At 48.3% G+C, this 442,821-nt stretch carries 416 protein-coding genes, 23 tRNA genes, 1 other RNA gene and 5 pseudogenes (1 of these 445 only partly in view); 290 read left to right on the top strand and 155 right to left on the bottom strand.

The window, feature by feature from the left end:
- Positions 1–243 (bottom strand): transposase (locus ASC40_RS04140; protein ID WP_055438479.1); only part of this gene is annotated, 243 nt, incomplete at its 3' end.
- A 300-nt stretch (positions 244–543) separates the two neighbouring features.
- Positions 544–906, bottom strand: coding sequence for a hypothetical protein (locus ASC40_RS04135; RefSeq protein WP_141656098.1), 363 nt, complete (start codon positions 904–906; stop codon positions 544–546).
- A gap of 370 nt (positions 907–1,276) precedes the next feature.
- On the opposite strand from ASC40_RS04135, the gene ASC40_RS04130 reads away from it, so the two are divergent.
- From ASC40_RS04130 to ASC40_RS04115, 4 genes and pseudogenes are all read left to right on the top strand, one after another.
- Positions 1,277–2,335 carry an EpsG family protein gene (locus tag ASC40_RS04130; protein ID WP_055438477.1) on the top strand — a complete coding sequence of 353 codons (1,059 nt, stop codon included), beginning with the start codon at positions 1,277–1,279 and terminating at the stop codon, positions 2,333–2,335.
- Positions 2,336–2,337: 2 nt separating this feature from the next.
- Positions 2,338–3,135: a glycosyltransferase family A protein gene (locus tag ASC40_RS04125; RefSeq protein ID WP_055438476.1), complete on the top strand. Its 798-nt coding sequence runs from the start codon at positions 2,338–2,340 to the stop codon at positions 3,133–3,135.
- Positions 3,136–3,176: 41 nt separating this feature from the next.
- On the top strand, positions 3,177–3,956 hold the full coding sequence (locus ASC40_RS04120) for a glycosyltransferase family 2 protein (protein ID WP_055438475.1): 780 nt from the start codon (positions 3,177–3,179) through the stop codon (positions 3,954–3,956).
- Between the two features lie 263 nt (positions 3,957–4,219).
- A pseudogene (locus tag ASC40_RS04115) lies at positions 4,220–4,432 on the top strand (integrase core domain-containing protein); the annotation flags it as partial.
- Positions 4,433–4,546: 114 nt separating this feature from the next.
- Here ASC40_RS04115 and ASC40_RS04110 read toward each other — a convergent pair.
- The gene (locus ASC40_RS04110; RefSeq protein ID WP_072243359.1) at positions 4,547–5,458 is read right to left on the bottom strand and encodes a sugar transferase; all 912 of its coding nucleotides are present in this window, start codon (positions 5,456–5,458) and stop codon (positions 4,547–4,549) included.
- A 141-nt stretch (positions 5,459–5,599) separates the two neighbouring features.
- On the opposite strand from ASC40_RS04110, the gene galE reads away from it, so the two are divergent.
- From galE to ASC40_RS04070, 8 genes and pseudogenes are all read left to right on the top strand, one after another.
- A complete protein-coding gene (gene galE, locus ASC40_RS04105; protein WP_055438473.1) occupies positions 5,600–6,613 on the top strand; it encodes a UDP-glucose 4-epimerase GalE in 1,014 nt (337 codons plus the stop codon).
- Positions 6,614–7,681: 1,068 nt separating this feature from the next.
- A pseudogene (locus tag ASC40_RS04100) lies at positions 7,682–8,530 on the top strand (polysaccharide biosynthesis protein); the annotation flags it as partial.
- Between the two features lie 192 nt (positions 8,531–8,722).
- A complete protein-coding gene (locus ASC40_RS04095) occupies positions 8,723–9,943 on the top strand; it encodes a pyridoxal phosphate-dependent aminotransferase (protein WP_055438472.1) in 1,221 nt (406 codons plus the stop codon).
- A 103-nt stretch (positions 9,944–10,046) separates the two neighbouring features.
- Positions 10,047–11,405 carry a hypothetical protein gene (locus ASC40_RS04090; protein WP_055438471.1) on the top strand — a complete coding sequence of 453 codons (1,359 nt, stop codon included), beginning with the start codon at positions 10,047–10,049 and terminating at the stop codon, positions 11,403–11,405.
- 76 nt (positions 11,406–11,481) lie between these two features.
- Positions 11,482–11,949 carry an SDR family NAD(P)-dependent oxidoreductase gene (locus ASC40_RS04085; RefSeq protein WP_055438470.1) on the top strand — a complete coding sequence of 156 codons (468 nt, stop codon included), beginning with the start codon at positions 11,482–11,484 and terminating at the stop codon, positions 11,947–11,949.
- Positions 11,950–12,181: 232 nt separating this feature from the next.
- Positions 12,182–12,604: a hypothetical protein gene (locus tag ASC40_RS04080; RefSeq protein WP_055438469.1), complete on the top strand. Its 423-nt coding sequence runs from the start codon at positions 12,182–12,184 to the stop codon at positions 12,602–12,604.
- Positions 12,597–12,977, top strand: a complete 381-nt coding sequence (locus ASC40_RS04075) for a helix-turn-helix domain-containing protein (RefSeq protein WP_055438468.1) — start codon at positions 12,597–12,599, stop codon at positions 12,975–12,977. Before ASC40_RS04080 ends, ASC40_RS04075 begins: the two co-directional genes overlap by 8 nt.
- Positions 12,977–13,435: a hypothetical protein gene (locus ASC40_RS04070; protein ID WP_055438467.1), complete on the top strand. Its 459-nt coding sequence runs from the start codon at positions 12,977–12,979 to the stop codon at positions 13,433–13,435. The genes ASC40_RS04075 and ASC40_RS04070 overlap by 1 nt, the downstream gene beginning before the upstream one ends.
- Positions 13,436–13,462: 27 nt before the next feature.
- Here the strand turns inward: ASC40_RS04070 and ASC40_RS04065 are convergent, their stop codons facing one another.
- Positions 13,463–14,920, bottom strand: a complete 1,458-nt coding sequence (locus ASC40_RS04065; protein ID WP_055438466.1) for a COG3904 family protein — start codon at positions 14,918–14,920, stop codon at positions 13,463–13,465.
- Between the two features lie 154 nt (positions 14,921–15,074).
- On the opposite strand from ASC40_RS04065, the gene ASC40_RS04060 reads away from it, so the two are divergent.
- Positions 15,075–15,686 carry a hypothetical protein gene (locus ASC40_RS04060; protein WP_055438465.1) on the top strand — a complete coding sequence of 204 codons (612 nt, stop codon included), beginning with the start codon at positions 15,075–15,077 and terminating at the stop codon, positions 15,684–15,686.
- Positions 15,687–15,748: 62 nt separating this feature from the next.
- Here the strand turns inward: ASC40_RS04060 and ASC40_RS04055 are convergent, their stop codons facing one another.
- Positions 15,749–17,119, bottom strand: coding sequence for an MBL fold metallo-hydrolase RNA specificity domain-containing protein (locus ASC40_RS04055; protein ID WP_425415053.1), 1,371 nt, complete (start codon positions 17,117–17,119; stop codon positions 15,749–15,751).
- 234 nt (positions 17,120–17,353) lie between these two features.
- On the opposite strand from ASC40_RS04055, the gene ASC40_RS04050 reads away from it, so the two are divergent.
- The 3 genes from ASC40_RS04050 to ASC40_RS04040 all read left to right on the top strand — a co-directional run bounded on the left by ASC40_RS04050 (position 17,354) and on the right by ASC40_RS04040 (position 21,175).
- Positions 17,354–17,620, top strand: a complete 267-nt coding sequence (locus tag ASC40_RS04050; protein WP_055438463.1) for a hypothetical protein — start codon at positions 17,354–17,356, stop codon at positions 17,618–17,620.
- A gap of 122 nt (positions 17,621–17,742) precedes the next feature.
- Positions 17,743–20,442 (top strand): putative bifunctional diguanylate cyclase/phosphodiesterase, encoded by a 2,700-nt coding sequence (locus ASC40_RS04045; RefSeq protein WP_055438462.1) that lies wholly within the window; start codon positions 17,743–17,745, stop codon positions 20,440–20,442.
- Positions 20,443–20,608: 166 nt separating this feature from the next.
- On the top strand, positions 20,609–21,175 hold the full coding sequence (locus ASC40_RS04040) for a hypothetical protein (RefSeq protein ID WP_055438461.1): 567 nt from the start codon (positions 20,609–20,611) through the stop codon (positions 21,173–21,175).
- Between the two features lie 27 nt (positions 21,176–21,202).
- Here ASC40_RS04040 and ASC40_RS04035 read toward each other — a convergent pair whose 3' ends face one another.
- Genes ASC40_RS04035 through ASC40_RS04025 form a run of 3 tightly spaced genes read right to left on the bottom strand, consistent with a single transcriptional unit; the run spans position 21,203 to position 24,080 of the window.
- The gene (locus tag ASC40_RS04035) at positions 21,203–22,387 is read right to left on the bottom strand and encodes a hypothetical protein (protein ID WP_055438460.1); all 1,185 of its coding nucleotides are present in this window, start codon (positions 22,385–22,387) and stop codon (positions 21,203–21,205) included.
- 8 nt (positions 22,388–22,395) lie between these two features.
- Positions 22,396–23,316, bottom strand: a complete 921-nt coding sequence (locus ASC40_RS04030) for a hypothetical protein (RefSeq protein ID WP_141656097.1) — start codon at positions 23,314–23,316, stop codon at positions 22,396–22,398.
- Positions 23,317–23,330: 14 nt separating this feature from the next.
- Positions 23,331–24,080, bottom strand: a complete 750-nt coding sequence (locus ASC40_RS04025) for a hypothetical protein (RefSeq protein ID WP_055438458.1) — start codon at positions 24,078–24,080, stop codon at positions 23,331–23,333.
- A 184-nt stretch (positions 24,081–24,264) separates the two neighbouring features.
- Between ASC40_RS04025 and ASC40_RS04020 the strand changes: the two genes are divergently transcribed.
- From ASC40_RS04020 to pgsW, 11 genes are all read left to right on the top strand, one after another.
- Positions 24,265–24,957, top strand: a complete 693-nt coding sequence (locus ASC40_RS04020) for a hypothetical protein (protein WP_055438457.1) — start codon at positions 24,265–24,267, stop codon at positions 24,955–24,957.
- Positions 24,957–25,964: an LPP20 family lipoprotein gene (locus ASC40_RS04015; protein ID WP_055438456.1), complete on the top strand. Its 1,008-nt coding sequence runs from the start codon at positions 24,957–24,959 to the stop codon at positions 25,962–25,964. Before ASC40_RS04020 ends, ASC40_RS04015 begins: the two co-directional genes overlap by 1 nt.
- Before the next feature lie 37 nt (positions 25,965–26,001).
- Complete coding sequence (locus tag ASC40_RS04010) at positions 26,002–27,135, top strand: hypothetical protein (RefSeq protein ID WP_055438455.1); 1,134 nt, start codon at positions 26,002–26,004, stop codon at positions 27,133–27,135.
- Positions 27,132–28,535, top strand: a complete 1,404-nt coding sequence (locus ASC40_RS04005; protein ID WP_055438454.1) for a hypothetical protein — start codon at positions 27,132–27,134, stop codon at positions 28,533–28,535. Before ASC40_RS04010 ends, ASC40_RS04005 begins: the two co-directional genes overlap by 4 nt.
- Before the next feature lie 37 nt (positions 28,536–28,572).
- A complete protein-coding gene (locus ASC40_RS04000; protein WP_245622174.1) occupies positions 28,573–29,862 on the top strand; it encodes a hypothetical protein in 1,290 nt (429 codons plus the stop codon).
- Positions 29,862–30,617 (top strand): hypothetical protein, encoded by a 756-nt coding sequence (locus tag ASC40_RS03995; RefSeq protein WP_055438453.1) that lies wholly within the window; start codon positions 29,862–29,864, stop codon positions 30,615–30,617. Before ASC40_RS04000 ends, ASC40_RS03995 begins: the two co-directional genes overlap by 1 nt.
- Complete coding sequence (locus ASC40_RS03990; protein WP_055438452.1) at positions 30,577–31,908, top strand: transglycosylase SLT domain-containing protein; 1,332 nt, start codon at positions 30,577–30,579, stop codon at positions 31,906–31,908. Before ASC40_RS03995 ends, ASC40_RS03990 begins: the two co-directional genes overlap by 41 nt.
- Positions 31,905–32,486, top strand: coding sequence for a hypothetical protein (locus tag ASC40_RS03985; RefSeq protein WP_055438451.1), 582 nt, complete (start codon positions 31,905–31,907; stop codon positions 32,484–32,486). Before ASC40_RS03990 ends, ASC40_RS03985 begins: the two co-directional genes overlap by 4 nt.
- A 260-nt stretch (positions 32,487–32,746) precedes the next feature.
- Positions 32,747–34,042 (top strand): poly-gamma-glutamate synthase PgsB, encoded by a 1,296-nt coding sequence (gene pgsB / locus ASC40_RS03980; protein ID WP_055438450.1) that lies wholly within the window; start codon positions 32,747–32,749, stop codon positions 34,040–34,042.
- On the top strand, positions 34,039–34,614 hold the full coding sequence (gene pgsC / locus ASC40_RS03975) for a poly-gamma-glutamate biosynthesis protein PgsC (protein WP_055438449.1): 576 nt from the start codon (positions 34,039–34,041) through the stop codon (positions 34,612–34,614). Before pgsB ends, pgsC begins: the two co-directional genes overlap by 4 nt.
- Positions 34,615–34,644: 30 nt before the next feature.
- A complete protein-coding gene (pgsW, locus tag ASC40_RS03970; RefSeq protein WP_055438448.1) occupies positions 34,645–35,796 on the top strand; it encodes a poly-gamma-glutamate system protein in 1,152 nt (383 codons plus the stop codon).
- A gap of 160 nt (positions 35,797–35,956) precedes the next feature.
- Here pgsW and ASC40_RS03965 read toward each other — a convergent pair whose 3' ends face one another.
- A complete protein-coding gene (locus ASC40_RS03965; protein WP_055438447.1) occupies positions 35,957–37,150 on the bottom strand; it encodes a DcaP family trimeric outer membrane transporter in 1,194 nt (397 codons plus the stop codon).
- 469 nt (positions 37,151–37,619) lie between these two features.
- Here ASC40_RS03965 and acs point away from each other — a divergent pair, with 469 nt between their 5' ends.
- The 5 genes from acs (at position 37,620) to ASC40_RS03940 (ending at position 49,407) form a co-directional block, all read left to right on the top strand.
- Complete coding sequence (gene acs / locus ASC40_RS03960) at positions 37,620–39,563, top strand: acetate--CoA ligase (RefSeq protein ID WP_055438446.1); 1,944 nt, start codon at positions 37,620–37,622, stop codon at positions 39,561–39,563.
- A gap of 255 nt (positions 39,564–39,818) precedes the next feature.
- Entirely contained in the window at positions 39,819–40,466 is a 648-nt protein-coding gene (locus ASC40_RS03955; RefSeq protein WP_055438445.1) for a response regulator transcription factor, read from the top strand.
- Positions 40,467–40,727: 261 nt separating this feature from the next.
- Entirely contained in the window at positions 40,728–44,690 is a 3,963-nt protein-coding gene (locus tag ASC40_RS03950; protein ID WP_055438444.1) for a S8 family serine peptidase, read from the top strand.
- 199 nt (positions 44,691–44,889) lie between these two features.
- Positions 44,890–48,837, top strand: coding sequence for a S8 family serine peptidase (locus ASC40_RS12045; RefSeq protein ID WP_055438443.1), 3,948 nt, complete (start codon positions 44,890–44,892; stop codon positions 48,835–48,837).
- Between the two features lie 96 nt (positions 48,838–48,933).
- Positions 48,934–49,407, top strand: a complete 474-nt coding sequence (locus tag ASC40_RS03940) for a hypothetical protein (protein WP_141656096.1) — start codon at positions 48,934–48,936, stop codon at positions 49,405–49,407.
- 116 nt (positions 49,408–49,523) lie between these two features.
- Here the strand turns inward: ASC40_RS03940 and ASC40_RS03935 are convergent, their stop codons facing one another.
- Positions 49,524–52,976 carry a PAS domain-containing hybrid sensor histidine kinase/response regulator gene (locus ASC40_RS03935; RefSeq protein ID WP_055438441.1) on the bottom strand — a complete coding sequence of 1,151 codons (3,453 nt, stop codon included), beginning with the start codon at positions 52,974–52,976 and terminating at the stop codon, positions 49,524–49,526.
- A gap of 237 nt (positions 52,977–53,213) precedes the next feature.
- On the opposite strand from ASC40_RS03935, the gene ASC40_RS03930 reads away from it, so the two are divergent.
- From ASC40_RS03930 to ASC40_RS03910, 5 genes are all read left to right on the top strand, one after another.
- Positions 53,214–53,480, top strand: a complete 267-nt coding sequence (locus tag ASC40_RS03930) for a DUF4212 domain-containing protein (RefSeq protein ID WP_055438440.1) — start codon at positions 53,214–53,216, stop codon at positions 53,478–53,480.
- A gap of 12 nt (positions 53,481–53,492) precedes the next feature.
- On the top strand, positions 53,493–55,208 hold the full coding sequence (locus tag ASC40_RS03925; protein ID WP_055438439.1) for a sodium:solute symporter family protein: 1,716 nt from the start codon (positions 53,493–53,495) through the stop codon (positions 55,206–55,208).
- A gap of 131 nt (positions 55,209–55,339) precedes the next feature.
- Positions 55,340–57,397 (top strand): DUF294 nucleotidyltransferase-like domain-containing protein, encoded by a 2,058-nt coding sequence (locus tag ASC40_RS03920; RefSeq protein WP_055438438.1) that lies wholly within the window; start codon positions 55,340–55,342, stop codon positions 57,395–57,397.
- Complete coding sequence (locus tag ASC40_RS03915; protein ID WP_055438437.1) at positions 57,398–57,979, top strand: 3'-5' exonuclease; 582 nt, start codon at positions 57,398–57,400, stop codon at positions 57,977–57,979.
- 265 nt (positions 57,980–58,244) lie between these two features.
- Entirely contained in the window at positions 58,245–60,941 is a 2,697-nt protein-coding gene (locus tag ASC40_RS03910; RefSeq protein WP_055438436.1) for a TonB-dependent receptor plug domain-containing protein, read from the top strand.
- 182 nt (positions 60,942–61,123) lie between these two features.
- Here ASC40_RS03910 and ASC40_RS03905 read toward each other — a convergent pair whose 3' ends face one another.
- The 4 genes from ASC40_RS03905 to rpsT all read right to left on the bottom strand — a co-directional run bounded on the left by ASC40_RS03905 (position 61,124) and on the right by rpsT (position 64,605).
- Positions 61,124–62,104 (bottom strand): class I SAM-dependent methyltransferase, encoded by a 981-nt coding sequence (locus ASC40_RS03905; RefSeq protein ID WP_055438435.1) that lies wholly within the window; start codon positions 62,102–62,104, stop codon positions 61,124–61,126.
- A gap of 31 nt (positions 62,105–62,135) precedes the next feature.
- Positions 62,136–62,212 (bottom strand) — tRNA-Arg (locus ASC40_RS03900).
- 19 nt (positions 62,213–62,231) lie between these two features.
- Positions 62,232–64,184: a S9 family peptidase gene (locus tag ASC40_RS03895; protein WP_055438434.1), complete on the bottom strand. Its 1,953-nt coding sequence runs from the start codon at positions 64,182–64,184 to the stop codon at positions 62,232–62,234.
- A 160-nt stretch (positions 64,185–64,344) separates the two neighbouring features.
- Entirely contained in the window at positions 64,345–64,605 is a 261-nt protein-coding gene (gene rpsT, locus ASC40_RS03890; RefSeq protein ID WP_055438433.1) for a 30S ribosomal protein S20, read from the bottom strand.
- Between the two features lie 166 nt (positions 64,606–64,771).
- On the opposite strand from rpsT, the gene ASC40_RS03885 reads away from it, so the two are divergent.
- The 9 genes from ASC40_RS03885 (at position 64,772) to ispH (ending at position 73,553) form a co-directional block, all read left to right on the top strand.
- Complete coding sequence (locus ASC40_RS03885; protein WP_055438432.1) at positions 64,772–65,143, top strand: four helix bundle protein; 372 nt, start codon at positions 64,772–64,774, stop codon at positions 65,141–65,143.
- A 17-nt stretch (positions 65,144–65,160) separates the two neighbouring features.
- Positions 65,161–66,720 (top strand): murein biosynthesis integral membrane protein MurJ, encoded by a 1,560-nt coding sequence (gene murJ / locus ASC40_RS03880; protein WP_055438431.1) that lies wholly within the window; start codon positions 65,161–65,163, stop codon positions 66,718–66,720.
- A gap of 171 nt (positions 66,721–66,891) precedes the next feature.
- Positions 66,892–67,170, top strand: coding sequence for a type II toxin-antitoxin system prevent-host-death family antitoxin (locus ASC40_RS03875; RefSeq protein WP_055438430.1), 279 nt, complete (start codon positions 66,892–66,894; stop codon positions 67,168–67,170).
- Positions 67,154–67,501 (top strand): hypothetical protein, encoded by a 348-nt coding sequence (locus ASC40_RS03870; RefSeq protein ID WP_055438429.1) that lies wholly within the window; start codon positions 67,154–67,156, stop codon positions 67,499–67,501. The genes ASC40_RS03875 and ASC40_RS03870 overlap by 17 nt, the downstream gene beginning before the upstream one ends.
- Before the next feature lie 89 nt (positions 67,502–67,590).
- Positions 67,591–68,532, top strand: a complete 942-nt coding sequence (gene ribF, locus ASC40_RS03865; protein ID WP_055438428.1) for a bifunctional riboflavin kinase/FAD synthetase — start codon at positions 67,591–67,593, stop codon at positions 68,530–68,532.
- 123 nt (positions 68,533–68,655) lie between these two features.
- Positions 68,656–71,508 carry an isoleucine--tRNA ligase gene (gene ileS / locus ASC40_RS03860; RefSeq protein ID WP_055438427.1) on the top strand — a complete coding sequence of 951 codons (2,853 nt, stop codon included), beginning with the start codon at positions 68,656–68,658 and terminating at the stop codon, positions 71,506–71,508.
- On the top strand, positions 71,501–72,028 hold the full coding sequence (lspA, locus tag ASC40_RS03855; protein ID WP_245622172.1) for a signal peptidase II: 528 nt from the start codon (positions 71,501–71,503) through the stop codon (positions 72,026–72,028). Before ileS ends, lspA begins: the two co-directional genes overlap by 8 nt.
- Positions 72,025–72,465, top strand: a complete 441-nt coding sequence (gene fkpB / locus ASC40_RS03850) for an FKBP-type peptidyl-prolyl cis-trans isomerase (RefSeq protein WP_141656095.1) — start codon at positions 72,025–72,027, stop codon at positions 72,463–72,465. The genes lspA and fkpB overlap by 4 nt, the downstream gene beginning before the upstream one ends.
- Positions 72,466–72,611: 146 nt before the next feature.
- A complete protein-coding gene (ispH, locus tag ASC40_RS03845) occupies positions 72,612–73,553 on the top strand; it encodes a 4-hydroxy-3-methylbut-2-enyl diphosphate reductase (RefSeq protein ID WP_055438426.1) in 942 nt (313 codons plus the stop codon).
- A gap of 36 nt (positions 73,554–73,589) precedes the next feature.
- Here the strand turns inward: ispH and ASC40_RS11840 are convergent, their stop codons facing one another.
- Together ASC40_RS11840 and ASC40_RS12040 are read right to left on the bottom strand one after the other, a co-directional pair.
- Complete coding sequence (locus tag ASC40_RS11840; RefSeq protein WP_141656094.1) at positions 73,590–73,775, bottom strand: hypothetical protein; 186 nt, start codon at positions 73,773–73,775, stop codon at positions 73,590–73,592.
- A gap of 90 nt (positions 73,776–73,865) precedes the next feature.
- Positions 73,866–74,249: a type IV pilin protein gene (locus ASC40_RS12040; RefSeq protein WP_055438425.1), complete on the bottom strand. Its 384-nt coding sequence runs from the start codon at positions 74,247–74,249 to the stop codon at positions 73,866–73,868.
- 67 nt (positions 74,250–74,316) lie between these two features.
- Between ASC40_RS12040 and ASC40_RS03835 the strand changes: the two genes are divergently transcribed.
- The 16 genes from ASC40_RS03835 to galU all read left to right on the top strand — a co-directional run bounded on the left by ASC40_RS03835 (position 74,317) and on the right by galU (position 88,939).
- Positions 74,317–74,844 carry a GspH/FimT family pseudopilin gene (locus ASC40_RS03835; RefSeq protein WP_055438424.1) on the top strand — a complete coding sequence of 176 codons (528 nt, stop codon included), beginning with the start codon at positions 74,317–74,319 and terminating at the stop codon, positions 74,842–74,844.
- On the top strand, positions 74,838–75,449 hold the full coding sequence (locus ASC40_RS03830; protein WP_055438423.1) for a prepilin-type N-terminal cleavage/methylation domain-containing protein: 612 nt from the start codon (positions 74,838–74,840) through the stop codon (positions 75,447–75,449). The genes ASC40_RS03835 and ASC40_RS03830 overlap by 7 nt, the downstream gene beginning before the upstream one ends.
- Positions 75,439–76,536 (top strand): hypothetical protein, encoded by a 1,098-nt coding sequence (locus ASC40_RS03825; protein ID WP_055438422.1) that lies wholly within the window; start codon positions 75,439–75,441, stop codon positions 76,534–76,536. The genes ASC40_RS03830 and ASC40_RS03825 overlap by 11 nt, the downstream gene beginning before the upstream one ends.
- On the top strand, positions 76,526–78,448 hold the full coding sequence (locus ASC40_RS03820) for a prepilin-type N-terminal cleavage/methylation domain-containing protein (protein WP_055438421.1): 1,923 nt from the start codon (positions 76,526–76,528) through the stop codon (positions 78,446–78,448). Before ASC40_RS03825 ends, ASC40_RS03820 begins: the two co-directional genes overlap by 11 nt.
- Positions 78,449–78,528: 80 nt before the next feature.
- A complete protein-coding gene (gene ccmA, locus ASC40_RS03815) occupies positions 78,529–79,158 on the top strand; it encodes a cytochrome c biogenesis heme-transporting ATPase CcmA (protein WP_055438420.1) in 630 nt (209 codons plus the stop codon).
- A complete protein-coding gene (ccmB, locus tag ASC40_RS03810; RefSeq protein ID WP_055438419.1) occupies positions 79,151–79,834 on the top strand; it encodes a heme exporter protein CcmB in 684 nt (227 codons plus the stop codon). Before ccmA ends, ccmB begins: the two co-directional genes overlap by 8 nt.
- A 1-nt stretch (position 79,835) precedes the next feature.
- Positions 79,836–80,588, top strand: coding sequence for a heme ABC transporter permease (locus ASC40_RS03805; protein ID WP_055438418.1), 753 nt, complete (start codon positions 79,836–79,838; stop codon positions 80,586–80,588).
- The gene (gene ccmD, locus ASC40_RS03800; RefSeq protein WP_055438417.1) at positions 80,578–80,817 is read left to right on the top strand and encodes a heme exporter protein CcmD; all 240 of its coding nucleotides are present in this window, start codon (positions 80,578–80,580) and stop codon (positions 80,815–80,817) included. The genes ASC40_RS03805 and ccmD overlap by 11 nt, the downstream gene beginning before the upstream one ends.
- 2 nt (positions 80,818–80,819) lie before the next feature.
- Positions 80,820–81,344, top strand: coding sequence for a cytochrome c maturation protein CcmE (gene ccmE / locus ASC40_RS03795; protein WP_055438416.1), 525 nt, complete (start codon positions 80,820–80,822; stop codon positions 81,342–81,344).
- Complete coding sequence (locus ASC40_RS03790) at positions 81,344–83,377, top strand: heme lyase CcmF/NrfE family subunit (protein ID WP_055438415.1); 2,034 nt, start codon at positions 81,344–81,346, stop codon at positions 83,375–83,377. The genes ccmE and ASC40_RS03790 overlap by 1 nt, the downstream gene beginning before the upstream one ends.
- Entirely contained in the window at positions 83,364–83,966 is a 603-nt protein-coding gene (locus ASC40_RS03785) for a DsbE family thiol:disulfide interchange protein (RefSeq protein WP_055438414.1), read from the top strand. The genes ASC40_RS03790 and ASC40_RS03785 overlap by 14 nt, the downstream gene beginning before the upstream one ends.
- Positions 83,966–84,481, top strand: a complete 516-nt coding sequence (locus ASC40_RS03780) for a cytochrome c-type biogenesis protein (RefSeq protein WP_072243358.1) — start codon at positions 83,966–83,968, stop codon at positions 84,479–84,481. The genes ASC40_RS03785 and ASC40_RS03780 overlap by 1 nt, the downstream gene beginning before the upstream one ends.
- Positions 84,478–85,677: a c-type cytochrome biogenesis protein CcmI gene (ccmI, locus tag ASC40_RS03775; RefSeq protein WP_055438413.1), complete on the top strand. Its 1,200-nt coding sequence runs from the start codon at positions 84,478–84,480 to the stop codon at positions 85,675–85,677. Before ASC40_RS03780 ends, ccmI begins: the two co-directional genes overlap by 4 nt.
- A 5-nt stretch (positions 85,678–85,682) precedes the next feature.
- A complete protein-coding gene (locus ASC40_RS03770) occupies positions 85,683–86,414 on the top strand; it encodes an MlaA family lipoprotein (RefSeq protein ID WP_055438412.1) in 732 nt (243 codons plus the stop codon).
- Positions 86,415–86,532: 118 nt separating this feature from the next.
- Positions 86,533–88,029, top strand: coding sequence for a peptide MFS transporter (locus ASC40_RS03765; RefSeq protein WP_055438411.1), 1,497 nt, complete (start codon positions 86,533–86,535; stop codon positions 88,027–88,029).
- Positions 88,030–88,057: 28 nt separating this feature from the next.
- Positions 88,058–88,939 (top strand): UTP--glucose-1-phosphate uridylyltransferase GalU, encoded by an 882-nt coding sequence (gene galU, locus ASC40_RS03760; protein WP_055438410.1) that lies wholly within the window; start codon positions 88,058–88,060, stop codon positions 88,937–88,939.
- 116 nt (positions 88,940–89,055) lie between these two features.
- On the opposite strand, the gene cmoB is transcribed toward galU, so the two are convergent.
- Positions 89,056–90,075, bottom strand: a complete 1,020-nt coding sequence (gene cmoB, locus ASC40_RS03755; RefSeq protein WP_055438409.1) for a tRNA 5-methoxyuridine(34)/uridine 5-oxyacetic acid(34) synthase CmoB — start codon at positions 90,073–90,075, stop codon at positions 89,056–89,058.
- Entirely contained in the window at positions 90,072–90,836 is a 765-nt protein-coding gene (gene cmoA, locus ASC40_RS03750) for a carboxy-S-adenosyl-L-methionine synthase CmoA (protein WP_055438408.1), read from the bottom strand. Before cmoA ends, cmoB begins: the two co-directional genes overlap by 4 nt.
- Positions 90,837–90,958: 122 nt before the next feature.
- Between cmoA and aspS the strand changes: the two genes are divergently transcribed.
- The 16 genes from aspS to ASC40_RS03670 all read left to right on the top strand — a co-directional run bounded on the left by aspS (position 90,959) and on the right by ASC40_RS03670 (position 108,356).
- Positions 90,959–92,725, top strand: a complete 1,767-nt coding sequence (gene aspS / locus ASC40_RS03745; protein WP_055438407.1) for an aspartate--tRNA ligase — start codon at positions 90,959–90,961, stop codon at positions 92,723–92,725.
- 71 nt (positions 92,726–92,796) lie between these two features.
- Positions 92,797–93,315, top strand: coding sequence for a crossover junction endodeoxyribonuclease RuvC (gene ruvC / locus ASC40_RS03740; RefSeq protein WP_055438406.1), 519 nt, complete (start codon positions 92,797–92,799; stop codon positions 93,313–93,315).
- Complete coding sequence (gene ruvA / locus ASC40_RS03735; RefSeq protein ID WP_055438405.1) at positions 93,312–93,932, top strand: Holliday junction branch migration protein RuvA; 621 nt, start codon at positions 93,312–93,314, stop codon at positions 93,930–93,932. The genes ruvC and ruvA overlap by 4 nt, the downstream gene beginning before the upstream one ends.
- 107 nt (positions 93,933–94,039) lie before the next feature.
- The gene (gene ruvB / locus ASC40_RS03730; protein ID WP_055438404.1) at positions 94,040–95,056 is read left to right on the top strand and encodes a Holliday junction branch migration DNA helicase RuvB; all 1,017 of its coding nucleotides are present in this window, start codon (positions 94,040–94,042) and stop codon (positions 95,054–95,056) included.
- A gap of 368 nt (positions 95,057–95,424) precedes the next feature.
- Positions 95,425–95,871, top strand: coding sequence for a tol-pal system-associated acyl-CoA thioesterase (ybgC, locus tag ASC40_RS03725; RefSeq protein ID WP_141656093.1), 447 nt, complete (start codon positions 95,425–95,427; stop codon positions 95,869–95,871).
- Entirely contained in the window at positions 95,861–96,556 is a 696-nt protein-coding gene (gene tolQ, locus ASC40_RS03720; RefSeq protein WP_055438403.1) for a protein TolQ, read from the top strand. Before ybgC ends, tolQ begins: the two co-directional genes overlap by 11 nt.
- Entirely contained in the window at positions 96,553–96,999 is a 447-nt protein-coding gene (gene tolR / locus ASC40_RS03715) for a protein TolR (RefSeq protein WP_055438402.1), read from the top strand. The genes tolQ and tolR overlap by 4 nt, the downstream gene beginning before the upstream one ends.
- Entirely contained in the window at positions 96,999–97,973 is a 975-nt protein-coding gene (gene tolA, locus ASC40_RS03710; RefSeq protein ID WP_245622170.1) for a cell envelope integrity protein TolA, read from the top strand. The genes tolR and tolA overlap by 1 nt, the downstream gene beginning before the upstream one ends.
- Before the next feature lie 24 nt (positions 97,974–97,997).
- Positions 97,998–99,353 carry a Tol-Pal system beta propeller repeat protein TolB gene (tolB, locus tag ASC40_RS03705; RefSeq protein ID WP_425415052.1) on the top strand — a complete coding sequence of 452 codons (1,356 nt, stop codon included), beginning with the start codon at positions 97,998–98,000 and terminating at the stop codon, positions 99,351–99,353.
- 66 nt (positions 99,354–99,419) lie between these two features.
- Complete coding sequence (pal, locus tag ASC40_RS03700) at positions 99,420–99,965, top strand: peptidoglycan-associated lipoprotein Pal (protein ID WP_055438400.1); 546 nt, start codon at positions 99,420–99,422, stop codon at positions 99,963–99,965.
- 45 nt (positions 99,966–100,010) lie between these two features.
- Complete coding sequence (gene ybgF / locus ASC40_RS03695) at positions 100,011–100,754, top strand: tol-pal system protein YbgF (protein ID WP_055438399.1); 744 nt, start codon at positions 100,011–100,013, stop codon at positions 100,752–100,754.
- A 151-nt stretch (positions 100,755–100,905) separates the two neighbouring features.
- A tRNA-Lys gene (locus tag ASC40_RS03690) sits at positions 100,906–100,981 on the top strand.
- 28 nt (positions 100,982–101,009) lie between these two features.
- A tRNA-Lys gene (locus tag ASC40_RS03685) sits at positions 101,010–101,085 on the top strand.
- A gap of 92 nt (positions 101,086–101,177) precedes the next feature.
- Complete coding sequence (gene nadA, locus ASC40_RS03680) at positions 101,178–102,224, top strand: quinolinate synthase NadA (RefSeq protein ID WP_055438398.1); 1,047 nt, start codon at positions 101,178–101,180, stop codon at positions 102,222–102,224.
- Positions 102,225–102,465: 241 nt separating this feature from the next.
- Complete coding sequence (gene gltB / locus ASC40_RS03675; protein WP_055438397.1) at positions 102,466–106,929, top strand: glutamate synthase large subunit; 4,464 nt, start codon at positions 102,466–102,468, stop codon at positions 106,927–106,929.
- On the top strand, positions 106,929–108,356 hold the full coding sequence (locus ASC40_RS03670; RefSeq protein WP_055438396.1) for an FAD-dependent oxidoreductase: 1,428 nt from the start codon (positions 106,929–106,931) through the stop codon (positions 108,354–108,356). Before gltB ends, ASC40_RS03670 begins: the two co-directional genes overlap by 1 nt.
- A gap of 224 nt (positions 108,357–108,580) precedes the next feature.
- Here the strand turns inward: ASC40_RS03670 and ASC40_RS03665 are convergent, their stop codons facing one another.
- From ASC40_RS03665 to ASC40_RS03645, 5 genes are all read right to left on the bottom strand, one after another.
- A complete protein-coding gene (locus ASC40_RS03665; RefSeq protein ID WP_055438395.1) occupies positions 108,581–109,390 on the bottom strand; it encodes an NAD(P)H-binding protein in 810 nt (269 codons plus the stop codon).
- Between the two features lies 1 nt (position 109,391).
- Positions 109,392–110,177, bottom strand: a complete 786-nt coding sequence (locus ASC40_RS03660; RefSeq protein ID WP_055438394.1) for a ZIP family metal transporter — start codon at positions 110,175–110,177, stop codon at positions 109,392–109,394.
- Positions 110,178–110,316: 139 nt separating this feature from the next.
- Positions 110,317–111,966 (bottom strand): gamma-glutamyltransferase, encoded by a 1,650-nt coding sequence (gene ggt, locus ASC40_RS03655; RefSeq protein ID WP_245622184.1) that lies wholly within the window; start codon positions 111,964–111,966, stop codon positions 110,317–110,319.
- Between the two features lie 175 nt (positions 111,967–112,141).
- Positions 112,142–112,456, bottom strand: coding sequence for a HigA family addiction module antitoxin (locus ASC40_RS03650; protein WP_055438392.1), 315 nt, complete (start codon positions 112,454–112,456; stop codon positions 112,142–112,144).
- Between the two features lie 723 nt (positions 112,457–113,179).
- A tRNA-Ser gene (locus ASC40_RS03645) sits at positions 113,180–113,270 on the bottom strand.
- A 232-nt stretch (positions 113,271–113,502) separates the two neighbouring features.
- Between ASC40_RS03645 and ASC40_RS03640 the strand changes: the two genes are divergently transcribed.
- Positions 113,503–115,374, top strand: a complete 1,872-nt coding sequence (locus tag ASC40_RS03640; protein WP_055438391.1) for an acetate--CoA ligase — start codon at positions 113,503–113,505, stop codon at positions 115,372–115,374.
- 9 nt (positions 115,375–115,383) lie between these two features.
- Here ASC40_RS03640 and ASC40_RS03635 read toward each other — a convergent pair whose 3' ends face one another.
- From ASC40_RS03635 to ASC40_RS03605, 7 genes are all read right to left on the bottom strand, one after another.
- A complete protein-coding gene (locus ASC40_RS03635) occupies positions 115,384–116,355 on the bottom strand; it encodes a mechanosensitive ion channel family protein (RefSeq protein WP_055438390.1) in 972 nt (323 codons plus the stop codon).
- A 6-nt stretch (positions 116,356–116,361) separates the two neighbouring features.
- Positions 116,362–116,835, bottom strand: coding sequence for a bacterioferritin (gene bfr / locus ASC40_RS03630; protein WP_055438389.1), 474 nt, complete (start codon positions 116,833–116,835; stop codon positions 116,362–116,364).
- A 21-nt stretch (positions 116,836–116,856) separates the two neighbouring features.
- On the bottom strand, positions 116,857–117,327 hold the full coding sequence (gene bfr, locus ASC40_RS03625; protein ID WP_055438388.1) for a bacterioferritin: 471 nt from the start codon (positions 117,325–117,327) through the stop codon (positions 116,857–116,859).
- 52 nt (positions 117,328–117,379) lie between these two features.
- Positions 117,380–117,598, bottom strand: coding sequence for a bacterioferritin-associated ferredoxin (locus tag ASC40_RS03620; protein WP_055438387.1), 219 nt, complete (start codon positions 117,596–117,598; stop codon positions 117,380–117,382).
- A gap of 118 nt (positions 117,599–117,716) precedes the next feature.
- Positions 117,717–117,932, bottom strand: a complete 216-nt coding sequence (locus ASC40_RS03615; RefSeq protein WP_141656092.1) for a hypothetical protein — start codon at positions 117,930–117,932, stop codon at positions 117,717–117,719.
- 33 nt (positions 117,933–117,965) lie between these two features.
- Positions 117,966–118,412, bottom strand: a complete 447-nt coding sequence (locus ASC40_RS03610) for a DUF3429 domain-containing protein (protein ID WP_055438385.1) — start codon at positions 118,410–118,412, stop codon at positions 117,966–117,968.
- Positions 118,409–119,383 (bottom strand): calcium/sodium antiporter, encoded by a 975-nt coding sequence (locus ASC40_RS03605; RefSeq protein WP_055438384.1) that lies wholly within the window; start codon positions 119,381–119,383, stop codon positions 118,409–118,411. Before ASC40_RS03605 ends, ASC40_RS03610 begins: the two co-directional genes overlap by 4 nt.
- A gap of 115 nt (positions 119,384–119,498) precedes the next feature.
- Between ASC40_RS03605 and ASC40_RS03600 the strand changes: the two genes are divergently transcribed.
- On the top strand, positions 119,499–120,464 hold the full coding sequence (locus ASC40_RS03600; RefSeq protein WP_055438383.1) for a CorA family divalent cation transporter: 966 nt from the start codon (positions 119,499–119,501) through the stop codon (positions 120,462–120,464).
- On the opposite strand, the gene ASC40_RS03595 is transcribed toward ASC40_RS03600, so the two are convergent.
- Genes ASC40_RS03595 through ASC40_RS03585 form a run of 3 tightly spaced genes read right to left on the bottom strand, consistent with a single transcriptional unit; the run spans position 120,441 to position 124,244 of the window.
- Positions 120,441–121,568 (bottom strand): ABC transporter ATP-binding protein, encoded by a 1,128-nt coding sequence (locus ASC40_RS03595; RefSeq protein WP_425415054.1) that lies wholly within the window; start codon positions 121,566–121,568, stop codon positions 120,441–120,443. The genes ASC40_RS03600 and ASC40_RS03595 overlap by 24 nt on opposite strands.
- Positions 121,546–123,228: an ABC transporter permease gene (locus tag ASC40_RS03590; protein WP_055438382.1), complete on the bottom strand. Its 1,683-nt coding sequence runs from the start codon at positions 123,226–123,228 to the stop codon at positions 121,546–121,548. Before ASC40_RS03590 ends, ASC40_RS03595 begins: the two co-directional genes overlap by 23 nt.
- Positions 123,228–124,244 carry a Fe(3+) ABC transporter substrate-binding protein gene (locus ASC40_RS03585; protein WP_055438381.1) on the bottom strand — a complete coding sequence of 339 codons (1,017 nt, stop codon included), beginning with the start codon at positions 124,242–124,244 and terminating at the stop codon, positions 123,228–123,230. The genes ASC40_RS03590 and ASC40_RS03585 overlap by 1 nt, the downstream gene beginning before the upstream one ends.
- 159 nt (positions 124,245–124,403) lie before the next feature.
- On the opposite strand from ASC40_RS03585, the gene ASC40_RS03580 reads away from it, so the two are divergent.
- The 13 genes from ASC40_RS03580 (at position 124,404) to ASC40_RS03520 (ending at position 138,115) form a co-directional block, all read left to right on the top strand.
- Positions 124,404–126,206: a cation:proton antiporter gene (locus tag ASC40_RS03580; protein WP_055438380.1), complete on the top strand. Its 1,803-nt coding sequence runs from the start codon at positions 124,404–124,406 to the stop codon at positions 126,204–126,206.
- A gap of 237 nt (positions 126,207–126,443) precedes the next feature.
- The gene (locus ASC40_RS03575; protein WP_211256852.1) at positions 126,444–126,926 is read left to right on the top strand and encodes a hypothetical protein; all 483 of its coding nucleotides are present in this window, start codon (positions 126,444–126,446) and stop codon (positions 126,924–126,926) included.
- A 22-nt stretch (positions 126,927–126,948) separates the two neighbouring features.
- Positions 126,949–127,269 carry a BolA family protein gene (locus ASC40_RS03570; RefSeq protein ID WP_055438378.1) on the top strand — a complete coding sequence of 107 codons (321 nt, stop codon included), beginning with the start codon at positions 126,949–126,951 and terminating at the stop codon, positions 127,267–127,269.
- Positions 127,270–127,381: 112 nt separating this feature from the next.
- Positions 127,382–128,560, top strand: a complete 1,179-nt coding sequence (gene fabV, locus ASC40_RS03565; protein ID WP_055438377.1) for an enoyl-ACP reductase FabV — start codon at positions 127,382–127,384, stop codon at positions 128,558–128,560.
- Positions 128,561–128,808: 248 nt separating this feature from the next.
- Positions 128,809–130,149 carry a Na(+)-translocating NADH-quinone reductase subunit A gene (locus ASC40_RS03560; protein ID WP_055438376.1) on the top strand — a complete coding sequence of 447 codons (1,341 nt, stop codon included), beginning with the start codon at positions 128,809–128,811 and terminating at the stop codon, positions 130,147–130,149.
- 2 nt (positions 130,150–130,151) lie between these two features.
- On the top strand, positions 130,152–131,351 hold the full coding sequence (locus ASC40_RS03555; RefSeq protein WP_055438375.1) for an NADH:ubiquinone reductase (Na(+)-transporting) subunit B: 1,200 nt from the start codon (positions 130,152–130,154) through the stop codon (positions 131,349–131,351).
- Positions 131,344–132,120, top strand: coding sequence for a Na(+)-translocating NADH-quinone reductase subunit C (locus ASC40_RS03550; protein WP_055438374.1), 777 nt, complete (start codon positions 131,344–131,346; stop codon positions 132,118–132,120). Before ASC40_RS03555 ends, ASC40_RS03550 begins: the two co-directional genes overlap by 8 nt.
- Positions 132,120–132,752, top strand: coding sequence for an NADH:ubiquinone reductase (Na(+)-transporting) subunit D (locus tag ASC40_RS03545; RefSeq protein ID WP_055438373.1), 633 nt, complete (start codon positions 132,120–132,122; stop codon positions 132,750–132,752). Before ASC40_RS03550 ends, ASC40_RS03545 begins: the two co-directional genes overlap by 1 nt.
- A gap of 10 nt (positions 132,753–132,762) precedes the next feature.
- Entirely contained in the window at positions 132,763–133,371 is a 609-nt protein-coding gene (gene nqrE, locus ASC40_RS03540; RefSeq protein ID WP_055438372.1) for an NADH:ubiquinone reductase (Na(+)-transporting) subunit E, read from the top strand.
- A 47-nt stretch (positions 133,372–133,418) separates the two neighbouring features.
- On the top strand, positions 133,419–134,660 hold the full coding sequence (nqrF, locus tag ASC40_RS03535) for an NADH:ubiquinone reductase (Na(+)-transporting) subunit F (RefSeq protein WP_055438371.1): 1,242 nt from the start codon (positions 133,419–133,421) through the stop codon (positions 134,658–134,660).
- Positions 134,661–134,663: 3 nt separating this feature from the next.
- Positions 134,664–135,680 (top strand): FAD:protein FMN transferase, encoded by a 1,017-nt coding sequence (locus ASC40_RS03530; protein ID WP_055438370.1) that lies wholly within the window; start codon positions 134,664–134,666, stop codon positions 135,678–135,680.
- A gap of 14 nt (positions 135,681–135,694) precedes the next feature.
- A complete protein-coding gene (gene nqrM, locus ASC40_RS03525) occupies positions 135,695–135,940 on the top strand; it encodes a (Na+)-NQR maturation NqrM (RefSeq protein WP_055438369.1) in 246 nt (81 codons plus the stop codon).
- A 42-nt stretch (positions 135,941–135,982) separates the two neighbouring features.
- Entirely contained in the window at positions 135,983–138,115 is a 2,133-nt protein-coding gene (locus ASC40_RS03520; protein ID WP_055438368.1) for an aminotransferase class V-fold PLP-dependent enzyme, read from the top strand.
- Here the strand turns inward: ASC40_RS03520 and ASC40_RS03515 are convergent.
- From ASC40_RS03515 to ASC40_RS03500, 4 genes are all read right to left on the bottom strand, one after another.
- Complete coding sequence (locus tag ASC40_RS03515; protein WP_055438367.1) at positions 138,098–139,102, bottom strand: WD40/YVTN/BNR-like repeat-containing protein; 1,005 nt, start codon at positions 139,100–139,102, stop codon at positions 138,098–138,100. The two genes, ASC40_RS03520 and ASC40_RS03515, sit on opposite strands and share 18 nt — an antisense overlap.
- A gap of 62 nt (positions 139,103–139,164) precedes the next feature.
- Positions 139,165–141,393: a heavy metal translocating P-type ATPase gene (locus ASC40_RS03510; RefSeq protein WP_055438366.1), complete on the bottom strand. Its 2,229-nt coding sequence runs from the start codon at positions 141,391–141,393 to the stop codon at positions 139,165–139,167.
- Between the two features lie 10 nt (positions 141,394–141,403).
- Positions 141,404–141,691, bottom strand: a complete 288-nt coding sequence (locus tag ASC40_RS03505) for a metal-sensitive transcriptional regulator (protein ID WP_211256851.1) — start codon at positions 141,689–141,691, stop codon at positions 141,404–141,406.
- A gap of 184 nt (positions 141,692–141,875) precedes the next feature.
- Positions 141,876–142,634: a YciK family oxidoreductase gene (locus tag ASC40_RS03500; protein ID WP_245622167.1), complete on the bottom strand. Its 759-nt coding sequence runs from the start codon at positions 142,632–142,634 to the stop codon at positions 141,876–141,878.
- 249 nt (positions 142,635–142,883) lie between these two features.
- Between ASC40_RS03500 and ASC40_RS03495 the strand changes: the two genes are divergently transcribed.
- From ASC40_RS03495 to ASC40_RS03480, 4 genes are all read left to right on the top strand, one after another.
- A complete protein-coding gene (locus ASC40_RS03495; protein WP_055438364.1) occupies positions 142,884–145,349 on the top strand; it encodes a VolA/Pla-1 family phospholipase in 2,466 nt (821 codons plus the stop codon).
- 94 nt (positions 145,350–145,443) lie between these two features.
- Positions 145,444–146,448 carry a protease SohB gene (gene sohB / locus ASC40_RS03490; protein WP_055438363.1) on the top strand — a complete coding sequence of 335 codons (1,005 nt, stop codon included), beginning with the start codon at positions 145,444–145,446 and terminating at the stop codon, positions 146,446–146,448.
- 37 nt (positions 146,449–146,485) lie between these two features.
- On the top strand, positions 146,486–147,061 hold the full coding sequence (gene smrA, locus ASC40_RS03485; protein ID WP_055438362.1) for a DNA endonuclease SmrA: 576 nt from the start codon (positions 146,486–146,488) through the stop codon (positions 147,059–147,061).
- A gap of 157 nt (positions 147,062–147,218) precedes the next feature.
- Positions 147,219–147,923, top strand: a complete 705-nt coding sequence (locus ASC40_RS03480) for a hypothetical protein (protein WP_055438361.1) — start codon at positions 147,219–147,221, stop codon at positions 147,921–147,923.
- Between the two features lie 220 nt (positions 147,924–148,143).
- On the opposite strand, the gene ASC40_RS03475 is transcribed toward ASC40_RS03480, so the two are convergent.
- On the bottom strand, positions 148,144–149,424 hold the full coding sequence (locus ASC40_RS03475; protein ID WP_055438360.1) for a dicarboxylate/amino acid:cation symporter: 1,281 nt from the start codon (positions 149,422–149,424) through the stop codon (positions 148,144–148,146).
- Positions 149,425–149,543: 119 nt separating this feature from the next.
- The gene (locus ASC40_RS03470) at positions 149,544–150,140 is read right to left on the bottom strand and encodes a Yip1 family protein (protein WP_055438359.1); all 597 of its coding nucleotides are present in this window, start codon (positions 150,138–150,140) and stop codon (positions 149,544–149,546) included.
- 171 nt (positions 150,141–150,311) lie between these two features.
- Here ASC40_RS03470 and miaE point away from each other — a divergent pair, with 171 nt between their 5' ends.
- Positions 150,312–151,097 (top strand): tRNA isopentenyl-2-thiomethyl-A-37 hydroxylase MiaE, encoded by a 786-nt coding sequence (gene miaE / locus ASC40_RS03465; RefSeq protein ID WP_055438358.1) that lies wholly within the window; start codon positions 150,312–150,314, stop codon positions 151,095–151,097.
- Here miaE and lpxH read toward each other — a convergent pair.
- Together lpxH and ASC40_RS03455 are read right to left on the bottom strand one after the other, a co-directional pair.
- On the bottom strand, positions 151,041–151,808 hold the full coding sequence (lpxH, locus tag ASC40_RS03460; RefSeq protein WP_055438357.1) for a UDP-2,3-diacylglucosamine diphosphatase: 768 nt from the start codon (positions 151,806–151,808) through the stop codon (positions 151,041–151,043). The two genes, miaE and lpxH, sit on opposite strands and share 57 nt — an antisense overlap.
- An 18-nt stretch (positions 151,809–151,826) precedes the next feature.
- Positions 151,827–152,324, bottom strand: coding sequence for a peptidylprolyl isomerase (locus ASC40_RS03455; RefSeq protein ID WP_055438356.1), 498 nt, complete (start codon positions 152,322–152,324; stop codon positions 151,827–151,829).
- Positions 152,325–152,484: 160 nt separating this feature from the next.
- On the opposite strand from ASC40_RS03455, the gene cysS reads away from it, so the two are divergent.
- From cysS to ASC40_RS03440, 3 genes are all read left to right on the top strand, one after another.
- Positions 152,485–153,870, top strand: a complete 1,386-nt coding sequence (gene cysS / locus ASC40_RS03450; protein WP_055438355.1) for a cysteine--tRNA ligase — start codon at positions 152,485–152,487, stop codon at positions 153,868–153,870.
- A gap of 143 nt (positions 153,871–154,013) precedes the next feature.
- Entirely contained in the window at positions 154,014–155,546 is a 1,533-nt protein-coding gene (locus ASC40_RS03445) for a M17 family metallopeptidase (protein WP_055438354.1), read from the top strand.
- 36 nt (positions 155,547–155,582) lie between these two features.
- Positions 155,583–156,437 carry an MBL fold metallo-hydrolase gene (locus ASC40_RS03440; protein WP_055438353.1) on the top strand — a complete coding sequence of 285 codons (855 nt, stop codon included), beginning with the start codon at positions 155,583–155,585 and terminating at the stop codon, positions 156,435–156,437.
- Positions 156,438–156,475: 38 nt separating this feature from the next.
- On the opposite strand, the gene ASC40_RS03435 is transcribed toward ASC40_RS03440, so the two are convergent.
- From ASC40_RS03435 to ASC40_RS03425, 3 genes are all read right to left on the bottom strand, one after another.
- A complete protein-coding gene (locus ASC40_RS03435) occupies positions 156,476–156,874 on the bottom strand; it encodes an acyl-CoA thioesterase (RefSeq protein ID WP_055438531.1) in 399 nt (132 codons plus the stop codon).
- A 55-nt stretch (positions 156,875–156,929) separates the two neighbouring features.
- Positions 156,930–159,221, bottom strand: coding sequence for a S9 family peptidase (locus ASC40_RS03430; RefSeq protein WP_055438352.1), 2,292 nt, complete (start codon positions 159,219–159,221; stop codon positions 156,930–156,932).
- 91 nt (positions 159,222–159,312) lie between these two features.
- A complete protein-coding gene (locus ASC40_RS03425; RefSeq protein WP_055438351.1) occupies positions 159,313–161,475 on the bottom strand; it encodes a TonB-dependent receptor in 2,163 nt (720 codons plus the stop codon).
- Between the two features lie 142 nt (positions 161,476–161,617).
- Here ASC40_RS03425 and ASC40_RS03420 point away from each other — a divergent pair, with 142 nt between their 5' ends.
- The gene (locus ASC40_RS03420) at positions 161,618–163,252 is read left to right on the top strand and encodes a M28 family metallopeptidase (protein ID WP_055438530.1); all 1,635 of its coding nucleotides are present in this window, start codon (positions 161,618–161,620) and stop codon (positions 163,250–163,252) included.
- A 27-nt stretch (positions 163,253–163,279) separates the two neighbouring features.
- Here the strand turns inward: ASC40_RS03420 and ASC40_RS03415 are convergent, their stop codons facing one another.
- Positions 163,280–165,682, bottom strand: coding sequence for a zinc-dependent metalloprotease (locus ASC40_RS03415; RefSeq protein ID WP_055438350.1), 2,403 nt, complete (start codon positions 165,680–165,682; stop codon positions 163,280–163,282).
- 59 nt (positions 165,683–165,741) lie between these two features.
- On the opposite strand from ASC40_RS03415, the gene ASC40_RS03410 reads away from it, so the two are divergent.
- Complete coding sequence (locus ASC40_RS03410; protein WP_055438349.1) at positions 165,742–166,215, top strand: HIT domain-containing protein; 474 nt, start codon at positions 165,742–165,744, stop codon at positions 166,213–166,215.
- On the opposite strand, the gene fldB is transcribed toward ASC40_RS03410, so the two are convergent.
- Complete coding sequence (fldB, locus tag ASC40_RS03405; RefSeq protein ID WP_055438348.1) at positions 166,190–166,723, bottom strand: flavodoxin FldB; 534 nt, start codon at positions 166,721–166,723, stop codon at positions 166,190–166,192. The two genes, ASC40_RS03410 and fldB, sit on opposite strands and share 26 nt — an antisense overlap.
- Positions 166,724–166,860: 137 nt before the next feature.
- Here fldB and ASC40_RS03400 point away from each other — a divergent pair, with 137 nt between their 5' ends.
- Positions 166,861–167,157 (top strand): YfcL family protein, encoded by a 297-nt coding sequence (locus ASC40_RS03400; RefSeq protein ID WP_055438347.1) that lies wholly within the window; start codon positions 166,861–166,863, stop codon positions 167,155–167,157.
- Here the strand turns inward: ASC40_RS03400 and mnmC are convergent.
- Positions 167,105–168,997: a bifunctional tRNA (5-methylaminomethyl-2-thiouridine)(34)-methyltransferase MnmC2/FAD-dependent 5-carboxymethylaminomethyl-2-thiouridine(34) oxidoreductase MnmC1 gene (gene mnmC, locus ASC40_RS03395; protein WP_055438346.1), complete on the bottom strand. Its 1,893-nt coding sequence runs from the start codon at positions 168,995–168,997 to the stop codon at positions 167,105–167,107. The two genes, ASC40_RS03400 and mnmC, sit on opposite strands and share 53 nt — an antisense overlap.
- 142 nt (positions 168,998–169,139) lie before the next feature.
- Here mnmC and fabB point away from each other — a divergent pair, with 142 nt between their 5' ends.
- From fabB to purF, 10 genes are all read left to right on the top strand, one after another.
- Positions 169,140–170,351, top strand: coding sequence for a beta-ketoacyl-ACP synthase I (gene fabB / locus ASC40_RS03390; RefSeq protein ID WP_055438345.1), 1,212 nt, complete (start codon positions 169,140–169,142; stop codon positions 170,349–170,351).
- A 105-nt stretch (positions 170,352–170,456) separates the two neighbouring features.
- The gene (locus ASC40_RS03385; RefSeq protein ID WP_055438344.1) at positions 170,457–171,635 is read left to right on the top strand and encodes a 4-phosphoerythronate dehydrogenase; all 1,179 of its coding nucleotides are present in this window, start codon (positions 170,457–170,459) and stop codon (positions 171,633–171,635) included.
- A gap of 23 nt (positions 171,636–171,658) precedes the next feature.
- The gene (locus tag ASC40_RS03380) at positions 171,659–172,675 is read left to right on the top strand and encodes an aspartate-semialdehyde dehydrogenase (protein WP_055438343.1); all 1,017 of its coding nucleotides are present in this window, start codon (positions 171,659–171,661) and stop codon (positions 172,673–172,675) included.
- 61 nt (positions 172,676–172,736) lie between these two features.
- Entirely contained in the window at positions 172,737–174,701 is a 1,965-nt protein-coding gene (locus ASC40_RS03375) for a FimV/HubP family polar landmark protein (protein ID WP_055438342.1), read from the top strand.
- Complete coding sequence (gene truA, locus ASC40_RS03370; RefSeq protein ID WP_055438341.1) at positions 174,701–175,498, top strand: tRNA pseudouridine(38-40) synthase TruA; 798 nt, start codon at positions 174,701–174,703, stop codon at positions 175,496–175,498. Before ASC40_RS03375 ends, truA begins: the two co-directional genes overlap by 1 nt.
- Positions 175,499–175,599: 101 nt before the next feature.
- Positions 175,600–176,463, top strand: coding sequence for an acetyl-CoA carboxylase, carboxyltransferase subunit beta (accD, locus tag ASC40_RS03365; RefSeq protein WP_055438340.1), 864 nt, complete (start codon positions 175,600–175,602; stop codon positions 176,461–176,463).
- Positions 176,464–176,466: 3 nt separating this feature from the next.
- Positions 176,467–177,765, top strand: a complete 1,299-nt coding sequence (folC, locus tag ASC40_RS03360; protein ID WP_055438339.1) for a bifunctional tetrahydrofolate synthase/dihydrofolate synthase — start codon at positions 176,467–176,469, stop codon at positions 177,763–177,765.
- A 3-nt stretch (positions 177,766–177,768) separates the two neighbouring features.
- Entirely contained in the window at positions 177,769–178,323 is a 555-nt protein-coding gene (locus ASC40_RS03355; protein ID WP_055438338.1) for an SPOR domain-containing protein, read from the top strand.
- 95 nt (positions 178,324–178,418) lie between these two features.
- Positions 178,419–178,910 carry a CvpA family protein gene (locus ASC40_RS03350; protein ID WP_055438337.1) on the top strand — a complete coding sequence of 164 codons (492 nt, stop codon included), beginning with the start codon at positions 178,419–178,421 and terminating at the stop codon, positions 178,908–178,910.
- Between the two features lie 14 nt (positions 178,911–178,924).
- Complete coding sequence (purF, locus tag ASC40_RS03345; protein ID WP_055438336.1) at positions 178,925–180,439, top strand: amidophosphoribosyltransferase; 1,515 nt, start codon at positions 178,925–178,927, stop codon at positions 180,437–180,439.
- 67 nt (positions 180,440–180,506) lie between these two features.
- On the opposite strand, the gene astB is transcribed toward purF, so the two are convergent.
- On the bottom strand, positions 180,507–181,844 hold the full coding sequence (astB, locus tag ASC40_RS03340) for an N-succinylarginine dihydrolase (protein WP_055438335.1): 1,338 nt from the start codon (positions 181,842–181,844) through the stop codon (positions 180,507–180,509).
- 244 nt (positions 181,845–182,088) lie between these two features.
- Here astB and topA point away from each other — a divergent pair, with 244 nt between their 5' ends.
- From topA to ASC40_RS03285, 11 genes are all read left to right on the top strand, one after another.
- Positions 182,089–184,722 (top strand): type I DNA topoisomerase, encoded by a 2,634-nt coding sequence (gene topA / locus ASC40_RS03335; RefSeq protein WP_055438334.1) that lies wholly within the window; start codon positions 182,089–182,091, stop codon positions 184,720–184,722.
- 107 nt (positions 184,723–184,829) lie between these two features.
- Positions 184,830–185,264: a hypothetical protein gene (locus ASC40_RS03330; RefSeq protein ID WP_055438333.1), complete on the top strand. Its 435-nt coding sequence runs from the start codon at positions 184,830–184,832 to the stop codon at positions 185,262–185,264.
- Positions 185,264–186,757 carry a hypothetical protein gene (locus tag ASC40_RS03325; RefSeq protein ID WP_055438332.1) on the top strand — a complete coding sequence of 498 codons (1,494 nt, stop codon included), beginning with the start codon at positions 185,264–185,266 and terminating at the stop codon, positions 186,755–186,757. The genes ASC40_RS03330 and ASC40_RS03325 overlap by 1 nt, the downstream gene beginning before the upstream one ends.
- Positions 186,754–187,899, top strand: coding sequence for a hypothetical protein (locus ASC40_RS03320; protein ID WP_055438331.1), 1,146 nt, complete (start codon positions 186,754–186,756; stop codon positions 187,897–187,899). Before ASC40_RS03325 ends, ASC40_RS03320 begins: the two co-directional genes overlap by 4 nt.
- Positions 187,900–187,912: 13 nt before the next feature.
- The gene (locus ASC40_RS03315) at positions 187,913–188,374 is read left to right on the top strand and encodes a hypothetical protein (RefSeq protein WP_055438330.1); all 462 of its coding nucleotides are present in this window, start codon (positions 187,913–187,915) and stop codon (positions 188,372–188,374) included.
- Positions 188,375–188,376: 2 nt separating this feature from the next.
- Positions 188,377–189,765, top strand: coding sequence for a GspE/PulE family protein (locus tag ASC40_RS03310; protein ID WP_055438329.1), 1,389 nt, complete (start codon positions 188,377–188,379; stop codon positions 189,763–189,765).
- On the top strand, positions 189,756–190,778 hold the full coding sequence (locus tag ASC40_RS03305) for a type II secretion system F family protein (protein ID WP_055438328.1): 1,023 nt from the start codon (positions 189,756–189,758) through the stop codon (positions 190,776–190,778). Before ASC40_RS03310 ends, ASC40_RS03305 begins: the two co-directional genes overlap by 10 nt.
- A gap of 42 nt (positions 190,779–190,820) precedes the next feature.
- Positions 190,821–191,261, top strand: coding sequence for a type II secretion system protein (locus ASC40_RS03300; RefSeq protein ID WP_055438327.1), 441 nt, complete (start codon positions 190,821–190,823; stop codon positions 191,259–191,261).
- Between the two features lie 3 nt (positions 191,262–191,264).
- Positions 191,265–191,459: a hypothetical protein gene (locus tag ASC40_RS03295; protein ID WP_055438326.1), complete on the top strand. Its 195-nt coding sequence runs from the start codon at positions 191,265–191,267 to the stop codon at positions 191,457–191,459.
- Between the two features lie 21 nt (positions 191,460–191,480).
- Positions 191,481–192,197 carry a type II secretion system protein gene (locus tag ASC40_RS03290; RefSeq protein WP_055438325.1) on the top strand — a complete coding sequence of 239 codons (717 nt, stop codon included), beginning with the start codon at positions 191,481–191,483 and terminating at the stop codon, positions 192,195–192,197.
- Entirely contained in the window at positions 192,197–192,880 is a 684-nt protein-coding gene (locus ASC40_RS03285) for a TadE/TadG family type IV pilus assembly protein (protein ID WP_055438324.1), read from the top strand. Before ASC40_RS03290 ends, ASC40_RS03285 begins: the two co-directional genes overlap by 1 nt.
- Positions 192,881–192,887: 7 nt before the next feature.
- On the opposite strand, the gene folD is transcribed toward ASC40_RS03285, so the two are convergent.
- On the bottom strand, positions 192,888–193,760 hold the full coding sequence (gene folD, locus ASC40_RS03280; protein ID WP_055438323.1) for a bifunctional methylenetetrahydrofolate dehydrogenase/methenyltetrahydrofolate cyclohydrolase FolD: 873 nt from the start codon (positions 193,758–193,760) through the stop codon (positions 192,888–192,890).
- A 287-nt stretch (positions 193,761–194,047) separates the two neighbouring features.
- On the opposite strand from folD, the gene ASC40_RS03275 reads away from it, so the two are divergent.
- From ASC40_RS03275 to ppiD, 13 genes are all read left to right on the top strand, one after another.
- Positions 194,048–194,124: transfer RNA gene (locus ASC40_RS03275), tRNA-Pro, on the top strand.
- A gap of 19 nt (positions 194,125–194,143) precedes the next feature.
- Positions 194,144–194,220 (top strand) — tRNA-Arg (locus ASC40_RS03270).
- Positions 194,221–194,248: 28 nt separating this feature from the next.
- Positions 194,249–194,324 (top strand) — tRNA-His (locus tag ASC40_RS03265).
- A gap of 41 nt (positions 194,325–194,365) precedes the next feature.
- Positions 194,366–194,442, top strand: a tRNA-Pro gene (locus ASC40_RS03260).
- Positions 194,443–194,517: 75 nt separating this feature from the next.
- The gene (locus ASC40_RS03255) at positions 194,518–195,453 is read left to right on the top strand and encodes a tetratricopeptide repeat protein (RefSeq protein WP_055438322.1); all 936 of its coding nucleotides are present in this window, start codon (positions 194,518–194,520) and stop codon (positions 195,451–195,453) included.
- Between the two features lie 114 nt (positions 195,454–195,567).
- Positions 195,568–196,710 carry a GGDEF domain-containing protein gene (locus tag ASC40_RS03250; protein ID WP_055438321.1) on the top strand — a complete coding sequence of 381 codons (1,143 nt, stop codon included), beginning with the start codon at positions 195,568–195,570 and terminating at the stop codon, positions 196,708–196,710.
- A gap of 106 nt (positions 196,711–196,816) precedes the next feature.
- Positions 196,817–198,115, top strand: a complete 1,299-nt coding sequence (tig, locus tag ASC40_RS03245) for a trigger factor (RefSeq protein WP_055438320.1) — start codon at positions 196,817–196,819, stop codon at positions 198,113–198,115.
- A 107-nt stretch (positions 198,116–198,222) separates the two neighbouring features.
- The gene (clpP, locus tag ASC40_RS03240) at positions 198,223–198,840 is read left to right on the top strand and encodes an ATP-dependent Clp endopeptidase proteolytic subunit ClpP (protein ID WP_055438319.1); all 618 of its coding nucleotides are present in this window, start codon (positions 198,223–198,225) and stop codon (positions 198,838–198,840) included.
- 1 nt (position 198,841) lies between these two features.
- On the top strand, positions 198,842–200,131 hold the full coding sequence (clpX, locus tag ASC40_RS03235; protein WP_055438318.1) for an ATP-dependent protease ATP-binding subunit ClpX: 1,290 nt from the start codon (positions 198,842–198,844) through the stop codon (positions 200,129–200,131).
- A gap of 142 nt (positions 200,132–200,273) precedes the next feature.
- Positions 200,274–202,610, top strand: a complete 2,337-nt coding sequence (lon, locus tag ASC40_RS03230) for an endopeptidase La (protein ID WP_055438317.1) — start codon at positions 200,274–200,276, stop codon at positions 202,608–202,610.
- A 327-nt stretch (positions 202,611–202,937) separates the two neighbouring features.
- Positions 202,938–203,210: a nucleoid-associated protein HU-beta gene (gene hupB, locus ASC40_RS03225; protein WP_055438316.1), complete on the top strand. Its 273-nt coding sequence runs from the start codon at positions 202,938–202,940 to the stop codon at positions 203,208–203,210.
- A 7-nt stretch (positions 203,211–203,217) separates the two neighbouring features.
- Positions 203,218–203,294: transfer RNA gene (locus tag ASC40_RS03220), tRNA-Asp, on the top strand.
- 105 nt (positions 203,295–203,399) lie between these two features.
- Positions 203,400–205,292, top strand: coding sequence for a peptidylprolyl isomerase (gene ppiD / locus ASC40_RS03215; RefSeq protein ID WP_072243355.1), 1,893 nt, complete (start codon positions 203,400–203,402; stop codon positions 205,290–205,292).
- Between the two features lie 93 nt (positions 205,293–205,385).
- On the opposite strand, the gene ASC40_RS03210 is transcribed toward ppiD, so the two are convergent.
- Genes ASC40_RS03210 through ASC40_RS03185 form a run of 6 tightly spaced genes read right to left on the bottom strand, consistent with a single transcriptional unit; the run spans position 205,386 to position 212,321 of the window.
- Positions 205,386–207,131 (bottom strand): BatD family protein, encoded by a 1,746-nt coding sequence (locus ASC40_RS03210; RefSeq protein ID WP_055438314.1) that lies wholly within the window; start codon positions 207,129–207,131, stop codon positions 205,386–205,388.
- The gene (locus ASC40_RS03205; protein WP_055438313.1) at positions 207,131–208,942 is read right to left on the bottom strand and encodes a VWA domain-containing protein; all 1,812 of its coding nucleotides are present in this window, start codon (positions 208,940–208,942) and stop codon (positions 207,131–207,133) included. Before ASC40_RS03205 ends, ASC40_RS03210 begins: the two co-directional genes overlap by 1 nt.
- Positions 208,935–209,921, bottom strand: coding sequence for a vWA domain-containing protein (locus ASC40_RS03200; protein WP_055438312.1), 987 nt, complete (start codon positions 209,919–209,921; stop codon positions 208,935–208,937). Before ASC40_RS03200 ends, ASC40_RS03205 begins: the two co-directional genes overlap by 8 nt.
- A complete protein-coding gene (locus ASC40_RS03195; protein WP_055438311.1) occupies positions 209,918–210,403 on the bottom strand; it encodes a DUF4381 domain-containing protein in 486 nt (161 codons plus the stop codon). The genes ASC40_RS03200 and ASC40_RS03195 overlap by 4 nt, the downstream gene beginning before the upstream one ends.
- Positions 210,403–211,368, bottom strand: a complete 966-nt coding sequence (locus ASC40_RS03190) for a DUF58 domain-containing protein (protein WP_055438310.1) — start codon at positions 211,366–211,368, stop codon at positions 210,403–210,405. The genes ASC40_RS03195 and ASC40_RS03190 overlap by 1 nt, the downstream gene beginning before the upstream one ends.
- Complete coding sequence (locus ASC40_RS03185) at positions 211,365–212,321, bottom strand: AAA family ATPase (RefSeq protein ID WP_055438309.1); 957 nt, start codon at positions 212,319–212,321, stop codon at positions 211,365–211,367. The genes ASC40_RS03190 and ASC40_RS03185 overlap by 4 nt, the downstream gene beginning before the upstream one ends.
- 205 nt (positions 212,322–212,526) lie before the next feature.
- On the opposite strand from ASC40_RS03185, the gene fadI reads away from it, so the two are divergent.
- From fadI to ASC40_RS03170, 3 genes are read left to right on the top strand one after another with little or no spacing between them, the layout of a single operon-like run.
- A complete protein-coding gene (gene fadI / locus ASC40_RS03180; RefSeq protein ID WP_055438308.1) occupies positions 212,527–213,837 on the top strand; it encodes an acetyl-CoA C-acyltransferase FadI in 1,311 nt (436 codons plus the stop codon).
- Positions 213,837–215,960, top strand: a complete 2,124-nt coding sequence (fadJ, locus tag ASC40_RS03175; protein WP_055438307.1) for a fatty acid oxidation complex subunit alpha FadJ — start codon at positions 213,837–213,839, stop codon at positions 215,958–215,960. Before fadI ends, fadJ begins: the two co-directional genes overlap by 1 nt.
- A gap of 23 nt (positions 215,961–215,983) precedes the next feature.
- Positions 215,984–216,181 (top strand): hypothetical protein, encoded by a 198-nt coding sequence (locus tag ASC40_RS03170; protein WP_055438306.1) that lies wholly within the window; start codon positions 215,984–215,986, stop codon positions 216,179–216,181.
- On the opposite strand, the gene ASC40_RS03165 is transcribed toward ASC40_RS03170, so the two are convergent.
- The 5 genes from ASC40_RS03165 to nadK all read right to left on the bottom strand — a co-directional run bounded on the left by ASC40_RS03165 (position 216,156) and on the right by nadK (position 224,709).
- Entirely contained in the window at positions 216,156–218,759 is a 2,604-nt protein-coding gene (locus ASC40_RS03165; RefSeq protein WP_055438305.1) for an EAL domain-containing protein, read from the bottom strand. The genes ASC40_RS03170 and ASC40_RS03165 overlap by 26 nt on opposite strands.
- A gap of 71 nt (positions 218,760–218,830) precedes the next feature.
- Complete coding sequence (locus ASC40_RS03160; RefSeq protein WP_055438304.1) at positions 218,831–221,590, bottom strand: insulinase family protein; 2,760 nt, start codon at positions 221,588–221,590, stop codon at positions 218,831–218,833.
- A 59-nt stretch (positions 221,591–221,649) separates the two neighbouring features.
- Entirely contained in the window at positions 221,650–222,003 is a 354-nt protein-coding gene (locus ASC40_RS03155; protein ID WP_055438303.1) for an outer membrane protein assembly factor BamE, read from the bottom strand.
- A gap of 49 nt (positions 222,004–222,052) precedes the next feature.
- On the bottom strand, positions 222,053–223,729 hold the full coding sequence (gene recN / locus ASC40_RS03150) for a DNA repair protein RecN (protein ID WP_055438302.1): 1,677 nt from the start codon (positions 223,727–223,729) through the stop codon (positions 222,053–222,055).
- A gap of 89 nt (positions 223,730–223,818) precedes the next feature.
- Positions 223,819–224,709, bottom strand: coding sequence for an NAD(+) kinase (gene nadK, locus ASC40_RS03145; protein WP_055438301.1), 891 nt, complete (start codon positions 224,707–224,709; stop codon positions 223,819–223,821).
- A gap of 124 nt (positions 224,710–224,833) precedes the next feature.
- Here nadK and grpE point away from each other — a divergent pair, with 124 nt between their 5' ends.
- From grpE to greA, 16 genes are all read left to right on the top strand, one after another.
- Positions 224,834–225,415 carry a nucleotide exchange factor GrpE gene (grpE, locus tag ASC40_RS03140; RefSeq protein ID WP_055438300.1) on the top strand — a complete coding sequence of 194 codons (582 nt, stop codon included), beginning with the start codon at positions 224,834–224,836 and terminating at the stop codon, positions 225,413–225,415.
- Between the two features lie 89 nt (positions 225,416–225,504).
- Positions 225,505–227,418 (top strand): molecular chaperone DnaK, encoded by a 1,914-nt coding sequence (dnaK, locus tag ASC40_RS03135; protein ID WP_055438299.1) that lies wholly within the window; start codon positions 225,505–225,507, stop codon positions 227,416–227,418.
- Between the two features lie 108 nt (positions 227,419–227,526).
- Positions 227,527–228,669, top strand: a complete 1,143-nt coding sequence (gene dnaJ / locus ASC40_RS03130) for a molecular chaperone DnaJ (protein WP_055438298.1) — start codon at positions 227,527–227,529, stop codon at positions 228,667–228,669.
- A 55-nt stretch (positions 228,670–228,724) separates the two neighbouring features.
- Positions 228,725–229,918, top strand: coding sequence for a UDP-N-acetylglucosamine 4,6-dehydratase (locus ASC40_RS03125; protein WP_055438297.1), 1,194 nt, complete (start codon positions 228,725–228,727; stop codon positions 229,916–229,918).
- 20 nt (positions 229,919–229,938) lie between these two features.
- Complete coding sequence (locus ASC40_RS03120; RefSeq protein WP_055438296.1) at positions 229,939–231,090, top strand: LegC family aminotransferase; 1,152 nt, start codon at positions 229,939–229,941, stop codon at positions 231,088–231,090.
- Between the two features lie 16 nt (positions 231,091–231,106).
- Positions 231,107–232,273: a UDP-N-acetylglucosamine 2-epimerase gene (gene neuC, locus ASC40_RS03115; protein ID WP_055438295.1), complete on the top strand. Its 1,167-nt coding sequence runs from the start codon at positions 231,107–231,109 to the stop codon at positions 232,271–232,273.
- On the top strand, positions 232,270–233,343 hold the full coding sequence (gene neuB, locus ASC40_RS03110; protein ID WP_055438294.1) for an N-acetylneuraminate synthase: 1,074 nt from the start codon (positions 232,270–232,272) through the stop codon (positions 233,341–233,343). The genes neuC and neuB overlap by 4 nt, the downstream gene beginning before the upstream one ends.
- Positions 233,309–234,007 (top strand): acetyltransferase, encoded by a 699-nt coding sequence (locus tag ASC40_RS03105; RefSeq protein ID WP_082432431.1) that lies wholly within the window; start codon positions 233,309–233,311, stop codon positions 234,005–234,007. Before neuB ends, ASC40_RS03105 begins: the two co-directional genes overlap by 35 nt.
- The gene (locus ASC40_RS03100; protein ID WP_055438293.1) at positions 234,004–235,056 is read left to right on the top strand and encodes a nucleotidyltransferase family protein; all 1,053 of its coding nucleotides are present in this window, start codon (positions 234,004–234,006) and stop codon (positions 235,054–235,056) included. Before ASC40_RS03105 ends, ASC40_RS03100 begins: the two co-directional genes overlap by 4 nt.
- Positions 235,056–235,760: an acylneuraminate cytidylyltransferase family protein gene (locus ASC40_RS03095; RefSeq protein WP_055438292.1), complete on the top strand. Its 705-nt coding sequence runs from the start codon at positions 235,056–235,058 to the stop codon at positions 235,758–235,760. The genes ASC40_RS03100 and ASC40_RS03095 overlap by 1 nt, the downstream gene beginning before the upstream one ends.
- Before the next feature lie 40 nt (positions 235,761–235,800).
- A complete protein-coding gene (locus ASC40_RS03090; protein WP_055438291.1) occupies positions 235,801–236,601 on the top strand; it encodes a M48 family metallopeptidase in 801 nt (266 codons plus the stop codon).
- Positions 236,602–236,984: 383 nt separating this feature from the next.
- Positions 236,985–238,229 (top strand): dicarboxylate/amino acid:cation symporter, encoded by a 1,245-nt coding sequence (locus ASC40_RS03085; protein ID WP_055438290.1) that lies wholly within the window; start codon positions 236,985–236,987, stop codon positions 238,227–238,229.
- A gap of 35 nt (positions 238,230–238,264) precedes the next feature.
- Complete coding sequence (gene dapB, locus ASC40_RS03080) at positions 238,265–239,068, top strand: 4-hydroxy-tetrahydrodipicolinate reductase (protein WP_055438289.1); 804 nt, start codon at positions 238,265–238,267, stop codon at positions 239,066–239,068.
- Positions 239,069–239,308: 240 nt separating this feature from the next.
- A complete protein-coding gene (gene carA / locus ASC40_RS03075; protein WP_245622165.1) occupies positions 239,309–240,448 on the top strand; it encodes a glutamine-hydrolyzing carbamoyl-phosphate synthase small subunit in 1,140 nt (379 codons plus the stop codon).
- 2 nt (positions 240,449–240,450) lie between these two features.
- Positions 240,451–243,675 carry a carbamoyl-phosphate synthase large subunit gene (gene carB, locus ASC40_RS03070; protein WP_055438287.1) on the top strand — a complete coding sequence of 1,075 codons (3,225 nt, stop codon included), beginning with the start codon at positions 240,451–240,453 and terminating at the stop codon, positions 243,673–243,675.
- Positions 243,672–244,148 (top strand): transcription elongation factor GreA, encoded by a 477-nt coding sequence (gene greA / locus ASC40_RS03065; protein WP_055438286.1) that lies wholly within the window; start codon positions 243,672–243,674, stop codon positions 244,146–244,148. Before carB ends, greA begins: the two co-directional genes overlap by 4 nt.
- 21 nt (positions 244,149–244,169) lie before the next feature.
- On the opposite strand, the gene ASC40_RS03060 is transcribed toward greA, so the two are convergent.
- Positions 244,170–244,439: a helix-turn-helix domain-containing protein gene (locus ASC40_RS03060; protein WP_141656090.1), complete on the bottom strand. Its 270-nt coding sequence runs from the start codon at positions 244,437–244,439 to the stop codon at positions 244,170–244,172.
- A gap of 111 nt (positions 244,440–244,550) precedes the next feature.
- On the opposite strand from ASC40_RS03060, the gene ASC40_RS03055 reads away from it, so the two are divergent.
- Positions 244,551–245,066 carry a helix-turn-helix domain-containing protein gene (locus ASC40_RS03055; RefSeq protein WP_141656089.1) on the top strand — a complete coding sequence of 172 codons (516 nt, stop codon included), beginning with the start codon at positions 244,551–244,553 and terminating at the stop codon, positions 245,064–245,066.
- 14 nt (positions 245,067–245,080) lie between these two features.
- On the opposite strand, the gene yhbY is transcribed toward ASC40_RS03055, so the two are convergent.
- Entirely contained in the window at positions 245,081–245,386 is a 306-nt protein-coding gene (gene yhbY, locus ASC40_RS03050; protein WP_055438283.1) for a ribosome assembly RNA-binding protein YhbY, read from the bottom strand.
- An 80-nt stretch (positions 245,387–245,466) separates the two neighbouring features.
- Here yhbY and rlmE point away from each other — a divergent pair, with 80 nt between their 5' ends.
- From rlmE to ASC40_RS02965, 17 genes are all read left to right on the top strand, one after another.
- A complete protein-coding gene (gene rlmE, locus ASC40_RS03045) occupies positions 245,467–246,093 on the top strand; it encodes a 23S rRNA (uridine(2552)-2'-O)-methyltransferase RlmE (protein WP_055438282.1) in 627 nt (208 codons plus the stop codon).
- Positions 246,094–246,138: 45 nt separating this feature from the next.
- Positions 246,139–248,061 (top strand): ATP-dependent zinc metalloprotease FtsH, encoded by a 1,923-nt coding sequence (ftsH, locus tag ASC40_RS03040; protein WP_281175466.1) that lies wholly within the window; start codon positions 246,139–246,141, stop codon positions 248,059–248,061.
- Positions 248,062–248,148: 87 nt separating this feature from the next.
- Entirely contained in the window at positions 248,149–248,967 is an 819-nt protein-coding gene (gene folP / locus ASC40_RS03035) for a dihydropteroate synthase (protein WP_055438280.1), read from the top strand.
- On the top strand, positions 248,964–250,304 hold the full coding sequence (glmM, locus tag ASC40_RS03030) for a phosphoglucosamine mutase (protein WP_055438279.1): 1,341 nt from the start codon (positions 248,964–248,966) through the stop codon (positions 250,302–250,304). Before folP ends, glmM begins: the two co-directional genes overlap by 4 nt.
- A gap of 101 nt (positions 250,305–250,405) precedes the next feature.
- Positions 250,406–251,167, top strand: coding sequence for a triose-phosphate isomerase (gene tpiA / locus ASC40_RS03025; RefSeq protein ID WP_055438278.1), 762 nt, complete (start codon positions 250,406–250,408; stop codon positions 251,165–251,167).
- A gap of 3 nt (positions 251,168–251,170) precedes the next feature.
- Positions 251,171–251,497: a preprotein translocase subunit SecG gene (gene secG, locus ASC40_RS03020; RefSeq protein WP_055438277.1), complete on the top strand. Its 327-nt coding sequence runs from the start codon at positions 251,171–251,173 to the stop codon at positions 251,495–251,497.
- A gap of 8 nt (positions 251,498–251,505) precedes the next feature.
- Positions 251,506–251,590, top strand: a tRNA-Leu gene (locus tag ASC40_RS03015).
- A gap of 66 nt (positions 251,591–251,656) precedes the next feature.
- Positions 251,657–251,733, top strand: a tRNA-Met gene (locus ASC40_RS03010).
- A 160-nt stretch (positions 251,734–251,893) separates the two neighbouring features.
- Positions 251,894–252,352: a ribosome maturation factor RimP gene (rimP, locus tag ASC40_RS03005; RefSeq protein WP_055438276.1), complete on the top strand. Its 459-nt coding sequence runs from the start codon at positions 251,894–251,896 to the stop codon at positions 252,350–252,352.
- A 24-nt stretch (positions 252,353–252,376) separates the two neighbouring features.
- Positions 252,377–253,876, top strand: a complete 1,500-nt coding sequence (nusA, locus tag ASC40_RS03000; protein ID WP_055438275.1) for a transcription termination factor NusA — start codon at positions 252,377–252,379, stop codon at positions 253,874–253,876.
- A gap of 23 nt (positions 253,877–253,899) precedes the next feature.
- Entirely contained in the window at positions 253,900–256,572 is a 2,673-nt protein-coding gene (gene infB, locus ASC40_RS02995; RefSeq protein WP_055438274.1) for a translation initiation factor IF-2, read from the top strand.
- A gap of 6 nt (positions 256,573–256,578) precedes the next feature.
- A complete protein-coding gene (gene rbfA, locus ASC40_RS02990; RefSeq protein WP_055438273.1) occupies positions 256,579–256,998 on the top strand; it encodes a 30S ribosome-binding factor RbfA in 420 nt (139 codons plus the stop codon).
- On the top strand, positions 256,998–257,951 hold the full coding sequence (truB, locus tag ASC40_RS02985; protein ID WP_055438272.1) for a tRNA pseudouridine(55) synthase TruB: 954 nt from the start codon (positions 256,998–257,000) through the stop codon (positions 257,949–257,951). Before rbfA ends, truB begins: the two co-directional genes overlap by 1 nt.
- Positions 257,952–258,073: 122 nt before the next feature.
- Positions 258,074–258,343, top strand: a complete 270-nt coding sequence (gene rpsO, locus ASC40_RS02980; protein WP_055438271.1) for a 30S ribosomal protein S15 — start codon at positions 258,074–258,076, stop codon at positions 258,341–258,343.
- Between the two features lie 177 nt (positions 258,344–258,520).
- On the top strand, positions 258,521–260,674 hold the full coding sequence (pnp, locus tag ASC40_RS02975) for a polyribonucleotide nucleotidyltransferase (protein WP_055438270.1): 2,154 nt from the start codon (positions 258,521–258,523) through the stop codon (positions 260,672–260,674).
- Between the two features lie 112 nt (positions 260,675–260,786).
- Positions 260,787–261,686 (top strand): lipoprotein NlpI, encoded by a 900-nt coding sequence (nlpI, locus tag ASC40_RS02970; protein WP_055438269.1) that lies wholly within the window; start codon positions 260,787–260,789, stop codon positions 261,684–261,686.
- A gap of 16 nt (positions 261,687–261,702) precedes the next feature.
- The gene (locus ASC40_RS02965) at positions 261,703–262,575 is read left to right on the top strand and encodes a hypothetical protein (protein WP_055438268.1); all 873 of its coding nucleotides are present in this window, start codon (positions 261,703–261,705) and stop codon (positions 262,573–262,575) included.
- On the opposite strand, the gene ASC40_RS02960 is transcribed toward ASC40_RS02965, so the two are convergent.
- From ASC40_RS02960 to ASC40_RS02855, 22 genes are all read right to left on the bottom strand, one after another.
- A complete protein-coding gene (locus ASC40_RS02960; RefSeq protein WP_055438267.1) occupies positions 262,572–262,985 on the bottom strand; it encodes an MAPEG family protein in 414 nt (137 codons plus the stop codon). The genes ASC40_RS02965 and ASC40_RS02960 overlap by 4 nt on opposite strands.
- Positions 262,986–263,007: 22 nt before the next feature.
- Positions 263,008–263,973, bottom strand: a complete 966-nt coding sequence (lipA, locus tag ASC40_RS02955; RefSeq protein ID WP_055438266.1) for a lipoyl synthase — start codon at positions 263,971–263,973, stop codon at positions 263,008–263,010.
- Entirely contained in the window at positions 263,957–264,622 is a 666-nt protein-coding gene (gene lipB / locus ASC40_RS02950; RefSeq protein WP_055438265.1) for a lipoyl(octanoyl) transferase LipB, read from the bottom strand. Before lipB ends, lipA begins: the two co-directional genes overlap by 17 nt.
- Positions 264,612–264,878: a DUF493 family protein YbeD gene (ybeD, locus tag ASC40_RS02945; protein ID WP_055438264.1), complete on the bottom strand. Its 267-nt coding sequence runs from the start codon at positions 264,876–264,878 to the stop codon at positions 264,612–264,614. Before ybeD ends, lipB begins: the two co-directional genes overlap by 11 nt.
- Before the next feature lie 108 nt (positions 264,879–264,986).
- Complete coding sequence (locus tag ASC40_RS02940; RefSeq protein WP_055438263.1) at positions 264,987–266,153, bottom strand: D-alanyl-D-alanine carboxypeptidase family protein; 1,167 nt, start codon at positions 266,151–266,153, stop codon at positions 264,987–264,989.
- A 92-nt stretch (positions 266,154–266,245) separates the two neighbouring features.
- Entirely contained in the window at positions 266,246–267,046 is an 801-nt protein-coding gene (locus tag ASC40_RS02935; RefSeq protein WP_245622163.1) for a septal ring lytic transglycosylase RlpA family protein, read from the bottom strand.
- On the bottom strand, positions 267,043–268,056 hold the full coding sequence (gene mltB, locus ASC40_RS02930) for a lytic murein transglycosylase B (protein ID WP_055438262.1): 1,014 nt from the start codon (positions 268,054–268,056) through the stop codon (positions 267,043–267,045). Before mltB ends, ASC40_RS02935 begins: the two co-directional genes overlap by 4 nt.
- 27 nt (positions 268,057–268,083) lie before the next feature.
- Positions 268,084–269,193, bottom strand: a complete 1,110-nt coding sequence (gene rodA, locus ASC40_RS02925; protein WP_055438261.1) for a rod shape-determining protein RodA — start codon at positions 269,191–269,193, stop codon at positions 268,084–268,086.
- Positions 269,180–271,054 carry a penicillin-binding protein 2 gene (mrdA, locus tag ASC40_RS02920; protein WP_055438260.1) on the bottom strand — a complete coding sequence of 625 codons (1,875 nt, stop codon included), beginning with the start codon at positions 271,052–271,054 and terminating at the stop codon, positions 269,180–269,182. The genes rodA and mrdA overlap by 14 nt, the downstream gene beginning before the upstream one ends.
- A gap of 12 nt (positions 271,055–271,066) precedes the next feature.
- Positions 271,067–271,537, bottom strand: a complete 471-nt coding sequence (rlmH, locus tag ASC40_RS02915; RefSeq protein WP_055438259.1) for a 23S rRNA (pseudouridine(1915)-N(3))-methyltransferase RlmH — start codon at positions 271,535–271,537, stop codon at positions 271,067–271,069.
- Positions 271,537–271,860: a ribosome silencing factor gene (rsfS, locus tag ASC40_RS02910; protein WP_055438258.1), complete on the bottom strand. Its 324-nt coding sequence runs from the start codon at positions 271,858–271,860 to the stop codon at positions 271,537–271,539. The genes rlmH and rsfS overlap by 1 nt, the downstream gene beginning before the upstream one ends.
- Before the next feature lie 75 nt (positions 271,861–271,935).
- Positions 271,936–272,565, bottom strand: a complete 630-nt coding sequence (nadD, locus tag ASC40_RS02905) for a nicotinate-nucleotide adenylyltransferase (RefSeq protein ID WP_055438257.1) — start codon at positions 272,563–272,565, stop codon at positions 271,936–271,938.
- Positions 272,562–273,596, bottom strand: coding sequence for a DNA polymerase III subunit delta (gene holA / locus ASC40_RS02900; protein ID WP_055438256.1), 1,035 nt, complete (start codon positions 273,594–273,596; stop codon positions 272,562–272,564). The genes nadD and holA overlap by 4 nt, the downstream gene beginning before the upstream one ends.
- Positions 273,597–273,604: 8 nt before the next feature.
- On the bottom strand, positions 273,605–274,096 hold the full coding sequence (locus ASC40_RS02895) for an LPS-assembly lipoprotein LptE (protein WP_072243354.1): 492 nt from the start codon (positions 274,094–274,096) through the stop codon (positions 273,605–273,607).
- Positions 274,097–274,130: 34 nt separating this feature from the next.
- Positions 274,131–276,716, bottom strand: coding sequence for a leucine--tRNA ligase (leuS, locus tag ASC40_RS02890; protein ID WP_211256857.1), 2,586 nt, complete (start codon positions 276,714–276,716; stop codon positions 274,131–274,133).
- Between the two features lie 43 nt (positions 276,717–276,759).
- Complete coding sequence (locus ASC40_RS02885) at positions 276,760–276,951, bottom strand: hypothetical protein (RefSeq protein ID WP_055438254.1); 192 nt, start codon at positions 276,949–276,951, stop codon at positions 276,760–276,762.
- Between the two features lie 48 nt (positions 276,952–276,999).
- Positions 277,000–278,544 (bottom strand): apolipoprotein N-acyltransferase, encoded by a 1,545-nt coding sequence (gene lnt / locus ASC40_RS02880; protein ID WP_055438253.1) that lies wholly within the window; start codon positions 278,542–278,544, stop codon positions 277,000–277,002.
- Entirely contained in the window at positions 278,545–279,423 is an 879-nt protein-coding gene (gene corC, locus ASC40_RS02875; RefSeq protein ID WP_055438526.1) for a CNNM family magnesium/cobalt transport protein CorC, read from the bottom strand.
- 18 nt (positions 279,424–279,441) lie between these two features.
- Positions 279,442–279,924, bottom strand: a complete 483-nt coding sequence (ybeY, locus tag ASC40_RS02870; RefSeq protein WP_055438252.1) for an rRNA maturation RNase YbeY — start codon at positions 279,922–279,924, stop codon at positions 279,442–279,444.
- Complete coding sequence (locus ASC40_RS02865) at positions 279,921–280,910, bottom strand: PhoH family protein (protein ID WP_055438251.1); 990 nt, start codon at positions 280,908–280,910, stop codon at positions 279,921–279,923. The genes ybeY and ASC40_RS02865 overlap by 4 nt, the downstream gene beginning before the upstream one ends.
- 15 nt (positions 280,911–280,925) lie before the next feature.
- On the bottom strand, positions 280,926–282,368 hold the full coding sequence (gene miaB / locus ASC40_RS02860; RefSeq protein WP_055438250.1) for a tRNA (N6-isopentenyl adenosine(37)-C2)-methylthiotransferase MiaB: 1,443 nt from the start codon (positions 282,366–282,368) through the stop codon (positions 280,926–280,928).
- A gap of 77 nt (positions 282,369–282,445) precedes the next feature.
- A complete protein-coding gene (locus ASC40_RS02855; RefSeq protein WP_055438249.1) occupies positions 282,446–283,330 on the bottom strand; it encodes a DMT family transporter in 885 nt (294 codons plus the stop codon).
- 26 nt (positions 283,331–283,356) lie between these two features.
- Between ASC40_RS02855 and ASC40_RS02850 the strand changes: the two genes are divergently transcribed.
- Together ASC40_RS02850 and ASC40_RS02845 are read left to right on the top strand one after the other, a co-directional pair.
- The gene (locus ASC40_RS02850; protein WP_055438248.1) at positions 283,357–283,710 is read left to right on the top strand and encodes a DMT family protein; all 354 of its coding nucleotides are present in this window, start codon (positions 283,357–283,359) and stop codon (positions 283,708–283,710) included.
- A gap of 13 nt (positions 283,711–283,723) precedes the next feature.
- A complete protein-coding gene (locus ASC40_RS02845) occupies positions 283,724–284,848 on the top strand; it encodes an FAD-dependent oxidoreductase (RefSeq protein WP_055438247.1) in 1,125 nt (374 codons plus the stop codon).
- 147 nt (positions 284,849–284,995) lie between these two features.
- Here ASC40_RS02845 and ASC40_RS02840 read toward each other — a convergent pair.
- The 8 genes from ASC40_RS02840 to ASC40_RS02805 all read right to left on the bottom strand — a co-directional run bounded on the left by ASC40_RS02840 (position 284,996) and on the right by ASC40_RS02805 (position 288,439).
- A tRNA-Leu gene (locus tag ASC40_RS02840) sits at positions 284,996–285,082 on the bottom strand.
- 25 nt (positions 285,083–285,107) lie between these two features.
- A tRNA-Gln gene (locus ASC40_RS02835) sits at positions 285,108–285,182 on the bottom strand.
- 32 nt (positions 285,183–285,214) lie between these two features.
- Positions 285,215–285,289, bottom strand: a tRNA-Gln gene (locus ASC40_RS02830).
- Positions 285,290–285,317: 28 nt separating this feature from the next.
- Positions 285,318–285,402 (bottom strand) — tRNA-Leu (locus ASC40_RS02825).
- Positions 285,403–285,418: 16 nt separating this feature from the next.
- Positions 285,419–285,495 (bottom strand) — tRNA-Met (locus ASC40_RS02820).
- Between the two features lie 138 nt (positions 285,496–285,633).
- On the bottom strand, positions 285,634–286,353 hold the full coding sequence (locus ASC40_RS02815; protein ID WP_055438246.1) for an SIMPL domain-containing protein: 720 nt from the start codon (positions 286,351–286,353) through the stop codon (positions 285,634–285,636).
- 32 nt (positions 286,354–286,385) lie between these two features.
- Positions 286,386–287,051 carry an SDR family oxidoreductase gene (locus ASC40_RS02810; RefSeq protein WP_055438245.1) on the bottom strand — a complete coding sequence of 222 codons (666 nt, stop codon included), beginning with the start codon at positions 287,049–287,051 and terminating at the stop codon, positions 286,386–286,388.
- 26 nt (positions 287,052–287,077) lie between these two features.
- Positions 287,078–288,439, bottom strand: a complete 1,362-nt coding sequence (locus ASC40_RS02805) for a class II fumarate hydratase (protein ID WP_055438244.1) — start codon at positions 288,437–288,439, stop codon at positions 287,078–287,080.
- A gap of 75 nt (positions 288,440–288,514) precedes the next feature.
- On the opposite strand from ASC40_RS02805, the gene ASC40_RS02800 reads away from it, so the two are divergent.
- The 6 genes from ASC40_RS02800 to ASC40_RS02775 are packed head-to-tail and all read left to right on the top strand — an operon-like array spanning position 288,515 to position 295,177.
- A complete protein-coding gene (locus ASC40_RS02800) occupies positions 288,515–289,177 on the top strand; it encodes a methylamine utilization protein (RefSeq protein ID WP_055438243.1) in 663 nt (220 codons plus the stop codon).
- Positions 289,178–289,193: 16 nt separating this feature from the next.
- Complete coding sequence (locus tag ASC40_RS02795; protein ID WP_055438242.1) at positions 289,194–291,506, top strand: putative bifunctional diguanylate cyclase/phosphodiesterase; 2,313 nt, start codon at positions 289,194–289,196, stop codon at positions 291,504–291,506.
- Positions 291,503–292,339, top strand: a complete 837-nt coding sequence (locus ASC40_RS02790; protein WP_055438241.1) for a DUF3034 family protein — start codon at positions 291,503–291,505, stop codon at positions 292,337–292,339. The genes ASC40_RS02795 and ASC40_RS02790 overlap by 4 nt, the downstream gene beginning before the upstream one ends.
- 32 nt (positions 292,340–292,371) lie before the next feature.
- A complete protein-coding gene (locus tag ASC40_RS02785) occupies positions 292,372–292,824 on the top strand; it encodes a group I truncated hemoglobin (protein ID WP_055438240.1) in 453 nt (150 codons plus the stop codon).
- A gap of 38 nt (positions 292,825–292,862) precedes the next feature.
- Positions 292,863–294,239: a YfcC family protein gene (locus tag ASC40_RS02780; protein WP_055438239.1), complete on the top strand. Its 1,377-nt coding sequence runs from the start codon at positions 292,863–292,865 to the stop codon at positions 294,237–294,239.
- A 38-nt stretch (positions 294,240–294,277) separates the two neighbouring features.
- Positions 294,278–295,177: a sulfurtransferase gene (locus ASC40_RS02775; protein ID WP_055438238.1), complete on the top strand. Its 900-nt coding sequence runs from the start codon at positions 294,278–294,280 to the stop codon at positions 295,175–295,177.
- 21 nt (positions 295,178–295,198) lie between these two features.
- On the opposite strand, the gene ychF is transcribed toward ASC40_RS02775, so the two are convergent.
- From ychF to lolB, 6 genes are all read right to left on the bottom strand, one after another.
- Positions 295,199–296,290 carry a redox-regulated ATPase YchF gene (gene ychF / locus ASC40_RS02770; protein ID WP_055438237.1) on the bottom strand — a complete coding sequence of 364 codons (1,092 nt, stop codon included), beginning with the start codon at positions 296,288–296,290 and terminating at the stop codon, positions 295,199–295,201.
- Between the two features lie 2 nt (positions 296,291–296,292).
- Complete coding sequence (pth, locus tag ASC40_RS02765; protein WP_055438236.1) at positions 296,293–296,886, bottom strand: aminoacyl-tRNA hydrolase; 594 nt, start codon at positions 296,884–296,886, stop codon at positions 296,293–296,295.
- A gap of 6 nt (positions 296,887–296,892) precedes the next feature.
- The gene (locus ASC40_RS02760) at positions 296,893–297,561 is read right to left on the bottom strand and encodes a 50S ribosomal protein L25/general stress protein Ctc (RefSeq protein WP_055438235.1); all 669 of its coding nucleotides are present in this window, start codon (positions 297,559–297,561) and stop codon (positions 296,893–296,895) included.
- A 125-nt stretch (positions 297,562–297,686) separates the two neighbouring features.
- Entirely contained in the window at positions 297,687–298,634 is a 948-nt protein-coding gene (locus ASC40_RS02755; protein WP_055438234.1) for a ribose-phosphate pyrophosphokinase, read from the bottom strand.
- A gap of 8 nt (positions 298,635–298,642) precedes the next feature.
- Entirely contained in the window at positions 298,643–299,530 is an 888-nt protein-coding gene (gene ispE, locus ASC40_RS02750; RefSeq protein WP_055438233.1) for a 4-(cytidine 5'-diphospho)-2-C-methyl-D-erythritol kinase, read from the bottom strand.
- Positions 299,518–300,150 carry a lipoprotein insertase outer membrane protein LolB gene (gene lolB / locus ASC40_RS02745; protein ID WP_055438232.1) on the bottom strand — a complete coding sequence of 211 codons (633 nt, stop codon included), beginning with the start codon at positions 300,148–300,150 and terminating at the stop codon, positions 299,518–299,520. The genes ispE and lolB overlap by 13 nt, the downstream gene beginning before the upstream one ends.
- Before the next feature lie 100 nt (positions 300,151–300,250).
- Here lolB and hemA point away from each other — a divergent pair, with 100 nt between their 5' ends.
- From hemA to kdsA, 8 genes and pseudogenes are all read left to right on the top strand, one after another.
- Positions 300,251–301,501: a glutamyl-tRNA reductase gene (gene hemA / locus ASC40_RS02740; RefSeq protein WP_055438525.1), complete on the top strand. Its 1,251-nt coding sequence runs from the start codon at positions 300,251–300,253 to the stop codon at positions 301,499–301,501.
- Positions 301,502–301,516: 15 nt separating this feature from the next.
- Positions 301,517–302,605 carry a peptide chain release factor 1 gene (gene prfA / locus ASC40_RS02735; protein ID WP_055438524.1) on the top strand — a complete coding sequence of 363 codons (1,089 nt, stop codon included), beginning with the start codon at positions 301,517–301,519 and terminating at the stop codon, positions 302,603–302,605.
- Complete coding sequence (prmC, locus tag ASC40_RS02730; protein ID WP_055438231.1) at positions 302,602–303,471, top strand: peptide chain release factor N(5)-glutamine methyltransferase; 870 nt, start codon at positions 302,602–302,604, stop codon at positions 303,469–303,471. Before prfA ends, prmC begins: the two co-directional genes overlap by 4 nt.
- A pseudogene (locus ASC40_RS02725) lies at positions 303,461–303,964 on the top strand (response regulator); the annotation flags it as partial. The gene prmC and the pseudogene ASC40_RS02725, both read left to right, overlap by 11 nt.
- Positions 303,965–304,080: 116 nt before the next feature.
- Positions 304,081–304,452, top strand: a complete 372-nt coding sequence (locus tag ASC40_RS02720; RefSeq protein WP_055438229.1) for a SirB2 family protein — start codon at positions 304,081–304,083, stop codon at positions 304,450–304,452.
- A gap of 110 nt (positions 304,453–304,562) precedes the next feature.
- Positions 304,563–305,366 carry a SirB1 family protein gene (locus ASC40_RS02715; RefSeq protein WP_055438228.1) on the top strand — a complete coding sequence of 268 codons (804 nt, stop codon included), beginning with the start codon at positions 304,563–304,565 and terminating at the stop codon, positions 305,364–305,366.
- Positions 305,367–305,389: 23 nt separating this feature from the next.
- Positions 305,390–306,640 carry a DUF819 family protein gene (locus tag ASC40_RS02710; protein WP_055438227.1) on the top strand — a complete coding sequence of 417 codons (1,251 nt, stop codon included), beginning with the start codon at positions 305,390–305,392 and terminating at the stop codon, positions 306,638–306,640.
- A 36-nt stretch (positions 306,641–306,676) separates the two neighbouring features.
- A complete protein-coding gene (gene kdsA / locus ASC40_RS02705; RefSeq protein WP_055438523.1) occupies positions 306,677–307,525 on the top strand; it encodes a 3-deoxy-8-phosphooctulonate synthase in 849 nt (282 codons plus the stop codon).
- A gap of 30 nt (positions 307,526–307,555) precedes the next feature.
- Here kdsA and ASC40_RS02700 read toward each other — a convergent pair whose 3' ends face one another.
- On the bottom strand, positions 307,556–308,197 hold the full coding sequence (locus tag ASC40_RS02700; RefSeq protein ID WP_055438226.1) for a hypothetical protein: 642 nt from the start codon (positions 308,195–308,197) through the stop codon (positions 307,556–307,558).
- Between the two features lie 135 nt (positions 308,198–308,332).
- On the opposite strand from ASC40_RS02700, the gene psrA reads away from it, so the two are divergent.
- Together psrA and ASC40_RS02690 are read left to right on the top strand one after the other, a co-directional pair.
- Positions 308,333–308,965: a TetR family transcriptional repressor PsrA gene (gene psrA, locus ASC40_RS02695; RefSeq protein WP_055438522.1), complete on the top strand. Its 633-nt coding sequence runs from the start codon at positions 308,333–308,335 to the stop codon at positions 308,963–308,965.
- Positions 308,966–309,007: 42 nt separating this feature from the next.
- Positions 309,008–311,305 carry an acyl-CoA dehydrogenase gene (locus tag ASC40_RS02690; protein WP_055438225.1) on the top strand — a complete coding sequence of 766 codons (2,298 nt, stop codon included), beginning with the start codon at positions 309,008–309,010 and terminating at the stop codon, positions 311,303–311,305.
- Between the two features lie 83 nt (positions 311,306–311,388).
- On the opposite strand, the gene ettA is transcribed toward ASC40_RS02690, so the two are convergent.
- The gene (gene ettA / locus ASC40_RS02685) at positions 311,389–313,056 is read right to left on the bottom strand and encodes an energy-dependent translational throttle protein EttA (RefSeq protein WP_055438224.1); all 1,668 of its coding nucleotides are present in this window, start codon (positions 313,054–313,056) and stop codon (positions 311,389–311,391) included.
- 171 nt (positions 313,057–313,227) lie between these two features.
- On the opposite strand from ettA, the gene glyA reads away from it, so the two are divergent.
- Genes glyA through ribBA form a run of 4 tightly spaced genes read left to right on the top strand, consistent with a single transcriptional unit; the run spans position 313,228 to position 317,226 of the window.
- Positions 313,228–314,484 (top strand): serine hydroxymethyltransferase, encoded by a 1,257-nt coding sequence (gene glyA, locus ASC40_RS02680; protein WP_055438223.1) that lies wholly within the window; start codon positions 313,228–313,230, stop codon positions 314,482–314,484.
- Between the two features lie 21 nt (positions 314,485–314,505).
- Entirely contained in the window at positions 314,506–314,955 is a 450-nt protein-coding gene (nrdR, locus tag ASC40_RS02675; RefSeq protein ID WP_055438222.1) for a transcriptional regulator NrdR, read from the top strand.
- The gene (ribD, locus tag ASC40_RS02670) at positions 314,948–316,075 is read left to right on the top strand and encodes a bifunctional diaminohydroxyphosphoribosylaminopyrimidine deaminase/5-amino-6-(5-phosphoribosylamino)uracil reductase RibD (protein ID WP_055438221.1); all 1,128 of its coding nucleotides are present in this window, start codon (positions 314,948–314,950) and stop codon (positions 316,073–316,075) included. Before nrdR ends, ribD begins: the two co-directional genes overlap by 8 nt.
- Positions 316,072–317,226 (top strand): bifunctional 3,4-dihydroxy-2-butanone-4-phosphate synthase/GTP cyclohydrolase II, encoded by a 1,155-nt coding sequence (gene ribBA / locus ASC40_RS02665; protein ID WP_281175464.1) that lies wholly within the window; start codon positions 316,072–316,074, stop codon positions 317,224–317,226. Before ribD ends, ribBA begins: the two co-directional genes overlap by 4 nt.
- Positions 317,227–317,232: 6 nt before the next feature.
- Here ribBA and ASC40_RS02660 read toward each other — a convergent pair whose 3' ends face one another.
- The 4 genes from ASC40_RS02660 to ASC40_RS02645 are packed head-to-tail and all read right to left on the bottom strand — an operon-like array spanning position 317,233 to position 321,172.
- On the bottom strand, positions 317,233–318,105 hold the full coding sequence (locus ASC40_RS02660; protein WP_055438220.1) for a ketopantoate reductase family protein: 873 nt from the start codon (positions 318,103–318,105) through the stop codon (positions 317,233–317,235).
- Entirely contained in the window at positions 318,106–319,434 is a 1,329-nt protein-coding gene (locus tag ASC40_RS02655) for an AmpG family muropeptide MFS transporter (protein WP_055438219.1), read from the bottom strand. It abuts the gene before it with no gap.
- A 5-nt stretch (positions 319,435–319,439) separates the two neighbouring features.
- Positions 319,440–320,045, bottom strand: a complete 606-nt coding sequence (locus tag ASC40_RS02650; protein ID WP_055438218.1) for a peptidylprolyl isomerase — start codon at positions 320,043–320,045, stop codon at positions 319,440–319,442.
- A 2-nt stretch (positions 320,046–320,047) separates the two neighbouring features.
- Positions 320,048–321,172, bottom strand: a complete 1,125-nt coding sequence (locus ASC40_RS02645) for a methyltransferase (protein WP_055438217.1) — start codon at positions 321,170–321,172, stop codon at positions 320,048–320,050.
- A 114-nt stretch (positions 321,173–321,286) separates the two neighbouring features.
- On the opposite strand from ASC40_RS02645, the gene ASC40_RS02640 reads away from it, so the two are divergent.
- From ASC40_RS02640 to ASC40_RS02630, 4 genes are all read left to right on the top strand, one after another.
- Complete coding sequence (locus ASC40_RS02640; protein WP_072243353.1) at positions 321,287–322,378, top strand: ketoacyl-ACP synthase III; 1,092 nt, start codon at positions 321,287–321,289, stop codon at positions 322,376–322,378.
- Positions 322,371–323,117 (top strand): enoyl-CoA hydratase/isomerase family protein, encoded by a 747-nt coding sequence (locus ASC40_RS02635; protein WP_055438216.1) that lies wholly within the window; start codon positions 322,371–322,373, stop codon positions 323,115–323,117. Before ASC40_RS02640 ends, ASC40_RS02635 begins: the two co-directional genes overlap by 8 nt.
- 89 nt (positions 323,118–323,206) lie before the next feature.
- Positions 323,207–323,304, top strand: an RNA gene (gene ffs, locus ASC40_RS11725) — signal recognition particle sRNA small type.
- Between the two features lie 134 nt (positions 323,305–323,438).
- Positions 323,439–324,530 (top strand): tryptophan 2,3-dioxygenase family protein, encoded by a 1,092-nt coding sequence (locus ASC40_RS02630; protein ID WP_055438215.1) that lies wholly within the window; start codon positions 323,439–323,441, stop codon positions 324,528–324,530.
- Here the strand turns inward: ASC40_RS02630 and priC are convergent.
- Positions 324,527–324,823 carry a primosomal replication protein PriC gene (gene priC / locus ASC40_RS02625; protein ID WP_055438214.1) on the bottom strand — a complete coding sequence of 99 codons (297 nt, stop codon included), beginning with the start codon at positions 324,821–324,823 and terminating at the stop codon, positions 324,527–324,529. The genes ASC40_RS02630 and priC overlap by 4 nt on opposite strands.
- Before the next feature lie 336 nt (positions 324,824–325,159).
- On the opposite strand from priC, the gene ASC40_RS02620 reads away from it, so the two are divergent.
- From ASC40_RS02620 to ASC40_RS02525, 21 genes are all read left to right on the top strand, one after another.
- Entirely contained in the window at positions 325,160–325,942 is a 783-nt protein-coding gene (locus tag ASC40_RS02620) for a DUF3450 domain-containing protein (RefSeq protein ID WP_055438213.1), read from the top strand.
- Positions 325,939–327,300, top strand: coding sequence for a MotA/TolQ/ExbB proton channel family protein (locus ASC40_RS02615; RefSeq protein ID WP_055438212.1), 1,362 nt, complete (start codon positions 325,939–325,941; stop codon positions 327,298–327,300). Before ASC40_RS02620 ends, ASC40_RS02615 begins: the two co-directional genes overlap by 4 nt.
- A 4-nt stretch (positions 327,301–327,304) precedes the next feature.
- A complete protein-coding gene (locus ASC40_RS02610) occupies positions 327,305–327,829 on the top strand; it encodes a MotA/TolQ/ExbB proton channel family protein (protein ID WP_055438211.1) in 525 nt (174 codons plus the stop codon).
- A 12-nt stretch (positions 327,830–327,841) separates the two neighbouring features.
- Positions 327,842–328,243: an ExbD/TolR family protein gene (locus tag ASC40_RS02605; RefSeq protein WP_055438210.1), complete on the top strand. Its 402-nt coding sequence runs from the start codon at positions 327,842–327,844 to the stop codon at positions 328,241–328,243.
- A 2-nt stretch (positions 328,244–328,245) separates the two neighbouring features.
- Positions 328,246–328,857, top strand: a complete 612-nt coding sequence (locus ASC40_RS02600; RefSeq protein ID WP_055438209.1) for an energy transducer TonB — start codon at positions 328,246–328,248, stop codon at positions 328,855–328,857.
- A complete protein-coding gene (locus ASC40_RS02595; protein WP_245622161.1) occupies positions 328,857–330,167 on the top strand; it encodes a tetratricopeptide repeat protein in 1,311 nt (436 codons plus the stop codon). Before ASC40_RS02600 ends, ASC40_RS02595 begins: the two co-directional genes overlap by 1 nt.
- Before the next feature lie 136 nt (positions 330,168–330,303).
- A complete protein-coding gene (locus ASC40_RS02590) occupies positions 330,304–330,645 on the top strand; it encodes an HvfA family oxazolone/thioamide-modified RiPP metallophore (protein ID WP_055438208.1) in 342 nt (113 codons plus the stop codon).
- Positions 330,630–331,436, top strand: coding sequence for an HvfB family MNIO-type RiPP peptide maturase (locus tag ASC40_RS02585; protein ID WP_055438207.1), 807 nt, complete (start codon positions 330,630–330,632; stop codon positions 331,434–331,436). The genes ASC40_RS02590 and ASC40_RS02585 overlap by 16 nt, the downstream gene beginning before the upstream one ends.
- 21 nt (positions 331,437–331,457) lie before the next feature.
- The gene (locus ASC40_RS02580; RefSeq protein WP_055438206.1) at positions 331,458–332,237 is read left to right on the top strand and encodes an HvfC family RiPP maturation protein; all 780 of its coding nucleotides are present in this window, start codon (positions 331,458–331,460) and stop codon (positions 332,235–332,237) included.
- 44 nt (positions 332,238–332,281) lie between these two features.
- Entirely contained in the window at positions 332,282–332,407 is a 126-nt protein-coding gene (locus ASC40_RS12035) for a hypothetical protein (RefSeq protein WP_281175463.1), read from the top strand.
- A gap of 23 nt (positions 332,408–332,430) precedes the next feature.
- Positions 332,431–332,826, top strand: coding sequence for a response regulator (locus ASC40_RS02575; protein WP_055438205.1), 396 nt, complete (start codon positions 332,431–332,433; stop codon positions 332,824–332,826).
- A gap of 8 nt (positions 332,827–332,834) precedes the next feature.
- Entirely contained in the window at positions 332,835–333,353 is a 519-nt protein-coding gene (locus ASC40_RS02570) for an adenine phosphoribosyltransferase (RefSeq protein WP_055438204.1), read from the top strand.
- A 48-nt stretch (positions 333,354–333,401) separates the two neighbouring features.
- A complete protein-coding gene (dnaX, locus tag ASC40_RS02565; RefSeq protein ID WP_055438203.1) occupies positions 333,402–335,405 on the top strand; it encodes a DNA polymerase III subunit gamma/tau in 2,004 nt (667 codons plus the stop codon).
- Between the two features lie 29 nt (positions 335,406–335,434).
- Positions 335,435–335,767 carry a YbaB/EbfC family nucleoid-associated protein gene (locus ASC40_RS02560; protein WP_055438202.1) on the top strand — a complete coding sequence of 111 codons (333 nt, stop codon included), beginning with the start codon at positions 335,435–335,437 and terminating at the stop codon, positions 335,765–335,767.
- A gap of 13 nt (positions 335,768–335,780) precedes the next feature.
- Positions 335,781–336,389, top strand: coding sequence for a recombination mediator RecR (recR, locus tag ASC40_RS02555; RefSeq protein WP_055438201.1), 609 nt, complete (start codon positions 335,781–335,783; stop codon positions 336,387–336,389).
- Positions 336,390–336,500: 111 nt separating this feature from the next.
- The gene (htpG, locus tag ASC40_RS02550; protein WP_055438200.1) at positions 336,501–338,381 is read left to right on the top strand and encodes a molecular chaperone HtpG; all 1,881 of its coding nucleotides are present in this window, start codon (positions 336,501–336,503) and stop codon (positions 338,379–338,381) included.
- A gap of 126 nt (positions 338,382–338,507) precedes the next feature.
- On the top strand, positions 338,508–339,152 hold the full coding sequence (gene adk / locus ASC40_RS02545; RefSeq protein WP_055438199.1) for an adenylate kinase: 645 nt from the start codon (positions 338,508–338,510) through the stop codon (positions 339,150–339,152).
- Between the two features lie 103 nt (positions 339,153–339,255).
- The gene (locus ASC40_RS02540; RefSeq protein ID WP_055438198.1) at positions 339,256–339,660 is read left to right on the top strand and encodes an MAPEG family protein; all 405 of its coding nucleotides are present in this window, start codon (positions 339,256–339,258) and stop codon (positions 339,658–339,660) included.
- Complete coding sequence (locus ASC40_RS02535; RefSeq protein WP_055438197.1) at positions 339,657–340,454, top strand: alpha/beta fold hydrolase; 798 nt, start codon at positions 339,657–339,659, stop codon at positions 340,452–340,454. The genes ASC40_RS02540 and ASC40_RS02535 overlap by 4 nt, the downstream gene beginning before the upstream one ends.
- 2 nt (positions 340,455–340,456) lie before the next feature.
- Positions 340,457–341,650 (top strand): aminotransferase class V-fold PLP-dependent enzyme, encoded by a 1,194-nt coding sequence (locus ASC40_RS02530; protein ID WP_055438196.1) that lies wholly within the window; start codon positions 340,457–340,459, stop codon positions 341,648–341,650.
- Positions 341,651–341,655: 5 nt separating this feature from the next.
- A complete protein-coding gene (locus ASC40_RS02525) occupies positions 341,656–343,035 on the top strand; it encodes an MATE family efflux transporter (protein ID WP_055438195.1) in 1,380 nt (459 codons plus the stop codon).
- On the opposite strand, the gene hisIE is transcribed toward ASC40_RS02525, so the two are convergent.
- The 8 genes from hisIE to hisG are packed head-to-tail and all read right to left on the bottom strand — an operon-like array spanning position 342,989 to position 350,092.
- Positions 342,989–343,606: a bifunctional phosphoribosyl-AMP cyclohydrolase/phosphoribosyl-ATP diphosphatase HisIE gene (hisIE, locus tag ASC40_RS02520; protein ID WP_055438194.1), complete on the bottom strand. Its 618-nt coding sequence runs from the start codon at positions 343,604–343,606 to the stop codon at positions 342,989–342,991. The two genes, ASC40_RS02525 and hisIE, sit on opposite strands and share 47 nt — an antisense overlap.
- A gap of 27 nt (positions 343,607–343,633) precedes the next feature.
- Complete coding sequence (gene hisF / locus ASC40_RS02515; protein ID WP_055438193.1) at positions 343,634–344,410, bottom strand: imidazole glycerol phosphate synthase subunit HisF; 777 nt, start codon at positions 344,408–344,410, stop codon at positions 343,634–343,636.
- A complete protein-coding gene (hisA, locus tag ASC40_RS02510; RefSeq protein ID WP_055438192.1) occupies positions 344,392–345,129 on the bottom strand; it encodes a 1-(5-phosphoribosyl)-5-[(5-phosphoribosylamino)methylideneamino]imidazole-4-carboxamide isomerase in 738 nt (245 codons plus the stop codon). The genes hisF and hisA overlap by 19 nt, the downstream gene beginning before the upstream one ends.
- On the bottom strand, positions 345,110–345,733 hold the full coding sequence (hisH, locus tag ASC40_RS02505; RefSeq protein ID WP_055438191.1) for an imidazole glycerol phosphate synthase subunit HisH: 624 nt from the start codon (positions 345,731–345,733) through the stop codon (positions 345,110–345,112). Before hisH ends, hisA begins: the two co-directional genes overlap by 20 nt.
- Entirely contained in the window at positions 345,730–346,815 is a 1,086-nt protein-coding gene (gene hisB, locus ASC40_RS02500) for a bifunctional histidinol-phosphatase/imidazoleglycerol-phosphate dehydratase HisB (protein WP_055438190.1), read from the bottom strand. Before hisB ends, hisH begins: the two co-directional genes overlap by 4 nt.
- Complete coding sequence (gene hisC, locus ASC40_RS02495) at positions 346,812–347,885, bottom strand: histidinol-phosphate transaminase (protein ID WP_055438189.1); 1,074 nt, start codon at positions 347,883–347,885, stop codon at positions 346,812–346,814. Before hisC ends, hisB begins: the two co-directional genes overlap by 4 nt.
- On the bottom strand, positions 347,882–349,174 hold the full coding sequence (gene hisD, locus ASC40_RS02490; protein WP_055438518.1) for a histidinol dehydrogenase: 1,293 nt from the start codon (positions 349,172–349,174) through the stop codon (positions 347,882–347,884). The genes hisC and hisD overlap by 4 nt, the downstream gene beginning before the upstream one ends.
- A gap of 9 nt (positions 349,175–349,183) precedes the next feature.
- Positions 349,184–350,092, bottom strand: a complete 909-nt coding sequence (gene hisG, locus ASC40_RS02485) for an ATP phosphoribosyltransferase (RefSeq protein ID WP_055438188.1) — start codon at positions 350,090–350,092, stop codon at positions 349,184–349,186.
- Positions 350,093–350,559: 467 nt separating this feature from the next.
- On the opposite strand from hisG, the gene yoaA reads away from it, so the two are divergent.
- The 10 genes from yoaA to ASC40_RS02435 all read left to right on the top strand — a co-directional run bounded on the left by yoaA (position 350,560) and on the right by ASC40_RS02435 (position 360,128).
- Positions 350,560–352,497 (top strand): DNA repair helicase YoaA, encoded by a 1,938-nt coding sequence (gene yoaA / locus ASC40_RS02480; RefSeq protein ID WP_055438187.1) that lies wholly within the window; start codon positions 350,560–350,562, stop codon positions 352,495–352,497.
- Complete coding sequence (tsaB, locus tag ASC40_RS02475; RefSeq protein WP_055438186.1) at positions 352,494–353,189, top strand: tRNA (adenosine(37)-N6)-threonylcarbamoyltransferase complex dimerization subunit type 1 TsaB; 696 nt, start codon at positions 352,494–352,496, stop codon at positions 353,187–353,189. The genes yoaA and tsaB overlap by 4 nt, the downstream gene beginning before the upstream one ends.
- 131 nt (positions 353,190–353,320) lie before the next feature.
- Positions 353,321–353,902, top strand: coding sequence for a Slp family lipoprotein (locus ASC40_RS02470; RefSeq protein ID WP_055438185.1), 582 nt, complete (start codon positions 353,321–353,323; stop codon positions 353,900–353,902).
- A 32-nt stretch (positions 353,903–353,934) separates the two neighbouring features.
- Positions 353,935–354,846 (top strand): alpha/beta fold hydrolase, encoded by a 912-nt coding sequence (locus tag ASC40_RS02465; protein WP_055438184.1) that lies wholly within the window; start codon positions 353,935–353,937, stop codon positions 354,844–354,846.
- Between the two features lie 81 nt (positions 354,847–354,927).
- Positions 354,928–356,607: a long-chain-fatty-acid--CoA ligase FadD gene (gene fadD / locus ASC40_RS02460; protein ID WP_055438517.1), complete on the top strand. Its 1,680-nt coding sequence runs from the start codon at positions 354,928–354,930 to the stop codon at positions 356,605–356,607.
- A 3-nt stretch (positions 356,608–356,610) separates the two neighbouring features.
- Entirely contained in the window at positions 356,611–357,744 is a 1,134-nt protein-coding gene (gene rnd, locus ASC40_RS02455) for a ribonuclease D (RefSeq protein ID WP_055438183.1), read from the top strand.
- A 2-nt stretch (positions 357,745–357,746) separates the two neighbouring features.
- A complete protein-coding gene (locus ASC40_RS02450) occupies positions 357,747–358,028 on the top strand; it encodes a YcgL domain-containing protein (protein WP_055438182.1) in 282 nt (93 codons plus the stop codon).
- Positions 358,028–359,038, top strand: a complete 1,011-nt coding sequence (locus ASC40_RS02445; protein WP_055438181.1) for a lytic murein transglycosylase — start codon at positions 358,028–358,030, stop codon at positions 359,036–359,038. Before ASC40_RS02450 ends, ASC40_RS02445 begins: the two co-directional genes overlap by 1 nt.
- The gene (locus ASC40_RS02440) at positions 359,035–359,679 is read left to right on the top strand and encodes a fumarylacetoacetate hydrolase family protein (RefSeq protein ID WP_055438180.1); all 645 of its coding nucleotides are present in this window, start codon (positions 359,035–359,037) and stop codon (positions 359,677–359,679) included. Before ASC40_RS02445 ends, ASC40_RS02440 begins: the two co-directional genes overlap by 4 nt.
- On the top strand, positions 359,679–360,128 hold the full coding sequence (locus ASC40_RS02435; RefSeq protein ID WP_055438179.1) for a YcgN family cysteine cluster protein: 450 nt from the start codon (positions 359,679–359,681) through the stop codon (positions 360,126–360,128). Before ASC40_RS02440 ends, ASC40_RS02435 begins: the two co-directional genes overlap by 1 nt.
- Before the next feature lie 9 nt (positions 360,129–360,137).
- On the opposite strand, the gene dsbB is transcribed toward ASC40_RS02435, so the two are convergent.
- Positions 360,138–360,659, bottom strand: a complete 522-nt coding sequence (dsbB, locus tag ASC40_RS02430; RefSeq protein WP_055438178.1) for a disulfide bond formation protein DsbB — start codon at positions 360,657–360,659, stop codon at positions 360,138–360,140.
- A 188-nt stretch (positions 360,660–360,847) separates the two neighbouring features.
- Between dsbB and fadR the strand changes: the two genes are divergently transcribed.
- Together fadR and ASC40_RS02420 are read left to right on the top strand one after the other, a co-directional pair.
- Positions 360,848–361,558, top strand: a complete 711-nt coding sequence (gene fadR / locus ASC40_RS02425; RefSeq protein ID WP_055438177.1) for a fatty acid metabolism transcriptional regulator FadR — start codon at positions 360,848–360,850, stop codon at positions 361,556–361,558.
- Positions 361,559–361,719: 161 nt separating this feature from the next.
- On the top strand, positions 361,720–362,904 hold the full coding sequence (locus tag ASC40_RS02420; RefSeq protein WP_055438176.1) for an ankyrin repeat domain-containing protein: 1,185 nt from the start codon (positions 361,720–361,722) through the stop codon (positions 362,902–362,904).
- Between the two features lie 52 nt (positions 362,905–362,956).
- Here the strand turns inward: ASC40_RS02420 and sodB are convergent, their stop codons facing one another.
- Entirely contained in the window at positions 362,957–363,538 is a 582-nt protein-coding gene (gene sodB / locus ASC40_RS02415; RefSeq protein WP_055438175.1) for a superoxide dismutase [Fe], read from the bottom strand.
- Positions 363,539–363,776: 238 nt separating this feature from the next.
- On the opposite strand from sodB, the gene ASC40_RS02410 reads away from it, so the two are divergent.
- From ASC40_RS02410 to nadS, 4 genes are all read left to right on the top strand, one after another.
- On the top strand, positions 363,777–364,115 hold the full coding sequence (locus tag ASC40_RS02410; RefSeq protein ID WP_055438174.1) for a Grx4 family monothiol glutaredoxin: 339 nt from the start codon (positions 363,777–363,779) through the stop codon (positions 364,113–364,115).
- Between the two features lie 36 nt (positions 364,116–364,151).
- Complete coding sequence (locus ASC40_RS02405; protein WP_055438173.1) at positions 364,152–364,757, top strand: peroxiredoxin; 606 nt, start codon at positions 364,152–364,154, stop codon at positions 364,755–364,757.
- A 143-nt stretch (positions 364,758–364,900) separates the two neighbouring features.
- Complete coding sequence (locus ASC40_RS02400; RefSeq protein WP_055438516.1) at positions 364,901–365,236, top strand: type II toxin-antitoxin system RelE/ParE family toxin; 336 nt, start codon at positions 364,901–364,903, stop codon at positions 365,234–365,236.
- Positions 365,233–365,517, top strand: a complete 285-nt coding sequence (nadS, locus tag ASC40_RS02395; RefSeq protein ID WP_055438172.1) for a NadS family protein — start codon at positions 365,233–365,235, stop codon at positions 365,515–365,517. Before ASC40_RS02400 ends, nadS begins: the two co-directional genes overlap by 4 nt.
- On the opposite strand, the gene ASC40_RS02390 is transcribed toward nadS, so the two are convergent.
- Complete coding sequence (locus ASC40_RS02390; RefSeq protein WP_055438171.1) at positions 365,514–366,206, bottom strand: aspartate/glutamate racemase family protein; 693 nt, start codon at positions 366,204–366,206, stop codon at positions 365,514–365,516. The two genes, nadS and ASC40_RS02390, sit on opposite strands and share 4 nt — an antisense overlap.
- Before the next feature lie 73 nt (positions 366,207–366,279).
- Here ASC40_RS02390 and ASC40_RS02385 point away from each other — a divergent pair, with 73 nt between their 5' ends.
- On the top strand, positions 366,280–366,828 hold the full coding sequence (locus ASC40_RS02385) for a DUF924 family protein (protein WP_055438170.1): 549 nt from the start codon (positions 366,280–366,282) through the stop codon (positions 366,826–366,828).
- Complete coding sequence (locus tag ASC40_RS02380) at positions 366,828–367,619, top strand: DUF429 domain-containing protein (RefSeq protein WP_055438169.1); 792 nt, start codon at positions 366,828–366,830, stop codon at positions 367,617–367,619. Before ASC40_RS02385 ends, ASC40_RS02380 begins: the two co-directional genes overlap by 1 nt.
- Here ASC40_RS02380 and dbpA read toward each other — a convergent pair.
- Entirely contained in the window at positions 367,606–368,997 is a 1,392-nt protein-coding gene (dbpA, locus tag ASC40_RS02375) for an ATP-dependent RNA helicase DbpA (RefSeq protein ID WP_055438168.1), read from the bottom strand. The two genes, ASC40_RS02380 and dbpA, sit on opposite strands and share 14 nt — an antisense overlap.
- Positions 368,998–369,164: 167 nt before the next feature.
- Here dbpA and ASC40_RS02370 point away from each other — a divergent pair, with 167 nt between their 5' ends.
- The 9 genes from ASC40_RS02370 (at position 369,165) to ASC40_RS02335 (ending at position 377,517) form a co-directional block, all read left to right on the top strand.
- Positions 369,165–369,755 carry a DUF1294 domain-containing protein gene (locus tag ASC40_RS02370; protein ID WP_055438167.1) on the top strand — a complete coding sequence of 197 codons (591 nt, stop codon included), beginning with the start codon at positions 369,165–369,167 and terminating at the stop codon, positions 369,753–369,755.
- A 145-nt stretch (positions 369,756–369,900) separates the two neighbouring features.
- Positions 369,901–372,375, top strand: coding sequence for an endonuclease (locus ASC40_RS02365; RefSeq protein ID WP_055438166.1), 2,475 nt, complete (start codon positions 369,901–369,903; stop codon positions 372,373–372,375).
- A 120-nt stretch (positions 372,376–372,495) separates the two neighbouring features.
- The gene (locus ASC40_RS11830; RefSeq protein WP_157558840.1) at positions 372,496–372,639 is read left to right on the top strand and encodes a hypothetical protein; all 144 of its coding nucleotides are present in this window, start codon (positions 372,496–372,498) and stop codon (positions 372,637–372,639) included.
- 129 nt (positions 372,640–372,768) lie between these two features.
- Positions 372,769–373,302, top strand: coding sequence for a hypothetical protein (locus ASC40_RS02360; protein ID WP_055438165.1), 534 nt, complete (start codon positions 372,769–372,771; stop codon positions 373,300–373,302).
- Between the two features lie 195 nt (positions 373,303–373,497).
- Positions 373,498–373,899: a GFA family protein gene (locus ASC40_RS02355; protein WP_055438164.1), complete on the top strand. Its 402-nt coding sequence runs from the start codon at positions 373,498–373,500 to the stop codon at positions 373,897–373,899.
- Positions 373,900–373,926: 27 nt separating this feature from the next.
- Complete coding sequence (locus ASC40_RS02350; protein WP_055438163.1) at positions 373,927–374,457, top strand: GNAT family N-acetyltransferase; 531 nt, start codon at positions 373,927–373,929, stop codon at positions 374,455–374,457.
- A gap of 113 nt (positions 374,458–374,570) precedes the next feature.
- Positions 374,571–375,869: a DEAD/DEAH box helicase gene (locus tag ASC40_RS02345; protein ID WP_072243352.1), complete on the top strand. Its 1,299-nt coding sequence runs from the start codon at positions 374,571–374,573 to the stop codon at positions 375,867–375,869.
- 58 nt (positions 375,870–375,927) lie between these two features.
- Positions 375,928–377,040 carry a serine hydrolase domain-containing protein gene (locus ASC40_RS02340; protein ID WP_055438162.1) on the top strand — a complete coding sequence of 371 codons (1,113 nt, stop codon included), beginning with the start codon at positions 375,928–375,930 and terminating at the stop codon, positions 377,038–377,040.
- Between the two features lie 159 nt (positions 377,041–377,199).
- Complete coding sequence (locus ASC40_RS02335; RefSeq protein WP_055438161.1) at positions 377,200–377,517, top strand: DUF2845 domain-containing protein; 318 nt, start codon at positions 377,200–377,202, stop codon at positions 377,515–377,517.
- 71 nt (positions 377,518–377,588) lie between these two features.
- Here the strand turns inward: ASC40_RS02335 and ASC40_RS11825 are convergent, their stop codons facing one another.
- Positions 377,589–377,744, bottom strand: coding sequence for a hypothetical protein (locus tag ASC40_RS11825; protein ID WP_153827366.1), 156 nt, complete (start codon positions 377,742–377,744; stop codon positions 377,589–377,591).
- Positions 377,745–377,885: 141 nt separating this feature from the next.
- Here ASC40_RS11825 and ASC40_RS02330 point away from each other — a divergent pair, with 141 nt between their 5' ends.
- The 12 genes from ASC40_RS02330 (at position 377,886) to ASC40_RS02270 (ending at position 386,543) form a co-directional block, all read left to right on the top strand.
- Entirely contained in the window at positions 377,886–378,173 is a 288-nt protein-coding gene (locus ASC40_RS02330) for a hypothetical protein (RefSeq protein ID WP_141656088.1), read from the top strand.
- Between the two features lie 99 nt (positions 378,174–378,272).
- Positions 378,273–378,809 (top strand): hypothetical protein, encoded by a 537-nt coding sequence (locus tag ASC40_RS02325; RefSeq protein ID WP_055438159.1) that lies wholly within the window; start codon positions 378,273–378,275, stop codon positions 378,807–378,809.
- 103 nt (positions 378,810–378,912) lie between these two features.
- A complete protein-coding gene (locus ASC40_RS02320; protein WP_055438158.1) occupies positions 378,913–379,272 on the top strand; it encodes a VOC family protein in 360 nt (119 codons plus the stop codon).
- Positions 379,273–379,361: 89 nt separating this feature from the next.
- Positions 379,362–379,928, top strand: coding sequence for a hypothetical protein (locus tag ASC40_RS02315; RefSeq protein WP_055438157.1), 567 nt, complete (start codon positions 379,362–379,364; stop codon positions 379,926–379,928).
- 108 nt (positions 379,929–380,036) lie between these two features.
- Positions 380,037–381,887, top strand: a complete 1,851-nt coding sequence (locus tag ASC40_RS02310) for an ATP-binding protein (RefSeq protein WP_055438156.1) — start codon at positions 380,037–380,039, stop codon at positions 381,885–381,887.
- A gap of 78 nt (positions 381,888–381,965) precedes the next feature.
- Positions 381,966–382,460 carry a DUF695 domain-containing protein gene (locus ASC40_RS02305; protein ID WP_055438155.1) on the top strand — a complete coding sequence of 165 codons (495 nt, stop codon included), beginning with the start codon at positions 381,966–381,968 and terminating at the stop codon, positions 382,458–382,460.
- Positions 382,433–382,945: a hypothetical protein gene (locus ASC40_RS02300; protein WP_245622155.1), complete on the top strand. Its 513-nt coding sequence runs from the start codon at positions 382,433–382,435 to the stop codon at positions 382,943–382,945. The genes ASC40_RS02305 and ASC40_RS02300 overlap by 28 nt, the downstream gene beginning before the upstream one ends.
- Before the next feature lie 110 nt (positions 382,946–383,055).
- On the top strand, positions 383,056–383,532 hold the full coding sequence (locus ASC40_RS02295; RefSeq protein ID WP_141656087.1) for a hypothetical protein: 477 nt from the start codon (positions 383,056–383,058) through the stop codon (positions 383,530–383,532).
- Between the two features lie 63 nt (positions 383,533–383,595).
- Positions 383,596–384,147 (top strand): hypothetical protein, encoded by a 552-nt coding sequence (locus tag ASC40_RS02290; protein WP_055438153.1) that lies wholly within the window; start codon positions 383,596–383,598, stop codon positions 384,145–384,147.
- A gap of 784 nt (positions 384,148–384,931) precedes the next feature.
- Positions 384,932–385,273, top strand: a complete 342-nt coding sequence (locus ASC40_RS02280; RefSeq protein WP_055438151.1) for a DUF4258 domain-containing protein — start codon at positions 384,932–384,934, stop codon at positions 385,271–385,273.
- A 9-nt stretch (positions 385,274–385,282) separates the two neighbouring features.
- Positions 385,283–385,723 (top strand): helix-turn-helix domain-containing protein, encoded by a 441-nt coding sequence (locus tag ASC40_RS02275; protein ID WP_055438150.1) that lies wholly within the window; start codon positions 385,283–385,285, stop codon positions 385,721–385,723.
- 364 nt (positions 385,724–386,087) lie between these two features.
- Positions 386,088–386,543, top strand: coding sequence for a hypothetical protein (locus tag ASC40_RS02270; RefSeq protein WP_055438149.1), 456 nt, complete (start codon positions 386,088–386,090; stop codon positions 386,541–386,543).
- A 51-nt stretch (positions 386,544–386,594) separates the two neighbouring features.
- Here ASC40_RS02270 and ASC40_RS02265 read toward each other — a convergent pair whose 3' ends face one another.
- Complete coding sequence (locus ASC40_RS02265; RefSeq protein WP_055438148.1) at positions 386,595–387,278, bottom strand: GOLPH3/VPS74 family protein; 684 nt, start codon at positions 387,276–387,278, stop codon at positions 386,595–386,597.
- A gap of 4 nt (positions 387,279–387,282) precedes the next feature.
- Positions 387,283–389,226, bottom strand: coding sequence for a serine hydrolase (locus ASC40_RS02260; RefSeq protein ID WP_055438147.1), 1,944 nt, complete (start codon positions 389,224–389,226; stop codon positions 387,283–387,285).
- A gap of 119 nt (positions 389,227–389,345) precedes the next feature.
- On the opposite strand from ASC40_RS02260, the gene ASC40_RS02255 reads away from it, so the two are divergent.
- The 3 genes and pseudogenes from ASC40_RS02255 to ASC40_RS02245 all read left to right on the top strand — a co-directional run bounded on the left by ASC40_RS02255 (position 389,346) and on the right by ASC40_RS02245 (position 390,472).
- On the top strand, positions 389,346–389,783 hold the full coding sequence (locus ASC40_RS02255; protein ID WP_055438146.1) for a nucleoside deaminase: 438 nt from the start codon (positions 389,346–389,348) through the stop codon (positions 389,781–389,783).
- 123 nt (positions 389,784–389,906) lie between these two features.
- Positions 389,907–390,185, top strand: a pseudogene (locus ASC40_RS02250) (type II toxin-antitoxin system RelE/ParE family toxin).
- Positions 390,185–390,472 (top strand): HigA family addiction module antitoxin, encoded by a 288-nt coding sequence (locus ASC40_RS02245; RefSeq protein WP_055438145.1) that lies wholly within the window; start codon positions 390,185–390,187, stop codon positions 390,470–390,472. Before ASC40_RS02250 ends, ASC40_RS02245 begins: the two are co-directional and overlap by 1 nt.
- Here ASC40_RS02245 and ASC40_RS02240 read toward each other — a convergent pair.
- The 12 genes from ASC40_RS02240 to rsxA form a co-directional block, all read right to left on the bottom strand.
- The gene (locus ASC40_RS02240; protein ID WP_055438144.1) at positions 390,469–391,065 is read right to left on the bottom strand and encodes a DUF2238 domain-containing protein; all 597 of its coding nucleotides are present in this window, start codon (positions 391,063–391,065) and stop codon (positions 390,469–390,471) included. The two genes, ASC40_RS02245 and ASC40_RS02240, sit on opposite strands and share 4 nt — an antisense overlap.
- Positions 391,066–391,091: 26 nt before the next feature.
- Entirely contained in the window at positions 391,092–392,978 is a 1,887-nt protein-coding gene (locus ASC40_RS02235) for a tetratricopeptide repeat-containing diguanylate cyclase (RefSeq protein WP_055438143.1), read from the bottom strand.
- 26 nt (positions 392,979–393,004) lie between these two features.
- Positions 393,005–393,700: a DUF5020 family protein gene (locus ASC40_RS02230; protein ID WP_055438142.1), complete on the bottom strand. Its 696-nt coding sequence runs from the start codon at positions 393,698–393,700 to the stop codon at positions 393,005–393,007.
- A 174-nt stretch (positions 393,701–393,874) separates the two neighbouring features.
- Positions 393,875–394,531 (bottom strand): ribonuclease T, encoded by a 657-nt coding sequence (gene rnt / locus ASC40_RS02225; RefSeq protein WP_055438141.1) that lies wholly within the window; start codon positions 394,529–394,531, stop codon positions 393,875–393,877.
- Positions 394,528–394,932 carry a lactoylglutathione lyase gene (gene gloA / locus ASC40_RS02220; RefSeq protein WP_055438140.1) on the bottom strand — a complete coding sequence of 135 codons (405 nt, stop codon included), beginning with the start codon at positions 394,930–394,932 and terminating at the stop codon, positions 394,528–394,530. The genes rnt and gloA overlap by 4 nt, the downstream gene beginning before the upstream one ends.
- Positions 394,933–394,946: 14 nt before the next feature.
- Entirely contained in the window at positions 394,947–395,582 is a 636-nt protein-coding gene (nth, locus tag ASC40_RS02215; RefSeq protein ID WP_055438139.1) for an endonuclease III, read from the bottom strand.
- Between the two features lie 19 nt (positions 395,583–395,601).
- The gene (locus tag ASC40_RS02210) at positions 395,602–396,291 is read right to left on the bottom strand and encodes an electron transport complex subunit E (RefSeq protein ID WP_055438138.1); all 690 of its coding nucleotides are present in this window, start codon (positions 396,289–396,291) and stop codon (positions 395,602–395,604) included.
- A complete protein-coding gene (rsxG, locus tag ASC40_RS02205; protein WP_055438514.1) occupies positions 396,288–396,959 on the bottom strand; it encodes an electron transport complex subunit RsxG in 672 nt (223 codons plus the stop codon). Before rsxG ends, ASC40_RS02210 begins: the two co-directional genes overlap by 4 nt.
- Positions 396,959–398,017, bottom strand: a complete 1,059-nt coding sequence (rsxD, locus tag ASC40_RS02200) for an electron transport complex subunit RsxD (protein ID WP_055438137.1) — start codon at positions 398,015–398,017, stop codon at positions 396,959–396,961. The genes rsxG and rsxD overlap by 1 nt, the downstream gene beginning before the upstream one ends.
- Positions 398,014–399,624: an electron transport complex subunit RsxC gene (gene rsxC, locus ASC40_RS02195; RefSeq protein WP_055438136.1), complete on the bottom strand. Its 1,611-nt coding sequence runs from the start codon at positions 399,622–399,624 to the stop codon at positions 398,014–398,016. Before rsxC ends, rsxD begins: the two co-directional genes overlap by 4 nt.
- The gene (rsxB, locus tag ASC40_RS02190; RefSeq protein ID WP_055438135.1) at positions 399,624–400,187 is read right to left on the bottom strand and encodes an electron transport complex subunit RsxB; all 564 of its coding nucleotides are present in this window, start codon (positions 400,185–400,187) and stop codon (positions 399,624–399,626) included. The genes rsxC and rsxB overlap by 1 nt, the downstream gene beginning before the upstream one ends.
- The gene (gene rsxA / locus ASC40_RS02185; RefSeq protein WP_055438134.1) at positions 400,184–400,768 is read right to left on the bottom strand and encodes an electron transport complex subunit RsxA; all 585 of its coding nucleotides are present in this window, start codon (positions 400,766–400,768) and stop codon (positions 400,184–400,186) included. Before rsxA ends, rsxB begins: the two co-directional genes overlap by 4 nt.
- A 209-nt stretch (positions 400,769–400,977) precedes the next feature.
- On the opposite strand from rsxA, the gene ASC40_RS02180 reads away from it, so the two are divergent.
- Together ASC40_RS02180 and ASC40_RS02175 are read left to right on the top strand one after the other, a co-directional pair.
- A complete protein-coding gene (locus ASC40_RS02180; protein WP_245622154.1) occupies positions 400,978–401,514 on the top strand; it encodes a phosphatase PAP2 family protein in 537 nt (178 codons plus the stop codon).
- Positions 401,397–402,368: pseudogene (locus ASC40_RS02175) on the top strand (glycosyltransferase family protein); the annotation flags it as partial. The gene ASC40_RS02180 and the pseudogene ASC40_RS02175, both read left to right, overlap by 118 nt.
- A 224-nt stretch (positions 402,369–402,592) precedes the next feature.
- Here the strand turns inward: ASC40_RS02175 and ASC40_RS02170 are convergent.
- From ASC40_RS02170 to ASC40_RS02160, 3 genes are all read right to left on the bottom strand, one after another.
- Positions 402,593–402,669 (bottom strand) — tRNA-Asn (locus ASC40_RS02170).
- Positions 402,670–402,707: 38 nt separating this feature from the next.
- A tRNA-Asn gene (locus ASC40_RS02165) sits at positions 402,708–402,784 on the bottom strand.
- 520 nt (positions 402,785–403,304) lie between these two features.
- On the bottom strand, positions 403,305–404,495 hold the full coding sequence (locus ASC40_RS02160) for a pyridoxal phosphate-dependent aminotransferase (RefSeq protein ID WP_055438133.1): 1,191 nt from the start codon (positions 404,493–404,495) through the stop codon (positions 403,305–403,307).
- 176 nt (positions 404,496–404,671) lie between these two features.
- On the opposite strand from ASC40_RS02160, the gene ASC40_RS02155 reads away from it, so the two are divergent.
- From ASC40_RS02155 to ASC40_RS02140, 4 genes are all read left to right on the top strand, one after another.
- Positions 404,672–406,027 carry an MATE family efflux transporter gene (locus tag ASC40_RS02155; protein WP_055438132.1) on the top strand — a complete coding sequence of 452 codons (1,356 nt, stop codon included), beginning with the start codon at positions 404,672–404,674 and terminating at the stop codon, positions 406,025–406,027.
- Positions 406,011–408,032: an excinuclease ABC subunit UvrB gene (gene uvrB / locus ASC40_RS02150; protein ID WP_055438131.1), complete on the top strand. Its 2,022-nt coding sequence runs from the start codon at positions 406,011–406,013 to the stop codon at positions 408,030–408,032. Before ASC40_RS02155 ends, uvrB begins: the two co-directional genes overlap by 17 nt.
- A gap of 210 nt (positions 408,033–408,242) precedes the next feature.
- Positions 408,243–408,452 carry a DUF2061 domain-containing protein gene (locus tag ASC40_RS02145; protein ID WP_055438130.1) on the top strand — a complete coding sequence of 70 codons (210 nt, stop codon included), beginning with the start codon at positions 408,243–408,245 and terminating at the stop codon, positions 408,450–408,452.
- Positions 408,453–408,487: 35 nt separating this feature from the next.
- Positions 408,488–408,958, top strand: a complete 471-nt coding sequence (locus ASC40_RS02140; protein WP_055438129.1) for a DUF2919 family protein — start codon at positions 408,488–408,490, stop codon at positions 408,956–408,958.
- A 118-nt stretch (positions 408,959–409,076) separates the two neighbouring features.
- On the opposite strand, the gene ASC40_RS02135 is transcribed toward ASC40_RS02140, so the two are convergent.
- Positions 409,077–409,152: transfer RNA gene (locus ASC40_RS02135), tRNA-Val, on the bottom strand.
- A 27-nt stretch (positions 409,153–409,179) separates the two neighbouring features.
- Positions 409,180–409,255: transfer RNA gene (locus tag ASC40_RS02130), tRNA-Val, on the bottom strand.
- A gap of 225 nt (positions 409,256–409,480) precedes the next feature.
- Here ASC40_RS02130 and gltX point away from each other — a divergent pair.
- The 6 genes from gltX (at position 409,481) to ASC40_RS02100 (ending at position 412,715) form a co-directional block, all read left to right on the top strand.
- The gene (gene gltX / locus ASC40_RS02125) at positions 409,481–410,890 is read left to right on the top strand and encodes a glutamate--tRNA ligase (RefSeq protein ID WP_055438128.1); all 1,410 of its coding nucleotides are present in this window, start codon (positions 409,481–409,483) and stop codon (positions 410,888–410,890) included.
- Between the two features lie 49 nt (positions 410,891–410,939).
- Positions 410,940–411,572 carry a carbonate dehydratase gene (gene can, locus ASC40_RS02120; protein WP_055438127.1) on the top strand — a complete coding sequence of 211 codons (633 nt, stop codon included), beginning with the start codon at positions 410,940–410,942 and terminating at the stop codon, positions 411,570–411,572.
- 7 nt (positions 411,573–411,579) lie between these two features.
- On the top strand, positions 411,580–412,194 hold the full coding sequence (locus ASC40_RS02115; protein ID WP_055438126.1) for a class I SAM-dependent methyltransferase: 615 nt from the start codon (positions 411,580–411,582) through the stop codon (positions 412,192–412,194).
- A gap of 157 nt (positions 412,195–412,351) precedes the next feature.
- Positions 412,352–412,427: transfer RNA gene (locus tag ASC40_RS02110), tRNA-Ala, on the top strand.
- Positions 412,428–412,477: 50 nt separating this feature from the next.
- A tRNA-Glu gene (locus tag ASC40_RS02105) sits at positions 412,478–412,553 on the top strand.
- 86 nt (positions 412,554–412,639) lie between these two features.
- Positions 412,640–412,715 (top strand) — tRNA-Glu (locus ASC40_RS02100).
- A gap of 153 nt (positions 412,716–412,868) precedes the next feature.
- Here ASC40_RS02100 and ASC40_RS02095 read toward each other — a convergent pair.
- Positions 412,869–413,495, bottom strand: coding sequence for an arylesterase (locus tag ASC40_RS02095; protein ID WP_055438125.1), 627 nt, complete (start codon positions 413,493–413,495; stop codon positions 412,869–412,871).
- A 2-nt stretch (positions 413,496–413,497) separates the two neighbouring features.
- Between ASC40_RS02095 and ASC40_RS02090 the strand changes: the two genes are divergently transcribed.
- Together ASC40_RS02090 and ASC40_RS02085 are read left to right on the top strand one after the other, a co-directional pair.
- Positions 413,498–414,178: an ABC transporter ATP-binding protein gene (locus tag ASC40_RS02090; RefSeq protein WP_055438124.1), complete on the top strand. Its 681-nt coding sequence runs from the start codon at positions 413,498–413,500 to the stop codon at positions 414,176–414,178.
- Positions 414,168–416,690 (top strand): ABC transporter permease, encoded by a 2,523-nt coding sequence (locus ASC40_RS02085; RefSeq protein ID WP_055438123.1) that lies wholly within the window; start codon positions 414,168–414,170, stop codon positions 416,688–416,690. Before ASC40_RS02090 ends, ASC40_RS02085 begins: the two co-directional genes overlap by 11 nt.
- A gap of 14 nt (positions 416,691–416,704) precedes the next feature.
- On the opposite strand, the gene ASC40_RS02080 is transcribed toward ASC40_RS02085, so the two are convergent.
- The 3 genes from ASC40_RS02080 to ASC40_RS02070 are packed head-to-tail and all read right to left on the bottom strand — an operon-like array spanning position 416,705 to position 418,446.
- Positions 416,705–417,577 (bottom strand): alpha/beta hydrolase family protein, encoded by an 873-nt coding sequence (locus ASC40_RS02080; RefSeq protein ID WP_055438122.1) that lies wholly within the window; start codon positions 417,575–417,577, stop codon positions 416,705–416,707.
- Between the two features lie 15 nt (positions 417,578–417,592).
- Positions 417,593–417,892 carry a YciI family protein gene (locus tag ASC40_RS02075; RefSeq protein ID WP_055438121.1) on the bottom strand — a complete coding sequence of 100 codons (300 nt, stop codon included), beginning with the start codon at positions 417,890–417,892 and terminating at the stop codon, positions 417,593–417,595.
- Positions 417,892–418,446: an inner membrane-spanning protein YciB gene (locus tag ASC40_RS02070; protein WP_055438120.1), complete on the bottom strand. Its 555-nt coding sequence runs from the start codon at positions 418,444–418,446 to the stop codon at positions 417,892–417,894. The genes ASC40_RS02075 and ASC40_RS02070 overlap by 1 nt, the downstream gene beginning before the upstream one ends.
- Positions 418,447–418,578: 132 nt before the next feature.
- On the opposite strand from ASC40_RS02070, the gene ASC40_RS02065 reads away from it, so the two are divergent.
- Positions 418,579–419,484 (top strand): TIGR01777 family oxidoreductase, encoded by a 906-nt coding sequence (locus ASC40_RS02065; protein WP_055438119.1) that lies wholly within the window; start codon positions 418,579–418,581, stop codon positions 419,482–419,484.
- On the opposite strand, the gene trpA is transcribed toward ASC40_RS02065, so the two are convergent.
- The 7 genes from trpA to smpB form a co-directional block, all read right to left on the bottom strand.
- Entirely contained in the window at positions 419,456–420,265 is an 810-nt protein-coding gene (gene trpA / locus ASC40_RS02060) for a tryptophan synthase subunit alpha (protein ID WP_055438118.1), read from the bottom strand. The genes ASC40_RS02065 and trpA overlap by 29 nt on opposite strands.
- Positions 420,262–421,494: a tryptophan synthase subunit beta gene (gene trpB / locus ASC40_RS02055; protein WP_055438117.1), complete on the bottom strand. Its 1,233-nt coding sequence runs from the start codon at positions 421,492–421,494 to the stop codon at positions 420,262–420,264. Before trpB ends, trpA begins: the two co-directional genes overlap by 4 nt.
- Before the next feature lie 15 nt (positions 421,495–421,509).
- A complete protein-coding gene (gene trpCF / locus ASC40_RS02050) occupies positions 421,510–422,931 on the bottom strand; it encodes a bifunctional indole-3-glycerol-phosphate synthase TrpC/phosphoribosylanthranilate isomerase TrpF (RefSeq protein WP_055438116.1) in 1,422 nt (473 codons plus the stop codon).
- Positions 422,924–423,928 carry an anthranilate phosphoribosyltransferase gene (gene trpD / locus ASC40_RS02045; protein ID WP_055438115.1) on the bottom strand — a complete coding sequence of 335 codons (1,005 nt, stop codon included), beginning with the start codon at positions 423,926–423,928 and terminating at the stop codon, positions 422,924–422,926. The genes trpCF and trpD overlap by 8 nt, the downstream gene beginning before the upstream one ends.
- 1 nt (position 423,929) lies before the next feature.
- Positions 423,930–424,544, bottom strand: a complete 615-nt coding sequence (locus ASC40_RS02040; RefSeq protein WP_055438114.1) for an aminodeoxychorismate/anthranilate synthase component II — start codon at positions 424,542–424,544, stop codon at positions 423,930–423,932.
- A gap of 3 nt (positions 424,545–424,547) precedes the next feature.
- Positions 424,548–426,110, bottom strand: a complete 1,563-nt coding sequence (locus ASC40_RS02035) for an anthranilate synthase component 1 (RefSeq protein WP_055438512.1) — start codon at positions 426,108–426,110, stop codon at positions 424,548–424,550.
- Between the two features lie 314 nt (positions 426,111–426,424).
- A complete protein-coding gene (smpB, locus tag ASC40_RS02030; RefSeq protein WP_055438511.1) occupies positions 426,425–426,904 on the bottom strand; it encodes an SsrA-binding protein SmpB in 480 nt (159 codons plus the stop codon).
- Between the two features lie 107 nt (positions 426,905–427,011).
- Between smpB and ASC40_RS02025 the strand changes: the two genes are divergently transcribed.
- Genes ASC40_RS02025 through sixA form a run of 3 tightly spaced genes read left to right on the top strand, consistent with a single transcriptional unit; the run spans position 427,012 to position 428,324 of the window.
- Entirely contained in the window at positions 427,012–427,449 is a 438-nt protein-coding gene (locus tag ASC40_RS02025; RefSeq protein WP_055438113.1) for a type II toxin-antitoxin system RatA family toxin, read from the top strand.
- A gap of 2 nt (positions 427,450–427,451) precedes the next feature.
- A complete protein-coding gene (locus ASC40_RS02020) occupies positions 427,452–427,811 on the top strand; it encodes an RnfH family protein (RefSeq protein WP_055438112.1) in 360 nt (119 codons plus the stop codon).
- A 6-nt stretch (positions 427,812–427,817) separates the two neighbouring features.
- A complete protein-coding gene (gene sixA / locus ASC40_RS02015) occupies positions 427,818–428,324 on the top strand; it encodes a phosphohistidine phosphatase SixA (RefSeq protein ID WP_055438111.1) in 507 nt (168 codons plus the stop codon).
- A 46-nt stretch (positions 428,325–428,370) separates the two neighbouring features.
- On the opposite strand, the gene smrB is transcribed toward sixA, so the two are convergent.
- Entirely contained in the window at positions 428,371–428,910 is a 540-nt protein-coding gene (gene smrB / locus ASC40_RS02010) for an endonuclease SmrB (protein ID WP_055438110.1), read from the bottom strand.
- Between the two features lie 100 nt (positions 428,911–429,010).
- On the opposite strand from smrB, the gene prmB reads away from it, so the two are divergent.
- Genes prmB through ASC40_RS01990 form a run of 5 tightly spaced genes read left to right on the top strand, consistent with a single transcriptional unit; the run spans position 429,011 to position 432,881 of the window.
- Entirely contained in the window at positions 429,011–429,907 is an 897-nt protein-coding gene (prmB, locus tag ASC40_RS02005) for a 50S ribosomal protein L3 N(5)-glutamine methyltransferase (protein WP_281175462.1), read from the top strand.
- 26 nt (positions 429,908–429,933) lie between these two features.
- Entirely contained in the window at positions 429,934–431,031 is a 1,098-nt protein-coding gene (gene aroC / locus ASC40_RS02000) for a chorismate synthase (RefSeq protein ID WP_055438109.1), read from the top strand.
- An 18-nt stretch (positions 431,032–431,049) separates the two neighbouring features.
- Complete coding sequence (locus ASC40_RS01995; RefSeq protein ID WP_055438108.1) at positions 431,050–431,619, top strand: elongation factor P hydroxylase; 570 nt, start codon at positions 431,050–431,052, stop codon at positions 431,617–431,619.
- On the top strand, positions 431,609–431,743 hold the full coding sequence (locus ASC40_RS11720; protein WP_072243350.1) for an entericidin A/B family lipoprotein: 135 nt from the start codon (positions 431,609–431,611) through the stop codon (positions 431,741–431,743). The genes ASC40_RS01995 and ASC40_RS11720 overlap by 11 nt, the downstream gene beginning before the upstream one ends.
- Positions 431,736–432,881, top strand: coding sequence for an ATP-NAD kinase family protein (locus tag ASC40_RS01990; RefSeq protein WP_055438107.1), 1,146 nt, complete (start codon positions 431,736–431,738; stop codon positions 432,879–432,881). The genes ASC40_RS11720 and ASC40_RS01990 overlap by 8 nt, the downstream gene beginning before the upstream one ends.
- On the opposite strand, the gene ASC40_RS01985 is transcribed toward ASC40_RS01990, so the two are convergent.
- Complete coding sequence (locus ASC40_RS01985; protein ID WP_055438106.1) at positions 432,878–433,198, bottom strand: 2Fe-2S iron-sulfur cluster-binding protein; 321 nt, start codon at positions 433,196–433,198, stop codon at positions 432,878–432,880. The genes ASC40_RS01990 and ASC40_RS01985 overlap by 4 nt on opposite strands.
- 140 nt (positions 433,199–433,338) lie before the next feature.
- Between ASC40_RS01985 and ASC40_RS01980 the strand changes: the two genes are divergently transcribed.
- Together ASC40_RS01980 and gpt are read left to right on the top strand one after the other, a co-directional pair.
- Positions 433,339–434,640, top strand: coding sequence for an NCS2 family permease (locus ASC40_RS01980; RefSeq protein WP_055438105.1), 1,302 nt, complete (start codon positions 433,339–433,341; stop codon positions 434,638–434,640).
- A 6-nt stretch (positions 434,641–434,646) separates the two neighbouring features.
- On the top strand, positions 434,647–435,132 hold the full coding sequence (gene gpt / locus ASC40_RS01975) for a xanthine phosphoribosyltransferase (RefSeq protein WP_055438104.1): 486 nt from the start codon (positions 434,647–434,649) through the stop codon (positions 435,130–435,132).
- An 87-nt stretch (positions 435,133–435,219) separates the two neighbouring features.
- Here the strand turns inward: gpt and ASC40_RS01970 are convergent, their stop codons facing one another.
- Entirely contained in the window at positions 435,220–436,926 is a 1,707-nt protein-coding gene (locus ASC40_RS01970; protein WP_055438103.1) for a proline--tRNA ligase, read from the bottom strand.
- Positions 436,927–436,990: 64 nt separating this feature from the next.
- Positions 436,991–437,827: a tRNA (N6-threonylcarbamoyladenosine(37)-N6)-methyltransferase TrmO gene (tsaA, locus tag ASC40_RS01965; RefSeq protein ID WP_342666834.1), complete on the bottom strand. Its 837-nt coding sequence runs from the start codon at positions 437,825–437,827 to the stop codon at positions 436,991–436,993.
- Positions 437,828–437,948: 121 nt separating this feature from the next.
- Between tsaA and ASC40_RS01960 the strand changes: the two genes are divergently transcribed.
- On the top strand, positions 437,949–438,596 hold the full coding sequence (locus ASC40_RS01960) for a hypothetical protein (protein WP_055438101.1): 648 nt from the start codon (positions 437,949–437,951) through the stop codon (positions 438,594–438,596).
- A gap of 59 nt (positions 438,597–438,655) precedes the next feature.
- On the opposite strand, the gene ASC40_RS01955 is transcribed toward ASC40_RS01960, so the two are convergent.
- From ASC40_RS01955 to ASC40_RS01945, 3 genes are all read right to left on the bottom strand, one after another.
- Positions 438,656–439,060: an H-NS histone family protein gene (locus ASC40_RS01955; protein ID WP_055438100.1), complete on the bottom strand. Its 405-nt coding sequence runs from the start codon at positions 439,058–439,060 to the stop codon at positions 438,656–438,658.
- A gap of 117 nt (positions 439,061–439,177) precedes the next feature.
- Positions 439,178–440,821 (bottom strand): electron transfer flavoprotein-ubiquinone oxidoreductase, encoded by a 1,644-nt coding sequence (locus tag ASC40_RS01950; protein ID WP_055438099.1) that lies wholly within the window; start codon positions 440,819–440,821, stop codon positions 439,178–439,180.
- Between the two features lie 23 nt (positions 440,822–440,844).
- Positions 440,845–442,821 carry the 3' portion of a putative bifunctional diguanylate cyclase/phosphodiesterase gene (locus tag ASC40_RS01945; RefSeq protein WP_055438098.1) on the bottom strand. The gene runs 228 nt beyond the window's last position, so the window shows 1,977 of its 2,205 coding nt (coding positions 229–2,205); its start codon lies off the right edge, out of view — the gene reads right to left on this strand; its stop codon occupies positions 440,845–440,847.

Here is a 442,821-nt window from a genome sequence, read left to right as displayed (position 1 = left end):
CTTGCGGATCTCAGCTTTGAGTCGCTCTTCGGCATACATTTTTTTGAGGCGTTTATTCTCGTCCTCAAGCTCTTTGAGACGCTTCATCATCGATGCGTCCATGCCGCCAAACTTGGCGCGCCATTTATAAAATTGAGCTGAGCTCATACCGTGTTCACGGCAAAGCTCTGGAACCGGTATACCGTTCTCGTTTTGTTTCAGAATCGCTAAGATCTGACTGTCTGTGTATCGTGATTTGCGCATAGAAAACTCCTTCGTTTTAGTTTAACGGAATTTTCTACTTATAACTGCTCCGATTTTTCGGGGGGATTACATTCGCAACTGCGAACCCGTCGGCCCGACAACATTGAACCCGGAAAAGCCGTCAGTTAAGCAGGATGAAAAACAGGCCGCTTAAATGACAAAAAAGTGTCAACTAACTTGAAAAACACCGAGGTGTTGCGGCATAGATTAAGCACATCGCAGACTTTACGCTCGCTTAAACCTGTCGGTAATTCACTCGCTGATATCATTGTGACGAGCTCTCGTGTTCGAGCGCTTCTATCAGAGCCAAAGCTTTTTTTGGAGCGAGATACAGCTTTCTTTAACTTCTAACTGCTTGCGCAGACGAAGATTTTCTTTTTCGAGTTGCTCAATACGTTTTTGATCAGTAGTATGACTCGACTTAGGTCCAGACTGCGATTTACTCAAACCAGCCACGCCGTATTCAGCAAATTCCCGACGCCATTGCGCTAATTGGTTAGAATAGAGCTTCTCACGACGCAACAAGACACCTAGCTCACCATGTTTACAGGCATCAGCTTGCTGTATGATAGACAGCCTGTACTCCGTGCTAAAAACGTGGCGATCGCGCTTTTCAACAGCCGGGTTAGGTATTATTTTGGTTTCGGGCTTGGGCATCATCATCTCCTAAGTCACCCTGATTTATATGTTAACTCAAAATCAGGTTGGTGCATGCTTAGGTTGACACACAGGGGTCCCATGTCGAGGCGAAATTTTCTAGTGCCTGCTCGGCTTCAGCGCGAGTAGCCGCGCCATAAATGAGTTTTAAATCAGCGGCAATAGTCTTGCGCTGTTTCCAGTTTACGTACCGCAGAATGTCATCTCGTTTTTGCTTGGTTTATCGAAATGACACAGAATTCTGAGCACTACTAGCATTAGTCCGGCGGCTAATACCTAATTTTTACTGAACAACATCAATAGATAAGCTAGAATGATACGCTTAGAAAGGTTGGCACAGTACAAATAATTTCAAATTATTAAACTTGGAAACTAAATGTTTTTATTTGTTCTTTCTTACATCTCTGGTTATTTTGCATTAATTGAAAAGTACAAGGCTTCATTGATTGCAATGTTTCCAGCTTTTGTACTTTACTTTCTTGTTGCTGGGCTACAGTACGATGTTGGGACTGATTATTTTAGCTATATCAATATCTTTGAAGATAGTTCAAGCCATCAGTTTTTCATAAACAAAGGAGAATATTTATTTGCGTATTTAAATATATTTTTAAATTGGTTAGAGCTGCCAGCTCAAAGTGTATTTTTAGCTATCTCATTTATTCAAGCTGTTTTAGTTTTTATTTATTTTAAATCTATAAAGGAAAAGGGATTTATACTTACCCTGTTTTTTATCGCTTTCATTTGCGTTACTAATATTTACAATAATCAGTTAAATGGCCTTAGGCAGTATGTGGTTATTGCTGCTTTACCTTTATTAACTATCCTACTTTACGAAAAAAGATTTGTTCGTTTTTTTATTTTACTTGGGTTGGCATCTTTTTTTCACAATACTGCTTGGTTTCTTCTTGTTCTATTGCCAATTTATTTTTTATATGAAAAATTTAATAAAAGCTTGTTGTTTTTGTTTTTATTTTCCGTGGTGGGTTTTTTACTGCTGGGTAAGATTATTGATGAGTTGGTAATTATTTTTCTGCCAAGCTATGCGCACTACCTTCAAGGCCTTTATGCAGAGCAGCACACTCTAGGTCTGTTTATAACTAAACTATATTACCTCCCATTAATTTTCTATTTTTATTTAGTCTATAAGAAATCATCAAGTGAGTTTGGGAGTTATTTTCACTTTATGATTTTTACATTTACTTTAACCTTTTGGTTCTTTTTGCTATCTCTTAATTTAGGTATGGCAACTAGATTTTATTATTATGTTGTATTTTTTATGGTTTTCCCTATGTATTATTTGCTTCACTATAATTATGTGAAAGGTAGAGCTATCTCATTTGTTCTAGTGCTTGGTTATATAGTTTTGCCTTATATCGCTAAGGTTACTTTTTTAGCTAAACATGAATTTTTATATAACAGTATTTTATGGAATTAAAAATGAACTTCGAACTTCTTATCTCAACGATGCATAAAAATACTACTGAAGTGTTGCAAATGTTGGCAAAGTCTAATGTTAAATGTAATGCTTTGGTCGTAGTCCAAGGTGATAAGAATGGTTATGAGAAGATTAACCAAGATAATCAAAAAATCAGAATCATCTTCTCTAAGGAAAGAGGATTAAGTAAAAGCAGGAACTTAGCATTAAAAGAAAGTAAAGCTGATGTGGTTTTACTAGCAGATGATGATTTAATTTATTTTGATGATTTTCAAAATACTATTTTAGAGTCTTTTAACAAGCATCAAAACTATGTTTTTTTAATATTTAATGTTGATAATTATAATCGTAGATATCCAGATAAAATTAAAAATATTTTATGGCACCAAGTTTTGGGGTTTTCATCTTGGCAAATCGCATTTAAAAGACAGGACGTTTTAGGGAAAGGGTTGAGGCTAAATGAAAAATTCGGCACAGGTAGTGGTATCTATAGCTCTGGAGAAGAAAACATATTTTTGTCTCAGTGTTTTAAGCATTTCAAAATGTGTTATTTACCTGTAAAAATTCTTAAAAGACCAAAATCAGATTCTTCTTGGTTTACCGGGTATGATGATAAATATCTATTTGATCGTGGTGCTATTTTCTACGCTATATCACAGAAATTTAGCTATTTATTAATTCTTCAATTCGCAATACGTCGAAAAAAACTTTTTCCTGATTATTCTTATATGAAAATGATTGGGCTAATGCTGCAGGGATTGAAAAGTTGTAAATTAAACCAGCACTTTAAACTGCAATAATATATCTCGTGCTTTTGCCTATGTGTCCTAGGTTAATTTTGATGTTAAAAGTAAGTATTATTACCCCTCTTTATAACTGCTCAGAGTATCTTGAGCAAGCCATCCAGTCTGTTGTTTCTCAAACCTATCAAGACTGGGAAATGATTATGGTGGATGATTTTTCTACAGATAAATCTATAGAAATAGCCCAAAGATATGCAGCCGAAGATAGCCGTATTAAGGTACTTCAGCTAGAGAAAAACTCCGGTGCCGCGGTTGCACGCAATACTGCAATAGAAGCCGCGGCAGGGCGTTTCATTGCTTTTTTAGACAGTGATGATAAATGGTTGCCGCATAAGCTAGAAACTCAAATCCAGTTTATGCAAGATAATGATGTTGCTTTTAGCTATGCCGCTTATGAAAAGATAAATGAGCAGGGAAATGCTGTTGGTAAGGTCGGTGTGCCTGAACGAATAACGTACTATGATTTATTAAAGGTGTGCAGCATCGGTTGTTTGACTGCCGTTTATGATACTCAAAAGCTTGGTAAAATTTATATGCCTCTTATTCGTAAACGTCAGGACTTAGGCTTGTGGTTGCGTATTTTAAAGCAAATTCCCTATGCTTATGGGGTTCAAGAGGTGTTGGGGCAGTATCAATTACGTTCTGACTCTATTTCTGCTAATAAACTCTCTGCCGCGCAATTTACTTGGAAGCTTTATAGGGAAGTAGAAAAATTAAATATTTTCAAGGCGAGCTATTTTTTTGCCCAGTACGCAGTAAATGGGGTGCTCCGTACCAAGTTTCCCCGTTTGGCCCGCTCCTTGGGTGTTTTACATTAGGCTTGCTCAAACAGGATTGTAAGCGTCACTAAAAGCACACATTAACGGTAATTTGTTTTCTCGGGTGGATCAATTTTGTTGGCCATTTAACCGGCCAAGTAATTGTCGCTGAGGTGGATCAGTTTTACTCCGTTGCCGCCGTATTAACGCTTAATGAGATATTCCACGGCAGCAAATGGTCCAGATCATCATAACCGTAACAGCAACCACACCTAGGCCATCTGCATCCCCGTGTACCTAGGTGTGGAATCTGTGACGCTTACATTGATTACATTAAACCCGGTTGCCCATATCAAAATGCATACATTGAACGATTTAACCGAACCTATCGTGATGATGTACTCGATTGCTACATCTTCAACAACCTGAACGAAGTGAAGCAAATGACCGAAGACTGGATTGAGCTATACAACAACGAACGGCCGCACGATTCACTCAATGACATGACACCATTTGAGTACCGAAATGCGGCATAAATACTCTACGAGATGACTGTGTTATAAATGGGGTATTTACATTAACTGACTTGAAAAATGTCGATAGCGAAATGTACTGGCAACCGCTGTCAACAAAGGGGGACAACTGATCCATTATTGTCCCTTCGCAAAAAGCACAGTGTAAACGGTTAATACAACAATCTTTAAGTCCATCCAAGCTGTTTGGTGCTTTATATAATGCAAGTCATAACGGTGCTTCCACTTCGCATCATCAACTGATGCGCCATATGGGTATTTAACCTGTGCTAAACCTGTAATCCCTGGCTTTACCGCATGGCGGAAGCGATAATATGGTATCGACTTTTCTAGTTCCTGAATAAACACTTGTCGCTCTGGTCGTGGACCAATCAACGACATCTCACCATTTAATACATTGATTAGCTGCGGTAGCTCATCAATTCGTGTTTTTCTTAAAAGCTTTCCAACGCGTGTAACCCTAGCATCATTCTTTGACGCCCACTGGGCGCCATTGGCTTCAGCGTCTGTTGTCATTGAGCGAAATTTGATGACATCAAATTCTTTATTGAATAGGCCAACACGAGCCTGTTTGTAGAGTACTGGGCCTTTGCTATCAAGTTTAATTAGTAGTGCAGTAATTATTAGTATTGGGCTAACAGCAAGCAAGCCAATTGTTGAGAGTAGAATGTCGAACAAACGTTTTGTAAATTTGGGGCGCCACCCAGATAATATTGAAAACGCTTTTTGATGCAGGAAATAACTAGAATCAACCAGCTCAATTTCGGTAAAGCCGAGGTGTTTATCAAGGTAGCTAACTAAAGGTTCAACCCACGCGCCGCGTTCCGTAGCATCAATTAAAAATGCTTTTTTATCATCGCATAATGCATAACTACGGTAATGACATACTACCGCGGGCATACCTGCCTTTAAGTCAAACTCATTGATAACAAAGTTAACTTTTCTTTCAACAAGAATTGATTTCACTTTTTCTTCGTATTGCTCTGGGCAGTAGACATGAATTAACGCATTTTTGGCTGAACGAAGCATTCTTGTACATCCTTTTAAAACGTGGCTTCTAGTTAAAATGTGTATTGAAAACGCATTATAGCGAAAGCATTTCGAATTGTAATAAATTTATTGCATAATAGGCTTAATTTTTTGCTGTTTAAGTAGTAGGGAAACACATTTATGATTTTAGTCACAGGCGGAGCCGGCTACATTGGTTCACACACCGTAGTAGAGCTTTTGGAAGCCGGCCATGATGTATTGGTTTACGACAACCTATGCAATAGCTCGGTTGAGAGCTTAAAGCGCATTTCTCGCATAACAGGGCGAGATGTTAACTTTGTTGAAGGTGATGTACGTGATGGCGAGTTGTTACAACGCGTATTTAGCGAAAATGATATCTCTGCCGTTGTGCATTTTGCTGGGTTGAAGGCCGTCGGTGAGAGTGTAAGTAAGCCGTTAGAATATTATGAAAATAACTTCGCCGGCACCATGATCTTAATGCAGGTAATGGAAGAGTTTGGTGTGAAACGCATGGTGTTTTCATCTTCGGCTACTGTTTATGGTGACCCAACCAGCGTGCCTATTCGCGAAGACTTTCCGACAGGTAGCACCACGAACCCCTATGGCACGTCAAAATATATGGTTGAGCGCATGCTTGCCGATAAGTGCGTGGCCGACCCCGCTTGGTCTGCCATTGTGTTGCGGTATTTTAACCCTGTTGGTGCGCATGCTTCAGGCTTAATTGGTGAAGACCCAAATGATATCCCTAACAACTTGCTACCTTATATTTCGCAAGTGGCCGTTGGGCGCTTAGAGCGTTTAAGCGTTTATGGCTCAGATTACCCAACGGAAGATGGTACAGGTGTACGTGACTACATTCACGTGGTGGACTTAGCATTGGGGCATTTGGCTGCGCTTGATAAGCTGACTGATGCTTGCGGTTATGAGGCTGTGAACCTAGGTACCGGTAATGGCTATTCTGTTTTACAGATGGTTGAGGCATTTGAGGCCGCCTCTGGCCGCCCTGTGCCTTACACCATTGTTGACCGCCGCCCAGGTGACATTGCCGTTTGCTACGCCGACCCAACATATGCTTACGAGTCATTAGGTTGGCGCGCTAAGCGCGGGCTAGCTGAAATGATGGAAGATGCGTGGCGCTGGCAGTCGCAGAACCCGAATGGTTATAAAGATTAGAGGAGGGGGCGGCCCCTAGTCCGGACCATGGTCTGGACCCTGACCTTAGCAAGGAAATTGGCTTTATTTGCAAAAGCGGCATCGAACTTCGGTGCCGCTTTTGTCGCTTCTGGCCTGTTCGTTTTGCCGTCAACATGCGACGGATGATGACGCATGCTGTTTCTGGTGCTGCATGTTTATTCATCAACATGCGACAAATGGTGACGCATGTTGTGTCTTTTGACATGTTGCGACACGCTATGTCGCATGTTTGCGTCAAATGACAGGTTTTTGTGTCTTTTGACACGGTGAGCTTTGTAGCCGGAGTTATTCAAGTGAGTAGATAAGTTTTGTGCCGCTTTTGTTGTTTATGGACTGTTCGTTTTGTCGCCAACATGCGACAGATTATGACGCATGTTGTTTCTGGCGCTGCGTGTTTATTCGTCAATATGCGACAATTGGTGACGCATCTTGTGTCATTTGACATGTTGCGACACGTTATGTCGCATGCTTGCGTCAAATGACAGGTTTTTGTGTCTTTTGACACTATGTTCCGTGTAGCCAGTTTTATTCACGTGAGTGGATAAGATTTACGCCGGTGGTAACAACCAGGCGTCGATATGAATTAATCTTGCAGCGAGATCTCGACTCAGCTCACCGCAAAAGCGGCATCGACGTTTGGTGCCGCTTTTGTTGTTTCTGACCTGTTCGTTTTGTCGTCAACATGCGACAGGTTGTGACGCATGTTGTTTCTGGCGCTGCGTGTTTATTGGTCAACATGCGACAAATAGTGACGTATCTTGTGTCATTTGACATGTTGCGACACGTTATGTCGCATGCTTGCGTCAAATGACAGGTTTTTGTGTCTTTTGACACAATGTGCCTTGTAGAGTGTTATTCACGTGAGTGGATAAGATTTACGCCGGTGGAAACAACCATGCGTCGATATGAACTAAACATGCAACGAGATCTCGACTCAGCTCACCGCAAAAGAGGCATCGACGTTTGGTGCCGCTTTTGTTGTTTCTGACCTGTTCGTTTTGTCGTCAACATGCGACAGGTTATGACGCATGTTGTGTCGTTTGCCGCAACCGCGTTGAGGCGGTGATGAAGGCGTTTAAGGTACAGACCGTTTACCACGCCGCCTACAAGCACGTGCCTTTAGTTGAATTTAATATGGTAGAAGGCGTGCGCAACAACGTGTTTGGCACCTGGCATACTGCCGAGGCGGCCATTGCGGCGGGCGTGGAGCAGTTTGTGCTTATTTCTACCGACAAAGCCGTGCGGCCAACCAACGTGATGGGCACCACCAAGCGTTTGTCGGAGCTGGTGCTGCAGGGCTTGGCTTCGCGCGCTGATGTGTCGACGCGGTTTTGCATGGTGCGCTTTGGTAACGTATTGGGCTCGTCGGGCTCGGTGGTGCCGCTGTTTAAGCGCCAAATTGCCGAGGGCGGCCCGATTACGGTGACTCACCCCGAAATTACCCGCTACTTTATGACTATTCCTGAGGTCGCGCAGCTGGTGATTCAGGCCGGCACTGTGGGCACCTCGGGCTCGGTGTTTGTGCTAGATATGGGCGAGCCGGTGCGTATTGTTGACCTAGCGCGCAAGATGATTCATTTGTCGGGGCTGGAAGTGCGCGATGCTGAGAACCCTCATGGCGACATTGAGATTGCGTTTTCGGGCCTGCGCCCAGGCGAGAAGCTGTACGAGGAGTTGTTGATAGGCGACAACGTGGTGGAGTGCGCGCATCCGCGCATTTGCCAAGCGCAAGAGGCGTTTCTGCCATGGGCTGAAATGTCTGCGTTGTTGGATGCGCTAGATGACGCTTGCCAGAATTTCCGCATCGACGAGCTGCGTGTACTGCTGCTGAGCGCACCGTGTGGGTATGCGCCTACTGAGGATGGGGTGAATGATTTGCTTTGGTTGCATCGGTAGGGGAGAGGGGGGTACATTGTATTACTTTGATCGCCACCATTTAACGATTTCTGGATGTCATTTATTTGTGCGAGCTATATAAGATTATTTTGCGAAGCTAGAAAATGATTAGGACTTGCGGCCCCAGCTACATAGCTGGGGCCGGAGGTGGGTCTGCAAGTTCCTCACTTTACTCTGAACAAGGATAGATACATGGTTACTCCAGCAACGAGAATGCAGAATATTCGTTACGATATTCGAGGAGCTGTGCAGCAAGAAGCTGAACGTTTGGAAAAAGCAGGACATCCGATTATTCGTCTCAACATTGGTAATCTGGCGCCATACGAGCTATACGCCCCCCAAGAAATTGTTAGCGACATTGCAGAAAATCTATTTCATGCGCAGGGATACAGCCATTCCAAAGGCTTATTTCAGGCTCGTAAAGCGGTCATGCAAGAAGCCCAACGTAAGGGCATTGAAGGGGTGACCCATGAGCATATCTTTATGGGGAATGGCGTTTCTGAACTTATAAGCTTGGTGACTCAAGCTATTGTGAATCCAGATGATGAAGTGCTCATTCCATCGCCAGACTATCCGCTCTGGTCTGCGGCAGTAACCTTAGCTGGTGGCAAGCCGGTCTACTATCAATGCGACCCTGCAAATCAATGGGCCCCAAACGTTAAAGACATTGCTAGCAAGGTTACGGCAAAGACACGTGCTATTTTATTGATTAACCCGAATAACCCAACGGGTGCTGTTTACAGTAAAGCTCTACTAACAGCCATCGCAGATATTGCTGAAACTCATCAGTTACTTCTGTTCTCTGATGAGATTTACGATAAAGTATTATTTGACGAAACTGAGCACGTTTCGATAGCTGCACTTAACCCGCGAGTGCTTTGTTTTACCTTTAATGGCTTATCAAAAGCTTATCGAGCAGCCGGGTTTCGGTCTGGATGGTTAATCATCAGTGGTGCGATAGATCAAGCCGGTGACATTTTTAATGCGCTAGAGACGCTTTCAAGTATGCGGCTGTGTGCCAATGTTCCAGCGCAGCTTGCCGTTCAAACAGCTTTGGGTGGTAGCCAGTCGATAGAGGCTTTATGTGCGCCAGAAGGGCGATTATATGAACAACGCAATTTTGCGGTCGAGCATCTTAATGCGATTCCTGGAGTCTCGGTAAATAGCCCTCAGGGAGCCATGTACTTATTCGTACATTTAGATCCTGAACTTTATCCCATAGAAAACGATCAAGACTTTGCCATGCAATTACTGCAACAAGAAAAAGTCTTGGTAGTGCCAGGTAGCGGCTTTAACCTTGCCAGCAACCAATACTTCCGCATGGTATTCTTACCCAAAATTGATGACCTGCATGAAGCAATCAGCAGGATTGCCCGGTTTTTGAAAGAAAGACTTGCGGCCCCAGCTACGTAGCCGCGGCCGGAGGTGGGTCTGCAAGTCCCTCAAGCGCTAGCGCTTCATTAGCAAAAGCGGTATCTTAACCAGATACCGCTTTTGTCGTTTCTGGAGCTGAATTTTGACCCAAGCCATTACTTTGCAACAATACACCGGCGCAGCTTTGCTGAATGCGCGGCAGTTAAATTTATCGCTGCAACTGATCACCGGCGAGCAAAAGCCAACAACGCTATCGCACCATAATATTATGGAGCTGCTAAACGTTATTGAGTCGCTGGCGATGTCATCGCACGTGTTATTTGATGGCTCAATTCAGCAGCAAGACAAAGAGCGTCTAATTCGCAATAACCGGTTGTACCATAATCTTTTGCAGCCTACTTTGTTGGCCACGCCCGAAGAGCGTTTGGCGTGTTGCGAGCACGCCGCCACACAGTCTTGGTTGCTCATTGAACAGTGGTTAGCTGCTCCGCAAGTGTGGTCATCTGAACGCGCTATTCCAGCGGCTGATGCCGCCCATTTTGTGCAAGCGTTGCAAGACGGGTTAGCTATTGAGAGTAGCAAGTTGCGACAATACGCGTCCGATGTTGCTGAAAATTTAAACTTTCTTGGAGCCAAATCTGTTGCTGGAGTGCTATTGGCCGCGCCTGATGAAGCCGCTCGCGCATCTCTGCGACACACTGTGACGCAAGTTGCACAAAATGCCACCATGTCAGGTTGTTTTGCTGCCGGTATTGTTAACCGCTTTCGGGTGAATTTTGTGAATGAGCTAGCTGCGTCGCACGATGCTGCTTATGTTGCCGCCCCAGTTATTGAGGGGCTGAAAACCCAACAAAACATGCTGTTGTGGCGCTATTTGGGCACTAAGTTGCAGGGCGAGGCGCAGCAACAACATGCTGAAAGGCTGCGCGCGCTAAGTGAGCAAGAGTCAGCGGCGCTGAATAGTTTTCCGTATGCCTACGCGTTGTTGATGAATAAGCGTGTTAAAAAACCGTCGCAGCTATTAGATTTGGTGTTTAAGGTGCGCGATGAGTCGGTTATTCGTGTGCAAGCTACAGAGGCCGGAAACCGCAAGCGGTATATTCATAACTTTTCTGAACAGGAGTTTTTGGATACGCAGCGGACGTTATTTGAAGACACCTATATTGGATTGTCGACAGTGCAAGACAGTTGGCGCGATACTTTGCTAAGCGTTGGGCGTTCGTGCTTGCCGGCGGTGCTTTCGGTTGGTTCTGCGGGGTTAGGTATGGTCATTCCAGACAGCGTGGTTGAGAGTGCGGCAGCTGTGAGTATGGCCAGCGCGGGCTTGCTGGCGGAGCGTTCGCGCGCCGCGTCACCGGGCTCTGCGGTACAGCGAGTGAAGCTATACCGCGACAACTACATGCGTTGGCAGAAATTGCTAGACCATGCTGCTGCACGCGCTTCTGGAGGTGTTAGTCTGCAGGGGCGTGTTGCGGATTTGTTTGGGGTTTCGGTTGTTTGAGAGGGGTGCAGACCCAGGTCCGGACCAGGGTCTGCACCCCTCTCTCGTCCCTCTCCCAAAAGTGGATGTTTAGTTTATGATTTTGGTTACAGGCGGCGCTGGTACTGCGGGTGCGCGCATGGTGGGGGAGCTGTTGCAGGCGGGGCACGAGGTGTTGGTGCTCGACAACTTCAGCACGGGCTCGGTGAAGGCGTTGCAGGCTGTGGCTGCGGCTACCGGGCGCGACTTTGATTGCGTGAAGGGCGACGTGCGCGATGGCGCGTTTTTGCAGCGTGTGTTTCGCGAGAATTCTGTTACGTCCGTGGTGCATTGCGCGTTTGTTGGTGGTTCTGGCTTGTCGCCGTTGGAGCGCTACGAGAATAACTTGGCCGGCACTTTAATTTTGTTGCAGGTGATGGACGAGTTTGGAGTGAAGCGCCTGACGTTGACGCTTGGCGATGCCGATGGTGCTGGCGCTGCTGATGGCTCGGTTGCGGCGGTTCAGCGGATGGTTGTCGATGTTTGTGCGGCTGATTCTGGCTGGGTGGTAACTTTCTCGCATTAGAGGAGGGGGCGGCCCCTGGTCCAGACCGTGGTCCGGACCAGGGTCTGCACCCCTCTCTCGGTTGTAAGAGAATTCGTATTCTCTAGCTAGCGTATTGATTTGTCGAAACGATTTGGTATTTTGAACTCATGTTGTAAAAGGATTAAGCCACAGGTGGAGTGATATCGATTGCAATTTCGCATGGAGGCATTGATAATATGCTGCTAACATATATATTAACAAGTGTTGTCTGATGGCATCGCAGACGGTGATTAAAAAGCGAATAACAGGCTCTGTATTTGAAATTGTTCACTGTGCAGGAGCATTAGATTCGCTGGATGAAGCGCTTGAAAGCATACCAAAAAACAAAAGACAAAGTTGGTTACGCGGCGTAAATAGGCAATTTGAACGTCTGGCAAATGGACAACGTCTGTCGAAAGAGAACTTCCCGACTGAGGGCGAGTTGCCACGCCGACCAGGACAGCAGGTGGTTAAGCATTTCAAAGCGCTCAAACGCATACCGTTGCGTGCCTATTTGTGGAAATCGGAGCGCTTCGAGAACCGATACTACGTAAGTCACTATGTTTATAAGAATTATGATCGTTTGAAACCAAAGGACACCGATCTTGTTGCACGAAATTGGCGTGCAGTTGAGGAGCATCAAGAAGATGAGTAAAGCGCAAGAGCGACTATTTGCACGAGAGAATCTGATTTACAACGTAACTGAAGATTTGCTAGTTATTATGGAAGATAAGCAGATTACGAAGTCAGATTTAGCTAGGAAACTTGGTAAGTCACGAGCCTATGTTAGCCAAGTGCTAAGTGGCTCTCGTAATATGACTTTGGGCTCTTTGGCTGACTTTTGTTTTGCGTTAGAAATTGAGCCGCGTGTTGTTTTACCGGTTGGGCCAGAGCCTCTAAATGGGGAACCGTGGCATTACAAAACGGTACACATGAATGAGCAAAAGCATTTTAATTGCGTAAAAATTGGTGACAAGAAGATTTATGAAAATGACTTTCAAGACTCTTGGCAGCAGGCGGTTTCGTAATGTCTACTTTTGAATTGGCGCGTGATAATTTACGGATTATGAGCGTTTGCACAGCAGAATTGCATGCGAAAATAGATGATGAAATTGTTCCTGAGTCAATAAAGTCAGAAGACATGAACACCCAAATTATGCATCGGTTAAAAGCCATTCGGTCAGTTCAAATGACCGATAATGGCACTCCTATTTGGGGTTATCATTTTACATATGTTTGTGGATTGAGATATCTACTGGTAAGCGATGGTAAGGATGACGATGACGCGAAAATTTTATTTAATTTTACTGCTGAGTTCGTTGCAAAATACCACTCGTCTATAGAGCTTAATGATGAAGCTCTTGAAGCCTTTGGTCGAAAGAATGTTGGATATCATGTTTGGCCTTATTGGCGAGAATTGGCTCATTCAACAGTTGCACGTTTCGAGCTTCCGCGATTTTCGGTTCCGCACTATTTTGCGCTGTAAAACAGGGGCTGCGCCCCCTCTCTCGCGCTATTCGGTCAGGTAGCGCACCAAATTCACTTGGCGGTCATACGGCAGCGTGCTGAACGCAGTTTCGTAAAGCTCGATCAAGGCGGTGCAGTGGGCGCGGTAGCCTTCGGTGTTGTCGGGAATGTCGGTGCGCAGTGGGTCGGCGCGCTCGCCCATAATCGTCAATATTTCTACTAGGTCGTCCTCGGCTGGGGTGTAGTCAATGATGGCTGTCGGCTGGCCTAAGCCGCTTTCTAAAACGTCTACCAATAGTTGGTTGGCTTTTTGCTGATTCAAAAATGGTGCCAATTCTTTCGAGCTAACGAAGCCATAGTTCTGTGGATAAAGTGCTTGCACGCAGAGTAAAGGCTGAGCTGCATTGAGCGCTTTGTACATGGCCAGTTCTTGGCGAATGTTTTCTAGAACCAGCTCGTCGGTGGCCGACGCCAAAGCTTCTAAACGCATGCTTAAGGTGAAGTTCTGCACCATGGTTGCGACAATATCTGGCGCATCTTCATCGCGTGGCAGGGCGTCAATTTCTGCCACAAACTGGCGAAACGCTTCTGGTTTGCGCGCAGCGATGATTTGAAACGCCGGCAAACTCAGTAACTCTTCTTCGACGATATTATGAATGCGGTGCACCACGCCGGCCTGCAGCAATTCTTCGTGGGTTGGCTCCCACATATCGTCGTTGGCGGCTTGGAACATTTTATTGGTGAATGCTTGAGTAACGCCGCGGTTGCGGAAGTAAACGGCGTCTTTGTTTTGCATACGCTGTGCCATGGCGTCCGATTCTCGGGTTTTCAGCGACATTTCATACTGATGAAAGCCAAGCACGGCGTCGCTGCTAATCACGCGATTGCGCCCAGCAATAAACACCAGCGTACAGGCTGAGTAGCAATGATCTTCTACGTAGGTGTCGAGGCGATGCAGTTGAATGATGTCTTGCACGCGATACGACTCGTCGAGGTCGCCGCCAATGCTGCTAAGCTGTACCCGCGTGACGCCCCGATGTTGTTCAAGTAGTTGTTCAATGTCGTCGGAAATGCCTAAGTTGATTTCGCCGTTGATAAGTAGTGTGTTGCGATCATCGGAAACGTCGACTTGATAGGTGGGCGACATTATGCCGCTAAGCAAAATTTGTAGTTGCGCGAGTATGGCAAATGGCGTGACGATCAGGGCGAGGGCGTTCATGCCCATGATAAATTTGACTAAAAACGGTAAGAATTTGCTGCGGGTGTAGTTTTCGGCGCTGCGCCAAATGCCGACAATTTGCCATACGCCAACGGTGATTAATATGGCGGGTAGCAAAATGACCATGGCCACGCGCACTTGCCACTGCATGCCGTCGGTAAGCCCGGTGTAATTGAACACGCCGACCAGAAAGTTCATGGCCATGCCAAGTAGCGCGCCGTTTACCCAGAATGCTTTGGCGAGTGACAGTTCGCCGCGCCAATGGCGCTTGATGTAGTTTTTCATTGTTGCTTTTATTTTGATGTTGTGACTGGGATAGTACAACTTAGATTCTTCGTAGTATAGTCTCGCGAGAGAGGGGTGCAGACCCTGGTCTGGACCAGGGTCTGCACCCCTCTCTGCCCTTTATTGGTGGTTAGTTCTTTATGGAGTGAGCGCTATGTTCATGAAGCGTTTTGTTGTGGTGATTGGAGCGGTTTGGTTGTTGGTCGGTTGTACGGCTGCGGAATTAGAGGCGTTTAATGATTCGATGAACTGCGTGAATGCGTATCCGAATAATACGGCGGCGCAAAATCAGTGTATGCGGCAAGTACAATCCTACCGCGATCAGCAGCGCACAAACCAGTTGGTTGTCTGGTGTAATAATGAGCTGGTGCGGCCGATGGCTAAAAGTGAAAATTGGTTAAGTGCCAATTTGTCGTCGTTTGAAACTGATTACGGCTATACGGTCAAATGGCTAAATAGAGTGGGCTCGCAGTACAATTATTATTGCGCTAGTGCTGAGCAACGTCGCGCAGATTCTGCAAATTGCGAGCGCCGCATGTTGGAAGATCCGCTTAACGAGGTGAATAGCTTATTAGTGCGCGTTGAGCCAATAATCACTGAAGAGAATCGCTTTCAGGGCTTGGCGGATGCATACAATAACCATTGCATGTCGTTGAACGGGGCCACGTGGCAAGATGTTGGTTCTAACACCGAATTCTTAATGCGCATTCGTGCCGATTTGATTGGCTGGCGCGATGGGCTAGTACAAGCGCTCGCGACCTGGTGACGAGAGAGGGGTGCAGACCCTGGTCCGGACCAGGGGCCGCCCCGGGTCTGCACCCCTTTCTGCTACATGACGGTGCCGGTGATAAGGTTGGCGTTGCGGATAGCGGTGGCGAGGGCTGCTTTTGCGTTAGCTTCGCCGTGCACGAGGCGCACGTTGCCAACAGGTGCTACGGTGGTGTGTAGAAACTCGAGTAGTTCGCGTTGGTCGGCGTGGGCGCTATAGCCGCCAAGGGTGTGAATTTGGGCGCGAATGGGGTAGCGCTGGTGGTCAAGCACCACGTAGCCGCCGCGCGGGCCGTATTCTTGTATTTGGCGGCCGGGGGTGCTGACGGCTTGGTAGCCCACAAACACCACGTCGGTGCGTTCGTCGCCGATTAATGCTTTCAGGTAGTTCACAATGCGGCCGCCGCTGCACATGCCGCTGGCGGCGATGACAATGGCGGGTTCGCCGCGTGCTTCTAATAATTCGACGATTTGCTGGTGCTCGTGGTGGCTTTCTACCACGTGCAGGCGTTCGAAATTCAAAGGGTGGCGGTCATCGGCAAGGCGCTGGCGTGCTTCTTCGTCCCACAGCGCTTTTAGGCGGCGGTACTGTTTGGTGTAAGCGCTTGCTAACGGCGAATCGAGTATCACCGTCATTTTTCGCCATTTTGGGTCTTCGTGAATTAGGTCTTCAATTTCGTACAGCAGTTCTTGCGTTCGGCCAATACTAAAAGCGGGAATAAGTACCGCGCCGCGATCAACGAATGCTTTTTCGATGACGGCTTTTAAGCGGAAGCGGCGTGAGGCGCGGCTTTCGTGCAGGCGGTCGCCGTAGGTGCTCTCGAGTATTAAGTAGTCGGCGTATTCCAAGGGGGTTGGGTCGGGCAAGAGCGGTGTGCCTTTGCAGCCGAGGTCGCCGGAGAACACGACGCGGCGCGGCCGACCGTTTGAGTCGCGCTCGTTCAGCGACTCGAATTCTACGTAGGCTGAGCCCATGATGTGGCCGGCGTTGCGCAGCCGCATTCGAAAGGGGTGCAGACCCGGGTCCGCACCCTGGTCCGGACCGGGGTCTGCACCCCCCTCTACCCAAACATCGAGGGGGGTGGCGTGCAGTTGCGCTTGTACGCGCTTCAAAACGGTGGTGGCGAACGCGGCAGAGTAGTTAGCAACTTTCATAGCGTCTTCTAGCACTAGGGCTAGCAGGGCGGCGGTGCCAGGGGTGCAGTATATGGGGCCGCGGAAGCCGGCGGCCAGCAGTGCCGGTAGGCGCCCAACGTGGTCAATATGGCAGTGGGTGAGCACTAAGGCTTGCACGGCGTCTAATGAAAAGTTGATGTCTTGCCCAGCCCCGCCACCAGCTCCAGCTCCAGCTCCAGCCCCGCCACCAGCACCAAAAGCGTCCGGCCCTTGAAACATACCGCAGTCAATAAGCACAGACCTTTCAGGTGACATAAAAAATTCATGGCAAGAACCGGTAACGCCTTCGCCGGCGCCGTGATGAATCACTTCCTTGTTTTGTTGCATATCAATGCCTTACGCGAGTTTGTTCAAAAGTTAATCAGAACTTAACACAAGACTATTCGTTTTGCATGTATATGTTGAAAACAAATTATAGATTATTCTTTACAATGTCTTTACAATGCGCACCTGCTCAAAACAGATGGAAAATAACAAAAAGGAGCTTATATGAGTGCAGATAATCACCAAGAAGGTAGCGAACAGCGTCGAAAAGGTCGTAAAATCAGTTTGTATAATGGCCATGAAAAGCTTTCAGATTTAGGCGTGCCGAAAACTGAGTCAAATCACGCAGCTTTAAGTCGCGCTATTCATGAATTACGACGCTCACCCATTTTAACGCACGCGGAGTTTCGCGATCGCAAGGGCAAAGTTTGGAATATTCCACGCTCGGCTTCTTTTATTAAACGCTTACAAATTGCGCTGTTTGCTGACTAAGCTTTAGCCCCTTTCTAATTGCCCGAATTTACAAATTCGGTACTAGTCAACAGCGCTCGTTATGGTTATATTGGCAACATAATAATCATAAAAAATTGAGGCGCTGACATGCGATTGACGTTATGCAGATAATCCAAGTAGACCAACAGGCTCGTTCGGTCGTAAACCTAGTACTTGGTGCAGCGCTGTTTATTTCAGGGTTGGTTATTCTGCTTTATCGCGTGTTCGAGCCAACCCAACTTCAGCTTTACCACACTTTAAGTTCCTCGCTATTAGTTGCCGCGGTTGCTGTGGGCATTTCGGTGCTGACCTTTGACTTGCGCGGCCAGCACGAGTGGAAGGCGTTGGTGTCGCGCACCTTCGCTGTGGTGGGTGTTATTGCCTCGGTAGACGGCCTGCTTGGTAGCGTTTTTGACAGCTTCAGTGCCCAAATTCATAACAGCCTTTATATTACTAGCGGTATTTGCTCGCTGTGGTTGGCGCTTCGTTTAGAGGCCTTGTGGGCCATTCGGGTGCAAAAATTCCTGAGTTTAGTGGCTATTTTTGTGCTGCTAACTGTTATTTCTATGCATTTTATTTATGAGGCGCCGCTACTAGCGCGTCACCCAGTGGGGAGTTTGGTTTCTGGCTCGCTGGTGTTGATGATGCTTATGGCGCTGTGGAATTTAAGTACCGCCAGCGCGCAACCTATGCCATGCGTGAGTTTGTTTACTACTGCGATTGCGGTGGTGGGGTTGTTAGCTTCGAGTGTGGTGGGCGTGGTACTGTTTCATGGCGAAATGAACGAGCTGCGGTTGCGCGGTGAAGACGCTGCCAACACGTTAAACTTGTCGCGCCGGGCGGCCGGCAACCAGCATGTTAAAACCTTGCAACGCTTGGCTAGCCGTTGGGAAAACTACCCGCCCGATCAGCACGATAGGCTGATGGAGCTGGATATCGCTTCGTATTTGCGAGACGTGCAATTTCTTGAAGCGGTTATTCTGCGCCGTGGTAATGAGCTGATGTGGGAACGCAAGCGCGCGGATGACCCGCGCTCTTACACTGAGTTGTACCGCGATGATCAATACTTGCAGCAGCAGTTTAACCCCATTCGACAAGCCCAAGTGCAAATGCTAGTGGCTTCGATGAAGCATACCCGTGATGGTGCTTTGTTGTACGTGCACGTGCCAGTGGATTTTGACGACGATGAGTTTGAACCGGGTTATTTTGGCATGTTGGCGGTGATTAACGTGCAGGAAATGCTGGCCAGCCAAACCTTAACCTACCGTTCGCCAATTTACACTTATACCGCTATTTCGAATGGCTTATTGCTGGATCAATATGGCCAGTGGGTGAGTGACGCGACGCTAGATTATTTGTCGCGTAATGCGCTGTTTTTATACGAAAGTGCGCTAGATACTGACTATACCCAGAATACGCCGATATTCTCGTATTTGTATGACTTAAGTGAGCTGCAGTCGCGCTCGAACTTACAAGTTTTGGTGACTTTAGCCGGCATGGCCATTGTGTTGTTTTTGGCATTAACGGTAGAGCGTAACCGTGAGCTGGTGGTGCAGGGCCGGCAATTGCGGTTTCAGGCTGAGCACGATGCACTCACTGGGCTTTATAACCGTACCACTATTGAAAATATGATTGCCGACCGGTTTCATAAACAGCGCGATTTAACCGCCATGTTTATTGACCTTGATGGCTTTACGCTAATTAACGATAGTTTGGGGTTACAAGTTGGTGACCGCTTACTTCAAGTGCTTGCGCAGCGGCTGAAAAATATTATTGGTAAGCGTGGTATGTTGGCGCGTTTTGGCGGCGACGAGTTCTTAATTGTAATGCAAAACATGCATGAGGACGCTGACGCTGTGGCAGAAATTACCTCGAGTATTTTAAGTGCGGTGGCGCAGCCTTACCGCATTATGCACCACAAAATTTACTTAACTGCCAGTATTGGTGTGGCGCACCAAACCGAAGACCAATACGCGCCGCTGGAGCTTATTCAGCGTGCAGATATGGCCATGCACCAGGCCAAGCGCCAAGGCCACAACCATGTGCAAATTTATCAAGACAGCATGAGTTTGCAGTTTAAAACCTCGGCGGCTATGCGTTCTAGCCTGCAAGAGGCCATTGAGCGTAATGACTTGGCGTTGCACTTTCAGCCTATTGTGCGTTGCAGCGATGGCGACACCGTAGGTTACGAGGCGCTGCTGCGTTGGGAGCGTGAGCCGGGACGTTTTATTCCGCCTTCTGAGTTTATTCCATTGGCCGAAATGACGGGGCAGATTATTCCGTTAAGTGAGTGGGTGTTCCGCCGTGCTTGCGAAGCGGCGGTGAAGCTGCAAGAGCAGGGGCCGATGAAAGTGGCGGTGAACCTGTCGACGTTGCACTTTAATCGCACTGAATTTACCCCATTTTTGGAGCAAACCTTAGAAGAAACCGGCTGTAAGCCAGAATGGCTTGAGTTGGAACTTACCGAAAGTATTCTGATGGAAAACACCGACTATGCGGTGGAAGTACTGCAGAATTTACGCCAGAAAAATATTACGATTAGTTTAGATGACTTTGGTACTGGGTTCTCGTCGCTAAGTTATTTGAAGCGTTTGCCGGTAGACAAAGTGAAAATTGACCGCAGTTTTGTGGCAGGCATTCGCACGCATCGTGCTGACCGTGTATTGATTGGCTCGGTGATAAAAATTGCGCAGAGTTTGAATTTTGCGGTGGTGGCTGAGGGCGTGGAAACGCCGCAGCAGGCTGAGTTTGTTACTGAACTGGGCTGCAACTACATGCAAGGCTTCTATTTCGGTCGCCCAATGCCGTTGGATGAGCTGTAGGCGCAGCCCCGTGAATTTATGAAGATTTGCGGTGGTGGATAAAATAACCGGGCTACGCCCGTCCCGGCGTGAAACGCCGGGCTACATCCGTCCCGGCGTGAATAACCGGGCTACGCCCGTCCCGGCGTGAAACGCCGGGCTACATCCGTTGCAACAAGGAGATGTGATGCGAAGAATAGTATTGGCGAGTGTTTTAGCGCTGGCAGCGACAGCCGCCCAAGCTCAAAGTCTTGAGCAGCAGGTGCACCAGCAAGCCAATGAATTGGCGAAGGCGAAGCAGTTGCTAAACCATGCCGATGTGAATGTGCGTAGTGCGGCGCTGAGCAACATGCTGCAGTCAAAAGATACCGCCATGCGTGAGTTGGCTTATGCGGTTGGCTTTTCCAGCGCCGACGATGTGGCCCGTGCCGTTACCTTAAGCCACCGCTTTAATGAAACGCAACTGCTAAGAATTGAGCTTGGTGAGGGCGATGACCGCAATGCGTCGCGTTTGCGCGAGTCTTTAGGTGGTGTGCTGAATGTACAGGTGCGCGGTTATGATGAGCACAACGGGCGCTTTGAAGTGCGCCAATTTAGCGGCAGCCACAACGGTGTGGGTGAAGTGGCTGGTTTGCAGGTGACGCTGAGCCAAAATGCCTGTAGCGCCAAGTTTGAGTTAGATGACTCAAGCAAGCTTCGCGGTAACGTTGTGTGTGGCGGTATTAGCTTACCTGCCACAATTGACTTGTTTTAACGCTTATTCGTTATTCGTTATTCGTTATTAGTTATTGGTCATCGTCACTTCTGAAATAACAATGTCGGTGGCGTCTGGGTTCCAGTGCGAACGCGCCACCAGCATTAACCGCCGTGCCGCCACGTTGTTTAGCTGCACGGTTTTGTCCTTTTCGCCAATCATCCAAGTTCCCGCATACACTGGCACCCAGCCAGCACCTTCAGCTTGCCGGCTAGCCAAAATTTCAAAGTCGCGAATAAAACTGTCGCGCTCATCGCTATAGTTACTGAAGGTTATGCTGCTGATATTTTGCACCGGAACTTCTGCGCCTGCGCCTAAGCTAAACTGCAAGCGCACTTGGTTGCCAATGTTGTAGGCATGCAGCGGGTTGCGCTCGCCGCTGGTGTTGGGGCCTTGTTGCAGTCGATAACGCCAATGGCTGGTGGTGTCGCCATCGCTAATGAAGCTTGCGCTAATTTGAGCGGGCGAAGCGTGTGACCAATGGGTTAAGCTCAGGGTTTGCTGCAACTGCGTTAACGGCGTTTCGCTGGTAATACTTAAGCCGTCGTTGAAAAATGGATTAATGGTTTCAAGCAACCGATCAATACGCAACACCACGCCTTGGCTGGTGTTGGCGTCCACTGACTGCAACATGCCGACCGGGGTGTTGCCGGCGAATACCAAGCTACCGCTCATGCCTTGCATGAATGGGGTGTTGGCGTCGGTGGGTTGAATATATAGCCGTAACAAGTCAACCGAGGCAATATTGGCGGGGGTGAGCACGCGTGCGCCGTCGGCACTAATGGTGCTAACGCTTAGCTGGGTGGCGCTTTTTAATGACTTTAAAACCTCAGCGGTGGCGCTGACAAAACTAGCGTAGTCAATGCCACACGCACGTTGTGCGTTGCCGGTAACCCCCAATATAGCTAAGTCATAGCCTAAGGTTTGAATGGCGGTTGCATCGCCGCGGCTGCGCTCGGCATTGCCGGCGGTAACGCTGGCAAAAAAGGCGTCGTTGACAACGTGCTCTGGCGTAATTAAATAACAGGCGTCTAAACGTTTGAGCAAGAAGCCTTGGCCAATTTCACCCGCCTCAACAAAGGTTTGAGTTATGTCGGTAGCTTGCGCATAGGCCGAGCTTATGCCGGCAAAACTGCTCACAGTTACCACACCTGTAACACCGGTAAAAACAGCCAGCGCTGCTGCTTGGCGGCGTAAATGACTCAAACTCATGGTTATAGCTACTCTTCGGTTCGTGGTACGGCGAAAATGCTTCGCAACAGTACCATCATTTCTAGAATTAAGAACATGACCGCATACAAACTGGTCATGGCAATAACCACTGGGTCATTGGCGAACCGCTTCCACATAGAGGTTTTGGCGTCGTAACCGGTACTGCCCATACGTTCAACCCGGGCCACAGTGGTTTCGCCGTGAGCGGTAACGGCCATAGGCTCGCCCGGCTCATAGCGGACAAAGCCGCGCAGTACCACGTCTTGTTGGTATTTAAAGTCGCTATGCAGTGTTACTCGGTCGCCTTCGTCTAATTGAAACTCGCCCGAGATATAACGCACGTCGCCCAGTAATTCTTGCTCAATAATGCGAATGCTACCTTCACGCAATACGGCATCTACCCCTGCGGCCACGTCGTCGCCCAAAATCATAGAGCCACGAAACGGGAATATAAGCTGTTGTGGTTGGGTGAAAATAATATCCACGTACTCACCTAATGGTGTGTAGTTGAAGTTGCTTTCTACTTCGCCCACAGAGCCGCTCTCGGTGTTGTTTTCAAGGGTGATCACTAAGCGTTCTTTGTTGTGATCAATAGTCATGGTTGCCACGGTGCCCGCTGCCACGTGAATATAACTTTCGTTGCCTTCAAGCGGAATTTGTTCGGCGGCGAAAAAATCAATAATTTCGGCGTGCTGCGGAATTTCCCATTGGTTGATACCGTTTTCGGCAATCGTCACCTTCAAAATATCGGTTTTGGCGCTTACGGTATAAATATTTACCCGCTCAGCAAACATGACATAGGCCAACAGGCTAATCATGACGGTAACAATGCTAAGAATGATCAACCGTCGTGGCCAACCGCACTGCATAAGATGGCGCAAGCGACGCGCCACAATCACGAAAAAGCCTAAACGGGTGCTGTCGTTCATAAATGATAGGCGCATTAGAATAGCAAATTAAATTCAACTGGCGGCAACATGCGGCCAGACTGACGACGCAATAAGGTAATTTTGTTTTCACCTGGTTGCAGGGCTGCCATGTCTAGCTCGCACATAGTGTCGAAGCCGGTGCGGACGCCGTCAGTAATAGCGCTGCAACGATGATTGCTATTGCTGTTGGCTACTTGTAGGCGCATAAACACGTCGCTACGGCCCGAGTTTGCTAATACATACAACTTGCTGTCGTTGGCCGGTTGCCCCCGGTAACTGACATATACGCTATCGATTTGTTGACTGTTGGTGCATTTACCAGGTGTGCTAACGACGGCGATTTCGTTGGCTTTCATGTTTTTTAACATGTCGATATGCTTGGACGGGTATTCTAGCGGGAAAACGCCGCCCGCTTCGGCCTGCTCCAGCTGGTAACTATTTTCTGAGCTGTAACTACCGTCACGAGACTGCACTTTGACGCACACGTCTTTCACTGTGGTGCTTGGCAGGCGCACAGCAAACTCGCCAGAACCCTCGCTAGAACCTTTATTCGCACCTAGGCTACCGACAAGCACGGTACCGACCAAAATGCGGCCGCTTACCGGAACGTTAGATGCGTACTGCTCCGAAAATTGCTCACCAACCAATTTTAGTTCTTGCGCTTGGGTTGGCGTTGTTAAGGTTGCCCCTGCCAACCCTATAGCACTGGCTATAACCAATAACATAGTTGAGTTTGCTGTTTTTTTCTGCAGTTTGCTGTTCATAGCCGCCTCATCCGAAAAGCGTAAAGATTATGTAAATAAGGGTCAAATATGCCATTGAATAGGGCGCGTATTCAAGAACAAATTGGCAAATGTTAAAAAAAATTCTTGCAAGATGTTTACAAATTATTTACTTTGCAATTCCAGATATCTGGATGACAAATATCTTTCATGGAGAGACATAATAATGAAAAAGCTACTTGCCCCCGCATTGCTTGCCGCATCTTTAGTTATCACTGGTTGTTCATCAACGAGTGACGAAGAAAAAGCCTCAATGGACCGTTTTCAATACATGTCCAAAGTAACCGCTGAAATGGACGAGTTGGGTTATGACAAAGTAACTGTGTTACCTGGTGCTGATGAATTTTTTAACATTGCTGCTTCTATTGCTGAGCGCCAAGTGAAGGTGATGCAAGAGTACCGTACGCAAGCCGAAAACCACGCTGACGTACAAGCGTTTTTGTATGCTCACCGTGAATCAACGCCTGAGCAGTTGAAGCTTGCGATTGTTGAGTTTGACGCCACGGCACCTTCTGAAGAGCAAAAAATTGCCGCTAAAATTGCTGCGTATAACGCGGCGTTAGAGTCGGTACGTGAAGCGAACGCAAAGCTGTTGGCGGAAATCGTTCTTGAAGGTGGTAAAGCGGCTTACATTTTGGCCCAATATAACAGCGATATCGCCAAAGCGATGGCGTTGTCATCGTTAGGTGGCTTGATGGGCGGCGGTGAGCAAACTCCGCAAAACAACGTGTTCTTAGCATTAGAACGCGCGAAAGATCACTTGTCTTTAGCGACTGAAGCAAGCGAGTTGATTTCAATTGACGAAGAAACCATTGAAGCAATTAATGCTTTACAGACTGAGTTAGAAGCGAAGTCGTAATGGCATTGTTGAAGTGGTTTGGTGCGCTGTTGCTGCTAACTTTAGCAGCAACAGGCACAGCTCAAGCTTCCATGTTGAAGCCCATGCAAAAGCCTATACAGGAACCCATGCAAGCCGGTGCCAATGAGTTGGCACAGTGGCCGCAGTGGGTTTTTGCGCCTACCTCTGACTACCCAGACACCCACCTATATGGCTTGGGCTTTGGAGCTTCGAAACGCGCTGCACGCCAACATGCTTTGGCTGAAGTGGTGCTGCAAATTTCTACCGATGTACAAGTGTTGCAACGTAGCGTTTTGGCACGCTCCAAGTCGAACGACGCAGTAGCTGTGCGTGACGACTTTGAGCAACGTTCTGCCATTGAGGCGCTTGGGGTTAAGTTAGAAAGCATTGAAGAGCAGCGCGCGGCCGCATTGCAAAGCCCCGAAGGGGTAGAGTTTGCGGTGCTGTTAGCGGTGCCCAAAGAAGCAATTATTACCAGCTTGCATGACCAAGTGCGGCCCTTTGAAAGCTTGGCGTTTCCGTATGACGACGAAACGGCGCAGCTGTTGTGGGCCTTGCAGTATCGGCAACAAATATTAGACGCATTGCGCTTAGAGCGTGCTATGGCGGCCTTAGGTGGCGGCCAACCTATGCTGCGCATGCAGCTGGAGCAACTGCAGCGCGATGTACAAAGTGTGTGGCAAGTTGCCGGTGTGCGCGTGATTGCCGACCGCACCTTAACGCCGTTAGTTGCTGGCTTAAGCGCCCAGCTGCCAAGTGCCGCGAACGATCGCTTGTGGTTGCGTTTGACGCAGAAAAAGCAAACCGCCAACAAAGGTAGTCAATTTTTTGAACGCCGCGAAGTGGTGGTGCATGTGTCACCGGCTAGCATGCCAACTAAAGTGTTACAGCAACATACCTTGCGCGCCATTGGCAAAGGCAATTCGGCCAGCCAGGCTGAGCGCGACGCTGAACAACAAATTTTAAATTTATTAGACCGCCCATTGAGTGCGTGGTTGTTTCAATAATTGGTTTTTAAACCTGTGAATGACTAGGGAAATTTTCATGCAGCTAAAGCAAATTAAGCAAATTAGTTTATCGGCACTGGCGGTGTTGGTGTTGTCAGCGTGTCAGTCGACGCCGGCTGAGCAAACCAGCAACACTCAGGTTACCAATCGTTCTTCGCAGGCCCAGGTTGCCCGTAGTGCTTATGACTTTAAAGACAGCGACATTAAGGTTCCTGCTTACTTTGATACACAAGGCCTTGATCGCTGTACCTTTGACCCGAACAACGAAAACGAAGGTTGCCCGTTGAAAAAGCCGGTGGTGCGTATGTACTTTGGCGGCACCGACGTGGGCGGTGAAGGCCAAGGCGTGCAAGCCTTGCGTGAATACGACGACAACCAGCTATTAATGATGCTAGAAAACCAATTTAGCGGCATTAACCGGTTTCGTATTATTACCCAAGACGATGACTTAATTGCCGCTGAAAAAGAAACTTATTTAGAGCAGCAGGGCGCGCGCGATTTAGCCAAGCGTTCTAGTGCTGAGCGCGTGTTAAAACCAGACTATGTGGTAAAAATTGACACCCTGCGTACGGTGAAAAACGAAGGCAGTATTACCGGTTGGATGGACTACACCTTAGAGCTTACTTCAGCGGTGTTAAACCCGTTTACCCGCGAGCTGATGTCGTACCCGAACTTAGGTAAAGTGCGGGTGACCTCTGGCGATGTGCGCGAGCGTAACGAACTGAAATTTATTATGGCCAACAACCGCTATGTAAGCGGCTTCCGTTATTTTGACTCGGCCCACGTAAACGCCGTGATTAACGACATGGCTTCGCGCGGCATTGATATTTTGCTAACCCGTATGTTGTCTGAAATGCCAGCTACCGCGCAGGTTATGGGCATTAAGGGCAACCAAGTGAGCCTAGACCGTGGCCAGAACGCCGGTGTGTTGCCGGGCGAAACCATGATTATTTTTCAATACGAAGCCGGCTTTGTGGAGCCGATTGGTGTGGCGCACGTAAACCCTTCGCGTAACAGCGCTATTGGCGAAATTACCCAGTGGAAAAACAGCGCCGTGGCCGATCAAGTTGAGAACGTCGCGAAAAACGGCATTTATCGCCCAGCTAACGGTGTGAAAATTTTTGCGGTATCGGTAGGTACCCCAGCAAACTTCTTGGAGAACCGTACATGATGAAACGCACACAATCGTATCGTTTATTGGCGATGGGTTGTGGCTTGGTAGCCAGCGTTGTTGTGGCCGATAGCGTGGGCTTTAAAAGCCATGGCGATATTTATGCAGAAGCCTGTGCCTATGGGCGCGGGCCAACTGCGGTAGCGCAAGCCCAAGCGCAGGCGACCAGCGAACTGGCAACCTTTTTACAAGGGGCAGCACTGCGCGAGTTTCAGCGTAGTGCTGACTCTTTTACTGGCGTGAACAACGAAGCGCAAATTAGCTGGCTAGAAAGCTTGCAGCAAGGCAGCCAAAGCGGCTTGTCGGCGCAGGCACTGCCGGTGGTATTAGGCAAACCCTATATTCAGGGTAACGACACCTGTGTGGCGGTGACCTTACCGCAAGGCGTGAACGCAGATTCAGTTAGCGACGACGGCCTACAATGGGACGACGCTGCAGCCGAAGTTGCGGTGGTGGTTGATGGCGAAGGTTGGCCTTCTAAAACGGGCCAAACGGCACGCCAAATTGCCGAGCTGGACGGCTTGAAGCGAGCGGTTTCGCAAGTGGTTGGCGTGTGGTTGCAGAATAACTTTACCCAGTATTCCAACTCAGAATTTGCACAAAATAATGACGCCGTGCAGGAGTCAATGCGCGACGTATTGGCGCAGCAGCTGCACTCACGCAGTGATGGCTTTGTGAAGCGCTGGCAGTTGTTAGACACCCAGCAGCTGCCGAATGGTGGCGTGAAAGTGACTTTGGAAGCGGTGGTGGCGCAGCAAGACGTAGCCCAAGCCAGCAATGATTTATTGCAAGCCATTGGCTCACCGCGGGTAAACGTAGACGCGCCAGAGCCGCTGCGTAGCTTTATTGCGGTGTGGTTGTCAGAAAACGGCATTGAAGTAAGCAAAACGGCGCCGTTAACGGTGACCGCCTATGGCGACTTACGCCGTCGCGGCAACAACGCCAGCCTAGACTTTAATGTTCAAGTGGCTGACTTGTCGGGTAATATTTACGGCAAATGGCGCAATGACCCGAGTTTGTTGGCATTGCCAGATTCTGAACTGGTAATGAACGATTTAATGGAAGTGCACTTGGCTGACCCTGCGCAAACCGAAGCCTTGCAGCAAACGTTGCGCCAAGCCTTTATGAAAGTGGTGGCGCAAGGTGGCATGGTGCACGAAGTGAAAATTGCCCGCAAATACATGGCCTCTAGCCACGAATTGCCCGGTATATTGCGCACCATTGGCGGCGTGCGTGACGTGGTTGTGGGCGGCGATAGCTCAACCGTATTGGCGCAATTGCGTTATAACGGCAGCGCCGCCGATTTAGCTTCGGCGTTGCAGCAAGCATTAGGCCCAGTATTAAACGGGCCATTGCCGCAGGCGCGTTTTGAAAACGAATTCCAGATTTTATTTTTGTAAGCTTTTTAGTCATTATTTTTAAAATTAAGGACGACCTATGAAGTCGATGACACAAAATCGTATCGCGGTAGCCGTAATGGCAGCTTGGATGGGCTGTGCGGCAATGCCCGTGCAGGCGCAGGACTTTGACTTAACCGACATGGTACCGGCGCGTCCTGGGCAAGCGGTCGAGCCACAACAAGACGTGGTTGTTGAAGACGGCATTGTTATTGCCGCCGACGAAGCAACGGCCGTTAGCGTTGCGCACCAACAGCTTATTGATAACACCCAAGACGGCGTAATGACCATTGCCGTGGGTAGCGGCGTTGGCTTGCTGTCAACCGGTTCGGCTTCGTACCAAACCTATGACAACATAAATGCGACCTTATTGTCGAAGCGCGCGGCTTATAACCAAGCGTTTTTGGCCGCCAAAAAAGGCTTGGTGGAATACCAAAAAGGCGCAGAAGTTGTGTGTAGCAACTTAGTTAGCATGCAAATGGACTACATTGACAGTGGCACTGACAGCATAGGTAACACCGCGACCAGCAGCAAAGAAGGCTGTGCGGACTCGGTTGCAGGCTCGTTGGCTGGCTATGTGACTTACGATGTGTTTGATGACACCGACAAAAAGTCGGTACGTATTAGCGTGATTTCAACGCCAAAAACCCGTGCGCAAATTCAGGCCAACACGGGCGCGGTGAACGTGGTTTCAGACCCGAATGAAGTTTTCAAGCAAGTGGTTTCAGACATTCAGAAAGGGGTGATGCCGCCGCTTGGCGCGAAAGTGCTTACCAACGCCAACACCGGTGAAGTAGTACTGATGGGCTTTGGCTCTGCCATTATTCGCCAGAACAATAACGCCCGTATTGCTTCGCGTTTGGCCGATGCCGCTATGCGTCAGTCGCAAACGCGCGCTCGTGCAGCGTTGCTGGGCACCATGCAAGGTGAAGAAATTTACTGGCGCGGTAGCTTTGACGAAAGCCAAGTAGAGTCTACAGAGCAGTTTGAATACGAAGACCCTGCGCTGCAAGACCCAAGTGAAGTTGAAAAACTTGAGCAAGAGCGCACCGTGTTCTTGAACCAGTTTAAAGAAACCCAAGACTATGGCTCATTAACCAAAGGCCAATTACCGCCGGGCGTTGGCTTGCGTAGCTTTGTTAGCGAAGACGGTTACTGGCAGTACACGGTAGCGGTTTATGCCCCGTCGTTAAGTGCCGCCGCGAAAGAAGCAGCGCGTGATCAAAATGCACGTGGCAAAGATGCGCGTGATGCACGCGGTGGCGTGAATAACAAAGGTGCAAACCCGCGTGGCGCGTCTGGTCAAGTTGCTAAGGACGACGACTTATAATGCTTAGCGCGGCACGTTTCAAAGCGGGACTAATAGGCACCGGGGTGGCGGTTTGCACGCTAGCTGTTTCGGCACCTATTTGGGCTACTAACGTTGCGAATTCTAGCGTGGCGGAGGCCAGAGCTAATGGCGCCACGCAAGCCGTGGTGACCATTGACCGTAAGCTACCGGAGCAAGCTTGGGTAAGCTTGTGCCGCAATAAGCTCGTGCAACCCCAGTTGCAAGCCACGCGTGAAGCGCTGGCCGAGCAGGTGGGGTTTAGTATTGCTGAACCAGCCGGCTATTTTGCCGGCGACATTCAGGGCTTTAAGGTACAAAGCCACACCGACGATGAAATTCGTTGCAGTGGCACTGTGGTGCCGGGCGATAGCGCGGCAAATATAGCCGGCACCGCCGTGCGCGCAGCTTGGCAAATGCACCCAGAGCTAACCTCTGAGCAATTGAAAGGCTTGCTGGGGTTAGCCCTGCGCAACCCAGTAAGTGCCGCCGACGGCGTGGTGCTGATAGCCAAATTGGCAGCCCCCGAGCAGCAACTGAGCTACTTGCAAAGCAATCTTGATGCCCAAGCGCTGCAACTTGATGACGCACGCGCAGCGGCCATGCAAATTTATATTGCCGGCCACCAATACGACACCGCGCTCGCGCTTGCGACACAATGTGACGCAGTAGACTGCCGGCGCTTGATCCCAGCAGCACAGCAAGGGAAACGCAACTATGACGCCGAACAAGCCAAAGATTTATCCAACTATTTTTAAGCCGATGATGAAAGCCATGTGTAAGCCAACATGTGAGTCAACATGTGAGCCAGCTCGTAAACCAGCATGGAAGCGTGCGGGCGTTGCGACGGCGATGGCGGCGTATGGCTTCTTGGCGAGCGCTGTACTGGCGAGCAGTGCTGTAGTGGCTAATGCAATGATGGCTAGTGCCGTGGTGCTTAGCCAGTTGGCCACTAGCCCTGTTGCAGCGGCGCAGGCGCAAGACTTTGCTGAGTTTAAAAAACGCAATCAGCAGCAGTTTTCGCAGTTTAAACAAGACCAAGAAAAGGCTTTTGCTGAATTTGTGGCGCGCTGGCAGCAAGCAGAAGCTAACTACATTCAGCAGCTACGCGAACACTGGAGCGATGCCAAAGTTTCAAACAAAACCCAGTGGGTAAAATACAGCGACGACCAACGTCAACGCACCACCGTGGACTATGAAACAGATACCGTCACGGTTGAGATTTTGGACGACGCCGGTGGCTCGGCGCAGGATACAGAAAGCGCGGTGAACGAGGCGCTGCGCCAAGTACGTGAGCTAGGCTCAACCAAGCTTGCCACCGCGGTCAGCCAAGACCCCATACATATTTCGGCCGGCATGAATTTCTCGAGTGTACGCAGCTCAGCGCACATGCAGGGGCAGTCGGTGTTGCCGGCGCAATTTACCGAAGTGAACAAGCAGCAAGCACAGGTTGAACGCCGCGCCGACCGAACCGTGGTGAAAGTGAAATTGCCGCCCGCCGCCGGTAATGACCGCGCAAGCCGCATGCTGCCATTGGCAAAAGCCTATGCGGCGCAAGCAGGCCTGTCGCCAGCATTGGTTATGGCCATTATTCATACCGAATCAAGCTTTAACCCGCTGGCGCGCTCGCCTATTCCGGCGTTCGGCTTAATGCAAATTGTGCCCACCTCGGCGGGCCGCGATATTACCGAGTACTTGCATGGTGAACAGCAGTTACTGTCGGCGGATTATTTGTACGACCCTGATCAGAATGTACAGGCGGGCACGATTTATTTACACTTGCTAAATAATCGCTATTTCAAAGGTGTACGCGACCCAGAAAGCCGCTTGTATTTGGCCATTGCGGCCTACAATACCGGCCCTGGCAATGTGTCAAAAGCCATTGCGAATAGTAATAAGCTAGCAGATGCAACACGGGTAGCGAACCGCATGACGGCACAGCAGATTTATGATCGTTTAATGGCAAACTTACCGGCTACAGAAACCAAGAACTATTTGCGCAAAGTAACCTCGCGCCAAAAACATTATCAAGAGGAATTTAATCTATGATGAACAACAAATTCAAAGGGTTATTGGCGCTTGGCGCTGTCATGACGTTAGCCGCTTGTAGCTCTAACGACGGCGCGAATACCATGCGTGAAGTAACTAAAAACGAGCAAGACAACGCACCAAGCTGGGTGTTTAACCCAGTGGTTGACGGCGCTTTAGCCAGCTCGCAATGTGTGCAGTGGAGCGGGCAGATGCAAATTGACCGCGCGCAAGTAATTGCCGCCGCACGCAACGACCTTGCCCAACAAATTCGCACCCGCGCTGCAGTATTGGATAAAACCTACAGCAGCAAAACCACCGAAGGCGTGCAAGCCGAAGTAAGCAGCAGCTTTGAGCAGGCTAGCCAGCAGTTGAGCTCAGAAGTGCTTGAAGGTTCGGTGCCAAAAGAGGTGACTTTGGCGCAAATTGATGGCCAAAAGCAGCTGTGTGCGTTGGTGGTTATGGATGAGCCGAAGCAACTGTTCGACAACATGATGAACATGAGCGGCGTTGACGCTGACCCTATGTCTGAGCAAGCCATGTACGAAACCTTCATGCTTGAAAAAACCAAAGCCGAACTTGAGGCCATGCTGAAGTAGCCCGGCGGCTTTCCGCAAGGTAACGCCGGGACGTGCGCAGCACGGTTATTCTGAAGTAGCCCGGCGTTATACGCCGGGACGTGCGCAGCACGGTTATTCTATTAACCACTGCAAATGTTCGTATATTTGCGGGGCTTCGCCCCACCCGGCGTGAAACGCCGGGCTACAAACGTAAAACCTTGGTTAATCCCGATCTTTTCGTCTATTACTTACATACACTTATGTAGGTAATTTACATTCTAAAGAAAAAGGATTAACCAATGTCATTTCCCGTATTACTCGGTATTGTCATTTTAATCTGGTTGTTGTTGGTGTTTGCTGGCGCTTTTGAGGCGTTGCGGCATCGGCTGTTGCTGCGCGGTATTCCGGTGCGCGTGCACGTGAACGGTACACGCGGAAAAACCAGTGTGACACGGCTGATTGCCGCAGGTTTGCGCGGTGGTGGTAAGCGCGTATGTGCCAAGACAACCGGCTCCGCCGCCGCCATGACCGACCCCGACGGCCGCGAATTTCCCATTTACCGCATAAGCGGTGCCAACATTATTGAGCAAATGCGCATGCTTAAGCGCATGGCCACCCTTAAGCCTGAAATTGTGGTGGTGGAATGCATGGCGCTGCAGCCGCATTACCAAAGCCTAAGCGAGCTACGTATGGTGCGCTCAACCGTTGGCGTAATAACCAATGCGCGGGCTGATCATCTTGACGTAATGGGTCCTGGTGAGCGTGACGTAGCGCTAGCACTAGCCGGCAGCACCCCGGTGCGTGGCAATTTGTTCACCGCCGAGCGCGACTTGCTCGACGTATTCAAAGACTCGTGCCAAGACCGCCGCAGCGAACTGCATGGCGTAAGCGAAGACGAAGTAGCCGCGATTTCTGACGACACCCTCGCACAATTCAAATATGCCGAACACGCCGAAAACGTCGCCTTGGCCCTGAAAGTCTGTGCTCACTTGGGTGTTGAACGAGAAGCCGCTCTGCAAGGCATGATCGCCCTTGAACCCGAAGCTGGCGCCATGCAAGTACTGCACGTACGTTACTTTGAACGCGAGCTCGTGTTTGTCAACGCCTTCGCCGCCAACGACCCCGAGTCGACCGGACGCATCTGGGAAAACATGCTCGTGAAGCACGGCTTCGCCGCCGCCGACACCGCCGGAGCCGCCGACACCGCCGCTGATACCGCCCCAGCCGCCGCCGACATCGCCGCCGCCGACACCGCGGGCAAATCGCGGCGCTCAATCATGCTAATTAACTGCCGTGCCGACCGCCCACACCGCTCCCAACAAATGGCCGAGGCCGTAGCCAACTGGACCCCCGCCGACAAAGTGGTACTGATGGGCTCTGGCACCTTTATTTTTGTGCGCGAAGCCATGAAGTTTGGGCTCGACCCCGACAAGCTACTCGTGATGGAAGGCGCACACATGACCGAAATCACCGAAGTTCTGCTTGAACAATCACTTGGCAACGCCCTGATTGTTGGCATGTGCAATATTCATGGAGGCGGCGAAGAAGTCGCGCGATTTTTCCAAAACCGAGCCGTAAACGAGGAAGACTTATGATAGCGCTGAATATATTGGCCGTGGCCATAGGTATTGGCCTGTTTTTCACATTGTTACTCACACAAACCCTAGGCTTAGCCGCTGGAGGCCTAGTTGTGCCAGGTTACGTTGCCCTGCAGTTAACCGACCCCCTAAGCCTTGCTCTGACGCTAGTTGCAGCTTTTGTGACCTACTTGATCGTCAAAATCGTCTCCAGCTTCGTCATTGTCTATGGCCGCCGCCAAACCATCATCATGATATTAACCGGCTACATAATTGCCGGCTTGTTTGACTTGTTTATCGGCAACCTCGTGAACTGGACCGACTTACAAATGATAGCCGGCGTAGATGAAGCCCAAGCCCAAGTACAAGCGCTTGAGTCGAACTTTATGATGATGGTGATGGAAAGCAGCATTATTGGCTACATTATTCCCGGCCTAATCGCCATTTGGTTTGAACGCCAGGGCGTACTGCAAACCCTATGCGGCCTAGCCGTCACCGCAGTACTCGTGCGCCTAGCACTCATCGCCATTATGCCCGAGTCGCTACACATGTACGAAGCAAGTCGCGCATTTCAAATGCCTGGTTGGTAAGCACCAGTTCGGTAAAGGAGAATTATAAACATGAGTAAATTCACCAAAATCTATTGGCGCTCTTCAGGTGTTCCGCTGTGGGGCCAAGTATTTTTGATTGCACTAGCCTTATTAGCATTAGTGTTAGCCGAGAACCTGCGCCAACGCGATCCAGTGGTCGATAAAAACTACGCCACCATGGTGAACGCCGCCAAGATCATGCGCGAAGGCATGGACGTACTGAAGCCACTACGCGCCGCACGCGCACCAATCAACCCCGAGTTCGACCCACAGCGCTCAGGCTTGATCGGCCTAGAAAACTCAGTGGTTACCACCAACCAAGGTGGACGCGAGTCAAAACAAACCACCGTGAACCCAAACTGGGCCGCAGTGGCGGTAAAACTCCTAGCCGAAGCCGGGGTTGAAGAAGGCGACTTAGTTGCCGTCACCGTGTCAGGCTCTTTCCCAGCAATGAACCTTGCTGTTTATGCCGCACTTGAAGCGATGGGCGCCGATGCAATCATCATCGCCTCCGCCTCCTCGTCTCAATGGGGCGCTAACGTACCAGGCTTCACTTGGTTAGACATGGAGCGCGAGCTGCGCGCCGCAGGCGTGATTTCAATGAAGCCAATTTACGCATCGCTAGGCGGCATTGAAGACCGTGGCATTGGCATTTCCGACGAAGGCATTGATTCACTGCGCGCCTCAATCGATCGCGCAGGTATTACCATGATCGAGCCGGCCAACTATCAAGAAGCAGTGGCAGACCGTATTGCAATTTTTCGCGAATATTCAGCGGACCGCAGCTACAAAGCCTTTGTGAACGTAGGCGGCGGGGCAACAATTGTGGGCCCGCCCGGCATTGACGACATGTTCAAGTCTGGCTTGCAAAAAGACGCCCCAGCACGCGCGTTTGCGGTGGATACCGTGATGGGCTATTTCCTACAAGAAGACATTCCGGGCGTGCACTTTATCGGCATTAAAAACTTGGCGACCCGCTATGGCTTGCCTATAGCGCCGATAGAGCCAGTGCCCGTTGGCAACGGCGGCATTTATTCAGCCACGGTGTACAACCGCTGGCTAGCGCTAGCGTTGGGCTTAGGCTTGTTTGGCATGACCTGGCTGATTGTACGCTCAGCGCGTATCACCAGTATTTTCAACCGCGCCGGCGCCCACGGTAAAGTCACCAAACCCATGGTGTAGCCCGGCGTTTTCCGTAAGGTAACGCCGGGACGTGTGTAGCCCGGCGTTTTCCGTAAGGTAACGCCGGGTAACGCGAAGCGTTGTAAATGTATAAACCGTTGCGGTGTTGAAGAGAATAACGGGGCGTTGCCCCACCCGGCGTAGAACGCCGGGCTACGGTTTAGAAGCTGTACATGGCCATGAATTGCAGGCGAGTTAGGTCGCCTTCTTGGCCTGCTTCGTTTTCGCGCTGTGCTAATGACACTTCGCCACCGAAGGTGAGTTTTTTGTCGACTGAGTGCATCAGGTTCACGCCGATGCGTTGGGTGAATTCTGTTGCTAATGAGCCTGCGAGGTTGTCTTTGTTGTCGGCCCAGCCGCGGCTGTAAACGAAGTTAGAGCGGGTGGTGTCGTTCCAGTGGTGGCGGTAGGCGAAGGTGACGCCGCTAACTGTTAGGGCTTCGAGGCTGTTGTTCGGGTCGACGTAGGCGCCGTTGAAGGTGTTTAGGCCCATGTAGCGGCCGATGCCTTTGCCGGTGGTGAATGAGGCGCGAATGTCGTTGCCGCCGTCAAATGCATATTTGGCGCCGACGGTGATGCCGTAGCCGGCGGTGGTTTCGTCTGAGCCGTTGCCGTCGATGTCATAGGCTAGCTGGCGGAATAGGCCGGCGACGCTGTATGACAAGTTGCCGGTTTTGTTTTTCCATTTGGCAGTGAAGTCTGGCATTAAGCCTTCGCCTGTTGCTTGGCGTGATACTGCGCCGGTGCCTGGGTTGATTAGGCTGACGGTGGTTTCTGGGTTTTCGATTGAGACTGACCAGTTGCCGTCGGTATAGCGTACTTGTGGTTGACGCATAAACACCATGCCGTCGGTGGCCCCAACAAAGTCTACCGACTCCGGCAAAATGCTTAAGTCTTGGAAGTTAGACCAGGCTTGGCCGATCATCCAGTTTTTGTAGGTTAAGTAGGCTTGGCGTAGGCGTGGCGCGTACGAGTTAGAAATACGCTCGTCGCCGCTTGGTACGGTCAAAAAGTCCATTTCAATGCGGCCGCTAATGGCTTCGCCGTTTTCCAGCGTTTGTTTCACGTCGAAGAAGAAGCGCGATTGGCGGGCGTGGAAGTCGGTGACTTGGTCATCGCCTTGGCCACCCACTGGCGTTAAGCTTGGAATATAGAACTGACGACCAATGTTGCGGTCAGTACCATTACCGGCTGAGCCATCGCCATAGTCTGATATCATGGCGTCGAGTTTGACGTAGCCGCTGAATGACCATTCTGGGCCGTCGGCGGCTTGTGCGCTGGTGGCTAGGCCGCCTGCTAAGCCGGTAAGTACGGCACTGGCAATTAGCGATTTGGTTAGGTTTTTATGCAACATTGCTGTGCTCCTGTTTTGTAAGATCAAATACGATATTAGCTATTGGATATTAGATATTAGCCGGGTGTGTTCGCGCGGCTTTTCGTTATTCGTTAATCGTTATTCGTGTGCTTCGCTGTTGGTCCGCGCTATGCGCTGTTTGGAAAGGCCAGTCACAAATTGTGTGGCTGAGCCGAACGCTCGAACAACGAAGTGCACGAATAACGAAGCACGTGTGGTTTAAGCTTTTAACATGATGCGGTAATTATCAATCTAGACTATGGTCTAATGGCTTGATCGGGCTCAATAACTGAAGGTATAGGGCAAGACAAAAAGCGTTATTCGTTGTTCGTACGCTTCGCTGTTGGTCCGCGCTGCGCGCTGTTCGCAAATTACCAATGACGAACAGTGAGGCGTAGCCGAATGGACGAACAGCGAAGCGTACGAACAACGAAAAGCGCAGCGAACGAACAACGAAGTAGGAGGTTTTATGCAGCACGAGACGTATAAAGTGCCGGCGGATGCCAAGGCGCGCGCACTGGTGAACAATGATAATTATTTGGCCATGTATGAGCAGAGTGTGAAGGACCCTGATGGGTTTTGGCGTGAGCATGGGCAGCGTATTAGCTGGTTTAGTCCGTTTAGCAAAGTGAAAGAGACGAGTTTTGCGCCGGGCGATGTACGCATTAAGTGGTTTGAGGATGGTACGTTGAATGCGTGCTACAACTGTGTGGACCGTCATTTGGCGGAGCGCGGTGATAAAACGGCGATTATTTGGGAAGGTGACGACCCAAGTGTTAGTGATGAGATTAGTTATAAGCAACTGCACCATGAGGTGTCGCGTTTTGCTAATGGTTTGAAGAAGCTGGGCGTGAAGAAGGGTGACCGCGTGGCGATTTATATGCCGATGGTGCCGGAGGCGGCTTACGCGATGTTGGCTTGTGCGCGTATTGGTGCGGTGCATACGGTTATTTTTGGTGGTTTTTCGCCGAACGCTATTGCGGACCGTGTGAATGACTGTGGCGTGAAGGTTGTGGTGACTGCCGACGAGGGTCGTCGTGGTGGTAAGAGCACGCCGTTGAAGGCGAACGTTGATGAGGCGTTGCGCAATGGTCGTTGTCCGAGTGTTGAGCATGTGGTGGTGGCTAAAGTAACGCATGGTGAAACGGAGTGGGACGACAGTCGCGACGTAGCGTGGGACCAATTGGTGAAAGATGTGCCAGCTGAGTGTCAGCCAGAGGTGATGAAGGCGGAAGATCCGCTGTTTATTTTGTATACGTCGGGCTCGACTGGTAAGCCGAAGGGCGTGTTGCACACCACGGGTGGTTACATGGTGTGGGCGTCGATGACTCATGAGTTGGTGTTTGATTACCATGAAGACGACGTGTACTGGTGTGCGGCTGATGTGGGCTGGATTACTGGCCATAGTTATATTGTGTATGGGCCGTTAGCGAACGGTGCGACCACGTTAATTTTTGAAGGCTTGCCAACGTATCCGGGTGTGGGCCGTATTGGTGAGGTGGTTGATAAGCATAGTGTGAATATTTTGTACACGGCGCCAACGGCTATTCGGGCGTTGATGGCGAAGGGCACTGCTGCTGCGGAAACCTCGACGCGTAAGTCGTTGCGTACGTTGGGGTCGGTGGGTGAGCCGATTAACCCGGAAGCTTGGGAGTGGTACTACAAGGTGATTGGCGAGAGCCGTTGCCCGATTGTGGACACTTGGTGGCAGACTGAAACGGGCGGTATTATGATTACGCCGTTGCCGGGTGCGACGGACTTGAAGCCGGGTTCGGCGACGCGGCCGTTCTTTGGGGTGCAGCCGGCGTTGGTAGACGCTGACGGCAATGAGCTTGAAGGCGCGGTAGACGGCAACTTGGTGATTAAAGATTCGTGGCCGGGCCAAGCGCGTACGCTCTGGGGCGACCATGAGCGTTTTGAGCAAACCTATTTCTCGGCGTATAAGAACTTGTACTTTTCGGGCGACGGTGCGCGCCGTGATGAGGACGGTTATTTCTGGATTACGGGCCGAGTGGATGACGTGTTGAACGTGTCGGGTCACCGTTTGGGTACGGCGGAAATTGAGTCGGTGTTGGTTGAGCATCCGAAAATTTCTGAAGCGGCCGTGGTGGGGTATCCGCACGATGTGAAAGGCCAGGGTATTTATGTGTATGTGTCGGCTATGGCGGGTACGGAAGTGTCTGATGAGCTGACCAAAGAGGTGCGTGACTGGGTGCGTAAAGAGTTAAGCCCAATTGCCACACCTGACTTTATTCATTGGACGCCTGATTTACCGAAAACTCGTTCGGGCAAGATTATGCGCCGTATTTTGCGCAAAATTGCGGCCAATGAGTTTGAAAACTTAGGCGATACCTCTACGCTTGCTGATCCGTCTGTGGTAGATTCTCTAATAGAAAATCGACTAAACAAGTAGCCCGGCGTTCTACGCCGGGTGACGCGCAGCGTCGTGATTGTACTTGTAGCCCGGCGTTCTACGCCGGGTGACGCGCAGCGTCGTGATTGTACGGGCATAAGCGGTGCCGAACGGAATAACCGTGCTACGCACGTCCCGGCGTGAAACGCCGGGGTACGGGCATAAGCGGTGCCGAACGGAATAACCGTGCTGCGCACGTCCCGGCGTGAAACGCCGGGGTACGGGCGACGCGTACCGACGTGGAACGGATCGAATATGGCAAAATTTTTAATAGCGGATGATCATCCTTTGTTTCGCGAGGCGCTGCAGGGCGCGCTCGCGAATCATTATCCTGAATTAACGTTGCGAGAGGCGGGCGATTTAGATGCCACGCTGGCGGCGTTGAACGAGGATGATGATCTTGATTTACTGCTATTAGACTTGCACATGCCTGGCAGTGGTGACTTATACGGGTTAATTCGCATTCGCGAAGACTACCCGTTGTTGCCGGTGGCTATTATTTCGGGCTCAGATGACCCCGCCGTAGTGGCCAAGTGCATTGGTTTTGGTGCGCTTGGCTTTATTCCGAAAAGCTTACCTTCAGCGCAAATTGCTGAGGCCATTGATGTCATTTTACAAGGTGACACTTGGGTACCGGAAGCCATGCGCGGCAGGTTAGACAACTTAACCGACGAAGACCAAGAACTTGCCAAAAAAGTCGCCGATTTAACCCCGCAACAATATCGTGTTTTGTATTTGCTACATGAAGGTTTGTTGAATAAACAAATTGCCTACCAATTAAGTATTACCGAAGCTACGGTGAAAGCCCACATTACTGCGATTTTCCGCAAGCTTGGCGTGTATAGCCGTACGCAAGCGGTGTTATTGGCTGAGCGTTTACAGTTGGAATCACCGACACCCTAGTCGGCTTGTGCCAGAAAACACCGTAAACAATTCTATACACGTCTGGTTGATTACTGGTCAGATGTCAAATTTAAGCTTTCTCTAAAGTTAACAAGGCCTGCGTGGTTCGTGGCCTTCAGCGACATCGTGCGCGTTACGCCGTGCGCGAACTTTAGATTTTGTTAGTGTTCATAATTAGTTACATGAAATTATTGTTAACAGTTTATGTATCTGTTGTTAGTATAGATGGCTCCTAAAACCAACAAGGAACAGGGAAATCTAATGAAAATAACAAGAAATCGGATATCGGCTATCGCCGTAGCCGTTGCCGCAGGCCTGACAGGTGTTGCCGCTGTTGCTGCGCAACAGTTAACGCCAGTTGAAGGCAAGCTGAAGGTGGTTGAACAAACCGCCGTTACGGTAAAAAACAAAGCAGCGATTAAAGCTGCGAATCAGCGTCAGCAGTTTACGCGCTATATTATTGAATTTGAAAACGCACCGGTGGCGACTTATCGTGGCGGCTTACCTGGCTTTGCGGCTACGTCGGCACAAGCAACGGGTGCGAAGCAACTGGATGTGAAAGCGCAGCCAGTGCAGACCTATCAACAGTTCTTATTAAGCCAACAGCAGCAAGTGTTAGCTGACATAGCTCGGGTTGTGCCTGGTTTACAAACAGAACGCCAACTAACGCTTACTTTCAATGGTGCTATTGTTAACGATCAAAGTGGTCAGTTGTCGGCCGCTGAGTTTAAGCGTCGGCTGATGAAGGTGAAGGGCGTGAAAGCCGTTTACGAAGATGAGCTGTACTACGTTGATATGGACGCCTCAAATGATCTGATTAATGCCCCTGAAGCGTGGGCGTTATTAGGCGGTCAAGATGCGGCTGGTCAGGGTGTGAACGTGGCGGTTATTGATACCGGTATTGATTTTGCCCACCCGATGTTTAGCGACAATGGCCACGACGCACCTGATTTAGGTGTTAATGATGACTACTGTGCAAGTAACGCTGAAGTTTGTAACGATAAATTAGCTGTTGCTCGTTATTTCCCAGCACCAAGTTCAGTTCATCCTGAAGAGTTTATGGACTCGCCGATGGACATGAATGGTCATGGTACGCATGTTGCTGGTACGTCAGTGGGTAACCCTGTGAGTGCAACTTTTAACGGTGTTGCGATGAACTTTTCGGGCGTGGCACCAGGTGCCAACTTGCTCGTGTACAAAGCCTTGTGGATGACCGCTGATGGTCGTGGCTCAGGTTTAACTTCTAGTTTAGCGTCTGCACTAGAAGCGGCTGCTGGCGACGGTGCTGACGTTATTAACAACTCGTGGGGCGGTGGTGCCGGTGGCGCGCCAGAGAATAGCCCGTATAGCAGCATTATGAAGTCGCTTGACGAAATGGGTGTGATTACGGTTACTTCGGCTGGTAACTCTGGCCCAGGAGCTCAAACGGTTGGTTGCCCAGGCTGTGTTGAGGAAACGATTACTGTGGCGAGTACGCAAACTGGCCGTATGTTTATTAACGAACTTGAAGTGTCGGGCTTTGGTTCAGTTTCGGCGAACTTAGGTAACGGTGACTTTACAGTTGTTGAGCCGATTACGGCTGAATTGTTGCCGGCTGTACAGGTTGATGAAGCGAATACGGAAGCCTGTAATGCGTTTGACGCTGATGCTTTTGCTGGAAAAATTGCGTTAGTTACGCGCGGAACCTGTTCGTTCGAGCAAAAAGCCAACACCGTTCAAGCCGCCGGTGCGGTAGGTATGGTGCTTTATAATAATGCCGACGGCATTGTGATTATGAGCATGGGCGCTGCCACTTTACCGAGCGTTTCAATTTTACAAGCGGATGGCTTGGCTATTGAAGAAGCTTACGAAAGTGGTATGGAAGCGACGATTAACCCGAACACTCGAGTTATGGTTGATGCCAATGTTGATATTCTGTCGGACTTCAGTTCGCGGGGGCCGAACGGTAACCCGAATATGCTGAAGCCAGAAATTGCAGCGCCAGGTTCTGATATTTTATCAGCGGCACCAGGCCAAGGTTTCGCGATGATGAGCGGTACCTCAATGGCTGGCCCACATGTGGCAGGTGCAGCGGCACTTGTGCGTGCACATAACCCTGAGTTGTTGCCGCAGCAGGTGAAGTCAATTCTGATGACGTCAGCAAAATTAGGCGTGAAGAAAGAAGATGGCGAAACAATGGCTGACGCCTTTGATGTGGGTGCTGGTCGATTAGAATTGCCAAGCGCTTTGAACACGGCGGTAACCGTTGACGTGGCTTCGTTCGCGAATCCAATGTGTTTGAGCAACTGTACCTTTGAGCGGACGCTAACTAGCGTGGTTGATGAAGCGACTGAATGGCAAGCTTCGGTAAGCTTTGTGGATAGCAACATGGCGGCTGACTTTACTCAGACCATTGCACTTGAAGCGAACGGTAGCGCTGCGTTTGATGTCACTATTAATGGCGCTTATGCTGCTGAAGGCTGGAACTTCGGTACCTTAACCCTTACCGATAGCAGCGGAACTTACGCTGACGTCAACATGCCAATTGCGGTATACACGATGTTATCAACCGACTCTGGCTCGTTAACTGGCGGTATTTCTGAAGGTAGTGCGACAACTGGTGAAGACATGGTAACAAGTATTGTTAACGCCATGGGTTACACCGGTGAAGAAGTCACACTAACGGCACAATACCCAACTGACGAAGCCTTTGTTTTAGATACGGACTCGGTCACTGTTGTAGAAACCGGTGCAGTAGCGACAAGCAGTGAGTTTGATGCTGAAACTCGTAGCTTTACCTGGGTAGGTTCACAAACTGATGTACCAGGTGAAGTGACGTTCACGGATGCGTCGACCAGCTTCGCGTATGCTAACTTGAGTTTGGATGATTTAGCGGCTGAAACTCCTGACTTCAGTTTCGAAAGCGTTTGTACTGAAGGCTGCGATGAAACGGTATTAAGCCTTGACTTAAGCGCAGTTGAACAGAACTGGGAATTCGGTGGCGAAACCTTCACGCAACTGCATATGTGGGAAAACGGTGTGGTTGAATTTGGTGAAGGCGGTGCGTTGTACACCTTTATTACGCAAGACTTGCCAAACCCATCTGATCCAAACGGCATTGTTGCTGCATTCTGGAACGACTTCGAAGTATTCGCTGAAGACGGTGAAATGCGTTATGCGTTAGTTTCAGATGAAACCGATACCTACTTAATTTTAGAGTGGTATCAAGTGCGTGAATGGAATGATCCGACTGGTCCTGCATTTACCTTCAACGTGTGGTTTAAACTGAGCAGCGATGAAGTGTATGTCAACTTGTTGGATATTGCGCAAGGCGATGCGCCATTTGGCACCATTATGGGCTTGGAAAACACCGATGGTAGCGAAGGTGGCTCTGTGAGTTACAGCGCAAGTAACCCGGCGGTTAATGAGTCAACGACTGCATTAAGCTATGCCGCGGGCACGAAAGCTTCGGTAGTGGTCAATGCGACCGCACAAGTTGCTGACTTTGGTGAGGTTGGTAGTGCTAGTGGTGAAGGCAATCATCGTTTAGGTATCACAGTTGATCTTTCTGAAGCTGTGGGTAACCCAGAACGTAGCTTTGTTACGCTGATGAGCGCGGAAAGTGGTAGCGTCTCAGCCGAAGCCGTTATGCCAATTCGCATTGCACCAAATGGTGCGTTGCAAGGTGAGGTGGTAAGCGCACCGGAGAACGGTACGGTGAACTTTGATGGCCTTGTGGCAACCTATACAGCAAATATGGGTTTTGTTGGCGAAGACAGCTTTAGTTATCGCGCGGTAGACGCGGATGGCCAAGTTTCCGGCAGCAACACTGTAACGGTGACAGTGACCAATACTGCGCCTACAGTGACCGCCTCAGCGCCAGAGTCAGCTGACGGTGGCGATACGGTTGAGTTAGAAGCGGTAGGTACAGATGCGGATGAAAACGCGTTAACTTACACGTGGGAGCAAACCGGTGGTGCTGAAGTTGAGTTAACTGGCGCCAATACCGCCTTGGCTAGCTTTACCGTGCCGGAGCTTGATGCAGAAAGCACAGCTACCTTTACGGTGACGGTATCTGACGGTGCTGCAGAAGCGGAAGCGACAGTGTCTGTATTACTGACGGCGACCGAAACTGAAGAGCCAGAAACGCCACCGGCTTCTGGTGGTAGTTCAAGCAGTGCTTTCGGTTGGTTGTTTACGCTGTTGGCATTACCGCTAGTGTGGCTGCGTCGCCGTATGGTGTAACGCCCGTTAGCTAGCTATTTACAGCTATTCTCATGTTAAGGCGGCAGTTTTACTGCCGCCTTTTTTGTGCGTGAAATATTTTGTTACAGCTGGCTAACAAAATAGCTTCATTCGTAAATTTTATGTGGTAAATTCGTACGGTGCATTTGTACAACTGTGCAAGCTGCCATTTGTTATTAACAGACACAAGGGAAGAGCAATGAAAACAACTCTAAAAGCTCGTTGGTCCACACTTGCCGTCGCGGTTGCTGCTGCAACTACGATGTCGGCTGCCGTGGCACAAGAGCTACAAGCGGTTGATGCTAAACTTCAAGCGGTTGAGCAAACTGCGGAACGTAATCTGAATAAGGTTCCTCAGAAAGTTCAAGGCGGCTTGCAACGTGCGGCTTTCCAACCTACTCGTTTCTTAATTGAATTTGTTGAGCCTGCAGTGGCCACCTATAAGGGCGGTATTGCGGGCTTTGAAGCTACTTCTGCGAAAGCAACAGGGCAACAACGCCTTGATATTAACTCGCACAAGGTTGAGTCGTACGCGGATTATTTGGCGAAGCGTCAAAGCTTGGTTATGTCGGAAGTGAAAAAACGTATTCCGAACCTTGAAGAAAAAGCGAGTTTAACGCTGACCTTTAACGGTGTGATTGTTGAGTATCATGGCGGTGATTTAAAGCAGCGTTTACGTGGTGTACCAGGTGTTAAAGCAGTTCACGAAGACAGCATTGTTTATGTGAACATGGATGCCTCAAATGACCTTATTGGTACGGCTGAAGCTTGGCAACAGCTAGGTGGTCAAGCGGCCGCGGGTAAAGGCGTGAATGTTGCGGTTATTGATACCGGTATTACTTTTGATCACCCAATGTTTGCTGACAATGGCCATGACCCTGTCACTGTTGCAGGCGAGGTTGGTGCTGACTGGTGTGAACTAAACCCAGACGTATGTAACGACAAAATTGCCGTGGCCCGTTTTTATGAGCCGGTAAGTACGGTGCACCCAGATGAATTTATGGACTCGCCATGGGACATGAACGGTCACGGTACTCACGTAGCGGGTACTGCGGTTGGTAACCCTGTTAGCGCAACCTACAATGGCGTGGCGTTGAACTTCTCAGGTGTAGCACCTGGTGCGAACTTGATGGTGTATAAAGCGTTATGGCAAACCGTTGATGGCCGCGGTTCAGGCTTAACCTTAAGCTTGGCTGAAGCGCTTGAAAATGCTGCGGAAGACGGCGCAGACGTTATTAACAACTCATGGGGCGGCGGTGCTGGTGGTTCTCCAGCAAACAGCTACTACACCAGTATTATGCAGTCGTTAGACGAAATGGGTGTGGTTACCGTTACTTCAGCAGGTAACTCTGGCCCAGGCCCAGTAACTGTTGGTTGCCCAGGTTGTATTGAAGAAACTATTACTGTTGCAAGTACGCAAACTGGCCGGGTTTTTGGTAACGAACTTGAAGTGACAGGTTTCGACCCAATTGCCGCCAACATGGGTAACGGTAACTTCCAAGTCAATGAAGCAATTACTGCTGAGTTGTTGCCTGCTTCACAAGTTGATGAAACTAACGTTGAAGCTTGTAACGCGTTCGAAGCTGGTGCATTTGCTGGCAAAATCGCGCTTGTTAGTCGTGGTACATGTTCGTTTGAACAGAAAGCCAACACGGTTCAAGCGGCTGGCGCTGTAGGCATGGTGTTATACAACAATGCTGATGGCATTATCATTATGAGCATGGGCGCGGCAACCTTGCCGGGTGTGTCTATTCTGCAAGCCGATGGCCTGGCCATTGAAGAAGCTTGGGATGCTGGCATGCAAGCCACTATTAACCCTAATTTCAAAGCGGTTAACGAAGCAGCTGTCGACATTATGTCTGGCTTCAGCTCGCGTGGTCCGAACGGTGATTCTTCGTTCTTGAAACCAGAAATTGCAGCGCCAGGTAGCGATATCTTGTCTGCAGCGCCTGGTCCAGGTTTAGCGATGATGAGCGGTACTTCGATGGCTGGCCCACATGTTGCTGGTGCTGCGGCATTGGTTTTAGCTGGCTATGACAATGACTTAACGCCACAGCAAGTGAAGTCAATTTTGATGACTTCTTCTAAAGGCGGCATTTTGAAAGAAGACGGTGAAACACCAGCTGATCCATTTGATGTGGGTGCGGGTCGTCTTGAGATGCCAACGGCAATGAACACCGGTGTAACTTTCGACCGCGCTTCATTTGCTAACAACATGTGTGTGAACACCTGTACCTTTACGCGCACGGCCACTAACCTTGGTGGTGCAGATGCGAATTGGCAGGTTTCTGTTGCGTTTGACAGCCCTAATGTGAGTGCAACATTCACTGAGTCGTTAGCGTTAGAAGCGGGTGGTACTGGTACGTTCGAAATGGAAATTAACGGTGCACTTGCTGGTGAAGGCTGGCAGTTCGGTCACGTTACTTTCACTGACGCAAGCGGTACTTATGCAGATGCAGTATTGCCGGTTGCGGTTTATACCGCGCTTTCAGAAGACTCAACAATTATTGGTGCAGGCGTAACAGCCGGCGAATTGTTGGCAGGTACTGATTTCACCATGTCGGCTGTAGCTGGTCTTGGTGGTACCGGTGAAGAAGTGACGCTTTCAGTACAATACCCAACTGATGAATTGTTTGTTATTGACGACTCGTCATTGATGGTCACTGAAGAGCTAAGCACTCCAACTTCGTCTGAATACAATGCTGAAACCCGCTCATTTACTTGGGTAGGTACGCAGGAAAAAACACCTGACGAAGCGCTTGTGTTTAATGCCGCAGGTTCATTCCCATTTGCTGGCTTAGGCTTAGATACCTTGCAAGCGGTTTACGGTATTGGCCATAGCAAAGTATGTGTGGAAGGCTGTGATGAGACCTATCTAACCTTGAATATTGGTTCTATTGGTTATGACTGGCACATGGGTGGCGCCGCGCACACTATGTTATACATGTGGAGCAATGGTTTCGTTGAAATTGGCGAACAGCGTACTGGTACGGCATTTATGCCTGGCTTTATGCCAGAAGTAGACGGTACTGACGGCGTTGTTGCACCATTGTGGTCAGACTTCCAGTTTGACGCAGGCGAAGGTGAAATGCGTTATGCAATTGTCAACGCAGGTAGCGATAGCTACTTAATTCTAGAGTGGTATAACGCTCTGGCATGGCATAGCCCAGATTACCCAGAAGCCAATAACGGTGAACGTTATACCTTCAACGCTTGGTTCCGCTTGGGTACTAACGAAGTGTATTACAACTACATTGAAACTGGTGCTGAAACGCCATACTGGGGTGCAGCAATTGGTATCGAAGATACTTCAGGTACTGTAGGTTCAACTGTGTTCTACGCTTATAGCGGTGCTTACCCGGCAAATGGCGGCAGCTACGGCGCGCTAATTGAAGAAGGCACGAACGGTACTGTGCAAGTTGACTTAGCAGCGAACGTTGCAACCTTTGGTGATGTTGCAGCTGCAACAGCTGAAGGCAGCCACTCGCGTGCGTTGAATGTAGACTTAACTAGTGCGGTAGGTGAGCAAGGTCGCGAGTTCTTAACCATGCTTAATGTAAGCTCTGGTGAACTGTCATACGACGCTGTATTGCCAATGCACATTAATCCGACTGGTGCGTTGTCACTTGAAGCCACGGTAGCTCCTGAGCACGGCACAGTGACTTTCTCTGGCATGGTTGCAACTTATGCTGCGCCAGCTGGCTGGACCGGTACTGATAGCTTTACCTACCGTGTGGTTGACGAGAATGGCGGTGCTTCTACTGAAAACACTGTTTCTGTCTCGATCACCAATGCTGCACCTTCGGTAAGCGTGACTGCACCGTCTTCGGTGAACGTTGATGCTTCAGTACGCTTAGACGCAAGTGCTTCTAGCGATGCCGACGGTGATACGTTGACCTATCAATGGCAATTGATTGATGGCCCAACTATTTCATTAGCGAACGCCAACACTGCGGTAGCAAGCTTTACTGCGCCACGTGTTGACGCAACTTCTGAAGCGACGTTCTTGTTAACGGTTTCTGATGGTCTTGAAACTGTGCAGTCGCAGCACACTGTGACTATCGTTAAGAAAGATAGCAGTGCGTTCGGTTGGTTGTTTGTATTGTTAGGCCTGCCATTAGTATGGTTACGCCGCCGCGCCGTATAATCGCGCGATGACAATGTAAACGTTAAAATACTGTTGTTTTAACGCAAACGGCGATAGGATACACCTATCGCCGTTTTTTTACGTGAGGGTATAAGCATGAATGTTAAGGGATTATCAGTTGTAAGCATGGCTGTTGCGGTTGCTTTGACGGTTGCGGGCTGTGTAGACAAAGAAAATATGAATTCGGATGCGCTGACTGAAGCTAATGCTGACAATAGCGCTAAGGAGCAGACCATGAACCCTGTTGAAGACGGATCACGCGATGCGCGGTTGCGTTCGCTAGATAACCAAATTCGCTCAATGGTTGGTATTGCTCGTGCTGATAATATTGACCAGTGCCGCATGATTGCGGTGGGCAAGCGCGCTTGCGGTGGCCCCGAGTATTATATTGCTTATTCATTGCAGGTAACTGACGAGTCGGCGTTAAAGCAGCTAGTGAGTGAATACACTGAGCTGCGTATTGAGCATATTCAAGAAACTGGCGAAATGGGAACCTGCGAGATGATTCCCGAGCCTGTGCTTGACCTAAATGGCGGCATTTGCCGTGCACTACCAACGAATACGATGTAGCCCGGCGTTTTACGCCGGGACGGGCGCAGCCCTGTTAATGTTTGAACTTTGGTGATGTGGCGAGTATGACCTCGCTGCGCTCGTCCCGGCGTACTTTTTGACAAAACACGGCCGGGCTACCGGTCAAGGTATTTCAGCAGTGACTTCAGGGCGGCCGGTTTAACCGGCTTAGCCAAGAAATGCAGTTGTTCGGCGCGTGCGCGGCTGCGCACGCCGTCGTCATTCATGGCGGTAACTAAGGCGCCAGACAAATTATCCCCCCATAACTTCCGTAATTCTTGAGCGAGGCTTAAGCCATCGTGTTCGTCGTCACCTAGTTGGTAGTCTAATAACATACCGGTTGGACGCGGATGGGTTGCCGCGTACTCAAGCACAGTGGCGCTGCTGGTAAAGGTTTCGACCGTACAGCCCCATTTTTCTAATAGCGCGCGCATGGCGTTGAGGTTTTCTTGATCGTCGTCTACGCACACCATAGTTAGACCTTGGTGCAAGTCACTACTGCTTTGCTGTGCTGGCTTTTCATGTACTTGAGCTTCGTTACCCAACGGCACTTTTACCGAGAAGCAACTACCCGAGCCTTCAACGGTGTTGAGGCGTAGCTCGCAATGTAATTGCTCGCTCATGCGCTTGGCGACACTTAAACCAAGGCCAACGCCTTCTACGCGGGTGTTAGAGCCGCGGTAAAAGGCATCAAAAATACGGTGCCGCTGCTGGGCTGTAATACCAAGCCCAGTGTCATACACCGCAATAAGCAGGTAGTCGCCACGACGGCGTACGCCAAGTAAAACCTTGCCGTTATCGCGGTTGTATTTTACCGCGTTGGACAAAAAGTTTTGCACAATACGGCGCAAATAAGTCGGGTCGGTGTACACCACGCCGTCATGAATGCGCGCCTTGAGGCTAATGCCACGCTGCTCGGCCAGTACGCTATATTCATGCAACAACGGTTGCAGCACGGTACTTAGTCGCACATGCCGAAAGCGTGGTTGCAGAGCACCTTGGTCCATTTTGGCAATTTGCAGCAAGGTGCTTAGCAGGTGCTCGGTAGAAGCTAATGCAGTATCGAGCTTTTGCGTTAATTGTAAATTACCCGGCGTTAGTGTGCGCTCGTCCATAGCGGATAAATACAGGCGTGCGGCATTAAGCGGCTGCAAAATATCATGACTTGCCAGCGCCAAGAAGCGGGTTTTAGATGCGTTGGCTTCTTCGGCTTCTTGTTTGGCTTTTTTCAATTCAACTTCAACGGTGCGCCGGCGGTCAATTTCTTCGGTGAGCTCGTTGTTAATTTCGCGAATTTTCTTTTGCCGTATATTAATGCGCTGTTCAAGGTCAATATTGGCCTCTTCAAGCGCTTGTTGCGTTTCTACGTGCTCAGTAATGTCGGTAAATGAGGTTACAAAGCCGCCGTTGGGCAGTGGGTTGCCGACCATTTCTATCACGCGGCCGTCGCCACGGCGTCGAATAAAGCGGTGCGGCGAGCCCACCTGCATGTGCTTCAGGCGCTTGGCAACGAGCTCTTCAATTTCGCCGGGGCCACATTCGCCGCGCTCGGCGTTGTAACGAATTAAGGTGGCAATAGGCTGACCGGGTTTAACCATGCCATCGGGGTAGTTAAAGAGGTCTAAGTAGCGTTTATTCCATGCCACCAAGCGCAGCTCTGCGTCAACCACGCTAATGCCTTGGGCAAGGTTTTCAAGCGAGCTAAACAAGATTGACTGCTGGGTTTGTAGTGCTTGGGTGGTGTCGTCAAAAAAGTGGACCACTTCTTCTAAGTGTAGGCGTCTGTCGCGTAGCGCAGCTTCGACCAGCGAGCGTGCGGTTGCGGCGCCTAGCACCCCTGTCAGTACTCGCTCTACGTAGTCAATAAATTCGCGCGAGGCCACGTCTTCTTTGTTGGTGTGGCTGGTGTTGTTGCCTTGCGACTCGGCGAAGTAGTCGAGCAATTGGGCCGTACGTTGCTCGCCGACAAAGGTCTGCAGTAGTAACATCATGTCGCCGTTGGTGGCTTGATGATGCCGACCGACTGTGTGTTCTTGCACCCGTGAGCGCGGTTTTACGAATGCGGTTGCTTGAATGCGATCAATCAGGCGCGGCTGGGCTAGCAGCGAGAATATGATGTAAAACGCGGTGTTCACTGCCAGGCTAATAACCGTACCTTGGGTAATAATGCTGGTGTCGGTGCTTTGGTGTGGTAGGTACATAGGCACCGCCACTGCAAATAGCCAAGCAATTAAGCCGCTACCTAAGCCGACGTAAACGCCGCGCGCGTGGCCACGGCGCCAATACAAACCGCCAAGTACCGCCGGTAACAACTGTAGAACTACTGAAAAGGCCAGTAAACCTATGCTGACTAAACCGGTGCCGGCTGCCCAGAAGTAATAACAGAGATAGCTGAGCAACAAGATAATTGCGATGGCAACTCGGCGAATGAGCAATAATCGCCGCTGGAAGCCGGTTGGAAAACTGGTAGGTAAGCGGCTGCGGCGCTGTAAAATAATCGGCATGATCACGTCGTTGGTAACCATGGTGCTTAAGGTTACCGAGGCGATAATAACCATGGCGGTGGCGGCAGAAAAACCGCCGATATAAATAAACACGGCTAACCAGGTTTGATCATGCAATAAGGGTAAGCGCAGGGCGAAAGTGTCGCCGTCGACACCGCCTAAAAATAAGCTACCACTTAAGGCAATGGGCACAATAGCGGTAGCTATCAGCACTAAATATAAAGGAAAGCCCCAGCGCGCGGTTTTCAAGTGGTTAACGTTTACGTTATCAACTACCGCTACGTGAAACTGCCGTGGTAAACACAAAATAACGCCGGCCGCCATGAAGGTTTGCACAACAAAGTCGAACTCGGTGAGAGCTTCCCAGCTCCAGGCTTTGCTGGTTGGGTTGCTTAGCTGCTGCCACATACTGGTGGGCGATGCCTCACTAAATAACAGGTAGGCAAATACGGCCGCGGCCAGCAGCGCGACTAGCTTAACCGCTGACTCAAAGGCAATGGCCAAAATCATGCCGTTGCGATATTCCGTAACTTCAATATGGCGAGTACCAAACAACATAGCGAACACCGCCATAATGGCGGCGGCCACCAGTTCGTTAATAGAGAACTGCGTGAGCGCCGAGGTGTTTTCCGTGAGCACCACAAAGGTTAAACCAACTGCTTTAAGTTGGAGGGCTATGTAGGGAATGGTTGCTAACGCGGCGATAAGTGTCACGAACAGCGCCAAACGTTGCCGCTTGCCGTAGCGGCTAGCAATGAAGTCGGCAATAGATGTTATGTTTTGTTGTTTTGAGACGCTAACTAGCTTTTCAACCAACGGCAGTGCAAACACAAACAACAAGAAAGGGCCGAGCAAAATGGGTATATAAGCCCAGCCGCCACTAGCGGCATTGCCCACTGCGCCATAGTAGGTCCAGCTGGTGCAATAAATAGCCAAGCTCATACTGTAAATAATTGGCTTATAGCTAATGCGGTTGGCCCATGAATTGGGTTTATCGCCCCAGTGCGCGACAGCAAATAGGGTGGCTATGTAGGCCAAAGAGGCAAGTATGAGCAGTAAGGTCATTTGAACACCAAGAGCGATATTAGATATTAGATATTAGATATTAGATATTAGTTGAAAGCAAAAGCGAAATTCAGAGCTTCGATGGTTTGTTTTCTAATATCCAATATCTAATATCTTCTATCGTTTTTGTCTTTAATACGACCAATGTCTTATTTCCTGAATTGTCATTCGCCGACTAGATTGCATAAGTGATTCTTTCACTAATAACAAACAACAACAGAACAACTTGGAGGGCGTATGGCTTTCAAAAGCGAAGAACTCGCAAAAGCCTACTGGCGCGATAACATTAGCTTGGTGCTGAAGCTACTAGCGGTGTGGTTTATTGTGTCATATGGCTTTGGCATTCTTTTGGTGGACGTGTTGAACCAGTTCACTTTCTTCGGCTTTAAGCTGGGCTTTTGGTTTGCTCAGCAGGGCTCAATTATCACCTTTGTTATCTTGATTTTCGTGTATGTGAAACGCATGGCGGCGCTAGATAACAAATATGAAGTGCACGAAGAATAAGGGGCCGGGAACATGGATATTCAAACGTTAACGTTTATTATCGTCGGCTTAACCTTCGCACTTTATATTGCTATTGCAATTTGGTCGCGGGCGGGTTCGACGTCTGATTTTTATGTCGCAAGTGGTGGCGTACACCCAGTAATGAACGGTATGGCAACGGCCGCCGACTGGATGTCTGCTGCATCGTTTATTTCAATGGCGGGTATTATTGCGTTTGCTGGTTATGATGGCAGCGTGTACCTGATGGGTTGGACCGGTGGTTACGTGCTGCTGGCGCTGTGTTTGGCGCCGTACTTACGTAAATTTGGTAAGTTCACCGTGCCCGACTTTATTGGTGACCGCTATTACTCACAAACTGCCCGTACCATTGCGGTTATTTGTGCGATTTTAATCTCATTCACCTACATTGCAGGCCAAATGCGTGGTGTGGGTGTGGTGTTCTCGCGCTTCTTAGAAGTTGATATTGCGACCGGTGTATTCATTGGTGCCGTGATTGTTTTCTTCTATACCGTGTTGGGCGGCATGAAGGGTATTACCTACACCCAAGTGGCGCAGTACTGCGTGCTAGCGTTTGCCTACTTAGTGCCGGCTATCTTTATTTCGTTCCAAATGACCGGCCATATTCTGCCGCAAACTGGCTTTGGTGCTACCATAGCCGATGGGGTTGCAGGTGAAGGACAGTATTTGCTTGCAAGGCTTGACGGACTGTCCGAAGAGCTTGGGCTAGCGGCCTATACCTCCGGCATCAAGTCGAAAATTGACGTATTTGCTATTACTTGTGCGTTGATGGTGGGTACCGCTGGTTTGCCACACGTTATTGTCCGCTTTTTCACCGTACCTAAAGTAAGCGATGCGCGCTTGTCTGCAGGTTGGGCATTAGTGTTTATTTCTGTGGTTTACTTAACTGCGCCTTCTATTGCTGGTTTTGCCAAAGTCAACTTAATCAACACTGTGAACGGTCCAGACTTGCAAGGTGTGGAATATGAAGCTGCACCAGATTGGGTCAAGAACTGGGAAAAAACCGGTTTGATCAAGTGGGAAGACGAAAACGGTGACGGCAAAATGTTCTACTCGGGTGACGAGCGCAATGAAATGACGGTTGACCGCGATATCATGGTTCTAGCGAACCCTGAAATTGCTGACTTACCGGCGTGGGTTGTGGCGTTAGTTGCAGCGGGTGGTGTAGCCGCAGCGTTATCAACTTCGGCAGGCTTGCTATTGGTTATTTCAACGTCGGTGTCGCATGACTTGTTGAAACGCACCTTAACCCCGAATATTACTGACAAACAGGAGCTGATGTGGGCCCGTGTGGCGGCGGCAATTGCGATTGCCTTGTCAACGTGGTTTGGTATTAATCCGCCCGGCTTCGTGGCGCAGGTGGTCGCCTTCGCGTTCGGCTTAGCCGCAGCGAGCTTCTTCCCTGCAATTATTCTGGGTATTTTCTACAAGCGTATGAATAGCACTGGTGCAATTGCCGGTATGTTAGTGGGTATCATCTTTACCTTGGCGTATATTATTTACTTCAAGTTTGTGAACCCTGCTGCCAACGTGGCTGACAACTGGCTATTTGGTATTTCGCCTGAAGGTATTGGTACTGTAGGTATGGTGCTGAACTTCATTGTGGCTTATGTTGTGCATAAGCTAACGGGCGATGCGCCGCAAGATACGCAAGATTTGGTGGAGTCGATTCGTTATCCGCGTGGTGCGGGTGGGGCGACAGGCCACTAAGATGACAAGCCCGGCTTTCGCCGGGCTTTTTAATTCAAAAGCGATATTAGCTATTAGATATTGGATATTAGAGGAGCGGGTTTTGCTAATATCGAATATCTAATAGCTGATATCGTACTTGGGGTTTCAAGATGCAGCCGGAATTTACTGAGGTACAGCGCTTTTTACTCGATTGCCCGCCGTTTGACGAACTAACCGGTGAGCAACGCCAATGGGTGGCACAGAATATAAAAGCGGCCTATGTGAACGAGCACAACGTGAGTGACTTGTTCAAGCAACATAGCCCGGCTTTATATATTGTGCGTTCGGGCGGGTTTGATTTACTCGCGCCAGATGGCCATTTAATTGAGCGGCTTGAGTCGCATGACCTGTTCGGGTTTCCGTCGCTGTTAAGCGGTCGGCCGGTGGTGAATAAGCTGCACGTGATTGAAGACGGTATTATTTATATTGTGTCGGCGCAGATGTTTGATACGTTGCGCCAAGCAGTGCGGGCGTTTGAACAATACTTTATTCGTGCCCACGGGCAGCGGCTACTGGGAGAAGTAGCCCGGCAACCGATGGACGTAGCCCGGCGTTCTACGCCGGGTAGCAGCGCAGCTGCTGTTAATGGTAGCAGCGCAGCTGCTGTTAATGGTGGTAGCGCAGCTGCTGTTAATGCTGACACCGCAGCAACGGGGGGGATAACCGCTGGCGCGTCCCGGCGTGAAACGCCGGGCTACGAGCCGTTGGAGTTAACCGTTGGTGAAGTCGTGGCGCGCAAACCGGTCACCATGCCAATTACCGCGACAATTCGCGAAGCTGCTGAGCGCATGCGCGACGAAAAGGTCTCCTCAATTATTTTGGTAGAGGAGGGGGCGGCCCCCGCTCCAGACCAGGGTGCGGACCAGGGTCTGCACCCCTCTCTTGCGCAGGTGCGCATTAGCGGTATTTTAACCGACCGTGATTTGCGCAATCGGGTGGTGGCGCAGGGGTTGTCGTACGGGTTGCAGGTGAATGCGGTGATGACGCAGGCGCCGGCCACGGTGCAGGCGCGGCAGACGCTGATGGATGCGTTGGCGATGATGACGCAACACGATATTCACCATTTGCCGGTGGTTGATGATAATCAGCAACCTCTAGGTATGATTACTAACACCGACTTAATGCGGCAACAGCGCAGTGAGCCGGTGATGTTGATTAGTGCGCTGAATAAAGCGCAGTCGCGTGAGCAGCTGATTACCGAAGCGCGACAGATTCCGGTCTACATGCAAACCTTTGCGGCGCGGGTGCGCGATACCACCATGGTGGGTCGTTTGTTGGCGTCACTAACCGACAGCATGACTCGCAAATTGATCAAATTGTACGAACAGGAGCATGGCGTAGCGCCCGGCGCTTATTGCTGGATTGCGTTTGGCTCGCAGGGGCGTGAAGATCAAGTGCTAAGCTCGGACCAAGACAACGGTTTGTTACTTGGTAACGGTTTAAATGAGCAGCAGTTGGAGTGGTTTAAGGGCTTAGGTGAGTACGTTTGCAGCGGTTTAAACGAGTGCGGTATTCCGTTGTGCCCAGGTAATATTATGGCGTCTAACGCAGATTGCCGCCGTACCCTTGATGGCTGGCTTGAGCGCTTTCAGAATTGGACCCAAAACCCCACACCGAAAGCGCTGATGTATTGCCAAATATTTTTTGATTCGCGCATGGTGCACGGCAATAAGCGTTTGTACCAGCGTTATCGTGACGAAGTGGCGCAACTGGGGCAGAAAGACTTTTTCTTGGGTAACTTAGCGCGACTGCAGGTGAGTGTGCAGGTGCCATTGGGGCTATTTAATCGTTTTCGTGGCACTGAGTCGGGAAAAGACAGCGATTTAATCAATATTAAGCGCTACGGAATAGCACTAATTAACGATATTGTACGAATTTATTCGCTACAAGCTGGGTTAACTGTCCCGCAAACTTTACAGCGACTGGAGCAACTACGCGGCAGCAATTTGTTAAACCGCAAAGATAACCAGAGCTTAGCGGAAGCGTGGCAGTTTCTAACGCAGTTGCGTTTGCAGCATCAATTAGCGACTTGGGGCACGGATAAGCCGCAAAATGCCCTCGACCCCGATGAACTTAGTACTTTAACGCGGCGACAACTTAAAACGGCGTTTCGTATTATCAAAGAATGCCAACAAGGCGTTGGCTTGAAATTCGGCCGGGTAGGGTAAATGGGAAACCTGAAACGCTGGATTAAACGCTGGTTGCAGCGGAACAAGCCTTGGACCGAGCACACTTATGTGGCGCTTGATGTAGAAAGTAGTGGCCTTGATCCGCGTTCTGATCAATTACTGGCGGTGGCTTGGGTGGTTATTAAGCCGCCGGTGATTGACTACGCCAGCGGCCGTTATTATTTGATTAAACACGACCAAACCGAGCTGAAACAGTCACCGGTGGTACATGGTTTAGTGAGCAAAGATTTTATTGACCCTACTGAGCCAGCAGAAGTACTGCGTGAATTAGCAAAAGTATTAAAAGACAATATCTTGGTTTGTCATTATATTCAGTTGGACTGGGGGTTTTTGCAGCACGCAGCGAAGCAACACGGGATAAAATTAGAGCCATTAGCACGCTTTGACACCCTAGCTTACGAGGCCCAACGCCTTAAACGCCATCAACATCATATTGCTCGCGGTGAGCTGACATTAAATGCCTGCCGAACGCGGTATGGGCTGCCGGAGTATAATGCCCACCATGCCTTTAGTGACGCTATAGCCTGCGGCGAATTAATGCTGGCGCAACGCTATAAATAACCACTAGTTTTGACCGATCATAACGTTGGTTATACCAATTCACCAAAAAAGTTCCCTGTTTTCACGAAAAAAATACAAAAAAACTTGGTTTTTGTGTGTTTCGTAGGTTGCCGAGCCGACTGTTTTTGATTAGTATCGAGTACTGATCGATTGGTGTTTATGTAATGTTAACGTTTCATAAGCCTCGGTCGGAACGAGCACGAAAGCGTTCACGTGCCGATTTTAAACCTAGTAAATCACTTAAAAAGTGGTCCAGGGAGAAGATATGTATACTAATAACAAATTAGCTAAGTCTGTACGCTTAGCGCTTATGTTCGGTGGCGCTTCACTTGCGTTTACTGGTACTGCAGCAGCGCAAGACCAGTCAGATGAAGCACAAGCTGAAGAAGCGCAAGAGCGTATTCAAGTAACCGGTTCACGTATTAAACGTACTGACCTTGAAGGTGCGGTACCTTTGACAGTTATCGACCGTGAAGCTATCGAGCTTTCTGGTGACCTGTCTGTAACTGACGTATTACGTGGTACTACTTTTAACTCATTCGGTTCATTCCGTCCGCAATCTGGTAGCTCAGCGCAGGGTACTGCGTCTATCGATATGCGTGGTTTGGGTGCTGACCGTACGTTGGTACTTGTAGACGGTCGTCGTCTTCCTAAGTCACCTTCTACTGGTTCAACTCAAGATTTGAACACCATTCCAATCGGTGCTGTTGAGCGTATCGAAATCTTGTCTGACGGTGCATCTGCGGTGTACGGTTCTGACGCGATCGGTGGTGTAATCAACATCGTAACTCGTAAAGACTACAGCGGCGCTGAAATCAGCGTTGGCGCTGGTCAAGTAAGCTACCCAGAAGAAGGCGGTGACCGTGAGAACGGTACTATCACTTTTGGTGCTGCTGATGCAAACACCTCATTGTTAGGTGGTGTATCTTGGAACAGCCGCGACATCATTTTCTATCGTGATTTCCCATATGCTGGTCAAGGCTCATCAGTATACGGTAACAACTGGACACCTTGGTCAAACTACGGCGTGTTCACTGAAATCCCTAACGGCTGTCGTGAGCCAAACTACAATGCTGTAGAAATTGGTGGCCGTGACCGTTGTCAGTACAACTTTAACGCGACTAACGCGAACGAAGCGTCTTCAGCGAACGAGTCTTTGTACTTGAAAGGTGAACACCGCATCAACAACAACTGGAAAGTTTACGCGACTGCAACTATCGCTAAAACTGAATCTTTCGGTCGTTATGCGCCAGTTCCAGATTGGGCTGAAATCGCTCCAGATAGCTACAACAACCCAACGAACCCAGATGCTTGGTTCTATGACACCGTAAACAACCCGAACGCAGTTGCATTTGACCCTGCTAACGGTGGTTCTTTCGGTAATGGTCCTGAGTGGGTTGACTCATATCACCGTTATGCTGCATTAGGTAACCGTGATGGTTTCGTAAACAACGAAAACACTGACTTGTTGGTTGGTGGTTCAGGCTTCATTGGTGACATCGAGCTTGACTTCGGTTTACGTCGTAACCGCAACAAAACTTACGATATTGGCTATAACTACATCGTTCGTTCAACTGCTAACGACTACATCTCAAACTTTAACCCAGGTTACTGTGGCGACGGTACGTTCGACGCTGTGAACTGTCGTTATGGTTATGATATTCAGAATCCTTCTAACAACTCAGAAGCGACTCTGAATGCAATGAAAGCTACGATTTCTCGTATCTCTAAGTTTGACCAAGACGAAGCATACGTGAACGCGTCATTCGACGTGGCAGAAACTGACGCTGGTGTTATCCAAGCGTTCGTTGGTGCTGAGTACCGTAAAGAAACTTACGTTGACCAATACGACTCATTGTCAGAAGCTGGTCAAATTGGTGGTTCTGCAGGTAACTCTGCGGGCGGCGACCGTACTGTTAAGTCTGCGTTCTTCGAAGTATTAGTTCCAGTAACTATGGACTTTGAATTGAACTTCGCAGGCCGTTATGACAAATACTCAGACTACGGTAACGACTTCTCACCTAAAGTATCATTCCGTTGGGAACCAACTGATGGCTTAGTATTCCGTGGTTCATACGGCGAAGGTTTCCGTGCTCCGTCACTGGATATCTTAACTGCTAAGACTTCATTCTCTGCATCATCTGTAAACGATGCAGATACTTGTGCGGTATTAGGTTCTTGCCCAGTTCAGGTTGACACTTACATTCAGTCTAACCCGAACCTTGAGTCAGAGCAGTCTACTCAGTACGCGTTAGGTGTTGCTTACCAGCCTACTGATTGGTTGAACATGACTGTTGACTACTGGTCAATCGAAATCGACAACCGTATTCAGTACTACGGCCCAAGCACTATCATTGCACGTGAAGCTGCTGGAGAATTCATTCCACCTGGTTTGGGTGTAACTCGTAACCCAACTAACAACGTGATCACTCGCGTTGACGCAGGTTACGGTAACGAAGGTTACGTAGAAACTGACGGTATCGACTTGAACGCACGTACCAACTTTGACTTCGGTTCAATTGGTGCATTGCAAACTAACTTTACTGTAAGTTACACCAACGACTACAGCCTAGACGGCGGCCGTAACTTCATGGGTGACCCAGGCTTGCCTGACTACCGTGCAAACATCGAGAACTTGTGGACTGTGTCTGACTTCTCATTTGTTTGGAACATGAACATCATCGGCGACCAAGCACAGTGTAGTATAGGCTTTGAAGCAGTTGGTAACAACTGTGTACGTAACCCTGCCTTCGCTGAGCGTAACGGTTCTATCGGTACTTACGTAACTCACGATTTCCAAGCTAACTACGCTACTTCTTGGAACGGTCGCATTACCTTAGGTATGCAGAACGCGTTCGAGAAACTGCCACAGTTAACTCCATACGGCGGTCGTGACTACAACTTCGACTTGTACGATGACTACGGTCGTATCACTTACTTCCGTTACACTCAAGTATTCTAAGAACGCTTGAGTTAGCGATAAGCTAAGTTATTTAAAGGCCCGCGGTTCGCCGCGGGCTTTTTCGTTTGTGAAAGCCAAAATATGAACTAGTTTTCAAAGCAAAAAAAAAGGCTCCACAAGGGGCCTTTTCTAATATCTAATATCTAATATCTAATATCCAATATCGTATTTGCTTTTAGCAATTAACCTTTAGCTACAGTCACAGCCCAACCGAACTTGTCATCGTCAAGCTTGAACTCTTCAGCGCTGAACTTAGCACCGAGCTTCTCAACTTGCTTCTGCAATGCCGTAATGTCTTTCTTAGCAAAGGCAGCGTTGTTTTGGTCAATTAAACGTTGTTTGTGATCGTTTACCGAGTGATACTCATAGGCTAACTGCTTCACGCAGTCTTCGATGGTGTTACCTGCAACGCGCTCTAACGTGCGTGCAATGCGACGTACGATGTCTGTAACCCAAACTTGTTGTTCTGGTTTACTGAACTTCTCTTGCAGTTCACGCATCATCCATTGAATGCTTTGTGCCAGAATTTTTTGATGGCTAAATTCCTGCCAGCCCTTGTCCCCTAATTGCGGAATAGCCTGGCTTGCAAGGTCAATATAAAGGTCGGCAAGTTGGAACAATGGTGAGTCAGTTAAAACACTTTCAATAACTTCAATGCCAGCCTGTGAGCTTTTTACTAAGCTGCTCGCACTATTGTGGACAATAAAGTGTGCTTGGCCGTTATCTTTAAGGGTATCAAGAATGACTTTGATGGCGTCTTTACGATCGGCGTATTCAAAACCGAACTGACTAATATAGGCATCGACAGTTGCTTTTTTGAATGGTGCTTTTTCAATGGGGGTTTCGCTGTGAAACTGAATTGCTTTGAGTTTTTTTGCCAGTGCGGGTGACTGCTTCTGTAAGCTTGCGGCTGGATCAATTTTCGCCGCATCGATACCGTGAATATTAAAGTCTTTGGTTTCAGTTTTGCTGTAATCGTGAGCTAACAGTGCCAATGCTCCGTTACCTGTGCCAATGTCGACAATGGCAGCTTCAGCAGGAAGGGATGCAAAAAACGCATCCCAATGTTGCTTTAGTGCACCGGTATAACCCGTGCTAGCTTGGCCTTCAGCGAAGCTATTGAGAACGCCGCTGTACTGCCAGTATTTACTCCAATGTTCCATGTTTACCTCGAATGGTTATTGTTCTATTTTTTGGCGTCTCCGGCAGGAGTCGAACCTGCGACCTGCCCCTTAGGAGGGGGCTGCTCTATCCAGCTGAGCTACGGAGACGCGTTAGCAAATATGCGCACTATTTTGATAAATGCTCAGCAAAGAACGACTCAAGCTCTTTGTATAATTCAAGCTTATATTCTTCCTTGTAAAACCCGTGGCCGTCTTCACGCACGAATACTTTGTAGTCGTCTTTACCGGCACTATCGAGAGCTTTGGTCAAGGCATGCATGTGGTCAATAGGAACCCGCACGTCTCTGCTACCATGCACAAGGTACAGTGGCACCTTAATTTTATCAACATTGTAAACCGGAGAATTCGCCTTTAGCACTTGTTCATCTGTGCCGATGAAGCGTTCCCATACTTTTTTACCACGCGAGGTTTCTTGCACATCGCCAACTTCATACATTAGCGGCAATGAATAAACGCCCACATAGCCCACCGAACACTGGTACAAGTCTGGCTCGCGGATGACGCCCATTAGTGCGGCGTAGCCACCATAACTACCGCCGTATATACAAATACGGTCTTCGTCGGCTATGCCTTGCTCAATGGCCCATAAGGTACCGTCAGTGACGTCGTCTTGCATTTCGCGGCCCCATTTCTGGTAGCCAGACTGCTGGAAGTCGTATCCGTAGCCGCCCGAACCGCGGAAATTCACCTGTAGTATGGCGTAACCACGATTTGCGAAAAACTGCACTTCTGGGTTGAATCCCCAAGTGTCGCGTGGACCGTGAGGGCCGCCATGAACGTTAACGATCATGGGCAGTTTTGTTTTTCCGTCCCAATCACGAGGTGTGGTTAAATAACCATGAATGGTGATGTCGTCACGCGTGGTGTAAGAAATTGGCTGCATTGGCGCCATATCTTCAGCGTACAAGTTCTCTCTTGGTGCGGCGATAAAACTAACCTGCAAGGTTTCGGTGTTTAGCAGGTAAAACTCACCGGCATTGCGATCTGAACTCACTGAAATAATCGCCTGCTTTTTATCTTTTGTGGTACTGGTAAAACGAACCCGTTGACCAGGGAAGGCTTGTTCGAGTTGCTTTAGCAATTTTGCCGATTGCGTATCATTTTCAAAATAGACACGCTCAATTTTGCCAGGCATGAACTCTACGCCTAGTAGCTCACCGGACATACCGGTTACTGTTGTGTAGACATCGACCAGATCATTACCGGCAATTTTCTCAAGGGTAGCAAGCTTGGTATCAAAGCGATAAACCTGTGTTGTGGCATCCCAGTTGTTGGTAGATAAATACGCGAAGCGGCCGTCGTCTGAGTAGCCATTAAGTAAAACGGTTGCGCCCTCGCGGAAATTTTCAATTTCGTATTCTACCCAGTTGTCTTTGCCAAAAGGCTTATAGAACAAAGTGATGTGCGATTTGAATACGTCATCTTCGTCGGGCTCAATGATATATCCAATACGTAAGTTGCCTTTGTTATCGGGGCTAACGCCATTAGCTTTAGGCGGTTGATCGGCTTCATAGAAGGTACGCGCATTGTTGACATTAAGCCGGTGAACCTTTACTTCGCCACCGTCACGCCAATGATAACGACCAATAAGTATATGTTCAGGGTCATCAGGTAATAGGCTTAACAGCGAGTAGCCGGCGGTATCAGAGAAGAATAATTGCAAACGATTGCTACCGTCAGCATTGGCCGCATACAAGTTGCGTGGGCCACCTTGGTTGTCCCATAAGCCGACGTATTTTTGGCTAGCAAAAATAAACCGTTCGTCGGTAACCCAGTGAATATCGCTAAAACGCTGGTTTTCCGCCAAGTTAAAGCTACTTGCAACCTTACTGGTTTCACGGTTATAAACGAGAATTTGATCACGATCGCCAGCGTTTGATTTAATGGCGAAATATTTACCCGTGGGAGAAATGACGACGTGCTCATAAGCAGCGTTTTTGAAGAAATATTCAACCGGCAATTTTTCGACCGAATTTTCTTTGTCTGTAGTTTGCGCGACTGCGCTAGGTGACAACATCAGCGCACATGCCAGTGTTGCTGTTATCAATGCACGAAACATATAGAGTTCCCTAGTTGTAGTTATAAAATGTTCAACAACATTATCCTAACTTTTAACCCAGGTATCGACCCCTAAATTGGCCATTTCATGAATTATTAATGAATTGAAACAAAAAAACCGACCACTTGGGTCGGTTTTTCGAGATGGTGTAATCGGTAGATTACAGCGCGTTGATTTTCGCGCTTAAACGGCTCTTATGACGAGCTGCTTTGTTCTTACCAATAAGACCTTTGGTTGCGTAACGGTCAAGAATTGGTTGAAGGCCAGTAAATGCCTGCTGTGCAGCCGCTTTATCGCCTGCTTCAATAGCAGTAATTACTTTCTTCAATTGGGTACGCATCATAGAGCGACGGCTCGCGTTGTGGCGACGGTTCTTTTCCGCTTGTACCGCACGCTTTTTAGCAGACTTAATGTTAGCCAAGGTGAACTCCTAAAATTCGTTATCTGTTTGCAATGGTTTTGTAGGGCGGGGAATATGCCTGTTTTTCGTCTTAAAGTCAAGTGCGAAGTTCGTTATTCGTTATTCGTACGCTTCGCTGTTCGTACGTTACACTGTTCGTTAAAGAATTAAACAAGGAGCGTTAATAATGACAAGAGAGTTAATAGTAACCGCGGTGGCTATAGAGCTGTGTTGCGAGATTTATAGCATAACTAGGTACTTTCCTGATTACGAAAAGTTTGGGTTAAAAAGTCAAATGCAAAGATGTGCGGTGAGTATTCCGAGTAATATTGAGGAAGGAGCGCACAGAGGTAGCAGCAAAGACTTCTTGCGATTTCTGTTTATTGCCCGAGGCTCACTTGCCGAACTTAAGACCCAGTTACGAATTGCTGTGCGACTTGGTTATATTAGATCAGACGAAAATGAATTATTATCACGCACATACCAATTATTAAATGCGCTAATTAATACGTTGAAGGTTCGAACAGCGAAGCGGACGAACAGCGAAGCGCACGAATAACGAATAACGAGGTTCCATTGTCTAAGTCCTTAGCTAAATCCGGCATTATCGTCAGCTTCATGACCCTGATCTCTCGTGTGCTGGGGCTTGCGCGCGATGTTGTGATTGCGAACTTAATGGGTGCCGGTGCCGCGGCGGACGTATTCTTTTTTGCCAACAAAATTCCTAACTTTTTGCGCCGATTGTTTGCTGAGGGTGCGTTTGCACAGGCGTTTGTGCCGGTGTTGACAGAATATAAGCAGGGCAAGACGCTGGATGAGCAGCGACTGTTGATTGCTCGGGTGGCGGGCACGTTGGGTACCTTGGTGACCATTGTTACGCTGGTGGGTGTGGTGTTGTCGCCGGTGGTGGCGGCGTTGTTTGGTACGGGGTGGTTTTTGGACTGGTACTATGACGGGCCGCAGGGGCATAAATTTGTGCTTGCCGCTGACTTGTTGCGTATTACCTTTCCGTACTTGTGGTTTATTACGTTTACCGCGCTAGCCGGGGCCATTTTAAACACCATTGGTAAGTTTGCTGTGGCGGCGTTTACGCCGGTGTTTTTGAATATTGCCATTATTGTGTTCGCTATTTGGTTAGGGCCTCAGCTGGAACAGCCGGAATATGCGCTGGCGTGGGGTGTGTTTGTTGGTGGCGCGGTACAGTTTGTGTTTCAAATTCCATTTTTGAAGCGTGCTGGGCTATTGGTGCGGCCGCGCTGGGGCTGGCGTGACCCCGGTGTGACGAAAATTCGTACCTTGATGATTCCAGCTTTGTTTGGGGTTTCGGTTAGCCAGATCAATTTGTTGCTAGATACCTTTATTGCGTCGTTTTTGATGAGCGGTTCGATTAGTTGGTTGTATTACTCCGACCGACTGCTTGAATTTCCACTGGGATTATTTGGTATTGCTATTGCGACGGTGATTTTGCCGGCATTAAGCTCACGGCACGTGAATAAGTCGGCGGATGAATTCAGCAGAACGCTTGATTGGGGTATTCGCACGGTGGTGTTGCTGGGCTTGCCGGCCATGGCCGGGTTAATTGTGCTGGCGGAACCCATGCTGATGGTGTTGTTTATGCGCGGTGAATTTACCCCAGAAGATGCTCGTTTGGCTTCTTACAGCCTTTTTGCTTATGGCTCAGGGTTGCTCAGCTTTATGTTAGTGAAAGTGCTGGCTACTGGTTTCTATTCGCGCCAAGACACCAAGCGGCCGGTAAAGTACGGCATTATCGCGATGGTGTCGAACATGGTGTTCAATATTATTTTCGCGATTCCTTTCGGTTATGTGGGCTTATCCATTGCGACCTCGCTTTCAGCTGCTTTAAATGCTGGCTTACTAGGCTACAACCTTTGGCGCGACGGTGTGCTGAAACGCTACCCCGGCACTTTGACCTATTTAACGAAGGTGACTGGGGCGGTTGTGGCCATGATTGCGGTGGTGTTGTATTTAGCGCCGTCGCGGCAGTGGTGGTTGGCGGCAGATTTTGTTGACCGGGTGTGGCAGTTGGCATTGTTGATCGGCGCCGGTGCGGGCACGTATTTGGTCGCACTCGTTTTGCTACGTGTGCTGAAGAGCAAAGGCGATATTAGATATTAGATATTAGATATTAGAGTTGATGTAACGGGTATTGGTGTTTTCTCTAATATCTAATATCCAATAGCTAATATCGCTCTAGCCTTTCATCGGTCTAAATTTGGTCTTTATTTGGACTTCCTGGCTATTCTCGACTAAACTCACTCCTGTAACCACCAATCAGGAGCAAGTACCATGTACACCGTTAAACGCCCCCGCGTGACCACCGTTTCAGGGTTTAAAAAAGAAATTGCCACTATGGATGTTAATGAACCGGTTTTGGTGACCCAGAACGGTGAGCCCTTGTACGTGGTGCAAGACCCTGCGCAATACGAAGCGATGCAAGAGCAGATGGCGATGTTGAAAATGATTGCACTGGCGGAAAAGGATGTTCGGGCTGGTCGTGTTGTTAGCCGCGACGAGCTGTTCAAAGGATTGGCAGAGGAGCTCGGCGCAGATGACGATCTCAATTGATTACACGACTCATTTTAAATCACAAGCGCGCGAGCACGTCAGGTTTCTTACAAAAAAAGTAGGGTATCGGTTAGCACAACAATATGTTGATACCGTACTTGATCGATTTGAGCAGAAAATTTATACGTTTCCGCAAGGGTGCGCTCGGTGTCAAGAAAGTGCGGAATTAGGTTTTGGTCAATATTATGAGTCTATTGATACCAAAGCGCAGGTTCGAATTATTTATCGGCTTGTCGAGGGCGATGACGCGCTTGTATCGACCTTGCTATTTATTCGAACAAGACAAAATTTGCGTGATCAGCTATTTCAGTTGGTATTAATGAGTCCTTAGTGTCTGGTGAGCGTTTGGCGAGCCTGTTATAATCGCCGCTTTGTTAATCGATTCTCTTCATTCCTGAATAATAGGCTTGTAACGCGCTGATGCAATTAATTCGCGGAATTCATAATATTCGACCTGAACACCGTGGGTGTGTACTTACTATTGGCAACTTCGATGGGGTTCATTTGGGTCACCAGGCGGTGTTGGCGCAGGTGAAGGCGCAGGCGCTTGCGCGCGGTGTACCGGCCACGGTGATGACCTTTGAGCCGCAGCCGCAAGAGCTGTTTCAGCCGGAAAAGGCGCCAGCGCGGCTGACGAATTTTCGTGAAAAACACATGGCGTTGCGTGCGCAGGGCATCGATCGGCACATTGTGATTGAGTTTAGCCGCAGGTTTGCGAATTTGCCGGCGCGTGAGTTTATTGAGCGTGTGCTTGTTGACATGCTTGGCGTGCAGTTTTTGGTGGTGGGCGATGATTTTCGCTTTGGCCACGGTCGTGAAGGTGACTTCGCGATGCTGCAACGAGCGGGCGCTGAGCTTGGGTTTGACGTAGTCGATACGCATAGTTACCGACAGCAACAGCAACGGGTTAGCAGTACCGCTATTCGTCAGGCGCTTAGCGCTGGTGAGTTTGGTCAAGCGGCGGCAATGCTGGGGCGGCCTTATGCTTTTGAGGGGCGGGTGGTGCATGGCGAGAAAAAAGGCCGCACTATTGGCTTTCCTACCGCAAATATTCAGTTAAAGCGCTTGCATTCACCCCTGCAGGGAGTTTTTGCTGTGCAGGTGCAAACCAATGATGGCAAAATGCATGCAGGGGTTGCTAATATTGGTCGTAGGCCGACATTGAATGGTGAGCGGGTGCAACTTGAGGTGCATGTGTTCGATTTTACCGGTGATTTATATGGGCAGCAGCTGACTGTGGTGCCGACGCACTTTGTTCGCGCTGAAGAAAAGTTCGCTGATTTTGCGCAACTGCAACAGCAGATAGCACGTGACGCTGAGGTAGCCCGGCGTTTGACGCCGGGTAGTGCGCAGCACTGTTAATCTGCGGGCTACAAAGTAGTTAATGTACGAGTTACAGATTAAAATTTGAGAATAACGACGCTTCGCGTCACCCGGCGTGAAACGCCGGGCTACAGGCCATGGCGTACGAAAAAGGAATCAAAAATGACCGACTACAAACACACACTGAATCTGCCGGAAACAGAATTTCCGATGCGCGGTAATTTGGCGCAGCGTGAGCCGCAGATGCTGAAGCAGTGGTACACCGACGACGTGTACGGCCTCATTCGCCAAGCCAAGGCGGGTAAGCCGGTGTTTATTTTGCATGATGGCCCTCCGTATGCGAATGGCGATATTCATATTGGTCATGCGGTGAATAAAATTTTGAAAGACATGATCGTGAAGGCGAAAACCTTGAGCGATTTTGACGCGCCTTATGTGCCGGGTTGGGACTGCCATGGCTTGCCGATTGAGCTGCAAGTTGAGAAAAAGCATGGTAAGCCGGGCAAGAAGTTAACGGTTGCTGAGTTTCGTCAAAAATGCCGTGACTATGCGTTAACGCAGGTTGAAGGGCAACGCGAAGACTTCAAACGTTTAGGTGTGTTTGGCGACTGGGATAACCCGTATTTGACCATGAACCCGCAGCAAGAAGCGGACAGTATTCGGGCGTTGGGTAAAATTATTGCCAATGGCCATATGCAACAGGGCTTTAAGCCGGTGCATTGGTGTACCGACTGTGGCTCGGCGTTAGCTGAAGCGGAAGTGGAGTACCAAGACAAGCGCTCGCCGGCAATTGATGTTGGTTTTACGCCGGTAAATACTGACCAACTGGTGGCCAAATTTGATCACCCTGAAGGGCATGCCGGTGAAGGCGAGGTGATGGTGGTTATTTGGACGACCACGCCATGGACTATTCCTGCCAACCGTGCCATTTCATTGCACCCGGCGCTTGATTACGCGTTGGTGCAGGTTGAAGCAACAGACGAGCGCCCAGCAATGCGCTTGGTATTAGCGGATGACTTAGTGAAGTCAGCTATGGAACGTTGGGGCTTTAACGACTACCACAAGCTTGGTTTTGCGAAAGGCGAAGCGCTTGAGAACTTGCAAGTAAATCACCCCTTGTTTGCGGACATTCAAGTGCCGTTAATTTTGGGCGAGCATGTTACAACCGAGTCGGGTACGGGTTGCGTGCATACAGCGCCGGGCCACGGTGTGGACGACTTTATTGTTGGTCAGCGTTATGGCATTGAGGTTTACAACCCAGTGGGTGACAACGGTGTGTACAAAGACGACACGCCAATGTTTGCTGGTCAGCACGTGATGAAGGCGAACGACAACATTGTTGAGGCGCTAAAAGCCGCAGGCCGTTTGGTTCATCATGAAGCCTACAACCATAGTTACCCGCACTGCTGGCGCCATAAAACGCCAATTATTTTCCGTGCTACGCCACAGTGGTTTATTAGCATGGACAAGCAAGGCTTGCGCGCGAAAGCTTTGGCTGAAATTAAGCAGGTTCGTTGGGTGCCTGAGTGGGGCCAAAGCCGCATTGAAAGCATGGTGGATGGCCGCCCTGACTGGTGTATTTCGCGCCAACGTACTTGGGGTAACCCTATTGCGGTGTTTGTGCGTCGTGACAATGACGAATTGCACCCGCGCACGCTTGAACTTATGGAAGAAGTGGCAAAGCGCGTTGAAAAAGACGGTATTCAAGCATGGTTTGACTTAGAGCCGGCTGAATTGCTAGGCGACGAAGCTGACCAGTACCGCAAAGTGACCGATACCTTAGACGTGTGGTTCGACTCAGGCGTGACGCATGAAGCCGTATTGAATAAAACACCGGGCTTGCAGTGGCCAGCCGACCTGTACCTTGAAGGTTCAGACCAACACCGTGGTTGGTTCCAGTCGTCGTTGCTAACCGGCGTTGCCATGTATCAAAAGGCGCCGTATAAGCAAGTGCTTACCCACGGTTTCACCGTTGACGGGCAAGGCCGCAAAATGTCGAAGTCTATCGGTAACGTTATTGCGCCATTAGAAGTGATGAACAAGTTAGGTGGTGATATTCTGCGTTTATGGGTAGCAGCGACCGACTACTCTGGCGAAATGACTGTTTCTGATGAAATTTTGAAGCGTGCGGCAGATAGCTATCGCCGTATTCGTAATACCTCGCGCTTCTTGTTGGCTAACATTAATGAATTTGAGCCAAGCCAGCACGCTGTTGCTACTGCTGATATGGTGGCGATTGATAAATGGATTGTGGCGCGAGCTGTGGCTTTGCAAGAGGAATTACTGGCGGCGCTTGACGACTATCAGTTCCACGTGGTGGTGCAAAAACTCATGCACTTCTGCTCAATTGAGCTGGGTAGCTTCTATTTGGACGTGATTAAAGACCGTCAGTACACGGCAAAAACCGACAGTACGGCACGCCGCTCATGTCAGACGGCGTTGTACCATATTGCTGAAATGCTAGTGCGTTGGTTAGCGCCAATTTGTAGCTTTACCGCACAAGAAATTTGGGATGCCTTGCCGAAGCAGTTAGCCAATGGTCAGGCGCGTAGCCAGTACGTATTTACTGAAAGCTGGTACCGTGACGCGGCACAAATTAGCGTGAGTGCTGCCGACAACGAGTTATGGCAAACCGTACTTGAAGTGCGTGACGAAGTGAACCGTACCTTAGAGCAAGCGCGTCGTGACGAACTTATTGGTGGTTCGTTGCAAGCTGAAGTGACCGTGTATGCTGTGCCAGATATTGCTAGCCAATTAACGAGTTTGGGCGATGAGCTGCGCTTTGCATTTATTACCTCAAGTGTGCAGGTGCAAGCTGTGAACGAAGCGCCAGCGGGTGCGGTGGCAACAGAACTTGATGGTGTCTGGGTGCAGGTGGCGAAATCTGCGCATGCGAAGTGCGACCGTTGTTGGCACCACCGTGAAGAAGTAGGCACCATTGCCGAACATCCAACTTTGTGTTCACGCTGTGTGACTAACGTGGATGGCGAAGGAGAGGAGCGTCGCTTTGCTTAATAAAATTATCGGAGAGAAACCAGCTGGTTTACAAAAACGAGCCAGTGGGTTGCGCTTTTTGTGGCTGACGCTTGCACTTATTGTGGTGGATCAATTTACCAAGCAATGGGTGATTCGTGTTTTCGATTTATACGAAAGCATTGAGGTAATGCCGTATTTAAATTTGACCTATGTGCGTAATATGGGCGCCGCGTTCAGTTTCTTGAGCGATCAAGGTGGCTGGCAACGCTGGTTATTCACATTTTTAGCCATAGCCGTAAGTGTTGTGTTACTGATTTGGCTGCGCCGCAACCCCGTGGGTATGTGGCGTCAAAACTTAGCGTTCTCGCTAATTTTGGCAGGTGCCATTGGCAACGTTATTGATCGTATTATTTATGGTTATGTCATTGATTTTCTTGATGTATATGTGAATGATTGGCACTGGCCAGCATTTAATGTGGCCGATATGGCAATTACTATCGGTGCAGTATTAATGTTACTAGAGGCGTTTTTCGAACAACGCCAGGAGCCTAAAGCATGATCAGTCGTCTCCCGATCGAACACGGTCGTGAAGTGATTTTGCATTTCACTATTAAATTAACCGATGACTCTGTTGCTGACAGTACCAAAATGTCGGGCAAACCAGCGAAGTTTCGTATGGGCGATGGTTCGCTTACTGAAAATTTTGAAGCGTGCTTGGTTGGTTTAAAAGCAGGTGATAACCGTGAATTTGAGCTTGCGCCAGAAGATGCTTTTGGCATGCCAAACAAAGATAACTATTATCAGGTAGATACCACCAAATTCGGTGCAGATCGGCCTGAAATTGGTCAAATTTTTACGTTTCCACAACCCGATGGCACTGAGCTTCCGGGCATTGTGCGCGCGATTAATGATCAGTTTGTGACGATTGATTTCAATCATCCACTGGCGGGCCAGCGAGTGCGTTTCGCCGTTGAAATCATTGAGGTAAATCCTTAGAAGCCGTTATTCGTCCGCTGCGCTATTGGTGCGCTTCGCTGTTCGTACGCGCTGCGCGCTGTTCGGAGATAAGAACTAACAGTGAGCGTAGCGAACGGACGAACAGCGCAGCGTACGAACAACGAATAACGCATTTGGAGTTAGATATGAATATTGTGTTGGCGAATCCGCGGGGGTTTTGTGCCGGTGTTGACCGAGCTATAACCATTGTCGAGCGCGCATTAGAAATTTTTGAGCCGCCTATTTATGTGCGCCATGAAGTAGTGCATAACAAATATGTGGTGGACTCGCTGCGCGATCGTGGGGCCGTGTTCGTAGATGAACTTCATGAAGTGCCAGATGACAGTATTGTTATTTTTTCCGCGCACGGGGTATCACAGGCAGTGCGGCAAGAGGCGAAAGACCGTGGGCTGCGGGTGTTTGATGCGACTTGCCCGTTGGTAACTAAGGTGCATATGGAAGTAACCCGCGCGAGCCGTAAGGGGCATGAGTGTGTGTTGATTGGCCATGCGGGGCACCCGGAAGTTGAAGGCACCATGGGCCAATACAACAATACCAAGGGTGGCATTTATTTGGTTGAGTCGGTTGACGATGTGGCAAAGCTGACGGTGAAAGACGCCAAGCAATTGCACTACATGAGCCAAACTACCTTGTCTGTTGACGACACGGCCGATGTTATTGATGCCTTGCGGGCGAAGTTTCCAGAAATTCAGGGCCCGCGCAAAGACGATATTTGCTATGCCACACAAAACCGTCAAGACGCGGTGCGTGAGCTAGCAGCTGAAGTGGATGTGTTGCTAGTGGTGGGTGCGCGTAACAGTTCGAACTCAAACCGGCTGCGTGAGTTAGCCGAGAAAATGGGTACGCCAGCTTACTTGATTGATGATGCTAGTTGTATTGATCAAGCGTGGTTAGCGGGCAAAACCAATGTTGGTGTTACGGCTGGCGCTTCGGCACCGGAAGTATTGGTGCAAAACGTTATTAAGCAGCTACAGGCGTGGGGCGGGCAAACTGTTCAAGAGCGCAGCGGCCGCGAAGAAAATATCACTTTCTCCATCCCCCCCGAACTCCGCGTGGTAGAGCTGTAGCTCGGCGTTTCACGCCGGGACGTGGCATGGCCACGGTCATTGCCGAAATGGCGGCGCTATTGCCCGTGGCATGGCCACGGCCTTTGCCGAAATGACGAGGATAACAGCGCTGTGCGCTACCCGGCGTGGAACGCCGAGACGTGGCATGGCCACGGCCTTTGCCGAAATGACGAGAATAACAGCGCTGCGCGCTACCCGGCGTGGAACGCCGGGACGTGGCATGGCCACGGCCTTTGCCGAAATGGCGAGAATAACAGCGCTGCGCGCTACCCGGCGTGGAACGCCGGGCTACGGTAATTTGGCGGAGCCAAATTACTGCCAACACTCGGCTGGGGTTTTTTGGTCGTTTTGATTAATGGACATCGTTGCACAATCTGTATCTGCGACTTGCGCGCCTTTTGCTGTAGCCGTTAACGTATATGTCTCGGCGGCAATGTTCGATACACTAAAATTGTAAAATTCGCTTGACGATGTAAAGCCCAGTTCAGCAATTGTTGCATAATTTGCATTGCGCAAGCGATACTCTTCTTGTGCCATTTGTAGTTTCATTAACTCGGCCATAGCGTCTGCTCTGCGGCCTTGCTGCACATAACTCACAAAGTTCGGGTAGGCAATTGCGGCAATAATACCAATGATTGCTATAACGATCATTAGTTCTATTAAGGTCATACCGCCTAACTTTTTTTCAACTTGCATTTATTCCACCTGTTTATACTATGCTTAGTGTATGCTCAATTAGTACTTCAAATTTGGAATAAACGCAATGCGTCAAGGGTTTACTTTACTAGAGCTTATAGTCACGTTGTTAATTCTCAGTATTGTGCTGGGCTGGGGTGTGCCTGCCACCATAGACATGGCACGCACCATGCGCTTGCAAGGGGCTGCGCAGGACACCTATGCGTTATTGCAGTATGCGCGCTCAGATGCGCTAAGCAGTGGCGAGAACCGCTTTGTAGTATGGGACGATGAAGACGGCGCTTGGTGTGCGGCTGTTGCTGACAATGACGACTGTGACTGTCTTACCGAAGATTGTTCGATTGACGGCGTATTGCGGCAAATTAATGGCAACGACTATGCGGGAGTGGTTTTTGCGTCCGCTAATTTTTCTGGCGGCGAGCATACGCGTTTTGATGCGATGCGTGGTTTAGCTGAAGGCAACGCCGGCACCGTAACTTACCAGTTGCGTAATAGCAGTAATGTGGTTGAGCAAGAAGTACGGGTGGTGGTAAGCACGCTTGGGCGTTTGCGCTATTGCCAAGAAGGCGGTGTAGGGAGCTATCCAGCATGTTAAAGCAGCGCGGCCTGTCACTAGTTGAACTTATGATCACCATAACGCTTGGCCTGATTCTTATGGCGGCGTTAACGTCGGTGTTTTCGAGCACCATAGGTACTAATTCTCGCAGTTTGAAGTTAAGTCAGTTGCAAGAAGAAGCAACTGCGGTGATGGATTTGCTTATTGGCGATTTAAAGCGCACGGGCTACCGCGCTAATGCCCATTTGTTAATTGTTGACCCGGACAATGCCGTAGCTGGGTTTAATAATACAATTACGGTTTCGCAACACCCTGACGAAACGGCCAATAGCTGTATTATTTTTGATTACGATGCCAATAATAATGCAGTTCATGATGGCGATACTGAACGCTTTGGGTACCGTTTGCGGAACGGCCAAATTCAGCGGCGCAGTGCAGGGCTTGGCTGTGCCGATGCGGGCTGGGAAGGCTTAACTAGCCCCGATTTAATACAAGTTGATGTGCTGGAGTTTGTGCTCACTGAACGGATGATAGACGTGGTGAACGAGCAAGTTGTGGATGTGCTTGCGGTAGTGTCGTTGCCAAGTGATGAGCAAGTTACCCGTGAGATAGCAACTGAGGTGGTGATACGTAATGCGTACTAAAGAGTCTGGCTTTGCCACGATCACGCTCACAGTATTGTTACTGTCTGTTATTATTTTGGTTACGCTTTATACGGCGCGCTTTAAAGTGCAAGAGCAACGTATTATGCGTAATCACGCCGGTATGCAAGAGGCAACCATGGTTGCTGATGCAGCCCTTGAACAAATGGTTATGCTAATTAACGCCGAGCGTTCTAACTTAGATCGCACCGTGGTGAGCAACATAGCTGGCGCAACGTACTCGGCAACGTTAAGCAGTGAGCGCTTTAATGGCACCCAATGGGGTAACGTGGATGTGGTGAATATCGCGCTGTCAGCTAATTCGGCCGACGGCCGTGCCACGCGTAATGTCAACCAGCAAGTAGCCGTGTTACCCATGATTCGTTCGGCACCTGACACGCCGGTTGCTATTAAGGGCAGTATGAATGTATCGGGTAACTTCCAGGTGGTGGCTAACCCTAATGGCGGTGGTGACGGCGTACCATTGTCTATTTGGACCGAAGGCGATGTAGACATTAACGGTAGCGGCTCTACCTGCGGGCAGCAAGAGTTTACCCAAGGCAACTGTTCGTCGCAGCCGTTTAGTGAACGGGGTGACCACGGTGTCGATATTTTGGATAACGACCCTAACTTTCCTGATGACCTATTGGAATATTTGTTTGGTGTTTCAGAGCCCAACTGGACCGATTTACGTGACTCAGCAACTCAAATTGTCAATAACTGCGACACGATTGGGCCCCATTCAACCGGGCTTATTTGGGTGGTGGGTAACTGCGCGCCTAGCGTGGATATTGGCTCGCCCGAAAACCCTGTCGCTTTGGTGATTCAAAACGGTAACTTAGCCATAAATGGCAATACGGTTGTTAATGGCTTGGTGTTTGCATTTAAAACGCCCAGCGATACCGGTGATTATGAGGTAAAACTCAATGGTGGCGCGACCATAAACGGCGCGGTTATGGCTAATTTTGATCCGGACTTGTCAAACGGTACCTTGATTGTGCGTTATCACGAAGAAATTTTAACCAATTTAGTTACCAATGATGCATTTAAACGGGTTACCCGTGTGGGAGGTAGCTGGCGTGATTTCTAAACTGGCTTACACTGCGCGAACGCGCGGTTTTACCTTTATAGAAGTGTTGGTGGCGCTCGTCATTATTGCTGTAGGCGTAGCCGGCTTGGTGAGCTTGCAGCGCACGTTTATACAAAGCTCAGTACGTGCAGCCGAACGTACTGCGGCACTTGAGCTAGCCCAGCATAGGTTAGAGGAATTGCGCTTTACCGTGTATCAAGACATTGCCGCAGGCAGCGATACCGTAGTGCGCGATGATAAAACCTACAGCTTAACTTGGAGCGTGGCGCCGCAATATTTTAATGGCCAATGGCGTACTACGGGTGACGCAAACTTGCCTGATCCACTGCCGCCTGAGCCTGATGCGAAGTCGGTTAACATTGAGGTGGCTTGGCAACAACGCGGTGGCGAAGACCAAACGCTTACTTTAGAGGGCTGGCTAGGGCGCTTAACCATGCGTGATGGCGGTTTAGCTGTAACGGCACCGCCACCGCGTAATGAACCCCGAGTGGTTTACAACCCAGGTGCTGCGCCTGAAGTTATTGCGGTGAAACTAACCGAAGACGATGCAGCGGTTGCTTACCAAGTGAAAGAAACCACGCGCCCTACGCCAACCGTGCAGCGTACGGGTGATAAGCTAACCGTGCGCTTTGATACGGTCACCTATGACGAAGCCACACAAACCCAGCGGGTAGAAGATTTTATTACGGTGAATTGCTCATGCGAGTTAACCGGCTTTGATGAAGGCGGTTTAACCCCGCAGCGGCTTACGCTAATCGATGGGCGGTTGGCGCTCGACCCCGATGGTGGGCGGCCCACGCGTAAAATAACCGGTGTGCCAAACCCCGATGCCGGCGATCAATCAGAGTTGTGTTTGCAATGTTGTCGTGACCACCACGATAACTCGACCATGGTGGCCAACGGTACCGTTTATAAGCACGACACCCAGCGCAATCAAGACGGTAACCACCGGCACTTTCGAATGGAAAATGGCGTACTGACGCAGGCCACAGGTAGTGGCGCGATTTACGATGAGTCGTGCCGTATGCGCCGTATTGACGGTTGGTATGCTATGTACCCCGACTGGCAGTTTTATGCGCTAACGGCAACCTCAGCTGATTACCTCATTAACCCTGCGGGTGCCGAAATCTATACCGATTATGTGCGCGACGTTGTTAAAGCACTAGTTATGGGCGACCCGTTACCGGCCGCGCCAGATGGCCGTGATATGTATGTGTATCCTGGTGGTTACCAACTTATTGGCCGTGGTATTTATTTAGATGACATGTCGCCTGAACATGAGTCAGTGGTGCGTCAAGCGATTGTAAATGGCGAGCTTGACTGGATAAGCAAAGTGCCATTTTATGAAGTAAACCTAACCTTGCTTGCCGACTGGCAAGCAAGTAACGAACCTGTAGCCGAAGTCACGAACGAGGCCATTCAAACCATAGTCAATGTTGACCAAGATTATTATGGTACTTATAGCCGAGGGCGCGTAACAGCCACTAGCACAGGTGCTTCTGAGATGACAGTAACGGCTAAAATGGGCAACGCTAGTGTACTTGGTAGTCAACCGGTTCATGTGAACGAACAAGGTAGTTTAAGTAGTAGCTTAACGGTTAATGTTGACGGTGAAATTGGCGACTTACCGCTTTACTCAATTACCGGCAATATTTACTGTTTACAGTTTAACGGGCAGGCTTGTAAAAACTCGCACTATAAAGACGTTTCGGTAACTGGTGTTGGGGTTGAGTGTACGTTCTCGAAACAAGGTAATGCCGATACCGGCTCGTTTGCTTGTAACGGCATTCCTGCGGGTACGACCACTACGATAAACTTCTACAAAGATGGCTTTAGTTTTAATCCGTCGTCTAAATCGTTTGTGCTGCTCGATAGAAACGAAACGGTTGAAGTGATTATGCAGGAAAATTGATAACTCGCACTTATACCCACCGATTATCCTGTGGTACTATCGGGTCACTTTTGCTGACCCGATAGGTTGCCTAAATTCCAATGTCTGTTGTTCTTGAAGCCCAACAACTCACGTCGGTTCGTGCGGGACGCACGCTATTCTCTGATCTGTCCTGGCAACTTGCTGCCGGCGAAATTCTGCATATTGAAGGCCCTAACGGTGCGGGTAAATCTACCTTATTACGTATTGTTGCCGGTTTGCTGCAGCCACTTGAAGGCCAAGTTTTGCTGTTTGGTCAACCACAACGCGATGACCCTGAGTACTGGCAACGACAAACCTTATTTATTGGGCATAAACCCGCCGTAAAGGCCGAACTTACGGCACTTGAAAACCTTTCTTTGCAAAGCCGTTTAGATGGCGTGCAGCTTGACGACCCGTGGCTGTTACTTGAAACCGTTGGCTTGCTAGGTTTGGAAGACATACCTGCGCAACAGCTATCGGCTGGACAGCAACGCCGCATTGCCTTGGCGCGGCTGTTTTATAGCGAAGCCAAGTTGTGGATTCTGGATGAGCCCTTTACCGCGCTTGATACCCGCGGTATTGAGTTGCTGCACCAACGGTTCGCGCAGCATTTAGAGGCGGGTGGCGCCTTATTGTTAACCTCGCACCAGCCGCTTACTTGGTCGGGCGAACGGTTGCAGCGTTTACGTATTGAGGTTGCTGATGAATAAGGCAAGCACGTGGCAATTTCTGCGTACTATTATGCAACGCGATTTGGCGGTTGCCTTGCGCCGCCGCAGTGACATTATTAATCCGCTTCTATTTGTTGTTATTGTGGTTACGCTGTTTCCATTAGCGGTGGGCCCGGGGCCTGACATTTTGGGGCGTATTGCAACGGGCGTTATTTGGGTGGCCGCCTTATTGTCGGCGCTACTGGGTTCAGAGCGGCTATTTCGCGATGACTTTTTAGACGGCAGCCTTGAGCAGCTGGTGTTGTTACCGGCGCCTTTACCTGTTCTGGCGCTGGGCAAGATTAGTGTGCACTGGTTGTTAAATGGCTTGCCGTTGGTGATCCTTGCGCCACTGTGTGCGTTATTACTAAAGCTACCGATTGATGCCTGGGGCATATTAATGCTTACCCTCTTAATAGGTACCCCAATGTTAAGTGCGATGACCGCGGTTGGCGCAGCGTTGACGGTGAGTTTAGGGCGTGGTGGGGCGTTATTAAGCTTATTATTGCTACCGTTGTTTATCCCTTTGTTGATATTTGCAGCGGCAGCCGTTGAAAGTACCCTAGTTGGTACATCTGCGTACGGGCAAGTGTTATTATTGGCCGGGTTAATGTTATTGACGCTAACGTTAGCGCCTTTGGCGGTGGCGGCAGCAATACGAGTGAGCGTGAATTAATATGTGGAAGTGGTTACATCCTTACGCAAAAGGCGAAGCAACCTACAGGTTGCTTGGCGCTTGGTTGCCGTGGCTGAGTGCTTTGGCGGCCCTGTTTGTGGCTGTCGGCTTGGGGTGGGGGCTATTTTACGCACCACCAGACTACCAGCAAGGTGACAGTTATCGCATTATCTTCATTCACGTACCGGCTGCGATGTTTTCAATGGGTGCGTACACCGGAATGGCCATTGCCGCGCTGATTGCGCTAGTGTGGCAAATTCGCACTGCAGAGTGGGCTATAGCGGCCATTGCGCCAGTTGGTGCAGTGCTTACTTTTGTGGCTTTGTTTACTGGTGCTGTATGGGGTAAACCCATGTGGGGCACGTGGTGGGAGTGGGACGCGCGGCTTACCTCTGAGCTTATTCTGTTGTTTTTATATATTGGCGTATTAGCGTTGTATTATGCCTTTAATGATGCGCGTACCGGCGCCAAGGCGGCAGCTATATTGGCACTTGTCGGCGTTGTTAATGTTCCTATTATTCACTTTTCTGTTTATTGGTGGAACTCGTTGCACCAAGGCGCCACTATTACAAAGTTTGAAAAGCCATCAATGCCGGTAGAAATGTTAACCCCGTTGCTGATTAGTATTGCTGGGTTTTTATTCTTAACCGCGGCGTTAGTTACGCAGCGCTTGCGCAATGAAATATTAAAGCAAGAGTTACATCGTCCTTGGGCGCAGCAACAGTTGGGTGTGGAGGCTGAGCATGGCGTTTGATAGCTGGCAAGAAGCCATCTGGATGGGTGGTTATGGATTTTATGTTTGGTTAAGCTTTGGTGTGTCGCTATTAGCAATTGGTATGTTAGTGGTACATGGTTTGCTGGTGCGCAAGAAGCTTGCCATCATGGCGGTGCAACAGCAGCAGCGCAAACAGCGTTTGGCACGGCGTCAACAGCAAGAGCGTCAAGCCCACAATGAACAGTCGCAAGTAAAAGGAGCGCAGTAGTTATGATTCCTCGCCGTAAAAAACGCCTTGCTTGGGTTTTGTCGTTGGTGGTTGGCGTGGCCGCCGCTATAAGTTTAATTTTGTATGCGCTAACGCAAAACATTGATCTGTTTTATACGCCATCAGAAATGATTGAAGGCAAAGGTAAAGACCTGACGCGGCCACATGTGGGCCAACGTTTGCGCGTGGGTGGCATGGTGGTTGAAGGTTCCGTGAAACGCAATCCACAAACGCTGGAAGTTAGCTTTAAAGTGACGGATACCGGCCCAGAAGTAACCGTGTTGTATACCGGTATTTTGCCCGACTTATTCCGTGAGGGGCAGGGCATTGTGGCGCAGGGTGTGTTGGTTGAACCAACAGTGCTAAAAGCCACCGAAGTGCTCGCGAAACATGATGAAGAATATATGCCGCCGGAACTGGCAGAAGCCATGAAGGGCATTAAACATGTGAACCCCAATCAGCCAAATTATACTGGGTCAAAGCAAGACGACGCGCAGGTTGACGAAAAACAGGGTGGCTATAACTAATGATTGCTGAATTTGGTCAACTAACGCTTGCCATGGCGCTGGCATTTTCAGCGTTGCTGGCGGTATATCCACTGTGGGGCGCGTGGCGGGGCCATAGCGGAGCAATGCTGTTGGCACGCCCATTGGCTTATGGTCAATTTATTTTCACAGCGCTCGCCTATGCCGCGTTAACCTGGGGTTTTGTCGTTAACGACTTTAGTATTTCGTATGTGGCGCACAACTCAAACAGCGCATTGCCCTTGGTATACCGCATTACTGCTGTTTGGGGCTCGCACGAAGGCTCGTTTTTGCTGTGGATGCTTATGCAAGCGGGCTGGATTGCGGCGGTGGCATTGTTGTCGCGGCGCATGCCTTTGACCATGATGGCACGGGTGTTGGCTATTCTGGGGTTGATCAGTATTGGTTTTTACCTGTTTATGCTAACGGTGTCGAACCCATTTGACCGTGCCTTACCGATGATTCCAGTTGATGGCCGCGACCTAAACCCGCTGTTGCAAGACCCCGGCATGATTTTCCATCCACCTTTGTTGTACATGGGCTATGTTGGCTTTTCAGTGGCTTTTGCGTTTGCTATTGCGGCGTTGTTAAGCGGCAAGCTTGATGCTTCTTGGGCGCGTTGGTCACGGCCTTGGGCAACCGCGGCTTGGTGCTTTTTAACATTAGGTATTGCACTGGGAAGTTGGTGGGCTTATTACGAACTAGGTTGGGGCGGCTGGTGGTTCTGGGACCCAGTTGAAAACGCAAGCTTTATGCCGTGGTTGGTTGGTACTGCGCTAATTCACTCGTTAGCGGTCACCGAAAAACGCGGTGCATTTAAGTCGTGGACCGTATTGCTCGCTATTTCGGCCTTCAGTTTGAGCTTGTTGGGTACCTTTTTGGTGCGCTCTGGCGTCATTGTTTCGGTGCATGCGTTTGCAACTGACCCTGCGCGCGGCCTGTTTATTCTGGGCTTGCTGGCGGTGGTTATTGGTGGCTCGCTGTTGTTGTTTGCATTGCGAGCTGGCGCGGTGAATAGTCACACCAAATATGAATTCTTTTCACGCGAGGTGTTATTGCTTGGCAATAACATTTTGTTGATGGCTGCTACTTTAGTGGTGCTGCTCGGTACGTTATTGCCGTTAGTGCACAAAGAGCTGGGCTTGGGCTCTATCTCAATTGGTGAGCCGTTCTTTAATCAAATGTTTACCTGGCTGATTGTGCCCTTTGTATTACTCATTGGGTTAGGGCCGCTGTTGCGTTGGCGACGCCAAGAACTCAAGCCAATTGCTGGTAACTTAGCTTTAGCATTGGTACTTGCCTTGGTTCTAGGTTTTGCTTTGCCATATGTGCTGGCTGACCAAGTTATGGCGTTGACTGTACTGGGCTTAGTCATGGCACTATGGATTGTTTTAACCTTAGTGACCGAGCTCAAGCAACGTATTCAGCAGCGCGGTCAAGGCTTAGCAAGTTTAACCAAGTTAGGCCGTAGCCACTGGGGCATGGTACTTGGTCATTTGGGGTTTGCGGTGACCTTGGTTGGTATTGCTGCAGTAAGTCAATATGAAGTTGAGCGCGATGTACGCTTAGCGCCCGGAGAGTCGGTTGTTATTGAAAATTACCGATTTCAGTTTGATCTTCTGAGCGAACAACAAGGACCAAACTATCTCACTGATCATGCAGAATTTTCGGTGTTCCGTATTAGCGGTGACAACGAACGCAAAATTGCTGACTTGGTCACCGAAAAGCGCTTTTATACCGTGCAACGTATGAGCATGACCGAAGTCGGGCTAGATTCAGGCTTTTTACGCGACTTATACGTGGCGCTAGGTGAACCATTAGACGACTCGACGAATCCTAATTCATGGGCGGTGCGCATTTATATTAAGCCGTTTGTACGTTGGATTTGGCTAGGCGCAATTATTATGGCTTTAGGAGGGGCGTTGGCGATGAGCGATAAGCGTTATCGCTCTGGCAAACTTGGCAAACTTGGCAAAAAAAGTCAGCCTAGCAAGCAGTCTTTAGCAGAAACACGAGGTGAACATGGCACAGCCTAGCAAACTAAAATGGGTTATTTTGGCGTTTCCGCTGCTGCTGTTTATTTGGCTGACGATTTTCTTGCTGCGCGGGCTGTTTTCTGACCCAACTGAGCTGAGCAGTGCCTTGGTGGGTAAACCGGTGCCGGCGTTTGAACTACCTGATGTGTATAACCCAGAGCAAATGCACACTGAAGCCGTGCTGAAAGGTCGGCCGATGCTACTGAATGTTTGGGCAACGTGGTGCCCCACCTGCCAAGCTGAGCATGCCTATTTAAATAAGTTGGCGGACGAGGGCGTGTACATTGTTGGCTTGAATTATAAAGACGATTCGCGCGCTAAAGCGGTCAATTGGCTGAATACATTAGGCGACCCATATCAAGTGAATTTGTTTGATGAGCGTGGCATGGTGGCCATTGACTTTGGTGTGTACGGTGCGCCAGAAACCTTTTTGATTAATATGAATGGTGAGGTTGTGTATCGTCACGTGGGCGATGTGAATGACCGCGTTTGGCAGCAGGTGCTTGGGCCTAAATATGAAGCCGAAATGGCGACCTATTTGAAACAGCCGATGGAAACTGAACCGGCGTCGGCGGGGGGGCAATCGTGATGCGTGTTATGACGATGTTCTGGTTACTGGTTGTGCTGGCCGTGAGCAGTGCTTATGCGGCAAACTTGCAAACCTACACCTTTGACGACCCTAGCAAAGAGGCTTTGTTTCGTGAGCTCATTAACGAAATTCGTTGCCCAAAATGTCAAAATCAAACCATTGCCGACTCGGACGCGCCTTTAGCCAAAGATTTGCGCGATAGAACCTATTTAATGGTGCAAGAAGGCGCAACCAAGCAAGAAGTCATTGATTATATGGTAGCGCGCTACGGTGACTTCGCCTATTACCGACCACCAGTACAAATGAGTACTTTGGTGCTGTGGCTTGGGCCATTGGTGGTTATATTGGGCGGTGCTGGCGTTATTTTGTGGCGAGTACGCTCACGCTCAAATACTGATGTGGGGTTATCAGCCGAAGAACAAGCGCAGTTAGCTAAATTAAGCGCTGCCAACGCTGTCGAAAGCACTGATGCTGCTAACCAGCAAGCCGGGCGAAACAAAGGTAACCAGTCATGATTATTCATATTGCCTTAATTGCTGCTGTGGCTATTAGTGGCGCCCTATTTTTACTTATTACTGGACGCAAGCAACGGGAACAGCAGCGTACTCGGCTTGATGTCAACCGTGAGCTGTACCAGCAGCGCAAAGAAGAGCTCGTGCAAGAGCGCGATGACGGTTTGCTTACCGCTGAGGCTTACGCACGGGCTAATGACGAACTTGATAAGCGCTTTGTGTCTGAAAATACCGAACTAGAGCAAGTTCATGATCAGCAGGTAGGCCGAAACATATGGTTGCCGGCAATTATTGTTCTGGTACTTACGGTTGTTTTTTATGCCTTATTTGGTAGCTGGAGTTTGCAGCGCCAAGCGGATGAAGCGCTTGAGCAACTACCAGAGCTTGGCAAGAAGGTGCTTATTAATGCCGATGCGCAAACTACTCGCGAAGAGCTTGAAACCTTTGCTTTAGGGTTACGCCAACGCTTGGCTGCGGAACCTAATGATGCTGTTGCTTGGTTGGTTTATGCCCGTAGTATGTCGGCGTTAGGCCAATTAGAGCAAAGTGTTGATGCTTATAAAAAGTCATTGAGTATTGAGCCTAACCGGGTGGGTACACTGGTTAGCTATGCGCAGTTGTTGCTGCAAACCGGTGACGAAGACTTTATGCCTGAAGCGGCGACCATGTTGCGTCGTGTGCTTGAGCAAGAACCGAGTAACCAAGAAGCCTTGTCGTTATTAGGTTTTGTGGCGTTTCAACGCGGCGATTGGCAACAGGCAGTAACCGCTTGGGAGTTATTGCTGCAACAAATTCCAGAGTCAGATGAGCGCTACGGGCCAGTGGCAACCGCGGTTGCCGATGCTAAGCAACGTTTAGTTGCTGGCGAACTTGAGCTGACTGTCACCGTAAATATTACCGATGAAGCCCGTGCGTCGATACCAGACGGCGCAACGTTGTTTGTTTATATTCGCGCCGCCGAAGGGCCAGGCATGCCAGCAGCGGTCGTGCGTCAGCCGGTTTCGGAGTTTCCGGTGACGGTGACTTTGTCGGATGCGAATGCCATGTTGCCAGACTATCGCATGAGTCAATTGAACCAATGGCAGGTCATGGCACGTATATCAGCAGATGAGCGGATAGAAGCTGAGCCCGGCGACCGTGATGCCGAGCCATTGATTATAGACGCCGCCACCACCCGTGTTGAGTTAGTCATAAGGTAGTATTAATGAATAAATGGATAGTTATGGCAGCAACATTGCTGCTTGTTACAGGCTGTGCCAGTGCACCCAAAGACGACCCGTGGGCAGACCCTAAAGACCCGTACGAAGAATTTAACCGCGACATGTGGGAATTTAACGAAGAACTTGATGATGCGGTGCTGCGTCCGGCAGCGAAGGCATACGGCTACATTCCAAAGCCGGTGCGTACGGGGTTATTGAATGCAGCAGAGAACTTAGACGAAGTTTCGTCGTTAGTGAATAACCTGTTGCAAGGCAAAGTAGTAGACGCTGGTGTTTCGTTTTGGCGTTTTACTATCAACAGCACCGTCGGCGTGCTAGGTGTATTTGATGTCGCCACCGAAATTGGCATAGACCGGCGTGAAGAAGGCTTTGGCGAGGTATTGGCCGCCTATGGCGTGCCCGACGGCCCTTATTTAATGTTGCCAGGTATGGGACCAACAGTTCCTGTTGACCGTGGCGGCGACGTGGTCGATGGCATGTACTTTCCGTTGGATAACTTAAGTGGCCCTTTGAGTGCCGCGCGCTGGGTAATAAAAGGGCTTGATACGCGCTTACAACTTATTGAACTTGAACCCATGTTGGAAGACTCACTAGACCCTTATTCGTTTGTCAAAGAGTCGTACTATCAACGCTGGTTAGATAAGAAGTTTGATGGCAACCCACCGGAAGAACCTCAAGAAGAAGAGCTTAGCGAAGACTTCTACGATCAATTTTAACCTGCTTTTTGCCCCGTTTATGCCGCCAAGCCTTGCACCATGCAAGGCTTTCGCGTTATAAAAGCCCGTCACATTTATAAGTTACATAACTATAATTACATTTCATTGAGGAATTCTTATGAGCCAGGCGCCTTCTAAGTCTGAACTTTGGGGTCATCCCAAGGGCCTGTATGTGCTATTTACAGCCGAAATGTGGGAGCGATTCTCTTACTACGGCATGCGCGCACTTTTAGTTTTAACCCTTGTTGCCGCCACTGAAGCCGCAAACCCTGGGTTTGGTATGAGCGACGCGGACGCCTTGTCGCTTTACGGTATGTACACGGGATTAGTTTATTTTACGCCGCTTATTGGTGGTTGGTTAGCCGATAACTATTTAGGCCAACGCCGCTCTATTTTATTAGGCGGTATTTTAATGGCGGCAGCGCAGTTTACTCTGTTTGCCGCAACCCCACACAGCCTTGAATTATTTTATGTGGGCTTGGGCTTATTGATTGCTGGTAACGGTTTATTTAAGCCAAATATTTCAACTATTGTTGGCGACTTGTACGAACAAGGCGACGCTCGCCGTGATAGTGCATTTTCAATTTTCTATATGGGCATTAACTTAGGTGCCTTTATTGCTCCGCTTATTACCTCTACCTTAGGTGAAAGTGCTGACTACGGCTGGCGCTGGGGGTATTTTGCAGCAGGCGTAGGTATGACGTTAGCCGTGATCACCCAAGGCTTGTTCTTCCAACGCTTCTTGGGCGATGTGGGTAAAATTCCTGGCGCCAAACGCGACCGTGACGCCACCGGTGGCGTGAAAAAACCACTGTCGAAAGTTGAGCACGATCGTTTACGCGTTATCTTGTTTTTGTTTGTGTTTGTGACGGTATTCTGGTTGGCGTTCGAGCAGGCCGGCGGCCTCATGAATATTTATGCCGAACGATTTACCGACCGAATGATTGGTGCTACCGAAATACCCGCTGGTTACTTCCAGTCATTAAACCCACTGTTTATTTTACTTTTTGCTCCGGTTTTCTCGTTTTTGTGGGTGTGGTTGCACAAAAAAGACAAGAGTCCTGATGCCCCAATAAAAGTATTTGCTGGCCTCATTTTAACCTCCATTGGTTTTGTTTTCTTGATTTTGGGTCTGTTCGAAATTCAAGTAACCGGCAAAGCCAACATGATGTGGTTAGTACTGGCGTACATGTTCCACACATTAGGCGAGTTATGTATTTCGCCAGTTGGTTTGTCATTGATGACTAAGTTAGCTCCGCTACGTTTGGCCTCGTTAGTCATGGGTGTTTGGTTCCTCATGCCAGCCATTGCAAGTTATTTAGCAGGTATGGTCGGCGCCTTTAGCGAACAAGCTGACAAGTACGAATTTTCAATTAACTTGGCGCAGTCTATTGGATTGGAAGCACAATATTCTGGTTTGTTAGTTGTGTTTGGCGGCGTGGCTGTAGGCCTATTGTTCTTTGCCGTTATTTTGTGGCTTATTTCAGGTATGTTGGTTAACTGGATGCACGGTGCTGAACGCGTTGCACCAACCACTGTTGCTGAAGGTGTAGAACAAGAAATTGAAGCAGTAGCTGAGCATGAAGGCTTAGGCGATAAAGCTGAGAAAAAATAGTTTTTGATATTAATAAGGATATTTGAGCATGGTTAAAAAAGTTGTGATTCCGGTGGCAGGTCTGGGGACGCGGATGCTGCCAGCAACCAAAGCAATTCCAAAAGAAATGTTGCCTTTGGTTGACCGGCCGCTTATTCAGTACATTGTGGAAGAATGCGCTGCTGCGGGGCTAACTGATATTATTTTGGTAACCCACTCAAGCAAAGGTGCCATTGAAAACCACTTTGACTCCAACTACGAGTTAGAAGACATGCTGAGCAAGCGCGCAAAAGATCAACTTTTGGCTGAGGTGCAGTCCATTTGTCCAAAAGGCGTAACGGTTATGGCCGTGCGCCAAGATGAAGCCAAAGGTCTCGGCCATGCCGTGCTCTGCGCGCGCCCACTTATTGAAGACCAACCGTTTGCGGTGGTGTTACCAGATGTTCTGGTGGACGAAGCAAGTTGTGACTTAACGCGTGATAACTTAGCTGAAATGGTGGCCAACTTTAATAGTACCGGCGCAGCGCAAGTCATGGTCGAGAAAGTGCCGGCTGCCATGGTCAATCAGTACGGTATTGCCGACATTAACGGCGTTGAGCTTCAGGCGGGTCAGCAAGCACCGATAAAGCAGCTCGTTGAGAAGCCGCCGGTTGACGAAGCGCCTTCTGACTTAGCTGTGGTTGGGCGCTATGTGTTCCCCGCGGCGTTATGGGCGTTGCTAGAGAAAACCCCCGTTGGCGCTGGCAACGAAATTCAGCTAACTGACGCCATGGCCATGTTGCTTGAACAGCAACCAGTAAACGCGTACTACATGAAAGGCAAGAGTCATGATTGCGGTAACAAGCTGGGCTACGCCCAAGCCTTTGTTGAGCATGCCATGCGCCATCCCGCCTTCGGCACCGACTTCACCGCATGGCTGAAGGGACTGTAGCCCGGCGTTCTACGCCGGGTAGCGCCAAGCGCTGTAAATCTCGAATCTTCCTCCTAGAAATCGCGGTAAAGTTCAGCGATGACGATGCTGCGCATCACCCGGCGTGTAACGCCGGGCTACGTCTTAGCGATGATCACGGCGCGACGCGGGGCTGGGTAGCCTTCGATGGTGCGGCTGTGGTCGGCTGGGTCGAGGAAGTCGACTAGCGACTGGCCTTGCATCCATTCGGTGGCGCGCTGTTCTTCTAGTGTTGTTAGCGATTCGTCGACTACGCGTGCGTTTTTGTAGCCGCAGCGTGCTAACCAGTGCAGTAGGGCTTTGCTGCTTGGTATAAACCAGACGTTGCGCATTTTGGCGTAGGTTTCGCCGGGTACGAGTACGGTGTGCTCGTCGCCTTCTACAACGAGTGTTTCTAGTACTAACTGGCCGCCGGGTTTGAGTTGTGCGCGTAGCTGGGTCAAAAAGTCTATTGGTGAGCGGCGGTGGTAGAGTACGCCCATGCTAAATACGGTGTCGAAGGCCTTTAGTTCGGGTAGGTCTTCGACGCCGAGTGGGAATAAGTGAGCGCGTTCTTGTAGTTCTGGCGGCATAAAGCTGCGTACGGCCATAAATTGGGCCATGAACAATTGGCCGGGGTCTACTCCCCATACTTGTTCGGCGCCGGCTTCAAGCATGCGCCATAGGTGGTAGCCGCTGCCGCAACCAATATCTAATACGTGTTGGCCGCGCAATGGCTTCGCGCCTAGGTTGTCGGTGTTGGTGGCTGCATCTGTGCCTTGGTTGTGCAGGTGTGGCAGTACGCGTTGCCATTTGAAGTCGGAACGCCATTCGGTGTCGATGTGTACGCCGTGCAAATTAAATGGGCCTTTGCGCCATGGTACGAGTTGCATCATGAGGCCGCGAATGCGGTTTTGTACGCCTTCGCTAATGTTGTCGTTTTGGACGGTTACGGTGTCGGCCAACGACACTCGGTGAGCCTCAAGCTTGGGTAGTTGCTCAACGCTGCGCAGCCATTTCGGTAGTTCGCCGTGTTGTTGTTCTTTTTGCCAGCGTTCAAGTTGGGCGGGCAGGGTGGTTAGCCATTGTTGTAGTGGCGACTGGGCTACGGCGACTAGGTCTTGCTTGAATAAATTCATGCGTTGTCCTTAACGGGCTGTTTTTTCGGGGCTTTGACGGCTAGCATGGCGGCGAAGTTGTAGCATTGAAACCATACTTGGGTGTGGCTAAAACCAATGTCGCGCAGGCGTTGGTGATGGGTTTCAAGGGTATCAACGCGCATGACGTTTTCGATGGCTGCCCGTTTTTGTGCGATTTCGAGTTCGCTGTAGCCGTTGGCGCGCTTGAACTCGTGATGAATGTCGACAAGCAAGTTGTTCATGGTTTCGTCGGTGCTGCGGAATTTTTCGCTGAGTAACAATACGCCGCCTGGTTTTAAGCCGTCATAAATTTTTTGCAGTAGCGCTTGGCGTTGCTCGGGGGGCACAAATTGTAAGGTGAAATTCATGACTACGACCGATGCGTTAGTCAGCTCCGATTGCTGAATGTCTTCGCAGCGCACGGTTACGGGCACGTCGCTGCGATAGCCGCTTAGGTGCAGTTGGCAGCGCTCAACCATGGCGGGCGAGTTGTCGATGCCGATAACTTGAACATCCTGTAAACCTGCGACGTTTTGGCGCATAGCCAAGGTGGCGGCGCCGAGCGAGCAGCCTAAGTCATACAAGTTCGAATTTGCCTGGGCGAAGCGTTTGGTCAGTTGGCCAATACCTTGCAATATACTTTGGTAGCCGGGCACCGAGCGGTTGATCATGTCGGGGAAAACTTCGACCACGGTTTGATCAAATACAAAGTCGCTCACTTGCGGCAAGGGTTCGGCAAATATCGAGTCTTTTTTAGTCATACGGGCAATTAATCTTTAGCTGACAGTCAGGTCGAGTATTTTAACACAGTTACTGACAATCGGCGCCAGTCCGTTATAATGTGCAGCTTTGTAAATTCTAATTTTGTGGTAGGGACAATCCCATGCGTAGCCATTATTGTGGACAGCTTGAAAGCAGCCTTGTAGATCAGTCAGTTACTTTGTGTGGCTGGGTAAATAAACGTCGTGATTTGGGCGGTTTAATTTTTATTGATATGCGCGACCGTTCTGGTTTAGTGCAGGTGGTGTTTGATCCAGATCAACAGGCTCTGTTTGATACTGCAAATAAGCTGCGCCAGGAGTTTTGTATTCGCTTAGTCGGCACGGTGCGAGCTCGCCCAGAAAGCCAAGTGAACAAGAACATGGCCACAGGTGCGGTGGAAGTGATGGCGACTGAGCTTGAAATTATTAGTCGTGCCGAGCCATTGCCGATTGATTTTAATCAGCAGGTGAGTGAGGAGCAGCGTCTACGCTTCCGTTATTTAGACTTGCGCCGCCCAAATATGAACCACAATTTGCAGTTCCGCGCCAAAGTAACCAGTGCTGTACGTCGCTTTTTAGACGACAACGGCTTCTTGGACATTGAAACACCGATGCTAACCCGTGCGACGCCGGAAGGTGCACGTGACTACTTGGTGCCAAGCCGTACGCACAAAGGTAAATTTTTTGCCTTGCCACAGTCGCCGCAGCTGTTTAAACAGTTATTAATGATGTCTGGTTTCGACCGTTACTACCAAATTGTGAAGTGTTTCCGCGACGAAGACTTACGCGCAGACCGTCAGCCAGAATTTACCCAAATTGATATTGAAACGTCGTTTATGACGTCTGATCAAGTGATGGCGGTGACTGAAAAGATGGTCCGCCAGTTATTTAACGACATGTTAGACGTTGAGTTAGGCGACTTTCCGCGCATGACGTGGCATGAAGCAATGCGCCGTTTTGGTAGCGACAAGCCAGATTTGCGTAACCCACTTGAATTAGTAGACGTCGCTGATTTGCTAACCGACGTTGAATTTAAAGTATTCTCGGGCCCTGCGAATGACCCGAAAGGGCGCGTGGCGGCACTAAAAGTACCCGGCAAAGCCGAAGCGATTTCACGTAAAAACATTGACGAATACACCGCCTTTGTTGGCATTTATGGCGCCAAAGGCTTGGCGTGGATGAAAGTGAATGACCTAAGCGCTGGCCGCGATGGTATTCAGTCGCCGGTACTGAAATTTATTCCAGATGATGCGCTGAACGGTATTTTGGCACGCACCGAAGCGGCCAACGGCGATATTATTTTCTTTGGTGCTGACAAAACGACTGTGGTTGCCGAAGCTATGGGCGCGTTACGCTTGAAAGTCGGCCAAGATTTTGAACTTGTGAGCGATGAGTGGCGCCCATTGTGGGTGGTTGATTTCCCAATGTTTGAAGAGCATGACGGCCGTTTGCATGCTATTCACCATCCGTTTACCGCGCCTGTTGGCGTAAGCCCAGAAGAACTGAAAGCCAACCCGGAAGCGGCATTGTCAAACGCTTACGACATGGTGCTTAACGGCTGTGAAGTGGGCGGTGGCTCGGTACGTATCCACAATAACGAGATGCAGCAAGCTGCATTCGAAATTTTGGGTATTGGCAAAGAAGAAGCACAAGAGAAATTTGGCTTCTTACTCGAGGCATTAAAGTACGGTACGCCACCACATGCGGGCCTGGCTTTTGGTTTAGACCGTTTGGTGATGTTGATGGTGGGCGCAAGCTCTATTCGTGAAGTGATTGCCTTCCCGAAAACCACCACGGCCGCCTGTGTGTTGACCGACGCACCGGGGCTTGCCAACCCAGAGGCATTGGCAGAATTGAATGTTGCTGTTACGGTAAAGGATAACGACTAACCAGCGTCTAACCACCGTCTAACCACCGTCTAACCTAGGTGCAGTGAACAGCAAGCTGACAGGAGCGAATCATGGCCATTATTCTGGGAATTGACCCAGGCACACGCCTAACCGGCTATGGTGTGATTCGCCAATCTGGCAAGCAGTTAACTTACTTGGGTAGTGGCTGCATTAACGTCATGCGCAGCCTAAAAGGCGAAGCCGAACCCACACTTGCCGATAAGCTTAAAGTTATTCATGATGGTGTAGCTGAGCTTATCGCGCAATTTCAACCCAGCGAATTTGCGATAGAACAAGTGTTTATGGCGCGCAACCCTGACTCCGCATTAAAGCTTGGGCAGGCGCGTGGCGCGGCCATTGTTGCTGCAGCTTCGGCTGGCCTGCCCGTGGCAGAATATGCAGCGCGCTTAGTGAAGCAGGCCGTGGTTGGTACCGGCGCTGCTGATAAAACACAAGTGCAACACATGGTCATGGCCATGTTACAGTTACAGCACAAGCCGCAAGCTGATGCGGCCGACGCGTTGGCCGTGGCCATTTGCCATGCCCATACGCAAACCCAATTGATTAGAACAACAAGGGGACGTGCGTGATCGGACAACTCACCGGCACTTTAATTGCTAAACAACCACCCGAAGTGCTTATTGATGTAAACGGCGTTGGCTACGAAGTACAAATGCCAATGACCTGCCTGTATGAATTACCTGACATTGGTGAAACCGTTAAGCTGATCACGCATTTTGTGGTGCGCGAAGACGCGCAATTGTTGTATGGCTTCAACACCTTTGCTGAGCGCACTCTGTTTCGTCAGCTTATTAAAGCGCAAGGCGTAGGGCCGAAGTTAGCGCTGACCATTATGTCGGGCATGACAGTGCATCAATTTGTTCATGTTGTGACGCACGACGACGTGTCTAGCTTAGTGAAGCTTCCTGGTGTTGGCCGTAAAACGGCTGAGCGCTTGGTGGTTGAAATGCGCGATCGTTTGAAAAACTGGGGTACTGCTACTCCGGCAACAGACGCTGCGCCGATAGAATTTGGCGACATGAACCCGACCATTGCCGGCGGTTCGCCACGTGACGACGCGCTAAGCGCCTTGTTAGCTTTGGGCTATAAGCCAGCACAAGCGGAAAAGGCGGTAGCGGCAGCGCTAAAGGCGGAGCCCCAAGCTGCCAGCGATGTCCTCATCCGTTTCGCATTGAAGAACATGTAACGACAACGACGATATCAGCTATTGGATATTAGATATTAGCTAAATACCCGATACATCTGCTCTAATATCCAATATCTAATAGCTGATATCGCACTAGGGTTTTCAAGATGATTGAGCCAGATCGTATTAACCAGCCACAGGCAATGGCCGACGATGAAGTGATTGATCGCGCTATTCGGCCGAAAATGCTCGCCGACTATACCGGCCAGAGCCACGTGGTTGCGCAAATGGAAATATTTATTCAAGCCGCCAAGCAACGAGCTGAGGCGCTCGATCATTTGTTGATTTTTGGGCCGCCAGGCTTGGGTAAAACTACTTTAGCTAATATTGTCGCCAATGAATTGAATGTAAATATCCGGCAAACTTCGGGCCCAGTACTCGAAAAGGCAGGTGATCTTGCGGCATTGTTAACCAACTTAGAAGCTCACGATGTGTTGTTTATTGATGAAATTCATCGTTTGAGCCCTGTGGTGGAAGAGATTTTGTATCCGGCCATGGAAGACTATCAGTTAGATATTATGATAGGTGAGGGGCCGGCAGCGCGTTCAATAAAATTAGATTTGCCGCCGTTTACGCTTATTGGCGCCACCACCCGTGCGGGTGCGTTGACGTCACCGTTGCGAGATCGTTTCGGTATTGTGCAGCGGTTAGAATTTTATAGTGTTGAAGAGCTAACAAAAATTATTGCGCGTTCGGCCAGTTATTTAAATTTGAACTTAGAAGCCGATGGCGCCCTGGAAATTGCGCGTCGTTCACGTGGTACACCGCGCATAGCTAACCGTTTGTTGCGGCGGGTGCGCGACTTTGCGGAAGTTAAAAATAGCGGCCATATTGATCAGCCAACGGCCGCCGCCGCATTAGCAATGGTTGATGTGGACGAAGCGGGTTTTGATTATATGGATCGCAAATTGCTGCTCGCAATTATTGAGAAATTTATGGGCGGCCCGGTAGGTTTAGATAATTTGGCTGCGGCCATTGGTGAAGAAAAAGATACTATTGAAGATGTACTTGAGCCGTATTTGATTCAGCAGGGTTTTTTGCAGCGTACGCCGCGTGGTCGCATTGCGACGCCACACGCCTACGCCCACTTCGGCCTTGGGAAGAGCAACGACGCTATCAGCTAGCTGATATCAGGGAGGGATGTAGCGGGTATCTAGCTAATATCTAATATCCAATAGCTAATATCGCTTTTGCTCTACAAAAAAAAGCCCGCTCAAAGGAGCGGGCAAAATACAGAACAACAAGGAAGTTAAATCCAGGGAACAATAACAGGAAGAAGTGACAACCGGTCTCTTCGTATCTGGTATCTGACGCGCATTATACGCAGGCCGGACCAGCTTTCAAACGAGAAAAATTGTATTTCACATAAGTTTTACTAATGCGATGGTTTTATTGTTGGTTGAAATATAACCTAATCAGAATTGGTCTTACCAAAATAAACCGCGAAAATTAAGGGTTTTGTAAAAATTGGTTAGATCGTTATGATAAAAAAATGTCTGGTGTAAAATTGAACAAGTTAACATTTTCATGGCCCATACGGGTTTATTACGAAGACACAGATGCAGGCGGTATCGTTTATTATGCTAACTATCTCAAATTCCTTGAGCGGGCCCGTACGGAATGGCTACGATCGTTAGGAATAGAACAAGATACTTGGCTTGCACATCGGCTTGGGTTTGTGGTGCGTCAGGTGCAAATGGATTTGTTGGCGCCGGCGCGATTTAACGATGAACTGATAGTGACGGTTGTGGTCGAAAAGCTCGGACGCGCTTCGGTGGTGTTTTCGCAGCAGGTGCTGTCGGGGCAACCGGGCCATGAAACAATTTTTTGTCAGGCGCAAATTAAAGCGGCCTGTGTAAATTTAGGGCATGCTGGTGAAGCCGTGCGAGCGGTGCCTATGCCAGCCGAAATTTTTGAGGTATTAAAACGTGCAAACTGAATTGTCGATAACCGCACTTATTCTTGAAGCAAGTATTGTTGTGCAACTGGTGATGTTGCTGTTGCTGGCGTTCTCAGTAGTGGGTTGGATGATGATTTTTCAACGTGCCAAAGTCATCAAGAGTGCGGCTCAAGAAGCCTTGAAGTTTGAGGACAGGTTTTGGTCGGGGGTTGATTTAACGCGTTTGTTTCAAGAGGTTTCGGCTCGAGCACAAAATGCCTCGGGCATGGAAAAGCTATTTCATGCTGGGTTTAAAGAGTTTGCACGGTTGCGCAACAATCAAGGACTGAATCAACAGCAAGTGTTGGATGCTTCGTACCGAGCGATGCGAGTGGTGCACTCGCGAGAGCTTGATGGCCTTGAAAATAATTTGAGTTTTTTGGCGACCATTGGCTCAATAAGCCCTTATGTGGGTTTATTTGGTACTGTCTGGGGTATTATGAATGCGTTTATTGGCTTAGGTGCGGTGCAGCAAGCAACGCTAGCCATGGTTGCACCGGGTATTGCTGAAGCATTGATTGCAACGGCGATGGGCTTGTTTGCGGCGATTCCAGCGGTTATTGCTTACAACAGATTCAGCTATCGCGTTGAAAAAGTAGATAATCAATATGTAAATTTCATGGACGAGCTGATGGCAATTTTGCAGCGTCAGGGCAGCGCGAAAAAGGCGGGTGCTGAAGCATGATGACGGTAACCCGTAGACGTCGTAAGCAGGTGTCGGAAATTAACGTGGTGCCCTACATTGATGTCATGTTGGTGCTGCTGATTATTTTTATGGTTACTGCGCCACTTATTACGCAGGGTGTTAAAGTAGACTTGCCGAAAGCTTCCGCAGAGCCGCTTGATCCTGAAAGCGAGCCACCAATTGTTGCTTCGGTTGATCGTGATGGTAATTATTTTTTAAGCACGGCAAATGATCCGAACGCTGCCATTGGTGTGGTTGATTTAGCTGTGATGGTGCAGGCTGAGTTGCAGGTAAGCCCGAACCGCCCGGTGGTGGTAAAAGGCGATGGCGCGGTGCAGTATAATCAGGTTGTACAACTGATGGTGTTGTTGCAAAAAGCTGGGGTGCCGCAGGTTGGCTTAATGACCGATAGTTCTGCTACTCCTAAAGCAGGTGGCTCATAATGTCCAAGCAAGATGTGTCTAAGCCGCTCGCGGCGAAGCAAACATCAACGGCAGCGACGAGCTGGACCATGCCGCTAGTTTGGTCGGTGTTAGTGCACGTTGTCGTGGTGGGGCTGATGGTTTGGGGGATGAACTTTCAGACCCCATTTGAGCAGCCTATTGAGCAGCCTATGCAGGTGCAATTGAATAGTGATACGCCCGAAGAACAGCTAGATAATCAAGAAATTGTGCAGGCGGTTACGGTCGATCAAGCTGCGGTTGAGAAGCGCGTAAATGAAATTCGTGAGCAGAAACGTCAAGCTGATTTGGCTGAACAACGTCGGCAGGCTGAGTTAGAGCGCCGCGCGGAACAAGCGCGCAAGGAGCGAGAAGCTGAGCAACAGCGCTTGCGTGAGCTGCAGGCACAACAAGAAGCGGAACGCAGACGTTTAGAGAAAGAAAAAGCAGAAGCGCAAAAGCAAAAAGAGGCAGCTCAAAAAGCCGCGGCTGAAGCTGAAGCGAAGCGCCAACGTGAAGAGGAAGCTGCAGCCAAAGCTGAAGCTGAGCGTAAACGCAAGGAAGAAGAAGCGCGTAAAGCTGAAGAAGAGCGTAAGCGGCGTGAGCAAGAGGCGCGTGAACGTGCTGAACGTGAGCGTCAATTGCAAGAAGAATTACGAGCTGAGGAAGCGGCCCGAGCGAAAGCGCGTAGTCAACAAATGCAATCAGAAGTACAACGCTACACTGCGCTGATTACGCAGACGATTCAGCGCAACTGGATTACCGATGACAGCATGCGTGGGAAAGAGTGCGTGTTGACTATTAGTGTTGCGCCAAGTGGCTTCGTTAAATCGGTCAACCAAGGCGAAGGTGACCCGACCGTATGTCAGTCTGCGCGTAACGCGGTGCTTAAAGCGAATACATTGCCTGTGTCGCAAGACCCTGAAGTGTACAAATTAATGGAAACCATTGAATTAACCGTGGCTCCAAAACAGTAATCTGAAGTAACGATGACAAAACCTATGACAAAATTAAAAGTATTTTTTATCACGGTATGTGCGCTAATGGTTGGGCTGACGGGAGTCGCTCAAGCAAAATTAGAGATTGTCATTACGGAGGGGATTAACACCGCTCGGCCAATTGCTGTGGTGCCATTTGAGTGGAAGGGAACTGGCCCTAAACCTGATGGTTTAAGCGAAGTTGTGGCGGCAGATTTAATGCGCAGCGGCAAATTTAACCCGATTCCATTAACTGCTATGCCGCAACGGCCGTCGTCATCTCCACAGGTGGACTACACCGAATGGGCTAGTTTGGGTGTTGAAGCATTGTTAGTTGGCACGATTGCACCGGACGGCTTGGATCGCTACACGGTGAGCTTTGAAATTATTGACGTACTGCGCGGACAAATTACCAGTGGTACCCAAGTGTTACAAAATGGCCAGTTGGTAACCTCGCAAGATCATATTCTAGATGCGCGAACCAGCGTTATTTCAGGTGACCAATTTCGTCAATATTCTCACCGAATTTCAGATATTTTTTACGAAACATTAACCGGACAACGCGGTGCGTTCATGACGCGTATAGCGTATGTTACGGTTAACCATAACTCAGAGAAGCCGTATGAGCTTGTGGTTGCAGACTACGATGGCTTTAACGAACGCGTGTTATTGCGCAGTCCTGAGCCATTAATGTCACCGTCGTGGTCGCCAGATGGTAATAAATTGGCCTATGTCAGTTTTGAGAATAAAAAACCACAGATTTTTATTCAGGACATTTATACTCGTGCGCGAGAACAGATGACTGATTTTCCGGGAATTAACAGTAGCCCGGTGTTCTCGCCTGATGGCAAAAACTTGGCGATGGTGTTATCAAAAGATGGTAACCCTGAGTTATATGTAATGGAGATTGCAACGAAGCGTGTGCGCCGCGTTACGAATCACCATGCAATTGACACCGAGCCAAGCTGGTCACCTGATGGTAACTCGCTGATTTTTACGTCAGAAAGGGGTGGCAGACCACAGCTTTATAGCGTAAATTTAAGTGCAGGGCAGGTACGCCGACTCACTTTTGAAGGTGAGCAGAACTTAGGTGGGACATTTTCGCCAGACGGTAAGCAAGTGATTATGGTAAACCGTACGCAGGGGAACTATCACATTGCTCGTCAAGATTATCCAAATGGGTCAATGCAAATTTTAACGCAAACCGCTTTGGACGAGTCGCCAAGTTTGGCGCCAAATGGCAGTATGGTGATTTACAGCACCACACATAATAACCAGCAGGTGTTAGCGTTGGTTTCGGTAGACGGTCGCTTCAAGGCACGTTTACCTACACGTGAAGGTGAAGTAAAATCACCGTCGTGGTCACCGTTTTTACGCTAGTATGTGCTATAAGTTATAACGATTATTTACAATTCAGATTTTCACTTGAAAGAAAGGAACGCGGATATGAACGCAAACAAAGCTTTAAAAAGTCTGTTCATTGCAGTACCTATGCTGACTCTGGCAGCGTGTAGCTCAAATCAAGGCGCTGAGGAAGCGGTTGATCAACAAACCAACCAACAGCAACAAGAGCAGCAACAGCAAGAGCAATCAGGTGTTGATGTTGGCGCAGTAGAGCGTCAAAAAACGCCTGAAGAAATTCGTGCAGAGAAAGTTGCTGAGCTACGTCAAGAAAATACTATTTTCTTTGCGTTTGATGACTCACGTATTTCTTCTGAATATGCGCAGGTATTAGCAGCTCACGCTGATTTCTTAGTGCAAAACCCTGGTGTGACAGTAACGATTGAAGGTCACTGTGACGAGCGTGGTACGCCTGAGTACAACATCGCTTTGGGTGAGCGTCGTGCGAAAGCCGTCGCGCAATACTTGCAAAACTTAGGTGTTAGCTCTAGCCAAGTAACAACTGTTTCTTATGGTGAAGAGAAGCCGTTAATTAACGCTTCAAACAATGACGCATACGCGAAAAACCGTCGCGGCGTACTTGTTTACTAAGCTTGAAAGACAACTAATTTTCACTTGAAGTAAAAGGTTGAGCCAATGCAGAAAGCATTACTCGTATTGGCCTTACTGATTCCCGGTGTCCTGCATGCGCAGGCACCGGTTTCTAAGTTAGGCAGTGGGTCACTCGAAGAACGCTTAAATCAACTTGAGCGCGTGATGGATGCCCGCAATGCGGCACAGATGGCGCTTTTAGATCAAATGGCACAGTTGCAAGATGAGGTGGCAGATCTTCGTGGTAAAACAGAAGAGCACGCGTACCAAATTGAGCAAATATTACAGCGCCAACGTGAAATCTACCAAGAGATTGATCGCCGGTTAGCTGCTCAACCGCAGTCTACCTCGGCAACAAACTCGCAACCCGCAACGATTGATACATCGACGCCGAGTGGAAGCTATTCAGCTGATATTTCAGAAAACGAAGCCTACGACCAAGCCATTCAGCTGGTACTACGCGATCAACGCTATGATGCAGCCGTACCTGCGTTTGAGTCGTTTATTAAAAAATTCCCAAACTCTACGTATGTGCCAAATGCACACTATTGGTTAGGGCAATTGTTGTTAACCGACAGCAAACTTGACCAAGCAAAAGTGCATTTCGGTAAGGTTGTCAATGACTATAAAGACAGCAACAAACGTGGCGATTGTATATTGAAGTTAGGTATTATCGCGCAACAACAAAACGACACCGCCAAAGCACGTGAACTTTACAATCAAGTTTTATCTGAGTACCCAGACTCAACCGAAGCTGGTTTAGCGCGTAAACGTCTTGGTAATTTGTAAGCATATTTGTAAACATCGTGTAGAAATTTCGGGAAAACGTTCGCAAATTAAGCAAACGCACCCGATTACTTCAATTTACAGTTGCAACGAGCGGCTTTTTGAGTAAACTATGCCGCCGTTGCCACTGATAAGTGCGTAACGCGACAGTGATGGGTTGTTAGCTCAGTTGGTAGAGCAGTTGACTTTTAATCAATTGGTCGCAGGTTCGAATCCTGCACAACCCACCAATCACTCTCACATTTCAAGCTTTAAAATGGGTTGTTAGCTCAGTTGGTAGAGCAGTTGACTTTTAATCAATTGGTCGCAGGTTCGAATCCTGCACAACCCACCACTCTCTCTCGTTTCCAGTAAACAAAGCAACCTTGTATTCCCCTAGCCTTGATTTATAATACGGCAACTTTTTTCATGCACTGAAGTGGTACCATGAGCATTACGGCAGAAATTCAAGCACGGGTTATTGATAGTTTGGATTATCCATTCCCAGTCAAACCAAAACAATTAACCGACGAGCAAAAGGCACAGTACACCGCGCGTATTAAAGAATTATTACGCGAGAAAAATGCGGTGCTGGTTGCGCACTATTATACCGACCCTGAAATTCAAGCATTGGCTGAAGCAACAGGCGGCTGCGTGGCTGACTCACTGGAAATGGCGCGATTTGGTGCGAAGCACGAAGCCGAAACGTTAATTGTTGCGGGTGTGAAGTTCATGGGCGAAACCGCCAAAATTTTGACGCCTAACAAGCGTGTGCTCATGCCAACACTTGAAGCAACCTGTTCGCTTGACTTGGGTTGCCCCATTGAAGAATTCTCAAAGTTTTGCGACGAACATCCCGACCGTACCGTCGTGGTGTATGCCAATACCTCTGCAGCCGTGAAGGCACGGGCCGACTGGGTGGTCACGTCATCTATTGCATTAGAAGTGGTTGATCACTTAGATGCCAATGGCGAAAAAATTCTGTGGGGCCCAGACAAGCATTTGGGTGCATACATTCAAAAGCAAACCGGTGCCGACATGATCATGTGGCAAGGTGCCTGTATTGTGCATGATGAATTTAAAACCAAAGCGCTTGAAGACCTTAAAAACGTATACCCTGAAGCGGCAGTGTTGGTGCACCCTGAGTCGCCGCAATCGGTGGTTGATATGGCCGACGCGGTGGGCTCAACCTCACAGCTAATTAAAGCAAGCCAAGAAATGCCAAATGACACCTTCATTGTGGCGACCGATCGCGGCATTTTTTACAAAATGCAGCAGTTGTCGCCAAACAAGCATTTTATTGAAGCCCCAACAGCCGGTAATGGCGCTACGTGTCGCAGCTGCGCGCATTGCCCGTGGATGGCGATGAATGGCCTTGTCGCAATTGCGGAAGCGTTAGAACACGGCGGCGCTGAGCATGAGATTCATGTAGACCCTGAGCTAGCCAAGCGCGCGTTAATGCCGCTAGACCGAATGCTAAGCTTCAAAGGCTAACTTCGTTATTCGATCGCTTCGCTCGTCGTTGTTCGATCGCTTCGCTCTTCGTCTTTGGTTTTACCGAACAGCGCGAAGCGCGGACAAACAGCGAACGAAGTGAGCGCACGAATAACGAATAACGCTTTTGCTCTAAAAATAACGAAGGTGAATTTTGGTTATAGTTGCCATCACCTCACAACCTGTCTAAGGTGGAATATCATTTAAATTCAGCTCTAGCAAGAAATGTGAGGCAGGTTGTATGGCATTGTACTCCCACGACGATGTGCGTGATAACTGTGGATTTGGGCTTATCGCCCAAATAGCTGGCGAACCGAGTCATGCGTTGATTACACGCGCTATTGCTGGCTTAGCGAATATGCAGCATCGTGGGGGCATTAATGCGGATGGTAAGACTGGTGATGGTTGTGGCTTGTTATTACAACTGCCCGAGCAGTTTTTTCGCGATTATGCGGCACAGCAAGGTTGGCATTTAAGTAAAAAGTTTGCGGTGGGCATGGTATTTTTGAGCCGCGATGAAGCTGCTGCTGCAAGCCAACGCCGTGCGTTAGAGCAAGAGCTTACCCGTGAAACACTTACCGTAGAGGGCTGGCGCGAGGTACCAACGAACGAAAAGGTGCTAGGTGACATTGCCCGTAAAAGCTTACCGCTTATTCAGCAGGTGATAGTGAGTGCGCCGCCTGGTTGGCGGAAAAAAGATTTGGAACGTCGCTTGTATATGGCACGACGACGGGCCGAGCAGACGCTGCAAGATCAGCCGGATTTCTATATTTGTTCGCTGTCGTGCCTAGTGATTGTGTATAAAGGCTTAATGCTTGCTAAGCATTTAGCTGACTTCTTTCTTGATTTGGCAAACCCTGCGGTTAAAACTTCTAATTGCGTGTTTCATCAACGCTTTTCAACCAATACCCAGCCGCAGTGGCGGTTAGCTCAGCCGTTTCGGTTTTTAGCTCATAACGGCGAAATTAATGCCATACGCGGTAACCGTCAATGGGCGGCGGCGCGCCAATATAAGTTTCACTCGCCGTTGTTGCCCGACTTGCAGCAAGCTGCGCCGTTCGTCAACGCCGAAGGGTCTGACTCGTCGGCGCTGGATAACATGTTGGAGCTATTGCTGGCCGGCGGCATGGACTTGTTTCGCGCCTTGCGCTTGCTTATTCCGCCCGCTTGGCAGGGCGACCCGACTATGGACGATGACCTGCGTGCGTTTTACGAGTTTAACTCGATGCATATGGAGCCGTGGGACGGGCCGGCTGGTATTGTCATGAGCAATGGGCGCCATGTGGCATGCAGTTTAGACCGCAATGGCTTACGCCCAGCCCGTTTTATTTTGACCGAAGACGGCGTACTTACCATTGCCTCTGAAGTAGGTATTTGGGATTACGACGAGGCCAAAGTGGTTGAAAAGGGGCGCTTAGGGCCGGGCCAGATGATGGCCGTGGACACTTATAACGGTCGCATTTGGCGTAGCGAAGACATTGATCAAGACTTGCAACAGCGCCACCCCTACCGGCAATGGTTGAACAGCCATGTTCGGCATTTACAGCCGTTTGCGGAGCTTGCGGCCGAGTTACTCGGTAAGCGCTTGTTTGATGACGCCACTATGGCGGTTTACCATAAGTTATTCTTATATTCGCGTGAAGAGTTGCAGCAAGTTGTCGCTGTGCTCGGTAGCGATGGCCACGAAGCGACTGGCTCAATGGGTGATGATACGCCTATTGCGGTACTGTCAAAGCAGCCCCGCAGCTTGTTTGATTACTTCCGTCAGCAGTTTGCCCAAGTAACCAACCCGCCCATTGACCCCATTCGCGAGCGCCACGTGATGAGCTTGGCAACTTGTATTGGCCGCGAACAAAACGTATTTAATGAAACTTCGGGCTACGCCGAGCGGGTGGTCATGGAGTCGCCGGTATTAATGTATACCGACCTGAAGCAACTGCGCGAATTGCCCGAGCAGGGGTACAAGCTGGCTAAGTTTAGTTTGTGGTACAAGCCTCAACAGTTAAACCTGCAACAAGCAATTAGCCAACTTTGCGATAAAGTTGTGACTGAAGTACGAGAAAACAAAGTGGTACAGGTGCAACTGTCTGATCGGCAATTAACTGAAGGTGAATTGCCCATTCCCGCTGCGCTTGCAGTTGGTGCGGTGCAGCAGGCGTTGGTTCGGGCGAATTTACGTTGCGACTCAAATATTTTGGTGGAAACTGCGGCGGTACGTGACGCGCATCAAATGGCGGTGCTTATTGGTCTTGGCGCAACGGCGGTGTATCCGTTCTTGGCCTACGAAACCATTGAACAGCTGGTTGAACGTGGCGATATTCAGGTGTCTGTGCGCCAAGCCATGGAAAACTATCGTGCCGGCTTGAACAAAGGCCTGCTGAAAATTATGTCAAAAATGGGTATCGCGACCGTGGCGAGCTACCGCGGTGCATGCTTGTTTGAAGTAGTGGGGTTGGCCGCCGAAGTGCGGCAGCAATGTTTTGCACACGCACCGGCGCGAATTGGCGGCGCTACTTATGCTGATTTAGAACGGCAATTACTGCAAACCAGTCAACGTGCGTGGTTGCGAAACCGCCCCTTAGGTGCCGGTGGGCTATTAAAATTTGTACACGGTGGTGAGTATCACGCGTATAACCCTGACGTGGTTACCAGTTTACAAACCGCGGTAAAAACAGGTGAACGTGCGGCCTATCAGCAATTTGCCGATCATGTGAACCAGCGCCCCATAGCGTTTATTCGCGACTTATTGCAGCCCAAGCCGGTGGCACAGCCGCTGCCTCTTGCTCAAGTTGAAGCGGCAACTGAGCTTTACCACCGTTTTGATACAGCGGCTATGTCAATTGGTGCTTTAAGTCCAGAGGCACATGAAGCGCTTGCGCAAGGTATGAACCGCATTGGTGGCCATTCAAATAGCGGGGAGGGCGGTGAAGATCCGCGTCGGTTTGGTACCGACAAAAACTCACGAATTAAACAAATAGCCTCAGGCCGTTTTGGCGTCACGCCGCATTACTTGGTAAACGCCGATGTGTTGCAGATTAAAATTGCGCAAGGAGCGAAACCCGGCGAAGGAGGCCAGTTGCCAGGGGAAAAGGTTTCAGCAGAAATAGCCAAACTGCGTTTCGCGGTGCCGGGTACGCCATTAATATCGCCTCCGCCGCACCATGATATTTATTCGATTGAAGATTTAGCCCAGTTAATTTTTGACTTAAAGCAAGTGAACCCCAAAGCATTTGTGTCGGTGAAACTGGTGTCGTCGCCAGGCATTGGCACCATAGCTACCGGTGTGGCTAAGGCCTATGCTGACTTGATTACTATATCGGGGTATGACGGTGGTACTGGGGCTAGCCCACTAACGTCGGTGAAACACGCGGGGTCGCCGTGGGAGCTTGGTTTAGCTGAAGTACAACAAGCATTAGTAAGTAATAACTTACGCCATAAAGTACGGGTACAAGTGGATGGCGGTTTAAAAACTGGCCTAGACGTTATTAAAGCTGCCATTTTGGGGGCTGAAAGCTTTGGTTTTGGCACTGCGCCCATGATTGCTTTGGGTTGTAAGTATTTGCGTATTTGCCACCTAAATAACTGTGCTACTGGTGTCGCCACACAAGACGAAACACTGCGGCGAGAACATTTTACTGGCTTGCCTGAACGGGTTGCTAAATACTTTGAATTTGTCGCCGAAGAGGTTCGTGAATGGTTAGCGCGATTAGGCGTCGAAAAATTAACAGACTTGATTGGCCGCGTTGATTTGCTAGAACGTGTTGCCGGCGAAACCACGCAACAGCAGCAACTCGATTTATCGGATTTACTGGCTGCCGCGGGCACTCACAACGACTACCCACGTTATTGTACGGAGCAAAATCAGCCCGATGATAAAGGCGCGCTGAACCAACAGTTGCTGCGTTTAACCGAAACAGCCGTAGCGCAGCAGCAAGGCGGCCAGTGGCAGTTGCCGATTCGTAACTTTGATCGCTCAGTAGGCGCTGCGGTTTCAGGGGCTATTGCACTTCACTATGGTAATCAAGGCATGGCCGGCAACCCAATTGAATTGAAGTTTAACGGCAGCGCCGGACAAAGTTTTGGTGCTTGGAATGCCGGTGGCCTGCGGTTAGATCTTACTGGTGACGCCAACGACTACGTGGGCAAAGGCATGGCTGGCGGCCGAATTGTATTGCGCCCGCCAGCACAAGCGCAATATGCCAGCGAGCAAGCGGTGATTATGGGCAATACCTGCTTGTATGGCGCTACCGGTGGCAAGTTATTTGCCGCAGGGCGTGCCGGCGAACGCTTTGCAGTACGTAACTCTGGAGCCACCGCCGTGGTTGAAGGCATTGGTGACCACGGTTGCGAGTACATGACCGGCGGTATTGTGGTGGTGCTTGGTGCCACGGGTATTAATTTCGGCGCGGGTATGACCGGTGGCTTTGCCTATGTGTGGGACGCAGACGGCCAGTTTATGTCGCGGCTAAACGGCGAGTTAGTGGAACCCTGCAAAGTGAACACGCCAATATTACAAGAGCATTTGCGTGGGCTAATTCATGAGCATTATGAGCGTACAGGCAGTGAACATGCACACGGGTTGTTACGCGATTTGGAGCGTAAGTTTGATGAGTTTGTCATGGTGAAGCCAAAAGCCGCCGACTTGGCCGATTTAGTTGGCCACCGTGCGCGCTCAACCGCTGAACTACGTGTGGAGGTAATGTAATGAACAAGAATATATATCAGTTCTTGGACGTACAGCGCATTGATCCTCCGAAGCGAGCATTGCGTGAGCGCCAAATTGAGTTTGTCGAAATTTATGAGCCCATGCCTGAGCACCAGGTACAAGGCCAGGCTGATCGCTGTTTAGACTGCGGTAACCCTTATTGCGAATGGCAATGTCCAGTGCATAACTATATTCCGCAGTGGCTTGAGCTTGCCCAACAAGGGCGTATTTTTGAAGCGGCTGAGCTGTGTCATCAAACCAACAGCCTACCCGAAGTGTGTGGCCGCGTTTGCCCGCAAGACCGCTTGTGTGAAGGGGCATGTACCTTAAATGATGAGTTTGGTGCGGTAACCATTGGCAGCATTGAGAAATACATTACCGACACCGCTTTTGCGCAAGGCTGGCGCCCTGATTTATCGGGTGTTGAAAAAACCAATAAGCGCGTGGCGGTGATAGGTGCAGGGCCTGCCGGCTTAGCTTGCGCAGACGTGTTGGTACGCCAAGGCATTACACCGGTGGTGTTTGACCGCTACCCTGAAATAGGTGGGCTACTAACTTACGGTATTCCGCCGTTTAAGCTAGAAAAAACCGTGATGCAGCTGCGCCGCGAGATTTTTACCGACATGGGTATTGAGTTTCGCTTAGGGTGCAATATTGGCCATGACGTTGCGTTTGACGACTTACTGAAAGAATTTGATGCGGTATTTGTGGCTGTTGGCACCTACAAAGCGCTGGACGGCAACTTGCCGGGTCTTGAAGCGCAGGGGGTGGTGCCGGCGTTGCCGTATTTAATTGGCAACACGCAAGAACTGCTAACTGCGCAGCAGGTTATACCTATGGCTGAGTATCCGAAAATTGACCTTTCGGGTCAGCGGGTGGTGGTGCTGGGTGGTGGTGATACAGCCATGGACTGCGTGCGCACTGCGGTGCGTCAGCAGTCGCAGTCGGTGGTGTGCGCGTATCGTCGGGATGAACAAAATATGCCCGGTTCGCGCCGTGAAGTGCAAAATGCGCGCGAGGAAGGCGTGGTGTTCGAGTTTAACGTGCAGCCGCTAGCCATTGAGTGTGACGCGAATAATTGCGTTACTGGGGTGCGTATGGTGCGCACTGAATTGGGGCCCGCTGATGAGCAAGGGCGGCGCCGTCCGCAGCCTGTGGTCGACTCTGAATTTGTGATGCCCGCCGACGCGGTGATTATTGCCTTTGGTTATCAGCCGAACCCGCCGCTGTGGTTGCAGCCGCATGGGGTTGAACTAACCGATTGGGGCACGGTGGTGGCGTCGGAGCAGAGTGAATTTGCCATGCAAACCAGCAACCCACGTATTTTTGCTGGGGGTGATATGGTGCGTGGCGCGGACTTAGTCGTTACCGCCATAGCGCAAGGCCGCGCAGCCGCGCAAGGCATTGCCGTTTACTTGCTGCTGTAGCCCGGCGTTTTACGCCGGGTGGCACAAGGTGCCGTCATTGTTCAATTCGACATTCACGGTGCTGTAGCCCGGCGTTTTACGCCGGGTGGCACAAGGTGCCGTCATTGCTCAATTCGACATTCACGGTGCTGTAGCCCGGCGTTTTACGCCGGGTGGCACAAGGTGCCGTCATTGCTCAATTCGACATTCACGGTGCTGTGCACCACCCGGCGTGTAACGCCGGGCTACAGGCTCGGGTGTTTGAGGGTGTAGCCGGTAGCGCGAAGTTTGGCATTACGCAGGCGTTTGCTGCCGCGTGGGCCGACTTGGTCAGTGCGTTTTAGCCCAGAAATATCAATGCCGAGTTTGTCAGCCATGCGTTGATACGCGTCAGCCTGCAGCAATGGCTCATTGTCGGTTACCACATAAACGGGCTCTTGGTGCTCAGGGTGCTCCAACAAATAGGCAATAAAGCCGGCCACGTCGTCACTGTGAATGCGATTGGTCCAAGCAGGTGTGATAGTTGCAGTACCTGCTTTAAGTTGCTGCTGCAGCCGCTCACGACCGGGGCCATAAATGCCCGAGCAGCGCAACACGCTAGTCACAGCCGTACTGCCCAAAATAACTCGTTCAGCCTGCAACAACATGTCGCCGCTATCACTGTCGGGTTCAGTTGGGCTTTGTTCATCTACCCATTCACCGTCGCGCTGGCCATAGACCCCTGTGCTAGATACGTAGATAACCCGCGGCGTCTTGGCTTGTTGATGCAGCAAGTGTTGCAAGTGGCGGCATGGCACCACATAGCCTTGATGATAGCCTTCACGGCTGTAATCGCTTGGCGTTAGGGTGATCACAATGGCGTCGAACTGCTGTTTTAGTAGTTCGCGTAAGTCTTGTTCATGGTTGGCGTCAGCTGCGGTGAGTTCGACACCAGGCACTTGCGCTTTACCACTTGGCGTGCGACAGGCCCCAACCACTTGCCAGCCACTAGCAACAAGCAAAGGGGCGGTACGCTGTGCAATATCGCCGTACCCTAACAACAAAACTTTTTTCATGTTAAGTGGCTCCTAACCAAACATCTAAAAATAACATCACCACCAAGCCAATCATTAAACCAGATGTGGCGCGCGTGTGGTGCCCATGGCGGTGGGTTTCGGGAATAATTTCGTGGCTAATCACAAACAGCATGGCGCCTGCGGCAAATACCAAGCCCCAGGGCAATAAAACTTCCGATAAGTTGACGAATACGCCACCAAATAAACCACCAATGGGCTCAATTAACCCCGTAAGTGCTGCAATCACAAAAGCTTTTAAGCGCGAGTAGCCCACCGCAAGTAAGCCCACTGCAACGGCTAAGCCTTCGGGAATATTCTGTAAACCAATGCCAAGAGCCAGCGAAAATGCGGTTTCTTGTTGGCCACTACCGTATGCCACACCAACGGCCAAGCCTTCTGGGAAATTGTGAATGGCAATGGCAAAGACAAACAGCCACACGCCAGCAACTTTGGCATTTTGGTGGCCATCAGTACCGGTGACAAAATGTTCATGGGGTAATAATTTGTGAAGTGCCCCAATGGCCACAGCGCCCAATAAAATTCCCGCTACTGCAATTGCTGCAGGCCATGGACCAGGGCCATACATTTCGGTGGATATATCAATTGAGGGGACAATCAGGGAAAAAAAGGAGGCGGCTAGCATGACACCGGCCGCGAAACCTAACAAGGTGTCGTTAAAAGCTTCTGAGGGCTTCTTGCCGAATAGAATAGGTACGGCACCAGCTGCGGTTAAGGCGCCCGTTATAAAACTGGCAAATACGGCAAGCAATACAAGATTATGCGACATCGGCAGGCTTCATTGTTGATTGCTCTGGCGGCTGTTCCTGTGGATTAGTGCATGCACAAGGTATTGCGCATGCACTTACGATTAAACATGAAGCGATCACCAGTGCTAATTTGCACGCCATGGCTGTTTCTCCGTTAGCTTAATACCCCGCCGCATGACCGTCTTTGCGGCTTTCTGAGGCTCCATAATACACGCCTTCTTCATGGTTGCGCCAGATAGCTTGATAACCACCGTACGGGCCGACGGCTTCTTGCAAGGTATGGCCCATTTTAATGAGCTCGCGACGGGTGTGATCAGAAAAACCGTTTTCAAGGCTAACCACACCGCCGTCGGTCATTACTTCACCTGTCGGTTGGCTTGAACCCGTGTGCAGAATACGTGGCGCGTCACCGGCTTCTTGCAGGTTCATGCCAAAGTCGATCATGTTGATTAGAATTTGCGCATGCATTTGCGGTTGCGTTGCGCCGCCCATGACACCGTAGCTCATCAGCGGTTTTCCGTCTTTGGTGACAAACGCAGGAATAATGGTGTGAAAAGGGCGTTTACCCGGCTCAAACACGTTGCGATGGTTTTTATCAAGGGCAAATAACTCGCCGCGGTTCTGTAGCACAAAACCTAAGCCGGTTGGCGTAACGCCCGAGCCCATACCGCGGTAGTTGCTCTGAATTAACGACACCATGTTGCCTTGTGCATCGGCGGTGGTTAAGTAAATGGTATCGCCTTCGGTAGGCGGGTTTCCTGGCTCAAAAGATTTGCCGGCGCGCTGCATGTTAATGAGCTTGGCACGCTCTTTAGCGTATTTCTTGTCAAGTAAGCCCTGAACCGGTACTTCATTAAAAGCTGGGTCTGAGTAATATTTAGCGCGGTCTTCAAAGGCTAGTTTTTTGGCCTCGACAAACAAATGCACATATTCTGGGCTGTCAAAGCCCATGCTTTTCAAGTCGTAGTTCTCAAGAATATTTAGTATTTGCTGGGCAGCAATACCTTGAGTATTTGGCGGTAGTTCCCACAGGTCATAGCCGCGGTAATTGGTTGATACGGGGTCTACCCAGGTAGACGAGTGCTTCGCTAAGTCGTCATAACTTAAAAAGCCTCCGTGTTTTTCAACAAAGGCATCAATCGTTTTAGCAATGTTGCCTTTATAAAAAGCATCGCGGCCTTGCTCGGCGAGTAAACGGTAGGTGTTGGCTAAGTCAGGGTTTTTAAACAGCTTGCCTTTTTGCGGCGGCAAACCATTTTTCATAAACACCTCGGCAAAACCGGGTTGGTCTTTCAATACTTCAGCGTTGCGCTCGAAGTAGTAGGCAATAACTTCGGTAACCGGAAAGCCATTTTCAGCATAATGAATGGCTGGCGCTAGTACCTTGGCCATGGGCAGTTTGCCGAATTTGTTGTGTAACTCAAACCAGCCGTCAACGGCGCCAGGTACTGAAATAGGTAACACGCCACGGGCTGGAATTGCGTCATAGCCATTTTCAATAAAATAGTCGAGGCTAAGTGACTGCGGCGAGCGGCCGGAAGCATTTAAACCATGCAAGCGCTTGCCGTTGGCGTCCCACACAATGGCGTATAAGTCTCCGCCAATGCCGTTACCCGTTGGTTCAACCAACCCTAAAACGGCATTGGCCGCAATAGCGGCATCTATGGCATTACCGCCTGCTTGCATAATATCGAGCGCCACTTGGGTGGCTAATGGCTGGCTAGTTGCTGCCATTGCGCTTGGGGCCATGGCCTCAGAGCGCGTGGCAAAATGATGACCGGTAATGCGGTCGGCGGCGCTGGCGCTCATGCTAGCCAACCCGCAACTCAGGGCGAGCACGCAGCTGGCTAAGGCAAATTTTGATTGTGCAACTAAGTACTTCATAGGGCAGGCTCCAATTGCTTGAGTTATTACCCCACTATATGAAGTGTCGCGCAATTGAGCAATGCCGGTAGCCGCAGATATTGGCCTTGCTGCCGACCGCCTACTGAGCGGAAAGCTCCTCACGAAGGGGTTTTGCTTTAACAATGGTGCACGCATTTGCAGATTGTTGGATATCAAATTGTGCTTGGCGTGTCAGCCAGTACTCAGCGCTGACGCCTGTGGCAACCTCAAGTTTGCGGGCTAACTCAACCGAAACGCCAGTGCGTCCGTTGACAAATCTAGATAGCTGCTCGCGTTTCATATAGAGCTTGCGAGCTGCCTCTGCTACCGAAATGGCGTAACGTACTAAAAAGCGGTCGTAAAAAACTTGGCCAGGGTGTTTAATCTCATGTTCTTTGCTTGGTGACATCGACATTATTTAAACCTCCGCAAAGTAGTCGACATTAAAAACAATGTGTTTCTCATACTCAAAGATTATAGCCCCACAAGACTCCACACCGTTGACAGTTAACACCGTAAGATTTAACTGTTGATGACAATATACGGTCCATAGCTTTGAAAAATCTTCGAATAAAAATTTATCCGAATTTAAATCAGTCAAAACCTCAACGATTTGAGTTAGCGTTGGTTCGAAAAATGGTAATTTTTCAGAATCATTTGCACGATAAAACTGTTCTAACTCGCTTGATTTAAAACTATGAATGAAGCTGACCTCCTTGTTTATCTTAGTTTAGCTCGCGGAACACTTCAAGTTACGCTTGTTGGCGTTGCTTTCAACTAGAAATCAGAGATTTGGAGGAGGTTTGGGATTGGTTTTTTTGATGATAAAAATAAAAAAATAAACAAAATCAATCACTAACAATTGGTGTCAGATTTTTGATGAATAAAAGATCTGATATCGCTATTAAGTTTATGCGTGAAATCGCGGCGGGAAATAAAAAACCGCCTAGCGGCGGTTCTCTTGTATCTGGCTACGATCGAGGGATTCACTCGGGCCATCCATGGCCCTCGCCCTTCGGGCAGCCTGCGGCTGTGCCAAACGGCAATCCTGCCGTTTGGTCGAACCCTAAGGGTTCTCATCAAGTCCGCACTCTCCACCAGATACAAAAAAACCGCCTAGCGGCGGTTCTCTTGTATCTGGCGGAGAGAGAGGGATTCGAACCCTCGATACGCGGTTAGCGTATACACACTTTCCAGGCGTGCTCCTTCAACCACTCGGACACCTCTCCTGAAGGTGGCGGTATGATAGGGAAAACCCCCTAACAAATCAACTACGCATTAAAAGCAAAAACGCTAGCAGATATTAGATATTGGATATTAGGCGGATGTATCGGGTATTTAGCTAATATCTGATATCCAATAGCTAATATCGCCCTTGCATTTCACCCGACTTAAGTCGAATGGGAAAAAAGCTCAGACGCGCTACATTATTGGCATAAGCAGTTACAAGGAACGAAAATTATGAGCTACCCACGAGAATATGAGTCATCGCTACAGCGTACCGAGGCTTTTTGGCTGAAGCAGGCTGGCAATTTGCATTGGTTTAAGGAGCCTAGCCAAGCGTGCACGCTGAAGCCAAATGGTATGGCCGACTGGTTTGCTGATGGCGAGCTGAATATGTCATTTATGGCGCTTGATTATCATGTGGACAACGGCCGTGGTGAGCAGCTGGCGCTTATTTATGACTCGCCGGTTACCGGTAGCAAGGCAAGTTATACCTACCGTGAGTTGCGTGATGCGGTGGCCACTTTCGCCGGGTTGTTGAAAAAGCAGCACGTGAAAAAAGGCGATAGGGTGGTGATTTATATGCCAATGATTCCGCAGGCGGCCATTGCCATGTTGGCTTGCGCACGGTTGGGGGCGGTGCATTCGGTGGTGTTTGGCGGTTTTGCGCCGCATGAGCTGGCGGTGCGTATTGATGACGCCCAACCTAAAGTGATTATTACTGCGTCGTGCGGAGTTGAAGTGAATAGGGTGCTGCCGTATAAGCCCATGGTTGATAGGGCTATTGAGCTGGCGCAGCACAAGCCTGCGAATGTGATTGTTTACCAACGCACGCAGTGTCAGGCTGAGCTGCAGGCGCCACGTGATATAGATTGGCAGCAGGGTATTCAAAAGGTCACGCCGGCTGAGTGTGCGGTGATGCATGGTTCCGATCCGTTGTATGTGCTGTATACCTCGGGCACTACGGGCAAACCCAAAGGAGTGGTGCGTGATACCGGCGGCTATGCGGTTGCGCTGAAGTACTCTATGGACGTGGTTTACGGCATTAAGCAAGGCCAAGTGATGTTTACGGCTTCTGATGTGGGTTGGGTGGTTGGCCATTCGTATATTGTGTATGGGCCTTTATTGGCCGGGGCGACCACGGTGCTGTACGAAGGCAAGCCAGTGCGGACACCAGATGCTGGCGCATTTTGGCGGGTTTGTGCCGAGTATGGGGTGAATGTGTTGTTTTCGGCGCCAACGGCTTTTCGTGCGGTGAAAAAAGAAGACCCCGAAGGTAATTTCCTAGAGCAGTATGACTTGTCAAAGCTAGAGCGTATTTACATGGCGGGCGAGCGTTTAGATCCGCCAACCTATGAATGGACGACGGAAATTACCGGCAAGCCAGTTTACGATCATTGGTGGCAAACTGAGTCGGGCTGGCCCATTTGTGCGAACCCTGTCGGCATTGCTGAACACCCGATTAAACCAGGCTCGGCCACCTTGCCGTTGCCGGGGTATGACGTTCGAATTTTAGATTACAAAGGCGCTGAAGTGGCGACCGGCGAGCAAGGAGCCGTCGCCATTAAATTGCCGCTTCCGCCAGGTTGTTTAACCACAATTTGGGGCGACGATGCGCGTTTTGAACAAGGTTATTTAAGCGAATTTAAAGGCTATTACAGCAGTGGTGACGGTGGCTACAAAGACGACGACGGTTATGTATTCATTATGGGGCGCACCGACGATGTCATTAACGTTGCTGGGCATCGTTTGTCGACCGGTGAAATGGAAGAAATATTAGCCAAAGACTCTGCGGTAGCTGAATGCGCCGTTATTGGCGTACAGGACAGCTTAAAAGGCCAGGTACCAGTGGGTTTAGTTATTACTAAAGATGGCGTAACCATAGCCGATAATGAATTAAGTGAGCGTTTGGTACAGTTAGTACGTGACGAAATTGGTGCGGTGGCCTGCTTGAAGCGAATTCTGATTGTGCCACGGTTACCAAAAACGCGTTCGGGGAAAATTCTGCGGCGCGTTTTACGGCAATTGGCTGACGGCGAAGAAGTGGTGGTGCCATCAACCATTGATGACCCCACCTGCATTGACGAATTACGTGAACGTTTGAGCTAAACGCAAAGGTTATAGCTCATCGGCAGCATCGTTTTCTGGGCGTTTTTTAGAACGTTTAGCGGTGCTGCTTTTTTTTGCCTGTTGCACCATCGCAAGCTTGGCATCATCGTCCCAGCTTTTAATGTGCAAGTCGCGCTGCGGAAACGGAATTTCAATGTCATATTCTTCAAGCGACGTGTGAATTTCCCACATAAATGCGGCTTTCACCGCACTTGGGCGGTTTACCGCTTCAGGTTTTAGCCACACGACAAGCTCAAAGTTTAGCGAACTGTCACCAAATTCAGTTAACCACACTTGGGGTGGGCGATGGCTACCGTCGTCAAGCGTGTGCGGTACTCGTTCAGCTGCTTCTAATACGGCTTTGCGTACCAATTCTTTGTCGGTGCCGTACGCCACGCCAAATCCAACTTTTAAGCGGCGAATTGTGTCGCGCATGGTCCAGTTGGTCACGCGCCCAGCAACAAACTCTGAATTCGGCACAATAATGTCGATGTTGTCGTTGGTGGTAATTATGGTGCTGCGAATATTAATTTCTTTCACTTCGCCAGTAACACCCGACTCGAGCTCAACAAAGTCGCCAACTTTGAGTGTTTTCTCGAATAGCAACATAATACCGGCGGTAAAGTTGCTGATGAGGTTTTGTAAGCCAAAACCGACACCCACACCTAAGGCACTGGCGAAAATTGCAAACTTAGTTAGGTCAATGCCGATAGAGGCCACGGCAATCAAAAAACCGATAACCATCACCACATAATGGGTAATGCGGGTAAGGGCATACACAGATGACTGCGCCATGGATTTGCGATAACTCGCAATGCGGCGCAAGCCGTTCTGTAGAAGTCGTGACGCAATATAGGTGACGATTAAAATAACCACCACGCGGAATACCGAGCCGTAAGTAATGACGGTTTCGCCGACTTTAAATAGCTCGGTTTCTAGCCAACCAAATAGTTGGCTCACTTCAGTTAAAAACTGCTCCATGCAGAATTATCCCATTTGTGCCTGTAAATAGAGCTGTAGACCAAGTTTGTCGATAAGCTCAAGTTGTTGACGCAACCAGTATGCATGGTCTTCTTCGGTGTCGCGCAAAATGGTAATGAGCATATCGCGACTGACATAGTCACCGGCATTTTCACAGAATTTAATCACGCTGCGTAAGGTACGGGCATTGCCATACTCAAGTTCAAGGTCATTGGCCAACATGGTGGGTACATCGGCACCAATTGCATGTGGTTCGCGGCCATTCATGTTGGGTTTTCCGCCCAAGAATAAAATGCGGCGAATAAGTAAATCAGCGTGCCCGCGCTCGTCGTCCACTTCGTGATTAATACGCTCATACAGCTTATTTAAGCCCATGTCTTCATAGATACGCGAATGCGCGGTGTACTGATCAATTGAGGTTAACTCATAGGCAAGCAGCTTGTTTAATTGCTCAACCACAGCTTGATTATCTAAACTCATAACGGCTCCTTTAGTTACAGATTAGCTATCGAGCTTGGTTTGCAAGTAATTCGCAACACCAATGCTGTCGATAAGATCGAGTTGAGTTTCAAGCCAATCTAAATGCTCTTCTTGTTGCTCTAGAATTTCGGTGAGCTCGTCACGGCTAACGTAGTCTTGGGCGTCTTCGCAAATCTTTATTGCCGCACGAATAGCCAGCACATCGTCTAGCTGTACTTTTTTATCAAGCTGCAGCATTTCATGAGGGTCTTCGCCAATGAATAATTTGCCGAGATCTTGCAGGTTAGGGAGACCGCCTAAGAATAAAATACGCTCAATAATGTCATCGGCGTGTTTCATTTCGTAAATAGATGCTTTGTAGATTGCGCTGTTGAGTTCGCCAAAACCCCAGTTTTTGTACATGCGAGCATGTAAAAAATACTGGTTTATTGCGGTTAATTTGCGGGTAAGAACTCGGTTGAGCTCCTGCAGAACGTGGCTATCGCCTTTCATGTGTACTGTTCCTTACTGTTATGTTTGATAACAGCTTAAGCGTAGCACACCTCTATGGGCAAAAAAGTACTGGTACTAAAGTTTCTGATTTTAATCGTTCATTGCGCTCGGCAACGGCGTCTTTAACGATGTCTTTGGCGCACTGAGTACAGCAGCCACATTGGCTTCCTACACCATATTGCTGGCGTAGTTCGCGCATGCTGCTTAAGCCATCGTCGACGGCGCGACGGATGGTTTTATCTGTGACACCTTTGCATAGACAGACGTACATGAATGACTCCATTTGAATGTGTCACTAATGATAATACAAACGAGAATGATTCGCAACCAGAAAAGTGTAGCCCGGCGTTTTACGCCGGGACGTGGCGAAGCCACGGTTATTCTTGAATTCAAATGCAACGTTCAGCAATCACGGCGCTGCGCGCCACCCGGCTTACACCGTTGTTCAATTCGACAATCACGGCGCTGCGCGCCACCCGGCTTACACCGTTGTTCAGTTCGACAATCACGGCGTTGCGCGCCACCCGGCTTACACCGTTGTTCAATTCGACAATCACGGCGCTGCGCGCCACCCGGCTTACACCGTTGATCAGTTCAGCAATCACGGCGCTGCGCGCCACCCGGCGTGGAACGCCGGGCTACAGGCTAATGATGAGGAGGATGATGTGGAGGGCGGTGACGGTGAATGTGAGGCGGCCACGTAATTCTAGGTACCAGGGGTGCGCGCTCAGTTTGCGGCGTTCGTAGTTGAGCCAGAACAGGTGTAACAACGCTAAGATGCTGAGTGTGGCTAAGGTGGTGTCACAGGTCAGTGGCAGGTTGTGAAACACTAATGTGGCGATGGCCGCAATGGAGGGCAACATGCTCCAGTGCAGGGCGCGGCTGTGGTTGGTGTCGGCTGAGAGCATAACCAAGCCCCAATGAATGCCACCAAGAAAGCTAAAAATAATCGCGCTATAAAGAATGAAAAGCTCAATGGCAAGCGGCGCCCAAAGGTCGAGTAGCGCCGCTACAGTTAGCCCAATAAACGGCAGCAAGCCGAGAAAGCCGAGTCTTTGTGCCGTGTATTGAGTGCTTAAATTCATGCCATAAATCCTGTTTGAATAAGGTAAACGGTATAACCAATATAACAAGCCACAAAAATACCACCATGAATACGATTTATGCGATTTGGTCGCTTGTTAGGGCGAAACGCAAAAATCAACAGCATAAAGGTTAAGGCGGCCATGACTAACCAGTCGCGGCTTAACACTAGGGGTTCTAGGTCAATTGGGTGTATGGCACCGGCAATGCCGACCACCGCTAAGGTGTTAAACATGTTCGAGCCAATAACGTTGCCCAAAGCCAGGTCATGCTCATTTTTGCGTACCGCGGCAATTGCAGAAGCGAGTTCTGGCAATGAAGTGCCTACAGCGACTACGGTCAAACCGATAATTAAGTCGCTTACGCCAAGTGCGGTGGCGATATCAACAGCGCCCCAAACCAATATACGCGAGCTTACAATAAGCAGGATCAAACCAACAACTAACCACATGACAGCGCGCCCAAGCGGCATGCTATGAGCTTGAATTTCTTGGTCGAACTCGGTGCTAAGAGTGTCTTCTTTGCTGGTCATGCCTTGGTAAATGCTCCAGCCCATATAAAGCGCAAAAACCGCCAATAATATCCAAGCTTCAAGTGCGGTAATAACGCCATCAACTAATGGCCAAGCGACCAAAATGGTGATGGCGATTAAAATCGGCGCTTCACGTTTCAACACTTGGCTAGCCACCGCTATAGGTGCTAGTAGCGCGGTGATGCCTAAAATTAATGCAATATTAGTAATGTTCGAGCCAAAGGCGTTGCCTAATGCAAGCCCTGGGTTACCTTGCGATGAAGCAAGGGCCGACACCACCATTTCAGGTGCCGAGGTACCAAAACCAATAATCACCATACCGATTAATAACGCCGGCATGCCTAAGTGATTTGCGGTGGCTGCAGCGCCTTCAACGAACTTATCTGCGCTCCAAACCAGCAGAGCAAGGCCAAAAATAACGGCCAAAATGGGCAATAACATAGTATTCCTTGGTATTTTTTTGAAGTTGGTCAATATTTTAACGCGAATAACTAGGGCTTGTGAAATCAATATAGAAGCGACTAGACTGAAAATATTGCAATTAAGAGGAATCATTATGACTGACAAGCAGTTAACACGCCCTGAATTTATGATCGATAGCTGGGATTTTAGTACTCACCCAGCGCAGGCTGTGCTGGAAAATTTTCACGAGCGGCAGCATTGTTGGTTTCATTTTCAGCGTAATCTCGCTGGATTATCAGACTGGTTATTTGATGCCGGTATTCCGCAACCGGTTATTGAAGCTGTGCTTGAGGAAGATACGCGACCACGATTTGATCGCCTGAATGATGGGTTCATTTTAATTTTACGCGGTGTGAATTTAGGTGAGGGGGCACAACAAGAAGATATGGTGAGTTTACGCTTGCTGTATTTTAAAGGAAATTTATACACCTTTCGTAAGCGACCTGTGGCTTCGGTGCAAGTGGTACAGCGAATGCTTGAAGCGCAGCAAGGGCCTGAAACCTTGGCTGACTTTTTGTTGGTGTTAGTGGATGAAATGACCAACAAAATTGAGCAACTTCAAGACCTCATTGAAGCAGAAATGGAGCGGTTAGAAGACGATGAAATTGGCACGACTGGGCAACGCCAAAAAGACTTAACCTTGCTGCATCGGCGTTTGTTGAAGTTGACTCGGTTTGTGCGCCCACAATTAACTGCGCTAGACCGCCTAGCGGCCGATGCGCCGAAGTGGTTCGATGCGGAATGGATACAGTGGCTGATTAACGAGCGCGATAACACTCACCGTGAGCTAGAAAATATGGAAATGCTGCTGGAGCAAGTGTGGATGCTGCGCGAACATTTGCAGCAAGACGTGGCAGAAAAGATGAACCGCAATACCTACTGGCTTTCTATGGTGGCGGGGGTGTTCTTACCGATTAGTTTTCTAACTGGCCTGTTCGGTATCAACATTGGCGGTATGCCAGGCGTAGAAGATGACCGTGCTTTTTGGATGTTTAGCGCGGCTTTGGCTGTGATTGCGGTGGTTGAATTTTTGCTGCTACGCCGACTTCGCTTTTGGTAATACGCTAGGTAACGGTTGAACGGTAGGGGCTTGGTCATGAAAGCCCGGTAGCTCGCAGTGGTCAGCGGCAAATACGACCAAATGATCAAACTCTGGGCGCAGGCCAATTTCACTGCCGACACTGTAGCCCTCATGAGAAGGACTTAATGTAAGAATTTCAATGCCGCTAGGTAGTTCCACGGTGTACAGGTTATGAGCACCGCGAAAGCCGCGTGCTTTAATTATACCGCGCAAGCGTGAGTTATCGTCAGTTACGACATCATCTGGGCGCACTAAGAAGCTTACCGGAGTGCCTGCTGCCACTTGTTGTAAGCTCGGGTGTTCAAGCATACCTAGTGGCGAGGCTAACGAGCCTTCGGTATTGACGATTCCTTGTAACAATACGCCGTGACCAATAAAGTCAGCTACTAATTGGTGACGAGGCTGGTGGTAGAGCTGGTACGGCGTGTCCCACTGTAACAATTCACCCTGATACATAACGCCGGCTTTGTCTGCCATAGCAAAGGCTTCTTGCTGATCATGAGTTACTAAAAGGGCGGTTATCCCTTCTTTTTTTAATAATTCACGCACTTCAACGGCTAAACGCTCGCGTAATTCCGCATCTAAACTAGAAAATGGCTCGTCAAGCAGCAATAAGCCCGGTTTTGGGGCCAGCGCACGCGCAAGCGCAATACGTTGTTGCTGGCCGCCTGATAATTCATGTGGAAAGCGTTTGTGATAGCCCGGCAAGCCGACACGATCAAGCAATTCGTCAACCCGTTGTCGACGTTCTTGGGCGGAGGCTTTACGCATACCGAAACTAATATTGTCGGCCACGTTCAGATGAGGAAACAACGCAAAGTCTTGAAATACCATACCAACACCGCGCTTTTCAGCGGGCAGCGTATAGTCGTTATTGGATACTTCGTTGCCGTCAATTTGAATGTTGCCGCTTTGCAGGTTCTGAAAGCCCGCAATGGCACGCAGTAAGGTGGTTTTTCCGCAACCACTTGGGCCGAGTAAACAGCCAATCTCGCCTTGTTCCAGCGTTAAGCTAACACCGCGCACAATGTGTTGTGCACCAAAACTAATGTGTATTTTATTAAGCTGTAACCGGGACAAAATCTTGCTCCTTTAAGGCAGATTGCTGCGATTTTAACATAGCGCGCGACAACAAAATAACCGGAATTAGGCCAACTAACACCATCATGAGTGCAGGCGGACCAGCATCGGCCAAGCGCTCATCTCCTGCCATTTCATAAGCGCGTACGGCAAGCGTATTAAAGTCAAATGGACGTAATACTAGGGTGGCTGGAAGCTCTTTGAGTACGTCTACGCCAACTAGTATCAGTGCGGTAAATACGCTTGGGCGTAACAGCGGCAAATGAATTTTACGCAGTACCTGAAATGGTGTGTAACCTTGTATGCGTGCGGCTTCGTCCATGCTTGGGCGTATTTCAACTAAGCCAGATTGGATGGTTTGCAACGACACACTTAAAAAGCGCACTGCGTAGGCAAACAATAGGGCAAACACGGTGCCTGACAATAATAAGCCTGGATTATAACCAAACCAGGCTTTGCTCAAAGCAATAATACCGTGGTCGACACTGGTTAATACCATGATCAAACCCACGGCAATAACTAACCCAGGAATGGCATAGCCTAAGCCGGCAAAGGCGACGCTGGTGCGTACCAGGCGGGTTGGTATTTGGCGACGGCCATACGCTAACCATAAAGCTAGCACGACCACGAGTAAGGCGGCTAAAAATGCCAGCCAAAAGCTATTAAACGTGAGTTGCCAGAAACTGGATTGCAACCATACTTCAGAGCGTTCAATAGACCAGCTAGCTAATTGTAAGGCCGGTAAAATAAAACCAAATACTAATGGCAACCAGCAGGCAATACTAGCCAACAAGGCCTTACCACCACGCAATTCAAATGGTGGAGCAGGGCGGTTGCTACGCTGGTCGTAGCGGGCTTGGCTACGTGACCAACGTTCAATGAAAATAAGCAGTATAACTGCAACTAAAAGCATCGCCGCCAGTTGCAGTGCACCTTGCAGGTCGCCAAGGCCATACCAAGTACGGAAAATTCCGGTGGTAAAGGTAGTTACCCCAAAGTACTGCACGGTACCGTAATCGGCTAGTGTTTCCATCAGTGCTAAGGTGGCACCGGTAACAATAGCGGGGCGCGCAAGCGGAATAGCAAGACGCCAAAAACACTGCCACGGGTTTAAGCCCAAACTACGGCCTGCTTCAAGGGTGGTGGCCGACTGTTGTAGAAAAGTAGCGCGGGTAATTAAATAAACGTAAGGAAAGAGCACTAAGCTTAATACGGCAATGGCACCGCCAAGGCTGCGTATTTGCGGAAACCAGTAATCGCCGTAACTCCAACCGAACCAGTCACGCAGCGCGCTTTGCACTGGCCCTGCAAAGTCGAGCATACCGGTATAGGTGTAAGCGGTAATATAGGCTGGCATGGCTAGCGGTAATAGCAGCGCCCAACTTAATAGCCGTTGGCCTGGGAAGCGACACGCGGTTGTTAACCAAGCGGTGCCAACCCCTAAGCTAATTACCCCAATAGCCACACCAATTAATAACCATAATGAATGGCTAATGTATTCTGGTACTACGGTTTGCCATAAATGGCTTAAAGTAGAGAAGTCTTGCGCAGTTGCTAATTGCAGAACGGACCAACAAATTACCAGCAACGGCACGCCAATAACGACGGCCGTTGCCACTAAAGAAAGCTGACGCCAAGTTTTGCTGCGCAATAACTGGCGCATTAACGCCAACCAGCCCGGTTCATGAGCTTGACAGCTTCAGCGTTGTTTTCGCCAAGCACGGTCATGGATAAATCATCGGCTTGGAATTCGCCCCACGCTTGCAAGGTTTCGCTCCACTCAACCCCTTCTACCGCTGGGTATTCATTGTTAGTGGCGGCGTACCAAGCTTGCGACTCGGCGGTGAGCAAGAATTCAACCAGTTGTTGTGCGGCGGCTTTGTTTTTTGCATGTTTGGTTAAACCAATACCCGACACGTTAACGTGAGTGCCAAAGCTGTCTTGGTTAGGCCAGAAAATTTTCAACTTACTAGCAGCTTCGCGTTGTTCTGCGTCGTCGCCTGTTTGCATGAGGCCAAAATAATAGGTGTTAGCAACGGCAAGGTCACAAACGCCGGCGGCCGCTGCTTTAAGTTGATCGCGATCGCCGCCGACCGGAGGTTTGGCTAAGTTGTTGACTAAGCCTTCTGCCCAAGCTTGGGTTTTCTCTTCACCCCAGTGCTCAATCAGCGCGGCGGTTAATGACTGGTTGTAAATATTGTCTGATGAGCGAATACAAACTTTTTTGTTCCACTCAGGCTTGGCTAAATCTTCATAGCCATTCAACTGGCTAGGGTCAACCCGATCAGCCACGTAGAAAATTGGCCGAGCTCGTAAACTTAAACCTACCCACAAGTTGTCAGTGCCTTGTAAGTGATCCGGCACACGTGTCAACACAGTATCTGAAGTAATAGGTTGAAATACATCGGCTTCAGCAGCACGGTGTAAATTACCGGCGTCTACCGTCAAGAATAAATCGGCAGGGGTGTTTTCCCCTTCGTTTTGCAGACGCGCTAATAATGCATCGCCACCGCCGGTTAAAAGGCGTACTTCAATGCCGGTTTCTGCGGTAAACTTTTCAAGAACTGGTTTAATAAGCGCTTCTTTGCGCGCTGAATATACGTTAACGGTAGCGGCTTGTGCTACTGTTGCTGTTAAACTTGCAGCAATGGCTGTTAGGGTTAAAACTTTGCGTAGCATAGATAATTCCCTCGTTTTTGCCTCTATAAAGAATGAGTGAAGTATATCGAAAAAAGATAACGAACGATATTGATTCGCATTTGGTACCTACAAATAGTTTCGCGCAAATGAGAATTATTATCAACAACTAGATTGGAAATTTTTGGAAAAGGAAGCTTTATGTCAAATATGTCCGCTTTGGCCCTAATTGGGGTGCTGTCTATATTGTGCCAATGGGGTGCTTGGCGCATGAAAGTGCCAGCCATTTTGCCGTTACTTATTGTTGGTATTTTAGTCGGGCCGGTGTTTGGTGTAATGGACCCAGACGCTATTTTTGGTGACATTTTATTTCCTGTCGTGTCGCTTTCAGTTGCGATTATTCTATTCGAGGGCGCTCTTACGCTTAAGTTTGATGAAATTCGTGGGCATGGCCGCATGGTAACTAATTTGGTTAGTGTGGGTATGGTCATAACCTGGGTGGCTATTGCGATTGCCGCTTACTATTTAATTGGCTTTACGTGGGAGCTAGCCGCCTTATTTGGTGCCCTTGTGGTGGTGACGGGGCCGACGGTGATCATGCCCATGTTACGGTCAGTACGACCACTTGCGCGACTGGGAAATATTCTGCGTTGGGAAGGTATTATCATTGACCCGATTGGCGCGCTATTGGCGGTATTGGTTTACGAGTTTATTGTTGCTAGCCAAGGCGCGGGTTGGTCACAAGCATTACAGGCTTTTGCCACCACTATTGGGGTAGGTTTTGCGCTTGGTTTTGCCGGCGGCAAGTTGTTGGGCTGGGCGCTACTGAAAAGTATTTTCCCGCATTACTTAAAAAATGTCGCCACCTTGGCCGTGGTACTTGGTGTGTTTGCGGTTTCAAATGCGCTACAGCACGAATCAGGGCTTCTGACGGTAACCGTCATGGGTATGGTTATGGCCAACATGAGAGGCTTAGACTTAGACGATATTCTGGAATTTAAAGAAACGCTGTCAGTACTGCTCATTTCTGGCTTGTTCATTATTTTGGCAGCGCGGCTGCAACCAGAGGCCTTCAACTCATTGGGTGTGCCGGCAATTATTCTATTGGCGGTGATTATTTTTGTGGTGCGACCGCTGAGCGTCTGGGTGTCAGCCATAGGTACCCAAACCTCTTTTAAAGAAAAAATATTACTAAGCTGGATTGCACCGCGCGGTATTGTCGCGGCAGCGGTGTCGGCGTTGTTTGCATTGAAAATGCAACAAGGCGGTTGGCAGCAGGCTGAATTACTTGTACCACTGGTGTTCTTGGTTATTTTAAGCACGGTGGTGTTGCAAAGCTTAACTGCGAAACCGCTGGCGCACGCACTTAAATTGCGCGAGCCGCCGGCTCGTGGCTTCTTAATATTTGGCGCGAACCCAACCGCACGGTTAATTGCCAAGTCGCTGCAAGAGAACAAATTTCCAGTGTTACTGGCAGATACTAACTGGGAACACATCAAGCAGGCTCGAATGGAAAATCTACCAGTCTATTTTGGTAATCCAACATCGGAGCATGCGGAAAACAACATGGATTTAACCGGCATTGGCAACGTTTTAATACTTTCGCCATACCGGCAATTAAACCCAGTCGTAGCGATGCATTTTATGGACTGGTTCGATGACGAGAAAATTTTTGCATTGCATAGTACTGATCACGACGCGCCGGCTCGTAATCAACTGCCTGAAGTTTATCGTAATCGCCTGAAACTATTTGGCAAGGGCGTGACGTTCTCAAAGCTCGCTAGCTTAACGTTTCAAGGGGCAAGCGTGAAAACCACAGCGTTAACGGAGTCATTCCACTATGACGATTATCAGGATCGTTATGGTAACAGAGCGTTACCATTATATGCGCTTGATGAACGTGGTTTTTGTCATTTATTTAGTGCTGACCAAACCTTTGAACCTAAGGCTGGATGGCAAATTGTAGCGCTGGTAAGCCCTGAGCAGGAATCGGCTAATAATTAGAAAAAATTTACACTAAATTAACTTATAAAATAATTACTTATAATTTTGTTGTTAAATTGTAATTGAAATGCAAAAAAACATCGATTAGTATTGCGCCATGGATTTGAGGTGGTACTCAAGGATTGATACAACCTCATCTGGACACGGATAGTCCTCCTCCCTTTTTTAATGACCGTTATCCATTTATACTGCGCTTATTGTTCTTCCTAAAAATCAAGCTGTGAGAGCTGCGCAGACATGTCCACATTGCATACCGTTGTTTCAAAGTTAACAGTCATGAGTTTGCTGATTCTACTCAGTGCTTGTGGGGCAGAACGGCAAGCGCCAGAGCAAGAGTTGCGGCTGCAGCAGGTTCGTGACATAGATCGGCAGCAATTACCCGGCGCCGGCTGGGCTCTTTCTAATAGTGTTATTCAGCTTAGTTTTTGTCGTGATCGCGTGAATACGGCGTTGTTAGCCGAGCGCGAAGAATTACGCCGCTGGCGACTGGTAGGAGAAACTTCTGCATTTCCGCCAGGGCGCGATGAAGGGCTGCAACAGTTGGCTGATTTATATATGAAACACAATGTGCTGCTCTATCAGCTGTCTGGTAACTTTGGCAGCCAGGTTTATCAACTTGCTTACCGACCAAACGAGCCTGAACCGAATATTATCAATGCCTTTGCTAAAATTGGTCGTGATACCTCTATTTGTTATAGCTCACTGGATGCTAACGATTAACTAGGTGCTACTAGGTGTAACCATGACAGATCTCCAGCAACATATTGAAGCAAAACTACAACACCAACTACAGCCTGTTTATCTCTCGGTTGTGAATGAAAGTCATATGCATGGCACGCCAAGCAATGATTCCCATTTTAAAGTGATTGCCGTGTGTGAGCAGTTCGATGGTATGCGTCTGTTGCAGCGCCACCGTGCCGTTAATAAGGTGTTAGCGGACGAACTTGCCGGGCCCGTTCATGCTCTCGCGTTGCATGTTTATAGCCCGACTGAGTGGCAGCAACTGCATCAGGTGCCAGACTCACCTGCTTGTCGTGGTGGAAGTCAGCTCGATAACAACTAAACACGCGCTCGGTTAACAGCTCAGATCACTTGTCTGTGGGTGGTCGGTTACACTAGTCGGCATTTATACCAAATAACGAAAGACTCGAATTCATAAAATAGGAACCGATACAATGGTCATTCAACCAAAAATCCGTGGCTTTATTTGTACCAATGCTCACCCTGTAGGCTGCGCAGCACACGTGCAGCAACAAATTGATTATGTGAAGCAACAAGCGCCTTTAAACAAGGTGCCGCAGCGTGTTTTGGTTATCGGTTGTTCTACCGGCTATGGCTTAGCCACACGTATCAACGCTGCATTTGGTGCTGGCGCGAAAACCATAGGCGTGTGTTTTGAAAAAGAGCCAAGCGAGAAGAAAACCGCAACAGCCGGCTGGTATAACACCGCAGCGTTTCATAACGCCGCTGAACAAGAAGGCTTGTACGCTCATACCATTAATGGCGATGCGTTCTCAAACGAAATCAAGCAAGAAGTTATTGAGAAGATTAAACAAGATTTGGGCCAAGTTGACTTGGTAATTTACAGCCTTGCATCACCCAAGCGTAAAGACCCAGTAACTGGCGACCTGTATAGCTCTACCTTGAAGCCAATTGGGCAAGCCTATACCACTAAAACCTATCACACCGACAAAGACCAAGTGACTGAAATTACGTTAGAGCCAGCTAACGATGACGAAATTCAGCAAACCATTAAAGTAATGGGCGGTGAAGACTGGGAGTTATGGTTGGCTGCGCTGCATGATGCCGGCGTGCTAGCCCCTAATGCCAAGACCACGGCCTATACCTATATTGGTAAAAAGCTAACTTGGCCAATTTATGGTCACGCCACTATTGGTAAAGCAAAAGAAGATTTAGACCGTGCAGCTGCGGCCATGCGCACGCGTTATACCGACTTAAACCTTGAAGCTTACGTGTCATCATTGAAAGCGCTGGTCACTCAAGCAAGTTCTGCTATTCCAGTGATGCCCCTATATATTTCGCTAATTTACGGAGTGATGAAAGAAGAGGGCACCCATGAGGGTTGTATCGAACAAACGCACCGTTTGCTGCGCGATGGTTTGTACGGCGTTGACCCTGAGCTTGACGAAGCAGGCCGTTTGTTCATGAACGGCTGGGAGACGAATGACGCAACGCAAGCAAAAGTGGAAAAGTTGTGGCACCAAGTCACGCAAGAAAATTTCCATGACTTAGCGGACTATGCAGGCTATCACAGTGATTTCTTGAAGTTGTTTGGGTTTGGTATTGAGGGTGTGGACTACGACGCCGACGTCAACCCCGTTGTCACCTGGTAAAACAACAACGGCGCTATTAGCTAATAGATATTGGATATTAGCAAAATGGCTCCGGTATTAGCGACTAATATCTAATATCGAATAGCTAATATCGGTTTTGTTTTAGCAACTAAAAGTGCTAAAATGCGCGCCCTAGGTGAAAATGGACAGAATTTGGTCAGTGTGGGCTTTCAAGCTTAGGTTTTCTTACGTTTGAAAGCGCGCGCTGGAATAAGATTAATCTTCCCTAACGAGTAGTGCAAACGCGTATGATTACGATCAAGAAAGGGCTGGATATCCCGATTTCGGGTGCGCCAGTGCAAACTATCGAAGATGGCCAAGCCATCACCACCGTTGCCGTACTGGGTGAAGAGTATGTGGGTATGCGCCCAACCATGCATGTCAAGGTTGAGGACCGCGTTAAAAAAGGCCAGGTACTTTTCGAAGATAAGAAAAACCCAGGGGTTAAATTTACTGCACCTGCTGCCGGCGTTGTGAAAGACGTACTGCGTGGCGCAAAGCGTGTTCTGCAAGCTGTTGTCATTGAAATTGACGGCGACGAGCAAGAAACCTTTGCCAAGTACGACAGCGCAGACTTAGCAGGGCTTGATCGCGCTAAAGTGGTTGAGCAACTGAACAACTCAGGTCAATGGGTTGCGTTGCGAACCCGTCCATTTAGTCGTTCACCGAAGCTAGATGCAGAGCCTACCGCAATTTTTGTCAACGCTATGGACACCAACCCACTAGCGGCTGACCCAGCGTTAATCATCAACGAGAACAAGCAAGCTTTCATCGACGGTTTGAAAGTATTGGGTAACCTTACTCAAGGTAAAGTGTTTGTAGTGAAAGCTGCTGACGCTACCGTTGACACAGGCGACGCAAAAGTTCAGTTGGAAAGCGCGAAAGGGCCACATCCAGCTGGCTTAGTCGGTACCCATATTCATTTCTTGAACCCAGTATCAATGACCAAACACGTTTGGCATATTGGTTATCAGGACGTGATTGCCTACGGTAAATTATTTACTACCGGCGAATTGTTTACTGACCGTGTGGTTGCCTTAGGTGGGCCAGCGGCGAAAAAACCACGTTTATTGCGCACTCGCATGGGCGCCAACGTGCGTGAACTGACCAAAGGCGAGTTAGCGCAAGGCAAAAACCGCGTTATTTCAGGTTCAGTTTTAAATGGTCACAAAGTTGATGACGCTCATCAGTGGTTAGGTCGTTTCCATAACCAAGTGAGCGTATTGGCTGAAGGCGATAACAAAGAATTCTTGGGTTGGATCAAGCCTGGTGTAAATCAGCACTCGGTAACCCGCGCTTATTTAGGCCACTTGAGCCCGAAAAAACTATTCGCAATGACCACAACCACCAACGGCTCAGACCGTTCGATGGTGCCAATCGGCAACTACGAGCGCGTGATGCCGCTTGATATTTTGCCAACGATTTTGCTACGTGACTTGCTCTCTGGCGACACTGAACAGGCTCAAAAATTGGGTTGTTTAGAGTTGGACGAAGAGGACTTAGCACTGTGTTCTTATGTTTGCCCAGGCAAATACGAGTACGGTCCTGTGTTGCGTAACATGTTGACCGAAATTGAGAAAGAGGGCTGATCATGGGCTTGAAAAATTTCCTCGAGAAGATAGAGCCAAACTTCGAAAAAGGCGGCAAGTACGAGAAGTGGTACGCCTTATACGAAGCTGCAGCGACTATTTTCTATACGCCAGGTAAAGTTACCAAAGGCATGACCCACGTAAAAGATAGCGTTGATTTGAAGCGCATCATGATCTTGGTATGGATGATGACCTTCCCTGCTATGTTCTGGGGGATGTACAACATCGGTAACCAAGCTGCGATGGCGTTGGTAAACGGCTATGAATTGGCTGATATTTGGCAAGTGGGCTTGTTTACTGCATTAGGCGGTGATTTAAGCACTGCAGGCTGGGCCGGAAAACTATTCTACGGTGCGTGTTTCTTTGTTCCTGTGTATGCCACCACGTTTATTGTTGGCGGTTTCTGGGAAGTGTTGTTTGCGTCAGTTCGTAAGCACGAAATTAACGAAGGCTTCTTCGTAACTTCGGTACTGTTTGCGTTAACGCTTCCAGCCACCATGCCATTGTGGCAAGTTGCTTTGGGTATTACCTTCGGTGTGGTTATTGGTAAAGAAATTTTCGGCGGTACTGGCCGTAACTTCTTGAACCCTGCGCTGACTGGTCGTGCGTTCTTATACTTTGCGTTTCCAGCGTCTATTTCTGGTGAGCAAGTATGGACCGCAGTTGACGGTTTCTCGGGCGCAACCTTGTTAGGCCAAGCGACACAGACAACAGACTACATTGCTAATATGGACCTGTGGATGGATGCCTTCTTAGGTAACATTCAAGGCTCAATGGGTGAAGTGTCTACCCTAATGATTCTTATTGGCGGTTTGGCGTTAATTTACTTCCGTATCGCTTCGTGGCGCATTGTGTCAGGTGTGTTCGTGGGTATGTTAGCGCTGTCGTTGTTATTTAACGTTATTGGCAGCGACACCAATCCAATGTTCGCTATGCCATGGTACTGGCACTTAGTTGTTGGTGGTTTTGCCTTCGGTATGATGTTTATGGCAACTGACCCAGTATCGGCTTCATTCACCAATAAAGGTAAGTTCTATTACGGCTTCTTAATTGGCGCAATGACAGTTCTTATCCGTGTGGTAAACCCTGCGTATCCAGAAGGCATTATGCTGGCAATTTTGTTTGCTAACGTATTTGCCCCGCTGTTTGACCACTTTGTTGTTCAATCAAACATTAAACGGAGAATGGCACGCAATGGCTAATAAAAACGAATCACTCGGCAAAACGCTCTTTGTCGTTATCGCCCTCTGTTTAGTGTGTGCGATTATCGTGGCTGGCTCAGCGGTTGGTTTGAAACCAATTCAAGAAAAGAACGCAGCATTAGACATGCAGCGTAACGTGTTAGATGCAGCCGGCTTGTTAACCCCTGAAACCAACGTGGTCGAGATTTTTAACCAGCGTGTTGAAACGCGCTTGATTAACTTGAACACGTTAGAAACGGTAGACAGTGTTGACGGCAAAAGCGCGACTGACTACGACCCAATTGCGTCAGCTAAGAAAGCAGGCTTAGGCACTAAGCTTGAAAAAAGTAATGATGTAGCTGGCATTGGCTCGCGCGAAGACGTTGCCAAAGTTTACTTTATTAACGGCAACGACGGCGCGTTAGAGACTGTTGTGGTGTATGTACGTGGTTATGGCCTGTGGGGCACCATGTATGGTTTGATGGCCATTGCGCCAGACATGAACACCATTAAGGGGCTTAACTTTTACGAGCACTCAGAAACGCCAGGTCTAGGTGGCGAAATCCAGAATCCAAACTGGGTGGCTAGCTGGGAAGGTAAAGAAATTTATGACAACGGCAGTGTTGCCTTAGATGTTACTAAAAACGTGACAGATAAAGCGCATGATATTGATGCACTTTCGGGCGCAACCTTAACCAGTAACGGTGTGGAAAACACCATGCAGTTCTGGTTTAGCGACAAGGCTTATGGCCCACTGTTCGATAAAATTCGTAAAGGGGAGCTGAACTAATGGCCAGTGCAAAAGAAGTCAAAGAGGTTCTATTTGGGCCGATTTTTGCCAACAACCCGATTGCCTTACAAATTTTAGGTATTTGCTCGGCGTTGGCAGTAACGTCGAAAATGGAAAACACCGTGGTTATGTGTATTGCACTAACCTTAGTAACGGCGTTTTCGAACTTGTTTATTTCAATTATCCGTAACCATATTCCTTCAAGTGTGCGGATTATTGTACAAATGACGATTATTGCGAGCTTGGTAATTGTTGTAGACCAAGTGCTTCGTGCATATGCATACAGCATTGCGAAGGAACTGTCGGTATTCGTTGGTTTGATTATCACCAACTGTATCGTTATGGGTCGCGCAGAAGCATATGCAATGAAAAGCCCGCCTATGTTGTCGTTCCTAGACGGTATTGGTAACGGCTTGGGCTACTCGGTGGTATTGCTTACCGTTGGTTTTGTGCGCGAACTGTTCGGCTCAGGTAGCCTGTTTGGCTATCAGATCATGTCACTGGCTTCTGAAGGTGGTTGGTATCAACCAATCGGCTTGTTGGTATTACCGCCAAGCGCCTTCTTCATTATCGGTGGCTTTATCTGGGTACTGCGTACCTTCCGTACTGAACAAGTAGAGCCGAAGGAATAAGGAGCAGACCATGGAAGCCTATATCAGTTTATTTATTAAATCGATTTTCGTTGAAAACTTAGCGTTATCGTTCTTCCTTGGTATGTGTACTTTCTTGGCGGTATCTAAGAAAGTAACCACAGCTTTTGGTTTGGGCGTTGCTGTTATCGTGGTATTGGGTATTTCAGTACCAGCGAATAACTTGGTTTACCACAACATTTTGGCGCCAGGTGCGCTAGATTGGGCTGGTTTTCCAGATGCAGACTTAAGTTTCTTGCGTTTCTTGACCTTTATCGGCGTTATTGCGGCGTTGGTACAAATTCTAGAAATGGCATTAGATAAGTACGTGCCGGCGTTGTATAACGCACTTGGTATCTTCCTTCCGTTAATTACAGTGAACTGTGCCATCTTTGGTGGCGTATCATTCATGGTAGAGCGTGACTACACCTTCACTGAAAGTGTGGTTTACGGTATTGGCGGTGGTGTTGGCTGGGCGCTAGCGATTGTGGCGTTAGCCGCAGTACGTGAAAAGCTGAAATATGCGGACGTACCTGATGGTTTGCGTGGCTTAGGCATCACCTTTATGTCGGTGGGTCTAATTGGTTTAGGGTTTATGTCTTTCTCAGGCATTTCACTCTAATTTCATCCGGTTACGAACGATAACGTATTAAGTAGAGGTACAAGTCGATGCAAGGGCAAGATTTGACACTAATAGCGCTCGGCGTAGGCATGTTTACCTTGATTGTATTGATTTTGGTTGCGGTGATTATGTTCGCCAAATCAAAATTGGTCCCTCAGGGTGATGTCGAGATTTTAATTAACGATGACGAAGACAAGAAAATCACCACGCAGCCAGGCACCAAATTGCTTGGCGCATTGGCGAATGCTGGTATTTTCGTATCGTCAGCGTGTGGTGGCGGTGGCTCATGTGGTCAGTGCCGCGTGGTTATCAAAGAAGGTGGCGGTGAAATTCTGCCAACGGAACGTGACCACATTAACCGTAAAGAAGCACGTGAAGGCTGCCGTTTATCGTGCCAGGTTAACGTCAAGCAGAATATGAAAATCGAACTTCCAGAAGAAGTATTCGGTATTCGTAAATGGGACTGTACGGTTAAATCAAACAACAACGTTGCTACGTTTATTAAAGAATTCGTAGTGCAGTTGCCTGAAGGCGAAGAAGTTCCATTCCGCGCTGGTGGTTATATTCAAATTGAATGTCCGCCGCACCACGTGAAATTCAAAGACTTCGACATTGAAGATAAATTCCGTGGCGACTGGGAGCACTTTGGATTCTTTAACCTTGAGTCGAAAGTAAACGAAGAAGTTATTCGCGCTTACTCTATGGCGAACTACCCAGACGAGAAAGGCATTATTATGCTGAACGTGCGTATTGCTACGCCGCCTCCGCGTGATATGAGCTTACCGCCAGGCCAAATGTCATCGTACATCTTTAGCTTGAAGCCGGGTGACAAAGTAACTATTTCTGGTCCGTTTGGTGAGTTCTTCGCGAAAGACACCAAAGCAGAAATGGTGTTTGTCGGTGGTGGTGCGGGTATGGCGCCTATGCGTTCACATATCTTCGACCAATTACGCCGCTTGAACACAGATCGTAAAATGACGTTCTGGTACGGTGCACGTTCGAAGAAAGAAATGTTCTATGTTGAAGATTTCGACATGTTGGCGCGTGAAAACGACAACTTTGAATGGCACGTAGCCTTGTCTGACCCACAACCAGAAGATAACTGGGAAGGTTACACAGGCTTTATCCACAACGTGTTGTACGAAAACTATCTGAAAGACCACGAAGCGCCTGAAGATTGTGAGTTCTACATGTGTGGACCACCGATGATGAACGCTGCGGTTATCAAGATGCTAAAAGATCTTGGTGTCGAAGACGAGAACATCTTATTGGATGACTTCGGTGGCTAGAAAATGATGACATCATCGTTTCTACGAATTTGGCTAGCCCTATTGGGGCTGGCCTTTTTCGTTTCATGTACTCCTGCACCGCAACAGTTGTCAGTTTCTGGCGAAACTATGGGTACCACCTACCATATTCGCTATGTGACGGCGAACCCTCGGCATGCTCCTGAAAAAGTCAAAGAGCGTGTAGATGCGGTGTTACAGCAGATCAATAGCCAAATGTCGACCTATGACCCGCAGTCAGAGTTGTCGCAATTTAACCAACGATACACAACCGAGCCGGTAGTGGTGTCGCGTGCGCTTGAAACCGTGGTGCGCCGAGCGCTGGAAATTGGGGCCGAAACCGATGGGCTGCTTGATGTCACCGTAGGCCCGTTAGTGAATTTGTGGGGGTTCGGGCCATTGGCACGGCCAGATAAAGTTCCTACTGAGACTGAGCTGGCTGAAGTACGTGATCAAATTGGTTACCAGCATTTATCGGTCGACAATCACCAATTACGCAAAGCAATTCCTGATCTATATGTTGATTTATCAACGATTGCCAAAGGCTATGGGGTTGATCGTGTTGCGGTGCTGCTTGAACAAATGGAAATTAAAAACTATTTGGTCGAGATTGGCGGTGAAATGCGTATGAAAGGGTCGAAACCTGGCTCTAAACCGTGGCGCATAGCTATTGAGCAACCGGTGTCACTTGACCGCTCTGTGCAACGGGTTATAGAACCTGGAAATAGTGCGGTTGCAACTTCGGGTGATTATCGCAATTACTTTGAAGAGAATGGCGTACGTTATTCGCATATTATTGATCCGCGTACTGGCTATCCAATTCAGCATAATTTAGTGTCGGTAACCGTTATCACTGACTCCTGCATGGATGCAGATGCCTATGCAACGGCGCTCACAGTTATGGGGCCAGAGCAGGCGTTGGCGTTCGCTGAACAAAAGGGCCTAGCGGTATTGCTAGTTACCCGTGAAAATGAAGCTTTTAAAGAGTACACTAGTACTGCATTTAAACGATTTGAGCAGTAGCTCAGGAGGTCCACATGGGCGTTTTTATCGCTGTATTCGTCATCATGTTGGTAGTTGTTCTTGCCATGTCTGTTGGCTTTTTAGCTCAGAAAAAGTCTATTTCAGGTAGTTGTGGTGGTATTTCTGCATTGGGAATGGAGAAAGCCTGTGACTGCAAAGACCCCTGCGATGATAAAAAAGCACGTATGGCTGAAGAAGCTCGCGCCGAAAAACGTGCAGCAAAAGAGAAGCAGTGGCAAGAAAATCGTATTGATTCTTAGTGGTTAAACCGTGCTTTTAAATAGTTTTTAGGAGTAGTTGTTATGGTAACGCCGGTGCAAATTCGGCCCAAGTCGGCCGAAATTTATCTTGATTGCAATGCGACCACGCCGGTGTTGCCACAAATCGCAAAGGCCGTTGAACACGTGATGGAACACGTGTTTGGCAACCCTTCAAGTAGCCATATTACTGGCTTACAAGCGCGCTATATTCTTGATAATACCCGCCGCCTAGGGCGTGAACTAATTGGCGCCGGTGCAGGGCGTTTTATTTTTACCAGTGGCGCTACCGAGGGCATTCAAACTGCCGTATTGTCAGCGTTAACGGCTGCGCGCAATGAAGCCAATACTGGCGGCAAGCGCTGGTTGTTGTATGGCGCCACCGAGCATAAAGCGGTACCTCAAGCGTTGGAGCATTGGAACCAATTATTGCAGCTTAATGCGCAGCTAAAAGCCATACCGGTAGATAAACAGGGCTTACTCGATTTAGATTTTATTGCCGAACATGCCGGCGCAGCACACATGATTTGTACCATGGCGGTAAACAATGAAACGGGCGTGAAACAAAACCTAGCCGAGCTTGAACGAGTGATTCGAAAGGCAAACGCGCAGGTGCCTTGGATGGTCGACTGCGTTCAAGCACTGGGTAAGCAAAAGCTAGAGCTTAGCGCGACCACCATTGATTACGCGCCGTTCAGCGGTCACAAGTTGTATGGGCCCAAAGGTATTGGTTTTTTATATGTGCGACACAATGCCCCTTTTACACCATTAATTATTGGTGGTGGGCAAGAGCAAGGCCAACGTTCCGGCACGGAAAATCTTCCGGGTATTGCCGCCCTGCATGCTTTGTTTGAGCTTTTGCTTGATAGTAGCCAGCAAGTATTTCATGGGCCGCAAACTCTTGTGGGGTATCGCGACAAATTATTGCAGGCACTACGCCAAGCGTTTCCCACATTGGAGCTCAACCATAGCTTAGACAACTCGGTGCCAACCACCTTAAACTTTAGCGTTCGTGGGGTTCCTTCGCGCGACATTATGGACGTGTTTGACGCCGCCAATATTCGTGTTAGCTCTGGTTCTGCTTGTAGTTCTGGGGTGAGTCGTAGCTTTGTATTAGATGCCATGGGCTTAGAGGAATGGAAGTCGAGTTCGGCCATTCGCCTGAGTTTTGGGCCCGCCACCACGCAAGCAACCATTGACTCTGCGTGCCAACGCATTCAGGAAGCAGCGCAAGCCTTGCGTCAATCGTGCCTACTGGTTGCCGACACCAACGAAGATATTGATAGCGACCTTGACGGTATTGTTCAGTTACGCTTTGGCCATCAATGCTGTTACTTGCTTATCGACAAACAAGCGCGCGAAATGGCAGTGATTGATCCTGTACCTGAACTAGCCGAACGCATTGAGCGTTTGGTGACCTGCCAGCACTATCGCGTGAAAGCTGTGTTAACAACAGAGCCACAAGCTTCAGGAAGTCCCGCCAGTATGCTTGCGCAATTATTGTGTGCCAGTGGCTGTAGCGCTGAGCGTGATGCCGTCGGCTGGCCAGTTGAAGCCACAGGGGGCTGTGACGCGCCAGTTGAATGCCAGCAGCCAGTGTTTGGCTGCTTGCGGGTTGGGCAACGCCGCCTATACCGCGTTGGCTCACGCACCCCTGTATATTTGTTAAGTTCACCATTAGTGTCAGCACAAGATACTGCGCACGTAGACTTTGCGTTTGTCGGTGAACAAACCAACGCCGAGCAGCTAAGTGAACTTGTGCATAGCAACACATTAATTTTACCGCGTTTTGATATTGATTTTCGCCTCGTGCAGCGGCTGTGTGAGTTAGAGCAAGACTGCGCTAAGTGTCAGTTGGTGGATATTCCATTAGAGCAGCAACAACAATGGCTTGCTGAACCTGAGACACTAGTGATTGATGTGCGTGAGCAGCAAGAACACCAAGTGCGCAAGTTGGCGGTGGACGCTGAAGTGATCAACGTGCCGCTAACACGCTTGGCGCAATTTGTTTATAGCCATCGTCAGCATTATCAAAACCGGCCTATTGTGTGTGTTTGTCGCTCTGGGCATCGCAGTGCAGTTGCGGCGCAAGTATTGGCGCGTCATGGGTTTTGCCAGGTCAGTCATTTACTCGGCGGAACAGCATTGCTTATAGAGTCGTCACTGGTTAAGAGTTAGGTTGTCGAGCGTGAAACGGGCTACAAAGCCATTTTTACCGACTAAATAACAATAACTTGACGAACACACACTGTTCCATACATTGGCATTGGTGAGTGGGTGCCATTTGCTATTCACAGCATCAAAATAGGCGGCGCCGTTCGGATTGCTTACCAGCATATCGCCGGCACGGTCGGCGCGCTCAATCACGGTTAGGCTATATAAAGCACCCTTAAGTTCAGGCTCTGGCAATAGCGAAAACTCGCCACTCTGATAGCGCATTAAACGTGGTGCGGTGTCCGTATTATTCAAATCACCACCGGCTAAAATTACATCATCTTCAGCCAGCGGCCAGACACTGGCAATACCTGCACCCGGGCCTGCGGGCATGGGCGTATCAATTGCTTTAAAACGAATACCCCGACTGCGCTTCACTAGTAATCGCGCGGTATCGGCGTTGGCCGTGCCTATGGCCCAAGTATCGTGATTAAAACGCACGCATCCGCCGCTAGCAGCTAACCCGCCTTCGTCTGGCAGTGGTTGGCTGTCCACTGTGTTGCGCGCCGTCATCCAATTACGACCATCGGCACTGCGCACCATGTCCCAATGGTTTTCCAGTGAATCACCGTATACCCATGCTTCGTTTCGGCTTGACACGTCAATACAATTCAAAAACTGGTTACTACCGGCTCGAAATCTCAGCGTCCATGACGTACCGCCGTTGGCGGTGTAATAAATGCGTGAATTACCATTGTCTCCAATGCTAAGGGCATAGGCGTGATTGGCGTCTAACGCTTCAATATCACGAAACTGCAGTTGATCGTTGGCCGGTTTAACGTATTGCCAGGTAGCACCGGCGTCCGTACTTCGAGCGATAGTGCCGGTGGTACTGCCTAGCCAAATTACATTGGCGCTTGGTGCGCTCGCGCCCACCCAATGTTCTTCAGCCTGGGTAGGCAGGGTGGTTAATTCTATAGCGGCTGTTGCGATGACTGCGGTCAGAAACATCTGGCGTAACCTTTTGCTTAATCGTGTCTGTTATCGTCGCGCGTTCAGCCGCTAAACACAAGTTAATCGCGGTGGTTTAAAGACAACCGTTGTAAACGCAGGGCGTTAAGTACCACCGAAACTGAACTTAAGGCCATGGCGCCACCGGCTAGCCACGGTGCCAATAAACCGGCTGCAGCGACAGGAATACCTAAGGTGTTATACGCAAACGCCCAAAAAAGGTTTTGTCGAATATTACGCACCGTTTTTTTACTCACAAACAACGCATCGTGAATGCTATTTAAGTCAGCTCGCATAAGCGCAATGTCGGCAGTTTCTAAAGCTACGTCGGTGCCGGTGCCCATGGCAATGCCTACTTCGGCAGTTGCCAAAGCCGGAGCATCATTAATGCCGTCGCCAACCATTGCTACGCGCTCGCCTTGTTGCTGCAGCTCTTTGACTTTGTCTGCTTTATGCTCGGGCAACACTTCGGCAAATACATACTCAATGCCTACTTGCTTGGCAATGGCAGTGGCCGTACGTTGGTTGTCACCGGTCAGCATCACTACTTTAAGGCCGCGTTGCTGTAATTTAGATATTGCAGCATTAGCGTTGTCGCGCACGGTATCCGCCACCGCGATAATACCAACAGCCTGATTATCCCAGCTAATTAACATCGCGGTTTTGCCTTGCTGCTCTAGCTCGTCCTTGCGCTTGCTCCAGGCGTCGCTTTCAATGTCATGCTCGCGCATTAAGCGAATATTACCAATGCGTAATATATGTGACTGCTCACTTAGTGTAACTTTTGCAGAAACACCGCGGCCCTCGTGCGCATTAAAATCGTTGATTTGCTCAAGTGCCTCAACCTCAATGCCTTGCACCACAGCCTGAGCTAAGGGGTGCTCAGATTGTTGCTCGGTAGCTTTTACAGCTTGCTTTAATTGCGCTTCAGTGACGCCATTCACACCCTTAAGGTCAATTTCCAAGTCGGTGAGTTTGGGTTTGCCCTCGGTAATGGTACCGGTTTTATCAAGCACAACCGTGGTAATGGTGTGGGCAATTTCAAGCACGTCGCTTTGTTTAAACAACACGCCCATTTGGGCGGCGCGGCCCGAACCCGCCATAATTGAGGTGGGTGTAGCTAACCCAAGCGCACATGGACAGGCAATAACCAGCACGGCCACAAAGGCTTCAAGAGCTTTGCCGTAATTACCGGCGTCTAGCCAAAATGCCCAAACCAAAAACGTGACAACAGCAATCAGCAGCACCACTGGAACAAAAATTGCTGAAACACGGTCGGCCAAACGCTGGATGGGAGCTTTAGAGTTTTGGGCTTGCTCAACCACTTTAACAATTTGTGCCAATGCTGAATCACGGCCAAGCTTACGTACTTTAGCTTTTAAAAAGCCATTTTTGTTTAATGTAGCGCCCGTAAGATCATCGCCTTCGTGTTTATCAACTGGCACACTTTCGCCAGTGAGCATAGACTCATCAACCGCGCTAGAGCCCGATACCACAGTACTGTCGGCAGGAATTTGTTGACCAGGTTTAATGTGAATTATGTCGCCAACCTGAAGTTTTGCGACGTCTACTGTTTCGGTTTCACCGTTTTGGCGCTCGCGCACAGCTTGTTTGGGTTGCAAGTTAAGTAACTGCTTAATAGCAGCAGAAGAGCGCCCTTTGGCACGAGCTTCAAACCATTTACCGAGTAAAATTAAGGTGATTAATACGGCACTGGTCTCGAAATAAAGACCTTGGTGTGCGGCATGATCACCGAGGCTTGCAGCCAAATATACGCTGTAAAAATATGCCGCCGAAGTACCTAAGGCAACCAACACATCCATATTGGCAGCACCGCCACGCAACGCGGTATAGCTACCTCGGTAAAATTGCCAGCCGATAATAAATTGTACTGGGGTTGCTAACGCCATTTGTACCCACGGGTTCATTAACCATGCGGGCACATAAATGTTTTCGGTCCAGCTAAAATGCCCCACCATGGTATACAGCAGAGGCAAGGACAAAATAGCAGCAGCGAGGAATTTGTAAAATTGAATTTGTTGCGCGCGTTCGCGACTGTCGTCTTCAGGTTGCTGATGGTCAATCACACTAGCGTCATAGCCTGCATCTTTAACCGCTTTGACGAGTTGTTCTGAATTCAGTTTGTCGCCTTCAACGGCGGCCACCTCGTTGGCAAAGTTGACGTTAACTGTGGTCACGCCCTGCACGCCACCTAAAGCTTTTTCGATACTTTTGGCACAGCCCGCGCAGCTCATGCCACTTAGCTGTAATTGAATTGTTTGCTTAGCCATAACGAACTCCTTAGCGCTTTAGTAAACGCTCAATAGTGGTGTCGAGCTCGGTTAATACGGCGTCGTCACCGGCTAGTAACCGTTGCTTAACACAGGTTTGCATGTGCTGGCTGAGTAATTTCTTCGCTACGCCGTTAAGTGCCGACTGCACCGACGCAATCTGTGTTAGTACATCATCGCAATAAGTGTCGCTTTCGATCAGCCGCTGTAATCCACGCACTTGCCCTTCAATGCGAGCGAGCCGCTGTTTTAAGTTTGACTTTAACGCATCTGAATGCGGGGTGACGGTGTGTTTCATACTTAGCTCCGATGATAAACTCAGCATAAGTATAGGGGGTATGGGTATTAAGTGCAAGGGCGATATCAGCCGGCAGCTATTAGATATTAGATGAAGGTGTGCGACATGAGATACTATTGCTGACGTATCAAATGGTTAACGTTTCCTAATATCTAATATCCAATAGCTAATATCGCAGTTGAATTTATTGCGCGTCCACAGACTGGCTGTTGATGCCTATGCTGTCGTCCGACATGAAATACACATAGGTTGGCATCAAATCTGCTGGTGTTTTCAACTTGTTGGCGTCTTCCGCCGGATACGCTTTTGAACGCATAGTGGTGCGGGTGGCGCCGGGGTTAATCACATTTACGCGTACGTCAGTGCCGTCGTATTCGTCAGCCATAACTTGCGCTAGGCCTTCGGTAGCAAATTTACTAACAGCGTATGGCCCCCAAAATGCACGACCTTGGCGGCCAACGCCTGATGATGTAAATACAACGCTTGCTTGTGGTGCCTTTTTAAGGGCTGGCATTAATGCTTGAGTCATCATGAATTGCGCCGTGACATTCACTTTCATGATGTCGTTCCAGGAGTCGTGGTCGATGTGCTCAAACGGCGATAATACGCCAAGTAAGCTTGCGTTTTGCAATAATCCGTCAAGCTTTCCGAACTGTTCAATAATAGTGGCGGTCATGGCTTGGTAATGTGATTTAGTAGCGCCTTTCATGTCAAGTGGCACAATGGCTGGTTCAGGGCCGCCGGCGGCAACAATTTCGTCATACACGGCTTCAAGTTTTTTGACAGTGCGACCTAGTAAAATTACGGTGGCTCCGCATGCCGCAAAGGTTTTTGCCGCTTCGCGGCCAATGCCATCGCCGGCACCGGTGACTAAAATCGTTTTATCAGCCAATGTGGTGGCGCCAAATTCGTATTTTTTCGGGTCATTATGCATTGCGGTCATTTTTTGCGTACACTCTAGGGTAGTTGTCTTGATGAATAGGCTAAGTGTACTGGTTTTTGCTACTATTCTCAGCAGTCGCAGATAAATTAATGAGAAATACTTTCAAGTTACGCTCAGACAGTGTATAAAATTTTGTTAATTGAAACGTCTTGTCGTACCAGTTTAAAAAAGCGATGATAGGCAAAACGAATAACAGCATCCTGCAGGTGCTCAATACATAACAACACGAACAAGGATTGGGGAAGCCTCATGAAAAAACTCTTGCTTGTAACTGCCATCGGTAGTGCACTCAGCCTCGTCGGCTGTGGTAGCGGCGATGATGCGCCAGAGTCGGTAAAAACCGAATATCAAGTAGCCGCAACACGGGTGGTATTTGACCCTTCAAACGGTCAAGTTCCAGCACCAACTAACATTTTATTAAGTGGTTCTGTTGATGGCACGTTAAACATTCCTGTGGCTGACCCTACAGACGGCGGCAATCCACAGGTAGCCATTAATGGTCTTGACGGATGGGGCACGCACTCAACGTTAACCTTTAACTTCTCGTTGCCAGTAGACGCAAATGGCGAACAAGTGACTGTTTCTGCCGCTTCATTGGAAGCGCCAGGCTCAATTCGCGTGTTTGAAACCATTATGGGTGGCAACGTTGCTGCGGGTCCTCAGTGTGAAGCTGCACCAAGCCCAGCGGTAACTTGTGCGGTCGCGAATGAATTAACTTTCGGCGTAGACTTTATTGTCAAAGCAACCGGCCCAAGCGGGGTTGCTGTTGTTCCGTTGAAGCCATTCAAGCCGGCAACAGGTTACTTGGTAGCCTTAACCGACAACATTGAAGACTCACTCGGCCGCAGCGTCAAGCCGTCACAAACTTATGGTTTAATGAAGCGCCCGGTGTCGACTGATCCAGTATCAGCTGACCCAGCTGCGCAGTCTTTGCAAGGCCTGATTAACAGTCATGAAGCTGCCTTGGCGACGTTTGGTGTTGATGCTGAAGGCGTTATTTACGCTTCAAGCTTTACCACGCAGTCAACTGGCGATGCGTTGCACATGGTTAAAACCACCATGGCAGCTAAGTTCTCTGCGATGGCACAAATGGGTATGACCCCTTCACCTTCGTTGGGCGCCATGCCTATGGGTTACACTGCGGCGCAGGCGTTAGTGCAAGCAGGTGCGTTGCCAAATGATCCAATGAACCCAGCTTACGCAGTGGCAAATACTGCCGACGTGTGGGGCGGTCAAGTGACATTACCTTACTACTCGCCGTTACCAACACAAGAAAACCCAACTGCGCCGTTAGAAGGCCGTTGGATGGCTAAGTGTGACAGTGGTGTGTCGGTATTAGGTGCAATTCAAGCGGGCGCTATTGACCCAATGAATACGCCGTCAATTGACCCGTCATGGTTATCTGGTGGTGCAGCAACTTTTGTTCCTGCATGGGTACAAGCTTGTGCGCAAGCCAGTACACCTGAAGCGGTTGCGGCAATGGATTTCCCTGGTGTTGACGAAGAACGTCATGTGACACGTTATAATCCAATTCCTGCTGTGCAAGGCGAGCAAACTGTAAACGCCGTAATCACTGTGCCTAACTTAGCTACAGTAAACGCAGTACGTGCCAGCATGGGTATGGACCCAATTGTGGCTCCAGCCAACGGTTGGCCGGTAACTATTTTCCAGCACGGTATTACCGCATATAAAGAAACTTCTTTAGCCTTAGCGGGTATGATGGCGTTGAACGGTGTTGCCACCGTATCAATTGACCACCCACTGCATGGCGAGCGTGGTTTTGGTGGTATCAATGCAACCGCTGGCCAAGGCCCAGCAACGGCGTACATGAACCTAGGTAGCTTGTTGACCACGCGCGACAACTTGCGTCAGTCAATTACTGACTTGTTAGGTTTACGTTTAAGCTTGAACGCAACGAACGTGCCAATTGATGCCTCACGTGTGTACTTCACTGGTCATTCGTTGGGTGCTATTTCTGGTACTACGTTAAGTGCAATTGCGAACGCACCAACCCCAACGTTACCGCCGGAAGGCAACGCGTTGTTCAAGGTGAGTGGTAGCTCGTTAATGGCTCCAGGCGGCAGTATTGCTAACTTCTTACTCGAGTCGGGTAGTTTTGGTCCGGTTATTAAGAGCCAACTGCTGTATGCTCAAAGCCCTGACTTTGCAGCTGCAGCAAACGCTGCCGCAGAAGCGGCCGGTGTTGCGCCAACAGATGCGGCGTTCCAAGGCTTGCTGATTAATGTTTACAATCAGTTCTGGGCAAGCTTAAGCACAGCCGAGCAAGCAGCAATTAACAGTGTATTTGAGCAGTTCGCATTTGCAGCGCAAACCGTTGTAGATTCAGCTGACCCAATCAACTACGCAACGACTGCGGCAGCAACGACGCCAATTCACTTAGTTGAAGTGGTTGGTAACGGCGGCGATAACTTGCCTGACCAAGTTATTCCGAATACGGTTGCTAACAAACCTCTTGCCGGTACTGAGCCGTTAATTTCAGCGCTTGGTTTGGAAGGTATCAGCAGCACTTATGCATCAGCCGACGGCACACCTGTTTCTGGCGCAGTTCGCTTCACCGCAGGTAGCCATAGTTCATTGGTTGACCCGTCTGCATCACCTGCGGCAACGCAAGAAATGCAAACACAAGCTGCGTTCTGGTTTAGCAGCGGAACAACGGTTATTCCAGTGCAAAATCCAACGGTCGTTAAACAGTAATTATTTAACGCGAAGTTCGACTAAAAAGGCCGCTTGTCGGCCTTTTTTTATGGCATGCTGAGCTGATTAAAGGTAAATGTACGGAGATAAGCATATGTGGGAAGTAGGCCAAGATTTATTGGTGTTTGTGCTCAAGGCAGCAATTATTGTGTTTGCGGTCATGCTGATCGTTGGCGTGGTGGCACAGGCAGCACAGCGGCAAAAAAGTCGGAAGGGTGAGCTGGTGGTTGATCGGTTGTCTGATGATCTGCGCGACGGTGTACACCGTTTAAAGCTTGATTTGCTTGATAAGAAACATCGAAAGAAAGCACAGAAAGAACTCAAGAAAAAACAAAAAACTGAGAAGAAAGCAGAGGCGCGTAAACGGCTATTTGTAATTGATTTCAAAGGTAGCATGGACGCTCACGAAGTTGACTCATTGCGCCGTGAAGTGAATGCCGTTGTCGCGGTTGCAGAGCCTGGTGAACAGGTACTGGTGCGCTTAGAAAGCCCTGGTGGCGTCGTGCATGGCTACGGCCTGGGTGCCTCGCAACTGAAACGACTTCGGGATGCGCAGCTTGAGCTGATTGTCAGCGTAGATAAAGTTGCGGCAAGTGGGGGCTACATGATGGCCGCGGTGGCAAATCATATTCAGGCGGCGCCTTTTGCGATAATTGGTTCCATTGGGGTACTGGCGCAAATACCTAACTTTCATCGTTGGCTGAAAAAGCATGATGTCGACTTTGAGCAGGTTACAGCTGGGGAGTACAAACGCACGTTAACTATGTTTGGCGAAAACACCGAAGAAGGGCGGCGCAAATTTAAACAGGATATGGAAAATATTCACGAACAATTTAAAGCGCATATTAAACAATTTCGCCCTGATCTTGATTTAGATAAAGTTGCTACCGGCGAATATTGGACCGCGCAAGAGGCATTGCAATATGGCTTGGTGGACTCGTTAACCACCAGCGATGCGTGGTTACTGGAGCGCCGTGACAGCCATGACATGTTCTTGGTGCGCTATGTGGTGAAAAAGAATATTGGCGAGCGTGTTGGCCGCAATGTGAGCGCAGCGTTGGCAACGGTGAAGAACTTTTTGGGGCGAACTGAATCTTAATAAACAGATAGGTTTTTTAGAGTATTTGGAGTGGGCCATGAGCGATGAATTTGAGTTGTTTCGCCGCGAAATGACGGGGGTGACGCCGTTGGCTGGGAACGATGTAGCCGACATTCGTACAGCTTTCACCCCAACCCTGGCGCAACAAGAACGCCGTAAAGCTGCTGAACAGCAATTAGAAGAGGATATTAATTTTCTCTCGACGGAGTATGTTGAGTTGGTGGAGCCGTTGGATACCCTAAGCTTTGCTCGTGACGGTGTACAGCATGGCGTATTTAAACGTTTACGCTTAGGGCATTACCCGCTTGAAGCCAGTTTAAATTTGCACCATCACAGTTTGCGCCAAGCGCGCACGGCGTTATTTGATTTTATTCAAGACTGCCATAAATCGGGGGTTCGTTCGGGGCTTATTATTCATGGTCAGGGTAAGCATTCAAAGCCGCACCCTGCGTTAATTAAAAGCTATGTGAATAAATGGCTTCGCGAACTAGCACCGGTTATGGCGTTTCACAGCGCCCAACGCCACCACGGCGGCAGCGGGGCTTTGTACGTGATGCTACGCAAAAACCCCGAACAAAAACAACTCAACCGCGAACGCCACCAAAAACGGTAGCCCGGCGTTTTACGCCGGGACGAGCGCAGCGAGGTTATACCGGCCGACCACGGTAACGTTCAACGTTTTACGCCGGGACGAGCGCAGCGAGGTTATACCCGCCGACTAAGGTAACGTTCAACGTTTTATGCTGGGACAAGCGCAACGAGGTTATTTCATGATAAAGCAGTTAGAAAAAAGCTTAACCATTGCAGTCATTAGCAGCCTGCTGCTACTGCAACCCGTACCGTTAAGCGCGCAAGAACAAACCCACTCAGAGCGTTTGGGGCAAATACTGCAACAACGTGCGGATAGTCATTTGGCCGCTGACTTTAACTATCACCGACTTGAGATCATTACCTTATTGGGTGAATTGCGCGCCGAAGATGTGCGCTTAAGCACCCGCGTCACAGAACTTGATCAAGGGCTGAATCAGGTGCTACGAGCTGACTCGATTGTTGTGAAGGGCGACTGGCTGAGCGCCGCCAAGAATAATTTAGTGGTTGACGAAGTGATCGCCAAAGACGCGCAGCTCACAGTGGCGTACTACGGTAAGGGCCAATCGAACTTACATGCGTTGTATGACGCTGCAGTGGCGAAGAAGTCATTTCAACGCGCATCAAGCCCGTTAATTTGGCAAGTGAAGAAGTCGCGTTTAGAAAACGTCGTATTGAATTTATTTGATCAAGGCGAACCAATTTTAAGTGTGCGCCTTGCTAGCCTTGAACTGCCAGAAATGCATGCTGACGACACAGCTAATGATTATATTTCGCGGGTATTGTGGCCAGTGCTTGAACAGGTGATTCGCCAAGCTATGTTCGGCAATTCCGATGCCGTTGTCGACATCGGACGCCTCACACAGTTTATAAAACGAGAGCTGTAGCCCGGCGTTTTACGCCGGGTGGCGCGAAGCGCCGTGATTGCCGAACGCGAAGCGCCGTTATTGCCGAACGCGAAGCGCCGTGATTGCCGAACGCGAAGCGCCGTGATTGCCGAACGCGAAGCGCCGTGATTGCCGAACGCGAAGCGCCGTGATTGCCTCACATCGCCATTGAATTGAAGATTAACCGTGGCGGTGCCACGTCCCGGCGTGAAACGCCGGGCTACAAATTACGCTCTTTCAAGTCAGCCTTGGCGTCGTTGAAGACATCTTCGTCGAGGCCGCCTTCGCTTTTCGCGACGATAACTGAAACCATAGCATCACCAGTTACGTTGACAGCTGTGCGTGTCATGTCGAGCAAGCGGTCAACACCAATAATTAAGCCAATGCCCTCAACCGGCAGGCCAACTTGGCCCAACACCATAGCTAACATAATCATGCCAACGCCAGGCACCCCTGCGGTACCCACTGATGCCAAGGTTGCGGTTAATACCACCATCAAGTAGTCAGCAATGGTTAGGTCAACCAAATACACCTGCGCTATAAATACCGTAGCTACGCCCTGCATAATGGCCGTGCCGTCCATATTAATGGTAGCGCCAAGCGGAACAGTGAACGAGCCAACGCTGTTGCTAACACCTAACCGTTTGGTAACGGTTTCGAGGGTAACCGGCATGGTGGCATTTGAGCTTGCAGTACTAAAGCCAAAAATTTGAACCTCGCGCATTTTCCGCAAGAAAATTCGCGGGTTCATGCCCGATAAACCTTTGAGAAGAATAGGGTAGGTTACCAACGCATGCACAATGAGTACAAACAGTACCAATAAGAAATATTTGCCTAAACTGAATATGGTCTCGAACGAGGTTTCTGCAAATAGCTTTGCCATGAGTGCAAACACCCCATAAGGGGCAATATTCATGAGAATAATAACTAGCTTCATGATCACTTCATTGAAGTCATCAAAAATGGTTTTAATGCGCTCACCAGGCTTGCCGACAAGCGCCATGGCAATACCAAACAACAGCGCAAACACAATAATTTGCAGCATATTGCCATTAGCAAAGGCATTGAACGGATTGGTTGGGAACAAGTCAATAATCACTTGTGCTAGTGAAGGTGCCTGTGTGGGCTCGTAAGTTGCATCGGTAGCAAGCTCAATGCCTGTGCCCGGTTGCACCAATACACCCATACCGATGGCAAAGGTGATGGCAATGGCTGTTGTAACCAGATACAAACTGACTGCTTTTCCACCTAAACGCCCAAGTTTACTTGGATCGCTGAGTGAGCAAGTACCCACCACCAACGACACAAACACCAATGGCACCACTAACATTTGTAATGACGAGATAAAAATCTGGCCAACAACAAAGAACAACCCTTTAGTTAGATAGCCTTCAACAATAGTGCTTTCAGGAAACAAGGCTTTCAGTAACATGCCAACAATAATGCCGGCGACCATACCAATGACGATGCGGCTCGTTAAGCTGAGCTTCTTATCAGACATAAATATTCCTTTGCGATTTTTATGGCCACAAGCCTACCAGAATTCAAAAAAAAACAGTAGCCGAAATAAAAAAGCCGGTGCATTTAAGGCACCGGCTTTTGACCTTTCCAAAGTAGGTGTTACATATATTCAGGGCCGAAACCGTTAGTCCAAATGATGGCTGAAGTGACCATTAGAATAACCATCAGAATAAGTCCCGCCGTGACGACTGAAGACGAGTACAAAAAGCCACGTTCTTCAGGAATGTGCATTAAAATAGGTACGCCTGAATAAAGTAGGTAAACCGAATAAGCGAGACCCGCTAAAAATGCCATCGTCACAAACCATAATTCTGGGTACAATGCCGCGACACCTGACATAATCGCAGGGGTTGCGGTGTAAGCGGCTAACTCAAGCGACTGCGTGAAGGTAGGCGTGGCGCCGAAGGTTTTCGCCATCCAGTGAATTAAATACGCCAACGCAAATGTTGCGCCAATAATGCCTGCATACATGGCAACCGCCATGGTCATTGCGCTTTGTTGGGTTAAGAAGGTTGCTTCACGCGCGCCAATACTCCAACCTAAGTGGGCCGAAGCGTAATAAGCCGCCGCGCAAGGTAATAATGCAATAATGAGAATATGACTTAGCGCAAAGGTCATACTTTCATGTCGTTGGTCAATGGACTTCCATTCATCAACCGGGTGAGCATATAGGCCCCAAATGTGATTTAAAATCATGACATACCTCAACTTCTGTTGTTGTTCTGGTGTTTTGTTTATTGTCATTGACGCTTTTTTATGCGTCTTAACATCAATAATGGTCGGATTTTCAACAGAGTCAAGGTATTTTGTGTCAAATAACCCTGTTTTTAATACGTGATCTATTTAAAGAGTCGACTGAGTCAAAGTATGGAGCAATTGTTACAGCCTATTCGCCAATTTTTACGCTGCGAAACACCACACCAATGGATAGATGAGGCGATAAAGCCGGAAAATCTACACCTGCTACTGATTGACCATTTGGTATGCGAACTCAAAGCCGCGCAATCAGCCATGTTACTGATTCGTCGTTATGCGGTAGACGAAGCCAGTGGCGATGCGCTGCTCGCTTGGCTCAAACCCTACGAAGATTTTACCTACCGTAAAGAGGGCGACTGGCGTGCCTTGGCCGATCACGCACGTTTAACCAAAGCGATGTTGCCCAAGCGTGATGCCCCATACAGTTCCGAGCTGATTGATAAAATGGTGCTGTTGATCAAAGAAGAACTGCATCATTTTTACCAGGTGCTGGAAATCATGCACGAGCTCGATATTCCTTACGATAATATTAGTTCGAGCCGTTATGCACGTGGCATGTTACGTCATGTGCGAACCCATGAGCCGGCTACCTTAGTAGATAAACTTATTTGCGGGGCATACATTGAAGCGCGCTCGTGCGAGCGTTTTGCGGCTTTAGCGCCATATGTTGATGAACGGCTAGCCAAATTTTATATCAGTTTGCTGCGCTCAGAAGCGCGCCACTTTGAAGACTACCTAACGCTTGCGCAGCAGTTTGGCGGTGCGGTTAACAACAGTGAAATAAATGAGCGGGTAAAATTCTTTGGTGAAGTTGAAGCGCAATTGATTAGCTCGCCAGACTCAGAGTTTCGCTTCCACAGTGGTTGTCCCGTTCGAGCTGTCGCTAGCGAAAGTTAACGCACGTTTGTTTGCGGTTACTTTCAAGTAACTGCTTTGGCTGTACCAATCGCCAAGTACAATGCGCTCGGCCAGTTCGCCATTGGGTAAGCGATGTTGGTGCACTGCTGGGCGATGTGTATGCCCATGAATAAGATATTGCACGTCATGGCTGACAAAGGCCTCACGCACCGCATGCTCGTTGACATCCATAATGCGCAGCTGTTGCTCGGTCAGCGGTTTTTGCGTTTTGCTTGATGCCCGCAGCTTGTTAGCAATGCCCATGCGCCACGACAACGGCAACGCCAACAGGAGTTTTTGCAGCGGTCGCCAACGAATCACTTTGCGGAAGCGTTGATAGCTTTTGTCATCAGTACACAGGGTATCGCCATGCAGCAACAGTGTTTGCTTGCCGTACAAATCAACCACACTGGGTTCAGGCAATAAGCGTACCCCGGTTAACTGACTAAACTGCTGGCCAATTAAGAAATCACGGTTGCCGGCCATAAAATAAACCGGCACACCGCTAGCGGTGAGTGTGTGCAGCGCTTGTTGCATCTGCTGCACAAACGCACTGGCGTCATCGTCGCCAATCCAGGCGTCAAACAAATCGCCCAGAATATACAGCGCATCGGCGCTGGCGGCCTGTTCCTGCAAAAAGCGCTCAAACAGCGCGGTAATATCTGGCCGCGCTGGGCTTAAATGCAAGTCTGAGATGAACCAAGTAGCCATAGTCGGCGTTACTCAGGTTTACTCAACAATGCTGGCGCTTTTAATCACCACATCGTCTACTGGAACGTCTTGATGGAAACCAGCGTGCGAGGTGCGAACAGCTTCAATGGCGCGAACCACGTCCATACCTTCAACCACTTCACCAAATACACAATAGCCCCAGCCGCCCATACTTTCGTTTTTGAAGTTTAGAAAGTCATTGTCAGCTACGTTAATAAAGAACTGTGCTGTGGCTGAGTGTGGATCTTGGGTACGGGCCATAGCGATAGTACCGACGGTGTTTTTCAAACCGTTGTTGGCTTCGTTATCAACCGGAGAGTGTGTTGGTTTTTGCACCATTTCCGTGTTAAAGCCACCACCTTGAACCATGAAGCCACGAATAACACGATGAAATAACGTGTTGTCGTAAAAACCTTCACGCACATACGTTAAAAAGTTTTCTACGGTTTTAGGGGCTTTATCAGCGAATAACTCAAGAGTAATGTCGCCATGATTAGTATGTAGGGTAACCTGCATCGATTTTGCTCCACGTTTTACAGATAGTTTTATCAGATATTATTTGTCGCGTAGTTTAGCATTGTTTGTGGCGAGGCGGCACCTTGCGTTATCATGTTCATCTTATTTTTACTGCCACTTTATTCGTAGTCGCCATGCAGTTAGACAGGAGCACCCGTGCATGTTGAAAGTTTTTAATACGTTAACCCGCCAAAAAGAAGCGTTTAAGCCAATTACGCCAGGTGAAGTAAAATTATACGTGTGTGGGGTAACGATTTATGACTACTGTCACATTGGGCATGCTCGCACCTACGTAGCCTTCGATGTTGTGGTGCGTTATTTACGAGAGCGCGGTTATAACGTCAAATATGTGCGAAATATTACCGACGTTGATGACAAAATCATTCGCCGCGCAGCGGAAAATAATGAAGCCATTGCCGATGTGACCGAGCGTTTCACCCAAGCCATGCACGACGACTTTGACGCATTGAATTTGCTGCGCCCAGACGTGGAGCCAACAGTTACTGGGCATATGGGCGATATTATTGCCATGATTGAAACACTTATTGCCAACGGCAACGCCTACATCGCCAAAGACGGTGATGTGCTGTTTGATGTCAGTACGTTTGATAATTATGGCAAGCTAAGCCGCCAAAACTTAGAACAACTGCAAGCTGGCGCTCGTGTAGAAGTCACTGATAACAAGCAAGACCCACTCGATTTTGTGTTGTGGAAACAAGCTAAAGTCGGTGAGCCAAGTTGGCCGTCACCGTGGGGCGATGGGCGCCCAGGCTGGCACATTGAGTGTTCAGCCATGAACAAGCGCCACTTAGGCGAAAACTTTGACATACACGGCGGCGGTTCAGATTTGATTTTCCCGCACCACGAAAACGAAGTCGCACAAAGCTGCTGCGCCAACCACAATGACTATGTGAATTACTGGATGCACAGCGGCATGGTGCAAGTAGACGAAGTGAAAATGTCCAAGTCATTGGGTAATTTCTTCACTATTCGTGACGTGTTGGCGCAGTACGACGCGGAAACCGTGCGATATTTCTTGTTGTCGAGCCACTATCGCTCGCAATTGAACTATTCTAAAGAAAACTTAGACCAAGCACGTGCCGGTTTAGAACGTTTGTATACCGCGCTGCGTGATGCCCCAACTGGTGCGCGCAATATCGCCCAAACCGAAAGCTTCGTGACGCGCTTCAATGCGGCCATGGATGACGACTTTAACGTACCCGAAGCCATGTCGGTATTATTTGAGTTAGCGCGCGAAGTCAATCGTGCCCTTGCTGCTGAACCCGAAAAAGCCGCTGCATTTGCCGCTGAGTTAAAGCATTTAGGTAGCGTGCTTGGCTTTTTGCAGCAAGCCCCCGAGCTGTATTTACAAGGTGGCACCGGCGACGACGAAGAGGTGGCAAAAATTGAAGCATTGATCACTGAGCGTAACGATGCGCGTGCCACTAAAGACTGGGCTCGGGCAGACGCCGCCCGCGATGCGTTAAAAGCAATGAATATTGAATTAGAAGACAGTGCAACCGGCACCAAGTGGCGCCGCATTTAAGTCGCAGCTTTGCTGCGACAGCTATTAGATAGGAGCTATTAGATATTAGCGAAAACAAAACAGCGTCTGCTAAGGCGGTGTTAGCTTGCATCTACTATCAAATATCTAATGGCAGATATCGTTTTTGAATTTAAGAGGTACTTATGGCTTTTCCAACAGTAAGCGTATTTGACAGCTATGCCGCTACCGCGAGTGGCGATTTCGACGCCGTGATTTTATTAGGCGACTTTGAGCGTGAAATTCCGGACGATTTTAGTGACTATGTGGCACAAGCGCAGCAAATGGATGCGCGCGTGGGTAAACAAGCATTATTAGTGCCAGCCGACGTTGCCGGTGGGCGTTTGATTGTGGCGCCAACTGGGCCGCTAGCGCCAGATTATAACGATGTGCGCTGTGTAGCTGAAGCTGCCGGCGCAGCAGCGCGTATTGCGCAACAAGCGGGCGTAACCAAACCGCTACTGATTGTTTTTGGTGTGCCACACGAGGCGCGCTATGGTCAGGCCGAAGCCGTTGCTTACTGGGGTGTTTGCCAGGCGTTGTATGAGCCGCTCGAAGCGCGTGAGCATCATGGCGAAGAACAACTCGAAACCGTCACTGAAATTGGCATTGTCGGTGCACTTGACGAACAATGGCTGCAAGCCGTAGAAGCAGGCAAGCGTGTCGCACGTGATCTAGCAGGTACAGAGCCTGAGCGTATGGCACCGCCGCGTTTTGCTGAGTATTGCCAACAAGCGTTTGCGCATACGCCAGTACGGGTAACGGTTATTGACGATGTGCAACAATTACAGCACGAATACCCATTATTAATGGCAGTGGCGCGGGCGTCGTTAGGTGTTGAGCGCCATCACCCGTGTGTGGTGCGTTTGGAATACAAAGCACCTGCCGCTGAACAAACCTTAATGTTTGCTGGCAAAGGTATTGTGTATGACACCGGCGGCGCCGACGTGAAAACCGGTGGCCACATGGCGGGTATGAGCCGTGACAAGGGTGGTGCTGCGGGCGTTGCTGGCTTTGTGAAAACGGTTGCAGAAATGCGCCCTGAAACGGTCAGTGTTGTGGCTGAGCTGGGCGTGGTGCGCAACAGTATTGGCGCTGATGCGTTTGTTGCTGACGAAATTATTACTGGCCACAGCGGTGTGCGCGTGCGCATTGGTAACACCGATGCCGAAGGTCGTTTAGTGTTAGCTGATTTGCTCTCACATTTGCGTGCAGAAGCGCATGACTACCCGAATCCGCAATTATTCAGTGTAGCCACGCTTACGGGCCATGCGGCCTTGGCTAAAGGGCCTTACACGGCGCTGATCCCGAATGGGCCAGCACGCGTAAAAGAATTGTCCGAAAAATTGTGGGAAGCCGGCGAAGTTTACGGCGACCCAACTGAAATTTCTTGGTCGCGTCGAGAAGACTATCATTTTGTTCGTGCGCGTACCAAAGCAGACGATACGCTATCAAGTAACAATGGGCCGTCGGCAACAACTGCGCGTGGGCATCAGTTCCCAGCCGCGTTTTTAGCGATTGCTTCTGGCTTAGATAAACATGGCAACGACAGTCAACAGCCACTACCTTATGTGCATGTCGATATTGCCGGTAGCGGTGTTGAAGGTGGTGATTGGCAGCATGGTAAACCAACCGCGGCACCAGTGACTTGTTTTGCGGGTTGTTACCTTCATCAATAACGTGCATCAATAAGGTTCACCAGTAGGAGATACTCAATGCGTGGTTTGAAATTTGGTTTAATCAGTTTACTTTTCTGTTTCGGCATGGCCAGTGCTCATGCGCAAGCCAACATGGATGACGTGGAAATTAAAGCCACGCAACTAAGTGATCGTGTGTACATGCTTACCGGCATGGGCGGCAATATTGGCGTGTATGTCGGTGAAGATGGCGTCGTGATGGTCGATGCGCAGTACAAAGGGCTTGCTGATAAAATTATGGCAGCTATAGCTGAGCTTTCTGATCAACCTATCAAAAGCCTGATCAATACCCATTTTCATGGTGACCATACTGACGGTAATGCGCCGTTTGCGCGTAAAGGCGTACGTGTGATTGCCCATGAAAATGTGAAAACGCGTTTAGCCGCAAATGAGAAGTTTGATCAAGACGGCTTGCCGACGGTGACATTTGATAACCGTTTGGAAGTGGCAAGTGGTGCTGCAAGTTTGAAGCTGCAGCATTACCCTGCGGGCCATACCGACGGCGACGTAGTGGTTTGGTTTCCAAACGCCAACGTCATTCATGCCGGTGACTTATTCTTTGTCGACCGTTTTCCGTTTATTGATTTGAACGCAGGTGGTAACGTGCAAGGCTATATTGATAATGTGCGTGCCGTTATTGATAGCATTGATGGTGAGACTCAGATCATCCCTGGCCACGGCACGCTTTCAAAGCGTTCAGATTGGCTACGGTTAGTACACATGATTGAAGCCACACGCGAAGAAGTTATGACCATGAAGGAGCAGGGCCTAACTGAAGACCAAGCGGTAGAGCAAGGCTTAAGTGCTCAGTGGAAAGACTGGTCATGGAGCTTTATCAACGAAGAGCGTTGGATTCGCACTTTGTACAAATAAGTATGTATTGACTGAACGCGAAAATAGAAACACCGGCTTTAAGCCGGTGTTTCTATAGGTAATGCATCTAATTCGGCTTTGGTTTTGCCGTGGGCTTGTGGGGTGCGAGTTTCTGGATCAATGTGTACAAAGACAATGTCGTCGGCCACGCAGATATTTTGTTTGGTTTGTTTGTTACGTACCACACAGGTAACGGTAACTGAGGTTTTACCGACCTTTTTGACACCAAGACCAAACTCCACCACATCGCCTTGGTAGGCTGATGTTTCAAAGCTAATGGCGCCAATGTGCTTTGTAACTAAGCTTTTGGCGTCTAGTTGGCAAGCGGCAAAAATGTACGCTTCTTCGTCTATCCATTCAAGAATACGGCCACCAAACAGTGAGCCTGCAAAATTTAGGTCGTTCGGCATAACTAAGCGGCGAGATAAAAAGCGCATGTCCATTCACTCCGTGTGCAATATTGGTGCGCTTAGTATAACCGATTAGCGCCACTTACTGTAAGTGGCGCTTGAAAAAGTCAGCAATCATTCGGTAGCGGTGAATACTAGCCTCGCGGCCACGTATTCCGTGGGCTTTGCCTGGATAGGCCATCATCTCGAACGGTAACATCGATTGTTGCAATCGGTGCGTGAGGCGAGCCGTGTGGGTATACAGCACGTTGTCGTCAGCCATACCGTGATAAATCAACAAGGGGCGTTCTAACTGGTCAGCATAGGTAAGCACGTCTGCCCGTCGATAGCCCTCGGGGTTATCTTGTGGCGTGCCCATGTACCGCTCGGTGTAATGGGTGTCGTACAACGCCCAGTCCGTTACCGGCGCGCCGGCAACGCTAGCGCTATATAATTCTGGTGCGCGCAGTATCATATGCAACGCCATATAGCCGCCGTAGCTGTGGCCAAATACACCGATTCTATTGGCGTTAACGTAGGGCTGTTTGGCAAGCCACTGAGTGCCAAGTTTTTGATCGGCAAGTTCAAGCTGGGCTAGCTCGCGATAAATACCGGCCTCAAATTGTCGACCACGATTGCCACTACCGCGGTTATCAAGCTTGAACACCACATAGCCTTGTTGGACTAAGTACTGCGTAAAATAATCACCCCAGCTGTTGGTGACACGTTGCGCACGCGGCCCGCCATAAACCATGACAATGGCTGGGTGGCTTTGGTTGTCAGCAATTTGCTTGGGTTTATTGACTTGATAATACAAACGTTGGCCGTCAGCTGCGGTTAAATGGCCGAATTCTGGGTAGCTCCAGTTAGCCAAAAACGGGGCAATGGGGTGATTTTGATCAAGCCGGTTTTCATGTAACCATGCATTGCGCTGGCCGGTTGGGCCATGCAGACTCACTTGTGGTGGTTGGCGCGCACTTGAGAAGTAGTCAATATAACTGCGACCGTCGGCAGCAAAGTGCACAGTGTGCATACCCTCGCGAGTGCTGAGTTGGCTTGGCTGACCAGGGCTGCTGGTGGTCAAATTGGCACGGTACAAATGGCGTTCAATGGGTGACGCTTTGCGCCCGGTAAAATAAATGACACCGGTAATTTCATCAACATGACTAAGCTCATCCACCATCCAATCACCGCTAGTTAACTGGCGAATTAAGCTGCCGTCGGTGCGATACAAGTATAAGTGCTTATAGCCACTGCGCTCAGAAGCCCAAATAAAATGACGGCTGTCATTCATAAAGTGCAGATCGTCATGAAGGTTTATCCAAGTTGAACTGCTTTCTTCAAGTACAGTTTTAGCAGTTGTCGATGTCAGCTCATGAATAAACAAGGTGAGCTTGTTTTGTGGGCGGTTTTGCCATTGGTAGGCAACGCCTTGGCTGTTTGGTAGCCAGTTGACGCGGGCTAAATAGCCATCACCTAAACGCGCTAAGTTCAGCCATTGTATAGCGGGCGAAGCCTGTTCATCGGCGTTAGCGTCAGCCTTGCCGCTCGTTGGCTGAGGCAACGCCAAAATGCCGAGCTCTACCGCTGCATTATTGGTGCCAGCCATTGGGTAACGCTGTTCAACGAGTTCGGTACGGTCTGCATACACATCAACGCGTTGTTTTATGTCGACAGGGCTTAAATTAACCCGAGTGAGTGCGATATGGTTTTCATTTGGGCTCCACCAGTAGCCCGTCATGCGCTTCATCTCTTCTTGGGCCACAAATTCGGCGGTAGCGAATTGCTCCGTAGAATTTTGCCGCTGCGTTAACTGCGTCGTGGTAACCGTTTTTAAATCAACTACATATAAATTGTAGTCATGCACATAGCTGACAAAATTGCCTTGCGGTGAAAATCGACTGTCGGTCGCAAAAACATTGTCATCGGTTAACTGAGTGACTTCGGCACTGGCAATATCGAACAAAAATAATTGACCGTTTAGCGGAAAGAGTAATTTTTCGCTGGTTGGTGACCACTGATAATTCACAATGCCGCTGGCCGCTATGCGCAGACGCTCTCGACGTGCTTTTTCTTCGGCCGAGAGTTGGCTGGTGTTTGGCATTAAATCATTTGCGGCAACAAGACGCTGATGGCTATTTTCGCGTACGTTATATAACCATAAGTCCTGAACGTTTGGCTGGGTTTCTGAGCCGGCAAGGTAACTCACGTGAAGGCCACTTGGCGCGAACTGGATGGCTTGCGGCGCGGCGGTAGTTAAATTGGGGGCAGAAAAAATTCGTTCAATCGTCAGCTGCTCGTTTGCGGCTGACGCTGGTGTTGACGATTGCGCATGCGTTGCGGAGGTTGCTGCAAGCAGCAAAACCATGGCAAAAACTAACTTCGTAAAACGCATAAACGTATGCCTATATAAAAAAATATGCTGTCAGTTTATCAAAGCTGACAGCATACCTTGTTATAGTGCGGCAAACGGTGCGCTCAATGCGCTAGAATTCACCACGAAAGCCAATACTGAAGTTACGACCACGCATTGGTGCGTCGTCTTTTAAGAATGAGCTGTGTACAAACGCTAATTCATCAGTAAGGTTTTCGGCTTTTAAGTATACGCTGGCGTTCATTGCGCTTAACGCAGCAGGGAACCAATTTAACTGTGCGTTCACTAAGCCAAAGCCGTCGGTGACGGTTTCGTTGGTTGCGACACGGGTTTGGCTATTATGCCAGGTGTAGCCCAGTTTCGATTCCCAGTTGTTGCCTAAGTAGCGTAATTCAGTACCAATTCGCTGGGCGGGAATGCGCGGCAGCGCTTCACCAGAGTCACGGGTTTGAGCGCGTACGTAGTCACTAAAACCATGTAATTGCCAGTGGTCGTTAAAGCTGTAATAACCGCTAAGCTCGTAACCGTAAAGCTTTACATCTTGCTGCACATAAGACACCACGGCTAAACCGTCGTCATGGTTATGCGCTTCATCGCTGTGCGCATCGTCAGTATGCGCTTCATCGCCGTGATCATCGTGCTCTAAATCAGCACTGTTTACACCGGTATAGCTTGCGAAGATATAATCGTCCACACGGTTGTAAAAAACGGTCCAGTCCATATGAAATTTGTCGGTATCAATGTGCAACCCAAAGTCGAGGTTATTCGACTTTTCCAGTTGTACTGATGTTTCCCGAGGTTCCACGTGGTAAGCGTGTTCGTCTTCTTGGTGCAACGCATAGGCTAAACCAAGTTCATAGGTGCGCGTCGCTAAGTGGGCGCCGTTTGCTAGCAGTTCATTGGCCGAAGGCGCGCGTTGCGCATGACTATAATTGGCCGACAATTGCATGCCTGCTACCACTGGGTAAGTAAAACCAATTGAGGCCGATACTGGAGAATAGTGTTCGTCGTTAATTGCTACGTCATCAACGCGCGCACCTAATTGCCAAGTCAAGTCGTGAATATCGCGCTCAAGCAACCAAAATACGCCATGTTTGTCGGTTGTCGATGCCGGGGTGTAGGCTTCTTCACCAAATGCATTTTGATCTTGGGTCAGGTAATGATAACCAACTGCGCCAAGCCAACCGCCAATGGGTACGTGGGTTAATTCCACGCGAAGCTCGTGCTGGCGATTTGTAAACGTGGTACTCGGGCTAGCGTCTTCTATTTCTTGGTGTTGATAATCTGTGAAACCATAGCGCAGGCTTGCTTTTTCAATACCGGCAAGCGGATTATTCCATGCGCCTTGCACTTGAATACGGTTTTGCCACATGTCGGCATATGGGCCTGTTTCTTCAGTATGTTGCTCATTGGCATGCTCGCCGTCGTGCCCATCTTCGTACCCGTGTTCGTCTTCATGACCGTGCGCATGACCAGGAATGCCATATTGTTGCTCTAAACGGCCGTACGCGACGCCCAAATAACCTTGGTCAAATAAGTAACTGACCCCAATGTTAGCACCTTGCGCATCAACAAAGCTGTTCTCAATTTGGTCCGTGTTTTCACCTTCATCGTTGGTAAACGTAGGTACGTCGTAGTTATCGCTTCGGCGTTTAAAGGCGTCGAAATGCCAAACTGTATTTTTGTGATCAGCACTAAATCCAAGTGAGCCTTCGCGTGAATTACTGGCCGTGTTAAAGGCGGTGTTGAAGAAGCCGCGATGACCGCCAACGGGTTCACGAGCAATGCGGTTATCAACCACGTTCACTACGCCGCCAATAGCGCCAGAACCATAAAGTAAGGTGGCCGGGCCACGAAAAATTTCAATTTGTTCAGCAACGGAGGTTTCAGTTGCAATGGCGTGATCTGGCGAGCCCCGTGATACGTCACCACTATCAAGACCGTTCTGCAAAATTTTCACCCGTGGGCCATCAAGACCGCGCACGATAGGGCTGCTTGCTACGCCCGCAAAGTGGGTCATATTAATACCCGGTTCGTGAGCAAGGGTTTCGCCTAATGTATGGGCTTGTTGTTCGCGCAGCTCATCACCAGCAATAACCGTAATGGGTTGTGACGACTCTAACGCGGTGCGTTCAAGTGGGCTAGCCGTCACTTTAATAATTTCTGTGTCTTGATGGGTGTGGTCTTGCGCTTGCTCATCGGCGTGCGCGGCAGACACGCTGACAAAACTTGTTACTAATAATGCCAAAGGCTTTTTACGAAACTGCGATACCATAACGATGAATCTCCGCAACTAAATTAAGCGCTTATGTAATGTTATAATATAACAATAGCGTAATTTGTTATGGCTCGCAACGGGTGAGTTCAGTAAACTGGTTCGGAATTTTTAATTCTTTTGAAAAATGTGGATGTTAACTATGCGATTTTCTTCAGTTTTTGGCGTACTTGCGCTCACTTTAAGCCTTTCGGCTTGCGGTGAAGGCAACTCGCAACACACGCAAAACCAAGCGAGTGCAAGCGCAAGTGCCTTACAGGCACACCTTGAGTTTTTAGCCAGTGACGACCTTGAAGGCCGCGATACTGGTAGCCGCGGTCACGAAATTGCCGCGAAATATATTGCCGCAGAATTTAAAGCCTTGGGACTCCAGCCAGCCGGTGACGACGGTACTTATTTCCAGCGCATTAAATTTCGTCGTAGTTTTTTAGAGGAAAACAGCGCGTCGTTCACGTTAAACACGGGCGACGACACAGTAGAACTTGCCTACCCTAAGCAATTTATTACTGGCCCAAGTGCTTACAGTGAGCATGACGATGTAGAAGCGCCATTGGTATTTGTTGGTTACGGTTTAGTGTCAGAAGCTTTTGGGCTTGACGATTACGCTGGTCTTGATGTGGAAGGTAAAATTGTGGTGATGGCAACCGGCCGGCCAGAGCACTTGCCCAGTGAAGAAGGTGCCCACTTAAATAGCAGCAAAGCCAAGTTCGCAGCCGAGCGTGGTGCTGTTGGTATTATTACTTTGCATACCCCAGAGCGCGAAAAAGTGCGTCCATTTGAAGTCAGTATTATGTATCAGCGTGCGCCAAGCGTACGTTGGTTGCAGCCGAATGGCGAGCCAAATGTGTTGTATAAAAACATGGCCGCGTCAGCGTATGTGAACACCGATGCAGCTGAGCAGTTATTTGTAAATGCACCAGTGAAGTTAGCTGACATTTACGCGCAGCTTGAAGCCGGCGACATGCCAAAAGGATTTGACCTTGGGGTAAGTGCTCGCTTACAGCGTTCTTCGCGCCATGAAGAAATTTCAAGCCCAAATGTAGCAGCGGTATTGCCTGGTAGCGATGACAACTTAAAAAATGAATATGTGTTGTACACCGCGCACTCCGATCATATTGGTGTAACCAAAGATTTAAGCCAAGACGACCATATTAACAACGGTGCAATGGATAACGCCTCTGGCGTAGCCGTTATGTTAGAAACCGCCCGTATGTTTGTGGAAAGTGGTGTGAAACCGAAGCGTTCAATTATGTTCTTGTCGGTAACCGCGGAAGAGCGTGGCTTGCTAGGCGCAGATTATTTTGCACACCACCCAACTGTGCCGTTAAGCCAAATTGTGGCCAACGTGAACTTAGACATGCCGGTATTACTATATGATTTTGCTGACGTGATTGCGTTTGGTTCTACCCATTCGACTTTGGGTGATTCAGTCGCGCGTGCTGCCGGTGAGTTTGGTATTGAGCTCAGTGCTGACCCGATGCCAGAGCAAGCTATTTTCACTCGCTCAGACCATTATCCGTTTGTGAAAAAAGGCGTGCCAGCGGTGTTCTTGATGACGGGGTTCACGTCAAAAACTGAAGGTGAAGACGGTGGTGAAGTATGGGGTAAATTCTTTGCTGAGCATTATCACCGCCCAAGTGATCAACCGGACTTACCGATTAACTACGAGGCCGGTGTCACCTTTACCAATATCAATTATCAAATTGGTGAGGAAATTGCCAACCAGGTGGAACGCCCACGCTGGTTGCCAGAAAGTTTCTTTTCTCAACTGGATTAACAATTTCGTTAACGCCAATCGGCTCACCTAAATCGGTGAGCCTGGGGGCAGGGCCGGGGCCGGTTGTACTGGCCACGGTTTGCCATCTGCCCATTGTTGCAATGCAAACACTGCATAGTCCCTGTGTGCTGAAGGCGCAGCTTGTTGCCATTGTTGTTGCTGATGCCGCAAAAAGCTATAAAGCGCGGCTTTGACTACAGCACTGCTATTGTCATGCTGATACGCACGTACCACCGCCCCTAAACTTTCAAACGCCAAACGTTGTTGTAGGCTACTGGCTTTGTTGTTTTGCGCCGGTTGAATGGCGGCCTCGGCGATAGTAGTCAATACCGCGGAAACATCAGGAATTGCCGCTTCACGACTATGTTGCTGTTGTAAACGCTCTAAACGCTGCGGGTGCAGTATCAAGTCAAGTGCAAACCGCGCCGCACTGGCGGCCATGGTGTCGGCATCGACCGTCACCCCAGTCAAGCCATTAAAGCGTTCGCGGTCATAGCCTTCACCGTATGCCGAAGGTAGCAATAGGCTGTGCAGGTGCTCAGGCAGAGCCAGTGCTTTGGCGCTAAGAGTATGGCTGAGTACTTGCAGTGCGCGACGCTGTTGTGAAGCATTCACTGGTCGCGTTTGCACGGCCTTACTGTCAGCGCTTTTTACCGCGTAGTCATAATGCATGCCGGCCAGCATTTTTACCGCAGCTTCGGTTTGGTAGCGGTGCAACAAGTACATCGGTACCAACACATTCTGCAGCTCGCTCAACGGGCGGCCATTGGCAAGGTTGCCTAAGCCAAATTGTTGTAATGCGGTTTGGCGTACTGCCAATAATCGCTCAAGTTCGGTGACCGCGTCACTGCCGTTATCCCACAAATGTGCATCGGGATGAGCGCCACCAGCGGCACGCGCATCGCGGTCAGAAATAAACTGTAGCCCTAACCGCTTATTTTGAGCGAGCACTTGGTCTAGGTCACCGTTGCCATAACCATAAGCGACCACTTGCATGTCCCACAGGCCAATGCGGTTGGTATAAGCATCGTTGAGTTTAAGTTTGCCATTTTGTGTATCAATGGTGACAAATGGATGTGGGTAGTCCATCACCGACGAGCGGTCATTGGCGCTGGCGGCGAAGTTATGAGCAATGCCCAAAGTGTGGCCAATTTCATGGGCCGAAAGTTGCCGAATGCGATTTAGTGCCATGGCTTCAATGGCTTGCTCTAATTGCTGTTGTTGTTCTTTTGATTCAGCGGCATAAGGCGCAAGCAAGCCTTGCGCAATCAGCATGTCTTGACGCACCCGCAATGAACCTAATGTGACATGGCCTTTGATGATTTCGCCAGTGCGAGGGTCAATAATGGATGAGCCATATGACCAGCCTCGAGTGGCACGATGCACCCATTGAATCACGTTATAGCGTACGTCCATGGGGTCGGCGTTGGCAGGCAGTTCACGTACTTGAAAGCCTTCTGGGTAGTCAATGGCGGCAAAGGCTTCGGCCCACCAGCGGGCACCTTCAAGCAATGCCGTTTTCACCGGCTCTGGCACGCCGGGGTCTAGGTAATAAATAATGGGCTGTTCTTTGCTTAGACGGTGGCGTGGTATGTACTGTACTTGTAGCGGCTCGCCTAATGGTGCAGCGTAATCGTAATGGCTTTCTGCCCAAAACCCGCTTTGTGGGTGAAATTTTCGTGGTGTGTATTGGTCGTCAGGTAAGCGAATAAACGAGTGATGCAAATGCAGCGTGATATGGTCCGCATCGGCGGCTACGCTGCGCACGAAGTTGCCTGTGCCTTCGCCACTGAAAGTTACTTTTGCCTCAAGTTCTGTATTGTCGGGAAAAGCCTTACTGCGTTGTGGATAAATAACTGACTTATCGCTGCTTAAGCGATATTGGCCTTGTTTGGTGTCGCGTAGGCGTTGCGTGACCCCGTGGGTGTCGCTTAATAAAAATGGGGTGTAGTCAATGATGACATGCTGGGCATCAGTGGCGACTACCTCAAAGCCAGCAATGACCGAGTCGGCAAATGCTTCGTTAATGCTGGCTCGCTCGGCTGGGTTGTCAGTATTGGCACGAAATTGCGTGTTGTGCTGTATTAGTAATACTTTATTGCCTTCAATAAGAAAGCTAGCTAACCGAGTTGCGCCGAGCTGCCCTCTATCCAAACCAATATCGTTTGAGCCAAGCCCCCAGGGTAGGCTGGTCTGGAAAATAAATTTTGCCTGGTTTGGCGCTGCGTGACGCGGCACTTGAAGGTAGATTTTACCATTGGCCTGATCATGATAAAACGTGAAAAAACCTTCATGTGCTTGCAGCTTGGCAGTAAACTCAGCAACTGCAGAGCTTGCGGCTTCAGATTGCTCCGCAGTGGAGGAGGCAAAAGCCAGCTGACCCACAGCTAAGTAACAACTGATAAAAGCAAAAAAGACAAAACGTAGCATGTTGACGACTCACTTAGTCATTCGACAGAAGTTAAAGACAAATTTAATGGACACGACCCATGTTTAATACTCGTTATAACAAACTCGCACCACAAAGTAATGTGGCAGATAGCGCTGGCGCGGTTGGCGGTAGGAAATTCACGGTGGATTCGCGTTTAGCTAGCGATAGTTTTGTATTGGCGCAGTGGCCATTGTGTGAACTGCGACGCTTTGATGACCAACGTTATGACTGGTTTATGTTGGTGCCCAAAGTGCCGCACTGTGTTGAGTTTCTTGATTTACCGTTGGCGCAACAACAGCAACTGGCGCAAGAGACACAACACGCGGCGCAATTGCTGAAAATACATGGGCAAGGCAGCAAGCTTAATGTTGGTGCATTGGGTAACGTGGTTAGCCAATTACATGTGCATTTGGTCATGCGTGCAGAAGGCGACCCAGCATGGCCAGGCCCCGTGTGGGGGCACTCACCGGCACAGCGCTTTGGCGACGCTGAGAAAAACGCAGAGATTAAACGCTGGCAAGCTCTGCTTTAAGTTGGTCACACCATTTTTGAATACGCTCTTCGCTGTATTCGTATTGGCTGTCTTCATCAAGGGCTAGGCCAACAAAGAACTCGCCGTCAGCAATGAGCGCTTTTGAGGCGGCGAAGTCATAACCTTGATTGGGCCAAAAGCCAATGCGAATGCAGCCTTGGGTACCACTGTTTGCAGCGAGTTCGTCGTGCAACATGCCTAACGCGTCTTGGAACCAGTCGGTGTAGCCCACTTGGTCGCCCATGCCGAATAACGCCACAATTTTGCCGTTTAAGTTTAACGCAGCAATGTCATCCCAATGGCTCTCCCAGTCTTCTTGAATTTCGCCGAAGTCCCAGGTTGATAAACCAAAAATAATGACATCAAACTGTTCGGCTTGTTTTAGCGGTACATCTTTAATATTGAATAATTCAACCTCACCGGGCGCAAATTGCGCTTGAATTTTTTCTGCTGCAATTTCGGTAAAACAGGTGGTCGAGCCATAAAATAAACCGATTCGTAAGGTCATGGTTGATATCACTTCGCGATCAAGTTTTGGTGGATTAACGAAGGCGCTAGTGTATCAGAAAAACGCCTGTTTATGGTATGCTTGCGGCCTTGATATCGATCACTCGATTGTGACTAAACAGAAGGAAGTATTGGGTTATGGCATCAGCTGCGTTCAATGATTATGTGCAAACGCTTGAAACCGTATTTGATCAAGCGGTTACCGAAGGCTCAGACGATGAGCTTTTTGCCAGCGGCTATTTGCGCGGCCACTTTGATTTAGTGGTGGCCCAACTTGAACTCAATGACGCGGCACAAACAAGTGCTGTGTTGCCCGCTGTACAGGCCTCTGTAGAACACGCAAAGCATGAACTAGCGCCGGCCGACATGGTGCATATTCAAGCTATGTTGCAACGTCTTGCAGACGCTGCGGCGCAAGCCGAGCCAACAAGCTAGCCCCCAAAGGTAACGGCTCGTGAAGCCATTGGCCGACTAGAATTTCAGCACAGAGTGGGGCACTGGTGAATCCGCGCGAGCCTAAGCCACCTAATACGCCTAAGTTATCGGTAAGCCAACCGCAGGCAGGTAGATGATCGCGTGTGGTGTGGCGTAGTGCCGCACGGTCGCTTACTGCGGTTAATTGCGCTGTCCATGGTTGTTGTAGGTTATCTTGCAAGGTAGCTAAGTTTTCAGTCCTGTCTGCGTTATTCGTGGGTTGTTGTTGCTGTGCGTCAAACTCAATGCCCGCGTGTTCGCGTGCGTAAGTGGCGCCTACACAATGCAACCCATTGGTCGGCGGGGTAAAATAGCCCTTATAACAAACCACCAAGTTACAGCTTGAGCTCACGTCGGTTGCCTGCACTTGCGTGACTTGGCCGCGAACGTTTTGAAAATTTAGCTGCCAAGGCGCGAGCAAGGCGTTGCTGCCGGCACCGGCGGCAACAATAACGGTATGCGCATGGTAGTGTGACCCGTCAGCAGCGCTAAGTTGCCAACCTTCGCGCTCCAGTTTCATTGCTGTTATTGGCGCACACGTTGTGACTCGAAGCTCATTCCCACAAGCGGCAAATAATTGCTGAACTAATTTTTCTGGCGGCACCCAACCAGCCCGCGGGTACAATAAGGCAGGCTGCGCAGGGAGCGCGTTCCATAGTGCTTGCGTGGCGGCGCTATCAAGCTCGCGCACTAAGCTTTCGTGGTAAATGCCACTAGCAATAATTTTGTCATGGCGTTGCTGGCGCGTGGCATTAAACGCCAATTGCACCACGCCGGTTTCGTGCCAGAACGAACTGTGTTGCTGATAAAACTGCCGCGCATGGTCAAAGGCCCCGAGGAAAAATTCACTGAGAGGGCTTAACTCGGCATGTAGTAGCGGGTAAACAGCACCTTGCGCGTTACCTGATGCACCATTAGCAAGCCCAGTGGTCAGTAACTCAACGCGAAAACCTCGGCGGCATAACGACCACGCCAAGCAGGCCGCGGCGATGCCGCCACCAATAATAGTTATCGGCACAGTCGCTGAGCCATTGGTGCCGTGGACGTGCGGTGCGGGTTGCGTTTGCGCGGTGGTCACCACGCCACGTAGCATGTCGCGTTTACGCCCAAAACCTTTGACTTTTGCTACCGCAAAGCCAGCCTCTTGCAAGCCGCGACGCACGGCCCCGGCCGCGGTAAAGGTGGCAAAACTGCCATGCTCGCGACAACTTTGTGCCATGGCGTTATATAGTTCTGGCTGCCACATTTGCGGGTTTTTGTCGGGCGCAAAACCATCAAGAAACCATGCGTCGATGGTGTTCGTGGCATGGGGTAGCCACTGCGGTAGTTGGTCGTGTATATCGCCATACCATAAGTCAAGAGTCACGCGGCCATCATCAAATTGCAGGCGATGACACCCAGCATGAGGGCTTGGTAAAGCGTTAATCAATACCTTGGCATATGCCGCCAGTTCAGGAAAGTGCTGCAATGCGCGAGCCATGTCAGCTGGCGCTAACGGATACTTTTCAAATGACACAAAGTGCAAGCGCATGGTGCTTGGCGCATGCTCAGCAAACAATGCCCAACTAGCCAAAAAGTTAAGCCCAGTACCAAAACCGCTTTCAGCAATGCGAAATACCGAGTATGAATGAGTTTGCCAGCGCTCCGGCAGATCGTTATGCTGAAGAAACACGTAACGACTTTCGGCAAGGCCATCTTCATTATTAAAATAAATATCGTCGAACTCAGTTGAGACCGGCAAGTTAAACTCATTAAAACGAATATTGGCTTTGTCAGGCGCTTTCACAGGCAGAGAACTCATTTGGTTACATTAGTTACAAAAATTATGCGCGTTATTGTAGCGAATTAATGTAACAATATTTCGTTAAAATGACGGAAAGCAGACCACTTTTTTTATTAAGTAAGCTACCATACATCAGCGCTCAGCAAGACAGGATATAAGAATGAGAAGAGCAGTGATTACCGGTATGGGCATTGTGTCCAGTATCGGCGTGAACAAACAAGAGGTGTTGGAGTCGTTGCAACAAGGACGCTCGGGCATCGAATTCTCGCAAGAATTTGCCGACATGGGGTTACGTTGTCAGGTGTGGGGGCCAGTACGTGCTAACCCAGCTGACCATATTGATCGTAAAGCATTACGCTTTATGGGCAATTCAGCGGCTTATGCCTACATGGCCATGGCGCAAGCCATTGAAGACGCAGGTTTAACCCATGAGCAAGTGTCAAACCCACGTACTGGTTTAGTGGTGGGCTCGGGGGGCGCCTCGGGTGAACACCAAGTGGCAGCAGCTGACATTATGCGTGAAAAAGGCGTGAAGCGTGTAGGCCCTTACATGGTCCCGCGTTGCATGGCGTCTACCACGTCTGCGTGTTTAGCAACGCCATTTGAAATTAAAGGCGTGAACTACTCTATCAGTTCGGCTTGTGCAACTTCGGCCCACTGTATTGGTCATGCGTTAGAATTAATTCAATTTGGTAAGCAAGACCGTGTATTTGCGGGGGGCGGTGAAGAACTGCATTGGACCTTGGGCATGGAATTTGATGCTATGGGTGCACTGAGTACCAAATACAACGATACGCCAAGTAAAGCTTCGCGTACCTATGACGCTGATCGCGACGGCTTCGTGCCCGCTGGCGGCGGCGGTATTTTGGTTATCGAAGAACTTGAAACCGCATTGGCTCGTGGCGCAACTATATATGCTGAAATTGTTGGCTATGGTGCTACCTCAGACGGCTACGACATGGTTGCTCCTTCGGGCGAAGGCGCTGTGCGTTGCATGAAAATGGCGATGGAAACTTGTGATACGCCAATTGATTACTTGAACACACATGGTACTTCAACGCCGGTAGGTGACACTAAAGAGCTGGAGGCTATTCGCGAAGTGTTTGGTGGGCAAGCTCCGTATATTAGTGCAACCAAAGCCATGACAGGTCACGCGTTGGGTGCGGCTGGTGTGCATGAAGCCATTTATTCATTGCTGATGTTGCAACATGGTTTTGTGGCGCCTTCTATTAACATTGAAACGCTTGATCCAGCCGCTGAGGGTATGAACATTGTGCGTGAAACACAGCAAGCTCAGCTCACCACAGTCATGTCCAACAGCTTCGGTTTTGGCGGTACTAACGCAACGTTAGTTTTGCGTAAATATCAATAAAATTAACATTCTCGTCTACTAAACGATGGTAAAAAGGTGCGCATTGTCGCACCTTTTTGTTGTATGCTCTTTAACAACTCGTCCATCGCAATGAAGATTAACTGAATGCATATTTTGGCAGACGCCTCAATGCCGCAAGTTGCGGTGTTGGTTGAACACCTGCAAGCGCAAGGTATGGCTTTAACGCTATCTACATTTCAAGGTCGCCAACCTTCTGCAGCACAGCTGTCTGCAGCTGATGTGTTGATGATTCGCTCTATTACCCGAGTTGATAACACCTTACTGCAACAAGCCCCGAAATTACGTTGGTTAGGTACCGCAACCATTGGTACAGAACATGTTGACGCTGGCGCATGTGCCGCGGCTGGGGTAACTTTTGCGTCAACCCCAGGGGTGAATGCGCGCGCCGTTGGTGACTATGTTGCCAGTGCCGTCGCAAACTTCGCATTAGAACGCAACCAACTGCCGCAGGGCGAGGTTGCCATTGTGGGCGCTGGCCACACGGGGCGGGCGGCTGGTGAGCGCTTGCAAGGTTTGGGTTTGAACGTTCACTATTATGATCCGCCGCTGCATGCGCAAGGTGTTGAATGTGTGCATAACAACTGGCAGCGCGTGCTAAACAGCGCGGTTATTTCGTTGCATGTGCCGCTCACCACTTGTGGTGAGTTTGCAACGCGGCATTTATTCAATACAAAAAATATTCAGCAGTTAGTCGCTGGGTGCTTGTTGATTAACGCTAGCCGCGGTGCTGTGGTAGCTGAACAAGCTTTAGTGCAGGCAATGCAGCGCCAACAGGCTCTCCATGTAGTGCTTGACGTGTGGGAGCACGAACCACAGATTAATTATCAGTTATTACCTTGGCTACACTATGCCACTGCGCATATTGCGGGCCACAGTTTAGCCGGTAAAGTAGGTGGTAGCTTACAATTGTTTGAACAGTGGCTGCAGTTTGCGTTTGGCTGCAATCATTCATGGCAATTACCGCCATTAAATGCGTTGCTACAACCCTGGCCACAAGCTATTGCGCCGCGGGTTTGGCAACAAGCTGAGGCACCCACGTGGCAAATGCTAGCATCTTGGGTGCGCGGCATTTATGATATACGCAATGATGACAAACAGTTGCGTGACGAAGTAAGCGATAACGAGAGTTTTGATGCGTTTCGTAAAGCCTACCAAGCACGGCCTGAATTAAGCTGTGGCCTAATTCAAGGCGGCGATTGGTTAGCCGACAGCCATTGGCAGCAACGTTTGTCACAACTGAGCTTTAGTTTTTCACGTAAGTAATTTCAACGCATTCAGGAGTAGTCATGTCACGTGCGTATAACGTAGCGGTACTTGGAGCCACTGGCTTGGTTGGCCAGCATATGATCGAAATCTTAGAGCAACGGGATTTTCCGGTTGCCCAGTTATTTCCGTTAGCGAGCAGTCGTTCAGCGGGCTCTACCGTAAAGTTTCGTGGCGAAGAAATTACCGTGCTAGATGCCGACAGCTTTGATTGGAGCCAGGCTGAACTTGGTTTCTTTTCGGCTGGTGGCGCCATTTCGCGTACCTATGCACCACGAGCAGCCGATGCCGGTTGTATTGTCATTGATAACACTTCTGAATTTCGCTATGAGCCAGATATTCCTTTGGTTGTGCCTGAAGTGAATGCCCACGCACTGGCTGATTTTCGTAACCGCAATATTATTGCCAACCCGAATTGTTCAACCATACAAATGTTGGTTGCCCTGAAGCCAATTCATGACGCCGTAGGTATTGAGCGAATTAACGTAGCCACCTACCAGTCAACCTCGGGAGCTGGTAAAGAAGCGATGGACGAGTTAGCGCAGCAAACGGCTGCGCTGTTGAATGGCCGCCCAGTGGAAGTTGAAAATTTTAGCCGCCAAATTGCCTTCAACTGCATACCGCAAATCGATGTGTTTTTAGATAACGACTACACCAAAGAAGAAATGAAAATGGTGTGGGAAACACAGAAAATATTTGGCGACCCAGACATTCGCGTGAACGCTACCGCGGTGCGGGTGCCGGTGTTTTTTGGCCATGCTGAAGCGATTCACATTGAAACGCAGCAGCCTTTAGATGCAGTGCAAGCGAAAGAATTATTGCGCAATGCGCCAGGTGTTGTGTTGTTGGACAATAACGCAGATTTTCCAACACAAATTGGCAATGCCGCAGGGCATGATGAAGTATTTGTGGGGCGCGTGCGTAATGATATTTCGCACCCACAAGGGTTAAATTTATGGGTTGTCGCAGATAATGTCCGAAAAGGTGCGGCAACAAACAGTATTCAGATTGCAGAACATTTAATTCGCGACTATATGTAAATTGATTGTTCTTTCAATGCGGTACCGATAATTATAACGATAGATAGAGGGAACCAGCTCAATGAAACGGAATACCTTGGCACTAGCAGCCGGTGTAGCATTGGCTCTTGGCTCGTCGGTGATGATTACTGCCGATGCGAGTTTTGTAAAAAACAGTGCCACTTTGATGACGCAAGGACAAACAGCATCACGGTGGCAGCCGGACCGTTTTGGTCCCATTGTTTCGTCTGACACTTTATGGTCTATCGCCATGTACTATGGCGATAAAAGTGATCTGAGCGTGTATGAAATGATGGACCTGTTCATTGAGCTAAATCCTGAAGCGTTCATTAACGGTCGCGCCGACCGCATGATGGACGGGTTTTATTTGAAAGTACCGCAAGTAGCGCAGCAAGCTCGTGCGCAAAAGCAAGCTACCGAAACTGCGGCCTCATCGACACCGGCAAAACAAATCTCGCAGCCATCGGCGTCCTCAGCTCCAGCCGAGACAACCTCAAATAACGCGGAAGCTGCAGTTTCCTTTAGTGTAGAAGAGTTGACGCGTTTGCGTGACCAGTTGGCTGAGTCAACTGCCTTAATAGAACGCTTAAACAGTGAGAATTCAGCTCTGCAGTCACGCTTAGATGAGGTGACTCGCGAGTTAGACGTGTTGCAGAAGAAAGTAAATGCAGAGCAAGTTGCTGAAGATAATTTACAAGCGCAAATTGCAGCTGAAATTGCGGCGACGAATGTAACCACAGAGAATGACGCTGAGTCCAAAGCAGAAGCTGCTGTTGTCGTTACAAGTGACGCTGACGAGGTAACAACGACCGAACAAGCGGCCACAACCGAACAGGCCGATGCTGCGCGTATAATCAGTGAAACTGAAGAAGTGGCTAAACAGTCACAAGCGGCTCAAAGCGCCGACAAAACGCCTGCTAAGACCACCACTAAACGCCAAAAGGAGTCGGATTTCGACGCGTTTTTAAACTGGCTTATGCAGCCTTTTCAACTAACTTTGGCTATTTTGATTCCACTATTATTGGCCGCAATCATCTGGTATGTGCTTTATGTTCGCCGGCTTAATCGTGAACATTTAGGACCTTACAACGGCGCCTTACAGGCCGCAGAAAAAGATAAAAATGAAGAAGCGAATCAAGAGCCGCAAACACTGAGTGCTTATGAAGAGGCTGAGCAAGCAGCGGCTGCCGAGGAAGCAGCAGATATGCCTGAGTTTGAGCGCATTGATGATGCTGTAGATCTTGACCACCAAGCTGACGATGTCGCTGCACCCAGTGAGGCAGAGCAGTTAGATGATGAGCTTGAGCAACTAGGTCAAGATAACGAAGAAAACCGAGCAGAGTCGCAGCAAAGCGACGAAGAGGCTGATTTAGACACGCTATTAAGTCAGAGCTTCGATGACGAGAGCGCTGAAACGCCGACAGAGAAAGTAGCGGATGAGGAACCCGAGCAAGAACCCGAGCTAGAACCCGAGTTCGATAATAGTTTGGAGTTCTCGGTTGAGCCAAACACAGCGGCTACAGAAGATACAGATGAGTCGGCAGTGTCGGCCGACCAAGCTCCAGCTTCAACCAAGCCCGAATCAAACGACGAAGATATGAGTTTAGACTTTGTTATTGATGAACCGGCCCAGTCAGCGAGTGACGATACGGTTGAATTAGAACAGTTTGAAAATATCAATCTCGATGATTTAGATCTAGAAGGGCTCACCACAGAGAGCTCTAAAGATGACATTAACGTTGAGTCAGATGATACAAACGAAGGCTATTTAGAAATTGACGACTTGCTCGCCGATGCGGACAACGCAGATACCGACTTTGATAGCCCTCGCTTTGAGCGTGAAGCTGGTCAGCTTGATGATGAAGAAACCCCATCTGGCATGTTAGACTTAGCGCGAGCTTACATGGAGCTTGACGAGTATGAGCTAGCACGCGCTGAGCTAGACAAAGTAGGGCAGACAAACGACGAAGATGCCAAGCGCGAAGCAGCCATGTTGTTGCAGAAATTAGACGAACAGGGCCATTAATGAGTAGTACGCGCATTGCGCTTGGTATTGAATACGACGGTAGTCAGTATTTTGGATGGCAGCGACAACGCGAAGTTGTCTGTGTGCAAGAGGTTCTTGAGAAAGCGCTCAGTAAAGTGGCTAACCACCCGGTAGAAGTCACTTGTGCTGGGCGTACCGATGCTGGGGTACATGCCACTGGACAAGTTGTGCATTTTGACTGTCACAATGCGCGAGCCATGCCGGCGTGGACAATGGGCGTGAATAGTAATTTGCCTGACTCGGTTGCGGTGCGTTGGGCGCGTGAAGTGCCCAGCGACTTTAATGCACGCTTCAGCGCTACGGGGCGCCGCTATCGCTATATTATCGCTAACCAACCAAGACGCCCAGCTATTCTTGGGCGCGGTTTAAGTCATTATCATCAGCCTCTTGATGCAGCGCTTATGCAGGAGGCGGCTCAGGCCTTGCTTGGTGAGCATGATTTCAGTGCATTTCGTGCTGCGCAGTGCCAATCTCACTCGCCAAACCGTTGCATCACCCATATTCGTGTCTCTCGCCGTGGTGACTTTGTGGTGGTTGATATTGCGGCGAATGCGTTTTTGCACCATATGGTGCGTAATATTGTTGGTAGTTTGCTAGAAATAGGCAAAGGACAGCAGCCGGTAACTTGGGTTGGTGACTTACTAGCAACGCGCGACCGTACTCAAGCTGCCGCGACGGCTAAAGCAGAAGGCTTGTATTTGGTACAAGTAGACTACCCCGAGCACTATCAGTTACCGCAGGCGCCCCCAGGCCCGCTGTGGTTACCAGACACTTAAGCCAAAACGGCAGCTGACTTATAAGACCACTTTTTGCTAAACTGATGGCGATGAATGTGCTTTAATAGCCACCCTAACGAATGAGTTAATGACGGAAATTTATGAGCTGGATAGAGCGAATTCTTGCAAAGCCAAAAAGCAATAAACGTCGGAACATCCCAGAAGGGGTGTGGGCGAAATGCACCAGTTGTGATGCTATTTTATATAGCGCTGACTTAGAGCGTAGCCTCAATGTCTGCCCTAAATGCGATCATCACATGCGTGTATCTGCTCGCCTTCGGCTGAAGAACTTTTTGGATGATGGGCGCGGTGAAGAAATTGGCGCAGATCTTGAACCTAAAGACGTGCTGAAATTCCGCGACTCAAAAAAATACAAAGACCGCATTGCGGCGGCACAAAAAGCAACCGGCGAAAAAGACGCTTTAGTGGCCCAAAAGGGGCGCCTAAAGGGCATGCCCGTGGTGGCTGTTGCCTTTGAATTTGAATTTATGGGCGGCTCGATGGCATCGGTGGTTGGCGCTCGTTTTGTGAAAGCGGCCGAAGTGTGCTTGCGTGAACGTATTCCGTTAATTTGCTTCTCTGCTTCAGGCGGTGCACGTATGCAAGAAGCCCTGTTGTCGCTGATGCAAATGGCGAAAACATCCGCTGCTTTGGCGCGTATGAGCGAAGAAGGCATTCCATTTATTTCTGTGCTGACCGACCCAACCATGGGTGGGGTGTCAGCCAGTTTAGCCATGCTCGGTGATATTAATATTGCTGAGCCGAAAGCACTGATTGGTTTCGCGGGGCCACGTGTTATTGAACAAACCGTTCGGGAAACCTTGCCAGAAGGCTTTCAGCGCGCTGAGTTCTTGCTTGACCACGGTGCGGTTGACATGATTGTCGATCGGCGCCAAATGCGTAACCGCATTGCAGCATTGTTGGCGAAGTTTCAGCATTTACCGGCCGTTGCTGACGAATATTAACCTATGGCCAGTATCTCGCCTCCTTCTCAATCAGCCGGGCTTCAAGCCTGGCTGACTTATTTAGAGCAGCTGCACCCCAGTGCGATTGATATGGGGCTTGATCGCGTTCGTGAGGTAGCCAATCGCTTACGATTAACGCAAACTCGTGCAGAAGTGTTCACTGTGGCCGGCACCAACGGCAAGGGCTCCAGTGTGCGTTATCTGGAAACCATGTTGCGTGAAGCTGATTACCAAACCGGCGTTTATATTTCCCCGCATTTGAACGTTTACAATGAACGCGTACGTATTAATGGCAATATGCTGGCCGACGCTGACCATGTAGCGGCGTTTGCTACTATTGAGCGAGCGCGGGGCGATATTTCTTTAACTTATTTCGAGTTCGGTACCTTAGCCGCGCTGTATTTAATGCAGCAGCATGAACTTGACGCTTGGATTTTAGAAGTCGGCCTAGGTGGGCGTTTAGACGCGGTGAATATTGTCGACGCCGACGTTGCCCTATTGACCAGCGTGGGCATTGATCACATAGGTTTTTTGGGGAGCGACCATACCGGAATTGCGCGCGAGAAAGCGGGTATTTTTCGGCCCGCTCGCCCAGCTATTTGTGGTGAACCGAATTTTCCGGCCGAGGTTGCGGCGACGGCGAAGCAGCAAGGAGTTATGCTGCAGCAGGTGGGTAAAGATTTTCACTATCGGCTGACAGCCGATAATACTTGGCAATTTAGAAATCACGATACCGTGCTGAACAATTTACCGCTGCCACAACTGCCTTTGCCCAATGCGGCCACGGCAATAGCCGCGCTTGCCGCCAGTGACTTACCAGTGTCTGATAAAGCCATACGTGCTGGGTTAGAAAAAGCCCGAGAGCAGGGCCGTTTGCAATTTCTTGCTGCCAACACCCATCACCCAGCCGACACTTTACTTGATGTTGCACATAACCCTCACGCCGCAGAATTTTTAACCCAGGCAATAGCCTTGCGTTATCCTCAACGGCCGGTTTTTGCGGTAGTGGGCATGTTGCATGACAAAGATATCAAGGGCACATTAGCTGCGCTTTCACCGGCTGTGAACCGATGGTATTTCGCCAGCTTAACCGAGCCACGAGGTGCTAGCAGCGCACAATTGCTTGAGCAAAAGCCTGCACAGGCAGAGGCTGCCGGCTGTTTTGACAACGTTGCTGCAGCCTATGCGCAAGCGCAACAAGATGCAGCTGCGTACATACAACAACAGCCACACGCGACACCGCCACTAGTATTGGTGTGCGGCTCGTTTTACACTGTAGGCAAAATTCCAACCACGGAGTAATTCATGGCCTCGCAATTACAGAATCGCTTAGTCGGAAGTATTATTCTTATTGCTCTTGCCGTTATTATCTTGCCTGAGCTGCTTGATGGTAAACCACAGCAACAGCAAGAGTCATTTGAAACCATTCCATTGCAACCAGAAGTGGAAGTAGCCGAGCAGGCGGTACAAGAAATTCCGGCTCGCGACTTGCCGCCATCGTTAGACAACATTGAAACGGTAGAAATTGATGCCGAAGAAGCCCCACAACTAAGCGAACAAAACATTGCCGAGTCGCGTCAGGAGGTTGAGCAGATCAAACCAACCCAAGCCGCGGTGACTGAGCCAGGTTGGGTTATTCAATTGGGGGTGTTTAGCAATCAGGCTTCAGTTGAGCGCTTACTCAAACAGTTGCGCGAAGCAGGCTATACAGCTTATGCAGAACCCATAAAAACCAGCAGCGGGCCAGCAAGTAAAGTGTTGGTAGGCCCTAGTTTGGTAAAGTCTGAGTTAGAGCTTATGCTACCCAAACTGAAAAATCTGACAAACCTCAATGGCCAGTTGCGCCGTTACGAACCCTAACAGAAAGATAATTCAGTGCTAAGTTTTTTGGCGCAAATACTATGGCTTTCTGATACAATCCGCCCGAAATTTAAACTAGCTAGGGAATGCGATACATGCTTTGGATAGATATTGCAATTTTAGTGATTATTGGCCTCTCAACGCTAATTAGTTTAACTCGTGGTTTTGTCAAAGAAGCGTTGTCGTTAGCTATTTGGATTGCGGCTTTTTTTATCGCGAAATTGTTTTACCAAGATCTTGCTGTGTATTTTACCGGCATTGAAGAAGACATGTTGCGTAATGCAGCTGCTGTCAGTGCGTTATTTATTGCAACGCTGATTGTTGGCGCGGTGGTGAATTACCTAATTGGCCGGCTAGTTGAAACCACCGGTTTAAGCGGCACCGATAAAGTACTCGGTGCGGTATTTGGTGCTCTTCGGGGAGTACTTATTGTCGCTGCGGTGTTGTTCTTTCTGGATTCGTTTACCGGTTTCTCCGATGAGCCTTGGTGGACTGATTCGTTATTAATCCCACACTTTGGTGTGGTGATTGAATGGTTTTTTGAGTACTTGCAGAAAACGTCAAGTTTCTTACCTGAACGTGTTTAATGAGGTTGTAGTTCATGTGTGGCATTGTTGGAATTGTTGGTAAAGACCCAGTTAATCAGGCGTTATACGATGGTTTAACGATGTTACAGCATCGTGGTCAAGATGCTGCGGGTATTATGACTGTCGACAACGGCACCTTGCGATTGCGAAAAGCAAATGGCTTGGTGCGTGACGTATTTCATACGCGGCATATGCATCGCTTACAGGGGCGCATTGGCATTGGTCATGTCCGCTACCCAACCGCCGGTAGTTCGAGCTCCGCTGAAGCGCAACCGTTTTATGTGAACTCGCCATTTGGTATTGCCATGGCCCACAACGGTAACTTAACGAATGCGCAAGAACTGCAAGAGCAGTTATTCGCTAAAGCCCGCCGCCACATTAACACCACCTCTGACTCTGAAATTTTACTCAACGTATTTGCCCACGAACTTTATCAACAAGAAAGCTTAAGCTTAACGCCAGAAGACGTATTCGCGACAGTCGCTCGCGTCCATCGTCAAATTCGCGGTGCTTACGCGGTCGTGGCCATGATTATTGGGCACGGTATTGTGGCGTTCCGTGACCCGTGGGGCATTCGCCCGCTGGTATTAGGTATGCGCGAAACTGCCCAAGGCAATGAGTACATCGTGGCGTCAGAAAGCGTTGCGGTAGACGGTACCGGCTTTAAATATGTTCGTGACGTAGAGCCAGGTGAAGCCATTTATATTTCTGAAGATGGCGAGCTATTTTCACGCCAGTGTGCCGATAACCCGCAGCATTGCCCGTGCATATTTGAATATGTTTATTTTGCCCGCCCAGACTCGTTTATCGATAAAATTTCGGTGTATGCGTCACGGGTGAACATGGGGCGCATGTTGGGTGAAAAAATTAAGCGCGATTACGCGCATTTAGACATTGATGTGGTTATTCCAATTCCTGAAACCAGCTGTGATATCGCTTTAGAAATGGCTAACCTGCTTGATTTGCCATACCGCCAAGGGTTTGTGAAAAACCGCTATATTGGCCGTACGTTTATCATGCCTGGGCAAACGCAACGCCGTAAATCAGTACGTCGTAAATTGAATGCAATTAGCGCTGAGTTTCGTGGCAAGAACGTGTTGTTGGTGGATGACTCTATTGTGCGCGGCACCACGTCTGAGCAAATTATAGAAATGGCCCGCGAGGCCGGTGCCAAGAAAGTGTATTTTGCCTCGGCGGCACCAGAAATTCGCTTCCCGAACGTTTATGGTATTGATATGCCAAGCGCCAATGAGCTGATTGGTCATGGCCGTGAGGCGTCGGAAATAAACGACTTAATTAAAGCCGATGGGCTTATTTATCAGGAACTGGATGATTTAATTGCGGCCGTACAGCAAGAAAACCCAGAAATTAAGCGTTTTGAAACCTCCGTATTTAACGGCCAGTATATAACCGGCGACATTAACCAAAGTTATCTTGATCGCTTAGACGCTGCGCGTAATGATGTCGCACGCCACGGCGGTGATCAAAGTGAAGACGCTAATTTAGAGTTGCACAACGAAGACGAGTAACTTAGCGAAAAGGCATAAAAAAACGCGCATCAATTGATGCGCGTTTTTTCGTATGAGGCGCGACAAATTAAAGCTGGAACGGGTATACCGAGCCTAATTTAAGAATTTGCGTGAGCTCGTCGAGCGCTGTACGCGATTCGGTCAATAATTGTGGGTCACGTAAGTCATCCACGCTCAGCTCGTCACGGTAGTGTTTATCAACCCATTGGTTTAAACGCGCAAACAAAGTTTCGTTCATCACCACTGCTGGGTTAACGGCTGCGAGTTCGGTGTCATTCAGTGCCACGCGTAAACGCAAACAAGCTGGGCCACCGCCGTTACGCATGCTTTGTTTAACGTCAAAGTAATGCACTTGGCGAATTGGCGTGTTGCGCGTTACAAGCTCGGCTAAATAGGCCGCAACGCGTGGGTTTTCTTGACACTCGGTTGGCGCAATAATGGCCATGTGGCCGTTATCAAGCGTTAGCAACTGGGTGTTAAACAAATAGGTTTGCACGGCGTCTTCAACCGACACTTCACTGGTTTTAACTTCAATGAAATGTACAGGTTCGTCGCCGAACTTGCGCTGAATTTCAGCTAATTTCGCTTCGGTGTCTAAAAACGCTTGCTCATGGTAGAACAGCACATTTTGATTACCGACAGCAATCACATCGTTGTGGAACACGCCTTGATCGATCACATCCGGATTTTGCTGAATGTAAACGGTGTTATCGTCACTCAAACCATGCAAGCGGGCAATTGCTTGTGAGGCTTCAAAGGTTTGGCGGGCAGGGTATTTTTTGGGCGCCGGCATGCTGCTGTCAAAGGCATAACGACCAAAGGTGAAAATTTCTACCCCAGCGTGACCATAGTTGCTGCACAAACGCGTATGATTGGCCGCGCCTTCATCGCCAAAATGTTCATTGTCTGGTAAATGGGTGTGGTGCTCAAAATAGCGACCGTTGTTAAACATGGCTTGCAAAATACGGCCACTGGTTTGTGGCTCTAATGACCGATGAAACTTATTGGTCAAATTCGCTGGCGTGAAATGCACTTTTCCGTTGGCGGTATCGGCACCGGGTGATACAGTCGCGGCGTTTGCAGTCCACATGCTTGACGCCGAGCACACCGCTTGAAAAATTTGCGGCGCTTGTTGAGCGGCTTTGGCTAAAACCTCGCCATCTGAACCGGTGAAGCCTAAACGGCGTAAGGTAGTAACGTCTGGGCGTTCTTGCGGGGCGAGTACCCCTTGTACCATACCCATGTCGTGCAAGGCTTTCATTTTCGCCAAGCCCTGCTTAGCTGCAGATTTCGGGCTTGAGGTTGATTTTGCATTGCTTAATGAAGCAACGTTTCCGAACGACAGCCCGGCATAATTGTGGGTTGGGCCAACTAGGCCATCGAAATTCACTTCATAGTGACGCATGCGGAAATAACCTCCATTGCAGTTGCAAGCTTTTATTTGTTGGCTATTATACCCGCAAGTTGGCTTTGGTGTAAGTGCTGAAACCCTTGATTTTACTGGCCTGATGAGTGGGCGCCATAGATCTGCATGGATATGAGACAAAATCGTATTTTTATGATTTTTGCTTTCAATGGTTGTTTCATACGAATAGAACAGATATATCTAAAAAAAGAATCCCACAGCTTACGGATAGAAAGAGAGTCGCATGGCAAAAGCGTTAGTTATTGTCGAGTCGCCAGCCAAGGCGAAGACAATTAATAAATATTTAGGCAATGATTTCGTGGTGAAATCCAGTGTGGGGCACGTGCGTGACCTGCCAACGCGCTCGACGGCCACCGTAAAAACAAAACCGCCAGCAGAAGTTCGCAAAATGTCGCCGGAGCAAAAAGAGGCATACCGGCAAGAGCGCGAATTCCAAAAGCTAGTGGCGCGCATGGGTATAGACCCCCAGCATGGTTGGGAAGCGCATTACGAAGTATTGCCCGGCAAAGAAAAAGTTGTAGCTGAATTAAAAAAATTAGCAGCCAAGGCAGACGCCGTATACCTCGCAACGGATTTGGACCGCGAAGGGGAAGCTATAGCATGGCACTTGCGTGAGTTGATTGGCGGCGATGATAGCCGGTTTCAGCGCGTGGTATTTAATGAAATTACCAAAAAAGCCATTCAAGAAGCCTTTTCAAAGCCAGCAGCATTGAACGTTGACCGAGTGAATGCACAGCAGACACGTCGTTTTCTAGACCGCGTGGTGGGCTTTATGGTGTCACCGCTGTTGTGGAAAAAAATTGCTCGTGGTTTGTCGGCTGGCCGTGTGCAGTCGGTCGCTGTGCGTTTGGTGGTTGAGCGCGAACGTGAAATAAAAGCCTTTGTACCCGAAGAATACTGGGATATTTTTGCCGACTTAAACACCCAAGCCCAAGATGAACTGCGCATGCAGGTGCATAAGCACCTTGGTAAGGCGATAAAAATCGGTGATAAGGCCGCTGCTGACGCCGCTGTGGCATTATTGAAGGCTGCCCAATACAAAGTCATTGATCGCGAAGATAAGCCCACCAGCAGCCGCCCATCGGCTCCGTTTATTACTTCGACTTTGCAACAAGCCGCAAGTACGCGCTTAGGTTTTGGTGTGAAAAAGACCATGATGTTGGCTCAGCGCTTGTATGAAGCGGGCCATATTACCTACATGCGTACCGACTCAACCAACTTGAGCCAAGAAGCAGTAGCAACGTGTCGTGACTACATTGGTAAACACTACGGTAGCGATTATTTACCTGCTAAACCTAATGTTTATGGCTCGAAGCAAAACGCGCAAGAAGCCCACGAAGCCATTCGTCCTTCGAGCGTGACGGTAAAGTCAGAACAGTTAAAAGATATGGAGCGCGATGCGCAGCGTTTGTATGAATTGATTTGGCGCCAATTTGTGGCGTGCCAAATGACGCCAGCGCAATACGATGCCACCACCATTTCGGTGCAAGCGGGTGACTATGAGCTGCGTGCGCGCGGTCGTGTATTGCGCTTTGCCGGTTGGACCAAGGTGCAACCGCCAGCAGGCTCTAAAAACAACGAGGACGCCACACTACCTGACGTAAAACCAGGCGAAGTATTGTCGTTGCAGCAGCTTGACCCACAACAACATTTTACCAAGCCGCCGGCGCGCTTTAGCGAAGCCTCGTTAGTGAAAGAGCTTGAAAAACGCGGTATCGGTCGCCCATCAACTTATGCGTCCATTATTTCAACCATTCAAGATCGCGGCTATGTGCGGGTTGAAAACCGTCGTTTTTATGCCGAAAAAATGGGTGAGATTGTTAATGACCGCTTAGTTGATAATTTCCCAAGGTTGCTGAATTACAGCTTCACTGCCGACATGGAACAGGCGTTGGACGAAATTGCTGAAGGCCAACGTAACTGGAAAGCGACATTAGACAAGTTTTACGAAGATTTCAGCGCTAAATTACAGCAAGCAGAAATGTCGCCAGAAGAGGGCGGTATGCGCCCGAATCAAATGGTGCTCACTGATATTAAATGTCCTAAATGCGGGCGCCCAATGGGTATTCGCACAGCGTCAACGGGCGTGTTTTTGGGCTGCTCAGGCTATGAGTTACCGCCGAAAGAGCGCTGTACGCAAACCATGAACCTGTTACCAGGCGAAGAAGCGGTACGCGTGAAAGACGATGACGACGAAGCCGAAACACTGGCGCTGCGTGCCAAAAAACGTTGCCCGAAATGTGGCACCGCCATGGACAGTTACTTGATTGATCAAGAGCGTAAATTACACGTGTGTGGCAACAACCCAGCGTGCGAAGGCTTTGTGGTTGAACAGGGCGAATTCCGTATTAAAGGCTACGACGGCCCAGTACTTGAGTGCGACCGTTGCGGCAGTGACATGCAGTTAAAAACCGGTCGTTTTGGGAAGTATTTTGATTGTACCAACAGCGAATGTAAAAACACTCGTAAGTTGTTGAAAAACGGTCAGCCAGCGCCGCCGAAGGAAGACCCCGTGCCGTTCCCAGAACTGCCATGTGAAGACTCGAGCGCTTATTTTGTGTTGCGTGATGGTGCTTCGGGCGTGTTTTTGTCGGCCAATACGTTCCCGCGCTCGCGTGAAACCCGTGCGGTGAAAGTAAGCGAGCTGAAACGCTTTAAAGATCGCATTCCAAGTAAATTCCATTACTTAGCGGAAGCACCTGAAAAAGACGACGACGGCAATGAAGCCATTGTGCGTTATAGTCGCAAGAACAAAGAACAATATGTGATCACCGAAGTAAACGGCAAAGCCACCGGTTGGCAAGCGTATTACCGCGACGGTGAATGGAGCGTACAAGAGGCTAAAAAGCGTAAGTAATAACCCTCTGTTTTATAATCTGTTTCCGCCTTGTTAGCGGCACTACGGTGCGCTAAATTTAACGGGTACTGCAAAGGAACGCGGTATCACGCTAACAAGGAGGTTACATGGTTTCTCAACCATACCGGGTCGTTACCCATAAGTACGTCATCACAAGCAGCTTAGCGCTGAGTTGCCTGTGGTTGGCGTCATTTTCTACAACGGCGCTCGCCGCGACTTGTCCAGCTTACGTGTTCTCTGAAGCCACTCGAGCGAACCAAACTAGCCATTCGGCTGCAGCCACACCGCGCGTGCAACTGCACTTACAACAAGGGCTATTGAAACCGCAGTTTGAGCAGTTTCTTAAACGGCACTTCCCGGTCGACTTGGTTGACTGGCAGGTTTCGGCTCATTACCAATGGCCATCGGCCTTCACCTTGAGCGCTGATAGTGCCGAGCAAATTCTCGAGAAAATCACCCAGCCTTACCAATTTAGAATAACTGTTCACGCGAACCGCTCGGCAGTTGTTAGTTATCAATTTCGAAGCCAAGGGGAGTTGTGATGCAACGGTTCATTATCGTATTTTTTGCTGTGTTGTTGAGTGCCTGCCAACAATTGTCTCATGAACAATTGCTCGAGCAACACCGACAAGCCCAGCAGCGCTTAGCTAACCTCAAGCAGAGTGCGTCCGCGCCGCAAGCAACAGCTTCAGCTCTCCATTACAGCGATGAGTTTTTTGTTCCAGCATTGGATGAACGACATGCTCAGCTACCCGACTGGAGCGCGCAACACGTTAGCATAGCCGCACAAGGGTTAGCGGCGGGAAATTTGCTTGAACAAGTATTTGCTAATAGTGGTACCACTTTGCGCTTCAGTCAGTCACATCTAGCCACCGCGGCGGTGTTTATTCAGTTTGACGGAACCATTGCAGAATTGCTGCTAAAACTAGCTAGTCGGTATCGCTGGCATCTGCAATGGGGTGACGAAAGCGTCGTCATTCATGAATTTGAAGTAGCCGAGTTTGATGTTGCTTTTATTGCCGGTGACACCAGTTATTTCTTAGGCAACCGTGACCGCCAGCAACAAAGTCAAATGACGGCTAATGACGCGCTTACAGCCACAGCTATTAGTAATCAGAGCGAACAATTTTTGAATTTTAGCAGCGACGACCTTTCGGTTTGGCATGATCTTGAAAAGGCCGTCAGCATGCTGCTGTCTGAACATGGACAAATGACGATAAATCAGAGCTCTACTTCAATACTAGTGCGCGACTACCCGCAGCAAGTTGCTCAGGTTCGCGCTTACTTAGCGCAACAGAATGAAAGGTTAACACGTCAAGTTGTGATTGATGTACAAATTGTCGAAGTGACCTTTACCGATGATCAGCAGTTTGCCATCGATTGGGACGCCATAGTGAAAACAGCCGGGGGTGAGGGGGTTCTCGGGTTTGCTTCAGCGCAGTTAAATCAGCTTAGCGGTGGACAAATGATATGGCAGCAACAACAAGGCAAAGCGACAGGGTCGCAGTTACTAATAGATGCGTTACAGCAGCAGGGTTTAGTAACGACAAGTAATCATCCGCGCGTCGTGAGTTTAAATAATCAAATTGCCAAAATTGTACTGGAAGACAACGCAACCTATCTAGCTGCAGCGGGAAGTTCAGCTACCGCAAATGTGGGGCGCGCCGATATTTTGCAGCCCGGTGTTGTTACCACTGGCTTTGAGCTTTATTTGTTACCAAGTATTCGTAACGGCGAGGTTATTCTGCAGTTGTCTACGGAGCTATCTGATTTGGAACGAATTGACGAAGTTCGCTCGGGCGATCAACTCATTCAAACGCCGCATACCAACCGTAAAAAATTCTTTATGAAAGCCTTAGTTGAGCATGGTCAAACGCTGCTAATGAGTGGCCTAAAAAATGAGCGTCAACAAAGTCAACGCCAGCAAAGTTGGTTAAGCCTAATATTGGGTGGGGGTGAGCTTAATGGTTCTCGGCGGAGCGAAACCTTAGTTTTGCTAACTCCGCATATTGTTGCACGAGGCAATCGCTCATGAACGACTGGTGCGTACAAGGCTGGCGACAACAATCGACTGACCGAGAGCAAATACTCGCTTGGCTTAGCGAGGCCAAACAACTCGGTTTCGAACGTTATAACCTATTTAAGCAAGGTGAATGTTACTGGCTTTGTTGCGCCACTACTGAACAACTGGATATGGCTGCTGCTATTCGCAGTCAGGTGCGTGAGCAAGCTGCTGTGGTAGTTCAACAATGGTGTCAGCAATTAATAGTCGTGGCCTGGCAACAACAAACATTGTTGGCGTGCTGTCAATTTTCGGCCGATAAACATGGTGTACAGAACTTTTTATATGTGGCTGAAAATTGGTTAAAACCAGAGCAAATGAATTGTGTGTTGGTTATTGCCGGTCAGACTACGCGACGCTTGTTTGACCATGTCGAGCCAATTCAAAATGCCAAGCAGATACCTGAGTTCAATTTTGAAAAGTCGCTAAAACTGGCAAAAATGCGTTCGCTACGACAGTTACCCCCTTGGTTACGTCGCCGAATTCTGGTGCGCGGGGTTGCTGCTGCTTTGTTGGTTACAGGTGCGTCGGTTTGGTGGTTTTGGCCAACTTCCCCGGCCCCCGTTGTTATGGTGCCTGTTACTGAATTTCCCGAACCCGCTCCGCTGTTGCAAGGTTGGCAGCAACAGCATGTTTTACATGTCGATAAGCTATTAAGTCAGGTTAGTTTTTTGGCGGGCTGGAAGGCTACTCAGTGGCAACTTGATGAGGCTGGAGAAACCCTGTGGATGCAACAGTCTTATGGCTCGCATTCAGACTTACTCATGCAGCTACCATCGCAAGATTGGCAACTAGAAGGTAACGGGCAAGGTGTTCAATTGCAGCGAAAACCACCAGCAGACGTGCTTTATAGTGCAGACATACCAATGCCGAAAGGCGACTTGAATACCCAAAAATTGAGCTCTGATCAAGCTCTAATAGAGGCCGGGTTTAGCCAAACCCAGACGCCCAATCATATCGAAGTTCAGCACCTTTTGTTCGATCCGTTTACTTCGCATCAATGGCAGGTGTTTCTGCATTGGCTGGCGGTGCGGCCGGACATGCGAATTCAAAAAGTTGTCGCGACGCCCGAGCACCTGAGTTGGCGTATCACCATTACTTTGCAACATCCATAGAAGGACCTAACTCATGTATACATTAGCTTTTATGCTGGCGCTTAATGCTACAACAAGCGCTACACCAAGTGCGGCAACAAGTACCGAAGCAAATGCAAGCTTGGCCGGGGGCGTACCTGTAAACCCTATTCATCAACTTCGAGAAAGCGAAATTGCGGAGCGGTTAGCTCAGACTGAGGCCAAACGGTTGCAGTTGGAGCTGCAAATAGAAAAAGCTAAGCATGCTATAGCAAAACTAAGAAGCTCCGATGATAAACCATCAGCAATTGCCCAAGAATTAATCGGCTATGAGCTGTTAGGTATCGTCACGGTGGGCGAGCGAAGTGACATTTTGTTGCAGCAAGGAAACCAAATTATTCGTTTACAAGATGGTGTCGCTGGGCCGATGCAACTTACTGCAAACATAGAGAATAATTGGGTACGTTTGCAGCGTTACGGACGCTTTCGTGATCTGCCAATTGTGCAAGGATGGTAACTATGTTGATGATGAGTGATGAGCAACTTGGTCGTTGTGAAGTGCCAATTGGGTTACTAGAGCGCTGCTTACACATAACTGACTTGTTTCAGCAGCAAGATGTAGCGGTATTAATGTCCAGTGATGGCGTGTTGGTTGCAAGCGCACAGGCTTGGCAACAAAAATTGCTTGAGCTTATCAACTTGATCGCTCTTGCTGCCATTCAAGGTGTCATGATCAAAGCTTATATGGTGGCAGATGGTCGAAGTATCCGGGGGCATTTGCACGATGCTGATGCTAAACGCCAACTTGGTCACCAAACCGATTCGCTTGAGCTTGACCATACTCGGGCGCAACAAGCGCTTGAAGATCTTGTTTTACAGGCGCTAGTGCTTGAAGCCTCGGATATTCATCTGCTGTTTTTACCAAGCCATGCAGCTCTTGCATTTCGTGTGCATGGACGTTTAGTCGGGCAGGTTGAGCGGCATCGGGAAACAATGGCGGCGGCAATTGCTGCTGCCTTAAATACACGTTCCGAAGACTTTCGTGAGTTATTTGATGAACAACGTTTATCAAGCGCTAGCATCTCGTTGTCGGTGATGCATGAGCAAGCGATAAAAAACCTGCGCTTACGCGTGCAAAAATCACCTACCCGTAATGGGTTTGCGGTAACCATGCGAATTCAGGCTGAGCATGAGCAAGCGCGCGCACTTGTCGAGCTAGGGTTGCCTATGGAACAGGTGAATCAAATTCAACAATTGCTACAAAACCCAGCTGGTCTGTTGGTGGTTGCTGGGCCAACTGGGCAAGGCAAAACAACGACCTTGGCGGCAATTAATTGGGCTATTCCACGCACTGCAAAAGTAATTTCTTTGGAAGACCCAATTGAAATTATCCAACCTTATATAGAGCAAAAACCGGTTATTGCTGATCACCAGGAACTTAACTTTGCCAATATGGTGCGTGTGGCACTGCGCGAAGACCCAGATGTCATCTCTATTAGTGAAATTCGCGACCAAGCAACCGCAAAAGCGGCTTATACCGCAGCATTAACTGGGCATTTGGTGACTGCAACAGTGCATGCGCACGATACCTTTGGCGTAATACAGAGGTTGTTAGATTTGGGTCTAAGCGCCGAGTCGCTTGCTCAGGTTGGCGTATTGCGCGGCATTATAGCGCAGCGGTTAGTGGCTAAACCTTGCTTAGCTTGTGAAGGCACTGATCGTGGTTGCCCGCAGTGCCATGGCACCGGCGTTATTGGCCGTTCGCTCGTTGCTGAATTATTGCTTGTTGATGAACGCGTCCGCGATGCCATTCGCAATGGCACTTTAGAAGTGTGTCGTAACCAACTTATGGAAGCAGGTTGGCTAGCGCTCGACGAACAATTGCAGCAGGCGGACTTATGCATCTAGCGCGAGCACGACAACTTGCATTACTCGAAGACTTTGCTTTGGGCTTAACCGATGGACTTAGCCCATTACAATGCTGCCATGCGTTATTTGAAAATGCGCGACGCTTAAAATTAACCACGGAGCAGCGCGTCATTACTCACTTAATCAAGCAACTAAACCAGGGGTTGCCGCTTGGACCAGCATTACATAAATGGTTTGCTGCAGACTTAGTTATGTTAGTTGCCGTGGGGGAGCATAGCGGTATTTTAGAGCAATTGCTGCATCAACATCAGCAATTTGAACAGCAGCGACAGCAAGCATGGCAACAGTTTTGGAAACCTTTGCTTTATCCATTAGCAATGCTGGCCCTAGCTTTTGCCGCAATTTATTTTATTGGTCACGGCGTGATGCCGAAGCTTGCAGTATCTATACCTGAGTCACAATGGCCAATGCTCAGTCGGATATTGTTGCTAGCAACGCATAGCTTCATTATTCCCACACTTCTACTTAGTGTACTTCTGGTGGTGATATGGAGTTGGGGGCCGCCAGTGTTGATAAACTTTGGTTGGCGTTGGTGTCGCGTACTTGGCAATAACGGCGCGTTTCTCATTCAGCGTTATTTTAGCGCGGTACTGTTATTACAAACCACGACAGTGCTAATGCAAGCTGGAAGTAGCTTAGATAAATCTTTTGCCGCTATTCAACGTTACGGATCTACTGCATTGGCGGTACATACACTAATTATGCGCCAAAAACTCGCCAAAGGAGAACGACGACTACCACAGATTTTTGATACCGGCTTACTTTCAGCACGGATGCTATTTCGACTTGGAAATGGTAGCCGTAATGCCAGTGAGCAGGGAACCCTATTGCGTGTTGCCAGTTATGCAGCACTCGATGCCACACAAGCGTTAACGCGCTTAAGAACCGGTCTACAGGTGTTTTGTTACAGTGTCATTTTTGCCTTGCTGGTCGTTATGCTCGGCGGCATGGGAACTATGTTGATGCAACTAACCCAGCAAACCAGCTTGTAGTCTGTATTTTTCTTTCTTTAATTGTTTACAACGGAGTGTTCTATGAAATCAGCAAAAGGATTTACCTTTATTGAAGTGCTTACGGTGCTGTCTATTATTGCGTTGGCAACTATCGGTTCGCTAGCTCTACGCGACTGGGCGGTGGGAAACTCACGTGTCAGCGAAGCAAAAAATCAGGTCATTACCATTCAATCGGGGGCGCAATTATGGCGGCCGCGCACGGGGGATTTAACCGGTATTAGTATGACTGCAATGTCCTCTATTGCAGCAGTTCCAGAGGTATGGGGCAGTGGCACAGGAATTAACCCGTGGGGCGGCGATATAGCAGTGAGTGTTGATGGCGCCGACACGTCACGCTATGTGATTACCGTGAGTGGAATTGGGCAAGCGGCAGAAGGCGCTCGTCTGGCACACGATTTCACCGAATATGCGATTGACAGCAGTTTCTCTGGTGGCACTTTGACGCTTAAATTTCAGGGGTAAGTCATGGCTTTTTTTCAATGGGTTATTGCCGTGTCAGTCTTGGCAACTGTGGTTATTGGTGGCGCACAGTTTTTTCACGTGACGCAACAACAGATACAACAACAACAGCAATATGCAGCAGATAAGCAACGACTCATTGAACGTTACCGGCTGCAGCATCAGCTGCAGCGGCATCGCCTTTTTTTAATGATGTATTAAGTATTGCCATAAGGAAATAACATGCAAAAACAGGGTTTTGTATTGCTTGAGGTGATTGCTGCTGTGGTTATATTAAGTTCACTTATGGTGGTCACTACGCAAGTGTGGCAATCAATGGCAAAAAACCGTAACCAGCACGACTGGATTACAGACGCTGAAATGATTCGGCAGGCTACGCTCGACTACTGGGTTAATCAAGGAACACCACCAACCACGCTAAGCGACGTTTTTACCACGACGCAGTTGGCAAGCTTTACCAAACCGTGGCAGCAGTCGTGGTATTTTGTGGAAAGTGATCATTGGTTGGAGCTGTCGATAGACGCACCATCGGTTGCCGAAGCTGATTGGTTTGCTAGCCAAGTAGCCGGTGCTTTTGCGCAAAGTGAGCGACTTATTGTGCCAATATGGCAGCCGGCTGGAAGCTGGAGTACTGAGCATCTCTTACATAGAACGCCGGTTTTTGACAAGCCGCACCTCAATAGCATGGAGGCGGATTTGGATATGACAAATCAAGTAATTTCGAACGTTGCCAATTTGAATGCAAACCAAATTGATGCAGACTCAATTGTTGCCAGCAGTATTTTAAGCACTTCGCTGCGGGCAACTTCAATTGAAGTTGACACTTTATATGTTGCGGACGTGATTACGCCACAACATCGCTTAAGCACTTTGGCTTATTGGGTAGATGAATACGAACAGCTTTGGTTGAGTTGCCAGCAACAAGGTAAATGCATGTAATGCGCAAGCACGAGTTTGGAGCTAGCACGGTTGAGGCAATGCTATTGCTGCCGCTAATCATATGGCTAGCTTTGGCAGGGTTGCAATTATTGTGGATTTTTTGGGCGCAGCAAACACTTCATAATACTGGGCATTATGTGCTGCGAGCTGGGCAAGTAGGGCACGCACAAGAATTACTTATGGTAAACACTTTGGCAACAGGTATGGCCGCAACTGAGCCGCAGTGGTATACAGACCCCGTAGGTGAGGATAATAGTCAACAACGCGAGTCAGCTTTGCGGGCTACGGCAAAGGCGCTTATTCATGCACGGACAGCGGCGAAAATCACGGTTCATAGCCCGACCCATGCACAACAAGAGCAATATATGGAACATCGGTTTTCGCTGCGCGAGCAGCAATGGCTTGATGAAATTGCGGTCGATCACGCCCGTGCGCGAACGTCAAATTTTAGCGCTGAAGTAACACAGCAATGGCTAGCCGCACGGCAGCTTGACATTGAAGTGTGGTGGTGTTTGCCGTTACAAGTGCCGATGGTAGCGCCGGTACTGCAGTCTTGGTGGCAGCTAGTAAATAACCCTGCACAACGTTACTGTCGAGCTAGAGAGTTATTGATAGGCAAACCCCTTTGGCCGCTAGTTACGCGGCGTAAGGGGCCGATGCTGTCTGGTTACAGAGCGAATTAGTTGGCTATTAAGGGGTATTGGTTAAAGGTGCATGCCAAGTATCACATGCCTGCAAGGTATTTTGCATGAGCGTGGCCACTGTCATTGGGCCCACACCGCCTGGTACAGGGGTAATATACGAGGCACGTTGCTCAGCAACGCCGAATTCAACATCGCCCACTAATTGGCCTGATGGCAAACGGTTAATACCAACATCGATAACTACGGCACCTGGTTTAATCCACTCGCCTGGAATAAAGTCTGGCTTGCCCACGGCAACAACAAGCACATCGGCGCGTTGCACGTGTTCTTTTAAGTCGTTGGTAAAGCGGTGGCAAACGGTGGTTGTCGCACCTGCTAATAGCAGCTCTAGACTCATGGGACGGCCTACAATGTTGGAAGCGCCAACCACCACGGCGTTTTTGCCGTGTAAGTCTAGGCCAATGGAATCTAGTAGCGTGATCACGCCGCGCGGGGTGCACGGACGCAGTGCCGGGTTACGTTGGGCTAAACGGCCCATGTTGAACGGGTGAAAGCCGTCAACGTCCTTAAATGGGTTAATGCGCTCTAAAATAGCTTGTGCGTCGAGCCCTTGTGGCAGAGGTAGTTGCACCAAAATACCGTCGACTTCGGCGTCGTTATTTAGTTGGTCAATTAAGGCTTCAAGTTCAGCTTGGCTAGTTGTTGCTGGCAAGTCGAATGCTTTTGACACGATACCGACTTCTTTGCAGGCGTTCCGTTTGCTGCCGACATATACGGCCGAAGCGGGATCTTCACCCACCATAACAACAGCGAGCCCAGGCGCGCGAGCTCCGGCTGCTAATCGCGCGGCCACACCTTGTTTTACTTGTTCACGAACTTGTTGAGCTACTTGCTTGCCATCAATACGTTGCGCCGTCATTGCTATAAGTACCTTTATTAAGATGTGCGGTAAACTAACCTGAACCAAAAGACTGAAACGCGCTTATTTTCGCATGTTTTTATCACAGGTTGTAGCGTTACTGTGGGGCAATCAACGATTGTTTTCACAAAGCTTTTGCATATTATTCGTTCAAGCTGTTGTTATTTTCAGCAGTTGGCTATTTCTCTTAAAAAAATGTTTGACGCTGCCATGCCCAACAGGTAATATTCGCCCCCGTTGTCAGGCCGCGTCCTGCACGGGATTTTAAAGCTTTAGAAGAAGTATGTCGGCGAGTAGCGCAGCTTGGTAGCGCACTTGTTTTGGGTACAAGGGGTCGCTGGTTCGAATCCAGTCTCGCCGACCATTTCTACAGAGCATGATTTGCGCCCGTAGCTCAGCTGGATAGAGCAACGGCCTTCTAAGCCGTCGGTCGCAGGTTCGAATCCTGCCGGGTGCGCCATTTTAGCCCTGGCAAAGTTTATAAAGTGGTGGCTGTAGCTCAGTTGGTAGAGCCCCGGATTGTGATTCCGGTTGTCGTGGGTTCAAGTCCCATCAGCCACCCCATTTTCTTCGCTTTTCAGCACATCTCAAAAATTACTGTCTGTCGGCGAGTAGCGCAGCTTGGTAGCGCACTTGTTTTGGGTACAAGGGGTCGCTGGTTCGAATCCAGTCTCGCCGACCATTCATCATTTCTTTCGCTTTTTCAATATTCTGCTAGTATAAAAGTCTGTCAAGTTAAAAATTAACAGGGGATTTTATGCGTAGCCTTTTGAACTGCCTATTTGTCGTGGGTGCCGCCGTGTGGGCTCCTCTTTCAGTTGCCCAAGGTGAGTCGAGTGAGTATTCACCAGCCTGCACTAGTGAAGCCTGCCAGGAAAAAATGTCAGATCTACGCTATTTAGCGTGGCACGGTAGCCCCGAAGCACAAACTATTGTCGCTGCGGCAATGGTTTACGGCGATGGGTTAGATCAGAATATTCGCCAAGGCAGAATGAATTTAAGAAAAGCAATGCGCAATGGTCATCCTGTCGCTTGGTACACCTATGCGTTGTGGCGTGAAAATGGCACCGCTTATGAGCAAGACATGGAAGAAGCACACGAGGCGTTGCTCTATGCCGCGAACGAACTTAATTATCCACCAGCCTTGTATCGTCTTGCCGCAAAAGAAATTTTGAACGATGGCGACATGAACGTGGCAATGACTTATTTGCAAAAAGCAGCGGCCCGTAATCATCATTCGGCTCAATATTTGTTGGCACAATTGCTTGCAAATGGCGTGCGTGTTGAACCTAACTTGGAACAAGCTGCTGTGCTATTTCATAACCTATCGCTACGAAATTATCGCGACAGCGAGCAACTGTTAGAGAAAACCATGACCTTGCTTGGTGAGCAGCAGCCAGCCGAACGCGTTGCTGCAGTTCGCGAATCGTTTCGCCAGCCTGACCAAGAAGCAATGGAAGTCATTCAAGTGAGTAGTCAGCGCGTTAGTTTTGACGAAATGACGGTTAATATGGTGGATTACATAGAGTCATTTGGGCTGTATGACAGTAATGGCATGAGCAATATAGCTGGACAGGTTTGCGGCAAAGGAACAGCCATGTGTGGCTTGGTCTATTCGTCGCGTGCCAATGATGCCAACCCGCAAAAGCTATTTGATTTGCTCAGTAAAATACCTTACGGCAATCCAATGTGATCGATGCGGCCTACAAGCCGATGCGTAGGCGTGGACATCCTGACGGAGTTGCGTATAATTTAGTCGCATGTTTCAAAAATTCTACATACTATAACAAGAATAAGAGTGTGACTGATGGTGGAAGCAATGCTAGGAGAGCTGACTGCTGAGCAAACAACCGCAACGGACGACGGCTTTGGTTTGATGATCTCGGTCATCAGTATGCAACTGATTAATTCAACACCAGACCAAAGTCAAGCGCACATAGAACATGCGCTTGCGCTACTCGGTCGCGGCGGTAGTAAAGATCGTTGCTATGTGTTTCAATTCTCGCCCGAACAAAATGAAATGTCGAACACTTATGAGTGGGTGAACGACGGCATTTCACCGCACAAAGACGAACTGCAAAATATTCCAGCTCATGTGATGCCATATTTTTTCGAGCGTATGCGCGAAGATGGCCAAATAGTAGTGGCCGATGCCCGCAAATTGCCGGACTCAACCGGTGGTTTTCGCGACGAGCTATTGCGTGAAAATATCCGCTCTATGATGGCTGTCGGTATGTACATGGAAGGAAAATTGATCGGCTTTGTCGGCTGTGATTTAGTTAACCGACAAACCACATGGCATGAACGTGATATTCGTCAAATGCGGTTGGTAGCAGACATGATAGCTAACACCTTAGCGCGACACCATGCCGAAGCACGCCTTCAAGAAACCGAAGCGCAATTATTAGAAGCCAATGCAAAACTGGCGCAATTAGCGCGCGAAGACAGCTTAACTGGGCTTATTAATCGGCGTGGGCTTGACGAATGCCTAGAGCACGAGTTGCGCCGCGCAGTACGTGCACAACATCCGTTAACCTTGATTATGGTTGATGTTGATTTTTTCAAAAAGCTTAACGATGAACATGGCCATTTACATGGCGATGAAGTGCTTAAGAGTGTGGCCCGCATATTGGCAGCTCACTTTAAGCGTACCGGTGAATATGTGGCCCGTTTTGGCGGCGATGAGTTTATGATTGTGTGCCCACAGACCGAGCTTGATGAACTGGTGCGACAAGCCAAAAAAGTACTTGCGAAGGTGCGCATATTAAAGAACAAACTCACCACGCCAGTTACGGTAAGCATTGGCATTGCTTCTAATACGCCAAAATCAGGCGTCACCACTGATGACGTAATGCGTGATGTTGATGTAGCCGTGTACTTTGCTAAACAGTGTGGGCGTAATCGAATTGAAGTGAACCCCAAAGTTCCTACCGCAAAACAAACCTGCTAAATTCGCTCTCGACGTGGCGGCAAGGCTTCGCTATAATGCTGCGTCATTTTCAAGGGCCCCAATGGTAGTGGGCTCAGGCCAATAGTGAAGCCGAGGTAACAAAGCAATGCAGGTTTCTGTAGAGACAACCCAAGGACTAGAACGCCGCGCCACCATCACCGTGCCGGCTGACATTATCGATCAAGAAGTCAAGCGTCTGTTAAAAGACGAGTACCGCAATCGCCGTATCAACGGTTTCCGTAAAGGCAAAGTTCCACCAAATGTTTTACAGAAGCTATTTGGTAAAGAAGCGCGTGCTCGTGCAGCTTCGAACTTGATGCAGAGTAAATACTTCGAAGCTATGATGCAGGAAAAAATTAACCCAGTGGGTATGCCTGCCATTGAGCCAAAAGTAAACGAAGAAGGTAAAGACCTTGAATTCGTTGCTACTTTTGAAGTTTATCCTGAAGTTAAAGTTGAAGCGCTTGATAAACTAACAGTTGAAAAACCAGACGTTGAAGTTACTGACAAAGACGTTGATACCATGCTTGAAACCTTGCGTAAGCAACACGCTGGTTGGAAAGCGGTTAAGCGTAAATCGAAGAAAGGTGAGCGTATCACTATCGACTTTACAGGCTCTATTGACGGCGAAGAATTTGAAGGCGGCAAAGCCACTGACTTCGCACTTGAGCTTGGCGAAGGTCGTATGATTCCAGGTTTCGAAGACGAAATCATTGGTATGAAAGCCGGTGAAGAAAAAACCATCACTGTTACTTTCCCAGAAGATTACCACGCAGAAAACTTAAAAGGTAAAGAAGCGCAATTCGCTATCGTTGCCAAGCAAGTTGAAGAGCGTGAATTACCAGAATTAAACGACGAATTCGTTGCGCAATTTGGCGTAAAAGAAGGCGGCGTTGAAGCGCTGAAAGCTGAAGTTCGTAAAAACATGGAACGCGAACTGAAAAACACTGTGCAAAGCAAAGTGAAAGAGCAGGTGTTGAAAGGCTTAGTTGAGCACAACGACGTTGACTTGCCAAAAGCAATGATCGACCAAGAAGTTGACGTATTGCGTCGTCAAGCAATGCAGCGTTTTGGTGGTAACCAAGCGCAATTGCCACAACTTCCAGCTGAATTGTTTGAAGAACAAGCAAAAGAGCGCGTGAAAGTTGGCTTGTTGTTAGGTGAAGTGATTCGTGGCAACGAATTGAAAGTTGACGAGAAAAAAGTTGACGAAATCATCGAGAACAACGCTTCTGCATACGAAGACCCAGCAGAAGTTATTGCTTACTACAAAGGCAACCAAGAAATGATGCAGCAAATTCGTAACGTTGCATTAGAAGAGCAAGCAATTGACTTCATTCTTGAAAACGCCAAAGTAAAAGCGAAAAAGGCAACTTTTGACGAGTTGATGAACCCGAAAAAGTAAAACAGTTGCGATTACCGTCACAACAACGTTGACGGCATCGACCACAACTTGGTTTAATGGCTCGTATACCTTTATACGAGCCATTTTTATTTCAGGAGTCGTAAATTATGTCGGATATGGCGCTAGACCCTATGGCCCAATTGGTGCCCATGGTAGTGGAACAAACAGCAAAAGGAGAGCGCTCGTACGATATCTACTCGCGCCTACTTAAAGAGCGCGTAATTTTTTGTTGTGGTCAGGTGGAAGACCACATGGCTAACTTAATTGTGGCGCAGTTACTCTTTTTAGAGTCTGACAACCCTGACAAAGACATCTATCTTTATATTAATTCGCCAGGCGGTGCAGTAACCGCAGGTATGGCGATTTACGATACCATGCGTTTTATTAAGCCAGACGTAAGCACCGTTTGTATGGGGCAGGCTGCCAGCATGGGGGCGTTTTTGTTAGCTGGGGGCGCTAAAGGTAAGCGTTTCTGTTTGCCAAACTCGCGGGTGATGATTCACCAGCCACTCGGCGGTTTTCAGGGGCAGGCATCTGACTTTGAAATTCATGCGCGACAAATTTTAGATATTAAAGACAAGCTGAACCGTATGCTGTCGGAAAACACCGGTAAAGATCTTGAGCAAGTGGCGAAAGACACAGACCGTGACTATTTTATGTCAGCAGAAGAAGCGGTGAATTACGGCTTGGTAGATAAAGTTCTGACCCAACGAGGCGGAGAGTAAGATGACTGATAAAACTGAAGGTAATGGCGAAAAGCCGTTGTTTTGTACCTTCTGCGGAAAAAGTCAGCATGAGGTTCGTAAGCTAATTGCGGGCCCATCGGTATTTATTTGTGACGAATGTGTGGACTTATGTAACGATATTTTGGAAGAGGAAATTCAAAATATTGCCCCGCAAGAAGAGCAGAAAAGCTTGCCAACGCCACACGAAATTCGCTCGCACCTAGACGAGTACGTGATAGGTCAAGAACTTGCCAAGAAAGTTTTAGCCGTTGCTGTTTATAACCATTACAAGCGTTTAAACAACAATAGCGAAAGCAAGAAAAAAGACGAAGAACAAGTAGAGCTTGGTAAAAGTAATATTTTGCTGATTGGCCCAACCGGTAGTGGTAAAACCTACTTGGCGGAAACCTTAGCTCGTTTCTTAGATGTGCCGTTTACCATGGCGGATGCAACCACATTAACTGAAGCGGGGTATGTGGGCGAAGACGTTGAAAATATTATTCAGAAGCTACTGCAGAAGTGTGATTACGACGTTGAAAAAGCCCAGCGCGGTATTGTCTACATTGACGAAATTGACAAAATTTCGCGCAAGTCAGACAACCCGTCAATTACCCGTGATGTATCGGGCGAAGGCGTACAACAAGCGTTGTTAAAGCTGATTGAAGGCACCGTAGCTGCGGTACCACCGCAGGGCGGGCGCAAGCATCCACAACAAGAATTTGTGCAGGTAGATACCTCAAAAATTCTGTTTATTTGTGGTGGCGCATTTGCCGGCCTAGACAAAGTTATCGAACAACGTATTAGCGTGGGTAGTGGCATTGGTTTTGGCGCTCAAGTGAAGAGCAAAGAGCCGAAAGCCGAAGGCGTAACCTTAGCCCAGGTAGAGCCGGAAGATTTAGTGAAGTACGGGTTAATTCCTGAGTTCATCGGCCGCTTACCGGTATTAGCTACGCTGACCGAGCTGGATGAAAATGCCTTAGTGCAAATTCTACGTGAACCGAAGAATTCACTGACCAAGCAGTATGGCGCGTTGTTCAAAATGGAAGACGTTGAGCTCGAGTTTCGCGAAGACGCTTTGCGAGCCATTGCGCGTAAAGCCATGTCGCGTAAAACCGGTGCTCGTGGCTTGCGCTCAATAGTTGAAGCTGTGCTATTGGATACCATGTACGACCTACCGACGTTGCAAAACGTAAGCAAAGTCGTTATTGACGAGTCGGTGATTAAAGGCGAGTCAGATCCGATTGTTATTTATGCAAATCAACAAGAAGAAAAGCACGCTTCTGGTGAATAAGAGCATGGTTTAGCATGAAATTTGTGCAAAAAGGGCCTTTTAGGCCCTTTTTTTGTGCAAAAGATTGAACTTTCGCTGGAGAGCCTCATATTAAGAGGTAAGATAGTGTGAATAGTCACGAACCAGTTTCCTGGAGAAGTTTATGAGTGAAGAACGGATTGAACGTTTAAGTATTCCGGTACTGCCGCTGCGTGATGTGGTGGTGTACCCGCATATGGTAATTCCTTTGTTTGTTGGGCGCGAAAAGTCTATTCGCTGCTTAGAAGCTGCTATGGAACAAAACAAACAAATTTTCTTATCAGCGCAAAAAGATGCAGCGGTTGATGAGCCAGAACAAGCGGATATTCACCGTATTGGTACGGTTGCGACTATTTTACAGCTATTAAAACTACCTGACGGTACGGTAAAAGTTTTGGTTGAAGGTAGTCAGCGAGCTGAAATTGAACAGTTTGAAACCGAGTCAGATTTCTTCCGCGCGCAAGTGCATTACCTTGATAACGAGGCGATGGACGACAAAGAAGAAGAGGTAATGATTCGTTCGGCCATCAATCAGTTTGAAGGCTATGTGAAACTGAACAAGAAAATTCCACCCGAAGTGCTCACCAGTTTGTCGGGCATTGAAGAAGCTGATAGGTTGGCCGACACCATGGCTGCGCATATGCCATTGAAGCTGAACGACAAGCAAAAAGTGCTCGAAATAACGGACGTGCGCGAGCGTTTAGAGTTTTTGATGGCCCTTATGGAGGGCGAAATCGACCTATTGCAGGTTGAAAAACGCATTCGTTCGCGTGTGAAAAAACAGATGGAAAAAAGTCAGCGCGAGTATTACTTGAATGAGCAAATGAAAGCCATTCAAAAAGAGCTGGGCGAAATGGAAGACGGCCCAGACGAATTTGAAGCGCTGCAGAATAAAATTGAAGAAGCAAAAATGCCAGAAGAAGCCGAGAAGAAAACTCGCGCGGAACTGCAAAAATTAAAAATGATGTCGCCCATGTCGGCCGAAGCGACCGTGGTTCGTGGGTATATCGACTGGATGGTGTCGGTACCTTGGAAGAAACGCTCGCGCATTAAGAAAGACTTAGCCGGTGCAGAGAAGATTCTTGATGCTGATCACTATGGCTTAGAAAAAGTCAAAGAACGCATTTTGGAGTACTTAGCGGTGCAGCAACGTACCAGCAAAGTGCGTGGCGCTATTTTATGTCTTGTGGGCCCGCCAGGGGTTGGTAAAACGTCGTTGGGGCAATCCATTGCCAAGGCCACAGGGCGTAAATACATTCGTATGGCGCTTGGTGGCGTGCGTGACGAAGCAGAGATTCGTGGTCACCGTCGTACTTATATTGGTTCGATGCCGGGCAAACTGATTCAGAAAATGGCCAAAGTGGGCGTGCGTAATCCACTATTTTTGTTAGACGAAATTGACAAAATGGCGTCAGACATGCGCGGTGATCCGGCGTCGGCGTTGCTTGAAGTGCTAGACCCTGAGCAAAACGTCAACTTTAACGATCATTATTTAGAAGTCGACTACGACCTGTCTGATGTGATGTTCGTGGCAACCTCAAACAGCATGAATATTCCTGGGCCGTTGTTAGACCGAATGGAAGTGATTCGTTTGTCGGGGTATACCGAAGACGAGAAACTAAACATTGCGAAGCGCCATTTGTTACCCAAGCAAATAGACCGTAATGGCCTTAAAAACAAAGAGATAAACGTAACGGACGATGCCATTATCGGCATTATTCGTTACTACACACGCGAAGCTGGGGTGCGAAACCTTGAACGTGAAATTTCGCGCTTATGCCGCAAGGCCGTGAAGAAAATTGTGCTTGATAAGCGTGTGAAGCACGTTGAAATTACGGGCGATAATTTGTCAGATTTTCTTGGCGTGCAACGCTTTGACTACGGTAAAGCTGAAGAGAACAACCAAGTTGGCCAAGTGACCGGTTTGGCGTGGACGGAAGTTGGCGGTGACTTGCTCACCATTGAAGCCACGAACGTGGCCGGTAAAGGCAAAATCACCTCAACCGGTTCACTTGGTGACGTGATGCAAGAGTCTATTCAAACCGCGTTGACCGTGGTTCGTAGTCGTGCCGAAAAACTGGGTATTCCGGAGGATTTCCACGAGAAACGCGATATTCACGTGCACGTGCCTGAAGGGGCAACGCCAAAAGATGGCCCAAGCGCAGGTATTGCGATGGTTACCGCACTCGTTAGCTCGTTAACCAAAATTCCAGTGCGAGCCGACGTGGCGATGACCGGTGAAATTACCTTGCGCGGTGAAGTATTAGCTATTGGAGGTTTGAAAGAAAAGCTGTTAGCAGCCCACCGTGGTGGCATCAAGCATGTACTGATTCCGAAAGACAACGAGCGTGATTTGAAAGAAATTAGTGACGCGGTAAAAGGTGACTTGAAGATTCAGCCGGTGCAATGGATTGACGAAGTTTTGGCCGTGGCACTTGAATCGGCCCCAAAAACGGCGTAAAAAATCGTCTTACAACGTAAAAATGCGGTCTTGAAAGCCATAACATGGCTGCAGGCCGCATTCTTTCGTTAAAAAATTTGTGAAAAAGGGTTCTCAATCGCAAATCTTGTGGTAGCCTAGAGTCAAAGTGATTGGTCAGACGCTCACACATAAAGTCTCTGGCATGCCACTTGAGTGATACGATTAATAAGGAAGATGTCTGCTAATCGTGCACTACTGCTTGAACAGTTGGTTTAAGCTTGTTATAACCTTCGCTGGCCCATTGATAACAACAGAACGCAATGGAACCATGCAAATCTGATAATAACAATCTAAGGGGATGATACTGTGAACAAGTCTCAGTTAGTTGATAAAATTGCAGACGGAGCAGAAATTTCTAAAGCTGCGGCTGGACGTGCTCTTGACTCTTTCATCGAAGCGGTAACTGACGCTTTGAAAAAAGGCGACCAAGTAGCATTGGTTGGTTTCGGTACTTTCAGTGTTCGTGAGCGTTCAGCTCGCACTGGCCGTAACCCACAAACTGGTCAAACTATTCAAATCGCAGCTGCAAAAGTACCTTCTTTCAAAGCTGGTAAAGCACTGAAAGACTCAGTAAATTAATTGAAGCGGAGCGGTAGTTCAGCTGGTTAGAATACCGGCCTGTCACGCCGGGGGTCGCGGGTTCGAATCCCGTCCGTTCCGCCAGTAATTACTGAAAATAACCCGAAGCTTGTCTTCGGGTTATTTTTTTGCTCAAGAAGAAGATATAATACCCGCCCAACGACTGGGAATAATTGAGGTTTAGTAGATATGTTGGACAGGATAAGAGAAGGATCGCAAAGCATCGTTATTAAAGCCCTGTTGGTTTTAATTGCGTTAACCTTTGCGTTAGCCGGTATTGGTGGTTACATCACCAACCAACCGGAGCCTGCAGTTGCAAAAGTTAATGGCGAAGAAATTACTCGCGTAGAGTTTGACCGCGCGGTGGAGAATGAGCGCTCGCGTCAGCAACAGCAGTTGGGCGATTTTTACGCGACTTTAGCCGCTGATCCGGCATTCAATCAACGTTTACGCAGCCAAGTGCTTAATGATTTAGTTAATCAAAAAGTGGTTGAGTTGTACGCACGTGATGCGGGCTTGCGCGTTTCAGATGAACAAGTGAAAGCGGCTATTCGCAACATTGCAGCGTTTCAAGTGGCTGGTCAATTTGATAATCAAACATATCAAATGACACTGAATGGCTTAGGTTACACGCCAGATGGTTTCGCCGAGCTCATGCGTCGCGACCTAGCTCGTACGCAGCTATTGCAGGCCATTGTCGAAACGCAATTTGCGTTACCAACGGAAGCCTCTGCTGTACAACAGCTGTTGAACCAACAACGCAGCGGTGCTTATGCAACCTTTGAGCTAGCCAACTACTTAAGCACTGTTGAAGTCACTGACGAAGAAATTGCCCAGTGGTATGACGCGAATCAGTCGCGCTTCAACGTGCCCGAGCAGGTAAAAGTTGAGTTTGTAGCGTTAGATGCTGATACGTTAGCCGAGTCTATCGAAATTGACGAGACAGTGGTTCGCGAATGGTTCGAGCAGAACCGCGCTGGCTACGAAACACCAGACCGCTATCGGTTCTCGCATATTCTTATTGAAGGCGACGATGAAGCCGCACGTGCGGAAGCTCAGGAGGTTTTAACCAAACTTACTGAAGGCGCTGATTTCGCTGAGTTAGCCGCTGAATATTCTGATGATATTTTCACAGCCGAAACCGGCGGTGATTTAGAATTCCTTGAAAAAGGTCTTATGGATCCAGAATTCGACGAAGCTGCATTCGCGTTGCAAGAAGTAGGTGATATTTCTGGCGTTGTGAGTACATCGTTTGGGTACCATGTTATTAAACTCACTGACATTGAGAAAGGCTCTTCGACGTCATACGAAGAAGTGCGTGATGAAATAGTCAGTGAGATGCGCGAAGAACGCGTTAAACAGGCTTATTACGAGTTGCAACAAAAAGCATCGGAGTTAGCTTTTGATGTGCCAGACACGTTGCAAGCGGTTGCTGACGAAACAGGTTTAACCGTTCGTACTACCAGCTGGTTTAATCGCAACAACGCGCCTACCGCATTGAATAACCCTGCAGCCTTGCAGCAAGTGTTCAACCAAGACTTTATTGCTGAAGGCTTGAACAGTGACTTAATTGAAACCAGTGACACGCAAGCGGTTATCGTGCGGGTGTTAGACTATCAAGCCGCGAGTGTGAAACCACTTGATGAGGTTCGTGCACAAGTGCTTGATAACGTTCGTACTGAAAAAGCTCAAGCGGCCGCTCGTGAAGACGCTGACGCATTAGCAGCAGCGTTGCGCGCTGGTGAGACGAGTGACGTACAAATGGCCGCAATTGATAGCGTTGATCGCCGTAACACTGAATTGCCTCGTGCCGTAGTGCAAAGCCTGTTTGAGCAAGCTGTGCCAAGTGACGAAGGCGTGCAAGTGGCGGTTACCGAGTTGAATAGCGGTGCATTGGCGGTGGTGCAATTAACCAGTGCAACCGTTGGTGAAGTTGACGAGGCCATGCAGGCTCAGTTAACTGACCAATTGGTGAATAGCTTCACCCAACAAGGTTATGGCGCATTCGTTGAAGCCTTGCGTGCTGAGGCCGATGTTGAGCTATTGCTTAACGCCAACACAGATCAAGCTAGCCAAGAATAAAACTTCATTAAGTGTGAAGAACGAAAAAATCCGTAGACAGGCAATCTGTTTACGGATTTTTTTGCTTATTTGAACTCTCTAGCGTTACGAGTATTAACTCGGGTAAAGGTCGGGCAAAGCCGATTCTTTTGGCGCGTTCTCTGCTTTTTTACGAATTTTTTCAGCTGCTTTCAGTGCCCGAATGAGAGCCTTTCCTTCTTGCCATGAAATATCTTTTCCCGCATAACGTGAGCGTTGTAAGTGCTCAATTTGGCTGCTTAGCGGTGGGTGGTCATAAAACTCAGCCACTTGATTCAAATCAGTAACGCTGACTGAATAACGGGCGCTTAGCCAATGCCGTAAGGCCTTGTCAGTAGCAGGTGCGTTATTTTGCTTGGCGGCGTGCTCAAGTGCTGCCCAACTATGTTTGTGTTCTTGGTTTTCTACCAGCACAGCTGGCGACGGCGCATTGTTGCGTATGCTAGAACGGAACCACCACCAAGCCCACAGGGCAAGTGTAATAAGCCACAACCCAGCAAATATGATGGCGAGAAGAAAATAATGATTATTTACTTGTTGTTCTGGCTGCATAACAGGCTGGGTGGCTGGTGACGACTGCGCCTGTGTGTTTTGTGGTTGCGTTGATTGCTGTGTCACCGGACTCTGCGTGTGGGCAATATCCTGTTGCAGCCCTTCAGCCGGCTTGATGTTAAAGGTTAGCGCTTCGCTAGTCGCTGACTCAGGGCGGTTCAAGCGGGTATTGAAGTACGTTAAATTAACGGCCGGTATAGTTAATTCACCGCTTTGGCGCGGAATCACTGCGATAGTTTCGGTTCGTTGTGCAATGACACGCCCGTTACGAACCGTACTATTGAGTTCTGGTGCTTCTGGGTAAACGGACGCCTGCTCAAGCTCACTAATACCTACTCTTGGTAACTGCTCTGGCGTAACCCCAATAGCGGTTAAGCGGTATTGAAGCGTAATCGGTTGGCCAACCGCAATGTCAGCTTGCGTATTCATTTGTTCAACACTCACACTAACGAGTTCGGAAGGCAACCAGTGCCCTTGCCAATTCTCAGGGCGCGGTAGTACCGTGATTTTTGTTGCAGGCGCTATAGTACTAACCGGCTGCGTTGCTGCAATTGATGAAAACACTGAGCGACTTGTTTCGCGGCTTATTTGCCCGTCGAACATGGGCCCTTCAATGGTGAAGTCGCCGGAGCGCTGGGGCGTGATTAAGTAGGTGCGCTGAAATACTTGGTAGCGTTTACCGTTTATAATTTCATACGACTCTTCGTCTTTACCAAACTGCCGAACTTCAGCTAATTCAAGGGTTGGCGCGACAAGGTTGCCACTAAGCAGGTTAGCGCTAAGGTACAAGCGCGCAATGAGCTTGAACTGTTGCTGCACGTATACTTGACTGGACTCAACACTGGTTCGAATAAACGCTGGGCGTTGCTCAAGCTCGTCGGTAGCTGCTTGGGCGTCTAAAATTTTAAGCTCAATGGCATTGCTGCTGACATTATTAATGGTAATGGGCGGAATACGCACAGTGCCAGGCGTTGGCGGTGCTTGTAAGGTTACGACAAAAGACGTGGTACGGCTGCTTACGCCATTTACTACACTGGTGCGCCGTGCTGAGCGTGTATTTAACACTCGAAATTCCGATAATGCTTGTTCGGGGTTCCAAGCAGATTGGGGCACGTCGTCGTTGACGGTGACGGTTAGGGTAAAGGGTTCGCTTTGCACAATTGGGTTTTTGTCAACACTCGCAACAACGTCTAACTCTTGTGCAATAGCAAAGTTAGCGCAGAGTAGAAAGCAGATAAACCCTATAAAACTTTGTCGTAAATGACTCATTACCACTGTTTCTCTACTCCTGGTGTTAGGTTTTGTCGACGGCGTTGTTGGGCTTCATAACGCATTTTTTGCCGCAATAGCTCTGCTGGATTATCTTCAATACGATTTAGCCACTGTTGCATTTGTTGCTGCATTTCTTCGCTAGTCGGGTCGCCTGAAGCGCTGTTCAGCGGCTGTTTTTGCTCACCATTTTCGGCTGATTGCTGTTGCTTGCCTGCTTCAGATTCTTGTTGTTGATCTTGTTGTTGTTCTTGTTGCCGTTGTTGCTGTTCGTCAGCAGGACTCGTCGATGACGCTTCTGTTTGTTCGGTGGTGTCGCTGCCTTGTTCTGAATTGCTGTCACCTTGCCGGCCAGACTGTTGATTTGACGATTGCTGACCAGTTTGTTGCTGACCCTTTTGTTCGCCTTGCTGCTGTTGCTGTTCTTGTTGTTTTTTTAATTGCTCGGCCAGCTCGCGGTTTTGTTGTGCTGCTGGCCAGTTTGGTCGGCGCTTTAAAGCGGCGTCGTAGGCATTTGCTGCTTCATCATAGCGCTGCATTTGCATGAGTGCATTGCCCTGATTATAAAAGCCTTCGGCACTGTCTAACTGGGAAAAATCAACCAGCGCTTGATCATAGTTACCCGCACGGTAATTTGCGGTGCCGCGCTGCCAAGGGTCTTGTGCAATAGCCGCGGCTGTTTCGTAATCGCCGTTGCGTAGCGCCTGGTCAGCCTGTTGGTAGGGCGTTTGCCAAAGTTGTTCCTGCCAGTTTAAGGGCTCGCGTTCTGCCGCGAGTAAACTTGGTGAATAGCTACCCAGACCAATCGCCACAATAGCAACGAAGCCGACAAGAATGCCGCGCCGAGCTAGGGGGAGCAACAGTAACATAATGATTGGAATAAACCAGGCACCTTGATCAAGCCATTGGTCGCCTGCTTGAAGTTGCGACGCTTCGCCTTCGCGAGTGCGAGGCGGCAAACTAGAAAGGTAGTTGATGTCTTCTTGATCGGACTGCACCACAGCAAAACGGCCGCCGCTGCGCTGGGCCAGGGTTTCTAAATTGCCGGTAATTAACTGCGGAATGACTATATTATCTGCTCTATCACGCAGCATTCGGCCATCTGGCAGTTGAATAGGCGCACCTTCTGCGGTGCCCACGGCTAACACGTTAATACGGTGATTGGTGCGACTAATAAAGTCATTAATATCAATCACATCGCGACTATCTATGCCGTCGGTAAGCCAGTAGATGTCACCTTCGGCGTGGCCGGCGTCGCGCAATAATTGGTCGGCCAAATTTAACGCACGCAGCGGGGCGCTGCCGAGGTTTGGCATAATGTCAGGGCTTAATGCGCGAATAAGGTTGCCTAAATTCGCTCCGTCACTGGTCAACGGGCTAATGGTAAATGCATCAGCCGCATAGGCTACGAGACCAATTTCTCCATCAAGTTTATCGCGGACTAAGTCAGTTGCTTTGAAACGCATCTGGCTGAGCCGGTTCGGGCTTATATCGGTGCTGTAAACCGACAACGACATGTCCATAATCACCACAGAACCCGCTTGTAGGTTATATACCGGTTGTGGCAAGCGTTGCCAGGTTGGCCCAGCTAACGCAACGCACGTTAAGGTTAACGCGCTGCTGATAATGACTAGTGGCCAGCGTAGCGACATTGATTTATCAGACGGTAACAACACGTGACGCAAATGATCTGGAATAATGCGTGCCCAGCCACGTTGAGACTGGCAAAAACGCCAAGCAATGAAGCCGAGTATGACAACAACGACGGCCCCAGCTAACCACCACGGGCGAATAAAGTGAAACTCAGCCATGTTGCCTCCTGCTGTTTATCGTATAGACAGCAAACAGGGCTATCATGATAAGCCACGCTGCGCCAAGCGGCCAAAAATAGAGAGCAGTTTGCGGGCGGCGTAATTGTTGCTCGCCTTGTACCGGCTCAAAAGCGTCTAGTTCAGTATAAATTTCTGCCAACTCTTCAGTGCTGCGCGCACGAAAATAGGCACCGCCGGTTTCGTTAGCGAGTTGGCTCAGCATAGCTTCGTCAAGATCTCGGCTTGGGTTCACACGACGTTGCCCGAAAAAGCCATCCACGACAATTTCCTCGGCTCCTACGCCAATGGTGTAAATTTTGACGCCATGATATTTCGCAAGCTGCAGTGCCTGATCGGGTGACACTTGACCAGCAGTGTTCTGGCCGTCGGTGACCAAGACTAAAATTTTATTGGTGTCTGGGCGTGCGGCAAAGCGTTTTACCGCAAGCGCAATGGCGTCACCAATGGCGGTTCGCTCGCCGATGAGGCGCAATACAGTTTCGTCGAGCATGCGTTGCACAGTCGCGCGGTCAAAGGTCATGGGGGCTTGTACGTAGGCGGTATCGGCAAACAGAATTAGCCCCAAGCGGTCACCTATGCGCCGTTCAATGAAGTCGCTCATGACATGTTTCAGCATGGTTAAGCGGTCAACTTGCTCGCCGTTGATTTCCATGTCAGCAATTTCCATACTGCCGGATAAGTCGACTGCAATCATCATTTCACGCGCGTCGTTGCGCGCAGCGACGGGTTCGCCTAGCCATTGTGGGCGCATGAGGGCAAGTACTAATAATGTCCAAATAACCAAGCCTGTAACGAGTTGCCAACGGCTTGCTTTAAAGCTGTAGTTGGCCGAAGCAAGACTAGGCAGCACAGCCACTGCCAGTGGTTGCTGACGCGCTTGCCGTGGTTTACGTATATAACGATAGATAAATGGCAGCGGCCACAGTATTAGCGCCCATAACCAAACAAAATCAATCATGATTGACCTCGCGATGGCGGTAAGGCTTGGCGTAGCCAAAGCTCAGCAAAGTGAAGGTACTCGGGTAGCCATTGCTGTTGCACGGTCAGAGGTTGGTAGACTGCCTGCTGCAGGGCCTCTGTTAAAGCTTGATAACGCTGTTGCTGGCGCGCGCTTAGTTGGCTGCGTAAAAACTGCCACCAGGCTGTGTTGTCGGTATTGCTTATACGAACACGAGGGAAGTACGCCAACGCCGCTTGTTTTAATAACAGCGAAATGTCATGAAGCGCTAGGTTTGGTTGTTGTTGCAATTGCGCCAATTGGCGCAATGCTTGCCGACGCGCACGACGACGTTGAAATGCGCGTATAGAAAGCCACAAGCTGAGTACCACAAGCGTGAGCGCTGCGGTTATTAGTACATACCAACCTGGTGCTAACGGCCACCACTGGGCCGCCGGTGCTGCGACAATGTCTTGTAACTGAACTTGGTTGTCGAGTTGCATCACAAGATAACTCCTGGCCATTGCAGCTCAATAGGTTCGGCTGCACTAAACTGCTGTACCGTCAAACCAAGCTGTTGCCATTGCTTAAGCATAGCTTGTTGGTGTTGCTGCATGGCTTTGGCATACGCTTGGGTTTGGTGATGATTACTTGGGTCAATAATAACCTGTTGGCCGTCATTGGTTAATGGCAGTTGATCACTGGTTACGGATGTGGGTATGGCCAACTCCAGTGGGTCAATAATTTGAAACGCTTGCAACTGACAATGACGCTGCAACGCTAATAGGCTGCGCCAAGTGGAAGCATCGGTATTGAGCCAGTCACTAATTAAATAGATTAGGCTACCTGGGCGTGCAACATGTTGCAGACGCTCTAATGCGTGATGAAAATGGTTACTTGTACCGCGCTGTTGCTGCCACTGTGCAACAGCGGTTGTTTGTTGCTGCACCAAATGATGAATGATGTTGAGCACACCATGATGGCGCGCCTGTGGGCGCAGCTCAACGTGGCCTTGGGTACCCGCGTCTTGTGAGGTTGAAATGAGTGCACCAATGCGGTCGTTGCGAGCTACAGCAAGCCACGCAAGCGCAGCAGCTAAGTGACACGCCTGCACTGACTTCAACAGTAATTGGCTACCAAAGTGCATGCTGTCGCTTAAATCGACCACCACAAATACCGGGCGTTCGCGCTCTTCACGAAATAGCTTGGTGTGCGGCGTACCTGTGCGTGCGGTAACACGCCAGTCAATGGCGCGAATATCATCACCAGCTTGGTAGTGACGAAACTCGTCAAACTCCATGCCTCGGCCTTTGAATTTGCTCATTAGCGCACCGGTTTGGCTTGGTGGCGGGTTCAAACGACGAAAACGTTGAAACGCGCCGACTTTACTCCGGTAATACATAAGCTCGTGGCTACTGACATGAATGCCGTCACTATGCCACGTTGTTAACCACTGGGTATTGCTCATGGTGCCGGGACAAGTTCAAGAATTTGCGCCAAAACCTGGTCTGTGCTGATACCGTCGGCTTCAGCTTGATAGCTTAAAATAATACGGTGGCGTAGCACTTTTGCGTATACCGCATGTATATCATCTGGCGTTACGTAATCGCGCTGTTGCAACCAGGCTCGGGCACGCGCGCAGCGATCAAGTGAAATGGTGGCTCGTGGACTGGCGCCGTAGCTTATCCAACGTGCTAAGTCGCTGCTATAAAAGCTAGGCTCACGGGTGGCAATAATCAGCTGAACCAAGTAGTTTTCTACCGCTTCGTCCATATAAATGCCAAGCACGTCTTTGCGCGCTTTGAAAATATCGTCTTGTTGCAATGGCTTTGGCATCTCTGCTTGGCCTTGCAATTCCTCGCCACGGGTTAAGCGTAAAATGTCGCGTTCGGTGTCGGCGTTCGGGTAATCAAGGTTCAAATGCATCACAAAACGGTCAAGCTGCGCTTCTGGTAACGGGTAGGTGCCTTCTTGCTCTAGCGGGTTTTGAGTGGCTAGCACCATAAATAGCGGTGGTAGCGGGTAGGTTTTTTGACCCACAGTAATTTGCCGTTCGGCCATGGCTTCAAGCAGCGCTGACTGAACTTTTGCTGGCGCGCGGTTAATTTCGTCGGCCAAAATAATATTGTGAAACAAAGGGCCTTGCTGGAACACGAACTCACCGGTTTCGGGGCGATAAATGTCGGTGCCGGTTAGGTCAGCAGGGAGCAAGTCTGGGGTGAACTGCACGCGATGAAAACTACCTTCAACACCTTTGGCAAGCGCGTTCACGGCGCGAGTTTTCGCCAACCCTGGTGGGCCCTCTACCAGTAAATGGCCATCGGCAAGCAAGGCAATAAGCAAGCTTTCGGTAAAGTCGGGTTGCCCCAAAACTTGGCTATCAAGATAATTGCGTAATGCTTGAAATTGTTCTGCTGCCATTAGAATCCTCTACTTTATGCGTTAGCGCGGCTGAGTGACTATACTCTGTATGAATGCTCGCTATACTTTAGGTTCAAAGTTTAAGTTCGCACTTTACCGAAAACAACGGTTTAATTCTCGCCAAAGACCCGTTAAAATTTGTAACTATCTATGAGGTCAGACCAGATTAAGGAATGACCATAACAAAACAACAGAGGACAAATCTATGGCCGCACGTCAGAATCTGACCACTGCTGCAGGCGATCGCATTGCGATAGTTGCCGGCTTGCGCACGCCGTTTGCGAAACAAGCGACCTATTTCCACGGGGTTCCTGCACTTGATATGGGCAAAATGGTGGTGCAAGAGCTATTAAATCGTTACAGCTTAGACCCACGTGAAGTTGAGCAGTTGGTGTATGGCCAAGTGGTGCAAATGCCCAAAGCGCCAAACATTGCCCGTGAAATTGTGCTTGGCACGAGTTTGCCGGTCACAACCGACGCATACAGCGTATCACGCGCCTGTGCGACAAGCTTTCAAACTACGGTGAACGTGGTGGAAAGCATAATGGCTGGCAATGTTTCTGTTGGTATTGCCGGTGGGGCCGATTCTTCGTCGGTGTTACCTATTGGTGTTTCTCGTGCGTTGGCACATGCTTTAGTCGACTTAAACAAAGCGCGTACCTTAGGTCAGCGCCTCGCTATTTTGAAGCGTTTACGTTTTAAAGACTTAATGCCAGTGCCGCCGGCCATTGCCGAATACAGTACCGGGCTGACGATGGGCGACACCGCTGAGCAAATGGCAAAAACGCACAGCATTAGCCGTGCTGATCAAGACGCCTTGGCTCATCGGTCACACACCTTAGCCCATGAGTCATGGGAAGCCGGCAAGTTAGATGCTGAAGTCATGACTGCCTACGCTGAGCCGTACAAAGACTTTTTGAAGCGTGATAATACGGTGCGTAGCGACTCGAAATTAGACGGTTACGCGAAATTGCGGCCAGTGTTTGATAAAAAACATGGTTCGGTAACGGCTGCTAATAGTACCGCGTTAACCGACGGCGCCAGTGCTATTTTGTTAATGACCGAGAGCAAAGCCAAAGCGCTAGGCTATGAAGTGTTAGGTTATGTTCGTAGTTACGCTTTTAGTGCCATTGATGTGTGGGAAGACATGTTAATGGGGCCTTCGTATGCAACTCCAATTGCACTTGACCGCGCCGGCATGAAGCTCAGCGATTTAACCCTGATTGAAATGCATGAAGCCTTTGCAGCACAAACTCTGGCTAACATGAAAATGTTTGCGAGCAAAAAATTTGCACAAGACAAGTTAGGGCGCAGCGAAGCCATTGGCGAAATTGACATGGACAAGTTCAATGTCATGGGCGGCTCGTTGGCGTATGGCCACCCATTTGCGGCAACCGGTGCTCGGTTGATTACGCAAACCTTGAATGAGTTAAAACGGCGCGGGGGTGGGGTTGGTTTAACCACCGCCTGTGCAGCTGGCGGCTTAGGTGCAGCAATGATTGTGGAGACCGAATAATGACTGAACAAAAAGCATTCACGTTAGAACTGCGTGACGATAACGTTGCGGTTATTCACATTGATGTACCCGGCGAGTCGATGAACACGCTAAAAGCTTCTTTTGCTGAAGAAGTGGCGCAGGTATTAAATAAAATTGAACAGCACAGTGACTTAAAAGGCGTGGTGGTGATTAGCGACAAGCCTGGGTCATTTGTTGCCGGTGCCGACATTAGCATGATTGATGCGTGTGAAACGGCGGCTGACACCGAAAGCCTTGCGCGCCAAGGTCAGGCTATGTTTGACCGTATTGAACAGTTGAATGTGCCTGTGGTTGCGGCCATAGACGGCGCCTGTTTAGGTGGCGGCTTAGAGCTCGCGTTAGCCTGTCATTATCGGGTTGCAACCGACAGTGGCAAAACCGTGATTGGCCTGCCTGAGGTACAACTTGGTTTACTACCTGGTTCGGGCGGTACGCAACGGCTGCCGCGTTTAATTGGTGTGCAAAAAGCATTACCACTTATTTTAACCGGCAAGCAATTGCGAGCAAAACAAGCCAAGAAGCTCGGTATTGTTGATGACGTGGTGCCCGCCAGTATTTTGCTTGACGCCGCCATTGAGCTAGCACTGAAAAGCAAAGCAAAAGTGCGCACGGTGCAACATTCAATGCTGAACAAAATGCTTGAAGGTACCGGTGTTGGCCGGGGCATTATATTTAGCAAAGCTCGCGAGCAAGCGCAGGCCAAAGCTAAGGGAAATTACCCGGCGTTAGACAAGATTATTGATACCATTGCGTACGGCGCTGATAAGGGCTTTAAAGCCGGTTTAGAATTCGAGGCTCGCTCGTTTGGTGAGCTGGCCATGACGCCGGAGTCAAAACAGCTACGCAATATTTTCTTTGCCACCACGGCGATGAAAAAAGAAACTGGTGCCGGCGACACAAAGCCTCGTGAAATTAATCGTGTAGGTGTTCTAGGTGGTGGTTTAATGGGCGGCGGCATTGCTTATGTGACTGCTGCCAAAGCTGGCTTGCCAGCGCGCATTAAAGATATCAACGAGAAAGGTATTGTACACGCTTTGAAGTACAGCTATGACTTGTTGAACAAGAAAGTCAAGCGCAAGCACATGGCGCGAGCTGAGCTTGAAGCAACCATGCTACGGTTAAGCGGAAGCCTAGACTACAGTGGGTTTGGTCAGGCCGATGTCGTTATTGAGGCGGTATTTGAAGACTTGAATCTTAAACAGCAAATGGTTGCTGATATTGAAGCGGTTGGTCATGAAAATACAATTTTCGCGACCAACACATCAAGCTTGCCAATTACCAAAATTGCAGCCAACGCAAAACGCCCTGAGAACGTGATCGGATTACATTACTTTTCGCCGGTTGATAAAATGCCGCTGGCTGAAATTATCACCCACGAGGGCACGTCTGACGAAACCATTGCCACCACAGTAGCGCTTGCCAAAAAACAAGGCAAAACGCCGATTGTGGTGAAAGACGGTGCGGGTTTTTATGTCAACCGTATTTTGGCGCCATACATGAATGAAGCCGCGCGTTTGGTACTTGAAGGTGAGCCTATTGAGGTGGTTGATCAAGCGTTGGTGAAATTTGGTTTTCCAGTGGGACCCATGAAGTTAATGGACGAAGTGGGTATTGATGTTGCGGCCAAAGTCGCGCCAATTATGGCCGATGAGCTGGGCGAGCGATTCCGCGCGCCAGATGCGTTTGGCAAGTTGCTTGACGATGAGCGTAAGGGCAAGAAGAACCAAAAAGGTTTTTATGCCTATAGCGGTAAAAAGCCAGGCAAGAGCGTTGATGAGTCGGTTTACAGCTTGTTAGGCATTAGCCCATCTAGCAAACTTAGCGGCGAAGAAATTGCCCAACGCACCGCGTTGTTGATGCTTAACGAGGCGGCCTATTGTCTTGCTGAAGGTATTATTCGTAGCCCACGTGACGGCGACATCGGTGCTATTTTCGGAATTGGTTTCCCGCCATTCCGCGGCGGCCCATTCCGCTATATGGACGCGGTTGGCGTGACAGAAATTGTCAATCGTCTGCAAGGCTATCAGCAGCAACACGGCGAGCGTTATACGCCAGCGCCGTTATTACTGAAAATGGCCGAAAACAATGAGAGTTTTTACTAGGCGTTACTTAACTAGGAGTTAAAATGTTTATTGCGCTGTGTTGTTTGTTGTCTGCGCTGACGTTATACATTCAAGCTTTAACCCATGCCATGGGTGCAAAACGCTGGGGCACCATGGGGCTATTATTGGGCCCTTTGGTGCTACCGATGTTTTTTACTCATAAACGGATGCGCCTATTAAAGGCGCAAGGGCGTGCTAGTGTATCGATGCTGGTACGCTAATGTGTTGCACAAAGGCCTCGCTGCTGAGCGGCTCGGCAAATAAGTAACCTTGTGCAAATTCGCAGCTTAAGCGGCTTAAGGTAGCCGCTTGCGCTGTGTTAACAACCCCCTCAGCAACCACATCTAAGCCCATGTTATGTGCCATAGCGACGATAGAGGCAACCATGTTGCGATCGCGATCGGCGCCATTAATGTCATCCACAAAAGCTTTGTCGATTTTTAGCGTTTGAATAGGGAAGCGCTTTAAGTAGGCTAGTGACGAATAACCTGTACCAAAGTCATCAAGTGCTAAGTGAATACCGCATTGATTGAGCTCGGTCATGATCTCGATGGCGCGCTCTGGGTCTTCCATAACCACACCTTCGGTAATTTCCAGTTCTAAGTACTCTGGCGCCAACTTTTCCTCGTTTAAGATGGCCATAATGCGCTTGGTGAGGTCGGGCTGCACAAACTGCTTGGCTGATAAGTTAACGGCCACGCGCCCTTGTACCGTGCCTTGTTCAACCCACTGGCGCATATCGCGGCAGGTTTGGCGTAATACTTGCTCGCCCATTTCTATGATTAAACCCGTTTCTTCAGCCAGTGGTATAAACTCACTTGGGTTGATAACGCCAGTGCCTGGAATGTTTAATCGCACCAGCGCTTCAAGCCCAACAAACTCATAGTTTCGCAGCGACACTTTAGGCTGATACATCACTTGAATGTGTTTGTTGCGTAAGGCTAAACGTAGCTGGTTTTCAACTTGCAAGCGGCGCACGGCATTTTTGTTCATGGAGTCGTTAAAGAACTGATAATTATGCCCGCCGCGATTTTTGGCATGGTACATGGCGGTGTCGGCGTTTTGCAGTAGTTCTTGTGATGAGGTGCCATCGTTTGGGTACACCACAATGCCAATAGAGCTGCCAATGACAATGTCTTGACCGTCAATGTGAAACGCCTCGCCAACGGTGGTCAAAATTTTGGTGGCAACATCGGTAATGGCGCTTAAATCACTGGTGTCTTCCAGCATTAATACAAATTCATCGCCGCCTAAACGGAAGAAGGTGTCTTGCGGTCGGCCCACTTCAGCAATGCGCTCAGCAACATGCAGTAATAGCTGATCACCAATGTCATGACCGAGAGAATCGTTGATCTTTTTGAAGTCATCCAGATCAAATAACAACAGCGCATGTTGAATGCGTTTACGTACCAAGTTTGCGTGACTAACCTGAAAATAGCTGCGATTAGGTAACCCTGTGAGGGTGTCGGTATTTGACAGCCGGCGTAACTCGCGTTCCGCCGTTTTACGTTCAGTAATATCAGCAAATGTAGCTACGTAATGAGAAATACGCTCACTGTCATCACGAATGGCGTCAAGAGTTAGCTCCACTTGGTACAAGCTACCGTCTTTGCGTAAGTCTTCCACTTCGCCATGCCAACTGCCATGTTGCTGCAACAATCGTTTTATTTGCTCGACATATTCGGGGCTATATAGCTGCAATTGCAGCGGTCGGCCAATCATGTCTTCGCGTGAAAAACCGGTGATTTTCGCTACCGAGGCGTTGGTTTCAATCACGTTAAATTCAGCGTCATAAATACACACACCGTCAGAAATATTGGTAATAGACGTGGCCAACATTTTTAAACGTTCTTCGGCTTCAACCAATGGCGTGATGTCTTTTAGCGTGCCGGTCATACGGGTTGGTTGATGATGTTCGTCGCGCTCAACCACTTTGCCGCGGTCTAAAATAGACATCCAACCGTTTTCGGTTTTCACCCGGTAGGTCATTTCAAAATAGTTATTGGCACCGTCTAAATGCCGGCGCAATGCTTGTTGCAGCTTACGCAAATCAAGCGGATGAATATTGGTTGGCGTACCACGCTTGCCGACACGTATATGGTCAATGGGGAACTCATTTAAATGTCGCCAGCTATTATGGCGGTGAATGGTACCATTGGGTATGTCCCAGTCCCACAGTTGGTCGCCGCTGCCCCATAGGCTGAGTTTAAGGCGCTCTTCGCTATTGCGTAATTGTTTAATTGCAAGGTGGCGTGCGCGAATTATAAAAAATACGGCGGTTAGAATAACAAGAACGAGTAGGGTGTATAAGGCGATTGCCCACGGAGATAGCCACGCTGGTGCCGCAACTTGCAACTCAATCGTGCGTGTACCGCCCCATGTTTTACCGTCGTATGATGCTTCTACTTTGAATGTGTAATGACCGAAGCTGAGGTTGGTATAAGTGGCGCGGCGGTATTCTGAGTCGGTGTAAACCCAGTCTTTATCAAACCCTTGCATTTGATAACGATAATACAACAATCGCGCGTTAGGTGCGTAGGGCGCGCCAAATTCTATGCTAAACGGGTCGTTAATATTCGGTAGATATAAGATTTGCGTGTTATATAGCTGTGGCCGATTACGCGTGTCTAATTGTTGAGCGCTGACCGGTTTATTCGCCAAACGCAGATTTATGAGTTCAACTTGCCAGTCAGCTGCTTGGACTTGCGCTTCTACTTGCGCAGTTGAAAACGCGCAGACAATAACAATTGTCATGGCGAAAACACGCAGACTGTTTAAAATCCGTTGAAAATTGGCCACGCTTATCCTCAGCAAAGGCTGTTTATTGTACAGCTCTTATATTTGTTATGTTATGAATTAAATTAAACAATTTATTCTGAACTGTCAAAGCTCAGGGGGCTTGCTGATAGAAACATTTGATGAGCGCTGTTGTTAAATAGTTGTTGCGTTCGATGGGCGAACGAATCATAGGTGAGTTGTTGCATGGCCTCGGCTATTCGGTTAAGTCGCGAGAAATCATGATCTTGCTGTGTGATTGCGCTCCACAAGCGCTGGCTACGGGCGCGTAAAGTTGAGTCTGGTTCGGTAAGTTGCTGCGTCAAACTCTGCTGAACTTTGCGGAATTCCTCAGTATTGATTGATGCCAATATCTTAGGCACCGACGCAAAAAAGTCACTGATGGCGAGCTTGATCGTTTTTGCATCGACCCGTGAAGACTGCACGTAAAACATTAAGTGGGGGTGCTCTTGCATGGGTAAATAGCTGGTACCAACCAAATAGCCAAGCTGCTGCTCGGTTCGTAAACTACTGAAAAACCTTGGTTGTAACAGATTATTCAGAAGCATAAAGATGCCTTGCTCGCTCACATCGGTTTGGTCTGACTGCAGCACGGCTATGACAGCACTGTCTGTGTGCTGTGTGGTTAGTTGTTGAGGTTGCGACAGTTGGGTTAACGTACGTGGGGTTAAGTCAGCAAATTGTAAGTCGCTATCCAAACCTAACCAGGCGCGTAGTTCTTCATGTAACGGTTGTAACTGCTCCTGATGCAAGTCACCGTGGGCAAACAGTTGGACTGACGCTTGCGAAAATAATTGCTCGGTTATTTCGTTAAACGAGGCAAAGGTGCTTTGCTCAAGGTTGTCAGCAAGCTTCAGAACTGAATACGTATGCGGTTGCAATTGCACATTTAAGTGCGAGAACAATAAATTTAACGGCTTATGCAATAACGCCTGACGCCAATTTAATAGCAACCGCTGGCGTAAATCGTACCAGCGTTGCTGCACAAACTTAGGGTTCTTCATGGTTTGCACAAGTGTAGTTGCAAGCTTAGGTACATACAGAGCTGGGCCCGAAACGTGTAATGTCATGCCTTGTTGCTGCGGGTATAAATTAAAATGTAACCCCGCTACTTCGGCGTCATAGCATTGTTCATTGAGTTTATCCAGCATGAGTTCGCACCAAAGGCGCGCAAGCGCAAAGCTGTCTGGGCTTGCAATAACATTAGGCAACTGTAAACCAAGGTATAAGTGCGCCTTTGGCTGGCGAAAGTATAAGTCATGAAAATGCCAGCTGTGTAAACCAGGCGCAATAATGTCGCGTGTTGGCAGCTCATGTTGCTCTTTAACCGAAACAGTTTGCAATTGCCATGGCGTTTCAAGGTAAGGATTTGGCTCGGGCAATTGAGCGTCAATCGTTGTAGGTTGAATGAATTGCCGGCGTCGCTCAAAATGAATGGGGCGAATTTGATAATGAGTGCCGTAAATAGGCTCTATGGTGTCAGTTTCTAATTCTTTATGAATGACCGTAATACGCATATTGTCAGGGTGCATACAGTCCAAAAACTGGCGTGCCTTAGGTTCAAATAACCCGTCCATGCGGTAATCGCCAAAGATGATGTCTTCGGCTAAGTAATGCTGCAAATTAATGGCTAGCTGCGGGGCTAAGTCGCTTGCGCGCGGTTGTTCTTGAAAGTTAAAGGCGTTCATGACGCTCACCCGACGTTCGTTATAACGCCACGCTTGCAGGCCCTGGTCGCGGACTAATTGAATATAACTAAATATCGCTTCGATAATATCATCACGGTGTTTCATACCTTCGGCGGTCAACTGCATGTTGATATTAAAGTCTTTGAAATTGCTGCCACTTATGCCGCCACCTGCCGCTAGTGAGTTTATCCAGTGACGGTTACGTAAATAACCGTACAAGCTATTTGGCCCTTCATAGCCCAGTATATGGGCTATGTAACTGGTGGTTTTATTGGCGTAATCATCATCAATGCCAGGCAAGGCAAAGGTGATAATAAGCCGGCGTGCGTCTTTCAATGGTTTAACGTGTAGCTCAACACCCAGTTGTGCGGTTAAGTAAAGCGGTTCGTCAACGTAGAGCATGTCGGCACAGCCTGACTGAATAGGGCGGCCGTGTTGTTCTGCAAGCTCTTGTAATTGCTCGAACGATTGCGGGCCAACCAACACCAGCGTCATACGCCTTGCACAATACCAGCGTTGAAAAAATTGCCGCAATTGTTGTGCTAATGGGGCATCTGGTTGGTCACGTAATGTCGTTAAGTTGCCCACCGAAAACTTGCTAAACGGGTGGCGCGGGTTAGACGTGGCCTTATGTACTTGATACAAGCGACGTAGTTCATCTTGGCGCTTGAGTTGAAATTCAGACTCAATTGACTGCAATTCTTTTTCAACCCATTGCGAGTCTAGTTTAGGTTGGTAGAAGAAGCGCATAAAGCGATCAAGCGCTTGCGCGAAATACGGCGCATCTATGGTGAAGTAATAATTACTAAATTCGGTACCGGTCCAAGCGTTATGATTGCCGCCGTGGGCACTAATAAAGTTTTGATAATTATTGGCATCGGGGTATTTTTCAGTGCCTAAAAACAACATGTGCTCAAGAAAGTGAGCGAGGCCTTGCGCGTGGCTTGGATCATGAAAGTGCCCAGCGCCAACGGCGAGTGCAGCGCTAGCTTGACGCGCTTCAGGGTCATGCACCAAAACGCAGCGCAGCGCATTATCGAGTTGGATTATGCGATAGCTACGTTTATCTGTTGGGCTTCTGGTTATCGCGTCATTGTCAAGAATAACGCGAGTTGCAGAGAATACTTTCGAAGCATCAGTCGCCATCGTGCTCCCTAATCAAGCTTCCGAATTTGGAAGACGCTAGCGCAGATACTGCTGATTCACTACTGCTCTAGCGGTGTGTCGAAGTTTTCAGGGCGATCAAAGTCACCTTCGTAGCTAGCGAGCTTGCCATCGACGAATGTTAATTTCACATTGCGTTGGTAATCTTCACTTTTGCTAACACCTGAATTCATATTAAATACGTAAAACCACACATCTTGATCAAAAGCATTTTCAGCAACTGGCGTGCCAATTACATAAACCACTTGTTCTTTGGTCATGCCTACACGCAACTGATTGATGTCACGTTGCTCTAGGTAATTACCCTGCGGTATGTCGATGCGATAAACCCAACTTTCGAAAACAGAACATCCGCTAAGGACCAGTAAACTACCTGCAATAATTAAAGCTTTCATAACACCTGCTGTTGATTTTGGTTTCTGAACCCGATGATAAACAATCGAACTAGCTTACCGCAAGTAATTCAGCAGCATTTGCTTTGGTCGTTTCCGTGATTGCGTCACCGCCAAGCAAACGCGCGAGTTCAATTACACGCGATTCTTTGTCAAGCTGAATCATATGTGTTTCTGTACTTGCGCCATCGGTTACTTTGTCAACCCGAAGCTGCTGATGAGCTTTCGCAGCAACTTGAGGTAAGTGTGTGACACAAATAACCTGATTTGATTCCCCAAGTTGACGTAATAATTTACCCACGGTTGCGGCAGTAGCGCCACCAACACCCACGTCAACTTCGTCGAACATTAACGTTGGCGTTGTTAACTGGCTTGCAGTGATAACTTGAATAGCCAAGCTAATGCGTGACAATTCACCGCCAGAAGCTATTTTAGCTAATGGTTGTAATGGCTGACCGGGGTTTGCTGTGACAGTAAAACAAACTTCGTCTGTACCAAGCCGTGTAGCAGGAGCTTGAGCCCGATGGTTTACCTCGATGACGAAGCGCCCGTGCGGCATATTCAATTGCTGCATACTCTTGGCGATGCGCTCGCTTAACTCCGCGGCTGCCTGTTGTCGACTTTCGGACAGTTTCGCTGCGGCGTTACGATATTGGTTTGCGGCTTTATCAACGCGCTCATCTATGTCTTCAGACTCAGCTTGGCTTGATTCAAGTTGGCCTAACTCGGCGAGCAATTGTTGGTGGTGCTGTGCTAGCTGACTTGGCTCAAGCTGATGCTTGCGTGCTAATTGAATGGCTTGCGTGACGCGCCGCTCAGCAATAACTAATTGCTCGTCATCTAATTCAATTTGGTCTTGGTAATGACGTAATTCGCGAGCTGCTTCTTCTACTTGTACGCTGGCTTCATTAAGCATGCGCACCGCGTCAGTTAATGACGGGTCATTATCAAGCTGGCTTTCTAAGCGGGAAATTGCACTTTGCAACAAGCTATATGCGTTGTTGTGCTCGCCTTCGTATACCGCATTGAGGGCAAAGGCTGAATCTTCTTGCAGGGCGGCACTGTTAGTTAACCGTTTGTGCTGTTGCTCAAGTTCTTCAAACTCGCCATCGGCTAATGCGAAGTCGTTAAGTTCGCTGACTTGATAACGCAGCAATTGCATACGCGAATCGATGTCGGCTTGCTGTTGGTGTAGCTGTTTTTGTTGTTTACGAAGGTTGTACCAATGTTGGTAAGCCTCGCTGACATCATGTAAGACATTGTGATGGCGCGCATAAGCGTCAAGCAGTGTCAGTTGGTGCTCAGGCTTGGTTAGCAGCTGATGCTCGTGCTGGCCGTGAATATTCACTAACAAAGGTGCCAGTTGTTTCAGTTGCGACACGGTTGCAGGGTAGCCGTTGATCCAAGCTTTTGAGCGGCCTTCGCGGGTAATTAAGCGGCGCAACACACAGTTTTGTGGTTCATCGTCTTGTAGTTCGTTTTCAGCTAACCAATGACGTGCAGGCGTGGCTGTTTCACCGAGTTGAAAGGTGGCGGTCACTTCGGCTTTATCGGCTTCGGCGCGAATAAGATCAACATCAGCGCGATCACCTAAACATAAACCGAGTGCGTCTAGCGCAATCGATTTACCAGCACCGGTTTCGCCGGTAATTGCTGTCATGCCAGCAGAAAAGTCAATATCAAGTTGGCGAACAACCGCAAGGTTGCGAATTTGCATATGAAGCAGCATAAGACACCCCAAATACTGTGTATGTGTACAGTAGTTATACAGTATTTATACAGTAATGCAAGAGGGGGCTAAAAATTTTTCGTTTCGGGTTAAAACAAGCGGCTGCCCCAGCCTAATTTATTACGTAGTACACGGTAATAGCTGTGGTCTTCTGGGTGCACTAAACGCAAGCGCCGAGGGTATTGCTGAATAACCACGTCATCGCTAGGCTGCACGCTCATGCGTACATGGCCGTCGCAACTTAGCTGCAAGGTGTCATTATCGGAAGCTGCACGCAATCGAATGGTACTGTGGCCATCAACGACAATAGGGCGGCTGCTGAGGGTGTGGGGGAACATGGGCACCAAGGTCATGGCGTCTAGTCCTGGCGTGAGAATTGGCCCACCGCCCGATAATGAATACGCGGTTGACCCTGTTGGGGTACTAATAATAAGCCCGTCTGAACGTTGGCTATAGACAAACTCATCGTTGACGAACACTTCAAATTCAATCATGTGAGCCACTTTGTCCGAGTGCAAAACCACTTCGTTAATAGCGCGCCCAACATTGTTCGATTTACCACAGTGAAATACTTCAGCCTGCAATAAGAAGCGTTGTTCAATTTGATAGTGGCCAGCTAAAACTGGTTTAAGCTGCTCCACCACATGTTCTGGGTCTAAGTCAGTTAAAAAGCCTAGGTTACCGCGGTTAACACCAATGACAGCGACATCAGCTTCACAAAGAATGCGCGCCGCACCTAACATGTTACCGTCGCCGCCTACTACGACAGCTAAATCGGCAGCTTCGCCCAAATGTTGCAGTGGCAACACCTTGGCCGCGGTGCTAGTGAGTTGTTCGGCTGTGCGGGCTTCTATCATCACGTCGAACCCTAGCTCTAGCAAACTGCGCTCAAGCTTTAGCAACGTTTTGCGCGTGGCCTCATGGTGCACTTTGCCAATGAGTGCAATTCGCTTAAATGGTGGTTGCGTTGGTGTCGACATGTTTTTTCCTTTTTTTCGGCCCATTGACTTGAATCGTCAATAGCTGACCCCATAACTGCCTGCAAGATAGTTATATCACAACAAATTATTGTTCATTTGTGAAATTCAACCAAGAGTAAGCGTTATGACCAAGAAAGATTCAACCACGGCTACAGAAAACCAGCAAGAGCCAACCGTAGAAACGACGGAAGAGCAAACTGAGCAGGTGGAAGCCGTTGATGATAATGAGCAACGTATTGCAGCGTTGGAATTAGCGTTAAGCCAAGCTGAGCAGCGTGCTGATGACGCCAACGACCGTGCCGTGCGAGCGGTTGCCGAAATGGAAAATATTCGTCGTCGCTCGGCGCAAGAAGTAGAAAAAGCGCATAAATTTGCGTTGGAGAAATTTGCCGGTGAATTGCTCGACAGTGTCGATAACTTAGAGCGAGCACTAGATATTGCCGCGCAAGCGGATGATGTCAACAAAGGCTTTCTTGAAGGTATTGAATTAACACACAAGAACTTACTTAGCACCTTAACCAAGTTTGGTGTTGAAGCGGTAGGCGCAGTGGGTGATGCATTTAATCCTGAATTGCATCAGGCGATGGCGATGCAGCCGTCGGAAGAGCACGAAAACAACACCGTATTGGCGGTGATGCAAAAAGGCTACACCTTAAGCGGTCGCTTATTGCGCCCAGCTATGGTGATGGTGGTAAAAAATTCTTAATAACCATACACGGGGTGTTGAAATGCGAAAAAGCCACCCCATATTTGAGTTATCAAACCTGTTTTAGATTATGAAGTTGGAGACGAATCATGGGTAAAATTATTGGAATCGACTTAGGTACTACAAACTCGTGTGTAGCAGTACTTGATGGTGACAAACCGCGTGTTATTGAAAATGCTGAAGGTGATCGCACAACCCCATCTGTGGTTGCATTCACTGACGACGGCGAAGTGTTGGTGGGTTCACCAGCGAAGCGCCAGGCGGTAACCAACGCCAACAAAACCTTGTTTGCCATTAAGCGTTTAATTGGTCGTCGTTTTAAAGACGAAGAAGTGCAGCGCGACATTGGTATTATGCCATTCAAAATTGTTGAAGCAGACAATGGCGATGCTTGGGTACAAATTAACGACGACAAGAAAGCGCCACCGCAAATTTCTGCCGAAGTTTTGAAAAAAATGAAGAAAACTGCGGAAGACTTTTTGGGTGAAAAAGTAACTGAAGCGGTTATCACCGTTCCTGCCTACTTTAACGACGCGCAGCGTCAGGCAACCAAAGACGCAGGCCGTATTGCTGGCCTAGAAGTGAAGCGTATTATCAACGAGCCTACTGCTGCTGCGTTAGCTTATGGCCTTGATAAGAAGAAAGGCGATAACGTTATTGCAGTGTACGACTTAGGTGGTGGTACTTTCGATATCTCAATTATTGAAATTGATGAAGTTGAAGGCGAGCATACCTTTGAAGTACTAGCAACTAATGGTGACACGCACTTAGGTGGTGAAGACTTTGATAACCGTTTGATCAATTACTTGGTTGAGCAGTTCAACAAAGACCAAGGCATTGACTTGCGTAAAGACCCACTGGCTATGCAGCGCTTAAAAGAAGCGGCAGAGAAAGCCAAAATTGAGTTGTCTTCAGCGCAGCAAACCGAAGTGAACTTACCGTACATTACGGCGGATGCGACTGGCCCGAAACACTTAGCGATTAAGGTAACACGTGCCAAGTTAGAGTCTTTGGTTGAAGACATGATTGCGAAAACCTTAGAGCCAGTGAAGCAAGCATTGAAAGACGCTGATTTGTCGGTGAGTGACATCAACGACATTATTATGGTAGGCGGTCAAACCCGTATGCCAAAAGTACAGCAAGCGGTTACTGACTTCTTCGGTAAAGAGCCTCGTCGTGACGTGAACCCAGACGAAGCGGTTGCGGTAGGTGCTGCGGTACAAGCCGGCGTATTGCAAGGTGACGTGAAAGACGTACTGTTGCTGGACGTAACACCATTGTCGCTGGGTATTGAAACCATGGGCGGCGTAATGACCAAGTTGATTGAGAAGAACACGACTATTCCAACGAAGCAGTCGCAAACTTTCTCAACTGCTGAAGACAACCAGTCAGCGGTAACTGTGCATGTTATTCAAGGCGAGCGTAAGCGCGCAGCAGATAACAAGTCTCTGGGCCAGTTCAATTTAGAAGGTATTCGTCCGGGTCGCCGTGGCGAACCACAAATTGAAGTGACCTTTGATATTGACGCCGACGGTATCTTGCATGTGTCTGCGAAAGACAAAGACACCGGTAAAGAACAGAAGATCACCATTAAAGCTTCATCTGGCTTGAGCGACGACGAAGTAGAAAAAATGGTGCGTGATGCCGAAGCGCACGCAGAGGAAGACCGTAAGTTTGAAGAAATGGTGCAAGTACGTAACCAAGCCGATGCTTTGGTACATGGTACGCGCAAACAGCTTGAAGAGGTTGGTGACAGCTTAGAAGCAAGCGACAAAGAAGCGGTTGAGTCAGCGCTAAGCGATTTGGAAGCTGCTATTAAAGGCAGTGACAAAGCAGAAATTGAAGCGAAGCAACAAGCCTTAATTGAAGCATCTGGCAAGCTAATGGAAGCGGCTCAAGCAAAAGCCCAACAAGCCGGTGGCGACACCGATGGCTCTGCCAAACAAGCTGCTGACGATGTGGTTGACGCTGAGTTTGAAGAAGTCAAAGACGACAAAAAATAAGCGCCCACCGGGTGTCTGAAATAACACACACGGGGGTTGCCGCCAAGGTAGCCTCCGTGTGTTCGTATCAGGCGAGAGCAAATTAAGGAACGTGGAAACCACATAACTATGTCTAAACCAGATTTTTATGACGTACTGGGTGTCAGCAAAGATGCCAGCGAACGCGACATCAAAAAGGCTTATAAACGGCTAGCGATGAAGTATCACCCAGACCGCACCAAAGGTGACAAAGACCTCGAAACTAAGTTTAAAGAGGTTAAGGCTGCCTATGAGGTGTTGGTCGACCCACAAAAACGTGCAGCTTATGACCAGTATGGCCATGCCGCGTTTGAACAAGGCCAAGGTGGTTTTGGCGGTGGCGCGGGTGCGGCTGATTTTGCCGATATTTTTGGTGATGTGTTCGGTGATATTTTTGGTGGCGGCGGTGGCCGTCGCGGGCGCCCTCAAGCACAACGAGGTGCCGATTTACGTTACAACCTTGAGCTAAGTTTAGAAGAAGCCGTTCGCGGCAAAGAAGTCGAGCTGAAAATTCCAAAGCTAAGCACCTGTGAAGACTGCGACGGTAGTGGTGCAAAAGCAGGGTCAAGTGCCGATACCTGTGGCCATTGCCATGGCTCTGGTCAAATTCAAATGCGGCAAGGCTTTTTTGCGGTGCAGCAACCGTGCCCACATTGCCGTGGTCGCGGTAAAGTGATTAAAGATCCGTGCCGTAGTTGTCATGGTGAAGGTCGCGTCGAAAAAACTAAAACCTTGTCCGTGAAAATTCCGGCAGGTGTTGATACCGGTGACAGAATTCGTTTAAGTAACGAAGGCGAAGCGGGCGAAATGGGCGCACCAGCAGGTGACTTGTACGTGCAAGTGCATGTACGCGAACACCCAATTTTTGCACGCGATGGCAACAACTTGTATTGCGAAGTACCACTGAGCTTTACTCGTGCAGCACTTGGTGGCGACATTGAAGTGCCAACCCTAGAAGGCAAAGTAAAACTGAAAATACCCGCTGAAACGCAAACCGGTAAGTTGTTCCGTTTGCGCGGCAAAGGTGTGAAGTCAGTGCGCTCTGGCGCAGTGGGCGACTTGATTTGTAAGGTTGTGATAGAAACACCGGTAAACTTGTCCGCTCGCCAACGCGAGTTATTGGCAGAGCTGGAAGAGTCGATGGGTACTGGCGAAGAAGCCGGCAAATACCGCCCAAAAGAGAAAGGCTTCTTTGATGGCGTGCGCAAGTTTTTCGACGATTTGACTGGATAATCAAGCCGGTATTATGCGTTAATGTTGGTAAGTTTTCTTATTTTAGTGATTGAACATGGCGACAGAAATACTTGAACTGATTGGTCGAACCGAAGAACTGTTTACTACCGACATAGCCAAACATGATGAAGAGCTGCGTGAACGAGTGCGCGGCTCTTCTTTTTTGGTGATTGGTGGGGCAGGCTCAATTGGCCAGGCGGTAACCAAAGAAATATTTAAGCGCAACCCGAAAAAGTTGCATGTGGTGGATATTAGCGAAAATAACTTGGTTGAGTTAGTGCGCGATATTCGCAGTTCGTTTGGTTATATAGATGGCGACTTTCAAACCTTTGCGCTAGATATTGGCTCAGTTGAATACGATGCCTTTATTGAAGCTGATGGCCAATTTGACTACGTGCTGAATTTGTCAGCCTTAAAGCATGTGCGCAGCGAGAAAGATCCCTATACGCTGATGCGTATGATTGACGTGAATGTATTCAACACCGACAAGACGCTTGGGCAAGCCATTGCGAAAGGCACGCAAAAGTACTTTTGTGTGTCGACCGACAAAGCGGCGAATCCAGTGAACATGATGGGTGCGTCAAAACGCATTATGGAAATGTTTTTAATGCGTCGTAGCGAGCAAATTGCCATTTCAACGGCTCGCTTTGCGAACGTGGCGTTTTCTGATGGCTCGTTGCTGCATGGTTTTAATCAGCGCTTGCAAAAATTACAGCCCATTGTGGCCCCCAATGATATCAAGCGCTATTTTGTCACGCCGCAAGAGTCTGGTGAGTTGTGCCTAATGTCATGCATTTTCGGCGAAAATCGCGATATTTTCTTCCCGAAGTTAAGCGAAGCGCTGCATTTGATCACCTTCTCGGAAATTGCCGAGAAATATTTGCGTAAACGCGGCTATGAGCCACACTTATGCAGCAGTGAAGATGAAGCGCGCGAGTTGGTAAAAACCTTGCCACAGCAGGGCAAGTGGCCATGCTTGTTTACCGCCAGCGACACCACCGGTGAAAAAGATTTTGAAGAATTTTTTACCGAGCACGAAGTGCTTGATATGGCACGCTTTGCTAATCTTGGCGTGATAAAAAACGAAGCCAATTATCAAGCGGAGTTATTGCTGCACTTTGAGCAGCACATTAGCCGTATGAAGCGTGAACTTCGCTGGAGCAAAGACGAGCTCGTGGCGTTATTTCATGACATGATTCCGGACTTTGGACACAAAGAAACCGGCAAATATCTTGATAGCAAAATGTAACTAGGGCCGCGCCTGTACTTATGTCACACGCAACATCACAGCAACAGCTGAGCGAATTTGTTCGCAGTATTTATCAAACCAACGACTTTATTCCGTTGCACGCGCCTACCTTTGGTGAGCTTGAAAAAAGCAACGTGCTCGACACCATTGAAAGCACTTTTGTGTCGAGCGTGGGGAAGTTTGTTGATGAGTTTGAACAGCGCATGCAAGCCTTTACGGGGGCAACGCGCGCCATTGCCACAGTGAATGGCACGGCGGCGCTGCACACCGCGTTATATATGGCCGGTGTTGAGCGCGGTGACTTTGTCATTACCCAAGCGCTGACCTTTGTGGCAACCTGCAACGCCATGTATCACATGGGCGCCGAGCCCATTTTTGTTGACGTGGCGCCAAGTACCTTGGGCTTGAGCCCCAAAGCGCTGGAAGCCTACCTAAGCGAGCATGCGAGGTTAGATGGCGAGCGTTGTGTGCACAAAGACACCGGGCGAGCTATTCGTGCGGTGGTGCCCATGCACACTTTTGGCCACCCCGTGCACTTAAATGAAATGAAGCAATTGTGCGATAAATGGCACTTGGTGTTAATTGAAGACGCCGCCGAAAGTTTGGGCTCGTACTATCAAGGTCAACATACCGGCACCATTGGGCAGCTAGCGGCGCTTAGCTTTAATGGCAATAAAATTATTACCACCGGCGGTGGTGGCATGGTGCTGTGTGCCAACGAAGAGCTTGGCAAACGCACCAAACATGTGACGACCACCGCCAAGGTGCCGCACCCTTATGAGTTTTATCATGACGAGCCGGGCTTTAATTATCGGCTGCCGAACTTAAATGCCGCGCTTGGCTGTGCACAAATGCAACAGTTGCCGAAATTTCTAGAGCAAAAACGCCAGCTTGCCGCGCGCTATCGTGAGTTCTTTGCGGGCACCACGTTCACTTTTGTGGATGAGCCCGCGCACGGTCAGTCGAATTTTTGGTTGAATGCAATTTTGTGTGAAGATAAGCAAGCACGAAATGAATTATTAGAAAGCCAAAATGCGGCCGGTATTATGTGCCGACCTATTTGGCAGCTTATGCATCGGCTGCCCATGTTTGCACAATGCCCACGTGGGCCATTAACCGTTTCTGAAGATATTGAAGCGCGGTTAGTCAATATCCCCAGTTCGCCCATTTAAACAGAGCGATCCAGTGATGCGAAAAATTGCCGTTTTTACCGGTACACGAGCTGAATACGGCCTGCTGTATTGGTTACTTAAAGACATTGAAGCCGCCGCCGATATGCAGCTGCAACTGTTGGTTTCTGGCGCGCATTTGGCCCCAGAATTTGGTCTAACCGTTGAGCAAATCAAAAAAGACGGCTTTACCGTGACTGAGCAAGTGGACATGTTGTTGGCCTCTGACAGCGCCGTGGCTACGGTAAAAAGTCTTGGCTTAGGTATCATGGGCTATGGCGAGGCGTTAGCGCGTATGCAACCCGATGTGCTAGTCATATTAGGTGACCGTTACGAAGCCTTAGGGGCGGCGCAGGCGGCGCTGCTGATGCGTATTCCTATTTTGCACATTCACGGCGGTGAAATTACTGAAGGCGCCTATGACGACGCCATTCGTCATGCCATTAGCAAAATGAGCCTATTGCACGCCACCGCAACCGAAAGCTATCGGCAGCGGGTTATTCAATTAGGCGAGCAGCCCGAACGCGTGGTTAATGTTGGTGCTATTGGCTTGGACCATTTGCAACGCTCGCCCTTTATGTCGGTGGCGCAACTGTCACAGTCACTTGAGTTTGACTTAACCAATTCTGACTATGCCGTATTTACATATCACCCGGTCACCTTGGCCGATGAGCCCGGCGAGCCAACCTTTGCGGCTATCACACAGGCATTAAATGCCTATCCAGACTTAAAGGTCATTATGACCTACCCAAACGCCGACGAAGGCGGGCGAAAACTTATTCCGCTTATTGAACAGTACGCAAGCAAGCACCCAGAGCGCATTAAAGTGGTTCCATCATTGGGGCAACAGCGTTATTTGAGCGCGGTAAAACATGCCGCGGTAGTTATTGGTAATTCGTCGAGTGGCATTATTGAAGTGCCATCGTTTGCGGTGCCAACGGTGAATATTGGCGCGCGGCAACAGGGGCGTATTGCGGCCAGTAGTGTATTGCATTGTGCGGCCACCGGTGACGCGATAACCGCGGCTATTGGTCGCGCGCTCGAGTTAAAACAGTCGGGACAATTAACCGGCGTAACCAACCCTTACGGGCAGGGGAATGCGGTTGAAAAAATTATGGCGCTATTGCGTACCGAGCACTTAAGCACCGTGAAAACATTTTATGATTTACCAGGGGTAAACTCATGACGTTAATTATTGCTGAAGCTGGTGTGAACCATAACGGCGATGCTGAGCTGGCCCGTCAGTTAGTGCTTGCTGCGCATCAAGCCGGCGCTGATATTGTGAAGTTTCAAACGTTCAAAGCGAAAAACTTGGTGACCGAGCAGGCTACTCAGGCCGACTATCAGAAGAAAAACACCGGCAAAGAAGAGTCGCAGCTGGCCATGCTGCAACGCTTAGAGCTGAGCTATGAGCTGCACCATGAATTGGTAGCGCAGTGCCAAAGCTTGGGCATTGAGTTTTTGTCGACCGCGTTTGATGACGAAAGCCTCGATTTTTTAGTGAATGATTTAAAGCTGAAGCGCCTGAAAATACCGTCGGGTGAAATTACCAACGCACCTTTGGTGCTCAAACACGCGCAAACCGGGTGTGACTTGATTGTCTCCACCGGAATGGCAACCGTAGCAGACATTGAAGCGGTATTAGGGGTTATTGCTTTTGGGTACTTAAACCCGCAAGCAACCCAAGCCAGTCGCGCTGATTTTGAAGCTGCGTATGCCTCAAACGAAGGGCAGCAGGCGCTGCGCGATAAAGTGTGCGTGTTGCATTGCACTACCGAATACCCAGCGCCGATGAATGAAATTAACTTGCGCGCCATGGATAGCCTGCGCGAAACCTTTAAATTAGCGGTGGGTTACTCGGACCACAGCCATGGTATTACTGTACCTATTGCTGCCGTGGCTCGCGGTGCTAGCATTATTGAAAAGCATTTTACCTTAGACAAAAATCTTGAAGGGCCAGACCATAAAGCGTCGCTAGAGCCCCACGAGCTTGCTGCGATGACGCAGGCGATTCGGCAGGTGGAGCAGGCCTTGGGCGATGGCGTTAAGCGCCCGACGGTATCTGAAGTTCGCAATAAAGCGATAGCGCGCAAGAGCCTTGTTGCGGCGCGCGCAATCAAACAGGGGCAAGTGATAACGGCCGAAGACCTTGCGGTGAAGCGCCCTGGCTCTGGGCGGTCGCCATTTGATTATTGGCAGGTGGTGGGGCAGGTGAGTCAACATGACTACCAATCTGGGGACCTTATTCGTGACTGAGCGCAAGCAAACCACGCAAGCGAAGCCTGTACTGGTATTGGGTGCCGGCGGCCACGCGCGGGTGCTCATTGACGTGTTAATGGCGCAGGGTCGCGAGATTTTCGGCTTGGTTGCACCGCAAGTTAGCGATGCCCCTGAATTTGATGGTTTACCCCATTTTAAGGCCGACGACGACGTATTGAACTTTGCGCCTGACGCCATTGAGCTAGTCAATGCTGTCGGCTCGCTACCGCAAGCAAGTGCCTTACGCGAACGCTTATTTACGCGTTTTAGCAATTTAGGTTATGTGTTTGCCACGGTTATCGCTCCTTCGGCGGTGGTGTCACGATTTGCACAGCTGGAGCAAGGGGTACAAATTTTACCCGGTGCTATTGTGAATGGTTGCAGCATTGGCGCCAATACGATTATTAATAGCGGAGCCATTATTGAACACGATGTGCAGGTTGGAGCGCAGTGTCATGTGGCCCCCGGTGCGGTTGTTTGTGGCGATGTCAGGTTAGCTGAGCGGGTGCATGTTGGGGCCGGAGCAACCATTATTCAAGGCCTGCAGATTCGCACTGAAGCCGTGATAGGCGCAGGCTCGGTAGTGACGCGAGATGTACCTGAGAAGGCTATTCATTACCCCGCAAAAGCATTTGTAAAAAAGGACGCTGACCAAGCATGAGTTATGATTGGAAACAGGTAGTTGTTGCGCCGTCGACAAGCTTACAGACCGCGCTAAAACAATTAGACGAAGGTGCGTTGCGCATTGTGTTGGTATGCGACGAAACCATGCATTTGCAGGGAGTGGTTACTGACGGTGATGTGCGCCGAGGTTTATTGCGCGGCGTCGGCCTTGATGCGCCCGTTAGCCAAGTGATGAACACGCAGCCCATTACGGTTACACCAGAAACCTCGCGCAGCGACGCTGTAGCGCTGATGCAAAGCAAAAGTATTTTAGCTATACCTGTGGTGTCACAAGGGTGTGTGATTGGCCTACAAACCCTGCAAAAGTTACAAAGTAGCCGCAGTTACCAGAACCCTGTGTTCATTATGGCGGGTGGCTTTGGCACGCGTTTACGCCCGCTAACCGACAACACGCCTAAACCAATGCTCAAGGTGGGCGAGCGGCCGATATTAGAAACCTTGCTGCTTAATTTTATTAAATCGGGTTTCTCCAACTTTTATATTTCCACGCATTACTTACCGGAAGTAATTCGCAATTACTTTGGTGATGGCAGCAAGTGGAATGTCAACATTACATACGTGCACGAAGAAGAGCCTTTAGGTACAGGTGGGGCGCTTGGCTTACTGCCCGAGTCGACCCCTGGGTTACCGCTGATCATGGTCAACGGCGACGTACTGACCTCGGTTGATTTTGAGCGCGTGCTAGATTTTCATATGACCCACCATGCCTTGGCGACCATGTGCGTGCGCGAATACGACTACCAAATACCCTATGGCGTGATTATGGGCGATGGCGAGCGCATTATTAGTATGGAAGAAAAGCCTATTCAGCGCTTTTTCGTCAACGCAGGTATCTATGTCATTAGCCCTGAGATATTCAAAAACGTGGAAAAACAGAAACGTATTGATATGCCAACGTTGTTGCAAACATACCTTGATGCAAACGAAGACGTGTTTATGTTCCCCATTCATGAATACTGGCTGGATATTGGCCGTATGGATGATTTCAAACGCGCGCAAGTTGACATAAAAGGGCTTGGTTTATAATGGGCGCAATTGCGATTATTCCGGCGCGTGGCGGAAGTAAACGCTTACCCGGAAAAAACATTAAAACGTTGGGCGGCACACCGCTCATCGCCTGGACCATAGAAGCTGCGCTGAGCAGTGGTTGTTTTGACCGGGTTGTTGTTAGTACCGATGACCAAGCTATTGCCGACGTTGCTATAGCCTTTGGTGCCGACGTACCCTTTTTGCGACCGGTGGAATTGTCGGGCGATATGGCAACATCAGACGCTGTGATTGAGCATGCGGTCAATTGGTTAGAGCAACATGAGGCATTGAACATTGATACCGTGGGCCTGTTGCAACCGACATCACCGTTTCGTCACGCGGAGCATATAAAAAGCGCGTTGGCGCTGATGCAGGAAAAACAAGCCGAAGGCGTGGTGTCAGTAACTGCAAGCGATGTGCGCCTAGAACTTTGTAATACCTTGCCAGCCGACCATAGCTTGGCGGGTTTTATTGATATTAGCGCCAATGCGGCGGTTAAACGCACCCAAGATATGCGCCAGATATATGAATTAAATGGCGCTATTTATTTATTTAAACGCCACATTGTGGGCCAACTGGCACAGCTTTATGCACCCACAAGCAAGGCATTTGCGTATGTCATGCCGTTAGAAGACTCGGTTGATATTGATACTGCTCGTGATTTCGCTTGGGCTGAATTTTGTTTATCGACTAAACTCTAAGTGTTACCTATTGATATCACTGTGTTTAAGGAGAGCATTTATGGCGCATTGGAGAACTCTGGGAATTGCCGCGTTAGCTAGCATTTTATTGTTAAGTGCTTGTACTGAATCACCCACAGGGCGTAGCCAGCTGATGTTGTTTTCCAGTGGCCAACTAGCGTCGCTTGGCGATGATAGCTACAACGAGCTTAAGCAAAAAGAAAAAATAAGTACTGATGCTAACGTGAATGCCTATGTTAACTGTGTTGCCAACGACTTAATTTCAGTATTGCCAAGCCCTTGGCGGGACAAGCAATGGGAAATTACCGTGTTTGAAAGCGAGCAAATTAACGCGTTTGCTTTACCCGGTGAAAACATCGGTGTGTACACTGGATTGCTCCAAGTCACTGAGAATCGTGATCAACTGGCCGCCGTAATTGGCCACGAAATTGCGCACGTGATTGCCGACCACGGCAATGAGCGTATGTCGAACCAATTCGCGGTAGGTTTAGGGTTGCAAGTAGGTGCCGCGTTAGCGTCGGCAAAACTTGAAGAACAAGATGCCGCCATGGTGATGGCCGCGCTAGGTATTGGCGCACAAGTTGGTGTGTTACTACCTTACTCACGTACTCATGAAAGCGAATCTGATCAACTAGGTCTCGATTACATGGCGGCAGCCGGTTATAACCCAGCAGAAGCCGCTAATTTATGGCGTAATATGGCCAAAGTGGGCGGCGGTGCCGGCCCTGAGTTCTTGTCAACGCACCCAACACCACAAACGCGCATTGACGCCATAGAGGCCTATGTTCCGCGCATACAATCACTCTACCAAAACGCACCAAAACCCACTTGTCGCATGTAGCCCGGCGTTCCACGCCGGGTGGCGCGCAGCGCCGTGATTGCCCGCCGTGCCAGCGAAGGTAAGCCGGGTGGCGCGCAGCGCCGTGATTGCCCGCCGTGCCAGCGAAGGTAAGCCGGGTGGCGCGCAGCGCCGTGATTGCCCGCCGTGCCAACGAAGGTAAGCCGGGTGGCGCGCAGCGCCGTGATTGCCCGCGACTGCGCATTGTGGTTATAAGCAAGTCCAAATTGAACTAAAGCGCACTTCTCTCCGTTAGTAGAATATGAACTTCAACTGCGATAGTAGCTATTAGATTTTAGATATTAGCGCTGGTGTTTCGGGTATTTCGGTCCCTCTAATATCCAATATCTAATAGCTAATATCGTTTTCGTATTTTAAGGGTGATTATGTTTAAAGCTTGGTTTGCAATTCCGTTTTGGCAACGTGTGCTTGGTGCCTTTGCGCTTGGAGTTATTATCGGCGTGGCACAACCTGAGGTGGCTCAGACCTTACGGCCCTTGGGCACGCTGTTTATTAATGCATTAAAAATGCTGGTGGCGCCGCTTATTTTCTTCGCCATTGTCAGTGCCATTTTACAGCTTGGTAGCGGCGAAAAAGCCGGCAAAATTGGTGCGCAAACCATAGGTTTGTTTTTACTGACCGCGGTTATTGCTAGCCTGATAGGTTTAACCGTTGCACAGTTGCTTGATATTACCCCGTCGCCAGACTTAGTTGCCGATAGCAACTATGTGCCCAAAGACGTACCTGGCCCCGTGGATGTGTTTCTAAGTTTTATTCCGACCAACCCTATTGCAGCGTTGGCGGAAGGTAACGTCATTCAAATTGTGGTATTTGCAGCTTTGGTTGGGGTTGCAATTAACCAATTGGGTGATGTTGCCAAACCCTTTGGCGATGCCATGAAAGCCGGCGCACAAGTCATGTACCGCATTACCAAAATGGTGTTAGAACTAACACCGTTTGGGGTGCTGGGCCTTATGGCTTGGGTTGTTGGGCACTATGGGTTGGCTAGTTTAACGCCGTTAGCAGCATTTATTGGTGCTATTTATTTAGCCTGTTTAATTCATATTGTATTTGTTTATGGCACTATGGTGCGCTTGGCAGGAATGTCGCCTTGGTTTTTCTTTAAGTCGGTATTTTCTGCTCAGTTGGTTGCGTTTACCACCTGCAGTAGTTTTGGCACTATTCCGGCGGCTCACCAAGCTATTACCGAAAAGTTAGGTGTGCAAAAAGAGTATGCTAGTTTTGTATTGCCATTAGGCGCCACCATTAATATGGACGGTTGCGGTGGCATCTATCCGGCTATTGCGTCTATCTTTATTGCACAAATTTACGGTATTCCGCTAGACTGGGCAGACTATTTGTTAATAACACTAACCGCGACACTGGCATCAGTAGGCACGGCCGGCGTTCCAGGAACCGCGATGGTGATGTTAACCGTGACGCTGAACGCGATAGGTTTGCCGCTTGAAGGTATTGCATTTATTGCCGCCATTGATCGAATCATCGATATGGCACGCACCGCGACGAATGTTACCGGCGACATGGCCGTATCGGTGGTGTTAGGCCGCAATAAAACCGCCGACCAACCATTAACCGCTACCGGTCAACCAATAACAACGAATAACGACTAACGACTAACGAATAACGAACAACGAACAGAGGTAGCATGAAGTTAGGCATTTTGGGCGCCACAGGGCGCATGGGGCAGGCGGTAATCGCGAGCGCTCCACGCTACAATGCAACGGTGACAGCGGCGGTTGTTAGTCAACAGTCGAATCGTTACGGTGAGCCTATTCGTGCTAACACTGCAGGTGCCGGTGTGCGGTTTCAACATGGGCATGAACTGCAGCCCGGCCAAGTTGATGTACTTATAGACTTTTCGTTACCGCAGGCCCTGGCAGACAATCTACAATTAGCAAAGCAACTGCAAGTTCCGATTGTAGTATGCACCACAGGCCTTAGTGAACAACAACAGTGCTCGTTAATCCAAGCTGCTGAACAAATTCCTGTGTTATACGCGGCCAATACCAGTGTGGGTATTACCTTATTACGACAATTAGTGCAGCTAACTGCAGCAGCACTACCCGATACTGACATCGAAATTTTTGAAGCGCATCATAGCGCTAAGCGCGATGGCCCATCAGGCACTGCAGTGGTGCTTGGTGAAAGCGCTGCAGCAGGGCGGGGAAAGTCGTTAGCAGAATTGTCTGCGGGGGTGCGTGCAGATGGTGTTCGCGAACCTGGTTCAATCGGCTTTTCGGTGCTGCGAGCAGCCGATATTATTGGCGAGCACACGGTTATGTTTGCCCATAGCGGCGAGCGTTTAGAGTTAACCCACCGAGTAAGTAACCGACAGATATTCGCGCAAGGCGCCATTCAAGCTTCTCAATGGTTGGTAAAGCAACCCAGCGGGCTATACAGTATGGCCGATATGCTGCATTTGAAAACACTTTTGAAACAATTGGTCTAGCTTACAGCTGACACAAAGCAGACGCGATTTTTCAGTTTACGAAACCTCCAAATTTCGGTAGAATACGTCCAATTTGCCAGTAACTTTTCGGGCAAGCTGAAACGCGCACTCCACAGGTTTCAAAAACGCGTATTTAGTTTTTTTAAATAATGGGTTTTTGAAAATCGACGCTGGTGCAAGGTAATCAACGGGGAAGTCATTTTTTTGATTCACCCGTTTTTTTATATGCGGAGGTTAACCTTGAGTATTCTAGCGAGCCACTCAGCAAGTAAAGCCATTTTGGTACTTGCCGATGGGACTGTTTTTCATGGCACGGCCATTGGCGCCGGCGGTACCGCAGTTGGTGAAGTTGTTTTTAACACCGCAATGACTGGTTACCAAGAAATTCTCACCGACCCCTCTTATGCAGAACAAATCGTTACCCTCACTTATCCTCACATTGGCAATTACGGCACTAACCACGAAGACGAAGAATCGAATCGCGTTTGGGCTAAAGGCCTGATCATTCGCGAAATGTCTTTGAAAGCAAGTAACTTCCGTCGTGAGCAGTCACTTGGTGACTACTTGCGGCAACGCAATGTGGTCGGTATTGCTGATATCGATACGCGTAAGTTAACGCGTATTTTGCGTGAGAAGGGCGCGCAAAACGGTTGTATTATGGCCGGCGAGATTGACGTTGAGAAAGCGTTAGAGTTAGCGCAGAAGTTCCCTGGGCTTAAAGGGCTCGACCTAGCCAAAGAAGTAACAATTCGCACGCCTATTGAATGGGTTAGCCAAAGCTGGAAGCTTGGCCAAGGTTTTAGTGAGTTAAGCGAACCAAAATTTCACGTTGTTGCCTATGATTACGGCTGCAAACGTAACATTTTACGCATGTTGGCCGACCGCGGTTGTAAAGTCACCCTGGTGCCAGCGCAAACCCCGGCTAAAGATGTGTTAGCCATGAACCCTGACGGCGTATTCTTATCCAATGGTCCTGGTGACCCAGAGCCATGCGACTATGCCATCTCCGCAATTCAAGAAATTATTGACGCGAAAGTACCTATTTTTGGTATTTGTTTAGGCCACCAATTGCTGGCGCTAGCAAGCGGTGCACAAACAGTAAAAATGAAGCTAGGCCACCATGGTGCAAACCACCCGGTGCAAGACCTAGCCACTGGGCGTGTGATGATTACCAGCCAAAACCACGGTTTTGCGGTAGACGAAGCGACGCTTCCTGCGACCATGAAAGCCACCCACAAGTCGTTGTTTGACCGAACATTACAGGGCATTGAACGCACAGACGTGAAAGCCTTTAGTTTTCAAGGCCACCCAGAAGCGAGCCCAGGCCCGAACGATGCGGCCCCGTTATTTGACCACTTTATTGAATTGATGAGCCAGTAACTATGCCAAAACGTACCGATATTAAAAGCATTCTAATTCTTGGTGCTGGCCCGATTGTTATCGGCCAGGCCTGTGAGTTCGACTACTCGGGTGCGCAGGCGTGTAAAGCCCTACGCGAAGAAGGCTACCGAGTTATATTGGTGAACTCGAACCCAGCGACCATTATGACGGACCCAGAAATGGCAGATGTAACCTACATTGAGCCGATTCACTGGGAAGTTGTCGCAAAAATTATTGAAGTTGAACGTCCAGATGCGGTGTTACCGACCATGGGCGGGCAAACCGCACTGAACTGTGCTCTAGAACTTGATAAGCACGGCGTGCTAGAGAAGTTCGGGGTAGAAATGATTGGTGCGAATGCCGATGCGATTGATAAAGCGGAAAACCGCGATCGCTTCGATAAAGCGATGAAGGCCATTGGCCTTGAAACACCGAACGCTAAAGTTGCTAATAACTTGCAAGAAGCCTTTGAAATTCAGGAAGAGTTCGGCTTTCCGCTGATTATTCGTCCAAGCTTTACTATGGGCGGCAGCGGCGGTGGTATAGCCTATAACCGCGAAGAGTTTGAAGAAATTTGCCGTCGGGGCCTAGACTTGTCGCCGACCAAAGAGTTGCTTATTGACCAGTCATTAATTGGCTGGAAAGAATATGAAATGGAAGTTGTTCGTGACCGCGCCGATAACTGCATTATTGTCTGCGCCATTGAAAACTTCGATGCCATGGGCATTCACACCGGTGACTCAATTACCGTTGCGCCTTCGCAAACTCTAACCGACAAAGAATATCAGTTAATGCGTGACGCCGCGATGGCCGTACTGCGCGAAATTGGTGTTGAAACCGGTGGCTCAAATGTGCAATTTGGCGTTTGCCCAGACACTGGCCGTATGGTGGTGATTGAGATGAACCCGCGGGTATCGCGTTCGTCAGCTCTTGCCTCTAAGGCCACCGGCTTTCCAATTGCCAAAGTCGCAGCCAAGCTAGCGGTAGGCTATACCCTTGACGAGCTAGAAAACGAAATTACTGGTGGCGTAACGCCAGCTTCGTTTGAACCAGCGCTTGACTATGTTGTGACCAAAATTCCACGCTTTAACTTTGAAAAGTTTGCCGGTTGTAATGACCGTTTAACCACCCAAATGAAGTCTGTAGGCGAGGTGATGGCCATTGGTCGTAACCAACAAGAGTCATTGCAAAAAGCATTGCGCGGCCTTGAAATTGGCGTGTCAGGCTTTGACCCAATGGTTGAGGTGAATGACCCAGAAGCGCGCGGCAAAGTGATCCGCGAATTAAAAGAGCCAGGCGCTGAGCGTATTTTCTATATTGCTGATGCCTTCCGTTTGGGCATGACAGTGCGTGAAGTATTTGAGTTAACGCGCATTGACGAGTGGTATTTAATTCAAATTGAAGAAATAGTTCTGCTTGAACAAGAAGTTCAAAAACTTGGCATGGCAGGGCTTGATGCGCACGCTTTACGCTTATTAAAGCGCAAAGGGTTTGCTGACAAACGTATTGCCGACTTGTTAGACGTGGCTGAGGGCGAGGTGCGCCGTCGTCGCAATGAATTTGGTATTCACCCTGTGTACAAACGGGTTGATACTTGTGCGGCAGAATTCCGCTCAGACACCGCTTACATGTACTCAACGTACGATGAAGAGTGCGAAGCGGCACCAAGTGACAAAGATAAGATCATGGTCATTGGCGGTGGCCCTAACCGCATTGGGCAAGGCATTGAGTTTGATTACTGCTGTGTACACGCAGCGCTGGCATTGCGCGAAGACGGTTACGAAACCATTATGGTGAACTGTAACCCTGAAACGGTTTCAACAGACTATGACACTTCTGATCGTCTATATTTTGAGCCGATTACACTAGAAGACGTGCTCGAAATTGTTCGTGTTGAAAAACCAAAAGGCGTGATTGTTCAGTACGGTGGCCAAACTCCGTTGAAACTTGCTCGTGAGCTAGAAGCAAATGGTGTGCCGGTTATTGGTACTTCGCCGGATGCAATTGACCGCGCCGAAGACCGGGAGCGCTTCCAAGGTGCTGTGCGCCGCTTAGGTTTGAAGCAACCTGAAAACGCAACCGTGACTAAAGTTGACGAAGCATTACGAGAAGCAGAGCGCATCGGTTATCCATTGGTGGTACGTCCGTCGTACGTACTTGGTGGACGGGCAATGGAAATTGTCTACGATGAAACCGATTTATTGCGTTATTTAACCGACGCGGTGAAAGTATCGAACTCAGCGCCAGTATTGCTTGACCGTTTCTTAGACAATGCCATTGAAGTAGACGTGGATGCCATTTGTGACGGTAAAGATGTGCTTATTGGCGGCATAATGCAACACATTGAGCAAGCGGGTGTGCATTCAGGTGACTCGGCCTGTTCACTGCCACCCTATTCTTTGAGCGACAAAATTCAAGACCAATTACGCGACCAAATGAGTAAGTTGGCGTTTGAGTTGGGTGTTAACGGCTTGATGAACGCGCAGTTTGCCATCAAAGACGATGAAATTTACCTAATTGAAGTGAATCCACGCGCTGCACGTACCGTTCCATTTGTGTCAAAAGCGACCGGTTTACCGTTAGCCAAAATTGCTGCACGTGTAATGGTTGGGCAGTCTCTAGCCGAGCAGGGCTATACGGAAGAAGTCATTCCTCCTTATTACTCGGTTAAAGAAGTGGTCATTCCGTTTGCCAAGTTCCAAGGCGTGGACCCAATTCGTGGCCCAGAAATGCGCTCTACCGGTGAAGTCATGGGCGTTGGTGAAAGCTTCGAAGAAGCCTATGCGAAAGCGAACTTGGGCGCCGGTGAAGCACTTGCGAAAGCGGGTAAAGCATTATTGTCGGTGCGCGATGGTGATAAATCTCGCTTATTTGATTTGGCACGTGGCTTAATTGGCTTGGGCTTTAATTTAGAGGCCACCCGCGGTACCGCGAAAATGCTCAATGACGAAGGCTTGAAGTGTTCGGTAGTGAATAAACTACAAGAAGGCCGGCCGAATATAGTTGATGCAATTAAAAACGGCGAGTACAGTTACATTATTAACACGGTTGAAGGGCGTCAGGCAATTGAAGACTCGGTTTATATACGCCGTGAAGCGCTCTTGAATAAAGTTACCTACACAACAACATTAAATGCAGCATTTGCAACAGTGAAGGCAAACACAGCCGATGATCGTGCTCGTGTTAATTCACTCCAGTCACTGCATAAAAGGGTTTTAGAACGATGAATCAAATTCCAATGACCACCCGCGGCGCTGAGATGCTGCGGGAGGAATTGAAACGCTTAAAAACAGAAGAGCGACCACGTATTATTCAGGCCATTGCTGATGCGCGTGAACACGGCGATTTAAAAGAAAACGCCGAGTACCACGCCGCACGTGAGCAACAAGGGTTTTGTGAAGGTCGTATTCAAGAAATTGAAGCGAAATTGTCAAATTCACAAGTGATTGATGTCACCAAAGTGCCAAATCAAGGCAAAGTTATTTTTGGTGCGACAGTGACGGTTTACAATACCGTTACCGACAAAGAAATGACGTATCGTATTGTGGGTGATGACGAGGCAGATATTAAGCAGAATTTAATTTCTATTAACTCGCCAATTGCACGTGCACTCATTGGCAAACAAATTGACGATGTGGCACGGGTTAATACGCCAAACGGCGAAGTGGAATATGAAGTGGTTAAGGTTGAGTATATCTAAACCTTAACCGATTATTTTGCTTTAACCTTTTAACAGCGCGACGAGTTCGCGCTGTTTTTGTTTGCGCTGCTCTGGGGTCATCGGTTTGTGGTGATAGGCTTCAATATCAGGAAAAACCTCTTCAATTTCACGTTCAATGGCTTTAGCTAAAGCAACCGCCACAGCTTGTGAACGAGCTTTACGAGACGCGACTTTAGAAACCAAAGACGGACTTTTACCTAAAACTTCAGCAATCATGCTGAAATCGAAGCCCCGACGCATTAATTCCTTTTTGATTTGTTGACTATCCATCAGGTATAGTTATCCCTGTTCAGGTTAAGTGAATTGCGAGTTCACTTTTCGTTTCAAAATTAACTCAAATGGCAGATATTTGTGTCATTTGACGCAAAAGAAAACAAAAACATGTCAAATGACGCAAGTAAGCTAAATAGACCACATGCATCAGGTAAAATCAACTATCCATTGCCTGATCTCGATACCTGTATGCAACGTTTAGCCGTTGTATCTAAGCAGCCATCCGCTAGCGCTATCATGCGTTGGCTGGGGCTTCCAGAGTCAACGCATAGCAACTGGAAACGGCGAAATTCGGTGAATTACGATCGGGTTATTGAAGGATTACTGCGACAAGGTGTGTCGCTTGACTGGTTTTTTGCGCCGGCTGTTTATTTACGGTACCCAAATGTGAGCTCAATTGTCACTGAGCAAGAAGGCGACTATGAGGTGCCAGCAGAGTTTGACACAATGCTGCAAGCGCTGGAAGTTGTCGAGCCCATTATGAAGCAGTATGGCGTGCTGATGACCGAGAGTAATCGTAAACTGATGACGGAGCTATTTTTTAAGCGCCGTGGTGAAGGCGTTGTACTAGAAACTGCGCTGCACCAAGTGGCAAAGGCGTTGGCAGCAGCGCAAGCAAAATAATTAATGCCTAATTCTTAGCGCGGAAGCTGAATTTTCTGCGCGTTGCTTGGTTTGTATAAGGTTAAAATTTTACCGACAACTTGCACTTTTGTGGCTTGGGTGTGAGCCAAAATTGTGGCATAAATTTGCTCACGAAGTTCGCGCTCTTCACCGGGCACTTTCACTTTAATGAGTTCATGATGCTCTAGTGCGAGCTCAATTTCTGCCATGACCCCTTCCGTTAAACCATTTGCACCCAATAGAACAACTGGTTTTAGCGAATGAGCGAGTGATTTTAAGTGCTGTTTTTGTTTATTGCTTAAGGTTACGGCGTTTGCCATGTAATATATCCCATCAATGACTTGAATTTGCGATATTGTACCGCCATCTAGGTGGAATAAGCCAGTTTGGTAAGAGAATCATGACGAAAAAACGCTCGGCTAGCAGTAAACGCTGGCTCCAAGAACACTTTAGTGACCATTATGTGCAAAAAGCGCAGAAAAAGGGCTATCGCTCACGCGCGGTGTTCAAAATAGAAGAAATTCAATTAAAAGACCGCATATTAAAGCAGGGGCAAACGGTCGTCGACTTAGGCGCAGCGCCAGGTGGATGGTCACAATTTGTGGTCGACAACTTGCAGGGTAACTGCGAAGTCATCGCTTGTGATATTTTACCGATGGACCCAATCGCTGGGGTCGATTTCTTAGAAGGCGACTTTCGTGATGAAGCGGTTCTAGACGCGTTATTGACCCGAATTGGCGGTAAAAACGTAGATGTAGTGTTGTCCGACATGGCCCCAAACATGAGCGGTAACGACAATGTGGATCAACCGCGAGCCATGTATCTGGTTGAATTGGCACTCGATATGTGTCACCAGGTATTGAAACCAAACGGCAGTTTTGTCGTCAAAGTGTTTCATGGGCAAGGCTTTGAAGAATTTTTAAAAGATGTACGTGCAGCGTTCACCACGGTGAAAACGCGCAAACCAGACTCGTCACGTGCGCGTTCACGTGAGGTGTATCTGGTAGCGACCGGATACAAACTGTAGTACCCTGTAGGGCGTGCTACAAATGCAAACAAGAGGTAGTCAGCTTTGAGCGATATGGCAAAGAATCTCATTTTATGGTTGGTGATTGCCGTTGTATTAATGACTGTGTTTAACAATTTCAGTCAGGGCGGCGGTAGTGGTCAACAGGTGGCGTATAGCCAATTTATTAGCCAAGTACACAATGGTGGTGTGCGTAAGGCTGATATTGACGGCCGTGTGATCACCGCGCAGTCGCGCACCGGTGAGCAATTTACGACAATTATTCCAACCCAGTACGATCCTAAACTGCTGGACGACTTGTTGGAAAACAACGTTGAAGTAACCGGTAAGCCACCAGAAGAGCCAAGTATTTGGGCCTCGATTTTTATTTCGTGGTTCCCAATGCTGTTGTTGATTGGCGTATGGATTTTCTTCATGCGACAAATGCAAGGCGGCGGTGGTAAGGGCGCCATGTCGTTCGGTAAGAGCAAAGCGCGCCTGATGAGCGAAGACCAAATTAAAACGACGTTTGCTGACGTTGCCGGTTGTGACGAAGCAAAAGAAGAAGTGACCGAGCTCGTTGATTACTTGAAAGACCCAACTCGCTTTCAACACCTTGGCGGCAAAATTCCTAAGGGCGTGTTGATGGTGGGCCCGCCAGGTACGGGTAAAACTTTGCTAGCCAAAGCCATTGCCGGCGAAGCGCGGGTACCGTTCTTTTCAATTTCTGGTTCAGACTTTGTGGAAATGTTTGTCGGTGTTGGCGCCTCACGTGTTCGTGACATGTTCGAGCAAGCCAAAAAAGCAGCGCCGTGTATTATCTTCATAGACGAAATTGACGCTGTAGGCCGCCAACGTGGCGCAGGCTTAGGTGGTGGTCACGATGAGCGTGAGCAAACCCTGAACCAAATGTTGGTCGAAATGGACGGCTTTGAAGGCAACGAAGGTATTATCGTTATTGCCGCAACCAACCGTCCAGACGTACTTGACCCAGCATTGCTGCGTCCGGGCCGTTTCGACCGTCAAGTGGTTGTCGGTTTGCCGGATGTACGTGGTCGTGAGCAAATTCTAAAAGTACACATGCGCAAAGTGCCATTAGGTAAAGATGTTGATGCATCTGTCATAGCGCGTGGTACGCCGGGCTTTTCGGGCGCTGACTTAGCCAACTTAGTTAACGAAGCTGCGCTGTTTGCCGCACGTGGCAATAAGAAAGTTGTGGCGATGGAAGAGTTTGAGAAAGCCAAAGACAAAATCATGATGGGTGCTGAACGCCGCTCAATGGTGATGACCGAAGATGAAAAAGCCATGACGGCTTATCATGAAGCGGGGCATGCGATTGTTGGTCGCTTGGTACCGGAGCATGACCCGGTATACAAGGTGTCGATTATTCCGCGAGGGCGCGCTTTAGGTGTGACCATGTATTTGCCGGAACAAGATCGCGTAAGTCACTCTAAGCAACATCTTGAAAGCATGATTTCAAGCTTATTTGGTGGCCGTATTGCCGAGCAAATTATTTACGGCGACGAAAAAGTAACCACCGGTGCGTCAAACGATATTGAACGGGCGACACAAATTGCTCGCAAAATGGTGACCCAATGGGGCTTGTCGGAAAAAATGGGGCCGTTGTTGTACGCTGATGACGAAGGTGAAGTGTTCTTGGGCCGTTCAGTAACCCAGCACAAGCATATGTCGGACGAAACAGCACGGGCTATTGACCAAGAAATAAAGCTGTTTATTGATCGCAACTACGATCGTGCTAAGCGCATCTTGGAAGAGAACGTGGACATTTTGCACACCATGAAAGACGCATTGATGAAGTACGAAACCATCGATGCCGACCAAATTGACGATTTAATGAATCGTCGTGATGTGCGTGAACCGCGTGATTGGCAACGCCGCGATAAAAAACCTGGCGATGACAACAATAACGCCGAAGGCGAACAATCAGTGTCTTCGGCCAAACCAGCTGGCGATTCGCCGGCAAGTTAAGCATGTAAAAACAAGCCCCGTTCTGCGGGGCTTTTTTTTAATGAAAAAACACAACAAGCCAAGATCACATTTATTGGAACGCTCAATATGACAGATTCTCGCGCAAACATTGAGGTGATGGGGATAATCAACACGACCCCAGATTCGTTTTCGGATGGCGGACGTTTTAACCAAATGGACGCGGCCTTGCGCCAAGCAGAGCAAATGGTTAATGACGGCGTGCATTGGCTAGACGTGGGCGGTGAGTCAACTCGCCCCGGTAGCGCCGGCGTATCGGCGCAAGAAGAAATAGACAGAGTTATACCTTTAGTTGAGCAGCTACGCGCAAACTTTGACGTTCCCGTTTCGGTAGATACCTGTAAAACTGCTGTGATGGCCGAAGCGTTGAAATATAAAGTACAAATGATTAACGATATTAATGCGTTGCGCGATGACGGTGCCGAAGCTTTGTTAGCCCAAGCTAGCGACGTTAAAGTTTGTTTAATGCACATGCAAGGCGAACCGCGTACCATGCAACATGAACCTCGTTATGATGACGTGGTGGTTGAAGTCAAACAGTTTTTAGCAAGCCGTGTGCGAGCCTGTGAAGGCGCTGGCATACAAAAAACAAACATTTATCTCGATCCAGGCTTTGGATTTGGTAAGTCTGTCAGGCATAATTACCAGCTGCTACAACGTTTGCAGGCGTTTCATGAGCTGCAATTACCTTTACTTGTGGGTATGTCTCGTAAATCAATGTTAGGGCAGGTAACTGACCGCACAGTTGACGAGCGCCTAGCCGGTAGTATTGCCGCGGCAACGATTGCCGCAATGAAAGGGGCACAGATTATTCGTGTGCATGATGTCAAGGAAACGGTTGATGCCATGAAAATAGTGGCAGCAACCTTGGCGGGAGAATTCGCTTGAGTCAGCGTAAATATTTTGGCACCGATGGCGTTCGTGGACGTGTCGGTGATTTTCCAATTACACCAGATTTCGCAGTTAAACTCGGTTGGGCGGCGGGCACGGTATTGTCTGCCAGCGGCAACCAACGTGTATTAATTGGTAAAGACACCCGTTTATCAGGCTATATGCTTGAGTCAGCGTTGGAAGCTGGCTTGCTTTCGGCGGGCGTTAGCGTGGAGTTTTTAGGGCCTATGCCAACCCCTGCAGTGGCGTATTTAACGCGCAATTTTCGCGCCGCTGCTGGCATTGTTATTAGTGCTTCGCATAATCCTTATTACGACAACGGCATTAAGTTTTTCTCAGATGTTGGCAGTAAATTATCAGATAGCGTTGAAGCTGAAATTGAACGCCTGCTCGATGAACCGATTCGTTGTGTACCGTCTGAAAACATGGGGCGAGCAAGCCGCATTGATGACGCACCAGGGCGTTACATTGAATTTTGCAAAAGCGTTTTCCCAAGTGACCTGTCGTTAAAGGGCATGAAAATTGTGGTGGACTGTGCCCATGGTGCAACCTACCACATTGCCCCAGATGTGCTGCGTGAACTAGGTGCTGATATATGGGAAATGGGCACTGAGCCTAACGGCGTTAACATTAATCACGAATGCGGTGCGACCCATCTTGATGCGTTACGTGCAAAAGTTTTGGCTGAAAAAGCAGACCTTGGTTTTGCGCTTGATGGCGACGGTGACCGTTTAATGATGGTTACGGCAAGCGGGCGTGTTGTGGATGGTGACGACGTTATTTATATTCTAGCGCGTGCAGCCCAGCAAGACGGCTTATTGCAAGGTGGTATTGTCGGCACGTTAATGAGTAACTTTGCGCTAGAGAAATACTTCACTGAACGTCGTATTCCATTTGTGCGAGCAAAAGTAGGTGACCGCTACGTGATGGAAGAACTGGTGAAACGCGACTGGCGAATTGGCGGTGAGAACTCAGGCCATTTAATTAACCGACAGTTCCATAGTACCGGCGACGGCATTATTGCCGGTTTGCAAGTGCTTACCGCAATGCAGCGTGAAGAGCGTAGTTTAGATGAACTATTAGCGCAGTTTGTGAAGTACCCCCAAGCTTTGGTAAACGTGCGTTTTCATGCTGGCGATAATCCGCTTGAAGCAGAAAACGTGAAAGCTGTTGTTGCAGAAGTTGAACAAGCATTAGGTAACAACGGTCGTGTGCTATTACGTAAGTCGGGCACCGAGCCATTAATTCGCGTCATGGTTGAAGGTAAAGATGCGAAAGTGGTACAAAAATTTGCCGAAGAAATTGCTAGCGAAGTGGAAGCGGTTAGTAATTAACCAGTAAGCTGATTTTCAGTAATAAATTCCATCTCGACAGCTTGTAACTTGCGGCGAGGTTATGTAATATCTCGCCGCTCTCAACGAAGTCAGAGGTTCAGATGCAACGCCAACCGTTAGTTATAGCTAACTGGAAAATGAACGGCGACCGTCACTTGGTCGCGAGCATGGCCGAAGCTTTGCGAGAAAGCGCTGCGAAGCACCCACAAGTTGATGTTGTGGTTTGTCCGCCAACGGTGTTATTACCAGCATGGCAGCAAGCCGCGTTTTACGACAATTTGAAGCTAGGTTGTCAAGACATTAACGAGCACGCAAATGGCGCGCACACAGGTGAGCATAGCGTTGCACTAGTGCAAGAAGCAGGTGTTAGTGTGGCATTAGTTGGCCATTCCGAACGCCGCCAGTTTTATGGCGACACCGCAGAGCGTATTGCAGCCAAAGTGAATGCATTACGAGCTAACGCCATGACTGTGGTACTTTGTGTTGGCGAAAGCGCAGAGCAGCGAGAGCAAGAGCAAACATTCGATGTGGTTGCTCAACAGTTACACGATGCGCTGCAGCATGTTGAACAGTGCAGCAACCTAGTTATCGCATATGAGCCAGTTTGGGCCATCGGTACAGGGTTAACGGCGTCGCCAGAACAAGCGCAAGCAGTTCATGCGTTTATTCGTAACTGGTTAAGTGACAAATTTGGGCCTGCAGGCGCCAACCTACAAGTATTGTATGGTGGCAGTGTGAAGGCTGATAACGCCGAGCAGTTATTTGCTCAGGCAGATATTGATGGTGGTTTGATAGGCGGAGCAAGCCTGGTGCCTGAGCAGTTCGTCGCCATTTGCAACGCAGCACAAACCCGGAGTAAGTAAGCTATGTACGAAATTTTATTGATTGCCTACTTAATTATCGCACTTATCCTTATTGGTTTTATTATGATCCAACAAGGTAAAGGTGCCGATATGGGCGCCTCGTTTGGTGCTGGTGCATCAAACACAGTTTTTGGTTCAAGTGGTTCAGGCAACTTCCTAACCCGTACCACAGCTATCTTGGCCGTCGTGTTTTTCGTGCTGAGTTTAGTCTTGGGCAATTTGTCATCAGGAAACGGTGACAGCAAAGGTAACTTTGATGAAATTGAAGTGCCGGTGGAAGAAGTTCCTACAGTACCCGCTAATGACAGCGACGTACCTGGGTCAAACTAAGTTTTAAAGCGGATGTGGTGGAATTGGTAGACACGCTATCTTGAGGGGGTAGTGCTTTCGGGCGTGCGGGTTCAAGTCCCGCCATCCGCACCAAATTTAGCAACCAACCACGGTTGCGGTTTCAAGTCGAAACCCGTATAATGTGGACACGTTTTCGGACGCGGGGTGGAGCAGTCTGGTAGCTCGTCGGGCTCATAACCCGAAGGTCGTAGGTTCAAATCCTGCCCCCGCAACCAATTACAAAAGGGTCCAGTGTTTTAAAAGCCCCGCAGCAGTTCGGGGCTTTTTACTATGTGACCTTTGCTGCGGCAGTTTTACGCACCAGCGTACAACTGAGAGGGCAGTCAACAACACTGGGCGATTACGCCCTTTTTTTGTTTTTAGGAGTTAGCAAACTTGGCTCGTATTGAAGACCGTTTATTTGACCTGTTAGAACCGGCTGTTGCCGCACTTGATTTTTCCCTATGGGGCGTTGAGTTCGTGCGCGCTGGCAAACACTCAACCTTGCGTGTTTATATTGATCACGACAATGGTATAAGTGTTGACGATTGTGCTGATGTTAGCCACCAGGTTAGCGCTATTTTGGATGTTGAAGACCCAATTAAAAGCGAATATTTCCTTGAAGTATCGTCACCAGGAATGGAACGGCCATTTTTTAAAGCTGCACAGTATGCTGACTATGTAGGCGAAACGGCAGCCGTTGAGCTGACCATGGCCCAGCAAGGTAAGCGCAAGTTTAAAGGCGTTATTGCTGCAGTAGACGGCGATAGCATTGAATTTAACGTCGATGGTGAAGCGCTCAAAGTCGCGCAATCATCTATCAAGAAAGCTCATTTAGTTCCTCAGTTTAACTAAGGATTGCGTAGGCGAGGCAAAACAATGGCAAAAGAAATTTTATTGGTTGCAGAAGCAGTATCTAACGAAAAAGACGTTTCAAAAGAAAAAATCTTTGAAGCGCTTGAGTCTGCGCTTGCACATGCAACCAAAAAGAAATACGAAGGCGATATTGACGTTCGCGTTAGCATTAACCGCCAAACCGGTGATTTTGATACCTTCCGTCGTTGGTTAGTGGTTGACGATAGTGAGCAGCCGCTTGAGCACCCGTACCGCGAAATTAGCTTAGCAGCAGCGCAGTACGAAGATGACAGCGTGCAAGCTGGCGACTACGTTGAAGAGCAAATTGACTCTATTGAATTTGACCGTATTACCACGCAAACGGCGAAGCAAGTTATTGTACAAAAAGTACGTGAAGCTGAGCGTGCCAAAGTGGTTGACGAATATAAAGACCAAGTAGGTGAGTTGGTGAGCGGTATTGTGAAGCGCGCCACCCGTGAGCACGTTATTCTTGACTTGGGCAACAACGCCGAAGCCATTATTTACCGTGAAGACCTGTTACCGCGCGAATCATTCCGTGCTGGTGACCGTGTGCGTGGTTTGTTGTTCGATGTGCGCCCTGAAGCACGCGGTGCACAGTTGTTCATCAGCCGTACTCACCCAGACTTCTTGGTGGAATTATTCCGCATTGAAGTGCCAGAAATTGGCGAAGAGATGATCGAAATTCGTGGCGCCGCGCGTGACCCAGGTTCACGTGCGAAAATTGCTGTGAAGAGTAACGACCGTCGCATTGACCCTGTAGGCGCTTGTGTTGGTATGCGCGGTGCGCGCGTTCAAGCGGTATCGGGCGAGTTAGGTGGTGAGCGTGTTGATATCGTGTTGTGGGATGATAACCCAGCGCAATTCGTGATTAATGCCATGGCCCCGGCTGAAGTTGCTTCCATTGTGGTTGACGAAGATGCCCACACCATGGATATCGCGGTAGAAGAAGGCAATTTAGCACAGGCTATCGGTAAAGCTGGCCAGAACGTGCGCTTAGCCAGTCAATTAACGGGTTGGCAGTTAAATGTCATGTCAGTGGACGAGTTTAACGAGAAAAACCAAGCTGAAGCACAAAAAGTGCTCGACTTGTTTACCACGAAGCTTGGCATTGATGAAGATTTCGCGAGCGTATTAGTTGACGAAGGCTTCTCAACTTTAGAAGAAATTGCGTACGTGCCAGTAGACGAGTTACTCGATATTGAAGGCATGGACGAAGATATTGTTGAAGAATTACGTAGTCGTGCGAAAGGGGTCTTGACCACTCAAGCACTTGCCACGGAAGAGTCTCTTGAAAGCGCAGAGCCTGACGCGACGTTACTCAACCTAGAAGGGTTAGACCGTCACTTAGCTTATGTGTTTGCAAGTCGTGGCATTATCACTTTGGAAGACCTTGCTGAACAAGGCATCGACGACCTAGCCGATATTGACGAATTAACCGAAGAACGAGCAGGCGAGCTGATTATGCAAGCGCGTAACATCTGCTGGTTTGGTAATGAAGAATAAGATCAACGGGGGTACTAGAGACTATGGAAGAAGTAACGCTGGATAAACTAGCTAACGACGTCGGTACGACAGTTGATCGTTTGGTGCAACAGTTTGCGGAAGCAGGCATGAAAAAGCAGCCAGGCGACCGAGTGACTGAAGATGAAAAGCAAGCCCTGTTAACGCATTTGAACAAGTCACATGGTGGTAATGGCCCTAGTGAGCCAGCCAAAATGACGTTAAAGCGTAAAGAGAAAAGCACCTTGAGCATTGGCGGTGGCCCTGGTCGCAGCAAGTCAGTGCAGGTAGAAGTTCGCAAAAAACGCACCTATGTGAAACGTTCTGCGCTTGAAGAGCAGCAAAAAGCTGAGCAAGAAAAAGCTGAACAAGAACGTTTAGCGGCGCAAGCGAAGCGTCAGGAAGAAGAAGCAAAAGCAGCTGCTGAAGCGAAAGCCAAAGCGGATGCTAAAGCGGCTGAAGAAAAAGCGAAGCAAGAAGCGGCTCGTAAAGAAAAAGAGAAAGCGAAGGCCAAAGCAGAAGCCGAAAAACGTGCGGCAATGACACCTGAAGAGCGTAAAAAAGCTGACGAAGCGAAAGCTGAAGCAGAGAAGTTGCGCAAAGCTCAGGAAGAAGAAGCCCGCAAGAAAGCTGAAGCTGAAGCCGCGCGTCAAGCTGAAGAAGCACGCAAGCTAGCAGAAGAAAACGAAGCACGTTGGCAAGAAGAAGAAGCCAAGCGTAAGCAAGCTGAGCAAGAAGAAGTTCACTTCACGACCTCACAAACTGCACAAGCAGCAGAAGATGAGCAAGATGAAGGTGAAGAACGTCGTGCTCGCCGTAATAAAACTAAGCGTCGCGGTAAAGACGATGAGCGCGATGAAGCACCGCGTCGTGAGAAACGTCGTAAAGGTTCGAAGCGTTCTACGTTGCAGCATGGCTTTAATAAGCCAGCAGCCCCAGTTGAGCGTGAGGTTAAATTGGGCGAAACCATTACTGTTGGCGAGCTAGCGAACCGTATGGCGGTGAAAGCCGGTGAAGTGATCAAAACCATGATGAAAATGGGTGAAATGGTCACGATCAACCAAGTACTTGACCAAGAAACTGCATCGTTAGTGGTTGAAGAAATGGGCCACAAAGTTGTGCTCGTCAGCGAAAACGCGCTAGAACAAGAAATTTTGGCAGACCGTGATGAAGCGGCAAACCAAAACCAAGTATCGCGGGCACCGGTTGTTACCGTTATGGGTCACGTTGACCACGGTAAAACCTCGTTGTTGGACTACATTCGTAAAGCGAAAGTAGCCAAAGGCGAAGCGGGTGGTATTACCCAGCATATTGGTGCTTACCACGTTGAAACCGGTCAAGGCATGATTACCTTCCTTGATACCCCGGGCCACGCGGCGTTTACGTCAATGCGTGCACGTGGTGCTAGCGCAACAGATATTGTTATTTTGGTGGTTGCAGCCGACGATGGTGTGATGCCACAAACACTTGAGGCGATTCAGCACGCGAAAGCGGCTGGTGTGCCAGTGGTGGTTGCGATTAACAAAATGGATAAGCCAGAAGCTGACCCAGACCGCGTTAAGAATGAACTTGCACAACGCGACGTTATCCCAGAAGAGTGGGGCGGTGATGTTATGTTTGTACCGGTTTCTGCACACAGCGGTGACGGTATTGAGCAATTGCTTGAGTCGATTTTGTTGCAAGCAGAAGTACTTGATTTGAAAGCGAATGCTAGCGGTATGGCTAAAGGTATTGTGATTGAGTCGCGCTTGGACAAAGGTCGTGGCCCTGTGGCTTCTATTTTGGTTCAAGAAGGCACATTGCGCCAAGGCGATATCGTATTGTGCGGCCTTGAGTACGGTCGTATTCGTGCAATGCGCGATGAAAACGGTAAAGAAATCAAAGAAGCAGGTCCGTCTATTCCGGTCGAAATTCTTGGTTTGTCAGGCGTACCACAAGCGGGTGACGAAGCAACTGCCGTTAAAGATGAGCGTAAAGCACGTGAAGTAGCGAACTATCGTCAGGGTAAATACCGTGAAGTGAAGTTAGCCAAGCAGCAAAAAGCGAAGCTGGAAAACATGTTTGCGAACATGCAAGAAGGTGACGTTCAAGAGCTCAACATTGTATTGAAATCAGACGTACAGGGTTCTTTGGAAGCTATTTCTGACTCATTAATGAAGCTTTCAACTGACGAAGTGAAAGTGAACATTATTGGTAGCGGCGTTGGTGGTATTACCGAAACTGACGCGTCGTTAGCAAGCGCCTCAAACGCTATCGTGGTTGGCTTTAACGTTCGTGCTGATGCTTCAGCAAAACGTTTGATTGAGCAAGACGCTGTTGATTTACGTTACTACAGCGTTATTTATGACTTGATTGACGAAGTCAAAGCAGCCATGGGCGGTATGTTAGCGCCTGAGTTTAAGCAGCAGATCATTGGTTTGGCTGAAGTACGTGACGTATTTAAGTCGCCGAAGATTGGCGCCATTGCTGGCTGTATGGTTACCGAAGGCGTGGTGAAACGTTCAGCACCTATTCGTGTGTTACGAGACAACGTGGTTATCTTTGAAGGCGAGCTAGATTCACTACGCCGCTTTAAAGACGACGTACAAGAAGTTCGTAACGGCATGGAATGTGGTATTGGTGTGAAGAACTACAACGACGTAAAAGTTGGCGACCAAATCGAAGTATTTGAAACAGTTCAAGTAGAACGGAGCTTATAATCCAATATGGCCAAAGATTTTAGCCGTACCGACCGTGTGGGTCAGCAGTATCAGCGCGAAATTGCGATGATACTGCAACGTGAAATTAAAGACCCTCGTGTGTCGATGGTGACTGTGTCTGACATTGAAGTGTCGCGCGACCTGGCTTATGCCAGAGTGTTTGTGACTTTCTTTAATGACGATGACGAGTACATAAAAACTGCGTTGAAAGTATTGAACGATGCTGCAGGCTTTATTCGGTCACTATTGGGTAAACGTGTGCGGGCGCGCATTATGCCGGAGCTCCGGTTTGTGCATGACCCAAGCTTGAACGAAGGTATTCGTATGTCACGCCTAGTAGATGAAGCGATTCGTCGTGACACCCAACGCGGCGGTGCTAATAACGAGCCAAATACCGATAAGCAGGAAAGCAACGGAGACGATTAATGGGACGTCGTAAGTCGGGTCGCAACGTGAGCGGCGTGATTTTGTTGAACAAGCCCAGTGATATCACCTCAAACGCCGCACTTCAAACAGTGCGGCGTTTTTTTAATGCCAACAAGGCCGGCCATACTGGTGCGCTTGATCCTTTGGCGACGGGGCTGTTACCACTGTGTTTTGGTGAAGCGACAAAAGTATCGCACTTCGCCCTCGAGGCAGATAAAACCTACCAAGTAGTCGCGCAACTAGGTGCGCGAACCACCACCAGTGACGCCGAAGGCGAGGTGGTTGAGCGCTGCACGAACGAGCAACTAAGCCAAGTCACGCGCGAGAAAATTACGCAAGCTATCGCCCACTTTAGCGGTGAGCAAGAGCAGTCGCCATCGATGTTTTCGGCCCTCAAACATGAAGGCCGACCGTTATATTGGTACGCTCGACAAGGTATTGAAGTACCTCGTAAAACGCGCACTATTGTTATTCGTCACATTGCGTTTATTGACTGGCGTGAACATCAATTAACGCTGGAAGTTACTTGCTCCAAAGGCACCTATATTCGTACGTTAATTGACGACATGGGGCAATATTTGGGCTGTGGCGCCTATGTTGAAAAACTGCATCGCACTTGGATTGAAGGCGTTGAAGGGCCTATGTTAACGCTAGAAGAGCTGACCGCTGTAGCCGCGCAAACCGACCCTGAAAATAACGATTACGCCGCCATGGATGCGTTACTGCAAGCCAACGATAGCGTGGTGCGTCAAATGCCCTCGGTAGCTATTACGGGTACCGATGTGGCACGGTTTTTAAGCGGCAACCCAGTACGTACAGAACTTGGCGAGCATAACCCTGAGCACCCAATACGGGTGTTGCGCGAGCATGACCAAGAGTTTTTAGGTATTGGCGTATGGCGTGATGGGCAGCTAGCGCCAAAGCGTGTGGTGAACTTAAGCGACGCCAACTAGTCAATCCATTTTTACTAAGCTAGCGTTGCGTTTAAGCGCTTTGGCGCGTATAATCCACAGCGATTTCGTTGGTGCTGAATTAGTGATTGGCACCGGCATCTTTAAACAATCAGGAGTAAGATATGTCACTAACTGCGGCACAAAAAGCGGAAATCGTTAAAGAATACGGTCAGGGCGAAAACGACACTGGTTCTCCAGAGGTTCAAGTTGCTTTGTTAACTGCAAACATTAACGAGCTGCAAAGCCACTTTAAAGAACACGCAAAAGATCACCACTCACGTCGTGGTCTGTTACGTATGGTTAGCCAACGTCGTAAATTGTTGGACTACTTAAAGCGTAAAGACAATCAGCGTTATGCAACTCTGATTGAGCGACTCGGTTTACGTCGCTAAGCACTGTTCGAGCAAAGGGGCCTGTTGTGGCCCCTTTTTTGTTTAATGGAAAGCTAAGGCGATATTGGATATTAGATATTAGATATTAGAAAAAAGAGCCGGCGTTTGGTGAGTATCTAATATCTAGTAGCTAATAGCGCTTTAGAATTTAAAGAGAAATACAAAGGAAAATATAACGTGAATCCGATTACTAAGAAATTTCAGTATGGACAACATACAGTCACATTAGAAACAGGTGCGATGGCGCGCCAAGCAACAGCAGCAGTACTTGCTAGTATGGATGACACCACGGTTTTAGTAACCGTTGTTGCCAAAAAAGAAGCCAAAGAAGGCCAAGATTTCTTCCCATTAACAGTGAACTACCAAGAACGTACTTACGCTGCAGGTAAAATTCCTGGTGGTTTCTTCAAGCGTGAAGGGCGTCCTTCAGAGAACGAAACCTTAACCTCACGTTTAATCGATCGTCCAATTCGTCCGTTATTCCCAGAAGGGTTCAACAACGAAGTACAAGTTATTGCAACTGTGGTTTCTGTGAATCCACAAATTAACCCTGATATCGTTGCCTTAATTGGTACTTCAGCGGCATTAGCTATTTCTGGTACGCCATTTGCTGGCCCAATTGGTGCGGCGCGTGTTGGTGTGTTGAACGACGAGTACGTTTTAAACCCAACGTTAGATGAACTTGCGGAATCTAAACTTGATTTGGTTGTTGCTGGTACTTCAAGCGCGGTACTCATGGTTGAGTCAGAAGCACAGCTGTTATCAGAAGACGCTATGCTTGGTGCTGTGGTATATGGCCATGAGCAAATGCAAACTGTGATCAACGCAATTAATGAATTCGCTGCAGAAGCTGGTAAAGAGAAGTGGGATTGGCAAGCACCAGCCACTAATGACGACTTGTTAAATAAAATCAAAGCATTAGCTGAGCAAGGTATTGGCGATGCGTACCGCATTACTGAAAAAGCCAAGCGTTATGAGCAAGTTGCTGCATTGAAAGCAGAAGTGACCGAGAAGTTACTTGCTGAAGACGAAACGCTGGATGCCAAAGAAATTGGCGACTTGTTCCATTCATTAGAAAGTAAAGTGGTTCGTAGCCGTATTATTGCTGGTGAAAAACGTATTGATGGTCGTGAACCAGACATGGTTCGTGCATTACACATGGCCACTGGTGTATTACCTCGTACCCACGGCTCTGCTGTGTTTACACGTGGCGAAACCCAAGCATTGGTTACCGCAACTTTGGGTACTGAGCGTGACGCGCAAATGATCGACGACTTAGCTGGTCGTACCGACAGCCGCTTTATGCTGCATTACAACTTCCCTCCTTACTGTGTGGGTGAAACCGGCATGGTTGGTTCACCAAAGCGTCGTGAAATTGGTCACGGTCGTTTGGCGAAGCGTGGCGTGCAGGCGGTTATGCCTTCACAAGACGAATTCCCGTACACCATTCGTGTGGTTTCTGAAATTACTGAATCAAACGGCTCAAGCTCAATGGCTTCAGTCTGTGGTGCGTCATTAGCGTTAATGGACGCTGGTGTACCTATTAAATCATCAGTAGCCGGTATTGCTATGGGCTTGGTGAAAGAAGGCGACAAGTTTGTTGTACTTTCTGACATTTTGGGTGACGAAGATCACTTAGGCGACATGGACTTTAAAGTAGCGGGTAGCGTTGATGGTGTTACTGCTTTGCAGATGGACATTAAAATTGACGGTATTACGCGTGAAATTATGGAAATTGCTTTGGCCCAAGCAAAAGCAGCGCGTTTGCACATTTTGAAAGTGATGGACGACGCCTTAGGCGGTGCCCGCACCGAATTGTCTAACTACGCACCACGTTACACCACTATCAAAATCAACCCTGACAAGATTCGTGACGTAATTGGTAAAGGTGGCGCGGTTATTCGTGAGCTTACTGAAAGCACCAATACCAACATCGAAATTAACGATGACGGTACAGTGCGCATCGCTGCCACTGACCAAGAGTCAGCAGATGCCGCAATTGCGCGTATTGAAGAGCTAACAGCTGAAGTTGAAGTGGGTCGTATTTATCAAGGTAAAGTAGCGCGTATTGTTGATTTCGGTGCGTTTGTAACTATTTTGCCAGGTAAAGACGGCTTAGTGCATATTTCACAAATTGCTGAAGAGCGTGTGAACGATGTGAACGAATACTTGAAGGTTGGTGATGTAGTACCCGTTAAAGTACTCGAAATTGACCGCCAAGGCCGCGTGCGTCTAAGCATGAAAGATGCAGCTGAAAAGCCAGCTGAAGCTGCGCCGGCTGAAGCAGAGAAAGCTGTCGAAGGTAACACTGACGACGAAGCAAACAGCTAAGCGTTTTACAGCTTTTTAATAAAGCCGCGGTCAGGAAACTGATTGCGGCTTTCGTTTTTCTGGCGATTGTGCGGTATGATGTAGGCATATTGTAAACAACAAGGTAGTGTTCATGAATCTTCGGTTCGCGGTGGCGATTATAATTGCAGTGTCACTATCGGCATGTGCGACAACACAAACAAGCAAAGATAACTCCGTTCTTAATAATTTGTTGGTAGTGACGCCACAGGCGCCAGATTCGCGATATCAACTGGAAATTGCCAAGCTGAACGAAATACTAACCAGCCAAATGGAACTTGAAGATAAAAGTTATGCTGAGTTGTTGTATCGCCGAGGCTCACTATACGATGCATTGGGTTTAACGACTCTAGCTCGCATTGATATGAACCATGCTATTGAATACAATCCGCGTTTAACGGGAGCCTATTATCACTTAGCGATTCAGTACACAGCCATTGGCGAATTTGCGTACGCGTATGAGCTTTATGACGCGGTGTTGGAGCTTGAGCCTGAGCATGAGTATGCACGTTTAAGCCGCGGTATTAATGCCTATTACGATGGTAGCATTAAGTACGCTATTGACGATTTGCACGGGCACATGCAATTACAGCCAGGGGACCCATATAGAACGCTTTGGCTGTATTTGGCCGAAGTAGAACACGACGCGGAAGCAGCACGTCTAGCGTTGGCACAACGTCGCGTTCAGCATGGTAATGAGGCATGGGGCTGGAAGCTCATAGATTTGTTGCTTGGCGTGGTGTCAGAGCAGACTTTTCTGACAAAACTTGCGGTGCAAGACCTCGCTGAGGATGAAACCTTAGTGGAGCGTATGTGCGAGACTTATTTTTATTTAGGCAAACAGAAGCAGCTTGAAGGTGACTTCAAAGCAGCGGCGGTTTATTTCCGTATGGCGATGAATACTAACGTTCACTTGTTTGTCGAGCATCGTTTTGCCAATGTCGAATTAGAACGTACCGAGCAAGCGTTAGCTCGTGAGTCGGATACAAACTAAACGGTTGTGATTAGGCATGTTGCGATGGCTTGTATTACCAAGTATTTGTCTGTTAGCAAGCTTTAGTGGGCAAGCAAGTAGTGCGGAAGCAGCGTTCTCGGGGGGAGCTAAAACTCGCTTTTATGCGCCGCCAATATGGCACACAACTATTACTTTACCGCGGCAACAGTGTGGAGTGGTGCAAGCAACCCAAGTATTTTTGCCAAAACAATATCAACAGCAGTTATTAGCCAAGCTCAGCGCTTGGCACCGTCACCCACTTGCTGCTTATATGAATTGTTTCAATGTTGATGCCTTTGATGTCGAGCAACTTAGCTGTGCGCATCAAGGTTCGCGAGGTCGTGCAGACTGCCACCTTACCGGAAGAAAGCAGAATAAAGGTGTTCGCGAGATTATCTTTGTACCAAGTCATTACGGCATTGCTTTTAATGATACCCAGCGCGTTGTGTTGCCAGTGTCGGCGTCACTTGAGTTATTTGCGCATGAAGTTGCGCACTGGCTAGGTTTCGCGGACGAATATGCAATGCCGCTAGAGCTTGCCGAATCGTTTTGTTCAGGTCGCTATGACCATGCGAGTTTGAACGTTGTGGTAACCGAGAAAAATATCATGAACGAATCAGAACTCATTGCTCTATGGCGGCGTTTACCTTGGCGTCACGCTGTCGAAAATTGGCGCTATTTAGCAAGCAAACAAGCTGATGGTAACTGGAAATTAGGCTCTGCTAACGTAAACGGGGCAAGTTATCAGGTGGGACTATTTGCTGCGAAAACCTGTGAAGCAACTAGCCATTATGCATGGCGCCCCGTTAATCGTTTTACGCCGATGCAGTATTTTGACGTAACAGAATGGCCAGCCGTGTACCTTGAAATGTTAGAGCGGGCTCATTAATGGGCCGCTCCATTGCCGGAAAGGGCGATGGCCGTTTGAGCGATCATTAATACTGGACACAAAAAAGCAAACAACCAGGCTAAGCTTCTCAGCTTGTCCCAGTTTGCCAGATAAAAAACATGGTAGATAACGCGCAAGACAATGAAACTCACCGCTAATATTTGATTCAACTCGGTAATTTGGTTAGTTGCAATAATCAATAAAATTGCCGCGGCAAACAAACTAAAAGCTTCGTACGCGTTGTAGTGGCCGGCCACTGCGCGAGCGCCGGCACCGGTGAGACGTTGTTGCTGAGCACGAGGGTGGCGATTGTCATAGCCCTTGTCGCGGTTTTGAAAATAAACCACAGGGGCTTTGGCGGCAATGGGTAGTACCCCTGCAATTAGTAAACACCAAATTAACGTGCTCATGTGCTCAGCCTCGTTTGTTATGTTATTTAACTTCTTTACCGGCAGCTTGCATGTCGGCATGGTATGAAGAACGAACTAAAGGCCCTGAAGCAATGTGCGTAAAGCCCATTTTTTCACCTTCTTCGCGGAACATGTCAAATTCTGCAGGCGTGACATAGCGTGTCACCGGAAGGTGATGACGACTCGGCTGTAAATATTGACCAATGGTTAACATGTCGACATTGTGAGCACGTAAGTCACGCATAACTTCCAAAATTTCTTCGTTAGTTTCGCCTAAGCCGACCATTAAGCCTGACTTAGTGCGTACATCTGGGCGTTCTTCTTTGTAACGTTTCAATAGGTCGAGTGACCACTGATAGTTTGCGCCAGGGCGAGCTGCTTTGTACATGCGAGGCACTGTTTCTAAGTTATGATTGAATACATCGGGTGCTTCGTCCGACAAAATGGCCAGAGCAACTTCCATGCGACCACGAAAATCTGGGACTAATACCTCAACTTGAATACCTGGACTTTGTGCACGAATTTCGCGAATGCAATCGGCAAAGTGTTGAGCACCGCCGTCACGTAAGTCATCGCGGTCAACCGAAGTAACAACTACGTATTTTACTTTCATGTCACGAATAGTTGCACCAAGCTTCACGGCTTCTTCGGGGTCAACTGGCAACGGACGGCCATGTGCGACATCACAGAACGGACAGCGACGCGTACAAATAGCACCTAAAATCATAAAGGTGGCCGTACCGTGGTTAAAGCATTCAGCTAGGTTCGGGCATGACGCTTCTTCACAAACCGAATGCAACCCGTGCTTACGCATAGCCTGCTTAATTTCGTCGATACGTTGGGTTGATGCTGGTAGTTTAACTTTCAGCCATTCTGGCTTACGCAGCATCTGGTCACGTTCAGTTGGGACAATCTTGACTGGAATTAACGCCATTTTGTCGGCGTCGCGTAGTTTAACTCCAGGTTCAACTCTAACTGGCTTGGACATAATCTTTTGCGAATCCTGTTTCTTCGGTCGTGTGTTCGTAACCCAATAATTTGGCAAATATTTGAGTTACCTGCTGTGCCGCTTCGTTGACGCTAGGCGGACCATTAAGATCGCTGCATTGCACCATTTGCATGCCGGCATAACCGCATGGATTGATGCGCAGAAATGGCGACAGATCCATATCGACATTCAAGGCTAAACCGTGAAACGAACAGCCTTTTCGGATACGTAAACCAAGCGAACAAAGTTTACTTCCGTTGACGTATACACCTGGTGCATCAGGGCGAGCTGCAGCTTCAACGCCATAGTCTGCCATCATTGCGACGATAGTGTCTTCAATGGCATTGACTAGTTGGCGTACGCCCATTTTTTGGCGGCGAATATCGAGCAGAAAGTATACCACGAGTTGGCCGGGGCCGTGGTAGGTGACTTGCCCACCGCGATCAACTTTTACGATAGGAATATCGCCTGGCGCAAGAATATGTTCTTCTTTGCCAGCTTGGCCTTGAGTAAATACCGGGTCATGTTCTAGCACCCATAGCTCATCGGTGGTGTGCTCATCACGGTTATCGGTAAAGTTTTGCATGGCCGCCCATACCGGTTCGTAAGGTTGGCGGCCAAGATGCCGAATGATCAACTTAGAGGACATAGCGAACTTCTTCGATGTCGGATAATGCCCGATACAAAGTTTCAATATGCGCTTGGCTGGTCACCTGAATTTGAATTGATACCGAGTGGTAATTGCCTTTACTACTTGGCTTCACGGTTGGTGAATAATCGCCAGGAGCGTGTTGTTGTGCAACAGCAACGACTGAGTCTGGCAATTCTGGGGTCGCTACACCCATAACTTTAAAGGTAAAGTGGCATGGGAACTCGACCAGTTCATCAAAGCGTGTTTTTTGCATGCTTTTACTCCTGAAAAAGGTCTCTAACGAGGCGCCTAACGGGTTCTCATGACAGTGTTGCATAAGAACCCGTGATCGAATGCCGACGATTATATCACAACTGTTATGTTAGGACTCGCTACTAAATTTTTGTTTTGCCCAGTCCATAAAGCGTTTGAAAACGCCGCCTTGTTCAACACTATTTAATGTGACTAATGGATAGCTGGCGATATCTTTACCGTCAAGCTGCAGGTAAACCGTACCAACTTGAGTACCCTTAGCGATTGGGGCTTCTAGAGTTTGGCTAAGTTCAAAATTCGCTTTTAAATTGCTACGCTGACCTTTTGGCAAGGTAATGACCACAGGTTCAGTCACGCCCAAGGCAACGGTGTCTTGTTCGCCACCCCAAATACGATGATCAACGAAGCTTTCACCGGCTTGATAGGCAGTCACGGTTTCATAATAGCGGAAGCCATAATTTAATAACTTCTTACTTTCAACTTTGCGTGCTTGCTCGCTTGATGTGCCCATAACGACAGCAATCAAACGCGTATCGCCTTCGGTTGCAGACGACACGAGGCTGTAACCCGCCTCTTCAGTGTGCCCGGTTTTAATGCCGTCAACATTCATGCTGCGATCCCACAGCAGTGAGTTACGGTTGTACTGTTTGATATTATTAAAGGTGAACGATTTTTCTGCATACAGTGCATATTCTTCAGGCACATCACGAATTAACGCCCGGGCTAAGGTTGCCATGTCACGCGGCGAACTATATTGGTCAGGATCTGGAAGACCATGGCTGTTGGCAAAACTAGAGTTACTCATACCAAGCTCAGCAGCATAGGTGTTCATTAGGTCTGCAAAAGCGCCTTCGCTACCAGCAATATGCTCAGCCATGGCAACACAGGCATCGTTACCTGAAGACACCACAATACCCATGTTCAAGTCAGCGACAGAAACCTCTTTGCCGACTTCAATAAACATTTTAGAAGACTCAGGGAAATTCTTTGCCCAAGCGTTTTCACTAATTGTGACCATGTCGCTGTTGCTAATGCGACCGGCTTGCATTTCACGGCCGATAATATAACTGGTCATCATTTTGGTCAGACTAGCAGGCGCTAACGCTTCGTCTTCATTGCCGGCAGTAATGACGTGACCGGTTTTGTAGTCGATTAAAATATAACCCTTGGCGTTAATGGTTGGTGCTGGTGGAACAATATTTGCCTGAGCAACTGCGGTAAAAGCGGCAGCGGAAAAGGCAATAGTGCGAACAAAAAGACTCAGTATACGACGCATGATACTTATTCTCTGGTTTGTATGTTTTAAGATACTGGTTTCAAGATAAAAGGTTGCTGAATATAGCATGAATGGCAGTGAATTAGCACTGCCTAGGGCACCGCGACCCGAAATGCGTCGGGATAACCTTGTCTGCGCAGCTGCTCCAACAACGAATTGGTTTGCGGCTCAGCAAACGGGCCCAAAACTAACTTGTATAGACCATCGTTTGGCTGAGTAGTTGCAGGAACTTGATATAAATTCTGTAATTTCTCGGCTTCCGCTTTTAATCGTTCAGGGTCACTGCCAGCGTGCACTTGAATAAAATATTGCTGGGTGGAGGAATCGGCTAGGGGAGGCGTGGTTGCTAACACCCCATTGGTTTCACTGGGCTGCAATGCTTCAACACGAACCTTGGCGGTGCCAGACTTCAACATATCAAGCTTGTAAGCTGCAACGTAAGATAAATCTATAATACGATTACCATGAAACGGACCGCGGTCGTTAACTCGCACCACAACACTCTTATTATTACTCAGGTTTGTTACCCGAACGTAAGTGGGTAACGGAAGAGTTTTGTGGGCCGCGCTCATGGCATACATGTCGTAAGTTTCGCCGTTTGAGGTTAAATGACCATGAAATTTTTCGCCATACCACGAAGCCACCCCTTCTTCGGAAAATTCACTGACGTTGTCGAGAATATGCCAGGTTTTACCGAATAATGAATAGGTGCGATTACCTTGCCGGCTTGGTGGTTCGAACGATGGCGTGGGTTCCACCAGTTCTTCGGGGCTAGGTAAGCGACTTGGAATAGAGTCGTGCTTTTGGCTGTAGCGAGAAGGCGGCGCACTCGAGCATGCAACGAGCAGCAGCACACTACTACAAAAAGCTATTAAGCGTGACGCGTTCATCATTGTTGAGACTGTTTTGCTTGTTGTAATTGCTGGCTAAATTGGTACACAGCCATGGCGTACAAAGGGCTGTGGTTATAGCGTGTAATGACATAGAAATTGGTGAAACCAAGCCAGTACTCATGGCCTTGTTCCAACTCAAAACTGAATACCTTGGCTTGATAATCTGAAGCGAGCTCGGTAGGCAGCTTTAAACCCATTTGTTGCAACTCGGCAATGCTTTGGTCCGGCTTGAGGCCTTTGCTGACAAATTTTTCAAAAGAGTCTTCTGTTCCCAGCTGTACGGCTACAGGCTGATTAGTTTTCCAACCGTGCTTTGCAAAATAATTAGCAACGCTGCCAATGGCGTCTACAGGATTATTGAGAAGGTCGCGCACGTTGTCACCATCAAAGTCGACGGCGTAATGTCGATATGATGAAGAAATAAATTGGCCATACCCCATTGCGCCTGCGTATGAGCCTTTAAGCTCAGTTGCCGGTAGCTTCTCTTCTTGGGTTAGCAGTAAATATTGTTCCAACTCTGAACGGAAAAATTTCGACCGCGGCGGGTAATGAAAACCCAATGTGTATAGAGCATCGAGCACTAGGTAGTTGCCCAAATAACCGCCATAAAAGGTTTCGACACCAATAATCGCCACAATAATTTCAGCCGGCACACCATAGTGCTGTTCCGCACGAGCTAAGGTGTCTTGGTGTTCATGCCAAAATTTTAAGCCAGCGGCTAAGCGCTTTTCGGTTAGAAAAATAGGGTAATACTGAAACCAAGGTTTGGCTTCCCATGGGCGAGCAATAGCTTCGAGTATGGCTTCGTTGCGCTGGGCTTGAGTTAAGAGTTCTTCAACCTGATCACGCGCAAAATTGTGTTTGGTGACCATTTGTTGCACAAACTGTTCGCGCTGATGTTGATAGTCATCAGTTTTGCTGGTTGTGGTCGCCTTGGCGGTATCAGCGAGAGTGCTCGATAACGCAAGCGTTGCTAGCAGTAAGCTACGAACAATGAATTGACCCGCCATAAACACTCCTAAGCGTTTGTTATTATTTTAATCGTGCATAACCAACCGTTTATTGGTTGCAATTGCCATCAGTAAACCAAATCCCGCTAACAATGTCACCATCGATGTGCCACCGTAACTTATCAGCGGCAAGGGTACACCAACCACCGGCAATAAGCCCGAAACCATGCCTATATTTACTAAAACATAAACAAAAAAAGTTAATGTAAGACTTCCGGCAAGCAGTTTTTGATAAATCTTCTGCGCCCGCATGGCAATAATCAATCCGCGAAAAATAATAAAACCATAAACAGCAAAAAGACCGATTACACCAACTAAGCCGAATTCTTCGCTAAATACGGAAAAAATAAAATCGGTATGCCGTTCTGGTAAAAATTCAAGTTGTGACTGGGTGCCTTGTAGCCATCCTTTACCTTCAACGCCCCCAGAACCAATAGCAATTTTGGACTGAATAATTTGGTAGCCGGCACCAAGCGGATCGCTTTCTGGATTCAAAAACGTCAACACCCGTTGGCGTTGATAGTCACGCATTAAAAACATCCACAAAATAGGGATGAATGCACCAATACTAATGGCAAAGAAACTAATTAATCGCCAGCTAATACCCGCTAAAAACAAGACAAAAATTCCTGAGCTGGCAATCAAAATAGAGGTGCCTAGGTCGGGTTGCTTGGCGATCATTAGGGTAGGAATCATGAGCAGAATAAAAGCAGCAGCTAGTCGGCGCTTAGTCGGAGGTAAACCCTGTTCGGCAATAAACCAAGCAACCGTCATTGGTACTGCTAGTTTCATGATTTCTGAAGGCTGAATAGTTGCAACGCCAATATTTAACCAACGCTGGGCGCCTTTGCTCGACTCACCAAATAATAAGACGCCCAACAACAACACCACACCTAGGGTAAACATTGGCAATGAAAATCGCTCTACTGTGGATAACGGAATTTGGGCAATAACGAGCATACCCAAAAAAGCGATGCCAATGCGAATTACTTGACGTTGGGTCATACCCCAGTCTTGGCCACTTGCAGAATATACGGTAAACGCGCTGATCACTGCCAGCACTAACAGGGCAACGAACAATTGCCCGTCAATATGGAAACGCTGTAACCAACGATTGTTATGCTCAGCGCTGCGCATATTTTTGTTCCTGTTCAAAGTAAAAGTCTAACAATTTACGTGCCATTGGCGCGGCTACACTTCCACCGCCGCCTAACGCATTTTCGACGGCAATAATCACCACAAGTTCCGGGTTATCAGCTGGTGCATAGCCAACATACATGGCGTTATCACGGTAACGCTCGGCAATGTCCTCGGCATTATATTCTTCTTCTTGACCTAGGCTACGAACCTGAGCGGTACCGGTTTTTCCACCGCTGGTATAGTTTGCCCCTTTAAAGGCTCTGTGTGCAGTGCCTTTTATAGAGCTTACGGTTAAGTCCATGGCGTTTTTGGCTACATTCCAATGCTTGTCGTTCTTCAACACAACGGGTTCTTTATTTTCAACGACAGCTGGCAATTTAACTTCACCTTCTTGAATGGCGGCTAATAGTCGCGGTACCGGGCGCTGCCCGCTATTAACCACGACCGCTGTACCAACCGCTAACTGAATGGGGGTTGTCGTCCAATAGCTCTGACCGATACCAATAGATACGGTTTCACCGGCATACCAAGGTTGATTAAAGCGCGCACGCTTCCAGCCGCGAGAAGGCATTACTGCAGCAGACTCTTCGGAAATATCAATGCCAGTTCGTTCACCAAAGCCATACTGAACCATGTGATCGTGAATTTTATCAATACCAAGTTTTAATGCGAGGTCGTAATAAAAAGTATCGCAGCTTTCGACAATGGCATCGGTTACATTCACCCAACCATGCCCCCAAGCCAGCCAATCGCGATAGCGGTGATCAACCCCTTCAATTTGAAACCAACCTGGGTCCCAAATTTTAGTATCTGGTCGGATAATACCTTCATCTAACCCAAGAATTGCTATTTGCGCTTTTACTGTAGAAGCCGGGGGATAACCGCCCTGAGTTGAGCGGTTTAAGAGCGGTGAATGCTTTGAATTGAGTAAACTTTGGTATTGTGCATAAGAAATACCTTGAGCAAACCAATTGGGGTCATAACTAGGCTTGCTGACCATGGCTCGAATGGCGCCATCGCGTGGGTCCATGAGTATAATTGAGCCGCGGTCGTCGCCGAGTAAATCATGGGCGTACTGTTGCAGTTCTATGTCAAGTTCTAAGTGTAAATCTTGACCGGGCACCGGTGGGTCAATAGATAAGGTTCGAATACTGCGCCCATGAATATCTACTTCAACTTGTTGAAACCCAATTGTGCCGTGTAATAGCTCTTCGTAATAGCGTTCAATGCCCAATTTCCCGATAACTCGAGTTGCTGCATAGTTAGCTGACTTTTCTTGCTCTCGAAGATTCGCGACGTCGCGGCTGTTTATTTTAGCCACATAGCCTAGCGCATGAGTAATTGCTTCACCGTAAGGATAATGACGTACTAAGCGTGCCTCAATACTTACCCCAGGAAACTCGTGTTGTCGCGCGGCAAATTGTGCTGCTTGCTGCTCGGTTAAGCGGTCGCGTAAAATAACCTGATTGAAGCGCCTTTCTCGGCGACGGTTTTCATGAAATTGCGCGATGTCGTCGTCAGTTAACTGAAGAATAGCTTGCAGCCGCGCTAGGGTTTGGTCTAAGTCGGCAACTTTCTCTGGGGTGACTTCGAGACTAAGTACTGGCCGGTTCTCGGCCAGTAAGCGGCCGCGGCGGTCATAAATCAAACCACGGTTTGGCGGCAATGGCACAACTTTAATGCGGTTGTCGTTGGAGCGAGTCTGCAGGCTTTGGTGCTCAATCACTTGTAACTGGTACATGTTGCTAAGCAGCACGCCAAACACAGCCACTACAATAATCAAACTGACAAAAACGCGACGTGCAAACAATGCCGCTTCAGCATGATGATCTCGAATAGTGACTCGTTTATGCTTCATTGGTGCTTAAAATTACTCGCGATGGTAGGGGTGGTTAGCGGTGACGCTCCAAGCCCGATATAAACTCTCTGCGATAATGACACGCACCATAGGGTGAGGCAAGGTTAGCGGTGATAAAGACCAGCGTTCTTCTGCAGCAGCAATACACTCAGGGGCTAAACCCTCAGGGCCACCCACCAGCAGACTGATATCACGCCCGTCCATCATCCAAGACTCTAAACGGTTCGCCAGTTGCGGTGTGGTCCAGGCTTTACCTGTTACTTCGAGTGTCACAATCCGATCGCCTTTACCTACTGCGGCAAGCATTGCTTCGCCTTCTTGCTTGAGTATGCGCGCAATATCAGCGTTTTTCCCACGCTTTCCTGCGGCCACTTCAATTAATTCCAGTTGGCAGTCATTTGGAAAACGTTTGGCGTAATTCTGGTAGCCAGTGCTGACCCAGTCGGGCATTTTTTGCCCGACAGCTATCAGCCGCAATCGCATTATTTACGACTCCAAAGCTTTTCGAGCTCATAGAAATCGCGAATGGACTCTTGCATGATGTGGACAATCACATCGCCTAAATCAACTAAAACCCACTCAGAATGCTCGTGGCCTTCAATACCGATTGGTGGAATACCCTGATGCTTCGCTTCGGTTGCCACATGGTTGGCAATACTGCGGACATGAGTTTTCGAGTTGCCCGAACAGATGATCATGTATTCGGCTACATCGGTTTGGTCTTGTACATCGAGTACTTTAATGTCACGACCTTTTAAATCTTCAATTTTATCAACGACGAAATCGCGTAATTGTTCAGCTTGCAAGAGATCAACGCTCCACTTAATAAAAAACCAAAAAAATAATGGCGCAGTTTAGCACGAAGCGAGGGTAAAAAGCAGCTAGCGATAGAGTTGATGTTCGTTAATATAGTCAGCAACTGAAGCTGGTAACCAATGCTGCCAAGGGGCACCGGTTTGAATAGCGTTACGAATGGCGGTGGCGGAAATATTGTGAGCGGGCGTCTGTGCTAAATAAACATGGCCCTGACGTTGTTCATGTAAGCTAGCAATTGATTGGGTTTCGACGCTGTCTAGCCACTGTTGCAGTTGCTCACTGTAATGACGCTGAGAATGTGGACGTTGCATTACGACGAAGTGTGCATGGTCAAGTAGATGCTGCCATTGAAACCACTTGGGTAACCCCGCAAAGGCATCTTCACCCAGCAAAAATAGCAGCGTATCATTGGGCCATCGCTGCGCTAGCTGCTGCAGTGTAAGTGCTGTATAAGACTTGCGAGGCTGAGCTAACTCCCAAGGCTCTGCCTCGCAGTGGGATAGTTCTTCCGCGGCTAAAGCGGCCATGGCTAAACGTTGTTGGGCTGTAGCTCCGGGATAATCTCGATGAGGGGGGTGGGCACTAGGCATTAGATGTAATATGTCAGCGCCAACTTGTTGCACAACATGAAGCGCTGGACGCAAATGGCCCCAATGAATAGGGTCAAAGGTGCCACCTAAAATTGCTCGTATCATGGCCGTATGCCCAATACCTGTTGAGGGCGGCAATATAAGGTAACTAAGTGGGTTACTAATGTTGGGTAATGCTCGCCACTGTCGCGTTTAAATGCAAATTCAATACGTGTCAATATCTCTGCCGCTTTACTTAATGCAGGCGCTGACATGCGCTGGCAGAATTGCCGATAGGCATTCTCTTGATTGCGCCAAACACCATTGCGACGACAGGCGTCACTAAAGTTCGTGGCTTGGTGTAAGTTGCTTAGAGTTTGCCATTCACGTTGTAACATCCAATTTAGAATAGCTGGCTCAACGTCTTCTTCAAATAACCTCGCCAGCCGGTGCAATGCGTTGTCGAGGTCGGCTTGAATAATGGCTTCTTGTAGTGCAAACACATTAAAACGACTTTGATCTTCTGCCGCAGATTGTATCGCTTCAGCGGTAATGGGTTGGCGGAGGTCAGATAACGCTAGTTTTTGTAGTTCTTGGTCTAACGCCAGAAGGTTCCCTTCAAACCAGTCTGCTAATAGTTGCGTCGCTGCAGTATCTAGCTGAATATGATGTCGTTGCGCGCGGCTTTGAACAAAGCGCGGCAGTGCTGCGCGATCTGGGCTATTCGCATTGACCAGCAAGCCTTGGCTTGTTAATTCTTTATACCATTTGGCTTTAAGTTGCTCTTGTTTGAGTTTTGGGCCAATAACGACCAAAATTTGGTCAGCGGCGGGAGCTTGTGCGTATTGCCGCAGAGCATCGCCGCCATCACGACCAGGTTTGCCCTCTGGCATTTCTAGCTCAACGAGCCGCACGCTTGAAAATAAGCTTAAGCTGGCGCTTTGATCAAACAATTGTTGCCAATCAAATTGAGCGTCTTGTAACCATCGCAACCGTTCATCAATGCCTTGTTGACGCGCGTGATGGCGAATGAGTTGCAGCGCATCATCAATCAACAGCGGGGTATCGCCGAAAACACATACAACAGGCGGCAAGCCTTGGCGTTCAAAGAAGCCGGGCAATTGTGCTGGAGTTACTTGCGCCGGTGAAGCTTGCATGTTGAGCCTTATTCTATCAATTGGGCAATGGTTTGACGCAATAGCTGGCGCGCAGCCTCATCACGCATTTCACGGACTAAAACCTCACGCTCGCGGGTCTTCGCAAGAGCAAAGTTGGGGTCATCTTGATAGTCACGATAAACCTCAACTTGCAGCTCTCGCGGTGCTTTGTCGGGCAATAGCAGCTGATAATTTACCGTATAGATAAGCTCGTATTCGGCAACTTGGCCCGACTGCGATAAAGATAAAGTACGCCGATTAAGTTGATCATTGATAACCATAACCACTAAACCAGCCTGCTCAGCAGCAACAATCTCAGCGCCGGCTAATTCGAAACGCTGCTTAAGAACGCTGCGAAACTCGCTAAACGCTGAGGCTTCAATAGCTACGTTATGCATGTTTGGCGGTAACTGATAACTATCGCGCAAGTGAAAGCCACACCCAACCAATGTGAGGGTGACTAACAGTATGACAAGATATTGCAGTAACTGACGCATCATAAGTAGCTAGGGTTCCATGTGAGTTTGGGACAATTTAGTTCGCCACAATGTTAAACAGCTTGCCCGGTACATAAATTTGCTTACGCACTGTTTTGCCGTCAATAAAACGCTGTACGTTGTCGTCGGCCATGGCAACAGCGGTAACTTGCTCTTGTGTTGCATCCGCCGGTACGGTGATTTTGCTGCGTACTTTGCCGTTTACTTGAACCACAACGAGAACCGAAGTTTCAACCAGCGCACTTTCGTCAAAGCTTGGCCACGGCGCAAAGTTAATGTCGCTGCTGTGGCCTAAGGCTTGCCACAGGGCTTCACTTAAATGCGGGGTAATAGGTGCTAACATACGCACGACAGCGTCAATGGCTTCAGCCATAATACCGCGATCAAGATCACTGTCTAACGGCGCTTTCTGCAAGCGGTTTAGTAATTCCATCACCGCAGCAATGGCCGTATTAAATTGTTGTCGACGGCCCATGTCGTCGGAGACTTTTTGAATGGTGCGATGTACTTCACGACGCAGCTCTTGCTGCGCTTCGCTGGCTTGCTGCCAAGCTTGGCTGCGTGGTTGTTCAGCAACCTCCACAAAATCACCAACCAAGCGCCATACGCGGCGTAAGAAACGCTGTGCACCTTCAACACCCGAGTCAGCCCACTCAAGCGTTGCTTCTGGCGGTGCTGCGAACATCATAAACAAACGCACGGTGTCGGCGCCGTATTTGTCGATCATAACCTGTGGGTCAATGCCATTGTTTTTTGACTTTGACATTTTGGTCATGCCGCCATGAGTAACTGGCTTACCGTCGCTGCGTAACGTCGCTTCAACAATGCGGCCTTTTTCGTCGCGGCGAATATCCACGTCAAGCGGTGAATACCAAGTAATTTTACCCGAGGCGTCTTCACGGAAGTAACTGTCAGCCAAAACCATGCCTTGGGTTAGCAAGCGTTTGAATGGCTCATCTGAACTCACTAAGCCGGTGTCGCGCAGTAATTTATGGAAAAAGCGTGCATAGAGCAGATGCAAAATTGCGTGTTCAATACCACCAATATATTGATCAACAGGCAGCCAATAGTTGGCTTGCTCTGGATTTAGCATGCCGTCATGAAAATTAGCGCTACAGTAGCGCGCGTAATACCACGACGACTCCATAAAGGTGTCGAAGGTGTCAGTTTCATGTTCGGCTGGTTGACCGTTATAGGTGGTTTTGCGCCAGTTTTCATCGGCTTTAATTGGCGACGTTGTACCGTCCATAACCACGTCTTCTGGCAGGCGCACTGGCAATTGGTCGGCTGGAACTGGAACGGACTCGCCATTCTCTAAGTTCAACATTGGAATGGGGGTGCCCCAATAACGTTGCCGCGAAACGCCCCAATCGCGTAGGCGATAGTTTACTTGGCGACGACCAATACCGCGTTGCTCAAGCTCATCAGCAATGGCATTAAATGCGTTATCGCTGCTTAAGCCGTTGTACTCACCTGAGTTAATGGTTGTGCCTTTGGTGGTAATAGCGCCTGCTGCAATATCTTCTTCGCCGCTAGCTGGGTCTATTACCACTTGAATAGGTAAGTTATAAGCGGTTGCAAATTCCCAGTCGCGCTGGTCGTGTGCTGGTACCGCCATAACGGCACCTGAGCCGTAATCCATTAAAACAAAGTTAGCAACCCACACAGGAATTTCTTCGCCGGTCATGGGGTGAACGGCGCGTACGCCAGTATCCATACCTTTTTTGTCGATGGTCGCCAAGTCGGCTTCAGCCATTTTGGTGTTTTTGATGGATTCAATAAACTGTGCCAACTCAGGATTACTTTGTGCGGCCTGTTGCGCTAATGGATGTTGTGCAGCTACCGCCATATAGGTGACACCATATAAGGTGTCTGGGCGGGTGGTGTATACCGTTAAGTGCTCAGCGCTGTTGACGATAGTGAAGTCAATTTCGACACCTTCAGAGCGACCAATCCAGTTGCGCTGCATGGTTTTAACTTGCTCTGGCCAACCGTCTAACTGGTCAAGATCGCTCAGTAATTCATCCGCATAGTCGGTGATTTTAATAAACCATTGCGGAATTTCTTTTTGTTCAACCAAAGCACCTGAACGCCAACCACGACCGTCGATAACTTGCTCATTGGCAAGTACGGTTTGGTCAATTGGGTCCCAATTGACAGTGGCGTTTTTCTTGTACACTAAGCCTTTTTCAAAAAGCTTGGTGAAAAACCATTGTTCCCAGCGGTAATATTCAGGGGTGCAGGTAGCAATTTCGCGCGACCAGTCATAACCAAAACCAAGTGATTTAAGCTGGTTACGCATGTAATCGATGTTTTGGTAAGTCCACTTTGCGGGGGCAGTTTTGTTTTGGATAGCCGCATTTTCTGCAGGCAAACCAAAGGCGTCCCAACCCATAGGTTGCAACACGTTTTTACCTTGCATGCGCTCAAACCGAGCAACCACATCACCTAACGTGTAGTTACGTACGTGGCCCATGTGTAGCTTGCCGCTTGGGTAAGGGAACATCGACAAACAATAAAATTTTTCTTTGTTTGGGTCTTCGTTAACTGTAAAAACCTGATCACGTTCCCAACGTTGTTGAACCGCCGGTTCTACAACGGACGGATCATACTGTTCCGCTATTTTTTCTGCCATTTGACTATCCGTATAACTGCTTAATTAAAAATTAAAGTGCGTACCACATCATTAACATGACAACCACGCCAAACAACCCGAAAAATGCGTATTCAAGGCGCTCGCGCTGTTGAGTGTCACGGTTTTCATGACGGTGGAAAACAAACATACCTAGGCTAGAAACGCCTAAAGTACCAGAGGCAACTAAGAGTGCGAATAATAGTGCAGCAATTACATTTTCCATGGTGTGTCTCCATGTGGTGACTAATAAAAGGGTTTGAATGTGGCTAGTTTACTGATTTTGCTTGCGCTTGACCACGCCGAAATTGGGGAAATATGACGCCAATCGCAGTAAAACTCCGATTAGTGCAATAAAGCCAGCAAATAACCATGCGCCAAGGCTGCCAATTTTGTGATAAAGCGTTTGCCCAGTAACCACGTTAACTTTCGTACTTAGTGCGGTAGCGGTAAATTGTGGCGCGCGGCCTAATTCGTTGCCGAAAGGATCAACCACCGCACTAATACCATTATTGGTGGCACGTAGCAGCGGGCGGCCAAGTTCAAGGGCGCGCATGCGGGCAATTTGCATGTGCTGGGCGGGGCCGTGAGAAGCACCAAACCAGGTGTCGTTACTCACGGTTAAAATATAGTCGGTGCTGGTTTGAACATTGTCACGCACTTGCTCTGGGAATGCGATTTCGTAGCAAATGGCGCCGGCCAGTTGAAAGCCATTGGCGCGCAAGTTTGCTTGCTGATAATCGCCTCGGCTGAACGAGCTCATAGGCAAGTCAAATAATGGCGCTAAGGGGCGCAATAAGTCTTCAAAGGGTACAAATTCGCCAATAGGTAGCAACTGGTGCTTTTGGTAACGATTGGTATGGCCATGAGCGTACGGCTCGATGATATTGTGCGGTGCGTCTTGGCCAAGCACGATCATGGTATTGAAGTACTCACGGTTTTGATAATCAATAATGCCGGTAATCAGTGTGGTGTCGGTGGCCACCAAGGCGTTGTGAATATTGGTTAGCACATCGTCAGTGTATGGCTCTGGCATGGTCACCGCAGACTCTGGCCAAACAATAATATCGTGGCTGTCGTAATGGGGGCGGCTTAAGTCCAGGTAGGTCATTAACGACTGCCAATGCTGATCGGGGTTCCACTTAATAGACTGCTCAATATTACCTTGTACCAGCAACACGCGAGCTTGTTCACCGGTGTTGTGAATGGGGCTCAGCCAAGGTAGCGCAAACGGCACAATAAGTAACACAAACGCCATGAGGCCAAAGCGCTTCTGTCGCCGTTGAGCCCACATAACCAAGCAAATAGCGATGGCCCATAGCACCGTAGTAATACCGCTGCCACCAAGCCATGGGGCATAGTTGCCCAACCAGCTGTCAGTTTGTGTGTAACCTAATTCAAGCCACGGGAAGCCGGTAAACAACCAACCGCGAAGGCTTTCGGCAATGAGCCAAGTGAGCGGTAACATTGCGATGGCCGCCGACCCAAGCCAACGTTCGGTGAACTTCCATAGGTACAGCGCAAGGGCAGGAAACAGTGATAAATATAGAAAGAGTGCGGCTAGTACGCCAACTGAAGCTGGCACAGGTAGGCCGCCAAACTGGTCGATACTGACGTAAATCCAGCTTAAGCCGGCACTAAACCAACCGAGGCCAAAGTAGTAGCCAATACGCCATGCACCGCTTGGGCTGGCATGGCGAGTTAGCCACAGTAACCCGACCAACACAGGCAGAACTAACCATACCTGTTGAAACGGTGCGTAACTAAAAATTAGGCTGCCACCTAGCAATAACGCAGCGAGTCGGGTCTTGTTGTTCATTTAGTCGGCGTCTACAGCGTTGCCGGTATCCGCAATGGTTACCTGAAGTTGCTGAATGCGGCGTTTATCAGCGCCGGTGACTTTAAAGAGTAGACCACCTAAGGTAAGTTCTTCGCCTATTTGCGGCAAGTGCCCAAAGCCGTGGGCAACCATGCCACCAATGGTGTCGTATTCTTCGTCACCAAAGTTGGTGTTGAAGTAGTCGTTAAAGTCTTCGATGGTGGTCAGGGCTTTGACCGAATACCTTGATTTATTTATACGTCGGATATCGGCTTTGTTGTCTTCGTTGTAGTCCGTTTCGTCTTCAATTTCGCCGACAATTTCTTCCAAAATATCTTCAATGGTGACCAAACCGGACACTCCGCCGTATTCGTCCACCACAATGGCCATATGGTAGCGCTGCGAGCGAAACTCTTTTAGCAACACGTCAACACGTTTACTTTCAGGCACAATAACGGCCGGGCGAATAACATTGGCCAACGAGAACTCGTTATCGGTCATGCCAAAGCCATAGGCTAGAAGGTCTTTGGCTAACAAAATACCTTCAATATGGTCTTTGTTTTCACTAACGACAGGGTAGCGGCTGTGCTGGGCATCAATAACCAGCGGCAAAAACGACTCAACGCTTTGGTTTATATCAATAGTGACCATTTGTGAACGGGGCACCATAATATCGCGTACTTTTAACTCGGCAACGTCAAGCACACCTTCGATCATTTCTTTGGTGTCGTTGTCGATAAGATCGCGCTCTTCGGCGTCTTGAATTAAATCAACTAACTCTTCGCGGCTGTTCGGTTCTCCGGTGAACATTTGCAACAGTTTGGTTGCCCATGTTTTACGCGCAGAACCGTTGGTAGAGTGTGGATTATCATCGCTCATGTGCTGTTTTTGCTCCATTTAATGCTGGCTATCAGCGAAATCATCAGCATAAGGGTCAGCGTACCCTAGTGCCGCAAGAATAGTTGTTTCGAGCTGTTCCATGTGCTCGGCTTCGTCGTCTTCTATATGGTCATAACCTAGCAAATGCAAGGTGCCGTGTACAACCATATGCGCCCAATGGGCTTGAAGTTGTTTACCTTGTTTGTCGGCTTCATCGGCAACAACTGCTGCACAAATAACTAAGTCACCTAATAAATTCACCGGCAGCGGCACTGGCGACTCAAATGGGAACGACAACACATTGGTGGCATAGTCTTTGCCACGGTATTGTTGATTTAACTCGAGACCCTCTTCAGGGTCAACAATACGAATGGTTAATTCTGCTTCTTGTTGGTGATTCACATGCAACAAGGCAGCTTCAACCCAGCTTTCGAACGATGCCTCTGAGGGCAAGTTGTCTGCATTGCAGGCAACTTGCAAGTCTACGCTAACGTTACTCATGATTTTTCGTCAAAGGCCTCGTAAGCTTGCACAATACGTTGCACAACAGGGTGGCGCACGACATCACTGGCTTGAAAGAAGGTAAAACTGACATCGTCTACGTCTCTGAGTACTTCTATGACATGACGTAAGCCAGACTTTTGACCGCGCGGTAAATCAACTTGGGTAATATCACCGGTGATAACAGCGCGTGAATTGAAGCCAATTCGGGTGAGGAACATTTTCATTTGTTCAGCAGTGGTATTTTGGCTTTCGTCCAAAATAATAAAAGCGTCGTTGAGCGTACGGCCGCGCATGTAGGCAAGCGGTGCCACTTCAATAACGTTACGTTCAATCAGCTTCTCAACTTTTTCAAAGCCGAGCATCTCAAACAACGCGTCATAAAGAGGGCGCAAATAAGGGTCTACTTTCTGGGCCAAATCACCAGGCAAAAAGCCAAGTTTTTCACCGGCTTCAACGGCGGGGCGGGTGAGCAATATTCGGCGTATTTCTTGACGTTCTAAGGCATCTACCGCGCAGGCGACAGCTAAATAGGTTTTACCCGTACCAGCTGGGCCTACCCCAAAATTGACATCGTTGGTAAGAATAGCGCGCACATATTCGGCCTGATTATGGTTACGCGGCTTAATTAAACCGCGTTTGGTTTTAATGTGCGTCATTTTCTCAGCTGCTGGGTCATTGTCTGGCGTTTGCTCAAGAACTTTCGCTTGCTGTACAGCTAAATGAACCATTTGCGGAGTCACTTTGCCTGCTTCGCCTTTAACGGTCGCCGTTTCTACATACAAATCGCGCAGAATCTTCACCCCAGCCTGCGCAGTGTGGCTTGGGCCGATAATGCGAAACTCGTTATTGCGATAACTAATTTCTATACCTAAACGGCGTTCGATATGCTTTAAATTTTCGTCTAACGCGCCGCAAAGATCTGCAATGCGGCGGTTGTCGGCTGGTTCTAAATTAAAGTCTAAAGTGCTAACAGACTGACTCAAAGTTACCTCGTTGTGTTAATTTGCTTGGGGCGGTACAAAGGTTGCCACGCCAAGTTCATCAGGTTGTGTACGCGCTTGGCGCGCCAAAATGGTTTGCGGCGCCGTGTCAACGCGTAAGCCCATGTCTGACTCTACACGAAGTACATCGCCACGAAGTGAGTTGACGAACACGTCGGTGATTTTCACGTCAACAAACTTACCGATCATATCGGGGCTACCGACAAAGTTTACAACCCGGTTATTTTCAGTACGGCCACTAAGTTCCATTGGGTCTTTCTTTGAAGGGCCGGTTACCAAAATACGTTGCTCGGTACCTAACATACGGCGTGCATGTGCATGCGCTTGTTGGTTTAAGCGCGCTTGCAGCAATTGCAGGCGTTGTTTCTTGGTTTCTTCGCTAACGTCGTCGGGCAAATCAGCCGCCGGCGTGCCTGGGCGAGCACTGTAAATAAAGCTAAAGCTCATGTCATAATCAACCGCTTGAATTAAGTCCATGGTCGCTTCAAAGTCCGCATCTGTTTCGCCAGGGAAGCCGATAATAAAATCAGAACTCATGGCAATATCAGGGCGTATTTTTTTCAGTTTGCGAATTTGTGACTTATACTCCAGCGCCGTATGGCCGCGCTTCATAAGCGTCAAAATACGATCGGAACCGCTTTGTACCGGCAGGTGCAAGTGGCTAACAAGCTCAGGAATTGTCGCGTAAGCTTCAATAATATCGTCAGTAAACTCCACCGGGTGCGAGGTGGTGTAACGAATGCGATCAATACCGTCAATGGCTGCAACCAAGTGCAATAGCTCGGCGAAACGACAAATGCTGCCGTCGTGGTGCTCACCGCGGAATGCGTTGACGTTTTGCCCCAGCAAGTTCACTTCGCGCACGCCTTGCTCAGCCAATTGCGCTATTTCAAATAATACATCGTCAACTGGACGGCTTACTTCTTCACCGCGGGTGTAGGGCACGACGCAGAAAGTACAGTATTTGCTACAGCCTTCCATGATTGACACAAACGCTGAAGGGCCTTCAGCTTTTGGTTCTGGCAGACGGTCGAATTTCTCGATTTCTGGAAACGAAATATCAACCATTGGCGTATGATGCGTTTGCACTTGCTTGACCATTTCTGGCAAGCGATGCAGAGTCTGCGGGCCAAATACGATATCCACGTATGGCGCACGCTCGCGAATATGGTCGCCTTCTTGCGAAGCAACACAGCCGCCGACACCAATCACTAAGTCTGGATTTTTGTCTTTTAAAGTTTTCCAACGGCCGAGCTGATGAAACACTTTTTCTTGGGCTTTTTCACGAATTGAACAGGTGTTCAGCAAAATTAAATCTGCTTCTTCAGGCTCAGCTGCGACGTCATAGCCATGGGTTGCTTTGAGTAGGTCAGCCATTTTTGCTGAATCATACTCGTTCATCTGACAACCCCAGGTTTTAATAAATAACTTCTTACTCATAAATCTTCGCGCTCACTTGCTCAAATGTGAATGTATGCACTGCCTATAAAAGGCTGCTATTTTAGCCTGAACCACGCTTAACTGCCAACTTTGCCGCCAGTTACTGCTTTACGGCGGGTACGAATAGCTAAATAGCCCGCCACGGTAATAATTCCGGCCCCTAAAATCATGCTTAAGGTAATGGGTTCTTGCCAAAACCAATAGCCCATTAAAGCTGCAAAAATTACCGAACTGTAGGTAAATACCCCCACGCGCGCGGCTGGCGCTAACGAAAAAGCTTTCGTCATTCCTAATTGCCCGGCAACCGCTAAGCCGCCCATCGCCAAAATCGCCAACCAATGCTCGTTGGCAATCGATTCGCCTCGCCATAGTAGCGGAATTGCTGAAAGCACCGTGGCAAGGGTGGAAAAATAGAACACAATTTTACTGGATGATTCGGTAGCTGACATCTGTCGGATCAAGGTTTTAGTAAATGCGGCTAAACAAGCTGCAGCAAAAGCGACCAACACAATGGGTGATAGGGTGGTTTGCGCCGGGTTTAAAAATACGAACACGCCGATAAAACCGATAAAAATTGCAATCCAAGTTTGCGTTAAAACACGCTCTTTAAGCCAAATGCGGCCAATAATTGGAATAATAAATGGCGATAACAGCAACACTAATGTGGCCTGAGCCAACGGCAGGTTGGCTATGGCATAAAAAAACAAATACATGGCAGCTAAGCCGGCTAAGCCGCGGGTTAAATGAAAACGCCAGGCTTTAGTTTTGAAGGCACTTGGCCCCTTACGCCATAACCAAGGCAGCAATACCACAAACGCCATTAAATTACGGAAAAACACCAATTGTTCCGAGGGTAAATCAGTGCTCAAATACTTGACTAAGGCACTAACGCCGGCAAAACAAAGTTCAGCTCCCAAAACTAAGGCTGAAGCAATAACCACTGTGCGCTGCGGGGTGTCCATATGGTCCTTAATAAAAAGGGTATGAAATGAACCGTTATCTTATCACGATCACCTTGCTGACGTTGAGCAATGTTTTTATGACGTTTGCTTGGTACGCACACTTAAAAAACATGGCTGATAAACCTTGGATTATCGCTGCTTTTGCCAGTTGGGGAATTGCGTTGGTGGAATATCTATTGCAAGTACCAGCTAACCGAATAGGTTACGAGGTAATGAACTTAGGGCAATTAAAGATTCTACAAGAGGTGATTACCTTGTCGGTATTTGTGCCTTTTGCCCTGTTTTACATGAAAGAAAAATTAACTTGGGATTATTTATGGGCTGGGCTGTGTATTTGTGGCGCAGTATTTTTTATTATGCGAAGTAAGTTAACTGGATAAGTTAGGCCCTGAAATGAATGTAGTTGTAATTGGCGGTGGCATGGTGGGTGCAGCCGTAGCATTGGCTCTAGCAAAACACAAGCATCGGGTTACCGTTATTGAAGCGGCGCCTGAAGTGATCAGCGAAGGTGACTGGGATTTGCGGATCTCTTCAGTGCACCTGCGTAACGTGCAGTGGCTAAAACAACTCGGCGTATGGCAACACATTCGCAATGAGCGAGTATTTGACTACACCGACCTAGCCGTGCAAAGCCGCGATGGCCAACGCGTTAACTTCTCCGCGGCTGAAATTAACGAACAAAGCTTAGGGGCAATGGTTGAAAACAACGCGCTGCAACAAGCTTTGTGGCAGCAATTACGTGCTAATAAGGTCACAGTTTTATGCGAAACCAAGGTCGAACAGTTTAATTTGCCGGCGCAAACTGTCACCTTCAGCAACGGCGAAAGTTTAGCATACGACCTTCTCATTGGTGCTGATGGTGCGCATTCTCAAGTGGCAAAAGCAGCGGGCATCGGTATTCGCGGTTGGGATTATGACATGCGGTGCTTATTAGCTATTGCGAATGTGGAAAACGAGCTGCCCAGCGCAACCTGGGAAGTGTTTCGCGACAAAGGGCCATATGCGTTGTTGCCACTAAGCCGTCATGAAGCTTGTTTAATAGACTACCGCAGCGAGCAAGAGTGGCAACAACTATGCGCGCAGCCAGAACAAGTGCACCATGAATTGACCGCGACTTTTACGCCCCATATTGGCCCCCATAACGTACTGCGCTTTGCGAGCTTTCCATTACGCCGACAACGTGCATTAAGCTACCATGCCCATCACTCGGTGGTACTCATTGGTGACGCTGCTCACAGCATTCATCCGTTAGCGGGCCAGGGTGTGAATTTAGGTTTTGCAGATGTGCAAGAACTGGCATTGCAGCTCAGTGAACAGCCGTTAAGTGCTGCGCTGCCGGCCTATGAACGAGCAAGAGTGCGTGAAAATCAGCAAATGATGCGCGCAATGGATGCGATTCATGTGGGCTTTCGTTCGGAACATTTGTTGCCGCGAGGCATTGTTGCGGCAGGGTTAGCTGTGGTTGATAAGTTTGCTCCGCTGAAGAGCGCCTTAATACGCAAAGCCACTGGCTTCTAAAAACAAAAGCGATATTAGCTATTAGATATTGGATATCAGAGTGGCAAGCGATATTGGGCACAAAAAAAGCGCTAGTGGATTTTCGCTAATATCTGATAGCTAATATCCAATAGCGCTCTTGCTGTTGTTTGCGGTTCACCATCGAGATGGTGCGGAGGGGGGGACTTGAACCCCCACGAGCGTTAGCTCACTAGCACCTGAAGCTAGCGCGTCTACCAATTCCGCCACCCCCGCAAAAAACAGGGGAAAACAAAAAAAGTGGCTGGGGTATCAGGATTTGAACCTGAGAATGGCGGGATCAAAACCCGCTGCCTTACCGCTTGGCTATACCCCAACACTGGGTGCATCACGAAAACTAAAGACGATTGGCTGGGGTATCAGGATTTGAACCTGAGAATGGCGGGATCAAAACCCGCTGCCTTACCGCTTGGCTATACCCCAACTGTGTATACCGCCTGACAGTTTGAGTTGGTGCGGACGGAGAGACTTGAACTCTCACGCCGTGAGGCACTGGAACCTAAATCCAGCGTGTCTACCAATTCCACCACGTCCGCCCAAAAGGGTCTTGATTGGTGGCTACGGCGAGATTCGAACTTGCGACCCCAGCATTATGAGTGCTGTGCTCTAACCAGCTGAGCTACGTAGCCAACATCAAATTTTTTATCAAACTGCGCTCGTTGAGTGCGGCGCGTATTATGCAAATCAGGGGGAGAACCGTCAACCTCTTTTTCTGAAAAAATCACTGATTTCGGTGTGATTGCTTAAAAAACGCTTTATTTGCTCATTTAATCGACGAGTTGATACGCTACTGTCGACACTACGCGCACAATTTTGATGTGCGGGGTATTTGAGTCGCGATCATAAATACTAAACTGCCCTTGGTCGGCGGTGCGTATTTTGCCAAGCTGGCTATCTGAATGCTCGGCAAAGCGCAAAGCCACTTCGCGGGCGTTGCGTGCAGACTCTTCAATCATGCTCGGTTTAATGTCGTTCAGACCATTAAAATGATATTCCACCTGCGTTTCATAAGCATTACCGCTTAAGCTTACGCCTTTTTTGCCCAACTCAGACAGTTGCTGGCGTAATTCACGCACTTGTTCAACTTTATTGGTGTATACCGTAAGCGTTTGATCACCGGTGTAGCGAAAGCCAACATCTTCGGTTGCCCAACGCTCGGCTAATTTATCGAGTACGTTGGGCGAAGACACGGACAGTTCATTTTCATCGAAGCCATTCACGAGCAAGAACGCACGAATAGCTTGTACGTCTTTGTCTAATTGCTCATAAATGGTGCTTTGGCTGTCGCCGGCGCGTACCACTTTTAAGGGCCAAATGGCGGTATCTGCGGCAACTTCACGCTCAGCAAGGCCTTTTACTTCAACCACACGGTCAAAACTGCGAAAGTTTTGCACACTTTCGGTAAGGCCAAAACTTAATAGCGCCGCGCTAATAACCGCGCCAATGGCGAAAATAATTGCCGAACTTGAAGACTGTGAAGTTGCCATGCAGATACCTCGTTATGCCATAAAAGAACGTGCTACCACGGCAAAGATTCGCCGTTACTGTGTTTAAATTGACCTGTTGTGCTTAAGGTTAGTTCATCAATACGCGCAATTAAACGTTCAGCGGCGGTTTCGGCACTAATATCACCGGCGTTATTCACCATTTCGGTTTGTACGAAACCAGGGTGGAGCATGGCTACCGCAACGCCTGCTTCCTTCAAATCATTCGCTAATGACACACCGGCCGCGTTTAAGGCCGCTTTGCTCATGCGATAACCGTAGTATGCACCAGAGCCGTTGTCGGCCATTGAACCCATGCGGCTAGTGATCATAACCACCTTGCTGCCATCGCTTAAATTGCCACGTAAAGCATCGGTCACTAGCAGTGGGCCCATAGCATTCACGCGAAACTGTGCTTCGATGGTTTGGGTATTTAATGCGCCAAGTTGCTCGCGTTCAAGTAAACCGGCGTTGTTTAATAGAATATCAATAGGTTTGCCGTTGAGTTTATTGGCTAACGCAGCAATGCCGCCACTGTCGGTTACGTCGATACCTTCAATAATATTAACGTTTAATTGTTTGAGTGCGTCTGAAGGCGTGCGACAAACGGCGGTCACGGTATCGCCACGGTTCACAAACTGTTGGGTTAACGCCAGACCAATACCGCGATTTGCGCCAGTAATGACTACGTGTTTAGACATGTTAACTCCTCTTTAATTGATAACTTTTAAATAAGGTTTTTAGGGTCGAGCAACTGTGCAAGCTGTTCGCGCGATAGCTCTGTCATTTCTTCTGCCACGTCGATAATTGGCCGTTGCTGCTTATAGGCCTGCTCAGCAATTTCTGCAGCTTTGTTGTAGCCAATTTCCCGGTTTAGGGCGGTAACCAGTATTGGATTCCGTGTTAAGGCTTGTTCAATACGCTGATGATTAACCGTGAAATCGGCAATAGCTTGGTCCGCCATGGCTCGTGCTGCGTTTGTGAGTAATTCGATACTTTGTAGCTGATTATAGGCCACCACAGGCAGCATGACGTTTAATTGGAAGTTACCTTGCTGGGCGGCCACGCTAATGGTTTGGTGGTGGCCGGCAACTTGAGCTGCCACCATAGCAACGGCTTCCGGTATCACTGGGTTCACTTTACCAGGCATGATACTACTGCCGGGTTGCAGCGCTTTTAGGCTAATTTCACCAAGCCCCGCCAAGGGCCCGCTGTTCATCCAGCGTAAATCGTTGCTTATTTTCATGAACACAGCGGCAAGTGCGTTTAAGTGCCCACTAACGAGCAAATTTAGTTCCTGCCCAGCAATACCGGCAAATAAGTTTTCGGCAGACTGAAACTCTAAAGCCGTGCGTTGCGATAGAAAGTGACTGAAACGGTGGCCAAATTGCTCTGGCGCATTAATACCGGTGCCAATAGCAGTGCCGCCTTGGGGCAGCTGCAATAGCTGTTTAAGGCTTTGTTCAATTGCAGTTTGCACATGTTGAATCTGCGCCTTCCAGGCTTGCAGTTCTTGCGCCATACTCAGCGGCATGGCGTCCATCAAATGAGTACGTCCAGTTTTTATGGTATCGGTGAGTGTGTCAGCTTTTTTGTCAATAACAGCCTTTAAGTGCTCTAATGCAGGTAATAGTTCTCTACTGATGGCAATGGCCGAACTGACTTGAATCGTTGTCGGAATAACGTCGTTACTGCTTTGACTGGCGTTTACATGATCATTGGGATGCAGAGTTTCGTTGTGGTCACGCTGGGCAAGGCTCGCAATCACCTCATTCATATTCATGTTGGTGCTGGTACCGGAGCCCGTTTGAAAAATGTCTAACGGAAAAGCATTGTTAACCGCGCCATCAATGACTTTCTGCGCTGCAGCGGTGATCGCTTTGCCTTGCGCTGATGTAATAATATTAGCTTCAACGTTCGCCATGGCTGCGGCCGCTTTCACATGTGCCAACGCTTGAATAAAGGCGGTGGGAAAGCGTAATTGACTCAGTTGAAAGTTTTGCCGAGCGCGTTCAGTTTGCGCCCGCCAAAGCGCATCTTCAGGAACTTCAATGTTACCCATACTATCTCTTTCAGTGCGTGTAGCCATGACAACTCCTTGATGCATTGTAACTTGTCACTTAGTATAAATTTTTAACAACTCTTAACATAGCATGGGGCCTATATGGCAAAGTTTCAAATTGTGGTCGCTATTTTGTTGGCAGTTGCTGCAGGAAGTTCATCATGGAATGCGCAAGCTCAGTCTTCTTTAACGGTGACGGTAACTGACAAAAATGGTCAGCCATTGCCCCAAGCAGTTGTGAGTGCGGTGAGTGCCGAAGATAGAGAAAAGGTGTCGTCAGTTGCGGTGATGGACCAAGTAAACCGACTGTTCGACCCTTTTGTATTAGTCATTCAGCGGGGCGATAGCGTTTCGTTTCCAAACAGTGACAATATTCGGCATCAGGTGTATTCATTTTCACAAACGAAGCCGTTTGAGTTGCCGCTGTATAGCAACATTGAGGCGCCAGAGATAAGTTTCGAGCAAGCCGGCGTGGTGGTGCTCGGCTGCAACATACATGATCACATGAAAGCATATATTTATGTCAGCCCATATGCGGTCAGTGAAATAACGGATGCGCAGGGGCAAGTTACTGTGCCAGCGGTAACCGAACTTAGTGTTTGGTATCCCGGCTTAGGCGATCAGCCAACAGATGCACTAGCAGTACGCGTAAAACCTGGGCAAACGCTTCTAAATGTACAGTTACCCGTAACACAGCAAGGGCAAAACCCACCACCACCGTCAGCGTTGCAGCAACGGTTTAATCGCTTGAAAAATAATAACTAAAAGGCATGGCCAAACCATGGTGAGGACTTTTCGAACCCGCTTGATTATTAGCTTTACGGCACTGGCTGCGTTAGTGCTTATGGTGTCATTTGGTGCTGTGTGGTTAGCAACCTCACAACAGTCTGAGCGCACATTAGAACGAGAGTTAGAAGTCAGCGAGCGCGTGTTCAATGAGTTAATGGATGTACGTGCACAGCAGTTGCAACAAACCGCCGAAGTTCTTACCACAGACTTTGGCTTTCGTGAGGCGATTGCAAGTAAAGACCAAAACACGATTATTTCCGCATTGGTGAATCATGGTGAGCGCATTGGTACTGACTTGATGGTACTGCAAAGCCCCGTGGGGGAGGAAATTGCAGCCACACACGCCATGAGTTGGCAACCACAAAGCTTAGGCTCGCAACGGGTTAGCGCGCAATTGATGTTAGTGGAAGAGTCAATATTTCAGGTGGTGAGTGTACCTGTTATGGCACCCGACTTAATCGCATGGGCCACGCTTGGCTTTGAAGTTGATGATGAGTTCGCCACCCTAATGCGACAGCTGACCCACGCAGACATTACGTTTATAAATGATTCGTCACGGGCTATTTATGCAACGAGTTTACCGGCGCAAGCGCGTCAGAAAATAGCCTCTGAGGCAACCGAGTTGCCTACTTTATTCGCTTCGCTAAATTTGGCCACGCATAGTAGCGCGTTGGCAGATTTGCCTATCGCTGCAACTGAAGATAGCAACATGTTGTTGGTGTTTAGTGCCGATCGGCAGGAAGCCGCGAGTGAGTTTCGTACGCTGCAGCAGCAATATTTGATTATTGCACTCGCTATTTTAGTTGTTGCTGTGCTACTCGCTGTCTTTACAGCGCGTATGATTTCATCGCCGGTGGCGCAGTTAACGCGTTCCGCAAAACGCTTGGGGCAAGGTGATTATAGCTCACCAATTACGCTGACCCGAAATGATGAGTTTGGGGCATTAGGTCACGCTTTTGAGCAAATGCGCCAAGGTATTTCGGCGCGAGAACAACAAATTGTTTATCAACTAGAGCACGATATACTCACTGGCTTGCCAAACCGCAACTCATTACAACAGGAGCTTGCCTCGAGGTTAAAAAACCAACAGCGCGGTCATGTGGTGCTGGTTAATATTGCGCGTTTTCGAGAAGTGAATGATAGGTTCGGGCAGCTAGTTGGTGATGAACTTCTGCACGCGGTTGCTGAAAGGTTACGTGACAACTGTGGCTCTCATTGGTGGCTTAGTCGTTTGGCTGGCGATGAATTTGTACTGCTTAGTCACAAACAGTCTGAAACAAGCCTAAAAAACTTATTAACACAGCTGCAAGCAGCGTTATCACAGCCGTTTTGGTTAGCTGAAACGAGTTATTTATTAGAGTTTCACGCTGGCTATTTAGCTTTTCCAAATGTCGGCGACGATGCCGATAGTTTATTACGGCGAGCCCAAATTTGTGCGCGTTTTGCGAAGCAACAGAAACAATTTGCGGTGGTTTATCAGCAGGGTATGGACGAGCAACACTTGCGCCGCATTCAAATTGTTCAAGCCTTGCCGTCAGCGGTTCGTGAAAACCGCCTGCAGTTGCATTTTCAACCGAAGTTACGTTGTATCGACGGTGCCGTGATTGGCGTTGAAGCGTTGTTACGCTGGCGCGATGACGCCCTTGGCGTAGTGCGGCCCGACGAGTTCATTCCCTTAGCCGAACAAACTGGCGAAATTAATCGTTTAACGCGATGGGTCTGTATGGCTGCGTTTGATCAGTTGCAGTTTTGGCATGAGCAAGGTCGCCAACTCAGCGTAGCCATCAACTTATCGGCTGTGGATTTACAGTGGGATGAATTAGTGGCGTTTTTAACCGAAGGGGCTCAGCAGCGCGGTATACCGTGTCATTTAGTGACGCTTGAAGTGACTGAAAGCGCGGTTATGTTAGATCCGGAGCAAGCGATTATGCGCTTACAAGAATTACGTGACAGTGGATTCAAAATTGCGCTAGATGACTATGGCACGGGTTATGCGTCACTTGGGCAATTAAAGCGTTTGCCGGTTGATGAGTTGAAGTTAGATAGGGCATTTATTCAAGATATTGTTCATAGTGACGTTGATATGGCCATAGTTCGCTCAACCCTTGCTTTGGCGCACCAACTTGGTCTTGTCACCGTTGCTGAAGGTATTGAGGAACAAGCCGCTTGGCACTTATTGCGTGATTTGCAGTGTGACACTATGCAAGGCTTTTACTTCAGCCGACCGTTGGCCGCGCCGCAGTTTGAGCAGTGGTTAGTCGACTATCAAGCCAACGAACAACTTGTACAAAAGGAAAACCAATGAAAATAAGGATACTTATCGGTGCGGTTTGCTTGTCTATGTCACCCATTGCGGCCGCGGATTTCGGTCGACTATTAGCTACTGGCGGGTTAACTACAATTGAGGGGGCTGGTGGTGGTGGCATTGTGCCATGGGCAACCTTATCGAGTTATGCTGAACAAGGGCAATGGGGTGGAACGCTTGCCTATAACCATGCCAATGTGCGGGACTATCAACTTGATGTTGCTGCGGCAACGTTGAATTACGATAACCGCGTTGAGTTCTCCTATGCGCGACAACGTTTCACGCTTGAAAGCCTAGGCGGTGAGCTTGAACAAGCTATCTATGGGGTGAAATACCGCTTATATGGCGACGTGGTATACGGTAAAGCACCGCAAATTAGCATGGGTGCGCTGCACAAAAAGAACACCACATTCGCATTGCCTAATGCCGTTGGTGCTGCAGACGATAGTGGTACTGATTTTTACCTAGCAGCAACGAAGGCGTGGCTGGACGGCCCTTGGCATCGTACTTGGCTTGCAAATTTAACGGTACGGGCAACGAAAGCAAATGAGATGGGGTTGCTCGGTTTTGGCGGTGACAAAAAAGACGATTACAGCCTTGTTGCTGAAGCTTCGGTAGGTATGTTTATTAATCGCCATTGGATAGTTGGCGTTGAATACCGACAAAAGCCAAATCATTTAAATTTTGCCGACGAACAAGACTGGCATGATGTGTTTGTTGGGTGGTTTCCAACCAAGCGCATCGCTGTTGCATTGGCATACACAAACTTGAAAACAATTGCCGGGGCGCCAGAGCAAAGTGGTGTGTACGGGTCAGTGCAGGTGACTTTTTAGTTATGGTACAAGGTCATAAAAGGAATTGAACAATGCGAGATTTGAGCGTTTTTAGAGCATTATTGTTGATACTAACGGTATTCATGAGCCATCAAGTTGCCGCAAGTTCTGACACCACCGCAACGCGCAGTACCGCATTATATGACGACTTAGGTGGGCATGACGGTATTCGTCAAATGATGGAAACCTTTGTACTCAATATTGCGGAAGACGAACGTGTGGTGCACCACTTCGTTAATGCTGATATTGAGCGATTTCATACCCAAATTAGTGAACATATATGTGAATTAAGCGGCGGCCCATGCATCTATAAGGGTGCTTCCATGCCTGAGGTACACAAAGGCATGAACATTAGCCGAGCAGAGTTTAATGCCATTGTTGAAAATTTAATTACAGCTATGGAAACACATGACGTTGCAGTGAGTACACAAAACCGATTACTTGCTATACTTGCCGCCATGCATAACGACGTGATTCAACGTTAACGCTTTATAACTAAAACAAAAACAAGGTTTTTCCCACCATGATGAAATTCAAAATTCCGCATACGCTGGTGCTGATGATGTACATGATGATCGCAGCGCTGGTGCTAACATGGATTATTCCCGCCGGCGAATTTGAACGCACAGTGAACGACATTGGCCAAAACGTTGTTGCGCCTGGCACCTACAGCGTCCTTGCTGAACAACCGTTGTTGTCGCCGCTTACGTTGTTTACCGTAATTCCCCAAGCACTAGGTGATGCCCAAGGCGTTATATTCTTCGTGCTGCTTATTGGCGGTGTGATGGGCATTTTACGCGCCACCGGTATGCTCGATGCAGTGATTGGCCTGCTACTTGCAAAATTTGCCGACAAAACCGGATGGCTGATTTTGGGCGGTATGCTTACTTTTGGTATTTTTTCTGCGCTGATTGGGGTTGCCGAAGAGTATTTGATTTTCGTTGCCATGCTGGTGGCTTTATGCCGCGCACTGAAACTTGATGGCATAACCGCCATGGGTATTCTCATTGTCGGTTATGGCATTGGCTATGGCTTGTCGTTATTTAATCCGTTCACGTTACTTATTGCGCAGTCTATTGCTGAAGTTCCGCCTGCGTCAGGGCTTTGGTATCGCTTACTGTTGTGGCCGGTTTTATTTGCTATTGGCTTTCATCATGTGTATCGCTATGCCAAGAAAGTAGCCGTAGACCCGTCGGCGTCACTGTTAGCAGACATAACGCCGAAAGCCACCCATGAAACCACTGAATACCCCGCTTTAAATGGCCGGCATAAGATTATTTTGTTCGGTTTTGTTGGCGTGTTGGGCCTGCTGGTGTGGGGCATAAAAGTTCACGGGTGGTACTTAGTTGAACTGAGTGCTTTGTTTTTGGGGTTCGGTCTGTTTGCCGCTATGGTCAGCAAAATGGGCGCTAGCGATGCTGCAAATAAGTTTATTGAAGGGGCTGCGGAACTGACCGCAACAGCATTGCTGATCGGTTTTGCGCGCTCAATTGCGATGATCATGGAGCAAGGCCAAGTTTTAGATACCGTGATTTATTATTTGGCAATGCCAGTTGAAGCCTTTGGTGCGCATTTTGGTGCTGTTAGCATGTTGGTTATTCAAAGTATTTTGAATCTGTTTATTCCGTCAGGCAGTGGCCAAGCATTTGTAACCATGCCAATTATGGTGCCGATTGCCGATACCGCGGGCATTGGTCGTCAAATTGCCGTGTTGGCGTTTCAAATGGGTGACGGTTTAATGAATATGATTGTGCCAACGAACCCTGTGTTAATGGGGATACTGGGGCTTGCCGGAGTTCCTTACGAACGTTGGTTTAAATTTATTGCACCGTTAATGATTAAGTTGATTATTGCGTGTGCTATAGCTATGCTTGTTGCCGTTACAATTGGTTATCAATAAAACAACAAATCAAATCAATTGCTAAAAGGCTGTTTTTCATGGATGTAGCGGCAGCACAATCAACAAAAGACAAGTATTTAGTCAGCACTAAATGGTTGGCTGAGAATTTAACTCAGCCAAACCTTGTTGTTGTTGATGCGAGTATGAGCAAAGTGGTAGGCCGTACGCCGTTGGAATATAACGAACTTACTGTGATTCCGCATGCGCTCGACTTTAAACTTGAGCACAACTTTACCGATACGCGCTCGCCATTACCCAACACCTTTCCAAGTGCTGAGCAAGTGACCTTGCATGTTCAACAGCTCGGCATCAATGCCGACGACACTATTGTTGTATATGACAACCAAGGCATCTACTCAGCCCCACGTGCTTGGCTTATTTTAAAAGCGATGGGGTTTGCCAAGATCTTTATTTTGGATGGCGGCTTACCGCAATGGCTGGCTGATAATTACTCGGTTACTGACAAATATGCTATTCCGAAGGGCCGACGTGGTGACTTCGTGGCGCGCTTCGATCAGAGTTGGCTAGTCAATAAAAAGCAGGTGCTTAAAGCAACGCAATGCGGCGCACATTCCATTATCGACGCGCGCACGCAAGAGCGCTTCTTAGGCCAAAAAGCAGAGCCGCGTGAAGGCATGCGTAGTGGGCATATTCGTGGGTCGTATAACTTACCGTTTTTAAATGTGCTTAACGACAGTAAATTTAAAGATGTTGATGAACTTGAAGAAATGATTGCTGCGCTTATTTGCACTAAATCGCCGAATATTATTTGTACCTGTGGCTCAGGCATTACCGCGTGTATTTTGCTAGTGGCAGCGCTTTTGGCAGGGTATTCAAATGTGCAGTTATATGACGGCTCGTGGGCCGAATGGGGCGCTGATAATCAGCTTCCCATCGGCGCGCTCTCGCAAAACCAGCAACTAGCAACCAGTAACTAATAACCAGTAGCGCTTTGGCTTTTAAACGTTAAAACGGAATAAAATCACATCGCCATCTTTAACGATGTACTCTTTACCTTCTTCGCGGCGCTTGCCGGCTTCTTTTGCGCCTTGTTCGCCCTTGAACTGAATGTAGTCGTCAAAGCCCACGACAACAGCACGAATAAAGCCTTTTTCAAAATCGGTATGAATTTTACCAGCAGCTTGCGGGGCGGTTGCGCCGACAGGAATAGTCCACGCGCGCACTTCTTTTACACCTGCAGTGAAATAGGTTTGTAAGTTCAATAACTGATAGCCGCCGCGAATTACGCGGTTCAAGCCTGGCTCGGTTAAACCTAAATCGGCCATAAATTCAGCTTTTTCTTCGTCGTCAAGCTCGGCAATTTCCGATTCAATTTCGGCACACACGGGTACCACAATCGCGTTTTCTTTGGCTGCAATATCACGTACTTTGTCTAAGTACGGGTTGTTTTCAAAGCCATCATCATTCACGTTGGCAATGTACATCGTGGGCTTCATGGTCAACAAGTTGTAGCTGCGAATAGTGGCTTTTTCATCGTCAGTTAATGCCACTGAACGCGCCATTTCGCCGCTCTCAAGGGCTGGCAATAATTTTTGCAGCACCGCAATTTCAGCCGCAGCCTGTTTATCGCCGCCTTTGGCTTTTTTGCCTTGACGATGAATGGCTTTCTCTACGCTATCAAGATCAGCTAATGCTAACTCAGTGTTGATCACTTCAATATCTTCAGCGGGGTCAACTTTGCCGGCAACGTGCACAATGTTGTCGTTTTCAAAGCAACGAACCACGTGACCAATTGCATCAGTTTCGCGAATGTTGGCCAAGAATTGATTACCTAAGCCTTCGCCTTTTGATGCGCCTTTTACCAAGCCGGCGATATCCACAAATTCCATGGTCGTTGGTACCACGCGTTGTGGATTAACAATTTCAGCCAATTGGTCAAGGCGCGGGTCTGGCACTGCCACCACACCGGTGTTCGGCTCAATAGTACAGAAAGGAAAGTTCGCGGCTTCAATACCGGCTTTGGTGAGCGCGTTAAACAGCGTTGATTTACCTACGTTCGGCAAGCCGACGATACCACACTTGAATCCCATGCTTAGTTCTCTCTCTGTGCTTTAAAACTGTGTAAGTGTTGCTGTGCCGCGCGCATGTCTTGTTGCAATAAAATATCAATGCTACGGCAGGCTTCCGTAATGGTATCGTCCATCAAAGTTTGGTCAGCTTGTGGTGCTTTACCTAGCACCCAGCCGGTAACTTTTGACTTGTCACCCGGATGACCGATACCAATACGTAAGCGATGAAAATCAGGTGTTCCTAAACGTGCGGTAATGTCTTTAATGCCATTATGCCCGCCACTACCACCGCCTGTTTTGAATTTGGCAACACCAGGTGGTAAATCGAGCTCGTCATAGGCCACTAAAATTTCATCAGGCTGAATTTTATAAAAGTTCGCCAAAGTGGCAACAGCATTGCCGCTGCGATTCATAAATTGCATAGGTTGCAATACGCGCAAGTCCATGGCGCCTTTTTGAATGCGTGCGGTGTTACCGAAAAATTTGGTTTCAGGCTGAAGGGTTTGGCCGTACATACGAGCGTACTGCTCGACTAGCCAAAAGCCTGCATTATGACGAGTTTGGGAGTATTCGGGGCCTGGATTTCCCAGGCCCACGAGTAAGCGAATGGTCGACATAAGACCTTATTCAGCGTCTTTTTCTTCTTTCGCTTCTTTAGCGGTAGGAACTTCAGCTGAAACTTCTTCAGTTTCTTCCGCTTCTTTTTCTACACGAGGTGCAGTAATTGAAACCACTGCTTGGTCGTGGTCTTCACCTTTAGCCAGCTCAACTAACTCAACGCCTTTTGGCATGTTCAAGTCAGTTAAGTGCAAGGTTTCGCCTAATTTCAAGTTGGCTACGTCAACTTCTACGAACTCTGGCAAGTCTTTTGGCAAGCAGGTAACTTCAACGTCTGCAATGTGGTGAATCACAACGCCGCCTTCTTCTTTCACGCCAACAGCGCTTGCTTCGTTAACGAAGTGAACTGGTACGTGAGTGTGAAGTTTTTGACCTTTAACAACACGTTGGAAATCCAAGTGAGTCAATTTTGGCTTGTACGGGTGACGTTGAACGTCTTTTAAGATAGCTTCGTGCTTCTTGCCGTCAATAACCAAAGTCAAAATGTGCGAGTAAAAAGCTTCGTGGTCAGCCATGTTGTTCACTTTGTTGTGATCAACAGTAATTGAAACGGCTTCTTTGTCAGCACCGTATAAAATTGCAGGCACTTTTTCCTCACGACGCAGGCGGCGGCTCGCACCTTTCCCTGTATCCGTGCGGAGTTCTGCTTGGATAGTAAAATCGATAGTTGCCATATGGATGGTCTCCGTTAAATAAAAATAAGCCGGCTATTCGCGACCAAATACCCGACGTGTTCCTCAAAAATCTGATTGGGTTTTCAAGGGCGCGGAATAGTACCACCAGCGCCCTTGAATTTCAATCAATACTCGAACATTGCCGAGATTGATTCTTCGTTACTGACGCGGCGTAAGGCTTCAGACAACATGCCGCTTAAGGTGAGCTGATGAACCTTGTCTAGTGCTTTCATTTCTGGTGCAAGTGGAATGCTGTCCGTTACCACCACACGATCAATGTGTGAGTCGCGGATGTTCTCAAACGCAGAACCTGAGAAAATTGGGTGCGTAGCATAAGCAAACACGCGACGAGCACCATTTTTCTTCAGTGCTTCAGCGGCTTTACACAAAGTGCCACCGGTGTCGATCATGTCGTCGACAATAATGCAGTCGCGGTCTTGAATGTCACCAATAATGTGCATGACTTGAGACTCGTTCGCCCGCGGGCGACGTTTGTCAATAATGGCGAGGTCAATATCGTTTAACAATTTAGCAATAGCGCGAGCACGAACCACACCACCGATATCTGGCGAGACCACCACCGGGTTGTGGAAATCTTGTTGACGTAAATGTTCCATCAGTACTGGGCTAGCAAAAACGTTATCAACCGGCACGTCAAAGAAGCCTTGAATTTGCTCAGCATGCAAGTCCACCGTCAAAACACGGTCAACACCGACGCTTGATAAAAAGTCAGCAACAACTTTCGCAGTAATTGGTACCCGCGCAGAGCGCACGCGGCGATCTTGGCGTGCATAACCAAAGTAAGGCATGACGGCGGTAATACGACCTGCAGAAGCTCGGCGTAGGGCGTCGACCATGACGATAAGTTCCATCAGGTTATCGTTGGTTGGCGCACAGGTTGATTGAATAATAAAAACGTCAGCACCACGTACGTTTTCATTGATCACGACACTAATTTCACCGTCGCTAAAACGGCCAACTTCAGCATCGCCTAGTTTGATATATAAACGGTCGGCAATTTTTTGGGCGAGTTCTGGCGTCGCATTGCCAGCAAAGAGCTTCATGTCAGGCACACTAAACCTCAGTCTTGGTTGGTTAGGTTCACAGTTGAAGCCTGCCGCAGTTGCTGGCAGACCGGGTTTTCGTTCAGGCCTCGAGCGACAAATCCTGTCCAGTGTGCGGGCATCCGTTGTAGCGCAGCACGGGCGAGTGTCTCGCTGTCGAATCGGCCAAAAATACAGGCACCGGTACCGGTCAGCCGAGACGGCGCGTATTCTACCAACCAGTCGAGGGCGTTGGCAACTTCTGGGTAGAGTCGTCGAACTAGCGGCTCGCAGTCATTGGTCGTGGTTTCCCAACTCCAGTGCGGCCATTTTAAAGGGCTGTGGTCGCGTTTTAGCTCTGGGTTTTTAAATATACTGGGCGTGCTAATTTCTACGCCAGGGTGAACCACCAAGTACCATAAGCAGGGCGGCTCAGCCAATTGCAAATGCTCGCCCACGCCTTCAGCGAATGCGGCGTGGCCGCGCACAAACACCGGAATGTCAGCGCCTAATTGCAGACCAAGTTCGGCCAGTTGGTCGTCATTAATTGGCAACTGCCACAAATGACGCAGCGCCAGTAGGGTGGTCGCCGCGTCGGAAGACCCTCCACCTAAACCGCCGCCAAAGGGCAGTCGTTTGTCGATGTGAATATGCACGCCATGTGCTAAATGCAATAAGCCGAGCTGTTTTGCGTCATGGCGTAACAATTGGGCGGCTTTGAGGACGAGGTTATCGGCCGACTCTAGGGCGGGCTCGGTGCAACTTAGCGTAATATCAGCGGTTTGTTTGCTGGTAAAAGTTAAGCTGTCGCCAAAGTCCACAAACTGAAACAGCGTTTGTAAATTGTGATAGCCGTTTTCGCGCTGACCAACTATGTGTAGAAATAAGTTGAGTTTGGCGACCGCCGGTAGGGTTAAAACTTCCATTCAGACACCTTCAGTTTTAAACGCCAGGTTTGCGCTGTTAAGTCAATACTATGCGGTACATAAATACCGTTAACAGGCTGATATTGGCGTAATTGTGCGTTCCATAACTGGTCTGCGGCGACCATGACAAAGTCTGAAAGTAGCGCTAATTGCTGGGTGTCAGTGGATTGCAGTTGGTATTTCGTTTCTGCCATGGTGGGTAGTTGCTTACCCATGACCACGCTATTGAGCATGTCGACCGGTAAATCGATATTGAAATACTTCAGCAAAAGCTCTTGAGCATTACGGCCATAATAGCGATTGTCGTCATCGTCAATTAATTCAGCATAGCCGTCACGCTGCTCTAATCGTGCAATAGTACCGCGCAGCGGGTGCGAAAAGCGCATGGTGAGTAATTCAGCACTGTAAAACCAGTCAATATACAGCCCGTGGCGGTCATCTTGACGCAAGTCAAACAAAGCCATTTGGCCGCGCAGGCGCCACTGGTTAAGCTGCTGCAATTGCTGTTGTTGACTATTTATGGCCGCGGCTGCCACCGTGGTATGGGTTGTCGGTTCAGGAACGCTGCTGCAAGCCACCAACCAACTACTTGTGAGTACTACTAAAAGAAGACGTTTCATTCACTCAGGTATCCCTGTTCGCGTGCTTTTCATCATGCGGGCTTTCACGTACAATTGCCAGCGTTTCGCAGTAGTCAGAGGCTCGCAATTTTTTGCTATTATGACCATTTTCGCATTAGGTGTTAACCACAAAACCGCTTCCGTAGCATTACGGGAGCAAGTTGCCTTCTCGCCCGAGCAGTTGCACCAAGCGCTGCCGGCTCTGCGCGAGCAAACTGGTGTGGGCGAAGCGGTAATCTTATCTACCTGTAATCGCACCGAGTTATATTGTCATGGTGCAAGCTCCGCCGATATGCTGGTCGGCTGGTTAGCTGGCTATCATCGCATTCCACTCGAACAATTACGTGAGCATTGTTACACCTACCAAGACGATCAAGCGATTGAGCATTTAATGGCGGTAGCCAGTGGCCTTGATTCGTTGGTGCTTGGCGAACCGCAAATTCTGGGCCAAGTGAAGCAAGCTTATCAATTTGCGCGTAACCAAGCGAGCGTTGGCACGGTATTAGAGCGCTTATTTCAAAGTACGTTCCGAGTTGCTAAAACCGTACGCAGCGAAACCAAAGTAGGCGAAAATGCGGTTTCAGTCGCGTTTGCTGCGGTGAATTTGGCGAAGCAAATATTCGCTGAGTTGCCGCAATCGCGCGTGTTGCTGGTTGGCGCGGGTGATACCGCAGAGCTGGTTGCGCAACACCTAACTGAGCAGGGCGTTAAGCAGTTAATGGTTGCCAATCGTACAATTTCGCGCGCCACAGACGTTGCTGAAAAATTTAATGGTCAAGCGCATACTTTGGGAGAGCTGCCCGAATTATTGCCGCAAGCGGATATTGTGATTAGCTCAACCGCTAGCCCCTTGCCGATTATTGGTAAGGGCTTAATTGAAAGTGCATTAAAGGCTCGGCGCCGACAGCCTATGTTACTGATTGACCTTGCGGTGCCGCGTGATATTGAAGAGCAAGTGAACGATCTTAACGATGCGTTTTTATATACCGTTGATGACTTGCAAGGCATTATCACTGAGAATTTGCGCAACCGTGAAGAAGCGGCTGCTGAAGCGAAAGTGATTATACGTGAACATAGTGATGCGTTTACCGCTTGGATGCGACAGCTTGATCACGTGGATATTTTGCGTGATTTTCGGCAAGCAAATCAGCGCATGGCTGAAGAGCAATTGGCGCGAGCACGGGCGCAGTTGCAAGCGGGTAAGAGCCCTGAAGATGTGGTGCAAGAGTTGACACAACGCTTAACCAAACAGTTTTTACATCAGCCCACGCGTATGATGCGCGATGCTGGCGCCGCCGGTGACTTTGCCACCTTAGCGGTATTTCAACGATTAATAGCAGATGACGAGTAAGGTCCTCACCGCATGATGAATCCTTCGATTATTCGAAAACTAGAAGCTTTATTAGAACGTTACGAAGAAGTGCAACACTTATTGAGTGACCCTGGCGTGATTGGCGATCAGGATAAATTCCGCGCGTTATCGCGCGAATACTCACAGCTTGAAGAGCTGGTGAAATGTTTCACGAGTTATCAACAAGCGCAGGCCGATGAAGCTGCAGCTAAAGAAATGATGCAGGAAGACGACGCCGAAATGCGCGAAATGGCGCAGGTTGAATTAGACGACGCCAAAGCCAAGCAAGAACAGCTTGAGCAAGAACTGCAAATTTTGTTGCTGCCGAAAGACCCGAACGACGACCGTGCTTGTTATTTAGAAATTCGCGCAGGCGCTGGCGGCGATGAAGCAGCTATTTTTGCCGGTGACTTATTCCGTATGTACAGCCGCTATGGCGAGCAGCACGGTTGGAAAGTCAGCATTGTTAGTTGTAACGAAGGCGAACATGGCGGTTATAAAGAAGTGATTGCGTATGTGTCTGGTGATGGCGCTTATGGTCGTTTGAAGTTTGAGTCGGGTGGGCACCGCGTGCAGCGGGTTCCTGAAACCGAATCACAAGGGCGCGTGCATACCTCGGCGTGTACCGTCGCGGTCTTGCCTGAAGTGCCAGAAGCGGAAGCCATAGAAATTAACCCTGCTGACTTGCGCGTCGATACCTTCCGAGCTTCGGGAGCGGGTGGTCAGCACGTTAACCGAACCGACTCGGCCATTCGTATTACCCACATTCCTACTGGCTTTGTGGTGGAATGTCAGGATGAACGCTCACAGCACAAGAACCGCGCCAAAGCGATGTCGGTGTTGCAAGCGCGTATTCAGCAAGCTGAAGATGAAAAACGCCGGTTAGAGGAACAAACGACACGCCGTAGTTTGGTTGGTAGTGGCGATCGCTCGGAACGAATTCGTACTTATAACTACCCACAAGGCCGCGTTAGCGATCATCGTATTAATTTAACGTTATATCGTTTAGACGAAGTACTTGAGGGCGCTCTTGATTTGATTTTAGACGCGATTGTGCAAGAGCATCAGGCAGACCAATTAGCGGCCTTGTCCGAGCATCAATGATTGCATTTACTGCCGGGTTAACGATTCAACAAGCGTTACAACATGCAACGGAGGCGTTGCACGTTCACAGTGAGTCGGCCAAATTAGATGCCGAAGTATTGTTAGCGCATTGCTTGGAGCGTGACCGTACTTATTTAGTGACTTGGCCTGAACGCTGTTTGACAGCCCCACAAGCTGATCATTTTGCCAAACTGTTAGAAAAGCGGCTGGCAGGGCACCCGGTAGCTCATCTGCTAGGTGAACGTGAGTTCTGGTCGTTGCCGCTTTATGTGAATAGCAGTACGTTGATACCTCGGCCGGACACGGAAGTACTCGTTGAACAGGCACTTGATTTAACATTGCCACACAATGCGCAGGTGTTAGATTTAGGAACCGGCACTGGTGCTATTGCATTGGCATTAAAACATAGCCGACCCAATTGGCAGCTGACTGCGGTTGATAAAATGGCCGATGCGGTGGCCCTTGCCAAGCGCAATGCCGAACGGTTGCAACTAGCGATTGATGTTCAACAAAGTGACTGGTTTGCCGAACTCTCGCGGAACAATAAGTATGACCTAGTGGTCTCTAATCCACCTTACATTGATGCTGCTGATCCGCATTTACAGCAAGGCGATGTTCGTTTCGAACCACTCAGCGCTTTGGTTGCAAAAGACCATGGTTTAGCGGACATTCAGCAGATTATTAGCAACGCGCGTAATTATTTGACGACACAAGGTTGGTTACTGATTGAACACGGTTATCAGCAAGCCGCGGCAGTTCGAGCGTGTTTTTCCGATTGTGGTTATACCCGTATCAACACTGTGCAAGACTATGCACAGTTAGACCGAGTGACCTTGGGCCAATGGAGACCTGAGTATGAGCAATGACTTTATCTTTGCGGACGAAGATGAGCACGACGTTGATGCCGACTTAACTGAAGAGAACGGTTGGAAGGTATTGATTGTTGATGACGAGCGGGAAGTACACGCGGTAACGCGTTTAGCGTTAATGGATTTGGTGTTTGAAGGGCGCGGTTTAAAGTTCTTCAGCGCACACTCGCGCGAAGAAGCACAAAAACTCATTGATGAACATGATGATATTGCCATTGTTCTACTTGACGTGGTGATGGAAACCGATGATGCCGGCCTCAAAGTTGCCCAATATATACGCGAGCAGGCAGACAATCATGCCGCGCGTATTGTGTTACGTACTGGTCAACCGGGGCAAGCACCTGAGCGATCGGTTGTTATGAATTACGACATAAACGACTATAAAGCCAAAACCGAATTAACCGCGCAAAAATTATTTACCTGTGTGATGTCGGCTTTACGGTCTTATCGCGATATTTTGCGCGTTGCGGATGAGCGCGACCGTTTGGAACATGAACTCAGCTTTTACCAAAACTGGCTTCGTGAACACCAACCGCAATTACGCCAACAAATAGCTGTTGCTTACCAACGATTAATAGATAATAACGATTAAAAAGGAAATTATTAATGTCTTTTGTAGCTTTAAAACACATGCACGTCACTTTTGTAGCGGTAAGTGTGGTATTATTCATGCTTCGTTTTTTTTGGCTAAGCATTGGCGCCGGCATTGCACGGCAAAAATGGGTGAAAATTGTTCCCCATATTATTGATACCGCATTGCTATTAACTATTGTTGGCATGCTAATTCATTGGCAAATGTGGCCATGGGAAACACCATGGTTGGTGAACAAAGTCATTGGCTTAGTCGGCTATATTTTATTTGGTTTAGTTGCCATGAAAGCAACGACGAGTTGGTTGCGTTATGTTGGGTTTATTGGAGCGTTAAGCTGGATTATGTTCTTGCTTCATATAGCCTTTAGCAAACAAGCTTTGATTTAGAAACAAAAGCGATATTAGCTATTAGATATCGGATATTAGATAAATCCAGCTTTTTTAAGGCTAATATCTAATATCCATTAGCTAATATCGCATTAGCATTTTAAGGGTTTATGCGCTTTTCATATTTAGAACATGTTGCTCACGAAATTCTGCCAACTATTGAAATAGTTTGGGAGATTAGCCGTACCTTTCATAGCGATAGCGACAGCTATGTGAGCGACTATTATCAGCTAATTCGTGATATGGCCGAGCGCCATACCGGCGAAGATGGATTAGAAAAGCTGCAGGCAATTATTCAAGACTTTTACTTTGAGCTTGGTTTTAGTGACGCGCCGGAGCCTATTGTTGGCGCGCAGCGCATTCTGCTTGACCGTGTTATTAGTTATCGCACGGGGTTGCCGGTTAGTTTGGCCTTGTTGTTACAAGAAGCGGCGGCGTACGCGGGTGTGCAAACCGAGTTGGTAGACTTTCCTGGCTATCCGTTATTGCGTTTTGATCACGAGCAGCAAAGTTACTTTGTTGACCCATTGCACGGTGAACTGCTTGAAGGTAAGCAAGTGCAAGAGCGTTTTGAAGATGTGACCGACGATGCAATTGATTTTAGTTGGGACATGTTTGAAGCGGCTGACCAAAAAACCATACTGCAACGCTACTTAACCGAGCTAAAACACGCGATGATTCACGACCGCGCATTTGCAAATGCGTTAACCGTTGTGCACATGCTGTTGGCTATTACGCCCGATGATCCATACGAGATTCGCGACCGTGGTTACGTGTTAGAAGAACTTGATTGCCAACAAGCAGCGGTTGACGACTACCAGTATTTTGTCGAACAATGCCCTGATGACCCAAGCGCACAAATGTTGCGCTTACAACTTGAAACTTGGGCGGCCCCCCAGCACGTCCTTCATTAAAAATAAAAAAAAGAGGGGTTTCTGTGGACAACACTGCATTGATTACTAATGACGGTATTATTTTTGGTTTATTAGCCGTTATTCTCGGTCTTATTTTCTACACACAAGCAAGTGCTAATTCATTTTGGCAGAAATTTTATAAATGGGTTCCGGCGTTACTTCTTTGTTATTTTATTCCTTCATTATTAAACACGTTTGGCATTGTTGATGGCGCCAATACCGGTATTTATCCGTTGGTTATGGATTATTTGCTGCCGGCGTGTTTGGTGCTGCTGACATTAAGTTTAGATTTAAAAGCCATTATTCGCTTGGGCCCTAAACTATTAATTCTATTCTTAACGGGTACTGTCGGTATTGTGATTGGTGGGCCGATAGCATTGTTGTTGGTGAGTATTATTTTTCCTGAAATGCTCGGTGGCGCAGGTCCTGATGCAGTATGGCGTGGCATGACCACCATTGCTGGTAGCTGGATAGGCGGTGGTGCAAACCAAGCCGCTATGAAAGAAGTTTACGAAGTAGGTGGTGAGATTTTCTCGGCCATGGTCACCGTGGATATTATCGTCGCGAATTTATGGATGGCGGTTCTGCTTTATATGGCTGCTAATAATAAGGCCATTGATAAGCGCATTGGCGCTGACACCAGTGCCATTGAAGCCATTAAGCAACGTATGGAGCAATATGAAGCAGAGCACCGCCGTGAGTCGAAGCTGCCAGATCTTATGTTCATTATCGCGGTGGCGTTTGGCGTTACAGGCCTAGCGCACTGGGGTGCGGATGTAATTGCCCCGTTTATTGGTGACCATGTACCGGTATTAAAAGACTTTAGCCTGGACAAGAAATTTTTCTGGTTAATTGTTATTGCGACCACCGTCGGTGTGGCCTTGTCGTTTACTCGCGTGCGCTCGCTTGAAGGTGTTGGCGCGTCAAAATACGGTTCTATGTTTGTCTATATTTTGGTGGCGACCATTGGTTTGCATATGGATGTCACCGCCATTGTTGATGTGCCGAAGTACTTTTTAATTGGCGCAATATGGATGATTATTCATGCGAGCTTAATGCTTATTGTTGCGCGTTTGCTCAAGGCCCCTGTGTTTTATATGGCTGTTGGCAGCCAAGCTAACGTGGGCGGAGCAGCTTCAGCACCGGTGGTGGCCTCGGCCTTTCATCCGTCGCTGGCGCCAGTGGGCGTACTGTTAGCGGTATTCGGTTATGCATTAGGTACATACATGGCCTATATTTGTGGCCAGATCTTGCGTGTTATTGCCGCAGGGTAGGGGCCGCAGGGTAACGGTTAAAAGGATATATCTGTGATTAATACACAAGTGATTAAAGTAGGCGACAATGTGCAGGTAGCAAACCACCTGCCATTTGTTTTGTTTGGCGGCATGAATGTACTAGAGTCGCGTGACTTGGCTATGCGTATTGCTGAGCACTACGTAGAAGTGACTAGTCGTTTAGGTATTCCCTATGTGTTTAAAGCCAGCTTTGATAAAGCCAACCGGTCTTCTATTCACTCGTACCGTGGGCCTGGTTTAGACAAAGGTTTAGAGATTTTCAGCGAAATTAAGCGCACATTTAACGTACCGATTATTACTGACGTTCACGAGCCTTACCAAGCCAAGCCGGTTGCAGAAGTGGCAGACATTATTCAGTTGCCAGCGTTTTTGGCACGCCAAACAGACCTGGTTATTGCCATGGCTGAAACTGGTGCGGTAATTAACGTGAAAAAACCACAATTTTTGGCACCGCACGAAATGCGCCATATTATTAAAAAGTTTGGCGAAGCGGGAAATCACAACGTGATTTTATGTGAACGCGGCAGTAGCTTTGGCTATAACAACCTGGTGGTTGATATGCTGGGTATGGACGATATGAAACAAATGGCGCCGGTGATGTTTGATGCAACGCATGCGTTGCAGCGCCCAGGTGGACGTGCCGATTCAGCTGACGGCCGCCGAGCCCAAGCGGCGGTACTTGCGCGCTCAGGCATGGCGTTGGGCTTAGCCGGTTTGTTTATTGAAGCACACCCAGACCCTGACCAAGCCAAATGCGATGGGCCATGTGCCTTGCCGTTGGCTAAACTCGAGCCATATTTACAACAAATGCAAGCGGTTGACCAGTTGGTGAAAAGCTTCGCACCTTTAGATACCAGCAATTAATCCGCGTCAGCTAACAACACAGCAGCACTGTTAAGGTTTTCGCACTAGATATATCGTGTGAACCTTAGTGTTGCTGTCAGATGTCATCATGCTCTGATAGTCATCGCTATACCATGCTGACTGAACGATCTGGCTGTGAAACTTGCTCATAAAATCAATGGGTGTGTTTGAATTACCAAACTCAATTTCACACACTGTTGTACGGCACTCAATGTGGTTTAAAGATGCCGACTGCAAGTTTTCATTGTTGTCATAAATCAGCCTTAAATTGTCTTCCATCGCATAAGCCCAATCTTGATCAGTCGGTTCGCTTTGCATGCGTTGTTTAACTTCTTCCATGTTGAGCATATTGCGCAACATTTCAGCAAGTTGTTCGTCTTCAGGGCTTGCCCCCGCAGCTGGAGATACTGGCACAAACGATTGCTCCTCCATAGGGGCTGTTGTGGATTGTGTTTCAGGGTTACCGCGAGTTGTCGCTGTTTGAGATAACTCGTTCACACCACTGGTATCTAGATTTTTGGCGCTTTCGGCGACTGTGGTTGCAGGGGCTTTAGTCGTTTTGACAACTTCAATTTCTTTCGTGATCGACGGTTGTGACCTTGGTTGCTGCCACAAGAAATAACTTAAAACCGCAATAATGCTTAAGTAAATGACATGAATCCATTTTGACATGTTGAGTATTCCTTTTATGTGCCTATTTATATGCCTATTTAGATGCTTGCGCTAAAGGTCGATCTGCTTTAAATTAAAACGCACGTTTAAAATATGCGTTCTAAACGCGCGCATCCAAAAATAGGGCGCTTTTGTATGGCGAAGCGAGAAACCACGAAAGATAAAATTCTTAATGCTGCCGAGGCGTTATTTGCCGAACATGGCTTTGAGCAAACCTCGCTAAGGCAAATCACCGCTGAAGCGGACGTTAATCTTGCGTCTGTAAATTACCACTTTGGCTCAAAAAAGGCGTTAATTCAAGCGGTCATGGCTCGTTATCTTGAAGTGCTCATGCCAGCGCTAAACGCTGAGTTTGACCAACTTGAACCGCGTGCACAATTTAGCACGCGTGACGTATTTGACTGTTTTCGCGAGCCACTTAATGCGCTGAAGAAGGTGCGCAAGGGCGGGCCAACTATCTTCTTAAGCTTGCTGGGTTTTGCGTATGCCGATATTCAGGGACACCTACGCCGCTACACCATGGAGCATTTTGGCGAAGTAATGCACCGCTTACTTGCTTTGTTACACGTGGCGAATCCAAATTTGAGCCCGGCAGACATGTTTTGGCGCTTGCACTTTGTGTTAGGGGCTTCGGTATTTGCGCAAGTGTCAGGGCCGGCGTTGCGAGAAATTGCCGCCGCCGATTTTGGTGAGTCTATTGCGGCCGACCAAGTTGTCGACCGCTTAATTCCGTTTTTGGCCGGTGGTGTGGATGCACCCACGGCATAATCAGCTATGCTTAACGTAGCTTAATTTGATAGGTGTAATAGCATGGAAATTTTAATTCTCTTAGTGGTTGTAGTGGTGCTGTTGTTTGCGGTGCCGGATATTCGCAAGAGCTTGATTTCACGCCCTGCGTTTGCGTTTTTCAAGCGCGTGTTACCGCCGCTGTCGCCAACAGAGCGCGAAGCAATGCAAGCGGGCGATACCTGGTGGGACGCTGATTTATTCAGTGGCCGACCTGATTGGCACAAGTTTCATCAAACCAAAGCGCCGCAGTTTACCGAAGCAGAGCAAGCTTTTATTGATAACCAGCTAGAAACGCTATTGGGCATGTTGGACGACTTTAAAATTGTCCAAAAAGATGTCGACTTGCCGAAGAAAGTTTGGGATTACATTCGTAAAGAGAAATTCTTTGCCATGATCATTGGTAAAGAATTTGGTGGCCTTGATTTCTCGCCAGCTGCCAACTCACATATTGTGTCACGCATTGCAACGCGTTCCATTAGCGCTGCAGTGTCGGTTATGGTGCCGAACTCATTGGGTCCAGGCGAATTGCTCACGCACTATGGTACCGATGAGCAGAAAAACTATTGGTTGCCGCGTTTAGCTGATGGTACCGATATTCCGTGCTTCGCGTTAACAGGGCCTGAAGCGGGTTCCGATGCTGGCGCTATTCCAGACACGGGCGTGGTGTGCAAGGGAGAGTTTGAAGGCAAAGAAGTGGTTGGTATTCGGCTAAATTGGAGCAAGCGCTATATTACCTTAGCACCAGTAGCCACGGTACTTGGTTTAGCATTCAAAATGTATGACCCTGATGGCTTACTTGGTGAGCAAAAAGATATTGGTATTACCTGTGCGCTTATTCCGACTAGCCATGAAGGCGTTGAAACAGGCGAACGTCACTTACCGCTTAATCAAGCGTTTATGAATGGCACCACCTACGGTAAAGACGTATTTATTCCGTTGGATTGGATTATTGGCGGCCAAGATTATGCTGGCAAAGGTTGGCGCATGCTTATGGAGTGTTTGTCAGCAGGGCGTGGTATTAGTTTGCCGGCGTTAGCGGCTGCAACAGGGCATATGACTGAAAGAATGACTGGTGCCTATGCTTATGTGCGTCAGCAGTTTGGTATGCCAATTGGTTTGTTTGAAGGGGTTCAGGCTGCCATGGGTAAAATTGGCGGCACCAACTACACCTTGGAGTCGATGCGCCGGTTAACGGTAACCGCTTTGTGCGAAGGCAAAAGCCCCTCAGTTATTACTGCAATGACTAAATACCACATGACAGAAATGGGGCGCCAAGTTATGGAAGCCGCCATGGACGTGCATGCAGGTAAAGGCATTCAATTGGGGCCACGTAACTATTTAGGTCACGGCTACATGGCTACACCGGTTTCAATTACCGTTGAAGGCGCCAATATTCTCACCCGTAATTTGATGATTTTTGGTCAAGGTGCGACGCGCTGTCATCCGTACGTATTAGCGGAAATGGAAGCGGCGTCAAATCCAGACGAAGAGCAAGGGTTGAAGCAGTTTGATAGTTTGTTGTTGAAGCATATTAGCTTTGCCGCGGGTAACTTCTTCGGCAGCTTATTCATGGGCTTAACCGGGGCACGCTTTAATGCGAGTCCGATGAGTGGTCCAACGGCGCGTTATTATCAACAGTTAACCCGTATGAGCCGCGCTTTGGCGTTAACGGCAGACATGGCGATGCTGGTGATGGGCGGCGACTTAAAGCGGCGCGAAATGCTTTCAGCACGTTTAGGCGATGTGTTAAGCCATTTGTATATGGCCTCAGCAGTACTCAAGCGCTATGAAGATGATGGTCGTCAAACTGGCGACTTGCCATTTGTTGAGTACGCTATGAGCCATCATTTATATGAAATTGGCCAAGCGTTTAAAGGCTTCTTTGCCAACTTCCCAAATCGTTTTATTTCATGGACCTTACGTTTAGCTATCTTCCCGTTAGGGTTGCATTTCAATAAGCCGTCAGATGAGAATATGCAAGTTATAGCCAAGCAGATGATGGAGCCAGGTTTAACTCGTGATCGTCATACTTTCTTGTGTTTCTGGAAGGACGACCCGAAAGATATGACCGGCCATATGGAACTTGCGTTCTTGGCCATGCGTGAACACGCAGATATTTATAAGCGTATTCGCAAAGCCATTAAGCGCGGTGATATTGCTGAAGACTTAAGCGGTGAAGACTTAGTGAAAGCGGCGCGTAAAGCTGAAGTGATTAGCGCAGACGAAGCCAAAGCGTTTAAGAAAACGGAGCAGTTGCGCATGGCTGCTATTGGTGTTGATCAATTTGCGCCAGGCGTTATTGAAGGGCGTAAGTTCTAAACATTTAATGCTGAACAAAAGAAAAGGGCTTACCTGGTGTAAGCCCTTTTTTTATTTTGCTGTAACTAGTAACTGATACGAAGTTACACACCAATTGGCTTATAGCGCGTGCGGTGTGGTTCCATGGCTTGTTCGCCGTGGGTTTTCTTCATGTATTCTTCGTAGTCGGTGTAGTTACCTTCGTAGAAGTTGATTTGCCCTTCGTCGCGGTAATCCAAAATATGCGTGGCGACACGGTCAAGGAACCAACGGTCGTGCGAGATCACCATGGCAGAGCCCGGGAATTCCAGCAATGCTTCTTCAAGTGCACGCAAGGTTTCAACGTCAAGGTCGTTGGTTGGTTCGTCTAACAGCAACAAGTTACCGCCAGCTTTTAACAGCTTAGCTAAATGCACACGGTTACGTTCACCACCCGATAACTCACCGATTAATTTCTGTTGGTCGTTCCCACGGAAGTTAAAGCGGCCAACATAAGCGCGGCTGTTAATTTCGAAGTTACCAATACGTAAAATATCTTGGCCGTCGGAGATTTCTTTCCAGACGCTGTTTTTGTCGTTCATGTCATCACGGAACTGATCGACACTTGCTAATTGCACGGTATCACCAAGCTCAACGGTACCTGAGTCTGGCTGTTCTTTGCCGGTGATCATACGGAACAAGGTTGATTTACCAGCGCCGTTCGGACCGATAATACCGACAATGGCGCCCTTGGGAATGCTAAAGCTTAAATCGTCAATGAGTACGCGGCCGTCGTAGGCTTTCTTAAGATTTTTAACCTCAAGCACTTTGTCACCCAAGCGCGGGCCCGGTGGAATAAAGAGCTCGTTAGTTTCATTACGTTTTTGATAATCACCGCTTTGTAGCTCTTCAAATCGCGACATGCGTGCTTTGCTTTTTGCTTGGCGGCCTTTCGGATTTTGGCGAACCCATTCAAGCTCTTGCTTGATACTACGTTGGCGTGCTTTTTCTTGTTTCTCTTCTTGCTCTAAACGTTTTTCTTTTTGCTCAAGCCAAGATGAGTAGTTACCTTCCCATGGAATACCGTAACCACGGTCAAGTTCAAGAATCCAACCCGCCACGTTATCTAAGAAGTAGCGGTCGTGGGTGATGGCCACAACAGTGCCGTCGTAGTCATGCAAGAAGCGCTCTAACCAAGCGACCGATTCGGCATCCAAGTGGTTGGTTGGTTCGTCAAGCAACAACATGTCAGGCTTGCTGAGTAATAAACGACAAATAGCAACACGACGACGCTCACCACCCGAAAGCACCTTTATTTTTGTGTCCCACGGCGGCAGACGCAGTGAATCGGCTGCACGTTCCAGCATATTATCTAAGTTGTGGCCGTCTTTGGCTTGAATAATAGCTTCCAGTTGCCCCTGTTTCTTGGCCAAAGCGTCAAAATCTGCGTCTTCTTCTGCATAGGCCGCATAAACTTGGTCAAGTTCGGTTAAGGCGTTTTTCACATCAGCAACCGCTTCTTCTACGGTTTCGCGTACCGTTTTTTCTTCATCTAATTGCGGCTCTTGTGGCAAATAGCCAATTTCAATGCCAGCCAAAGGGCGTGCTTCACCTTCAATTTCTTTGTCCACGCCGGCCATAATGCGTAATAGAGTTGACTTACCGGCACCGTTTAGGCCGAGTACACCAATTTTCGCACCAGGGAAAAATGATAATGAAATGTCTTTCAGAATAGTCTTTTTCGGGGGGACAACTTTGCCAACCCGCGACATGGAGTAAATATATTGTGCCATAGCAGCGTTCGTTCCTTTTTAGGTCTAATGATTAGACTAAATTACTAAGCGGTTATTTTAACCCTTAAGTTGGCGCTAACCCAAGTATATTGGTAAACTAGCGCCACTATTTTTGTTAACCCCCGTGGATAACAGGTTCGAGTTAGTCCGTTTGTGAAGTCAGGAGCCCCAATGTTGAAACATGAAATGAATATTGCCGATTATGATGCAGATTTATGGCAGGCAATGACTGGTGAAGTGCAGCGCCAAGAAGAGCACATTGAATTAATTGCCTCAGAAAACTATACCAGTCCTCGGGTACTTGAAGCGCAGGGCTCACAGCTGACTAACAAATATGCCGAAGGCTATCCTCATAAGCGTTACTACGGCGGTTGTGAATACGTCGATGCGGTAGAAGATTTGGCCATTGAACGAGCAAAAGCATTATTTGGTGCGAAGTATGCCAACGTTCAACCACACGCGGGTTCACAAGCAAACTCAGCGGTATTTCTCGCGTTATTAAACGCTGGCGACACAGTGTTGGGTATGAGCTTAGCGCACGGTGGCCATTTAACCCACGGTTCGCACGTGAACTTTTCCGGTAAATTATACAATGCCGTACAGTACGGTTTGGACGAAACTACTGGTGAGATTGACTACGCCGAAGTACGTGAATTAGCACTAGAGCACAAACCAAAAATGATTGTGGCTGGCTTTTCTGCCTATTCAGGAGTGGTTGATTGGGCTAAGTTCCGCGAAATTGCTGACGAAGTTGGTGCCTACTTGTTAGTAGATATGGCTCACGTAGCTGGCTTAGTGGCTGCTGGCTTGTATCCAAACCCAGTACCATTTGCCGACGTAGTCACCACCACCACCCACAAAACCTTAGCTGGCCCACGTAGTGGTTTAATTTTGTCGGGCAAAGACGACGAAGATTTACATAAAAAATTAAATAGCGGTGTGTTTCCTGGCAGCCAAGGTGGCCCACTGTGTCATGTGATTGCGGCCAAAGCTGTGGCATTTAAAGAAGCTATGGAGCCTGAGTTTAAAGCGTACCAGCAGCAGGTGCTTGATAACGCCAACACCATGGTGAAAGTGATGCAAGACCGTGGTTACAAAATTGTCTCAGGTGGCACCAAAAACCACTTGTTCTTGGTTGATTTAATTGACAAAGATATCACCGGTAAAGATGCAGACGCGGCGTTAGGCCGTGCCTATATTACGGTGAACAAAAACTCTGTTCCGAATGATCCGCGCTCACCGTTTGTTACTTCAGGTTTACGCTTAGGTACGCCGGCGATTACCCGTCGTGGCTTTAAGCAAGCCGAAACTGAGCAAGTAGCGAATTGGATTTGTGATGTGCTGGATAACATGAACGACGAGTCAGTTATTGAACGTGTGCGTGAACAAGTGAAAGCACTGTGTAAACAGTTCCCTGTTTACAAATAACGAAGACCAAGGAAGCAGCCTATGCATTGTCCTTTTTGCGGAACACAAGACACCAAAGTTATCGACTCGCGGTTAGTGGCCGATGGCGCTTCAGTGCGACGTCGACGTGAGTGCAGTGACTGCAAAGAACGGTTCACCACGTTTGAAACCGCGGAATTGATCATGCCTCGTGTGATCAAGTCTGATGGAACGCGAGAGCCGTTTAATGAGGACAAATTACGCAACGGGCTGCTTCGCGCTTTAGAAAAACGCCCAGTTAGCTTAGAGGCGATGGAGCAAGCGATTCATAACGTCAAGTCGGCGCTGCGCGCTACGGGTGAGCGAGAAATTACCAGCCAGGTTATCGGTGGTTTAGTCATGGAAAACCTCAAAGCCCTCGACAAAGTGGCCTATATTCGTTTCGCTTCGGTATACAGAGCCTTTGATGATATTCGTGAGTTTGGCGAGGAGATAGCACGTCTCAATGACTAAGCCACGAGTGAACCATCAGTTTTACATGCAACGCGCCCTTGAGCTTGCCGCTCAGGGGCGTTTTTCAACGCATCCGAACCCAATGGTCGGGTGTGTGATTGTTGCCAACGGTGAAATTGTTGGCGAAGGTTGGCATGAGCGAGCTGGCGAACCACACGCAGAAGTGCATGCGTTGCGCCAAGCCGGTGAGCGAGCGCAAGGTGCCACCGCTTATGTGACGTTGGAACCGTGTAGCTACTTTGGCCGCACGCCGCCGTGCGCCGATGCGCTGATTAACGCGGGGCTGAAGTGCGTGGTGGTGGCCATGCAAGATCCAAACCCGCAAGTAAGCGGTGAGGGCATTGCGCGCCTGCAAGCGCAAGGTATTGACGTAAAAGTTGGGGTGCTTGAGCAGGACGCGCGCCGGCTCAATAGCGGGTTTGTGTCGCGTATGCAACGCAAACGTCCGTGGGTGCGGGTAAAAATGGCGGCTTCGTTAGATGGGCGTACTGCGCTTGCGAATGGAGCGAGCCAATGGGTAACTAGCAGTGATGTACGCAACGACGTACACCGCTGGCGCGCGCAAAGCGGTGCTATTTTAAGTACCGCAGAAACCGTATTGGCTGACCAAGCGCAATTGACCGCACGGCATCAGCAAGCGGTGTTACAGCCGCTGCGGGTTATTATTGATTCCCGTGGTTTGCTAACCGGTGAAGAAGTTGTGTTTTCGAACACCGCCCCAATTTTATTGGTGCACGCGCCTGATACTCAGCGTTCGGTTGAGAGCGCCGCGCGCTGGCCCGAGCATGTGCAAGTGGTGACAGTTGAGCGCACCCAAATTGGGCATATTGATTTAGCTGAATTACTGCACACTTTGGCAGCACGTGAAGTGAACTCCGTGTGGACCGAGTGTGGCGCGCAATTGGCTGGCGCATTGATTGAGGCTGAGCTAGTCGATGAATTGATTGTTTATTTAGCGCCTAAACTTATGGGGCATACCGCCCACGGGTTGCTTCAGTTACCGCCATTTGAGGCGATGAGCCAAGTGCCAGAACTTAAATTTACTGATGTACGCCTAGTGGCTGACGCGTTGCGAATTGTCGCCGTGCCGCACCGGGTGAGAGGAGACATATTGTCGTGAATAACGTGTTAAATACAGACGCTTCTACACTCAATAGTGCTGCAGAAATTATTGAAGATATTCGTCAGGGTAAAATGGTTATCTTGATGGACGACGAAGACCGTGAAAACGAAGGCGATCTTATTCTTGCTGCTGAATGTGTCACACCCGCGGCAATTAATTTTATGGCCCGTTACGGTCGGGGCTTGATTTGTCTAACGCTTACTGAAGATCGTTGTAAACAACTACGCTTGCCGCTCATGGTTGATCAAAATAACTCGCCATATGCCACCAATTTTACTGTCTCTATTGAAGCCGCCGAAGGTGTCACCACTGGTATTTCTGCGGCGGACCGCGCACGCACGGTGCAAGCTGCGGTGGCGAAGGATGCAAAACCGGCCGATTTAGTTATGCCTGGCCACATATTCCCACTTAAAGCCAAAGCTGGCGGTGTTTTGAATCGTGCCGGACATACCGAAGCAGGCTGCGACTTGGCGCGTTTAGCGGGCTATGAGCCAGCCGCTGTTATCGTCGAAATTTTGAATGAAGACGGCACCATGGCGCGGCGTCCAGACTTAGAGAAATTTGCGGCTGAACACGACATTAAAATTGGCACCATTGCCGACTTAATTGAATACCGCTCGTTAAAAGAGAAAACGGTTGAGCGCAAAGCGCACTGCAAACTCCCAACCGCTTATGGCGAATTTGAACTGATAACCTATCAAGACACCATTGATAAACAAGTGCATTACGCGCTAGTGCATGGTGAAATTAGCGCCGAAAAAGCAGTGAATGTTCGGGTGCATTTGCAAGACACTTTTAACGATTTGTTCGCGACAGAGCGCGCAGCGAAGCGTAGTTGGCCGCTTGGCCATGCGATGAAATACATTGGCGAAAACGATGGCGTGTTAGTGGTAATTGGGCGTCAGCAGTCGTCAGACGATATTCTCGAGCAGGTGATGAGCTTTGCTGCCGAAGACCGTGGTGAAGTAAAACCGAGCGCCGCCGCTTCAAATGCATCGCGCAACGTAGGTATCGGTTCACAAATATTAGCCGACTTAGGGGTTCATGACATGCGTTTAATGAGCTCACCAAAACGCTATTCGGCGTTGTCTGGTTTTGGTTTGGAAGTGGTCGACTTTATTGAAGATACCCAAGCCGACGGCGAGTAAGCAAGATTAGTTGTTAGCGATATTAAGCACCTGCTGCCACAGTTGTTCATTGGTGGGAGCAGGGTGGCCAGCGAGCTTCGCTTGGCGCACAACAAAGCCATTTAAATAGTCAACTTCAGTGGGCCGGTTCAGGCGCACATCCATTAACATTGACGAATAATTGTTCGCGGTGTTTTTGATGACATGATGCGCTTGAGCGACTAACTCTTCGGCACCCAACTGCACCCCAAAATAGGCTGCTAACCAACAAATCTCTTGTGCTGCCTGTAATTGTACGGCACTTATATCATGGCTTAGCAGTTCGCCGTTGCGACAGTTGTGAAGAACCGTAAACGGATTAATTAAGCAATTAATGGCAAGCTTAATCCAGCGTCGCTGATGAATTGCTGGGCTCCAATTTAATGGCGGTAGTGCGTTGTTCAGCACCGAAAATACTTCAATAGGGCGAGCGCTTGAAGCGCGCTCTACTTGCGCCCAACCAAGCCAGCTTTCGCCCATTCCGGCGTGAATAACTTCGTTGTCATGACGATAAGCACCGTGTGTGGTGACCCAATGAAGGGTGTTTGGCGGCAGCAGACTTGCTTCGTTATCAAGCATACCGTTGTAGCTGACGATCAATGACGAGCCAGGTGGTAAATTTGCGCTGTTTAATTGCTTAAGCACGGCTTCTACTTGGTAGGCTTTTACCGCGGCAAAAACTTGTGTGGGTTGGGTGAGCGGAAACTGCGCGGTGTTAAATTCCATTTGGTGGGCGTTGTAAAGCAGCTGAACCTTTGCTTGGTCATGACGCGGCTTAACAACCACGTGCTCACCAATGCGGCGCAAATTTGCAGCCATTAAGCTGCCAATAGCTCCGGTACCCACCACTAGCCAATGCATTTAGTTGAGCTCCCGCTGGTAATTTTGTTCGAGCCGCGTTAACGGCTTGCGCAACGCCAGTAAGATTAACAAACTTGGGGTTACCATGATTGCTGTGAGAATAAAAAACAATTGCCAGTCGCCGTTTAGCCAGTTAACAACGTAACCACTGTAAGAAGAAAGCAGTGTACGCCCAAGATTTCCAAGCGACGCAAATAACGCATATTGGGTGGCGGTAAAGGCGCGATTACATAACAAGCTAATAAAGGCCACAAAAGCCACGGTTGACCAGGCGGCGGTAAAGCCGTCGATGATTACTGCAGCCAGCAAGAGGTTTGTGTCGGGCCCAACACCGGCTATCCAAGCAAACATTAAATTTGATGCCGACATGGCAATACCGCCAGTAAGTAGGCCGCGCACAATGCCAAGCTTCAAGTTAACAAAACTACCTAAAATGGCGAAGATAATGGTGACCCACCAGGTGACCATTTTTGAATACACGGCAATATCGTCGTTGCTAAAACCGATTTCTTTGTAGAACACAATAGACATGCGGCCAAGAAAGGCTTCGCCAATTTTAAACAGAAAAATAAACGCCAGCATACCCAAGGCTAACCGCCAACCGCTGCGTTTAAAATATTCGGTTATCGGCTCTACCAAAGTGCTTAGCAACCAGTCTTGCCAGCGGTTGAACTGGGGAATAGAGGGGCGGTAGCGAGTTGATTCACGGGTAGCCATAACAAACAAAATTTGTGCGCCAATAACAAAACACAATACTGTGTAGGCGTCTTGCCAAAATAAGTTGGTGCCATCAACTAAGAAAAATGGGATAGCGCCAAGCCCACTGTAACCGCTCCACCAACCGGCGGTGGCCATGGCCGCCCCGGCCGATTGTAGACGTGCCTCGTGCGGGCCAAAGGTTTCAATACGATAGGCATCAATGGCCACGTCTTGAGTTGCTGAAAAGATAGCTATGACGAGTGCCATGAGCGCCACCCACCAAATATCTGTGATCACATCAAGTTGGGTTAGGGTTAGCGTAGCGGCCAAAATAGCGAATAAACAAAGCAGCATCCAGGCGCGGCGTTGCCCAAACCAGAGCTGCAACTTCGGCACTTTGACGCGGTCGACTAATGGTGACCACAAGGCATTGACCGAGTAGGCTACAAATACCACACCAAATAGCCCTATGGCTGAGCGGTCTACGCCAACTTCTTGCAGCCAAGCTGACAGCATGGAGCCGATAAGCACCCATGGAAAGCCGCTAATAACGCCAAACCCAAAGATAACCCAAATACGCGGTTCGCGATAAATGCTGAAGTCTTTATACCAAGGCTGTGATGAGGTCATGGGGCCTACTGTTGCGGTAGAATTTCTATTTTCTTAAGTATCGGCGGGTTTTTCGGAACATTCGGCCAACCGGTTTGCTTGTGATAGAACTCGGTTTCCACCGCTGCCAATTTTTCTAGCACCGCTTCACCTTCAACAACCCAGCCAAACACAGCGTAGCCCCAGCCTTTGGTTGACGGATTAAGTGACTCATTGTCATTCACATTAAAATAGAACTGACGCGTTGCGGAGTGCGGGTCGTTGACGCGGGCCATTGCAATAGTGCCGTAGTTATTCAACATACCGTTGCCAGACTCGTTGAAAATAGGGTCAAACATGGTTTTGGCTTCAAAGCTTTCAGTGTAACCGCCACCTTGCACCACAAAGCCAGGAATAATGCGATGAAAAATAGTGTTGTTGTAGCTGCCGGCTTGCACGTACTGCAGAAAATTTTCCACGGTAATAGGTGCTTTGGCGCGGTTTAGCTCAACCACAATGTCACCTTCTGTGGTGACAAACTTTACTTTAGGGAATAGGTTATTTGGCTGAACTGTATTTGCATTGGTGTTTGCAGATGTTACGAATAGAGCCGTAAACACAATAAAAACAGCTAGTTTTATGGCAGTTCGCATGATTAACCTCGAGCTTTTAAAATGACAAATTTACTGTTTTGTGCAACTTGGTGCACTTGCTTAAATAAACGTTTCAAAGGCTGATAATAGGGTAAATGACGGTTGGCCACTACCCATAGTTCACCGTTTTTACGTAAAACTCGCTTACTATCGCGAAACATTTGTCGGGCAATGTGCTCGGTCACTGCGTGCTCTTGATGAAACGGTGGGTTGCAGAGAATGAGATCGCAGCTGTGATCGTGTTGCTGGGCCAAACAGTCATCAACTTGTGCCTTATAGTGCTCTGTTGTAGCTGCAAGTGCGCTGGTCAGGTTTTGCTCTATATTGGCGCGCGTCGACGCAATGGCTAAGAACGACTCATCAACCCAGGTGATCTGGCTAGCGGGCGATAATTGGGCGTAGCGCAGGCCAAGTACGCCGTTACCACAACCCAAATCAATAACTCGTTCAGCGCCACTTGGGGGCATATTGCTGAGCATAAATCGAGCACCAATATCCAGCTGGTTGCGTGCAAAAACACCTGCATGGTGTTGTAGCGATAGGTTAAATTCGGGCACCTGCCAGGTGCTAACAAACTGCTCAGTATAGATAGGTGTTGAGCGTAGTTTGGCACTTAATGTGCGGCATTTCCGTTGCATCAGTGAAACATCGACATCTGTGCAATATTGGTCAAATAGCGCACGCACAGTGGGTGTAAACAGCTTACTTTTCGCCGCCGCAAAAAGCTGGGTGCCAGGGGATAATTCAGCAGCTAGTTTTGCTAATTGAAATTCAAGTAGACTTTGGCTTTTAGGTATTTTTATATACACCACGTCCGTGGCTGCGGGCACACTGTCAAGCGGCGACAGCGGCTGTAAGGTATCCGGTAGCTGATTGCTGGCTAAGTTGGCATACCATGCACAATGGCTTACGTATGAGTCAGCTTGACTGGCAACAGGTAAGCCCGCCAAAGGAAGCAGCAGGGCACCGAATTGATCATTAACGAGCAATGGATGCTGGTCGTCGCGTTGCGCCAAAATGTCATGCAATAACTCATCTGCAGCGTCCCAAGCTTGCAGCGGGTCGTGACTGCGAACGGGGTAGCGATTTAGTTGCCACTGTCCCGCGGCGCTTCGAAGTGTTGTCATGACTTAACCTTATCAATTTTGTTTTCCATGCACTTTTGTAATGGTCGGACATTTCACCGCCAAACATTCGTGCTATGATACCGAAAAACGACAGGTGACTATAGGTTTTAACACGTGAAAATATATGCAGAAATTACCGGCTGGGGTAAGTGTTTACCGCCAGCTGTGATGACCAACGATGATTTAGCAACTTTTCTTGAAACGTCAGATGAGTGGATTCGTACTCGCACGGGCATCGAAGAACGACGGGTCAGCGAAGTTGGCACCTCAAAGCTAGCCACCGTTGCCGCGCGCAATGCACTTGCCGCTGCCGGTTTAGAAGCTGAAGACATCGATTTGATTATTGTTGGTACCTGCACACCTGACGAAATCATTCCTAACGTAGCTTCGGCTGTACAGCGCGACTTAGGTAATAAAACCGCAGCTGCGTTTGACTTAAACGCCGCCTGCAGTAGCTTTTTATATGGTATGCACTATGCCACTCAAGCCATTCGCACCGGTGCACACAAAAAAGTATTAATTATTGGTGCCGAGCGTTTAACCCGAATTCTTGACTGGACCAAGCGCGAGAGTGCGGTGCTGTTTGGTGATGGCGCTGGCGCTATGGTACTTGAGGCGAGTGAAAACGAATGTGGCTTGCTGGCCTCTCATGTCACTTGTGACGCCGACGCACGTGATGTATTGGCGCTTGAGTTTGGCATGAGTTTTGACCGCTTTGGTTTCGACGGTATTATGCCCTTCAACTTTGTTGGCCAAGAAATATTTAAACGCGCGGTTAAAGGCATGAATACAGCCGTGGAAAAAGTATTTGAAGAAACCGGCCTAACCACTGACGACATTGACTCGTTAATTCCGCACCAAGCGAACAAGCGTTTAATTGATTACCTTGCCAAAATGTGCAAAGTGCCGGAAGAAAAAACAGTGATTAATATTCAAAAGTACGGCAATACGTCGTCTGCCACGCTACCGATTGCGTTTTGTGAAGCGGTGGAGCAGGGCATTGTTAAACCCGGTGATACAATTGTCTCCGCGGTGTTTGGTGGGGGGTTAACCTGTGGCGCCGGCATTATTAAGTGGGGCCAACGTGTTACGCCAATTCGTGACAACAACGAGCAACTACCAAGCCAAGGCAAATCAGCGTTGGATTTAATTTTACCGTTACACGAAGGTACTAAAGCAGCTTGGGAAAAACGTGGCGATGAGTAATTTTGTCAAAGAGGAAGTACGCAATAATGTGTTATGGCTCACTTTGTGTCGCACCGACAAGAAGAACGCCTTAACGCAAGATATGTACACGGCCCTAAGCGCGGCTCTGCAAGCTGCTGAGCGCGATGGCAAAATAGCCGCCGTGGTGCTAACTGGTGAGGGTGATAGTTTTACTGCTGGCAATGACCTGCATGATTTTCTAGCCATTGAAGATCTTGACGATAGCGCGCCGCCATTTGAATTTTTGTATACCTTAAGCCGACTGAGTGTACCTTTAGTGGCCGGTGTGAACGGCTTGGCCATAGGTATTGGCACCACTATTTTGCTGCATTGTGACTTGGTTTATGCAGCGGACGACGCGGTATTCGCGCTGCCATTTATTAATCTGGGTTTGGTTCCTGAGGCCGCATCAAGCCTGTTACTACCACAAGCTTGTGGGCATTTGCGTGCGTCTGAACTGCTATTGCTAGGTGATAACTTTAATGCGCAAACAGCGTTGGAATATCGCTTAGTAAATAAAGTAGTCCCTCGTGCAGCATTGCAAGATACCCTAGAACAGGTTGCCGATGCATTAGCAGCCAAACCTCATGGCGGTTTACGTGCAGCGAAGAAGCTAATCAAGCAACCGGCCGAGCCTGTTGCTGATCGTATTGAGCGTGAAGCTAAAATTTTTGCCAAAGCATTAAGCTCTGAAGCAGCTCGTCAAGCGATTGCTGAGCGCTTAAATCGCAAGAAATAATCGAAATCGTTTATTTAATCGGCAGTCAGTGTTTAGCGCCTTGCTAGCCGACTGCCTTTGCGCGATAATGCCCGCCGTTATGGTGACCTCATTGGTCCCCCCGCAACACGAACTGGCGAACCCGGTCAGGCCCGGAAGGGAGCAGCCGTAGTTAGGGATGTGGGTGCCGGGGTGCTGGCTGGTGAGGTCGCCACCCAATCTTGTTAGAATCAAGAGCGATATTAGCTATTTGATATCAGATATTAGACCAGTAAAGACTTGTGTTTCTAATATCAAATATCCAGTATCTAATATCGCTTTTGCTTTTCTAACGAGGATGACATGCCAAAGAATGTGAAGCCGGTTTATTACGGCGACTACCTGCAACTCGACAAATTGCTTGATGCACAATCACCCCACAGCAAAATGTATGGGCCAGAAGCTCATGACGAGATGCTATTTATTATTGTTCACCAGGTTTATGAATTGTGGTTCAAGCAAGTATTGCACGAGCTACGAGCCATACATGCCGAGTTTAGCCAAGAACAGTTAGATGATAGAGCGTTGCAACTTGTGGCGCATCGGTTGCGCCGAGTATTGACAATTCAAGACTTGATGAACGATCAGGTCGGTGTTATTGAGACCATGACACCACAAGAATTTCTTGAATTTCGTGACTATCTTGTACCCGCATCTGGCTTTCAAAGTATTCAATTTAAAGAATTAGAAATACGTTTGGGGCTTACTCGTAACACCCGCATTGCATTTGACCAGCAGTCATTCTATAACCGCTTAAATGATGAACACCGAGCATATCTTGAGGCTTTAGAGCAGCAACCGAATTTGTTTGATCGGGTTGATGCCTGGTTGGCACGCATGCCATTCCTGCAGTTCGACGATTTTAGTTTTTGGGATGTTTATCAACGCGCGGTGCAAGATGCACTGGACAGAGATGAAGAAATTATAAGAAAAAATGCCAGCGACGAAAGCCAGCTAGAAACTGAATTGGCAAGCTTGCAAGCAAATCGGGATAATTTCTCGGCATTGTTTGATAACGAAAGTTATAAATTTTTACAAGAAAACAACCAAGTAAGGTTATCTCAGCGCGCAATGCTCAGTGCACTCTTTATTACGCAATACCGTGAAGAGCCTGCTTTTCATTTGGCACATCAGGTGATTACATCGCTTGCTGAAATGGATGAGAAACTTACCATTTGGCGCTACAAACACGCGATGATGGTGCAACGTATGCTTGGCACTAAAATAGGTACGGGCGGTTCTTCAGGGCATGATTACTTGCGCCGAACCACTGAACAAAACCGAGTGTTTAAAGATTTCTTCGCCATGGCCACTTATTTGCTGCCGAAAACGGCGTTGCCGGAGTTGCCAAACTCAGTGCGCCAAGCTCTTGGCTTCTACTTTCGCCACGACTAACGTTCGTTTTTTTGCTCAAACCAGCGTACAGCTTGATGCAATGCACTAAGTTGGTGCGCTAGGTGTTCTGATAACCACTGGCTGCGCGCCGCCGTGGTTGCGCTATTCAAACTTTTTAATTGTCGACGTAGCTCCGCTATATAATCGCTGGGCACGTTTGCATCCTGGCTAAATAGTTGGCTATCGAACCAATCTGAAAAACTTTCTTCGTTTATTGCCAGCCGATTTATGCGTTGTTCTAAGTTTTCAATTTCATTATTTATTCGATGGTAAAGATCAGGATTCATAGCCATTGTCGAATTGCTCGTTGTACTTTCAAATTTTTACGTGAACTTGTTATGCAAACTTTACTCTAAAAGCTATGATAATTATGCACCCAAAGTACTGATTTATGCATAACTGTTAAGAAGCTGTAAACGAGAGTTTATCTTAATTTGCAGTGAATTTAAGCTGACATCGGTAGTTGACATGGTCGCGCCGATCGTGGGAGTATTGAAGCATTATTACCGTAGGGTTTCTATCGGTAATAGCTGCAAGTGTTGATTAAACTCTTTTCGTCACTCAAATAACTGGGAGGCTGACGACATTTGGTCGTTGTGCCTAAAGTTAAGTCAAATTGGTTGGGAACTATGACCAAAGTAATCAATAAAAGCAAAGTTGCTGCAGCCTTAGTTGGCATGTTCGCAATTGCAGGTAGCGCGACAGTAGCTGCCCAAGACGTTTCTACGTTGCAAAACGAAGAAGCAAAAATCCATACTGCTGACAAGCGGTCTCAAAACAAAATTAATTCTTTGTTCGAACAGAGCCAAGAGTTGTTGTATGAGTACCGCGGTGTTGTAGACGAATACGAAAACTTAAAAGTCTACAATGACCACGTTCAGCGTTTAGTTGATGACCAAAATGCATCACTGGCTTCTCTACAGCGCCAGATCGATCGTATTGAAGAAACCAAGCAAGGCGTGGTTCCTTTAATGTACAACATGATCGACGCTTTGGAGCAGTTTGTGGAGCTGGATCTTCCAATTCACAAAGAGCGCCGTTTAGCCCGCGTTGAGCGTTTACGCGAAATTATGGGTGCATCAAACGTTGCAACTTCTGAGCAGTTCCGTCAAATCACTGAAGCTTATCAAGCGGAAATGGATTACGGCGCTGGTCTGATCGCATACGAAGGCAAATTGCAGTTCGAAGGCGAAGAAATCTCTGTTGACTTCTTCCACCTTGGTCGTGCAGCGCTTATGGCACAGTCTTTGGACCTGAAAAATGGTTGGATTTTCAACAAAGAAACTGGCGAATGGGAAGCTCTTGATGACGCTTACCTAGGTTCGTTGACCAAAGCAATTCGTATGGCGCGTAAACAAACCGCCCCTGATCTGATTAAACTGCCTATCTATGCAGCGGAGCGTGCAGAATGAACAAACTAGTGAAATCTTTGCTGGTCGCAGCAGCATTCTCATTATCAGCTGGCGCAAGCTCTGCTTATGCGCAAGATGAAGCGAAATCACTAGACCAACTTCTTGATTTAGTGAAGCAAAACCGTGCTGCGTCACAGCGTATTAATGCTGAGCGTGAAGCCGAGTTCACTTCAGAGCGCGCTGACAAGCAAGCTTTGTTGAACCGCGCTAAACGTCAATTAGCTGATGAAAAAGCTCGTGGCGAGCGTTTGCAAACTGAGTTTGCAGAAAACGAAATCTCATTGGCAAACAAAGAAACCGAATTGCAAAACGCATTAGGTACTTTGGGTGAAATCGTTGGTGTTGCGCGTGGTGCTGCATCTGACACGATTGGCCGTATTGCAACTTCAATTGTTAGCGCACAGTTCCCAGGTCGTGAAGACGTGTTGGAATCTATCGCTGAAGCAAAAGAAGTACCAACAATTGCTGAACTTGAAGAGCTTTGGTTAGCTTGGTTAACCGAAATGAAAGAGTCTGGCCGCGTTGTCACTTTCAACAGCGACGTGACTTTGCTTGACGGTTCAAGTGAAAACCGCGATGTAACTCGTATTGGTGTATTTAACCTGATTTCAGACGGTGAGTACTTCAACTACAACGATTCAGCTGAAGAAATTCAGCCGTTAGGCCGTCAGCCTGAAGGTTTTGTTTTATCAGCAGTTGAGTCTTTTGAAAGCACTCAATCTGGTTACGAAGGTTTATACATTGACCCGGCTCGTGGTCAAATTTTGAACCTAGCAACTCAGAAAGCAACGCTTGAAGAGCGTTACCATCAAGGTGGTACAGTTGGTTACGTAATCACTGTTGCGCTTATTGTTGGTTTCTTAATTGCAATCTACAAGTTCGTAACTTTAGGCTTAGAAAGCGCGAAAATGCGTTCACAGTTGAAAAACACTGCTAACCCTTCAGACAAAAATGCTTTGGGCCGTATCTTGAAAGTTTATCAAGAGAACAAAGGCGCAGACACTGAGAACCTTGAGCTTAAACTTGACGAAGCTATCTTGCGTGAAACACCACGTATTGAAAGCGGCGTGAACATCATCAAGATCTTGGCTGCTATTGCACCGTTGTTAGGTCTATTAGGTACGGTTGTAGGTATGATCGGTACGTTCCAATCAATCACATTGTTTGGTACGGGCGATCCGAAAATCATGGCTGGTGACATCTCAATGGCGTTGGTAACAACTGCTTTGGGTCTGATTGCAGCATTGCCATTGATTCTTGTACACGCGATTGTGGCAGCACGCGCTAAGTCAATTGTTCATGTATTAGATGAACAGGCTGCAGGTATCGTCGCCGCGCACGCGGAGAAGAAGGAGTAATCCTATGGTATACCTGATGGAGCTTTGGGAATCTATCAGGGATTTTCTGGGTACCGGTGGCGACGTATTGTACGTCGTCATGGGGGCGCTCTTTCTCATGTGGGTTCTCATGATTGAGCGCTATTGGTTTCTGACTGGCGTGTTTCCAAAGATGAAGCAAGAAATCATCGATAATTGGAACGCGCGTCAAGACACCACCTCATGGTACGCTCACAAAATCCGTGATGCATGGATTTCTGAAGCCGACGAAAAACTAAATGCGCGTATTTTGTTGATCAAAACCTGCGTAGCGATTTGTCCTTTAATCGGACTATTAGGCACCGTAACCGGTATGATTGCAGTATTTGAAATCATGGCGGTGCAAGGTACTGGTAACCCACGCCTTATGGCATCGGGTATTTCGATGGCCACCATCCCGACTATGGCGGGCATGGTAGCAGCATTGTCAGGTATGTTCTTCGCCTCTCGCTTAGAAGCACGGGTGCGTCGAGCAAAACACAAATTGATCGACAGTTTGCCACATCATTAAGAGAGAAGAATTATGGCACGTAAACGTTTTCGTGAAGAGGAAGATGCAGCGATCGATATGACGCCGATGCTCGACATCGTATTCATCATGTTGATCTTCTTCATCGTAACCACCTCTTTCGTAAAAGAAGCTGGTATTGACGTGAACAAGCCAGAAGCTAGTCAGGCAGAGAAAAAACCTTCTGCTAACATCTTTATCGCGATTCGTGCGAATGGCGAAGTTTGGATGGACAAGCGTATGGTTGATGTTGAGCGCGTTGGCGCGAACATTGAACGTCTATTGGCCGAACAGCCAACTGATATCGTAGTGATTCAGGCGGACGAAGAAGCCAAACATGGTGTTGTCGTTAAAGTCATGGATCAAATTAAGGAAGCGGGTATTGACAAGATATCCATAGCCGCAGAGGACGATTAATTATGGTGCGCTTTTTAGTATCAATACTATTAGGTGCTGCAGCTACGTTCCTTCTGTTCGCTTTCATGGCTTTTTTGATTAGCGGCGGTGAGGGACGTAACGAAGGTCCACCACCGACTGCACCAATTGAATTAGTGACTACTCCGCCGGATTCGGATGTGGATAAGCGTAGCCGTAAGCCACCACCACCTCCGCCTCCGCCTCAGCAGCCACCTGAGACTCCGCCGAATGAGCCTGATACATCAGACTCAGAAGGTCTGAATCTTGACTTAGGTTTTGATGTTGATGTTGGTGGTGCAGACACAGGCCTTGACGGTAGTGGACTCGCAGTTCGTGACGGTGAAGCAACACCAATAGTACGAATCAACCCACGTTATCCTCCGGCGGCAGCTCGTGATGGTATTGAAGGTTGGGTAATGCTTCGGTTTACTATCGATGAAACTGGCGGTGTTACTGACGTTGAAGTGATTGACGCAAACCCTCGTCGTATGTTCGACCAAGAGGCGCGTCGCGCGCTACTGCGTTGGAAATACAAACCAAAAGTGGTTGATGGTAAGGCTCAGCGCCAACCGGGGCAGACGGTTCGTCTTGAATTCTCGTTGGATCAGGAGTAATGATGATGCACAAAAAACTCACAGCATTAATTAGCGCGAGTGTATTGTGTACTGTGTTAGCCGGAGCACCAGCTCCTTTGCTGGCCCAAGACATCAATTACAACTTGCCTTCGGCACAAACCGTGCAAGAGCGTAAAGACTCTCGTTCGAATCAAGCTGTAAGTGAACGCGTAGGTCGTCGTTTGATGACTGCGCTTGACCTTTACACTGAAGAACAAGACGTAAAAGGCGCTATTGCAGAGCTGCAGGACATTGATCCGCGAGAAGGTTTCGACCGTGCTTATGTAAACCGGTTCCTAGGTAACCTTTATGCTGCTGATGAGCAGTTCGAGCGTGCCTTTGACTTGGTTAAACAAGCTGCCGATGCTGACGTACTCGGTTGGGGTGACCAAGCTACCGTATTGAAATTAACGGCTGACTTGGCGTTGCAAATGGAACGCTATTCAGATGCGATAGTGTATTACGGTAAATGGTTACAGTTCACCGGTGAGCGCGATCCTGATGTGTTTATGCGCATCGCAAACGCTTTCTATGAATTGAAGCAGTACGAGAAAATTATTCGTCCTGCCGACATTGCCATTGAAGCTTTTCGCGCAAAAGGTGAAGAAAACCGTAACCCTTATATTATGAAGGTTGCTTCATATTATGAGCGCAAGATGTATGCGGAAGCCGTCGTTGTTTTAGAAGAAGGCTTGAATGTATTACCAGGTGAGAAGGCTTGGTGGAACCAATTAGGCATGATGTACATGCTATTGGAAAACACACAAAAAGCGCTTCAAACCATGGAAATTGCATACTTAGCCGGTTACCTTGACAAAGAAAGCCACTTCAAAGCATTGGTACAGCTTTATTCAAACATTGAAGTGCCATATAAAGCTGCAAGCATTATGGAGCGCCATATAGAGTCTGGTGATATTGAAAAGACTTCGCGCAACTATAAAACTGCAGCAAGCAGCTATGAGCAAGCACGTGAGTATGCTAAGGCTGCAGATTTATATGGTAAAGCTGCACAGCTTGAAGATGAGCGTAGCGAACGAGCTGATGTGTATCGTCGTCAAGGCACAGCATTTTTGCGTGCTGAAGAGTTCACAAAAGCGGCTGATGCTTATTTGAAAGCGATTGATAACGACATAGAAAACCCTGGTCGGGTTTATATGTCGCTGACTGAAGCTTACTTCTATAACAATAATTTCCGTGAAGCACTGAAATATGTTCAAGAAGCGAAGAAATTCAGTAACGAACGTCGTAATGCGAGTAGCTGGGAACAGTATATTCGTCAAAAAGCGTCAAATCGTGGCGTTTCTTTGTAAGCGCTAGAATACTAAATTCTATGTAAAACCCCGCCATTAGGTGGGGTTTTTTGTATGAGTAAACTATTATTTGATATTGGGCGTAGTTTAAATATACGTGCTACTATTTTGTTTAGAACAACACGAGGAATACGTCATGAAAGCAATGAAAAAATCAGTATCTGTCGCAGTCGGTGCTTTTTTAGTGAGTACAGCAGGCGCTTCTGTTGCAGCTAATCCGTTTGGCTACAATGAATTGCCAGGTGGTTATCAGCAACAAGAACAACAGCAACAACAAGAGATGCGTTGTGGTGGCAATAAAGGTGAGAAGAAGCACGATAAGTCGAAGCACAAAGAAGGTAAGTGTGGCGAAGGCAAGTGTGGCGAAGGCAAGTGTGGCGAAGATAAGGCCAAAGCTAAAGAGAAAATGAAGGAAAAACAAGGCGAAGGTAAATGTGGTGAAGGTAAGTGCGGCGAAGGTAAATGCGGCATAGCGTAGGCCTTGGCTTAAGGCGGGAGTTTTTGTCTGACGTATTGGCGAGTACTCCCGCTGTAGACTTTTGGGAAATAGCCCCAGAGAATTGGATGGCGCGTGGTTACGAGGCTGAATACCAGCTTGATAGAATACGTGAGCGGTACCCGGTAAGTAGCCACGGTCTGTCCTTATCCATCGGCAGTCCTGACCCATTAGATGAGTCTTTCGTTCGACAGCTAAAAATCTTTCTCGATCGTTTTAATATCTCGCGCTACAGTGAGCACTTGAGTTATTGCTCTGCAAACGGTCATTTGTACGACTTATTGCCGATTCCGTTTACTGAGCACGCCGCAGATTATGTGGCTGCGCGTGTGAAACGAGTTCAGGACATTCTTGAGCGCCCAGTTCTGCTAGAAAACGTTTCTTATTACGTCCCGGCAAAAACGGAAATAACTGAGCTGGCGTTTATTCAACGCGTGCTAGAGCATGCTGATTGCCAATTGTTACTCGATGTAAACAACGTTTACGTGAATAGTGTTAATCATAACTATGATCCATTTGATTTTATCGCAGCATTACCCTCACAACGTATAACCTACGGGCATATTGCGGGACATTTTGAGGAAGCTAGCGATTTGCTGATTGATACGCATGGCGCGGATGTCCGAAGTGAGGTTTATGAGCTGTTAGCTTTTGCTTATCAGCAACATGGCGATTTTCCGGTGCTTTTAGAGCGAGATTTTAATATTCCACCGTTAAATGTCTTGCTAAAAGAAGTAGAAAAAGTAAAAGCAGTAAGCCAAGCGCTTGCATAAGATAGCCGTAAGAGGGTGGTTTTGGACGACTTTAGAGAAATTCAAAAGCAATGGGCACTGTGGTTGCGAAACCCAGATGGAGCAAGCCCTCCGGCGAACGTTTCTAACAAGCGCCTGCAGGTTTATAATCGCTTAGTTCGCAATAATATCGAGAGTTTTGTTGAGCGAGGGTTTCCTGTACTCGCCGAAGTTTTATCCAAACAGCAATGGCAGTCTTTGCTACAAGCTTTTATTGAAAAACATCACTCTAAATCTCCATTATTTGCGAATATTGGAGACGAATTTGTTAATTTTCTTGAAACGTATACGCATAGCCAGGCGTCGGCTATATCGTATCCTTGCTTCACCTATCAGCTAGCCTGTTACGAGCGTATGGAAGTAGAAGCCTATCATGCTCAGATGTCATGTATTCCGCCGATGGTCGAGCAAGTAGAATGCACGCCGTGGTGCGTAAACCCTTCGCTTCAGTGGCGGGATTTCAATTACCCGGTGCATACAATTCAGCCGCAGCTTATTCCCAACGCGCCGTTACCTCAGCCGATTTTTATTGCTGTATACCGTGTTGATTGTTTCGATGAAAATAAGCAATTTTCAAGCACCGTCAAATTTATGCAATTAAACCCAGTTACAATGCTGTTAATTGACCTGCTACAGCGCCAACCTGGGCTATCTATAACCGATATGGCTGTGCGCTTGTCCGAGCAATTACCACAATTTAGCGTGCAGCAACTTGAGCAAGGCTTATTGACAACTATTCCCGATCTATACCAAAGGGCTATGTTGTTCCCATTCGCCAATTAAAGTATGATCCGCACCGCTAATTTTAGTCAGTGAGGATGTATTTTATGGCACATGATCAAAACTTCCGTGATGAATCGGGCGTAAAAATGGGCTGGCTTGCGGTAATTACGTTTATTGCAGTTCCGGTATTACCAGCTGTATTGGCTTGGTATAAATTTTTTGCAGCGTAAGCTGAACGGTTAAAGGGCATTTTATGTCACTTCGATTATTGCTGGTTGAGGATAAACCAGCGACACGGGAACAATTGGTAAAAATTATCAAGCAAAGCCCGTATGCGGTTAGCTGTGCCAATGACGGCTTAGACGGCTTAAACTGCAGTAAAAACCATCATTATGATTTGGTGCTCGTTGATCACAAAATGCCATTAATGGATGGCATTGCATTGATCAAAAGTTTGCGCCAGCTAGACGCCTATGCGCAAACTCCGATCATGCTGATGACCACTCAAGATGCGAGCCAAGTTCAACCACTTGCGGATAAAGCAGGGGCAAACTTGTGTTTGGCCAAACCAGTTGATGCAGAACGATTATTAGGTTTACTGAATGATCTTGCTGCGGCGACGGGTCACCCCCAGCAAACCACAGCTTGAGATAAAACATGCAAATAGAAACATATATTCATGCAATACCTGATTACCCAAAACCAGGTATTGTGTTTCGTGATATTACACCGCTGTTAGCTAATGGCGATGCGTTTCGCGAGACAATTAATACCTTTTTGGCGCGTTATAAAGACCAAGGTATAACCAAAATTGTTGGTATTGAAGCTCGTGGTTTTATATTCGCAACTGCATTAGCGTATGCAATGGGGGTTGGATTCGTGCCACTACGTAAGCCAGGTAAGTTACCCCGTGAAACGGTGTCGCAACGTTATGCTTTGGAGTATGGTGAAGACCAACTTGAATTACATGCCGAAGACTTAACCGCAGACGATAACGTTTTAATTATGGACGATTTGTTAGCAACGGGTGGTACTGTTTTAGCAGCCGTTGAAATGTTGAATAAACTCAATGTCACTATTGCTGAGTGTGCTTTTGTTATTCAATTAAACGAATTGCCAGGTGCAAAGCGCCTTAAACAGGCGAACATTCCATACTATACGCTGTGCTCGTTTTAAGGTAAGTTAACACCTTAATAAAACAGACCGATAAAGAAGATATTGGCAATGAGCTATCAAGTACTTGCACGTAAATGGCGGCCACGAAACTTTGGTGAAGTGGTTGGTCAACAACACGTTTTGCGGCCGTTATTTAATGCGCTGCAAACCGGTCGTTTGCACCATGCTTGGCTACTAACCGGTACTCGCGGTGTGGGTAAAACCACCATTGCCCGTATTCTAGCCAAAAGCCTCAATTGCGAACAAGGTGTTACCGCAGAGCCGTGTGGTGAATGCGCCGCTTGTGTGGCGATTGATCAAGGCCGCTTTGTTGATCTTTTAGAAATAGATGCAGCGTCACGCACCAAAGTTGAAGATACCCGCGAACTACTTGATAACGTGCAATATGCGCCAACCCAAGGGCGTTACAAGGTCTATCTAATAGACGAAGTGCACATGTTGTCTCGTCACAGTTTTAACGCGTTACTTAAAACGTTAGAAGAACCGCCAGAGCACGTTAAATTCCTGCTAGCGACTACAGATCCACAAAAACTACCGATTACGGTGTTGTCACGTTGTTTACAGTTTAATTTAAAAGCCTTGTCGCGAGATGAAATTAGCGGCCATTTGCAGCAGGTATTAACAGCGGAAAATATCACTTTTGAAGAACCCGCTGTGCAGGCGCTTGCTAAAGCGGCCCAAGGCAGTTTGCGTGATGCGCTTAGTTTGACCGACCAAGCTATTGCGCAAGGCGACCATTCAGTGACCATGGTCGGCGTTCAGCAAATGCTAGGTAGCGTGCCAAGCTTTCAGTTAGTGAACCTATTACAGCAAGTTCTTGCAGGTGATGCGGAAGCCATGTTGCAAACTCTGGACACCGTGGCAAGTCAAGTACCTGACTTAAGTGGCTTAGTTCCTGAGTTACAAAATTTAATTCACCAACTGGCTTTATTTCAGGCGGTACCGAGCACGGCCCAAGCAACCGGTTTAGAGGCAAGTGCCCAACATTTAGCCCAGCAACTGCCGGCTGAGTTACTGCATGTGTTTTACGACATTTTGGTGCAGGGGCGTCGTGACTTAAATTATGCCAGCGATGTGCGTAGCGGTGTTGAAATGACATTGTTGCGGTTAATGGCATTTCGCCCAGAATACTTGGAAGTTGTCGAAACTAGTGCCGAAACCGTCACGCAGACAAAAACGGTTGCAGCCGCGCCACCGCCATCGAAGCTAACGCAAACAACCAGTGAACAGGTTCAAGCGCAACAGCAGGCTTCAGTTAAGCAAGACCAGACTTCAGCACAGCCAAACGTATCTGCGGAGCAGGCCGACGCAGCTCAATCAGCGCAATACGATGGCGAGCCAACCATTGCTCAGGAACCGGACATACAACCGGAACCCGAAGCGCACTTTGAGCCAGAGCCAGAACAAGAACCTGAGCAGCAGGCGGTGCCTGCACCGGCAAATGACTTGCAGGCGTTGTTGGCAACACGCCAAGCCTTAGCGCAAAAAAAAAATCCTGAAGTAGCGGCTCCCGCGGAGCAAGAGCCCTCAGCGCCGAACAATGAGCCCTCAGCGCCGAACAATGAGCCCTCAGCGCCGAACCATGAGCCTTCAGCGCCGCAGCCAGCTTCGGAAAACGGCTTGCAGGCACCTGTAACCCAGGCGCAAGCAGAAATATCAGCAACAACAAAGCGCGCCGCAGAAGTAGACCAGTGGGCAGCCATGATTGATGAGCTTGATTTACATGGTTTAACCCGGCAGTTAGCGCGCAATAGCGTATTTACGCAGCATGGTGATAAAAATGTATTGATGGTGCGAAGAAATTGGGCGTACCTGTTGAATGACGGCGCGGTCGTCACCATTAAAGAGGCTATGGTTGAGCAGTTTGATATTCAACTGCACGATGTTTTAGTTGGCGATGCAGAAGCAGCAACCCCAGTTGAAATTCAGCAACAAATTAATGCTCTTCGCCTAGAAGCAGCAAAACAAACGCTAGCGGAGGACCCGTTAGCACAACAATTAGCCAGTGAGTTTGGTGCAACGTTGACAGCAGACTCAGTAAAACCCGATTAATTTTCCAAATTTGAAGAATAGAGGTTGTTATGTTTAAAGGTGGTGGTTTAGGCAATATGATGAAGCAAGCGCAGCAGATGCAAGAGCGTATGCAAAAAGCGCAAGCGGAAATTGCGAACTTAGAAGTGACTGGCGAAGCCGGCGCTGGCATGGTCAAAGTAACCATGATGGGTAACCACAACGTACGTCGCGTCAGCATTGACCCAAGCCTGTTTGAAGACGACGACAGCGAAATGATTGAAGACCTGGTTGCCGCTGCGATTAACGATGCTGTGCGCCGTGTTGAGCAAACGAGCAAAGACAAAATGGCCGAAGTCACTGGTGGTATGAACTTACCACCAGGCTTTAAAATGCCGTTTTAATTAGGCTCTGACCATGCGACTTAGCCCAGCAATACAAGAATTGGTGGAAGCGCTGCGCCTGTTGCCAGGGGTTGGGCCAAAGAGTGCCCAACGTATGACGTTTCAGCTGTTAGAGCGACAGCGCGATGGCGCTTTACGATTGGCGCGGGCGCTGCAAGAAGCCGTTGAGAAAGTAGGGCACTGTAGCCAGTGCCGTACCTTAACTGAAGACGAAATTTGTGCCATTTGTTCCAGCGATAAGCGTCGTCAAAGTGGCTTGCTGTGTATTGTCGAAACACCGGCAGACGTGCTTGCCATTGAGCAAACCGGCCAATACCAAGGCTGCTATTTTGTATTAATGGGTCATTTATCGCCATTAGACGGCATTGGCCCTGAAGATATCGGCCTTGATGTGCTAGCCAAGCGCTTAAGCCAAGAAAATATCGAAGAAATTATCTTGGCAACCAACCCGACGGTGGAAGGCGAGGCAACGGCGCATTTTATTGCTGATTTGGCCCGTAGCCGTCACATTCGCACCTCGCGTATTGCGCATGGCGTGCCAGTAGGCGGTGAGTTGGAATACGTTGATCAAGCGACCTTAGGGCATGCCTTTAGTGGGCGTAAGGTTATTGACCATAACTAATCACAGAAATTGCACAAAAGGCGCTTGAAAAGCCAAGCGCCATCCCCATCTTTCTTCTAGACCAAGATTCACTTACTGAGTCATAACCACAATAGTGTAGGAGAAATCACTATGGCGGAGACCCGTCAAGCAGAAACCCATGGTTTTCAAACCGAAGTGAAGCAATTGCTTCATTTGATGATTCATTCACTTTATTCCAATAAAGAAATCTTTCTGCGCGAGCTAGTATCGAACGCATCGGATGCTGCCGACAAGCTACGTTTTAAAGCGTTAAGTGACAGCAGCTTATTGGCCGATGACGCCGAGCTTTATGTTCGTGTTAGTGCCGACAAAGACGCCGGTACCATTACCATTAGCGACAACGGTATTGGTATGACGCGTGACGAAGTCATGACCAACTTAGGCACCATTGCCAAGTCGGGCACCGCCGATTTCTTTAGCCAACTGTCTGGCGACCAAGCCAAAGATAGCCGCTTAATTGGCCAGTTTGGTGTTGGTTTTTACTCGGCATTTATTGTGGCCGAAACGGTTACTGTACGCACTCGCGCTGCGGGCGCTAGCGAAGCCGTTGAATGGTTCTCTCGCGGTGAAGGCGAGTACGAGCTTAAAGACATCGAAAAAGCCAAACGCGGTACCGACATCGTGCTTAAGCTACGTGAAGATGCTGCCGAATATTTAGACGAGTGGCGGTTAAAGAGCATTATTACCAAATACTCAGACCATTTAAGTATTCCGGTACAAATGCCAAAGCGTGATGACGACAATAAGCAAGATGGCTGGGAAGCGGTTAACTCTGGTCAGGCGTTGTGGACACGTGAAAAGTCTGAAATTTCTGACGACGAATACAAAGAGTTCTACAAAACCGTAGCCCATGACTTTGATGAGCCTTTGCTATGGAGCCACAATAAAGTTGAAGGTACCTCGGAGTACACTAGCTTGCTTTATGTTCCAAAACGCGCGCCGTGGGATTTATGGAACCGTGACAATCAGCATGGCATTAAACTGTACGTTAAACGCGTATTTATTATGGATGACGCCACGCAACTTATGCCAACGTACTTGCGTTTTGTGCGCGGCTTGATGGATTCGGCTGATTTACCATTAAACGTGTCGCGCGAAATTCTGCAAGACAACAAGATCACGCGTTCAATGCGCAATGGTAGCACCAAGAAAATCTTAAGCATGCTTAGCAAGTTAGCGAAAGACGATGCTGAGAAATACCAAGAGTTTTGGAATACTTTTGGTGCCGTATTAAAAGAAGGCCCAGCGGAAGACCACGCTAACCAAGAAACCATTGCTGGTTTGTTACGCTTTGCTTCAACCTATGAAGACACCAGCGAAGCGAAGGTGAGCTTGGATGCCTACATTGAGCGCATGCCGAAGAAGCAAGACAAGATCTACTACATTGTTGCCGACAGCTATGAAGCTGCTCGTGATAACCCTGCGTTAGAAATCTTCCGCAAAAAGGGCATTGAAGTATTGTTGCTGTCTGAGCGCATTGACGAATGGTTGATGAGCCATTTAACCGAGTACAAAGAGAAGCCGTTCCAGTCGGTAACGCGTGGTGACTTAGATCTTGGCGAGTTAGATGATGCCGAGACCAAAAAAGAGCACGAAAAAGCCGAAAAAGCTTTCAAGAAGCCGTTAAAACGCTTTGAAGAAGCCTTGGGTGACAAGGTGAAATCAGTGCGTGTGACGCACCGTTTGACCGACTCGCCAGCATGTATTGTTACGGACGAGAACGACATGAGTACGCAAATGGCCAAGCTCATGGAAGCTGCTGGTCAGAAAGTGCCCGAGACCAAGTATATTTTTGAGGTGAACCCAGAGCATACCTTGGTGCAACGCATTGTGGCCATGGACGACGACAAGCGCTTTAGCGAGTGGGCGAACGTGTTGCTTGATCAAGCCACGTTAGCTGAGCGTGGTAGCTTGAAAGATCCGGCTAAATTTGTCGCACGTTTGAACAAATTAATGCTCGATTTAACCTAAAATAAGCGAAAAGAGCATTGTCCGACCAAAGTCGGCAATGCTCGGACTTGTAAAGCCTGTTTGCGCAAGGTAAAGTTCGGCTTTAACTCATCCGCATTAAACACATTAAGTAAAAAGAGGTTGTTCATGCGCATTATCCTGTTGGGCGCTCCGGGCGCAGGGAAAGGTACGCAAGCGCAGTTCTTGATGAAAACCTTTGGGATTCCACAAATCTCAACGGGCGACATGCTTCGAGCTGCAATTAAAGAAGGTACCGACTTAGGTAAGCAAGCGAAAGCGGTCATGGATGCTGGTAAATTGGTATCAGACGATATCATGATTGGCTTGGTTAAAGAGCGCGTGGCACAACCTGATTGCCAAAATGGCTTTTTGCTTGATGGTTTTCCGCGAACGATTCCGCAAGCTGACGGCATGCATGCTGCCGGTATTGATGTCGACGTGGTACTTGAATTTGACGTGCCGGATGAAGTGATTGTCGAGCGCATGGCTGGGCGTCGTGTTCACCCTGGTTCTGGTCGTGTTTATCATGTCACTTACAACCCACCTAAAGTGGAAGGTAAAGACGATGAAACCGGCGATGACTTGGTGATTCGTGACGACGACAAAGAACAAACCGTACGCAAGCGTTTGGCAATTTATCACGAACAAACCGAGCCTTTAGTGGCATATTATCGTAAACTAGCCGAGCAAGGTCAGGTGAAGTTCCACAATATTGATGGAACCGGCGATGTTGATGCCATAAGTGAGCAGCTTGGTCGCTTACTGAAATAATCAACACGCGCAAACCAAATTCAAAAACCCACCTTGCGTGGGTTTTTTTGTATGCAACTAACGAATAACTTATAACGAATAACGAAAAAAAAGGATTCGCACCATGGATTTAAACTTACCGATTACCATGTTGTTTGCTGGCTTACTAACGCTTTTGTATTTTGCGCTTTCGGTGAATATTATTCGCCTACGCTGGCGTGACCGTGTAGGTATTGGCACCGGTGACTCGCAAGACCTGAAGGTAGCCGTTCGAATTCACGGTAACTTTGCTGAATATGTTCCGTTGTCATTAGTGCTCTTGGTACTCATGGAATGGCACGGTGCCGCAAGTACACTGCTATACGTTTTGGGCGGTGTTTTGTTTGTAGCGCGTATTTGCCATGCTTTAGGTTTGACCATGAGTGTTGGTCCTTCGTGGGCACGCACAGTCGGCGTTCTAGGAACCTTTAGCGTGTTACTTATGCAAGCAGGCTACTTAATCGGCGCCTTTATTGGTGGCGTACTATGATGGCAATGCCCGGCGTGCATCGTTTTGGAACGGCAGGTAAAGCGCCCATGTTGCTGCTGCACAGTTCGCAAAGCAACAGTGGGCAATGGCGCGCGCTTATTCAGCAGCTGCAAGCTGACTACGATATATTAGCAATTGATTTGCTCGGCTATGGAAAGGCACCTGCGGTGCAAGATATTGAACCCGAGGCCTTTCGTTTCGCAGATGAGTTGCCACGTATTTTAGAGGCGATTAAAGCCGCTGGCTGGCAGCAGCCAATTACTTTAATTGGGCATTCGTACGGCGGTGCCTTAGCGCTTAAACTAGCTCTGGAGCAACCAGTCGCTGTGCGCCAACTTGTTGTTTATGAACCGGTAGCGTTTCATGTGTTAACGGCGAATGAACCGGCTCGACAAGAAATTGAAACCATAGCGGCGCAAATGTATCAGACTGACCAAACGGCCGCCACGCGTGGGTTTGTAGATTACTGGAATAAACCGGGATTTTTTGACGCTTTACCCGAGCGTATGCGCCAAGGTATGACCTTACAGGCAAAAAAGGTAACCATGGACTTTGCCGCGTTAATGGGCGAGCCACATAAGCTAGCTGACTATCGCCATGTGCAGGTGCCAGTGTTGTTACTGCAAGGGCAGTACACCCAAGAAAGCGCGCGCTGTGTGGCGCATCATTTATTACAAGTGCTGCCGGATGTGCAAACCCAAACTATTCAGGCAGGCCATATGGGGCCAATTACCCATGCCAATGACGTTAACCAAGCAATTGTTGAGTTTTTAGAGCACCAGTTGGTGAGTTAATTATGGCGAAACCTCGTGATCATGACTTCGAATTTCTGACGCCACAGTCAGAGCTTATGTACCTTGATAGCGCAGCCACCTGCCAGGTGCCAACGCCTGTGCTAGAGGCGTATAGTCATTATTACCGTCACCAGCACGCTAACGTTCACCGCGCGAGCCATCGTTTAGGGCGCGCAGCAACCGCCGCGTTAGAAAACGCGCGCAATGTATTTGCTGAGTATGTGGGTGCTGATGCTGAAAATATCGCGTTAATCAGCTCAACCACAGCGGCGCTCAATGGTCTTGCCGAGCAGTTGCCAATTGACTGGCAACCTGGCGACGAAGTGCTATTAAGCTATGCGGAGCATCATGCCAATATTTTACCCTGGCAACGTTTAGCTAAGCGTTACAATTTGCATTTGCAGTTTATTTCAATTGATCAGCACAGCGGCAAACTTGGCGACTGGCGCACATTACTTAATGCACGTACCAAGGTCGTCAGCATAACTGCGGCAAGCAACGTCACTGGAGCAGTGTTTGATATTCAACCCTTGTTAGCAGCTGCCAAGGCGCAAGGAGCGATAACCGTTGTTGATGCGGCCCAAGCCGCAGCGCACGTGCCTATCAATGTGAATGAGTTACACTGCGATGCATTGGTGTTTAGTATGCACAAAGTTTATGGTGTGACTGGCTGCGCGCCATTGTATTTGCACCCTGAATTATGGCCACGAATGCAACCATTTCTAGTGGGTGGCGGTATTGTTCAGGAAGTTTCGCCGCGCCGCGCTCAGTGGGTACCGAGCATTCATAAATTTGAAGCCGGTAGCCCAAATACGGCTGCAGCAGTAGCCGGTGCAACTGCCATTGATTGGCTAACCAAGCAGCAACCACACCAACACTTGGCTCAATTACGCGCGCAATTTGTAGAGCAATTGTCGCAGCGGCCGTGGCTAACTCTGTTGCCGGCGGGTGAGCACACCACGCCGACCGTGGCTTTTTATAGCCTAGAGTGGCAGGCGTTTGATATTGCAATCTGGCTTGATCAACATGACATTGCGGTGCGCGCTGGGCATCACTGTGCACAACTATTATTGCAACAATGGCAGCTACCGGCGGTCGTCAGAGTGTCATTTGGCGCGTATAATAGCGCCGCAGATATTTCTCGTTTCTTTTCTACATTGGATGCTGGCTGGGATATTTTTTCAGCCTTGGAGTAGCAGACGTGCAACAAGCCAATCATTGGTGGACCGAATCGGTGAAGCTAGCGCGGCTTACCGGGCCGATATTAATCGCGCAACTTACGCAAATGCTTATGAGCGTTGTCGATACGCTAATGGCAGGGCGAGTTAGTGCCACTGATTTGGCTGCAGTTTCGGTGGGGGGCAGTATTTGGGTGCCTTCAACGCTAATTATTATGGGTTTGGCACTTGCACTCGCACCGATTATTTCGCATTTTGATGGCGCCGGTAAGCACCACAAAATTAGTAATATGGTGCAACAAGGCTTATATGCCGCGTTAGCAGCAGGATTATTGTGCTTTGCGGTCATACTATGTGCGCCGCTCATCTTGAATGCTATGACGGTAGAAGCCGAGTTTCGCCAAATTACCCTCGATTATTTGTTTTATATTAGCTTTGGTATACCTGCTTTAGTGCTCTACATGGTACTGCGTAACTTCTGTGAAGGGCTATCACATACCGTTCCGTCGTTGGTGATTGGTATTTTAGGGTTAATTGTTAACATACCTGTGAACTACATTTTTATCTATGGCGAGTTTGGAATGCCAGCTCTAGGTGGGGCAGGCTGTGGCTTGGCCACCGCAATTGTATTGTGGGTTATGGCACTAGGTATGCTGGTCTATTCTATTGTTGCCAAGCGCTTTAAGAAAATGCGTGTGTTTGGTCAGTTTCATGCACCCAACTGGGACGACATTTGGTATATCGTACGTATTGGTTTTCCTATTGCCACGTCAATGTTTTTTGAGGTGAGCTTGTTCGCTGCAGCCGCTTTAGTTATTGCACCACTGGGGGCTACGGTAGTTGCTAGCCATCAAATTGCATTAAATATTTCGTCGCTGGTTTACATGGTTCCGTTAAGTTTATCGATGGCAGTTACATTGCGTGTTGGTTTTGCGCTTGGGGCGGGCAACCCAGCGAATGCGATGTTAAGCCATAAGCTTGCAACTTTATACGGTACAACGTTTGCGGCAATTAACGGCTTGATTATGTATTTAGCGGGCGCCTGGTTGGCGGGCATTTATACCGAAGACCAAGCTGTTATTCAGTTAGCTGCAACCTTGATGGGCCTCGCTGCCATTTTTACTATTTCCGATACCTTTCAAGCCATTGCTATTGGTACCTTGCGCGGTTACAAAGACACCAAGGTGGTTATGTTTATTACGTTCTTGTCGTACTGGCCGTTTGGTTTAACCTTAGGTATTTTGCTGTCACTAACCGACTGGATAGTGCCGGCGATTGGTGCCGCCGGCATGTGGATTGGTTTTATCTCGGGCTTGAGCGTGGCGGCGGTGTTGCTCACTTGGCGCTTGCGCGTCGTTAGCCGCCGTTATGACGCTGAGCAAGCACAGCTAGCACATCGTTAAGTGAACAGTCGCGTGCTGCTAGCACCACCAACAAGTGGTAGAGCAAGTCGGCACTTTCGTTAAGTAGCTCGTTGTCGTCGCCGGCTACGGCGGCGAGGGCCACTTCTACACCTTCTTCGCCAACCTTTTGCGCTGCACGTTTAATGCCTTGAGCAAATAAGCTTGCGGTATAGCTGGAGTCTACCGGCGCCCCTTTGCGTGATTCAATAATGTCATTGAGCTTTTGCAACATGGGCACGGCTTGATCGTCAGTAAAGCAGCTACGCGTGCCGAGGTGGCACGTTGGGCCATTGGGTAGGGCAAGTACCAGCAGGCTGTCACGATCGCAGTCTGTGTGCACGCTAATGAGTTCAAGAGTATGACCAGAGCTTTCGCCTTTGCACCAAAGTCGTTGTTTGCTGCGACTAAAAAACGTCACGTTGTTGCTGTTAAACGTCTGTGCTAAGGCTTCGTCATTCATAAACCCTTGCATAAGAATTTCGCCGCTATACGCGTGTTGTACAATAGCGGGTAACATGCCATCGGTTTTGGCGAAATCAAGCTGATCAATTTGGTTTGCAGTAATACGCATGATGAGTCCTTATGTCACACTGGGGTGTCACGCCGGGCGAACGGCGATACCTGCGTCAATTAATGATTGTTTAAGCGTTGGTATTGCAATGATACCCTTGTGAAACACCGATGCCGCTAGTGCACCATCAACCTTGGCCAAGGTAAATACATCGTGAAAATGCTCAATGCTACCCGCACCACCAGAAGCAATTAACGGCACCGGACAGTCGTTGCGCAGAGCGCAGAGCTGCTCAATGTCGTATCCTTTGCGTACTCCGTCTTGGTTCATACAGTTTAATACAATTTCGCCGGCGCCTCGTGCCACCACTTCGCGCAGCCAATCACGGGTTTGCCATGTGGTTTTTTGGGTACGGCTTTCGTCACCAGTAAATTGGTATACATCGTAGGTATTGGTTTCGCTATTGTAGAAGCTATCAATACCGATGACGATACACTGCTGTCCAAATTCTTCGACCAGAGTGTTGATAAGCTCTGGATTGCGCAGGGCAGGCGAATTGATCGATATTTTGTCGGCGCCCATGGCTAATATTTCCTGCGCTTGGGTTATCGAGCTAATTCCCCCAGCCACGGTAAACGGAATATCGATAACCCGTGCAATGCGCTCAACCCATGATTTATCGACTACACGCGCGTCGGCCGACGCGGTAATGTCATAAAACACCAGCTCATCAGCGCCGGCCTGCGCATATTGCTCGGCTAGTGGTTCAATAGCGCCAATAACTTCGTGGTTGCGAAACTGTACCCCTTTAACCACTTCACCATTGCGCACGTCTAAGCATGGAATTATGCGTTTGGCCAGCATTCGAGTGCCTCCTCAAGGGTAAATTGTCCGATAAGTAGGGCTTTACCCAAAATAGCTGCATCACAACCAATGGCTTGCAGTAGCTCAAGGTCTGTTAAACCTGCCACGCCCCCGGAAGCCTGTACTTGTATTTGCGGGTAGTCGGTTTTCAACTGCCGATATAACGCAATATTGCAGCCGCTAAGCATGCCATCACGACTAATGTCTGTGCACAGTACGTGACGCAAGCCATAAGGTAAGTACGCGTCAATAACTTGGTTAAGCGTAAGCTCAGAGGTTTCTTGCCAGCCATGCGTTGCAACATAGGCAACACCGTTGGCGTCAATGTTGACGTCAAGAGCCAAAACAATAGCGTCGGGGCCATAAGTTTCAAGCCATTGTTGTACCAAACGCGGCTCACGCACTGCAACCGAGCCAACCACGACTCGTTGAACGCCAGCGTTAAATAGCCCTTCAAGGTCGGCTTGGCTGCGAATACCTCCACCAACTTGCACGTTCATGGTAGTGGCTGAGGTAATATCTTTAAGTAGTTTTAGTTGGCGTTTGGCAGGGTCACGCGCACCATCTAGATCAACCAAATGCAGCCATTGTGCGCCGGCTTGTTGGTAGTCAGCAACAATGGGCAGCGGATTGCTGGCAAAGGTTGTTTGCCGCGTAAAGTCGCCTTGCTGCAGGCGAACCACTTCGCCATTAATTAAATCAAGCGCGGGTATTAACATCGGTTAACTCCAAGAAATTTTTTAACAGTTGTGCACCGGCTGCGCCTGAGCGTTCCGGGTGAAATTGCGCACCAAAGAAATTGTTGTGGCGAATCATTGCGGCAAAAGTTTGCCCGTAGTCGCAGGTGGCAATGGTTGCGTTATCGGGGGCAACCGCGTAGCTATGCACAAAATAAAACCAAGCTTGCTGGGGCGAAATATTGGCCAACAACGGGTTGCTATCACGAGCTTCCACGGTATTCCAACCCATATGCGGCAAGGGTAATTCTTGCGCTTGCATGCGTAGCGTACGCGCTGGAATAACACCCAAGCAATCGACATTGCCCTCGGCTGACCAGTTGGTGAGCAACTGCATTCCTAAGCAAATACCCAATACGGGTTGTTCAAGCTGCTTGAGTACCTCAACTAATTCAAGCTGCTGCAGGTTGCGCATAGCCGCTTGTGCGGTACCCACGCCGGGTAAAATAACTTTGTCAGCACTGCGAATGCGCTCGGCGTTTGCGGTTACTTCAGGCATTACGCCGAGGCGTTCAAACGCAAAGCGCACCGAGCTTAAGTTTGCGCAGGCGGTATCTACAATCACTAAGTTGCTGTTTACGGTCATGCCAGCATTCCCTTACTTGACGGTAGGGCATTGTCCCCCGAACGAGCTACGGCTTGGCGCAGCGCTCGGCCAAATACTTTGAACAAGCTCTCCACTTGGTGGTGTGCATTGCCTTCGGTGGTACTCACGTGCAGCGACACGGCCAACGCGTCGCTGAGTGAGCGGAAAAAGTGTCCAACCATTTCGGTAGAAAGCTCGCCAACTTTGTCGCGACTAAAGGGTGCCGAAAACTGCAAATACGGCCGTCCTGACAAGTCAATTAAGCACTCAGCACGGCATTCGTCCATAGGTAGCGCAAAGCCAAAGCGGCCAATGCCACGTTTTTCGCCAAGCGCTTGGCGCAGCGCTTGGCCAAGTGCCAAGGCTGTGTCTTCTACCGTGTGGTGTTCATCAATGTGCAAGTCGCCGCTGACATTAATTTGCAGTGAAATGCCGGCATGGGTCGCAATTTGCTCCAGCATGTGGTCGAAAAAGCCAATACCGGTATTCATACTGATTGGTGCGGTTGCGTCTAGATCAACTTTAATCTCGATATCGGTTTCACGGGTGGTGCGGCGCACTTGCGCTTGACGCGGCTGTTTTAGTAACAGGTGCGCAATTTGCTGCCAAGTTAAGTTGGCGCGGTCGTAACGCAGGCCGCGAATGCCCATGTTTTCGGCCAACTGCATGTCGGTTTTACGATCACCAATCACATAGGAATTGGCGAAGTCGACTTTGCCTTGCACCAAGTAATCACGGACTAAGCCGAGCTTAGGTTTGCGGCAAGTACAGTTATCGGCATCAAAGTGTGGGCAAATCAATACGTCATCAAAGCGAATGCCTTGTGAGTTAAATACGGCCATCATTAGGTTGTGAGGCGCGTCAAAGTCTGCTTGCGGGAAGCTGTCGGTGCCCAAGCCGTCTTGGTTCGACACCATCACCAAGCGATAACCTTGGTTTTGCAGCGCCAACAAGGTAGGAATAACGTCGGGTTCAAACACTAACTTGCTAATGCTGTCGAGTTGCTTGTCAATTGGCGGCTCTTCCACAAGTGTGCCATCGCGGTCTATAAACAAAATTTTCTGTGCCGTGGCTGTACTCATGGCAATACCTCCATTAACTTCTGCATTTCGGTTGCGCTACCAATGCTGACACGAACCGTGTTATTTAACCCACGCTGGGCTGACTGATTACGAATAAGCACGCCGTTGGCAGCGCAGTTGCTGACCAGTTGGGTCGCATCGGGCACACTAATCAGGACAAAGTTGGTGACACTTGGCCACACTTTGAGCGCCCATGGCCTGCGGCTTACCCATTGGATAAAATCATCACGCAGCGCTTTGGTTTCGGCAACCAAAGCCTGCATGCGCGCAATATTTGTCGTGCTTAGTGCCGCCGTTGCCGCTTGTAAGCTGGGTTGAGGCATTGGGTAGGGTGCAATGACCTTGCGCAACACCTCAATGATATCTGTATTCGCCAGCGCAAAACCGCAACGAATCGCCGCTAAGCCAAATGCTTTGGATAGTGTGCGTAAGACCACCAATTGTGGATAATCGTTCAGCCATTGCGCGGCGCTGGCTTGGGTACTGTCGTCGACGAATTCTATGTAGGCTTCATCCACAATGACTAAAGCTCGCGAGCCGACAGCCTCAATAAATGCTTGCAACGCCTTGCGATCAACGCGATTACCGAGCGGGTTGGACGGTTGGCAAATAAATACTAATTTCACGCCATCTAGTGCCGCTAGCATAGCTTTGGTGTTTAGTTGCAAATCACCGTCGCCATCAGCAACTAGCGGCACATCGATAACTTTTGCACCTTGGGTTTGTGCACTTATTGCGTACATACCGTAAGTTGGGGTGGTGATCATAATGCCATCGCGGCCAGGTTCACAGAAGCTACGAATTAAGAGGTCAATGGCTTCGTCGCTACCGCGACAGCTGAGTACTTGCTCTATGGCCACACCGGCATAAGCTGCATAAGCGCCATTTAAACGGTCGCTTTGAAAGCTTGGGTAACGATTCAACATATCGCCTTGGGCATCAACACTTGGCGTATAAGGCGCTTCATTGGCATTCAGCCAAATTCCATCACCACTCATACTGCGGCGCGCCGAAGCATAGGGCGTTAACGCGGCTAGGTGCTGGCGCTGTAATTGTTCAGCAATGCTCATGAACCTTCCTCCAAGCGAATACTCACGGCGCGCGCGTGGGCGCGAAGGCCTTCAGTTTCGGCCAAGGTAATAATGGCGTCGGCAAGCTCGCTCAAGCCGGCTTTGCTGGCCTGTTGCGTGGTGAAGCGACGATAAAAATCGAGCAAACCTAAGCTGCTGTAATTGCGCGCAAAGCCATAGGTTGGCAGCACGTGATTGGTGCCCGTGGCGTAATCACCGCCAGACTCTGGCGTAAAGTGGCCAATAAATACCGAGCCGGCAAGGTTCACTTGATCAACCGCTTCGTCGGCTTTATCAAACTGCAACGACAAGTGTTCTGGCGCATAACGTTGACTAATGGCAAAGGCTTCGGCTAAGTCACGGGTTTGAATCAGCGCACTAGACGCCAAGGCTTGGCGAGCGGTTGCGGCGCGCGGCAAAATAGCCAGTTGCTGCTCAATCGCTTCGGCTGTTGCCTTAAGCAGTTTGGCACTTGGGCTCAATAAAATAACCTGCGAATCAACCCCGTGCTCGGCTTGCGAAAGCAAGTCGGCTGCAACAAAGCTTGGGTTAGCGCTGTCATCAGCAATCACGAGTAACTCCGATGGGCCTGCGGGCATATCGATAGCTGGGCCCCCTGGCAACTGCGCAACTTGTTGTTTCGCGGCTGTGACATAGCTATTGCCTGGACCATAAATTTTCGCAACCGGTGCAATAGACTCGGTGCCAAGCGCAAGCGCCGCAATAGCTTGCGCTCCACCGCAACGATACACTTCGGTAATGCCACACTTTTGTGCAACATACATCAGCGCTGGGCTTAGCTCGCCCTTTTGGTCCGGCGGGCTAACTAGCACGCGGCGCGGGTTATTGGCTATTTGAGCGGGCACACCTAACATCAGCGCGGTTGACGGTAACACCGCAGTGCCGCCTGGAATGTACAACCCAACCGCATCTAAAGGGGCAAAGCGTTGCGTACACACCACCCCGGGCGCCGTTTCTACAGTAATGTCCTTCGGTGTTTGGGCCTGGTGAAACGCTGCAATGGTGCTATAGGCTTTATCAATGGCCGCACGAACACTAGGTTCAAGTTTGGCTGCCTGTTCGGCGATTTCCTCGGCGCTATAACGTAACTTCCGCAGCGATTCGCAATCGAACTGTTGAGTGTATTGCAGCACTGCCGCATCACCATTTTGGGCAACGGCGTCAATAATGGCCGCAACTTGTTGCTGTAAGCTCGCTGACTGCGCTTGGGCAGGGCGTGCAAGCAACTGCTGTTGCTCAATCGAGCTTAATAAATTCCATTGCTTAATACGCACGGTTTACCCCATCATTTTTTCAATTGGCATCACCAGAATTGAACTACAACCAATCGCTTTTAACTGCTCCATGGTTTCCCAAAATAACTTTTCGGTACTGACAACGTGCACTGCGACAAGCTCCTCAGTGTGGCTGAGCGGAAGTATAGTTGGGCGTTCAGCGCCTGGCAGCAGTTCAACCACTTGCTCAAGTTGACTCACTGGCGCGTGCAGCATGATGTATTTGCTTTCACGAGCCATTTGCACACCATCAATACGCGGCAGTAATTGGTCAATAATGGCTTGCTTTGCTGCACTTAACGGCTCAGGACGCTGAATCAGCTGCGCTTGCGAGCGGAATATCACTTCTTTTTCTACCAAACCATTTGCCTCTAACGTGGCGCCGGTAGATACCAGATCACAAACTGCGTCTGCAAGGCCAGCCCGCGGCGCTACTTCAACACTGCCGGTTAAAATGGCATTGCTCGCGCTGACACCTTGTTGTTTTAAGTAGTTTTGCAATAAATACGGGTAGGTGGTGGCTATGCGTTTACCTTCTAAGTCTTGCACACCGCGGTAACCTTCTTCTTTAGGCACGGCAATTGACAAGCGACATTGGCCAAAGTCAAGAGCACGAAGACGTTGTACGCTGCACGCCAGATTTAACGCTTGGCGTTCTAGGCGCACTTCTTCAAGAACATTTTCGCCCACCAAGCCTAAGTCAACCACGCCATCCATCACCAAGCCCGGAATATCATCATCACGCACACGCAATAAGTCGACCGGCTGATTAGAGCTGTGCGCCAATAACCGCGCTTCGTGCAAGCTAAACTTAAAACCACAAGCTTGTAGCAAGCTAATAGACTCTTTGCTTAAACGCCCTGATTTTTGAATGGCGATAGTTAAACGCTGTGAATTCTTATCAACAACCATAATTTTTTCCCTTAATAAAAAACCCCGCGAAGGGAGCGCCTTGCGGGGTTCAATGAATTTTTAGTGAAGGCAGCCCCAAAACAATTGGTTAGCCTTCAGTACACACTGGGCTAACGTGTTCGATTGTGATGATGGTGATGCCAAGCTGTGTACATGAATTCTCCTAAATGCAAGAGCGATATTAGCTGTTAGATATTAGATATTGGTGCGCTGATATCGGCTTATGCGTTAAATGTTGATAAGAATTGTATAGATTTGAGGTCTTCTTTCAAGTGTTATTTTATATTGCTTACGATATTCCTGTATGCAACTTGTATAACTTTGTCTGTGCATCCAAAATAGCCTTTGCTTTTAATATCCAATATCTAATATCTAATATCGCTCTCGCTTTTAATATCCAATAGCTAATATCGCTCTCGCCCTTCAATATGATAAAGTTCGTGAATCATTTAGAGCAAACAGCATTCATGTCAAAAGTCACCTCACAATTTCAAGCCGATGGCGTGCTGGCGCGCACACTGACTGGCTTCCGTGCGCGGCCGTCGCAAACCACCATGGCCGAAGCGGTAGAGCGCGCGCTGGCGCAAAAGTCACAGCTGGTGGTTGAGGCTGAAACCGGTACGGGGAAGACCTTCGCGTACTTAGTGCCAGTGCTGTTAAGTGGTGGTAAGGCCATTGTTTCGACCGGTACCAAAGCTTTACAAGAGCAGTTATTTCATCGGGACTTACCGGCCCTACGCGACGCGTTGGCGCCGCGGAAAATGGTCGCCTTGTTAAAAGGGCGGGCCAATTATTTGTGTCTTCATCGTATGAATCAGGCGGTGGCGCATAGTGGTGAGTTAAGCAAAGAGCAGCAAAGTCAGTTAGTCGAAGTGAGAAAATGGGCGCAGCGAACCGATGATGGCGATGTAGGCGCACTGAATATTTTGCAAGAAGATGCTGCTATTTTGCCGCAAGTGACAAGTACCGTCGATAATTGTTTGGGCCGTGATTGCCCAGACTACGATGCGTGTTATTTGGTGAAGGCGCGCAAAAAAGCGATGGATGCCGATTTGGTGGTGGTAAATCATCATTTGTTTTTTGCCGACATGGCATTGAAAGATGTTGGCTTTGGTGAGCTGGTGCCGCAAGCCGATGCGGTGATTTTTGACGAAGCGCACCAACTGCCCGATATAGCTAGCCAATATTTTGGCGAAGCAGTTTCAAGTCGTCAGCTGCAAGAGCTGGCGCATGAACTTAAGGTGTTATACCTGACTGAGTTGAAAGACTTGCGCCAACTTGATAAGGCCGCAGACAAGTTGCTGGGCAGCCTAAAAGATTGGCGCCTAGTATTTCCCACCGACCCAATGCGCGGCAACTGGCGTGATTTCTCCAAACAGCCAGCTGTGCAGTTGGCGGCCAACGTGGTGGCGGAACATTTAGAGTTTCTGCGCGAGGTGTGTAAAAGCGCGCTCGGGCGCCATCAAGATCTGGACAATGCCTATGAGCGGTGCGTGCAATTTTTGCACAAATGGCAACAGCTTCAAGATGTTAGCCGCACTGGTTTCAGCTTTTGGTTTGAAACCACTGTACGCCAAGTCACGCTACACCAAACGCCGCTGAGCGTTGCCGATAAATTCGGCGGCTATTTACAGCGCAGCGACATGGCTTGGGTGTTTACCTCGGCTACGTTAGCGGTGGGAGAAGACTTTAGTCATTTTACTGAGCAGTTAGGTATAGAGCAGGCTGAAAGCTTGTGTCTGCCCAGCCCATTTAATTTTAACGAGCAAGCATTGTTGTGTTTGCCTCGTTATTTGCCGCAACCGCACGAGCGTGAAATGCCCTCAGCGCTGCTTGAAGTGGTGTGTGAAGTGCTAGAGCACAATGAAACCGGCGGTACCTTTGTGTTGTTTACAAGCCACCGCATGCTGCAGATGATCGCCAAGTTATTGGTGACTCGCACCGATCGCCCGTTATTGGTGCAGGGCAGTACCAGCAAACGTGATTTGCTTGACCAGTTTATTGCTGCTGGCAACGGCATTTTGTTAGGCACCTCTTCGTTTTGGGAAGGGGTAGACGTGCGAGGTGACGCATTGCGCTGCGTTATTATTGATAAACTACCGTTTGCCAGCCCTGATGATCCGTTATTACAGGCGCGCGTGGAAGACTGCCGACTACGTGGCATCGACCCTTTTGCTCAGGTACAATTGCCACAAGCGGTTATTGCATTAAAGCAAGGGGCAGGCCGGCTTATACGTGATGCCGACGATCGCGGCGTATTAATTGTGTGCGATCAACGCTTAGTTACTAAGCCTTATGGTGGTATTTTTCTTACCAGTTTACCGGCCATGCGACGCACACGCAGTTTAGACGTTGCCCTTGAATTTCTTGATAGTTTAGAACGTACACAGGAGCCTACAGAGTGAAATTAGCGGCTGTTTTAGCCATTGATACGTCAACTGAGCAATGCTCGGTCGCCTTGAAAGTTGGTGAGCGTACAGTTACGCGTGCTGCCATAACGCCGCGCGAACATTCACAACGCATTTTAGGTTTCGTACAAGAAGTGCTTGCCGAGCAACAAATTAGCTTAACTGATATTGACGCTCTGGTAGTCGGGCATGGCCCAGGTAGCTTTACTGGGGTGCGTATTGGCGTTTCGGTGGCACAAGGGTTAGCGTTTAGCCATGACATTCCTGTGATTGCCGTGAGTACTTTGGCGGCGCTAGCGCAACAAGCAATTCGTTTGCACAATGCCGAAACCGTGGTGAGCGCCATTGATGCCCGCATGCGGGAAATATATGTCGCGCCATTTACTAACCATAATGGTTTTGCACAAGCACTTGGCGAGCCGCACATGGCGCCGCTTGAAGATATTACTCAGCAGCCATGGTGGCCTGCGTTAACGGGGGCTGTTGTTGGTGCCGGTACAGGTTGGCAAGCTTATGGCGATGCGCTTAATCCAAACAACACTGTTGATGTGCTTGATAATGTTACCTTACCGCTGGCCGAAGACATGTTGGAGTGGGCATTGGCTCATGGCGAGCCTGTTGCAGCAGAAAAATTAGAGCCGTTGTACGTGCGCAATGAAGTTGCTTGGAAGAAACTTCCCGGGCGCTAAGTTCGGGCAGAAAGTGAGGGCGTTCATCACGATTTATGGTTGTTCGGTGGGAACTTACTAGGTAAGTTGGCGATCTAAAGTCTATATTTTCAACATGACCTTCGTGGTAGTGGTCTTAAGAGGTAGTGGTTATGAAAGCATGGATAAAACACTCAGCAATTGTTGTCGCGGCGCTTTCTTTAGCGGCGTGTTCAGCAGTGCCCGATAGATTGCAAGTGGCTAATGAAGACGCTCTAGTTGCCTACGAGACGGTACTTGAAGCACCGAACGCCAACAACGGTGAAATGGCACGTTGGGGCGGTGTTATCGCTGAAGTAAGAAACTCAGATGCAGGTACCGTTATTGAGGTGGTTAATTTTCCACTAAATTCGTGGGGGCGCCCAGTACCTGGCGAGCAAAGTTCTGGCAGATTTCGTGCCACTTTAAATGGCTTTGTTGACCCCATGGTATACACCCAAGGTAGCGAAGTGACCTTTACCGGCACCGTGGCTGGCGTAGAAAAGGGAACCATTGGCGAATATAACTATTTATTTCCATTGCTAAATGTTTCAGCCAAGTACCTATGGCCTGAGCGCAAAGAAAAAGCGCAAATGGAAGTGAACTATGATGCTTTATGGTATCGCCATTATTATTACACTCGGCCATTTTACCCAAGGCCTGTGTATATTCCCGGCCCGGTAATGAAAGATCAGCCGAAACAAGGCGATAACTAAAAATAACCGATAATAACCAAAGTCAAATTAGCATGTTAGACAATACATTGTTATTCCAACAGGCTCGGCAATGTGCCGAGCCTGTTGCTTTTCAATTGCCTTGGGGTGTTATACGCGGGCTAGCTTGGGGGAACCCCGAGGGTGAGCCATTGTTGGCATTACATGGGTGGCTGGATAATGCACACAGTTTTGTGCCAGTGGCTGATGCTTTTTTAAAGAGCGAGCTAGCGCAGCGTTATCGGCTGATCGCAATCGATTGGGCCGGCCATGGACATAGTGACCATCGTCCGGTTGGTAACTATTATCCGTTTATGGATTACGTTTATGACCTGTGGTATCTGTGCCAGCAGCAACAGTGGCCGCAGGTAACTATTGTGGCGCATTCTATGGGAGCTTATGTGGCCAACATGTTTGCCGGAATAGAGCCGCAACGTGTCAAGCACCTGCTGGCAATTGAAGCATTTGGGCTGTTAGCGTCAACAGCTGCAGAAACCACCGAGGATTTGCGGCAAGGCTTTCAAAGTCGCTGGCAGCAGCAAGATAAAAAACGCCCACATTATCGTGATTTGAATACTGCCATTGCAGCGCGTACGCACGCCGGCGATTTTTCGCGAGAATTAGCGGCGTTATTGGTCGCCCGCGGCATTGAGCAACTCGGAGAGTATGACTTTCGCTTTCGCGCAGACGGGCAACTACGCTTAAAGTCACCGGTGCGGTTAACGGCAGAGCAAATAGCCGATGTGCTAAGCCATATTACCTGCTCGTTTGATGTGGTGCTCGGAACTGCTGGACATGAACGTTTAAAGCAAGCAATAAAAGCCTGGCAGCCATACGTAAAGCAGTTAAAAGTGCATGAGATAGAAGGCGGTCACCATGTACACATGGAACAGCCAACTGCGATTATTGGGCTATTATCACAGATAACTCGCTCACACAACGGCTAGGCAACACTGGTCGGATATGCGATGATTACGCGTTACAAAAATTAAAATATTTAAATTTATTTGTTCAGGAGCATGAAGCGCGTGGATAAAATTTGGCTACAACGTTATCCAGCTGGCGTACCGGAAACGATTGATCCGGACCACTTTAATTCGCTGGTCGATATTTTCGAACAGAGCATCGAAAAATATGGCGACAAAATCGCCTACGTCAACATGGATACCGAGCTATCCTTCAATGAATTAGACGTATTGTCACGCCAATTTGCGGCATATTTACAACAGCAAGGCCTTAAAAAAGGCGATGCCTTGGCCATTATGATGCCAAACTTGCTGCAGTACCCCATTGCCTTGTTTGGTGCATTGCGCGCTGGCTTAGTGGTGGTGAATGTCAACCCACTGTATACGGCACGCGAACTAAAGCATCAATTGTCGGACGCGAACGCCAAAACCATTGTAATTTTGGATAACTTCGCTGACACCTTGCAAAAGGTTGAAGCTGATGTACCTGTTAAAAAAGTTATTTTAACGGCCATAGGTGACATGCTGCCGGCGCCGAAGCGCTGGATTGTGAACGCGGTTGTTAAGTACGTGAAGAAAATGGTGCCGAGCTACAAGCTCAACAACACCGAAACCTTCCGTGCAGCGCTCAGCCAAGGTGCTAAAGCAGAATACCAACGCCCGCAAATGAACGGCGACGACTTGGCGTTTTTGCAGTACACCGGCGGTACCACAGGGCTGGCAAAAGGCGCAATGCTGTCACACCGTAACATGGTTGCTAATTTAGAAATGGTATCTGCCATTGTTGCACCACTTGTTGATGACGGTGAAGAAACTATTGTTACCGCGCTGCCGCTGTACCATATTTTTGCTTTAACGGCGAACTGCTTAACCTTCATGAAGCACGGTGGGCGTAATATTTTAATTACCAACCCGCGTGACATGAAAGCCTTCGTGAAAGAGCTGGGTAAGTATCCGTTCTCGATGATTTCTGGCGTAAATACCTTGTTCAACGGCTTGTTACACGCCGAAGGCTTCAAAGATTTAGACTTTTCGCATCTTAAAATTGCTTTGGGCGGCGGTATGGCTGTGCAGCGTTCCGTTGCAGAGCACTGGGAGCGAGTTACTAAATCACGATTATTGGAAGGTTACGGCCTAACCGAATGCTCACCGGTTGTTACTGTAAACCCAACCGACATTGAGCATTATAACGGCACTATTGGTATTCCTTTGCCATCAACCGAAGTGCGGATTGTTGACGTTGACTCGGGTGAAGTATTGCCACAAGGCGAAGCGGGCGAACTTCAAGTGCGCGGCCCTCAAGTCATGGTGGGTTACTTGAACCGTCCGGATGAAACTGAAAAAGTCATGCGCGACGGCGATTGGTTCGCAACCGGTGATATTGGCGTGATGGACGAGCAGGGCTTCTTCAAAATTGTCGATCGTAAGAAAGACATGATTTTGGTGTCGGGCTTTAATGTGTATCCGAACGAAATTGAAGACGTGATTGTTGATCACCCCAAAGTACTTGAAGCCGCAGCTATTGGTGTTCCACATGACAGCTCGGGCGAAGCCGTGAAAGTTTTTGTGGTGCGCAAAGACCAGTCATTAACTGAAAAAGAGTTGATTACCTTTGCGCGTGAGAACATGACCGGCTACAAAGTACCTAAGTTTGTTGAGTTTCGCGACGAGTTGCCGAAAAGCAATGTCGGTAAAATACTTCGCCGCGAGCTGCGTGACGAAGAAGAGGCGAAGTCGAACTAACACATGTTGCCCTATCAGGTTATAACCTCTAATGCTGAGCTGCTGGCTTTTTGCGAGCACGCTCGGCACGTTCCTTATCTTGCATTAGATACCGAGTTTGTTCGCAACCGCACTTACTATGCACGCTTAGGCTTAGTGCAAGTGCGCGCGGCCGATCAATTGGTGTTGATTGATCCTGTTGTTGGGCTTGATCTCGAGCCGTTTTGGGAGCTTTTGAAAGACCCAAACGTGCACATTGTCATTCATGCTGGCGGCGAAGATTACGAGATATTAGCCCAGCACATGGGCCAAATTCCCACGCATATTTTTGATACCCAAATTGGCGCAGCATTTGCCGGGCATGGCGAAGCGTTGGGCTATGCGGCATTGGTGAAGCACTATACCGACATTGAGGTGGACAAATCACAGTCACGAACCGACTGGATGCAACGGCCTTTAGCGCCTGAACAGTTGGATTATGCCGCCGCTGATGTGTTTTACCTACATGATATTTACCCCCGTTTACGCTCCGAGCTTTCGGCTGAAAAGCTTGAATTGGTTGAAGCGGAAAGTGCACTGCAAGTGGCTAAACGTGGTGAACAAACGCCGACAAAGTGGCTCTATTTGTTCTTTGGCAATGCCTGGCAGTGTAATCGTCAACAATTAGCTGTATTGCGTGAGCTGATGGGCTGGCGCTTAGATCGGGCGAAAAAATCAGATATTCCACTGGGCTTTGTCGCGAAAGATCACACCTTGCTTGAGCTAGCTCGGCGCATGCCTGAAACCACGGGGCAATTGCGAGGGATTACCGACTTGTCGCCCATGACCATTCGCTATGCTGGCGATGATTTATTAGCGGCGATTCGCCAAGGTAAAGCCGCAACCGAATTGCCAGCTCAGCTGGAACGGTTAACGGATATGCGAGGCTACAAACCAGTTTTTAATGCCATTAAGCAGCAAATTACCGCATTAGCCAAAGAACTTGGTATTGAGCCAGGTATGGTTGCTTCGCGTCGGCAAATTAATGATGTGATTCATTGGCAGTGGCAAGTACCAAACGAAGCCAAGTCTGACCTGTCACCACCGGACTTGTACGTGGGCTGGCGGGGCGCTAAGCTTAGTACTCACTTGGAAGCCATTTTTAAACGGGATCGTTAAGCATGTTGTGTGCGATTTACCGCAGTCCGAAGCGGGCTGATACCTATTTGTACCTGCCGCATCCGGCTGACTTTACAAAAATTCCTGAACCTTTGCAGAAAAGCTTTGGTCAACCTATACATGTAATGACCATGGCGCTTAAAGATGAGCGCAAACTGGCTCGTATGAGTGTTGCTGAGCTAAAGCAACATCTCGAAGAGCCTGGTTATTACTTACAAATGCCACCAAAGCAAGAAAGCTTATTGGATGCTCACAAAAAGCAACAACAGGAGTCTGCACGCTGATGCAAGTTACCATGCCAATTTTTCGATTATTTGCCCTTGGGGTGATGAGTTTGTGGGCTTCGGCCACTGTGGCGCAAGAAGCCGACGCTAATGAGAAAAACGCGGAGGGTTTTGCGGCTTACGTTGAAATCATCAAACAAGAAGCGCTGGCGGATGGGTACAGCCAAGCAACTTTAGATAAAGCCTTTGCCAACGCGCGCTTTTATCAGCGTTCGGTAAAAGCCGACCGCAACCAACCGGAATTTAAGCTAACGCTCGATACCTATTTACCGCGTGCGGTGCCAGAGTGGAAAGCAAAAAAAGCAGTGGAAAAGCTTGAGGAACACCGCGAATTGCTAGAAAAAATTGGCAAAGAATTTGGCGTGCAACCGCGCTTTATTGTGGCGCTGTGGGGTATTGAAACCAATTTTGGTAGCTTTACCGGTGGCCAAGATGTTATATCAGCGCTAACGACCATGGCTTATGAAGGACGCCGCGAAGCATTTTTTAAGAAAGAGCTTTGGCACGCGTTAACTATTGTTGAAGAAGGCCACATTGATATTGAGCAGATGCGAGGCTCGTGGGCTGGCGCAATGGGCCAAACCCAATTTATGCCAAGCTCATTTATGCAATATGCCATTGATTACGACGGTGATGGTCGTAAAGATATTTGGGGCTCAATGGGCGATGTGTTTGCGTCAGCAGCCAATTATTTAAAATCTGTTGGTTGGCGAGATGACGTCACTTGGGGCCGCCAAGTGCAACTGCCGGAAGGCTTTGATACCAAGTTAGCCGGCTTGAAAACTAAGAAAACATTGGCGCAATGGCAAGCACTAGGCGTGCGCCGTTATGACGGCTCAGATTTACCGCAACGCGATGATCTGCAAGCCTCGGTGGTTATTCCTGATGATAACAAAGGCCGTGTTTATTTGGCTTACGACAATTACGACGCGTTAATGCGTTGGAACCGCTCGCATTATTTTGTGGCCGCGGTCGGGTATTTATCTGATCGAATTCGCTTTCCACGATGAGCCTGCCGAACCCTTCTAAAATAGTCTGTGTGGGCCGCAATTATGCGGCCCATGCAGAAGAATTAAATAATCCATTACCGACACGGCCGTTGTTATTTATGAAGCCACCCTCGGCGATTAGCTATTTGCCTGACGTGGTTATTCCAAGCGATCAAGGCGAGTGCCAACATGAAATTGAATTGGCCGTTTATATTGGTCAACCGTTACGTAAAGCGACAACGGAGCAAGCGCAGCAGGCGATTGCTGGGTACGGCGTGGCGCTTGATTTAACCTTGCGCCAAGTGCAAAGCGAGTTAAAAGCTGCAGGGCAGCCGTGGGAACGCGCTAAAGCCTTCGATGGCTCGTGCGTTTTGGGGCCAATGGTGTCGCTTAACGAATTAGAAAATGGCGGTGATTTTACCATTCAACTTGAAGTCAACGACCAGACTCGGCAAGTGGGTCACAGCCACCAGATGATTTTTGCCATCGATGATCTGTTAGCCGATATCAGTCAGCAGTTTACCTTGCAGCCGGGCGATATCGTTTTAACCGGAACCCCAGCGGGTGTCGCATCATTGGCGCTAAACGATCAGCTGACGTTGCATTTAAGCCAAGGCGATAAGCACTGGCAGTGGCACGGCTCTGTGCGTTGCGAGGCCTAATGTTCTGGCAAGAAAAGACACTGGAGCAAATGACCCACGAAGAGTGGGAGTCATTGTGTGACGGTTGTGGCAAGTGCTGTTTGCACAAACTGATTGACGAAGACGATCAGCAAGAAGTCATTCACTATACCGACGTGAGTTGTCGGTTACTCAACACCAAAACTGGTTTTTGTTCCGATTATGCGAACCGCAAACGGCATGTGCCAGATTGTGTGGTGATTACCCCTGCGAATGTTTACGATCTTGATTACATGCCACCAAGCTGTGCTTATCGGCGCTTGGCCGAAGGGCGTGGTTTAGCCAGTTGGCACCCGTTATTGCACGATGGCGATCGTGGGCCCATGATGGCTGCTGGCATGAGTGCGGCGGGGTTGGTGGATAGCGAAGACCAAGTAACGGAAGATCTTGAATTAAGAATTGTTACTTGGCCTTTAAACGATAGTGATTGATTTGCGCGGTTACAGGCGGCGTAGCTTGAGTAGCCGTGCCAAAATAATGAGTACCGCGGCAATTGCGTAGGCTGCAAAAAGAATCTGCATCCAGCCCGGCATACTGATACCAACAAACTGCCAATCAATTTCACCACATTGTCCCGGCGCGGCGAAAAAACTTGGAATCCATTCGTGCAATGGCATCCAGCTTGGAAAGCCTGGGTACATGTCGCATACAAATAACCAATTATTCTCGGCATTTTGTATTTCTAAATGGCTAGTGGCAATACGCCAACCCCAAACTGCTGCAAGTAACCAGCCTACATAACCGACGAGACGGGCCCAAACAACCTGTGGCGCAACTAGCGGAACTAACGCCGCCAAGCCAATAGCAAGTACCGCCGTACGTTGTTCAATGCACTTTACGCAGGGCTCAAGGCCCATTTGGTACTGAAAGAAAAGCGCTGCGGCTAACAGGCCAAAACACGAACCTGCCAGTAACGCCCAAGCACCGCGTTTGGCGGGCAGTTTAGCTAAAAAATTGAGCATGAATTCACCTTGATATTGTTAATTGCTCAGCACCTTACCTGAGTGCTTTTGGCTTGTCGATAATATTGCGTTAAGAAGCTTTACAAAACTTGTCCGACCATTGCAAAGGCTGCTAGAATTGAAGGTCTTGTAAATATAACAAATAGCAACCTATTATAGGCAACGTTATTCAAAACACAGGCCATTTCATGATCATCAAGGCACAAAGTCCAGCGGGTTTTGCCGAAGAATACATTGTAAAATCAATCTGGAACGGGCATTTTGCGCCTGGCACAATTTTGCCAGCTGAACGCGAGCTTTCCGAATTGATTGGTGTGACGCGTACCACATTGCGTGAAGTGTTGCAGCGTTTAGCGCGCGACGGCTGGTTAACCATTCAACATGGCAAGCCAACTCGCGTGAATAACTTTTGGGAAACCTCTGGGTTAAATATTCTAGAAACCTTGGCGCGCCTAGACGAAGACGGCATGCCCGAGTTAGTTGACCAACTGCTTTCGGCACGTACCAATATTAGTGCTATTTATATTCGCCAAGCGGTACGTAACGCCCCCGAAAAAGTCGCTGAATTACTGCAAGAAGCAGAAGGTTTAGAAGACACGGCTGAAGCATTTAGCCAATACGATTACCGCTTAAACCATGATTTAGCGCAGGCCTCTGGCAATCCTATTTATGTGTTGGTACTTAATGGCTTTAAAGGCCTGTACTCGCGCATTGGTAATTTTTATTTTTCGAACGCTGAAGCCCGTAAGTTAGCGCGTAAATACTATGCAGATCTTAAAGAAATGGCTGCTGATTCGCGTCGTGACGATGCGGTGATGCTGGTGCGTGAATATGGTTATCAGTCGGGCCGTATTTGGCACAGCATGCGCGGCGACATTCCCGATAATTTAGTGGAATAATTGCAAAAGCGATAAGATAGAAGAGCAAGAGCGATATTAGATATTAGATATTAGATATTGGATATTAGATAAAAGCAGCTACGAGAAGTTAGCTAGCTGGCCACGGCATTAGTAATTCGGTTAAGATTCACTAGATAATAATAAAAAACTGGTGAATCTTAATGACCCCCTCAAAATTAATCCTCGTTATAAAATTAACAGCTATTGTCTTGTTGCTAAGTTTAGCTGGTTGTCAGTCAACATCATCTGATAAGCCAGTATATGCAGGGCCTGTATTACCCGACAATTATGACTTCAAGTTTGGTGATAAAGACATGGCCGCAGCCATGCACGCGGTTTATTTACACCGAACCGATGAATTAGAACAGCTACTCAAGGCAAAAAAATTCTATTGGTATATTAACTTTGGGCATCTTGAGTCGGCCCCTTTACTTTCTCACCTTGCCATAATTTCGTCGTGTTACGACTGTATTGATGTGTTTGCGAAGGTTGGGTTTGACCTGAATAAACGCGATAAGTACGGCCGCACGCCGCTAATTTATGCCGCCTTGTCGTCGAAGCCGAAATTTATTCCGTTATTAGCCGCACATAGCGACATTGACGCGCGTTTAGATGAGAAAACAGGGTTCACTGCTTTGCATATGGCCACCAATAAGAATTTTCCAGCCACTATTAAAGCATTGGTAGAGCAGGGTGCCGATATTGAAGCCCGTGATGTGAATCAATGGACTGCACTGCACCATGCGGTGCAAATGGGCTTTGTTAAAAGCAGCAAAATACTGTTAGAACTGGGCGCAAACCCAAATGCGCTATCGGTTAGTCATTGGACAACGCTACACCAAACGGGCAATCGCATTAATACAGCCGATGAGGCCAATATAGCGGCCATAACGAAACTATTATTAGATGCCGGCGTGAATATAGATGTGCAGTCGGATAAAGGCATTACGGCCCTGCAATTGAGTATTTGGCAACGTCGTGACAGCGTGACGGAGTTATTATTAGCGCAAAACTCGGATATTCATGTGGTCGACAATGAAGGATGGTCGGCATTGTCATATGCGGTAGATAAAGGCGATATAAAAACGGCAAAAGTATTACTTGATGCCGGAGTAGACCCACAGCCACGTTCATCAACCGGTTGGACACCTTTGATGTTTTTAGCGAACGATAATTATCAACATGACGAGTTAATTATTGAGTTCGCTGAGCTGCTTATTGAGCACGGTGCGTCGGTTTTTAATATAAACAATGGCGGCAAATCTATTGCTGACTTAGCAAAAGAAAATAATAAAACGGCGTTGTTGAAATTGTTGGAATACCACGGTGCAAAGACGACCGATTAATCGACATAAAAAAGCCCGCTTGAAGCGGGCTTTTGATTAACTGGCTTATTAATTAAGCAAAGTTTTTCGCTACGAAATCCCAGTTTACTAGGTTCCAGAATGCGTTTAAGTAGTTCGGGCGTGCATTACGATAATCGATGTAATAAGCGTGCTCCCAAACGTCAACGGTTAGGATAGGGGTAACTGACGAGTCAGTTAATGGGGTTTCAGCGTTGCTGGTGTTCACGATAGCTACTGAACCGTCAGCTTTTTTCACCAGCCAAGTCCAGCCTGAACCGAAGTTGCCAGCTGCTTGCGCGCTGAATTCTTCTTTGAACTTGTCGAATGAACCGAACGCCGCGTTTATAGCGTCAGCTACAGCGCCAGTTGGTGCGCCGCCGCCATTTGGGCTTAGGCAGTTCCAGTAGAACGTGTGGTTCCATACTTGGGCCGCGTTGTTAAATACGCCGCCTTTTGAAGTCTTGATAATGTCTTCGAGTGACTTGCCTTCAAGGTCGGTGCCTTTTACCGCATCGTTCAGCTTAGTCACGTAAGTTTGGTGATGCTTACCATAGTGGTATTCAATGGTTTCAGCTGAAATATGTGGCTCAAGTGCATTTTTCTCGTAAGGCAATGCTGGTAATTCAAATGCCATGTCGACTCTCCGTTGTTGTTGAAAAATGAATGTTTGTTGTGGTTTTAAATTCTTAGCATTTTACCATTGAATTCAAAACTTGCTGTCACTATATAGTTAAATTGTGGCACAAAAGTTTATTTCAAGGGGTAATTTTACCCAAAAGTATAACTTGTTTGTGGCGATTTGGCGTACTGAAACTGTCATGGACATGTGTTAAACTGTGCGCCGTTTGAAACGCTTAATACCTGAGGTAATCATGGAAACTGTTGAAAAGATTAAGCAGCAGATCGCAGAAAACCCGATTCTGTTATACATGAAAGGTTCTCCGAAGTTGCCAAGTTGCGGCTTCTCTTCGCAGGCTTCACAAGCCCTAATGAGCTGTGGCCAAGCCTTTGCGTATGTTGATATTCTGCAAAACCCTGAAATTCGCGCTGAGCTGCCTAAATATGCAGACTGGCCAACGTTCCCGCAATTGTGGGTAGAAGGCGAGCTTATTGGCGGTTGTGACATTATTTTGGAAATGTTCCAAAAGGGTGAGTTACAAGAATTAATTAATGAAGTGGCTGCGCGTCATCCGGCGCCAGAAGCTGAGTAATTTTCGTTTAAACACACAATAAAATGGAGATAAACCATGGGTGTATTAGTAGGTCGTAAGGCTCCTAACTTTACTGCTGCTGCAGTATTAGGCAACGGTGAAATTGTTGAAAACTTCAACTTGTTCGAGCAAATCAAAGGTAAAAAAGCAGTTATCTTTTTCTACCCACTCGACTTCACTTTCGTATGTCCTTCTGAGTTGATCGCTTTTGATCACCGTTTAGAAGAATTCAAAAAGCGCGGCGTTGAAGTTATTGGTGTGTCTATCGACTCACAATTCACGCACAACGCATGGCGTAACACTGCCGAAGCTGACGGCGGTATCGGTGAAGTGAAATATCCATTGGTTGCAGACGTGAAGCACTCTATCTGCCGTGCTTATGACGTTGAGCACCCAGAAGCTGGCGTTGCTTTCCGTGCGTCATTCTTAATCGATGAAGACGGCGTTGTACGTCACCAAATCGTGAACGACTTACCATTAGGTCGTAACATTGACGAAATGATTCGTTTGGTTGACGCGTTGAACTTCCACCAGAAGCACGGCGACGTTTGCCCAGCTGGTTGGAAAGAAGGCGACGAAGGTATGAAGGCTGACCCGAAAGGTGTTGCTGATTACCTGTCTAAAAACGCTAGCAAGCTGTAAAGAGCAAAAGCGATATTCGTTATTAGATAGTTGATATTAGCGAAATACGGAAGGTCGCCCTTGGGCGGCCTTTTTTATTTGCGCCAATAAATATTGTGGTGTACATTGTACACGATTAATTAATGTGTCATAAGGAGATGGAATTGAGTCATGGAATGACCTTTGTTGAAACGTCTTTGTTTACTCGACAAATGAACGAGTGTTCAACCGATGATGAACTTCGAATGTTGCAAATTGAGCTCATTGCTAACCCAGAGAAAGGAGCAGTAATTCCGGGAGCAGGAGGTTTACGTAAAGTCCGCATGGGTATTGGTAATTCAGGTAAAAGCGGAGGCGCAAGAGTCATTAATTACTTTGCTCAACCCGAGTATATCTATTTGTTGTTTGTTTACCTCAAGAGCAAAAAAATTAATTTGAGTGCAAAAGAGAAATCAATCTTGACAACGCTTGTTGCGCAGTTGAAAGGAGATATGAAATGACAGATTTTGATGAATTAAAGGCTTCGCTGGAAGAAGCTGTAGCAATCAAAAATGGGCAGTGTCAACCTGCTCGTGAATTTTCATATAAAGTTGCTGATGTAAAAGCGATTCGTCAGCAGTTAAAAGTTTCGCAAGTGGAATTCGCACAGGCGCTGGGTACAAGTGTTGATACCGTGAAAAGCTGGGAGAGCAAACGCCGCAATCCGACAGGCTTAGCCGCTAAGGTTCTGTCGACCATTGAGGAAGAGCCCGCCGTATACCATGCAATTGCTAATCGTTAGTGTTGCAGGGCGAAAGCGACGGCGCTCGCGGCGTGAATTTCGGTGGTGTCGTAGAGTTTGATGGTGGTGTCTGATTGGTTGATTAACATGCCAATTTCAGTGCAGCCTAAAATAACCGCTTCGGCGCCGAATTCGGCCATTTCTTGAATAATCTCTAAGTAATCTACTTTCGAATTAGCTTCTACTTTTCCTCGGCACAATTCGTTGAAAATAACCTCATTGATGCGGTTGCGCTGTGCAGCGTTCGGCACTACTACGCAAACACCGTGATCTTCGAGGCGCTGCCGATAGAAGTCTTGCTCCATGGTGAATTTGGTGCCAAGTAGGGCAATGGTCGTGACGCCATCGGCTTGCAAAGCCGCTGCGGTGGCATCAACAATATGCAGTAACGGTATTTGCACAGCCAGCTCTATTTCTGGTGCTACTTTGTGCATAGTGTTGGTGGCTAAAACAATAAAATCAGCCCCTGCGGTTTCAAGAGCTTGTGCCGCTTCAGTGAGAATTTCGGCGGTGCCGTCCCAGTCCCCGGCATGCTGCAATGGTTCAATTTCGGCAAAATCGACGCTGTATAAAATAAGTTTAGCGCAATGCAAACCGCCAAGTTGTTCACGTACTTTCTGATTAATTAGCCGGTAATAGGTTTGCGTAGATTCCCAGCTCATACCGCCAATAACACCGATGGTTTTCATACGTCGTGACTCCGAAGTTGCATTACTTGCATCATCTAGATAACTTGATAGAACATGTTAAGGACTTTATACCATGAAAAAATACGATGTTGCCGACGTTTTGCAGTTTTGGTTTAGCGAGCTGACCCCAGCGCAATGGTTTGCTAAAAGTGACGAACTTGATGCACAAATAACCCAGCGTTTTGGCGGTATGTTACAGGCTGCTGCCGCTGGCGAGCTGTGGCAGTGGCGGCAGAATAGTAGCGGCAGACTGGCTGAAATCATTGTGCTTGACCAGTTCTCCCGCAATGTTTACCGAGATACCCCACAAGCATTCGCGCAAGACCCAATGGCATTAGTTTTAGCACAAGAAGCCGTCGCTGCAGGTTGCGATGCTAATTTAAATGTCGCCGAGAAGGCATTTTTGTACATGCCCTACATGCACAGCGAGTCAGCGGGAATTCATGAGCAGGCAGTAGAATTATTCAATCAACCCGGCCTTGCAACAAACTACGATTTTGAGCTGAGACACAAAGTAATTATTGATCGTTTTGGCCGCTACCCACACCGAAATGACATTTTAGGTCGAAAATCTAGTGCCGAAGAAATTGAATTTTTAAACCAGCCGGGTTCGTCATTTTAATGGCGGAGTCGGTATTTATTGGCGTTGATGTTTCCTGTGCGCTGAAAAAGCGTATTCCCATTGTGTTTGCGTTGAAGCGTGAAGGGCGTTTAGTACCATTGCCAGCACGGCATTTACCAATGAAAGCGCCTTATGGGCATGGTAATCGGTACGTGATTGAGCACCAGAGAAATCTCGATTATGCCAATGCTGTACGCGACTATGTGGTTAAAGTCTGTAACCATTTTGGGGTGCAGCCAGCGCGCATTGGTGTTGACTCGCCGTTGCGTCCTCGCTCCGAAGCTCTAGATTACCGTATTGCTGAGCGGGCCCTAAACCAGGCGGGAATTAGCTGCTATAAGACCCCATCGGCGAGCGAGTTTGAAGATATTAAGGCTAAAGCTCGGCGACATTTGGCGATTGGTGGTGCGCTGCAGCGCATGCCACACGCCATGCAATTGTGGATGCTGGCGGGCATTGAAATTGCCCGTGAATTGGCCACTATCGCGCCAGTTCGTGAAGTATTTCCACAAGCTAATATTCGTTTGTTACTTCCTAATGTGCCACATAAAAGTGGCAAAGGGGTGCCGCTAATGCAGCTGCAAGCATTAGCGAAGCAAACGGGCTGGCCGTGCACGCAAGAAGAGTGGAAAGCGTTGAAACAGATCAGCGCTGGCGGCACGCATGACCAGGTGGATGCGTACAGTGCCGCCTGGGTAGCAAGTTTACCGGAAACAGACGTAAACGTTTTTGGTGATATTCAGCAACAAGACGCCATTTGGGTGCCGCATCGCGACGTTATAAAGCCTTAGCGCGAAAACGTTTGCCTTTGATTTTATCGATGTTTATCAGTGATAACGCATGCTTAGCACTAGTGTTCTTTACGGTGACAAACGACCACTGATTTTGCACTTTAATTTTACCAATATCAGCCATAGTCAGTTTGTTGTCGCGCGTTAATGCGCCCACAATGTCGCCCGGGCGCAGTTTGTCTTTTTTCCCGCCACTTATTTGCAAAGTAACTACATCGCTTTTTAATGGCTTCGCTGAGTTTGCTGGCTCTGGCAATGGCTGCAATTGAATGGGCGCTGCCATGGTGTCTTCAAGTAAACGCATTTTGTAATCGTCTTGCGGGCCAATTAAGGTTACTGCAAGCCCTTCAGCACCCGCACGCCCGGTACGCCCAATACGGTGGGTGTGGGTATCAAGGTCATGGGCCATATTCACGCTAATCACTAAATCAAGCTCAGCAATATCAAGGCCGCGAGCGGCTACGTCGGTGGCCACTAATACGCGCGTGCTGCCATGACTGAACTGGATCATAGTTTGATCGCGATCTTTTTGTTCTAAATCGCCATGCAGCGCTAATGCGCTAAAACCCTTTGCTGCTAATTTGTCGGCAATAGTTTGCGCTTCGGCTTTGGTGTTACAAAACACCATGGCATTGGCAGGCTGCAAGTCTAATAGCAATTGCTGCACCGCGTAGGCCGAAAATGTATCGGCTAAATTAAAAAAGCGTTGCACAATGTTGGCTTTGGTTTGTGCGGCGGCAACCTTAATGTGTTCCGCTTTGGGTGTTACGTGCTTAGTAAGTTGCGCAATGCCGGCCGGGTAAGTTGCGCTAAAGAGCATGTTCTGACGAGCGGAAGGCGTTTTGGCAATAATCGCTTTCATATCATCTTGAAAGCCCATTTCGAGCATACGGTCTGCTTCATCAAGCACTAAAGTGCTGAGTTTTGAAAAATCGAGGCGCTGTTGGCTTAGGTGATCAAGCACGCGGCCGGGCGTGCCCACCAATACATGCGCACCGTGCTCAAACGAAGCAATTTGACTGCGCGCCGGTACGCCGCCGCAAAGTGTCAGCACTTTTACGTTACCCATGGTTTTGGCTAATCCACGAATAGTTTCAGCAACTTGCTCGGCAAGCTCGCGAGTAGGGCACAACACCAAGGCCTGAGGAGAAAAATCGTTGGTATTTAATTTAGCTAAAATACCTAGCGCAAATGCTGCGGTTTTGCCTGAACCTGTTTCTGCCTGCACCACCACGTCATCGCCCCGAAGAATAATGGGTAAACTTAACGCTTGCACAGGGGTAGTGTTGGAAAAACCGGCCTCTTTAATGCTGTCTAATAGTGCTTTAGGCAGTTGTAAGGCAGTAAATAATGGCAGTGCAGGCGTGGCTTCAGACATGATGATAAATCGCTTGTTAAAAATAATGCGCCATTATACCAGAGTCTTTGTTTAGGTTTTTTATTTATGGTTCGGTAATTATTCTTGCGCGAATTTTCTCGGTTGGTTAAATTTCATCTAATTCATTCAAGGGAATATTTTAGATGCTGCGCAGAAACGGAACCGTAATGAGCTGGAATGCTGACAAAGGTTATGGTTTTATCCAATCTGCAAACAATCATCAGCAATTTTTTGCGCATATTACAGCTTTTTCAAATCGGCGCCGTCAACCAACCATCGGCGACCACGTTACCTTTACGGAACAACGCCAAGCAGATAATAAACATCGCGCTGTTGACATTGATTATGTGCGTACCAAGCTCAGCTTTGCATTATTACCCGTTCTAACCATTGCCTCTGCCTTTATTGTGGTTATCGCTTATTTCGGATTGCTGGGCTATTTACCAACTCAGCTCTGGTGGAGCTTCACTTTCGCCAGCGTTGTTGCCTATATTTTTTATGCATTCGATAAAAAAGCAGCACTAAACAATAAGCGCAGAACACCTGAAGACTTTCTGCAATTTTTGGCATTAATAGGCGGTTGGCCGGGCGCTTTAATAGCGCAACAGCAATTTCGCCATAAAACTAGAAAGAGATCGTTTCGAGTGGTGTTTTATTTGGCGGTACTGATAAACATAGGGGCGATTACTTTTTATATGTTGGAAAAAGACACGATTATTCAATGGATAAAAGCCATGCTAGGTGCGATTAAATTGTAAAACTATAACTTTTGTCATGCGAAATTCATGAAAGCATGGTTAAATACGCTCGTTTATGTCGCTAATTGGTCAAATAGTGATCAATGCCGACTAAAAACACTCGATGTACACACCAATAATATTAAAAAATATAAAAGGTAAATCGATGAGCGCCCACACCAATAAAAGCCTTTTCAAAAAAGGTCTAATTGCGGTATCTAGTTTTTCTTTATTATCACTTTCTTTTACGGTTTTTGCAGCACCTCCAGCTGGTTATTACAACAACGTTGATGCGACCAATGCGCAAACTTTACAGCAGTCATTGCATGAAATAATTGATGACCATCAGCGCTTCCCATATACCTCAAGTAGCACCGACACATGGGATATTTTGGAAGCGGCAGACCAAGACCCAGATAACCCCAACAACGTTATCGACATTTATAAAAATGCCAGTTACGGAAAAGTTGGCGGCGGTAATACCTTATATAACCGCGAACATAGTTGGCCAAAATCATATGGTTTTCCAAATGACGGCAGCAGCAATTACGCTTATACCGACGCCCACCACTTATTTATTTCCGATAGTAGTTATAACTCCAGCCGCAGTAATAAACCATACGCCAATTGCACCTCTGCATGTACAGAAAAACCCACTGAATTTAATAACGGTCGTGGCGGTAGCTCTAGCCAATCGAACTGGACTGATGGTTCGTTTGATACGGGCAGTTGGGAAACATGGTCTGGCCGTCGAGGCGACGTCGCGCGTGCGCTAATGTACATGGCGGTGCGTTACGAAGGTGGCACCCACGGTGTAACGGGCCACAGTGAGCCTGATTTGATCTTAACTGATGATCGCAACTTAATTGCGCAGTCAAACCAAGGCGCGAACATTTCGGTTGCTTACATGGGCTTAAAGTCGGTGTTGCTGCAATGGCACCAAGAAGACCCCGTAGACGACATGGAGCGCCGTCGTAACGACGTTGTGTATTCGTATCAAGGCAACCGTAACCCGTTTATTGATAACCCTGAATACGTGGCGTGCGTGTTCGAGAACATCTGTAACGGCGGTGGCGGTGGCTCGGGCGACACCACAGCCCCAGCAGCACCTAGCTACCTAAGTGCAACGCCAGGTACTGGCATTGTTTCACTGGCGTGGAACCAAGGCAGTGAAAGCGACCTGGCGGGCTATTACGTGTATCGCAGAGATATGTCGGGCAGCAATTATACCCGTTTGAACACTGCCTTGATTACGACCGCGGCGTTTGACGATTACAACGTGACCGGTGGCAGCACATACTTCTATGTGGTTACCGCGGTAGATACCTCGGGCAACGAGTCGGTATTTAGCAGCGAAGTAAACGCCACGCCAAACCAAGGTTCAACCGACAGTGGCCAAGTTTGGATTAACGAGTTGCACTATGATAACGATGGTACTGACACCGGCGAATTTGTTGAAGTAGCCGGCAGCGCAGGTACAGACCTTAGCGGTTGGCAGATTATTGCTTACAACGGCAACGGTGGTGGCGCGTACGCAACCGGCAATTTAAGCGGCGTTATAACCAACCAAAGCAACGGGTTTGGCGCGGTTAGTGTTGCCATGAGTGGCCTGCAAAATGGCTCGCCAGATGGCGTGGCACTTATTGACGCACAAGGCTCTGTGGTGCAATTTTTAAGCTACGAAGGCAGCTTTACCGCAACCGATGGCCCAGCTAGCGGCATGACCTCACAAGACATTGGCGTTAGTGAAACCACGTCAACGCCAGTAGGCCAGTCATTGCAATTAGCAGGCTCGGGTAGCCAATACAGTGACTTTAGTTGGCAGGCCCCACAAACAAGCAGCCCAGGCACGCTTAACGCTGGGCAAAGCTTTGTTAGCGCAGAGCCAGTTAACGAAGCGCCTGTCGCTTCGTTTTCAACCACCTGCAACAACTTAGACTGCTCGTTTGATGGGGCTGCGAGTACGGACACAGACGGCAGTGTGGTGAGTTACAGCTGGGACTTTGGCGATGGTAACGCAGCCAGTGGCGTTAGCGTAAACCACAGCTATGCAGTTGCCGGTGACTACGCGGCTACATTAACTGTCACTGATAACGCCACTGCCACAGACACCATGACCGTTGTGTTGTCAGTTACGGCTCCACCAGCAGCCCCTGTGGTGTGGATTAACGAGTTGCATTACGACAACAAAGGCGGCGACCGCAATGAGTTTGTTGAAGTTGCAGGTACTGCCGGAAGTGACGTAAGTGGCTGGTCTATTCAGGGCTACAACGGTGCCGATGGCGGTGTATATGCAAGCATTAGTTTAAGCGGCGTTATTGCCAACCAACAAAATGGCTTTGGAACGTTAGCGTTTGACTTTAGCGGCTTGCAAAATGGCTCGCCAGACGGCTTAGCGCTTGTTGACGCCCAAGGCCAGGTGGTGCAGTTTATTAGCTACGAAGGCACTTTTGTGGCTTCGGCTGGTGCTGCTGCTGGGTTAACGTCTGAAGCCATTGGCGTCGAGGAAACCTCAAACACCTCAGCCAATGACTCGCTGCAACTTAGCGGCAGTGGCTCGCAGTACAGCGACTTTATTTGGCAAAACCCCGCACGCAACACCGCGGGCAGCGTGAATAACGGCCAAACCTTAGGTTTGTAACGGTTTGCTGGCGTCGATTTGAATAACGCACGAATGAAAAGGGGCTTTTTAGCCCCTTTTGCTTAGTTTAATTGGATTCGCCGTGCTATTTTTCGCATTTGAATGCTTAAGGGAAAATTTATGATTAATGAAATTAAAATTTGGTGGCGCTCAGTGCCAAAAGCCCAGAAAACTGGTCTGATTGTGTTAGCCGTATTTATTGCCGCAGCTCTTATCATGAGCTTTGGAGTGATTATTGGTTCATCTCTCGGCAGGGCGTTCTAACGTTATTCTCATTGCAAAAAGAGATGTTTGTAGTGGCATAGTTAATTTGGTCACCTGATTATAGGTGCGCATTAATTTCACTGTGAGCTAAACATTTAATCTAACTTAAAGTAAAAAAGGACTTTATTGATGTTACGGATGCTAGTTTTTTCAAGCAGTCTATTGCTTGCAGGTTGTGCAAGTATCCCTCTGGCCACCATGCTGCAATTTAGTGGATTCGATGTTAATGCTTTTCAGAATATTAACCCGAGCGAGGTTCGTGCAAAAATTAGCATTGATGAGCCCGCGAATGTGAAAGCCGAATCGGTCGATCTTAATTTAGCGCTAAATGACAATAAAGGTAGTCGCACATTCACGTTTCCTTTGGCGCTGCTTGAACAAAACAAGATTAGCGCAGATACAGGTTTGTTTTTTTCAAGCCCTGCTAAAACCGAGTACGTTTTTAAGCTCGCTCCAAGCGCTATTGAGAGTTTTCAAGAAGTTCAGGGGATTATAGCCGCCAATTCAGGCGGCGGCTTTAAGTTATCTGTAGGTTCAGAATTTGAGCCTTTGCCGGAAAGTGTCAATGAAATTACCGTTTCAATTTTATTAAAGCTGACTGAGCAGTCTGACTACGTAACGCTAATCGATGAGGCTACGGTAACTATCGAGCGGGACAATTAACGATATGTGTGGGAATTATGAGAACAAACGCGTGTGTTTACCGACACCAAACGTGTATTACTAATACGATACTCGCCGCACTATAGCACTGTAATTCAAGCCTTGTTACATTCTGAACCTCGCGTTAAAGTCATTTTTTAGGCTGATTGTAATAAGATCGATGCTACACGGGGTGGTCGTGCAGAGGAAAATTAAATGACTAAACACATCGGGTCGTGCCTATGTGGTGACGTGAAATTTGAGGTGAAAGGCGAATTTGATAGCTTTTTTCTGTGCCACTGCAAACATTGTCAAAAAGACACCGGAACGGCACATGCGGCAAATTTGTTTTCACAATCTGCGACATTAACTTGGCTAAGCGGTGCTGACAAGGTTACATCGTTTACGCTGGCGGGTACACGCCATACCAAATGTTTTTGCAAAACATGCGGTTCAGCGTTGCCAAACTCGGCCATTAGCGGTTTACTTGTTGTTCCCGCGGGCAGCTTAGATACCGACGTTTTGAATAGGCCTACTGCCCACCTATTCGCCGCAAGTAAAGCAAGTTGGGATAACAACCTTGAGCGTTTGCCATCGTTTAAAAAATTACCCGAATAAAACATGTCTATCAGCTTGGAACAATGTATGACAACGCATAATAATTATCGCCTTATTCTGCCAACAGACCGTTTGAAAACCAGCTACGCGGCGTATATTAACGAGCTGGGCGATGAGGAAAGATATCCGTTTCCGTTAGATTTCGACCACAGCGATTTTGCTGCAATGCTGGCGCGTATTGAAGGAATTCGTACCGGCGCGGCCGTTCCTGCTGGATTTGTGCAAAGCTCAACCTATTGGATGGTTGATGGTGACGAGATTATTGGATGTACCAATATTCGGCATCGGTTAAATGCTCAAATTGAACACTGTGGCGGCCATATTGGCTTGAGCATACGGCCGCAATTTCGTTGCAAAGGTCTTGGCAACACGTTGTTGTTATTGAGCCTTAAAAAGGCGCGTGAACTGGGAATTGACGTGGCACATATTCATTGTCATTCGCACAACCATGCCTCAAAAGCAATGATTGAAGCATGTGGCGGACAGCTGCATTCAGAGCTGCAGATTGATGCAGAGCTTATCAGCCGCTACCGCATTGAACTTAGCCAAGTTATTTAGAATGATGCTCAGTCATTACGATAATGAAACATGCCTGCAGTAAATTCAATGCGGTAGACGCTGTGATCGGTTAGAATAGCTGCATTAATCACAATTGAGATGCCCATTTATACATGAATTTTTCTGAACTCGGACTTTGCCCTGAAATACTTACCGCCCTTACACGTCAAGGTTACACCGAACCAACTCCCATTCAAGCACAAGCAATTCCGGCCGTATTGGCGGGTAAAGACGTGATGGCGGCCGCACAAACAGGCACGGGTAAAACCGCTGGCTTTACCTTACCGATTTTAGAAATGCTTAAAGATAATGAGCGCGCCACCGCAAATACCGCGCGCGTGCTTATTCTTACCCCAACGCGCGAACTTGCCGCTCAGGTGGGTGAAAGCGTGATGAATTATGGCTCGGGTTTACCGATGAACTACGCCGTGGTGTTTGGTGGGGTGAAAATTAACCCGCAAATGATGAAGCTGCGTAAAGGTGTTGATATTTTGGTAGCAACACCTGGCCGTTTGCTGGATTTGTACCAGCAAAACGCCATTCGTTTTCCCAAACTTGAAATGTTAGTGCTTGATGAAGCCGACCGCATGCTGGACATGGGCTTTATTCACGATATTAAGAAAATTATTAAGCTATTACCGGCTAAGCGCCAAACCTTGATGTTCTCGGCAACCTTTTCTGATGATATTCGCACGCTTGCTAAAGGTTTGGTGAATAACCCTGTAGAAATATCGGTGGCGCCGCCAAATTCGACTGCTGAGCGTATTGATCAGATTGTGTACGCGGCTGAAAAAAGCCAAAAACCACGCATGCTCATGCAAATTTTGCGTAATTTGAATTTGCCGCAGGTTATTGTATTTTCGCGCACCAAACACGGTGCGAACCGTTTGGTGAAGCAATTAGATGGCGATGGCTTTTTAGCGGCGGCTATTCACGGCAATAAAAGCCAAGGCGCGCGCACCAAAGCGCTGGCAGATTTTAAAGCCGGCAAAGTGAACGTGTTGGTGGCAACCGATATTGCTGCGCGCGGTTTAGATATTGAAAAGCTGCCGTATGTGATTAACTTTGACCTGCCACAAGTGGCCGAAGACTATGTGCACCGTATTGGCCGTACCGGCCGCGCTGGGCAGGTTGGCCATGCCATTTCGTTGGTTATGGACGAAGAGTTCAGAACCCTTAAAGCCATTGAGAAGTTAATTGGCCAGCCCATTGAGCGCCACAAGCTGGAAGGCTTTGCCGATGTGGTGCTCAATGGTAAAACCCTACCACCGAAGAAAACGCCACGGCCACCGCGTGCTGCGCGTAAGCCACAAGGTGGTGGTAACAAGCCAAGTGGTAACAAGCCTGTTGGTGAAGGTAAACGCCGTGATGGCACACGTAAAAGCCCGAACCGCAACCGCGGTCGCGATTAATCGAGAGGGTTTCGTGAATAGGGGGCGATATGGACATTGCACTTTTACAGGATTTTTTATGAACAACCTGAAGGTTGTACTGATTGTTTTTGCACTATTGGGTTGTAGCAGCACACCTGAATTTCGTAGTGCCACGCCAATAACGCAGAATGACGCTGCAGTTATTTCTGACTTAACAGCGGAACTTGAACGCGAGCACTTGGCCGGTACATTTGACGGCATGGTATTGGTGGCAAATGGGCAGCAAACATTATTTAAAAGTGCTTATGGCTATGCTGATAGACAGCAAGCGCAAAAAAATGATCCTACATATTTGTATGACATGGGTTCGATTGCGAAAACCTTCACCGCAGCAGCTGTACTGCAACTTGTGGCGAATAACGAATTAAAACTTACCGATACCATTGCTGATTTTTATCACAATGCCTCGGATGAATTAAAAGCAATAACAATAACCCAGTTGTTGGGGCATACCAGCGGCTTGGATAATTTTCATAATGACTCCGATTTTGAATTCATGGACAAAGCCGAGGCCGAACGCCGAATTTTAGCTATACCGTTAATTGCAGCGCCCGGCGAGAAAGTTGCGTATTCCAATGCCGCTTATACACTTTTGGCTGCTATTGTCGAAAAAGTGAGTGAACAATCGTTTCAAGGTTATGTTCATGAGCATTTATTGGTGCCTTTGAATTTGCGCAATACCGGGTTTTATAAAGAGTCCCAATTACACGCGAATAAACTTGCGCGCGGCTACGGCGGTGATGACCCAGGCAGTACAACCTTTGAAAAGGGCCTAACGTGGGCATTAATTGGTGCTGGCGGCATGGTCACTTCAATTGATGATTTAGCGACTTGGATTTCAGCCCTGAAAAGTGGTCGATTTTTACCGGTTAACGCACCGAACCTTGTATTGACTGAGGCAAATGAACGGTGGTTGCTGGGCAGCCTAGCGCAGACGGAAATTAACGGTGAAACGGTCATTCAAATGGGTGGTAGTACTGATTATGGTTACACCGCGTTAATACAGTATGTACCTAGCCGCGATCTCTTTGTTGTTTTACTGCTTAATGCCCACAATGATAAATACCGTAATGCCACACACCATCAATTGAGCAGAAAACATATATTGCCGATACTGCTTGGCGTGAATCATCCCGCAGATTTTGATTAGTTGATTCTTCAATAGTTAATCAATGCGTTGACCGTGTTAGAAATGGGGTGTTTACAGGTAACACATCATGCATGGCAACTTTACTATACCTTTTGTGTAATTGCTTACCGATAATTAAGAAGCTAACTTTGTGTTTTATGCCTCACAGGAGCATCTTTTATGAAGTGGCTTTTAATCACTCTTGCTGGCATTTTGGTTTTATATTCACCAACCGCTGAAAGCTGTTCGTTTCGGATTAGTGGCGGCGAACTCATTCGCTGTGGCATGACCAAAATCGAAGTTATGAATAAAATCGGCAATCCCGAATTGCGTGATCGTCAGAGTATTGGTGTCAACACCGGATTCGGTCGCAGTGGCAAATCAGCTGAAGCATGGTCTTATGTTGTAAAAGGTGACATCGGTGGCGAATACTACTTAACGGTGCTATTTTCTGGCAACAAAGTTGTGGAAATCGAGTCGCAGCAAGTAAGGCGGTAGAGTCTGCTTTGAGCGAGGAGCGGACCTTTTGACTTTCAGGTTACTGCAACTAGTGACTAGCCGTCGCGTTATTAGTAAGTGATGGTGTCGCCAGCGATGTACGGCACATTCACTTCGGCGATATTGCGTGTTTTGTTATTGTGTTGTGTGTTTAAGTCGTTTACTGTCAATGACATAACAAAAATAAAGGTTGGATATTGTGCGCTCGGTAGAGCGTAACTGAGCATGCTCAAATTGCCTTTGCTAACTCGGATTCTTTCAAGTTAGGAATGCCTGCTTGCTCAGTAAGTTAAGAGCTGAAAACCATCAATTGGACGAGTTGCTAAACGCGCACGCACAATATACAAATGTTATGCGGTGTAAAAGCAATGACTGAGAATGAAGTTATAAATGAGTTCGCTAAAAGAGAGCAAAAGTTAACTGTGATTTTTGCAGTGTCGTTTGCTATTTTTGGTCTTACGCTTTTAATTAACGCATTAACTGAAACATATATAAATCTAGCGCTTCCATTTTTGATTGGCTTTGCATTGATTTTTTTTGGCTTATACAAAGTCTATCGGTGCCCCGCGTGTAATTCTGCACCAAGAGCCATAGGAAGAGCAGGGGTGCAAATTTCGCCAAGAAGTTGTGGTAATTGTGGTGCCAAGCTCAAGTGAGGCCGCATAACAAACGCCACCAAAACGCCGCTTCGCGGCTCGACTCGCAACAGGTTGCTCGCGTTTGTGGCGGGCGTTATGCCATAAAAGGAGAAATCAGTGCATAAACTAATGTCAGTTGTATTATTGTCTTTCGCTGCTTTGAGTAGCAGCTACGTCCATGCTGATGAGCTAGAGGATGCTCAGGCTTGGGGTGCAATGCTAACAGATGCTATCCAGCAAAAAACTAAAGTGAATTTGAAAAAAAGAACCGAATACAAAGAGATCAAGAAATTTCTAAAAGAAAATCAGTGCCCAGGGATAAAGTACGAAGGTTACTTGATTGGTGAAGAACAGCAGTATTTTTATCTTATTGGTTCGAAGGGCAAAGAAGTCATTATCGGGCGGCATTTTAAAGCACCGGTAGTTGATGGTGTAATTGCCCTAGACTCGGCGCAAAGCTCAACAAAAGGTTGCTTAAGTTTGGGCCCCAAAAAACCTGATGCTTCAGCAATGTTTGCTACACATCTTCAACCATATCCAAACGAATTCCATCTTTTACAAAGCAATATTCACGCAGTGACTTTATACATTGGTACAAAAAGCGGAATGTTTGTGGTTAAAGAAGGAAAAATGTATTTATCAGAGAGTAAGTAATGCATAACAAGCGCAGTCACAAACGGCCACTGCGTGGCCTGGACCTCAACCGCTGCGCGGGTTTCGGCCTGTGCTGCGGGCGTTATGCATACAGGAGAACGACATGAAGGAAACAGGAAAAATCAACTATGTCGAGATTCCGTCAAGGAATCTTGAAGCAACGAAGGCGTTCTTTACTTCGGCTTTTGGATGGTCATTCGTCGACTATGGCCCCGAGTATGTAGCTATTGAGAACGCCGGAATAGATGGCGGCTTCTACAAATCTGACAAAGTATGCTCACCCGAGGGCGGTAGTGTACTGGTCGTTCTTTATAGCTCGGAGCTTGAGAAAACGGTTAAGAAAGTCGCATCGTCAGGTGGCAAGGTGGTTCAGGATATATTCGATTTTCCAGGTGGCCGGAGGTTTCACTTCACTGATCCAAATGGAAATGAGTATGCTGTTTGGTCTGAGCCCGATGCATAACCAAGCCATCAAATACGCTCCCTGCGGTCGCCGGACCTCGTTTCACTCGGCCGTTTATGGCGGGCGTTACATGCCCATGGAAGTATCGAGTGATATCAAAGAATAAAAAGTTCATTGCATTGTTGTTAGCTTGTTTTCCTGCTATTGCTTACGCCAATGGCGGTGGTCCTTTACTACTCTTTATCAGCGGTAGCGCATTTATCTTTGGGCAGGTCTGGATTTTATTTATCGAGACTATGCTGTTAAAAAAAGCATCAGGACTTAGCACCACGACAACATTTAAGCATGTGTTCTTAGCAAATTTGATGTCTACATTGATTGTTGGTCTTGGGTTTCCATTCTTGTTAGCAGTCATCACCGCGTTCGCAATGGAGTTACCACAACCATATGGGGGCTATGCATCAGCTCTTGGCACATGGATATATGACAGTGCTCCACATATTAAATATCTGGGGTATATTTCGCTGGCTTGGTTGCTCGTAACCTTTCTGCTCACAGTGTTTTGCGAGAAGGCATTTTATAATTGGTATTGGCGTAAGGTTGGTTTTAATCCAAGCTTCTCCATCAATAAGTTCATTTGGCAAGCGCACGCGGCGAGTTATTCGGGGCTGCTAATCATCGTTTTGGTAATGTGGCATGATCTGTTCAGCATGTAACAAGGCGCTGTTGTCGGACTGGTTTTCCGCTGCGCTCCAAACCAGCCGCAAATGCGGGCGTTAACACTCCAGCTCACACGAATCGAGCATTTATTAAGGATTCAATGGATGAAACTAGAACAAGTAAAAATAAAGAATTTCCGCTGCTATAGAGAAGAAATAACAATACCTTTAACTGATTTAACGGCCCTAATAGCAAAAAATGATGTAGGAAAGTCTTCCATCCTTGAAGCGCTAGATGCTTTCTTTAATGCTGAAAAGCTAGAATCTGGTGATCGTTCCGCAGGCTTAAGAAATTCAGAAAATATAGAAATAACATGTATTTTTAAAGAAATTCCAGATCAGTTAATAATAGATACAGACAACCTCATATCACCAGCAAATGAGTATCTTTTGAATACTGATGGCAAGCTCGAAGTTAAGAAGGTTTTCTCAGGTGCCGCACCAAAGTGTGAGGAAATTTTTATTCGTGCTTTTCATCCAACGGCTGAAAACTTTAACGACTTGTTTTCATTAACAGTCGCACAACTTAGAACAAGGGCTAGATCTCTAGGAGTTGATCTAGATGGAGTAAATGAAACCGTCAAATCTGCTTTGCGTCATGCTATTTGGCTAAGTGTTCCTGATGTTGTTTTAGACAAGCAAGTAGTTGAGTTAGAAGTAAAATCAAAAATTTGGAAACCTATTCAGAATATTCTTCCCCTTTTTCAGCTATTCAAATCAGATCGTCCAAGCTCTGACCAAGACGCTGAAGCGCAAGACCCAATAAAATTTGCTATTAAGGAAGCTCTTAAACAAAAAGCAGGTGATCTCGAAACTATAGGTGAGCATGTAAAAAGACAGGTTGAAGAGGTCACTAGACTGACTATCGAAAAAATTAGAGAAATGGACCCTGACTTAGCAAGCCAGCTAAATCCGAACTTCTCTAGTTTCAATTGGAGCAAAGTGTTCTCAGTATCACTCACAAATGAAGATAAAATCCCTTTGAATAAGCGTGGTAGCGGAGTAAGACGGCTTTTCTTGATAAACTTTTTTCGAGCTAAAGCAGAGCAACTGGCAGATGAACGTGAAGTACAAGACGTAATCTTTGCTATTGAAGAACCAGAAACATCGCAGCACCCAAATAACCAACTTCTACTCCTTGATGCGATCAAAGAGTTAGCGCTTGAAGATTCAAGCCAAGTAATTTTTACAACTCACAACCCAATCCTTGCAGGTAGAATTGATCGAGGATCAATTAGATTCATTGAGAAAGCAGCTGATGGAACGCGATTCTTAGCCGAAACTGATGATGACACTTTGCTAAGAATTAAGGAAAGTCTTGGGATTTTTGCAAACCACAACATAAAGGTCTTTGTTGGTGTTGAAGGGCCTAATGATATTGAGTACATCAGCGGGATATCTTCACGCTTATCACAAGAAGATCCTAATATTGTAGATTTGCGAAATGCTGAGCAGCAGGGAGAGTTGGTTTATATACCTATGGGCGGTTCGACTCTTGAGCTATGGACTAACAGGCTTGAAGGACTTCAAGTTCCAGAAGTTCATGTATTAGATAGAGACAACCCACCACCAGCACCAGCTAAGTACCAAGATGCTGCTGATAGGGTAAATGCCCGTGGTGATAATTGTTGTTCATTAATTACAAATAGAAGAGAGATGGAAAATTACATTCATTTTGAAGCTATTAACGAAGAGTTCGGAATTCAGCTAAATGGGAACTTCCAACCTTTTGATGATGTACCCACTTTAGTGGCAAAGGCAGTTCATGAGGCTTCAGGTTCACCAACAGCTTGGGAAGATCTAGATGAGAAGAAGCAAAGTAAAAAAGAGAGCAAGGCTAAAAAACGTTTAAATCGTGGGGCCATTGAACACATGACTTTAGAGCGGCTTAATAATGTTGATGCAGATGGCGAGGTATTATCATGGATAAATACAATAAGCGCTCACTTGCAGTAAAAGTGTTAACAAGTCAAAGCACTCGGACGCAGCATAGCTGCGTCGGTGTTTGAAGCGTTATGTTCCAGGAGAAATGTTGTGCTAGGGAAGTTGTTTGGAAGAAAAAAGGAAGAGCCTCTCAAAGAAAATGAGGTGAGTGTGGTCCTCCCTGAGGAGTCCTACACGCTGATGGAATGGAAAGAGGACAGCATGCCGTGTATTGGGATGCTCAATTCTGCACTCATTGACTTCGAGCACAAGCAGATTTTCGGGTGGCACCTTTCGGTGATAATCGACTTTGAGGAAACGATCGATAATGGAATGCCCTCGGAGGAAGAAAGAGAAATTGTCGATCCGTTCTGTGACAAATTAGACGAAGAAATCAAAGCAGGTGGAAACGCTTTGTTCCTTGTCAGAGAAACTTGGAACAAAACTCGACGCCTAGTCTGGAGAGTTTACGATCCAGAAATTGCCCACCAACACCTTCAATACTTAGTTGATCACCATCGGCATCCTCGACCTTTTGATTGGTGCATGGAACAGGACCTTGAGTGGGGTCAGGCCGAATGGTATTTCAAGCAACTGAGAACATAACAAGTGGCTGTTGTCGGACGCACCTCCGCTGGCGCTCCGGCACGCCGCAAAGCCAAGCGTTAGGTGAACAGGGAAATCTTTTGATTCATAGGTTTTTAATAATTTTTGTAGCGCTCTTTTTATCGTCGGCATGCACAACTGGAAAACTGTATTACACCGAAACTTCAGGCAAGAGAGTGTTAGCCTGTGATGTAGAATTTGTTGGATTACCCAGCGTAGACAAATTTGCAGTCGAGTACGCATTAAGCCTTTGCGCAAAAAGCTCTACCAAAAAAGGTCATACAATCGATTCAGATCAACAATATCTACTTACCCTAGACCTCAAAATACCAGAGGCAAAATGCGGAGAGGCATGGGATCACGAATCAGCCAAAGCTCAATACAGAACCGGCAATTTGTCCAAAAAAGAATATGGGTATATTGTTGCTAACATAGATTTGGGCTTGGCGGTCGTAAATGAGTGTTCACCTAACAATCTGTTGTAGTCGCTCGCAGGCTCGCTGGGACGCAAACACATGGGCTGCGTCGCTTCGCTCCTAAATTTTAGCCCATGTGTTTGCGCCCCTAAGCAGGGCGTTAGCCACATTGGATGATTATGAAGCTTCTGACAGTTCTTCTCTTTGTTTTTTTCTTTACCAGCAATGCTAATGCTTGCAGCCTCAATCAAGGTTACGAACCTTTCAGGATGTCGACCTCATACCAAAGTACGTCTATACCAAAAATGACAAATGCGTCAGTTATATCTGTTGAGCGTGGCTTTGATGATGGAAATGGCGGCTCTTGCTCTGACGCTGGTATTATTAGAGTAAAAATTCACGACGAAAATCCAATAAATAGAACAGGATATAAATTTAGAGTTCTTGATAGCGAAATATTTTCTAATTTGTTTCCTTCAGAACCAGTTATTGCTTCGGCACTGAATCGCAGCGAAAATGAATTTGTCTTTGTTTGGTATGATCTTGGCGAAACTCACAACCAAGAGATGAAATTTACTTTAGAAATTACAGCTGTGTCTTATTTTGGCAATGAAAGTGAGCCGTTCCAATTGCTCATTCAACAGGCTTCAAAGTAAAGTGGCCAACAATCCGCGTCATTCGGGGCCTGCGGCCCCTGCGACGCTCACAAGTTCGCGCGCATGCGCGGGGCGTTAGGCTTTTCAGAGATCGAGATGAAGTGGTTTAAACGAATAATCATATCCTTATCGATAATCGGAGCTTTGCTCTTGACTGTAGGAGCTGGGTTTGTCTGGTATGTCTTCTCCGATATTCAAGGACGCGATCACCTTGCCGACCAAGCTCTGATCTCAGATTTGGAAATAAACATGGGGAAGTACAAGAAATTAATCTCTATGTTCCGGGAGGACTCTCCAGCCACCGTTATTCACCCAACTTGGATAAGTCCTGATAATGTAATTTCAGAAACACGCTGGGATGAATACAAAACTCTATTTTCAGAGCTTGGCCTTGATGCGGGCATGAGGTCTTGGGGCGGTAATAGCATCTGGTTTATATCTACTGCCCAAGGTTTAGTGACAGGCGGTTCAAGTAAGGGCTACATGTACAAGCCAGAAAACCCCAAGCCCCTGTTTTCTAGCCTAGATAAAATACCAGAGGGCTTAGCAAGTAATGTCAAAGGATATAGGAAAATCAACGATGAATGGTATATCGTCTTTGACTGGGATGATTAAGTCTAACAAATGGCTGCTAGGGACTGCATTACGCTGCGCTTCATGCAGCCCCAGAGCCAGGCGTTAACTGTCACGGAAGGCACCAGTGAAATTTGAAGTATCGAGTAATCTTAAAATCAGTCCGGAAGATATCGATGGATTGCTCACCATGAAGGGCGTGAATACGGAGTTGAACCCTTTCATCCGCATGACGGTTCCCTCAGAATGGTCAAGCAAGCCAATCTTTGAATGGCCTACGGGTAACGTGCTCTTCTCTAGCTGGATACTCCTTTTCGGCATTCTTCCCATTGATCGGCACACGTTCTTCTTTCAATCCATTGATCGCCAAAGTGGTTTTGCGGAGGCGTCGAGCTCTTTAACCAATAGGCTCTGGCACCATCGACGGGACATTAGTAGAAACGGGACATCATGCCGGGTCACCGATACCGTCGAATTTCAGTGTAGGTTGCCCGTGTTGGCATATGTTCTGGCACCTGTTTACCGGTTCATCTTTAAGCACCGTCATCAGGTGCTAAGGTCTTATTATGGTGGCAGCGCCAGTTAACCAGTCAATTAAGTTCGTTCCGGCCGGCGGCCTCCACCGGACGCCCCTGTCGGGCCGCCGCTTATTTCAGCGTCAACGTCCGCTCCTGGCACAAAGCCGAAGGTTAGAAATGAGCGAAAAGCGGAAATAAGAAAACCTGCCTACTGCGTTGTATATTATCGCACCAAAAGGTCAGCCAACACTCTCTTGACATTTACTAAGTTACAACTCAAAATAACCTATCAAAATGATAGGTGGCTCATGGACGAGAACAATCCAAAGGGAATAGTTGAATTCCCTTTAACAGAGATGACAGCGCGTTACATCGTTAATGATCTTGCGGAGAACTATAGTTCTCGAATTCGCTGGAGTCGGCATGTGAAACAACGAATGCTCGAACGAGGCGTTACCTCGCGCCAAATTCTCACACTGTTAAAGAGTAAGCATTCAGTGTTTAGAGAGGGACCTTTCCAGGAGTTGAATGGCGATTGGAAATTTAACCTGAAAGGACTTGCCGCGGGAAAAATAATCGAGTTAACGGTAGTGCTTAAAAATCATCAAGACGCACCGAGTTCGGTGCTTGTTACGGTTTGGGTTGATTAGGAGATGACCATGTACCATTACATTGAAAGCGGTTTGCCTAACGTGCACCTGAAAAATGGCTATTCGATCGAAGTGATTGATGATGAAGAATATACCAGTATTGATGATATGGATGGGCTTCATCGCGTTTTGGCTAGAACAATAGCTAGTAAAGCGATGCCGCTAACCAACGCCGAATTTAAATTTTTACGAATTGAACTAAATCTTTCACAACGTATTTTGGGCAAACGGTTTGGTGTTTCTGAGCAAACAATTGCTCGTTATGAGAAAGGCCAGTCAGAGATTCCACGTACGACAGATGCTGCATTACGGTCTTTATACATGGAAAGTATTGAGCAAAATAATTCGGTCAGTTATTTCTTAGATTTACTTGCCAACTACGAGGCCGAGCAGGCTGCACAAGAAATTTTACTGGAGGAAATTGATCGAGAGTGGAAACTCGCTGGTTAAGCATTAGTTCAAGAATTAATCGCACTAGGGTCAACATCTGCTGTTGGCACCAAACCGACATTGAATCGCGAATAGTTCGAGGACGGTTACAAAACATGTTCATCGCTGCAAGATGTCGTCTGCAACGTTTATAGGTCCAACGCAGAGTAGTAAGTTGCCTCACAGTAATATCTAGCTGTTTTACCGAGCTCGCCAGGAAGTGCTAGAAATCGACAACATGGGCATATTCAATTCATAAATCTCTAATTTATTTAAATATTACAGTGAAACTATCAATCCTTTTTGCTAATGTAAACAGAATGTTGCGTACAGCTTCTTATACAGAGCCGTAAAATATTGTTTGTTTAGTAAAGGGATTCTTAGGATGTTAAACAAAAAAATCTTCTCAGTAATTATCATGATGATGTTCTTAGCTGGATGTGCAGCGCCTGGTCCGATGCACACAATTCGCGGACCTATGAATACACCGGTTTTTGACCCTGTAATATTGGACACGGTAAAAGATGGCTCTAAGAAAGTTCGCTTTAAAGAATGGACAACCATGTATGAAAATAAAGAACTACAGCTGTGGGGAGTATTTTTCATAACAGATAATGGAGCATACTTGGCGAATTGGGATATGAACGGGTATGAATACAACCTTAGGTATAAACTTGCTGCAAGTGAGCTTGATTCAATATCGGATGACAAAGTCGTTAGAAGTATGTGGGCTGATTCAAATCTATTGATAATTAAAGATAAAAATGGCCATGAAGTTGGTTTTGCTCTTAACGGAAAAAATGCAGCACGAGCCATTCTGCGTGAAATTAGCGAGAAATAAAACGTTATACCGCTGAGCGAATGGCCGTATCAGTTGCATATTCTCCAAGGCTTAGCAGCTACTTGTTGTTGTGGAAGTGGCAGCTATAACTGAAGGCATGATAACGGCTACCAGCACCGCGGCTTGAACGGCGTCAATAACATCTTGGGTTACGGCGCCGAGCTCTTCGCCTTTGGCTATTTTTTCAATGCGCTCTTTGTGTGTCTTCAATTCGTCTTTGCTGAACACGCTTTTTAGTAGGTCTGAGCTTTTTGCTAAAGAAACGGTAAGTGCAATTCGTGGGTCTATTTCTAACGGCTTATCTAGCACCAAGCGGCGCATTTCGCTGCGAAGCTGACGCTCTGGCTCGGGATTCGCTTCTGGGTATACCTTGTAGCTAAATATCCACAGAACTTTCTTTTCTTCGCTAGTAATAATGCCGTCTGCAACTAATTGCTCAGCAACTTTGTGCTTTAGTTTGCTGATTTGTGCAATGTGCGATACCCAATTTTTAATGGTGTCAGCACGTTTTCGTTCGGCAATTTTTTGCAATGCCTCGTCCATGACAGTGTCACCTGTAGGCGAGCTGTCGAGCACCTCAACTTTGTCTTTGTTGTCAGTGTTCACGCGAATTCGTTTCAATAAAAGCAACTCAGCAATAATAGCGGCGGCAATCGTGTACTCAAGGTGTGAACCTTTTGTGTTACCGGTTTCTTCTTGCAGTGCAAGTAAGACCAACCCTTCGTATAACTTCATGGTTTTACTCCATTGGTTCGCTAGGTTCTAGTGCGCCAAATACTTGGCTGATGATTTTATATAAGTTTTGCTGATCAAATTCATACTCGGTTTCGGTTTGCACACGGTGAACAAAGACTAGGTCAGAACTTGGGTAAACGCCAAGCATGTGTATGCCAACGCCGGTGTGGTAAAACGCGCGGTTTGGGCGCTCGTCGTTGGGATTAATCACGTTCCATAACATGCCATATCCGAAGTCCATGTACCGGTTGGTGACTGAGTATGAGGTGGTGCTTTGCTCTATCCAGTCGCGCGATAGAATGCGTTTACCGTTCCACACGCCGTAGTTTTCATAAAGCTGGCCGAACAGTGCCATATCGTACGCCGACATACGAAAATGGTAGGCGGGATACTGAGACTTTTCGCGCTCAAACTGGTAAAAACCATCAACGGTAAGTGTGGCAATATCGGTGTCGGCGTCGGTTGTTGTGTACTCGCCTTTGAAGCTTTTCATGCCAAGTGGCACCGCTATTTCGCGGTAAAATGCGGTGTAAATATTTTGCCCGGTTAGCTGCTCGAAAATAGCGCCGGCGACATTGAAATCCCAATTGTTATAGACATATTTCTCGCCTGGCGCGAAAGCACCGCGTTCTGGTATGCCTGCAAGCATGCCGGCGCTGGTCGCTGCCGAAGGAAGGTAAACGCCCGAACGAGCTTGTAGTAACTCACGTACGGTGGCTTGTTTTTCGGTTGGGGTTAGTGGGGTGATATCGGTAATGCCTAATTCGCCCAAGGTCGCGTCGAGGTTGATGATGCCGCGGTCGACGTAAATGCCATACAACGCGTTCAACATGGGTTTGCGAATAGAGTGAATTGTGTGCTTTTGGTGAATGTCTCCGTGTTCAAACACAACGTCACCGCTGCGCATCAGTACCAATGACGATGTATTTGTTGTTTCAACCAATTCACGCAATTCATTCAGCTTATCGGCGTTAAACGCTGCTTTACTGTCATAGCATATCGGGCTTTTTATGGCGTTAACGGTGCGCTCTAGAATATCTTGTTGTGCTGTGGCGTTGGCTGCAGGGGTGCCACCGAGCACAAGCGTTTGGTTATTGCTCAGCGAAGCTTCGGTAATGTCACTGGGCATGCCTGGTGCGATAACATGCCCCGCGTTTGGGTAGATAACCTTGGTTATGCGTGAGCTGACGTGGGTACCTTGCCAGTGCTCAGCAATGTTGTTGGCCATGAGGTCGGCGGGCCACAACTGATCATCGTCACCGGCGAATAGCAGAACTTGCGCACTATTGCCGTCAACGTTAATGGCGGCTTGCTTGGCGTCTGTGTGGTTTAAGTCGCGGGCAAAATAATCGCGGCCAACAAAGCGCTTGGCGGAATAATCTGGATTAGAATGCCGCGGCACGAAGGGGATAGGTTTGCCGTTAAGCGTCCACGCGGCGCTATTGCTATCGCCAATAGCGCCCCACGTATGCGAGCTTGGCGAAATAGCGATAATTGGGCCGTAATGCTTGAACTTAGCGCCCAACAGAAGTGCCAGTTCTGCACCGCGCGAGCTACCAACCACAGGAACTTGCTGGCACTGATTTCGGTTTAGTTCTGGTGCGCTGTCGATGTATTCAAGTGCAGAATTGAAGTATTCCAGCGGAATGCTATTTAGTGTGGGCGGTAGTTTTGGCATGCCAAAATAGCCAACGGCTAGTGCAGCAATGCCTTGGTCAGCGAGGGCCGTTGCCGTTCTTTGAGCACCGCCTAAACCGCCGTCAGAGCCACCCAGCACGATGACTGTCGGTAGTGGGCCGGTACGATGCTTCGGCATAATGAGTAGGCCTTGCAGGTGCTTTTGGTCAATGCGCTGTACCTGCAAGTGCTCGGGGTAACCCGGTTCGTTACAGCCACTTAAAAGCCCAATGGCTAACACCCCTGTGGCAATCTTTATCTTAATGTCCATGATTTATCTCGTTTTTATTTATTAAACGCCTAACAAACGCAGTTCGCAAATCGCATTTGTAAATGGATATTTCCTGTGCAATATTCGCTTTAATTTAATTATTTAAGAGGGAATAGATTATGGACCAATTTATGCAGGCAGCCATTGAGGAAGCCAAAAAAGGTATGGAAGAGGGTGGGGTGCCGATCGGTTCGGTGATCGTGCACAACGGCGAAATTATTGGCCGTGGGCATAACCGCAGAGTACAAAGTGGTAGCCCAATTTTGCATGGTGAAATGGATGCGTTTGAAAACGCGGGCCGTCAACCGGCTTCGGTGTACCGCGATTGCACTATTTATACGACGTTGTCGCCATGTTGCATGTGCTCTGGCGCAATAGAGTTGTATGGCATTCCGCACGTGGTGGTGGGTGAAAACCAGACTTTTATGGGCGCCGAAGCGCGTTTGCGTGCAGCCGGAGTGAAGGTTGATGTATTACAAGATCCAACCTGTATTGAATTAATGAACACTTTTATTGCCAATAATCCGACGCTTTGGAACGAGGACATAGGCGAATAACTTACAGAGATATAAAGCTTTAATCAGTTATGTGTGTTGCTGCTAGTGAGTAAACTGACTCATGCAGATAAACATTAATTATTGACAGTGTTGCGCGACACGCTGCACTTTAGGTGTGTATGCATGATCAAATCAATAAAGCATAAGGGACTGAAGCTTTTCTTTGAAACAGGAAGTACCTCGGGAATTCAAAGCAAACACGCTAAGCGGTTACGCATGCAGTTAACGGCGCTTTCTACTGCGATAGACATCGGTGATATTAATTAACCAGGTTATGGACTACACGAGTTGAAAGGCAGTCGAGCAGGGATATGGTCTATATCGGTTAGCGGAAATTGGCGGCTGACCTTCGAGTTTTTAAATGGCCATGTATACTTACTGAATTACGAGGATTATCATTAATGAACATGGAAAATCCAGCGCATCCAGGCGAGTTTATTGTCGAAACCTACATGCGGCCTTACCAATTAAGTTGTCGGTTTTTGGCTAAAAAACTTGATGTAGCGCCTTCAACTTTAAATCGTATTCTAAAATGCCAAAGTGCAATTAGCCCTGAAATGGCTTTGCGTTTATCCAAAGCGCTAGGGCGTACCCCACAAAGCTGGCTTGCAATGCAAGATAATTACGACCTTTGGCAAGCGTCGCAGTGTGTGCGGTTAGACAATGTTGAAAAAATTGCCTTGCTTTAATTGGAATGACGGTATTTGGAGAACCAGAACAACACCAATGCCGCCAAAGCGCCTAGGGTATCGGCGAGCATGTCTTTTTGTGCGTCCCATTCGTCGCCTTGCGAGCCTAAAAATTCAATACCGGCATCGCCGCCTTCTATAACCGCAAATTGCCATTCAATAATTTCATAGGCTGCAGCCACCGACATGATAAAAAACAACCCGAAGAACATGGCTGTAACGGGGCGCGCCCAGTTTTTGCGTACCAGTAGTTCGGCAGCCGCATAGGCATAGAAACCGACGCTAAAGTGCGCTACACGGTCATAATGATTGCGTTCAAACCCAAAGGTGTCAGTCACCCAGTCAAACGGCACGTTGGCAAAGGTATAGTGAGCGCCAATAGTGTGCATAATGAGCAACACGCTCATCAGCACATAGCTGGTATTGCTAAATTGAAATTTGCGGAAAGTTAGCAATAGTCCGGCAAAAATTGCCATGATGGGAACCATTTCAGCCCACCACACACGCATGTCGGCTGGGTTAATAGATGACCACACCATGGTGGCAACAATCATAAAGGCTAGAATGTGGGGAGTGCGTTGTTGCCAAGCCATTGGTTTGTCCTTGTTTTGGTTTTGTTCTAATCGTTGCAGCGACTTACCTGAATGCTTTGGTGCGGTAAGGTTTTAACTAACGGCTCAGAAAGTGCTAATTGGAGAGCTTCTTCGGTTTCAATTTGTTCGATACAAACCCAGCAGTCTCGTTGGGTCTCTTTACCGTAGTATAGCGCGGCATCGGCTAACTGAACCAGAGTTTGCCATGTTGTGTTAATCGATTGCGTATTAAACGGAAAAATAATACCACCAATGGTGCAAGTTAGTGTTATTTGCTCGGTTTCATTGACAGCAAACGGCGTGCTTCTTACTGCTAGGCGAATGCGATTGGCTATATCCTGATAGGCCGTATTTTTGTCAACGCGACTAACGACCACAAATTCTTCGCCACCCCAACGCACGAGCACATCGGTTTCGCGTATTGCCGACTCAACACGGCGGCTGAATTCGCACAGTACCTTATCGCCAACATCATGGCCGTAGGTGTCATTAAACGATTTGAAATGGTCAATATCAAGTACAAAAATAGCTAACTTGTAAGGGTTGTTTTCTTCTATAGCGCGCTTTACTAACTTTAATTCCCGGCCAATTTGTTGCTCAAAGTAACGTCGGTTATATAGTCCAGTTAATGCGTCATGAACACTCATTTGCTCAAATTGCTGAGCTAATTTCCGGTTCTTTTCTAAGCGCAACGCAAACATTAATACGGCCATGACTAATATCACGGTAATGGCAAATGTGAGTGTTACTTGGCTTTCATGCTTTTCTTGTTCAGCAAGCTTGAGGGCTTTCTCGTTTTCAATTAGCTGCGATTTTAAACGTGACTCTTGCGTTAGGCGGTTCAATTCAGTATTTGAAGCTGCAATAGTTGAGCTTTGCTTAAGGCTTTTTTCAAGTTTATTAACAAATAATTTGTGTAAGCCGTCTAGGCCTATTATACGAATATTGTCATCTGCATGTTGCGCAATGCGTTTATATAAGTCTAGTTCTACTTCAACTGGGGTATTGGCTGATAACGTTTCGCAATTGGGTAAGCCACTAATCTCGCCCCAATTTAGTAGCAACCAGTCTCGGTAGCAGTCGAGATATTGGGTATCAATTTCGTTACTGCGTGGAGAAGAATCAGCTTGCTGAAGGTAATTTCGCGCGAGTTCTAGTTGTTGTGTTTTGTATGCAGCTAGCGCCGAAAAAATGAGTGTAGATTTACGCAGGTCAATGCGGTTGATATCAACTTTTTCAAACCACTCTAAGGCTTCGTCATATTTATGAACATGAAAGGTGTTGGCAACCCCTAAGTTGAAGTAGGTTAACGTAATGGCGCGATCGGAATAAGCAGCATCCTCAGGGTGTGATTGTTTTCGCTCTTTAAAGCGTTCAATAGTTTCTTTATGAAGCTGAATGCCCTTTGCTACATAGTCAGCATCGCCGTACATGATATACAGCGTGGCAGTATTCAACATCAAGTTATTGAGTACAAAGAAGTCAATCTTATCGCCGAATTCAAGCCCTTGTTCGTAGGTAGCGAATGCAGCACTGATGTTACCTATGCTCGCTTGTGCCCAGCCTATCGACGATAGCATACGCGCGGCATCATTAATGCGATCGGCTTCAAGCGCGTCGGCATAGAACTGATACATTAATTCGATGGTTGTCTCATCGACATCTAACAATGATTCGACGCAAATAAAGCGGTAATCAAAGTCATCAGGCTTGGGCGGAGTTTCGCGACAAATTTCTTGCGCTTGAGCGTTATTGAAATCGCTGTAGTATTGATTAGCAAGTATACGCTGCTGTTGATAATGCGCGTCGTCTGCTTGGGGTTGGGCAGTGCTCGGTGTCCCTAAAAAAGCACCGAACAAAACGATGGAAAGCGTCAGATAGTTAATAGTATTGAGTCGTTTCCATCGGTACATCAAACACCCTGTTTGTTACATTATTATTATAGATGAACCTTTAGTAACAAATTTACATTGCGTTCGTCAACATTTGGAATGCCGAATTTGTTGTTCCAATGCGCGTATTCAACACCCACATATAGGCGATTGTCATAACCGATCATAGGGCCGATGTTGTACTTGAGCTGTGAGGTAAAGTTCATTTCGGCGGCATGACCTTCGCTGGCTGAAGACCAGTCGATAAATCCGTCGTAGTAGAAATTTTCGGCAAAAGGCACGCCCCAAACGGCGGTGAGCTGATAGTTACTTTCGTAAAACTCGTTGCTACGGCGGTATGCATTGAGCTGTAAGTAATCAAAACCGGTTACATTTAAGTCGGTGCCTAAGCCAATTAGATAGTTATCGAAGCCTTGGCCGATTTCCCAAGTGGTTGCCACGTAGGTGGCTTTGAATAGACCGTTTGAGTTGAAATCCATGACTTTGAAGCGTGGTGATACTTCGGCATAGGTTTCGGTGTCGCCGTTATCTGACTTTAACCGATCAACAAATAAAAATGAGTCGCCCCAGCTGTAACCGGCAGCATGTTCAAAGGTGAAAACTTGGCGGTCGGTGTCGCCAACTTCGTAGTTTGAGCCATTTAAGTAGGTGGCGCTGATGTCTTGCCAGTTTATTTTGGCTTGGGCGGTTGGCGCTGCAACTAGAGAGGCTAAGGCTAGGGTGGTGAATAGCTTTTTGTTCATACATCATCTCGCGTTATCGTAGCCCGGCGTTTTACGCCGGGTGATGCACAGCATCGTTATTGTTCAATTTGGTGATCAAATTTTGCACCGTGATCGCATGCGGCAATCACAGCTGGCACCGTGGTCGCATTCGGCAATCACAGCGCTTCGCGCTACCCGGCGTGGAACGCCGGGCTACAGCGGCCAGCCGCCGAGGGTTTTGTAGCGGTTGACCATATAGCAGAAGAGTTCGGCTGTGCGTTCGGTGTCGTAGACGGCTGAGTGCGCTTGTTTACTGTCAAACTCAATACCTGCTGCTTGGCAAGCCTTAATCAACACGGTTTGCCCCAAGAACACGGCAGCGAGGGCAGCGGTGTCGAAGGTGACAAACGGATGAAACGGGTTACGCTTTAAATTGGCTCGCTCGGCTGCTGCCATAACAAAGCCGTGATCAAAGGTGGCATTGTGGCCAACCAAAATGCACCGCTGACAACCGGCGTCCTTTTGTGCTTTGCGAATGGGTTTAAACATTTCTTTTAATGCTAAAGACTCGTCCACCGCGCCGCGCAAAGGCGAGTGCGGATCAATGCCGTTGAAATCGATGGCTGCCTGCTCAATATTGGCACCTTCAAAAGGCTCTACATGATAGTGCAGAGTTTGGTCGGGCACTAACAAACCGTCGTCATTGAAACGTAAGGTCACCGCAGCAATTTCAAGTAACGCGTCGGTTTTCGCGTTAAAGCCAGCTGTTTCCACGTCAATAACCACCGGCATGTAGCCGCGAAAGCGACTTTTCATCAGCTCGCCGGTAGTCGTTGTGTTTTCTACCGCTGGGGTTTGGTCAGTACTCATAAATCTCCAGGATTTTTGGCACTGCGATCGATCAATTCAATGGCATAGCCGTCTGGGTCGCGTACAAATGCAATGATGGTTTTGCCGCCTTTCACTGGGCCTGGCTCGCGGTAAACATCTGCACCTGCAGCTTTTAGTTTATCGCATAACCCGTAAATATCTTCGACGCCGATGGCAATGTGGCCAAATGCACCACCATGTTCGTATTCGCTAACGCCCCAGTTATAGGTGAGCTCTAGCACGGTGTGGTCTATTTCGTCGCCATAACCGACAAAAGCCAGCGAGTATTTGTATTCTTCGTTGTCAGCTGTTCGCAACAATTTCATGCCCAAGTTTTGGGTGTAAAAATCAATTGAACGTTGCATGTCGCCAACACGAAGCATGGTGTGTAATAAACGCATGAAAAATACTCCTATTAGTCGTCTGTTTTGTCTTTAAACTCGCACAAGTCTTCAATAATACAGCTACCACAGCGTGGTTTGCGGGCGATACAGGTATATCGACCATGCAAAATAAACCAGTGGTGCGCGTCTACTTTAAATTCGCTCGGTATGACTTTTTCTAAGCGATCTTCTACCGCACGAACGGTTTTGCCTGGCGCAAACTTAGTGCGGTTTGCGACGCGAAAAATATGGGTATCGACGGCAATGGTCGGCCAGCCAAAGGCGGTGTTTAATACCACGTTCGCGGTTTTACGGCCCACGCCCGGTAACGCCTCAAGCGCTTCGCGGCTTTCTGGTACTTCGCCGTTATAGTCGCGTACTAATATTTCACAGGTTTTGATAACGTTTTCGGCTTTTGAATTAAACAAACCGATGGTTTTAATATAGTCGCGAACGCCCTCAAGGCCTAAGTCAAGCATGGCTTGTGGGGTGCGTGCTGCTGGGAACAAGTGTTTGGTGGCTTTATTAACGCCCACATCGGTAGCCTGCGCCGACAGCAATACGGCTATCAACAACTCAAATGTTGAGCTGTATTCCAACTCGGTGGTTGGGTTTGGGTTGTTGGCGCGCAGGCGCTTAAGTATTTCAATTCGTTTTTGTTTGTTCATAGCAAATCAATATGACCCATTACTGAGAAGTGACGCGGGCACGCGTGACAACTTTTTCGGGTTTTTCAGCGCGGGCGGCGCGGTATTGGTCAATCCAATTTTTACCGGCAATAATAAAGCCCATAACAATAAATGCGCCCGGCGGCAATATTGCCAGTAGCAATGGGTAGTCTACGGTGAATAACTCAATGCGCAAGCCAGCAGCCCATTCGCCAAGTAACAAGTTGGCGCCGTCAAATAGGGTGCCGTTACCGATAATTTCGCGAATACCGCCTAATAGTACCAAAACTAAAGTAAAGCCTAAGCCCATCATTAAGCCGTCGAAGGCTGCGTGGTGCCATGGATTTTTCGACGCGTAAGCTTCGGCGCGGCCAATAATGGCGCAGTTGGTCACAATAAGCGGAATAAAAATACCCAGCGCTTGATACAAGCCATATACGTACGCGTTCATCAGCAATTGAATGACGGTGACAAAGGTCGCAATCACCATAACAAAAACGGGAATGCGGATTTCTTTGGGTACAAACTCACGCACTAACGACACGGTGATGTTTGAGCCGATTAAGACTAATAAGGTGGCTAAACCTAAGCCCAATGCGTTGGTTACTGTTGCCGTAACGGCCAGCAACGGGCATAAGCCTAATAACTGAACTAACGCTGGGTTGTTGTTCCAAAGCCCTTGCCAAGTGAGTTCTTTGTAGGTGCTCATTGCGGTTCTCCTACGGTGTCTGTGCTATTGACCACGCTGCCAGCCGGAGCTTGGCAGTTGGCGGGGGCATTGAACCACGCTTGTTGTTGGTTGTTAAATACCAAAGCAGCGCGTTTTACGGCTTGCACAACAGCACGCGGGGTAATGGTGGCGCCGGTAAATTGATCAAACATACCACCGTCGCGTTTCACGGCCCAGCGGTTATCATCGGTACCGTTTACGCGGTGACCGTTAAAGCTAAGAATCCAGTTGTTCTTGCGCAGTTCTATTTTGTCACCAAGCCCAGGTGTTTCTTGGTGTTGCAAGGTGCGCACCCCAGCCACTGAGCCGTCAACATTCATTGCTACCAACAAATGAATTGCACCGCTGTAGCCATTGGGCGCTGTCACTTCCATAGCGGCTGCGGTTGGCTGTCCGTCAACAAGCGCGCGGTAAACACGGCGAGGCTGCACACCTAAATCGGGGTGGCTAATGAGCGTGCAGCTGTCATATAAGTCATTATCATGCTTACTGGCTGGAATAATTTGGTTTAAAACGCGTAACAGTTCCTGCTGTTGTTGGCGCTCAATTTCGTCTTCAGTTAGTAGCGACGTCATGACCACTAAAAAGGTCGCTATTACAGCGAACCCAGCCAAAATAAGACCATTACGTTGCATGCTTTTTAAGATCATGAGCGACCTCCGTGCCCATAGGCTATCGGTTGGGTGTAGCGGTCGATAACGGGTACGCACATGTTGGCTAACAGCACGGCAAAGGCTACCGCGTCTGGGTAGCCGCCCCAGGTGCGAATCGCAAACACAATAAAGCCAACGAGCAGCCCAAATACCCAACGACCTTTGTTAGACGTCGCTGCCGTGACGGGGTCTGTGGCAATGAAAAATGCACCCAACATAGTGGCGCCGCTAAGTAGGTGCAACATTGGGGTAATAGCTTGGTCGGGGTTAAATAACCAGTAAATAGCAGCGGGTACCAACAAGCCGACCAACATGCCGCCAGGTATGTGCCAGCTAATGATTTTTTGCTTAATGAGTACTAAACCACCCGCTAAAAATGCAAGATTAACCCAAGCCCAACCGATACCAGCAATATCGCCGAAAACAGGCTTAGTTAGCGCTTCAGTTAAGGTTAATTGATGATTTAAATCATTGCGCAGGCTATCAAGCGGAGTCGCCATGGTCATGCCGTCAATGCCCATGCGCAGTTGCTCAAGGTTATAGCCAGCGCTGGTGAACCCAGTGAAAATAAGGTTGAGAGTGTCGGTAATACTTACCTGAATTTGTGCCAATTCGGCAGGAATAGGCCAGCTTGTCATTTGCACCGGAAAGCTAACAAGCAGTAACACATAGCCTGCCATAGCTGGGTTAAACAAGTTTTGTCCCACGCCGCCATAGACGTGTTTGACCACCACAATGGCAAACGCGGTTCCCATCACGATAATCCACCAAGGGGCTAAGGCTGGAATACTGACTGCCAGCAATACGGCGGTCACAATAGCGGTGTGATCTTGCCAAGCATGGCCGATAGGGCGGCCGCGCATGCGCATGCACAAGCCTTCAGCAACCCAAGCGGTTAATAGAGCTAGCGCTAATTGAATATAAACACCGAAACCAAAAAAATAGGTTTGTGCTAGCACGCCAGGAATTAACGCTAAATACACCCAGCGCATTACTTGCTGCGTGGTACGGCGTTGGTGGGTGTGGGGCGAAGCCGCTATTTTAAAGGTCATTCGTCGTCACCTTCTTGGTTTTGTTTGGCTGCGGCAGCCGCTTGTGCTGCTTTGCGTGCTTTGGCACGAGCAATCGCTGCTTGCACGGCGTCTTGCGGATTATCACCGCCTTGGGCAACCGCTTCGGCTTGGGCTTTTTTACGTGCTTCGGCGGCTTTGCGATGACGCTCAAGGCGCTCTTGTTTTTCTCGCTCTAGGCGTTCTTGGCGCGCTTCAAAGCGTTCTCGAGCCACTTCGGCTTTGGCTTTTTCACGCGCAATATTTCGAATTTCAGCTTTGGCCTTACGGTAATAATGAACCAGCGGAATTTCACTTGGGCACACGTAGGCACAGGCGCCACACTCAATGCAGTCAAATAGGTTTTGTTGTTCTAAACCATCATAGTCTTTGGCTTTGGCCAGCCACTGCATTTGTTGCGGCAGTAATTGGGCAGGGCACACATCGGCGCAGGCGCCGCAGCGAATACAGTTCATTTCTTCAGCCGCGGGGGCTAATTCTTGGTTGCTCGGCACTAAAATGCAGTTGGTTATTTTTACCACCGGTACGTCTAAGTCAGGTAGGGTGAAGCCCATCATTGGGCCGCCCATAATCACTCGCTGTTCTTGTTTAGAGTCTGCAACAGGCTCAAAGCCGCAATGGTTCAATAGCTCGGCCACGGTAGTGCCTATGCGTACCCAGTAGTTTCCTGGCTTGGCGATATTGTCACCGGTAACAGTAACCACGCGCTCAATTAACGGCTTTCCGTTCAATATCGCTTGCGCTACAGCATAGGCGGTGCCGACGTTTTGCATGACTAAGCCAACGTCGATAGGCAATCCACGACTAGGTACTTGGCGACCAGTAAGTAACTGAATAAGTTGCTTTTCGCCACCCGACGGATACTTGGTGGGTACCACGCGCAAGGCCAGCTGTGGGTAGTTGGGCAATAATGCTTCAAAAGCTGCTATGGCTTCTGGTTTATTTGCCTCAATGGCGATCAGTGCTTTTTCGCAGCCGGCAATATGCAATAGAATTTCTGTGCCGTCGATAATGGTTTGCGCGTGCTCGCGCATTAATCTGTCGTCAGCCGAAATATAGGGCTCACATTCAACGCCGTTAATAATTAAGTAATCAAGTGGCCGTTGTAAGGCTAATTTTTGCGCCGTCGGGAAGCCTGCACCGCCTAAACCCGCAACGCCAGCTTGGCGAATACGGTCGAGCAATTCAGCGCGGCTTAAGCTGGTGTAGTCGGCAAGTGGTGCAAAGCTATAAAACTCGTCGTTACCGTCAGCGTCAATGGTAATGACGGTGTCGGTAAGGCCCGACGGATGGGCAATGCGCCCAGGGCCTATAGCACTCACCGTGCCTGAGGTTGGGGCATGAACCGGTAAGGCATTATTAATGCCTACTTGGGTTAATGGTTGGCCTGCTTTTACTGTATCGCCCACGGTTACCATTAAGTCACCAACGGGGCCTGAGTGCTGTTTAATGGGCACGATAAACTGCTTCGCCAACGGCAACACTTCAATAGGGGTGGTATTGGAACGGTCTTTACGCTCTGGTGGGTGAATGCCCCCCGGAAAAGTCCAAATATGACCGGCTTCAATAGCTTTCGTGGCTGCAGACATTAGTGCGACGACTCCACATTTTTCACTGGTATTTGTTGTAAGTCCCACTGCCAATTGTCGGGGCGTACGGGTACTGGCACCATATCAATGCAATCAACAGGGCAGGGTTCAACACATAGGTCACAGCCGGTGCATTCGTGGGCTATAACCGTGTGCATTTGCTTCGCGGCGCCCAAAATGGCATCGACAGGGCAAGCTTGAATACATTTTGTGCAGCCAATACATTCGTCTTCACGAATTACTGCTACTTTTTTAACGTCTTCTTCGCCGTGCGCTGAGTCAAGCGGTTTTGCTTCAACTCCCATGAGGTCAGCTAACGCATTAATGGTGGCTTGGCCGCCGGGTGGGCATTTATTGATTTCATCGCCGTTGGCAATAGCTTCCGCGTATGGGCGGCAGCCAGGGTAGCCGCACTGGCCACATTGGGTTTGTGGTAGTAGGGCATCAATTTGGTCAACAATAGGGTCGCTTTCTACGCGAAAACGAACCGCCGCAAAGCCCAGCACCAAGCCGAAGGCAAGTGCGAGTACACCTAATACGATGAGTGCAGTTACAACAGTCATGCGGTAGTCACCAGTCCGCTAAAGCCCATGAACGCAAGCGACATTAGGCCGGCGGTGATCATTGCAACAGCAGCGCCCTTAAATGGCACTGGCACGTCGGCAGCAGCTAAGCGTTCGCGTAGCGCAGAAAATAATATCAGCACCAATGAAAAACCAACGGCGGCGCCGAAACCATAAATAATTGACTCAATAAAGTTGTGTTGTTCATTAATGTTCAGCAAGGCAACGCCAAGCACCGCACAGTTAGTGGTAATAAGCGGTAAGAAAATGCCAAGTAAACGGTATAGCGTCGGGCTTGTTTTGTGCACCACCATTTCGGTGAATTGCACCACAACGGCAATTACCAAAATAAAGCTCAAGGTTTGTAATGCCATGAGATCAAGTGGCACTAAAATATATTCACTGACTAAGTAGCTTGAAACTGATGCCAGTGTTAACACAAATGTGGTTGCTGCAGACATGCCAACGGCCGTTTCCAATTTGTTGGAAACGCCCATAAAAGGGCAGAGCCCTAGAAATTTTACCAACACAAAATTGTTGACTAGTACTGTTGCCACCAACAGCAGTAGGTAGTCACCCATGGTTGCTTCCGTCCGATTGCAATGAATGGTCGATATTATCGAATGTTTAGCGCTTTGAAACAACCGATAGACTGTAGTGTTATTCATATTTGTTGGATATTTTCTGGCACATTGTCATGAAAGGTTCACAAATCTGTCACTGAGCTGTTACTCGCATTGGCTAAATTTCGTTCAAGTCAGGCACGGCAAGCCACAAGAGGCGTGAACGTATGACAGCTTTTATGACCCGTTGGGTTGGACGATTAAGCCAGTTTGATCAACGCAGTTTTCATTGGCTTAATGGCCGCGCGAGACGTTGGTGTGGTCACAAGGTAACGCGGTGGGTTTCGCGGTCGGGCGATGGTTATAGCTATGCCATTATTGCCTGCTTGCTCGCTAGTCTTCATGGCACCGAAAGTGTGCCGCTCATTACCACGTTAGTTGTGGCATTTACAGTTGAAATTCCGTTATTTACCTTGCTGAAAAGGTTACTCAAACGGCAACGACCCTACCAAAGATTTCCATCATTTCATGCCGTTATTATGGCGCATGACCAGTTTAGCTTTCCTTCGGGCCACACTACGGCCGCATTTTTATTCGCTGGCATTATGAGTACGTATTTTCCGACGTGGTTTAGCTTGTTTTATGTATGGGCAGTAGCGGTGGGCTTTTCGCGTGTATTACTTGGCGTGCATTATCCCGGAGATATCGCAGCGGGCGCCTTTTTAGGTTCAGCACTAGCATGGCTAGCATTGGGGGTTGTATGAAAATTCTAGTAGGCATTCAAGGCACCGGGAATGGTCATTTAAGTCGATGCGCTGCTTTGGCAGAGGCCTTGGGCAAGTACCCACAGGTGCAGGTTGATTATTTGGTGTCGGGCCGCCCGAAAGAGCAACTGTTTGATATGGAAGTGTTCGGTAAATGGCAATGGCGCGAAGGCTTGTCATTTGTGGTGCAACATGGGCAGGTGAATGTACGAGCAACCTTAGCACGAAATAATTGGCAGCAGTTTTGGCGTGACGCACGCCAGCTAAAGTTAAACGATTATGACTTGATTGTTAGTGACTACGAGCCTATTACTGCCTGGGCGGGGCGTTTGCAAGGCAAACCCGTTATTGGCTTAGGGCGTCAATATGCATTTTATAAAGAAACGCCAAGCTTACCTATTTCAGCACTACAACGGCAGTTATTGCGCTGGTTTGCGCCAGCTAAAACAGTGGTTGGTATGCATTGGCTTGATGATGCGTCACATGTGCTACCGCCAATTATTCATCATCGGGGCGATCGTCAACGCGTGATAGAAGGAAATTACCTAGTTTATCTGCCGTTTGAGGGGTTAGGCGCCATTCATGGCTTACTAAGTTGCTTTCCTCAGGTTCAGTTTCATGTATTTCATCCAGCAGCCGAGGAACAGCAAATTGGGCATATTCGATATAGCGCTCCTTCGCGAGTTGGTTTTGCCGAAGCAATGGCTCAGGCTGAGGGTATTATTAGCAACGCAGGTTTCGAAACTGCCAGTGAAGCATTGGCGTTGGGGAAAAAACTGTTGGTGAAACCCTTAGTGGGGCAGTTTGAGCAGCTCGCTAATGCAAATTGCTTACAACAAGCGCGATTAGCTATGGTCATGAAAAAGCTGGATAGCGAGGTATTAGGACAGTTCTTGGCGTCAGTAACTGCACTTCAGTGCCAGTGGCCAAATGTCGCAGACGCGGTCGCGCGTTGGCTGGCGAATGGGGCTAAAGCGCCGGTGTATCAATTAAGTTCAGATCTCTGGTCGCAAATGGAGTGGAGTCACATGGAGTGGCAACAAGAGCATTTATGGGATGATTCAAACGAGTTTGGAAGTGGCTCCCCAGGTTGGATTCGAACCAACGACACATGGATTAACAGTCCACCGCTCTAACCAACTGAGCTACTGGGGAATACTTCAATAGTATATAGGAGGTGTTGTTAGATGTCTTGGCTCCCCAGGTTGGATTCGAACCAACGACACATGGATTAACAGTCCACCGCTCTAACCAACTGAGCTACTGGGGAACACATCTGACAACGGGTGCGAATGTTAATGGCGGTTGCGACGCCTGTCAATACTTAAAAGTACTGTTTGCTTGTTTTGTGTGCAAACCGTTAGAAAAAATCAAAGTCAAGTTTTGAAACATAAATCAATTATGATAAATGATATAACAGTGACTACTCACGGTTATCCACATGCAGCGCGATCGCGCGCCGTTAAAAGCCTAGACGATCTTATCCACTAAATCTGTGGATAACCTTGTGGGAAACTGTGTGAGTTATCATGAATCATGGGCGATTCGGAGCGATTTAGCGATTGCTTAAAAATTAACTGTTAATTTTTATTTTCAATTAAATCAGTTAGTTAAAATAAATCTAGAATCAGAGAAGATACCTTGATCAAGAACATGTCGTTCGTCGCATTTTGCATCAACTGTTGTGTATTTTTTGCCTGAGTTGTACACAATTAACGCACGAAAAAGGGGCTCGCGAGCCCCTAAATTCTTGATGATTAAATATTTGTGACAGATATGAAATTAGTCGTCTAGTTTTCCTTGCTAGCAAACTCAGAAATTCTACGAACAGCCTCTTTCAATGTATCTAGGCTACACGCAAAAGAAAAACGGCAATGGCCAGGTGCGCCAAATGCTGAACCAGGAACTAGTGCTACTTTTGCTTCATTGAGTAGCATTTCGCATAGCTCGACATCGGAGCTTGCGCCTTTGGCATTAATCAAGCTGTCTATATTTGCAAAGGTATAGAAGGTGCCGTCACCGGCAATACATTTCATGCCCGGAATTTTGTTTAATGCGTCAACTAAGTAATCATGGCGCTCTTTAAAAGCATTCACCATGGTGGTCATGATACTTTGATCGCCTTCTAACGCTGCAAGCGCAGCATATTGGCTAATACTGGCGGGGTTTGAAGTGCTTTGGGATTGAATTTTTTTCATGGCTGCAATCAGAGGCTTTGGCCCTGCTGCATAACCAATACGCCAACCTGTCATAGCATAGGCTTTTGATACACCCGACAAAACCACAATGCGGTCTTTTAGGTCTGGGGCTACCATTGCAATATTGTGGAAGCTCTCGTCGCTCCACAAAATATGTTCATACATGTCGTCAGTGGCAATTAAAACTTGCGGATGTTTGCGTAGTACATCAGCTAGGGCTTCAAGTTCTGCTTTGGTATAGGCAGTACCGGTTGGATTTGACGGACTATTTAAGAACAGCAACCGAGTTTTATCGGTAATAGCTTGGTCAAGTTGAGACGCCGTTATTTTGTAGCGCTGCTCTATACCTGCCTCAATAAATTTTGGTACCGCACCCACTAAAAGTGACATATCTGGGTAAGAAACCCAGTACGGCGCAGGAATAAGTACTTCGTCGCCAGGGTTTAACCAAGCACTAAGCAAATTAAAAATACTGTGTTTGCCGCCGGCCGAAATTAATATTTCGCTAAGTTCATAATCTAAACCGTTATCGCGCTTAAATTTGTTAATAACCGCTTGCTTTAACTGAGGGATTCCGTCAACCGCTGTATATTTTGTATGGCCCGCATCAATGGCTGCTTTGGCAGCTACTTTGACAAACTCGGGCGTATCAAAATCAGGTTCGCCGACACCTAATCCAATAACGTCATGCCCTGCGGCCTTAAGCTCGGCCGCTTTTTGCGAAACCGCTAAAGTAGGGGAAGGTTGAATAGCATTAACACGATCTGACAATTGATATTTCACAGCGTGATCCTAAACGTAGAAGGGGTTAAAAAGTTAGCCACACTATATATTTTTCAGCGGTTTTTGTCTATTAATCGACTTGCGTGATCGTTGAGGGAGCGACACCGTATTGAATAGCGAAATGGTGCAAAATTCGTTACACTATCGCTTCTTGTTTTGCGCGAATTAGGAACCTCATGAGCCAAGCTGTAGCGGCAAAATCTCTTCTGCATGATCCCATACAACCCACGTTGTGGCGAATGACGTGGCCGGTTGTTATTGGCGTGCTTACGCTCATTAGTTTTAATGTAGTGGACACTTTTTTTGTCGGCATGCTTGGCACAGACCCACTTGCCGCAGTGAGTTTTACCTTCCCGGTTACATTTACTGTGGTTAGCTTAGCTATTGGTCTTGGTATAGGTACTTCTGCTGTTATAGCCCGTAAACGCGGATCGGGGCGAGAAGAACACGCTCGTTTTGACGGCACTGTGGCATTAAGTGTTTCGGCGTTATTGGTTATGGTGTTGTCGGTAATAGGTTACCTAAGTATGGACACTATATTTGCGTTACTTCGCGCTCAAACACGCCTGTTGCCCTATATTCACGACTATATGACTATTTGGTTTTTGGGGGCGGTATTATTGGTTACCCCCATGGTGGGCAACGCCGTACTCCGAGCCTCTGGCGATACGCGTACGCCGTCGTTGATCATGGCCTCGGGTGGCTTATTAAATGCTATTTTTGATCCCATTTTGATTTTTGGCTTAGGGCCTATTCCGGCAATGGGCGTACAGGGCGCGGCATTAGCTAGCCTCATTTCTTGGATTATCGGTACGCTATTAGTGTTGTGGTACTTAAACTATAAGCAATTACTGACTTTATTGGTGCCTAAAGACGCAAGCTGGCTGCACTCCGCGCGCCAAATTCTATCTATTGGTATACCCGCTGCTGGTGCCAACATGTTGACGCCATTGGCTATGGCTGTTTTAACTGCGATCATCGCAGCTTATGGTGCACCGGCCGTAGCGGCATTTGGCGTAGGCTCGCGATTAGAGTCGCTAGCGAGCGTAATTATTTTGGCGTTATCGATGTCGCTACCACCGTTGATTAGCCAAAACTTTGGCGCACATGCTTATGATCGCGTAAATGCAGCATATAAAGTTGCGATTCGCAGTGTGCTGATTGTGCAATTAATTATTTATGGCGTGTTAGTAGCTTTGGCGCCGTGGGTTGCCGCTGCATTTACTGATGACCCTGAAGTAGCACGACTTATTCAGTTATTTATTTATATTATGCCGCTTGGCTATGGCGTTCAGGGCGTGATTATTCTCACCAATTCAAGCTTCAACGCATTGCACAAGCCTATGAGCGCTTTAGGTTTAAGTATTATTCGCTTGTTTGTCATGTTTGTACCGCTAAGTTGGCTTGGTGCATTGCTATACGATATTCCAGGCTTATTTGCCGGTGGTGTTATCGCCAATGTAATCACGGGTGGTATCGCGTGGCTGTGGTTTCAACGTGAAACAAGGGGGCTTGATGAGTCGTTCATTTGAACTCAAATCTGACTATCAACCAGCTGGTGATCAACCCGCTGCCATCGAGAAGCTGGTTGATAACTTAGACGCTGGCCTTGCGCATCAAACCTTATTGGGGGTTACCGGTTCAGGTAAAACCTTTACCATGGCTAATGTGATTGAGAAAATTCAACGGCCGACGTTAATTCTTGCGCATAACAAAACCCTAGCCGCGCAGTTGTATGGAGAAATGAAAGAGTTTTTTCCAAACAATGCCGTGGAATATTTCGTGTCGTACTATGACTACTATCAACCAGAAGCGTACGTGCCGACTACCGATACCTTCATTGAGAAAGACGCTTCAATTAACGACCACATTGAACAAATGCGTTTGTCGGCAACAAAAGCCTTAATGGAACGCCGAGATGTTGTGCTTGTAGCGTCGGTGTCATGTATTTACGGTTTGGGTGACCCAGAGTCATATATGAAAATGATGCTGCACTTGCGCCGTGGTGACATTATTGATCAACGTGACATTTTGCGACGTTTGGCACAATTACAATACAAACGTAATGACGCAGCATTTGAACGCGGTACTTACCGTGTTCGTGGCGAAGTAATTGATATTTTTCCGGCGGAATCTGAGCAATTAGCGGTGCGCGTGGAATTGTTCGATGAAGAAATTGATCGCATCAGTTTGTTCGAGCCGTTAACAGGGCAGGTGACTGAGGCTGATGTTGCGCGCGCAACCATTTACCCGAAAACCCACTACGTGACGCCGCGTGAAACTATTTTAAAAGCCATTGACCAGATCAAAGAAGAGCTAAAAGAACGCAAACAGCAATTATTAGACAATAATAAATTGGTTGAAGAACAACGCTTAAGCCAACGCACCCAGTTCGATATTGAAATGATGCTTGAACTTGGTTATTGCTCGGGCATTGAAAACTATTCGCGCTATTTATCCGGCCGCGCACCAGGCGAACCGCCACCAACATTGCTTGATTATTTGCCAGATGACGCGTTGTTAATTATAGACGAGTCGCACGTAACTGTGTCGCAAGTCGGTGCCATGTACAAAGGTGATCGCTCGCGCAAAGAAAACTTAGTGAACTATGGATTTCGTTTGCCATCGGCGCTTGATAATCGGCCGTTAAAGTTTGATGAGTTTGAAGCCATTGCCCCACAAACTATTTATGTGTCGGCTACGCCTGGCAAATACGAAATTGAAAAATCAGCCGGTGAAATTGTCGAGCAAGTGGTGCGCCCAACAGGGTTAATTGATCCTGAAATTGAAATACGTCCAGTAGCTACACAAGTTGATGATTTAATGTCTGAAGTTCGCTTGCGAGTTGAACGCAACGAACGGGTTTTGGCGACCACTTTAACCAAAAAAATGGCCGAAGACTTATCCGATTATTTAGACGAGCACGGCATTCGCGTACGTTATTTGCATTCTGATATCGACACCGTTGAACGAATGGAAATTATTCGTGATTTACGCTTGGGTGAATTTGATGTGCTCGTGGGAATTAACTTGCTTCGTGAAGGCTTGGACATGCCAGAAGTGTCGCTAGTCGCCATACTTGATGCCGACAAAGAGGGCTTCTTGCGCTCTGACCGATCATTGATTCAGACTATTGGCCGCGCTGCTCGTAACCTGAATGGCCGAGCCATTTTGTACGCTGATCGTATTACCGGCTCTATGCAACGCGCTATTGATGAGACTGATCGTCGCCGAGCCAAGCAAATAGCCTACAACGAAGAACATGGCATTACACCAAAAGGCTTGAATAAGCGTATTACGGATGTGATGGATCTTGGTGGCGGCAGCATGCGCGCGCCACGTCGTGAAAAACAACGTGAAGTCGCCGAGAAAGAATTGGCCTACGATCCGGCGCTGTTTGATCCTAAAGCCTTGGTACAGAAGATTGAAACCACCGAAAAGCAAATGTACCAAGCTGCCAAAGATCTCGAATTTGAAAAAGCTGCTGCGCTTCGTGACGAACTGGGCCAATTGCGTGAACAACTGAAACGTCTTTAACGGCAAAGGCGATATTAGCTATTGGATATTAGATATTAGATCTGATGTTTTAGGCTTTATCTAATATTCAATAGCTAATATCTAATATCGCTCTTGTTCTTAATATCTAATATCGCTCTTGAACTCATCTGTTTTTCCAATTAGATATTTATTATGTAATTGCTATTATCTATTAATCAAAAGCCCAAGTGGCTAAAGGGGGATAGAATTATGGCAAAAACAGTTTCATTTGGCGTAATGCACGTATCAGTCGCTTTCACCTTAGTTTGGTTAATGACTGGTGATGTCGTACTTGGTGGTGCGGTAGCTCTTATTGAGCCGGTGGTAAATACCGTTGCATATTATTTTCACGAAAAGTTTTGGGCAGCGCGAAAAGCCCGTGAACAAAGTCGACAAATGGATTCGGTGCACGTAGCATAACGCATTATTTTTTATAAGGCTAAACGGAAAAGAGCGTGCAACTGCAACCAGGTGATGAACGATATGTAACTTTAGATGGCGCGTTAAAAACACCGCTAAGTTTATTGTTTATGCTGCTGTTTTTTACCCGCGGCTATCTTGCGTGGATCATTTCTCTCACCTTTGCAGAAGACAGAGCCCGTCTACTTAAATTTTTTTACACCACAACTGAACAATTTGGGTTAGCGCTGTTAGCCGGCGCCCCCGCACTGGTGGTTTTCGTGCTAATAACGCAAGTAAAAACAGAAATAGTACCTTGGGTTAGTACTAGCTTTAAAGTAGTACCGCTGCTGCTATGGTTTAGTTGGATGGTTGATGGCGTGTTACTGCTTAGTTTGATTAGTCAATTGTGGCCAACGTTTTCGTTTGTGAAGGCGATGCTGTTGTTTGGTTGGTTAATGGTTGGCTGGATGCTGTTGTTTTCGCGCCATTTGCGTCGCTTCATTGCTTTGCTAAGGCAAGATTAAGAGCAAAAGCGATATTGGATATTGGATATTAGATGCTGCGGGAAACATCAGATCTAATATCTAATATCTAATAGCTAATATCGTATTTGAATTTCATCGTATTTGAATTTCAAAGAAGTGGTGGATGGTACTGGGTTCGAACCAGTGACCCCCGCCTTGTAAGGGCGGTGCTCTCCCAGCTGAGCTAACCATCCATCAGGGAGACAGAGAAAATGAAGAATTGGTGGATGGTACTGGGTTCGAACCAGTGACCCCCGCCTTGTAAGGGCGGTGCTCTCCCAGCTGAGCTAACCATCCTTTTCTCTGCGTTGCGGGGCGTATTATAGGGAGCTTCACGATACTGTCAACAGGAAATATCACTTGTTTTGTTCGACTGCTTGGTTTTTCACCGTTTCGCCGTAAAATTCAACGATATGCCTACTAAAAACCAAATATTCTCGTGCTCTGCCTAATGCGTACGCCGCAGCTTCTTGCTAGAATAGCCATCAAAATAACCCGAATAATGCGGAGAAAGCAAGAACTATGACTGTTGTCACTCGATTTGCCCCAAGCCCCACTGGATACCTTCATGTTGGCGGCGCACGTACAGCTCTTTATTCTTGGTTAGTTGCTAAAGCAGCTGGCGGCAAATTTGTATTGCGTATAGAAGACACAGACCGCGAACGTTCAACCCAACCCGCTATTGATGCCATTTTAGAGGGTATGGAATGGTTGGGCTTGAACTGGGACGAAGGCCCTTATTATCAAACCAAGCGTTTTGATCGTTATAACCACTATATTGATAAGCTGCTTGACGAAAACAAAGCCTACAAGTGCTACTGTTCTACAGAGCGGCTGGAAAAAATGCGCGACGAGCAAATGGCAAACGGCGAAAAACCTCGTTACGACGGTCATTGCCGGGATAACCCAAATGTGTCGGGCGATAAATTCGTGGTGCGCTTTCGCAACCCACAAGAGGGAAGTGTGAAATTCGACGATCACATTCGTGGTCATATTGAATTCGCCAACACTGAGTTGGATGACCTCATTATTGCGCGTAGTGATGGCACACCGACATACAACTTCTGTGTGGTTATTGATGACTGGGAAATGAACATTACCCATGTAGTGCGTGGTGAAGACCATATTAACAATACACCGCGCCAAATTAATATTCTGCAAGCATTGGGTGCTCCGGTACCTGAATACGCGCACGTTTCAATGATTTTAGGCGACGACGGGAAAAAGCTGTCAAAACGTCATGGCGCTGTCAGCGTGATGCAATATCGTGACGACGGCTATTTGCCGGCGGCCGTGCTTAATTATCTGGTGCGTTTAGGTTGGTCACATGGCGACCAAGAGATTTTCAGTGTTGATGAAATGATTAAGCTGTTCAGCTTAGATGACGTTAACAAAGCGGCTTCGGCGTTCAATACTGAAAAACTTAATTGGTTGAATCAGCATTACATGAAAAATCTGCCGGTTGAGCAAGTGGTGCCATATCTACAATGGCACTTCACGGACCAAGCGATAGATGTTAGCAAAGGCCCCGCGTTGGAAATTCTAATTCCGCTTATGGCAGACCGTGTGAAAACCTTGAAAGAAATGGCGGCGCAAAGCCGTTATTTTTACGAGGAGTACGAAGAGTTTGATGCCGACGCGGCGAAAAAACATTTGCGTCCAGTAGCCCGTGAAGCTTTGGAAGCGGTACAAGATCGCTTAGCCAGTGTAACGAATTGGAATGCCGAAAGCATTCAAGCTGCAATACATCAAACGGCAGAAGACTTGGGTGTAGGCATGGGTAAGGTAGGTATGCCATTACGGGTGGCTGTTACTGGTTCAGGAAATTCGCCTTCGTTAGACGTAACGCTCGAGTTAATTCCACAAGAGCAAGTGGTAGGACGTATTGCTCGTGCAATTTCGTTTATCATTGAACGCGAACAAGCACAGTAATTAAAAAAGGCGCCGTTCAGGCGCCTTTTTTACAGGAGTTATAAACGATATGCCGAAAATACGTCAGTTAATTGCCAATAACGAAGCATGGGCAAAGCGCATGCAAGAGCAAGACCCTGATTTTTTTAATAATTTGGTTGCACAGCAAACGCCAGAATACTTATGGATTGGTTGCTCAGATAGCCGAGTACCAGCTAACCAAGTTGTTGGAATGGCCCCAGGCGAATTATTTGTTCACAGAAATGTTGCGAACCAAGTCATTCAAACCGACTTCAATTGTTTGTCGGTTGTGCAGTACGCCGTTGAAGCGTTAAAAGTGAAACACATATTAGTGGTAGGTCACTACGGATGCGGTGGTGTGCGGGCGGCCACAGAAAGTTGCAGCCATGGGTTAGTTGATCATTGGTTATTTCCGATCAAAGATATTTATCGTGAACACCATAAAGAATTAGAAGCTATTGCTAGTGAAAGTGACCGTATTAATAGGCTGTGCGAGTTAAACGTTATTGAACAAGTGCGCAACTTGGCCAAAACGACCATTATTCAACAAGCATGGGATCGTGGTCAGCCATTAGCTATTCATGGATGGGTTTATAGTATTGAAGACGGTTTAGTGCGTGATATGGAAGTTACGGTACGCGATCGTGCTTCATTGGAACGTATTTATCACTTTGACGAATAGTTGAGCGATGCAAAAAGAACACTGGAACAATGTATATCAAACCAAATCAACTGACCAAGTCAGCTGGTTTCAATTGCGTTCCGAGAGTTCTATTCGGTTGATTGAAGCAACGGGAATGGGTCATGACGCGGCTATTATTGATGTGGGCAGTGGAGCTTCAAAATTAGTTGACGAGCTTTGGCACGAAGGGTTCCGTGAATTAACTGTTTTAGATATTGCTGCGGCAGCTCTGGAAACGACGAGGCAGCGGCTAGGCGCTGAGATTTCTGCAGCTATAGATTGGCGAGTAGGGAATGTGCTCGACTGTAACTTGCCGCATCAGCGGTATTTGATCTGGCATGATCGCGCTGTATTTCATTTTTTCACCGAAACCGCGCAGCAACAGGCCTATATTCAACAGGTTCGTGGGGCTTTGCAAGTTGGCGGTTATGTGGTTATCGCGACATTTGCTGAGGATGGACCCGAGCGTTGTAGTGGTTTACCCGTGCAACGTTACTCTGTGGAAAAGCTAGCAGCGACGTTCGGTGCTGACTTTGAGCTTGTTCATGCAGAACGTGAAACTCACCAAACGCCGCAAGGTAGTGAACAGAAATTTATCTATTGTGTATTGCGCAGAGTCTAATTTAGCCAAGGTTATTGTGTGTCAATTAAGCGAACTGGCGTAAATTTCGGCAAACAATTCATTTTACCGAAAAAAAGGTTGACGGTGGTGCGCCAATTACCCTAGAATTCGCACCGCTGTCAGGGTACTGATGTAGCACACGGCTTTTGAAGTTTGTGGGGCTATAGCTCAGCTGGGAGAGCGCCTGCCTTGCACGCAGGAGGTCAGCGGTTCGATCCCGCTTAGCTCCACCAAAAGCTGCAACAACAGTAGTGAATAAACTGATAGTGATTTGTTCTGGTGCGTCCCCTTCGTCTAGAGGCCTAGGACACCGCCCTTTCACGGCGGTAACAGGGGTTCGAATCCCCTAGGGGACGCCACTTCTTAAAAGCAAAAGCGATATTAGCAATTAGATATTGGATATTAGCGAAAGATTTTAAGAGCCAATCAAGATTTGCCAGTCCTTGTCCCCTTCGTCTAGAGGCCTAGGACACCGCCCTTTCACGGCGGTAACAGGGGTTCGAATCCCCTAGGGGACGCCATTTCTTTAAGAGCAAATGCGATATCAGCTATTGGATATTAGATATTAGCTAAATCCAACACTGCTTTTTCTGATATCCAATATCCAATATCCAATATCCAATATCCAATATCCAATATCCGATATCCAATATCCGATATCCAATATCTGATAGCTAATATCGTTTTTGCACTAGTTCCAGCAGGTGGGGTTCCATGATGTCGGCAATTAACGGCTGCGCCTCACGATTGGGATGAATACCATCGCCTTGCATTAAGTTCTCATCAACAATTATTTGCTCCATGAAGAATGGAATTAATGGCACTTCCTTCTTTTCGGCCACTTGCGAAAACAGTGACGAGAACATGTCGTTGTAGCGTGGGCCGTAATTCGGCGGAATTCTCACCTGGCTTAACGCAACTTTAGCGTTTTGTTGTTGCAATTGGGTGATGATTTGTTCCAAATTGTTTGCGATAGTAGCTGGGTTAAAGCCGCGTAATCCGTCATTTCCCCCTAATTCAACAAAAACAGCATCGGGTTGATGACGCTCGATAACGCCAGTTAACCGATTTAAGGCGCCTTGGGTGGTGTCGCCGCTAATGCTGGCATTAATTAGGGTAATGTCAGGATATTTTTCGGCCCAGCGTTGCTGTAAAACGCCAACCCATGACTCGCTTTGTGCCATGCCATAACCTGCGCTAAGGCTGTCACCTAAAACAACAAGTGAGACATTTGCCGAAACTGGACGTATAACAACAAACAGTGCGACGATTACAAACAATTTAGCTAGGAAGTTTTTCATAAATGCTTATACAAACCACTCAATTAGAAAAAGAAGTGACCACTCAAGACGGTACGTTACACATTCTACAACCAATTGACTTGGCAATAAATGCCGGTGAAACGGTTGCAATTGTTGGTGCCTCAGGGTCGGGCAAATCCACATTATTATCATTACTTGCTGGTTTAGACATCGCAAGTAGCGGTGATGTTCTTATAGATAACGTAAAGTTGAGCGATTTGGATGAAGAGCAACGCGCAAAATTGCGTGCTGATAAAATCGGTTTTATTTTTCAATCGTTTTTATTGATCCCAAGTTTAACCGCTTTAGAAAACGTTATGTTGCCTGCCGAGCTTGCTGGCCATAAAAATGCGGAGCAGCAAGCGCGTGAGTTGCTAAGTAAAGTTGGTTTGGGCGAGCGCTTAAGCCATTACCCAAATCAATTGTCGGGTGGCGAGCAGCAACGAGTCGCAATTGCTCGTGCTTTTATTGGGACGCCAAAAATATTATTCGCCGATGAACCGACGGGTAACTTGGACTCGACCACGGGCCATAAAGTAGAAGACTTGCTGTTTCAAATGAACCAAGAGTCGGGCACCACTTTAGTGATGGTGACTCATGACGCAGAGCTTGCCGAACGCTGTCAGCGGGTATTGCGCATGGACTCGGGGCAGCTAACCGAGGTGGCTCGCGATGTGGCATAAAATTTCATGGCGTTTATTACGTCACGAATTAAAACGCGGTGAGCTGACCATTATGGCGGCAGCCATTGTGCTTTCAGTTACAGCGGTATTGTCGCTGTCTTTATTTACTGAGCGGCTGCAGTCTGGTTTGTTAGAGCGAAGCGCCGAATTTTTAGCTGCTGATCGTGTTTTGAGTTCGCGCCGCACCATTAATGAAAACTGGATCTCCGAAGCGCAGACGCGAGGAATAAAAACGGCTGAGCGCGTGGTATTTAACAGTATGGCATTTGCCGACGGCGAGTTAGCCTTGGTCGATGTGAAAGCGGTAGGCGATGGGTATCCCTTGCGAGGTGAGCTGCGAACCGCAAGCGAACCTTTTGGCGCGGAAGAAACCGCTACTGGGTTACCTAATACTGGGGAAGCTTGGGTTGCCTCAGCGTTATTCCAAGAGCTCAGTCTGGTAGTCGGTGATAGCTTAGAAATTGGTAACAGCCAGTTTACGGTAAGCCGGGTACTTACTTATGAACCTGACGTTGGTTTTTCGGTGTTCACCGACAGCCCCAATGTGCTGATTCGCTATGACGAGCTGGAGCAAACAGGGTTGATTCAACCTGGCTCGCGAGTGCGATATAACGTGCTTTTTGCCGGCGAACCGAGTGAGCTTGATGCCTATGAAGAATGGTTGACGCCGCAGCTTAACGAAGATACTCACAATTGGCGTAGCATTGAAGACGGTGATAGCCCGTTATCGCGTAGCTTGCAACGTGCCGAGCGTTTCATGCTGCTAGCAAGCTTACTCGGTGTGGTGTTAGCGGCTACAGCAGTGGCCGTTGCTGCACAGCGCTATTGCCAGCGAAACTATGACGTTGTGGCGATTTTTAAAACGCTCGGTGCTGAAAAAGCACAAATTCAGAAAATTTTTATTTTGCATTTGTTGCTGCTTACGCTAATTAGCATTTCGGCTGGCCTTGCTCTAGGTTGGTTTATTCAAGCTCAAGTAATTGAGGTGGTGGCAGATCAATTAGGCGCTAGCTTGCCTGCTGCAGGCTGGCAACCTTACTTACTCGCTTCGGCAACAGGCTTAGTGAGCGCCGTTATGTTTACCCTTTACCCGTTGCTGCGCTTGATTGGTATTCCGCCTTTGCGAGTGTTAAACCGCCAGTTAGTTGGAACTGATAAGCTACGTTGGCTGCATTGGGTTGCCTCTGCCGGCACTATTTATGCCTTGCTACTGATTTATAGCCAACAATGGTTGTTATCTACAGCATTGTTTGTTGGCGGTGCAGTGGCGGCGGTTTTGTTATTGACGATTGGGCGCTTGTTTATTCGCGCTAGCCGTCAAGCGGGTATGCAAGCTGGAAGTGCCTGGCGCTTAGCTATGGCAGGGTTGCAGCGCCGAGCACAAGCCAATAGCGTACAAATGTTGAGTTTTGCGACCGCTATTATGTTGTTGCTGCTGGTGTTGGCGTTGCGTAATGAATTATTGGCTGATTGGGAGCGCCAGTTACCCGATGATGCGCCCAATTATTTTATTATCAATGTCGCTGGCAATGATGTTGAAGCTTTGCAGCAACGCCTTAACGAACGTGGCATTGTGTCAAATGATATGTACCCAGTGGTTCCTGGACGCATGACTGCGGTTAATGGCGTACCCGTTCGTGATGAAGTGACTAAAGAAGCTGGCGGTGATGAAGCCGATACAGCGACCAACAATGCTGAGCAGCGTGAAGGCTTTGGCCGTGAATTGTCACTTACTTGGCGTGATGAATTACCGCCGAACAATGTGGTGACAGCTGGACAATGGTGGGGCGATGATCCGCAACCACAGGTGTCTATTGAGCAAGAAGTTGCGGAGCGTATGAATTTAAGTGTGGGCGATGAGCTCGAATTTAATATTGGCGGGAATACCTTTACGGTGCCGGTAACTAGTATTCGCGAAGTGAATTGGGCGTCATTGCAGCCGAATTTCTTCATGATTTTCAATACGGCCACGTTAGAAGACTTTCCGGCGACGTTTATTTCGAGCTTTAATTTACCTCCAGAGCGTAAAAACGAACTATATGATTTGTTTAAACCGTTTCCGCAGGTTTCGTTAATTGATCTTGACGCAGTTATGGAGCAATTGCGTGAGGTTATTGAGCAAGTGAGCATTGCGATTGCGTTTGTGTTGGTTTTAGTGTTGGTTGCCGGCATTTTGGTTTTATTAGCGCAAGTGCAGGCGTCAATGGAAGAGCGCCAGAAAGAACTGGTTATACTTCGTACCCTTGGGGCGCCAGCGAAGTTACTAAGCCGCAGTGTTACCTATGAGTTTGTCATACTGGGTGCTATTAGTGGCTTGATTGCTACATTGGCTATGGAGTTGTCGCTTTATATCTTGCAAACGCAAGTATTTGAAATGACCGCGACAATACATTGGCGCTTTTGGTTACTAGGCCCGGTATCTGGTGCGTTGGTGGTGGGCATTCTTGGCCGCTTAGCGTGTGCACGATTGGTGCGTCGTAACACCGCGCAGCTTATTCGTAAGCTTTCTTAGTCGCCAGATAAACCTTAGTCGCGAGACAAACTTGAAGCTAGGGCTTTTTCGATATGTGTCTGAAAAAGCTCTGGCCAATGGGCTTGATAGCTGGGCCGGAACACTGAAAAATGGCCAATGCGCCGCGTTCCAATTTGTTCTGGTGTAATCAGATGTCTCTGTTGCACGGCTGATTTATAAAAATTGTGCATGGCGGTTATGTTGCGCTCGGTCAATAACTCATCATCACTAAAAGCTAGCGACGTAATGGGTGTTTGTACTTCAGCGTACCGCTGATATAAGTTTTCGGCGCCAACTAAATAGTCGGGATGTAAACACCAACGCCGCCATTGCTGCATGGCTGCAGCAGGTACATTGCCCACAATGCCTAAAGCGCGGCCAGGAAAATAACCTCTAAGTGGAATGAGCCACGGCGTAATAGCCCGCCACAATAGCCATGACTTATATTTAAGCTGTGGCTTGGTGTCCTTCCAAAAGCCGGTGCCCGTCGCCACGGTGATCATATGCTGCACCGCGCTGTGGTTAGGAATCATACCGAATAGCTGCCCGCCAATACTGTGCGCAAACCACAATAATGGGAATTGTGGGTAGTTGCTGGTGGCGTAGTCGATTATTGCAGCAGCGTCATAAGTAGCCCAGTCTGTTATTGAGGTACTAAGCTGGCTTAGCGGTTTATCAATTGATGCGCCAATACCGTAATAATCAAAGCTAATTACGTGAAAGCCTTGCGCTGCCAGCCAATTGCAGAAATGCTGGTAGTAGGCTTGCGGCACTGCCATGGCGGGCGCCATGATAATCACAGCGCGTGGGGTTTCAGCTTGCCACTGGTAAGCGACAATATCACGCTCAGGGGCCGTATTGAGTGTAATGCGCTTGGGTTGTTGCATCTCTTACGCCAGTAACTACGGAAGTACTTTGAGGTAAGGTTTTACAGTAACCTTTTGATACACGCCGGCAGCCAAATACGGGTCGGCATTTGCCCATGCTTGAGCGTCGGCCAAAGTGTCAAACTCAGCTACCACCATAGAGCCGGTAAAGCCAGCATCACCGGGGTCGGTGGCGGCAATAGCAGGGCATGGTCCAGCAACCAATAAACGGCCTTCTGTTTGTAAGGCTTTTAGGCGGTCTAAATGCGCCGGGCGCGTTGCTCGGCGTGCAGCCAAGCTGTTGGGTGCGTCTTCAGCCCAAATAACAAACCACATTATTCAATTTCCTCTGCATCTTTTTCACGGTCGGTGTGATGTTTAAACATATAGGCCCCAGAAAACACACTAAAAATTAGTGTTGCGCCTAAGGTGCCAAACACCTTGAAATTTACCCAAGCGTCGAGGCTCATTTGTTCAGCTATATAAAGGTTGATAACTGCGAGAGCTAACGCAAAAATAACCCAAGCATAGGTTAGGCGTCGCCAAGCAAACAGTGGCAGATTAATTTCGCTACCAAGCATACTTTGCAGTGGGCTGCGTTTTTTCCACCACATGCCAATAAGTAAAAATAGGGCGATGGCAATATAAATAACGGTCACTTTGATCTTCACAAACCACTCATCGCGTAAGAACAAGGTAATACTGCCGAAGATAAGTACTGCCCACATAATAATCCAGTGGCGGGTTGTTATTGGTTCACGCATGAATTTCATGCCGATAATTTGCAATATTGTGCCGAGCATTAATACCCCTGTGGCAATAAATATATCGCCTAGCAGGTAGAACACGAAAAACAAAACAATCGGTAAATATTCCAGTACTATCAGCATAATGAAATCCAATACATAAACGAAATCGCAGTGTGCCAGAAAATTTCTTACGGTACTAGATTGTGTGGCTAGACTATAGTTAATAAAAACCAATAAACATAATGAAGCGGCAGCTTATAGGGTAACGGTATTATGAAATTATTGATCACTGGCGGAACAGGTCTTATTGGGCAGACGTTAATTCCTCATTTGCTTAAAAGCTACCAAGTGACAGTGACAAGTCGCAATCCGCAACGTGCAATTGCCCGCTTAGGGCAGCAGGTGCATGTGGTTCGTAGCCTTGACGAAATAAGTGATATTAGTGAGTTCTACGCGGTGATAAACCTTCAAGGTGAGGGTATTGCGGATAAACGCTGGAGCTCGCGACAAAAGCTGCGGCTGGAGCAAAGCCGTTGGAATATTACGCGCCAACTTACCGAGCGTATTCAAAGCGCTGCGCAACCACCACAGGTATTTATTAGCGGTTCGGCAATTGGTTTTTATGGGCCGCAAGGAAGCACACCGGTGACTGAAACGAGTGTAATTGAAGCGGATGATTTTGCGCATCATTTATGTGCCGAGTGGGAACGTTTGGCGTTAGCCGCAGATTCGCCAAAAACACGGGTGTGTGTTATTCGCACTGGCGTTGTACTGGCGCCCGAGGGTGGGGCATTGAAAAAGATGTTGCCACCTTACTTGCTGGGCCTTGGTGGGCCGTTAGGTCACGGGAAGCAAGGGTTTAGCTGGGTACATATTGACGACATGGTGGGTATTATTCTATTTCTGCTTGAGCACGGCGAAACACGTGGAATTTATAATGCCACCGCGCCTAACCCCGTGAAACAGCAAGAGTTTAGTCGCTCGTTAGCCAAAGTTCTGCGGAAGTCTCATTTTATGCGGGTACCTGCGTGGGTACTCAAATTAATGTTAGGGGAAATGTCAGACATGTTATTAACCGGCCAACTGGTGTTGCCTGAGCGCTTGCAGCAGGCCGGTTATTCGTTCGAATTTGCGCAGGTAGAAGCAGCCCTTAAAGACTGCTTGTTGCCGCCTTCATAGTCTGCACAAATTCTTGCAGGTGCTTAGTTAATGCGTTTTCATCATGTGGATATTGCTCAATTATTTTCACAATAGCCGAGCCGCAAATAGCTCCAGCGGCACCCGCTGCTAATGCAGCCCGAACATGCTCTGGACTGGCAATACCAAAGCCCAACAGCGGCGGGGCGCTATTGTACTGATGCAGCTGGTCAATTACTTCGCCTGCAGGCGCTTGCATTTGTGTTTCGGCACCAGTCACACCTGCTCGGCTAAGTAAGTAAACATAGCCAGCGCTGTTTTCGGCAACTTGTTGCAGTGTTGCTGATGAAGCGTCAGGCGGCGCAATGAATATCGGCTCGACACCAAACTCACGCGCAATGGCGGCAAATTGCTTACCTTCGCGCACTGGAACATCGGCTATCAATACCGAATCAACACCCGCTTGCTGGCAGCGTTGATAGAAGTTATTCATGCCATTACTCACCACTAAATTGGCGTACACCAATAAGCCAATAGGTAAGTCAGGGTAGCGCGTGCGCACTTGTTCAATGATGTTAAAAGCATCGCTAATGCGGGTTCCCGCTGCAAGTGCCCGAATATTGGCTTTTTGAATGGTAGGCCCGTCGGCTACGGGGTCCGAAAAGGGCAGGCCTAGCTCTAATGCGTCAGCACCACCGGCCACTAGAGCATCAATAACCTTTAAGCTGAGTTCTGGGGTGGGGTCGCCTAATGTTACAAAAGGCACAAATGCGCCTTGTCTTGCGGCTGACAGACGAGAAAACAATTGTTTATAACGGCTCATGCTTGGCCTCCTTGCGGTGCTGATTGCGCTTCGGCACGTTCCTGCAAAATACGGCGCACGTGATCAATATCTTTGTCGCCGCGGCCCGATAAGTTAACTAGCAGAACTTTCGGCGCATCAGGTTGGGCGGCACGTTTTAGTGCATAAGCTAGCGCGTGGGCAGATTCTAAAGCCGGAATAATACCTTCGTGTTTGGCGAGTGTTTGAAAGGCTTCTAATGCTTCGTCGTCAGTTACTGATTCATAGCGTGCGCGGCCAATAGAGCGTAAATACGCATGTTGTGGGCCAACACCTGGGTAGTCGAGACCGGCAGAAACCGAATAGCTTTCTTCAATTTGACCTTCGTCGGTTTGCATTAAAAACGATCGGCAACCATGCAAAATACCTGGCTTGCCGGCTGCTAACGTGGCGCCGTGCAGGTGCGTGTCGACACCTTTACCCGCGGGTTCTACGCCCACTAAAGCGACGTCTTGTTCGTCAATAAATTCGGCAAACATGCCAATGGCATTCGAGCCACCGCCCACACAGGCAATCACTTCGTCGGGTAAGCGGCCAATGCGCTCAAGCATTTGTGCTTTGGCTTCAGCGCCAATCATGCGGTGAAACTCACGCACAATGGTCGGGAACGGATGGGGGCCAGCTGCGGTACCAAGCAAATAATGGGTGGTACTGTAGCTTGCAGTCCAGTCGCGCATGGCTTCATTAACCGCGTCTTTTAAGGTGCCACTGCCGGCGTCAACAGCCACCACTTTAGCGCCCATGAGCTCCATACGGAACACATTCGGCTGCTGGCGCGCGACGTCTTTGGCGCCCATGTAAATAATACATTCAAGGTCAAGTAAGGCACAGGCTAAGGCGGTTGCCGTGCCGTGTTGGCCGGCGCCAGTTTCAGCAATAATACGCTGCTTACCCATGCGCTTGGCTAAAAGTGCTTGGCCAAGCACCTGATTGGTTTTGTGTGCGCCGCCATGCAGTAGGTCTTCACGTTTTAAGTATATTTCGGTGCCGTTGGGCGAGTTTTGTGGCAAGTTACGGCATTTAGACAGCGGTGTTGGGCGGCCTAAGTAGTTTTTTAATAGGTCACGAAACTCGGCTTGGAAGGCGTCGTCGTTTTGCGCATCAATAAAAGCTTGTTCAAGTTGATCAAGCGCTGGTAGAAGTATTTCTGGCACGAATTGGCCACCAAAATCGCCAAAATAGGCGGATAATTTTTCAGTTGAAGAGCTCATAAATACTGCACCTTGTTATGAATTCGATGAACGTTTGTCATGGTCGTTCGCTGTCACACGGCCAAACTGACGAATGGCTGCAAAAAACGCGATAATTTTGCCGGCATCTTTGCTCGCTTTTGCGTGCTCTACGCCTGAGTTGACGTCTAGGCGGTTGACGCCGGTTTGCTGCGCTGCACGCAAGTTACTTAGTTGAATACCACCAGCTAGCACACACTGGAGACGTTGTTGTTCGGTTAGCCCGTTGAGCAATTGCCAGTTGAAGGGCTGGCCACTGCCGCCAAAGCGGTTGTCGAGCAAAAACGCGTCAACGTCCATTTGTGGCAAAACAAGAGGCTCATCGACGCCGATAGCTTTCCAAATTTTGGTGCCAGGGGGTAGTGCCTTACGTAGTTCACTCACATAGTCGAGGTCTTCTTGGCCATGCAGCTGTACCACAGCAAGTTTGAGCTGTTTGGCAATGTCGCTGACTTGGGCCAGCGGTTGATCAGCAAATACGCCCACGAACTCGAGTTGTGGCTCGGTGGCAACAATTTCGGCTGCCTGCTCGAGGGTGACACAGCGCGGCGAGTGGCCGACAAAAATGAGCCCACCATAAGCGCTACCAGCCGCACGCACGACGCTTGCGTCTGCCGGTTTGGTTAGGCCACAGACTTTGTGCTGGCCGTAAATAAGCTCACGACAAGCTTGATCAACATTGGCTTGTTGCGACAACGCACTGCCAATTAAAAAACCGTCCACATGGTCGGCGGTTTTACGTATGGCTTGATGTTCACTGTAACCAGACTCGGCTACCACCAAGGTACCAGCCGGTATTTGTTTGCTCATGCTGATACTACGCTGCGGATCAATGGAAAGATCGTGCAGGTTACGGTTGTTAATACCAATAATCTTGGCGTTTAACTGTAGTGCTCGGTCGAGCTCTTCTGGGGTAGCCACTTCCGTGAGAACATCAAGCTGGTAACGCGCTGCTACTTCGGCTAATTCACGATATTGGGTGTCGTCGATTATTGACAACATTAATAAAATGGCGTCGGCACCGAAATGCCGCGCTAACAATACTTGCTCAGTGGTGACAATAAAGTCTTTGCATAGAACCGGCAAATCAACGGCAGCGCTTACGGCCGCTAAGTAGCTAAAATCACCCTGAAAAAAGTCAGGCTCGGTGAGTACCGAAATGGCATCGGCGTACCGGCTGTAAGTTTGCGCTAAGCTTACTGCGTTGAAATTTGGACGAATAAGGCCTTTTGATGGCGATGCTTTCTTACACTCAAGAATAAAACTAGCCCGAGGTTTGGCCAAAGCGTCAGCTAGGCTGCGGGTACTCGGTTTTAGCGCCGTGGTTAGCGCTGCCATATCCATCGACTGCAATTGCTCAGCTAGTCGCAGTCGGCGCTTCGCCACAATTTTTTGTAATATTGACGGGGTATCAACCACGGTTAAACTCCTGCAGCTTTTGTAAGTGTGTCAACGCTGTGCCACTGGCTAAGTGTTCGCGCACCAAGGCGGTTGCTTGTGCCAGCGACGTTGCTTGGTTGGCAATATACAGCATGGCTGCAACGGTGACTGCAACGGCGTTCAATTGGGCCTCGGTGGCGGTGCCAGCCAACACGCGCTGTAGTAATTTAGCGTTAAAGTCGGCATCGCCACCGCGCAACTCTTCAATACTAGCGCGCTCAACACCAAAGGTATCTGGGCTTAACGAGTATTCATGCAACTCACCGTCTTTCAGTTCAACCACATGGGTTTCGCCATGCAGGGCAATTTCATCTAGCCCTGAACCATGCACCACCATGGCCCTCTGGCAACCAAGTAGGCGTAGGGTTTCAGCCATAGGACGGCACCAGCTTGGGTCGTAGACGCCCAATACTTGTGCATCAGGGCGAGCTGGGTTTACCAACGGACCCAGTAAATTAAACAACGTGCGCGTTTTAAGTGTTTGTCGGCTGGGCATGGCATAACGAATGCCCGGGTGATAATGCGGCGCGAACAAAAAACAGAAGTTAAAGGCATCTAACTGCCGCTCAGCAACTTCTGGGTCTTGGGTGACCGACAACCCCAAGCTTTCTAATACGTCGGCAGAGCCTGAGCGCGATGACACACTGCGATTACCATGCTTGGCAACGGTTAAGCCCATGCTCGCTGCTACAAGGGCTGCGGTGGTTGAGATATTCATGGTATTACTGCCGTCACCACCGGTACCGCAGCTATCAATAACTAATCGGGCAGGGCGTTTAAAGGCTTTTGCGGCACGCCGCAGTGCTTGAGCTGCACCGGCCATTTCCGGCGGCTGCTCACCACGTAGTTTCATAGCAACCAGTGCTGCTGTTATTTGAATGTCGTTTAGCTCACCTTTTACGAGGTGATCAAATAACTTTTCAGCGGCTTTAGCGCTAAGTTCTTCACCTGCGAGTAGCTGATGTATGGCTTGCATGTTAACTCCCGTACTGCTGCATTAAATAGGCCACGGTTTGCGCCAACAACTGGCTGCCATGACTGGTTAATATGGATTCTGGATGAAATTGAAAACCAATGGCTTGGTATTCTGGAAACTCAGCGGCCATAGGAATAGCACCGGTGGCAGCTAGAACTCGAATACGTTCCGGCAACCGATAACCGCACAATGAGTGATAACGAGCTACGGTTAAGGGGTTGTCTAGGCCCGCAAACATGGCATGCGGCTGAGTTACAATTAATGCTTTTTTACCGTGCACGGTTTCATGGCAACGGTCAATGTCGCCACCTGCTGCATGTATGAGTGCCTGAAAGCCCAAACAAATGCCCAACATGGGAAAGCGGCCTTTGGCCCCTTCAATAAATGCTAATAAATTGCCTGACTGTGCGGGATGGCCAGGGCCTGGCGATAAGCAAATAAGTTGCGGCCCGGCATAATCAGCCATTTGTGCAAGTAATTGTTCGGCATCTATGTTATTGCGATAAATCACTAACGGGTAGCCAAGTTGGCGTAACTCGTCGACTAGGTTGTAACTAAATGAGTCAAAATTGTCGATCATGACAATGCGTGCAGGAGCGCTATTTGTTGTACTCATGGTTTACTCCTGTACCTGTTGATTAGCGATTCGGATAGCTTCTAATACGGCCCGTGCTTTGTTCTCAGTTTCCGCGACTTCAGCGGCAGGGTCTGAGTCGTGCACTACACCAGCACCGGCTTGAACAATTGCTTGACTGTTTTGCACAAACGCTGAACGAATAACAATGCAGGTGTCCATGTCGCCATGCCCATTGATATAACCAACAGCACCGCCATAACTCCCTCGGCGCTGTTTTTCGACACCACGAATGAGCGCGGCAGCACTTATTTTAGGAGCACCAACCAAGGTGCCCATGTTCATGCAGGCGCGGTAGGCGTGCAGCGCGTCAAGGTCATCAGCTAGCTGAGCCACAACCCGAGACACAAGATGCATCACGTGTGAATAACGGTCGACTTGCAATAAATCGGCCACGTAACGGGTGCCTGGCTGGGCAATGCGGGCCAGATCATTGCGAGCCAAGTCAACCAGCATCATGTGCTCAGCAAGTTCCTTTTGATCAAGACGCAACTCAAGCTCTAACCGACTGTCAAGGTCGGCATTAATATCACCATTACTGTGCTTACCGCGAGGTCGTGTTCCTGCAATGGGGTATAGCTCAACTTGGTTGGTGTTTTTAGTATATTTCAGCGCAGACTCTGGCGACGCACCAAATAGCTCATATGCCGGTGTGCGCATGAAAAACATATAAGGCGACGGGTTCATTTGTTTCAATTGCGCGTATGCAGCAAGGCTGTCATGGCAGGGCATCGTGAAGCGTCGTGATGGCACGACTTGGAAAATGTCACCAGCGCTAATGTGCTCTTTAAGATCAAGCACCTGTTGAGCAAATTCTTTGGCTGATGGGGTTGCTGTTACCTTACTGTCAGTTACTTGAGCTTGCGTAGCTGAATGGCTGTTTGAGCTTTTAACAGCGGGCAACTGACATAGCGCGGCTATACGGCCGAGTTGCTGTGCGATGTCTTGATAATATTCAGCGCTTTGTGGGCCGCTGAATAAACTCGCAAGTAGCTCGGTGGTTTGCTGTTGATGATCGATCACTAATAACGTTTCGGCCACGTAAAATTGATAGTCTGGGCACTGGTTAACGCCATCTTCAACGGTAGGTAACTGCTCGAAGCTGGCAACGTAGTCGTAGGCAAATACACCACCAATAAACAGCGCTAGCGGATGGATATTTCCTTGTTGCGCATGCTGCTGTAGGCGCTGCTGAATAATTCGCAGTGGCTCAACGTTACTTGTCATGCGTAAACGCGAGTCTTCATCGGCTGCGGTAGGCAAGGGTTCGAACGTGCAAATAAGCTGACTTTGCGCTGTGCTTAGCTGACAGACATCACGTAGCTGCTCAGTTAACCATGGCAACAAGGCTTCGCCATTGGCGGTTAATGCATTAATAGTAACGGTTTGGGCTTGGCAGGTTAGTTCTAATGCCGCATTAACCATGACTAAACTTTTAAGGTTTTGGCGTGACTGTATTTCCGCTGAGTCAAGCAACAAGCTAGCCTGAGCTGGTCCACACAAGCGTTGATACAGGGCTAAAGTGTCGGCTTGATATGGCAGCTTCATGCGTAAACTAGTTAAATGTCCGGGCTGTTCAATAATATTCACAATGAATGTCCGCTGTAAGTTGTAAGTTAAGTTGTATAGTTAATTGCGCTTCAGTTGCATTCAATTTGCGGACATAAAAAAACCCGCTTATTGAAGCGGGTTTTGAAGCATTACGTGAGAAACACGCACACAAGCATCGCCCGCTAGGTCGGGAAATGCCACCACCAGTTTTTTTGTGTTTGAGTAGTTAATGTGATGTTCAACACGGTAAATAGCCTTTTTGTAAACTTGTCTAACTGTGAAACTGAACTTATCGTTTTTTAATCTGCATGTCAACGCACATTGTGCTTCATGATGCGCGCTTTTTGACGCTGCCAGTCACGTTCTTTAATCGTGTCGCGCTTATCGTGGGATTTTTTACCCTTAGCCAGGTAAATCTCCAATTTAACCAAGTGTTTTTTCCAATACATGGCGGTGGCGACAATGGCATAACCTTCGCGCTCACTAGCACCAATAAGCTTATCAAGCTCACGTTGCTTTAACAGCAGCTTACGGGTGCGCTCCGGGTCGCAAACCACGTGCGAAGAGGCTGAAATAAGCGGCTGTATTTGCGCGCCCAATAAGTAGGCCTCACCGTTTTTGATGATGACGTAGGTATCACTGATATTCACTTTGCCCGCGCGAATACTTTTAACCTCCCAGCCCTGCAGGGCGAGACCGGCCTCGAATTTGTCTTCGAGAAAATATTCATGACGTGCTTTTTTGTTCAGCGCGATGGTATTTGAATTCTGATTTTTTTTAGCTTTGCTCATAGCGCGTATTATACCTATGCCAATGAAAAAGAAAATTTGTTTGTGCATGTGAACACGTGCAAGAAATGCGCTATCATGCGCATCATTTGAAACGAACGAGGAAACCGATGCCGACGATTGAACGAAGTGCCTTGGTGCCATACAGCGATGCACAGATGTACGCTCTGGTAAACGATGTCGATCGTTATCCGGAATTTGTACCTGGTTGTCGTACCGCCACCGTTTTAGAAAGCACCGATGATATGAAAGTGGCGCGGTTAGACATTAGTAAAGCAGGCATCAGTAAGTCTTTTACCACGCGCAATTCTCTTGAACCACACGAGCGCATTGGTATGGAGCTTGTCGACGGTCCGTTTCAATATTTGCGCGGCGGTTGGAGCTTTCATGCGCTTGATCAGAATGCTTGTAAAATTGTACTGAAGCTTGAGTTTGAATTTGCCAACCGTTTGCTTGGTATGGCTTTTGGAAAAATATTTAATGAATTACAAAGCCGTATGGTTGATGCGTTTGTGCAGCGTGCGCAGCAAGTTTATGGGAATAGTTAGCGATGTCAGCTGAGCAAATACAAATTGAAGTGGCTTATGCGATACCGCAACGACAGCAAATTATTCCATTACGCGTTTCGGTTGGCACTACTGTTGCTGAAGCAATTGAGCAGTCAAATATCAAACACTATTTTCCAGAAATAGATCTCGAGCAACAAAAGGTTGGTATTTGGAGCAAAGCTGTTAAATTAGACCAAGAGTTGCGAGAGGGCGACCGGATAGAAATTTATCGTCCGTTGATTGCCGATCCGAAAGCTGTGCGTCGCCGTCGTGCTGATCAAGCCAAAGACGAAGGTCGCGCAGACCCTGTGACTGGTGGACGCCGTCGGCGTCGTGCCGAGGCGGATGAAAATGAGGGTTAACAAGTCGTGGCGGTAACCTTGTTCATTATGCGTCATGGCGATGCAGAGCCAGCGCAAGCACTTAAAGCCGATGCCGTAAGGCCATTAAGTACCATGGGCGAGCACGAGGTATTAGCAAGCGCAACTTGGCTGAATGAGTATATTCAGCAGCGCGGCGGTCATGGCCTTGATTGGCTCACGGTCAGCCCGTACATTCGTGCCCAACAAACCGCCACTATTGTTGAGTCTGAGGTTGCGGTAAATACCCGCGATATTTGTGAAGATGCAGTACCAGAAAGCAGCCCAGAAACCTTTGCAGATTGGTTTTTTGCCATGTTGCAAACACACCATATGAACGCCAAGCACGTGATGCTGGTGTCGCATATGCCATTTATTAGTTATTTAGTTGCCACGTTAGATAAACAAACCCCGCCATTATTATTTCCGACCGCAGCTATGGCGGAAATTCGCATTGATGTGAATGCTGGGCGCGCCGAGTTTGTGCGTATGATTGCCCCAAGCGCAGCAGAATAAGAACAAAAAGCGCAGCGGAATAAGAACAAAAAGCGCAGCGGAATAATTACAAAAAACGCAGGTGAATAAGTACCAATAGCGCTGCAGCACCGCCGTACTCCTTTGGCGCCTGATGAAATGCTCGAACCGCCGGGTGTTGAATCAGCCAGTGAGGTAAATTTTCTTTTAATATTCCCTTACCGTGACCACTCATGATTGAACAACAAGCCACATGCTCACGCTGACAGGTATGCAACAAAGCTGCGATTTCGCGTTTTGCCATCGCTTGTGTCATGCCGTGCAAATCAAGCATGATTTCCGGCGGATAGTCGCCACGGCGCAGTTGCTTGAGCACGTGCGTCGACTCACCGTCAGCACAATAACGTACCGCGCCTTCGGGCAAATGTGCTCGAAACGTGTCTGAGAAAAAGAACTCGGCGTGCTGTTGTTTCGCGACGGCGCGCTGACGCTTGTCCGGTTGTTGAGCTTCGCGCATAGAGATGTTGCCACGGCGGGGCTCGGGCTGATGGGTCTCGCTGCGAATGCGGCGATCAACTTTCACTTGTTCACGAAACAGCGCGAAATCGTCGTCAAAATCTTTATTCATCGTGGTTCTATTGATGCGAAATGAATGGTATTAGGGTATCTTATGTCGCTAAATATGCAATCGATTAAGTACTTAATCAGTTTAACTTCGGAGACAATGGGTGACAAACTTTAGCACCACGACACTGCATGACGCCATGCGCTGGAGTGTCAGCACAATGCAAGCGGCAGACATTTACTTTGGTCACGGCACAGATAACGCGTACAGTGAAGCGCAGCTATTGTTAGGGCACGTTACTCAGCTTGATTTTAATCAATTGGAGCAATTTCAATCAGCGCGTTTGCAAGACGCCGAATGGCAACATTTTACCAAACTTGTGCAGCAGCGCATTGATGAACGTAAACCAGCGGCTTATTTAATTGGTCAAGCGTGGTTTGCCGGCTTGCCGTTTGTGGTTGATGAACGCGTGTTAGTGCCGCGTTCACCTATTGCCGAGCTCATTGAACAGCGCTTTTCTCAATGGCTCACCGACGAACCGACACGCATTCTTGACCTATGCACGGGCAGCGGCTGTATTGCCATTGCCTGTGCGTATGCGTTTGAAAATGCAGAAGTAGACGCATTAGATTTGTCGCTTGATGCGTTAGCCGTGGCTGAACAAAATATTGCCATGCACGATTTAGAGCATCGTGTTATTCCAATTCAGTCGAATTTATATGATGCGATTCCGAAACAACGTTACGATTTGATTGTGACCAATCCGCCGTATGTAGATGCAGAAGATATGGCTGATTTACCGGATGAATTCCGTCATGAACCTGAACTTGGCCTTGCTGCTGGCGATGATGGCTTGGACCTAGTACGGACTATTTTGCGTGAAGCACCAGATCATTTAACCGAAAACGGTTGGTTGGTCTGCGAAGTTGGCAATTCCATGGTTGCGTTAGCGGAAGAGTTCCCTGAAGTACCTTTTGAATGGGTTCGCTTTGAGCATGGTGGAGACGGCGTATTTGTGCTGTCTTATCAAGATCTTATAAAGTACCAGCAACAGTTTTAAATTAACCACAGCGGCGAATAATCATTATGGCAGCAAATACTTGGGGTGAATTATTTCGAGTGACCACTTTTGGTGAAAGCCACGGGGCAGCGCTTGGCGCAGTGATTGACGGTTGCCCGCCAGGCCTTGAACTGTCAGAAGCCGATATTCAACCGTTGCTAGATAAGCGTAAGCCAGGCCAAAACCGTTATACCACGGCTCGCCGCGAAGCTGACGAAGTGCGTATTTTGTCGGGGGTGTTTGAAGGCAAAACAACGGGTACGCCGATTGGCTTGTTGATTGAAAATACCGATCAGCGCAGCAAAGATTACAGCGAAATCAAAGACAAATTTAGACCAGGCCACGCTGATTATACTTATGCCCATAAATATGGTGTGCGTGACTATCGTGGCGGTGGTCGCTCTTCGGCGCGCGAAACCGCAATGCGAGTTGCGGCGGGTGCTATTGCGCAAAAATATTTAGCCGCAACGCTTAATATGCAGTTTCAGGCCAGCGTGGTACAAATTGGGCCACACAGCACGCACCCAGAATTAGCGACTTTTAATTGGCAGCAGGTTGCGCAAGACCCTCTATTTTGTGGCGATGCGCAAATGTCAGCTGCCGCCCAAGACTATTTAAAGCAGTTGTTAAAGGAAGGCGACTCGGTGGGGGCGCGGGTGCGCCTTGAAGTACTTGGCGTACCTGTGGGTTTAGGTGAGCCGGTATTTGACCGACTAGACGCCGACTTAGCCAAAGCCTTAATGAGCATCAACGCGGTAAAAGCGGTAAGCATTGGCGATGGCTTTGCCGTGGCTGGGCAACGAGGTAGTGAGCATCGTGATGCGCTAACACCTCAAGGTTTTGCCAGTAACCATGCAGGTGGCGTGTTAGGCGGCATTAGTAGTGGCCAACCATTAATTGCGGAAGTGGCTTTTAAACCAACTTCAAGCATAACCACCCCGGGTGATACCATTGACGTGCACGGGCAACCCTCCACCATTGTTACTCGCGGGCGCCATGACCCTTGCGTCGGTATTCGCGGGGTGCCTGTGGTTGAAGCAATGGCCGCATTAGTGCTTATGGATCACGTGTTGCGTCAGCGCGCACAAAACGGCGCTGTTACGCATTCGTATCCGAAAATTTAACGGTGTTTGGTCTGTAGAATGTCGGGCAAGCATCATTATTCTGATTTGATTACACTGTTTGCGCAGTGTTTTTACAGCCAATTTCGCACGCGTTTAGTGTGTGGCGATGACGAACCTTTTTATCAGCCGGCAATCAGCGAGCAAGACGATCATCGCATTGTGTTTGCCCATGGTTTTTTTGCTTCTGCGCTGCATGAAATAGCGCATTGGTGTATTGCCGGTGAGCGTCGCAGGCAACTTTTTGATTACGGTTACTGGTATGAGCCAGACGGTCGCACGGCTGCGCAGCAAGCTGAGTTTGAGCGGGTAGAGCATAAACCACAGGCACTTGAGTGGCTGTTTTCATTGTGTGCGGGTGTGCCTTTTCAAGTGAGCGTAGATAACCTTGGTGGTATTGAGGTTGATCGCGCAGCTTTTACAAAAGCTGTTCAGCAACAATTAGCTACGTATATAATTAACGGATTACCACCACGTGCAGAAGTTTTTGCTCGGGCATTGGCGCAGTTTTATCGCCAACCGTGGCCCGCTGCATTTATTCTTTCGTGGAATAATAATCAACAAACTAAGGAAGTTACTTATGAAAATTAAATACTTTTTTATGTTACTCGTGGCGTTGGGTGTGAGTGGCTGTGCCACGGTAGAGGGCATCGGTAAAGACCTCGAAAAAGCTGGCGAAGCAATACAAAAAGAATCTCGCGATCAAAGTGAATAGTCTCCACACCTTTCGTATTGGGTTAGTCGTTAACCCATTCGCAGGCTTAGGCGGCTCCGTCGCTTTAAAAGGCAGTGATGGGGCTGAAACGGCAGCCAAAGCTTTGGCCTTAGGGGCAACGCCTAAAGCGCCAGAGCGCGTGCAACAAGCGCTTCGGGTTATTCTGCCATATCAAGCCCAAGTGACCTTTATTACTGGCGCGGGTAATTTAGGTGCAGACATTTTAGAGTCGATGGGTTTTACGTACGAGATTGCATATGATGCTTTACAAGAAGCCACTACTGCAGCCGATACGCGGGCATTAGCTGAGCACATCGGGATGACAAAGTCTGTGGATATTTTATTATTTGCAGGCGGTGACGGCACGGCGCGCGACATTTGTGCAGTGTACCCAGCTGAACAGCCTGTGCTTGGTATTCCAGCTGGCGTGAAAATTCATTCTGGAGTTTATGCCATTTCGCCGACAGCCGCTGGAAAAGTGTTAGAGCAAATGCTGTCTGGCCAGCTGACAACGGTAACTAACGCTGATGTTATGGATATTGACGAAGATGCGTTTCGTCAAGGGACTGTGCGCGCTCGCCGCTACGGCGAGATGCTTGTGCCAGCCGAGCTGCGTTATGTGCAAGCAGTAAAAATGGGCGGTAAAGAAAGCGATGAATTGGTGTTAGCCGACATTGCCGCCGACCTTATTGAGGGTATGGATGACGATACTCTCTATGTTATGGGCTCTGGTTCAACTGTGGCGGCAATTATGGACGAACTCGGGCTTGAAAATACCTTGCTTGGTGTGGATGTTGTACTGCAACACAAACTGCTTGCTAACGACGTGACGGCAAAGCAACTTGAACAACTCATTGAGCAGCACAATGGGCCGGTACAGCTGGTCATTACGGTCATAGGTGGGCAGGGTCATCTTTTTGGCCGTGGTAACCAACAATTGAGCCCAAATGTCATTCGTTTGATTGGTAAAGACAATATTCACGTTGTGGCGACCAAAGCGAAGTTACAGGCGCTTGGCCAACGGCCTTTAGTGGTTGATACCGGCGAGCCTGAACTCGATGCAGAACTTGCCGGCCTAATACGGGTAACCACCGGTTATCACGATGAAGTATTCGTGCGTGTGGAAGGGGGCAATTAAAACTGCGATTTAGGTAACCTTACGACAATGCCGTCGAGTTCTTCAGTCATGTCAATTTGACAACTTAGACGGCTATTGTCTTGTGGATCAATAACCATATCGAGCATGTCTTCTTCCATTTCGCTAGCGGGTGGAATTTTGTTGACCCAATCTTTATCGACATAACAATGACAGGTAGCACACGACATAACGCCGCCGCACTCACCCAAAATTCCGTCGATCATGTGGTCAACTGCACCCTCCATAAGGTTTTGACCTACTTCAACTTCAGCTTCAAATTCGCCGCCTTGGGCATCTATATAAATCACGCGTGGCATTTTGTTACTCCCATGATGTTGCGTGCCTTTGCTGGCGCAGCTTATCACAGTCTCACTGGTTGATAATAGTCGAGAAATAAGTAGTGAATTAATGTAGAATACGGCAATTTTTTTAACCAGCAACGCAAGAGTGGGGGCTTATGCAAGCTTTATTGGAGCGACTGTTTCAGATCAAAGCGCAGGGTAGCACGGTAAAACGGGAAGTTATTGCCGGATTCACGACCTTTTTAACCATGGCGTACATTATATTCGTCAACCCTTCCATGCTAAGCGAAGCAGGTATGGATTATGGCGCTGTATTTGTCGCAACCTGTTTAGCAGCGGCTATTGGTTGTTTGGTAATGGGCTTGTGGGCCAATTACCCCGTAGCTCTAGCCCCAGGAATGGGGTTAAACGCCTTTTTCACCTACAGTGTGGTGTTAGGTATGGGCTACGCTTGGCAAACCGCGCTGGGTGCTGTGTTTTTCTCCGGCATTCTCTTCTTCTTGTTATCTGCGCTGCGCATTCGCAGTTGGATTATTAATTCAATTCCGGTGACCTTACGTTTAGCAATTGCTGCTGGTATTGGTGCGTTTCTTGCGTTAATTGGTTTGAAAAACGCCAATATTATTGTTGCCAATAACGCGACATTAGTCACGCTAGGGGATATGGGCTCGCTGTCGGTTTTATTAGCTGGTGCTGGTTTCTTTTTGATTATTGGTCTAGTTGCTCGCGGTATTCAGGGCGCTGCATTAATTAGCATTCTTTTAGTGACCGTGGCCGGATTTTTACTCGGCGATGTACAGTACAATGGCATTATCGCGGCACCACCAAGCTTGGCTCCCACGTTTATGCAAATGGACATAGCTGCGGCATTTGATGTGGCCATGTTGAGTGTTATTTTTGCTTTCTTGTTTGTAGATTTATTTGATACATCAGGCACGCTCATGGCGGTTGCACAACGCGCCGGAATTGCCAAACCCGATGGTAGTTTGCCGCGTTTAGAACGTGCTCTTATGGCTGATAGCACGGCGACGGTAGCGGGTGCCGCGTTAGGTACCTCAACAACGACAAGTTATGTCGAATCTGCGTCTGGTGTTGCCTCGGGTGGCAAAACGGGTTTAACCGCTGTGGTAGTTGGACTATTGTTTGTGGCAGCGATATTTTTTGCACCATTAGCGGCTATGGTGCCTGCCTATGCAACGGCAGGGGCTATTATTTACGTTTCAGTGTTAATGTTGTTTACGTTACGTTCGGTTGATTGGGAAGACATTACTGAAGCAGCCCCTGTTGCGGTGGTTTTATTGATGACGCCACTGACATTTTCAATTGCTGATGGCATTGCCTTAGGCTTTATTAGCTATGTGGTTGTGAAAGCACTCGGCGGCCGTATTCGTGAACTAAATTGGAGCGTGGCTGTATTGGCGGCGCTGTTTATCGCTAAATTTATTTGGTTGGGGTAAGACGTTATGGGATGGCATTCAAATCGCGAATTTTTCGTTTCTTGGGAAGAATTACATCGCGCCACTAAAGAATTGGCGCGACGCCAATTACCAGCAGAGCAATGGCGCGGCATTATTGCCGTTAGTCGTGGTGGGTTAGTGCCCGCGGCTATTGTTGCGCGTGAACTGAATGTGCGCGTCGTTGACTCCGTGTGTGTGAGTTCTTATGACCATGATAGTCAGCGCGACAACGTCACTTTATTAAAAGATGTTAGTGCAACCGACGATGGCGAAGGTTTTTTGGTGATTGATGATCTCGTCGATACCGGCAACACTTTGAAGTTTTTACGCGAGCGTTTCCCGAAAGCTAAGTTTATTACCGTCTATGCAAAACCTGCGGGCATGGAATTAGTGGATGATTTTGTTGCTGATTTAGAGCAAGAAACGTGGATTCACTTTCCGTGGGATATGCATCTGCACTATGTGGAGCCATTAGCCGGCTCTGAAAGCTAAGCTCGTGTTAGCGCTTAAGCCTAAAAAAAGCCCAGCTTGTGTTGCAAGCTGGGCTTTTTGCTTTTGCACGTACAAAAGTTGTGACGATTAGATTTTAGCTTTTAAGGTTGCGACTACGTCGGCAATTGCAATTTTGTCTTTATTGCCGCTGCGACGGTTCTTGTACTCAACCATTTGCTCGTCAAGGTTGCGCTCGCCAATGACCACTTGGTGAGGGATACCGATTAATTCCATATCAGCAAACATAACACCTGGACGTTCTTTACGGTCATCAAACAGTACGTTAAAACCAGCTGCGGTTAATTCGCTATATAGTTTTTCAGCGACTTCTTGCACCCGTGCAGACTTGTGCATGTTCATCGGCACAATGGCAACGTCAAATGGCGCGAGCGCGTCGGGCCAGGTAATACCATACTCATCGTGATTTTGCTCGATGGCAGCGGCAACAATGCGCGACACACCAATGCCATAACAACCCATGTATAAGGTTTCGTGCTTACCGGTGTCAGTTAATACACCAACTTTCATGGCATCGGAGTATTTCTTACCGAGTTGGAATATATGGCCAACTTCAATACCACGCTTAATTTGCAATGTGCCTTGACCACATGGGCTTGGGTCGCCGGCAATGACATTGCGTAAGTCGGCTACTGCAGGTAACGCAACATCGCGTTCCCAATTGATATTAAAGAAGTGGAAGCCGTCTTCATTGGCACCTGCGGCAAAATCGCTCATAACCGCAACGCTGCGATCAATAACCATAGGTAAGTTTAAGTTTACTGGGCCGAGTGAACCTGGGCCTGCGCCTATGGCGGCACGAATTTCTTCTTCGCTAGCAAATGCTAATGGGCTTGCAACCAGTTCGTGTTTTGCGGCTTTAATATCGTTAAGCTCATGATCACCACGAACAATGAGCGCCACCAGTTGGCCTTCTTCGGTGCCATGAACGATTAATGTTTTCACGGTTTGCGTAATTGGCAAATTGAACTGCTCAACCAAGGCGGCAATGGTTTTTGCGTTGGGTGTTGCTACTTTTTCTACTTCAGCACTTGGAGCTGAGCGCTGCGTTTGGGGTGCCATAGCCTCGGCTAATTCAACGTTTGCGGCATAATCTGAACTATCAGAGAACGCAATATCGTCTTCACCTGAGCTGGCCAATACATGAAACTCGTGCGATGAGCTGCCACCAATGGAGCCGGTATCAGCGATAACTGGACGGTAGTCCAAGCCTAAGCGTTCAAAAATACGACAGTATGCGGCATGCATTACGTCATAGGTTTGTTGCAGCGACTCTTGATCTAGATGGAATGAGTACGCGTCTTTCATAATAAATTCGCGTGCACGCATGACACCAAAGCGGGGACGAATTTCATCGCGGAATTTAGTTTGAATTTGGAACAAATTTAACGGTAACTGTTTGTAGCTACTGATCTCTTTGCGAGCAAGTTCTGCAATGACTTCTTCGTGGGTAGGGCCTAGTACAAAGTCACGATTGTTGCGGTCATGCAAACGTAAAAGCTCTGGACCGTAGTCTTCCCAGCGGCCAGACTCTTGCCATAAATCAGCCGGCTGTACCATTGGCATGAGAACTTCTAGCGCACCAACACGTTCCATTTCTTCGCGCACCACGGTTTCAACCTTGCGCAGTACGCGTAGGCCGGTTGGTGTCCATGTATAAAGGCCTGCTGCAACTTTACGAATCATGCCCGCGCGCAGCATTAACTGATGGCTAATCACCTCAGCATCGGCAGGAGTTTCTTTTAGTGTTCCGAGTAAATATTGGCTGGTACGCATGTGTTCCCCAATTCTCCAGCAAAGCAACAAAGTGTTGGCGAATTCTACCAGTAGCGGAGCTTCGTCAAAAGCCTTTTACAACACTAATTACGTGATTTTGTTGATTAACGACCTGCCAACGTATGTTCACGTCATACAGTGTCATGCCGTAAGTCTTGTCTAAATCGTGGCTCGTGTTTTGATAAGCGGGACGAGGGTCTTGCGCTAGCACCTGTTCGATGAGAAGCCGCAGTTGTGGGTATTTGGTTGTTAGTGCCTCAATTTGCACTGTCGCCTCTGCACTAAACACGGTGGGTAATGTGGCTGGGCTGCTTTGGGCAAAACCACCCTGAGCGTTGTTTATTGCGTCTGCATAGGGAATATAAGGTTTAATATCAAGCACTGGTGTTTGGTTAACCCAGTCACCACCAATGACATCGATAAACACCTGCTCACCGTCAATTCGAACAGCCTCAAGTTCAACCACTGAAAGCCCTATGGGATTGGGGCGAAAGGTTGAACGAGTTGCAAACACGCCTAGCTTTTTATTACCACCAAGACGAGGAGGGCGTACTAAAGGTTTCCAACCTTGTGCTTGGGTTTGGTGAAACACAAACATGACCCAGAGATGAGAAAACTGCTCTAAACCGCGCACACTGTCCGAGTGCGCGGCAGCACCTTGAAGTTCAATGGTTGCGCGCGCAGCGCGAACTAAACCTGGCTGCCTAGGAACCGCAAACTTTTGTGCGTATGGCGAATGAATAACACCAATAGGTCGCATGGTTATGGAATTTTGATGGGTTGTTTGAGCAGAGCCGATGATCATTCGCGCGTTGAGTTCAGTTGAGAAAATAATTGCGTATTTGAGCACAGTTTTGTGAATTTGACCAAGTTCTGATGTTTTTTTACAAATTTTAATCACGTAAAGATATGAAATATAAGCAATAAATAAAATGGCACGGTAATTGCTTTATAAACTTTGACGAAATTTGATGCGTCTTAACCAACACTTAAGCGTAATGATGAAAAAACGGAGAACAATAATGAATCGCCAACGTACTATTTGGAGTGTCGCGTTTTCAATGGTTGCTGGGGTAACTTTAATGAGCTTGCCTTTTACAGCTGACGCGGCTGAGCAAGAAAAAATTATGAACGCGGAATATACCGTTAGCCCTACCACTGAGGTTGAGTTCGATTCAGGGGTAGGCCAGATCACTTTTGAGCGTGCTGAAGGTAATGTCATGCAGGTTAGTGTTCGTGCGTATAAAGACAACGATGCTGTGTTTGATAAAGACGGCAACGTTGAAGCTGCTGAGCTAAGCGCGCGTCAGTCAGGTGACCGACTTATTCTTGAAGTTAAAGAGCAAGATGGTATTCAACTTGATTGGGTTATAAAGCTGCCACAAGTGGCAAGCCTTGAAACCGACCTTGGCGTTGGCGAAATTAGCGGCGAGTTGTGGGTAAGTGATATCAATATTGATATTGGCGTGGGTGAAGTTGATCTTGATGTCTTTGGTAACTATGCCTCAATAAAAACCGATGTAGGAGTAGGCGATAGTAAAATTCGTGGCATTGGGCAAATTGAGAACAATCGTTTTTTAATGACGGCCAATAGTCGAGCTACTTCTAACGGAGATGCAAAAATATCTATCGACGCTGGCGTTGGTGATGTAAATATTCGAATTGAATAAAATGAAAAAGCCCACGAGTTAAAATTCGTGGGCTTTTAATTTTGAATTTACTGAGCAAGTTATTTAATTAAGAAGCTATCTAAAGACTTGCCGCTTTCAATTGCTTGTTTTAGCGCATTTGGCATACGGCCTTGGCCGGTCCAAGTAATACGCTCACCATTCACATGAATTTCATACTTTGGCGGTTTTGGAGCCCGTTTAGCGCGTTTCGTTTTTGCGCTAACGCCCGCTTCGCCGGCTAACTCAGCAACATTAATGCCGGCTTCATCCATGGTTCTGCGAAGTTGCTCAATAATACGTTGCTTTTCTGCTTCAGCTTTTAATAGTTCAGCTTCTTCTTCGCGACGATCTTCGATTACTTTCGTTAATTTTTCGCTTACTTCTTCAAGTTCCGAAACCGATAATTCCTTTACCGCTGCTTTTAAACGTCGTCCATGGGTAAGAATATCTAAAAATTCGCTCATATTTATTTCCAAGTTAATAACAAAGTGTATTTATATTTAATACATTGTTTAATCAGACGACAATCTTAAATATTTGTCGGATATATCTTACAAATAAAATGAGCGAATTTAAATCTATTACATGTTTGGATAATTCGGACCGCCAGTACCCTCAGGGGTTACCCATGTAATATTTTGTGACGGATCTTTGATGTCGCAGGTTTTACAATGAATGCAGTTTTGTGCATTAATTTTGAATACCGCTTCACCATTTTCTTCAACCACTTCATAAACACCGGCAGGGCAGTAGCGCTGCGCTGGTTCGGCAAACTCAGGTAGATTTACTTGAAGTGGAATAGTCGCGTCTTCTAACTGTAAATGACAGGGTTGGTCTTCTTCATGGTTAGTATTTGACAAAAATACCGATGACAAACGATCAAACGTTAATTGATTATCAGGTTTTGGATAGTCAATCGGCTTGCAGTCGCTCGCTTTGCGCATTTGTGCGTGGTCAGCGTGATTGTCTTTAATGGTAAATGGTAATTTTCCACCAAACCAGTTTTGATCAATAGTGTTGTACGCACCGCCTAAAATAGTGCCAAATTTATGGACGGCCGGCCCAAAATTGCGTGACCGATATAATTCGTCGTATAGCCATGAGTTTTCAAAGCGCTCAGTAAAGTCTGGCAGTTCGGCCGGAACGGTTTCATGTTGTAATGCCGCAAAAATACTTTCGGCAGCTAACATACCCGACTTCATGGCGGTGTGATTGCCTTTAATTTTCGCAAAATTTAGAGTGCCAGCGTTACAACCCACCAACACACCGCCAGCAAACGTCATTTTCGGTAACGAATAAAGACCACCTTTAGCAATTGCGCGGGCACCGTATGTAACTCGTTTACCACCCTTTAAAGTTTTTGCAATTTCAGGATGAGTCTTAAACTTCTGAAACTCACCAAAGGGGTTCAAATAAGGATTGCTGTAATTCAGGTCGACAATAAGGCCGACATAAACTTGACCGTCTTCGGCATGATACAAATAGCCGCCACCACTGGCGTCATTTTCCAGCGGCCAGCCGGTACTGTGAACCACTAAGCCTGGCTGGTGCTGGTCTGCAGGAACATCCCAGATTTCTTTGAAGCCAATGGCGTAGTGCTGCGGTGACTTACCGTCAGCCAAATTAAATTGTTGCTGTAAACGCTTGCCTAAATGGCCGCGGCAACCTTCAGCAAAAACGGTATATTTGGCGCGTAGTTCCATGCCTGGTTCAAAACCGTTCTTTTGCTCACCCTTGCTGTCTAAGCCCATGTCGCCGGTGATAATACCCGCCACGCGACCTTCTTCAATGATGATATCTGCCGCTGGAAAACCAGGAAATATTTCAATGCCAAGTTGTTCGGCTTGTTCTGCAAGCCAACGACATAGATTGCCCATACTGGCAATATAGTTGCCATGATTGTGAAAGGTTTTTGGCGCCATAAAGCCCGGTAACCGAGTTGCTTTCTCAGCGTTTTTGAACAGCATAATATGGTCGTCAGTCACCGGAGTTTTTAGTGGTGCACCGCGTTCTTGCCAATCAGGAAACAACTCATTCAGCGCGCGAGGCTCAAATACTGCACCCGACAATATATGAGCACCCACTTCAGAGCCTTTCTCAACAACGCAAATCATGAGTTCTTGCTCACGTTCCTGGGCTTGTTGCGCAAGGCGAATAGCACAGCTTAAGCCGGCTGGGCCAGCACCTACAATAACGACATCAAATTCCATACTTTCGCGTTGCATAGATTACTCCTATTTATTTCGCGTTAACTGTTTGGCGCATCGTGTTTAACCTGCGAGGCCAATAGTTTAGTTATATCTTGCTTGGCTAATGGTCGAGCCAAATAATAGCCCTGTGCAATAAGACAGTCGCGCTGTATTAAAAAATCGACTTGTTGCTGGGTTTCGACACCCACGGCACTAATTGAAATACCAACACTGTGGGCGAATTTAATCATAGTTTCGGCAATTAATGCATGTACTTTACTGTGGGGAATATCTGCCATCAAAGGTTGACTGATCTTCAGCAAGCTTGGTGGGAAATTTTGCACCGCATCCATGGTCGCATGATTCAACCCCATACCATCTATGGTTAATTTAACCCCGGTGTCGCGCACTGTTGAAAGCACGCTATTATCTTGATTCGCATGCGCACAGTACAGCTCTTCTTTTATTTCAATATGTAAGCTTTCAGGGCCGACTTGGTTGCGCCGCAAATGCGATGTCAGAATTTCAGGAAGCTCGGGCAAAGCTAACTGCTTGCCCGATAAGTTAATACCTATGGTTAATTCAGTATTCCCACGTTGGGTAAATTCGGCGTAGTCGCTAACAACCTGACGAATCAAATTGTCAGTTAAGGGCACAATTAAGCCGGTATCTTCAATGAGCGGTAAAAACTCTTCAGGGTATACTAATTCGCCGTCTTCATGTTGCCAGCGCATTAATGCTTCAAAACCAACAATATGTTGATTAATAAGATCAAACATTGGCTGATAGTGAATAATAATACTGTGCGTCTCAATAGCTCGATGCAGTTGTTCAAGTAAAACCTGACGTTTTGATAATTCAGACTGCTGCGCGCGCGTGTAAGTGGCGACACCGTGGTAATCGGCCAATTTAGCTTCAATTAAAGCTGCGTCTGTGTGTCGTAATAGGGTATCAGCGTCGTAATCGGCCTCGCTAGCAAAGGCAATACCAATAGATGCAGATGCATAAATTTCATGGCGACCAATAAAAAATTGCGGTTTAACTAGCCGAGTTAACTCGTCTGCAAGCTCTTTAGCGTGCAGCTCCGAGGTTGCTACTTGCTTAATCACCAAAAACTCATCGCCGCCAATTCGGGCAATAAAATCAAAATTGTGAGGGCTGCTTTGTAAACGGTGTGCTAAGCGTTTTAAAAGTTCATCGCCTACTTTGTGGCCAAGGGCGTTATTAATATCTTTGAAATGGTCAATATTAAGTTGGATAGCAACAAGCTGTTGCTTGGTTTCCTTCATTTCCGCTAAACGTTCACCTAAAAAGCGGATCAATGCGTTGCGATTAGGTACTTCTGTAAGGGCGTCGTGTTCAGACAGGTAGGCCAGTTGTTTTTCTACTTCATCACGTTTCTTCAGACTTTGATTATAATTTTCATTCAACTGCTGCAATAATTCCAACTGACTTTCTTGCTTGCGAATTCGTGCAACCAGCATCATAAGCATTCCAGTGACAAACATTCCCATTAACGGAGTAATTAGTGGATTAATTATGTGTAAGTCAGAAAACTTTGCCGGCGTTGGCCACATTTCAAAGTACCAATGACTGTTTGCCACCGAGATAGTAAAGTCTGCAGCCCAGAGATCTTTTAATTCTGTTTCACCTGAAAAGTTATAAATCGTTTCGTTATGTTGCTGAACAGAGGTTTGATAGCCTTCAATAATATGATGATGAATGGTTTGTTTAAGTAGCTCTTGGGTGTTGATGACAGCAACAACAAAATAACTTTGCTGAGTTGTCATAATCGGAATGAATAAAGCTAAATCATGCTGCCTAGAGGAAAAGTTTCTAGCTGGCATGAATAGTGAGTCATTGGTTAATTGCTCTAGTTGCGCGATGTTAACTGTAGTGCCTTGATAGGTTTTTGCGCTGACTAATTCATTACCGGACACGAGGGTTTGTGCAATCACATTTAGGTCACGGTCAACAATATTCACTTGTTTAACTGACTGGTAAAACGAGGCCAATGCGCTGCGCAACAGTGGTAA

This window comes from Pseudidiomarina woesei, assembly GCF_001418345.1.
Lineage (GTDB): Bacteria > Pseudomonadota > Gammaproteobacteria > Enterobacterales > Alteromonadaceae > Pseudidiomarina > Pseudidiomarina woesei.
Note: the sequence above shows the minus strand (reverse complement) of the source record. Positions and strands in the feature narration are given on the sequence as shown.

Bases quoted from the DNA above. Each gene is read 5' to 3' on its own strand.
- ASC40_RS04135 (WP_141656098.1), bottom strand. From the start codon at position 906: ATGATGATGCCCAAGCCCGAAACCAAAATAATACCTAACCCGGCTGTT.
- ASC40_RS04130 (WP_055438477.1), top strand. From the start codon at position 1,277: ATGTTTTTATTTGTTCTTTCTTACATCTCTGGTTATTTTGCATTAATT.
- ASC40_RS04125 (WP_055438476.1), top strand. From the start codon at position 2,338: ATGAACTTCGAACTTCTTATCTCAACGATGCATAAAAATACTACTGAA.
- ASC40_RS04120 (WP_055438475.1), top strand. From the start codon at position 3,177: ATGTTAAAAGTAAGTATTATTACCCCTCTTTATAACTGCTCAGAGTAT.
- ASC40_RS04110 (WP_072243359.1), bottom strand. From the start codon at position 5,458: ATGCTTCGTTCAGCCAAAAATGCGTTAATTCATGTCTACTGCCCAGAG.
- galE (WP_055438473.1), top strand. From the start codon at position 5,600: ATGATTTTAGTCACAGGCGGAGCCGGCTACATTGGTTCACACACCGTA.
- ASC40_RS04095 (WP_055438472.1), top strand. From the start codon at position 8,723: ATGGTTACTCCAGCAACGAGAATGCAGAATATTCGTTACGATATTCGA.
- ASC40_RS04085 (WP_055438470.1), top strand. From the start codon at position 11,482: ATGATTTTGGTTACAGGCGGCGCTGGTACTGCGGGTGCGCGCATGGTG.
- ASC40_RS04080 (WP_055438469.1), top strand. From the start codon at position 12,182: ATGGCATCGCAGACGGTGATTAAAAAGCGAATAACAGGCTCTGTATTT.
- ASC40_RS04075 (WP_055438468.1), top strand. From the start codon at position 12,597: ATGAGTAAAGCGCAAGAGCGACTATTTGCACGAGAGAATCTGATTTAC.
- ASC40_RS04070 (WP_055438467.1), top strand. From the start codon at position 12,977: ATGTCTACTTTTGAATTGGCGCGTGATAATTTACGGATTATGAGCGTT.
- ASC40_RS04065 (WP_055438466.1), bottom strand. From the start codon at position 14,920: ATGAAAAACTACATCAAGCGCCATTGGCGCGGCGAACTGTCACTCGCC.
- ASC40_RS04060 (WP_055438465.1), top strand. From the start codon at position 15,075: ATGTTCATGAAGCGTTTTGTTGTGGTGATTGGAGCGGTTTGGTTGTTG.
- ASC40_RS04055 (WP_425415053.1), bottom strand. From the start codon at position 17,119: ATGTCACCTGAAAGGTCTGTGCTTATTGACTGCGGTATGTTTCAAGGG.
- ASC40_RS04050 (WP_055438463.1), top strand. From the start codon at position 17,354: ATGAGTGCAGATAATCACCAAGAAGGTAGCGAACAGCGTCGAAAAGGT.
- ASC40_RS04045 (WP_055438462.1), top strand. From the start codon at position 17,743: ATGCAGATAATCCAAGTAGACCAACAGGCTCGTTCGGTCGTAAACCTA.
- ASC40_RS04040 (WP_055438461.1), top strand. From the start codon at position 20,609: ATGCGAAGAATAGTATTGGCGAGTGTTTTAGCGCTGGCAGCGACAGCC.
- ASC40_RS04035 (WP_055438460.1), bottom strand. From the start codon at position 22,387: ATGAGTTTGAGTCATTTACGCCGCCAAGCAGCAGCGCTGGCTGTTTTT.
- ASC40_RS04030 (WP_141656097.1), bottom strand. From the start codon at position 23,316: ATGAACGACAGCACCCGTTTAGGCTTTTTCGTGATTGTGGCGCGTCGC.
- ASC40_RS04025 (WP_055438458.1), bottom strand. From the start codon at position 24,080: ATGAACAGCAAACTGCAGAAAAAAACAGCAAACTCAACTATGTTATTG.
- ASC40_RS04020 (WP_055438457.1), top strand. From the start codon at position 24,265: ATGAAAAAGCTACTTGCCCCCGCATTGCTTGCCGCATCTTTAGTTATC.
- ASC40_RS04015 (WP_055438456.1), top strand. From the start codon at position 24,957: ATGGCATTGTTGAAGTGGTTTGGTGCGCTGTTGCTGCTAACTTTAGCA.
- ASC40_RS04010 (WP_055438455.1), top strand. From the start codon at position 26,002: ATGCAGCTAAAGCAAATTAAGCAAATTAGTTTATCGGCACTGGCGGTG.
- ASC40_RS04005 (WP_055438454.1), top strand. From the start codon at position 27,132: ATGATGAAACGCACACAATCGTATCGTTTATTGGCGATGGGTTGTGGC.
- ASC40_RS04000 (WP_245622174.1), top strand. From the start codon at position 28,573: ATGAAGTCGATGACACAAAATCGTATCGCGGTAGCCGTAATGGCAGCT.
- ASC40_RS03995 (WP_055438453.1), top strand. From the start codon at position 29,862: ATGCTTAGCGCGGCACGTTTCAAAGCGGGACTAATAGGCACCGGGGTG.
- ASC40_RS03990 (WP_055438452.1), top strand. From the start codon at position 30,577: ATGACGCCGAACAAGCCAAAGATTTATCCAACTATTTTTAAGCCGATG.
- ASC40_RS03985 (WP_055438451.1), top strand. From the start codon at position 31,905: ATGATGAACAACAAATTCAAAGGGTTATTGGCGCTTGGCGCTGTCATG.
- pgsB (WP_055438450.1), top strand. From the start codon at position 32,747: ATGTCATTTCCCGTATTACTCGGTATTGTCATTTTAATCTGGTTGTTG.
- pgsC (WP_055438449.1), top strand. From the start codon at position 34,039: ATGATAGCGCTGAATATATTGGCCGTGGCCATAGGTATTGGCCTGTTT.
- pgsW (WP_055438448.1), top strand. From the start codon at position 34,645: ATGAGTAAATTCACCAAAATCTATTGGCGCTCTTCAGGTGTTCCGCTG.
- ASC40_RS03965 (WP_055438447.1), bottom strand. From the start codon at position 37,150: ATGTTGCATAAAAACCTAACCAAATCGCTAATTGCCAGTGCCGTACTT.
- acs (WP_055438446.1), top strand. From the start codon at position 37,620: ATGCAGCACGAGACGTATAAAGTGCCGGCGGATGCCAAGGCGCGCGCA.
- ASC40_RS03955 (WP_055438445.1), top strand. From the start codon at position 39,819: ATGGCAAAATTTTTAATAGCGGATGATCATCCTTTGTTTCGCGAGGCG.
- ASC40_RS03950 (WP_055438444.1), top strand. From the start codon at position 40,728: ATGAAAATAACAAGAAATCGGATATCGGCTATCGCCGTAGCCGTTGCC.
- ASC40_RS12045 (WP_055438443.1), top strand. From the start codon at position 44,890: ATGAAAACAACTCTAAAAGCTCGTTGGTCCACACTTGCCGTCGCGGTT.
- ASC40_RS03940 (WP_141656096.1), top strand. From the start codon at position 48,934: ATGAATGTTAAGGGATTATCAGTTGTAAGCATGGCTGTTGCGGTTGCT.
- ASC40_RS03935 (WP_055438441.1), bottom strand. From the start codon at position 52,976: ATGACCTTACTGCTCATACTTGCCTCTTTGGCCTACATAGCCACCCTA.
- ASC40_RS03930 (WP_055438440.1), top strand. From the start codon at position 53,214: ATGGCTTTCAAAAGCGAAGAACTCGCAAAAGCCTACTGGCGCGATAAC.
- ASC40_RS03925 (WP_055438439.1), top strand. From the start codon at position 53,493: ATGGATATTCAAACGTTAACGTTTATTATCGTCGGCTTAACCTTCGCA.
- ASC40_RS03920 (WP_055438438.1), top strand. From the start codon at position 55,340: ATGCAGCCGGAATTTACTGAGGTACAGCGCTTTTTACTCGATTGCCCG.
- ASC40_RS03915 (WP_055438437.1), top strand. From the start codon at position 57,398: ATGGGAAACCTGAAACGCTGGATTAAACGCTGGTTGCAGCGGAACAAG.
- ASC40_RS03910 (WP_055438436.1), top strand. From the start codon at position 58,245: ATGTATACTAATAACAAATTAGCTAAGTCTGTACGCTTAGCGCTTATG.
- ASC40_RS03905 (WP_055438435.1), bottom strand. From the start codon at position 62,104: ATGGAACATTGGAGTAAATACTGGCAGTACAGCGGCGTTCTCAATAGC.
- ASC40_RS03895 (WP_055438434.1), bottom strand. From the start codon at position 64,184: ATGTTTCGTGCATTGATAACAGCAACACTGGCATGTGCGCTGATGTTG.
- ASC40_RS03885 (WP_055438432.1), top strand. From the start codon at position 64,772: ATGACAAGAGAGTTAATAGTAACCGCGGTGGCTATAGAGCTGTGTTGC.
- ASC40_RS03875 (WP_055438430.1), top strand. From the start codon at position 66,892: ATGTACACCGTTAAACGCCCCCGCGTGACCACCGTTTCAGGGTTTAAA.
- ASC40_RS03870 (WP_055438429.1), top strand. From the start codon at position 67,154: ATGACGATCTCAATTGATTACACGACTCATTTTAAATCACAAGCGCGC.
- ribF (WP_055438428.1), top strand. From the start codon at position 67,591: ATGCAATTAATTCGCGGAATTCATAATATTCGACCTGAACACCGTGGG.
- ileS (WP_055438427.1), top strand. From the start codon at position 68,656: ATGACCGACTACAAACACACACTGAATCTGCCGGAAACAGAATTTCCG.
- fkpB (WP_141656095.1), top strand. From the start codon at position 72,025: ATGATCAGTCGTCTCCCGATCGAACACGGTCGTGAAGTGATTTTGCAT.
- ispH (WP_055438426.1), top strand. From the start codon at position 72,612: ATGAATATTGTGTTGGCGAATCCGCGGGGGTTTTGTGCCGGTGTTGAC.
- ASC40_RS11840 (WP_141656094.1), bottom strand. From the start codon at position 73,775: ATGCCACGTCCCGGCGTTCCACGCCGGGTAGCGCGCAGCGCTGTTATT.
- ASC40_RS12040 (WP_055438425.1), bottom strand. From the start codon at position 74,249: ATGCAAGTTGAAAAAAAGTTAGGCGGTATGACCTTAATAGAACTAATG.
- ASC40_RS03835 (WP_055438424.1), top strand. From the start codon at position 74,317: ATGCGTCAAGGGTTTACTTTACTAGAGCTTATAGTCACGTTGTTAATT.
- ASC40_RS03830 (WP_055438423.1), top strand. From the start codon at position 74,838: ATGTTAAAGCAGCGCGGCCTGTCACTAGTTGAACTTATGATCACCATA.
- ASC40_RS03825 (WP_055438422.1), top strand. From the start codon at position 75,439: ATGCGTACTAAAGAGTCTGGCTTTGCCACGATCACGCTCACAGTATTG.
- ccmA (WP_055438420.1), top strand. From the start codon at position 78,529: ATGTCTGTTGTTCTTGAAGCCCAACAACTCACGTCGGTTCGTGCGGGA.
- ccmB (WP_055438419.1), top strand. From the start codon at position 79,151: ATGAATAAGGCAAGCACGTGGCAATTTCTGCGTACTATTATGCAACGC.
- ASC40_RS03805 (WP_055438418.1), top strand. From the start codon at position 79,836: ATGTGGAAGTGGTTACATCCTTACGCAAAAGGCGAAGCAACCTACAGG.
- ccmD (WP_055438417.1), top strand. From the start codon at position 80,578: ATGGCGTTTGATAGCTGGCAAGAAGCCATCTGGATGGGTGGTTATGGA.
- ccmE (WP_055438416.1), top strand. From the start codon at position 80,820: ATGATTCCTCGCCGTAAAAAACGCCTTGCTTGGGTTTTGTCGTTGGTG.
- ASC40_RS03790 (WP_055438415.1), top strand. From the start codon at position 81,344: ATGATTGCTGAATTTGGTCAACTAACGCTTGCCATGGCGCTGGCATTT.
- ASC40_RS03785 (WP_055438414.1), top strand. From the start codon at position 83,364: ATGGCACAGCCTAGCAAACTAAAATGGGTTATTTTGGCGTTTCCGCTG.
- ASC40_RS03780 (WP_072243358.1), top strand. From the start codon at position 83,966: ATGCGTGTTATGACGATGTTCTGGTTACTGGTTGTGCTGGCCGTGAGC.
- ccmI (WP_055438413.1), top strand. From the start codon at position 84,478: ATGATTATTCATATTGCCTTAATTGCTGCTGTGGCTATTAGTGGCGCC.
- ASC40_RS03770 (WP_055438412.1), top strand. From the start codon at position 85,683: ATGAATAAATGGATAGTTATGGCAGCAACATTGCTGCTTGTTACAGGC.
- ASC40_RS03765 (WP_055438411.1), top strand. From the start codon at position 86,533: ATGAGCCAGGCGCCTTCTAAGTCTGAACTTTGGGGTCATCCCAAGGGC.
- galU (WP_055438410.1), top strand. From the start codon at position 88,058: ATGGTTAAAAAAGTTGTGATTCCGGTGGCAGGTCTGGGGACGCGGATG.
- cmoB (WP_055438409.1), bottom strand. From the start codon at position 90,075: ATGAATTTATTCAAGCAAGACCTAGTCGCCGTAGCCCAGTCGCCACTA.
- cmoA (WP_055438408.1), bottom strand. From the start codon at position 90,836: ATGACTAAAAAAGACTCGATATTTGCCGAACCCTTGCCGCAAGTGAGC.
- aspS (WP_055438407.1), top strand. From the start codon at position 90,959: ATGCGTAGCCATTATTGTGGACAGCTTGAAAGCAGCCTTGTAGATCAG.
- ruvC (WP_055438406.1), top strand. From the start codon at position 92,797: ATGGCCATTATTCTGGGAATTGACCCAGGCACACGCCTAACCGGCTAT.
- ruvB (WP_055438404.1), top strand. From the start codon at position 94,040: ATGATTGAGCCAGATCGTATTAACCAGCCACAGGCAATGGCCGACGAT.
- ybgC (WP_141656093.1), top strand. From the start codon at position 95,425: ATGTCTGGTGTAAAATTGAACAAGTTAACATTTTCATGGCCCATACGG.
- tolR (WP_055438402.1), top strand. From the start codon at position 96,553: ATGATGACGGTAACCCGTAGACGTCGTAAGCAGGTGTCGGAAATTAAC.
- tolA (WP_245622170.1), top strand. From the start codon at position 96,999: ATGTCCAAGCAAGATGTGTCTAAGCCGCTCGCGGCGAAGCAAACATCA.
- tolB (WP_425415052.1), top strand. From the start codon at position 97,998: ATGACAAAATTAAAAGTATTTTTTATCACGGTATGTGCGCTAATGGTT.
- pal (WP_055438400.1), top strand. From the start codon at position 99,420: ATGAACGCAAACAAAGCTTTAAAAAGTCTGTTCATTGCAGTACCTATG.
- ybgF (WP_055438399.1), top strand. From the start codon at position 100,011: ATGCAGAAAGCATTACTCGTATTGGCCTTACTGATTCCCGGTGTCCTG.
- nadA (WP_055438398.1), top strand. From the start codon at position 101,178: ATGAGCATTACGGCAGAAATTCAAGCACGGGTTATTGATAGTTTGGAT.
- gltB (WP_055438397.1), top strand. From the start codon at position 102,466: ATGGCATTGTACTCCCACGACGATGTGCGTGATAACTGTGGATTTGGG.
- ASC40_RS03670 (WP_055438396.1), top strand. From the start codon at position 106,929: ATGAACAAGAATATATATCAGTTCTTGGACGTACAGCGCATTGATCCT.
- ASC40_RS03665 (WP_055438395.1), bottom strand. From the start codon at position 109,390: ATGAAAAAAGTTTTGTTGTTAGGGTACGGCGATATTGCACAGCGTACC.
- ASC40_RS03660 (WP_055438394.1), bottom strand. From the start codon at position 110,177: ATGTCGCATAATCTTGTATTGCTTGCCGTATTTGCCAGTTTTATAACG.
- ggt (WP_245622184.1), bottom strand. From the start codon at position 111,966: ATGAGCGCCAGCGCCGCCGACCGCATTACCGGTCATCATTTTGCCACG.
- ASC40_RS03650 (WP_055438392.1), bottom strand. From the start codon at position 112,456: ATGTCGATGTCACCAAGCAAAGAACATGAGATTAAACACCCTGGCCAA.
- ASC40_RS03640 (WP_055438391.1), top strand. From the start codon at position 113,503: ATGAGCTACCCACGAGAATATGAGTCATCGCTACAGCGTACCGAGGCT.
- ASC40_RS03635 (WP_055438390.1), bottom strand. From the start codon at position 116,355: ATGGAGCAGTTTTTAACTGAAGTGAGCCAACTATTTGGTTGGCTAGAA.
- bfr (WP_055438389.1), bottom strand. From the start codon at position 116,835: ATGAGTTTAGATAATCAAGCTGTGGTTGAGCAATTAAACAAGCTGCTT.
- bfr (WP_055438388.1), bottom strand. From the start codon at position 117,327: ATGAAAGGCGATAGCCACGTTCTGCAGGAGCTCAACCGAGTTCTTACC.
- ASC40_RS03620 (WP_055438387.1), bottom strand. From the start codon at position 117,598: ATGTACGTCTGTCTATGCAAAGGTGTCACAGATAAAACCATCCGTCGC.
- ASC40_RS03610 (WP_055438385.1), bottom strand. From the start codon at position 118,412: ATGAATTTAAGCACTCAATACACGGCACAAAGACTCGGCTTTCTCGGC.
- ASC40_RS03605 (WP_055438384.1), bottom strand. From the start codon at position 119,383: ATGTTATTGCCCATTTTGGCCGTTATTTTTGGCCTTGCTCTGCTGGTT.
- ASC40_RS03600 (WP_055438383.1), top strand. From the start codon at position 119,499: ATGACTGACAAGCAGTTAACACGCCCTGAATTTATGATCGATAGCTGG.
- ASC40_RS03590 (WP_055438382.1), bottom strand. From the start codon at position 123,228: ATGCGCCAGTTATTGCGCAGCAAAACTTGGCGTCAGCTTTCTTTAGTG.
- ASC40_RS03585 (WP_055438381.1), bottom strand. From the start codon at position 124,244: ATGCTACGCAAAGTTTTAACCCTAACAGCCATTGCTGCAAGTTTAACA.
- ASC40_RS03580 (WP_055438380.1), top strand. From the start codon at position 124,404: ATGTCAAATATGTCCGCTTTGGCCCTAATTGGGGTGCTGTCTATATTG.
- ASC40_RS03575 (WP_211256852.1), top strand. From the start codon at position 126,444: ATGTCCACATTGCATACCGTTGTTTCAAAGTTAACAGTCATGAGTTTG.
- ASC40_RS03570 (WP_055438378.1), top strand. From the start codon at position 126,949: ATGACAGATCTCCAGCAACATATTGAAGCAAAACTACAACACCAACTA.
- fabV (WP_055438377.1), top strand. From the start codon at position 127,382: ATGGTCATTCAACCAAAAATCCGTGGCTTTATTTGTACCAATGCTCAC.
- ASC40_RS03560 (WP_055438376.1), top strand. From the start codon at position 128,809: ATGATTACGATCAAGAAAGGGCTGGATATCCCGATTTCGGGTGCGCCA.
- ASC40_RS03555 (WP_055438375.1), top strand. From the start codon at position 130,152: ATGGGCTTGAAAAATTTCCTCGAGAAGATAGAGCCAAACTTCGAAAAA.
- ASC40_RS03550 (WP_055438374.1), top strand. From the start codon at position 131,344: ATGGCTAATAAAAACGAATCACTCGGCAAAACGCTCTTTGTCGTTATC.
- ASC40_RS03545 (WP_055438373.1), top strand. From the start codon at position 132,120: ATGGCCAGTGCAAAAGAAGTCAAAGAGGTTCTATTTGGGCCGATTTTT.
- nqrE (WP_055438372.1), top strand. From the start codon at position 132,763: ATGGAAGCCTATATCAGTTTATTTATTAAATCGATTTTCGTTGAAAAC.
- nqrF (WP_055438371.1), top strand. From the start codon at position 133,419: ATGCAAGGGCAAGATTTGACACTAATAGCGCTCGGCGTAGGCATGTTT.
- ASC40_RS03530 (WP_055438370.1), top strand. From the start codon at position 134,664: ATGATGACATCATCGTTTCTACGAATTTGGCTAGCCCTATTGGGGCTG.
- nqrM (WP_055438369.1), top strand. From the start codon at position 135,695: ATGGGCGTTTTTATCGCTGTATTCGTCATCATGTTGGTAGTTGTTCTT.
- ASC40_RS03520 (WP_055438368.1), top strand. From the start codon at position 135,983: ATGGTAACGCCGGTGCAAATTCGGCCCAAGTCGGCCGAAATTTATCTT.
- ASC40_RS03515 (WP_055438367.1), bottom strand. From the start codon at position 139,102: ATGTTTCTGACCGCAGTCATCGCAACAGCCGCTATAGAATTAACCACC.
- ASC40_RS03510 (WP_055438366.1), bottom strand. From the start codon at position 141,393: ATGGCTAAGCAAACAATTCAATTACAGCTAAGTGGCATGAGCTGCGCG.
- ASC40_RS03505 (WP_211256851.1), bottom strand. From the start codon at position 141,691: ATGAAACACACCGTCACCCCGCATTCAGATGCGTTAAAGTCAAACTTA.
- ASC40_RS03500 (WP_245622167.1), bottom strand. From the start codon at position 142,634: ATGACCGCAATGCATAATGACCCGAAAAAATACGAATTTGGCGCCACC.
- ASC40_RS03495 (WP_055438364.1), top strand. From the start codon at position 142,884: ATGAAAAAACTCTTGCTTGTAACTGCCATCGGTAGTGCACTCAGCCTC.
- sohB (WP_055438363.1), top strand. From the start codon at position 145,444: ATGTGGGAAGTAGGCCAAGATTTATTGGTGTTTGTGCTCAAGGCAGCA.
- smrA (WP_055438362.1), top strand. From the start codon at position 146,486: ATGAGCGATGAATTTGAGTTGTTTCGCCGCGAAATGACGGGGGTGACG.
- ASC40_RS03480 (WP_055438361.1), top strand. From the start codon at position 147,219: ATGATAAAGCAGTTAGAAAAAAGCTTAACCATTGCAGTCATTAGCAGC.
- ASC40_RS03475 (WP_055438360.1), bottom strand. From the start codon at position 149,424: ATGTCTGATAAGAAGCTCAGCTTAACGAGCCGCATCGTCATTGGTATG.
- ASC40_RS03470 (WP_055438359.1), bottom strand. From the start codon at position 150,140: ATGATTTTAAATCACATTTGGGGCCTATATGCTCACCCGGTTGATGAA.
- miaE (WP_055438358.1), top strand. From the start codon at position 150,312: ATGGAGCAATTGTTACAGCCTATTCGCCAATTTTTACGCTGCGAAACA.
- lpxH (WP_055438357.1), bottom strand. From the start codon at position 151,808: ATGGCTACTTGGTTCATCTCAGACTTGCATTTAAGCCCAGCGCGGCCA.
- ASC40_RS03455 (WP_055438356.1), bottom strand. From the start codon at position 152,324: ATGCAGGTTACCCTACATACTAATCATGGCGACATTACTCTTGAGTTA.
- cysS (WP_055438355.1), top strand. From the start codon at position 152,485: ATGTTGAAAGTTTTTAATACGTTAACCCGCCAAAAAGAAGCGTTTAAG.
- ASC40_RS03445 (WP_055438354.1), top strand. From the start codon at position 154,014: ATGGCTTTTCCAACAGTAAGCGTATTTGACAGCTATGCCGCTACCGCG.
- ASC40_RS03440 (WP_055438353.1), top strand. From the start codon at position 155,583: ATGCGTGGTTTGAAATTTGGTTTAATCAGTTTACTTTTCTGTTTCGGC.
- ASC40_RS03435 (WP_055438531.1), bottom strand. From the start codon at position 156,874: ATGCGCTTTTTATCTCGCCGCTTAGTTATGCCGAACGACCTAAATTTT.
- ASC40_RS03430 (WP_055438352.1), bottom strand. From the start codon at position 159,221: ATGCGTTTTACGAAGTTAGTTTTTGCCATGGTTTTGCTGCTTGCAGCA.
- ASC40_RS03425 (WP_055438351.1), bottom strand. From the start codon at position 161,475: ATGGTATCGCAGTTTCGTAAAAAGCCTTTGGCATTATTAGTAACAAGT.
- ASC40_RS03420 (WP_055438530.1), top strand. From the start codon at position 161,618: ATGCGATTTTCTTCAGTTTTTGGCGTACTTGCGCTCACTTTAAGCCTT.
- ASC40_RS03415 (WP_055438350.1), bottom strand. From the start codon at position 165,682: ATGCTACGTTTTGTCTTTTTTGCTTTTATCAGTTGTTACTTAGCTGTG.
- ASC40_RS03410 (WP_055438349.1), top strand. From the start codon at position 165,742: ATGTTTAATACTCGTTATAACAAACTCGCACCACAAAGTAATGTGGCA.
- fldB (WP_055438348.1), bottom strand. From the start codon at position 166,723: ATGACCTTACGAATCGGTTTATTTTATGGCTCGACCACCTGTTTTACC.
- ASC40_RS03400 (WP_055438347.1), top strand. From the start codon at position 166,861: ATGGCATCAGCTGCGTTCAATGATTATGTGCAAACGCTTGAAACCGTA.
- mnmC (WP_055438346.1), bottom strand. From the start codon at position 168,997: ATGAGTTCTCTGCCTGTGAAAGCGCCTGACAAAGCCAATATTCGTTTT.
- fabB (WP_055438345.1), top strand. From the start codon at position 169,140: ATGAGAAGAGCAGTGATTACCGGTATGGGCATTGTGTCCAGTATCGGC.
- ASC40_RS03385 (WP_055438344.1), top strand. From the start codon at position 170,457: ATGCATATTTTGGCAGACGCCTCAATGCCGCAAGTTGCGGTGTTGGTT.
- ASC40_RS03380 (WP_055438343.1), top strand. From the start codon at position 171,659: ATGTCACGTGCGTATAACGTAGCGGTACTTGGAGCCACTGGCTTGGTT.
- ASC40_RS03375 (WP_055438342.1), top strand. From the start codon at position 172,737: ATGAAACGGAATACCTTGGCACTAGCAGCCGGTGTAGCATTGGCTCTT.
- truA (WP_055438341.1), top strand. From the start codon at position 174,701: ATGAGTAGTACGCGCATTGCGCTTGGTATTGAATACGACGGTAGTCAG.
- accD (WP_055438340.1), top strand. From the start codon at position 175,600: ATGAGCTGGATAGAGCGAATTCTTGCAAAGCCAAAAAGCAATAAACGT.
- folC (WP_055438339.1), top strand. From the start codon at position 176,467: ATGGCCAGTATCTCGCCTCCTTCTCAATCAGCCGGGCTTCAAGCCTGG.
- ASC40_RS03355 (WP_055438338.1), top strand. From the start codon at position 177,769: ATGGCCTCGCAATTACAGAATCGCTTAGTCGGAAGTATTATTCTTATT.
- ASC40_RS03350 (WP_055438337.1), top strand. From the start codon at position 178,419: ATGCTTTGGATAGATATTGCAATTTTAGTGATTATTGGCCTCTCAACG.
- purF (WP_055438336.1), top strand. From the start codon at position 178,925: ATGTGTGGCATTGTTGGAATTGTTGGTAAAGACCCAGTTAATCAGGCG.
- astB (WP_055438335.1), bottom strand. From the start codon at position 181,844: ATGCGTCACTATGAAGTGAATTTCGATGGCCTAGTTGGCCCAACCCAC.
- topA (WP_055438334.1), top strand. From the start codon at position 182,089: ATGGCAAAAGCGTTAGTTATTGTCGAGTCGCCAGCCAAGGCGAAGACA.
- ASC40_RS03330 (WP_055438333.1), top strand. From the start codon at position 184,830: ATGGTTTCTCAACCATACCGGGTCGTTACCCATAAGTACGTCATCACA.
- ASC40_RS03325 (WP_055438332.1), top strand. From the start codon at position 185,264: ATGCAACGGTTCATTATCGTATTTTTTGCTGTGTTGTTGAGTGCCTGC.
- ASC40_RS03320 (WP_055438331.1), top strand. From the start codon at position 186,754: ATGAACGACTGGTGCGTACAAGGCTGGCGACAACAATCGACTGACCGA.
- ASC40_RS03315 (WP_055438330.1), top strand. From the start codon at position 187,913: ATGTATACATTAGCTTTTATGCTGGCGCTTAATGCTACAACAAGCGCT.
- ASC40_RS03310 (WP_055438329.1), top strand. From the start codon at position 188,377: ATGTTGATGATGAGTGATGAGCAACTTGGTCGTTGTGAAGTGCCAATT.
- ASC40_RS03305 (WP_055438328.1), top strand. From the start codon at position 189,756: ATGCATCTAGCGCGAGCACGACAACTTGCATTACTCGAAGACTTTGCT.
- ASC40_RS03300 (WP_055438327.1), top strand. From the start codon at position 190,821: ATGAAATCAGCAAAAGGATTTACCTTTATTGAAGTGCTTACGGTGCTG.
- ASC40_RS03295 (WP_055438326.1), top strand. From the start codon at position 191,265: ATGGCTTTTTTTCAATGGGTTATTGCCGTGTCAGTCTTGGCAACTGTG.
- ASC40_RS03290 (WP_055438325.1), top strand. From the start codon at position 191,481: ATGCAAAAACAGGGTTTTGTATTGCTTGAGGTGATTGCTGCTGTGGTT.
- ASC40_RS03285 (WP_055438324.1), top strand. From the start codon at position 192,197: ATGCGCAAGCACGAGTTTGGAGCTAGCACGGTTGAGGCAATGCTATTG.
- folD (WP_055438323.1), bottom strand. From the start codon at position 193,760: ATGACGGCGCAACGTATTGATGGCAAGCAAGTAGCTCAACAAGTTCGT.
- ASC40_RS03255 (WP_055438322.1), top strand. From the start codon at position 194,518: ATGCGTAGCCTTTTGAACTGCCTATTTGTCGTGGGTGCCGCCGTGTGG.
- ASC40_RS03250 (WP_055438321.1), top strand. From the start codon at position 195,568: ATGGTGGAAGCAATGCTAGGAGAGCTGACTGCTGAGCAAACAACCGCA.
- tig (WP_055438320.1), top strand. From the start codon at position 196,817: ATGCAGGTTTCTGTAGAGACAACCCAAGGACTAGAACGCCGCGCCACC.
- clpP (WP_055438319.1), top strand. From the start codon at position 198,223: ATGTCGGATATGGCGCTAGACCCTATGGCCCAATTGGTGCCCATGGTA.
- clpX (WP_055438318.1), top strand. From the start codon at position 198,842: ATGACTGATAAAACTGAAGGTAATGGCGAAAAGCCGTTGTTTTGTACC.
- lon (WP_055438317.1), top strand. From the start codon at position 200,274: ATGAGTGAAGAACGGATTGAACGTTTAAGTATTCCGGTACTGCCGCTG.
- ppiD (WP_072243355.1), top strand. From the start codon at position 203,400: ATGTTGGACAGGATAAGAGAAGGATCGCAAAGCATCGTTATTAAAGCC.
- ASC40_RS03210 (WP_055438314.1), bottom strand. From the start codon at position 207,131: ATGAGTCATTTACGACAAAGTTTTATAGGGTTTATCTGCTTTCTACTC.
- ASC40_RS03205 (WP_055438313.1), bottom strand. From the start codon at position 208,942: ATGGCTGAGTTTCACTTTATTCGCCCGTGGTGGTTAGCTGGGGCCGTC.
- ASC40_RS03200 (WP_055438312.1), bottom strand. From the start codon at position 209,921: ATGATTGATTTTGTTTGGTTATGGGCGCTAATACTGTGGCCGCTGCCA.
- ASC40_RS03195 (WP_055438311.1), bottom strand. From the start codon at position 210,403: ATGCAACTCGACAACCAAGTTCAGTTACAAGACATTGTCGCAGCACCG.
- ASC40_RS03190 (WP_055438310.1), bottom strand. From the start codon at position 211,368: ATGAGCAATACCCAGTGGTTAACAACGTGGCATAGTGACGGCATTCAT.
- ASC40_RS03185 (WP_055438309.1), bottom strand. From the start codon at position 212,321: ATGGCAGCAGAACAATTTCAAGCATTACGCAATTATCTTGATAGCCAA.
- fadI (WP_055438308.1), top strand. From the start codon at position 212,527: ATGGCCGCACGTCAGAATCTGACCACTGCTGCAGGCGATCGCATTGCG.
- fadJ (WP_055438307.1), top strand. From the start codon at position 213,837: ATGACTGAACAAAAAGCATTCACGTTAGAACTGCGTGACGATAACGTT.
- ASC40_RS03170 (WP_055438306.1), top strand. From the start codon at position 215,984: ATGTTTATTGCGCTGTGTTGTTTGTTGTCTGCGCTGACGTTATACATT.
- ASC40_RS03160 (WP_055438304.1), bottom strand. From the start codon at position 221,590: ATGGCGACTGATGCTTCGAAAGTATTCTCTGCAACTCGCGTTATTCTT.
- ASC40_RS03155 (WP_055438303.1), bottom strand. From the start codon at position 222,003: ATGAAAGCTTTAATTATTGCAGGTAGTTTACTGGTCCTTAGCGGATGT.
- recN (WP_055438302.1), bottom strand. From the start codon at position 223,729: ATGCTGCTTCATATGCAAATTCGCAACCTTGCGGTTGTTCGCCAACTT.
- nadK (WP_055438301.1), bottom strand. From the start codon at position 224,709: ATGTCGACACCAACGCAACCACCATTTAAGCGAATTGCACTCATTGGC.
- grpE (WP_055438300.1), top strand. From the start codon at position 224,834: ATGACCAAGAAAGATTCAACCACGGCTACAGAAAACCAGCAAGAGCCA.
- dnaK (WP_055438299.1), top strand. From the start codon at position 225,505: ATGGGTAAAATTATTGGAATCGACTTAGGTACTACAAACTCGTGTGTA.
- dnaJ (WP_055438298.1), top strand. From the start codon at position 227,527: ATGTCTAAACCAGATTTTTATGACGTACTGGGTGTCAGCAAAGATGCC.
- ASC40_RS03125 (WP_055438297.1), top strand. From the start codon at position 228,725: ATGGCGACAGAAATACTTGAACTGATTGGTCGAACCGAAGAACTGTTT.
- ASC40_RS03120 (WP_055438296.1), top strand. From the start codon at position 229,939: ATGTCACACGCAACATCACAGCAACAGCTGAGCGAATTTGTTCGCAGT.
- neuC (WP_055438295.1), top strand. From the start codon at position 231,107: ATGCGAAAAATTGCCGTTTTTACCGGTACACGAGCTGAATACGGCCTG.
- neuB (WP_055438294.1), top strand. From the start codon at position 232,270: ATGACGTTAATTATTGCTGAAGCTGGTGTGAACCATAACGGCGATGCT.
- ASC40_RS03105 (WP_082432431.1), top strand. From the start codon at position 233,309: ATGACTACCAATCTGGGGACCTTATTCGTGACTGAGCGCAAGCAAACC.
- ASC40_RS03100 (WP_055438293.1), top strand. From the start codon at position 234,004: ATGAGTTATGATTGGAAACAGGTAGTTGTTGCGCCGTCGACAAGCTTA.
- ASC40_RS03095 (WP_055438292.1), top strand. From the start codon at position 235,056: ATGGGCGCAATTGCGATTATTCCGGCGCGTGGCGGAAGTAAACGCTTA.
- ASC40_RS03090 (WP_055438291.1), top strand. From the start codon at position 235,801: ATGGCGCATTGGAGAACTCTGGGAATTGCCGCGTTAGCTAGCATTTTA.
- ASC40_RS03085 (WP_055438290.1), top strand. From the start codon at position 236,985: ATGTTTAAAGCTTGGTTTGCAATTCCGTTTTGGCAACGTGTGCTTGGT.
- dapB (WP_055438289.1), top strand. From the start codon at position 238,265: ATGAAGTTAGGCATTTTGGGCGCCACAGGGCGCATGGGGCAGGCGGTA.
- carB (WP_055438287.1), top strand. From the start codon at position 240,451: ATGCCAAAACGTACCGATATTAAAAGCATTCTAATTCTTGGTGCTGGC.
- greA (WP_055438286.1), top strand. From the start codon at position 243,672: ATGAATCAAATTCCAATGACCACCCGCGGCGCTGAGATGCTGCGGGAG.
- ASC40_RS03060 (WP_141656090.1), bottom strand. From the start codon at position 244,439: ATGGATAGTCAACAAATCAAAAAGGAATTAATGCGTCGGGGCTTCGAT.
- ASC40_RS03055 (WP_141656089.1), top strand. From the start codon at position 244,551: ATGTCAAATGACGCAAGTAAGCTAAATAGACCACATGCATCAGGTAAA.
- yhbY (WP_055438283.1), bottom strand. From the start codon at position 245,386: ATGGCAAACGCCGTAACCTTAAGCAATAAACAAAAACAGCACTTAAAA.
- rlmE (WP_055438282.1), top strand. From the start codon at position 245,467: ATGACGAAAAAACGCTCGGCTAGCAGTAAACGCTGGCTCCAAGAACAC.
- folP (WP_055438280.1), top strand. From the start codon at position 248,149: ATGACAGATTCTCGCGCAAACATTGAGGTGATGGGGATAATCAACACG.
- tpiA (WP_055438278.1), top strand. From the start codon at position 250,406: ATGCAACGCCAACCGTTAGTTATAGCTAACTGGAAAATGAACGGCGAC.
- secG (WP_055438277.1), top strand. From the start codon at position 251,171: ATGTACGAAATTTTATTGATTGCCTACTTAATTATCGCACTTATCCTT.
- nusA (WP_055438275.1), top strand. From the start codon at position 252,377: ATGGCAAAAGAAATTTTATTGGTTGCAGAAGCAGTATCTAACGAAAAA.
- infB (WP_055438274.1), top strand. From the start codon at position 253,900: ATGGAAGAAGTAACGCTGGATAAACTAGCTAACGACGTCGGTACGACA.
- rbfA (WP_055438273.1), top strand. From the start codon at position 256,579: ATGGCCAAAGATTTTAGCCGTACCGACCGTGTGGGTCAGCAGTATCAG.
- truB (WP_055438272.1), top strand. From the start codon at position 256,998: ATGGGACGTCGTAAGTCGGGTCGCAACGTGAGCGGCGTGATTTTGTTG.
- rpsO (WP_055438271.1), top strand. From the start codon at position 258,074: ATGTCACTAACTGCGGCACAAAAAGCGGAAATCGTTAAAGAATACGGT.
- nlpI (WP_055438269.1), top strand. From the start codon at position 260,787: ATGAATCTTCGGTTCGCGGTGGCGATTATAATTGCAGTGTCACTATCG.
- ASC40_RS02965 (WP_055438268.1), top strand. From the start codon at position 261,703: ATGTTGCGATGGCTTGTATTACCAAGTATTTGTCTGTTAGCAAGCTTT.
- ASC40_RS02960 (WP_055438267.1), bottom strand. From the start codon at position 262,985: ATGAGCACGTTAATTTGGTGTTTACTAATTGCAGGGGTACTACCCATT.
- lipA (WP_055438266.1), bottom strand. From the start codon at position 263,973: ATGTCCAAGCCAGTTAGAGTTGAACCTGGAGTTAAACTACGCGACGCC.
- lipB (WP_055438265.1), bottom strand. From the start codon at position 264,622: ATGTCCTCTAAGTTGATCATTCGGCATCTTGGCCGCCAACCTTACGAA.
- ybeD (WP_055438264.1), bottom strand. From the start codon at position 264,878: ATGCAAAAAACACGCTTTGATGAACTGGTCGAGTTCCCATGCCACTTT.
- ASC40_RS02940 (WP_055438263.1), bottom strand. From the start codon at position 266,153: ATGCGTCGTATACTGAGTCTTTTTGTTCGCACTATTGCCTTTTCCGCT.
- ASC40_RS02935 (WP_245622163.1), bottom strand. From the start codon at position 267,046: ATGATGAACGCGTCACGCTTAATAGCTTTTTGTAGTAGTGTGCTGCTG.
- mltB (WP_055438262.1), bottom strand. From the start codon at position 268,056: ATGGCGGGTCAATTCATTGTTCGTAGCTTACTGCTAGCAACGCTTGCG.
- rodA (WP_055438261.1), bottom strand. From the start codon at position 269,193: ATGCGCAGCGCTGAGCATAACAATCGTTGGTTACAGCGTTTCCATATT.
- mrdA (WP_055438260.1), bottom strand. From the start codon at position 271,054: ATGAAGCATAAACGAGTCACTATTCGAGATCATCATGCTGAAGCGGCA.
- rlmH (WP_055438259.1), bottom strand. From the start codon at position 271,537: ATGCGATTGCGGCTGATAGCTGTCGGGCAAAAAATGCCCGACTGGGTC.
- nadD (WP_055438257.1), bottom strand. From the start codon at position 272,565: ATGATACGAGCAATTTTAGGTGGCACCTTTGACCCTATTCATTGGGGC.
- holA (WP_055438256.1), bottom strand. From the start codon at position 273,596: ATGCAAGCTTCACCGGCGCAAGTAACTCCAGCACAATTGCCCGGCTTC.
- ASC40_RS02895 (WP_072243354.1), bottom strand. From the start codon at position 274,096: ATGATGCGTCAGTTACTGCAATATCTTGTCATACTGTTAGTCACCCTC.
- ASC40_RS02885 (WP_055438254.1), bottom strand. From the start codon at position 276,951: ATGGAAAATGTAATTGCTGCACTATTATTCGCACTCTTAGTTGCCTCT.
- lnt (WP_055438253.1), bottom strand. From the start codon at position 278,544: ATGAACAACAAGACCCGACTCGCTGCGTTATTGCTAGGTGGCAGCCTA.
- corC (WP_055438526.1), bottom strand. From the start codon at position 279,423: ATGAGCGATGATAATCCACACTCTACCAACGGTTCTGCGCGTAAAACA.
- ybeY (WP_055438252.1), bottom strand. From the start codon at position 279,924: ATGAGTAACGTTAGCGTAGACTTGCAAGTTGCCTGCAATGCAGACAAC.
- miaB (WP_055438250.1), bottom strand. From the start codon at position 282,368: ATGAGTAAGAAGTTATTTATTAAAACCTGGGGTTGTCAGATGAACGAG.
- ASC40_RS02855 (WP_055438249.1), bottom strand. From the start codon at position 283,330: ATGGACACCCCGCAGCGCACAGTGGTTATTGCTTCAGCCTTAGTTTTG.
- ASC40_RS02850 (WP_055438248.1), top strand. From the start codon at position 283,357: ATGAACCGTTATCTTATCACGATCACCTTGCTGACGTTGAGCAATGTT.
- ASC40_RS02845 (WP_055438247.1), top strand. From the start codon at position 283,724: ATGAATGTAGTTGTAATTGGCGGTGGCATGGTGGGTGCAGCCGTAGCA.
- ASC40_RS02815 (WP_055438246.1), bottom strand. From the start codon at position 286,353: ATGGCAACTTCACAGTCTTCAAGTTCGGCAATTATTTTCGCCATTGGC.
- ASC40_RS02810 (WP_055438245.1), bottom strand. From the start codon at position 287,051: ATGTCTAAACACGTAGTCATTACTGGCGCAAATCGCGGTATTGGTCTG.
- ASC40_RS02805 (WP_055438244.1), bottom strand. From the start codon at position 288,439: ATGGCTACACGCACTGAAAGAGATAGTATGGGTAACATTGAAGTTCCT.
- ASC40_RS02800 (WP_055438243.1), top strand. From the start codon at position 288,515: ATGGCAAAGTTTCAAATTGTGGTCGCTATTTTGTTGGCAGTTGCTGCA.
- ASC40_RS02795 (WP_055438242.1), top strand. From the start codon at position 289,194: ATGGTGAGGACTTTTCGAACCCGCTTGATTATTAGCTTTACGGCACTG.
- ASC40_RS02790 (WP_055438241.1), top strand. From the start codon at position 291,503: ATGAAAATAAGGATACTTATCGGTGCGGTTTGCTTGTCTATGTCACCC.
- ASC40_RS02785 (WP_055438240.1), top strand. From the start codon at position 292,372: ATGCGAGATTTGAGCGTTTTTAGAGCATTATTGTTGATACTAACGGTA.
- ASC40_RS02780 (WP_055438239.1), top strand. From the start codon at position 292,863: ATGATGAAATTCAAAATTCCGCATACGCTGGTGCTGATGATGTACATG.
- ASC40_RS02775 (WP_055438238.1), top strand. From the start codon at position 294,278: ATGGATGTAGCGGCAGCACAATCAACAAAAGACAAGTATTTAGTCAGC.
- ychF (WP_055438237.1), bottom strand. From the start codon at position 296,290: ATGGGATTCAAGTGTGGTATCGTCGGCTTGCCGAACGTAGGTAAATCA.
- pth (WP_055438236.1), bottom strand. From the start codon at position 296,886: ATGTCGACCATTCGCTTACTCGTGGGCCTGGGAAATCCAGGCCCCGAA.
- ASC40_RS02760 (WP_055438235.1), bottom strand. From the start codon at position 297,561: ATGGCAACTATCGATTTTACTATCCAAGCAGAACTCCGCACGGATACA.
- ispE (WP_055438233.1), bottom strand. From the start codon at position 299,530: ATGGAAGTTTTAACCCTACCGGCGGTCGCCAAACTCAACTTATTTCTA.
- lolB (WP_055438232.1), bottom strand. From the start codon at position 300,150: ATGAAACGTCTTCTTTTAGTAGTACTCACAAGTAGTTGGTTGGTGGCT.
- hemA (WP_055438525.1), top strand. From the start codon at position 300,251: ATGACCATTTTCGCATTAGGTGTTAACCACAAAACCGCTTCCGTAGCA.
- prfA (WP_055438524.1), top strand. From the start codon at position 301,517: ATGAATCCTTCGATTATTCGAAAACTAGAAGCTTTATTAGAACGTTAC.
- prmC (WP_055438231.1), top strand. From the start codon at position 302,602: ATGATTGCATTTACTGCCGGGTTAACGATTCAACAAGCGTTACAACAT.
- ASC40_RS02720 (WP_055438229.1), top strand. From the start codon at position 304,081: ATGTCTTTTGTAGCTTTAAAACACATGCACGTCACTTTTGTAGCGGTA.
- ASC40_RS02715 (WP_055438228.1), top strand. From the start codon at position 304,563: ATGCGCTTTTCATATTTAGAACATGTTGCTCACGAAATTCTGCCAACT.
- ASC40_RS02700 (WP_055438226.1), bottom strand. From the start codon at position 308,197: ATGTCAAAATGGATTCATGTCATTTACTTAAGCATTATTGCGGTTTTA.
- psrA (WP_055438522.1), top strand. From the start codon at position 308,333: ATGGCGAAGCGAGAAACCACGAAAGATAAAATTCTTAATGCTGCCGAG.
- ASC40_RS02690 (WP_055438225.1), top strand. From the start codon at position 309,008: ATGGAAATTTTAATTCTCTTAGTGGTTGTAGTGGTGCTGTTGTTTGCG.
- ettA (WP_055438224.1), bottom strand. From the start codon at position 313,056: ATGGCACAATATATTTACTCCATGTCGCGGGTTGGCAAAGTTGTCCCC.
- glyA (WP_055438223.1), top strand. From the start codon at position 313,228: ATGTTGAAACATGAAATGAATATTGCCGATTATGATGCAGATTTATGG.
- nrdR (WP_055438222.1), top strand. From the start codon at position 314,506: ATGCATTGTCCTTTTTGCGGAACACAAGACACCAAAGTTATCGACTCG.
- ribD (WP_055438221.1), top strand. From the start codon at position 314,948: ATGACTAAGCCACGAGTGAACCATCAGTTTTACATGCAACGCGCCCTT.
- ASC40_RS02660 (WP_055438220.1), bottom strand. From the start codon at position 318,105: ATGCATTGGCTAGTGGTGGGTACCGGAGCTATTGGCAGCTTAATGGCT.
- ASC40_RS02655 (WP_055438219.1), bottom strand. From the start codon at position 319,434: ATGACCTCATCACAGCCTTGGTATAAAGACTTCAGCATTTATCGCGAA.
- ASC40_RS02650 (WP_055438218.1), bottom strand. From the start codon at position 320,045: ATGCGAACTGCCATAAAACTAGCTGTTTTTATTGTGTTTACGGCTCTA.
- ASC40_RS02645 (WP_055438217.1), bottom strand. From the start codon at position 321,172: ATGACAACACTTCGAAGCGCCGCGGGACAGTGGCAACTAAATCGCTAC.
- ASC40_RS02635 (WP_055438216.1), top strand. From the start codon at position 322,371: ATGAGTAATTTTGTCAAAGAGGAAGTACGCAATAATGTGTTATGGCTC.
- ASC40_RS02630 (WP_055438215.1), top strand. From the start codon at position 323,439: ATGCCAAAGAATGTGAAGCCGGTTTATTACGGCGACTACCTGCAACTC.
- priC (WP_055438214.1), bottom strand. From the start codon at position 324,823: ATGGCTATGAATCCTGATCTTTACCATCGAATAAATAATGAAATTGAA.
- ASC40_RS02620 (WP_055438213.1), top strand. From the start codon at position 325,160: ATGACCAAAGTAATCAATAAAAGCAAAGTTGCTGCAGCCTTAGTTGGC.
- ASC40_RS02615 (WP_055438212.1), top strand. From the start codon at position 325,939: ATGAACAAACTAGTGAAATCTTTGCTGGTCGCAGCAGCATTCTCATTA.
- ASC40_RS02610 (WP_055438211.1), top strand. From the start codon at position 327,305: ATGGTATACCTGATGGAGCTTTGGGAATCTATCAGGGATTTTCTGGGT.
- ASC40_RS02605 (WP_055438210.1), top strand. From the start codon at position 327,842: ATGGCACGTAAACGTTTTCGTGAAGAGGAAGATGCAGCGATCGATATG.
- ASC40_RS02600 (WP_055438209.1), top strand. From the start codon at position 328,246: ATGGTGCGCTTTTTAGTATCAATACTATTAGGTGCTGCAGCTACGTTC.
- ASC40_RS02595 (WP_245622161.1), top strand. From the start codon at position 328,857: ATGATGATGCACAAAAAACTCACAGCATTAATTAGCGCGAGTGTATTG.
- ASC40_RS02590 (WP_055438208.1), top strand. From the start codon at position 330,304: ATGAAAGCAATGAAAAAATCAGTATCTGTCGCAGTCGGTGCTTTTTTA.
- ASC40_RS02585 (WP_055438207.1), top strand. From the start codon at position 330,630: ATGCGGCATAGCGTAGGCCTTGGCTTAAGGCGGGAGTTTTTGTCTGAC.
- ASC40_RS12035 (WP_281175463.1), top strand. From the start codon at position 332,282: ATGGCACATGATCAAAACTTCCGTGATGAATCGGGCGTAAAAATGGGC.
- ASC40_RS02575 (WP_055438205.1), top strand. From the start codon at position 332,431: ATGTCACTTCGATTATTGCTGGTTGAGGATAAACCAGCGACACGGGAA.
- ASC40_RS02570 (WP_055438204.1), top strand. From the start codon at position 332,835: ATGCAAATAGAAACATATATTCATGCAATACCTGATTACCCAAAACCA.
- dnaX (WP_055438203.1), top strand. From the start codon at position 333,402: ATGAGCTATCAAGTACTTGCACGTAAATGGCGGCCACGAAACTTTGGT.
- ASC40_RS02560 (WP_055438202.1), top strand. From the start codon at position 335,435: ATGTTTAAAGGTGGTGGTTTAGGCAATATGATGAAGCAAGCGCAGCAG.
- recR (WP_055438201.1), top strand. From the start codon at position 335,781: ATGCGACTTAGCCCAGCAATACAAGAATTGGTGGAAGCGCTGCGCCTG.
- htpG (WP_055438200.1), top strand. From the start codon at position 336,501: ATGGCGGAGACCCGTCAAGCAGAAACCCATGGTTTTCAAACCGAAGTG.
- adk (WP_055438199.1), top strand. From the start codon at position 338,508: ATGCGCATTATCCTGTTGGGCGCTCCGGGCGCAGGGAAAGGTACGCAA.
- ASC40_RS02540 (WP_055438198.1), top strand. From the start codon at position 339,256: ATGGATTTAAACTTACCGATTACCATGTTGTTTGCTGGCTTACTAACG.
- ASC40_RS02535 (WP_055438197.1), top strand. From the start codon at position 339,657: ATGATGGCAATGCCCGGCGTGCATCGTTTTGGAACGGCAGGTAAAGCG.
- ASC40_RS02530 (WP_055438196.1), top strand. From the start codon at position 340,457: ATGGCGAAACCTCGTGATCATGACTTCGAATTTCTGACGCCACAGTCA.
- hisIE (WP_055438194.1), bottom strand. From the start codon at position 343,606: ATGCGTATTACTGCAAACCAAATTGATCAGCTTGATTTCGCCAAAACC.
- hisF (WP_055438193.1), bottom strand. From the start codon at position 344,410: ATGCTGGCCAAACGCATAATTCCATGCTTAGACGTGCGCAATGGTGAA.
- hisA (WP_055438192.1), bottom strand. From the start codon at position 345,129: ATGTTAATACCCGCGCTTGATTTAATTAATGGCGAAGTGGTTCGCCTG.
- hisH (WP_055438191.1), bottom strand. From the start codon at position 345,733: ATGACCGTAAACAGCAACTTAGTGATTGTAGATACCGCCTGCGCAAAC.
- hisB (WP_055438190.1), bottom strand. From the start codon at position 346,815: ATGAGTACAGCCACGGCACAGAAAATTTTGTTTATAGACCGCGATGGC.
- hisC (WP_055438189.1), bottom strand. From the start codon at position 347,885: ATGAGCATTGCTGAACAATTACAGCGCCAGCACCTAGCCGCGTTAACG.
- hisG (WP_055438188.1), bottom strand. From the start codon at position 350,092: ATGGTTGTTGATAAGAATTCACAGCGTTTAACTATCGCCATTCAAAAA.
- yoaA (WP_055438187.1), top strand. From the start codon at position 350,560: ATGTCAAAAGTCACCTCACAATTTCAAGCCGATGGCGTGCTGGCGCGC.
- ASC40_RS02470 (WP_055438185.1), top strand. From the start codon at position 353,321: ATGAAAGCATGGATAAAACACTCAGCAATTGTTGTCGCGGCGCTTTCT.
- ASC40_RS02465 (WP_055438184.1), top strand. From the start codon at position 353,935: ATGTTAGACAATACATTGTTATTCCAACAGGCTCGGCAATGTGCCGAG.
- rnd (WP_055438183.1), top strand. From the start codon at position 356,611: ATGTTGCCCTATCAGGTTATAACCTCTAATGCTGAGCTGCTGGCTTTT.
- ASC40_RS02450 (WP_055438182.1), top strand. From the start codon at position 357,747: ATGTTGTGTGCGATTTACCGCAGTCCGAAGCGGGCTGATACCTATTTG.
- ASC40_RS02445 (WP_055438181.1), top strand. From the start codon at position 358,028: ATGCAAGTTACCATGCCAATTTTTCGATTATTTGCCCTTGGGGTGATG.
- ASC40_RS02440 (WP_055438180.1), top strand. From the start codon at position 359,035: ATGAGCCTGCCGAACCCTTCTAAAATAGTCTGTGTGGGCCGCAATTAT.
- ASC40_RS02435 (WP_055438179.1), top strand. From the start codon at position 359,679: ATGTTCTGGCAAGAAAAGACACTGGAGCAAATGACCCACGAAGAGTGG.
- dsbB (WP_055438178.1), bottom strand. From the start codon at position 360,659: ATGCTCAATTTTTTAGCTAAACTGCCCGCCAAACGCGGTGCTTGGGCG.
- fadR (WP_055438177.1), top strand. From the start codon at position 360,848: ATGATCATCAAGGCACAAAGTCCAGCGGGTTTTGCCGAAGAATACATT.
- ASC40_RS02420 (WP_055438176.1), top strand. From the start codon at position 361,720: ATGACCCCCTCAAAATTAATCCTCGTTATAAAATTAACAGCTATTGTC.
- sodB (WP_055438175.1), bottom strand. From the start codon at position 363,538: ATGGCATTTGAATTACCAGCATTGCCTTACGAGAAAAATGCACTTGAG.
- ASC40_RS02410 (WP_055438174.1), top strand. From the start codon at position 363,777: ATGGAAACTGTTGAAAAGATTAAGCAGCAGATCGCAGAAAACCCGATT.
- ASC40_RS02405 (WP_055438173.1), top strand. From the start codon at position 364,152: ATGGGTGTATTAGTAGGTCGTAAGGCTCCTAACTTTACTGCTGCTGCA.
- nadS (WP_055438172.1), top strand. From the start codon at position 365,233: ATGACAGATTTTGATGAATTAAAGGCTTCGCTGGAAGAAGCTGTAGCA.
- ASC40_RS02390 (WP_055438171.1), bottom strand. From the start codon at position 366,206: ATGAAAACCATCGGTGTTATTGGCGGTATGAGCTGGGAATCTACGCAA.
- ASC40_RS02385 (WP_055438170.1), top strand. From the start codon at position 366,280: ATGAAAAAATACGATGTTGCCGACGTTTTGCAGTTTTGGTTTAGCGAG.
- ASC40_RS02380 (WP_055438169.1), top strand. From the start codon at position 366,828: ATGGCGGAGTCGGTATTTATTGGCGTTGATGTTTCCTGTGCGCTGAAA.
- dbpA (WP_055438168.1), bottom strand. From the start codon at position 368,997: ATGTCTGAAGCCACGCCTGCACTGCCATTATTTACTGCCTTACAACTG.
- ASC40_RS02370 (WP_055438167.1), top strand. From the start codon at position 369,165: ATGAGCTGGAATGCTGACAAAGGTTATGGTTTTATCCAATCTGCAAAC.
- ASC40_RS02365 (WP_055438166.1), top strand. From the start codon at position 369,901: ATGAGCGCCCACACCAATAAAAGCCTTTTCAAAAAAGGTCTAATTGCG.
- ASC40_RS11830 (WP_157558840.1), top strand. From the start codon at position 372,496: ATGATTAATGAAATTAAAATTTGGTGGCGCTCAGTGCCAAAAGCCCAG.
- ASC40_RS02360 (WP_055438165.1), top strand. From the start codon at position 372,769: ATGTTACGGATGCTAGTTTTTTCAAGCAGTCTATTGCTTGCAGGTTGT.
- ASC40_RS02355 (WP_055438164.1), top strand. From the start codon at position 373,498: ATGACTAAACACATCGGGTCGTGCCTATGTGGTGACGTGAAATTTGAG.
- ASC40_RS02350 (WP_055438163.1), top strand. From the start codon at position 373,927: ATGACAACGCATAATAATTATCGCCTTATTCTGCCAACAGACCGTTTG.
- ASC40_RS02345 (WP_072243352.1), top strand. From the start codon at position 374,571: ATGAATTTTTCTGAACTCGGACTTTGCCCTGAAATACTTACCGCCCTT.
- ASC40_RS02340 (WP_055438162.1), top strand. From the start codon at position 375,928: ATGAACAACCTGAAGGTTGTACTGATTGTTTTTGCACTATTGGGTTGT.
- ASC40_RS02335 (WP_055438161.1), top strand. From the start codon at position 377,200: ATGAAGTGGCTTTTAATCACTCTTGCTGGCATTTTGGTTTTATATTCA.
- ASC40_RS11825 (WP_153827366.1), bottom strand. From the start codon at position 377,744: ATGCTCAGTTACGCTCTACCGAGCGCACAATATCCAACCTTTATTTTT.
- ASC40_RS02330 (WP_141656088.1), top strand. From the start codon at position 377,886: ATGACTGAGAATGAAGTTATAAATGAGTTCGCTAAAAGAGAGCAAAAG.
- ASC40_RS02320 (WP_055438158.1), top strand. From the start codon at position 378,913: ATGAAGGAAACAGGAAAAATCAACTATGTCGAGATTCCGTCAAGGAAT.
- ASC40_RS02310 (WP_055438156.1), top strand. From the start codon at position 380,037: ATGAAACTAGAACAAGTAAAAATAAAGAATTTCCGCTGCTATAGAGAA.
- ASC40_RS02300 (WP_245622155.1), top strand. From the start codon at position 382,433: ATGGTATTTCAAGCAACTGAGAACATAACAAGTGGCTGTTGTCGGACG.
- ASC40_RS02295 (WP_141656087.1), top strand. From the start codon at position 383,056: ATGAAGCTTCTGACAGTTCTTCTCTTTGTTTTTTTCTTTACCAGCAAT.
- ASC40_RS02290 (WP_055438153.1), top strand. From the start codon at position 383,596: ATGCGCGGGGCGTTAGGCTTTTCAGAGATCGAGATGAAGTGGTTTAAA.
- ASC40_RS02280 (WP_055438151.1), top strand. From the start codon at position 384,932: ATGGACGAGAACAATCCAAAGGGAATAGTTGAATTCCCTTTAACAGAG.
- ASC40_RS02275 (WP_055438150.1), top strand. From the start codon at position 385,283: ATGTACCATTACATTGAAAGCGGTTTGCCTAACGTGCACCTGAAAAAT.
- ASC40_RS02270 (WP_055438149.1), top strand. From the start codon at position 386,088: ATGTTAAACAAAAAAATCTTCTCAGTAATTATCATGATGATGTTCTTA.
- ASC40_RS02265 (WP_055438148.1), bottom strand. From the start codon at position 387,278: ATGAAGTTATACGAAGGGTTGGTCTTACTTGCACTGCAAGAAGAAACC.
- ASC40_RS02260 (WP_055438147.1), bottom strand. From the start codon at position 389,226: ATGGACATTAAGATAAAGATTGCCACAGGGGTGTTAGCCATTGGGCTT.
- ASC40_RS02255 (WP_055438146.1), top strand. From the start codon at position 389,346: ATGGACCAATTTATGCAGGCAGCCATTGAGGAAGCCAAAAAAGGTATG.
- ASC40_RS02245 (WP_055438145.1), top strand. From the start codon at position 390,185: ATGAACATGGAAAATCCAGCGCATCCAGGCGAGTTTATTGTCGAAACC.
- ASC40_RS02240 (WP_055438144.1), bottom strand. From the start codon at position 391,065: ATGGCTTGGCAACAACGCACTCCCCACATTCTAGCCTTTATGATTGTT.
- ASC40_RS02235 (WP_055438143.1), bottom strand. From the start codon at position 392,978: ATGTACCGATGGAAACGACTCAATACTATTAACTATCTGACGCTTTCC.
- ASC40_RS02230 (WP_055438142.1), bottom strand. From the start codon at position 393,700: ATGAACAAAAAGCTATTCACCACCCTAGCCTTAGCCTCTCTAGTTGCA.
- rnt (WP_055438141.1), bottom strand. From the start codon at position 394,531: ATGAGTACTGACCAAACCCCAGCGGTAGAAAACACAACGACTACCGGC.
- gloA (WP_055438140.1), bottom strand. From the start codon at position 394,932: ATGCGTTTATTACACACCATGCTTCGTGTTGGCGACATGCAACGTTCA.
- nth (WP_055438139.1), bottom strand. From the start codon at position 395,582: ATGAACAAACAAAAACGAATTGAAATACTTAAGCGCCTGCGCGCCAAC.
- ASC40_RS02210 (WP_055438138.1), bottom strand. From the start codon at position 396,291: ATGAGCACCTACAAAGAACTCACTTGGCAAGGGCTTTGGAACAACAAC.
- rsxD (WP_055438137.1), bottom strand. From the start codon at position 398,017: ATGACCTTTAAAATAGCGGCTTCGCCCCACACCCACCAACGCCGTACC.
- rsxC (WP_055438136.1), bottom strand. From the start codon at position 399,624: ATGTCTGCAGCCACGAAAGCTATTGAAGCCGGTCATATTTGGACTTTT.
- rsxB (WP_055438135.1), bottom strand. From the start codon at position 400,187: ATGACTGTTGTAACTGCACTCATCGTATTAGGTGTACTCGCACTTGCC.
- rsxA (WP_055438134.1), bottom strand. From the start codon at position 400,768: ATGGGTGACTACCTACTGCTGTTGGTGGCAACAGTACTAGTCAACAAT.
- ASC40_RS02180 (WP_245622154.1), top strand. From the start codon at position 400,978: ATGACAGCTTTTATGACCCGTTGGGTTGGACGATTAAGCCAGTTTGAT.
- ASC40_RS02155 (WP_055438132.1), top strand. From the start codon at position 404,672: ATGAGCCAAGCTGTAGCGGCAAAATCTCTTCTGCATGATCCCATACAA.
- uvrB (WP_055438131.1), top strand. From the start codon at position 406,011: ATGAGTCGTTCATTTGAACTCAAATCTGACTATCAACCAGCTGGTGAT.
- ASC40_RS02145 (WP_055438130.1), top strand. From the start codon at position 408,243: ATGGCAAAAACAGTTTCATTTGGCGTAATGCACGTATCAGTCGCTTTC.
- gltX (WP_055438128.1), top strand. From the start codon at position 409,481: ATGACTGTTGTCACTCGATTTGCCCCAAGCCCCACTGGATACCTTCAT.
- can (WP_055438127.1), top strand. From the start codon at position 410,940: ATGCCGAAAATACGTCAGTTAATTGCCAATAACGAAGCATGGGCAAAG.
- ASC40_RS02115 (WP_055438126.1), top strand. From the start codon at position 411,580: ATGCAAAAAGAACACTGGAACAATGTATATCAAACCAAATCAACTGAC.
- ASC40_RS02095 (WP_055438125.1), bottom strand. From the start codon at position 413,495: ATGAAAAACTTCCTAGCTAAATTGTTTGTAATCGTCGCACTGTTTGTT.
- ASC40_RS02090 (WP_055438124.1), top strand. From the start codon at position 413,498: ATGCTTATACAAACCACTCAATTAGAAAAAGAAGTGACCACTCAAGAC.
- ASC40_RS02085 (WP_055438123.1), top strand. From the start codon at position 414,168: ATGTGGCATAAAATTTCATGGCGTTTATTACGTCACGAATTAAAACGC.
- ASC40_RS02080 (WP_055438122.1), bottom strand. From the start codon at position 417,577: ATGCAACAACCCAAGCGCATTACACTCAATACGGCCCCTGAGCGTGAT.
- ASC40_RS02075 (WP_055438121.1), bottom strand. From the start codon at position 417,892: ATGTGGTTTGTTATTTGGGCTGAAGACGCACCCAACAGCTTGGCTGCA.
- ASC40_RS02070 (WP_055438120.1), bottom strand. From the start codon at position 418,446: ATGCTGATAGTACTGGAATATTTACCGATTGTTTTGTTTTTCGTGTTC.
- ASC40_RS02065 (WP_055438119.1), top strand. From the start codon at position 418,579: ATGAAATTATTGATCACTGGCGGAACAGGTCTTATTGGGCAGACGTTA.
- trpA (WP_055438118.1), bottom strand. From the start codon at position 420,265: ATGAGCCGTTATAAACAATTGTTTTCTCGTCTGTCAGCCGCAAGACAA.
- trpB (WP_055438117.1), bottom strand. From the start codon at position 421,494: ATGAGCTCTTCAACTGAAAAATTATCCGCCTATTTTGGCGATTTTGGT.
- trpD (WP_055438115.1), bottom strand. From the start codon at position 423,928: ATGCAAGCCATACATCAGCTACTCGCAGGTGAAGAACTTAGCGCTAAA.
- ASC40_RS02040 (WP_055438114.1), bottom strand. From the start codon at position 424,544: ATGAGTACAACAAATAGCGCTCCTGCACGCATTGTCATGATCGACAAT.
- ASC40_RS02035 (WP_055438512.1), bottom strand. From the start codon at position 426,110: ATGAAGCTGCCATATCAAGCCGACACTTTAGCCCTGTATCAACGCTTG.
- smpB (WP_055438511.1), bottom strand. From the start codon at position 426,904: ATGAGCAAAGCTAAAAAAAATCAGAATTCAAATACCATCGCGCTGAAC.
- ASC40_RS02025 (WP_055438113.1), top strand. From the start codon at position 427,012: ATGCCGACGATTGAACGAAGTGCCTTGGTGCCATACAGCGATGCACAG.
- ASC40_RS02020 (WP_055438112.1), top strand. From the start codon at position 427,452: ATGTCAGCTGAGCAAATACAAATTGAAGTGGCTTATGCGATACCGCAA.
- smrB (WP_055438110.1), bottom strand. From the start codon at position 428,910: ATGAATAAAGATTTTGACGACGATTTCGCGCTGTTTCGTGAACAAGTG.
- aroC (WP_055438109.1), top strand. From the start codon at position 429,934: ATGGCAGCAAATACTTGGGGTGAATTATTTCGAGTGACCACTTTTGGT.
- ASC40_RS01995 (WP_055438108.1), top strand. From the start codon at position 431,050: ATGTCGGGCAAGCATCATTATTCTGATTTGATTACACTGTTTGCGCAG.
- ASC40_RS11720 (WP_072243350.1), top strand. From the start codon at position 431,609: ATGAAAATTAAATACTTTTTTATGTTACTCGTGGCGTTGGGTGTGAGT.
- ASC40_RS01985 (WP_055438106.1), bottom strand. From the start codon at position 433,198: ATGCCACGCGTGATTTATATAGATGCCCAAGGCGGCGAATTTGAAGCT.
- ASC40_RS01980 (WP_055438105.1), top strand. From the start codon at position 433,339: ATGCAAGCTTTATTGGAGCGACTGTTTCAGATCAAAGCGCAGGGTAGC.
- gpt (WP_055438104.1), top strand. From the start codon at position 434,647: ATGGGATGGCATTCAAATCGCGAATTTTTCGTTTCTTGGGAAGAATTA.
- ASC40_RS01970 (WP_055438103.1), bottom strand. From the start codon at position 436,926: ATGCGTACCAGCCAATATTTACTCGGAACACTAAAAGAAACTCCTGCC.
- ASC40_RS01960 (WP_055438101.1), top strand. From the start codon at position 437,949: ATGAATCGCCAACGTACTATTTGGAGTGTCGCGTTTTCAATGGTTGCT.
- ASC40_RS01955 (WP_055438100.1), bottom strand. From the start codon at position 439,060: ATGAGCGAATTTTTAGATATTCTTACCCATGGACGACGTTTAAAAGCA.
- ASC40_RS01950 (WP_055438099.1), bottom strand. From the start codon at position 440,821: ATGCAACGCGAAAGTATGGAATTTGATGTCGTTATTGTAGGTGCTGGC.